The organism is Methylotenera versatilis 7 (assembly GCF_000799165.1).
GTDB lineage: Bacteria > Pseudomonadota > Gammaproteobacteria > Burkholderiales > Methylophilaceae > Methylotenera_A > Methylotenera_A versatilis_A.
Map to the genome: position 1 here is coordinate 346030 of NZ_JUGF01000001.1, position 461373 is coordinate 807402.

Genomic DNA, 461373 nt, shown 5'->3' on the forward strand with positions numbered 1-461373 from the left:
GCTTATTCGTAAATTTCACGAAGCAAAAGTGAATAACCAAGCCACTGTCACAGTATGGGGCACAGGCACACCAAAGCGTGAATTTTTATATAGTGATGACATGGCTGAAGCCTGCATATTCGTTCTTAATTTAGCAGATGGTGTCTTTAAGCCATTGTTAGCGAAAGATAGAAACGATGGACTGCCCCCTTTGTTAAATTTGGGCAGTAACAATGATTTAACTATACAGGAATTAGCCAGTTTAGTTAAAGACGTGGTTGGCTTTGGCGGTGAAATTGTTTTCGATACAACTAAACCAGACGGAACAATGAGAAAACTCATGGACTCTAGTCGATTAAATCAACTGGGATGGCATGCACACACAAACTTTGCCAATGGCCTAAGAAGTGCTTATCAGGATTTCAAAAGCTATTACGAAGATTTTAGTTAAATAATAGTCATGGTTAATAATGGTTATATTGCATTTCCAAATATAAGTTTCATCTCACTTCATGAAAATATTGCAGCTTGATATTACCTTTAAGGTTTAGTGTTTATCTATTTGTTTAGATAAGATTAGTCAATGCATCCTCTTCGTCCTTCTTGGCTACGCTATTTACCCGTGGTACTGCGAAAAAGATTAGGTGATCGACCTAATTTGCAAAAAGCATTTGCTAACACGGGCTGGCTATTTCTTGACCGAATACTGCGTATGGGTGTTGGCTTGTTGGTTGGGGTATGGGTGGCGCGATATCTAGGGCCTGAGCAATTTGGTTTGTTTAACTACGCTGTTGCTTTTGTTGCCATTTTTGGTGCTGTAGCTACTCTTGGGCTCAATGGGATTGTGTTGCGCGACTTGGTTAAAGATCCACAGCATGTTAATACCACGCTTGGCACGACATTTCTGTTGCAACTCATCGGCGGAGTATTGGCTTTTTTTATGGCAGTGATTGCTATTGGATATATTCGTCCCGAAGATGCCATTATTAAATTAATCGTTGCAGTGCTTGGCTTTGGCTTAGTGTTTAAAGCTGCTGAAGTAGTGAAATACTGGTTTGAATCGCAAGTGCAATCCAAATATGTTGTCTGGGTTGAGAATATAGTATTTCTAATTTTTTCTGCTATAAAAATTGCGCTTATACTTAATCAAGCCACGCTTATACATTTTGTATGGATGGCACTTGCAGAAATAGTACTGGTGTCAGTTGCTTTACTCGGCATGTATATGTGGCGTGAAAGTGGTTTGCGTAGGTGGAAAGTAGAAAGGCAACGCGTTAAAACCCTAATTAAGGATAGCTGGCCGCTTCTTATTTCTGCACTAGCCATTATGGCCTACACACGAATTGATCAAATTATGCTTGGGCAAATGTTGGGTAATGAGGCCGTTGGTATTTACTCGGCGGCTGTGCGTATTAGCGAAGTGTGGTATTTCGTCCCTCTGGCAATCATAGCATCAGTCTTTCCATCGATTATTGAGGCAAAGAATACAAGTGAGGCGCTGTATTACCATCGGCTGCAAAAGCTTTTTGATGTCACAGTATGGTTGGGGTTATTAGTAGCCATACCGATGACATTTTTGTCAGATTGGGTCGTTTTACTACTGTTCGGAGAGGCATACCGTCAAGCTGGGCCTGTCCTTGCCATTCTTATTTGGGCGAGTGTTTTTGTTGGGTTAGGTTTTTCAAGTGGCCGATGGTTTGTTAATGAGGGCCATAACTTACTCGCATTAAAACGAAATTTAATGGGACTTACAGTTAATGTGCTTTTGAATATATATTTGATTCCGCTCTATGGACCAAAAGGCGCTGCACTAGCCACTTTGCTCTCTTGCATTATGGTGTCCTATTTGTCAGATTTTTTTTCCCAAAAATCAAGAGTGATTTTTTTACAAAAAACTCGTGCATTGTTTTTTCTAAGTATTATTAAAGCTACAGTAAAGGATGAAAATTGAAGCTGAACATAGGTTGTGGAACTGATTATCGTGAGGGATTTATAAATGTCGATGGCAGTAACTCATTAGCTAGGGTGGATAAAGTCATCGACATAAGCTCTGAAACATTGCTAACTTACTTCAATAAGGGTGAGATTAATTATATTTTGGCAAATGACATAATCGAACATCATTATCATTGGGAAGCCGTGCAAATTATGAGTGATTTTTACGCGCTTCTTGTAGCGGGAGGGCAAGTTGAAATCCGAGTGCCAGATGCCGAATATATTATTAAAAGCTGGCGGTTGAAGCTTGATCAAAAACTCAACTTGCTATTTGGAGGGCAGGATATTTCTCAGGGACACGATGTGGAAATGGATGAATCAAGAAAAAAATTCCCGCAATTTTTCTGCCATAAATATGGATGGACCAGGCAAAGTATGGAAAAAGAGTTGCAAATGATTGGTTTTTCAAAAGTTATCACTAAAAGAGCTGATACCAACTTTATTGCTTACGCAACCAAGTGAGAAGTAGTTATCAACGAGCGGCTAGATTAAATCTTAGGTAGAGCTATCAGTACTTTTGTAAACAAAATACCCAGTGGACAACTTCTAAGCAGCTTTAAAATTATTGCTTATTTTGAAATCTAACAAGATCTAAAGTAACAATCAAAATCAGTGGAGTTTTGAATGACAGAATTTTTAGGCGGTAGTAAGCCAGTTAATGTATGTGCAAAAAACGGTCTATTAAGAGATGTTTTGCAATCAATACGCCAATTGCGAGTAATGAATTTTAATAAAGCCAGCTGGTATTTAAATAATATTTTCGAAAGTAGTTATTTTTTACCAACAGCCTCTATAGCCTCTCTATATGGCGGGGGTAAATGGGCAATTGGTGAGGGTTCTTTGATTGGGGGGCTCTTGATTTGCGAAAGAGAAACCTCTGAAATACATATTGGTAAAAAAACATTCATTTCAGGTGGCAGTCAAATAGTTTCTGCGAACAAAGTTATTATTGGAAGTAATGTATTAATAGCACGAGATGTTGTCATTCAAGATGGCAACTCGCACTCGATAAACTATGAAGATAGGCGAGTTGACGTTGATTTTGCAATCGAAAGGCTTTTTGGAAAACCACGGGGTGATAAAAATTGGGGTGCAATTAAAACAAAGGAAATTGTTATAGATGATGATGTTTGGATTGGCATGAGAAGTATTATTTTAAAAGGGGTTACGATAGGTAAAAGATCAATAGTAGCCGCAGGTAGTGTTGTTACTAAAGATGTACCAGCTGACGTAATTGTGGGTGGCAATCCTGCGGTCATCGTAAAACATTTATAAGTAGATTACTATGAAGACAGCATCAATAATTACAACAGTTCGCCATAACATTGGCGATGACTTTGTCCGAGAGGGCATTCTTTCAGTTTTACGAGATGTTGCACCAATTCAGCAGATTGAACTTATTCACAAACATTCGCCAGTTACTGCTGTTTATGGTCAGGAAAATTTAAGAAATCTACGTATTTCGCGGGTTTCCGATCCGGTTTTTCGCGTCATGCGTTCAAAAAATAGAATTACAGATGCTGATTTATTAATCCAGAGCGGAGCTCCTGTTTATTGGTGCCATCCCAATCTGGCGCACTGTGCTAACAATGAGTGGTTTGATCCCTTGATTAAGAAGCGTTTTTTACCTGATCGACGTGGGCGTAAATTCCTTAACATTGCTGGTGGGAGTTGCCAGACCTATCATTCAAACGGAATTGAAGTAGAAACTTGCCTTAAATGTAAAGCTTATATTGCTGAGTTTTTTGATGCTTGTGATTTGACACTATTGCGTGATGACCTAGCAAAAAAGATGCTGAATATAGCGGGTAGAGATGCAGATGTTTTACCTTGCACGTCTATTTTTGCTCGTGACTACTTAAATATCGCACCGAAGAAAGGTGAGTATATCGTAGTGAATTTTATGGAAAATGGTGGCCATTACACCTTTTCTCAAAATATTGATGCATATAAATGGCGTAAGAATTTCGCCTTAATCGTACAAAAACTTCAGCGTCATGGTCGCGTTATCGCGGCATGCCATACGTCAAGCGAAGAAAAACTGGCTAAAGAGATAGTGCCTGATGTAGAAACCTATATTGTTCCGAATGAGCATGTCGCATTTATGAATTTTTATGCCGCTGCTCGGTTTGCAATAGTGAATCGTGTGCATGCTGGTTTTATGATGGCGTCATTTGGCAAACCAGCTGCCGTAATAGGTAATGATAGCAGAGCTTTGATGATTAAAAATCTTAATCTGTTACCTCATTACGTTGAAGATGTAGACGGTGCGTTGATTGATATTATGATTGATGATTTATTGGCTAGAGAGCATACCTATCGAGATGAAGTAGAAGAGGTACGCAGTAAAGCGAGAAGCGCATATGTTGAAAAAATATCTACAGTAATCTAGTGAGCATGAATAACGCGACGAAAAACTTAATTAAACGTGTTCTGATATTTTTAGATAAAGCTGTAACGTTAACTGTAAAGAATATCGCCCCAAAAACATTGTTGCTTGTGCGACTAGATGCTATTGGTGATTTCATTCTATGGCTTGATACAGCCAAAGAATATCGTCGCCTGTATCCAGACTATAAAATTACTTTAATTGCTAATAATGTGTGGGCTGACTTGGCAGCAGAGCTGCCTTACTGGGATGAAGTTTTACACCTTGATTTACAACTATTTGCACGAAAGCCTCTGTATCGCTGGAAAATACTTCGCAATATTCACAAGTTGGGTTTTGAAGTTGCGATTCAGCCTACATTTTCTCGCTTACTCTTGCGCGGCGACAGTGTTATTCGAGCGACAGGTGCATTGCAGCGTATTGGTTCGGCTGGCGATGTCAGTAATATAACTACCCTTGATAAAGTTATTTCAGATAAATGGTATACCTATTTAGTGCCTGCTCAATCAAAGCCTTTAATGGAGCTCTGTCGCAATGCGGAGTTTGTTCGTAACTTATCCAAGCAGCCCTATAGTGCAAAACTACCAGTGTTACCTAGGTTAACAAAACAGCATGTCAGTTTGGAAGCAACTAATGATTATTTCATCATTTTTCCTGCAGCATCATGGCACGGCAGGCAGTGGCCAATTGAATATTTTTCCTATGTGCTAGATAAAATACATACACTTTATGGCTGGAAACCCGTGTTATGCGGATCTAGTGCTGATTTTAGGTTATGCATGGCAGTAGCTAGTTCCAGTGAGTCAATCTGCCTTAACTTATCGGGAAAAACATCATTGTTAGAGTTTGCAGAGGTCATTCGGGGGGCACGGTTATTAATAGCAAATGAGACTTCTGCGATCCATTTTTCTGCGGCTGTCTCAACGCCTTCAGTATGTATTTTGGGTGGCGGGCATTATGGGCGCTTTATGCCTTATCCTCAAGATTTAGCTGGCATTAAGCCATTATCAGTCAGTTATAATATGCCATGCTTTGGTTGCAATTGGAAATGTAACCAGCCGCATGATTGGTCTGGGCCAGTTCCTTGTATTGGCTCGGTTTCAATTGAAGAAGTGCTGGAAGCAGCACACCTTGCTATTACTCAAGAAGCATCTCCTAATGAATAAGTTGCCAACATTCACTATTATTATTGCTGTTTACAACGCAGATAAGACGTTGCAAAAATGTATAGATAGTGTGGTTTCACAAAACTTCAGCCGAAAACAGCTGATAATTATTGATGGAAATTCAACAGATAATTCAATTGAGATAATAAAGAAAAACAGTCAATCTATTTCTTACTGGATATCAGAACCTGATACTGGCATTTACAATGCCTGGAACAAAGGATTGGTTAAAGCAGAGGGTGAGTGGATTTACTTTCTTGGAGCAGATGATTACTTTATCGATATGAATATATTAGACCATGTTAACCATTATCTAAATGAAATCCCGCAAAAGCATAAAGTTGTCTATGGGCAAGTCAAATATATTTCAACTAGTGGAAATTATTTATATACCCGTGGCGAGCCTTGGGAGGTTGTAGGTAGACGGTACAAACAATTGATGACAATTCCTCATCAAGGTGTATTTCAGCATAAATCATTATTTGTAGAGCATGGTAATTTTGATGAAAGCTTCAAGATTGCTGGGGATTATGAGTTTTTATTGAGAGAGCTGAAAACTAAAGCAGCTTTCTTTATACCATTACCAATTGCATATATGACGCAGGATGGGGTAGGTAGCAAAACATCCAATTCTTTAACTATAATCAATGAGTTGAGAATCGCACAGAAAAAAAATCAGCTAATAATACCTGGACCTTTCTGGTTTTTTGCATTAGTCAGAGTTTATATCAGAACTTTTATTTGGCAGGTATTGGGTGAAGATAAAGCTAGAAAATTACTTGATGTGGGCCGCTTAATAATGAAAAAGCCACGTCATTGGACAAAAAACGTTTAATCAAGGGATCAGTTTTGAAAATAAGTATTGCAGTCCCATCTTTTAATTACCGTGAATATATCGATGAATGTTTAATGAGTATTCAACAGCAGGCATATTCGAATTTTGAAGTTCTTATCGCTGACGGCGGCTCAAAAGATGGTACGTTGGAAATTATTCAGGATTACTGTTTGAAGGATAGTCGTTTCCGCCTTGTTAGCACCGATGACAATGGGCAGGCTGATGCCATTCAAAAAGCATTTGAAGTTGCGACAGGAGATATATTCTGTTTTTTAAATGCTGATGATATGTACTTATGTAATGACGTATTTGTTTCTGTCATTAGAGCCTTTGAAAATCACAAAAAAATAAGTTTGGTCAGTTTTTCTGGATATTATTTGGATGATAAAGGAAGCTGGATTAAGCCAATTAACTATCGCTATCACCCATTAGATGGCTTTCATTTGATGAAATACCGTACAGCTGTTTTACAGCCAGCTACTTTCTGGAAAAAGGAAGTTTACGAATCAATTGATTGGCCTAGGAGTTTTCATTTTGTTTTTGATGTTGTTTTTTTCTACGCTGCATATCAGAAGTTCTCATGGCTAGAGCTAACAAAGCCAGTTGCCGGGTATCGCCTTCATGGAAATAATAAATCGATGACAGTAAGAGCTGGGCGAATCATGGAGTTGGCAATCTTCGAGCAAATTAAATTCGGTCAACATTCGTTTCGAGCTTACTATCTGAAATTAATTGGACATTTAATTAAAGTCTTAGAGAAGGCAGGGTCTGTAGGTACAAAGTTATCTAAAATTATTTATATGATTGTAAATGCACTCGCTTTTATTTCATGCTACCGATTACCAAGTATTTAGTCCTCTATTTTGAAAATTTCCATAATTACTGTCTGTTATAACAGTGCTAAAACCATAGGCGACACAATTACCTCTGTCGCAAGTCAATCATATGCTGATAAAGAGCATATCGTCGTGGACGGAAATTCAAGTGATTCCACAATGGATATTGTCCGTGCAGCGTCAAACATATCTCGCTTTGTTTCTGAGCCTGATAAGAGTGTTTACGATGCGATGAATAAGGGTTTAGTGCTTGCTACAGGGGATGTAGTTGGGTTTCTTAATTCAGATGACTTTTATGTAGACGACACTGTGCTTGCGCAGATTGCTGAAGTATTTTCTGATTCGGAAGTTGATGCTTGTTATGCTGACTTAATATATGTTGATAAGAAGGATACAAATAAAATTGTTCGTTACTGGAAATCTCGTACTTTTGTACCGGGGTTGTTTGAAGATGGTTGGATGCCAGCGCACCCTACATTTTTTGTAAGGCGCGGGGTCTATGAAGAGTTAGGTGGTTTTGATCTTGATTACAAGATTCAGGCGGACTTTGAGTTAACTATGCGGTTCTTGGAAATATACCGAATAAAATCAGTGCATATACCTAAAATTCTTATCAAAATGCGCGTTGGTGGAGTAAGTAATAACTCAATTGTAAACATAATTAAGGGTAATATTGAGGCATACAAAGCTTGTAAGAAAAATCATCTATCCATTTCGCTGCTTTTCAACATCAAGAAGATAGCCTCTAGAATCCCACAGTTTTTTGTAAGGCCTAACTCTTAAGAAACGGGGTATATATGCCATCTATATTTCAACGCTATGATCTAATAGGCTTAATAAAGCTAACAATAAGCTGGATTGTAACGAAAGTACTTTTTCGACCTGCAAGACTTATTAGAGTGCCATATTACATTCGAGGAAAAAATTCAATCTCTTGGGGAAGCGGATTTACGACAGGAGTTGGGGTAAGGTTGGATGCATTTAGTAGCAGCAATTTAAAAACTAAGCTTATAGTGATTGGTGAGCGGGTACAGATTAACGATTATGTTCATATAGGGGCGATTGAAAGCATCCGTATCGGTAATGATGTGTTAATTGCCAGTAAAGTATTCATCAGTGACCATAATCACGGGCGATACAATCAAGCTGACGACATGTCTAGTCCCGACATACCTCCAGCAGCTAGACCATTATTTTCTTCACCTGTAATTATTGAAGATAGAGTATGGATTGGTGAAAATGTCTGCATAATGCCTGGAGTTACAATCGGTACGGGTGCAATCATTGGTGCTGGATCAGTTGTCACGCATAATATACTCGCAGAATGCATCGCGGCAGGTGTTCCTGCGAAAGTTATTAAGCGATACAACAGAGAGTTAAAAGAGTGGCTAAGCGTTTAAAAAACCAATTTCAGTGTAATTGGATAGGTTTTATATCCTAATGTTTAGATTAATATAAAAATAATGATAAAAAATACAATACCAAAAATAACTGTTTTATTAGCAACTTACAACGGCGCTGAATGGCTTTCAGAGCAGCTGGAGAGTATTTTGAACCAGCGTGACGTAGATGTAAAACTGATTGTTTCAGATGATATGTCTACTGATGGCACAATTGAATTGCTGGAAAAGTATGCTAAAAAGGACCATCGAATTTCAATTTTGCCCAGCAAAGGTAAATTTGGATCAGCGGCAAAAAATTTCTACCGATTGATAGTTGATGCCGACATGAGTGATTGTAGTTTTGTCGCATTAGCTGATCAGGATGATATTTGGCTTAAAAATAAGCTTTCATCATTATCTAAAATTGCCAATGACACTGGTTCTGATGGCGTATCTTCTAACGCTGTTGCTTTCTGGAAGGATGGCAGCAGAGCTTTAATTGATAAATCAAAGCCCTTGAGAAAGCTCGATTTCCTTTTTGAATCAGCTGGGCCAGGTAGCACTTATTTAATAACACCAAAGCTGGTGCAAGAGATAAAGGTTATGCTTTCCGACAATTATGCTGATATTAACCAAATTAGCGCCCATGATTGGCTTGTCTACGCAATTTGCCGTGCTACTGGAAAGAAATGGTTTATCTCGTCCGTTCCTACGGTTAAATACAGACAACATGACAATAATGAGCTGGGTGTAAATTTAGGAATCAAGGCAAAGTGCTTTCGGCTTGCGAGATTGCGTAGTGGCTGGTACAGAAGTGAGGTATTCAAAATTTGCAAAATATGCAGACAATTAACAGCCGACATTTATATTCAAAATTCTTGTGATGTCATTATGAATAGCCACGGATTTAATAGGCTAAAAAAACTAAGATTCATCAACCAATATAGAAGAACGATTGAAGATCGAATTGTTCTTGGAGTTGCCATTATTCTTAGTATTTTTTAATGCTGGTTGTAAATAATTATGCTAAATAAGCACTCATTGTGGAGTTTGGCCGGGGGAGCTGTTCCAGCGGTAGCCGCATTAGTAAGCATTCCTTTGATGATTTCGATATTAGGTTTCGATCTTTTTGCAATCGTCTCGTTAATCATATCCATCACCATTTTTTTCTATGTATACGATTTAGGCATGTCTAGGACAATGACATACCTAATATCAAAAACAGAACCTGAGGACAGCACAGGTAATGACGATTTGATAGGGACTGCACTTATAAGCGCATCAATATTGGGGTTAATCGTCACTGTAGTCGTATTTGTATTGGTGCCATACTTTGCAAAATATTGGATGAAGATTAATCACAGCTTGCTCGACGAGGCAATATCCGCATTTCAGGTTTCCGCATTAGGTATCTTGCCAGGTGTTATTGCTAATACGTTCAAGGGGATATTGGAAGGGAAGTCTAAATTCAGAGAAGCCAATATTTGTAAAATGATATCTGGCGCAAGTATATTTATTGCACCGATGATAGTTATCATATTGGAGAGTAAAAGTCTGGTTTATATAAGCTTAGCTATCGTTTTTACACGATACATAGCTTTATTCATATATTACTTATATACGACTCGACTGCCCAGTTTGTTGCGTGTGAGTGTTAGTGCTAATCATTTTAGGTCTATATGGAAATATGGTGTATGGGCTGCTTTATCAGGTTTAATTTCAACCACATTTGTTTACGGCGATCGGTTTATGGTGGCTGGCTACCTTAGTGCAGAAGATTTGTCTGCATATATTGCATCTCAGGATGTTCTTATTCGGTATTTACTTATTCCGTGGTCAATGGCGATAGTTTTGATGCCTATATTTGCTGCAAATAATATGGCCAAAATAAAAATATTAGAGCTGTATCGCACTCAACAAAAGCGTGTGGCTATTATTTCTTTTGGGGTTTTGTTAATAGCAATATTTCTGGTTTTATTCTTAGCCAGCTTTGTTAGTCATTCTGCAGTGCCTGAAAGTATTGTTTATGTGGCACCAATACAGACAGTGGGTATCTTTTTCTGCGCAATGTCACAGCTGCCACTTATTTATCTTTATGGTAAAGGTATGCCTAAGTTAGTTACAAAAATTTATCTGGTAGAACTTTTGATTTACATATTGATTGCACCAGTAATTTTCAGTAATTTTGGCGTTATTGGAGCGTGTTTAGTCTGGTCATGCAGATTAGTCATTGAATATTTATTGTTACGTTATTTTGCTGAAAGACTCATCAGATGAAAGTGTACTTTTCAAAACTCAATAATTTTATTAAAAATAACTATGAGGTAATTGTTTATATTGCGCTGGGAATCATTACATTCTGTTTGTCGATTAATTTTTCCAAAGATTGGATACATTACAACTGGATGTATGAAAATAGAATTTCAAATGTAGCTTGGCATAGTTTTTTGAATACATTCAGTGTATTCAAAGAGCCATTATTTTTCATTTCATCAAAAGCATTTGGGCAACTATTTGGATTTTCAATTTTTGTTTTTTTAGCAACAGTCATTTTATTGACGATTAAGTTATGCTACTTATCAAAAATTATGCAAAGTGCTTTTTTGGGTACTTTCTTTTACGTCTGTTTTTATCTACTGCTTCTTGAAGGAACTGCGATAAGGGTCGGGTTCGCCATTGCATGTATTATTCCAGCGTTATATTTTTTAAAAGAGCATAAATTCTTTTACGCCTTTTTACTGATTCTTATTGCTAGCCAAATACATTTAACCGCATTACTGTTCTTGATTGCGTTTCCTCTGTATTTCTTTAAGCCATTGAATGTAATCGTATATCTTGCTTTTATTTTTTCACCACTGCTGATAGTTTTCGATATTTCAGTTTTGAATATGCTTAAAGAGCTGATTGCTACAATCAATCCTAAATATCTTTATTATTTTAAAGAGGATAGGTTAGTTGTACAGAACTCGACTGGACTTTATCTCTATTTCATTGCGTTTTTTACAGTGCTCCTAGGCGCTGTATTTGTTTACCTAAGAGATTTAGTGATGAACGATAGATTTTTATCTACCATTTTTTCAATAACGCTATGTGGCATTATTCTGATGTGTGTTTTTCATGATTTTGTTGCGGTAGGTGCAAGATTTGGAGAGCTTTTACTAGTTCCAATTGTTATTTTATTGGGGCATTTTTATAAGACATTTGCCTTGAACAAAATGCTTCTACACCAATTTGCTTTAGTATCTATGTCATTAAGTTATTTAGCGGCTAGATTCATCTATCTTTACCCTAAATCTATTGGATTATAGTTTTTCGTTTTTTACGCATAATGCAGGAGCAGTGTTTGTTAAAAGTATTAGTCACAGGTGCAAATGGGTTTGTTGGTCAAGTATTGATAAGTGCGCTTGAAAATCGCAATATTAAGTATAGTGGTGCAGTTCGCTATGCAAATAAAAACTCCAAAAATGGCTTTATTGAAGTGGGTGATATTGACGGTAAAACTGACTGGAGTCGCGCATTAGAAGATGTGGATGTTGTGATTCACCTTGCTGCTAGAGTGCACGTCATGAATGAGCCGTCCGACGATCCATTGGCAGCATTTACCAATGTAAATGTTGATGGTTTACGAAATCTTGCCCTGCAAGCTGCTAAGGCGAATGTTAAGCGCTTTGTTTTTGTGAGTTCAGTAAAAGTGAATGGTGAGTTTACTAATAAGCAGCCATTTACTGAAAATGATGTACCGAATCCTCAAGACCCATACGCGATTTCTAAATGGGAAGCTGAAAAGGCATTGCGAAAAATTGAAAAAGAAACTGGTATGGAAGTGGTGATTTTACGTCCACCTTTAGTTTATGGGGCAGGCGTTAAAGCCAATTTTGCATCATTGCTCAAATTGGTTAATAAAAAATTGCCTTTACCATTGGCAAGTATTAACGCTAAACGTAGCTTAATTTATGTGGATAATTTAGTTGATGCAATTATTGTCTGTGCCTCACATCCCAAAGCAGCTGGGCAGACGTATTTAGTGAGTGATGGTGAAGACGCTTCAATGCCACAGTTAATCAATAAAATTGCAAATGCGTTAAATAAACCAAGTTATCTTTTGCCTTTTCCAGTTTCAATCATGCGGTTATTGGCAAAGCTAACCTGTAAGTCTGCTAGTGTTGATAGATTAACCCAGTCTTTAATGATTGATAGTTCAAAAATTCACCAAGAGCTTGATTGGAGGCCACCTTTTACTATGGAGCAAGGATTAAAAGTGACGGCTGATTGGTATAGAAAATCATTAGAAAATGAACGTGTTTAATATGCAGTATTTGTTCTTGTCATTTTTTATTAGCTTACTCGCAGTTGTATTAATTTTAAAAACACGCATTGCCAATATTGCATTGGATGAACCCAATCAACGTTCATTGCATACTAAGCTAACACCTCGCATTGGCGGACTGGCAATTATTGCGGGAACGGTAGCTTCGTGGGTGGCCATTTCGATTAGTTGGCATTGGGTATTGTTTCCTTTCGGTTTAATGCTGATTTCATTAATCGATGATATTTATCATGTATCCATTAAATGGCGTTTGCTGATACAGCTTCTAGTCAGCGCTATTTTTGTTTTCGTGATGCTGCCGCAGCAAACTTGGTGGTTGATGGTCTTGCTGACACTCCTCATCACATGGATGACTAATTTGTATAACTTTATGGATGGTTCTGATGGTTTGGCTGGAGGAATGGGTTTGTTTGGCTTTGCTAGCTATGCAGTTGCTGCTTTTGTGATGGGCGATGTGCCTTTAGCCATGATGAATGGTGCAATTGCTGCAGCCTGTTTTGCATTTTTGCTTTTTAATTTTCACCCAGCAAAAATATTCATGGGGGATTCAGGTTCAATCCCGCTGGGGTTTCTTTCCGGATCAATCGGGGTATATGGCTATTTTAATGCTTTGTGGCCAGCATGGTTTCCAGTATTAGTATTTTCCCCTTTTATAATTGATGCAACGGTTACTCTAATTAAGCGCCAAATTGCTGGTGCAAAAATTTGGCAGGCGCATCGCAGTCACTACTATCAGCGTTTGGTACAGATGGGCTGGGGACATAGGAAAACTGCAATAGCGGAATATAGTTTAATGCTATGTGTTGCCGCTACAGCCGTTATGTTACTTAAACAGTCCGTGATTTTCACTTTGCAAGCGCTATTTTTTTGGGCTATTGCTTATTTAGTCATCATGCGATGGATCGATAGGCGGTGCTTGCAAGTTCAGAATGCGCCTACAGCTATAAAGTAAATAATTAGGTAAAATGTACTTTTACCAAACTAAAATACGAAAAAATAAAAGCATGGTTAAAAAATTATTTAATTGGCGAATTACGGCAGCATTTATCCACGATTTATTCGCGGCGTGTTTGGCTTGGGTGCTTGCTTATCTGCTTCGGTTTAATTTCCATATTCCGTCTGAATTCATACTGTCACTCACACAAGTCATGCTGTGGGCAGTGCCGCTTCAAGTGGTTTTTTTTATACAGTTTGGACTGTATAAAGGCGTGTGGCGTTTTGCTAGCTTGCCTGATTTACAACGTGTTTTAAAAGCGATTTTGGTTGCTTCGTTATTTGTAGTGACTTTGGTATTTATGTTTAAGCCGAATAATTTTGTGCCAAGGTCTGTGCTGATTCTTAATCCCTTATTATTGATTTTAATGATAGGTGGCAGTCGTTTTGTTTATCGAGCGTGGAAAGATTATGCACTGTATGGCCACACCTACATGCGTGGTGAGCCAGTGTTGCTACTTGGAGCGGGCGAAGCGGCAATTGCTTTAGTAAAGGATTTGGCTAGAAGCACTGAATGGCGTGTTGTTGGATTGCTTGATGATAATCGCACAATGCAAGGTCGCCAGTTGCATGGTGTTAAAGTGTTGGGTGGGCTTAATCGATTAGCGCATTATGCTAGCTCTTTACAAGCAAAACATGCCATTGTTGTCATGCCATCTGCATCGCATCAAGTAAGAAAGCATGCGGTTGAGCTGGCTAATGAAGCGGGTTTGATGGTTCTAACCGTGCCTGCTTTTGATGATTTAATGAGCGGGAAAGTGAATATTTCACAAATTCGTAAAGTTGATGTGGAAGACTTGCTTGGACGCGATGCAGTTAAACTCGACAATACGGGCTTACAGCATTTAATTGAAAATAATACCGTGATGGTGAGCGGTGCGGGCGGATCGATTGGTTCTGAGCTGTGCCGGCAAATTATTAAATACAAGCCAAGTACATTGGTTTGTTTGGATATTTCAGAATATGCATTGTATAAAATTGAGCAGGAATTTAACCGACAAGGATTAGCGATTAATTTGGTCTATATGACAGGCGATGTTAAAAATGCCTATCGTATGACAGAGTTGGTTAGGCAGTATCAGCCTACAGTTGTATTTCATGCGGCAGCATACAAGCATGTGCCGTTAATGGAAAATGGCAATGTTTGGGAGGCACTGGCCAACAATGTCGTTGGAACTTATACATTAGCCAAGGCCTGTATTGATTGTAATGTAGAGAAATTTGTTTTAATTTCAACCGATAAAGCTATTAATCCAACGAATGTGATGGGGGCAAGCAAGCGCTTGGGTGAGATGGTCTGCCAAGGTTTGCAGGAAAGTGAATTGGACAAGACTAAAAGCACGCGATTTGTGATTGTACGTTTTGGCAATGTTCTGGGTAGCAGTGGTAGTGTCATTCCAAAATTCAGAGAACAGATTGCTAAAGGTGGCCCCATTACTATTACGCATCCTGAGATTACACGCTATTTTATGTCTATTCCTGAAGCGGCACAGTTGGTGATGCAAGCAGGTTTAATGGGTAACGGCGGTGAGATTTTTGTATTGGATATGGGCGAACCCGTTAAAATTGCTGCATTAGCCGCTGATATGATTCGACTTTCTGGTTTGCAAGAGGACGATATTAAAATCGAATATGTTGGCTTGCGTCCTGGCGAGAAGCTATATGAAGAGTTGCTAGCTGATGATGAACATACCATTACGACTCCACACGAGAAATTACGCATTGCTCTGGCTAGACCAGTTGATAAAGCTTGGGTAAAGAAACTTCTGAAATGGATAGAGCATTCTCAGGGCATGAATGAAGAGCTGATTAAGAGTGAGTTAAAATTTTGGGCGGAGGAATATAGTCCACAGCTGCAAAGCGTTACACATGCTGAAATAACAACTGAACAAATTACATTGCATTGAGAGATGAGAGATTGAAAATTAATATGAATAAGATTACAAAAGCAGTTTTTCCGGTGGCCGGCTTGGGCACACGTTTTTTACCCGCGACTAAAGCCAGTCCTAAAGAAATGTTGCCAGTTGTTGATAAGCCGCTGATTCAATATGCTGCCGAAGAAGCAATAGCGGCGGGAGCTACGGAACTTATTTTTATTACTGGACGGAATAAACGTTCCATTGAAGATCATTTTGATAATGCCAGTGAGTTGGAAGCATCATTGGCGGCCAGTGGTAAAAAAGCCATGCTAGAGGCGCTTAAGGCGATTTTGCCATCGCATGTTTCTTGTATCTTTATTCGTCAACCTAAGGCACTTGGGCTTGGGCATGCGGTATTGTGTGCCAAGCCAGTCGTCGGCGACAATCCGTTTAGTGTTATTTTGGCGGATGACTTAATCGACGCAGCACCTGGAGCTACCGCTCAAATGGCGGCAGTTTATGCCAGTAAAAAAGCTTCAATATTAGGTGTGGAAGATGTATTGCCATCAGAAACTGCTAGTTACGGCATTGTGGATGCATACAGTGTGGCTGAAAATTTACTGCAATTAAAGAGCATTGTTGAAAAACCAAAGCCGGCAGATGCACCTTCAAATTTGGCAGTGGTCGGACGATACATTTTAACACCTCAAATTTTTGATTGCTTAGAGAAGGTTAAGCCTGGCAAAGGCGGTGAAATCCAGTTGACGGATGGCATTTCAGATCTTATGCAATTGGAACCAATTTATGCTTATCGCTTTGCGGGCAAGCGGTTTGACTGTGGCAGTAAATTGGGTTTTATGAAGGCTAACGTTGAATTGGCACTTAAGCATCCGGAAATTGCAAAAGAATTTGCGCAATACTTAAAATCGATTAAGCAGTAGACCTTGCTTATGACCACGGTCGACCCACGACTCTATATTCAAAAAGCTGAGGTTCTATATAACGAGCAGGTTGTTGATCAGGCGATTTCGACACTGGCTAAGCAGCTTAATATAGATTATGCCGATGAGTCGCCAGTCGTGCTATGTGTAATGGGTGGCGGCGTTTTCTTTACGGGGCAATTGCTGCCGCAGCTACATTTTTCACTGGAGTTCGATTATGTACATGCCACTCGCTATCACGGTACAGAAGGAAGTGCTGTTGAATGGTTAGTGAGGCCTAAGGAAAAGATTAATGGCAGAAAAGTTCTCATATTGGATGATATTTTGGACGCAGGTATTACCTTAAAAACAATCGCTGATGAGTGTAGACTGTTAGGTGCGACAGAAATTAAAGTGGCCGTTTTAGTTGAAAAGAAGCTAGAAGTGCTTAAGCCTATTCATGCTGATTATGTTGGATTAATTGTGCCAAATCGATATGTATTTGGTTGTGGCATGGATGTATATGGATGGTGGCGGAACTTGCCTGCCATTTACGCTTTATAATGGATCGACACTTATTAAAAATTATTAATTATAAAAGATGCCAGTAATTTGGCGTACAGTGTCGAATAGATGACATCACTGATGATGTTTTATCACAAAGTATGAGATTTTTTACCGAGAAAATTTCATAACATACTGATTTAAATAAACAATAAAATGAATATGAAGGTTGGTATTAAAAATGCAACTGCATCCTCATCTAACCGATATGAATCGTGAGAGGCAGGCAGTAATGGACAACAATACGACAAGCCAAAATTGGGAACAGGTTTTTAAAGTGATTCAGAAATCATTTTCTGTTCAAAAGCATGTTGATTTTTTTAATTGGCTACAAGGCAGTGTCAATGAAGTACTTCCGCATGACATCTTAGTAGCAGCTTGGGGCGATTTCGCTACTGGTGATCTTAACTTTGATGTGTCATCCAATATTGATGATATTCGTACACAAAAGCTAATAGACGCGCCTGGCGTATTCGCTTATCTCATGTCAAATTTACATCAACGCTGGTTAGATAATGGCGAAAGATGGTTCCGTATTAATTTCTTTGATGCCGCAGGTATCAATGCGCAATCACCGACACCTTTTACACGTAAATTGGTCGGCATGAACTCACTATTGGTTTATGGTGTGCGTGATACGCGCGGCAAAAATGATTGTATTTATGTGTTTTTTGACGAAGCGCGTGAATTTCAAGTGCAACATTCTGTTTTGGGCCTATTAATGCCACATGTGGATTCTGCATTGCGTCGTGTTGAGTATATGGAAACACCCGTGGCGGAAGAGGAGTTGATTGAAGAGCTGAATCTAGGCGGCTTAAGTGAGCGTGAACATGAGATTTTACATTGGGTGAAAACGGGTAAAACCAATTTTGAGATCGGCATGATTTTAACGATTAGTCCCAACACCGTTAAAAATCACTTGAAACGTATTTTTCAAAAACTAGATGTATCGTGCAGAGCGCAGGCTGTTGCTAAATATACACCGCAAAGATTAACCTAGGTTCTATTCCGTTTTATGGTAATTCGATCTAAATCAAGGTCTGTGCTACAGCGTAGACGTAGCCTCATTAATATATTACAGCCATTGTTGGATGGTGTTGCTATATTAGGGGTAGCTTGGTTTTTTATTCAGACCAATATCGGGTTTCTAACGCAAGATTACGTTATCTTATTGCTGGTTTTGCTTGGCTTAGTATCTGTCATGTACGATCGCTTTGCTATTTACCGCACCAGTTCAAGTTTTGCAGCCAAGCTGTTTAGCCTGTTTAATGCATGGTCAATCAGTTTTTTGGCCTTATTTGTGTTGGGCTTTCTCACCAAACAAAGCCATGCCTATTCACGTGTTTTCATCACAGAATTATTCGTCGTAGGTTTTGTCGTTCAAAGTCTCATTCATTTTGTCGTTAGAACCGTTAATCGTCGTATTAACAAGCATTCACATGTGACGGATAACGTAATTATTGTCGGCCAAGGCCAATTGGCAAATTATTTAGAGCATAAAATCACTTCAAACCCATGGTTGAATGAACGTGTGATTGGTAATGTGTCGATTGAGGAAGAGGTAAAACGTAAGCGTAAAGCCCAGAAGTCTGAATTAAACGATTACCCAACAAGCCGTACAATTCACTTAGGTAAAGTTGCTGAATTGCCTGATTTGATTGATGCGCATGACATTAATACTATTTATATTGTCACGCCTTTGGAATCTTCCCGGGTTCTAGAAGAGCTTTATTTCGTTTTGCTGGATAAGCATGTTTCTATTCATTGGATTCCCGATATTTTTTCACTAAGGCTGATTAACCACAGCGTGAGAGAAATTGCAGGTATTCCTGTATTAACACTTTCTGAAACACCCTTAACAGGTTTAAGTAAACTTGGTAAGGCGATTGAAGATAAAGTGCTTTCGTTTTTAATTTTATTGCTAATCACGCCAGTGTTAATCGCTGTGGCAATTGCGGTTAAATTGGATAGTCCTGGACCTATCTTTTTTAGGCAAAAAAGAACTGGTTGGAACGGTAAGACTTTTAGTATTTGGAAGTTCCGCAGTATGCGAGTGGACCAGCCGACCGGCGATAATCAGCCTCTTAAACAGGCTGAAAAAAATGATCCACGTATTACTAAAGTAGGGGCTTTTATACGCAGGACCAGTTTGGATGAATTACCTCAAGTATTTAATGTGCTAAAAGGCGATATGTCACTGGTTGGACCAAGGCCGCACGCGGTGCAGCATGACGAAGTATACTCTCAACGCATCAGTGATTATTATGCGCGTCACAACATTAAGCCTGGCATTACAGGTCTAGCTCAAGTAAGGGGTTACAGAGGCGAGACAAAAGAGCTGGACCAAATGACCAAACGTATTGAGTCGGATATTGAATATATTAATAATTGGTCAATATGGTTGGATTTATCCATTTTAATGCGCACGGTAAACGCATTCACTGGTAAGGGCGCATATTAATAACTTTTGCCAGACACCCAGTTGGGCTATTGAGTAATTATCTCGAAAATATAAGATTCAGCATTCAATATTATCGGATTTGACTATATTTTTTGTACTAAATGAGACATTTAGCAAAAATATGCTATAAATCACTTTAATTATCTGCTTTTTTGCAGAAAAGGGCGACAAGCCTTTTTCTTTATATTATTGTTTCACATAATATTATCTGTTTTACTGGGAGTAGCACATGAACATCAAGCATTATTTTTCAGTTTTCTTAGCTGGGCTTTTATATACGAATATCGCGTTTAGTGTGGAACTACCGGAGTCCTACACTCTGCGCGAAGGTGATTTATTAGATGTTTCAGTTTGGGGTGAGGAAAGCCTTAAAAAAGAAGTAAGAGTATTGCCGGACGGCAGCATCACATTTCCACTAGCTGGTCGTGTGGATGTTTCCAATATTACGACAACAGAGGCTGAAAAGCGCATTACTGAGAAATTGAAAACTTACTTACCAGATCCACAAGTAACTGTCGTGATATCCAATATCGAAGGTAATCGTGTCTATGTTATAGGCAAGGTGCTTAAACCAGGTGCAATTTTACTGGTTAGTCCATTGACTGTCTTGCAGGCACTTAGTCAAGCAGGTGGGTTAGATAAGTTTGCTGATAGAGATGATTTAAAAGTCTTACGCACTACCAATGGTGTTCAAAATACAATCTCTGTTGATTATGATGAGTTGATTGAAGGAAAGAACTTAGACTCAAATATTCTATTGAAAACAGGCGATACTATTTTAGTTCCTTAATATTAAGCTTAATTAAATTGCTCAAAGTAACTCACTTTAAAGCATTGAATCGTTTCAAGAATATATAAATTGGTAAATTATTTAAATACTAGGGAATTCAATATCAAGCTTTTAGTCATTGGTATAATGTTATTCTCAATGCCTGTAAAAGCGCTGGTGGTGCTTCAGCAGGCTTCTCTGCCTATTGATACTCAATATGATACCAATCCAAGATTGACTGCAAAAAAACAATCTATTTGGCGCTACAGCGTAACACCTACTTATTCTATAGCCGCTGTAGAGGATCAAGATAGATGGTACACGAATGCGAGTTTACGTGTACAACGCACATCCGATAAGAATCTGATTGCTGATCGTGAAGATCCTAATGTGGATATAGGATGGCAGCGAGAGCTTGAGAGAGGAAATTTTTCGTTACTTGCCCATTATGATAAAAGAAGCTCGCTTTTAACAGAGTTTGAACGTACAGGGCTAGTCGATGTTGATGGTAGCGCTATAAATAAGTCGATTTCTGCGAATTGGTCACGGCTGCTCACGGAGAGAATGAACTTATCAGTTTCGACTCAGTACCTTAAAACAACTTACGATGGCTCTGGGTTCTTTGATTCAACGACAAAAAATTTAAGTTCAACGCTTTCGTATGATTGGAGCGAAACCATAAGCCCCTTCGTACAATTCAGTTATACAGATTTTAAACCGGAGGGCGCGGGTGCTCTTAGCAATAAATCCAAAAACCTTTTATTGGGTTCAAAATTTTTGATTAATCCAAATTGGACTTTTTCACCCAGTGCTGGTGTTAATAAGGTATCAACATTTGGTTCAGGTTGGGTTTCAAATAATAATTTAAGCTATATAGGTGAAAAAAGTAATTTTGAGGGATCACTATCCCGATCTGTATCACCTAGTGGCTTGGGAAGCTTCCAAAAAACGGATTCATTGAATTTAAGTTATACCTACGCACTTTCAGATATCAGCAAGTGGGGGGCATCTTACGGTGTTGTTAAAAGCAAGTCGTTACTTGATTTTGAGTCTACCCGTTTTTCAACTTGGTACTCATACGACCTAACAGCGTTATGGCAAATGCGCTTATTGCTTGAAACAAGAAATCAAAAGAATGTTAACTTAGAGGCTGATGGCGAAATTATAGGCCTGACGTTTACTTACAATACACCAGAGTTTTAAGAAATCTAATATTTATGGCGAATGAATACGAATTAACTTTAAGCGACTATCTGTCGATTTTTAAACGAAGATGGCTACAAATGTTAGTGGCTTTCTTGTTGATTTTGTCGGTTGCCGTTGCAACAGCGGTATTTTTACCTCCCACTTATCAATCTACCGGCACGATTTTAATTGAGTCGCAACAAATTCCTGATGATGTGGTTAAAGCGACTGTAACCAGTTATGCCGATGAGCGTATTGAAGTCATCAAGCAAAGAGTGATGACGCGAGACAATCTGTATCGAATTATTCAAAAATATAATCTATACCCTAAAAAAATTGACTCAGCGACCATATCAACGTTGATAGATGATATGCGGAAAAGTATATCGGTTATTTTGTTAAATGCCGATGTCGAGCGCAGTGGTGGAGGTAGGGCAACAATTGCTTTCAAAGTCGGTTTTGAATACGAAAGACCTGAAGTTGCACACAAAGTGGCTAACGAAATAGTGACCCTGTTTTTGGACGAAAATGTAAAGGCTAGAACTGAACGTGCAACTGAAACTACTGAGTTTTTAACGCAAGAAGTAGAAAATTTAAGAAAAGAGTTAGAAGGTGTAGAAAATAAAGTTGCAGCCTTCAAACAAGAACATTCAAACTCTTTACCGGAACATATGGAAATGCATATGTCTTTGTTGCAACGTTCGGAATCAGATATTAAAGAGGTTGACCGTGACTATAAATCCACACAAGAGGAGTTAAGATATTTGGATGTTGAGCTCGCATCTGCTAAAGCCAACGTAAAAACCAATGCTAGCGGTGAAGTGATTGGTACCACCTCTGAATTAGAAAAAGCAAAAGCCGAGCTTGAGCGTTCATTAGGCTTGTATAAAGAAACACACCCGACCGTTCGCGCGTTAAAAAGGAAAATTGAGGCTTTAGAAAATCCCACAGAAACAAAGGTGGATGCAAAACCTGCTAGAGGCGATATTGCGACCGAACTGGTTATAGCAAAAGTGCAGGCGCAAATTGAAGCGGCTAAAGCAAGATTAAACTCGTTAGCACAGCAAAGAAGATCGCTTGAAGCGAGGGTTGATCAACTTCAAAATCAGGTGAGCCAAAGCCCGCAAGTTGAAAGAGGCCTTTTCACTTTGATGCGCGATTATGAGAATGCTAAATCTAAATATGAAGAAGTTAAATCCAAGCAAATTAATGCAAAAATTGCAGAAAATTTAGAGCAAGAAAATAAAGCAGAGCGCTTTTCAATGCTGGAACCGCCATTTTTCCCTGATAAGCCGATGAAGCCGAATAGAAAGAAAATAATCGCTTTAGGGTTGTTCGCGGGTTTAGCGGGTGCATTGGCATTGGCAGCTTTGCTTGAAGCATTGGATAGAAGGGTGCGAGGAGTGGAGTCTTTAACTTCACTTATAAACATGAGACCTTTAGTGATCATCCCTTATATTTCAACAAATGCTGAATTAAAGCGTAGAAAAAACTTTAATAAATATATGTTGATATCGATATTGGCGCTTATAGGCATATCATTATTAGTTATTCATTTTGTTGTTATGCCACTTGACCTGTTAACGGTCAAATTGATGGCTAGATTCGCGTAGAGATTGTTATGGAAAAAATTAAAGATGCTCTTGCAAAAGCAAAAATTGAAAATGTTGGCAACAAAATCAATACTAGGCCTGCGCAGCAAGAAACTGTTACACAGCAAACGGTAAAAGGCTTCCCAAACACCGAAAATGAATTGGGCCAGATTACCTATTTAAATACGCCGATTATCAAGCTGGATAATGCGCATTTAGAAAAAAATAGAATCGTTGCACACACCAAAAGTGATCTGAATAGTTATAGCTTCGACTCTTTAAGAACTCAAATTTTGCAAAAAATGGAAGAGAATAACTGGCGTACAATTGCTGTAGTTTCACCTACGCCTCAATCCGGTAAAACATTGATTTCGATTAATTTGGCCATTAGTATTGCGCATCAGCCACAGAAAACTGCGATTCTGGTAGATCTCGATTTACGTAGGCCGAAGGTAGCGACTTACTTGGGCATTCATACAGAAAAATCCATGAATGACTATTTGCAAGACAAAGCGCCGCTTAAAGATATTATGATTAATCCTGGTATTGATCGCTTGGTTATTGTTCCAACGATGAAACCAGTTTCAAAATCAGCTGAAATATTGTCTTCCAAAAAAATTACTGGCCTGATTACAGAGTTAAGAGCGCGTTACGAATCAAGAATTGTTATTTTTGATTGCCCACCTGTATTGAACTCCGATGATGCGATGGTACTTTTGCCACAGGTAGACTGCATCTTGTTGGTGATTGCCAATGGTATGTCTACGCAATCTGAAATTGAAGAGACATTGCATCATTTGCCAAAAGCTAACCTGCTGGGCGTTGTTTTAAATAAAGCTGAAGTAGAATCAAAAGCTTATTATTATTAACAATAAGCTTTTACAGCTAATTTAATTGATTTCTTCTTATAGTTCCCCTTCGGGTATCCTTGTGTAGGCTACCCCAATACCCAGTATAGACCAATAAATAATCGCCACAGTTGCAATAGAGCTTACAGTGGCGATTGTAACCATCATTGATACAATAATAGCGAGTAGACTTCTCCCTAAAAGATGCTGTTGTTGCCTATAGTCTTTAATACGTTTTAGTTTTTTTCTGACCCCCAGAATGACGGCTAAGAAAACGCCAACAAATAAACTAAGCCCTACTATACCAGTGTCAAGGGCAACGCTTAGGTAGGTATTGACCACATCGACAATGCCTTCTCCTTGTATCATCGCTTGCATTTCCGGTGTTTCCAAATAATTAGATGAGCCAAAAAATAGATTATTTTTAATCACAATCAATGCATTTTCAAAAAGCTGTTCCCTATATTCAATATTGCCTTTCTCTGTTTGCCCAACAAATGGAATTAGCTCCATTACTTTTCCGCCACCTGGCAGCATTGCCAAAATAGGCAAAGAAAAAATACCAACAATGAAAAGAGTGCCTAGTTTTTTAATGGGGCTCGGTCCCAATGCAAGATAAGTAACAAACATAGCCAATGCACCAACCCAAGGACCGCGCGAAAGAGGTACAAACAAGCCTAGGCCTAAGAGAATAGCGCCTATTTTTTTAATGGATTTGTTTTGTATTGTGCTGCTTAAGTATAAATAGAAGCCAATAGCAATCGTCATAAAGTATCCTAATATAATAGGGTGGCCTAAAGAGGCAATAGCACGTAGACCTCCTGAGCGACCTAGGTAGTTTCCGATGGAGTCACCAGTACCTAGAGCCACTCCTAATTGGTTGTACAGTAGCCACTGTTTTCCACTTTCGAATATCGCAATAAATGCAAGTACAACCGCGGAAGTTACAAATGCGTAAAGTACCGTCCTCATATTACTTAAATCTTTAATAGCACGACTTGCCACAAAGTATGGTAAAAATATGTCGGTAAAGCTGTAAAACAACAGTCTGAGTGCGTCTGTGAGAGTGGTGTCTCTTAAGCCTAATCCAAAAATCAATAAAATATAGAGGAGTAAAAATTTATCAGCCCATATTTTGGTAAATTTAAAATTGTTTTTTTGCGAAATCGCTAACGCAGCCGGTAATAAAACTATTAATGTAATAAATCTTGGGTGATTAAGTGCAAACAGATAGTTCACTAAACCAAATCCGGGAACCTGTATCTCCAAAGGTGGAATAACAAATAATAGGATAAAAAACAGAGCCATTTTATTTTGATCCTTAGTCGTGCTAAGGAAAATAAAAATGCCACTTAGAATCAGGTAAATCCAAAAATTATGGGCAACAAACGCTGCAATAACCACAGCAAGCCAAAGGTTTCTCCAGCGGCTAATTTCTGCAGGCATTATTCCCTTGGGTGCTAACTTCTTTGCAATGGCAAATCCTATTAACGCCATTAATATAATAACAATCAGTGCTCTAATATGTTCTTGCATAGGTAAGGTGGGATTGAGTGAAAAGTAGATATAATAAGTGCCTAGAGAATACCATATGTGTATTGTAGATACACCTAGGATGAGCTCAGATTGCTTAAACGTCACTAATTTGTCATTTCTAAAGGATTCGTTATTTCTCAATCGGTAAATCTTAAAAGTCGAATCATTCATGCTGGTGCATGGACATTCGGAGGGCATTTTTTAAGCCAAGGTATACGGTTGGTTAGTAACTTGGTCATGACTCGCCTTTTGGTGCCAGAAATGTTTGGTTTAATGGCGATAGTGAATGTATTGCTGATGGGCTTGGTTTTGCTGACCGATTTAGGTTTGAGACAAAATATCATTCAGAGTAAACGCGCTGATGAAGATATATTTTTAAATACGGTTTGGACTTTTCAAGTACTGAGGGGCTTATTTATATGGGTAATTTCGGTTTTAGTCTCAATTGGTATTTATTTTGCACAGACTTTTCATTTGGTCGCTGCAAGTACAGTTTATGCAGAACCATTGTTGCCGATCATTATTCCTGTTGCCACTCTCGCGGTTGTTATCAGTGCTTTTGAGCCAACATGGACATCACTAGCCAGTAGAAATTTAAATCAAGCCAAGCTGGTTAAAATTGAGCTAATTAGCCAAGTGCTGGGCATACTGCTAATGGTTTTAATTGCTTTTTATAATAAATCTATTTGGGCTTTAGTTGCCGGCGCTTTGACAACTAGCTTGGTACATGCCGTTATCGTTAATTTTCTTGTGGTTGAAAAGCGAAATCATTTTCACATTGATAAAGAAGCGTTAAGTGAAATTTTCCATTTTGGTAAATGGGTGTTTTTGTCGTCTATTGTTGGCTTTTTAATTAACAATGGCGATAGGCTTTTATTAGGTGGTTTAATTTCTACTACCGAATTGGGTGTATTCAGTATTGCTGTGTTTATTGTTGGGGCAATTTCAATGGTTGTATCTAGGTTGCTGAGCAATGTGGCCTACCCAGCATTGAGTGAAACCGCCAGAAACAAACCAGAAGACTTAAATCGTGTTTACTATCGCTTCAGAATTCCTTTTGATGCGGTAGTTTTATTTTTAGCTGGGTTTTTCCTGCTAACTGGTCAAACTATCATCGATTTTTTATACGACTCACGCTATAGCGAAGCAGGCTGGATGTTGAGCCTGTTAGGGTTAAGTTTAGTGTCATTAAGATACAACTTAACAGATCAGTGTTTTTTAGCGTTAGGTAAACCTAAGTTAATGACTTATTTAATTGTAATTAGAACAACTTTCATGTTTGTTCTATTGCCAATCGCCTTTAGATATTATGGTTTGCATGGTGCTGTGTGGGTGATTGTCCTGAGTAATTTCTCCAGCTTTCCTCTGGCTATTTATTATAAAAAAATGCACCACCTTTGGGATGTTAAAAAAGAACTCATTACCTTGCCGATTATTTTTGCAGGACTATTGTGCGGGCTGATTTTTAACAAGCTAGTAAGTCTGCTATTTTGAGATTAAGCATTGCTTAACATAGCAATTGTCTGAATGGGCTATTGTTATTTGGCTTAACCTATTATAAATTTTGGCCTGTATGCTTCAATTGATTTTTCATGCATAAATAGCTTTATTTAAACTCTTAAAATAATTCAATACTAAAAATACGCATACATGAAGATCACATTTTTATCAGTTTCACTCAATATGGGTGGTGGCATAAAAGTTATGGCAATCTACGCCCAATATTTGATTAGCCAAGGTCATGAGGTCAACATCGTATCTACGCCGATACAAAGTAAACCGACATTGATCACTCGCCTTAAAAATCTATTGCGATTCAAATTCTTTTATCCCACCACGCAAAAATCACATTTTGATGGCTTGAATATTCATAACCACATAATTGACGCCTTTAGGCCGATCGTGGATTCTGATGTACCGGACGCTGATATTGTCATTGCTACATGGTGGGAAACAGCAGAATGGCTGGAAAAATTGTCCTTATCTAAAGGAAAGAAAGTATATTTTATTCAAGGGCATGAAATTTTTGATTTCATCCCAAAACAAAGAGCAATCGCAACCTATCAATCTAATGCACATAAAATTGTCGTATCAAAATGGCTTAAAGATATCCTAGAAAGTGAATATCAAAGTAAGTATTTAGAGTTGGTGCCTAATGCAATTGACCACAATGTTTTTTATCCTATCCAGCGTAAAAAAAGTTTAATTCCTACCATAGGTTTTCTTGCCAATAGTGGGCATGTTAAAGGATTGGATGTTGCCTTAAGTGTGGTGAGAGAATTAAAAAAAGACTATCCAGCACTTAAAGTTCTTACTTTTGGGTCGAGTAAATTAAAAAATATACCATTTGACGCATACGATATCGAGTTCCATTTATTACCAACTCAAGACGAAATCAGGGAAATCTACACGCGTTGTGATGTTTGGCTGGCGCCAAGCCGTTCAGAAGGTTTTAATCTAACCGCTATGGAAGCCATGGCATGTGGTACGCCGGTAGTTTCAACCAAAACGGGTTGGCCAGTTGAGGCTGTTGTGCCTTACAAAAACGGCATATTAACTGAAATAGATGATATTAATGCGTTGCTAGCTGGCGTTAAGTGGTTTTTAAGTCAACCCAATACAGCATGGTTAGAGTGTTCAAATCACGCAGTGGCGGCTACAGAAGGCTATTCGTGGGAGAAGTCAGCTGCGCAGTTTGAATCGGCATTATTAAAGCTTTGTAATTCTGATTAATTTATATCTTTGGGAATACCTCCCAATTTTTACTAAATAAGAGAGTGTTAAGGCAGCTATGATAAATAAACTTTTTCATAAAGTTAGAAGGAATTTAGATAAACGTAAATACGAAGTAGATTTTAAGTATTCAAAAAGCAAAAATAAAACTGCTGCGGAAAGAAATATTGTGTTCTGTGTGCCAAGCGTTTCATATCCAGTTGGAGGTATTATTGTTACGCATAATTATTCTGAATATATCGAGCTTAATAAATTGGGCAATTTTAACTCTTCAATATTGCATCCTTATAATCCAGCATTTAACCCCAAAATTTTTAATTCTAAGGTGACCTATAAAAGAAATAACTCATTTGATCCAAAGACTGACTTTGTCGTACTTCCAGAACTTTATGCTGCTAGGCATGCGCCAGTATTGGCAAAGATAGGTGTTCCTTATGCGATTAACGTACTTAATGGTTATTTGATGGACTTTGAAAGAGCTCAATTTAAGAGAAGTTACTCTCAGATAGATTTTGCGTATAAACATGCTTCAATTATTTGTGGCATCTCGGATGACACTATAGAGAATATAAATTTTGTATTTCCAGAGCATGAAAATAAAGTCATTAAATCTACTTACATAATTGATAAGGCGATTTTTAAAAGCTGGGATCAAAAGCCAAACATTATTTCTTATATGCCAAGAAAATTGGCAAAGCATACAGAGCTGATGTTGTTTATGATAAATAAAAAATTACCTAGTGGTTGGATATTAAAACCCATAGACGGTGTAAGTGAGGACGAGGTTTATAAAATATTAACTGACACCAAAATATTTTTATCTTTCAGTGAGCTTGAAGGACTTGCCATGCCCCCAGTGATGGCAGCTTTATCTGGAGCACACGTAATAGGGTATACAGGAGAGGGTAACAAAGAGTATTTTAATTTGTCATGCTTTACTGAAGTTAACTGTGGTGATATTAAGAAAATGATATCTGAAACCATGGAAATAGTTAAATTAATGGATGATAACGTGTACGAGAATGATTTAAATGCGATTAAGATTTTATCTGATAAATTTTCAAAGCATAATCAATTTAATTTTTTAAATGAATTTGTAGAACGAGTGGGCGCAAGTTTTGTTTAGCTTATATTCCATAGTCACTGGATTATATACAAAGGTGGGTTGTGAGTAGCATTCCCTCAAGTGTAGGCGTTGTCATCATCGGTCGTAATGAAGGACCACGTTTGGCGCGTTGTTTAGAGTCACTAGCCGATTTTATGCCACAGGTGGTTTATGTCGATTCTGCTTCAACGGATAACTCCTTAAGCGAAGCGAAAAGCCATGGTGCACATGTCATTTCGCTGGATATGTCGCAAGATTTTACTGCTGCTAGGGCTAGGAACACGGGACTTGACGCAATTGTTTCGCTTTTCCCTGAAATAGAATTTGTGCAATTTGTAGATGGTGATTGCATTGTGAATGATCATTGGGTACAAACAGCGGTTGATTTCTTGCGTGGCAATCCAACTGTTGCGGTAGTTTGTGGTAGAAGGCGAGAGATTTCCCCTCAACTTTCAATTTATAATCGTATGTGTGATCAAGAGTGGAATACACCTGTTGGGCAAGCAAAAGCCTGTGGTGGAGATGCTTTGATGCGTGTTGACGTGATTAAGTTGGTAGGTGGCTATAAAAATGATTTAATTGCTGGCGAAGAACCTGAGTTGTGCATACGAATAAGGCAAGCTGGTTATAGCATATGGCGGCTTGAGGCTGAAATGACTTTGCATGATGCGGCAATTACAAAGTTTAGCCAGTGGTGGAAGCGCACGATGCGTGGCGGATACGCTTATGCCGAAGGTGCATATTTGCATGGTGCTGCACCAGAGTATCACTGGGTTGCCGAATCAAAGCGTGCTTGGATTTGGGGAGGTGTTATACCGATCATAGCGTTGATTCTATTTTTTATAAGCTGGAAATTAAGTTTAATCGTGCTATTAACTTATCCTTTGCAAGTCATTAGATTAACTTTAAAGAATCATCATCGCGGAAATTGGCAAGCAGCCTTTTTTTTAGTTTTAGGTAAGTTTGCAGAGTTGGCAGGGCAATTAAAGTTTTTTAAAAAACAGTATTTCAATGAGAAAATAAATCTAATTGAATATAAGTAAACACATTTCAGATGTCGATCCAGACTGGAGTAGGGAATATAAATCTCTATTTTCATGGAATCCTTCTAGGTCTTTGCTCGCCAGTATTCGTAGCTATCAGAAGTATAAAAACTCACCATTATTTTTTTTCGTTAGGAAATTAGCGGTATTGAGGCACTGCTTTTGGAGCATAGTAACTGGGGCTGACATACCAATTAATAGCAAAATTGGCGGCGGTTTAATGATGCCGCATCCCAATGGTATTGTTATACATCCAAATGCAGTTATAGGACCTAATTGCCTTATTTTCCAGCAGGTTACAATCGGAACGATAGATGGTTCTACTGAGCCAGTTATTGAAGGGCATGTCGATATTGGCGCTGGTGCTAAAATTTTGGGCAGTGTTAGGGTTGGTGCCCATGCAAGAATTGGTGCGAATGCAGTCGTTTTAATTGATGTACCTGCTGGAAGAACTGCTGTCGGTATTCCGGCTAGGATTAAGAGTTGAGTAAAGTAAGATGAAAATCAAGGCATACTATCCAAATTATTTTCTTGACGCAGGTATTGCGGGTGCGGCCTATCATATTCTTAAGGGCATGCAGTCACCAAACAATCAAATCCAACTAATGGGAATTGCATCCATACCAGCCTTTAATGACGATTTTTATAAAAATGCGATTCCCCATTGGGCTAAATCGATTGTTTATAAAGCTTTACCTCCTAAAACTATATTAAATTTGGCTGAAACAATATTTCGCAGGACTTTAAAGCAGGGCGATATTGCATATTTATGGCCTAATATTTCGCTGGATACGTATAGGCGCTTAAAAGATCGAGGCTGTATTATTGTTCATGAATGCGTTAATACACATCAAATGAGTAGCAAGGTGATATTAGATAATGCGTACAAACAGCTTAACCTGCCAATCACGCACGATGTGACGCCTGAAGAAGTAGCGATAGAGTCAGCTAAATTGGAGTTGGTAGACTATGTTTACAGTTGCAGTCCGTTGGTGACGGAATCTATGTTGAATAATGGCATTCCCGAACAGAAAATATTGCAAACTTCTTATGGGTTAAGCGATAAAGCGATTGTGGAGGGAGCATATTCTAAGAAGCAAACTCAGTATAATCAGCCAGTTTTTATTTTTGTCGGCAGTATCAGTGTACGCAAAGGAGTGCATTTATTACTGGATTATTGGGTCAAAGCCAAACTAAATGCTAAGTTGCAATTGGTAGGCACTATTGAACCGGCTATTAAAACATTGGTTGAAAAATACATCGGTCAAGATAATATTGAACACATTCCTTATACCAATGATTTGGCCAGTGTTTATAAAAATGCAGATGTGTTTGTTTTACCTAGTTTAGAAGAAGGTAGCCCACTGGTTACTTATATGGCTTTTGGTGCTGGGTTACCGCTGCTAGTCAGCCCAATGGGCGGTGGCGGTGTCGTGACTAATGGCGTTGAGGGTATAGTTCTTGATCCATACGATGCAGATGCATGGGTTGAGCATTTACAAAGATTAACTGAAGATGTGCAATTGCGTGAGAAATTAGCAGTAAAATCAAAATTAAAAGCCCCTTATTATCTATGGGATGAAGTAGCTAAAAGACGACTTAACCTATTAACAGAAGCAACCAGTTAACCGAGACAGTTAATCAATATGAGAGTGTTAGTATTAGGTGGAAATGGGTTTTTAGGCTCGCATATTGTGGATGAGCTGCTATTACACAACCATGAAGTCAGTATTTTTGATCGTTTCGTGAACAAAGATTACAAGCCAGTCGAGAATGTTCATTATTATTGGGGTGATTTCTCGGACTCCATGCTAATGGCAGAGGCGTTAGAGACTGTTGATTTGGTCATACATTGCATCAGTACAACTGTACCTAGTACTTCGAATCGTAATCCAACTTTAGATATTCAGCAAAATTTAATCACGACAGTGAACTTGCTTGAGTCAATGACCAGTGCTGGAGTAAAAAGATTAATCTATCTGTCTTCCGGCGGGACTGTTTATGGGTCGCCCAAACAACTGCCTGTTAACGAAGAGCATCCTTTAAATCCAATCTGCTCGTATGGTGTAGTTAAAGTGGCTATCGAAAATTATATTGGTATGTTCAAGGCCTTGTATGGATTACAGCCGATTATTTTAAGGCCATCTAATCCTTATGGTGAGCGCCAGGGACATGCTGGTGTGCAGGGTGCATTAAGTACTTTTGTAAATAACACGTTATCCAATAAACCAATCACGATTTGGGGTGATGGTGAGATACGGCGCGGCTATATCTATGTTAAAGATATGGCGGTGTTGTGTAGATTAGCAGCGGATTCCACTGCTGAAGGAATTTATAATGTGTGTAGCGGTACAAGTCACTCCTTAAATGAGTTGTTAGCATTAACACAGTCAATAACAGGCATTAAACCCAATGTCACATATCAGCCTGCTAGAGCATTTGATGTCAAAAATATCGTGTTAGATATCAGCAAAGCAAAGCAAACTTTTAATTGGACTCCAAAATTTACGGTTGAAGAGGGCGTTACTGCATTTTATAAAAGTTTGACTAAAAATTAATTTCAATCATGCGCGTTACTTATATTATTAATCAGTATCCCAAAGTTAGTCATACCTTTATCCGTCGTGAGATTTTAGCGCTAGAGCGTTTAGGCATTGAAGTGCAGCGTATCGCAATGCGCGGTTGGGATGAAAAGCAAATTGATATAGATGACATCAATGAGCAAGTAAAAACCCAATATGTCTTAAAAGATGGCGCTTTTCTACTGCTATTTTCTGCTTTAAAAGTATGGTTAACCAAACCGTTTGCTTTTATCACAGCTTTAAAATTAGCCGTTAAAATGAGTTTTAAAGCAGACAGACCATTGATTTACCATCTGATTTATTTGCTTGAAGCTTGCCAAGCGCTTAGCTGGTCTCAACAATTTAAGTCAACGCATATTCATGCACATTTCGGCACTAATCCCAGCGAAGTTGCTATGTTGATGAGTGTGCTTGGCAATGTGCCTTATAGTTTTACGGTGCATGGGCCAGAAGAGTTTGATAGGCCGCAGTTTCTGAAAGTCTCTGAAAAAATCCATCGATCAAAATTTGTCGTCGCGATTTCGTCTTTCGGTAAAAGCCAGTTACAGCGCTGGGTAGATTTTTCACAGTGGCAAAAAATAAAAATTGTGCATTGCGGTCTGGAATCGAGTTTTTATCAAGTGGATAGCACTGCGTTACCTGTAAAACCAAAACTTGTCTGTGTAGGACGTTTATGTGAGCAAAAAGGACAGCTTTTATTAATAGAAGCTGCCAAGAAATTGGCAGATGCAAATGTAGATTTCGAGTTGGTATTAGCTGGTGATGGTGAAATGCGACAGCAAGTTGAAGTATTAATTTCGCAATATGCCTTGCAAGATCGCGTGACAATTACAGGCTGGATTAGCAGTGAGGCCGTTAGGCAGCATATTTTAAATTCGCAAGTGCTTGTATTGCCTAGTTTCGCTGAGGGTTTGCCAGTAGTTATTATGGAAGCCATGTCACTTAAACGCCCGGTCATTTCGACCTATATTGCTGGCATTCCTGAGCTCATCAAACATGGTGAAAATGGCTGGTTATGCGTTGCGGGCGATGTTGAGGATTTAAGCCAAACGATTCAGCACGCTTTATCGACACCTCTGGAAAAATTGCAGGAAATGGGCTCTGCGGCCTATGCCAGTGTTATCGCCAGACACAATGTCGATGTTGAAGCGGCAAAACTTGCAAGCCATTTTAGACAGTAGTTCAGTATAAAAATGATCATTTTACAATTGATATTGCTGGCGATAATTGCTGTTTTAGCGATACCCGTATTTGTTTTGTTGCTGCAGGTTTTAGCATCGTTATTTTGGCTGAAACGTAGCGATCTAATTGAATCTACAAATGGCAATTATTCAGTTGCCGTTATTATCCCAGCACACAATGAGTCCGTCGGAATTTTGGCTACAATACAGTCTGTGTTGCCGCAATTAAAAAATCAGGATCGTTTGATTGTGGTGGCAGATAACTGTACGGACGATACCGCGAAAGTAGCTGGCGACTTGGGCGCTACAGTTGTTGTGCGTGAAAACAAAACGTTACGCGGCAAAGGTTACGCGCTAGATTCTGGCTTGCAGTCACTTAAAAATAACCCACCACAAGTCGTGATTATTATTGATGCAGATTGTACGATTTCTGAGAGTGGTATCTCTGCATTGTCAGAGGCTTGCATGACCCATCAACGACCCGTACAGGCTCTGGATTTAATGATGTCGCCTGCAAATGCTAGTCTAAAAACCAAGATAGCTGAATTTGCATGGGTGGTTAAAAATCAAGTACGCCCACTTGGGTTTAAATCGTTAGGATTACCGTGCCAGTTAATGGGTACAGGCATGGCGTTTATATGGGATGACATTGCGCATGTGCATCTAGCGAGCGGCCATATCGCAGAAGACATGAAACTAGGTATTGATTTGTGTCGAGCAAAAAAGCCGCCGTTCTTTTTCCCGTATGCGTGTGTCAAAAGCTTTTTTCCTGTAACACAGGAAGCGGCAAGAAATCAGCGCGCACGTTGGGAGCATGGGCATTTAAGTGTGATATTAAGTGATGCGCCAGCTTTGTTTCTTGAGGCGATTAAAACCAGAAATCTGCAGATGTTGGGTATGGCTTTTGATTTAATCGTGCCACCATTGGCAGTGCTTACTTTGATGATTACTTTAATATTTGCGATTAGCATAGGCATCCATCAAATTGCGCCTATCAACACTGTGTTAATAGGCGCCAGCTTACTTCTACTGGCATTAACAAGTGCTATATTTATTTCTTGGACTTTTTTCGGTCGTCGAATTATTAGTTTTAAGCAGCTTTGTTACGCGCCAATCTACGCTTTTATTAAAATACCGTTATATATAAAGTTTTTTATCAATCGCCAAGTTGAATGGGTGCGCGCTAAGCGAGATTAAATTTATTCGCTGGGAATATTAATTGGCATACTAAGTGCTTATTATAATCTTTAGCAAAGTTAAGCATTAACTTAAGGTTCAATCGTTTGGTTATCTCAGTCATATTAATCAGTTACAACACAGCAAATATGAGCGTCGAAGCGCTCAATGCTTTATTTGCATCTCAGGGTGACTTTAAATTAGAAGTCTTTGTGGTGGATAACGCATCTAAAGATGACTCAGTTGCTGTGATTAAAAAAGCGTTTCCGCAGATTACTTTGATAGAAAATAAAGTGAATGTCGGTTTTGGGCGCGCCAATAATCAAGTGTTGGATTTAGCTACGGGTGAGTACATTCTTCTGCTCAATACCGATGCGTTTGTTCAAGCAGACACCTTAGCAAAAACTCTTCGATATATAGAGTCACAGCCCACTTGCGGCGTGTTGGGTGTTCGCTTGATAGGACGCGATGGTGAACAACAACCTTCTTGTCGTTATTTTCCGACGCCCTTTAATTTGTTTGCACATAAATTAGGATTAACTCGTTGGTTTCCAACACTGCAAATGGTAGACGACGCAGATTGGAATCCTGCAATTACCGAAAACTGTGACTGGGTTCCGGGTTGTTATTACTTGGTCCGCAAGCAAGTAATAGAGCAGGTTGGACTTTTTGACCCCAGGTATTTTTTATACAGTGAAGAAGTTGATCATTGTTTTGCGGTTAAGAAGGCTGGTTGGCAAGTGGTATATTTTGCCGATACTTCGGTGGTGCACATTGGTGGAGAAAGTGCCAAGTCTGACGGAAAAGTGACAACAGCTGGAAAGCAGTTAAGCGTGTTACAGGCGGAAAGCGAGTTACTTTATTTTAGAAAAAACCATGGAATATTGAGCTGTATTTTACATTTAGTGTTGGTTTTGTTGGCCGACTCCATCCAGTTTGTTAAAGACTTAGTTAAGTTAAAGTTAAGTAAAAATAGCCGTTTTTTCGCTAATAGTAAACTTACCTTTATCAGCGCATTTAAAACCCGAATGGGTAGTATCCCTGTTAGATAAAGGCGATACAATTCACACATGTTTAATCATATCAAACAAGATTTAAAAAACTATCGTGGCGATTGGGCAGCGCAAGGTTTTTGGGTAATGCTGGTCTATCGTTTTGGACGATGGCGTTACACTATTAACAATGTATTGGTACGTAAACTATATTCATTGATCTACAAATTTTTGTATAAATTAATCCAGATTATCACTGGTATAGAACTGCCTTGCGAGGTGGAAGTTGGTGAAAATTTTCTGATTGATCATTTTGGCGGCATAGTCATTAGCGGCTATGCAAAATTTGGCGATAACTGCAGGATCCGAAATGGCGTGGTAGTCGGACTTAAGAATGTGAATGAGCCATGTGCGCCGCAAATTGGTCACAATGTTGATATTGGTGCTGGAGCTAAATTACTTGGCAACATTAAGATTGGCAACAATGTAAGTATTGGTGCTAATTCAGTTGTATTGATTGATGTGCCGGATGATGCGATAGCAGTAGGTGTGCCTGCGGTTGTTAAAATGAAGAAGCCACATTTATGATGATTCAGTCACTTAAAAAACGTATTCGATTATTTGGAGCGGACATTGATCCGCTTAATATGCAGGAAACCGTCAATCTGGTTCATGCGTGGATTGCACAGCCGCAAAAACAATGCCGTTTTGTTGTTACACCCAATGTCGATCACATCGTCAAATTACAAACAGATAAGGGTTTGCAAAAAGCTTATACAGATGCGGCATTGATTGTGACAGATGGAAAGCCCGTAGTTTGGGCTGCTAGTTTATTGGGTGTAGATTTGCCAGGTACTGTGCCGGGCAGTGATTTGGTACCAGCACTTTTTGAACATGCCCAGAACAATCAGCAACCTTTAACAGTATTTTTGTTGGGTGCGATGCCGGGAGTGGCCGATCGTGCCAAAGATATTATTCATACTACTTGGCCAATGGTAAAAGTGGTCGGCACTTTAAGTCCCGATTTTGGTTTTGAAAAAAAACCAGATATATCAAAAGCCATCTGTGAAACAGTCAATGCCAGTGGAGCAGATTTGTTGGTGCTGGGTTTAGGTGCACCAAAGCAAGAGTTATGGATTACCCAATATGCATCTGAAATTTCTGTCAAAGTTGCCTTGTGTGTAGGCGCTACGATTGATTTCATAGCAGGTGAAAAAGCGCGCGCACCGCTCTGGATGCAGAGAATTGGCTTGGAGTGGTTGCATCGCATGCTTTCAGAACCAAAACGCCTAGCCAAACGATATATTGTGGACGCAATTATTTTTCCTAAATTGATTTTTAATGAATGGCTTTTGCGTCGGCAGTCATCTAAAAGTAATTTGATTGACTAGTGATTACACTATTAAAAAAATCTTAGCTTATGTTTCGATTTTACTTTTTGACTGTTTATTTTCTTTTAAATCCGACCGTAATTTGGGCAGAAGAAGCTCAGTCTCCAATAGCTCATTCAATCACTCCAGAGCAAGTTGCAGTGATTGTTAATTTGCAGGATGCTAATAGCCTTACTGTTGGTGATTATTATATTAATGCGCGAAATATACCCAAGAGCAATCTGATTAAAGTGGATATTAGCCCCGATATTTCAGTAATGACAGAACAGCAGTTTCTTACTTTACGCACTAATATTTTTGCTCAATTAAATGAAAATATTAAAGTGATCGTTTTAGCCTGGACGAAACCATTTGCGGTTAACTGTAATTCAATTACTTCAGCAGTGACATTGGGTTATCAAGCTAAACAGTGCGAAAATGGATGTGGCGTAGGTATCAAAAACCCTTACTTTAATAGCGCCTCGCACAATCCAGAAAAAGATTTCAATATGCGTTTATCAATATTGTTACCAACAGATTCAATTGAAGTCGCAAAAAACATCATCGACAAAGGTGTATTAAGTGGATTTAAATTAAATGAAGCGACAGCTTATTTTTTAAAAACGACATATGATGCCGCCAGTAAATCGCGTGAGCCATTTTTCCCAAAAGATCTGACCAGAATTGAATCAAAGAAGTTGTGGATTCGTACCATTAAGGCAGATGTCCTCAAAGATAAGAAAGATATTATGTTTTATTTTACTGGCACGGCTGAAGTGCCAGATTTAAAAACACTGAATTTTATGCCTGGTGCTATTGCAGATCATTTAACTTCATTTGGCGGTATTTTATCTAGTGAGCGGAGTACGACAAGCTTGAAATGGCTGGATGCTGGTGTTACGGGGACTTATGGCTCAGTTTCGGAGCCCTGTAACTACTGGCAGAAATTCCCTAATCCGTCTGTATTGTTAAATCATTATTTGGCTGGAAATACACTGATTGAAGCATATTGGAAAAGTGTTTACTGGCCGACACAGGGTTTGATTATGGGTGAGCCATTAGCTGCACCATATATGACGCAGTCTTACACTATCAAACCTTAAACTATTAAAAGGAATTGTTTTTTCTTCAGGTTGCAAAGTGCTGGCACTAAGAGTCCTGTTAGCCCAAGTGGGTTGCTGTAGTCCTAAGTGTAAATTTTGCTGATAAACTAATCGCCATTAATGATTAATTGAATCTCATGGATAACAAAAAAACTATGCCAAATTTTTTGTCTTTAACCCAAAACCAGAAATGGTTTTTATTTGCTTTGGTGCTTGCATTTGTCGCTTATTTTGGTGGCTTAAGTGATTTGGTTTCAAGGTGGAATACACAAGAAGAATATGGTCATGGCTACTTTATTCCGCTAATTAGTATTTGGTTTTTGTGGGCCAGAAAAGAAGCGTTACTTGCGAGTATAGGTGAGTCTTCTTGGGTTGGTCCTGTATTGATTGCCATAGGCGCAGTAGGACTGTTACTTGGCGAACTGACAGCCATATTCGTTTTAATCCAATTGAGCTTTTTATTGACCCTTATTGGTTTGGTCTTAGCTTACGGTGGCAAGTCGTTATTAAGAGTTTCATTGTTGCCTATCGCATTTTTAGCATTTGCAATCCCATTGCCTTATTTTCTGGGCGCGCAATTATCCTGGCGTTTACAACTCATTTCATCTGACTTGGGCGTGGCATTTTTACGCATATTGGGTAATTCAGTCTATTTAGAAGGCAATGTAATCGATCTAGGTATATATAAATTACAAGTAGTCGAGGCTTGCAGTGGACTGCGTTATCTATATCCACTATTGAGTATTGGCTTTTTGATGGCTTATATGTACAAAGGCAAACTCTGGCAAAAAATATTTATCTTCTTATCGACCATACCAATCACTGTCATTATGAACAGTCTGCGTATTGCCATGGTTGGTGTGTTGGTGAATCGCTGGGGTAATGATATGGCGGACGGCTTTTTACATTACTTTGAAGGCTGGATTATCTTTATGGTTTGTTTGCTTATATTAATTCTAGAGGTAGTGATTTTAGAAAAAATAGGGCAAAAGCGCCATTTTTGGCAAGCAGTGGATGTGCCCGTTATACAACCGGTGCACCCTGACAAGCCTGAGTCCATTGTTAAAAAACCTTTGTATGTCAGTATCGTACTTATTTTAGTGGCTTTAATTGCCGTTAACTTATTAAGTGACCGTGTGGAAATAAAGCCAGAAAGAAAGCCCTTGGCAACTTTCCCAACAAAAATCGATAATTGGATTGCTAAGGAGTCTAGCTTACCAAAAGATGTGGAAGAGTTTCTGGGTGTAGATGACTACCTGTTGGCAGACTATAAGACTGGCAGAGATTCGGTCAATTTCTATGTGGCCTATTACGCCTCTCAACGTAAAGGAGTGTCGCCTCATTCCCCACAAGTTTGTATGCCGGGTGGTGGGTGGATCATTTCCTCACTGGATCGTATTACGATTGACGTGGCAGGTAAAAAAGATTTTCATGTAAACCGTACAGTGATTAATAAAGATAATCACAGGCAAGTGGTTTATTATTGGTTTGAGCAACGTGGTAGACACATTGCTAACGAGTATTATATGAAGTGGTACTTATTGCTGGATTCTATTCAGAGAAACAGAACGGATGGCGCACTGGTACGGGTGACTGCTTATATCCGACCATCTGAATCAATAGAAGCGGCTGATAAGCGTATCCAAGCGTTTTTAGAAAAAAGCATACCCTTATTGGATACATATGTACCAAAATAATTAGATTACTTGATAATTTATATTAATTAAGAAGACCGAACATGAAAAAACCTATTTCCAATTTACTGATTGCACTTTGTTTAACCGTAATCGTCAGCGGTTGCTCTACTCCCGAAGAAAAGGCGGAGAAGTATTATCAGAAAGGTATGGAGTTACTGGAAACAGATCCTGATAAAGCGAAACTAGAGTTTCAAAATGCGCTGCAATTGAAAAAGAGCATGCCTAAGGCAATGTACGCACTAGGCTTGATTGCAGAGCGTAAAGGTGATTTTAAAGCGACTTATGGTTTAATGAATGAGGTCATTGAAAAAGACCCTAAGCATATTGATGCCTTGGTTAAAACGGGGCAAATATTATTGGCGGCCGGTAAGGTGGATCTTGCGCTTGAAAGAAGTAATAAAGCGTTTGAAGTCGATAAAAACAATGTTGCTGCGCTCAATTTACGTGCTGCCATACAGTTAAAATTGAACGATACAAAAGGCGCGCTTGAGTACGCAAATTTAGCGTTACGCAAAGATCCTGATAATCAGGATGCATATATCTTATTAGCAACTGAGCGATTATCCGCAAAAGATAATATCAAAGCACTTGAGTATCTAGACAAGGCTGTGAGTAAAGATGAGAAAAATCTAGCAGTACAGTTGATTCGAATCAAAGTGCTGGAAGATTTATCCAAGGTTGCAGAAGCAGATCAGTCTTTTCAAAAACTAATTAAATTGTTTCCAGATAAGACAGTAGCAAGAAAAAGCTATGCGCAGTTTCTGCTTAAATATAATCGTCAGCCAGAGGCTGAACAACAACTACGCGCGATTGCAGAAATTTCACCCGACTTACAATCAAAACTAGATATCGTTCGATTTGTTATTGCCGCTAAAGGCAAAGATGCAGGTCGTCTGGAATTAGAAAATTTCGTTAAAAAGGAGCCTGAGAATTATGAGTTAGCTTTTGCTCTGGTTAACTTATACCAAGTGCAAAAAATGCCTCAGCAGGAAGATCAGTTGCTAGATCAAATCAAGCAAAAAGCCGGCAAGACTGCTGATGGATATAAAGCGCAGAGTATGATTGCTTATAAACTGATTCAGGCAGGTAAAAAAGAAGAGGCAAGCAAAATACTAAACGCAATTATTGAGGCTGACAAAAGTAATGGGCAGGCATTAACGTTAAGAGCAGGCTTAGCCTTGGAAGCTAAAAATTATGATGCTGCTATTATTGATTTAAGAACTGTAACACGCGATTCCCCTACAGCATACAATGCGCTTGTCATGCTGGCTTCTGCGCATGAGAACTCCGGTTCGCCAGAACTTGCAGAAGAGCATTACCTTAAAGCGTTTGAAACAAGTAAATTTTCACCGACCTACGGCATTCCATATGCACAGTTTTTAATGCGCCGTAAACAGCCGGAGCGCGCCGAAAAAGTGTTTGAAGACATGTTGGCTGCTCATCCAGACAACGCGGCTGTGATGAGCTCACTTGCGCAGGCTAAAATTGCGCGCGGCGATTATGCTGGCGCGCAAGCACTGGCAGATAAAGCAAAAAATCTGAAAGATAACAAGCTATTGGCCGACCAAATACAAGGTGCTATTTCAACAGGCCAAAATGATTTCGAAAGCGCTTTAAGTGCCTTTAAGCGTGCGCATGAAGCTGCCCCAAATGAAGCGCAACCCATTGTTGCAATTGTTAGAACCTATATGCGCTCCGGTAAAACTAAAGAAGCTCTTGCCTTTATAGATACCGTTTTAAAAGACAACCCTAATAATACTGAAGCGCAATTAATCAAAGGACAGATTCTTCTTGGTTCTGGCAATACACAAGGTGCGCAGCAAGTGTTCTCTAATGTGATACTTACAAACCCAAAAAATCCCGCAGGTTATCAACAGCTTGCACTTGCACAACAGCGGGGAAATCAGCCTGATGAGGCCGAAAAAACGATTCAAAATGGTTTAACCGCGATACCAAAAGACTTTGGTTTAATGCTCACCCAAGCAGGATTATATGAGGCTGCTAATCGTATAGAGGATGCTATAAAAGTATATGAGGATTTGTTGAAAGAGCGTCCGGGTGTTGAAATTGTGAATAACAATTTAGCAAGTCTTTTGTTAGATTATCGTAGTGATCAAGCCAGTTTTACGCGTGCTCATACCTTGGCTAAAGATTTAAAAAATAGTACAACGCCGCAATTTTTAGATACTTTTGGCTGGGCTAGCTATAAAATTGGTGAGTTTAGTGCTGCTGAAAAGGCATTAAAATCAGCAGTTGAAAAATCGCCTGAGATTGCTGTGTTTCAGTATCATTTGGCCAAAATTTATATTGCTAGAAATGATACTGCTTCGGCAAAACAGGCATTACAAAAATCTATTAAATTGGCTGAAAATCAGCAGTTCCCTCAAAAAGATGATGCAATTGCATTACTTAAAACTTTATAGCGGTAGTCTGGACAACAAACATGTATGAAAGCTTTTATGGTTTAAAAGAAAAACCTTTTTCAATTCAACCAGATCCGGAATTTTTATTTTTTAGCCTTCGCCATAGCATGGCATATGCCATGCTGGAGTATGGTGTACAAAATCGCGCCGGATTTTCTGTGATTTGCGGTGAGATAGGATGCGGAAAAACCACATTAGTACGCCATTTACTGAATAATTTAGGCGATGAGTTAACGGTAGGTATTGTTTACAACACGCACGAGCATATTGACGATTTGTTAGGCTGGATAATGCTTTCGTTTAATCAACCGTATGAGGGCAAATCCAATTTAGCCTTGTACGATGCATTTCAGCAGTTTCTAATTAAATGCTATAGCGAAAATAAGCGTGTTGTGCTGATTGTCGATGAAGCGCAGAATCTAAGCCCGGCAGCGCTGGAATCGTTGCGCATGTTATCGAACATTAACGCGGATAAAGATCAGCTCTTACAAATTATATTGGTTGGGCAGCCACAATTAAGAGATTTACTCCGCAGGCCAGATTTACAGCAGTTTTTTCAACGTGTTTCGGTGGACTTTTTTATTCCGCCATTACAGTCTTTTGAAGCGGATAAATACATTCATCACCGCCTGCATGTTGCCGGGCGCGATACGCTTTTGTTTACACCTGCGGCAACGCGTTTAATTGGCGAAGCAGCTAGAGGTATTCCACGTAGTATTAATATCCTTTGTGATACTGCACTTGTGTATGGTTATTCGACCAATGCGGAGAAAATTGATGTCGGGTTAGTGCGTGAAGTGATTAAAGATAGGGCAGAATTTGGTGTCTTAGGTATTTAGTGGTTAAGCTTCTAAGTGTTATTTGTGATTGAAGCTTTATAAAGCAAGGTGAAAGTTTAGGATTGTATGTTTGTAAATTGACCTTGATCTGCATAAGCAAGCAGTTTAAGTAAATCAGCTCCTTTGAGTGATAGCGCGAACCCCAAAACACCACTACCAATCACCACGGTTTCATAGTCTTTTATACTATTATCCACCAGAACTTTAATGTCTTCTGGCAATGCGATTGGTGGGACAGCTCCCACAACATATCCGGTTGCTGCAGGTACTTCATCAAATTCCGCCATGCGACACTTACGTTCATTTAAATGGTTACGCAGCAAGCTCCAGTCAGCACGGCCACCACCTGCAACAGCTAATAAAACAAACTTATCTGAAGCTGTTTTGAACAACACGCTTCTAACCACGGATTGTGGATCTAATCCTTGCTTTAAAAGCAAGTCCTCTAAATTTCTAACAGGTTTTTTATCTTCAGTTAATGGAATTTCTATTGCTTCATAAGCAATGTTTTCATGTTGTAACAGTTTAGTCACAGGGGAGGTAATGTGTTCACTCATAATCAGTTGTTCTCAGCTAAGGTAATAACGATATTATTGACTACGATTGTCTCACAACCATTTAAGGATTACTTACATCTGCGTTAATCAATAAGGTAGCAAATTTACAACTACAAACAAGGGTATGGGAGTATGTTGAAACAAGTGTAGGCAAGCCCTCACCACTTGATATCAAAATTGTTGGCTATTTAATTTTCGAAATTTGTTAGTGCTTAAAATTTTATAACATCAATAATTTGAATATTAAAGGACGTTATATTTCATTTTTATTGAATATTGATTGGGCGGATAATGCGACTGTAATCATATATACAGAGGCAATATGGAAGTTTGGCAGTGTGTAATTTGTACTTTAATTTACGATGAGGCTATAGGCTATCCAAAATTGGGGATCAGTCCTGGCACGCCCTGGCATGAACTTCCTGACTACTGGAAATGTCCTGATTGCGGTGCGAATAAGGCGAATTTTGAATCTATTCCTATTGAGGAATATTTGAATCAAATGTTTATATTAGGTGAGGACTAAAGTGGATTTGAATGGCCAGGCTTCTCTCATGCTTTGAGCTAGCGCTGTGACCAATTAGCTTCCTCGATCGCTACAGTCTTTAAAACGGTTAATACTTCTGTCATTAACGTGCTGAGTTTGTTTCTTGGGTAGACCAAATAGATGGGGTAAGAAAATTCTGGCGCTTGAGGCACCAGTTCAAGAATACCTTCGTTGATATATTGTTGCACTACTCGAGTACGAAAATAGCCGCTACCGCCATTTTCAAGTAGGTAGTGGAGTGCTAGGGGGCCTAAATTCAACGATAGCTGATTGTGAGAATATTCTGCAAGGGCAGTATTGTGTTGCTGGTTAAAGTCGTCACCCCAGTCCACGTAGATGTATGGGCCAGATTTCCTAACCGATCTCACAAGAACTAATTTTTCTTCTAACAATTGTTCAACTTGCATTCCTGGCCAATAATCAGGCTGATGTACCAAGGCTGCATCCATTGCACCAATTTCTAATTTTTGATGGAGTGTTCTCGTTTCACCTACTTCCGCACGTATGGCGAGAGAAGGCAAATGACTGCGAATAGCGCCAAGCCAGTTCAAAAGTAATGGGTTCCATAAACTAATTTCACCTCCAATTGTGATTAGATCAATCGACCCGATTGGCAAAGGTAAGTCTTTACGTGCCATTTCCCATATTTGAACAAGCTGGCTGGCATGAGTGACAAACCTTTTTCCGTTTTCAGTCAGCTTAGCTCCACTTCTGTTGCGTATAAATAATCTGCAGTTTAATAGCTCCTCTAAATGTTGTATGCGAGCGGTTACTGTGGTTTGAGTGATATGTAACCGCTCGGCAGCCTGAATAAAGCTACCTGTTCGAATGATTTCAAGAAAAGTAAGAGCAAGGTTGATGTCCATCGGTATATATCGAAATATTTAATATTAAAAGCCATTATATTTCATTATTATTAATATTAATAACATTTCATAATGCTGGTTTATGAATAAAAGTACAGAAATGATATGACCGTCAGTTTAGCGGTAGATGTATTCAATGATAAAAAGTGGCAAGAGATACAACTCTTGTTGCAAACGTTGGATGCTCGCCAAATGACATGGCTAAGTGGATATTTGGCAGGTCAAAGTAATAAGACTGTTGAAACAGAGCCGCCAATTGTTAATGAGCCTGAAGTGTTGGTGGCTTATGGATCTGAAACCGGAAATTGTGAAAAACTAGCGCGCCAACTGGAGGCACTGGCGCGGGCGGAAAATATAAAAGTCGTCGTTAGAGATCTTGCGTATATATACCCGCGCCAATTAAGCAAACAATCTCATGTGCTATTCATTTGCAGCACGCATGGTGATGGTGACCCGCCAGAATCAATAAAGAATTTCTATGCATCTTTAATGGATGCTAAAGCTGCGAGATTGCCAAATTTACGCTATGCAGTTCTATCATTGGGAGATAGCACCTACGAACATTTTTGTGCAACCGGAAAACAACTGGATGAGCGATTTGCTTCTTTAGGTGGTACGCGTCTTACTTTTAGGCAGGATTGTGATGTTGATTACCATGGTGCTGCAAAGTTGTGGATGGAAGAAGTCTTAAAACTCATCCCGCGTAGTGAATCGGTAGAAAGCACGACTAGGCAACATATCGAGCAATCTGAAAAGATTACAAAAAGTAATCCGTTATTAACAACAGTTCTGAGTAATACCCGATTGAGTAGCATCAGTCGCACTAATCCCGTTCATCATATTGAGCTGTCGATTGATAGCAAAAGAGTTTCATTAGCGCCAGGCGATGCGATTGGTGTTCTGGTACGAAACCCAGATTCTTTGGTAGATGAAGTCTTAGAAGCCGCTAGTATGAAACGCGATGAAGTTGTGACAATCAATCACAGAACAACCCGCTTGGATATGGTGCTTGCGGAAGACTGTGATTTAACCATCCCAAGTAACAAGTTTATTGAGATGTGGAGTCAGGTGGCTTTGAGTGCAGATTTAACTGCAATAGCTAATCTAGAACATAGCGAAAAAAAGAATTTTTTAAAAACGTATCAAGTGCTGGACATCATCAAGAAGTTTCCAGCAAAAGTAGATGCACAACGTTTTGTGGATCATTTACGACCGCTGCAGCCACGTTTATATGATGTTGCTAACAGTATCAATCTTGTCGAAGATGAAGTTCACCTCACGGTCAAAAAATACACTTATGAGTTTCAGGATAGAGTTGAAGAGGGCGTGGCTTCAGCACATTTGGTTGATATTAAAGAGAACGATCAACTAAGGATATATCCATATCGAAACTCTCGTTTTCATTTACCCGAAGCATTAGATGTGCCGTTGATATTAATTGCTGATAGTACAGGAATAGCACCGTATCGATCTTTTATTCAAGAGCTGCAGCTAGGTATAAGAACACATCCATGCTGGTTGATTTTTTCTGAAGAGCAATACGAAGAAGATTTTCTGTATCAAGTAGAGCTACAAAAAGCGATGGAGCTAGGTATTTTGAAGCGTATTGATACCTTTTTTTATCACGAGCAATTAGATAGTTCACTGGGTAAGACGGTAGTTGAACAATTTGACTTACTTATAGACTGGTTAAAGCAAGGAGCACATATTTATCTATGTGGGGACAAGCAGCTTTTGACCGAATGTGAAATTGAAATGACTTCCTGGCTAATGAATAGCGGTAAACATGAAGTGAGTTGGCAGTCTTTGGATAGCAGCCATCGCATACACAGGAATTTGTATTAGTGAGTATAAGAATGGATAAAAACTTAACGCTTGAGAATGAAATTTCACAGGTTGTCGATCAGTTGCCGCCCTATGAGCAGTTCAAATTCAATAGTAACTTTCTTAGAGGCACCATTCTTGATGGGTTGAAACGTGCCGATACCGGAGCTGTTCCGGGGCAAGATCCTCTGCTCATGAAGTTTCATGGCATCTACCAGCAAGATAATCGGGATATTAGATCGAATCGAGCCGAAAGAAAGCTTGAGCCAGCATATCAGTTTATGGTGAGGTTAAGGATTCCTGGCGGATTCTTAACCGCCAAACAGTGGTTAGGACTAGATAAAATATCCAGAAAATTTTCGGAACGAGGCCTGAGGATTACTACTCGCCAGACAATTCAATTTCATGGGATACGTAAAAAAAATCTGCAGCCATTTATGAGGGCAATTCGGGATATTGGGCTTGATACCATTGCTGCGTGCGGTGATGATAGCCGTGGCGTTGTTTGTGGGTCAAATCCGGAGTTATCTCACGTACACCATCAAGTATTTAATCTGGCAAAAGAAACCAGTAAAAGATTGATTCCAAAAACTGGAGCTTACTCTGAAGTTTGGTACGGTGAGAAAAGTATAAGTAATTTGGCTAATTCAAACGAAGATCCTGTTTATACCAAATTATATTTACCGCGAAAATTTAAAGTAGGTTTTGTTATCCCGCCAAGCAATGACATTGATGTTTATGGCCAGGATGTCGGTTTTATTGCGATTGTAAAAAATAAGAAGCTATTAGGTTTTAATTTGTGTGTTGGCGGAGGTATGGGAAAAATCTACAGCAGGTCAGATAGTTATCCGCGATTAGCCGAACAGATTGGTTTTATAAAAGCAGCAGAAGCATCAGCGGTTGCTGAAATCATCATGACGATACAGCGTGATTACGGAAGTAGAGAAGATCGTCATCAGGCCAGATTTAAATACACATTAGACAGGCTAGGTAATAAGTGGTTTTTAGAGATATTAGCGAAACGGAGAGGAAAAGCATTAGAGCCAGCGAAACCATTTGAATTTACCCATAACAGTGATCCAACAGGCTGGCAGCAAGGTGATGATGGGCGATGGCATGGAACATTACAAATTGAAAGTGGCAGAATCGATGGTGCACTTCAAGATAAATTAGCCGGATTTTTCCAACAGTTTGATGGAGATATTAGACTTACTCCGAATCAAAATCTTCAGCTTGTTAATGTGAATGCCTATTCACTCGCTCAGACTAAGTGGCGCCTAGATGATATTGGACTTAGCGAGCATCTGGCACATCAAAGCCAAGCGGCACACACCATGAGTTGCGTGGCACTACCTACATGTGGATTGGCGATGGCTGAGGCCGAGCGCTATCTACCTAACTTTAAAGTATTGTTTGATTCTTTAAAGTCGGCTCATGGACTTTACGATGAGCCAATCACACTTCGTATCACTGGTTGTCCTAATGGCTGTGCAAGACCTTATTTAGCAGAAATAGCACTTACCGGACGTGCCTTAGGGCTTTATAACCTTTATTTAGGTGGCAGTTATATCGGCAACAGGCTGGCAAAACTATATGCCAGCAATGTCAATGAACATCGAATTGTTGAGATATTAAATCGTCTGTTCGGAAAGTACGCTAATGAGCGCAGATTGGATGAAAAATTTGGTGATTTTTTAGTGCGCAATGAATTATTGGACCAGCAAAAACCTTAAGTCCATCAGGAAATTAATTTAACAGGAGTATTTATGTCGCGATATTTTTTTATACAAAGCCAGGATATTTTCACGGAGGTGCGAACTAACGCCCAGTTTAACTTAGCCAAGAGCTTAGCTAAAAAGGGCAATTCCGTATCAATTCTTCTTGTGCAGAACGGAGTGGTTGCGGCTAGAAAAGGTGCGCGTAGCGCGCAAATGGACGCTTTATTAAATGATTCAGTCACTGTGCTGGCTGATAATTTTTCATTGGAACAAAGAGAGATAAATGTCAATAATTTGAAGCCGAATATTAAGGTTTCTACAATTAATGTAGTGATTGATGCCTTGTTAAATGGCGATAAAGTGATTTGGAATTAGGGAATATATATGAGTAACAGAAAAACGATCACCTTTGCATTTATGGATCCGCCTTTTGAAAATGAGCGGACTGTCACATTCTTCCGTTTATTAGATGCTGCTTTAGAGACGGGAGCTAATGTCAAAGTATTTGCTTATGAAGGGGCCGCAGCCTTGTCTTTTGCATTACAGAAAGCGCATGGTAACGCTGTGCATGGCAGAAATGAGACGGATGAAGATCATCCATTGACCAAAAATTGGATAGCAGCTTTACAAACTAAGGCGGCTTCGAAAGATTTGCAGTTTGACTGGGTAAATTGTGGCCTGTGTGTTGATGAACGAGGAGTCAATGAATGTATTAGTGGATGCGGTAGAGGCTCACCGGCAGATCTGCTGCGTTACGCGACAGCATCAGATAACACATTAATTATTGGTACCAGATAATCATGAAAATTTTACAAGTAGTTGAACAGGCTTTTCGAACCATTGTTGAGGAGCAAGACGACACCATTTTGTGGCTTACTCAGTCAATGATCAGTGCTGGCGGAGATTTGGAAGTATTGCTGACTGGAAATTGTGCATATTACGTAATTTTAAAACAACGACAACCAAGCTTGACGCTAGGCAGTTGGAAGCAAACGGAACCCGCAGAACTAAACCGAGATATAACAAATCTTTTAGAGAAAAAGATACCAGTTTATGTTTTACATGAAGAGTTACTTGAACGCGGTCTTTTAGATACCCCAGTACACGAGGATATACAAGTAATTAATCATGACCAGTTGCTGGATATTTATGATCGTGTTGATCAGGTGTGGCAATGGTAGTCGCTTACGAGCTTGAATGAAAATCTTTAAAAATAGCCAGATTCATACAATAGTTTCTGTAAAGTAAACGTTGTAGGTGCTAGAGAGGGCAGCATTATGTTAGGGCGCTAAGAGGTGGCTTGATGTGATATGTGGCACTGATACAAGCACCCACCTACTAGAGGTGGGTGTGAAAAGAAGTTCGCCTTCCTTCAATAACTCTTGATTAGATTTTATGGCGCTTTAATGACGTAAAGTAATTAAAGCTAAAACCGAAAAGTGCGACTATTAACACTAGCATCTGTGCGAACATGGTTTCTGCTGTTGGGTGCATACCTAATAGTGGTATGCGCGGCCAGGTGAAGGGAGTAACGCCAATCCATCCTGCCTCTTGTAGAGCAATGCTCCCTTTGCCTATCAGAATCACAGCCAACACCATCACTAAAACCGATGTAATTGAGAAAAATTTACCAATCGGCATAATTGCGCTGGTACGTAGCATTGCCCAAGCGATGATGACCAATAACAAAATAGCTGTTAGAAATCCAGCTAATAATGCGCCACTATTCCCGTCAGTTGCAAGTGCGGAGTAGAAAAGAACTGTTTCAAAAACTTCGCGATACACTGCAATAAATGACAAAGCGAATAAAGCCCATGCAGTCCGCCGAAACATCGCAGCAGATAACTTTTCGTGAAGGTAAGCTTGCCATCTTCCTGCGCTACTTTTTTGATGCATCCACAACCCAACTGTTAATAAAACGATTGCAGCAAATATAGACCCAGCCCCTTCAGTCACCTCTCTACTTGCGCCACTGATCGTGACCAAATAAGTCGCTATCACCCAAGTTAAAGCACCAGCGAACAATGCACTAACCCATCCGGAATGAACATATCGCAGCACATCAGGACGCTCTGCTTTTTTCAAAAACGCAATGATACCGATAACTATCAGAAGCGCTTCAACACCTTCTCGGAGCAGAATGGTCAGAGCCCCTATAAAGGTTGTCATTGGGTCGACTTCTTTTTTACCCATTTCTTCGTCTACGTCAGCAAAGAGCCTATTCAGATTTTCTGCGGCCGCCTCTGCTTCCGAAACGGTGCCCTTGGCTATAGCAGAACGGTATGCCAACATTGCTCCTTCGACAGCAATCAGTAGCGACTTGTTACGCGCACCAATTGTTGGTTCAAGCGGTTCGAAACCATCTAAATATGCTGATAAACCGAGTTTCATCGCAGCTGCTCGGTCACCAGAATGTAGCGCTGTTAAACTTTCTGAGAGTCGCAATCGTGATAAAGCAACACCAGCGGGTTTGAGCTCTTCTACTACGCCTGGGCTATTGCGAAGATAAGCTGTAATGTCGCGTGCGTTTGTTGACAGCATTTTTTGGGCGAGACTGTCTTGCGTTAATGTGGTAACGGCAGCTAAATCTGGAAAAAGGGTTTTAATATCGGGGGATTCTTTCCACAGCTTTTCACCTTGCGCACGCATTGCATCGTTATATGAGATGCTGCCGATGAAAAAAGCTAATGCCCAGCGGTCATCATCCGTTAGGCTTGCAAAGCTTGGCATTGAGGTGCCCTCAACACCTTGTGATATCACTTGATAAAGCGCCATCAGACTTCTTGATTGCGCTCTTTCTTGATCAGTAAATGCAATCGGTTTAGGATCCAGAGCGGCGGCCAAAGGCCCGTTTCCGTCACCTTTTGACCCATGGCATGAAGCACATTGTGCGTTATATAGCATGCTTCCTTTGGAAAGATTGGGAGCTTTTTTAGGCGCTACAGGTATTGGATAAGCTGCAATGAGTTTTGTATTGGCTAGATGAGCCAGGCGCTTAACATCAGAAGCATCAGTCTTACTTACAACAGCAGAGCGTAAATCAGCTATTGCGGTAGCAATAGCATCTTTCGAAGCATTAGCAGGTAAAGACTGTATCTGTAGTGTCGCATTATTGGTGAAGTCGAGCATTTCTGCATATTCTGCTTCACTTACCACTGTTCCTTTATTAACAGCGCCGCCATAATCCACTGCAACATAATCAATTAACTGCCACAGTTGCTTTGCGCCATTATCTGATGCTGTTGTTTCTGCTAAGGACGTCCCAGGTGACAATATGAAACATGCCAAGATCATCAATATTCTTGTCATGTTGACTTTAAAATCCATAATTTTTCTCAATCATTTAATTTAAACTATTAGTAACGCTAGATTCAAGTGTACACATGAAGGTTCATAATCACCTTCAAACCGAAGTAGTTGTTAAACCAGTACATAAAGATGCTCGTAAAGTATATAGCTACCGATTCCTATCAGTATTACACCACCGAATATTTCCGCACGCTTGCCCACCATAATACCTAGCACTTTACCTAACATAAAGCCGATTGTTACCATTGTAAAAGTCGCTAATCCGATCGCTGCTGCTGTAACAGTGATATTCACATCAATAAAAGCCAAACCCACACCAACAGCCATTGCATCAATACTTGTTGCAAAAGCGGTAATCGCTAAGACGATGAATGTGTGATGATTAGGTTTTTCCTCAACAGATTCAGTGTCTTTTAAGCCTGTATATATCATATGGATACCGAGTATCACCAGTAATGTAAAGGCTATCCAATGATCCCAAGCAGCGATATATTGGGCTGCGCCGCGACCAATTGCCCAACCAATCAATGGTGTGGTTGCCTCAATGACTCCGAAGATAAGCCCTGTGCGAAGTGCTTCTGAAAGTTTAGGGCTTTTTAATGTCGCGCCTTTACCGATAGCAGCAGCAAATGCATCGGTAGACATGGCAAGCGCGAGAAGCGTGGTAGAAATGATATTCATGAATGGTTTTCTAGTCGGGTCAAGAATAGTGAATGTCATCACGCCCGACTTAATATCGCGTTGACATCCATTAGTCTCGCCAACCGAAAACGGCTACCTGTACCACGACGTTAGTCGATTATGTTGACACAGGTACTTCATATAAGAAGTAGGCTACTCCCCAAGGGTTAACGCAATTCTAACTGAAAATAGAAATTTTTAAAATTGAATTTAAAGCTGACCATCCGCTTTGGGTCGCTTAGTTACTTTTATTGAATTGGAGTGGTTAGGTCAAACGCAGGCAGTTATTAGGTACTTTTAATCTTCACTTTTAAAGCTCTCCTTTGAATTATCTAACTTTACGGCATTTACTGATAATGCTAGACTTTGATGATAATGGTTCTCATTATTGATATTTTTTTCATAAAAAGACAAAGATATTATTAAGTAAACTTGCATCAATACCTCAATCATAAAATTGCCGACTGCATATGCGCATACTAGTTGTAGAAGATAATAAAGATATTCTTTCGCTGATAGTTGATTTCCTTACCTCACAACATCATCAAGTGGACTGTGCTCAGGATGGACTAACGGGATTGCATTTAGCCGTAACTCAACAGTTCGACATAATTGTTCTTGATATTATGTTGCCAGGCTTGGACGGATATCAATTTTGTCAAAAATTACGCGAAGATGCAAAAATCGAAACTCCCATCATCATGCTTACTGCAAGAGATGCTTTAGATGATAAATTAAAAGGCCTTAAGCTAGGGGCTGATGATTATTTGCTCAAGCCATTTGAACTTTCAGAATTAGTTGCCCGGATGGAATCTATCGTTAAGAGGTCAAATAGAATTCAAAAGCTCCTGTTAGTTAATGGACTTAAATACAATCTAGATACTATGGAGGTTTTCCGAGATGCTTCACAGCTTAAAATCAATCCAATCGGTATGAAGTTGCTTGCACTTTTAATGCAACGCAGCCCTTACGTTGTTAAACGTGAGTTTTTGGAGAACGCCTTATGGGGTGAAGATGTTCCAGATAGTGATAGCCTTAAAGCACATATTTACCAATTAAGAGCAATTGTAGATAAGCCATTTAGTTATCCATTAATCCACACTGTACATGGTGTTGGATATCGTATTGCGCAGTTAAATGCATAATCACCCTCTGCGAAATAGAATCGTTATCGCATTTGTATTGATGACCTTTGTTGTAAGCAGCGTATTTTCGTTTGCACTAATCAAAGTTTTTCATTACGTCGAAGAACAGATTATCAGTAGGGAGTTACAGGACAAACTTTCCTACTTTTTATATGAGGATAATGGCAATCAAGATACTAAAATGCAAATGCTGGGCGTCAATATTTATTCATCGAACAGTGAAACCTATCCGATTCCTAAAGAATTTTCACATTTAAAATTCGGCTTTACCGAGATAGTTAAAGATAGTCATGCTTTACATGCTTACAGGCGTTTGTTAAGCGGTAATGACTATTTGGTCATACAAGATCAAACTAATTTAGAGGAGAATGAGCGCGCTTTATTTTATGGTGTAAAAGTTGGCTACGTACTCAGTATTATTACGGCAGCTTTAGTTGGCTGGCTACTTGCGAAAAGACTCACGAATCCACTGGTAAGGCTGACCTCGCAAGTAGGGCAGTTCAACCCAGAAAATCCATCACAAGTTTCATTGGCTCATGAATATGGCAATGATGAAATTGGACACCTTGCTCGGGCATTCGACAAAGCTTTTGGTCAGTTGAACATTGCCCTTAAAAGAGAGCGTCTTTTCACAAGTGATGTAAGTCACGAGCTTCGTACTTCACTCATGGTTGTAGGTGCTGCGAGTACGATATTGCTTCAATCTAATAAGGAAAATAATAAAAATTATCACTATATTGAACGCATAAAAAAAGCAAATAATGATATGACCAAGTTGGTACAAACATTTTTGATTCTTGCGCGATCCAACAAAGAAGAGTCCGAAGTCTCTGAAAAAGTCACTTTATTAACCGCTGCTGAAAAACAAATTCAAATATGGCAAGAAGAATTTAAATCAAAAGGCCTTCAACTGATATTAGAAAAAAAAGTACCAACACCACTTTTATTTAATGCCACATTTCTTGATACTGTTATGACAAATCTTTTGCGCAATGCGTTGCATTACACGAATAGTGGAGTCGTCAAAATTATATTAGAGAAAAATCAGTTTAGCATTCAAGATACAGGGACTGGTATTTCTATTCAAGAACAAGCTTTAATATTTGAACCATTCTACAGAGGTGTTAATACAGAAACGGAAGGGTTGGGACTAGGGCTTTCACTAGTACAGCGAATCTGTAATCACCAAGGTTGGACTGTTGATGTTAAGTCTGTTTCACCACAAGGTAGTATTTTTACAGTCGTTTTAAATCCAATTTCACTTTAATTTTACCTTTTCGATACCTTTTTTTTACTTTGGGTATTGCATTATTACATCTGATAATAATTCTCATTTACTAATTATTATCAGACATATATAAAGTCCAATATTCGCCTGAAACTAGAAGCTTTTATTGGATTTAGGTTAATTTATTTAAGGATTTGAAATGGCCAGTGCTGTAAATCTATTTAAAATTAAACCGCTTGCTTTAGCGGTTTCACTCACCCTTAGTTGGGCTGGTGTTGCTACTGCGGAAACAGTAGAAAGTCCAGATACATTGCCTGAAGTTGTGACTAAAGGTAAAGCCACTCCAGTAACTGAAGGCTATAAAACTAACAAAAGCACAACTGCTACACGTACAGACACATTGTTAAAAGATGTGCCGCAATCGATTACGGTCACAACCAAAGAATTGATGCAAGATCAGGCAGTGCAAAATCTGGGTGATGTTGTACGATACACCCCGGGTGTTGGCGCAGCTCAAGGAGAGGGTAACCGTGAAACATTTATTTTTCGTGGCAATAGTACTACTGGCGATTTCTTTGTAGATGGGATGCGTGACGACACTCAGTATTATCGCGATTTATATAATACTGAGCGTGTAGAGATTCTTAAGGGCCCAAATGGCATGATTTTTGGTCGTGGTGGCGCTGGTGGTGTGATTAATCGAGTAAGTAAGGAAGCATCTTGGGATACAGTACGCCAACTTGGTCTGCAATACGGCTCATACGATCAAAAGCGTGTAACCTTAGACGCAGGAACTGCTATCAATGATGTTGCAGCGATTCGTCTTAATGCTATGTATGAAGATGGTAACAGTTATCGCGACGGTGTTAGCCTGGAACGTAAAGGCATCAATCCAACAATCACAATCAAACCTTCTGAAGATACCAAGGTAGTGTTAGGGGCAGAGTATTTTAAAGATGACCGGATTGCAGATCGCGGCGTATCTTCGTTTCAGGGTCGCCCACTCGATACTAAACGTTCACAATTCTTTGGTGACGCGTCTAATAGCCCGACCAATACAGAAGTAAAAGCATTTAATGCATCGATTGAGCATGCATTTAATGACACTATTAGCATTCGAAATAAAACACGCTACGCTGACTACGACAAGTTCTATCAAAACGTATTTCCAGGCGCAGTAAATGCGGTTGGTACAACCGTTTCTATTTCTGCCTACAACAATGCCACTGAAAGAACTAACTTATTCAATCAAACGGATGCCATTTTTAAAGTCGATACAGGCAATATTAAACATGAGCTGTTGGCGGGGATGGAGTTGGGTCGTCAAAAAACGGATAATTTCCGTAACACAGGTTTTGTTGGTGCAACAACCACTACATCTATCAGTGTGCCGTTAAGTAACCCTACAACAAACTTTCCATTTTCATTTAGGCAAAGTGGTACAGATGCAGACAATCATACTGTAACGGATATCACAGCGTTTTATTTGCAAGATCAAATTAAGTTCACGCCACAGTGGGAAGCTGTAATTGGCGCGCGTCACGACCGCTTCGAAACAGATTTTACGAATTATCGACAACCAATCGGTAATGCGAGTCGTAATATTGAAGTGACGGATAATTTATTCTCACCGCGCGCAGGCTTAATCTATAAGCCGATTGAACCTGTATCCGTTTATACAAGTTACAGTGTATCTTATGTTCCGCGTGCCGGTGATCAACTCGCCAGCTTAACCCCTACCAATAAAGCATTCGATCCAGAAAAATTCAAAAATCTGGAACTAGGTGTGAAATGGGATTACAGCCCGGATTTAGCTTTAACGGCTGCTATCTATAAATTAGAGCGTGAGAACCTTGCGATTACTGACCCAAACAATCCAGCAGGTCCGCAAATTTTGACTGATGGTCAAGAGTCTAAAGGATTTGAGTTTGGTGTGAACGGCAAAATAACTTCAAAGTGGAGTGTAGCGGGCGGTTATGCATATCAAGATGCTGAATTTACTAAACGCCAGGGTAATGCTAATCCAGCAAATGTTATTGAAAAAGGTACGAATGTAGCACAAGTGCCTAAACATACTTTCTCATTGTGGAATCGCTATGACTTTAACGAAACTTGGGGGGCTGCAATTGGTGTCATTACACGTTCAGATATGTATGCTGCAACGCCAGTTGTTGGTAGTGCTACTGTAGCAAGCAGTGTAAAACTACCAGGTTACACACGTATTGATGCTGCTGTGTTTGCAAAAATCAATAATAATTTAAGAGCTCAGTTGAATATTGAAAATCTGTTTGATAAAGACTATTACTTATATGCCAATAGTAATAACAACATCACTCCAGGATCTCCAGTTGCCGGTAGACTTTCTTTGATTGCAGACTTTTAAACCAATAGCGACTGCTTATATATTCAAAGTCAATGGTCAAGCCAGCAAAGTAGCAATACTGTAATAGCAAGCCAGGCCACCCATATACCTACAAGCACAAAGTGTTTGTAGGTTTTTTTAGTACTTTATTCCAACTTCATTAATTGGCTAAACCCTATTAATGTAAATCAACTAATCCCAGTAGTTATCTTTGAAATTGAGAAATCAGTTTCTAGCACGGTAGGGCGTACCCGTTTACGGTCCGCCGCATATTGCGATACATCATTCGGCGGACTGCTTTGCGAGTCCACTCTATACGGGAAGCAAAGTTTATAGGCATATTTCTTTGCTATCAATGGACATCGTGTAGATAGGCTAGTTTTCTTTTCTCAGCCTTTTATTTTGAGTCTAAAATAGTAAATGCCGTAACGGCTTTTCCATAGATACGAGGGTAGTTTCAATGTACAATGAATCACCCAAATGGATCACTAGTAAAAAATAGATTTATATTGCGTGTAACCGATTGAACTATATAAATAACTTTATATTTTTGGTGCCCAGAAGAGGACTCGAACCTCCACATCTTTCGATACAGGTATCTGAAACCTGCGCGTCTACCAATTCCGCCATCTGGGCATATTCAACTAATCATGAATAATGCGCCGAATTTTATAGGAAGCAACTAACTTGTCAATTAAAAAAAACGATACTGCCAACAAAAATAAGACCAGCAATCGTGGTAACGACCCATATGCGAGCCGTGAGGCAGCGCAGTATGAAACGCCATTACCAAGCCGCGAATTAATACTGCAAGTATTATCCGACCAAGGCGTGCCACTCAGCAATGAGCAAATTTATATCTTGCTGGATATTGATGATAGCGAGCGTGATAATTTTAATAGGCGCTTGAATGCGATGGAGCGTGAAGGTCAAATTATGCGCAATCGCAAAGGTACGCTGTGCTTAGCTGAAAAAATCCATCTGATTGCGGGTACTGTACTTGGACATCCTGATGGCTTTGGGTTCTTAGTACCAGATGATAAAGCCAAGCATCCGGAGGATCTGTTTTTAGGTCCGCGTGAGATGGCGCAGGTGATGCATGGTGATCGCGCGATGGTGCGCATGGCTGGTTTAGATAGGAAAGGTCGGCCAGAAGGTAAGATTGTTGAAGTGCTGGAGCGTAGTACTAAAACCTTGGTAGGCCGCATCGTACGTGGCACAGGCGTGACGATTGTAGCAGCTGAAGATAAGCGCATTAATCAGGATATCCTGATTCCTTATCATTTAGACATGGGCGCAAAACCTGGTCAGGTGGTGATGGTAGAGTTGACGGAACAGCCAAGTTCACACGCGCATCCGATGGGTAAAGTAGTGCAGATTTTGGGTAACTATGCAGACAGTGGTATGGAAATCGAAATTGCGTTAAGAAAACACAATCTTCCGCATGAGTTTTCTCCGGCCGCACTTAGTCAAGCAGAAGGCATTCCTAAAGTAGTGCAAGCCGCTGATTACAAAGACCGTATTGATTTACGCGAGTTAGCTTTAATCACAATTGATGGCGAAACGGCACGTGATTTTGATGATGCAGTATTTGCTGAGCCATTGAATACCGATAAACCAAACTTAGGTTGGCGTTTAGTCGTCGCAATTGCCGATGTGAGTTTTTACGTTAAGCCTGATGACGCGCTGGACAAAGATGCATTTGAGCGCGGCAATTCGGTGTATTTCCCGCGTCGAGTGATTCCCATGTTGCCGGAAGCACTGTCAAACGGATTATGTTCGCTTAACCCAGACGTTGAGCGATTATGCATGATTTGCGACATGCAGGTTGATGCGAATGGCATCGTACAGAAATATCAGTTTTATCCTTCAGTCATGTGCTCAAAAGCGCGTATGACTTACACAAAAGTCGCAGACATGCTGCAAAACCCAGACGGAGATACGGCTAAAGAATACAGCCATATCATGCCGCACGTGCAGAATCTATATAGCTTATTTAAGTTAATGCTGAATCAACGTGAGAAACGCGGTGCGATTGAGTTTGAATCCACTGAAACCATGATGATTTTTGATGACAATGGAAAAATTGAACGTATTGTGCCTACTGGCCGCAATGATGCGCATAAATTGATTGAAGAATGTATGCTGGCCGCAAATGTATGTGCAGCTGATTTTTTACACAAAAATGAACAGGCTGCACTTTATCGTATTCATGAAGGACCAACGCCAGAAAAATTAGAGGCCTTGCGCATATTTATGGGCGAAGTGGGTTTTGGTGTAGGTGGCGGTGATAAACCGCATGCCAAAGATTATGGCAAGCTGATGAATCAGATTAAAGAGCGACCTGACGCACAATTACTGCAAACGGTATTGTTAAGATCCATGCAGCAAGCGGTTTACAGCCCCGATAATGTCGGTCATTTTGGCCTGGCGTATGAAGCTTATGCGCATTTCACTTCACCAATACGCCGTTATCCTGACTTGCTGATTCATCGTGCGATTAAAGCGGTAGTTAAAGGTGAAAAATACAAAGCGAAAGATTGGAGTCAGCTGGGTATTCACTGCTCAATGACTGAACGCCGCGCAGATGATGCCACGCGCGACGTGACCAACTGGCTAAAATGCTATTACATGCAAGATAAGATCGGTGAGATATACGAAGGCACTGTGGCGGGTGTAACCAGTTTTGGCCTGTTTGTGGCGTTGGACGGTGTATATGTAGAAGGTTTAGTGCATGTGACTGAACTGGGTAATGATTATTTTAATTACGATAAAGCGCGCCATGAAATGCTAGGTGAACGTACGGGTGCACGATACAGGTTGGGTGACAGGTTAACTGTGAAGGTTGCGCGCGTGGATTTAGAAACCACTAAAATTGATTTTACCTTGGTGACAGGTAATGGGAACAGTGGCGCGGGTAAAACCGCTAATCCAATAACAACGGATAACAAAAGTTATCAAAACACAGGTGTTAACAAACCTTTGAGTGTAAAAAAATCTAAAGCGGCAGATGACTTTAAAAGCGATTTTAAACCGATGAGCACGCGCGCACTTGAAAAAGCGAAAAAAGACCGTTCCGGTGCGAAAAAATCAGTTAAAGCACCGGTTAAGTCTGGGTCTAAGTCTGCATCGAAGTCAGCGTCAAAATCAACTTCAAAAACAGTTTCCAAGAATAGAAATACAAAAAATAAAGGTAAAAGATAGTAATGTCAGATTCACGTATTTTATTTGGCTTTCACGCCGTTTTAAGCCGTATGCGCCAGCATGCGACCAGTATCGAAGAGATTTTAATTGATCGCGACCGTATCGATGCGCGCATGAAAGATCTGCTGAAAATGGCAGAAGCGTCCAATGTGCGCACCATGCAGGTTGATCGCAATCGCCTCGATGGCTTGGCTGGTATGAATGGTCGTCACCAAGGAGTGATTGCACGCGTAGTAGATACGCCTATTCCTTACAAGGATATTCACGATATTTTAGAATCAGATTTAACCGAGCCGCCATTTTTCCTGGTGCTGGATGGTGTAGAAGACCCGCACAATTTGGGTGCATGTTTGCGCGTGGCTGACGCAATGGGCGTACACGCCGTTATCGCACCTAAAGACCGTGCCGTTGGTTTAAATGCTACAGTGCGTAAAGTAGCCTGTGGCGCGGCAGAAACAGTGCCTTTTATTGCTGTGACTAATCTTGCACGTACTTTGCGAGAGTTGAAAGATGCTGGGGTGTTTATCGTAGGTACTGCAATGGAGGCACCGAAGGGCATGGACGCACCAAGTAGTTTGCTTGACGTTAAATTAGATGGCCCAATTGCTTTGGTTTTAGGTGCAGAAGGTGATGGTATTCGCCGCTTGACGGCTGAGACTTGTGATGCATTAGTGACTATTCCGATGTTTGGTAGCGTGGAAAGTCTTAATGTCAGTGTGGCAAGTGGAATCTGTTTATATGAGGTGCGGCGTCAACGTAGTCTGAAGTAACGATTCACATGAATACAGCTTAAGCTTAATTGAGTTTAAGCGTATTCAATGTACGTTTGCGCACTGTTTTCAATAAGTCTGCATTTTCAATTAAAGACTCTCCATAACTGGGCACCAGTTGTTTTATCTTTTGTTGCCAGTTGGCCGTTTTTAATTGAGTAGAAAAACAACGCTCAAGTATGTCAATCATAGCTTGCACGCTTATAGAGGCGCCAGGTGATGCGCCTAATAAGGCCGCAAGCGAGCCATCTTGGGTAGCAACAATTTCAGTGCCAAACTCCAATTTACCCATTTTTTCATTACATTTTTTGATAATTTGCACACGTTGACCAGCATTGGCGAGTTGCCAGTCTTCTGATTTTGCTTGGGGCAGAAATTCACGTAAGGCCTGCATGCGTTGTGCGTGCGTTTGAAACACTTCGCCCACCAAGTATTTCGTCAGGTCAATATTGTGTTTGCCTGCACCCAGCATGGCTTTTAGATTATTCGGTTTAACCGATTTAGCTAAATCCAGTACAGAACCTTGTTTGAGGAATTTGGTGGTAAAGCCCGCAAATGGGCCGAATAGTAGTGCTGATTTACCGTTAATCGTGCGTGTATCTAAATGTGGCACAGACATTGGCGGTGCACCTACTGGCGCTTTGCCGTAGACTTTTACTTGGTGCTGCTTAATTACTTCTGGGTTATTACATATCAGCCATTGCCCGCTAACAGGGAATCCGCCATAGCCTGCGCTTTCAGGAATATTTGCTTTTTGTAATAAAGGTAACGCGCCGCCGCCAGCGCCTAAAAATACAAATTTTGCATGAATGGTTTGCGAATGTTTAGACGATTTGTTTTGTATGGCTACATGCCAATTACTATTAATTTTTTTCAGTTTTTTAACGCGACTATTATTCAGAAAATTAAAGTTAGTCGCAGTCTTTAGTTTTGTGACCATATGACGCGTCAGCGCACCAAAATCCACATCAGAACCGTGAGCAACATAAGTTGCAGCTAGTTTCTCATTAGTCTTTCGGTTCGCCATCATCAGTGGCATCCAGGTATTTAATTGGTGTTTATCCTCGCTGTATTGCATGTCAGCAAATAAATGATGCTGACTTAATAAGGTAAAGCGATTTTTTAAAAAATTGACGTTTTCATCACCTGCAACAAAACTCAAATGTGGTGTTTTATTGATGAATTGTGTGGGCGAGGGTAGTGCGTTATTCTCAACTAAGTATGACCAAAACTGTAGCGAAATCTCAAACGCTGCATTGATTTCCAGCGCGCGTTTAATGGCAATGGATCTATCGGCAGCTTGAGGAGTGTAATTCAGCTCGCAATATCCAGCATGGCCCGTTCCGGCGTTATTGAGCGCGCCAGAGCTTTCCAGCGCTACATCGTCAAGCTGCTCTACCATCGTCATACTGAGAGATGGATCAAGTTGTTGCAATAAAGTAGCCAAGGTCGCGCTCATAATGCCGCCACCCACTAGCAAAATATCTGTTTCTACTGACTTCATAAATAACTATTGATAGTTTTAGGCAAAATTACGGTTAGAAATATGGTTAAAACCAGCTATTAACGGCAAAAAAGCCAGAAAAACTGGCTTTTGAATTAAATAGTTTAAACTAATAAGTACGTCTTTTAGGTGGGCTGTAAGCCTGTTTTGATTCAATATGCCTAAATGTAATGCGACCATTATTAATATCGTAAGGTGACAGTTCCAGCACCACTTTATCGCCAGCCAAAATGCGAATATGGTTTTTACGCATTTTACCGCCCGTGTAAGCGATTAGTTTGTGACCATTTTCCAAAGTCACGCGATAACGCGAATCAGGTAGAATTTCATCTACCACGCCGTTCATTTCAATTAATTCTTCTTTAGCCAAATATACGCTCCAATACAATTTGCAATCAACATTTAAGACCCATATGAAGCATTAGATGTACTTGCAAATTTTGGGAATAGTGGTGAAATAACAACAAAACACATGCGCCATCACCACTGTAACGCACGCGCAGTATAGTCTTGCCTGACTAAATTAGCAATAAAAATGGCCAAATAATCAACCAAATAAACTAAATGGCACATTAATATCAGTGTAATGTTTTTATACGTACCGAAAAATAGTTTGAAATAATGCTTGACAGAATCTCAACATGTACGTAAAAAGCACTCTAGGCGTTTGAATTTTTAAATTGTTGAGTTTTCGAAACTAGTAATATTTTAAAAACCCAAACTTTTAGGGTGCCTCCCTTTTTAAAGTATGAAAGTAAGATTATGGCAACAGGTATTGTAAAATGGTTTAATGACTCTAAAGGCTTCGGCTTTATTACTCCAGATGCAGGCGGTGATGATTTATTCGCTCACTTCTCAGCAATCGTAGATAGTGGCTACAAAAGCTTGAAAGAAAATGATCGCGTTAGCTTTGACGTGACTGATGGACCAAAAGGCAAACAAGCCTCAAACATCCAAAAAGCTTAAGTAAACTAGTTTACTTATAGCCTTTAAAAGACCCGTAAGGGTCTTTTTTTATATCGGCAATCATTGCAGCAGCCATTGGGAAATGATTGATAGGTTATTTGATGTAATATTTAAAGATATTTAATCATGCCTGAAAATAAGCTAACGAAGCTTAAGTTTTAAAATGATCAGTTTTAAATGGTTTTTTGTACTTTTTCATTGATTTCCACTTGTTCTAGCGCCAATAGCACCTTCAGGTCTTGCCGTCCTTTTTCCGCTAAACTCACTATCGCGCTCATGTCGTTTCTGATTTTACGAGTGGCTTCAAGTTGTTCTAAGTCATGTTTTTCAAAGTGGTTGATAATTTTTGTTGCAGCACTTGCGGGCTCGCCTATGGCTATTAGCGCCTGTTTGGCGGCGATTAGCGAAGAATAAAAAGTTTCACGTATTGGATCAAATCCTACATCACGCAAATCAAATGCATCGGTTCTACTGCGTGCTCTAATCACCACTGCTACATTGGGCCAACGTTCTTTTACCAATTTTGCAATTTCGAGCGTTGCAATTGGGTCATCAATAGAGACCACAAGTAGTTTTGCGGAGGCTATGCCGGCTTCTTCTAATAAGTCTAATCTGGATGCGTCACCATAATAGCAACGCCAGCCAAACTCGCGCATTAAGTCGATTTGATTGGGATCGTTGTCTATTATCGTTGCGGTAACGCCTTTGGCAAGTAGCACTCGGCCAACGATCTGTCCGAAACGGCCAAACCCTGCAATGATGACGCCATTATTTTCATCAATGCTGTCTTTTGGCCTCTCGCTGCATTGCAAGCTTAGAAAACGGTCGTAAAGCAATAGCAGCAGGGGTGTAAGCAACATAGATACCGCAACGATCGCATTAAGAATGTTGTAGGTTTCTCGCGGGATGGTATTTTGCGTCAGTGCAACACCAAAAATCACAAAGGCAAATTCACCTATTTGAGAAAGTGCGATGGCAAATAATAGCGAATCCTTAAAATTGAGCTTAAATAATCGACCTAGCCCAATCAGAATAGCCATTTTAGTTATTACTATTAATAATGCAAATCCGAAAATAATTAGGGGAGAATTGGCGAGTAATGACATGTCAACGGACATGCCGACAGCAATAAAAAATAGACCGAGCAATAGACCTTTTACGGGCTCAATATCCAATCTTAGTTCATAGCGGTATTCTGAATCTGCTAGCAAAACGCCAGCGAGAAACGTGCCAAGCGCCATTGAAAGTCCAACGGATTGCATGGCAAGCGCAACGCCAATAACGAGTAATAATGAGAATGCGACAAAAATTTCACGAACGCCTGTTTGAGCCACGATGCGCATAATGGGTCTTAATAGCGTTTGGCTAGCAAAAATGATGGCTGCAATCATCGCAATGGCTTTTGCGATTGCCCATATATCGAAATCGGATTGCGCAGCACTCGGCGCAATGAATGCCAGAATCATGAATAATGGAATGACAGATAAATCTTGAAATAGAAGCGTTGCGAATGATGCTTGTCCGCCAGGAGTAGCCAGTTGCTTTTTTTCTGTGAGCGAAGTTAAACCAATGGCGGTTGAGGACATCGCGACACCCATACCAATCACGATCGCAACAGGCCAGCTTAAATTCATCATATGAGTGACAATGGTCACTAACGCCACTGTGCTAACAACTTGCAAGCCACCTAATCCGAATAAAATCTTGCGCAACTCCCATACCTTTTTGGACTCTAATTCTAAACCGATCAGAAATAACATCAGCACCACACCAAACTCAGCAAAGTGAAGCACATGTTCGGGATCAGAGATGAGCTTAAGTGCGTAAGGGCCGATTAATATGCCGGCTAGTAAATATCCTAGAACGGAGCCTAGGCCGAGACGCTTGAATATAGGTACGATTAGAATAGCGGATGAAAGGTATATGACCGCTTGAACCAGAAAATTTGACGAATCCATGTGTGCCTAAAAAGTAATAATGTTTTAATATGAATGAGCGATTATATCGATATAGCCTACGCTATAAATAGTAGCAGCCTGATTGTAAGTGGGTTGAAATAAATGATTTTGAGGGTTAAGTTTTTATTTTCTGTGGTAATAATGAGGTAAATGATGAAAAAAATTAAAAGTATTCACACTCATAATGGTGAGCATTGGGTTGGCGATGGTTTTCCGGTTAAGAATATTTTTTCTTATAGCAATCAGGCGTTAATGCAAGATTTGAGTCCATTTCTATTGCTTGATCATGCTGGCCCGGCAACTTTTACGCCAACAGAAAAAAGGCGCGGTGTGGGACAACATCCGCATCGCGGTTTTGAGACGGTGACCATTGTGTATGAGGGTGAGCTTGAACATCAGGACTCTGCTGGTAATGGCGGCAAAATTGGTGCTGGTGATGTACAGTGGATGACGGCGGCGGCGGGTATCCTGCATGAAGAATATCACTCACAAAGGTTTGCGAAAGAGGGTGGGATTTTGCATATGGCACAACTGTGGGTGAATTTGCCAGCTAAAGATAAATTAGCAGAACCGAGATATCAAACAGTTTTAAATGCATCCATTCCTAGTATTAAGTTAGCCAATGACAGTGGAGCTTTGCGTATCATTGCCGGTGAATATCAGGGTGAAAAAGGACCATCAAAAACCTTTACGCCAATGAATGTGTGGGATATTCAATTAAATGCAGGGAAAACATTAGATTTGGAGCTTCCCGAAGGGCAGACTGCGGCTTTGGTCGTTTTACAAGGGACCGTTAAGATAAATGACACGGATAGTGTCAGCGAAAATAAATTTGTGATTTTTGAGCGTGAGGCTGGCACGATTAAATTGGCGGCAGACGCAGATTCTATTATCTTATTTTTAGGTGGTGCACCATTAAACGAACCTGTAGTGGCCTATGGGCCATTTGTCATGAATACGCAGGGTGAAATAAAACAGGCCGTTAGTGATTATCAGCAAGGTTTATTTGGTTAATATTTTCATGCCGAATTTTAACTTTCGGCTAAAATAGCCATATGTTACGTATTCTTGCGTAATGTTTCTGAAAAGCATTCATGTATGAATATAGTTACTCCATACTATCCGCTATCGTTTTCAAAATGATCATTAACCAATGAGTTTACCTATTATGGGCATAAAAACTGCGCACATGCCTTTTTCACATATTGAGCAACAAGCACAATCTTGGAAAGATAATGTGTTGGGGGCTATCTGTTTTTGCGAGCCTTTATCAGACAATAACATTGCGGAAGTGGCGGAATTCCCAACTATTCAGTTACATGCGCCTATTCTGGATGGCGCTGATTTTTCCAGCGAAATATGGTTAAGTAAGCCAGTTTTGCCGCAGTGTAAATCCTTAAGAAGTGGCTTGCACAGTGCAATTCAATATAGATTTAATGACGAATTGTTGTTTGGCGTCATTTGCGTGCCAGAACTGAATTCTTTGCAAAGTGCCACAGAGTCTGCGTATAACCAGATATTCGCGTTGATGGAGGAACAGGATTATCCATATATTTACCGCTTTTGGAATTACATGGCAGATATTAATGGCGTCGACAATGGCTTAGAGCGTTATCGTCAATTTAATGTGGGGCGCAAAGATGCATTTTCAGCCTGCGATGCTAAAATTGCCAATCAGTTACCAGCCGCTTGTGCTTTAGGTTTGGCTGATGGGCCGCTGACCATTGCTTTTCTGTTGGGACGTCAAAGGCCAGTTGCCATAGAAAACCCACGGCAAATCAATGCTTATGAATACCCGGAGGAGTATGGCCCACGCACACCGAGTTTTTCGCGTGCAACTTTGTTGCATAGTGACCAAGACGCCTTATTATTCATATCAGGTACGGCTAGTATCGTTGGACATGTAACGCAACATCCGCTGGATGTATTAGCTCAAACGAGAGAAACACTTGTGAATCTGGAGGCTGTCATTGCCGAAGCTAATCGCATGATAGGGAAAAGTAAGTTTAATCTGCACGATATTTATTTCAGGGTATATATTCGTCACGTGGCCGATTTATCTTTGGTGCGAGATGAGATGCAACGCTACATTGGGGGCACAATAAGGGCTGTTTTTGTACAGGCAGATATATGTCGCCAGGATTTATTGTTGGAAATTGAAGCAACTGCAGGGCATACGCTGGCACTTTCAAGCACATCATGAACATAAAATCCGTACAAGATACATTGCTGAACATTTATGACTATCTGGTGTTGTATCTTGGTTTGCTTTGGCTAGGCTTTTTAAGTCTGTGCTGGACGCTGGTAGCAACCGTACTGTATCCATTTTTATCGGAGCGCAATGCAATCCATTCAGGCCGCTATGCTATCATGCTTTCATTCCGCGCCTATCTTGCTAGTTTAAGCCTTTCGCAACGCTGTCATTTTGATTTAACCGAGCTGGATGTACTGCAAAATGAATCACCATTGATTATTGCGCCAAATCACCCCAGCTTGCTCGATGCCGTGATGATTATTTCGCGTTTACCTAATGTGGCCTGCGTGATGAAAGCGGAACTGATGAACAATGTTTTTTTGGGGGCAGGAGCACGCTTAGCGCGTTATATTCGCAATGAACCCATACGCCAAATGGTTATACAAGCCAGTGAAGATTTTAACACGGGGAGTCATTTGCTATTGTTTCCAGAGGGTACGCGGACGGTAAGTCAGCCGATTAACGCACTGAAAGGCAGTATTGCGCTCATTGCCATGCAAGCAAAAGTGCCAGTACAAACGGTATTAATTGAAACAAACTCACCATATCTAAGCAAAGGCTGGCCTTTATTTCGCAAGCCCGACATGCCTGTCATTTACAAAATAAGGCTGGGTAAGCGCTTTAATCCGCCAGAAGATACGCATCACTTTATTGCAGAGCTTGAAGCGTATTTTTCGCAGGCATTAAAGTCTTCGACACTATCGACTGGAGTCGCTTCGTCATGATTGCTTCTTCCAGCCATATCGTCCTAATTCCTAGTTACAATCCAGGCGACAAAGTCTATGGAACTGTGCGTTCAGCCCGCCAATATTGGAACCCCGTATGGGTGGTGGTTGATGGTAGCAATGACGGTTCTGAAGTTATCTTGCAGAAAATGGCAGCAGAAGATGCAAGTTTACGTGTAATTTATTTGCCGCAAAATAAAGGCAAAGGCGCGGCCGTATTGCATGGGTTGCATTTAGCCGCTAAGGAAGGTTATACATATGTGCTAACCATGGATTCTGACGGTCAGCATCCGCCAGACTTGATTCCTGCCTTTATGAATGAATCGATCAAACGCCCGGATGCGATGATTTTGGGCAAGCCAATCTTTGATGCTAAAGCGCCTAACATAAGGGTTCAGGGGCGAAAAGTATCTAACTGGTGGGCTAATGTGGTGACTTTATGGGCAGGTATCGATGATTCGCTGTTTGGTTTTCGTGTTTATCCTATCGAGCCATTAATAAAGGTAATGCGTTTTCAGCCTTGGATGCGTCATTTTGATTTTGATCCTGAAGCCGCGATAAGATTAAGTTGGCGCGGTGTGAAAGTGATCAATCTGCCTGCACCTGTGCTTTATTTCAGCACGGATGAAGGCGGTGTTTCACATTTCCGTTATCTACGCGATAACATATTGCTGACATGGATGTACACGCGGCTGTTTATTGGGTTTGTGCTGCGATTGCCGATGTTATTGATGCGACGTTTGCTTGGCTGTTAATAATGCTTAAATCATGCCGCCATTAATCGAGATAATCTGCCCGGTAATATAAGTCGCTTGATCTGAAACAAGAAAACTGACCAAATCAGCCACTTCCGTTGGAGTGCCGGCGCGTTTCATTGGCACAATATTTGCAATCGCTTTGGCATCAAATGCGCTTTCACTCATTGCCGTGTCAATAATTCCCGGCGCTACGGCATTCACAGTAATGCCTCTGCTGGCAATTTCCAGCGATAAGGATTTAGTTGCCGCATTAAGCGCACCTTTAGCAGCCGAGTAATTGGTTTGCCCACGGTTGCCAGTGATTGCTGCTATTGACGATACGTTAACAATGCGTCCCCAGCGACTGCGTATCATCGGCATCATTAACGGTTGCGTGACATTAAAAAAACCATGCACTGATACGTCAATTACCCGATGCCATTGATCTGGACGCATGCCTGGAAACACTGCGTCATCATGGATGCCAGCGTTATTCACCAGAATCTGGATAGGCTCGTTCTCTACTAATGGGGCGAGTTCAGCAGTTACTGCAACGCTGTCAGTCACGTCAAACTGTAAAGCCTCGGCACTGCCACCAGCGACACAGATTTCCGTAGCTAGCTGTTGCGCGCTAGCAATACCTTGGTTTGCGTGGATATAGACATGATAGCCATCGGCTGCAAGACGGCGACTGATGGCAGCGCCTATGCCGCCACTACCACCTGTGACTAGAGCTCTTTTCATATTATTTTCCAGACAAGTTCATCAGTTAATGGTTAGCGTTAATAATCAGTATATCCGCATTTGATACGACTGCGGCACGTCCTTCTATTAACAATTGGTCGTTGGCACTCACCGCAAATTGATAAAGCATATTACTTTCACTCGCCATGATACAAGTAGCTACTATCAATAAATCTGCATGAATGTCATCTAATCGAGTCACAGCCATGCTGACGCCACGCACGCTGACCAGATAGCCTACTTTAGGCCTTGTGCTGTCTTTTGGTGCTAATAAAGCACCATGCACTGCCATTGCTTGAGCTGCATACTCAATGCCACAAGCGACACCTAACTGGCCATGAGCTCGCAAAGGACTATCAAGTGCGCGATGGCTGTTGGCACGACATTCAATTTTCCCTTGATCCCAAGCTAATACACTTTCCAACAAGCACATGCTACCCTGATGCGGGATATGACTTGCAATCCAGGCATGATCCAGTTTTTGACTTAAAGCCTGATCTAACATGGACTAACTTCTATAGCTAAACGCGTATTATCTAGATAATCCAGCACGACGCGGCGATTGTTCTGTTGGGCGATTGCCTGCAATAATGGCAAGCCACGCGCTGCGGGAAACGCTATGCGTAGTGCTTCTAATCCCGTATCGTCAAATTGATCAGCTTCGTCATTCGTGATGCTTACTTTTATCCGTGCGATCGCTTTTGAGTCAGCTTGTGGCGTAAACATCAAGGCGATACCGCAATTATCTGATATCGGACGCTTGCTAAAAATCGGCTCAGGGTAGGGTGTATCACTTGCCATTAAGATACACCGCGTTTTATCAACGACTACTTGTGTCAATGCGTCTAATAATCCAGCGCCAAAACTTGCATCAAATGCACAGAGTACCGATGAGGTTGCCATATTTTTGGTGGCGATACTCCAGTAACCCGCTGCAGCATTATGGACGGAGTTATGAAAGCGCGTGGGCGAGATTTGTCTGTCATCCGATGCCAGCATTTCGCAGATAGAGTGGCAGTTAATACCATCGCCGTTTGAAAACGAAAAAACGCTAGGTAAGTTTTCTTGTTGTAAACCGGCGGCAGCGATAGCTTCTAATGATGTTGCCAAAGTCAGTTTGACGATATCACTGGCACGCCTGCGCTCTGCAGCTGGTAATAGTTCAGGCGCTGGAATGACTGTTTTAGATGGTTGGTACGGTTGTAACCCACACAGGATGGCGCGACTGCTAGGCCAATCAGTGAAACCTGGACCTAATAGGCCGATACCTTCAATATAAGCATTCAGTTCGATTGCCATGAGCCATGCCTTTCATTTTGAGCAAGCCCAAAGATGAGGCTGCAATTAGTGCCGCCAAATCCAAACGAGTTGCTCATGACGCGGTTTAAAGACTGATTACTATTTTTCAGTTGGTAATTCAAATTTAAAAGCGGGTCAATTTCACTGGTATTCAATCCCGCCGGGATAAATCCATGCTGTAAAGCAAGCGCGCAAATCACGGCTTCTACTGCCCCGGCAGCACCCAAAGTATGGCCTGTAGCACCTTTGCTGGAACTGCAAGGCGGCGTGTTTGAACCAAACACCGCGGTGACGGCCTTGGCTTCTGCTGCATCATTACTTGGTGTAGCAGTGCCATGCAGGTTAATGTAATCAATATCGGATGGTGTTAAGCCAGCGCTTTGTAGCGCTTGCTGCATGGCGATGCGTGCACCTAAACCTTCTGGATGAGGGGATGACATGTGATAAGCATCGCTGGATTCACCTATACCCAGTAATAGCACGCCATTTGCAGGTAAGCTTGCAGGAACTTTTTCCAATAAGGCGAAAGCAGCAGCTTCGCCAATTGAAATACCGTCACGTGCTGTGTCATACGGACGGCAAGCTTGTGTAGAGAGCAGATCCAGAGAATTGAAACCGTATAAAGTCGTCAGGCACAGTGTATCGATACCACCAACTACAGCAGCATCAATTAAACCGGTTTCCAGCATGCGGCGTGCCACACTAAATACTTTAGCGCTGGATGAACATGCGGAGGAAACTACAACAGCAGGGCCTGTCAGTTTGAAGTATTGGCGTGTGAAGTCAGCTACCGAGTAAGTGTTTTGCGTTTTACTATAAATAAAATCAGCCGACAGGGCACCAGTTACAGGCTCGCGGTGGCGAAATGCTAATTCTGTTTCAAAAATACCTGAAGTACTGGTGCCGATGAATACGCCGACACGGTCACGACCATATTTTTCCGCTGCCATATTTACCGCATCGTTAAAGCCGTCTTGTTCCAAACCTAGCTTTGCCAATCGGTTATTACGGCAGTTGTAATCGGCCATATCTGCCGGCATTTTCACAGCATCTACACCTGCGACTTCGCCAATAAGTGTGTTTAAGTCTACCGTTTCAAAATCACAGGGTTTTAGTGCCTGTTTCCCTTGGCGTAATGCATCCAGCGTTTGTTGCAAGCCTTGCCCAATGCAACTTGTCGCTGTGAAATGCGATATAAATAAAGGGTTAAATGTAGGTTTCAATGAAAATTCCTAGTCGCTTTATGTCTGGTGATTAATTGATGCATTGTTTTAGGTCACTAATTTTAAATCGTTAATTGAAATTGATAGTTGCTGTGCGTATGGTTTTATTCTCGGTTGGCGTCTTGTAACGTCACAAAGTGCAAATTCTGCTTTTTGGCGGCCTCTAATAGTGTGGGTAACACTGCCAGAATAATCGGTATATTTGTTTTGGATAGTGCCGCATTGCCATCATGTAGCAATAAAATCGCCCCTGGGTGTAATCCCGCCAGCAATTTCTTACTGACTTTTTCTACATTTGTTACCTGGGTATCAAAGCCGCGCACTGACCAACTAACCAATCTTAATCCTAAACGGCTGAGTGCAGGCTGTAAAAAAGGGTTGCGCAAACCTGCCGGTGCACGAAAAAACTGTGGGCGCTTGCCGGTAATGTTAAATAGTGTTTCCTGCGCTGTCTCAATTTCACGGATAAAACCGTTAAGACCCAGCAGTGAGAAATAATGCCGATGCTGCTGACTATGATTTTCTATCAAATGTCCACGTCGCACAATTTCACGACAGAGCTCTGGGTGCTGTAGCGCCTTGTTACCAATGCAGAAAAAGGTAGCGTTGATATGATAATTATCTAATATATCCAACACCTGCGGTGTTACCAGCGGATCAGGCCCATCATCAATAGTTAAGGCGATTTCATGACGATTAACTGCGGCAATCGGTAATTTCGTCCAGTTTGGCCCAAGCCAGTTGCTGCGTGGCCACAAACCCACGGCTGCAATCACCACATGATTCATGATAAAAATCGTTAATATCCATTGCCATAATTCTGGTGTAATGAATAAACTAATTAACAATAGCAAATGTAGAACAATGGATATCTTAATTAGCAATGTAGGTTGCGCTGGATGGGTGAGATAACGCATCAGCTTTTGACTTCGTTCAGATATCCGCTACGTGCAAATATTGCTGAGAATACAAGTGCAAGTATAACGCCGGGCGCAACGGTCATGCCCATCGCTTGCAATACGGGTACGCTGGAAAATGCTAACAAACCAAAACCTAATACTGTCGCAACATTTGCAAACAGTAGCGACGAGTAAGTTCGTGGCGGGATTGCCTGAGTATCTTGATTCTGCGGTGGATTGAAGAATAGGGCGTAATTAGAACCGATAGCTACAATCAGCAATAAACCAATCAAGTGCAATATAATTAATTGCTGTCCAAATAAAGCTAATCCTGCTGTCACGGTCACTACCGCTGCCGCCAGCGGGGCGATAATCGCCATGACGCGTGTAAATGAACGCAGGGTAAATAATAGCAATATAACAATAGCTAACAAACCTGCCAGCGACAACATAATGGCTTCATGCATGTACGACGAATACAAGTGGTTGGACTCAGTTTTCATGTCAATAAATAATGCATTTGAAATTTGGGCTTGAGTTAAAGCTTCACGCACCTGCTCCGCATCAATATCAGCACTTTCTGGCGCTGTCAGCGGCACCAACGCACTCCAGCGTTGCTCTTGCTGTAGCAACATGGCATCCACTGCCATTGCCATCGAAGTGCCGTCTAAATCGCTACGTTGTAATAAAGGTTTATTGCGAGCGGATTCTACATCTTGCAGAAATGGCGTAAGTATTTGTGCGCGTACAGGCAAGTCTTTAATGGCATGCGCTAATGTTGATTTTAATTCAGCAGAGCTAGGCAGGCTGGCTAACCGCGCCTGCTGAGTAGTTTGGCTGGGTAGGTAGTGGCTCGCGCTGTCAAATGCCGAGAGTGCGCCAGTTTCTACCAATGGTTGCAATGCTGTAGATACTTTTTCTGTAGCGACTAATACCGCTTCCTGACTATTACCAGAAACAACCACCATGTAACGTACATCCGGCGCACCCATTCCGGCGCGCAGCCTTGCATCCAGTGCCTGATCAGCTGCCGATACAGGGCTTAAAGCAGTCAGTTCTGTGTTCCATAAATGATCATGATGTTGATAAACAATGACCGTGCATGCAACGATAAGACCAATAGCAGGCCAGCGTAAGCGCGTTGCCAGCTTTGCATAAGCTGATAATGTTAATCCAGCATTGCTTAAGTTCTGGATTTTAAATCCTGCAGGCAACAAATGGGGCAATACATAGCGTGTCATGGCAGCAGCAGCAATCAATCCAGCAGTCGAATACAAACCAAGCTGCGCTAATCCAGGAAAGCCTGATAACAACAGTGCTGCAAAGCCAAAAACTGAGGTCAGAACACCTAGTCTAACGGTTGGCCATACTTGCACTATCCATTTTTGCCGATTTTGTTCATTTTTGCCGTCAGATGCATAATCAGACTGCATGAATAAATAGATGGAATAATCGACCGCCTCGCCGATTAAAGCTGTACCAAAGCCAAGCGTAATGCCATGTACGACACCGAAACCCAAACTGACGGACGCAATGCCAGCCAATATACCAGTGGCTACCGGCAGAAATCCTAACAGCAGGGCGGATAGCGAGCGATAAACTGCCAGTAATAGAATAGCGATAAGCAAGGTACTCACGATAAAGATCAAACGCACTTGGCTTTTAATCGTGTCGCGTGATGTGACCGAAAATACCCCTGGCCCAGTCATTAACAGTTTTGCCTGGGTTGCTTCAGCATATCTTGTGTTAGCTGAAGCCTTAGCAAATGCGCTTTCTATTGTCTGCATAGCCAGCTTTTGTGCATCGGTATCAGAACCCAAAGCGCGGGTCTGTAACAGCAATAAAGCGGTGTTCCCGTCGCGTGACGACCAAGCACCTTCTATGAGTTGCGGGCGGCTGGCTGCATTCATCTGATCCAATAATTGCAGCATTTCGCCCGTAGGGTCGTGCGCTAATAAAGACTTGAAAAGTAAGCCAGCGGGTGAAGCGATTTGATCAATACTGTCGCTTATGGCCATATGCAATCCATCTACACTAAAATGTGCTGGCGTGACGGCGGGACTTAATAAGTAGCGATTGTTGAACAGGTATTGACGGTCGCGCTCGGTATTAATGGGCTCACCGTTATTGACAGTGACAAATGCAGCATTGTTACGTAGATTTTGTGCAACTTCTTTGGACAGTTTTGCGCGGGTGCTTGCATCAGCGCCTTCTATGCCGACTAATATCAGTCTGGACGCTACACCATCTTTGAGTTGGTCCATCAATAGTTGCTGTTCAGCAGTAGGACTGCTGGGCAAGAAAGCGGATAGATCGGCAGTAAAGTGACTGCGGCTTATGATAAGCAAGCTAACAACCAGCATTAACAACCAGATTGCGGTTGCACCATTACACCGTTTTAATGCATGTTTTACTGCGGATAAATTCATCGATTTAGTTTAAAAATAACAAAAGAAAACCCAAGCTAAAGCGCTGGCAATGGGGTGATGGTCATGCGTGAACTGTCGCCATCGGCTTGTAGAATGTCTATGGTTTGCAATGCATTACCAGAACCTGCAATACTTATTTTTGCGACTATTTTTTTCATTTTATCTTCTATCGGCAGCAAAATAAGATTCCAGTTTTGCGCATCGCCTTCTAAGCTTAATTGATAAGTGCGCTCTAATGACTTACGGTCGCCAGCCAAAGTGCCGCGGATGCTATCAATAAAAGCGGCTACTTCAGGATAGTTTTGCAGGGCTAATACACGCTTTTTGCCACGCTGCTCTACGATTAATTTATCTTTATCCAGCAACATATTTTCAGCTTTGGGCTTTAATGTGCGTTTTTCTAAACGATCTGGTGCGCTGTAAAATAATTCACCAGAGGATTCCACAGGTTTTTCAAGTATGGCGATGGATTTTTTCTCAACAAAGCTTGCATGCCCGGAAGGTACGCTGGCCAATGCTTGCATAAGCTGATCGATATCCAAATTACTTTCTGCTCGGCTTATGGATGATGCCAGTAAAATACTTAACACTAAAAATAGGCTAAATATTAGCCGTTGAAAAAAATGACCAGTGATGAATCTTAAGTTGCTCATAGGATATTACTTACTTCCTTCATCTGATTTTTCATGCTGATTTTCATCCAGACTGGCAGGAACCGATTGCCAGTAATCGAAAAAATTAAACCAATTGTAAGGCGCTAACTGCGTGTAATGGTTCAGTAAATCAGCATAACGTTGAATAGCCTGATTCACCACTTGACTGCGTTGACCTGTGGGAATGTTTGAAAAGTCAGCCAATGTTTCAAAATGCACCTGATAACGATTGCCGCCCATATACAGCCCGACCATGAACACCACTGGGCGGCGCAATAGCGCGGCCATTCGAAATGGTCCAGTTGGTAGCGCTGCACTTGCCCCCAGCAAGTTTATTTCGGTCATCGGCTCATCGCCTAGTGTGCGGTCTGACAACATTCCCACCAGCATGCCATCATCCAGTCGCTCCTGCACTTGTAGCATAGAGTCGATGCGACCCAGCGGAATAACGTCCATGGAAGATTCTGGGTTGATTGCGGCGAGCATATCGTTGATTTTTTGTGCATTATCCTGATGCATCACCATTGCAACACGCAAGCCTGGAACCTGCCGCCCAATCGCTCTCATCACCTCGAAACTGCCCAGATGCGCACCCATCAGAAATACGCCTTTGCCTTCATCAATCAGCGGACGGATATTTTCTTTGCCTTGTATGTCGATATCGAATAAATCATAGCTGCGGTTAATTAAATAAATACGGTCGTGAATAGTGGTAGCGAAACAGAAGAAATGCCGATATAAATCTAGCCAGGTAGCAGGTCGCCCCAGTGCGCGGGGTAAGTAACTAAGAGAGGCGCTGCGACTGTCGGGAGAAAACAGCACAAAATAGAGAGCAACCAGATGCAGTACAGAGCGCGCAATTCTGCGACCTAACCGCAGCGATATCCAAGTCATGATACGCAGCATCAGCATATTGCTGCGTTCCTGCCGTTTAAGCCAAATTGCAGATTTTTCTTTAATAGGTACTGCCATATTTAAGTATCTGTAGCTGCTTGTTTAATAACAAGATTACCAATCACAATTTGACGGTTTCCTTCCAGTACTTCAAATTTTAGTGTGCCATTTGCAAGTTGCTCAAGTTCAATAATCACCGCTTCATCAGGCTTTAATGGGCTCAAAAATTTGACAGAACTGATCTGCCAGGACGTTTCCGCCAAGCCAGTATCGGCGACAATTGCATGCATAACTTCATCCAATAGCACTACGCCAGGCACAATGGGAGTGCCTGGGAAATGCCCCACAAAGACTGGGTGACTTGCAGGTATTTTTAATGGGGTTTGTTTTTTCATGCTAATTTTCTAACCATGCGAACAGCTTAAACCCTAATCTACTGAAACGGAGAAAAGGTTTTTCAATGCCTGTCGCGATAATTTACCGGTAGCGTTGCGTGGCAAAGATTCGACAAACAATAAAGGTCTAGGTAAAAAAACCGGATCAATTTTTAAACGCAAGGCTGCCAGCAAAGCAGCAGCAGTTAAGTTTGGTGCGACAACACAAGCGCTTAAGCGGGTGACGTGGTCATGCGAAAGCTCATCTGGCATGAAAAAAGCGCCGTCAATTACGCCATCAATTGCATTCAAATGATGATTAAGGTTAGCCAGCGAGCTGCGTTTACCAGCGATATTAATCAAATCCTGCGTGCGTCCATGCAGTAAGAAATGGCTAATATCAGTGAGTTCTATGATGTCGTTAAGCGGCACTGCGATATCCACGTGCCCGCCACTTGCCCAAACTTGCTCCCCGCTCTGCGTGAGTTGCACCTTTGGTAATAATTGCCATGTCGCTGTATCCGTAGTGTGTCGTGTCGCTATCTGCCCAGTTTCGGTACTGCCATATATTTCAATTAATGGAGTTTTTAAGGTTTTTTCAATTTTATGCGCCAATGTCAGCGATAAAGGCGCGGTTGCTGATAATGTTAATGCCAGTTCTGGCAGTTTGAGATCAGCCTCCAATAACAATCGTAAGTGTAAAGGAGTAGAAGCCAATATGCGCGGGGCGGGTATTGTTTCCAAAGTGCCACTAATGTCTGCCGGGTAAAATGGCTGTGCGCTACTGAAGGCATTGCTACTTTGCAAAGGCAGTAATACTGTAGATTCAAGGCCGTACATATGTTGTGGTGGTATTGTACCGACAATGCAATAATCAGCATTCTTTAATAATCCAAGTCGTTTTGCCTGCGCCTGAACATTGTGCACCAAAGAACCCCAGTTTTTTGCATGCGGGATTGGGGCACCAGTAGAACCAGAGGTAAAAACAATCGCTATTAGCTGCTGAACATCAATTTGCGGTATCGATACTTTTTCAGCACGATACTCAGGCATCGTCGGGTAACTGAGTCGTGGCAAGGCAATATCGCAATTTCCATTGTCATGCAGGCAAAATACATCGGGCGCAAATGTTTGCAGTTGCTGCAACATTTCTGGCGTATGCGTAGGTGGCAACACGCTTACTTTGTTGGAGACAATGGCCGCCGCCAAGCCAACTGTGAAATGGTAGCGATCACGGCATATATTCAATATGTGCTTACCAGCAGGTAGTAAAGCCGCTAGATAATCAACATCTGCCAGAAATTTTGCAACAGAAATGGCCGTGCCTTTGCGCCAAGCGATGGTTTTATATAAAGAATTATGGGTGATTAATGATAGGGTTTGCATGAAAAATAGAGCTTAAACTTAAGGCACATGTGCAGATTTATTTAAATAGGCATGCACTGCATCCAAGACATGACCGCTGGGCAAATCTGTCAGTAAGCGTCGACGTAATAAGAATTCACCTATAAACATCAGCGCGACTAAGGGCAATGTTAGAAAATTGACAAAAAATGACCAGATGACTAATGGCGCTAGAAAAAATAGCAAAGTGGAAGCAAGGATGATCATAGCAAAAAACACCACCCAGGCGACAGTCACTTTACGCGCATAGCTTTCGTGTTCTTGCGGTAGAGGTCCGCCATTGATTATTTCGGCAAAGTGTACACATAAAGGTTTACGGCCTGATAATAAAGTCTGGCCAAAAGTCATTAATAAAGCCAGCATCAATCCAACATCCAGCATCCAGAACACAAGCCCGATATGGTGTTTTACAAAAGACCATAAAAACCAAGAGGCGATACAGAAAATCAATAGAGAACTGATGCTGGCTAGGCACGACTTGGCTTTCCAGGCATAAGTAATCACAAGTAAGAATATCGGTGTTAACGCTAACAGGGCGCCAAGTGCACTGGACTGAATAATGCCAAATTGAATGGTACTGGGGTCTGATGCGTTAACGCGATGTACAAGCAGCGCATAAATTACAATGATTGCGCCGATGCCTAACCCGCGTGCGATTCTGATGACATTAGGCATTTCTCTTATCTAAATTTTAATTTGTTTTATGCGCAGCAACATACTCTGTAAGATTGCGCAACGAGCTGAAAATCTGATGATTGTTTTCGCTGTCCGCTTTCAGTTGCAAGCCATAACGTTTCGAAACAACCAACGCAACTTCCAGAATATCAATAGAATCCAAACCAAGTCCGTCGCCATAAAGTGGCGCTTCCGGGTCAATTTCAGTTGCGGTGGTGTCTAAATTTAATGCCTGCACCATCAATTCAGCGATTTCAAGTTGCAAGCTTGTGTTGTTTTCTATCATGATTGTCTTTTAAAAAGGAACTCAGTTCATTCGAGCTGGGTAATTAACGGATGGCTTAATAGTATAGCGAACACCTAAACAAACCAAGTTTTTTGCATGTTTTGTAAGGGCTTGGTTGTGCAAAAAATAAACAGATAACTACACTAGATTGTTTATTATAGCGATTTGTTCATAAGTGCTGCGATTTTAGTTGGTCGCCATTATCAACTACAATTGAGGCAAGGCCTATGGTATTAATAAAATGCAAAATAAACTAGAAATGCTGCGTATATTCAAAGTGGTCGCAGAGTCATCAAACTTTAAAGAAGCGTCCGTAAGACTGGGAGTATCGCCTCAGTCAGTGACGCGCGCGATTAAAGAGTTAGAAGAGTTGCTAGGTGAGCCATTGTTTTATCGAAGTACGCGCAATACGACTATTACCGAGTTTGGCAAACAGATGGCGCTGAAAAGCGAAGCAGTGATTGACCAAGTCGATACATTATTAAGACCCCACAAAAACACGGATTCACAACAGGCTGAAGGTTTAGTCAGGGTTACGATGTCTAGTATATTAGGCCGACGTTACTTATTGCCGGCATTAACTGATTTTTTGAAGGGTTACCCAGGCATTCAGCTGGATTTAAGATTTTCCGATTTAATTGATAATGTTGTGGCTGATCAAATGGATATTGGTGTACGCGTGGGTTTCTTTAACGATAATAGAAATGTTGCCAGACGCGTGAATGAAGTTAAGTTTCATATCGTTGCAACGCCAGAACTTATTGCACAAACCGGAATGCCACTGACAGTAGATGAGCTCAGTAAAATGCCTTATACCGGATTGGTCGACCACAACACGGGCAGAGTGTGGCCATGGACTTTTGCAAATGCGTCCGATTATTTACTTGCCTCACCTACATTTACTACCGACGATCCGGAAGCTGAACTCGCTGCTGTCTTGGCGGGTATAGGTTATGGGCAGTTAGGTGACTTTATGTGTGAGGAGTATATCCAAAGCGGCAAGTTAGTCGCTGTCCTGCAAGACCAATCACCTAAACCTTGGGGTATTTATATATACCGCCCACAGCGCGGCCCTGTAGCGGAGCGGGTTAGATTGGTTTTCGACTGTTTAGTTAATATATTGAGTGATGCTGCTTATTACAGGAAATAAGTATTTTAAATCACCTAAAAACAGGGCGTACAGTGATATCGCTTAAAGTAAAAATCCGCGCATTACTGTGAGACTTCTGCTAATGAGTATCGTCGTTGCTATTTATTAACATAGATATGTTTTCGAGTTAAAGGTAAGTGTGGTTGACCAATTTCACGTTTGTTAGCCAAGATTTGATATATGCCAATTTCACCGGCTTCAAACTCCAAAGCACATGCGGCCATATATAGTCGCCATACTCTAAAAGTGGATTCAGACACATACTGCAGCGCATCTTCATGATGATTTTCTAACCGAGAAACCCAGTGCCTTAATGTTAAAGCGTAATGCGGGCGCAAAGACTCGACATCTGATATTTCAAACTTTGCCTGCTCCATGGCGCGTTGAATGTTGCTCACGGTATCTAATTGACCATCGGGGAAAATATAGCGATTAATAAACTCTGTAGATAAAGTCTTTTCCCAGCCTTCTACATCATGTGTGATACCGTGATTCAGAAACAGTCCGGAAGGTTTTAACAACCTATGTACGGTTGAAAAATATAAAGGCAAGTTTTTCAAGCCGACGTGTTCAAACATGCCTACGCTGACGATTTTGTCATAGATACTAGCGCCTTTAATATCACGGTAGTCACGTAAACTAACCGTGACCTGATTTTCTAAGCCCGCTTTTTTGATGCGTGTGGTCGCCAGTTCAAATTGTTTCTGACTAAGCGTAATGCCATGCGCCTTAACGCCATAATGTTGAGCAGCATAAATAATTAATGCGCCCCATCCACAACCAATATCAAGCAATAACTCATCGGGCTTTAGTATTAGTTTGCGGCAAATATGTTCTAGCTTGGCCTGTTGAGCTTGCTCTAAAGTGCTGTCATGACTCTCAAAATATGCGCATGAATAAACCATGGCATCGTCCAGCCATAGCGCATAAAAATCATTCGAAACATCATAATGAAACTGCACTGCGTCACGATTTTCTACTTTGGTGTGCACTTTTACTGCATGATCATAGATGAGCGGGTCAGCATCAATATGCGCGGGCAACCTTAAAGCGCTGATTATTGCCGCGAATTTTTCCCATAGAGATAACTTGATAATATGCAGATTATCTTTTAATTGAACGGCAGCGAAGAAATCGCCTTCAATATCAATATCCCCATGAAAATAAGCATCTGCCAGGCGAAGTGGATCCCGGCCAAGCACCATGCTGCGTACAATATTGGGGTTGCGGCATATCAATGTGAATGAAGAGTTGTAATCTTCCGCGGAGGCTTTGCCCAATTTGAGATTAACGCCATTCCATAGCTGCATAGTAAGACTGCCATCAAAATTGCTAAACAAGCGTTTCAATAACTTTACCGCTTCTTCAATTCCTTTGTTCGACAAGCGTGAACCATCTTGAAAAGCGACATCGTCGGTCGCTGTTTGGGCTTTTGAAGCATGCGTTACAGTTTGATTATTTTCAAAATTGCTTACCATTAGGAACTCCTAGTGCTATGCGTAAATGTACATCTCTAGCCAGTAATATCTGCAAAATTACTTTTGCAAATCCATTCAGTGCAGTATTTGATATTCATTAATTGAAATAATAGTATATATGGAGATTTTTAGGAATTTCTGTACGTTTCGACATAAGGGAATTGTATATTTTGCCTATCGGCAAGGAGATTGATGTACCTGCAAAGAGACTGATATAGGATGCTAATGGAATTGCATTGCGCAATTAATCATCCTGAAAGCGGGCAGCATAAAAGTCTGAAAAACTGAATGTTTATGTGATTTATATTGGTAATGGCAATGCAGTTTTATTGATTATCCTGCGTAGTACAAAACTGGATCGCACACCCGTCACGCCCGTGATTCTTGTTATTCGATTAAGTAGCAAGTCCTGATATGCATCCATATCCTTTACTACTACCTTAAGTTGATAGTCAGCATCTTGCCCCGTTATTAATAGACATTCCAATACCTCTGCCATTTGGCTTATGTTTTCTTCGAAGTTTTTAAAGCGTTCAGGCGTGTGTTGATCCATGGAAATATGAATAAGCGCCATCAACGATAAACCTAGTTTTTTTGCATCGATAAATGCATGGTAACCAGTAATTAGTCCTGATTCTTCTAGAATTTTGACTCGGCGGAGGCAGGGCGAAGCAGAAAGCTTGATGCGGTCAGCTAAGTCTTGGTTGCTGATACGACCATCCTCCTGTAACACTTGCAGTATGTGCAAATCATAACGATCTAGTTGCATAGCATTCCTTTAGCTAATTATTTCAATAATGTATTTTATTGTGAAATATTATTGCCATTATATAGATATTATTGCCATATAACGCAAGCACATGCTAACGCAATTAGCTTAAGATTTCACTCCTGGAGTTTATAGAGTTCATCAGGAGTCATTTCAATGTTGCAGCATCCTATTAATAAATACAGGCCATTTCCGCCAGTAAACTTGCCCGATCGTCAGTGGCCCAACCGAACCATTACCCAATCGCCAATCTGGTTAAGTACAGATTTGCGTGATGGTAATCAGTCACTTTTTGAGCCAATGAATGCAGAACGAAAAATGCGCATGTTTCGTATGCTTTGTGATATTGGCTTCAAAGAAATTGAAGTGGCATTCCCTTCAGCCTCAAAGACGGATTTTGGCTTTGTGCGAACGCTTATTGAAGGTAATCATATTCCTGATGATGTCACTATTGAGGTCTTGACTCCAGCACGCGAGCATTTGATTGTTAGTACGATGGAATCTCTCAGAGGTGCGCGCCGTGCGATTGTGCATTTATATAACGCTACCTCAAAGCCTTTCCGTGAAATCGTCTTTGGTATGACTAAGGATGAGGTTGTGAGTATGGTGGTAACTTCCGTGCAATTAATTAAACAATTAGCATCTGAACAACCAGAAACGGAATGGGTGCTTGAATACAGTCCTGAAACATTCACTGCGACTGAACTTGATTTCGCATTAGAGGTTTGTAATGCTGTGACGGAGGTATGGGGTGCGACACCAGAGAACAAAGTAATCATCAATTTACCGACGACTGTTGAGGTGTCTACGCCCAATATTTACGCAGACCAGATTGAATGGATGCATCGCCATCTTGCAAGGCGCGATAGCATTATTTTAAGCCTTCACCCACACAATGATCGAGGCACGGCAGTTGCAGCAGCAGAACTTGCGTTAATGGCGGGCGCTGATCGTGTAGAAGGCTGTCTTTTTGGTAATGGTGAACGAACTGGGAACGTTGATATAGTGACAATGGCTTTGAATATGTATACACAAGGCGTCTCACCTGATCTTGATTTCTCCGACATTAATGCAGTTGCTCGTACCGTTGAAGATTGTAACCAGTTACCGATACATCCACGCCACCCTTATGTGGGTGATTTAGTTTTTACCGCATTTTCCGGGTCACATCAGGATGCGATTAAAAAAGGTTTGGCTGTACAAAAACCAGACGAATTTTGGAATGTGCCTTATCTTCCGATTGATCCGAAAGATGTCGGGCGTAACTACGATTCGGTAATACGCGTAAATAGTCAATCTGGCAAAGGTGGCATCGCATATTTATTGGAAAATGAATACGGTATTGTGATGCCGCGTAGATTACAAGTTGAATTCGCTGGAGTAGTGCAGAAGTATACAGATGGCTATGGAGGGGAAATGGTTGCTGCCGATATCTGGAAACTTTTCTCGGCTACCTATCTTGAAGCCCATGCAACGGTTAAGTATGTTGAACATCATCTTTTTGAAAATGATAATACTCAAGGAATTCGCTTGCATATCGAAATTGATGGTAACCCACATTTCCTCACAGGTGAGGGTAATGGGCCTATCGATGCTGCTGTTAATGCATTTAAAAGTGCAGGACTAAATGTAAATGTTCGCAGTTACGAGCAACGTTCAATGAATCCAAGTATTGACGGAGCTGATGCGAACTCTTGTGCTTATATAGAGGTTTCACCACTAAATCGTGATGGCCTTAAGGATTGTTATGGTGTGGGAATCGATTTTAACATTGTGACAGCCTCGATTAAAGCTTTAGTAAGCGGCATTCATAGAATAGAATCAGTGAATATGGAAAAACAATCTGACGGTTTTTCATATAGGTGATATAGGGCGGATGCCTACTTTAAGGTGGTGAGTTCAACCGCCAAAAGGAGGCATTATTATCCTCATTCATCTATCTGGATTAAATAGAAACTTTCGTTAGGTGTTAAAGCAAGAGCTAGATTTAGGTTTGCAACGGTATAATAAGTACAACATTTTGAATCGAACGATGCCATGGTTGATACATCATCAAAGAAGTTGATCTCGCTCAGCAAATCAGATTCCCAACCAATCCATCTCCAAATATATAAGCGTTTTAAACAGGCTATAGAAAGTCATTTATTAAAAGACGGTGACAGAGTACCTTCCACCAGGACGCTCTCCATTGAGCTGAATGTCGCTAGAGGCACTGTTGAAAACGCATATTCCATGCTGTTGGGAGAAGGGGTGTTTACCTCAAAAGGGCAAGCTGGAACATTCGTATCTACGCCATATGCTTTTGATAAAGAAAGTAAGCGCTCCACTCCCAAAAACTCTAGTCAAGGACTCTCTAGTGTCTCACCAACTCAAGGCCCAGATTTAAATACTTATTCGCACATCTTTTTACCAGGCAGTCCAGCATACGATGCTTTCCCGCGCAAGATCTGGTCTAGGCTGGGTTCAAATAGAATGCGCAGCATGTCTTCAATTGAGATGTCACACAAAGACCCTTTGGGTTATTTGCCATTAAGGCAATCAATCGCGACCTATTTGCGATTATCTAGAGGTGTTGTTTGCGATCCGCGCCAAGTTTTTATGACTACGGGCTATCAGGGCGGATTGGATTTTCTAAGTAAGGTTTTAAGGCTAAGTGGTCAGGAAGTCTGGATGGAGGACCCAGGTTACCTATTCGCTTCAACCTTGCTAGAAGATATCGGAGCAAAAGTAATTAGGGTGGCAGTGGACAATGAAGGCTTAATTGTTTCAGAGGGTATCAAAAAATCGCCCCAAGCAAAGCTTGCGATTGTCACGCCGTCTCATCATAGTCCATTAGGCATGGCCATGTCGTGGTCTAGAAGAACTCAGCTACTGGACTGGGCTGGCAGCAATGATTCTTGGATTATTGAAGATGATTATGACGGTGAGTATCGATACTCTGGGTATCCCTTGCCGTCATTAAAAAGCTTGGATCAGTATGATCGAGTCATTTATGCAGGCACGTTTAGTAAGACCTTATTTCCATCATTAAAATTAGGTTACATCGTTCTACCGCAGAATTTGGTGGATATCTGTACAGAGAAAGCTAATATTTACCAGATAGGTAGCTCGATTACCTCTCAATTAATCGTTAATGATTTTATCGCTGAAGGCCATTTTTCTAAGCATTTGAACAAAATGCGCGCCCTTTATTCACATCGCAGGGAAATAACCAGCCATAGCTTAAGTGAAATATTAGGGCAAGAAATTGCAGTGAACTCACATAAAAATGGAATGCAATTAGTTGTAAAAATTGTTTCGGGTCATTCTGATAATGATGTTACAACCGCGTTCAATAAGCTTGGCTATAACATTCATGCATTATCGAACTGGACCACTGACCCTAATCAGAATGGTTTAATCATTGGTTTTACTAATGTTGCAAACAAAAAAGCCGCTGATGAAGCGGCTAGGAAACTGAAAAGTTGTTTTGCTGAGATTTAAATGCGTGATTTAACTACACGCTCTGAAAGAAATTTAAATCAGTTAGAAATTGCCACAAGTGAGCACAATAATAAAATCCATTTAATTGTTATATTACTTTAGATTCTCTACGTTATACCCTGCAGCACGCCAAGCATCAATTCCACCGGCAAGCGGCCTTACATTATAATAACCTTTTTTCATCAATGCCTTAGCGATCTTTGCTGCTGTTACCTCATTTGGGCAAGAACAGTAGAGTATGACGGCTTCATTATCATTGGTTTTAAACGTTAACTCGTCTAAGGTTTCCATCGTGATGAATTGAGCGCCCGGAATCCAGCCATCCTCAATAAGATGAGGTGCTCTTGTATCTAAAATAATTGGCGTTTCACCTTTAGCTAAAAGTATATTTAACTCATCCACACTAATGCGAGCCATGCGCAGATCTTTCAGAAATCTTTGCCTTTCCCACCATTTTGACGCGATGAAAACAAGCAGGGCTAATAAGACCAGCAGCATTCCCCATTTGCCCATTTCAACTAAAATGCTCATCAACTCATCAATTGCATTGCTGAACAACGAGCCTAACCATAATGCTGAACCAGCCCATAACGCTGCACCGAGTCCATCCATAATCAGGAAAACGATTAGCTTGGTGCCGGTAGAACCAGCCAGGGCGCTAGAGATCGAGGCGAATCCAGGAACAAATTTACATATCAGTAAAGCTGGTGGTCCAAATTTCAAGAACAGTGATTGGGATTGAGCAACGCAGGTGTCGGGAGAAAGTGATATTTTACAAAGCTTGCTCATCACCTTGTTTCCATATTTGCGCCCAGTAAAATACCAAAAGGTATCAGCTATCACGGCAGCTACAACAGCTGTAAGCAATACCACTGGGAAAGAAAACTGCTCAGGGCTAATTAATAAAGCGCCAGCAATTACTAGTGTTGGGTAAGCAGGGATTGGTAACCCCAGTTGCTCTAAAAAAACATTAACAAATACGATAATTAATCCAAACTGCTGGATTAATTCTGTGATGTAGCTCATAGATAACCATTATTCATTTATAAGATTTGAATCATACTCGATATCATGATTAGCTCATCCATTCTTTAGCTATGGACTCAAGTTCACTATATGCCCGCTTGAGCGCTTCTTCACGTGCAGTCTGATCAGAAAATTGAAGTGGCTGTGCGTCTACAAAGTGAGGGTTCTCTACGCCTAAAAAAGCAAAAGGTGAGCGTAGCGCAGGAGTAAGCGCATCCATGCCTGCCCAAGGGCTTAATCCGGGTCTTAAATCTGCGCCTCTAGCCGTGATAAAGATTACTTTTTGGCGAGTAAGATTTCCAGATGTTGTGCCATCAGCAAGGAAATTATAAGTAAGGTTAGTCCGCACTAAGTTATCAATAAATGCTTTAAAACTAGAAGGCATCGAAAAGTTATACATCGGCATAGCAAAAACAAGCATATCTGACATCAATACTCGTGCGCACAAATTATCGGAGTATTCCAGAACCTTTTTCATCTCATCGGTTCTTTCTGATGCCGGCGTATAAGTCGCTTTAGCAAAATCACCACTCACATGCGGCGGCGTATCAATAGACAGGTCAAGATAATCTATTTCCAAATCTGGAATTTGCTTTTTGAGCAAATCAACATAATAAGCGGATAACATTTTCGAGTTTGAAAGCGAGCTTTTAGGGCTAGCGTCTACATGCATTAATCTCATGTTAATCATTCCTTTTAAAACATTTAGCTAAAATATCAAAGAGCATCCTTGATTTATTTTACTGGTAATACTGCATCTACACCCTTATTCTTCAAGAGTAAGACTAAAAATTTAGCAGGATTTGTTTTACTGGCATTTCGTCCAATGGTATGGATGTCGTTAGGACCTTCGTAGAAAGTTTGGCCAGCTTTTAGTGTCACCTCTTTACCCCCTTTTACCCCCATGATTACCGAACCTTCTAACACATATAAGAAACAATGTGCATCATGGCGGTGCGGCACTTCAACTTCACCGGGCTTGTAATTAACTGTAATCATTAAAACTTCTTTACCAGGAATATCTGTTAAGTCTTTGATCATCACTGGTGTCACTTCAGGGCCTTCATGTGGAGCATCGTGTGCATTAACCGCAGTGGTGTAGTTGAGTGAGAATACTGCGATGAATAAAGCTTTTTTAATTCGGCTTAAGTGACTCATGGATATGTTTTCCTTTTTCAAATAATTAACCGTATTTAAGTAGCAAGTTAATTCTTGCCATTATGCAAATACGGTTAAGTTGGGCTGATATGGCCTGAGTTTATTAGGCGAGCGAAACTGATTGTTGAAGCCAATCTGCATAGCGGATCTGACCTATGCGAGGGTTCAACCCGGGAGTAAGTGATGCGTCATCAATCACTAACATGCCAAAATAAGGCGCATTATCATCAGTGATGACTTTACGTTTGTCTGAGTGCGTGTCTAAAACTTTTTGTATCAGTTTGTCCAACCCGATTTTTTCTGGCCCTGCAACTTCAACGATGTCATTTTTAGGGTTTTCAATCGCAATGTCAGCCAGTGCTTTTGAAACATCCGCTGCTGCCACAGGTTGTAAAGTGGCTGAACTCAAACGCACAGTTTCACCATCCGTACTTGCTTGGGCAATGCCCATCATAAACTCGTAAAACTGGGTTGCGCGCAATATCGTATACGGCAGTTTGGATGCCTTAATTAAATTTTCTTGCAGCAATTTTGCCTTAAAATAGCCACCTGCCTGCAAACGTTCTGTGCCAACAACTGATAGCGCGATATAATGTTTAATATTGGCTTTTGTAGCTGCGGCAATAAGATTGTTGGTCGACGACTCAAAGAAACTTAACACGGCAATATCTTCAAATGAGGGTGAATTCATGACGTCAATCACCACATCCGCGCCTATCAGTGCGTTGTCAAGACCTTCCCCTGTGACAGCATTAATACCTTGACTTGGTGAGGCTGAAACGGTTTCATGACCTTGCCCATTAAGAATTTTAATAAGCTTCGATCCAATCAGGCCGCTACCACCAAAAATTACCGTCTTCATCATATGTCTCCTAAGTTGAACTATTAAGTAAGTTGAATCTTCAAACCAATCAATTGACCGGGGTTAGTAAGTTGCTATGCTATTGAAGTGATTGACGAATATGTAGAGCCATATTTCATCCAAATGAATAGTCCATGTTGTCGTCTGGCTACTAAAGCTACATTTTTAATTTAAAATATACCCAATGAAACTCTACGAACAGCTTGCCGATTCTATTGCTCAGTCGATTCAAGAAGGGGTTCTTTGTCGTGGGGATAAACTTCCGTCTGTCAGGCAGGCAAGCGCCAGTAGAAACGTCAGCCCATCAACCGTTTTTCAAGCATATTATCTGCTTGAAGCCAGAGGCTTAATTAGCGCTCGCGAACGATCAGGTTATTTTGTTTCGGGTGGGGCAACTGGCATGCCAACTTCGCCTGAGCCGATTGCTCAGATGAATGAAGAGCTGACGCAGGTAGATGTAAGTGAACTTGTATTTGAGGTGCTTGAGTCGATTAGGGTCAAGAATGTCATTCCACTTGGGTCGGCTTTTCCTAGTCCCTTGTTGTTTCCTTTGAGTAACTTGGCGCGAACAATGGCTTCCAGTGTGCAAATGATGGACCCTTGGAGCAGTGTGGATAATCTAAGTCCAGGCGACGCAAATCTTCGGCGCCAGATTGCATTACGTTACATGATCGACGGATTGCATGTTGCCGCAGACGAAATCATTATTACCAACGGTGCGCTAGAGGCGCTAAATCTTTGCTTGATGGCGGTTGCCCGACCTGGCGACACGATACTGATTGAATCGCCCACTTTTTATGCGGCACTGCAATCCATTGAAAGAGTTGGACTGCGTGCAGTTGAGGTGCCTAGCCATCCTAGAGATGGCATCGATCTAAATGCGATGGAGTTGGCTTTAGAGCGCCATAAACCCAAGGCCTGCTGGCTGATGACAAACTTCCAAAATCCATTAGGCAGTTTGCTTTCAGATGAAAAGAAGAAGGCGTTGGTAGCCTTGTTAACTAAATATCAAGTGCCATTGATAGAAGACGATGTATACGGCGAGCTATATTTCGGAGATAAGCGACCCACACCAGCAAAAGCTTTTGATACCGAAGGTTTGGTCATGCATTGTTCGTCATTCTCAAAATGCCTTGCGCCGGGTTATCGCGTAGGCTGGGTCGCGACTGGTCGCTATTCAAAAGCAATAGAACGTTTAAAATTAACGACGACTTTATCTGCATCGGCGCCTGCACAAGTGGCTTTGGCGCAATACCTGCAAAAAGGTGGTTATGACAAACATCTTCGTAGTTTGCGACATACGCTTTTGGTTAATCAAATTAAATTTACTGAAGCAATTGAGCGTTATTTTCCTGATGGCACCCGATTAACAGTTCCACAGGGAGGCTATTTTTTATGGGTGAAACTGCCTGATGGTGTGAACGCCTTAGAGGTTCAACGTATTGCACTTGCAAATGGAATTAGCATCGCCCCTGGGCCTATTTTTTCTGCCCAGAAAGGATTTACAGACTATGTCAGATTAAATTATGGGCATATCTGGGATGCGCGTATTGAAGCGTCTTTATCTACTCTGGGATCTATAGCCCGTGATTTAACACCATAAAATCAGTTAAAAACAGCGTTCTATTTCTAACTGATATGCTTTTTATTCAAGCATCTGATTCTGTTTTTCTTTCATATTAAGCATTAATCTTCGCCATATTGAAATTTGTTTGGCAATTTTCGAATTGTCAAAAATTAAGGCGACTGAATGTATATCTATGACGAAATCGATCAAAAGTTAGTTGAGCAGCGTGTTGCTCAATTTAAAGGGCAAACACATCGATTTTTGAATGGAAAATTGAGTGAAGATGAGTTTAGAGTTTTAAGGCTTCAAAACGGACTGTACATTCAACGCCACGCGCCAATGCTGCGTGTCGCTATCCCTTACGGAATGCTGGTTTCAAAACAATTGCGCATGCTGGCCTACGTTGCAAGGCGTTGGGACAAAGGGTATGGGCATTTTAGTACTAGACAAAATATCCAGTTCAATTGGCCGCGTTTAGAAGACGTGCCCGAAATCCTGGCAAAGCTAGCCACCGTACAAATGCATGCCATTCAGACTAGTGGCAATTGTATCCGCAATACCACTACAGACCATTTTGCCGGTGTCGCGCCAGATGAGATCATCAATCCATTGGTATGGTGCGAAATTATCAGGCAGTGGTCTATGCTGCATCCAGAATTTGCATTCCTGCCGAGAAAATTCAAAATTGCAGTGAGTGGGGCATTAACTGATCGGGCTGCTGTCGGTGTGCATGATATCGGTTTGCAGGCAATTGAAGAAAAAGGAGTTTTAGGTTTTAGCGTTTGGGTGGGTGGTGGTTTAGGCAGAACGCCTATCGTGGGTAAGCTCATCAAGCCATTCGTTGCATGGCACGATTTATTAACTTATTTACAGGCCACGCTGCGTGTTTACAATCTGCATGGTCGAAGAGATAACAAATATAAAGCACGTATCAAAATACTGGTTAAGGACTTAACCCCGGAGGTTTTTGCAAATCAAGTGGATGAGCAGTGGCAGTTGATTAAAGATGGTCCAGACAAAGTGACTGAAGAGTATGTTGAGTATGTGTCCAATCGGTTCGAGTGGCCAAAATATGACCTGACATTATCCGAAAATGAAAACGATGTCATTGTTAAGAGCACAGAAAATCCTAAATTTGAAAGATGGCTGCGTACCAATGTGCACGGCCACAAAGTTAAGGGGTATGCATCTGTAACGGTCTCGCTGAAAGCGAGCGGCATTCCTCCGGGAGATATCACAGCAGATCAGATGGATGCGTTAGCGGATATGTCCGATAAGTACGGTTTCGGTGAGTTACGTGTGTCTCATGAGCAAAATTTAATATTGGCTGATGCGCGAAGGAACAGTCTTTATTCTTTATGGCTGGAATTGGATATGCTTAATCTGGCGACTCCAAATATTGGCTTGATTACTAATATCATCTCATGCCCTGGCGGTGATTACTGCAGCTTAGCCAATGCTGTATCGATACCTGTCGCTGCCGCTATACAGCAACGATTCGATGATCTTGATTTTGTGTATGAAATCGGTGAGCTTGATCTTAATTTGTCAGGATGTGTTAACGCCTGCGGTCATCATCATGTTGGGCATATTGGCATTCTTGGCGTCGATAAAGCGGGCGAGGAGTGGTATCAAATTACGATTGGCGGCAGACAGAATGGAGCCAGTAGTAGTCAGGGCGCCATTCCAGCTTTGATACGTGGTGGCGGTGCCGCAATTGGGCGTGTCATAGGACCCTCTTTTGCTCGCGAACAAATACCAGATGTCATTTATCGACTTATTCAGACTTATTTAAGGCTGCGTGATAGCGATGCAGAGCGATTCATTGATGTTGTTGAAAGGCTTGGTATAGAACCTTTCAAGCATGATGTTTATTCAGATCCATTATTAGCAAAATCTACAGTAAGTATGGCGGTTTTAGATGCTTAATAATTCTTTAAGGCTTATTAGGAATGGGCGGCTGGAAATCGATGTTTGGCGTCTGTTTGATGCGGATCCAGCCATATTGCCGCCTGATGAAAACTATTGGATGGTTAAGCTGGAAACATGGAAAAATCATCGTGAGCAATTAAGTCTACGAAAATTTCCAGTGGCGATATTAGTACCTTCAGATGCAGATTCCACAGACATTCTTTTTAAATGTGACAGTAGTGCTAACTTAGAAAAAATTGCACTCATTGCGATTGATTTCCCCACTTACACCGATGGGCGGGGTTTCTCACTCGCTCAAATATTGAGAAAACAATATGGATGGAATGGCGAATTAAGAGCCATGGGAGACGTACTTATTGATATAATCCACTATTTGGCAAGATGCGGTTTTGACAGCTTTTTAATTAAAGAGGGTCATGACGCAGAGTTAGCGTTAGAAGCATTCGAAACTTTCACTGTGCATTATCAAAGATCTTATCCTCAGCCAACAAAAGCAACCACTTAACAATTTGAATTTTTTATTTTAGTATTAATCAAGGACTTTTAATCATGAGTGCTAATAATGTCAGTCATCAATTCTATGATGACTATGCTGTCAGAAAATTTACCGTGATGGCGGTGATTTGGGGCGTGGTAGGTATGCTAATGGGGGCGGTTATTGCCTCACAGCTCGCCTTTCCTGAACTGAATCTTGGCATTTCCTGGACTAGTTTCGGGCGTTTACGTCCGGTGCATACCAATTTAGTCATATTTGCTTTTGGTGGCTGTGCTTTATTTGCTACCTCTTTGTATGTCGTACAGCGTACTTGTCAGACAACACTTCAATTTCCACAATTATCGCGTTACATGTTTTGGGGTTATCAAGCGGTTATTGTGGCAGCACTTATCTCTTTGCCTTTGGGATACACCTCTGGTAAAGAGTATGCTGAGTTTGAATGGCCAATTGATCTATTGCTGCTAGTAGTATGGGTCATGTATATATTCGTGTTCTTCGGCACGATTGCTGCCAGAAAAGTGAAGCACATTTATGTTGCTAATTGGTTCTATGGTGCATTTATCGTGGTAGTGGCTATATTGCACGTTGTGAACAGTATGGCAATACCTGCTGATTGGATGAAGTCTTACTCAATCTATGCTGGCGTGCAAGATGCCATGATTCAATGGTGGTACGGCCACAACGTGGTTGGTTTTATTCTGACTGCAGGCTTTTTGGGCATGATGTATTACTTTGTACCTAAACAAGTTGGACGTCCTGTCTATTCATATCGCCTTTCAATCGTACACTTTTGGGGTTTGATCTTTACTTATATGTGGGCGGGCTCACATCATTTGCATTACACAGCGTTACCAGATTGGACACAGTCCGTAGGTATGGTGTTGTCACTGATTTTATTAGCACCAAGCTGGGGCGGCATGATCAACGGCATGATGACGATGTCTGGTGCATGGCACAAATTACGTGACGACCCAATTCTGCGTTTCCTGATTGTATCTTTGTCGTTCTACGGTATGAGTACGTTTGAAGGTCCGATGATGGCGATTAAGACTGTTAACTCTCTTTCACATTACACCGATTGGACTATTGGTCATGTGCATTCTGGCGCTTTGGGCTGGGTAGGGTTCATTGCAATGGGTTCACTCTATTATTTGATTCCACGTTTATATGGTCAAAAACAAATGTACAGCATTAAGGCCATTGAAATCCATTTCTGGTTAGCCACGATAGGTGTCGTGATTTACATCACTGCCATGTGGGTGTCTGGTGTCACGCAAGGTTTAATGTGGCGTGCGATGAATGATGACGGAACATTGGCTTATACCTTTGTTGAGTCGGTTAAAGCTTCACATCCTTATTATGTCATTCGCTTATTTGGCGGCGCACTTTACTTAACCGGCATGGTAATCATGTTATGGAATACATTTAAAACGGTATCTATGGGGCAGGCTACACGTGCTGCGATTCCATCAAAACTTGTACACGCTTGAGAGAACGAAAATGAGTATAGAAAAAGATAAGAAAGAAGAAGGTTTTACGCACGAAACCATTGAAACAAACAGCTTTTTGATGGTGGTGTTGATTCTTTGTGTTGTGTCGTTTGGTGGTTTAGTAGAGATTGTGCCACTGTTTTTTCAAAAATCGACAACACAGCCAATTGCTGGCCTTAAGCCTTATAACCCGCTGCAATTAGCGGGGCGCGATATTTACGTGCGTGAAGGCTGTTATAACTGCCACTCGCAAATGATTCGACCATTCAAGGCAGAAACATTGCGTTATGGTCACTATTCGGTTGCGGGCGAATTTGTTTATGACCATCCATTTCAATGGGGTAGTAAACGTACTGGCCCGGATTTACAACGCGTTGGAAAAAGATACACGGATGAATGGCACCGTATTCATCTCATCAATCCACGTGATTTAGTGCCTGAGTCAGTTATGCCTGCATATCCTTGGTTAGAAGAAAATAAAGTGGATGCTAAGAGTTTGCCCAACCATATGCGAGCATTAAGAGTTGCAGGCGTTCCGTATACAGATGAAGAGATTGCAAACGCGACCAGTGAAGTGGAAGGCAAAACAGAAATGGAAGCGATGATTGCTTATCTACAAATCCTTGGTACAAGTTTGAAATAGCTGGAATAGTTAACTAGGTGAACATGATGAATATTACAGATTTAAGAATAGTGGCAACAGTCGCATGTTTTGTCGCATTCATTGGTATTTGGATATGGGCTTGGTCTAAACGCCATAAGAATAATTTTAATGAAGCGGCGAATTTGCCGTTTGAAGGGGAATAAGAAGTGAGTGATTTTACCAGTAACTTTTGGTCGTACTTTATCTCATTTATTGTGATAGGCGGCATTATTGGCTGCCTGGCTTTATTGCTGATGACCAGCAAGGTTAAGCAAATGAGTGATACGGACAATACAACGGGTCATGTCTATGATGAAGACATCGTTGAGATGAATAACCCATTACCACGTTGGTGGATGTGGTTATTTATTATTACTTGCGTATTTGGTGCAGCCTACTTAATTATTTATCCGGGACTGGGTATTTATAAAGGTACAGCGGGCTGGACAAGTATCAACCAATACGAGCAAGAAGTTGCGGAAACCAAAAAGAAAATTGCCCCAATCTACGCAAAATTTGCTGCCATGAAACCAGAAGATGTTGCTCAAGATAGTAAGGCAATGGCCATTGGTGAACGCTTATTTATGAATAACTGTTCTCAGTGTCATGGTTCAGATGCGCGCGGTAGTAGAGGTTTCCCTAACTTGACTGATAACGATTGGCTTTATGGCGGTAGCCCTGAAAAAATCAAAGAAACGATTACTTTGGGTCGACACGGAATGATGCCACCTATGGCTGCTGCATTAGGTAGTGCGGAAGATGTTAAGAACGTGGCCAATTACGTGCTTAGTCTGTCGGGCAGTATGTATCACTCTGGTAGGGCAGGTTTAGGGCAGCAGAAGTTTGCTATTTGTGCAGCCTGTCATGGTGCGGATGGTAAAGGTAATCAAGCGATTGGTGCGCCTAACCTGACGGACAATGTTTGGTTGCATGGTGCCGGTGAAGCAGCGATTATCAAGCGCATCAATGAAGGCAAAGATAACCAGATGCCAGCGCAGGGTGAACGACTGACTGAGGAACAAATACATGTCTTAACCGCTTATATTTGGAGATTCTCTAATTTGCCTGACAGCCAAAAACCAGATAATCAAGCGAATACTAAATAACCACTTAATTGCATGCATAAACAGCGAGTAATAAATTGACAGTTAGCCAGCAAAAATCTAAAAAAGTGATTCCTATCATCAGCGACCCAAATCAAGAAAAATTTGTGTCGTTGTATGAGGCGCAAAAGAAAGTCTATCCGCGCAGTATTAGCGGATACTTTCACCAGTGGCGCTGGATTACGATTTGGATCACTCAAATTGTTTTTTATGGCATGCCTTGGCTTGAATGGGGCAACAGACAGGCATTGTTATTGGATATCAGCACGCACCGTTTTTATATTTTCGGATTAGTGCTGTATCCGCAAGATCTGGTGTTTCTAGTCGTATTATTAGTCATTGCTGCATTGGCTCTCTTCCTGTTCACCGCAGTGGCGGGCAGGCTTTGGTGTGGTTTTTCGTGCCCGCAATCTGTGTATACAGAGATATTTTTATGGATAGAACGCAAGATTGAAGGCGATAGAGCGGCGCGCATCAAGCTAGACAGCAAGGCGCTTAGCTTTGAAAAAATCTATAAAAAATGGCTAAAACATGCCGCTTGGATTACTTTTTCCATGTGGACTGGTTTTACTTTTTTAGGGTATTTCACACCAATTAGAGAAATATCTGACAGCATTCTTCACTTTCATCTGAGTCCTTGGGAAACGTTTTGGATCTGCTTTTATGGTTTCGCCACTTATGGCAATGCAGGTTTTCTACGCGAGCAAGTGTGTAAATATATGTGTCCATACGCGCGTTTTCAGAGCGCAATGTTCGATAAAGACACTTTGATTGTTACTTACGATGAAGAGCGCGGCGAACCTCGTAGTGGGCGTTCTCGCAAGGTTGACGCGAAAGAAGCTGGTTTGGGCGATTGCATCGATTGCAGCCTTTGTGTGCAGGTGTGCCCGGTCGGCATTGATATCCGTGATGGTTTGCAATATGAATGTATTAGTTGCGGATTATGCGTAGATGCTTGCGATAGTATTATGGATAAGATGAATTATCCGCGTGGATTGGTTCGCTTTTCTACACAAAATGGTGTCAGTCATCATTGGTCAAAACACGAGATTATTCAAAAAATCCTGCGACCTCGTGTATTGATTTACACTGGTTTGCTGGTGTTGCTCTGTGTCGGCTTTGCGGTGTCATTGGGTATGCGTACGCCATTTAAGGTCGATGTCATTCGTGATCGGGGCGTGTTATCGCGCTTGGTAGAAGGTGGTAATGTTGAAAATGTATATCGTCTACAGATTACCAATGCCACAGAAGCCACGCAAACTTATCACATCTCAGCCACAGGTTTGGATGGACTGACTATTGCATCGCAAAATGAATTCACGGTTAATGCCGCAGACTCGCGTATGGTGGCGATTGGCTTACAGATTCCAGATGGCAGCATAAAAAGTGGCTCACATCCCATTAATTTTGAGATTAAAGCACTCGGGTTAAATGAAGCTATAACGGAAAAATCCATTTTTTATATGTCACGATAGGAGTACATATTAATGTCAGATAAGAATGTTAGTAAACCAGATAATGTCGATCTAGAAAATCGGCAATGGTGGCATTATGGTCACGCATGGCTTGTTTTTGGTGGCCCTGCCGCAGTTGTTATTGCTTGCATCATTACCGTTTATATTGCTGTTAAAGCGCAAGACCCCGTGATAGATGAGGATTATTATCGTCATGGGCTCGAGATTAACAAGACACTTGAGCATGCTAAAACATTAGAAGAGCGTAACTCATTAGAACCAGCCCTTCGTGCACGAAACCATGCAGCAACCGGCGTTAATCAGCAAGAATAATGCAAACAACTCTCATCTTTAGTGCATTATTGATGGGATTAGCTGGTGGCCCGCATTGTGTGGCCATGTGTGGCGCAGCGTGTGCATCACTTACTCAATCACAACCCAAAAAGCCGTTCGCCATCCAGTTTTACCATTTAGGGCGTTTATGTGGCTATGCTTTACTTGGTGCTATTGTTACATTTGGCATTACAAGCATCGCATGGCTGGCTGACTATACTGCAGCATTGCACCCAATATGGACGTTCTTTCATGTGCTGGTGTTTTTCTGGGGATTCTTGCTGGTCATTTATGCGCGACAACCTGTTTGGGTCGACAGGACTGGCCGAAAAATCTGGTCGCAGGTAAAAAGTGTAAGTCATGCAAAAGGCGGCCATTTTTATATTGGCATGCTATGGGCATTAATGCCATGCGGGTTGCTTTATTCCGCACTCATTATCGCCTCTTTTAATGGCAATCCATTAGGTGGCGCACTTACGATGGCAGCATTTGCGGTGGGCTCAAGTGTATCGCTGTTTTTTGCGCCATGGTTGTGGTTAAAACTCAAAACCAACTTAGTTGAACCTTATGGAATGCGATTGGCCGGACTAATGTTGAGCATTGCAAGTGGATGGGCCATTTGGATGCAGTTGGCACATGATACAAAAGTTTGGTGCATGTGATTTTTAATTGGGTTAAATCAATGGAAAATTGTTTTTTTTGAGATGATTGCGGGAATCTGATTTGTCAGCTAATACTTTCATCGCTGAAAAGCCGGTAATAAACCCTGCTTGGGTTATCTTGGATACTGAAGATCAATGGTTGGCTTTCAGCCAGCCATATGGTCAAGATTTATCGCAGCCGCTTGTTGAATCCAGCTTACTGTTAGATGGTTTGCGTTGTGCTGCCTGCTCAGGGATTATAGAGCATGGCCTGCAAGCCTTACCTGGTATTGTTAATGTGCGCGTTAGTATGTCAAAAAGACGTGCTGTAGTTGTGTGGTCTCCAACTCAAACGCGCCCGTCCAGTATACTTGCCGCAATCAAGCACTTAGGTTATGACGCAAATCCGGCATCGCATAATGAAAGCCAATTGAATATCACAACAAAAAGCCGAGCGGCTTTCTGGCGTTGGATGGTTGCTGGCTTTTGCATGATGCAAGTCATGATGTACGCCACGCCCAGTTATTTCACGAAACCTGGTGATATGACTGGCGATATTATTCATTTGCTAAACTGGGCATCATGGTTGTTAAGTATTCCTGTCTTACTGTTTTCAAGCAGCACTTTTTTTAGCAATGCACTTAGAGATTTAAAATTAAGACAGATCAGCATGGATTTACCAGTTGCACTGGGTATTGTCATTACTTTTGTTGTCAGCTCAGCTGCCACATTCGACCCTAGTGGCTGGTGGGGACATACCGTATATTTTGATTCGCTGACTATGTTTGTGTTCTTTTTACTCTCAGCCCGTTTGGTGGAAGTGAAACTGCATAGTAAAACACTGGGTGCTCTTGAGTCATTGGTTAGCCGTATTCCCGAAAATATTGAGCGGCTTAATTTAGATGGATCATATACGCGAGTGTTAAACAGTCAACTGAAAGTGGGTGACACTGTTCGCGTGAGTATGGGAGAGGCCTTTCCTGCAGACGGTAAAATTGTTCTTACCAACCTCAGCAACAATAGCACCAGTGTAGATGAGTCATTATTAACAGGTGAATCCACTCCAATTCTTAAAAATCTGCATGATAGAGTGATTGCCGGTAGTTATAACCTTGGCCAAGTAGTGCATATCCAACTGGAAGCAATTGGTGAGTCAACAAAATATAGCCAAATCGTTAGCCTTATTAATCAAGCGGCTATTGAAAAGCCAAGGTTATCGCAGCTCGCTGACCGCATAGCTAAACCTTTTCTTTTGTTTGTGATAATCAGTGCGGCACTGGCAGCAGCGATGTTATGGAATGTTGATCATGGTCGTGCGTTAATGACAGCTGCTGCGATATTGATTGTGACTTGTCCCTGCGCACTTTCTTTGGCAACGCCTGCTGCGATGTTAGCCAGCGCCAGTGCTTTCGTTAAACGCGGGATATTAATTAAGCGATTACAAGCGATTGAAAGCATTGCAGATATTGATACGATTATTTTTGATAAAACTGGTACATTGACGGATGATCATATTGAAATCAACTCAATCAGTCATAGAGAAGATTTATCTGAAATGATTGTGCTGACAATCGCTGGCGCAATCGCTGAAAACTCAATGCACCCCATCTCGCGCGCATTATTTAACGCAAGTCGTGCCCAAGTTAATCAGGATAATATAACGGTTGAATTGACTGACATTCAGGAGCAGGTTGGGGCAGGCGTAAGTGCCAGCTTAGTTGATAGCGTCTACTCAGAACATGTGCATGGTCAAATAAAGCTTGGGTCTGCAAAATACTGTGAAATTAAAGTAGCGGATACGTCCACACAACAGGTTTATTTGGCGGATGAAAATGGTTGGCTAGCAACTTTTAACCTGCAAGAAAAAATTAAATCTAATGTCGCAGAAACCATTCAGAGACTGAAAGAAATGCGTTTAGACATCGAGCTTCTGTCAGGGGACCAATCTCACTCAGTCACCAAGATGGCAAAAGCAATTGGTATTGCTCAATTCCAATCAGCTTGTAGTCCGTTAGATAAATTAAAGCGATTGCACGAGCTCAAACAACAAGGAAAAAAAGTGTTAATGGTGGGTGATGGCTTAAATGATGGCCCTATATTGGCTAGCGCGCTTGTATCAATTGCAATGGGTAAAGGTGTACCATTAACGCTTGCGCATGCAGACTATATTTTGCTCAATGGGGATATCAGTCAAATTCCAGAGCTAATTCAACATGCACAAAAAACCATGAGCATCATCAAGCAAAATATTGCCTGGGCAATTGTTTATAACTTAGTTTCTATTCCGCTTGCCTTTATTGGTGTCTTGTCAGCCTGGCTGGCGGGGTTAGGGATGGCATTGAGCTCAATAATCGTTGTAGCAAATGCCTTACGCTTAACAAACTTTTCTACGCGGCCTGAGTCACAGGTAATTGAATCAACGATAATCAGGCAGTTTGCTGCCAACCCTGTACAGGCTAAATAATGGATATTTTATTTGTGTTAATCCCACTTTCGGTCATTATGGCCATCATTGTCCTTGCCGGGCTTTGGTGGGCAGTTTACCGTGGGCAGTTTGAAGATATAGAAGATGAAGGACGAAGAATTTTTGAGAAAGATGAGTGATTCAATCACTATCCCGTGCTTAGACTCCCAGTCCAAAAGCTATAAAACTCGCGTGAGACTATTGAAATAAATTCTTTTAAATCTTGACTGATAAATAGACTTTGAATTTTATCAACTGCTTTACGGTAAGCTTGTTTGCCGTTCTTGTCCTCCCTTAGCACCTTAATAAGCATCAAGACAAATTTCTGCCTGGTATTGATATGTTCGCTTAGCATATCTGTTTGTCTTAAAGACTCTACATATAAATGTAATGGCTGGCTCTCAATGTCAGAAAAAAACTCTGATTCAATCGTGTTCCATAGCTCTAACGATGTTGCGTTGATTACATCATTTTCTAGCTGATTTGGTTTTAAGGCCGCCTGATGATTCGCGCCAAAAGCTAATCTACACTCACTTATCCAAAAAGGATAAAAATCTCTTGCAAGTTTTATGCAAAAAGTCTGTTCCTCAGTGTCAGCATGCAAGAGCATCGTTTCCACAGCTCGACGATATGATGCACCGTCAGCATGAACGCCATAAAGATAATCGGCGAGTACAATCAAAAAATACTTGCTTTCCCAAATAGTGTCTCTGTTAGCGCCTTTCTCACTTAAGGCGGCGACGTAGTGTTCAATAGCGTTCATCTCAATCAGATTAAGGTTTAACTCGCTGTTCACCATTTTTGTTAATTGAGTGAGCTCTTGATTGTCAGATAATCCAGCTTTAGTCAAAATGTTGCTTGCATAATGTGGATTCGTGAGAACCCTCTCTAACTTAACTAACCCGATATGCTTTTTGGCTTTTGACGCAAATTTTGACAATAACATCAATTTTTCATTACTAAGATTCACCAGTTGATTCCTTAAATTAAACTTTAGATTTTTAGATATTTTGTTTAAATGAAAGCGACTTAAACACACTATCAAAAAAGCTATAATCCAAGATGAAAGCTTAAGGTTAAAGCTTACTAAAATCTAGTGAAACTGCTTTATTAATGACTAAGTTAACATTGATTTACAACGGGTTGCCGGTATTTTTTAACAAAACCATAGTTTCAAAAAGAAACAGGATTAAATTGCTGAAGACTTGCTATACCGGTGCGTAATATGGCGCAATGATTAAAAAAAACCTGCCCCCTAAAGGGCAGGCTGATATTGTTTAATTAAAAGCTTTTAGAAACCGAGATCACATAACGTGAATCTACAATTTGGTGGTTATTAGAGAATCCATAAAAATCATGATGGCCTTTTTTAATATTAGTATCATGGTAGCGTAAGTCAACATTGTAGCCAAACATCTTACGGCTAACACCTACGTTCCAATGCCACCAATCAAGCTCTTCCTTACCATTCGCATTTGCATCCAGATTAGGACCACTGTTATGGAAGAATTGATAGCCAACGCCTCCTGATACTACAAACTTATGTGGCAATGCATAACTAGGATGGATTGCTATGTTGTGCGATTGAAGCCCCTTAACGCCAAACCAATCTGTGATGGTTGGAGAATATTCAAGTTTAAGATTTAGCTGACCAATTTGTTTATCTATGTAGTTGAACATCTCTAAATAATTAGAATCACTGTCGCCTGGATATACATACTGGAAAAACATACCATTGTAGTTAAATCCTGTGCCCGCAATATCTTTAGCACTGTATCCAATATATGGGCCCCAAATAGCATTTATCTTTGGATTGTTACCTTCAGAGTCGCCTCCTGGAAAGAGATTGTTTGCACCATAGTAGCCTAAATACAGGCCGCTTGGATGAGACCAGGTAATTGCTGCTTTTAATGATGGGATTTTTCCGTCATTGGTTTCTGATTCACCACGAAAAACATAGTCTGAAGCAAATTCTACCCAAGTGGTAAATTTACCGCCAAACAGTGTTTCACTATCCAGAAAATCATCAAATGCAGTAGACTCTTTTGCTGCTTTGGCAGGGCCTGTTTCAGCGGGACCTGTTTCGATGGACAATGCTTCCTCTTTAGATTTATCTGCTCCTGCAGCGAGTACATTTACAGATAAGGCCATACCTACCGTGAGTAACCCAGCGGTTTTAAATAAACGTGCGTACATTTCATTCTCCTAATTCTAATTTAGCCTTACGGCTGATTTGTTTTTATTGAGCACAGGGCAGCAAGTTATGCCTTTAGTGGGTAACTATGCGGTTGGCTAAGTCCAGTTTCAGCTGGGGGTGCGGTTTCTTCTTTCGGTCTATCTGCGCCTGCAGCTAAAGCATTTGCAGACAAAATCATACTCACCGCGAGCAAACTCGCAGATTTAAATAAACGTGTGTACACTTCTTTCTCCTAGTTTTAATTGAAGCCTTACAGCCCATTCGTTTTATTGATGTACAGGGCGGCAAGTTGTGCCTGCTGCAGGGACCATGCGATTAGCTAAGTCCAGTTTGGGTGGGTTAACATAAGTAACGACTGGTTCTACAGCTGGGTAGGTAATCGGCACCTGACTTGGCACATTTTGCGCTTCAGTATTTTTAACACCACGTTTCGTGTTGTATGGGTCGTCAAATACACCATATTCACCAGGCTGCATTTTGTAAGTAACCGTTTGTTTCGCTATTCCCGCATTAGCCATGTATTTGTTGGCATTGTTCCAATCTCTGCCATCAAGATTGCTGTAAAACTTAATGTCTACTAATACTGCATCGCAAAGTGGAGTAACTTCTTCATATTGTGTAGGCCAGCCTGAACCGCCTGTGGTGTTAGGGTAACGACCCCAATCACCGCCTTTGAAAGGGCAGGCACCACCACCATTAAATGCTGCACGGTTAGGATGATGTACGCCATAGATTGGTAATCCCACAGTTTTGCCAATTTCACCATTTTCGAGATGAAATCTTGGTTGAGCAGTAACGGTAGTTTTTAACTTCAATCCTGCATTTTTTATACTGTCGTAATAAGGGCCGTCAGGTCTTACATATCTTAGGTCGTTATTATCTTTATTGTCATAAACCGCTGTAACAAAAAGGTAAGGCTTATTAAAGAAAGGGCGCTCTACTAAGTAATACTCAACATTTGTTTTATTGGCATCAATGGCTTCCCATTTCACATGCAGATTATCTTTCCCTTTTTGACCAACATTCACCCAAGAGCGAGCATCTGATAATTGATTGAGTCTAAGAACTTGGGTGTAATTTTCTTTTACATCCAAACCAGCTCGCTTACCTAGAGGACCAACTTTATTTGCACCGGGTTGACTAAAAGCAAAGTTCATTGCCTGTTTGGCATATGGGTAATCGTTTTCAGACATGGTGCAATAAAAGTTAGGCAGTTCTATAGGCTCATGTTTTGCATATTTACCTTTGTATTTGGGGTGGCTAATTGGCAAATCGACAAAGTTTAACTGACCATCTTTTGTGATTTTTTCATCCGGGAATTTATAGCCCGCCCAACTTTCTTCAGGTAAATAAGAACTGTAGTCACTTTCTATTGTTGCTAAATTTTCTTTAGTTGCTAAATCTGCAGTTGCAGGTAAGCCGCTTGCACCTTTTTTCAGGTATTCACGCACTGTGCCGTTTTCCTGCACACGCCAAAGGCCATGCTTACCTTCGCCAATCATGGTTAATACTTGCTCAGCCACGTTAACAAAACGGTAAGTATAATTAGTACTCATATACCCGGTATAGAAGGGCAGGTGCGGAATCTGTGAGTGCGTTCTATTAGGTCGACCTGTGCCCACTAGAGCCTTCTGGCCGTCGTTTTCTTTAATATTCTGGTCACTGGTGTAAAAGAAAGGATCTCCCTGTGTTAGATCCGTAAGATTAATACTCTCTTCTGCCTGCGCCACTAATGCCGCAACACATAAAGAAGCCAACAGTGACAATTTGTAAGTCGGCATTTTTTTCATGATCGTTTTCCTTCTAAGCTTTTGCTGGTTCAATAGGTTTTAATAATTAATCGGTTAAATGTGAATTAAGCGCCATCTATTTCACGTTGACCACAAATAAAACCTAAACCTGAGCTTTCTGATTTAAAGTTGATGGTTGAGCCTTTAGGGAAGAAAAACACATCGCCTGGTAACGCTTTCACTGCTGTAGTACCATCATTAATAGTCATTTCACCTTTGATAATGATTTTAGCTTCATCGTAACCATATGTATAAGTTAATGATTTACCTTTATCCATTCTGAACAAACCACAGGCGATAGGTGCTTTAGGGTCGCTGGATGCAACAATGTCTTCCAAGAAAGCATTAGTTCCTTCTACATTCATGGATTTAATTTTCATGCGTGAAGCATTTTTAAAGTACTCCATTTTTTTACTACCAGCAGGTACCTCTACACCATGCGCCATTAATCCTGCGGCATATGAAACAGCAACTGCAACAACGACGCCGCCTAATAAATATGACTTTTTCATTTTCATCCCCACAATTAAAAATTGATAATTTAATTAAGAACGTTTGTTCTTTCATTAGAGACATCATATTTGTTAATGGAATGTAATTTCTTGACAAGAAACCCCTATAAAACCTATAAAAAGTAATTTTGTTGTAATTAAAGTGTAAACGTAATGTAAATTTCATGAATTATATGGATTGACAAATAATCAAGAATTAAGAGTAATATATAAAAAAGAAATTACTACGATGACAACTGGGTATGTATGAACTTACTGAGGTTAACTAATTGAATTTATTCAATTATAAAGATGAGCCGCCTTCAAAGCGTGTTTTAAAACAGCATTTTATTGATGCTAACAGAGAGGTGTTTCCACAAGATACGCTTAACTGTGTTGCTCATCTGATATTAACAGTTGAAGACCCAGATGAGATGATGACAATTGCCTTAGAGTTTATTGTGAAAAAACTTGAGGCATGTCGCGCAGATATTGGCTTTGCTAGACCACAAGATCATATCTATAAGCCTGCTTCGATTTATTATAGCCTGAGTTCAGACCCTCCGAATTGCACAGGTACCGTATTTTCTAATCAAGATAAAGTATTTCAGAAAACTTGGCATCAGCGCTTGCCAGTGGCGTGTGATAACGTGCAATCAAATCCGTTACTCTATGATTCAAGAAAAAAATTTGAATCCATACAAAGTAAGTCAATTTTGTTTCAGCGACTCGTTTGGGATAAAACCCCCGTGGGCATGACATGTATAGATTTTACGCATGAACACCATGTTTGGACGCCAACCGAAATTGATTTCGTCGCAGTGTTCAGTGAGGTGTTTTTGGGGCCATTGCTTGGTATTAGCCATTATTGGCACGATCCTGAAAAGTATCGACTCATCAAAAAACCCACACAGTCTGAATTGATGGCCATTAAACTTGCGGCAAAAGGTTTTAGCTATAAGCAAATTGCTGAAGAGCTAGGGAAGTCAATTCGTACCATAGAAAATCAACTTAGAAATGCCAGAGATACACTTAATGCATCAAATCAGGCAGAACTGATTACCAAGTGCGAAATATGGCTTTAATAAAATCAATGGCTATGACTTAATTTAAACGAAAAGGCCTACATTTCTGTAGGCCTTTTCGAATTTGGCTGCTCAAATTGAGTGAAAGCCAGAAACATCCGGATTAGCAATTGAGTGAACTTAAGTTTTTATTCGATTAAATCTTATCTAAGATACACATACTCAATGTAGTTTGGCTTTAAAATTAATGACATATAGCCAGACAATGCGCCAAATATTCAAAGGATCAACATGTTGAAAAGTTTTTGGAAAAAAACTTCATCTCCCCCTCATTTAATTGCTTTACGTATTTTCATCGTCTATATCTTAATTGGCGTTATATGGATATTTTTCAGCGATCGTATCCTTCAGACGCTGGTCACTACGCAAGAACAGTATACTCATTACAGTATTTATAAAGGCTGGGCATATATTATGCTTACCGCACTTCTGCTTTATTTCTTAGTACGTAAAACCATACAGGAATATCTTGAAATAGAAAGCTCTTTAAATGTAAGCGAGGATCGTTGGAAATTCGCGCTAGAAGGCGCTGGAGATGGCGTTTGGGATTGGAATGTGGTCACGGACCAAGTATTTCGCTCGGCACGATGGAAGGAAATCTACGGATATATCAATAATGAACTGGAAGAAACTGCTACGGCAGGGCGCAGGCTTGTGCATCCAGATGATTTGTCTCATATGCTGGAAGACACGCAAGCTTATTTACAAGGGAGGAGAAATATCTATACGTCTGAATTTCGACTTCTTTGCAAAGATGGCACTTGGAAATGGACACTAAGTCGCGGTATGGTTATCAGCCGCGACGATGATGGTAAACCTTTGCGTATGATTGGTACACATACTGACATCAGTGAGAGGAAAAATGCTGAGGCTCAAGTGTTTCGCTTGGCACACTACGATCAAATCACTCATCTGGCTAATCGAAATTTATTTCTAGACCGTTTTCAACAAGAGATTAAAAAGAGTCAGCGCAACAACCAATCTATCACTTTAATGTACTTGGATTTGGACAACTTCAAGGAAATCAACGATACACTCGGGCATGATATGGGAGATTTGTTGCTGAAAGAAACCGCGGATCGCCTAGTGACTTGTGTGAGAGCTGATGATACTGTCGCACGCATGGGTGGCGATGAATTCACCATCATATTGAGTAGTCTCAATAATCAAATGAGTACTGAGCCTATTGCACAAAATATTTTAGATAAGTTTGCTGAGCCTTTTAATTTGGAAGGTGAGGTTGTGTATATCACCACCAGCATAGGCATCAGTGTTTATCCGGTTGATGGCACAGAGGTGGATGTATTGCTTAAAAATGCAGATCAGGCGATGTATGCGGCTAAAGAGCAGGGCAGAAACCGCTATCACTATTTCACTGCATTCATGCAAGAAGCTGCGTTAACTCGCATGCATCTAAGCAACGATTTGCGCGGCGCATTGGCAGCAAATCAATTTCGATTGTATTACCAGCCTATTGTAGAACTCGCATCCGGCAATATTCATAAAGCGGAAGCCCTAATTCGCTGGCAACATCCACAACGCGGTTTGGTTAACCCGGATGAGTTTATCCCTATTGCCGAACACACCGGCATGATTATTGGAATTGGTGACTGGGTATTTGCCGAAGCGGTAGATCAGGTCGTTAAATGGCGTGCCCATCAGCCCGATTTTCAAATCAGCATCAATCGCTCTCCAGTGCAGTTTAGGGCTAACCTCAAATATCACCTGAATTGGATCAACCATCTACAGTCACTAGGACTATCCGGAAACAGCATTTGTATCGAAATTACTGAAGGTCTATTGCTGGATGCCCGTGATGGGGTAATAAGTCAGCTGGATAGTTATAGCAAAGCCGGTATTCAAGTAGCAATTGATGATTTTGGTACTGGCTATTCATCGCTGGCATACTTAAGGAAATTCAATATTGATTATGTGAAAATTGACAGGTCATTCACGTCTAATATCTATCCGGATTCTAGCGATTTAGTGTTATGCGAGGCCATTATCGCCATGGCGCATAAGTTAGGCAAAAAAGTAGTTGCAGAAGGTATTGAAACTCAAGGGCAACTAGATTTGCTGATGGCGGCAGGTTGTGATTTTGGGCAAGGCTATTTATTTTCCAAGCCAATTCCTGCTAACGATTTTGAAAGCCTTTTATGGAAAAGAACTAAAGTCAAAAGTTTGACCGGACAATAAAACTTGCTAGTGCTAATTCTCCCGTATATCGACAAGAATGCATGGTTTCTTTATTCAAATGAATCCGATGGCGTTGAAAAGTTACAAATTGATGACTTAATACATAGGACGCACTGTCAATGAGTGCGCCCTATGCCGGTTGCAGCGCTTAGTATGAAAATAGAGTAAATGCCAACGTTTATTATTAAATCAAATTGACTTTATGGCTTTTTGAGAATGCTAAAACCATACTTTTGGAAAACTTCCAAAGCTGCATTAGATTGAATATAAGCAAAATAATCATTATTCACATTTTTTGCATTCGCCACAAATGCCATTGGATAAACAATAGGCTTATGGCTCTCTTCTGGAAAGGTTGTAATAATTTCTACTTTATTCGAAACTTTAGCATCGGTCTCATAGACAATTCCCGCGCCGCACTCACCGCGTTCAACAAATGCCAGTGCTCCTCTTACATCTTGTGCACCGACGATTCTGGTTTTAATCCCATCCCACCAATTTAAATAAGTAAGTGATTCCTTAGCGTAGATACCTGCAGGCACGGATTCAATGTCACCGGTACATAATCTACCGTCAAAAGCTTTTGAGAAATCGAATGACTTCTCAAGCTTCACGTTAAAACCACGGCCTTTTGGGGCGATAAGCACTAACTTGTTGCCTAAGAACTCTTTACGCGATGCTACGTTAATCAGTTTTTTATCCTGCAAATAATTCATCCATTTAGTATCCGCTGAGATAAAAATATCCGCAGGTGCACCATTTTCAATTTGTTTTGCGAGGGTTGAAGAGGCGGCGAAAGAGTGGGTGATTTTAGTCGCCTTTTCTTTTTCGTACTGCACACTTATGTCAGTCATGGCGTTGGTTAAGCTAGCAGCAGCAAATACGGTAACTTTGTCATCAGCATTCGCAACGATACCTAAAATTGCAAGCAGTAAGGCAATTGCCCATGTAGCAATATTTTTCATCATGTTTTTTTCCTTAATTGTTAGGTAGTAGCGATTAGAAGTCGTATTGGGCTCTTAGCACAATCGCTTTTTCAGTGTCGTCAAGTTTGCCATTAATTCGAATGTCATCTTCAAATTCCGTTTGAATATAGTTAAGCACTAAACGTGAATTTGGATTCATTATCCATTTGGCACCAGCTGTCCAAGAACTTGCTTCACTGCTGAATGCGGTAGTTGCTGTTGCTGCTGGTAATAATGATTTGAAATCTGATGCATCAAACTTACTGTAACGTAAGCCCAATTCGAAAGCGCCCCAGCCGTCTTTGGTATCGAAATTATTTTTTGGCTTTAATCTACCAAATACACCACTTTTGTAGGTATCTGCATATGATTCACCTGTGACTAGCCAATTCAAATCGGCGTACCATACCTTGATGTCATTATCAAAGGCAATTCCAGCAGCAGTTGGACCGCGTTTACCTTCAAAATTCGCATTGATATATTCCGCCTGTACTTTTACAGGACCATAAGCCAATGCAGTTTCCAGACCCAAACGATCTCGATCGGAGGTGAGTGCTGAGCTAATGTTTGCAACATTAAAAAATTGTACTCCACTGCCTTCTGTACTTTGCGCAATACTATTACCTGCTGAAGTAGAAAAACCGATACTTCCTGTACTTGCTGATGCGCCAACATGCAACACTAAGTCTTTATTTTCAGTAAAGCTGGCAAAGTTAGCGTTAATTCTACCGCCGATATCTTTGCTATCTCTTACATCATCGACGTTTTGTGCCGTGCCATTCACTATATAAGCATTGTAATTCAGCCATGGTAACGGATCGCCAAATACCATGACGCCTCGGTCATAGGTTGAGGTAAATATAGAACCGTTATTGGTTGCTAAAGAGAGTTCAGTAAAGTCAGTAAAATTGGTACTTTGTGGGCGTTCTAAGCCGAAAAATGGTTTGAACTGACCGACACGAATCTTTGCAGCTGGCCAGCGATTAAAATCCAGATAGCCATATGTTAAAGCTGTCGTGCCTTTTGCGCCCGTATTATCGTTTGCATATTCGCCTTCAACCCGCACTGCAAAATCCTTTAAGAAGGAAAAAGTACCGCCGAATCTTGCGCGACGAATACTGAATGTGTCATTCTTCCACTCATCTGGCTGATAGGTTCTATAGTCAGTCTGGATACGACCGTTCAACTGCAATTTCCAGTTACCTGTGCCATCTTCAAATACCAGGCCATCTTTAAAGGCGCCATAAATAGGCGAACCTTTACTGCTCCCTTTTTCTTCTGATCTAGTTATTTTTGATTGGCTGACTTGGTTTTCAATTCCTACCAATTCTTTGGTTAATAATTCGACTTGCTTGTCTTGTTCGGCACGTTGTTGTTGCATCGTTTGCAGCGCTTTTTCTAATTGCTGGATACGTGCTTCAAGGTCTGAGTTTTCTGCGCTTGCACTTAGTGGCATTGAAACTGTAATTATTGAAGATAGCAGTACTCGTTTTGAAAGAGGGAAGTGCATAATGTCTCCTGGTTTTTATATTGGCAAAGTGCGAATGGGGGCAAATACCTTCTTTGGTAAAGCTTCATTTCTGCGTTAAATACCATCTTTGGTGTTATATCGTTATATTATCAGAAATATAGCGATGTTAACATTTGTGTAACAATTGCTAGAATGCGAGGATTGGCTTGAGTCTTTTAGCTTAGCGCCTATCAGCGCGCTAAAAGGTCTAAAAAGTCATGCATTTCGGAAAATACATACTGCTCAGATTTAGCTTGGATAGAGAGGTACTCTTTCAAAACATGGTGCCCGAAGGATGTGAGCGTTGCGCCGCCTCCGTGCGATCCGCCTATGACGGTAGTCACTAGCGGTTCTTTAAAGCTCGCATTCATGACCATGACCAAATCCCAAGCCCGTTTATAGGACATGTTCATACTCTTGGCTGCACCTGATATTGAACCGTGACCACTGATCGCTTGAAGCAACTGTGCTTTTCCCGGGCCAAAGGCAATGCCGTTACCATGTTGAATTTGAATTTTAATTTTGACCGGATACATGGATTAAGTTAACTCTATTTTTTCTTATTAATGTAAAAATAATATGGAATCATATTCAAGTAAGTCTATGTATCTAAATTACTAATCATAATACGTTGAGACAAAAATAGGGGAGTAAAGAGTAAATAGTGGTAAAAACTGGTGAACTACATAAAAAACGGGTTTCAGATATGTTCTGAAACCCGCTTAGAATTTGGCTCCTCGACCTGAGATCGAACCAGAAATCCACGGATTGTTTGAGTTCGATTGGCTAATACTCTCAATTCAATTGTTTTATTCAGATATGAGAAACTCGTTATCGTCTGTTCTTATGTAAAAACTTCCTTGAGGGTCTATTTTAAGCGCTCTAATCCTATACCCAGTTAATACGGGCTCGGCATAAACAAAACTCGCTCCTTCTTTCTTAGCCCGATACAGGGTTTTAGAGGCCATACCGGCAAAAAAATAATTATTATCCCAATAGTCGTTTTTTCCAGTGCTGGCATATTTAGCAATGGGACCGATTCCTATGGATGGTAGAAATGTCATGACAGGCTTTTCATAACCCTCATGGCTGTTAAATTTATTGCCATAATAATTGCCCATTCCATCTCTTTCATAAATGGTTCCATAACTCACAATGGGCCACCCATAATTCTTATTTCGCTTGATCAGATTGATCTCATCTCCGCCTCTAGGGCCGTGCTCAGTTAACCAAAGCTCATTCGACTCTCGATCATACATAAGTCCTCCTGATGGTGATCTAAGACCTGACGCAAAGACTTCAGCATTGAGTCGTTTTAAATCTATACGAATGACTTTGCCGATAGACGTAGTGTTGTCTTGTACGCGCTCCGGCTTTGAAAAATCCCCTATACTTAAATATAGCGTGTAGTCATTTTCCCCAATAGCTAACTTCCCACCCACTTGATGACCTAATATGGGCTCTTTGATAGCGGGTCGGCTTAAATATATTTCTCTTTTGAAGATAAGTTCGTAACCCTCTTTATCTAGTTCAAATTCAGATACAGCTAACCTGACGCCATTAAATTGATCGTCCCAAACGGTATAGGCGACAAAAAGTGAATGATTGATCAGTAACGAATCCTTAACCCCAGATAAGTCTTTACAATACACCACGTTCTTGGCATCACTTTCTTCAGTAGAATTCTCACTGCCAGGGATAAACTTGGACAATTTCTTGCCGGTTTTCGTTAACACCATTTCGCTATCCAATTTCGCAAAATGGATATCTCCGCATTTACTTATAAAAAGATATTGTGCTGTATCAAGCTTCTCAAAAGGCCCCATTGGGTAACCATCTTCAAATGGCAAAGCAAATACTTTGAGGTTTGAAGTGCCGAACACTGACTGAATTCGAACAGGCTCTTTTTCGACTTGGGGAGCATCAGTTATTAATAACGTAGGCACGTTTTGATTCATATCATTACTGGTTGTGCCGGAAGGGTTAGATTGCTCAGATGTTGCGATAGAGCTTTGAAAAGTGAGAAGAAATACCACTACAAACAGAACAGTTTTCTGCATTCATACCTCAGATGTTTTTTTAATTTAGATTAGAATACTTTGAATATTGATTATTAATAATCGTTATACAGTTGGGCATCGCCGCACTAAAACTACATTTATTAAGAAATGCGTTGCAGTCTTTGATTAAGTCTTCATTAAAGTAATTAGATTTACAACTTAAATGTTAACAAAAAAAGCCACCTAATGGTGGCTCACAATTCATTATCGATTTTTAGTCGATATATGTTCGCTATCAATAAGAGCTTTATTTCTTCAAGTAATTTTTGCAGAGCGGAATAAGAATTGCAGAGCGAAAAAAACCGCCAACATCTCTGTCAGAGGCTTAATATTTGGCTCCTCAACCTGGGCTCGAACCAGGGACACACGGATTAACAGTAGGACGCAACTCCCAATTATGTATCTGAAAGCCTAAGATTTCTAATAAATTTCCTGTATGTCATTAAACTCGTAGGTGCTGGCGTTCTCTTCTGGTGTGCAGTAGTCTAAGATTATCTCGCGGGACGAACCACATGAGTGAGCCTTTACGTTGACAGAAAGAGCAATTGCAAGACATCGCGCCAGTCAGTGTTCCTTCTACTTCAAACTTGATTTGCCAGAAAATACTCTATCAAGTGTACAAAAAGTTTATCTAAGCTTTTTATGTTTGTACATTAAGCTGTCTGCATCGGCAACCATATTGTTGATTGACTCATGTTTTTGATTGTCGTACTCTACAGAACCAATACTAAACTCAATGTCATATCCTCTGTTTGATTTTCTGTTGTAATCTAAAACATTTTGTTGCAAACGTTCCAAGCTTTTTTTGCATTCTTCTGCCGAACATTTCGTTTGTAGTACGGCAAACTCATCACCACCAATACGGCCAATTACATCGAAATCTCGAAATGTTTCTCTTAATAGGTGACTAAACTCACGAAGCGCATGATCACCCTCGGCATGACCATATTTATCATTGATAGATTTAAATTTATCAAGATCAATAAACATTAAAGATGCTGAGAATCCCATTCTGTTACACAGTGATAGTGCGCGCTTCGAGAGTGATTCAAACCCGCGCTTATTAGAAATCATTGTTAATTCGTCTATTGTAGCCAATTGAATTGCGACGACTTCCTGTTCTACCATACGAGCTAGATCGCGTAGCAGCTCTGCATCCTCATCACTAAAGTCTCTCGGTGATTGATCAATTAAGCAAATCGTTCCTAATTTACTTCCGTTTGGGGCACTAATCGGACATCCCGCATAAAAACGAATGTTAGGAGAGCCTGTAACAAGTGGATTACCAACAAACCTTGGATCAAGTACTGTGTCTAATACAATAAATACCTCATCACCTAAAATTGCATGTCCACAGAAAGAAATGTCCCTAGAAGTTTCTTTGACATCCAAACCAAGTGACGATAAAAACCACTGGCGATCTGTATCTATCAAAGAGATAAGCGCTACAGGCACTCTAAACATTCTTTTAGCTAGTCGTGTTATTCGGTCAAAGCGTTCTTGCGGCGAAGAGTCAAGGATACCCAGTGACACTAATGTATCAATTCGAATTTTTTCATTAGGGGGAGTGGCCGGTTGTTGCATCTTTTTCCTGATACTTATGTTTAATACTTTATATACGAAACACAATTGGGAAATTAGTTGCAAATATCTAAAGCTGGTTTACGAGAAATTATATTCGAGGACAATCGCGAATGATAGATGAGTGAACTGTGAAATATTAAAAATAATGCATCTCTCTAACTATTTCTTGAACGTGACACTCCGCAGAGAACTCTAAAAAACAAAATTAATAAATGAGTTACTGCTAGTTATTAATGAACCGAAATCGATTGTGCTTAAAAAATCTTCTTTAATTAATAAATAAAAAATATAAGGTGCTTTTAGAAACGCCGACCACGCATTTCCCAAATATTGGTCGCATCTCTTAAAATTTCTCCTGTTTCTTTATCCCGCGCTTTTATTCGTTCTATTTGTGTTCTGATAGGAGGAAGCGTAAGTTTTGCTGGAATTGGCAACATAGCATTGGCCAAATAAAATATGGCAAGAAATAATAACGCCAACGCCGCTGATCCTTTCCATGCCCAGTAAATAAGAATGCCCCATTTGATAATGGTCAACGGTAGCGCGATGACAAAATAGCTTGGCGTCATCAACGCACCGGTTAAGACTGGCAAATCACCAGATCTACTAATTTGGAGGATGGTTCTTTGTACGAGACTAAAGTACAAATGAATAATGGCCAATATAAGGAAGCCACAAAAACAAACAACGTTAATCATATTAATATCACTTTTTTTGTAATGATTATAACTTTCATGATTAGAGTTACATATTGCTAAATGCACAACTTATTTTAAAGCCGAGCAAATGCAACAATTATTAAGCAGTTCGGCCCATAACGGACATTCAACGTTTAAGTTGAATTACGCATTAAAGTACGTCACAGATGAGCTATTATTAGGGTTGATTTATACCACCTTATATCAAGGACTGCATCTTAATTGCTTATCAATTGATGTCAGTTTTCCACTGGATAGGCTTGCTTGATATGTCCTATGTAAGTTTTGAGTAATACCTAACCATGACTCAAGTTTTGGATTTATTCCAATATTATGTTAGCTAACTAACAAAGTCATGAAGTAAATAGTGCAATACTCAATCCATAAATTCACCCTTTAATGGAGGTTAATTGTGGCACTATCCAATGAAACATACTCAGAAGAATTAGTTCTTGGCGAACCTTCAGCCGAAAATTATTATAAGAGCCCGTTAAATGCTAGTGCCGTTTCTTGGGGTGCGATATTGGCAGGAGCCACAGCAGCTGCCGCATTATCGTTAATCCTCTTACTCTTGGGCGCGGGTTTGGGTCTGTCATCTGTTTCACCCTGGGCGCAAAAAGGTGTTAGTGCGGGTGCATTTGGAATCTCTACCATTGTTTGGCTGACGGTTACTCAAATTCTTGCAGCTGGTATGGGTGGTTATCTAGCGGGAAGGCTAAGAGCAAAATGGGCTGGCGCGCATGCGGATGAAGTCTATTTCCGCGATACAGCACATGGTTTTCTATCTTGGGCTGTTGCATCACTTGCTACTGCCGCCTTACTTACATCTGCAATCGGAACCATTGTTAGTGGCGGTACACAGGCCGCAGCCAGTTTGGCTGGCGGAGCAGTAGCTGCCACTGTGACAGGTGTTGCTTCGGGTGAATCTGGCAATTCTGATCATGGAATACAGTCAGGCACTGAGGGGCTAGGATATTTTGTTGACGCTCTGTTTCGACCAAATATGCATATGCCCATTGAGTCATCTACAGAAGATAGTGCCACAACTGGCACGCCTCAAAAAACAACCCTAGTATCAGAAGTGACACGAATCTTTGTTCATTCAATGGATGCAAAAACATTGCCAGCAGCAGATATGTCTTATATCGGCCAACTAATTTTAAAGAATACCGGTTTGACTCAGCAAGAGGCTGAAAAACGCGTCGATGATATTTATAACAACTTACAGAAACAGAAAGCGGATGCTGAAGTAGCCGCGAAAGAGGCAGCCGAAAAAGCACGTAAAGCGACTATCTACGCAACATTGTGGTTGTTTGTTTCACTGCTGATGGGAGCGTTTTCAGCAAGCCTTGCGGCTACCTGGGGTGGTCGAGAGCGTGATGTTTAATCGTATTTAACTAATCCCTTCTATTCATTCTGGAGACTATTATGCGTTCATTATTATTATTTTTTCTTGGTGTGCCTATTCCACTCATTATCTTAATCGCTCTATTCGTTCATTAAATGGAGTATTCCTAAAAGGAAAGTGTGCGATGAAAACTGAACAAGGTAAGACTGGGAAATTTATTGCTCCAATCAAATCTCAGGAAGCTATCAAACTACTCATTGCTGATCATAGACTTGTTAGCAAGCTGTTTGATGAATATGAAAAAGCATCCACAAAGGCCATGAGGAAGAAATTAGTGGCTCAAATCTGTATGGAGTTGAGTATTCATGCGCAAGTAGAAGAGGAGATTTTTTATCCTGCGGTTAAAAAGGCATTAAAAGATCACGAGCTTGTTCCTGAAGCGACAGTAGAGCATGCGAGCTTGAAAACGCTTATTGCACAAATTGAAGGCAAAGAGCCGGATGGAGAAATGTACGACGCCAAAGTAAAGGTGCTTTGTGAATATGTGAAGCATCATGTGAAAGAAGAGCAAAACGAGATGTTTCCGAAAGCGAAGGCGACAAATCTGGATATGGTGGAATTGGGCGAAAAAATCACGGCTCGTAAGCAAGAGTTGATTGCTGAGAAAGCTTAATACCAACTGTTTACTTTTTAAAATGTAAGTTTCATTTTTAGGGTGATTCTATGAGCAACGAAAAGTCAGTAAGCAATAAAGACAAAGCATCTTCCAGCAATACTCATTTAGGAAATGGTGGAGAGGTTCATCAGCTCGCTAGTGGCGATCATTCCTTATTGACGACTAATCAAGGAGTAGGGATTTCTGATAATCAAAATTCGCTTAAAGCCAATCCTCGCGGCCCAACGTTATTAGAAGATTTCATCTTACGAGAAAAAATCACACACTTTGATCATGAACGTATCCCTGAGCGTATCGTTCATGCGCGCGGAACTGGTGTTCATGGATACTTTGAGTTAACAACCTCGTTACAAAAATACACAACCGCAAAAATACTGACGGAAGTTGGTACAAAGACGCCACTTTTTACACGCATCTCAACTGTTGCTGGCGGCTCTGGCTCTGTTGATACGCCACGTGACGTACGCGGTTTTGCTATTAAATTTTTTACGCAAGAGGGTAATTGGGATTTAGTGGGTAACAATATTCCAGTTTTCTTTATTCAGGATGCAATCAAATTTCCTGATTTAGTGCACGCTGTAAAAATGGAGCCAGATCGTGGTTTTCCACAATCTGCTACTGCGCATGATACTTTTTGGGACTTTATCTCGCTCACGCCCGAATCCATGCATATGGTGATGTGGATCATGTCCGACCGCACAATTCCACGTTCATTACGCATGATTGAAGGCTTTGGTGTACATAGCTTCCGCTTGATTAATGAAAGTGGCGACTCTACTTTTGTAAAATTCCACTGGCGCCCAAAACTAGGCCTTCAATCTACGATATGGGATGAAGCGGTTAAAATAGCTGGTGCTGACCCAGATTTCTTGCGGCGTGAAATGTTTGAAGCGATTGAAGCGGGTGATTTTCCAGAATGGGAATTTGCCGTGCAACTTTTCACCCAAGAAGAAGCGGATAAATTCCCATTTGATCATCTAGATGCTACTAAACTAATTCCAGAAGAGCTTGTTCCGCTGAAAGTGATTGGCCGTATGGTACTTGATCGCTGGCCAAATAATTTCTTCGCAGAAACAGAACAAGTCGCATTTTGCCCATCACATGTTGTACCAGGCATTGATTTCAGCAACGACCCGCTTTTACAAGGTCGCTTATTCTCTTATTTAGATACTCAGCTATCCCGTTTGGGTTCAGCTAATTTCCACCAGATACCAATTAATGCGCCAAAATGTCCTTTTGCCAACCATCAACGTGATGGCCATATGCAGATGGACCAGCCAACTGGCAGAGTTGCTTACGAACCTAACTCCTTATCTACAGACTCTCCACGTGAGTCACCAAAAGGCTTTCATAGCGCGGTTGTTAACGAGTCTGGAGATAAAGGCAGAGTCAGGGCAGAAAGCTTCGCAGATCATTACTCTCAAGCACGACAGTTTTTTATTAGCCAGACAAGCTATGAGCAGGCGCACATTGCGTCCGCATTAGTGTTTGAGCTATCTAAAGTGGAACATTTACACATTAGAGTGGCAATGGTTGCGCATTTACTGCATATATCAGAAGACCTAGCGAATAGAGTAGCTAAAGGATTGGGATTGGATAAGATGCCAAACGCACCAAAAGCTGCTGCAAAAGTACAAGAAATGCCAGCATCACCAGCATTGCAAACTATCGGAAAAATGAAAAACACCTTGCAAGGACGTTTAATCGGCATTCTTGTTGCAGATGGCTCAGATGCAACTGTGATTAATAGTATCAAAAAGGCTGTAATCAAGGCTGGTGCAAGTGTCAAAGTGGTTGGGCCAAAAATTGGCGGTGCAAAATTAAGTGATGGCTCTATTCACGCAGTTGATGGACAGCTTGCTGGAACACCTTCAGTAATATTTGATGCTGTAGCAATCATTCTCTCCAATGAAGGTGCAAAAACACTCTCTACGGAATCTGCTGTAATCGATTTTATCCGCGATGCATTTGGTCATTTAAAAGCTATTGCTGTAGATAATGGAGGCGAAGTCTTAGTTAATAAAGCAAACATTACTGCCGATAAAGGTGTGATAAATGCTTCAGATATAGAGGCTTTTATTTCCGCAGCAAAAACGCGCCAATTTGATAGAGAGAAATCAGTTCGAACATTAGCTTGATATTTAGATGCTCATTAAATATTAGCTTTAGATAAGTGAGATGCAACTGCCCAAGTTCTTTGATTAATTGGGTTTTAAGTAGTATTGCATTAACTTTCAGAGCGTAATCAACCCCCTACATAAGAGTAATCATATTTCCTATAAATATTCTTAATTCAATAAATTATGGTTATGACTTTAGGAGAATGAATAATGGATAAACAGGGCACTCAAAAGAAAACAATTCCTGCTCAACATCAAACACATAATCCTGGGTTAGAGAGCAAGATGACGCCAGAACCTGAGTACATTAAAAAAGACTATCGTCCCAGTGGTAAATTGAAGAACAAAGTAGCCATCATCACTGGCGGTGATAGTGGAATTGGCAGAGCAATCGCAATAGCCTATGCTGTAGAAGGTGCCAATGTTGTTATTCAATATTTAAATGAACATATTGATGCCAAAAAAACTAAAAAATTAGTAGAGGATGCTGGTAGAGAATGCTTGTTAATCTCTGGCGATTTACGCGAAGAAAAATTCTGCAAATCAATTATCACCAAAACAATCGGGTATTTTGGCAAGCTTGATGTTGTCGTCAATAATGCAGCCGAACAGTTTCCGCAGGACGATTTTTTAGAGATTAAAACCGATGAATTAATCGATACTTTCCGCGTCAATATATTCCCACTATTTCACATTATTAAAGCGGCCATACCCCATTTAAAAAAAGGCAGCAGCATTATTAACACAGCCTCAGTTACAGCATATCGAGGCAGTGATCATTTAATTGATTACTCTGCTACTAAAGGTGCAATCGTTACACTCACTCGGTCGCTTTCTAAACAGCTTATAAAGAAAGGTATCTACGTGAATGCGGTGGCTCCGGGGCCTATTTGGACACCTCTGATCGCTTCAACATTTTCGGCTAAAGAAGTTAAAAAATTTGGGACAAATACGCCTATGGGAAGAGCAGGCCAACCAAGTGAAGTTTCGCCTTGCTATGTTTTTCTTGCCTCAAATGACTCTTCATATATGAGTGGTCAAGTCCTTCACCCAAATGGAGGTGAAATTATTAACACCTAAAATATTAAAAATGGAGGCGATAAATGCTTAATAAGAGGATAAGGAGCCAGAAAAGATTGTAAAAATGGCTCTTAAATTGGTTTTAAGTAAGGATTTATTAAGCGCTAGTCAGTTTATGACTGAATCTGGAGTATCAAACAAAATAATTGCATTTCAAAGATAGATATCTTGAACGTCATCCATACCTTACATATTTTCCAGAACAATCCCTACATTTATTATGTCGAGAAACTTTCATAGTTATGTCTAAATATAACAAAGGAGAAAGTAATGTTCTTTCTAGGATGGCAAGGTATTTATACTTTTATCGCACTATGTATTTTTGTTGGTTTAATTATTTTTTACTTTGCGAAAAAAATAAATTTAGAATCAAGTTCAAGCATTTAGGACGATGACTCTCTAATCTTATTCTAAGCAAATATAGCTCTTTAGATTGTTTCTAAATATCATTAAACTTTTAAGATGGCTTAGTTAGCTTATAACAATGTTATGCGGTTTCTTCCTATAGAAACTTCATAGACTTCAATAATCCATCAGGCTTTGCATGGCATTCGACAATGGGAGTGTTATGATCAGTCAGCGTAACTAAAAGAATGTTAGCTTCGCATTCTTCCTTGGTCTTGAAGCTAACAGCACTTTTAGCAATAACAATATTTCCGCAAATTTTGGTTAACTGCCAGTGCCACTCTGGAACTGATGGTTGCTCGGGATTTGGTTCGTTGTACATTTCAAATAGCATAAAATTTACTCCTAGAATAAAGATAAAGTAAGCTAATTAGTACTTTGCAGGATCGTAAACTTTAATAATTTGAAGTGTTTTTAAGGCTCTGGAAACCTTAAAATTCAAAATCTTGCAGCAATTCACTGTATACCTTTAAATACTAATGTAAAAAACATATATTCATATGAGCTACAAACGTTAACCCAACATTCAGCAACTTAGATGCGAGTAAGAAAACGGCAGCATAGATGTAGAGGCTGCCGTAGTGTCGTGTATTGAGGTCAAATCTAGGGATTTATCAAACTCGACAGTTGCACTTTATACTTTTGTTTGAGTTTGGTTTGTAAGTATTTGTCTGATTAAATTGTAGGATTATTCAGCAAAATAAATTTTTCTATACCTCTGCTTAACATAGATGGTTTGATTAGGTGGTTTTGCGTCAGTTGGCCACAACCCCCATAACGGTCATTCAAAAAACTCAACTTCGTAGAATCAACCTTATGTCTAAGTAAATGGTCCGTTGGAGGAATGCTGGCTTTTAATTTGCATTAGTGGATAGAGCTGTTGTCAGTATATACTGGTCTGTATATATTTGGCTTAAACATATATCCTATTCCTTAAGCAACACTCTTGAGAGTCATCATGAAATATCTAACAATATTCTTATCTGTAACGTTCAGTATCATTTTTCCTGTCCTAAACTATGCGAACGCAGCCGCGTCTTCTAAAGTCATGGTCTTAGACTTTCAACTAAACGATTTAACAGATCTTCCGAATGCACCACAGGAATTAGAGCGCATCAGTTATCTAACAAAGACTTATAAAGAAGTTTTAGAGAAGAAAGGTGTAAATATTGTACCTGTGGCCGACAAGTTGAAAGCCGATATCCAAAATCAATCACCCACCTATTTATTTGACCAAATCGAATATGTTGCGGAAGTGGCTACAGAAAGTGGAGCCGATTACGCGCTAATAAACGTAGCGCTGAAACCTACATACTTATTTGTCTACCCAAGAATTTTGCTTGTCGATGCTAAGCTGAAAAAAGTAGTACTGGCCAAAGCTTTTCAATTGGAGAGTTCATGGACAGACCAAAACACGACTGCAAATACTGCAAAGAAAATGGCAGAAGCCGTTGCAGCTGCAATTAAGAGCTTCGACGAGAAAAAATGAATGCTTTAAGGTAATAAATCTTCATTTATATAGCGTATTTAAATTTAACAACCATCAGATTTTATTGGTACTACGAGGTAGCTTTGGGCCGGAAGAAGGCTTAGATTAGCGTTGGCGGTGAACGTAAGAAACGCTACTATTATTAACTTTGCATGGCTCATGTAGATAGTTAGATATCATCCAAAAGTGGATATTTGCTTACCTAGAATCAATTTAAAAACCTAAAATAAGCCCCTAAATTTAGGGGCTTATTTCATTCAGTTGCAGGTTTTTTGTTTAATTACCAAAGATAGCTTAATTGCGCGTCCACTCTGCGAGATGTTCCGTAGTAGCAATAGAAGTCGCATGCGCTTGACGGCTAAGCATGAAGTACTAAAATGCATCACCATCACGCGGTTCATAGGCATCGCGTAATTTTGCGTTAATGGCATCTAGGTCGTCATCAAATGACTGATCCCGTGCGGTAGTATCTGTATTATATTTTGTGACAGGCTTAGACGCAGATGGAGTGGGGTCTATAGCCGGGGAATTTGTTAACCACTTTTCAAAGGGTGCTACATCGATGCCTTGCGGTATATACCAGTGTTTTGATTCGGCGTTCCAACGTGCACCCAATGATTTAGCTTGGTCTTTCTCGTTGAATGGTACTTTTAGACTAATGTTAGATGTGGCATTCATTTTTATGAGCTATTTCCTAAAACAAAAAAAGCCCCACATTTCTGCAGGGCTTCTTTATTTATTTGGCTCCTCGACCTGGGCTCGAACCAGGGACACACGGATTAACAGTAGGACACTACTCCAAATTATGTATCTGAAAGCCTAAGATTTCTAATAAATTTCCTGAATGCCATTATCTCACAAATCTCTTTTTGAACCTATGTAGAACCTTGAAGCTTTAATTTTCTTGTATAAGTCTCTAAAAAACAAAACGAATCAACGAGTTATCACTGCCAATCAGTGAACCTAAACCGATTGTGATTAAAAAATTCTTTCTAATGTGTATTTCTGTGACTAAAAAACACGAATAATTTTTCTAAGAAGTTACAACCTGAAATATTAATTTTTTTAATGACTTAATACGGCCCAAAGCTGACCTTCATAATAACCTATGAAGATTTACAAAACCAATGAATCCCATACCAATAAAAAATATAGCGAATTGTGAATTTTCAAGTACTAGAGATTTATCATTCATCCTCTTCCCAAGCAAATTCTTTTTAGATTTTCGCAAAGTAAATTGAAAGCTTTTTTAATGGCATAACTAGACGACCGGTCTAATTAATGCAATAATGCACTTATGGGTAATGAACTTCCAATCATAAAGTCTGGCGATACGCGTCAGCAAATCCTCGATACAGCCAAGGGCATCATCCTCGGCAAGGGCTTTGCTGCGGTCGGCCTCAACGAGATACTTTCCACCGCAGGTGTGGCCAAGGGCTCGTTTTATCACTATTTCAAATCTAAAGAGCAGTTTGGCAACGCCTTGCTCAAAGATTACTTTGACGACTACCTGCAGATGTTAGAGCACATGCTTAAAGATGACGGCAGCACTAATTCCAGCCGCCTGCTGGGATTTTTCCAGTTCTGGCTGGATACGCAGTCTAGTGATGCCACAACGGATAAATGTCTGGTCGTTAAATTGAGCGCGGAAGTGACGGATCTTTCCGAATCCATGCGACTCACACTGAAAAATGGCACCGACAGGGTAATAGCCTGCCTCACTCATTGCGTGCAAGAAGGTATACGCACAGATGAATTCCCCGCCAACCTCGATGCAAAAACTGTCACGGCAGAGATCTACTATATGTGGATAGGCGCAACGCTTTTGACCAAGGTAGGCCGCACGCGTGCAGCCTTGGAATGCGCCATGAATGCCACGAAAGCGAGATTGGGGCTTAATTGAGTACGATCTTTTTTATTTGGCCGAACACTAGCCGACTGGTCTAATAACTGTAATTTTTAAGGAGTTTTGATGCTGAATTTTGATTTTTACAACCCGACGCGCATCGCTTTCGGCAAGGGCAAGGTCGCCGAAATCGACAAGCTGGTGCCTGCTGAGTCTCGCGTATTGATTGTTTACGGCGGCAGTAGCGCCAAGAAGAATGGCACGCTGGATGAAGTCAAAGCTGCGCTGGGCGGGCGTTATGTCGAGGAATTCAGCGGCATCGAGCCAAACCCTACCTATGAGACCCTAATGAAAGCCGTCGCCCAAATCAAGGTAAATAGGCTGGACTATCTGCTGGCAGTCGGCGGCGGCTCGGTGATTGATGGCACCAAGTTTGTCGCGGCGGCGGTGTATGCCGAGGGTGACCCGTGGGAGATTTTGCTCCAGCGCGGTGCCAATGTGAAACAGGCCATGCCTTATGGCACTGTGCTGACCTTGCCTGCGACAGGCTCGGAGATGAACGACGGCTCGGTGATTTCACGCACCGAAACCGCATCTGGCTTGCACGACAAGCTCTATTTCTCCAGTGAGCATGTGTTTCCACAGTTCTCCGTGCTAGACCCGAGCAAGAGCTACACCCTGCCGCCGCGCCAGTTGGCTAACGGCGTGGTGGATGCCTACACCCACATCATGGAGCAATACCTGACCTACCCGGTGGAAGCGCGGGTGCAGGATCGCTTTGCCGAAGGCTTGCTACAGACCCTTATCGAGGTTGGTCCCAAGGTGCTGGCCAATCCGCAGGATTACGACACTCAGGCCAACTTCATGTGGGTCGCCACCCTGGCCTTGAATGGCTTGATCGGCTCCGGTGTGCCCAGCGATTGGGCGACGCACATGATAGGCCACGAGATCACCGCGCTGCATGGATTGGATCACGCACAGACTCTCGCTATTATCCTGCCGACCATGTTGAGCGTGCGTCGCGAATCCAAGCGCGCCAAGCTGCTGCAATATGCCGAGCGCGTCTGGCATATCAGTGAAGGGTCAGAGGATGCTCGCATCGAAGCGGCCATCCAGAATACCCGCGCTTTTTTCGAGAGTCTCAGCGTGCCTACGCGCTTATCCGCCTACAACATCAGCGCGGATGCCATTCCTGCCCTGCTGGCACAGCTTGAAAGTCATGGCATGGTCAAACTCGGTGAGCATGAGGATGTGACGCTGGATAAGAGCAGGGAAGTGCTGGAAGCCAGTATTTAAATTTTTAATAGGGTGGATAAAGCGCGATATCGCGAATTCACCACCTTTGTACTTATTTTTTATTAGGAGCAATCATGAGCAAAAAGTTAGCACTGTATGTACGTCTGCACGCCAAGATAGGCAAGGAAGCAGCACTGGAAGCATTTCTGAAATCCGCACTACCGCTGGTGGAAAATGAGCCAGAAACCGCTACCTGGTACGCACTCAAATTCGGCCCAGCCACCTTTGGTATCTTTGACACTTTTATGGATGAACATGGTCGACAAGCTCATTTGACCGGTAAAATCGCTGAAGCACTGATGGCGAATGCCACAGACTTGCTGGCTGAGATGCCGGTGATCGAAACCGTTGATTTACTGGCAGTCAAAGGCCAGGCTTAAATCAGTTTTTGGCAAGGTATATAGCTCCTTCCCTAGTTATATCGAGCCTATACTGGCGCATCGCTTTCTTCCCCCTTTGTGGGTGTGCCAGTTTTTTTCTTATAGAGCATAATGTATACCCCTAATCCAAATCAATCGCCGACAACCAACCGCGGCTGGCAACGTGTATTCCAACAAGGCAAACTCACGCTGGGCATCATGTTCCCAATCGAGGCCTTCGAGCGTGATCAGCCGAACATGCACAACCAGGTAGCGCTGGCACAGTTGGCCGAAAAAGCCGGTTTTTCCAGCCTAGGCTTTCGCGATGTGCCCCTGCGCGACCCGAATTTTGGCGATGTCGGTCAGGTATTCGACCCTTGGGTTTATCTCGGTTATATGGCCGCGCAGACCACAGAAGTCGCACTATTGACGGCATCCATCATTCTGCCATTGCGCCACCCGATACATATCGCCAAAGCCGCCGCCAGCATAGACCAGTTGTCCAATGGCCGCTTGCTGCTTGGCATAGCTACAGGCGATAGGATGGTGGAGTTCCCAGCCTTTAATGTGGATTTTGAGTCGCGAGGGGCGATGTTTCGCGAAGAGGTCGATTTGCTTAAGATATATTGGTCAGAGTTTTACCCGCAAATAAGTAGCAGCTTTGGCCATCTGCAACATGCCGATGTCATTCCCAAGCCGGTAGCTTCGCATGTGCCCTTGTTAGTTACCGGACATAGTCAGCAGGATCTGGGCTGGATCGCGCGCAATGCCGACGGCTGGATGAGCTACCCGCGTAGCATAGAAGCGCAGGCGCAGGTGGTGCAGCGCTGGCGTGATTCCGTTGAAGCAGAACTACCAGGACAATACAAACCATTTACACAGTCTTATTTTATTGATCTTGCCGACAGCCCGAATGAAGCAGCAACGCCTATTCATCTGGGTCACCGACTCGGCAGGAATGCCTTGCTGATGCATCTGCGTGCTAGCAAACGCATTGGTGTAGATCACTTGATATTCAATTTGAAATATGGAAAACGTGCAGCTGACGAAGTGCTGCAGGAACTGGCAGAGTTCGTGCTGCCAGAATTTATGTGACACATAAGCGCAGGCGAGGATGCCTGCGCCACTAAAACAGGAGACACCATGAAAGCCGTTGCATTAACCAGATATTTACCTATCAGCGATCCTGAATCACTGATGGACGTCGAATTGCACAAACCCGTGGCAACCGGTCGCGATCTTCTGGTGATGATCCACGCCATTGCAGTCAACCCTGTCGATACTAAGGTACGTAAGCCTAAAGACAAGCTGGAAATAACACCCAAAATTCTAGGTTGGGATGCCGCTGGTGAAGTCGTCGAAGCCGGGCCAGATTGCACGCTGTTCAAGACTGGCGACAAAGTGTTTTATGCGGGTGACATCACGCGCTCGGGCTGCAATGCCGAGTACCAGCTCATAGATGAGCGCATAGTCGGGCACATGCCGCAGAGCTTGAGTTTTGAGCAGGCGGCAGCTTTGCCGCTGACCGCAGTGACAGCTTGGGAATCACTGTTCGACCGCCTGGGCATTGCGCTTGATATAGCGCAGAACCGCAATAAAAACCTGCTTATCATAGGCGGTGCGGGCGGCGTGGGTTCGATTGCCATCCAACTCGCTAACAAACTGGCGGGATTGACCGTGGTAGCCACGGCATCGCGGCCTGAGACCGTACGCTGGGTGCAGGAATTGGGCGCACAGTATGTCATCAATCATAAGCATGACCTAGTGACGCAAATGCGCGAAATCGGCATTCCCCAACCAGATTATATTTTTTGCTGCAACGATACCGATGGCTATTTTTCTGTCATGGCCGAGCTCATCAAGCCGCAAGGCAAGATTTGCTCGATTGTCGAAACCGCACAGCCGGTGGACCTAAATCTGCTCAAGAATAAGAGCGCGACCTTCGCATGGGAGCTGATGTTTACACGTTCCATGTTTCAGACCGCCGACATGACAGAACAGCACCTTATCCTCGACCGCATTGCCAATCTGGTGGATGAGGGTGTGCTGAAAACCACGCTCAATGAAACCCTATCACCCATCAATGCTACCAATCTGCGTAAGGCGCACGCTCAGCTCGAAGCAGGTGGCACCATAGGCAAGATCGTGTTGAGCGTCTGGGCTTGATTTTCATACTATTTTTTTCATTATCAGGAGATAGAAATGTCACGTGTCGTCAGATTCCACCAAACCGGTGGGCCAGAAGTATTACAGATAGCAGATGAACAAGTCGCCTCACCAGGCAAGGGTGAGGTGCAGATCAAGGTGCATGCCATCGGACTCAATCGTGCCGAAGTCATGTTTCGCAATGGTCAGTATCTGGAAACACCGCAACTGCCAGCGAGGCTCGGCTATGAGGCGGCAGGCTTAATCAATGCGGTGGGCGAGGATGTGACTGATTTCAAGATAGGTGATGCGGTCAGCACGGTTCCGGCGTTTTCGCAGAATCAGTATGGCGTGTATGGTGAGTTGGCGAATGTGCCCGCATTTGCCGTGGTCAAGCATCCACCATCACTTTCTTGGCCGGAAGCTTCCGCCATCTGGATGCAATATATGACTGCCTACGGCGCATTGGTGGAGTTTGCCGATACCAAAGTCGGTGAGTTTGTGCTGATTCCGGCGGCATCCAGTAGCGTGGGTGTGGCAGCTATCGAGATTGCCAATCTGCTGGGTGCCATTCCTGTTGCTTTGACGCGCACCAGCAGCAAGCGCGAGGCTTTGCTCAAGGCCGGTGCCAAGCATGTGATTGCGACGGAAGAACAAGACCTGGTGACCGAAGTGAACCGCATTACCAATAATAAAGGTGCACGCGTGGTGTTCGATCCGGTTGGCGGGCCGACCATCAGCAAACTGGCAGAAGCGACAGCCCAAAGCGGCATTATTTTCCAGTATGGCGCGCTAAGTACAGAGCCGACGCCATTGCCGCTGTTCCCCGTGCTCGCCAAGCAATTAACCATACGCGGGTATACCCTATTTGAAATCAGCACTCATCCTGAACGCATGGCACGCGCCAAAGCCTTCATTGTGCAAGGGTTGACTGAAGGCAAGCTGAAACCGCTGGTGGCCAAAACCTTTCCGCTAGCGCAGATTGTCGAAGCACACCGCTATATGGAATCCAACCAGCAGATCGGCAAAATTGTGGTGACAGTTTAGCGCTATTAGCAACTGCATAGGCGCTTTGCAGTCGGTTGGGCAGTCACGTTTGAGTGCCGAAATGAAGCCTCCACGATGAAAGTATACAAACATAGAATCTGGGGGCGTTAATGGTGGATTTTGTTTAGCAAGCTCACCCTAACCCTTTAGCGGGACGCCTGACGGTGCTCATGCATTCAACTGTTGAAGGTCAGTTAAGGGACGATTAGAGTCGGTTATTCTAACAGCTCATATAATTCTAAAGAGAAAGTCAGCTTAATCCTGTCTACTTTTCAGTTTAAGGATATTAGGAGTATTTGAACTGCTATTTTAACTTTATTCCGGGATTGGGTTTTATGAAGGTCGAAAATGGATTCCGCGATGACTTTCTGACTGTATCAGCAATCTTAATTCTACTTTTTATTTATGAGCATATATGACCCATAGTTGAACTTCATATATATATATTCAAAACAACACTTAACATTTATACATTTAAATGTGACAATGTATGCAACTTAAATTAAAGAGGCATATATGAACGTATCGTCATTATTCGAAAAAGTCCAATTAGGCGACTTGTTTTTACCCAATCGGATTGTATTACCGCCATTAACTCGCTGCCGTAGCACTCAGCCAGGAAATGTACCAAATGAATTAATGGCAAGTTACTATAAACAACGCTCTACTGCAGGTTTCATGGTTACAGAAGGTACACAGATTGAGGCGCGTGGTCAAGGTTACGCTTGGACACCAGGCATACATTCTGAGGAGCAAATAGAAGGTTGGAAGAAAGTAACGAACGCTGTACACGAAAGTGGTGGAGTTATTTTTTGCCAACTTTGGCATGTTGGCCGAGTATCACATTGCAAGTTACAACCAAACGGAGATGCACCAGTTGCACCTTCAGCCATTCAGGCGAAGTCTGTAAAGGTGTTCATTGAGACAGGTCTAGGTGAGGGTTCTTTGGTTGAACCAAGCATGCCTCGTGAACTGACAACAGAAGAAGTTAAAGAATTAGTTAACTTATATCGTCAAGCTGCTAAAAACGCAAAGTTGGCTGGATTTGATGGCGTTGAACTTCACTCAGCTAACGGTTATCTGCTAAATCAATTCATATCTGAGCATACGAATCACAGAACTGATGAATATGGTGGCTCGCTACCCAATAGACTACGCTTTTTAAAAGAGGTAACTGAAGCTGTAATCGAAGTGTTTGGGCGCAATCGAGTAGGTGTACGATTCGCTCCACTGTTTGCTACCACTACAGAAGACCGAGTTTACCTTGGCCTAGTAGAAAGCAATCCTCATGAAACCTACATTTGTGCTGCTAAAATGTTGAATGACCTTGGGATCGCTTATTTATCAATCGCAGAGGCGGATTGGGACAACAGCCCAGACTTGCCTGAAACATTTAGAAGTGAATTACGTAAAACATTTGAGCGTGCGATAATCTATGCGGGTCGTTATAGCGTACAAAAGGCACTAACAGTAAATTCAAAAGGCTACGGTGATTTATATGCATTTGGTAGAGCATTCATCGCAAACCCAGACTTACCGTATCGAATTCAAAAAGGATTATCGTTGAATCAGGTCCAAAATGATACCCTTTACGGTGGTGGCGAAGCAGGGTACATTGATTATCCATTCAGCACACAATTATCAACTTAAATAGTGGGCTTTCCCACTGGCAATAAGGTGAGAGTAAGATGGATTTAAATGAAGCATTAAAAATGCTAGCTAACCCGACAAGACGTGCAATATTGGCTTGGTTAGCTAATCCTAATGAGGCGTTTAAGGACTACACACAACTTTACCCATACGAGATGTATGGGGTGTGTGCAAGCTTGATTCAGGACAAGGTTGGGCTATCGCAACCTGCCACATCATTATGTTTGAAAGCGTTGCAAGATGCGAACTTGGTCGAATCAACTAAGGTTGGTAAATGGACATACTACAAACGTAACTCGACGGTGGTAGAGCAAGTTTTAGCTACCTTACGTGAAGTATTAAGTGAATAGTGAGGTTGTTATGTCTAGCGGAACTCTAATCAATCAAATAGACCAGATTAGCTCAAATTTGAATGACTGCTATGGGCCGGTTACCGTCATTCAAAAATTATGTCTAATTTACAGCCACATAATGACGCGTCCGGATTTTGGTGATAGGCAAAAATGTCAAGACGACAAGATCGTTGCGCAGGCGCTCAAGAAATGGGCAGGTTGGGTAGCTCTCACCCTAAAACCCCGCCCAAAACTCACGTTACGATCTTGAGTTGCCCATTGCGGCATTAATCATTACAGAGGCGCTGTTCGCTGCAGCTTGCAAGGTAGCACTAGATAAGTGACTGTAGCGTTCGGTAACTTTGCTAGTTGAGTGTCCCAGTATCTGCTGAACCTCGTACAAAGTTCTGCCACTGTTCACCAAGAAACTAGCATAAGCATGCCGACAGTCGTGGATTCGCAAATGTGGTAAGCCTGCTTGAATGCGTATTTTCCCCCAAGCTTTATGAATGTTTGTATACGGATTGCCCGTAACGCGATTCACAAACAAATACTCAAACTCATCTTCAGTGTCCAACTGTTTAATAATATCAAGTGCACTATCATTTAAAGGTACAGAACGTATCTTTTTAGACTTAGAATTTAAAGCAGGAATTTTCCAAGTACGGGTTTCTCGGTTAATTTGATCCCACTTGGCAGACAATGCTTCGTTCAAGCGAGCTCCAGTACTTAGTAAGAACATAACTATCAAGCAAACTGGCCGATTTACACCCGTTTGAAGTACATTCATCAATGCTGCTAATTCAGTGGCATCTAAGTAGTTTTCAACCTTGTTGTCTAAATTAAAAAGCTTAACCCCTGATGCTGGATTTTCTTTAATCATTTGCCAATCAATCGCAAGGTTATAAGCATGCCTCACGTACTTCACCATATGGTCACATGTGGCCCCTGCGAGTCCAGACTCACGCAACTCATTATGAAGACCAATAATCATGGTCTTCGTGATTTGATTGAGTCTAAGATGTCCCATGCGTGATTCTAACCGGCTAGTATAAATCTGGTGATCGGAGCTAGCAGACCTTTTATGTACAGCGGCGTAAGGCTTGTAATGATCTTCGTAAAATGCAGCCAAGGTTGGCACTGCCTTTTGTACACGCTTCTCATTGCTAGGGTCAGCGCCATTCGCAATCTCAAGTTTTAGCATCTTCGCTTTCTTACGAGCTTCTATAAGCGTTAGCTCATTGGTGCGACCAAGCTTAATATAGCTAGTCTTACCAGCACTATTTTTATATCGAACAAAAAATGTTGATATTGTTGATAAAGAAGAAATGATTATTATCAATCCAGGCATAATTTTGTCGCAGTATTCGATACGCTTTTTGTCCCCAGGACACTGCATGGTGTTGTTAATGAAATCTTGTGTTAGTTTTAATACTGGCATAAATTAATCTCCGTTATTCAAGTGGTTATATGTAATCGTAAATGGTTAATATAGATGCGGCCTGTAATAGCGCCGAGTATGCTATGAATGCAATGCGGCCATCCGGACTAAAGTGCCCATTTTTACTGGGTTAGTAATGGTTGGTTTAAAACAGCGCCATTTGGCTCTTATATCTTTTTCACCTTTATATTTGTAGCCATGACTGCTCCAATCATCAGCTAAGGCGAATCCAGCCTCGTCGCCTTCAGTTTCATAGTAAATAACCATTAACACACGAATCCAATCGTGGTAACCCACGTCAGGATCTATATGCTCTAGTAAGGCCGTGATTTTGGTTAAAGTTGAATAAATGTCTTTTTTAATGCGCATTTTTGTATCTCCAAGATAATAGTTAAAAGTAGAAGTGTTGAGATTTGAGTTGGTGTGAAATGGCGGTAAAGGAGGTTAAAGCAAGGGGACACGCACGCTTTTAAAAACCTTCTTTACCGGCTTCAACGTCTAATTTAGGCTCCATTGAATCTAGCAAAGTCGAAATTAAATTTTTGTGACCATCCAAGCGACGCGACCATCAGCGGTTGATTTTTTAAAGATAAAATCACCAACAATACGATTGGCGTTTTTCTTAAGAATCCAGCCAAATTTTGATGGATTAATATTTCCACGCTCTTCAACGGGAAACTCGCAAATGGCATCACGTAATGAGTCTTCACCAATTAAGTCATAGGTGTCACGAATCACTTTGCGTACAGTTGTCGGTGTAGAACCATACCGCTTATGCCAAGCCGTCATTAATACCAAAAGCGCGTCAGCGTCAGGATCGTTTTTTACTTGGTCAAGTAATGATGTAGCCGGATCAGCTTGACCTAACCAAATAAGCGTATGACGGCAATAGTCGGCCCACGCACCACCATAAGTAGCAATGTTCTCAACAGCAGCGCGCGGCGAACCTGCTGCCTTCCATGCAAGAATAATCGTAAGTACAGCAGCTACGTAACGTCCACGATCTCTGCGGACAGTTTCAACAGGTAAACCTTTATAGGATTTTGTTGCAGGCGTAGCGCAACGGTGATCAATACTAATCGTGATTACTCGACGCAATAAATCACGTACTGGACCAACATTATTACCAGAAGATAAGAACAAAGTACGCGTGCTGACAGTAGCAGTCTTGCTAACACCTAAAATGCGATCTGTAATAGATTCGGCTGTCAAAGCACGATTAATGATGCCATGTGGAATCCAATCGGTTGCCATATCGTCAAACTCAATCACAGCTGGCGCTGGTAATAGCAGAGCTAAAATAGATTTAGTGGCTTCCTCACCGGTAGTTGGATAGCTGACTTTCTGAGTCAAGCCAGGTTTAGCAAATGCACTAATCAGCTCGTTTTGGTAGGTTTTACCACTACCAATCGTGGATGCTTTAGTGTGGAACGCAGGCGCATAAGCGTAAGATGTTCTAGTGACGGCAGTAAAGATGGCTGAGAGTGCTGCTGACTTATCAGATGGGGTAGCGTAACTAAATTCAGTCAGCAAATCATTTAAAAGCGCTAACGCGATATGCGCAGCATCAATAGTAGGCGTAGTCGTTACAAATTTACGCGCATCAAACACGCCAAATCGCTTAGAAACTTTATCGTAACCAGCTTGGGTAACTAATATGCCATCAGACTCACGGAAGTAGGGTTGACGTGCAACGCCCAACAAATGCGGTAAATGCGCGTATGTTTGGCTATCGCTCAGAATACCAATATGCCGAGCTGGTGGGTCACATGCTACAAAACCACCAGCACGAGCGCTAAATTTCTCCCAAGCAGCACATATCGACAACTCTTTAGTCAGCGCAGGCACATTAATCGGCACAATCGATGGATCACCGGTTTCAGGGTTAGTAGAAATAGTGACGATTAAACCGCCAGCCTGATAATGGCGTCCGCCTTTCGCTAATTCTCTTTCTGCTGTATTAACAACATGGTGTAACTCACCTTCAACAATGCGAATAACTGGTTTATGCTTGGCTTCACCTTTTGTAATACCAAGAAAATCAAAAAACTGCTTGGTTTTATAAACTTCACCATGAGAATGCTGGCATCTAAAACCGCCATTTAAATAGGTTTCATTTGGTTCGAAGAATGCAGTGCCACTGTCTAAAGCGTCTGTATGCTCGTTAAGCCATGGACAAGTGACATCATGCTTCCCTGAGCCTAGTGGTGTTTTGTACAAACCACGCGCCTTTAGTGCTTTAATGACTGGATTTTCAGACGATTTTGGCGTGAATACTTCATCTGCATCTTCATGATCGTAGTCGCGTGATTTAGCATTTGTTGCTAAGGAGGATTGGGATGTATCCGCAGGCAATAGTTCTAATTGCAAACCTGCAATGATCTCTTGCGGTGTATAAACTCGCTCTGGTGCCCACTTAACGAGACGGCTTTGAAACGGCTCACCAGATGCGTTAACATGCTTGGCTTTACCATTGATGCCTACGGGCAGTCTTGCCCAGCGACCTTGCGCGCCTGTTGCTCCTGCATCACATAGCCCCGCAATAATAACTGCATCTAGCAATTGATTCGCTTTGACGCCATTTATAATGGGTTCAGCGAGAATAATGCCACCTTGATAGTTACCTGGGCTTGTTTCAAGTAGGTAAGACAAGTCGAAGTCATTCAATCTAGCAAATGAGACTTTTGTGCCTATGTCATCAAGCATTAACAAGTGATAAGCGGCGAAGTTGTCTTTACGTGCATGAAGAAAACCATCGTCACCTAGGTTGAAGCTTGAGCAATTAAGGTAGTTGTTGTGAGTAGCGGGTATATTTTCTACCACTTTATCCGCACGCTTAGCGACCCAACCGCCTTGTGTCGGATCGCCAGGTTTAGAGCAAACAGCAGAATGGGCACCTATCGGCAACTGATGAAATAGGGCAGAAACAAACTCTGCATTTGTTACTTGTAATGTTACAAATGGTGGCGGTAAAACCGGTGAAGGTGGTGTTGGTGTAACTGTGACAGGTAGCGAATGTATTTGTGAAAAACCGCCTTTACCGGTTTCACCACCTTTTTCTGGGCTAGCTATGGACATTTTTTGTGTTTCAGACAAATGTTCGTCTATAAGCGCGTTTTGAAATGGTGAGTTCAAAAGTGGTGAAGCCGGTAAAGGTGGTGAAATCTGAGCGATAGTCTGCTCACCTTGCATGCTAACGTTGGGTTTGATGGCTATGGCTAAATTATCACGCAAAACTGTAGGCGCGATAATTCTGTTTGATATAGCGGCTGATGCTGGCAGCGCTACTGTTTGACTTTGTGTTGTCATTTACTGTTCTTCTTATATTTCCCTGGGAGAGGGTTGGGTTTACTAGCAATAGATCGGATGTTTAGACATCATATTTTCCAAGCAGAACCCAAACTTGCTTCTCGCATAGAGTGGTTAATAACTTGAGAAAACATGACGGGAAGATTTGGTGTCATGCGCATAAACGACCAGTCTCTGATAAGTTGCCATCAGCAATACTTCGTTTCATGCCTCACTTTAATAAGGGCTGCAATACAGCCCGTTTATTACAATTAATGTTTGATTTGAAAATCCTCCAGCACTGGAAATGAATATCCATTCTCAATAATAATCAACATACATGCGGGTGCTACACTTTGCTCATACTCATCAAGTTTTGACCAAAAGTCACTACCTAATAGCTCTTGAATTGGCCACACATAGCCATACTCAAAAATTGAATCTGATAGATGTTCAAACATGCGAGACACTAGTGATTTAGGCACTAACATATCGTCAATAATAAAATAACCATAGGTATCCCCTTGTCGATAATCGTCGATATGGGTACTTAGAAAGCGGGGGTCCATGTCTGCTGATTTATAAATTTTTGATTTCAATTGCATTACAAATTTCCTTCTTAATCCACCAATATTATTTTTTAAGCTTAACCAGGTGGTTGAAGTTAAACTTTTCGTCGAAAATCACTTAAAAACTAAGTGAGTAAATGAGCCTATTTTTTTATCTAGTAGACTCATTTACAAATTACTACTTAAATAAATAATTAGATATAGTCAGGAAAATGCTATTTTCATAAGAGATCTTATTAAACAACCGGGTTTGTTTAACATATTGTTTTAATATATTAAAATATGAAAAACATATACATATAAAATAAATATGAAATGCCAAATAGGACTGTTGTATGCATGCAACAAATTTTAAAAAAAGATTAAAATTCCATTAAACCAATAACAATTTAACTTGAAAAAAGTGCAGTCATTTGTGACCAGGAAACTAAATAAAGAGCAGGAAGCAAAAGTTTTTAAACTTGTTACTACCTATTGGCCCCATTACCTAGGATTAAGACAACCTTACAATATTGAGGGGTTATTTTTTTGGTCACGAGATCTTTTAAAGCAACTAATTAAGAAGCAATGTGAGATTGAAATCGCTGATCGTGTAGTGGTGAATTATTTAACCCGCTGGGGGATAAAGCCATTAAATAGAGCTAAGACTAAATTAGAACAATGTGATTCTGACATTCAATGTTGGTGGAAAACTCATGGAGAAGAAGTGCTTGCAAGAAGCAAAAGTGAAAATGCAAAAATTTTTTGGATGGGTGAAATAGGTTTAATTGGCTTGGAAAAGGTTGAAAGTAGCAGAAACAAAAGATTAACCAATGTTCCTGTAATTGAAAATCAGGGACGTATGCATTGGCTAACCTTTCAAGGAGAGTTCAATGATGAAAAACAAGTGATGTTTCTTAATTCATTAAAGCGCCAGAGTAGAACCAAAATATTTTTAATTCGTAAAACGTCAACGCACTTCAATAAATGGTTGGTAAAACACTGGTTAAAAGATAACAAAGATTACATGGAAATTTTCCCTCCTCCGGATGTGGATATTAAAAAATAAAGAAAACTAACCAGCATCCGGCTCCAATCGAGTGAACTACTTTTTAATCACCCCCTTGGGTTTATGATATTGAATATTACCTACTGAATCAGTTTGGTAAATCTTGCCGTCTTTGATTTGATATTGCTGTTTGTGGTACTGTTTATTACCGACAGTATCAGTCTCTATGATCCGTCCATCTTCCTGAATTATTGCTGATGGCTTGTGATATTGCGTGTTTCCAGTCGAATCTTGTTGATAAATCCTGGCCTCGTCAGCAGATACATTCAACACAAGTAACAACAAGCCACTGGCAGCTAAAGTCCTATGTAAATATTTACTGTGCATGATTATCCTTTCTCATTAATCGATAGCGCCAAGAATCTTTGAGGCCTCTGAATGTTGCAGCATATATTCACGTAACCAGTGATAATGATTAGCGCATATTTCAGCAAACGTTTGGTTACTGTTAAACGACAAATGACTATAAGCATACAGGCAAGCTGTAATACCTAATGCATCTGCTGATAGCGTACCTTCATAGCCATTTTCACAACTGATTTGATACGATTGATTCGATACAGGAGCCATGTAAAAGCCACCGTTACTTAACGAATAAAACTCCCAATAAGCCCCATTGTAATCATTTGCGATATTACCAGCGATTGAATAAACAGCAGGCTCGATATTGAGCGGGAAACGAATGCCAAATAAATCAGCGGTATGTTGAATGCGTTGTTTGTCAGCGACTTGCTGACGAGTAATGATTGACTGTGTCATGAATAACTCCTAAAGTTTATGTGTAATTGTTGCCCCCCTCCACTTGCAATAGGCGTGCAAAATCCTCCGCATGGTGCCGGATCATTTTTTTAGACTATTGAGTTTATGTAGTGGGTGGAGGTGGGTGAATCAGGAAAAAAAGTTGTCTGAGCGTTGCACTCAGGTAATGCTAGTTGAATTTGTAGCTTCTATATGATCAGTGACTTTTCCTTTTTCCCAAAGGTGCTTGGGTACGTAGTAAACAGGACCACCAGCATTGTTCCAACACAGCAGAAAGATGACCCATTGCCGATCGCCGGAGGCTTCATCCAGATAGTTGCAAGCATCCCACGACATAGCGATATCAGTGACATTAGGCCAATTTCCATCATGCGCCTTGGCCCACTCAAAGTCGCAGCCAAGGATTTGCAAGAGGTCATCTTCCATTTCACAAACATAGCCGTAACCGCCTAGATAATCAGCATAATCTTGAGTGGCTTCGGGTTGCTGCATGAGCCAATCAATATCTGCCTGGGTAATTTCTAATGGGTTGCTGATTGATGAGTGTGGGTTTTGGCAAAGACCTAACAGGACAGCAGCCTGATCCTGCAATAACCTGAAACTTATCTTATGCTGTTTGTAATGCAGACAGGCTTCATTGAAGTGATGAATCTTGATCATGTATGTCTCCTGTTCGATGTGTGATTAATGCGTATTGTTGATTGATGGCATCGGCTAACGCTTCCTCGGGCAAATCCCAAGCTAGTACAGTTTCAATTGCTTCCAGGTAAAGTTGGCGGTACATAATGTTTTGTTCCTTTAAGGTTGTGACGATTGATAAGATAAATAACGATTGCTGCAAGTGAAATAACGGTGAGAGGAAAAGCTAAAAAGAGAAAGATGAATAAAAACATGCCAAACTTTCGGGTGGACTCGAATAGCAGGCACACAAAAGTAATCACGGTTAAGGTGATGAATTCCATGGAAAAACTCCGGATAAGATTGTAAAAAGTGAGGAGAAGTGGGGTGGTTCTATATAAGCTCGGTATAACTAATTTTGTTTAATTAGTCTTTTTGAGATTAAGGACTGGCTTAGTGTTATGGCTAGATATTTTTGGAGGACAACGGACTACAACTACCTGAGTGTGAGATTTAAGGCTTAATTGGCTGAGCTGGGCTTGTCTATAATTTCAAAGTAAGCTGCTTTTGGTGGGGAGGGTTTTTTGGTCTTGAACGGTTGTGCAGGCTTAATTACTGTTACTTTTTTCTTTAAAGCAAAAGAAGTTTTATAGTCACCTTGAATTTCTACAACCTTCAAATTAATGTCTGTAGCCATCAATACGTTCATTTCAGATATAAATGCAGAATTGTCTAGAATTTCATAACCACGTACTTTGCCTTCTAGATTCCGCACAAGCCCTTCATTCTTGAGTGCCGCCATCAAAAAAGCTGGTGTATTGGTTGATTTACCTTGTAGCAGCTCTATCAGAGGATATGAAGTGAGTGGAATTGCAGCTTGATTCATCGCTGTTTGAATTGCATTTAAAGATAGCCATTCAGGACTGAATAAGCCGCCACCCGTATTTTCAACAACACGGAGATAAATCTTGTTATCAGCAGTGCAGCCAATGTGATAGGTGAGGGTGGCCCTAGCAGAGCTGGTAAGGCAGGATGCGATTTTAATAACCCGCATTGGTAAAGCTTTGGTAGGTATTGTTTTTGTCATGATGTAGCTCCTTAGAAGTTGATGATAGAAATGGTCCTTCATATAAGATGGTTAAAAAGTCGCTGCGTATAAAACAAGAAAAGAAAAAAGTTTTAAATTCGAAGCGATACTTTTGGCCGGGTGACTGCATGAGTTAAAGGTGGTGAAAGCGGCATTCGGATCTCCGCTCCATGCAGCGTAAGGGTAGGGACAAAAACAAAGGTGGTGGAGTTGTGGGCTGACAAAGGCGGTGTTATGAATGCTGGTAATTGGCCGCAAAATGATATGTAGCATGGGTTTTCCGGCTTTACCACCTTCACCGCTTTTGTTCACTAGCAGTTTCTTGCGAAGACGCCATTGATTACTATTTATACTGTTTTGAGAAAAGCCTTTCAAATCGGCTAGTTAGTTGCGCTATTCACCCTAACTCACAGAGTTATCCACAAAATTTGTGGAGAGAGCTTAATATGGGCTGTTTGATAGTTTTGAATTGATTGGCAGCCCTAACTTGGCCCGAATGACTCATAAGAGGGGATGTTGCTACAGTTTGATTGAGTTTAAAACGGTGGTTACCATCAAATTAAAATCCACCAAGCCTGAGTCAATTACGCACATTAATCGTCTCATTCGGCCTTTTCCGCCAAGGCACAGAGTAGTAATAACTCTGTGATTTCCTATACCGTAGAAAGTGAATCTAGTGGCAGCATAAGTTTGCCGGAATAGTCTCCTAGGTTTGATAATGATCCCTCTGGTTTTAGGGCACGTAAGCAGCTTTCAAATGTTTGCTGTGTATTTATTGAATTATCAGTGTATCGAAATAAAACAACTAAGTTTTTGATCAGGTGCAACCAGTATGAATAACTTAATGGTTTGTGGTGATAAATAAATCAGAGTGAGTTCTTAATGGCTAACTCTTACTGGAGCTCATTAACTAAAAACTTTTTAAGTTTTCATGAAATATAAACATTGAAATGTTCAATATTAATTTAATTCAAATCCACCGTTTGCAGATAATCTGGCACCATTGTTTTCCAGTGCAGTTTTTCCTCAATATGTAGGCGCATAGCATCAGAAGCAGTTGGTTCGCCGTGTGTAATAAAGGTGGTTTTAGGTGGGCTTTCAAAGCCATCTAACCAATCCAGTATCTCAGCATAATCTGCGTGAGCAGACAGGTTAGGCAAATACTTAACATCAGCGTGTACTGGGACATATTGGCCGTGAATTTTGATACTTTCAGCACCGTCAAGCATAGCCGCGCCACGGGTACCTGCGGCTTGGAAGCCCACGAACAGAATAGTATTTTTGGGGTTTGGTGCGAACGCTTTTAAATGATGCACAACCCGACCGCCTGTGGCCATGCCGCTTGCCGATAGGATGATCATTGGCCCGTTGGTTTCATTTAATCGTTTGGACTCTTCAATACCATTCACCATAATTGCAGTATGACATAGCGCATGACTTTCTTCAGGCGTTAGGCGGTGCTCGCCGCGGTAGTGGTTGAATATTGCGGTAGCGTCTACTGCCATTGGGCTATTAAGGTAAACGGGGGTGTTGTTTTCAATCGCTCCAGATGCTTTAAGTAGATGGATGTAATAGAGTAGCTCTTGCGCACGACCTACTGCGAATACAGGAATGACCACAACACCTTTGCGGTTGACAGTTTGATTGATAATCTCGGCTAGCCTAATTTTCGGGTCGGTTTTGTCGTGTAAGCGATTGCCGTAGGTAGATTCCAGCACCAGATAATCAGCTTGTTTGATGCGCACCGGTGCTTTCATCAAAATATCATGAGGTCGACCAATGTCACCCGAGAATAGTATGGAGGTTTTACTATTTTGAATGTGTACAAACGCAGAGCCGAGGATATGCCCACTGGGTGAAAGTCTTGTAGTAATGCCATCACCTAAGTCAATATCCTGTTCATACCCAACTGCAGTAAGCAGTGTGATTGCTTTTTGAGCATCTTCTTGAGTGTAGAGCGGCAAGGCTGGGAGGTGTTTAGAAAAACCGCGCTTATTGGCGTATTTTGCTTCCTCTTCTTGTAAATACGCAGAGTCTAATAACAACACCTCACATAAATCACGGGTTGCTTCAGTGCAATAAACTTTGCCAGAGAAGCCATTTTTAACAAAAAGTGGCAGGTAACCCGAGTGGTCAATATGTGCATGGGTGAGTATTACCGTATGGATATCTTTTGGGTTAATAGGTAATGTATCCCAGTTTCTAAGTCGTAATTGTTTAAGACCTTGAAATAGCCCGCAATCAATTAGTATGCGTTTTTCGTCGCCAGATTTTGTTTCAATATTGAGTAAATATTTAGAGCCTGTAACAGTGCCTGTTGCGCCCAGAAAGGTTAATTTCATTTTATTTCTCCTTTGCTAGATTCCTTATTTAAGGCAAGCCGAAATTCCTCAAGCTTGGCCTCGTAGTTGTCAGCCGCGCCAAAATCTAAAAAATGCGCATAGCGTACATGAGTGCCTAGAATCTTTCTAGCATGTTTAATTGGGCAAAAGTACTGTTCAGTGCGCGCCACAATTTCGCTGATATAAGCAATCATACCAGCGCCATAAGCGCAGTAAGAACAATGAAATTTCTCAATAAAATTAAGGTATTGCAGTTTGTGACGATCAAAAATAATATAATCAGCACGGCGTACTTTTTTAATACCGTAAATCGGAAAACAAGATAGCTGGTAAAAAGTAATGAATAAATCGGTCAGCAGCAATGGAATAATCATCGAGTAAATAATCGGTCCAGTAATCAGGTTTTGCGGCCTATTTGTGACCAGCCAGCGGAAGAAGTTTTTTTTAAGTTTAAGGTGAGTTTGTTTGATTGATTGTTCAAACTCGACTCGTTTGCCTTTAATTTGAAAAAATACACTCGACTGCTGTTCGCTAAGTGCAGTACGTAGCTCATCTTCTAGTGCTGTTATCTGCGTTAGCAGTTGTTGAATGCGCATATCCATTTTGGTCTCCAGTATTCTTGTTAGGCATATAGAAACATGCACATATGTCACTCATGACAATAAACTTAGTTTATCAGTCAGAAACCGGCATACAAGTACGTGCTTGCACGCATTATATTATCGGACAAATTTCACTATATTAGTGTAGATAAAGCTAGGTAAAAGCTGTCTTTTGCGAGTAGTTAGCTTTGCCTGGCAAGTTGTTAAACCATGTGTTGGGTATTTTTCAGTAAATTTGTGCACCTTAAATAAGGAAATTTCTATGACAAATATAAGCAAGAATCAAATTGATGAGTTAAAACAAAGAATGGAGTTAGAGCTTTTCCAATTAGTTAATGAAATGCGAGATGAAATGGATCCTGAATCGAAATTGAGTTATGTTGATGTTGGGGGAGATGGTAACTCGGGTGATGAAGCGATTGCTAACACTATTGTGGATACTAATAATGCAGTGATTGGGTTGCATTTACAGAAAGCAATAGATTTAAATGCAGCGTTAGACCGCATCCAGTCAAATGTTTATGGCGTATGTATAGATTGCGGCGATGATATTATCTTTGAGCGTGTAACTGCCTATCCAACGGCAAAACGCTGTTTTAAATGTCAGCATATGCGAGAAATGAAGATGGTGAAGTAACCTAATTCTAATTTATAGCGGTTTTAGCTAATTTGGTTTTGTAGACTCATTTTCATGAGTCACAATTTATTAGTTAAGCTAGTAAATTCTTTTGTTGGAAAAAGTAATAAATCATCTTAACTATGATTAACTACTGAAAGGCGGCGTAAGTCTTTGGTTGTTATTGCTTGAATGACTTCGAAAACTTCCGAACCTTCGTCGACAATATTGAGTTTAGCTTCTTTGATCAAATGATTTGTTAGAGAAGTATAAATCTGCTGCTAGGCGAGCAATTTCCGCTTCCTCATCTGCCGCAATTATTAATATGGGTTTGGAATAGTCGGCATTTATTGTCACAAAATTAGCATTATTTGCTTTGTCGTTTAGCGAAAAACCAAGAAAGTCAAGGCGCTCGCAAACAAGTGATCGCACACGTGCAGAGCGTTCACCGATGCCACCAGTAAAGATTAAAGCGTCAATGCCGCCAGCTTTGGCGGCATAACTTCCAATGGCGGCACGTATTTGGTGTGCAAAGTATTCCACAGCAAACTTGGCATTTTCACTATCGCTTTTTTCCAACACAGACATTTCGCCACTTTCGTCATCTGAAAGTGCTAATAAGCCAGAATTTTTATAAATCAAGTTACTTAATTGAACATCATCATAACGTTTGGCAAGTTCTAACATCACTCCAGGGTCAATGTCTCCACAACGTGTTCCCATTGCAATACCACCAGCAGTGCTGTAACCCATACTGGTGTCTACAGAGCGTAAGTTTTCTAGCAAGCACAGACTTGCGCCACTACCAAGATGCGCCACAACAATCCGACCTTTTGCCGCTGCGCCAAGAATTTTGGGTAATTCCTGTGCGACATGTGCGTAATTAATGCCGTGATAGCCGTAGCGACGTAGTTTGAGGGCTTGAGGAATTGCCAGGCGGTATGCAATCTCTGGTAAGGTATAGTGAAAGGCTGTATCAAAACAAGCGATCTGCGGGCAATTAAATTGTTTGGCGCACAAATCTACACCTAGCAAGTTATCAGGCATGTGCAGTGGTGCAAGATAAGTGATGCTTTGCAATCGCGACCGCTCATTGGCATCAATCAAACGTGCTGCATCTGGTAATTCCCCGCCATGAACGAAACGATGAGCAATTAACGTCGGTTGCTTATTCTCTAAATCGGCAAGTAATGCAATAAACGCTTTGGCATGGCTGTGAATATAATCGGCACTGCTGTAGGTGTAGCGAAAGTTTTCTCGCTCACCGTTAGTATTAAAAAGACTCGCCTTGAGACTAGAAGATCCGCTGTTAATCGCTAATATGCTCATCAGGCCATACCCAATCATCTTCTTCCGGTAAATCTACACCATATTCGTAAGCATACTGGCAGCATTCCATTTGCCTGTTACGTAACTTTTCTTGCACATGCGCACCAATAGTTTGCAGGCTCGGTATGCGATAAATAGCATCAATGGCCAAACTAAAGCGGTCAATTCCATTTTGAATGGCCAGTTCTAGCGGCGTGTTGATACTGCCTTTTTCTTTATACCCACGCACATGCAAATTATTGTGATTAGTACGTCGATAGGTTAGGCGGTGAATCAAGTATGGATAGCCGTGAAAGTTAAAAATAATGGGTTTGTCCGTTGTAAATAAGCTATCAAAATCGCGGTCAGAAAGTCCATGCGGATGCTCGCTTTGGGGTGCAAGTTTATATAAATCCACTACATTGACGAAACGTATTCTAAGCTGTGGAAAGTGCTTGCGAAGCAATACTATGGCGGCGAGGGCCTCTTTGGTAGGAATGTCACCAGCGCTTGCCATGACTAAGTCTGGCTCTTGCTCTGCGTCGTTACTTGCCCATTGCCAAATACCAATGCCTTTGGCGCAATGCTGAATTGCAGCATCCATGCTTAGATACTGTAAGTGTTTCTGCTTATCACAAACGATGACATTAATATAATCGGTGCTATTTAAGCAATGATTAGCTACAGTCAGCAGGCAATTGACATCGGGAGGCAAGTAGATGCGGGTTACTTCTGGGCTTTTGTTCACCACAATGTCGAGGAAGCCAGGATCTTGGTGGGTAAATCCATTGTGATCTTGTCGCCAAACAGTAGAGGTAATCAGTAAGTTAAGCGACGAGACTGGTGCACGCCAAGGCACTGCTTTGGACATCGCAAGCCATTTAGCATGTTGGTTGAACATAGAATCAATTACATGCACAAATGACTCATAAGTCGAGAAAAATCCATGGCGACCAGTGAGTAGGTAGCCTTCTAACCATCCTTCAACCGTATGTTCAGAAAGCATCTCCATCACGCGACCATCAGGCGATAGTTCACCACCATCCGCATCTTCTGGCAAATAATCTGCCATCCAAGTTTTTTTGCTTGCTTCGTAGATATTGTCGAGTTTGTTTGAGCTGTTTTCATCAGGCCCAAATACGCGAAAATTGTGCATATTACGCTGCATGATGTCGCGCAGAAACATACCCAGTGGCCGTGTGTTTTCAGCCAATAGTTTGCCTGGCGACTCTAAAGCAATCGCGTAATCGTTAAAATCTGGCATACGCAGGGCTTTGCGCAATAGGCCTCCGTTGGCGTGCGGGTTAGCGCTCATACGGCGATTACCTTTTGGAGCAAGTGCTTTTAAATTGAGATGTAGCCGTCCCTGGCTATCAAATAATTCATCTGGATTATAACTACGTAACCAGTTTTCTAGTTGTTTTAAATGTGCAGGATTTTCTTTAACCTTAGCCAGCGGCACCTGATGAGCGCGCCAGAATCCTTCCACTTTGTGGCCGTCTACTTCTTTAGGGCCTGTCCAGCCCTTAGGCGAGCGTAGCACAATCATTGGCCAGCGTGGACGAGTGGCTTTGCCACTGGTGCGTGCTGTTTTTTGTATATGATGAATATCATTTACGCATTGTTCCAGCGTGGTTGCCATGGCATTGTGCATCGTTAATGGGTCGCTACCTTCAACAAAGTAGGGGGTCCAACCATAGCCAATAAAAAGGTTTTCGAGTTCCTCATGTGAAATGCGAGACAGAATAGACGGGTTGTTGATTTTGTAGCCATTGAGATGCAAGATGGGCAACACCGCCCCGTCACAAATCGGGTTTAGAAATTTGTTGGAATGCCAAGAAGTTGCCAGAGGTCCAGTTTCAGCTTCGCCATCGCCTACCATCACTGTGACTAATAAATCTGGGTTGTCATAAGCTGCACCGAAAGCATGCGAAATGCTATAGCCCAACTCGCCACCTTCGTGTATCGAGCCTGGCATTTCAGGGGTACAGTGGCTTCCAATGCCACCAGGGAAAGAAAACTCTTTAAAAAACTGACGCAATCCTTCTTCATCTTCACCCTTGTTTGGGTACACTTCACTATAAGTGCCTTCCAAATAAATGGGGGCGAGTACGCCAGGTGCGCCGTGGCCAGGACCTGCAAGAAAAATGGCATTGAGGTCATACTTGTTAATCAGCCGATTCATATGAATATAGGCAAAACTTAAGCCTGGGCTTGAGCCCCAATGTCCTAATAGCCGTTGTTTGATATGTTCAGATTTGAGTGGATGCTTCAGTAAGGGGTTGTCGCGCAAATAAATCATGCTGGCCGCTAAATAATTGCAAGCACGCCAATAGGCATCGATAGACTCCAGTTCTTCATCCGAAAGTTTTGGTATTGCAAATGGAGCGCTCATCTATATTTTGTGCCTTTTATGTGTTTGCTTATTATCTTCGGGCTTACTTCTGACTAGCAAGACAGGCACAGCGCTTGTTCGTACTATGGTTTCAGCGTCACTACCCATCACTAAGCGCTCAATGCCTCGCAAGCCATGCGTGCCCATTACGATCAAATCCGCATGGCATTTATTAATGTGATTTAGAATCGATTTATATATTTGGCCATTATTCGAAACAACCAATTCTGATTCGGCTGAAATTCCAGCTAGTTTGGCGGCTTCTGTTGCTTGTAATAGAATTTTTTTGCCATTTTCAAGCAACATATCAGTAATATCGATATAGTTTATATCCCCAGTTGTATCCATTATCGGAATGAAATTATCTACAACATGCACAAAATATAATTTGGCTTTTTGATCTTTTGCGAGCTCAATTGCATGAGTCATGCCGCAATCTGAGGTCGGACTTCCATCTACAGGGCAAATAATTTGTTTGTACATATAAACCCCTTTTCAAATTTTAAAAATCGATATCAATATAAAACATGGTCTTTTTTAACTTCTATGTGTTTCAATATTTGCTAAAATTACGGGTTTTTTACGCAATTTTGCTGTGATTTCATCATCTGGATAACCAACTATAATTGGCGCAACTACGGAAAATTTTTCTGGAATATTCAGCCTAGCTTTTGCTTCTGGCATGTTTAAAAAAGGTAAAGCGCTGCCAATTACACATGTACCTAAACCCATGCCACAGGCTGCTAACATGAGATTTTCAGAAGCTAGCCAGCAATCTGCGGCATAAAATGGCGCAGCAGTTTCGCCACAAATCAGGATAAGAGTTTTTGCGTTATAAAAAATATTAAAATCTGATTGAGTGAAAATATCGAACGAATGATTTGTATGCTCTAACGCCAGCTTTTGCGTTTCTGCGACAAACAATGGCTTTGCCTGGTTAGATAAGCTTTGTAATAACTGCGTATCCTGAATGATGACAAACGCCCAAGGCTCTTGATGTATTGCAGTAGGCGCCCGCACGGCTGCATCCAACAGAGTGCTAATCATAGACCTATCAACCTTGCGCGATTTATAGCGACGAACTGAGCGTCTCGCAAGTATCGTTTCAAAAATGGTCATTTCATCATTAGGTAGGAGCATAATCTATTGAGTTCACTTCATATTCAGCAAAACTGAAAGAACACAGTAGCAAAAATTTCCCAGCTCGGTAATCCGCGCTAACACGTATATAAAGCAAGGTAGAAGGCGGTGCTAATTCGCCTTACAGCCCTTAACTGACTTTGAGAGCCTAAATAATGTAGATTATTGGGGGCGTGACTTCTAAGTTGTTTTCTCAACTATAAAACTTTAAAGAGGGTAGCCAAAAAAATCTAGATTTTTTACTGCAGATACTCGGATTAGAGAGTGATGTATTAGGGCATTTACGCCTAGTTTAAGTCACAATAAATTAAGCTCATTCTCCTTCGTGAACGATACGTGCAAGATCGAGTAAATTGATGGCACCAGTTTTCTGCATAATTTTAGACTTATGAATTTCTACTGTGCGATGACTAATGCCTAATTGACGTGCAATGTGCTTGTTGGGATGACCTTGCACAGCCAGAAGCATCACATCGCGTTCCCGATCTGTCAGGTTGGCAAGGAGTAACAGAGCATCTTGATGAGTAGCTTTTTCTGCTAGCAATCTTTCTGACGTATGGATAGCCGCTTTAATTGAATTAACAAGCTTTTCGCGAATTACGGGTTTGGTGAGGAAGTCTACTGCACCTGCTTTCATTGCTTGAACACTCAGGGGAATATCGCCATGCCCAGTCAGAAAAATAACCGGCAGGAGAATGTTACGTTCTAATAGTACTTGATGTAGTTCTATACCATCCATGCCCGACATGCGTATATCGACAATTGCACAACCAAGTGTTTCTAGCTGGTACGAGTTAAGAAAAGTTTCTGCACTATCGTAAGCGCACACGATAATATTTTCCTGTTTAATCATTAGCGTTAAAGCATCTCTTACAGCTGCGTCGTCATCGACTATAAAAACAGTGGGTTTAAGCATGATTTGGGATAAAGGGTAAAGTAAAATGAAACGTTGCACCATCGCTAGCGTTTTGCTCCAACCAAAGTTGTCCACCATTGGCTTTTATTAGCGCGCGACTGATGAGCAGTCCCATTCCAATACCTTTAGATTTTGTGGTAAAGAAGGGCTCAAATATTCGTTCAGCTAGTTCTTGGCTTATTCCATGCCCCCGATCTTCTACCGATACGTGGGCCATATTTTTATCTGTATATATTTTAACGCTAACAGCAATCGCAGAATCAGCTTGGCCCTTTTCATTGGTTGCTTCTATAGCATTCCTTAACAAATTGACTAATACTTTTTGTATTTGAATTTTGTTGCCTAATACTAGCGGTATATTTCGATCTAATTGCAGTATAGGTTGTAATCCAATTAGCCCATCACCTTTTGTTGTATTCAATGCATCTAGCACGGTTTCATTCAAATCAAACCGTTCGGTAATCAACTCACCTACTTGTAGAAAAGCAATTAGCTCATGCAAACTAGTCCCTGCGCGTTGCGCTTGAGAAACACAGCCTTCTAAGGCACGTATTAGTATTTCTGGGTGATTGTTTACATGGCTTAGTTCATGTAAGGCCACCTCGCTATACGCAGAAATAGCAGCTAGTGGTTGGTTAAGTTCATGCGCAATAGCTGAAGCAGTGTGTGAGGCAATTTGTTGTTTATAAAAACTTTCTGTCTCTATCCGTTGTTCCTGCAAGATTTTTTCTGTTAACTTCTGTTTAGTAATATCTCTTGCTACACCTACAAATCTGACTGCTTTTCCGTCTTTAAAGTGCATTTCACCTACCGAAGATACCCAACGCTCAACCCCATCATGAGGGTTTTTGATGCGGTATTCAGCATAGTATTTTCCATCACCAGCGGGGTCGAAACAACGATTAAATTCAACTGCACTTGCTACCCGATCTTCAGGATTAATCACACCTATGAACTCATCGTAATTAATCGTTTCACCAGGCTTTTTCCCCCATAGCTCTAGTATTCTTTCATCATAATGAAGTGCTAAGTTTTGCGGGTCTACATCAAAAACACCTAAATTTGCAGCTTGCTTAGCTAACTCCAGCCTTTCATTACTTACTCGCAAGGCTTGCTCTGTCTCGCGCCGTTTATCTGCGGCATAAAAAGTAATCAAAATATAAGTCTGATCTTGGATTTTGATTGGGCTGAGGCCTATATCTACAGCCAGTTCTTTGCCACTACTACTTAGTGCAAAAAGATCTCGGCCATCACCCATTGAACGTTTCTCAGGATTTTGAAAAAAACCATTACGATATTGGTGGTGATGCCCACGAAATCTTTCTGGTATGAGTGCTTCAACCGTTAAGCCACAGATTGTTGCCTCGCTATATTCCAGCAGTTGTAACGCCGCAAAATTGGCCTCAACTATATGTCCTGAACTATCGACTAAAAGCATGGCATCTGCCGCAATATCAAACAGTTTTTGGAAGCTTAAGTTATGAAGTAAGTTGGCCACAGTGCCTTTATGAACTGATTAGATTCGTTAGTTTTTGGACTATTAAAAAATTGCCACATTTATTACATACTTATGCCCTTATAAGGGCTTCCCCTTACGTGTTTGCACGAATATATTGTTTTTAATCAATCCTATAAATTATCTATATCAAGAGTGCCTTAACAATCAACTCGCTGTTGCAATGCAAATTAGGTTATTACGAGCAAATTTTTAATGTGAATTGGAGGTAACTATGCAAGATATTAACGCCTTTCAGGAAGAAAATCATATACCTGTCATTGGAAAAGTGTCTAATTCAAAAAGTAAATGTAATCATAAAGTTACCGACGTAGCTTTGTGCGCTTACTACAAAGCAGAGGCGCGTGGCTATGAGCCTGGTCATGAAATTCAGGACTGGCTTGATGCTGAAGCTGAAATAGCAGCTGAAACTAATAAGGGTAAAAGTAAATGATTGCGCAAATTGTGAACAACCAGGCTGAATGAGCAGAAGTTAAGCATAAAAGTTATAAATCAGACCCAGCTCTTCGTTTTCCCGTTCAATAGCGTTATCAGGAGATGTAGATATCTCTAACTGCAGTGGAAAATTTAAAGCATGGATATTAGAAATTACATTACTAAAAATTGAGCCATCGAAGCGTCGCAATATAGCCGTTAAGTAAAGTTGTGTAGTTGTATTTGTCTGAATTCAGAAAGGATTAACATGATAGTTACAGATTTATTGATAGTGGTGCTAGCAAGTGTGGTGTTATCAACAAGCGCGTTAGCAGAAGAGCCAATGCTCTTGCCTAAAGTTGAAGTTTTAGGCAATGTGACTTATGTAACTGGCGGAATTGGTGAGGATGAGACCGCTGCAATGAGAGAGGTTGCAAAAAGCTATCAACTAAAAATTGTATTTGTGCAAAAACTTAAGGAACAAGAACAGTTTATCTCTGACGTTAAGGTGAAAATTCAAGATGCGCAAAACAACTCAGTACTTGATATTACTACGGAAGGCCCTTTTTTATTGGCTAATTTGCCGAACGGTAAATATGTAATTACGGCTGAATTTAACGATCTTATTAAGCGACAACAAGTGAGTGTTAACGCAAAGAAACATCAGAAAGTGGTTTTTTGGTGGCCTTTTGTAGAACAACCAGAAATTGAATATGAATCAGAATAATTTAGTGCTTACTAAGAGGTTTGCTTAATAACTGATCTTTATATTTCCCAGATAGATTAGTCCTCACAATAATTTAGGACTTATTTATCTTTATTAAGAGAGCGTTATTTAAACAGTTAGCAGGCATTTCGACGTTTGATATGCACACATATTTTGGATAGGAGATTAATAATGCGTTACAAAAGCATCATGGTGCATTTACATATGCGACACTCAAATACCGCTGTTCTTAAGGCTGCAAGAAATATTGCAGAGCGCTTTAATGCGGGAGTGATCGGTATTATGGTGGGTCAACAAACACAGATGATTTATGGCAGAGGTTATGCGGCGCTTGATTTTTTTGATTGTGAAGACAAGTATATCCAAAAAAAATTAAGCGAAACAGAAGCATTGTTCCGTAATGAATTTGAAGGTTTTTCTGGAGCGATTGAATGGCGTTCTACCGTTACTAGAGAGCTAATGACTGATTATATTGCAGCAGAGGCGCGTAGCGCAGATATTATTATTACTGGCATCTCACCTACTGATTTCTATGAAGGACCTGCAGGTGTGACAGCAGGTGAAATCGTGTTGAAGTCAGGTCGACCTGTATTAGCTATTCCAATAGCAACAGAAAATCTTTCATTGGATAACATATTAGTTGGTTGGAAAGATACGCGTGAAGCAAGGCGTGCAATTCTCGATGCTTTGCCGTTATTACAGATTGCTAAGCAGGTGACCCTTGTAGAAATAGTGCCAGAGGCAGAAATAGAAGCGGCGAATAACCGACTTTATGATTTGACGTGTTGGCTTAAGCGTCACGACATTGCCGCAGAATGCCTAACATATGCGTCTAAAGATGATGACGCGTCACAGTTTGCAGATATTGTGAGGGAACAACAAGCAAATTTAGTTGTAATTGGTGCTTACGGACACAGCCGATTGCACGAATGGGTGCTGGGAGGCGTTACAAATGAATTATTGCAGCAGACAGAAGTTTGTTGTCTGCTATCTCACTAAATTGTGTTTTTGCAAGATTCAGATATCCCGAGTCATAATTTTCAAGTATTGGTGAGAATATTTTTAGATGAAATATTTAAGTTTTAAACGGGCATAATTTTTATAGCTAGTTTGTCTTTTAATTCTATTGTTATAGCTGGAGAAATTATAAGTCAATTTTTTTAAATACGAAAAAAGCTATTCATTCAAAGTATCAGCACTCACTTAAACTTGGTGATACTTTGGATCTCAATGAGTCAGCCTAGGGCATACGTTAATTCACAGCTTTTTGAGGTGATATTGACGATAATGTTTTGTTACTTATGATGAATTATAAAGAGCCCACTACTTCTCAGCCTCTCACCAACTCTGATGCCGCACTTGATTTAGCATCGGTCCATTCATATGGCTTATCTTCATTAGCCGCTGCAAATCGACTTAAAGTAGATGGATATAACGAACTTCCATCACATAGCCGACGTGGGTTTTTACGCATCCTGTTTGAAATTATTCGACAACCCATGTTTGCATTGTTAATTGGTGGCGGGTTTGTTTATTTGTTGCTAGGGGATCGTGTAGAGGCTTTATTTCTATTGGCATGCGCTTGTCTATCTGTTGCTATAACAATCGTGCAAGAGTCTCGTAGCGAAAAGGTTTTAGAAGCTTTACGTAGTTTAGCCAGCCCAAGAGCCGTTGTTATTCGTGATGGCAACAGAATAACTATTGCTGGTCGCGAAGTGGTTATGAAGGATTTGTTGCTGATTAATGAGGGTGATCGAGTAGCTGCTGATGCTACTTTACTCTCGGCACATGATTTATTGCTTGACGAATCATTACTGACTGGCGAATCGGTAGCGGTACGTAAATTGACGAAACAAACCTTAACTGATCAATCAATTAATAATAGATTAACAATAATGCCTGGCGGTGAAGACTCACCTTATATTTTTGCGGGTTCTTTGGTTGTGCGCGGCACAGGGCTTGCACTAGTACACGCTACGGGCGTTCGTAGCGAAATGGGCAAAATAGGACATGCCCTGAATACCATCAACAGCCAGCAGCCACATCTACAAAAGCAATTGCATGGACTGGTACGTAACTTTACTATTATTGGAGCTATAGCTGGCTTGGCGGCTACTCTGTTGTACGGGATTTTGCGTAACTCTTGGCTTGAGGCGCTATTGAGTGGAATTGCACTTAGCATGTCTTTACTGCCTGAAGAATTTCCGCTAGTTATGGCGGTTTTCATGGCAATGGGCGCATGGCGCATATCTAAAGTTCGGGTACTGACCAGACGCGCATCAGCCATAGAGTCTCTAGGGGCTACAACCGTATTGTGTACTGACAAAACTGGCACTTTAACTGAAAACAAAATGTCTTTAGTCGCCATTCAAGCTGAGAATGAAACTTGGGTAGAAGCCGACAACACTACGGCAACAACTGACATTCAAATGGTATTAAAAGCAGCTTTGTTAGCTTGTCCACAACAGCCAACTGATCCAATGGATATTGCTATCCACAAACTGGCAGAAACAAAAACTGACAGCAGTGATGCCAATTTTAACAACAACACACTAGTTCGTGCTTATGGACTTAGGCCAGATTGTTTTGCTGTGGCTAATATATTGACTGCTAACAATGGAGGCAGTACGGCTTATGCGAAAGGTGCGCTTGAAACGATTGCAACGCTATGCCAGTTAACAGAAAGTCAATTATCAACGATTCAAAAACAAGCTGAAAAACTCGCTTTAAATGGTATTAGGGTGTTAGGTGTAGCGCAAGCAAAAATAAATACCGCACAATTAAAAGCACTGCCAGAAACTTTAAATGGTTATAAATTTGAATATGTGGGCTTAATTGGCTTTGCCGACCCATTGCGTGCAAACGTGCCTGCTGCGGTTGCAGAATGTCGTGCAGCAGGTATTCGAGTAATCATGATAACTGGAGATTATCCAACCACAGCCTTAGCGATTGGGCAACAAGCAGGGCTCGACTTTGCCCAAGTATTAACAGGCGACACTATTGAAAAAATGACGGATGCACAATTGATAGCTGCCTTAAAGGTCACTTCAATATTTGCGCGTATTCGACCTAATCAAAAATTACGCATTGTGCAATTATTAAAGAGCGATGGCGAAATTGTGGCGATGACAGGCGATGGCGTTAATGATGCGCCTGCTATTAAGGCGGCGGATATTGGCATTGCAATGGGTGGGCGCGGTACCGATGTTGCACGTGAGGCTTCGAGTATTGTATTGCTGGATGACGATTTTGGCTCTATCGTTAAAACGATTAGGTTAGGTCGGCGCATTTACGACAACCTGCGTAAAGCCATCGAATATATTATTGCAGTTCATATTCCCATTGCTGGCTTAGCCATTTTACCACTGCTGTTTGGCCTGCCTCTGATACTCACACCTATTCACATCGCATTTTTAGAAATGATTATTGATCCAGCCTGCTCAGTGGTATTTGAAGCTGAGACTGAAGAGAATAATGTTATGCAGCGACCACCACGAGATCCCAAAAGCCCATTGGTTTTACGTAAGCGCGTGTTGTGGGCAATCATCCAAGGCTTAATAGTTTTTGGCGTCTTGGCTATCATTTTAGGCGTTACTATTTATATAAAGTTAAATGAGGTGGATAGCCGCACACTCATGTTCACATCCCTTGTTATGATGAATATGGGATTGATTTTATTGAATCGTTCATTCAGTGCCTCACTGTTGACGGTAATTTTAAAACCCAGTCGTTCACTTTGGATTTTACTATTCAGTGTCAGCGCACTATTAACCATAGTGGTTATTTGGCAGCCTGCACGATTATTATTTCATTTTGGACAGTTTCATTGGTATTTATTGGCTATTTCAATTGTAGCAAGCTTGTCGACTTTGCTTATTTTAGAAGCGATAAAATCGCAATGGTTTCAGATTAATATTACTTACAGACGCGATTGAATATGAAAAAAGCCTAGTATTCACACTTGGCAAGATTAATAACACACTTCAGTGGCAAGCCAATAACATTTACTTTTACCGTAGCGGTTATTGTTATCTAGATAATTACAGGCCCACTATTTGAATTCAGCGATACATGGCAGTTAGTAATTAATACTGGAACAACCATCGTTACATTCTTAATGGTTTTTTTAATTCAGAATACGCAAAATCGGGATACTGAGGCTATTCAAGAAAAGCTAGATGAACTTATCAGGGCCACGCAAGGCGCGCACAATGCGCTACTAGACTTGGAGGAGATAGAAGGAGTTAGATGCTTTTCGAGTGAAATATCAATTATTGGCTAAATCCGCACGAGAAGAAATTTTACGTGGCTTTAAGGATACGAACATTCCTGAAGCATAATTTATATTTCCATATTTTCAGTGACTGCTTTGGACCTTGAATTCAACCGGTCAATGCAAGAGATTGGGCAAATCTTTCTGCCGGTGTTTGGTAGTTTAGTGTTTTTTTGGACGCTCATTTACTACTCTCCAGTTCAGTTTCGACATTATTGAATGTCTACTGAATTCTGGGAAGTCCACTGGTTACTTGCTGATAAAGATGCAGTAAATAGTTTTCTTTCTAGGCCTGCTCATATTTATAGTGGTGCGATCACTGTTGGTCGCCCAGATAATGAAAAAAATCCTAAATCAAGAATGATGGGTACTTTAAAGCTGCAAGAGGTTGCAAGTATGATGACAAGGTGCATGCGATTGGCATCATCAAGCAAGAGTGTTTGAATCTTAAAAAACTTAGGCGCTCAAACTCATTTGATAGATTTGAAAGGAAATTACTTAATTAGAAAAGTAATAATCCCATAAACTGGCACAAAATATGAGCTACAGTTAGAGAACTTGACCTTGGTAGAGCAATTACACACTACGTTATCAGCTGATTTGATTTGTGCTTATGAATCTGCAAATTATCACGTCAGATCAGAAAAGCCTTTTATTATGGAAGTAAACAAAAGAAGTGATCGATTGAGTGATTTGTTTTGGACCTATAGAGTATCTTGCGCTGCTTTTATTACGGCCTACAATCCCTTAAGTAAGCCTCTCCCATACGAAGAAAACCAGTTAAGAAACAAAAACCTCAAATCTGATGTAGAAAGTATGGGTTTGATTTTAATCAGTGGTTACGGGCAAGATTCATTAGGAGAATGGGACAGAGAAGATAGTTTTTTAATTTTCGGTCTAAACTTGCCTGATGCCAAAATATTGGGACTTAAATACGAGCAAAATGCTATTCCAAATTTAATTTTACTAAATTAAATCTAAATATTTGAAGCAACAAAAAAGCCCCACATTTCTGCAGGGCTTCTTTATTATATTTGGCTCCTCGACCTGGGCTCGAACCAGGGACACACGGATTAACAGTCCGTTGCTCTACCGACTGAGCTATCGAGGAATCGGTTACACTTGTGAAGGCGTGATAATACTGGCTAAGAGCCTTTTGGTCAATCGTTACAACCAATAATTTATGGGTTAATTGTGAAAAATTCTAAAAAAATAGTTTTTGCGGTGATGTTTGTCATTATTGCGCTAATTATCCTGCCTTTTTCATTGCCGACGCAGACATATATACGCAAAGCGGAAAGTATTGCCAGCGAAAAATTAGGCGTGCCTGTGACAATCGCAAATGGGCATTTACGTTTTTTACCTAGTCCGCGATTAGTGGCTAGCGGCATTGTGGTTGGTGAGAGTCAAGAAGTGGTAGTTGAGAAGTTGGTTATTGTGCCAACTTTGAGTTCGCTTTTTTCTGCAACTAAGCAGATTAATTTAAAAGTAATTAAGCCTGCAATTAAAAAATCTGCTTTATCGATTGTTTCTGCCTTAACGGCAAATAAGTCTGAAAAAGCGGAAGTAGTAGCAATTAATGTGAGTCGTATCGATATTCAAGAAATGCAATTTATTTGGCCTGATATCAAGATGCCGATTTTGAATGCTGAAATTGCATTAACCAAATTGAATCAGTTAGATTCTGCGCATATAGAAAGTGTGGATGGCAAACTTAAGGTAGATGTGGCGCCCAATGGGGGTGAGCATTTAATTACAGTCAATGCAGATAAATGGACTTTGCCAATTGGTTTGCCGCTATTAATTGATAAAGCAAAGCTTGAAATGCATCTTAAAGGCAATCAATTAACCATTCCTAAAATTGATGCAGCGCTTTATGGCGGTAAATTGGCCGGAAATGCGGTGTTAACTTGGCAAGAGGGCAAGGGTGCAAGCAATTGGAAAACGAAAGGGTATTTAAAAATTGATGGTTTATCAGTAAAAGAACCTACCAGAATGATAAGCCGAGCGGTTTATTTGAGTGGTCATTTATTTGCAGATGGAAATTTTTCTGCCTCAGCCAAAGAAGTGGGCCAGTTGGCAGATCGCTTACAAGCCAATTTTAAATTTAAAATCAATAATGGGATTCTGCATGGGTTAGATTTGGTAAAAGTGGCGAGTTTGTTGATTAAGCAAAGCCAAAATGGCGGTGACACGCAATTTTCTGCATTTTCTGGTTTGTTAAATATATCTGGCAAACAATATCATTTGCGTGATTTAAATATTAGTTCCGGTTTATTAACGGCGACAGGGCAAGTTAAAATTAAACCGAATAAGGCGTTAGATGGCACTGGTTCAGTAGCAATCAAAAATAGTGTTAGTTTGGTCGCCATTCCATTAGACGTTTCTGGCACGGTCAGTAAGCCTGTAGTCTTGCCATCTAAAGCTGCATTGGCTGGCGCTGTGGCTGGTACGGCTATTTTAGGGCCAGGCGCAGGTACAAGTGTAGGCATTAAAGCGGCTGAGGCTTTAGATTCATTTAAGAACTTATTTGGGCGCGATAAATAAAATCGTTTATGCCAAAATTAAGTTTCTATAAAGTTAATAGGTGTATTTGGTTAAACCATAGAAAGTAGGCTGAAATGTTTGATATAGCAGTGCCTTGGTGGGAGTTGGTGGTCAGAGGTTTGGTGGTGTATGTATTTTTAATTGCATTGTTGCGTTTAACTGGCAAGCGGCAGATTGGCCAACTTTCACCGTTTGATTTAGTGCTATTACTTATTTTATCCAACGCTGTGCAAAACTCGATGAATGCGGGTGACAACTCGCTGGTTGGCGGCTTGATATCCGCCACTACATTGGTTGCGGTCAATTATTTGGTCGGTTTAATTGCCTTCAAAAGTAAAAAACTGGAAGCTGTTATTGAGGGCAGGCCGCAAGTTATCATTCATCAAGGTAAGCTGTTTGAGGATGTGATGAATGAGGCAAAATTAACGCGGCAGGAGCTGGACTCTACTTTGCGCCAATCTGGTTATTTTGAGATCAAAGATATTAAGTTGGCAATACTAGAAAATAACGGCAGTGTGACTGTGCAGGGTTATGACAAGAAATAACAGTTAATAAAAAAGGCCTTTAAAAAGGCCTTTTTTATTAATGGGAATTTTAAAGTAAATTGTTTTTAACTTAATGCTTTTTCAATTCGGTCTAACGCGTTACGCAAGTTATCCATGCTAGTTGCAAACGAAATGCGGAAATAGCCTTCTGCACCAAATGCAGAACCGGGCACAACGGCTACATCAAATTTTTCCAACAAGTATTCTGCAAAAGCCATATCGGTCGCCGCATTAATTTTACCTGCTTTATGTAAGCTGGCAATTGCTGACCGTGCATCAGGGAATGCATAAAAAGCGCCGCCTGCCATCAAGCAGCTTAAGCCTGGCATTGCGTTAAAACGGTCTACCACGTATTTATGACGTTCTTTAAATGCAGTTACCATCGGTTTAATGCAATCTTGAGAGCCGCTTAATGCTGCCTCTGCCGCATATTGCGAGATAGAAGTTGCATTGCTGGTTGATTGCGATTGTAAAATTTCCATCGCTTTAATGATATAAGCTGGGCCAGCCGCGTAACCGATACGCCAGCCTGTCATAGAGTAAGCTTTAGAAACACCGTTAAGCACGATGCAGCGGTCTTTTAACGCTGGTGTAGCATTTAATATATTGTAGAATTTATCGCCAGTTAAGTTCACATGTTCGTACATATCATCTGTGGCAACCAATACATGCGGATGTTTTAATAACACCTCGCCTAACGCTTTTAATTCATCCAGACTATAAACCGCACCCGTTGGGTTGGATGGTGAATTGAACATCACCAGTTTGGTTTTGGGTGTAATCGCTGCTTCTAATTGCGCAGGCAGTAATTTAAAGCCTTGCTCAATGCCGCATTCAATAATCACCGGCACGGCTTCAGCCACTAAAGCGATATCCGCATAGCTCACCCAATATGGCGCAGGTACGATGACTTCGTCGCCTTTGTTCAGCACTGCTAGGCATAAGTTGAAAATCGTTTGCTTGCCGCCAACACCGACAATCACTTCATTTACAGCATAATCAAAGCCATTTTCAGTTTTAAATTTATTGACAATGGCTTTTTTAAGCGCTGGAATTCCGCTCACTGGCGTGTATTTGGTATAGCCCGCATTAATCGCGGCAATTGCGGCGTCTTTAATATGCTGTGGCGTATCAAAATCTGGTTCGCCAGCCGCTAGACCAATAATTGGGCGACCTTCAGATTTATATTTAGCAGCTTTAGCAGTAATAGCAAGGGTAGGGGATTCTTTAATGCTTTGAACGCGGTTTGATAAAACCTGTGCAGACGAGTGGGCCAAAATACGCTTTCCTTAAAACGGATTAACTTAGATCGATTGAATAGCCGCTATTTTACGCATAAAAATAGGATTAAGGAATCACCGTATATAAGCCGAGTTTAAATATAAAGACCGCATACTGTGGTCTTTAATATAGGATTGCTAGAATTGTCGAGTAAATGAAATTGCTGCGTTAGTTGCTTGTGCAAATTAACGTCTACTCGTTAACATTCTTTATCACAACCCATCATCTCAGAGTATTCAGCGCCTATATCTTTGTCTATATCGTTCAAGGTGACTTGAATACGATGCATTGTATTTGTATCCCCTTGGTTTTTGGCGATAGCACCTAAGCGCACTAAGGCATCAAAGTGACCTTTATCAAGATTAACGGCTTGTTGATATGCTTGTTGCGCTAAATCTAGTTTTGCTAAGTTTTCATTTGCTAAGCCCAATGCATACCAGGCTTCAGAATTTTTTGGCTCAGCTTGCGTCCATTTTGCAGAAATGTTCGCTAATTTCGGCCAATCTTGGCGCGATTCTGGCACGGCAGCTTGCAGGTAGAAAGGTTTTTTATCTTCGTCATCTTCCCACAATGCTTTTCCAATCACGGGAAATATGGTTGTTTCAGGTTCTTTTTCTAGTTTTTCTAACCATTCAATTGGCAGCGCATAGTGAATGCTGCCGCCGGAACCCGCAGTTTTAAAAGTATTAATACCAACCAAATGGCCTTGCATATCAAATAATCCGCTGCCGCTAGCGCCCATCGTGAATTTTGCTGTGCTGCGAATAATTTTGCCATTATCCGAATCAAAAAGTGCTTTGACATTGCCGCTAGAAGTAAGCGGGGTGGGCACGCCATTAGAGTGCCCAATCGCAGCTACTTGTTGGCCGCGTTTCAAATCAGTGCTTTTGCCAATAACGACTGCTTTAAACGGCATTGAAAATGCAGAAACCAAACATAAGTCGTGCCAAGCATCCACTTTAACGCTGGTAATTGGGTAAGTATCTTCGCCACGGGATATCCAAGGCTGTTTAGTAGCACGCAACACATGACAATTGGTTAATACTTTATTCTCGCCAACCACCACGCCAGAGCCGTATGCTAAGCCGCCAGTCGCGTTGTAGCCACGTACCATCACTACACTCCATAAAGCATCCATCATTTTGGCCGTTTCAAAGGCAAAAGCAGATGGCGTTGCAACAAGCATTGCTGTTATTAACACTAAAAAACGCATGAAAATCTCCGAGGCTAGGATTTATATGAACTGTTAAATCACTGAAAATTTATTCTGAACTACTGATACTGATAGTAAAGACGGATTTATTTTGAAATAAGTTCGCCACATAAATAGACTTGCAAAAAATGCCAGTAAAGTGTGAGTCACAATTAGCTTTTAATCGGAACATATTAGCTTGTAATCAAAAAAAGCGCATTTAGATGCAAAACTGCTAGAATTAAGGTCAAATTTTACACATAAGCTTAGGTATAAACGCGTGTTCGTTACATTTCCCAATAGCAAATATCAATTACATCAACCTTTTCCACCTGCGGGCGATCAGCCTCAAGCGATAGACAAGCTTACGCAAGGTATTCAAGACGGCCTAAAGTTTCAAACGCTGCTTGGTGTAACTGGTTCTGGTAAAACTTATACCATGGCCAATGTGATTGCGCGGCTTGGTCGCCCAGCGATTGTGATGGCGCCAAATAAAACGTTGGCAGCGCAGTTATATAGTGAGTTTCGCGAGTTTTTTCCGAATAATTCCGTAGAATATTTTGTCAGTTATTACGATTATTATCAGCCGGAAGCTTATGTGCCTTCGCGCGATTTGTTTATCGAAAAAGATTCCAGTATTAATGAGCATATTGAGCAGATGCGACTTTCTGCCACCAAAGCTTTATTAGAGCGCGAAGACAGCATCATTGTTGCCACCGTTTCGGCTATATACGGTATTGGCGACCCGACTGATTATCATGGGATGGTTTTGCACCTTAAGCAAGGCGAAAAACTGAGTCAGAGAGATGCGATAGCCCGTTTGATTGGCATGCAATATGATCGTAACGACTTTGATTTTAGCCGTGGCTGTTTCAGGGTGCGTGGCGATGTGATTGATATATTCCCGGCAGAAAACAACGAAACTGCCGTGCGCGTGAGTTTATTTGATGACGAAATTGAAACGATTACTTTATTTGATCCTTTGACAGGACAAATTTTCAATAAAATTCAACGCTTTACCATTTACCCCTCAAGTCATTACGTCACGCCGCGCGAAACTACCGTCAGAGCGATGGAGAAAATAAAAAAAGAGCTGGTTGACCGCGTGGCTTTTTATATTAAAGAAGGCAAGTTGGTCGAAGCGCAACGTATTGAGCAGCGCACACGGTTTGACTTGGAAATGCTCAACGAAATTGGTTTTTGTAAAGGCATTGAAAACTACTCGCGTCATTTATCTGGGCGTAATCCGGGCGATCCGCCGCCAACATTGATTGATTACCTGCCAGACGATGCACTAATGATTATCGATGAAAGCCACGTCACCGTGCCGCAAGTCGGTGGTATGTTTTTGGGTGATAGGTCGCGTAAAACCAATTTGGTGGATTATGGATTCAGGTTGCCATCGGCTTTGGATAATCGGCCACTTAAGTTTGAAGAGTTTGAGCGCATTATGCGCCAGTGTGTGTTTATTTCAGCCACGCCTTCAGAGTACGAAAAGAATCATCAACAGCAAGTGGTGGAAATGATTGCACGCCCAACTGGCTTGGTCGATCCGCCAATTGTGGTTAAACCAGCCGACACGCAAGTGGATGATTTGTTAGGGGAAATTAAGTTGCGTGTCGCGGTAGGCGAGCGCGTGCTGGCAACGACATTAACCAAACGTATGGCAGAGGATTTAACCGATTATTTAAATGAGCATGGCGTAAAAGTGCGCTATTTGCACAGTGATATTGATACGGTTGAACGCGTGGAAATCATCCGTGATTTGCGTTTGGGCGAATTTGATGTGCTGGTCGGCATTAACTTGCTACGCGAAGGTTTGGATATTCCAGAAGTTTCGCTAGTTGCAGTATTAGATGCCGATAAAGAAGGCTTTTTACGTTCCGAGCGCAGCTTGATTCAAACATCTGGCCGTGCGGCGCGTAATTTGAACGGTAAAGTGATTTTTTATGCCAATAAAATCACCCGCAGTATGAAGGCGGCGATGGATGAAACCGAAAGGCGAAGAAAAGTACAGTTGGCTTTTAATGAAGCGAACGGCATCGTACCAAAAGGTATCAGCAAAAGTATTAAAGATATGATTGATGGCGTTTACAGTAAAGATGAGGCGCAACGCGAACGCAAAGCTGCGCAGGACCAAGCCAATTATGAGTCATTAAGCGAAAAACAATTGGCTAAAGAAATGAAGCGCTTGGAAAAAGCGATGCACGATGCAGCCAAAAATCTGGAGTTTGAGAAAGCGGCTGATTTTAGAGATCAGCTTAAAAAACTAAGAGTGAAAGTATTTGGTGCGGAAATGCCGGATATAATTTAACAATATAAATCAATCTATTAAAATAATAATTTAAAGTAAATTATCAATGTTAGTTTCTGATTTTTCGCCACTTGTCGGTAGTTGCGCAGCCATATTAACCACGGCTGCATTTGTGCCGCAAGCGATTCAGTCATACAAAACGCGTGATTTATCGGGCATTTCATTGCCGATGTACACTATTTTTACGTTGGGTGTGGCGATGTGGCTGATTTACGGTTTGCTGCAACATGATTGGCCGCTTATTCTGGCCAATGCTATTACGCTCTGTTTGTCGTCCATGATTTTGGTATTAAAGGCCAAGCAGACAATAAAAGATAAAGCCTAGATTAAAGACTGAAAATTCACTAGATAGTCTTTGAATGTTTTCGAAGCTCCTGTATTTAGCCAAATTATTGCAATTAGTTTAGATATATCTAGATTTATCTGGTTAATTTGATCAATCGGATTGATTCACAAAGCTTTATTGACTATAATCGCGTACTTTTCAACCCTTGCCACACCGACAGCATATCGGGTGGCTGCAAACCACAAGGAGATTTCATGCGACATTATGAAGTAGTTTTTATCGTCCATCCGGACCAAAGCGAGCAAGTGCCAGCGATGATTGAGCGTTATCGTACGCTAATCACCAGCAACGGCGGTGCGATTCACCGTTTAGAAGACTGGGGTCGTCGTCAATTGGCTTACCCAATCCAAAAAATCCATAAAGCACATTACGTTTTAATGAACATTGAATGTAACTTAACTGTATTGGAAGAGTTAGAGCATGGCTTTAAATTCAACGATGCAGTATTGCGTCATTTAACAATGAGCACTAAAACAGCGGTAACAGCACCTAGCCCAATGATGAAAGAAGAGAAATCTAAATCAGTATTGGTTAAAGATGCAGCGCCAGCAGCAACTGAGGTTGCAGCAGCTTAAGTTTGAACACGCTGGTGATTAGCGGTGTAGTGCTTGCAACCGAGCCAATACGCTACACACCAGCAGGGCTGCCGTTGTTAAGTTTTGTATTGCAGCATGCTTCAGAACAGATTGAAGCAGGGTTAAAGAGAAAAGTGGAATGTGAAGTGAATGCGGTTGCCATTGGCGACATTGCAAAACAGCCTATTCAGCAAGGCTCTTTAATTAAGGTCAAAGGTTTTTTGGCCAAGCGCAGTGCAAAAAGTAATCAATTAGTGCTTCATGTTGAGCAATTACAAATTAATCAATTAGAGACTGTTAATCAGTCTGTATAAAGAATTTTAGGAGTTAGATCATGGCAAGAGAAATGTATAAACGCCGCCGTTACTGCCGTTTCAGTGCAGAGGGCATCAAAGAAGTTGATTACAAAGATGTTGATTTGTTAAAAGACTTTGTTTCAGAAAATGCAAAAATTATCCCAGCTCGTATGACGGGTACAAAAGCAAAATACCAACGTCAATTGACCAGTGCTGTTAAACGCGCACGTTTCTTGGCTTTAATGCCGTACACAGACAAGCATCCTGGTTAATTAGGAGTTTAGGAGAATATTATGCAAATTATTTTATTAGAAAAAGTAGCAAACCTAGGCGTGTTGGGTGATATCGTTAAAGTTAAAGATGGTTTTGGCCGTAACTTTTTGATTCCACAAGGCAAAGCAAAACGTGCAACAGAAGCCAACAAAGCTGAGTTTGCTGCTCGCCGTGCTGAACTTGAAAAACATCAAGCCGACATCCTGACTTTAGCAACTGCTCGCGGTCAAAAATTAACCGGTTATGTGTTAACAGTTGCACAAAAAGCGGGTGTTGATGGCCGCTTATTCGGTTCTGTAACTAACGGTGACGTGGCTGAAGGTCTTGTAGCTGCCGGTTTTGAAGTGGTTAAATCAGAAGTGAGTATGCCTACTGGCCCATTGAAAAATATTGGTGATCATCCAGTTACTGTAGCATTACATCATGACGTAGTGGTTGATATTACTGTTACTGTTGTTGGTGAAGTAGCTTAAGTTTTAAATATTTAATTTTTGAGCACTTAGTTTCTGAGTGCTTAGATTTAAGTAAAAAAGGCGACCTTGGTCGTCTTTTTTATTGCTTCGTTTTCATCAGCAATTTTTCATGAGCAATGGTTTTTATTCGGTATAATTTGCCTATGGCCGATGAACAACTAGACTCACTCAAACTCCCTCCACATTCTATCGAAGCAGAGCAATCTGTCATCGGCGGTTTACTGCTTGAAAATGAAGCATTAGACAAAATCGCAGACATTCTAAATGCAGAAGATTTTTATCAGTTTGATCATAAAACTATTTTTCAGCATATCTCCAAGTTAATCGAACGTAATCGCCCGGCAGATATTGTCACCGTAGCTGAATCGCTCGAAAGTACAGCTGAGTTATCTACTATTGGCGGTATCGCCTATCTGGCATCGTTAGCACAGAACACACCGACAGCGGCTAATATTCGCCGTTATGCAGAGATTGTGCGCGAACGCGCGATTATGCGTAAATTGGTGACTGTAGGTAGCGGCATCGCTGAAAGTGCCTACAGCCCGAATGGACGTGATGCACAGCAGTTACTGGATGAAGCCGAGGCAAAGATTTTCCAGATTGCAGAAGGCGGTCAACGCAGCAGTCAGGGCTTTCAGGATATTAAAGAGTTGTTACCGCAGGTAGCAGAACGCATCGATATGCTGTTTTCACGCGATAACCAGAGTGACGTTACCGGTATCCCGACGGGATTTTCGGATCTGGATTCCATGACATCGGGCTTACAGGGTGGTGATCTGATTATTGTGGCCGGCCGACCATCCATGGGTAAGACTGCATTTTCATTGAATATTGCCGAAAATGTCGCCTTGGATACTGGCTTGCCGGTTGCGGTATTCTCAATGGAAATGGCTTCAACGCAACTAGCTATGCGTATGATCGGCTCTGTAGGACGATTGGACCAGCATCGTATGCGTACAGGTCGCTTAGAAGATGAGGATTGGGAAAAGTTAACCACCGCATTGGGCAAGTTGAACGAAGCGCCGATCTTTATTGACGAAGGCGCCGGCTTAAGCAGCTTTGATGTGCGCGCAAGGGCACGTAGGCTACATCGTCAATGTGGCAAGTTGGGTTTAATCGTTATCGATTACTTACAGTTGATGTCTGCCCCTGCAGGCAAACAAGGCGAAAATCGTGCCACGGAGATTTCTGAAATCTCACGCTCACTCAAAGCACTGGCAAAAGAGCTGGATTGCCCTGTAGTTGCGCTCTCTCAATTGAATCGTAGTTTAGAGCAACGCCCAGATAAGCGCCCTGTGATGTCAGATTTACGTGAATCTGGTGCGATTGAGCAGGATGCGGACCTGATTTTGTTTATCTACCGCGATGAGGTGTATAACCCGGACAGTGAAGACAAAGGCACCGCTGAGATTATTGTTGGCAAGCAACGTAATGGCCCGATTGGCCGTGTGCGTTTGACTTTTATCGGCCAAAACACACGTTTTGAAAACTTCGCCAATGCTGGCTATATGCCAGATGAGTATTAATGTATTCGCATGGCTAAAGCAAAAACTGTTTACACCTGCACTGAATGCGGTGCTTCCGAATCGAAATGGCAGGGCCAATGTCCAAGCTGTATGGCTTGGAATACGCTGGTTGAATCCGTCGCGGAAACCAGTACATCCAACAATCGCTACGCCAATAAGTTTGAAGGTTTAGCGCAAAGCAGCACATTGCAAAAGCTAAGCAGTATTCAAGCTGCCGATATTGAAAGAACGCCGACTGGTATCAGCGAATTTGACCGTGTGCTTGGTGGTGGTTTGGTTGAAGGTGGTGTGGTACTAATCGGCGGCGACCCAGGAATCGGCAAATCGACTTTATTACTGCAGGTGTTATGTCACTTGGGCAAATCTGCGCAAGCGATTTATGTCAGCGGTGAGGAATCGCCACAACAAATCGCCATGCGTGCTAAACGCCTGGGTTTGGATGCCAGCCAAGTGGAATTGCTGGCAGAAATCAATCTTGAGAAGATCTTGGCTACGTTGCAAACGCACAAGCCGAATATCGCAGTCATCGACTCCATTCAAACCGTGTATTCAGAAGCTCTGCAGTCGGCACCAGGTTCGGTAGCGCAAGTGCGTGAATGTTCTGCACAATTAACGCGCTTGGCCAAACAATTAGGTATCACGGTGATTTTAGTTGGGCATGTCACTAAAGAGGGCTCACTTGCTGGTCCGCGCGTGCTAGAGCATATTGTAGATACAGTCTTGTATTTTGAAGGTGACCAGAACTCATCATTTCGCTTGATTCGTGCGTTCAAAAATCGTTTTGGTGCAGTCAATGAGCTTGGCGTATTTGCCATGACGGAACATGGCTTGCGTGAAGTATCCAATCCGTCGGCTTTGTTTTTATCGCATCATGAAGAGCAGGTTGCTGGCAGTTGCATTACTGTCACTATGGAAGGCACTCGACCGCTTTTAATTGAAATTCAAGCCTTGGTGGATGAAAGTCATGCGCCTAGTCCAAAGCGATTGGCAACAGGACTTGAGCAGAACCGTTTGGCCATGTTACTCGCGGTATTAAATCGCCACGCGGGCATTCCGTGTTTTGATCAAGATGTGTTTATTAATGCTGTCGGCGGCGTGAAAATTGCAGAGCCTGCTGTGGATTTAGCGGTATTACTATCTATAGTTTCTTCCTTAAAAAACAAACCATTAGATAATAAACTTATTGTATTTGGTGAGGTTGGTTTGGCTGGTGAGGTGCGTCCTGTGCAAGGTGGGCAAGTACGCTTAAAAGAAGCCGCGAAATTAGGTTTTACCAAAGCGATTGTGCCCAAAGCAAATGCACCGAAAGCTAAGATTACGGGATTGGAAGTGATTGCGGTGGAACGCTTGGAGCAGGCATTGAATCAGTTGCGCAACAGCTGATCTAACCAGTTTTTAGTGGCAGTTTTTTCAGTCTTATTTTAGCCTATTTCAAAATCAGGTTTGCACAAGCCAAGCCACTTCTCACAGCACCTTCAATCGTCGCAGGATAGTCTGCATAAGTGTAGTCGCCTGCTAAAAATAAATTAGGGTAGGGCGTGACATTGGCTGGTCTTGGCAAATTCACTTCACAGGAAAAAGTAGCGCACTTTTCGGCAATCACTTTGTGCCAAAGTGGTTTAGGTAAATGCGGAAAAGCATGATGCAGTTCCTGCGCCACTTTGAGTGCCAGCATATCTTGTGTCAGTTTCTGGTGCTTGCCTTTTGCGCTAATCACCACCGCCATAAGGCCCTGTTGACCACATAATTGACCGCGATCAAATACCCATTGACTGGTTAAATCGACTAAACCTAGCATAGGCTGTGGCAGTGTTATATGGCTTGGGTATTGCAGGTAAACGGTATATATCGGCTGATAATCGTAGGCTTCGGTTTGCAAAGTGACGAAATCTAGCTTGGGTAAATCGGCAGTTAAGTCTTTTAATTTTCTAGCTGCAGTTGCAATAACTACGTGGCTAAATGTATATTTTTCCGAGCGAGTGGCTACTTCAAAGCCGTTTTCAATCGGTTGAATGCTGTGTACCCGTTTATTGCTTAATACAGTCGATTGATGTGTTTGCAGGTAACGCAAAATCGGCGTTGATATGATTTGTGATAAATCCAACTTAGGTATTAAAAAGTCGCTATCAGTTTTACCGCCATTAAAAGCATCGCGCAGCACGTTTAAAAATACTTTACTGCTAGCCAATTCAATTGGTGTATTTAAAGCAGCCAAACACAGCGGCTCCCACAGAAATTTAATCGCTTGATTCGATTGTTTATTTTTAAGCAGGAAGTTTTTTAATGGCTCGTCTGCCGTTAAGCGATAACTGATTTTTTTAAGCTTAAACATCAGCGTAACTGTAGCAAAGCGCTCACTTAAACTAAGGCCTTGGCAGCATAGAAAACCGAATAACTGGTTCAAAGGGTGCGGCAGATAATTCGGATTGGCTAGCTTTAACACCTTATTATTGCGTGGCGAAATCATATTAAGCGCCAAAGGTAGGCGTAAGAAAGCTTGTTTTTCTTGTACGCCCACTTTTTCTAGCAGTTTGAGTGTTTCATGATATGCACCCAATAAAATATGCTGCCCATTATCAACCTGAAAAGTTTGGCTATTGAATTCAATGCCCACACTACGCGCGCGTCCGCCAAAATGTGGCCCAGCCTCAAATAAAGTGGTCTGAATGCCTTGCTCGGCAAGGGCAGTGGCGGTGGAAAGGCCTGCCAGACCACCACCAATAATCGCAACGTGTGCTTTGTTTTTATTAATCATTTTGGCTACACTTTATCCTACTCTAGACTTTTCGCAACCAGACAGAAAATACCAGCCAAAGTTTGCGCAAACCACCGAGCGAAATGCGTGAATTTAATACTTTTTGCGCACCATCCAGTTTGATTTCGCGCAACAAGGTGCGATAGATTGCGGCCATCATCAAGCCTGGGCGTTGTTGTTTTACATCTTCATTGGGCAACTCAAGCAAAGCTTTATCGTAAAAGCTTTCTGCACGTTCTATTTGAAGTTCCATCAGTTTTTTGACGGCTTCTGATTCACGGCTCTGTAAAATATCTTCTTCACTCACGCCGGCTTTCGTTAACTCATCCAGCGGTAAATAAATTCGGCCACGGCGTGCGTCTTCACCTACGTCTCGAATAATATTGGTCAGCTGAAATGCCATGCCCAAATCTTGTGCGTATTTCAGCGTGTCGCGGTTATTAAACCCAAAAATCTGCGCAGAGAGCAGCCCAACCAAGCTGGCAACGCGGTAACAATATAACTGCAATTGTTCAAAATCTTCATAGCGGTTAAATTTTAAATCCATTTCCATGCCATCAATTATTTCTAAAAAATACTCTTGGGCAAGGTTGAACTCAGTAACAAATGGCTGCAGCGCCTTTGTAACAGGGTGCTGCGGCGTATTGGCATACAAATTGGCAACTTCACTTTTCCACCAATTTAACTTGGTCTGAGCCACATTAAAATCCGTACATTCGTCGACAACATCGTCCACTTCGCGACAGAATGCGTACAAAGCAGTCATTGCTTGGCGTTTGTTCTTAGGTAGAAAAATAAAACTAAGGGTAAAGCTAGAGCCGCTTTGAGCAGCCTTCTGGTGGCAGTATTGCTGTGGTGTCATTGTTATTAGATTTTAGGTAATTGGATTTGAGTTTGAATGAGATGTTAAGTTAGCGTTAAGGTAATAATGATTTAAGTAAAATCAGTGGCCAATCCCAAGCTTTTAATTGCGGTCTATGCTTGAATACATCGCCGCGTACATTTCTTAATTTATACAGAATGCGATCGCCGCCGCCAATGATCATGCGCATCTCCAAGCCGATACGGCCAGGCAGAATGCGCTCTAATGGTTTGCCTTCATTCAACATGGTTTGTGCGCGTTCGATATTGAAGAGCATGAATTTTTCCCAGTTTTTATTCACATACTGACTGGCAATCTGCGCCTCGGTTATTCCATATTCGCGCATTTCATCTTGGCATAAATAAATACGGCTGCGGTGAAAATCATTTTCAAAATCAATCGCAACGTCCTGATAAAAGTTAATCAGTTGCAACGCAGTACAAACCTGATTTGAGTAGATCAGATTCTCAGGCGTCGCTTTGCCGAAAAGGTGTAAAAGCAAGGTGCCAATTGGATTGGCTGAGCGACGACAGTAATCTAATAGCTCGAAAAAATTGGCATATCGTGTTTTAGTGACATCTTGACTAAACGCGTCTAGCAAATCGTAAAAAGGTGTTAGCGGCAGATTGTACTCACGTACCATATTGCCAAACTCGGTAAAAAAGGGGGATTTTGTTTTGCTATTATTTTTAATTAAATCCAGCTGATCTTTAAAGCCTTGTAAATTAGCCAGCCGGGTAGCGGGTTTATGATGGCCTTCATCGGCAAAATCATCAGCTTGGCGCGCAAAAGTATAAATAAGCGCAATAGGGTTACGTAGATGCTTTGGTAGAAAATGTGAGGCAACGGGGAAGTTTTCATAATGGCTTTGCGAAAGTGCCAAACTATCCGCAAGGCTATTATTCATGCCATCTAAAACCTGAGAGTTTGCAAGCTTGTAATCTACAAAAATTTTAGTATTTGCAATCTCTACATCCTTAATTTTAGTGTCTGCACTCATATTCAAAGTATGCCATAAAACCGCTAAATCCTACAGCGTGAGCGGCGACCATGCGCTACAATAATCAAAAATAATTTAATCATTTACTTGGTCATTAATTAGTTAGGTTTATATGTTAGGAATCATCGGCGGAACAGGTTTAACGCAGCTGGATAATTTAAAAATTACGAGGCGGCAAATTGCACGAACACCTTATGGAGAGGCGTCGCAACCGCTTATTTTTGGTGAAATGGCAGGTAGTGAAGTGGTTTTTTTGGCGCGTCATGGCGGAGGGCATACCATTCCGCCACATGCGGTTAATTATCGGGCCAATATTTGGGCATTGCATTCAGTTGGTGTCACCAACTTATTGGCGATTGCAACAGTAGGTGGAATTAGCCATGATTTGAATGCCGGCGACATTGTGTTGCCGCATCAGATTTTAGATTACACACATGGTCGTAAAAATACCTACCACGATGGCATTGAATTGCCGGTTAAACACATCGATTTTACTGAACCTTACTCTGCCAATTTGCGTCAAATTTGTTTGAAAGCCGCAGATCGGATTCAACAACAGCTAATCGATGGCGGTGTGTATGCCTGTGTGCAAGGACCAAGATTGGAAACTGCCGCAGAAATCAATCGCTTAGAACGCGATGGCGCAACCTTGGTCGGTATGACTGGTATGCCAGAAGCTGCGTTGGCACGTGAGTTGAGCATGGAGTATTCAGCGCTATGCCCAATTGCTAATCAGGCCGCTGGGCGCGGAGAGAGTGCTCATGGCATTCAATATGAGGATGTGATGGCTGGATTAGAGTTAACCATGCAAAAAGTACGCATGTTAATTGAGGAAGTTGCACGCGCTCATCAGGCACAGGTAGCATCAATCACAATATAATTAAGTGATGATTTAAGGCGAATTAAGATGGCAATACAAACAGTTTTAAAAATGGGTGATCCAGTACTGCTGCAGAAAGCAGCGCCTGTAACGGCATTTAACACTCCGGAATTACTCAGTCTTATTCAGGACTTGGAAGATACGATGGCGCATATGGATGGTGCTGGTATTGCTGCACCGCAAATCGGTGTCAGCCTGCAAGTAGTGATCTTTGGTGTAGGTTCAAATCCACGCTATCCGGATGCAGAGCAAGTGCCTTATACCGTGCTGATCAACCCCACATTAACAGCAGTGCAAGATGACATGGAAGACGGTTGGGAAGGTTGTTTGTCCGTTCCCGGCATGCGTGGAATCGTGCCGCGCTATACACGCTTGCATTACACAGGGTTTGATCAGTTTGGTAAACCGATCGATCGGTTGGTCAGCGGCTTTCATGCCAGGGTCGTGCAGCACGAATGTGATCACCTAAATGGCATTTTGTACCCCATGCGCATCAAAAATTTAAAAGATTTTGGCTTTACTGACGTACTTTTTCCAAATCAGGATATTCAAGACGATTAATTGTTTGCTATAATGCGGACTTTCGCGAATAACACATTACTCGAAAATAAGATTGGAAGAGTGGCAGAGCGGTTTAATGCTACAGTCTTGAAAACTGTCGTGGGTGCGAGCCCACCGTGAGTTCGAATCTCACCTCTTCCGCCAAACAACATTAAAAACCCGTTAAGTCAGTGATTTAGCGGGTTTTTTGTTTTTTAAAGCGGGATGTTTCGCATCTACGGAAGAGGTGAGATTCGAACTCACGGTGGGCTCACCTCGTGTATGCTATTGCGCACCGTGCTGATAGTTTGCGCTTTATATATCTAGTGTGTACGTTAGCAGGGCGTACCCGTTTACGGTACGCCGTATATTGCGTATATCATTCGGCGGACTGCTTTGCGAGCTCACCCTACACGGGCTGACAAGGTGGCGATAGAAAATCAGATGCATTTAAATAAAACAAGGAAATGAATCAAGTCTGATCCTATTGATTTGCTAGAAAACCTATATGTTAAAGGCCATAAAAATACTATTAATTAGTGCCACCATCGTAGTAGTTTCCAGTTGGGGTGTTATTGCGCTTTATTATGGTGACTCCCATACATCTAAGATACAAAACGTATTGGCAATCGGGTTTGGCTTGAGTGGAATATTGACTATCGCGACACTAGGCATGCCACGCTTGCACTGGCGTATGTTAGTGTTTTTTAGCATTTTGTTTGCCGGTATTGTTTTATGGTGGCTGCAAATTCAACCTGCAAATGATCGCCAGTGGCAGCAGGATGTTGAGAGACTGGCCTATGCGACTATCGAAGGTGATTTGGTGACAGTGCGTAATGTCCGTAACTTTGATTATAAAAGTGAATTTAACTATCTGCCTGCGTATTACACGAAGACTTATGACCTGAGTAAGCTTGAGGGTGTGGACCTTTTTTCTACCTATTGGATGGGGCCAGCTATAGCCCATACGATGCTAAGTTTTAATTTCGGTGAAGGCGGCCACCTTGCCATTTCAATTGAAGCGCGCAAAGAGAAGGGGGAAAGTTATTCGTCTACCAAAGGTTTTTTTCGACAGTATGAATTAATCTACATTGTCGCTGATGAGCGTGATCTTGTTCGCTTGCGTACTAATTATCGTAAAAATCCAATAGAAGATGTTTATCTTTACCGCATTAATTGGTCGAAGGAAGATGTGAAGCAAGTTTTCTTGCAATACATTCATGAAATGAATAGGTTGAATGAAAAACCGGCTTTTTATAATACCTTGCTGGAGAATTGTACGACTATGATATGGATGCATACTTTAGCTAATCAGGATCACCTTAAATTTTCATGGAAAATTCTAGCAAGCGGTTATTTTCCTGAGTATCTTTATGAGAGTGGCCGACTAGATCAACATTTGCCTTTTGAACAACTTCAACAGCGCGCGCGCATTAACATCTTGGCTAACGAAGCGGATCAAGCATCTGATTTTTCGCAGCAGATCCGGAAGACAAGCCTTAGTGTGAAATGATTACCTGTTCTTCATTTTTATATCAGATGTTGAATGCAGATAAAAGTCTTTGTATATTTATATGTCTAATGATTTTGCAGCTTATGTACGCTAACGCACTGAAGCAAAACAAATAATTTGTTAAATTCAGTTCAGTTTACAACCATTACATTGGGGTAGATTATGAATCGATTAATAGTAACTTCTGCGGTAACTGCGCTGTTAAGTCTTACTTTATTGAACCTAAGCTCATGTAATAAACCAGCGCCAGCCAATTTACCAGATGAGCCTACTGTGCCCATGCCAAAATCTTCAGGTGGAACAGGCGCTACAGGACGTTCTGGTGATGAAGGTATTCAACTTCAACCTAAAGAAACCGGTGATCAAGATATACAGAGTGATCCTGGTAAACCTGAAGGTGACGGTAGCATTGTTATCCCGCCGCCAATTGTTGATATGCCACCTGAAGTTGTACCAGATAAGCGTGTGCTAGATACACATTAAGTTAACCGTATAGCATTATTTGAGTGAGTGTCTTTGGTAGCCACTTGCCTTAATCATGGCGATCTGTAGCCTTCGGCGCGTTATGCGGTAATGTATTCAACTGGTTAAGTTGATTGCGCGCTTCATGCGTAACTTCTGATGCGGTTAAACCGACAGGACCAATGCCGCTCGCAACAAGCGTATCTGCCGCTGCACCGTGTACGTAAACACCTAATTTTGCGGCATCTAGCATATTTAAACCTTGAGCAACCAAGCTGCCAATAATGCCACTGAGCACATCGCCTGTACCGCCACTTGCTAAACCTGGGTTGCCAGTCGTATTAATAAACCAGTTGCCGTCTGCGTCCGCACAAATACTCCCTGCACCTTTTAATACGCATACTGCTTTAAATTGGTAAGCTAAATTTTTAGCACTTTGTATACGATTGCTTTGAATATCTTGCGCTGTCGTTTTGAGCAATCTAGCTGCTTCAGCGGGGTGAGGTGTGATAACCGTTTGTGTTTGTCGTTGCTGCAATATCGCCACTAAATGTGGGTTTTCGCTTAGTAAATTAAGTGCATCCGCATCCATTAGTAAAGGTATATGTTGCGTCATACAAAATTCTAATAGCGCTATTGCTGCTTTCGATTGGCCTAAACCAGGGCCGATAACCAGACAACTCAATTGCCTCAAATTGGGGAGTGTCGCCGCTGAATGCAGCATAATTTCCGGGTGGCATACATCCACACTAGGCGCATCAGTCCCTAAAAATGCGGCATATACGCGCCCTGCGCCGCAAAGCAAAGCGGCTCGTGATGCTAATAAAACCGCACCTACCATGCCCGTATCGCCACCTACAATCACCACGCTGCCAAAAGTGCCTTTGTGTGCGTCCATACTGCGCAACGGTAACGTTGATAAAAACATGCTGCGGGTTAATGCATATTTTTCTGTTATATCTGGCTCTGAATTGAAGGTGGAAATAATGAATCCTTTTTTATTCACAAATGGGTTTAATTAAGCGCTTTGTGTGACATACTAAATTTTTGGTATGAGTTCGATCAAAAATATTTGATAAAATTATTCTATCCCAATACCAGAAACTTTAAACATGTGTTGGCGCACTAATGGGTTAAATCAACGAAATTGTGCTTGTATCATATGTTTTTTCAACGAGCGCAATTAGTCCATTTTACTTGGTTGTTGGGTGTCGTGTAGGCAATAGGGTGTATCAATAAAGTCGTTTATCCGTTAAAATTATGCACTTTCGTATTGCTTATCTTGCTTCAATATTTCATCTGTCGCCGAATATTTCGAGCGACTGGTTTAAGCAGAATTTGTTTTTAATAACCCATTTCTATTATTTATTCACAATTTATTTTAAGGATTAAACATGAGCCAAATCATTATTGACCACAACCCATCAGAAGAGAAATTGAAAGAACTAGGCGTAGCTAGCTGGTCTATCTGGGAGAAAGAAGTTTCTAAATTCCCATTAGATTTCGGTATGACAGAAAGTGCTTATCTGCTAGAAGGCGAAATCCATGTAACACCACAAGGCGGCGAAAAAGTGGTAATTAAAGCAGGTGATTTTGTTGTTTTCCCAAAAGGCATGAAATCACAATGGGAAGTTGTTAAACAATTGAAAAAACATTACAAACATTCATAATTTAAATGAATTTTGTGATCTAACTACTTGATTTTAAGTTTGTTAGGTTAAATTAAAAGCCGATATCTAATTAAAAAAGAGCTCGGCTTTTTTGTTTTTTGAGTGCATTCTTTCAATATTCAGCACTTATCATCAATGTGATTTGTTTTAAGCTATAACTTGCTTAAGTTTTGTGTGAGCTGCTCAATTTGAATCGGATTCAGCGGTTGGTTGTGTTTGGCGGAAATCAAAAAGCTATCTTCTGCACGGTTTCCCAAAGTATTAATTTTTGCGTTATGCAAATCGACCGCTTGCTGCAAAAATATATTGGCTATTTTTGCCAATAAACCAGGCCTGTCACCAGCAACAATTTCCAAAGTATGGTTAATGCCTTGCGTTTCAGCTGTTAATTTAATCTGTGGTTGAATCGACATGTATTTTACTTGACGGCTTATTCGGCCTTGTAGTGGCGATTCCAATGGACCAGAGCTACTGATTTTTATTGTGAGTTGAGTTTCTATAAATTTTAATAATCCACTATAACTAACCGACTTATATGATTGATCTAAAATAATAAAGTTATTTAGCGCATAGCCATGATTGGTTGTATAAATCTTGGCTTGCACGATGTTATAAGCCATGCGATCAAAAAAGTTACAGATGCGCGCAAATAAGTCATCTTGATTGCGTGTGTAGATCATCACCTGTATTCCGTCGCCATTTGGGCCTAAACGGGCGCGAACAATGGGCTTTTCGGCAAATACGTGCGGTGTTAACAATCGACTTTGCCAAGCAATTTCATCGGATTCAAAACGCACAAAATAATCTACGCCTGTGTTTTCCCACAATTTCAGATAAGACTCTGGTTTAAGTCCATATTGCGTCAGCTTTTCTGCTGCTTCTTGCTGGCGCGATTCAACTATTTTTTGTTTGCTGAAATCGACGTTTTTTAATACGCTGCGAGTGGCATAAAACAAGCTCTCTAATAATCTGGCTTTCCAAGCATTCCATACCACTGGGCTGGTGCCGCGAATATCTGCGACTGTTAACAAATATAAGGCAATCAAGCGTTTTTCTGTCTTCACTAGATTTGCAAACTGTTGAATCACTTCAGGGTCGGATAGGTCCGATTTTTGTGCTGTGCTGGACATTTTAAGGTGCGCGTCAACCAGCCAGGCAACCAGGTCAACTTCCTCTTTTGCTAAGCCATGTAACTTACAAAAACGTCTGGCATCGATTGTGCCTAAACTGGAATGATCGCCATTACGACCTTTTGCGATGTCATGAAATAGTGCTGCAAGATAGAGTAGATAAGGTTTTTCGAAATTTGAGAACAACTCGCTACATAGCGGGAACTCATGCTTGAGATCATGTTTTGCATAGCGCCGCAAATTGGCTAATACATTTAGAATGTGCTCATCCACGGTGTATACATGGAACAAATCATGCTGCATTTGACCAACAATTTTGCCGAAGGCGGGAATGTATTGACCTAGAATGCCATAGCGATTCATGCGCCGTAAGCTATGATTAACGCCATCTGCCTGCGATAAAATAGCTAAAAATGTGTTTTTATTTTCTTTAGATTGGCGAAAGTCGTGGTTGACTATTTTTTTAACCCGCTGCAATTCGCGAATTAAATTCGCGCTCATGCCGGTGAGTTGCGGGTGCTTCTGTAAGAGTAAAAAGCCCTCTAGAATGGCGTTTGGCTGCTGTTGCAACACATTTGCGGTTTTAATTTCCAGCAAATCATCGTGTGCTTCAAACCGTGCATTAATCGGCATGATCTTAGGTTTGGTCTGATTTAAGCTTAATCGAAACGTTTTAAGCAGTATCTCATTGATTAAGTTGATGAATTTTGCACTGGTGTAATAGCTTTGCATCAACTGTTCGCTAGCACGTTTGCGTAGTGTATTCACATAGCCCAAATCGCTCGCCAACGTATTTTGAAAATCAAACAATAATCTATCTTCACGTCGTTTGGCTAGGTAGTGCAAGCGAATGCGCAGGTTTTGTAAATTGCGTTCATGGCGCTTAATTTGGCGCACTTCTGGCATGGAAATGATATTGTTTCTGGCTAAGCTAGCCCAGTTTTTACCGAGATTCTGGCTTTGTGCCAGCCATAAAATCATATGCAAATCGCGCAAGCCACCAGGGCTTTCTTTGATATTAGGTTCCAGGTTGTAAGTGGTATCGTTGAATTTGGCATGACGATTATCTTGCTCTTTAAACTTTGCCGCAAAATAACTTGCTGGATGCATGGTGTTATCAAGAGCTTTCAAAAATACTTGATAATCCCTTTTTTTACCACACAGTAAGCGCGCTTCAGATAGGTTAGTTTGCACCGTCACATCATTTGCCGCTTCATCTACACATTCTTGCAATGTGCGCACGCTGTGACCTACATTTAAACCGATATCCCATAATAAGCCAATTAATGATTCAACTTCTTGGCTAAGTGCTTGCGGGGCGGCATCAGGCAATAAGATCAGCAAATCAATGTCGGAATATGGAAATAGTAGTTGGCGGCCGTAACCGCCAACCGCAATTAAACAGGTATCAGCATTAATATTGGTTTCGAGCCATATTTTTTTTAACAGCTGATCGATTAACAACGATTGTTGTTTTAGTAGTAATGCGGTATTTTTATGCTGATAAAATGCAGTTTCCAATGCATTTTGCTGCACTTTTAAAGCATCGCGCCATGTTTGAATGGTTTTTTTTGATTGATTTTTTTGAGGCGCCATTAGCTATTAAGCAAAAACAGGTGTAGCAGGTGTGCCAGCTGACAATGTCAACACTTCAAAACCCGTTTCAGTTACCAGTACGGTATGTTCCCACTGCGCCGACAAACTGCGGTCTTTAGTCACAATTGTCCAGCCGTCCGGCATTTGTTTAATATCGCGCTTGCCTGCATTAATCATGGGTTCTATGGTGAAAATCATGCCGGCTCGCAATTTTAAACCGGCGCCTGGTTTGCCGTAATGCAAAATTTGGGGGTCCTCATGAAATTTTTTGCCAATGCCGTGACCACAAAACTCACGTACTACGCTAAAGCCATTTTTTTCTGCAAAGCTTTGAATGGCATATCCAATATCGCCCAAAGTCGCATCCGGTTTTACCTTATTAATACCCAGCCACATGGCTTGATAAGTCAGATCAGATAAACGCTTGGCTTGAATGGAGACTTCGCCAACATGAAACATGCGCGAAGTGTCGCCGTGGTAACCATCTTTAATCACGGTGATGTCGATATTCACGGTGTCGCCATTTTTAAGCACTTTTTCGCCTGGCACGCCATGACAAATCACATGATTCACCGATGTGCAAATCGATTTGGGGTAGGGCGTATGACCATCTGGCGCATAATTAAGCGGTGCAGGGATGGCCTGTTGCACATTCACAATGTAATCATGGCAAAGCTGATCCAGCTTTTCAGTCGTTACGCCATGCACTACAAAAGGCGTGATGTAATCCAGCACTTCAGATGCTAATTTACCTGCGATGCGCATTTTTGCGATATCGTCAGTATTATTAATGGTAATTGGCATAATATTCAAAAGCAGTAGTAAATTAATTGCCCATTTTATCATAGCGGAGATGGTATGGATGCTATGGCGTAGCCTTGATAACTAAATTAAGATTTACGCTGTTTTTGTCGAAATTACCAAGTGTTCATGCACTAAAACTTGTCGGGAAGCCGATAAGCCCTTACAAACACTGAATTGCGATTGAATTCAAATCAATTTTTAGCTATAATGCACGCCACTTGATTAGCGATCTGGCTAACTCAAGTTAATTTAAATCAATGCATCGTCCCGTACAGGGTGTTTGAACAAGGTTCAAATATTGTGGATGAATGTAATGTTAACCCTTTACATGGAGTAATAAAATGTCAGTTACTATGCGTCAAATGCTTGAGGCCGGTGTTCACTTTGGCCACCAAACCCGTTATTGGAACCCGAAAATGGCAGAGTACATTTTTGGTGACCGCAACAAAATTCATATTGTTAACCTTGAAAAAACATTGCCGCTATTTGAAGAGGCGATGAAATACACACGTACATTGGCGGCGAATAAAGGTCGTATCTTGTTTGTTGGTACAAAACGTCAAGCACGCGATATTGTTAAAGAAGAAGCAGCCCGCGCTGGTTGTGCTTATGTAAATCACCGTTGGTTAGGCGGCATGCTGACTAACTTTAAAACAGTTAAACAATCAATCAAACGTCTACACGACTTTGAAGCGATGTTGTTAGATGGCAGCTTAGATAAATTCGGCAAAAAAGAAGCGTTAGGTTACAAACGCGAAATTGAAAAATTACAACGCTCAATCGGTGGCATTAAAGATATGGGTGGCTTGCCAGATGCGATTTTCATCATCGACGTTGGTCATGAAAGCGGTGCAATTACTGAAGCGGCTAAATTAGGCATCCCGGTAATTGGTGTTGTAGATACAAATAACTCACCAGATGGCGTAGCTTATGTGATTCCTGGTAATGATGACTCTAGCCGTGCAATCCGTTTGTATGCTCGTGGTATGGCAGATGCGGTTTTAGAAGGCCGTGAAAATGCGATTACTGAAATTGTAAAATCTGCACAGGAAGAAACAGCAGAAGTTGCTACTGCGGAATAATGCATTGAAATAAAAAGGGGCGAATAGCCCCTTTTTCTATTTATAAAATATCAAAATACTTAATTAAAAATATTACGTTTAGGAGCTAAAAATGGCTGAAATTACCGCAAGCATGGTAAAAGAATTACGTGAGCGCACAGATGCGCCAATGATGGACTGTAAAAAAGCACTAACTGAAGCTGAAGGCGATATGACACGTGCAGAAGAAATCTTGCGCGTACGTTTTGGTAACAAAGCTAGCAAAGCTGCTGGTCGCGTTGCTGCTGAAGGTACGGTGGGCGTTGCGATTTCTGCTGATGGTAAATCTGGCGCAATGGTTGAAGTTAACTCTGAAACTGACTTCTGTGCAAAAAATGAAGATTTTTTGAGCTTCGTAGGCGAGTTGGCGACGATTGTATCTAATAGCAATGCAACTGACATTGATGCGGTTAGTGTACTTGCAATGCGCGGCGCAACAGTTGAAGAAACGCGTGCGCAATTGGTTGGTAAAATTGGCGAAAACATTACGCCACGTCGTTTTGTGCGCCCAACGGTTCAAGGTAAATTAGCTAGCTATATTCATGGCAGCAAAATTGGCGTGTTGGTGGATGTGGTTGGTGGTGATGACGAGTTAGCAAAAGACATCGCGATGCATATCGCTGCAGCTAAACCAAAATCATTAGATGCCTCTGGCATTGATGCCAGCTTGATTGAAGCTGAGCGTCGCGTCGCCATTGAAAAGGCTAAGGAAGCTGGTAAGCCTGAAGCAATGTTGGAAAAAATCGCTGATGGTACTGTGCAAAAATTCTTGAAAGAAGTAACTTTGTTAAATCAGGTTTTTGTTAAAGATGACAAGTTAACGATTGAACAACTATTAAAATCAAAAAATGCATCAGTAGCATCATTTACGATGTTTACCGTTGGTGAAGGCATTGAAAAAGTAGTGGTTGATTATGCTGCAGAAGTTGCCGCAGCCGCTAAAGTTTAAAATAGTTTAAAGAAAAAAGTGGGCTTGGCTTGTCGCCGAGCTCACTTTTTTTTCGCCAATTTTTCGGTGATATCGCCTTAAGTTGGCCTTAAGCGGCGCGAGTCTGCATAAAACTATGTTAAAGCTTATAAAAACTAAAGCAAAAATATCTGAAAGCTTAGTAAAATCATAGGGTTTGTGATTAAATAATCGAAATATTAAAACAGGGTAAACCATGGCAAAACCAGCCTACAAACGCATACTACTTAAACTTTCTGGCGAGGCATTGATGGGCGATGATGCTTATGGTATTAACCGCGCTACTATTGATGATATCGTTGCTCAAATCAAAGAAATTGTCGATTTGGGCGTCGAGGTGGGCGTGGTCATTGGCGGCGGCAATATTTTTCGTGGTGTAGCGCCTGCTGCGGCAGGCATGGATAGAGCGACTGCGGATTATATGGGTATGCTGGCGACTGTGATGAACGCATTAGCCTTGCAAGATGCCATGAAACACATTGGGATAAAAGCACGTGTGCAAAGTGCGCTGAATATTGAACAAGTAGCCGAGCCTTATATTCGTGGTAAAGCAATCCGTTATTTGGAAGAAGGTCGTGTGGTAATTTTCGGCGCAGGAACCGGCAATCCGTTTTTTACGACAGATACCGCAGCTGCTTTGCGTGGCATGGAAATTAATGCTGAAATTGTATTAAAAGCCACTAAAGTCGATGGTATCTATACAGATGACCCGAAAAAGAATCCAAACGCGACACGTTATGAAACAGTGACTTTTGATGAAGCAATCATAAAAGATTTAAAAGTAATGGATGCTACAGCATTAACCTTATGTCGCGATCAAAAGTTACCGATTTCTGTATTCAGTATTTTTAAGCCGGGTGCGTTAATGCGTGTGGTGCTGGGTGAAAATGAAGGTACACGAGTGATTGTCGCTTAGAATACTGTTTTAAGCTCAATAATGTAATTGAATAAAAAGTAAGTTGGAGAGGTATATGTTGGAAGAGATTAAAAAAATAGCTGATGTAAAAATGCAGAAGTCATTGGAGTCCTTAAAAAATGACTTGGCTAAAATACGTACAGGTCGTGCGCATACCGGCTTGTTGGATCATGTGATGGTGGAATATTACGGCTCAATGGTGGCTGTTAACCAAGTCGCAAACGTGAATTTGGGTGATGCGCGTACGATTAACGTGCAGCCATATGAAAAAAACATGATTGGTAAAGTAGAAAAAGCCATCCGTGACTGTGACTTAGGGTTGAATCCTGCCACGAATGGTGATTTGATTCGCGTGCCGATGCCAATGTTGACAGAAGAGCGTCGTCGCGACTTAACCAAAGTTGTGCGTACAGAAGGTGAAGGCGCGAAAGTAGCGATTCGTAATGTGCGTCGCGATGCCAATGATGCGTTGAAAAAACTATTAAAAGATAAAGAAATCAGTGAAGATGACGAGCGCCGTGCACAAGATGAAGTGCAAAAAATGACGGATAAAGCCGTGATTGAGGTTGATAAGTTGCTGCAAGTTAAAGAAGCTGATTTGATGGCCGTTTAATTTTTAGGCTCATTTTAAGGGTTAATCATTGAAGTTTTTTTCTAGTTCTACGCAAACGATTCCTGATTCAGGTGAAATCCCCAATCATATTGCTGTGATTATGGATGGCAATGGGCGTTGGGCGCGCAAACGTTTTTTGCCGCGTATTGCGGGGCATAAACGTGGTGTGGAAACGGTGCGCGAGGTTGTTAAACAATGCGCACTAATGAATGTTAAGTTTTTAACCCTGTTTGCATTCAGCAGTGAAAATTGGCGCAGACCAGATGATGAGGTTTCATTTTTAATGGGCCTGTTTATGGATGCGCTAAAACGCGAGGTCGTTAAGCTGCACGATAACAATATTCGTTTGATTTTGATTGGTGACCGCAGTCGTTTTAATGCGGAGTTAATTGCACAAATGGAAGCTTCTGAACAATTAACGGCCAATAATACGGGCTTAACCTTAACGATTGCGGCCAATTACGGCGGGCGCTGGGATATTTTGCAGGCGACCAATCGCATGACGAATGCGTTGCCACAAAAAGCAGGCCAGTATACAGAAGAGGATATATCGCCTTATCTATCCATGCATTACGCGACTGAGCCAGATTTATTTATTCGCACAGGCGGCGAAAAACGTGTGAGTAATTTTCTGTTATGGCAGCTGGCTTATACAGAGTTTTACTTTACTGATACGCTATGGCCAGATTTTGATGCGAAAGCGTTTAATGACGCCATACAATCGTATCGACAACGAGAGCGCCGTTTTGGTCGCACCAGTGAGCAACTCACTGTAGTCAATTAGTTTAAATTATGCTCAAAACCCGTATTATTACCGCCTGCCTATTAGTGGCTGTTTTTATCCCTGCACTTTTTATGCTGAGTAATACGCTGTGGGCTTACTGTATGCTGGCCATTTCTTTGCTGGCATTGCATGAGTGGGGCAGTATGATTAAGCTTACTGCGTTACAAAACAGCCTGTATTTGCTTATAGCGGGCTTTGCTGGGCTGGTCATCGTATCGCTAATAACGCAATATGGTTTTCATCTGTTCTTCTTAAAATCACTCATCGTGTTTTTTATAGCTGCGCTATTTTGGCTATTTGTGGTGCCATTTTGGTTCAAGACTAAATGCTTAATCAATAGTAAGTTTGTCATGGCGATGTTGGGTTTATTATTAATTACATCACTTTGGCTGGCTTTGATTTGTGCAAAAGGCGCAGACCCCTGGCTGTTATTGGTGTTGTTGGCGACGATTTGGATTGCAGATACCGCTGCTTATTTTGCAGGTAAAAACTTTGGTAAACATAAGTTAGCACCGACCATTAGCCCGGGTAAAACTTGGGAAGGTGTAGCAGGCGCATTGATTGCTGTCTCTTTGTTTGGTGCGGTTTTATACTTCGGTTTTGGTTTTAAACAATTGGCTGTTTTTCCTGCGTTATGGATTACTACCATATTAGGCGTTGCTGGCGATTTGTTTGAATCCATGATAAAACGTCAAGCTATGTTGAAAGATAGCGGCAGTTTATTGCCGGGGCATGGTGGAATTCTGGATCGCATTGACGGCATTATTCCCAGCTTGCCTATCGCAATATTAATGATTTATTTATACCATTATTTTAATTTGGCTGCCTAAATTGCAAAATCAAACCATTAAAAACGCAGCTATGCAAAATGTGACTGTATTAGGCAGTACCGGCACGATTGGTTTGCAAACGCTGGATGTAATCGCGCAACATGCGGATCAATATCAGGTTTATGCCTTGGCCGCCAATTCAAATGTTGAAGTCATGCTGAAGCAATGCGTGCAATTTCAACCCAAAATCGCTGTGTTATTGAATGAAAAATCCGCATTGGATTTACGTTCAAAACTGCAAGCCATTAACAGCAAAACCGAAGTGATTTCTGGCATGGCAGGTTTAGAACAAATTGCCAGTGATGATGCAGTGGATATTGTGATGGCAGCGATTGTTGGTGCAGCTGGTTTAAAACCAGCAATGGCTGCAGCACATGCAGGCAAGCGCATCTTATTGGCTAATAAAGAAACCTTAGTAATGGCGGGCAGCTTGTTTATGCAAGCGGTTAAAGCTGGCGGAGCAACTTTATTGCCCATTGATAGTGAGCATAACGCCATATTTCAAGTGATGCCACCACAGCAGCTGGCTCATCTTAGCGACGGCGGTGTACGTAAAATCATCTTAACTGCATCTGGCGGGCCATTTAGACAATATTCATCAGTACAATTGGCAGCAGTTACACCTGCACAGGCACTTAAACATCCTAATTGGGTGATGGGGACAAAAATCACGATTGACTCTGCAACCCTGATGAATAAAGGCTTAGAAGTGATTGAGGCGCATTGGTTATTTAATGCTGCGCTCGAACAAATAGATGTCGTTGTACACCCGCAAAGTGTTATTCATTCGATGGTGGAATATATTGATGGCAGTGTATTGGCGCAATTGGGTAATCCTGACATGCGCACACCGATTGCCTATGCCTTGGGCTATCCGAATCGTATTGCGTCTGGGGTCGCTTCACTTAATCTGTTGGAAATTGCAAAATTAGAATTTGAAGCACCAGATACCAAGCGCTTCCCGTGTTTGCAATTGGCTTACGATGCTTTGAAATTAGGTGGCACTGCGCCAGCCATATTGAATGCCGTTAACGAAGTAGCGGTAGCCGCATTTTTAAACAATGATATCCACTTCCTAAATATTCCTGCATTGATTGAAAGCGCGCTTGCTTCGATTCAGGCGGAACCAGTTTCGTCCTTAACCCAATTGATTGATATTGATAATGAAGCAAGGGATTTTGCACAAAGCGCCATTTCAAAAAGTAGCTTTGCAAAAAATATGCATAAACAGGCATTAAGCGCATGATGACATTAATCGCATTCATCGTGACTATTGGACTATTGGTCACGATTCACGAGTATGGCCATTTTCAGGTGGCACGCTGGTGCAATGTAAAAGTACTGCGTTTTTCTGTGGGTTTTGGCAAACCATTGTGGAAAAAAACTTTTGGCAAAGATAAAACCGAATTCGTGTTAGCCGCAATACCGTTGGGTGGCTTTGTCAAAATGCTAGATGAAAGAGAGTTGAAAGCTGAACGCGAGCAAAACTTAGATGTAACGCCAGCCAGCTATTCAGAAGCCGAGTTGCAGCGTGCATTTAATCGCCAGAATGTCTGGAAGCGCATTGCAATTGTATCGGCAGGCCCGATTGCCAATCTGTTGCTGGCTATCTTTTTATATTGGCTTTTGTTTATGCAAGGTGTGACAGGCATGCGCCCGATTGTCGGAGATGTTGTCAAAAATAGTTTAGCCGCTTCTGCCAGCTTGAAAAAAGGGGAAGTGATCCAGTCAATAGCAGGCAGCCCTGTTAAAACATGGACAGATGCGCGCTGGATATTACTGGAGCAATCGTTAGAAAATAAAAATGTGACAATAGAGGCGTTAAGTACTGACAACGTATTGCATGTACATACGCTTAGTTTTAGTGGGGTTAATAGCGACCCTGAAGTCGATATTCTAGAAAAAGTTGGCTTGGGTATGTTTAAGCCCAATATCCCAGCGGTAATTGGTGAAATATTACCGAATAGTGCGGCTGAAAAAGCTAACTTCAGATCCGACGACAAAATTTTAAGTATTAATGACGTCGATATGCGTGACTGGGAAAGTGTGGTAGCCAAGGTTAAAGCTAGCCCTAATAAAGTCTTGCAAATAAAAATTGAGCGAGCACAAGAACTGCGTACTATTGCAGTTGTCCCAGAACGGGTGACGGAAAACAACCAGTCTTTTGGTCGATTGGGCGCCAGTGTTAAGTTAGATCAAAAAACGTTAGACGAATTTTTAATTGAATTACAGTACTCTCCGTTACAAAGCTTACAAAAAGCTATTTTAAAAACATGGGATACTGCAATATTCAGTTTGAAAATGTTAGGCAGAATGATTACAGGGCAGATTTCTATCAAAGGCATTAGCGGACCGGTCACCATTGCAACATTTGCGGGCGAGAGTGCAAGTTTAGGACTGAATACCTTTCTTAGTTTTCTTGCATTGGTTAGTATTAGTATCGGCGTGCTTAACCTTTTGCCAATACCTGTGTTAGATGGCGGCCATTTGATGTATTATATCGCTGAAATATTAAAGGGTTCACCAGTGTCAGATCAAACAATGCTGGTTGGGCAAAAAATAGGGTTTGTGTTACTAGGCTTGCTTATGACTATTGCCATTTTTAATGACTTTAGTCGACTATTCACTACATTTTAATTCGGGTTAATCATTTGTTTAAAATCCGCCATATCCCCGCTATCGTTTTCACACTTTTCAGCCAGCATGTTTTGGCGCTTGAACCTTTTGTCGTAAAGGATATTCGTGTAGAAGGTTTGCAACGTACTGAAGCAGGCACTATCTTTAATTACCTGCCTGTGCAAGTGGGGGATGTGATGAGTGATGAAAAGGCCACACAGGCAATCAAATCACTCTACAACACAGGTTTTTTTAAAGATGTGCGCATTGAAGCAGAAGGTGAAGTTCTGGTTGTTACCGTGCAAGAGCGTTCTGCTATTGCTAAAATTGAATTTACAGGTAACAAGTCATTTCCATCTGACAAGATGACTGAAGGGCTTAAGCAAATCGGTATATCGGAAGGTCTGATTTTTGATAAGTCGCAACTGGACCGTGCCGAGCAAGAAATTAAACGTCAATATTTATCACAAGGTAAATATAGCGCAACGGTTAAAGCAGTTGTCAGCCCGCTCGAGCGTAATCGCGTAGCTGTTAAATTTGAAATCGAAGAAGGCGTTGTTGCGAAAATTCGCGATATTAATATCGTTGGCAACAATGTTTTCACCACGGAAGATTTGCGCGCCGAATTTCTGCTGACAACGCCGAATTGGATGAGTTGGTGGAATAAAGACGATCAGTATTCTAAACAAAAGTTGACAGCTGATTTAGAGACCTTGAAGTCGTTTTACATGAATCAAGGTTATTTAGAGTTCTCAATTGATTCTACTCAAGTGTCGATTTCACCTGATAAACAGGATATTTACATTACGGTTAACATCACTGAAGGTGAAAAATATACGATTAGTGATGTGAAGCTGGCAGGTGAGTTACAAGTGCCTGAAACAGACCTTAAGCCGCTGATTAAAATAGCAAAAGATGATACGTTTAATCGCCAGTTAATTACTGAATCCAGTAAGGCTATCAGTGATCGATTAAGCAATGAAGGTTATGCGTTTTCAAACGTGAATGCAATTCCTGAGATTAACAAAGAAAATCATACTGCTGCATTTACCTTTTTTGTTGATCCTGGCAAACGCGTTTATGTGCGCCGTATTAATTTAACTGGCAATACGCGTACACGCGACTCTGTATTGCGTCGCGAAATGCGTCAACTGGAATCAGCCTGGTATGCAGGCGATAAGATTGATCGTTCTAAAGTGCGTTTAGAGCGTTTACAGTACTTTGAGAGTGTTGATATTGAAACGCCTGCAGTCCCGGGCACTTCAGACCAAGTAGACCTTAATCTTAATGTTACCGAAAGATCGACGGGCAGCGTGCAATTTGGTGCGGGCTTGTCCAGTAGTGAGGGTGTTGTTTTAGGTGTTACTGTCAACCAGCAAAACTTCCTGGGTACTGGCAACCGAGTTTCTGCACAAGTCAATACGGGTAAAGTGAATACAACCTACTCACTCTCTTACACCGACCCTTACTTTACGCCAGATGGCGTGAGTCGTGGTTTTGATGTGTACAGACGCGATGTTAATACACGTTCTTTGGATATTGGTACTTATAATAGCTCCTCATATGGTGCGGGCGTGCGATTTGGTTTGCCGCTAAGTGAAAAAGATTTCCTTAGTGCAGGCCTCACTGCTGACATTACCAAGATTGAATTGTCAGATAATAGCCCTAAGCAATATCTGGATTTTTGCGGCAATACCAGCGGTTGTAATAGTAACTCCTTGCAGTTGGCATTAGGCTGGACGCATGACTCGCGCGATAACACCTTGTTCCCCAATAGAGGCGTTTTGCAAAGACTGACTGCGGAAACGACAGTGCCAGGCCTGGATTTGCAGTATTACAAATTGGAATATAAACATGCTTGGTACAAAGATGTATTTAAAGATGTAACGGTTATGTTGAATGGCGAATTAGGTTATGCCGATAGTTATGGTGGTAAGGCTTATCCGTTCTTTAAAAACTTCTATGTTGGTGGTGTGAACTCAGTGCGTGGTTTTGACAATGGTGCAATTGGTCCGCGCGATTACGATCCAACTACCGGCCAGGATTTTGCGGTGGGTGGTACACGCCGAATAGTGGGTAATGCGGAAGTATTTATTCCTGTACCATTACTTAAAAATTCATCCCAATTCCGCTTAAGTGCTTTTGTTGATACAGGTAGTGTTTACGCTAAAGGTGACCCATTGAGTTTGGGTGAGTTAAGGTACTCAACAGGTGTAGGTATCAGTTGGTTCTCACCATTCGGCCCGCTAAAATTGGTACTTGCAAAACCGCTTAATGCTAAAGATGGTGATCAAACTCAAACACTGCAGTTCCAACTTGGTCAGCAGTTTTAATAGTAGAATAGGCTCATGAGCAATTGCGCTCATGATGTAAGGAGATTGGAATTGAATCAAACGTTGAAAACTTTACTAACGGCTAGTTTCTTTACTTTAATGGCCAGCGTTGGTACAAACTCGATGGCGGCAGAGCTTAAAATCGGCTATGTTCAAGTAGATAAAATCTTGCAGGAAGCGCCACAGACTGCTGAAAGCGGCAAAAAATTAGAACGTGAGTTTAGTCCTCGCTCACAAGAGCTTGAGCGCACCCAAAAGCAAATCCGTGATATTGAAACCACTTTAGATAAAGAAAGCGTAACGCTTTCTGAGTCCGATCGCCGCAATAAAGAGCGCGATGTTTCAAATCTTAAAATTGAATTCCAGCGCAAGCAACGCGAATTACGTGAAGACATTAATTTACGTAAAAATGAAGAGCTTTCGGTTTTGCAGGACCGCATCAATAAGGCAGTGCAAACGGTTTCTGAAACCGATGGTTATGATTTAGTCGTTTATGGTGGCGTGGCTTATGCCAGTAAAAAAATTGATATTACTGATAAAGTATTAAAGCTTTTGGGTAAGAAATAGATTAGAAACCAAGCGCGTAAACTGCATCGTTGATTGCTTATGCGCTTAGTTTTTTGTAAACACTTCTTATGAGCACCAATTTAACGCTACAACAAATCGTCTATCAATTGGGCGGACTAGTTTCAGGTGACCCTAACATCGTAATTGCTCGCGTCGGATCTTTAGCTTTTGCACAAGCTGGAGCGATTAGTTTTTTCAATGAAACTAAGTATGCAACTCAATTAAATAATACGGCTGCAAGTGCCGTTATTATTAAGCCAGAGCATGCTGATCTGACTGAATTGCCTAAAATCATCACTGATAACCCTTACGCCTATTTTGCCAAATTATCCCAGCTATTAAACCCTGACAACGTTGCAATTACAGGTGTGCATGCCACTGCTGTAATAGATGAGTCGATTAAATTACCAGAAGACTGCAGCATAGGCGCAAATGTTGTTTTACAGGCGAATGTCAATATTGGGAGTCACGTGACGATTGGCGCAGGTTGTGTTGTTGAACGCAATGCAACCATTAGTGACAACACTATATTGGAAGCAAATGTCACCATTAAACATGGTTCGTACATAGGCAAAAACTGCCATTTATTTTCTGGCTGTATCATCGGCAATGATGGTTTTGGCTATGCCGAAGAAACTGGTCCGGATAAAAATAAATACTGGGTAAAAATCCCACAGATAGGTTGCGTGGTAATTCACGATCATGTCGATATCGGCGCTAATACAACGATTGATCGCGGTGCAATTGACGATACCATCATAGAAGAGGGTGTTAAGCTCGATAACTTAATTCAAATCGCCCATAACTGCCGCATTGGAGCGCATACGGTCGTTGCTGGCTGTGTCGGTATTGCAGGCAGTGCTGTGATTGGCAAGCACTGCAGGATTGGCGGTGCGGCCATGATATTAGGTCATTTGACCATTACTGATGGCGTTACCATTTCACCTGGTAGCATGATTATGCGCTCAATTCATAAAGCTGGAACCTATACTGCATTAATGCCGTTTCAAGAGCATGATGTTTGGCTTAAAACAGCAGCGAATATTCGCCATTTAAGTCAATTAACGGATAAAATAAAGACCTTAGAAGAAGCGATTGAAAAATTAACTTCTCAAAGTCAAAAATAGAGAACGATATGGCAGATAACGCAACAAATAATAACGCTACAAATAGTATGGATATTCATGAGATTCTCGATCACTTACCGCATCGTTATCCTTTTGTATTAATTGATCGCGTACTTTCAATGGAAGTAGGAAAAGAAATTACTGCATTGAAAAATGTGACTGTGAATGAGCCATTTTTTCCAGGACATTTTCCTTATCATCCTGTAATGCCCGGTGTATTGATTGTCGAAGCGATGGCACAAGCTGCGGCAGTCCTTTCTTTTAAGACAATGGGTACCAAGCCTACTGATGATTCAGTCTATTATTTCGCCGGTATTGATAGCGCGCGCTTTAAAAAACCCGTTTCACCAGGTGATCAAATTATTTTGAACGTCAAGATTGATCGTATTTTAAAAGGTATTTGGAAGTACACTGGTATTGCTACCGTAGATGGCACAGTTGTGGCGGAAGCAAATATGATGTGCATTTTGAAAGCAATAGAAAAGTAATATAATTCAATCAATTAACTTGTTAAGTTAAAGTAAATAATTAAATAGCTAGAATTTAATCAATGTCCGCCAAAATACATCCAACCGCTATTATTGATCCAAAAGCTGAACTTGATTCCAGCGTAACAGTTGGTGCTTATTCTACAATTGGTGCGCATGTAAAAGTAGGAGCCGATACCCGTATTGCGAGCCATGTCGTACTAAAAGGCCCAACGACTATCGGTAAGAATAATCAGATTTTTCAATTTTCATCTTTAGGCGAAGAGCCGCAAGATAAGAAATATCGCGATGAGCCGACTACCTTGGAAATAGGTGATAACAATACCATTCGCGAGTTTTGTACGTTTAATCGCGGTACGATTCAAGATAAAGGTGTGACTAAAATCGGCAACGATAACTGGATTATGGCTTATGTGCATATCGCTCATGATTGTACAATCGGTAATAACACCATCATGGCCAACAACAGCTCGCTGGCTGGCCATGTGGATATTCACGATTATGCCATTTTAGGCGGTTTTACCTTGATTCATCAGTTTTGTAAGGTTGGTGCGCATGTGATTACGGCCGTTGGGTCTGTGGTATTTAAAGATATTCCACCTTACGTTACTGCTGCGGGCTACGATGCCAAACCGCATGGTATTAATGCTGAAGGTTTAAAACGTCGCGGATATAGTCCTGAAAGCATCACGCAAATAAAACGTGCTTATAAAGCTTTATATCGCAACAGTTTAACGCTTGAAGAAGCTAAATTAGAGTTGGCCAATATGCAAAAAGATTGTCCGGAAATTGCAATGCTGACCGATTTTCTGCAAATCTCAACCCGCGGCATCGTCCGTTAATCCGCCAAAATGTCAAAAATTGCAATCGTGGCAGGTGAAGCCTCAGGGGATTTATTGGGTAGCCACTTAATCCGTGCTTTAAAAGCAAAACGCCCTGATTTAACATTTATCGGTATTGCAGGGCCAAAAATGATAAGTGAGGGCACTCGCTCATTATTCTCACTAGAGAAGTTATCTGTACGCGGTTATGTAGAAGTACTTATGCATCTTAGAGGCCTACTTAAACTACGTAAAAACTTATTAGCACAATTGTTAGCTGAAAAACCTGCTGTTTTTATTGGTATTGATGCGCCAGATTTTAACTTTTGGTTAGAACGAAAATTCAAAAAGAAGGGCATTCCAGCCATTCATTACGTTGGCCCATCCATATGGGCATGGCGGGGCGGGCGGATGAGTAAAATCAAGCGCGCTGTATCGCATGTATTGGCTTTATTTCCATTTGAGCCCGCTTTATATGAAGCCGCTAATGTGCCTGTTACTTATGTGGGGCATCCGCTTGCAGATGAGTTACCACTGGAACCTGATCAACATGCAGCACGTGAAGTGCTCAAAATTAAGCATGATAAATTAGTGGTCGCCATGCTGCCAGGCAGCCGTCAAAGTGAAGTGAAACAGCATGCGGCATTGTTCGTCAAAACTGCACGTTTGCTGACGCAAAAACATGCTCATGCACAGCTTTCAGGAATACAGTTTTTAGTTCCATTGATTACGCGTGAAACACGCAATATTTTTGAAGATGCCATCCATCAAACCTATATTGAATATCCTGATATGGATATAGATTTGCAATTGTTATTCGGCCATGCGCACGATGCGATGGAAGCGGCGGATGTTGTGATTGTGGCCTCAGGCACGGCTACGCTGGAAGCTGCTTTGTTGAAACGTCCCATGGTGATTACTTATCGCATGCCGACATTAAGCTGGTGGATGCTTAAGCGGATGCGCTATCAACCTTATGTTGGGTTACCCAACATATTAGCCGGTAGGTTTTTAGTACCAGAGCTGTTGCAAGATGATGCGACACCTCAAAAGCTAGCGGATGCAGCACATCGCTTATTAGGTGATTCAACCTATGTTGCTGAAATCAAACAAGAGTTCACTAAAATTCATTTAAGCTTAAAACAGAATACTGCAGAAAAAGCAGCTAACGTTATTTTAAGTTACTTGTAATTTTCATCTATCTAAAATAATTGGCAGAAAATAATCTTATTTGCGGTGTTGATGAAGCAGGGCGCGGGCCGCTTGCTGGCGGCGTGTATGCGGCAGCGGTTATTTTGGATATTAATCAACCCATTATTGGTTTAGCCGACTCTAAGAAACTATCCGAAAAAAGACGTGACTTTTTAAGCGCTGAAATTAAAGCTAAAGCGCTCGCTTGGGCAATTGCCAGTTGTACTGCGCAAGAAATTGATGAGATCAATATTTTGCAAGCAAGTCTGTTAGCGATGAAGCGTGCAATAGAAGCCATGCAAGTGCAATTTAACATTATGCCAAACTTGGTGCAGGTGGATGGCAATAAATGCCCAAAGATTGACTTGCCCTGTGAGGCGATTGTTCAAGGTGATAGTAAAGTACAGGCGATTTCGGCGGCATCTATATTAGCCAAAGTCGCACGCGATGCAGAATGTTATGCGCTAGATGCAGTTTATCCGCAATATGATTTTGCTAAACACAAAGGCTATCCTACTGCCTTGCATTTACAAATGTTAACTCAATATGGCGTAACGCCAATTCATCGTAAAAGCTACGCCCCAGTAAGACGTCTATTAAGCCAGCAATAAAAATACGGTAGGCCGCTTGTGCAAATCGGGTAATGGCGATTGCTTCCAGCTTGCAATCGTTTTTGTTGCAATCATTTCAGTACTTAGACTGATATTGCAGGCAATACACAATTTTGTATTGGGATGGCACGTACTTAAAATAGCTTCCAGCATATGCTGATTGCGGTAAGGCGTTTCAATAAAAATTTGCGTTTCTTTGTGGGTTAAGGAGCGCTTTTCAATTTCTTTTAGCCTTAAGTTGCGCGCTTGTTTATCTACTGGCAAATAACCTAAAAATGCAAATTGCTGGCCATTTAAGCCCGAAGCCATCAGGCTTAGTAAAATAGAACTTGGCCCAACAAATGGGATGACTTTGATATTTTTTTGATGTGCAAGTGCTACCAATTTCGCGCCAGGGTCTGCAATGCCAGGGCAGCCCGCATCACTCATTAAACCGACGTCTTGGCCTGCTAGCAAAGGTTTTAGCAATACCGAAACGTCTTTATCGTCGGTATGCTCATTAAGCAAATGAAGCACTAATTCACGCACAGGTTTCAGTGTTTTAATCGTGCTTAAAAAGTGACGTGCAGACTTTTCACTTTCTACAATAAATACATCGAGTTTTTGCACGATAGAAACCACATCAGGCGGCAAAACGCTGGTGATGTTGTCATCACCAAGCGTGACAGGAACGAGGTAGAGTGTGCCGAATTTAGACAAAAGAGAAATTGACCATATAAATGTAGATATTTAACCTATAGAAACTATTAATACTTCACTTGTACTCTGTAGGTGAGGGTGGTTTTTCCTTCTGCAGGTATTTCAATTTTCCATACAGCTAGATGGCTATTGGCTTTGATGTGAGGATGGCTTTCACTCAATATTTTCCAATCACCGCTAATCGGTTCTTGCACAGTTACCGTAATCTTCTCTTTTTTGGCATTTTTAAGGGTTAACTCAAATGCACTTTCGTATAGTTGATTGGTTTTTGAAGGTTTAGGCAACACCTTAAAATCCGTTTGTTTTTTGTCTGCGGTTACATCAAATGCCTCACCTAATTTTAAACGCACGGTTTCATTTTTAGGTGTGTGGTCGATATTATCTTCACCGACAAATTGTGCATTGCCTTTGCTGTCTTTTTTGTACACTCGCAATATGCCTTTAGGCAATGGCATGCCCAGTTTGCTGGTTTCTTTGTTTTCAAACTCAATGAAAACACCAACTTTCATTTTGCTGCCAATTTCACCGTATTGGCCTTGATAGTAATAATCTGCGCCAGTTAACAGTAGTTCTTTTTTTACCAGCACATTACTGGCTGATAGCAAGGCAACTTGTTTAGTTTGGTTATCGCTGATAGTTGTTGGACGATCCAGTGTATATAAATGATATTCCAGCAAAGACTCCTCTGCCATTGGCGCAGCGGCTTCTGCCATCATCATATCGTTTTTGCGCATTTGCATGCCTAAAGCGCGTGGCGATTGCTGCACGCGGTTGACGTCACCCGCGACTAATTGCAACTTGGCGTTTTTATATGTGGTTCCGCTGGTATTGGTTAATGTTACCCAGCCGGATAAATCCAATTGATTTTCTTTGTCATTCAGCTCGGCTACATAATCTGCTTTCCAGGCCAATCCGCCCGTTAAGTAACTTAATTCAACAGTTTGATCATTGGCACCCTTATTATTGAACTGCGTCACCAGCGTTGGCCTGTCGCGCAAATTGGCGGGCACATCGTCGTAAACGATACGATTGGTTGAAACGCCTGTTTCGATGCGATTGCCGACCTTAAGTACCACGCCATGATTGGCTGATAATACAGTGGCTTGTTCGACCGTTTCTGCGCCTGTTGTTGGATGTATTTTTACCAAACCAACGGTTTTTCCTATATATTTTTCGAGTAATTTTTCTGGTGTCAGCAAATCAAAATCAAAATTTTGTTCTAATAGAGCTAAGCTATCAGGGGCGTTAATGCTGCGTAATAACGCAGTTTCAGGGCTGATTCTTGCGCTGACATCTCTTAGTGCCAGCACATTTAAACCAGATTTTAATTTAACTTTACGCGTATCTTTAACGAGTGCCAGATCACCATTGTAAATAGTGACTGCTACACTTTGTTGATCATTCAGTGTGCTTTGTGTCTCATCTGAAATACTGGCTACATTATTATCCAAGGCAAATGCTCCCATTGACAAAATACTGGTGATTGCTAAAACAACTGAACGGCGCTTAAACATATGGAGTCTCCTAAACGATGATGGATAGCTGATTATGGGTAATGAACGCATCTACTTTAGATGACGCTGACACCTTCATTATTCAGCATGGTAATCAGCTTAATTAAAGGCAAGCCAATCAACGCGTTGGGGTCATCGCCCAGCATGCGTTCAATTAACGCAACGCCTAAACCTTCAGATTTAGCGCTGCCCGCACAATGATATGGCTGTTCTTTAGCTAAGTAGTTTTCAATTTGTGCATCCGTTAACTGTCTAAAACGCACCAAATACGGTACGACTTCAGCTTGCATATTGCCAGTTGCGGCATTAAATAAGCAAAGTGCACTATGAAAAGTTACTTCACGGCCGCGCATCATCTTTAATTGTTTTGTGGCATTGCTGTGGTTGAGAGGTTTGCCCAATTGCTCACCATCCAAAGTCGCCACCTGGTCGCAACCAATGATTAAAGCATGCGGGTATTCACTGCCGATTTTTCTTGCTTTATCTTGCGCTAATCTTAAAGCGGTTTCGTGCGGCTTTTCATTTTCCAAGATGGTTTCATCTACATTAGGCGAAATGCAACTAAAAGGCACTTGCAGCTTTTGTAGCAGTTCGCGCCTGTAAATAGAAGAAGAAGCTAGAATAAGTATTTGTTTCATTATGTTTTATTAAAAATAAAAGCCGATAGCTTTGACTCACTATCGGCTTTAAAATCATCCTTTATCAATATTATTCAGGTTGAATCTCAAGTAGAGATTCATCCGGTGTAACCGTATCACCTTTGGTAACATGTACCGCTACCACGGTGCCCGTTTTAGAGGCTTGAATTTCATTTTCCATTTTCATGGCTTCAATCACTAAAACACCATCACCCGCTTTTACTTTATCGCCAACCGCTACTTTTACCGCAACAATAGTCCCTGGCATGGCGGTTGTAACGCAACCCGCATGATGTGGGCGAGGGCGGCCATTCGCGGTTTTTGAGCCGGCTTTCTTTTTGTCTACACTTTTAGCACCATTGCTGGTTGCGCCGTTGCTGGAAACCTCAATTTCACTCAAGGTTTCAACAACCACTTCTTCCGCAATACCATCGACTGATACGTAGAATGGGCGTAAATCTTCACCTTCATGGCCGCTGCCAGTCAGTTTGATATGGAAAGTTTCGCCATGCAGCGTCACATTAAACTCATTGGGGGCGTAGCGTGCAGCGCTGGTATTAGCCGGCTCTTTGGTTAATAGTGCTTCAGGTTTCAGGCTGCCGGCATTACGTTCCTGCAGAAAAGTTTTGCCGATATCTGGGAACATCGCGTAGGTTAAAACATCTTCTTCACTTTTTGCGATGCGATCAGCTTCTGCCTGTAATTTAACCATCTCAGGCTCTAACAAATCAGCAGGGCGACAGGTAATGACTTTCGCATCGCCAACTGCTTGTTGTTTCACTGCTTCATTCACTGGCGCTGGAGATTGACCATATTGACCGAGTAAATAATTCTTCACCTCATTAGTGACAGACTTATAGCGTGAGCCAGTCATCACGTTTAATACAGCTTGCGTACCCACAATTTGTGAGGTTGGCGTAACCAATGGCGGATAACCCAAGTCTTCACGCACGCGCGGAATTTCAGCCAATACTTCATCAATACGATCTAGCGCACCTTGTTCTTTAAGCTGGTTTGATAGATTAGAAATCATGCCGCCTGGCACTTGATTCACTAAAACACGTGTATCAACACCAGTAAAATCACTCTCAAATTGCCAGTATTTTTTACGCGTTTCACGGAAATAAGCAGTGATTTCTTGTAATTTAGCTAAGTCTAAACCAGTGTCATATTCAGTGCCTGCTAACGCAGCAACCATACTTTCCGTGGTGGGGTGGCTTGCACCTTCTGAAAAAGATGAGTTGCAAGTGTCAATAATGTCAGCACCACTTTCAATGCCTTTGAGCAACACCATGCTAGCCAAGCCAGAAGTGGCATGACTATGCACATGAATAGGTAAACTGACTGCAGCTTTAAGCGCCTTTACTAAATCTGCAGCAACTTGTGGTGTTAATAAACCTGCCATATCTTTAATGCCAATGCTGTCTGAACCCATACTTTCCAGCTCTTTTGCCATTGCAACGAAATAAGCAATATCGTGCACTGGGCTGGTGGTATAAGAAAGTGTACCGATGGCATGTTTTTTAACTTTTTTCACCGCGTTAATGGCTTCGCGCAAATTACGCGTGTCATTCATCGCATCAAAAATACGGAATACATCCACGCCGTTATCCGCAGATTTTTGAACAAAAGCATGCACAACGTCATCAGAATAATGACGATAGCCAAGTAAATTTTGGCCACGCAATAGCATGTTAATTTGACTGTTTGGCAATGCTTTACGCAGTTTCGTTAAGCGTTCCCATGGATCTTCTTTTAAATAGCGTACACAGGCATCAAACGTTGCGCCGCCCCAAGCTTCCAGCGACCAAAAGCCAATCGCATCTAATTGGCTACAAATTGGCAGCATATCTTCAGTACGCAATCGTGTGGCAATCATGGATTGATGGCCATCACGTAGAACGAGTTCGGTAAGTTGTATTTTGCTCATAATCAATCGTCTTCTATTAAATACTTTTTTTAAATGCCTTCGTGTGCCGCAATCGCTGCGGAAATTGCTGCTGCAATCAGTTCTGGAGGTAACTCGGTCGCGTAATTAGTCAGCTCAGGATGGGTTTCTACAAAACTGGTATTGAATTGTGCATTCTTAAAATCAGGATGTTTCATGATTTCTTGATAATAGGGAATCGTTGTTTTAACGCCATAAACCTCCATATCACTTAGCGCACGGCGACCGCGCTCAATCACACCTTCCCAATCCAAGGCCCAAACCGTTAATTTTGCACACATGGAGTCGTAGTAAGGCGGGATCACATAACCTGTATATATAGCGGCATCCATACGCACACCTGGTCCGCCAGGTGAGTAATAGCGCGTTATTTTACCGAAACTCGGTAAGAAATCGTTTTTAGGATCTTCGGCATTAATCCGATATTCCATCGCAAAACCGCGGAAGCTGATTTCGGATTGTTTATATTGCAAGGGCAAACCATAAGCGATACGAATTTGTGCTTGCACAATATCCACACCAGTAATGGTTTCGGTCACGGTATGCTCAACCTGCAAGCGGGTATTCATTTCCATAAAGTAAAAATGATTATTAGAGTCCAGTAAGAATTCCACTGTACCTGCATTTTCGTAACCTACTGCTTTAGCTGCTTTTACCGCTAATCCGCCAATGTAATCACGTTGCGCTTGACTTAACTGGGGTGAGGGCGCGATTTCAATAAGCTTTTGATTGCGACGTTGAATTGAACAGTCACGCTCAAATAAATGAATCACGTTACCTTTGCTATCGGCTAAAACTTGCACTTCAATATGGCGCGGTGCGACAACACATTTTTCTAAGAATACTTCTGGCTTGCCAAATGCTTTGCTGGCTTCACTAATTACACGGTCATAGTTGCTCAGTAATTCTTTTTCAGAGTCGCAGCGCCTGATCCCGCGTCCGCCACCACCATTGGTGGCCTTTAACATCACAGGGTAGCCAATTTTATTGGCTAGCTTGACTGCTTCTTCTAGATTTTCAAGATTGCCGTCGCTACCTGGTGTGCAAGGTATGCCAGCCTTCGTCATTGCGTTACGCGCTTGAATTTTGTCGCCCATTTGACGGATAACTGTAGCACTTGGCCCGATAAACTTAATGCCGCGACGCGCACAAATTTCCGCTAACTCCGGATTTTCCGACAAAAAACCATAGCCAGGATGCAAGGCGTCACAGCCTGCAGCTACTGCTACGTTAACAATATTATGTGCGTTTAAATAGCCGGCAACTGGGTCGGTGCCAATGTTGTAGGCCTCATCGGCTTTTTTAACATGCAAGGCATGACGATCAGCCTCGGCATAAATAGCGACAGATTTAATGCCCATTTCGGAGCAAGCGCGTACAATACGCACTGCAATTTCCCCCCGATTAGCAACAAGAATTTTTTTGAACACTTGAACCCTTAAAGATATGCAACAAACTCGGCGATTGTAACACGCGGGTGCTGTCTGCAAAATAAGCACGAGGCCTAAAAATGGCTGGATTGATGAAAAAATGAATAAATTAACACCCACAATGAAACCATTATTGATAAATAATCTTGAATTTTCTGTATCTGAACAAGTCGTTTCAGGAGATGTGGAATTGACGGCGCTACAAAGGCTGAAGGAGCTTTTAGTGTTGCAGGTTGAGCACCAACAACCTGTTAATATCCAATATACATTGGCTGGTTCGGCAAAAAAATATAGTCTGCCAAGTTTGCATTTAACGATAGATGCAAACTTGCCCGCGGTTTGTCAGCGTTGCTTGAATGAAATGAATGTGCAATTAAAGCTAAGTTTTGATTATTTGATCAGCGGGGCCGAGCCAGTTGGATTTGATGAAAATGACGATTTGGATTGGTTGGAGGCCTCGCGTGAGATGGATGTGTGGGGAGTTGTAGAGGATGAGTTGTTAATCGCTTTCCCCATTGCACCTGTACATTCTTCAGAGCATCAGCAAGAGTGCATACAACATATTAAGCAAAGCGGGGAGAAGCCGAATCCTTTTGCGGTACTTAAAGATTTTGCTAAAAAATCGAGCTAAATATAACGAATCACCGTCTGGTGTTTATGAGTGTTGTGTGTTTTTGTTTACACGGAGATATAAATTAAATTATAATGCTGGATTAGCTATTTAACACATTTGCTTAAAGCATTTACTGGAGTTTTATCATGGCAGTTCAACAAAACAAAAAGTCACCTTCTAAACGTGGCATGCATCGTTCACATGACTTTTTAGTTAATCCACCATTGGCGGTTGAGCCAACAACAGGTGAAACACATTTACGTCATCACATTAGCCCAACCGGTTACTATCGTGGCCGTAAAGTGTTATCAACAAAGGGCGAATAAGTCCTTTCTCTGGTTTTGTTGATTAAACCCTAGTAGTTAAATTATAGTGATTAATCAAATAGCTGGAACAAATGCGCCGTACTATAAACAGTGCGGCGTTTGCACATTTAGCATTTGTGCGCATGTTTCGTTTCATCCTCTAAATTACTGTTTGTCGGCTTAAATCGTTGGCAAACATATCATCTTAACTTCTAATACTTTAATGGATATTACAATTGCGATAGATGCGATGGGTGGCGATCATGGCCCTCACGTAACCGTTCCTGCTGCCTTAAAGGCGCTTAAGGAAGATGATCAGCTCAATATTGTGTTGGTTGGCTTGGAAGATGTTATTCAAGCTGAATTAAAAGCACATAAATCCAGCACCAGTCCCCGTTTGCGCATACATCCGACAACGGAAGTTGTGTTGATGGATGAGTCGCCACAAAGCGCACTGAAGAATAAAAAAGATTCTTCCATGCGCGTAGCGATTAATCTCGTTAAAAGTGGTGAGGCGAATGCCTGTGTAAGCGCTGGCAATACTGGCGCACTAATGGCGACTGCGCGTTTTGTATTGAAGACTTTGCCTGGTATTGATAGACCGGCGATTGCATCGTCATTACCTTCCGAAAAAGGTAAGACCTACATGCTGGATCTGGGTGCGAATGCCGATTGCACACCGGAGCATTTGTTACAGTTTGCGGTGATGGGCGCCATGTTGGTTAGCTGTGTGGAGCATAAATCCAATCCAACCGTTGGTTTGCTGAATATTGGCTCCGAAGATATTAAAGGTAATGAGGTCGTTAAGCAGACGGCTGAGCTATTGCGCGCTAGCCACCTTAACTTTTACGGCAATATTGAAGGTGACGATATCTTTAAAGGCACAACTGATTTGGTTGTGTGCGATGGTTTTGTGGGTAATGTCTCACTTAAAACCACAGAAGGTTTAGCGCACATGATGGGCAAGTTTTTAACGATGGAATTTAAAAAAAACTGGCTTACCAAATTAATGGCACTTGGGGCAATGCCAGTTTTAAACGCCTTCAAAAAGCGCCTGGATCCACGTCGTTACAATGGCGCCAGTTTCTTGGGCTTGCGCGGCATTGTGGTAAAAAGCCATGGCGGTGCCGATGAGTTGGCATTTTATTATGCCTTGCAGGTAGCGATTGAAGAGGCTCGCAGCAATGTTTTGCGACGCATTACAGAGCAATTAGAAATTGAACACATACAGCCACAAAATAGCGCATTAAGTGCAAATAATTTGGCAGATTAAGGTATTAACTCATGACCAAATTAAGTCCAATTCATGCAAAAATAACGGGAACCGGCAGTTATTTGCCGCAAAAAATCTTAAGCAATGCTGATTTAGAAAAAATGGTAGATACCACCGATGAGTGGATTTTTACCCGTACTGGCATTCGCGAAAGACACATTGCTGCGGAAAATGAATCTACCAGTGATTTGGCATTTATTGCTGCGCAAAATGCAATTGCAAGTGCGGGTATTCAGGCAAGTGACATTGATTTAATTATTATTGCAACCACCACCCCAGATAAGATATTTCCAAGCGTTGCGACGATGGTGCAAAGCAAATTAGGCATTTCTGGCTGCCCAGCGTTTGATATTCAAGCGGTATGTAGCGGGTTTGTATATACGTTGGCAACGGCTGATAACTTTATTAAAGCGGGCAGTGCAAAATGTGCGCTAGTTATTGGCGCAGAAACGTTTTCACGTATTACCGATTACTCTGACAGAGGTAATTGCATTTTATGGGGGGATGGTGCAGGTGCCGTCATATTGCAAGCCTCATCCGAGATGGGTATTATTTCTACGCATTTACATGCTGATGGTAGCTATGAAAAAATGCTGCACGTGCCACGCAATGAGAACGGGCCTGACACGGTATTAATGGAAGGCAATGCGGTATTTAAGATGGCCGTGAATACGCTGGACCAAATTGTAGATGAGACATTATCTGCAAACGGCATGCAAAAAAGCGACATCGACTGGCTTGTGCCGCATCAAGCCAATATTCGGATTTTGCAAGCGACTGCAAGAAAACTGGATATGAGTATGGATAAAGTGGTTGTAACGGTCGATAAGCATGGCAATACCTCTGCAGCATCCATTCCCCTAGCGCTAGACGTTGCTGTGCGCGATGGACGTATTAAGCGCGGAGATGTTATCTTGATGGAAGCTTTTGGTGGCGGTTTTACTTGGGGTTCGGCACTTATAAAATATTAAGCCGGTAAAATATTGAGCTTAAACGAGGGTTAAGTATTTAATTTAACCGAAAATAAAGAATTAAAATATGAATCAATTTGCATTTCTCTTTCCTGGCCAAGGTTCGCAATCCGTTGGCATGATGAGCGGGTTTGGCGACAGCCCTTTTATTAAACAAACATTTACAGAAGCTTCTGATATCTTAGGTGTTGATTTCTGGGCAATGGTAACAGAGCCAAATGAGCTGTTAAATCTGACGCAACATACACAGCCTTTGATGCTAACCGCAGGCATTGCTACCTGGCGAGCATATATTCAAGCAGGCGGTTCACTGCCCAGTATTCTGGCAGGTCACAGCCTTGGTGAATATGCGGCTTTAGTTGCCGCAGGCTCAATTAGTTTTGTAGATGCTTTACCTTTAGTAAAATATCGTGCAGAAGTGATGCAGGGTGCAGTACCTGAAGGTGTGGGTGCGATGGCGGCTATACTTGGTTTGGATGATGAAATTGTACGTGCCGTTTGTGTTGAAGCCGCTCAAAATGAGGCTGAAATTGAAGTATGTGAAGCGGTTAACTTTAACTCACCGGGGCAAGTGGTGATTGCCGGCAATAAAGCTGCAGTAGAGCGCGGTATGGAAATTGCCAAAGCAAAAGGTGCGAAACGCGCGCTAGCGCTACCTGTCAGTGTGCCATCGCACTGTGCTTTAATGAAACCGGCGGCAGAAAAACTTGCTGTATATTTAGCTGACGTAGTTGTACAAGTACCACAAATACCTGTTGTACATAATGCCGATGTCGCCAGTTATGTGGCTGCGGATGAAATCAAGCAAGCGTTAGTGCGCCAGCTATACAGCCCTGTGCGTTGGGTAGAAAGTGTACAAGCGATTTCTGCTAAAGGTATTAGTAATAGCGCGGAATGTGGCCCAGGAAAAGTATTGACAGGCCTGACCAAGCGAATTGTGGCAGAGCTTCCATGTGTTGCGTTTATTTCAAATGAAGCGATTTCTGAATTTATTGTTAACAATAATTAATTATTTAAAATCAGTTAATTAGAGGATTTATTTAATGTCAAACATTCAAATATTAAGTGACCAGGTCGCATTGGTCACTGGGGCAAGTCGCGGTATCGGTGCTGCTATTGCAGCAGAACTTGGTCAACAAGGTGCCACCGTGATTGGTACCGCGACCAGCATTAGTGGCGCAGAAAGTATCAATGCCAGTTTTAAACAAGCAGGCATCAAAGGTGTTGGTATGGCCTTGGATGTAAATGATGCAGCGCAGGTAGAATCTGTTTTAAAAGAGATTGCGGCACAATTTGGCGATATTTCAATATTAGTGAACAACGCCGGTATTACGCGCGATACTTTATTAATGCGTATGGGCGATGATGATTGGGATGCGGTGATTTCGACCAATTTAAAATCCATTTTCCGTATGAGCCAAGCGGTTTTACGCCCAATGATGAAAGCGCGCACCGGCCGGATTATTAGCATTTCAAGCGTAGTGGGCCACATGGGCAACGCGGGGCAAACCAATTATGCTGCGGCCAAAGCGGGCATGAGCGGTTTTACCAAGTCCTTAGCTGCTGAAGTTGGCAGTCGCAACATTACCGTTAATTGTGTAGCGCCTGGTTTTATTGAAACCGACATGACCGCTGAACTGCCAGAAGCCATTAAAACCAAAATGCTAGAGCGAGTGCCGTTGGCACGTTTGGGTAATGTAAAAGAGATTGCAGCAACAGTGGCATTTTTAGCTTCACCAAATGCAGCCTATATTACCGGTGAGACTATTCATGTAAATGGCGGCATGTACATGGCTTAAGCTTGGCTTGAGTCGCTTTATAATCAATTTTGTTACAGTAACCAGCGTTAATGTTGAAAAGCTTTTTTGTTTTATTCTAGAGTTTTGTTAGAATACGCACTTAGCCCAACTATACTGATGTAGGTTGCTAATTTTTAATCAAAGGGGTATTTAGATGTCTGACATCGAACAACGTGTAAGAAAAATCGTTTGCGAACAATTAGGTGCAAATGAAGCTGATGTAAAAAATGCATCATCATTTGTGGATGATTTAGGTGCTGATTCATTGGATACAGTGGAATTGGTAATGGCACTTGAAGAAGAGTTTGATTGTGAAATTCCAGATGATCAAGCGGAAAAAATCACAACAGTGCAACAAGCGATTGACTACGTCAACGCAAACCTCAAATAAATTCAATATACCCTACATTTTCAGCCCTTAATTTGAGGGCTGATTCTTTGTTGAGCAAATATTAAAAGTCATGCAAGTAAGCATGACTTTTAGCCATAAAATTTAAGCTTGGAATTTAATCTATGAGCCAAAAACGTCGTATTGTTATTACTGGTTTGGGCGTTGTTTCGCCCGTTGGTATAGGCACATCAACCGCTTGGGAAAACCTAGTTAAAGGCCAGTCCGGCATTACACGCATTACTAAGTTTGACCCTTCCGCTTTTTCTTCGCAAATTGCAGGTGAAGTTAAAAACTTTAATGTAGAAGACTATTTGTCTGCAAAAGAAGCCCGTCGTATGGATACTTTTATTCAATATGGCTTGGTTGCAGGCATTGAAGCATTTAAAGATTCAGGCATTGAAGTCACAGAACAAAATGCAGAACGTATCGGCGTATCGATTGGCTCAGGTATTGGTGGTTTGGGGCTTATTGAGTCCACCAACGATAACTATGATGAAGGCGGACCACGCAAGATTTCACCATTTTTCATTCCCGGCACTATTATCAATATGATTTCGGGCAATTTAAGCATTATGTTTGGCCTAAAAGGCCCGAATGTGGCAATTGTGACCGCTTGTACTACAGGTACTCATTCGATTGGTGATGCTGCACGTATGATTGAATATGGCGATGCCGATGTGATGGTAGCAGGTGGAGCTGAAGCGGCGATTACAGAATTAAGCGTAGGTGGCTTTGCATCTGCGCGTGCATTGTCTAATCGCAATGACGATCCTGCAACGGCAAGTCGTCCGTGGGATAAAGACCGTGACGGTTTTGTGATAGGCGAGGGTGCAGGCGTGCTGGTGTTAGAAGAGTATGAGCATGCCAAAGCACGCGGTGCGCGTATTTACGCTGAGCTATCAGGTTACGGCATGAGTGCCGATGCTTATCATATGACTGCGCCAAACATGGATGGTCCGCGCCGCAGTATGGTGAACGCACTGAAAAATGCGGGCATCAACCCAGACCAAGTGCAGTTTATGAACGCACATGGCACCTCCACACCATTGGGCGATGCCAACGAAACTAACGCGATTAAAGCGACGTTCGGTGATCATGCATATAAATTGGTCGTGAATTCAACTAAATCGATGACAGGCCACTTATTAGGTGGCGCAGGTGGTTTGGAATCAGTATTTACCGTGTTATCAATTTACAATCAAATCTCGCCACCTACTATTAATATTTTTAACCAAGACCCAGATTGTGACTTGGATTATTGCGCCAACACTGCGCGTGATATGAAAATAAACTACGCACTTAAAAATAACTTCGGTTTTGGCGGGACCAACGGAAGTTTGGTTTTCAAGAAAATCTAAAGTGGCAGCTTTGTATTTAAAAAGATATAAATATTAAAAATACAAGCTTTTTAAATAAGCGTTTATTGTCTAAAAGCCTGCAAATTAAACCCTTGCAGGCTTTTTAATTGCCGCAAGCTATGGTTTAATTGCGCATCATGATACGCGCACAGTCCTTTATCATTAACGGTAGTTTTGATCACACAATCTCTCCGCTTGATCGCGGTTTTGCCTATGGCGATGGTGTGTTTCGCACTATGATTGTACGTAGCGGCTTACCTGAATGTTGGCCGCAGCACTACCAAAAGCTGGTCGCTGATTGTGCGGCGATTAAAATCGTTTGCCCCAGTGCTGAGTTGTTAATCAGTGATTTACAGCAACTATTTTCAGAGAAAGAAGTTGCTGAACATTCAGTCAGTGTCGTCAAAATCATTATCACCAGAGGCGAGGGCGAGCGTGGCTATGCGCCGCCAGCGATTACCAACCCACTGCGCGTGCTGATTAAAACGGACATGCCGGCTTATCCGAGTCGTTATTTTAGCGAAGGTGTTCATTTGTATGTTTGCAATACGGTGCTAGCTGCGCAGCCTTTACTGGCTGGAGTTAAGCATTTGAACCGCTTGGAAAATGTGCTGGCGCGTCTGGAGTGGACGGATCCAAATATTGTAGATGGCATCATGTTGGATAGTGCTCAACATGTGATTGAATGTACATCTGCGAATATCTTTATCTGCAATGGTAATACATTGGTTACGCCAAACTTGAATCAATGCGGTGTTGCCGGCATTACAAGGCAGCGCATCATTGATTTGGCTCATTTAATTGGCTTAACGGTAAAAGTTGAATCATTTAATTTAGATCGATTATTTGCAGCGGATGCAGTGATCATCACCAATAGTTTATACGGCGCTTTTCAGGTTAAAGGCATCCAGCAGAAAACTTGGGTGCAGACTTCATTAGCTGCCGATATGAGAGAAATACTAAAAGTATGATGCGTATTTTAAAGTTAAGCATAATGTTAAGTTTGATTGCCAGTATCTTACTGACTGTTTGGATGGTTAAATACGCCAAAACATCGCTCAAGCTTACGCCGCAGGCACAGGAAATTACAATCAAGCCTAAAAGCGGTCTAAAAAGTATCGCCAACCAGTTGGTTGAACAAAAGGTTTTGCGTAGCGCGTGGCCATTTATTGTGCTGGGGAAAGTGTTAAGAAAAGAGCCTTATTTGCAGGCCGGTGATTACACATTGAACAAAAACATCACACCATATCAACTATTGTTATCGCTGAATCATGGCAAGACAACGCAAGGTAGTATTACTTTTATCGAAGGTAAAACCTTTAAGGAAATGCGTGCAAAACTGGTACAGAATGATGCGATTAAAAACACCATCCAAAACTTGTCTGATGCGCAAGTGATGGCGATTGTAGGCAAAGGTGAGCGCCATGCAGAAGGGCTGTTTTTCCCTGATACTTTTTACTTTGATAGAGGCACGCCGGATACAGTGATATTGAAGCGCGCTTATGACGGCATGCAAACCAAGTTAAGCAAAGCCTGGAATAACAAGGCACCCAATCTACCTTATGAAAATAGCTATGATGCACTTATCATGGCGTCAATTATAGAAAAGGAAACAGGAAAAGCTTCTGAGCGCACAACAATTGCCGGTGTTTTCGTGAATCGTTTACGCATCGGTATGCGCTTGCAAACCGATCCTACGGTTATCTACGGCATGGGCGACCAATATGATGGCAATATTCGACGCAAAGACTTACTGAAAGATACGCCGCATAACACTTATACACGAAAAGGCTTGCCGCCCACACCAATTGCGATGCCAGGATTAGCTTCTATTGAGGCGGCATTACATCCTGAAAAAACAAAAGCGCTGTACTTTGTCGGCAAAGGTGATGGTAGCCACGTGTTTTCGAGTTCGCTGGCAGAGCATAATCGTGCTGTTTATCAGTATCAAATTAAAGCAAATAAACAATAGATGGAAATGAGTTAACTGTTGAAAAAAGGTAAATTTATTACATTGGAAGGCATGGATGGCGCGGGTAAAAGCACGCATATTCCTACTATCGTTGCACTACTTCAGGCACGCGGTTTAGAAACTGTTTCAACCAGAGAGCCTGGTGGAACGGCGCTTGGCGAGCAATTGCGTACTTTATTGTTGCATGAGCCTATGCACGCAGAAACTGAAACATTACTCATGTTTGCAGCAAGACGCGAACATATTGCCAATGTGATTGAACCTGCTTTAGCACGTGGTGCTTACGTGTTGTCAGATCGCTTCACCGATGCTACCTACGCTTATCAATGCGGTGCAAAAGGGGTGGCGCCTGACAAAATTAAACAGTTGGAAATTTGGGTGCAGGGAGATTTACGCCCGGACGCGACTTTATTATTTGATGTGCCTGTTGAGATTAGCCTTAAAAGACTCGCAAATGCACGCGAGCCTGATAAATTTGAGCGCGAAGATGCACAATTTTTTGAGAAATTACGCCAAGCTTACTTACAAAGAGCGGCAGAAAATCCTGAGCGCTTTCATATTATCAATGCAAATCAGTCGCTTGAAAATGTTAAAAAATTAGTTGAGAATATTATCTCAACTCTATGATTATTAATGATTATGTATAGCTGGCAATCACAACAATGGCAACACATTATGCAGCAGCGCAAAAATCTGCCGCATGCACTATTATTACGCGGTGGGGCTGGAGCCGGTAAACAGGATTTTGCGATTGAATTGTCGCGTAGTCTTTTGTGTCGGGCGCCAGTATATACTCATGCCTGTGGTGTTTGTGCAAGCTGCGGTTGGTTTAAAGAGATGCACCACCCAGATTTTCGCTTGATTAGCCCAGAAGATGCGGATACAAATGAGGATGCTCCAAAGAAAAAAACCACAAAAAAGAGTCAGATTTCAGTTGCGCAGATTCGTCAACTCATTGATTACTTAAGCTTATCTTCACATCAGGTTAACCATCATCGCGTAATACTAATCTCGCCCGCAGAAACCTTAAATGTAGCTTCTGCCAATGCATTGCTGAAAATGTTAGAAGAGCCACCGGCTAATACCTTATTTTTATTGGTGAGTAATCAGCCGCAACGATTACTGGCAACGATTACGAGTCGTTGCCAGGCAATCGATATGCCGTTACCAAGTAAAGCTGAAGCTTTAAATTGGCTTAATGCGCAGGGCGTTAACAATGCTGAAGCTTTACTGGACTACGCTGGTGGTGCTCCATTGGCAGCGTTGCAGGCTTCGGAAGATGGTGATGCAATAGTCGCTTTAATCAATCAACTAAGCTTGGGTGCACAATTGCAGCCTTTTACCTGCGCATCTGCATTTCTAGCGCTTGGAATGGAGCGTGCAATTGATACTTTGCAGAAATGGATTTTTGATTTGATGTCATATAAATTAACTCAAAAATCCAGATACCATGCACAGCACATTAAGGCTTTGCAAGCCCTGTGCAAAAGCGTAAACTTGAAAGCGTTAATCAGTTTTCAGCAAAAATTATATGATGCTAAAAAAATGGCTAACCACCCTTTAAGCAATGAAATGCAATTAGAAAATATACTTTTGCACTACACTAGAATCTTTAACTAAAACCTTTATTGATATTAAAACTAGTGTTAAAAACAGGCTAATCACTTTAAATCATATGACTACGCAAGACACCCCCACGCAAGCCGATGTAAATCCAATCACCGACCAATCCGTTAATAAGCCAGGCGTATTGTCATTGGCAATTAAAGAAAAATCGGCGCTGTATGCTGCTTATATGCCTTATATAAAAGGTGGTGGCTTATTTATTCCCACCAATAAAAATTTTAAAATTGGCGAAGAAGTGTTCATGTTGTTAAGTTTGGTCGATGATCCCGTCAAATTAAAAGTGGTTGGCAAGGTCGTTTGGACAACGCCGACCAGTTCAGCAAATCGCCCGCAAGGCATTGGTGTGCAGTTTAGCGATAAAGATGGTGGCTCGGAAGTTAGGAATAAAATTGAAGCCATATTGGGCGGCAGTTTAAAATCCAACCGTGCTACACATACCATGTAATTTGGCAATGTAAGTTTCGCAACACTTTGGCTTTATACCACCCATTTAGTAGGTTACTTTTATGTTAGTCGATTCGCATTGCCATCTGAACTTCCCTGAGTTGGTCGAAAATATTGATACGATTAGACAGTCAATGACCGAAGCGCAGGTTGGGCATGCGTTATGCGTTTCTGTCACCCTGGATAAATTCCCTCAAGTATTAAGTCTGGCAACACAGTTTGATAACTTTTACGCCTCTGTTGGCGTACACCCAGACTATGAGGATATTCAAGAACCTACCGTAGAAGAGTTAGTTAACCTCGCTAAACATCCCAAAATTATCGCAATAGGTGAAACGGGGTTGGATTATTTTAGATTAACTGGCGATTTAGAGTGGCAACGTGATCGCTTTCGCACCCATATTAAAGCGGCTATTTTAGCCAATAAACCCTTAATTATTCATACCAGAAGTGCGGCTGAAGATACTTTACGCATTATGCAGGAAGAGGGCGCAAGCCGAGTTGGTGGCGTGATGCATTGCTTTACGGAGAACTTAGAGGTGGCGTTGGCGGCGATTGAAATGGGATTTTATATTTCATTTTCAGGAATTGTGACTTTTAAAAACGCCACACAAATAAAAGCTGTTGCGCAAGCCGTCCCGCTAAATCGCATATTGGTAGAAACAGATTCACCTTATTTGGCACCGATTCCTTTTCGTGGGAAAACGAATCAACCCGCTTATGTGAAATATGTTGCGCAAGAAATCGCCAATTTGCGTGGCATTAGTTTGGATACTGTGATGAGTGCGACAACAGAAAACTTCTTTACCTTATTTAAACAAGCAAAGCAGTTTAATTAAACATGCAGATTACTTTATTAGGCGTAGGATCTAGCGCCGGAACCCCTGTGGTTGGCTGCAACTGTGCTACTTGTCAGTCCAGCAACTCTCGAAATAAGCGCTCACGCTGCTCCAGTTTAATTACGCTACCAACAGGCGAGAATATTTTAATTGATACAGGACCTGATTTACGCAATCAGGCCTTGCGTGAAAATATTAAGCGTGTAGACGCCGTTTTATACACGCACACGCATGCAGATCATTTGCATGGCATTGACGATTTGCGCGCCTTTTGTCAGATTCAACGCAGTCAAATACCGCTATTCGCCAATCAGGATGCGGTGACGCATATCCAAAATAAATTTGGCTATACATTGCGTGAGCCATGTGATTTTTGGGATTTGCCCGTATTACGCGCAGAAGTGATTCACCAGCCTTTTCAATTGTTCAATATACCCATCACCCCCATACCTGTGATGCATGGAAAAATTCATATTTTTGGATATAGAATAGGCAATCTTGCCTATTTAACCGATGTCTCAGAGATTCCAGAGTCTTCTTTTGATTTGCTGCAGGGTTTAGATATTTTATTGCTGGATTGTCTGCGCGAAACATCGCATCCCACACACATCAATATGGAACAAAGTTTAAGTTACATCAGTCGTATAAAAGCCAAACAAAGCTATATGATTCATATGACGCATGATTTAGAATACGAAACCTTATCAGCCAAATTACCAGCGCATGTATTTGCAGGCTACGATGGTTTAAAATTAACATTTAGTTAATGTGCGTCAACAATTGCCTATGTTGTGGCGTTAATCACATGCGGCTTACAACTATAAATAGAAAATAAAATTTAGAATCAAGGGATTAAAGAATGATACAAAATAAATTCAAATCAGCCATCGTATTAATCGCAGGCATATTAACGATTGGCCTTGCAGGTGTGATTCATGCGGCTGGTAAAACATATACAGAAGATGAGTTTTTAAATAACTTTAGCGGTAAATCAAAAAAAGTCATTGTCGATAAATTGGGGGCGCCAGCCAAAAAAGAGCTTTCAGTTAAGCCAACCAATGCCAGTACAATCATCGGTAGAAATGTAGATGGTGAAAAAGGTCAGAAACCCGTTAAAGTGGAAATGTGGTACTACCACAATATCGTTACTTACGACAAAAAACGCACCTACAAAGAAACTGAAATTACTTTTGTAAATGATCGCGCCATGAATATTGCATTCTTCAATAATCGGTAATTTACCTGTTTAACTGAATAAAAAAAGCTGCAGATATTGCAGCTTTTTTGCATTGTATTTCTAGCTGACGTTTTTAAGTTTCCTAATCTTCAGAACTCTTCGTTGCCTTAAGATTAAATGCGTGTACATTCAAGCTCATAGACTTTAATAGACTGGTTAAAAGCGCAACTTCATCTTCGCTAAAGTTGGTGGTGGCAATACTTTCGTACTCTTCCAGCACATTAAAAAAACTCTGCTCAATACCTCTGGCTTTTTGCGTTAAAAATATTCTATTGCAGCGAGAATCTCGTTCATCGGCTTGCTTTTTCACATAACCTATCAGCTCCAGTTTTTTTAATGCTTTGGCTGTTGTGCCTTTATCAAAGCTAAGAATCTTAGTCAGCTCTTCTTGCGTAAGCCCATCTTGTGAAAATAATTGCGCCATAAAAATCACTTGGCCATGATGAATGCCAAGCGCCTCTAAATTGCGTTCCATATACATGCTGTTATAGCGATACAGCAATGAAATGTCGCGCCCTAAATGTTTATAAATGTCTGACATAATTTTCACTTAATAATTACCTTTACATTACAGGATTAATTGCGTAAACCTGTAATGTAAAGGCATGTAAATATAGTTGCAATTGCAACTATATTTACATATGGTTATGAAATATTCAACATTTAAATAAATTGTTATGCACTGGAATAGTATGAAAAATTTACTCCTACTCACTCTTATGATTGTGGTTTCGGCTTGTTCCAGCAAGGCACCACCAGCTAAACCTGCCGAAATTGAAGTAGGGTATGTCACTTTAACGGAAAAACCAGTTCCATCGACAGTGAGATTAAGCGGCCGTGTTACTTCTACGATTACCTCTGAAATACGCCCGCAAGTAACAGGTATATTATCTAAACGATTGTTTGTCGAAGGGTCACACGTAAAAGCTGGGGATGTTTTATACCAAATTGAACCCGCCATTTATCAAGCAGCGCTTGATCAGGCAAATGCTACCTTGCTAAATGCTGAAGCGGCTGTTTCTGCCGCAAAGCTTAAATCAGAAAGATACAATGAGCTACTTGAGATACAAGGTATTTCAAAGCAGGATGCTGACGATGCGAAAGTAAGCTACCAACAAGCTTTGGCTACAGTGGCTCAGAATAAAGCAGTTGTATCCAGCGCCAAAATCAATCTTGGCTTTACTGAAATCAGAGCGCCTATTAGTGGCATTATTGGTAAGTCATCCGTCACGCCAGGCGCATTGCTGACAGCGAATCAGACAGATGCATTAGCGGTCATTCGTGTTCTGGATCCGGTATTTGTGGATTTGATTCAGTCAAGTGATGAGCTTTTTCAGCTAAAAAAAGCATTGTCGACCAATGGAGTGGCCGCAGGAAGTAAATCTGTGAATCTTATTCTGCCCGATGGAAGTACGTACGACAAACCTGGCGTACTTAAATTTGCAGAAGTCTCTGTTGATGAATCAACCAATATGGTCACTTTAAGAGCCGAATTTCCTAATGCTGCAAAAGTGCTATTACCAGGCATGTTCGTACGTGCTGAAATAGACCAGCTAATCAACAAAAATACCGTGCTAGCGCCCCAGCAAGGCGTGACTAGAAATCCAAATGGAGAGGCTACTGCACTGGTTTTAACTGCTGAAAATAAAGTAGAGCAGCGATTAATTAAAGCCGAAAAGATATTAAGAAATCAATGGATTGTCAGTAGCGGCTTAAGTGCTGGCGATAGAATCATTGTTGAAGGTTTAAACAAAATTAAAGTAGGGGACAAGGTAAAACCAATAGAAATAGTTTCATCAAATGCCGCACAAGAGTCTTCAGGAGAAATAAATCCAACTTCGCCATCTGAAGCAACATCTAAAAAGGCAAACTAATCATGCTGGCTCATTTCTTTGTAAATCGTCCTATTTTTGCATGGGTAATCGCCATCGTCATTATGTTGTCAGGTGTGATGTCTATTACTGTATTACCAGTTTCTCAATACCCGGACGTTGCACCGCCAACGGTACGAATTAACGCTACTTACACTGGCGCATCTGCTGAAACGGTAGAAAACAGCGTAACCCAGATTATTGAGCAACAGTTAACAGGTATTGACGGACTTTTATACTTTTCATCTTCAAGTAGTTCTGCCGGAAGTGCTTCAATCACGGTCACTTTTGCTCAAGGGACTAATCCTGACACAGCTCAAATGCAAGTGCAGAATAAAGTGCAACAAGCGCTTACGCGGCTACCCGCAACCGTGCAGGCGCAGGGCATTACGGTCGTTAAATCGCAAACGGACTTTTTATTAATTGCCGCCATTTATGATGAGTCGGATAAAGCTAGCGCAACCGATATAGCCGACTACCTTGTAAGCAATATGCAAGATCCTATCGCCCGCGTTGCCGGGGTTGGGGGTGTTCAAGTGTTTGGCTCTCGCTATGCGATGCGAATCTGGCTTGATCCCGAAAAGCTTAATTCTTATCAATTAATGCCTTCCGATATTCAGTCGGCAATTGAGGCGCAAAATAATCAAGTATCAGCCGGCAAAATTGGAGGAATGCCTTCAACTGCGGAACAGCAATTAAATGCAACTGTAACTTCCCAATCTAAACTTCAAACTGTTCAACAATTTCGTGATGTGATTGTTAAATTCAACTCGAATGGTGCGGCAGTTAGATTAGGCGATGTTGCCAGAGTGGAATTGGGAAGTGAATCTTATGACAACGTAACGCGCATGAATGGTCACCCTGCATCAGGTCTTGCTGTGCAGTTGGCGCCAGGCGCCAATGCGATGTCTACGTCTGCAGGCGTAAAGTCAGTGATCGATGACTTGAAACGTGGAATGCCAGATGGCTACAACATTGCCTATCCAAAAGACAGCACTGCGTTCGTTAAAATATCCATTATTGAAGTTGTCAAAACATTAATCGAAGCGATTGTGTTAGTCGTTATCGTCATGTTTATATTTTTGCAAAGCTGGCGAGCGACTTTGATTCCAGCAATTGCGGTTCCTGTTGTTCTGTTAGGTACATTCACTGTTTTATCTATCATCGGATATTCAATTAATACCCTAACGCTATTTGGAATGGTTTTATCCATTGGCTTATTGGTTGATGACGCGATTGTCGTGGTAGAAAACGTTGAGCGACTGATGCATGAAAAAGGTTTGTCGCCAAAAGAAGCGACCATTGAATCCATGCGAGAAATTACAGGTGCATTAATTGGCATAGCAACCGTTTTATCTGTTGTATTCCTGCCGATGGCATTTTTCTCTGGCTCAACAGGGGTTATTTATAGGCAGTTTTCAATCACCATCGTAGTGTCAATGGTCTTGTCTGTGATTGTTGCGCTTACGCTGACTCCGGCACTTTGCGCTACATTTCTAAAAAAACCAGATGTTTCTAAATCAAGCAAAGGGTTTGGAAGATGGTTCAATGCTAAATTTGATCAGTTAACATCTGGCTACCAGTCAAAAGTCGCGACCATATTGAAACAGCCTATTCGCTGGATGCTAGGATATGCAGTCATAGTAGGTATTTTAGGACTTTTACTTGTGAACCTGCCTTCCAGTTTCTTGCCAGCGGAAGATCAAGGAGAGGCTATGGTGCAATACACGCTTCCTGTGGGCGCATCAGTTTCTCGCACAATGGCGGTTGCAAAAGAAGTTGAAGAGTATTTCCTCAATGATGAAAAGGATAACGTAAAAGGTATTTTCACCGTTTCTGGGTTTAACTTTAGCGGCAGTGGTCAAAATGCAGGTATGGCTTTCGTTGCCTTTAAGGATTGGGATGAAAGAAAAGGTACCGAAAACAATGCCGAAGGTATTATCGGCAGAGCGAATCAAGCGCTGACAAAGGTTAGAGATGCGCAGGTGTTTATGCTTAACCCACCACCTGTAAGAGGGCTGGGACAGTCCAGCGGATTCGAGTTGCAGCTTCAAGCAAAAGCCGACATGTCCAGGTCAGAGTTAAAATCCATGCGTGATGAGCTTATTTCTAAGGCTTCTAACAATGCGCTAATAACAAGCGTCCGATCTGGTGCTTTAGAAGATACGCCCCAGTTGCGTGTTGATGTGGATCAAAACAAAGCATTTTCACTGGGTTTATCGATGACTGACATTAACAATACACTCAGCGCCGCCTGGGCAGGTATTTATGTTAATGATTTTATTGATCGTTCACGCGTGAAAAAGGTTTATATACAAGCGGATGCGCCATTCCGTTCTAAGCCAGAAGATATTAACCAATGGTTTGTACGTGGCACAGATGGCGCAATGACACCGTTTTCTGCATTTGCTAACACAAACTGGAGTTTTGGCCCGGAAATCTTGAGTCGCTACAATGGGCTTGCATCCTATCAACTTCAAGGGTCTCCAGCCACTGGGATTAGCTCTGGAAGTGCCATGGATGAAATGGAACAATTAGTGAAGGCATTACCACAAAGCACAAATTTTGCATGGAGTGGCCTTTCTTATCAGGAGAGGCTGGCTTCTGGTCAGACATTGCAGCTGTATTCAATATCTATTCTGGTTATTTTCTTATGTTTAGCGGCTTTGTACGAAAGCTGGACTGTTCCATTCGCAGTCATCATGATTATTCCACTAGGTATTTTTGGGGCAATTTTAGCCGCCACCCTGCGCGGGCTGGAGAACGACGTTTATTTTCAAGTGGCATTGGTGACCACTATGGGATTATCGGCAAAAAATGCAATTTTAATTGTGGAGTTTGCAGAAACAGCTTACTTAAAAGGCAGCAGCTTGTTTGAGGCTGCGGTTGAAGCGGCTAAATTGCGTTTAAGACCCATTTTAATGACTTCATTGGCGTTTATTGCTGGTGTTTTACCATTAGCCGTTTCTACAGGTGCTGGGGCTAAAAGTCGTGTGTCAATTGGCACCGGGATCATTGGCGGCACATTGGCGGCAACTATACTGGCAGTAATCTTCGTACCATTATTTTTTGTGCTGGTAGGCAAGTTATTCAGGTTCAAACATGCAACACCAGAGCAATCCTTAAATTCTGGAGCGCAAGATGTATAAATACTCAATCATGCTGTTAGGCGCAATATATTTGGCTGGATGCGCATCTTTAGCACCAACTTACAGCCAACCTAAAGCGCCACTACCATCCGCGTGGCCAGAAGGCGATAGCTATAAGAGCCAAAATACAGGTGTTCTTGCTACGGATACTTCTTGGGAGAAATTCATTCTTAACAATAAGATGCGCCAGGTAGTTGAGATTGGGCTAAGTAACAATCGTGATATCAAAATTACACTTGCTAATATTGAGGCGGCAAGGGCGCAATATCGCGTTCAAGATGCGGCCATGCTCCCGACAATTAATGCAGACGTGACAGGCACCAGAGGTCGTAGTGCCGTGACTTCATCTAATGGTGAAATGTCTACATCAAAGGTTGAAAGCTATTCCGCCAGTGTTGGTATGACAGCATATGAAATTGACTTTTTTGGGAAAATTCGCAGTCTTTCAAATGCTGCTCTTGAAAGCTATCTAGCGACAGAAGAGGCACATCGTACGGCCAAAATCAGCTTAATTTCTGAACTTTTAGGTGCTTATCAAACAATGGCTGCTGACAGCAGTCAGCTAGCACTATCCAGAAAAACAATGAGTTCGGCTGAAAGTTCGATGACCGTGATACAAAAGCGCTTGGATATCGGTGTTGCAACAAGGCTAGAGCTAAGGCAAGCCGAAACGGCGTACCAAACTGCACGAGCCGACGTAGCAAATTTGATTACTTTAGTTGCGCAAGATCGTAACGCATTAGAGTTGCTGGCTGGCACATCTATTTCAGATGACCTATTACCTGCCGAATTACCAACAAACGAAGTATGGTTTGCGAATATTTCTCCAAGTTTAGATTCCAGCATCCTACTTCAGCGCCCTGATGTCTTGGTGGCAGAGCATCAGTTAAAATCGGCTAATACAAACATTGGTGCTGCCAGAGCGGCATTTTTTCCTTCTGTAAAACTGACTGCCAGCACTGGACTAGCCAGCGCAGAATTAGCAAAATTATTCACAGGGGCTGGCGTTTGGTCTTTAATACCTTCGGTAACTTTACCGATTTTTGATAATGGAACTAATAAAGCTAATTTGGATTATGCCAATGCACAGCAAAAACTTTATTTGGCAACCTATGAATTAACGCTACAAACAGCCTTCAAAGAAGTAGCGGATGTGTTAGCCCGGAATGGAACCATTAAAGAACAGCTGGATGCACAGCAGCATTTAGTAGAGGCGGCTACAGATAGCTATATGATTGCCAATGAGCGTTACAAAAAGGGGGTTTCAACTTATTTAGAGGCGCTTGATGCGCAGCGCGTACTATATGCTTCTGAAAAAACATTGATTACTGTAAAGTTACTTGAATACGAAAATCATCGGGCTTTATATAAAGTATTGGGTGGCGGAGCTTAAGCTTCTTTTAATGCGCTAGTACGCTTGCATTACTAAACACGCCGCCGCGCCGTAATGACGTTTGGCACCTGCTGAATCAGTGTCAGCAGGCGGTTGAGTTGCTCCGGGTTTGAAATTTCGATCGAAAACTGCATAAATGCCAGATTGTTCCTGCTCATGGTATTGGCTTTGATGGCGTTGACCTTTTCCCGAACGAATAGGTCGCTAATGTCGCGTAACAGGCCTTGGCGGTCATGGGCTTCCACTTCAATATCGATGTCCGCACTGGCATTCTCGTTACCCCACTGAGCACTGAGTAGTCGGTTGTGTCGTTCTTCTGGCAATCGTGTAATGAAGGTACAGGCTTTGCGATGAATGGTCACGCCATGATCGCGTGTGAGGTAGCCAACAATTACGTCCGCAGGCATTGGTTTGCAGCATTTGGCAATACTAGTCTGTAGGTTGCCGATGCCTTCGATGACAATCCCTGACTTAGATTGTGCAGTCGTGATGCGCTTCGGGACGAGTGGGCGAGTGGTTTCTGGTTTGGGCGCTGTTTGCTCTTGAATAACGAGAGCAATCTGATGCTCACTGATATCCCCGCGTCCAATGGCAGCCAAAAAATCTTCAAGTTTCTGGAATTGCAGTTTCTGTGCAATTTTTTCCTGATTAACGGCACCAGCGCCTGCTCGATGTAACTCACGATCCAGCTTCGCTCGACCTTGTGCAACATTTTCCTCGAAATTTTGATATTTAAACCAGTGCCTAACTTTAGCGCGTGCGCTTGAACTTTGCAGGAAGCCAAGCCCTGCACTTAGCCAGTCACGGCTGGGTGAGCCAAGCTTTGAAGTCAGGATTTCCACTCTCTGACCGTTTTGCAGCTTGGTATTGAGCGGCACGATGCTTCCATTTACCTTGGCGCCGCGTGTACGATGACCTAAATCGGTATGCAGGGCGTAAGCAAAATCAATCGGGGTTGCGCCCTTGGGCAGGTCAATCACTTTACCCTGGGGAGTCAGCACGTAGACCTTGTCCTGGAAAAGTTCGCTCTTAAATTGTTCCAACAGATCGCCGTTGACGGCAACTTCATCCTTCCATGCCAATATCTGGCGCAGCCATGCGACTTGCTCGTCGAATTTGGCATCGGATTTCCCGCCTTCCTTGTAGCGCCAGTGTGCAGCAACCCCCAATTCAGAGTGTTGGTGCATTTCAAAAGTACGTATCTGAACTTCCAGCGCCAAGTCGCGAGGGCCACTGACAGCGGTATGCAATGAACGATAGTTATTACTCTTGGCACGCGCAATGTAGTCGTCAAATTCGCCGGGGATAGGCTGCCATAAGTTGTGAATCAGGCCGAGTGCTGCGTAGCAGTCCTTGATGTCATCGACCAAAATCCGTACTGCACGTACATCATAGAGCTTGCTGAAATCCAACTGCTTGCTTTTCATCTTCTTGATGATGCTGTAGATATGTTTGGGCCGTCCGCTCACTTCCCCCTTAATGCCAGCTTCGCTCAATTCATGTTTTAACTGTGCCACGACGTCAATAATGTATTGCTCTCGGTCAACGCGGCGTTCATCCAGCATTTTTGCAACATCTTTGTAGAGTTTAGGCTCTAGGTAACGCAGTGAAAGGTCTTCCAGCTCCCACTTGATCTGCCACACACCAAGACGGTTAGCCAATGGTGCGAAAATTCCCTGGCTTTCCTGTGCAATTTGCTTTTGCTGGGCTGGGCTAGCACCCGACAAGCTGCGCAAGGTTTGTGTACGCTCAGCCAGCTTAATCAGCACTACACGGATATCTTGCACCATAGCCAGCAACATTTTGCGCAGGCTTTCTATCTGCTGCGACTGGTCGCTGTTTTTTCGATCCGATCCGTGGCTACCTTCAAACTCACTAAATGCCTGAATTTGCTCCATGCGTAAAATACCTTCGACCAAACCAGCAATATTGGCGCTAAAACGTGCTTCCAATATTTCCTGCCAATCGTCCAGATAACCTGGCACTGCATGCAATATGGTGGCAGCAATCGCCTCTACATCCATGTTCATATCGATGAGAATAGTCGCGACCCCCAGCGCATGTTGCAACAGTGGTGCGCCGGTCAGCTCGGTATGACCAGAGTAGAGTGGGGCAGCCAATTCACAGGCATGGCGAATCAACTCGATTTCGGTAGGTGAAAAACGCTTCGCCAAAGTCTCAATCCATGAGGAGACATCACTCTCATTCGAGGCGAGCAAATCAGAAGTTGGGTTATAAACAGAGATCATGAAATATTATCGCATCAAAGCACTAGTTTTTTGTGTTGGGTAGATTTCGATACATGTATTTTCCATTGGAATGCGTAGCTTTCTGCACCTCCTAGCGGATTTGTAAATGGTAACTTGAAAAGAATAGTAGTGATGAAGCGTACTTAATATTTGTGTTAGATGTGTATAAGCCTGCTATTGAAGTAGATAGGTGGCAAGAAATGTGGAGTAAAATAAATGCCTGATGCAACTGTGTGCATGACAGGTATATTAATAATTTTTATCATTAATATTTATAAGAAATAAGAAGGTAGACAATGCAAATTGCTGATATTGGCCCACTTCCATTAACACTTATTGCGTCACTAGTGATTGCAGTCATTCTGTTGGCAATACGCGTGTTCATCATGCAGCGTGTGCAGCAGAAACGGCAGCGCGAGAATAGGCAGGAGACAGAGCGACTTAAATCCCTTGTGGCCGCATATCGCTCGCTTGCCGGTTCATTTACACCAGCAAGGCAAGATCATACTCCCCAGTTAGAGGAAACACTTGCAGATATCATATTATTTGGCTCTATTACTCAAGTTGAGCTATCGGTTGCTTGTGCAAACGGCTTAAAGAATGATGAATATGTAGATTTTCAACCACTAATTAAATCGCTACGCTCAGACCTGCGTACCCAGCTGGGTTTAGAGCAAATTCCAAGCACCCTCGCAATGCCAGCATCAGGCCCAGCAAGACTGTCCCGCTCAATGCGTGGTGAGGATGAAGGAGGTGGCCGTGGAGATGGAGGTGCTAAAGGTGGTGGATCTGGTGGCGGCGGCGGTGGCGCGGCAGCAGGAGCGGGCGGTTTAGGCGCTGGACTAATTGTAGCTGAAGCTAGCACCTCTAAAGATTAGAAATGAAATTATGCGTATGTAATAGCGTTTTTATTACTGGTTTAGTGAATGGAATAATTGGTTTAGAAAATACTAACCTGTTGGTAAGTTAATGTGTATTTAAAAGTTTTTTATAATTTTTAGAGGTTAGGGCGTTAACAAGCATTATTTTAATGCGGTTGATGCTAGGTTAGGGTATTAACATACCTTTTTTATCAAGCCGCTAAAAGCTGTTTTTCGGGTGAGGTTAATTGATATACAGATTAATGAAAATAAATTATGTAAATTTCCCATTAGCTCCTCGTGTTTTTGATATTCCGATATTGAAATCTATAATTGAAATTTCATAGCTCTGAAAAAGCACGTCCTTATCTAAATAACAAGGAGTCATGGTTTCATTTTTAAGTAAATCTAATTTATAAGATGTAACTCCCTTATTTGCCTCGTTATCACAGGTTCTAACTAGGCGATTTAAGATATTCCCACCTCTATCCTTAGCAAAAATTAAACTAAATCCTTCTGGAAGATAGTCATTTTTATATATTTTACTTTCACGTAGTGAAATGCTCCTATGTGACTCTGTGTCTGAATCTGTTACAAAGCCGATTTTGGAGTTTGTATTAGAGCTTTCGGTTTTTGAAATATGCTTGGCCATCATTAAAATAGCTAACATTTCTGGCCTTTCTTCATAGGGAATATTATTAAATACTAATAAATACCCATGATTCTCAGGCTTTTGGTATTGAAAGCCACCTTCAACTTTCACTAATTTCAAACGAATTAAGAATGAGACTGAAAGTCTTTTTCCGTTTATTAGCTCTATAGGGCTATTAGTGTCAATAACAAAAAACGAATCAAACCTAGACAACTCAACTAATCCATCAAAAGACTGACCCTCGTTCTCAGATTCCATCACTAAGTAAGCTTTTTCTTTATTTCCCCCTTTGTATGAAATTACTTTTTTGCTTCTTAATGGCTCAGCCTTTAAACCCTTAGAATCTATAAGTTGTAAATAGCCATTGTCATCCCAGTACCCCGTATATCCAGAATGGCCTTGTGGAAGGTGATATGTAATTTGGGTAGTCCTATGTTTTAAAATGGTTTTTTTCAAAATATTCCCCTTTAATTAAGCTCTTAGTTGCGTTTACGTTAATTTCAACAATTGTATTGTTGACTTAAACTAAACTTAATATCACTAAAAATTTAGCATGGGGCAATCAAATGCAAACGTCATTTGTATTATGCTGGGTTAGAGTGTTGACGTAAAATGTTGTAATCTCATGAAATATATTTCATAAAACTTGAGTTGATAATAATGAATAAAAATGTTTGGATTTTTGGGGTATTGATTCCTTTTTTTGTTGGTATTACTACAAATTATTTTAATAACTATTTTAATAATGAACCAAAAGCGCTTAAGTTGCAGGTAACTTCTACAGTCTCACTACAGCCTGAATTGGCAGAGCCGATAAATGAACTTAAGGTGTTATTTGATGGGGAAGAATTAAAACAACCATATGTCTCCACATTGGAACTTGAAAATGAAGGCTCTAAAGATATATTAGTTTCGGACTTCGAGTCGCCTATTGAAATACTTGTTTTCGATCCGGTTAAAATGCTTAAAACTAAAATAGTTAGCACTACACCCAAAGATATAAGAAGTGAAATATTTATTGAAAATAATCGTTTAAAAGTTAAGCCACAACTATTGAATTCCTTAGATAAACTAACTTTTTCGCTAGTTACATCAGGTGGAAAACCGGAGTTCAGCCCTTATGCAAGAATTGCGGGTATCAAAAGTATAAATTTTAAACAAAATGTTAAAGAGAAGGATGAAATTAATATTCCAACAGGAATAATATTCTTTATTATCAGCATCTTGTCTTTATATGTTTGCCTATACTTCGTGGATAAATTTTCTACTAAAAGAAAAGTAGAAATTGATTGGAAGATGTCATCATTAATAATCCCAGTGATGCTTTTAACTGGTGCAGTCACAAATGTAATTTTCTTAAAATATATAGGTATAGAAACATCAACCTCTAATGTATTTATTTCTGCTGTAATAACGACCATCTTAATATCAATAGTTTTATTAATTCAATTTAAAATCCCAAAATCTAAAGTGGCTGTTGTAGCGGCTAAGCCTATCTTTGACAATGATGATTAGTATTTTTTAATGAAATCTCATTAGTAAATGCAAAAAACTAAGTATTAGAGGGGTTTTAATATTTCTCTGAGGTAGGGTATTGCCGATCTTATTTTATCAAGCCGCTAAAAGCTCTTTTTTGCGCATCCGCAATTCCACCTCATCAAGAGCAACAATAACTTCACCAAACAGTTCTAAACTCAGCATACAGAACCTTTTCAGGAAGTATGCCCCCAATTTTGACAATTATTTAACTTCGTATAATGTATATTATGTTAAATTATAAGACGGTAGATCTACAGGATCTGTGAAGATGGTTTACTCTTACGACCTATTTGGCCAGATCGCTATTTCTTTAGATGATATAGAGCTTTACTTAAACAGCTTGCCAAACTTTACAAACTCAACAAGCAGGTTAAGACGGCAAAATTATGCTGATTGCACTAATAAGGAATTGCGTAATTTACAAACGCCGTTTGCGCACAGCTAGAAATGCACGCTATCAAGCAAAAGTTAAACTTAAAGTCGTTAAGGCTAAAAAGCTTGAACAGAGAAAAACTCGTGAAACTTTGGCAATTGAAGTTAAAAAACAGCTTATTCGGGCTTGATTAAAAAGACGTAGCAATACCCTAACCCCAACCACATAAAACAATGCGTTATTTTTAACGTTTTTTAGATACGTTTAGGCGTTGTGATTCTGATTTATAAAACAGCTGGCGCTTTTACAGGCTAATTACCGATAGGCTGACCTACATTCTCAGGTCAGCTCATTCAGTGACAGGTACAGCGGCATTACTTTTTGCGTCTTTTATATCTAGTGTCAATTTAATATTAATGATTTTTCCATCCGCTTTGATTTTAACGGGAGTATCTACATGCACTCTGTCTGTTGTAATACCAGCGTCCATCAAGGCTCTTTGTATTGCTTCACCACGCGATTTGGCTAGCGCTTGCAAATCAGGTTCTGTAATTTCTATACTTGTTGTGAGTTTTTCTAATGCTTCCTCGTAATGACCTTCTTTGGGTTTTTCTAATTTGGAGGCCAATTTTTTCAGGAGGCTCTTTTTCGTGAGCGTATCGTACAAGGCATCTATTGCTTTTTGTGTTTTTTGATTGCTTAAATCAATCGGCCCTGGCTGCTGGCCATCGGTAAGTTTGATGCCCATCTCTAGTGCAACTTTACTACGAAGCGTCATTTCTTGCAGTGCGCGTGAATCTAAAGCAACGTCATAGCTTGGGATAATGCCAAGTGCTAGCCCTGAGCGTTTACTCAATACTTGTGTAATGGTTTTTAATTTCTCCTGCTCTGGTGGCGCAACTACTGAGCTACCAGCTTCAAATGATATGGATTCTAGTTTTTCCGAATCTGCACCAAACAAATTACCTAATGCACGGAATGGCGAAGTGACAATTTTAGTTAGCACATTTTTAATCGCTTTCCAGACAATACTGCCGTAGCTAAATTTAGGGTCATCCAAGCTACCTGAAATCGGCAGATCTAAATCAATGATTCCGTCACTGTCTTCCAAAATAGCGATGGCGAAATCCAGCGGTAGATCGGCCGCATCCGCGCTATCTACTTTTTCACCCAACTTTAGTTTATTGATGATAAATTTGTTTTCACCCGCCAATTGGCGTTGCTTGATTTTGTATTCCAAATCAACAGAAAGCCTACCGGAATCAATACGCCTGCCTGCAAATTTACCTGAATAAGGCGTGAGTCGATTCATTTCAAGGTTTTTAAAGCTTAACTTTAAGTCAGTAAAGTTAGTCGCGTTGAATGGCTGCAGTGAGCCACGGATACGTGCAGATCCATAGTCATCCACTTTACCATCAAGCTCCACTTGAGCAACAGATGTGGCATTGGTTGATACTCCATTAATCACACCGGTAAGCGAGTTAATATGTGTGCCAAACTGTGGTGTGAGTGAAAGATCAGCAAAATCCAGCTCGGCATTATCGATGCGTACCGTTTCAATGCTGACTGGAAATGCTTCTGTAGAGGCAGTGTTACTGGCTTCTGGCACGGGAAGCGCTTCAGGTATTTTGCCTGTGGCGGTTTGCGGCGTAGACGCACCAAATGTCAATGTAGGTTTAGCAATATCTGTACTTGTTGCAACTACTGGCTGCTTAGATGAGGTGTTTTTTACCGGCACAGTAGTTGGGGTTGAGGATGACTGATTGCGTAAAATACGCGTTATATTCATGCTTCTGTCTTCATGAATAATAAACTTACCAACCGGGTTTACAAGCTGCAGCTGCGCCATATGAACACGATCAGGCGCCAAGGAAACTTCTAAGCTGTCGCTACTGACGCGCTCCCAGCCCAAAAATGGTGCGCCACTCCCCTCTTCAACCAGTGAAAGTTTGTTCACACTAAATCCGCCCTTAAAAGCTACCGCCAAACGCTTACCTTCTTTTACTAACAATTTACCTGAGACGCCAGTGGCACCACCGTTAAGCTTAAGAAAGGCAAACTGGCTGACATATGGCCCAAAGGGTTTTAGCGCCAACTGTGACAGCTTAACGTTCAAATCAGCTTTTAGAGGTGAAGGCGTGAGATTACCCTGTGCTGTAAATTGACCGCCTTGTTTGACCTGAAACGCCGCTTTAACTGGTACGGGATGCGATAAATTTAACGAGGTATCAAGTATCTCAAGCGCAACTTTTTCAATATCCAAGATTACCGGTGTATTAAGACTGCGATCTTCCACATGCAAGTCGGCGTTATCTAAAGCCAGTTTTTTGAGTGATAAAGCCCAGTCAGGTTTTTTACCTTCATGGTTTGATTCTGCATTGGCTTTACTAGCCGCGCTCGGCACAGTTTTCAATATTGATTGCCAGTTAATCGGCTTATCTGCTTCTTTGATAATCTGCGTTTTAAGCCCCGATAATATAATGGATTGCACGCCCACTTTCTGACTTGCTAAGCTTATTTCACCTTCGTTAAGGTTAAGCTGCTCCAGCGTAGCAACTGGCGTTTTATATAAAGTCGACTTTACTGTTACCCCAGCAATATTGCTTTGCAGTTTGCTAATTTCTATGCTGCCTTGTGGCATCGTAACCGCGAATCCAAGATTAAGACCTGCCACATCAACCTTGAGCGGGTGCACAAACCCCTGATCTTCGTAAGCTAAGTCAGTCAGCTTCAAATTCAAATCTTGAAAGTTAAGCTGTGGCTTATTTTGTATAGAAAAATCTAATTGCGGCAACGTAACTGCAGCCTGTTTCAATGACAAATTCCCAGCCGGCATGACCTTTCCAGCTAAGTTATCAAGTGTTATCGCAATGTTATTAAGTGATACTTTGGGTTGGTCTTTGGGGAGTGAGAAATCGTAAGAAAAACTTGCCTGAATATCGCCACCTGCAGGTTTAAAGGGCAAATTAACATCCTCTACAATTTGCATCAGCTTAGCGAGTTGAACATGATCAAATGCTATATGCCCTTTTGATGCGATAGGATTTACACCTAAATCCCCTTTCCATTTAAGGGCTCCGCCCTGTTCAGATAGTTTTGCCGCGACAAAATAGTCCCCACGGTCTTTAGGCAAAGTGGAAAAGTTATCTAATTGAAAGGTTAATGGCGTTAGGTTCGCTTTGAATGGCGTAGGACGGTTTGCATCCTCATATTGAACATGGCCCTGCTTAACTGAAAAAAAGCCTATGGCTACACGGGGGATTGTATTGCTTGGTGGCGTTTTGTCTTCATTAAGTTTTGCTATAAGGTCGGCCCAATTGAGCTTGCCTTTAGTGGATATTGCAATGTTTGCCCGTGGTGCCGTAATGCTGATTTCTTTGAATTTCCAAGCCCAATCAAATAATCCGTTTACCTCAAAATCCACTACCAGCCTATCAAAACCGACAAGCGGCGCACCGCTTTTTTCTGTTAAATTAAAGTTCTCAATAGTGGTTTTTAAACGAAAAGGATCAAATGTCACTTTGCCCACGTTGGCATGACTTGCTAGTTTATTTTCCGCCAGCCAAGGCACAATGCGCTGAGCAAGAGGATTTATAGCGAGGTAACTAAATAAAAGATAGGAAATACACAGCCCGGCAATTATTTTAATCGGTAGATTTAATTTATTTTTTATATTATTCAGCATGGAATAAGCTTAGCAAAATTATGCAAATAGGTGTTGTTATGATGATTATCTTTGCTGTAAAAAAGCCGCTTATTCAGCGGCTTTTTAAAAAAACATCCAATAATCTAATAAATGATTAATCTTTCAAAGTTGCCATATCGATCACAAAGCGATATTTCACATCGCCTTTAATCATACGCTCATAAGCTTCATTCACATCCTGAATTGCGATCACTTCTATATCAGAAGTAATATTGTGTTTGGCGCAAAAATCCAGCATTTCTTGCGTTTCCTTAATGCCGCCAATCAAGGAGCCTGCGATTTGTCTACGCTTGAAGATTAAGCTACCAATATTGGGTGAAGGATGAGCATGTTCCGGCACGCCATTCAAGCACATCGTGCCATCACGTTTTAATAGTTCGGTAAATACATCAAGGTTATGTGCTGCGGCAACCGTATTAAGAATAAAATCAAAACTTTTGAGATGCGCTTTCATTTCATCCGGATTTTTGGAGATGACAACCTCATCCGCACCAAGCCGTTTAGCGTCTGCAACTTTATTGCTTGAAGTGGTAAACAGCACGACATGTGCGCCCATGGCATGAGCAAGTTTCACCGCCATATGGCCAAGACCGCCTAGCCCGACAACCCCAACTTTGCTGCCTGGCCCGACTTTCCAGTGTTTTAATGGTGAGTACGTTGTGATACCTGCGCACAGCAAAGGTGCTACTGCAGCTAAATCTAATTTCTCAGAAATGTGTAATACAAAATGTTCATCAACGACTATCTGGTTAGAGTATCCGCCATAAGTCATCTTGCCAGTATGTTTATCAGGACTATTGTAAGTAAAAACCTCTTGGTCGCAATACTGCTCTAGTCCATCCTTACAGTCTTCGCATACACCACATGAGTCGACCAAACACCCTACCCCAGCTAAATCCCCTACTTTAAACGCCTTAACATCGGCACCTACACTCGTTACGCGCCCTACAATTTCATGCCCAGGTATAACCGGGTAAACAGAGTTTTGCCATTCATTGCGTGCTGTGTGTAGATCTGAATGGCAAACGCCGCAAAATAAAATCTCAATTTGTATATCTTTAGCGCCAACCTCGCGACGTTCAAACTGAAATGGGGCCAACTTCTCTTTGGCTGAAACTGCTGCATAACTAATTGCTTTCGTCATTTATTTCTCCTGATAATTACTCGAACCTAAACAAATTGATTGGTGAGGCTTAGTCGCCTTAATCTGACATTGAATATAGTAGAGTTATCTTATACTCAATGTCCATTTCGAGTATTAAGCTTTATGGAATTCAGTATTCCAAAATTGAGCTGTAGGCTACCAAAGCTTGCGTAATAAGTTTTTTACAGCAGAAATAAAGCGCCATCTGTGATTACTCGGATTCAAACTTTTCCGCAGCATTGAAAGTTTGGCGTATATCTAAACTGCGTACATACATGGATTTTTTGCCTGTGCGCAGTTTAGACATTCCTTAATTTGAGCCCCTATTTAGAGCGCCTTTAGACTCAAAAGATTTGAGGATGATATTGGGTAAAAAAGTAAGCAATACCAATATTAACGCACACACTATATACATCCAACGTACTGAATAGGCAGTTACAAAACTTGCAGCTGGTTTTTGTTTTTGAACAAAGTCATAAAACTCCGGCGTGTCTTGCCCCTTGATATATTTTGCTTTTATATCGCCTGCAAGAGATTTGAGATAATCATCCTCAAGCTGAGATAAAAATTGGTCATACTCTGCACTGGCGATTGGTGGGTCAGGCTCATCCTGACTAGCATCCGAATATGTCACGCCGACCGCACCCGAGTTGTTATTATCATTCATTGGCCAATACCCTACCCGTTTATTCGCCGAATTGAAGCGTGGCACAGGCACTTTTGTCGTTCCACCAACGCCCACAAAAACAAAGTTTTTCCCAATCTGTACGCCACTTAAGTCCTGTTTTATCGTGACATTTACTCTGGGCGCTTCATCACCATCGGTAAAAAACAGCATCTGCGCAGGAACATTCAATGAATCAAATACATTCTCCGCTGCCTTTACACCAAAACTCAGGCGACTATTACCTTTCCAGGCCATGCGCCACTCCAGGTGTGAAATGGTGTCGGTAATCACATCATAATTCGCGCACACTTCTAAAGGCGTAATCAGCAAGGCGACGTTATCGGAAGCAAAAATACCCACACTGATATAAGTACCGCATGAAGAAGTCTCTACGATTTTTTTCATCAAATGTCGCGTGTAAGCCAATCTACTAGCTGCTTGGTTGTTCAGTTTCTCATCTTCGGCATTCATACTTTGTGACACATCTGCCACCAATAAGTAATTATGTACCTTTTGTTTTAACTGAATCTCTGGCTTGACTAGCGCCAATGTGAGCAAGGTAATTACGCCAATATACAACGCAGTTTCATAGTTATTCTTAATGAATTCAATGGTTTTTTTCATGGCAAACCAATCGGCAAGTTACTCAACTCCATTGTTGACTGATCTTTAGGAGCAGCTTTCATATTGTTAAACATAACAGAATTCAGCAAACTTAAATTGAATTTTGCAGGCAAGGATTGTGGGGATAATCTTAACGATTGTTCATAGGCGATTTTGGCTTGCGAGTAAGCATATCGTGCTTCATCTTGCAGTGTGCCATCATCGTTAATCCTGCGAATCAAGCCAAAAATAAACAAATTATTGCCGATGTTATATTGAATCTTTGCCTGTTCCGTTAGGCTTGGTGACGTATCCAATAGCTGGCCGTAAGTCTGCACAGCATGTTTGTAATCTCCCTTTTTACCTTGGCTATAGGCCGCCGCAAACTTTTGCAAATAAGGATAAGAGGCATCCGTAATCTGCTGATCTGATTGAATCGCGCGATTCACTTTGACGATCTTGTTGTATTGGTAAGCCTCATAGAGGCCACCAACCAAACCTATTACCAGCAACAATCCAAAAACGATATTGCTTTTATGAATAGTTTTTACCATGAATACACCTTTAAATTTTTGAAAATCAATATAAAAACACCGAGTATGAGCGAGAAAATAATCAGGTCACGTGAGTAGTCATGTCCCGGAATATTCACGGAATATTGAATGATATTTTTCTCTTTTGAATCGATGTATTGCAATGCAGACTGCAAGGTGGCTGGGTTATCTGCTTCAAAAGCTTTGTATTTTATTTTGATGGATTTGAAAAATTTATCTAAAGCAATGGCATCAGGAACGCTATCGTCTGGATAAGTTTGTTTAGTAAAAATACTAATATCATCAGGCTCACGCAGCACAATCCAGTAGAAGTTTAATTTTTTACCGCTTAACTCTTCAGTGATTGTTCGCTTAACGCGCGGACTCAGCTTACCTGCACCATCGGATAGCAAAATAATGGCACGTGAGCCAGAGCTTTGAATATCATCAAAAAGTGTGACGGCTTGTGTTACACCCGCCCCAATATTGGTTTGATTAATCGCTGGTCCAGTTGCTGCATTGATGGCAGAGTGAATCGCATCGATATTGGTGGTGATTTTCATACCATATAAAGATGAATTGGTGAAACCAACCACCCCCATCATGTCATCAGGACGCGAATCGATAAACCGGGTAATCAGTCGTCTGGCAGCGGCAGATTTAATCTCTGCAGCACGGCCACTATTTGATTGGCCGGCAAACGGATGGTCCATACTCACGCTGCGGTCAATCACAAAAACCGTTTGCGCGCCTTTGCCGACTTTCAGTACTTTTGTGCTTGCCCCCTGTGGCGATGCCAAAGCCAGAATCAGGCTAAGTATGGTAACGGCAATCATAGTTTTCAAAACGTAATTGGCGATATCTGAAAGCCTGTCTACTGGAATGATTGGCAGCCATGAATATATCTGTCCTTGATGGCTTTTGAACCAGAACGGAATCAATGTAAGCGGCAGTAAAAGCAACACCCATGGATGCAAAAGCGTCATTTGACACCTCTTTCACAGTTTCTGAGTGTCTTGCTTAAGTTGATTAATTCATTAATCAGCTGCTCGCTGTTTTCAGCGTGGTCAGAAAACAATGCTGCATTTGAACGCTCAAAGAAACGAAGAATCTCTGCTTTCTGTGAAGTATAAGCCGGGTTAGCCGATACAAAATCGTTCACATCACTCGCAAATAGATTGGCACCATGAATTTTATTAAAGGCCTGATGCATATAAAGCAAAGCTTTTTGCTCATTAGCCTTATTTTTATTCAGTTTCTTGATTTTTCGATGTGCCTGAGCGAAAGCGCCGTTCATAAATGGCAGCCATTGTTTATCTGCGTTGATGTAAATAAGCCCAATCAAGCCAGTAACAAACATGGCAATCAACACGATTAGCCTGGTTTTATGCGGATTTAAATCGATTAATGTCGGCTTGTGTTGCGGTTGAACACTATCTTTTGCAGACTTGAGGCCAGTTGGCACCAGTGATGCCTGCCAGAAACGCCATGCGGGAATATTGATAGAAACCGGAGTTGATGTGTTAGCTTTTCCACCAGTCACTTCAATGTGTTCTGCAGGCAACTGCATCACACTTGGTTTGGCTGAATAACCGAATACTTGATAACTTAACTTGATTTTATAAGTGGTTTTTTCGTCATTGGTTTTACTGTCTATCTTGATATCATTCAGCTCAACCCCATTTTGATTGGTGCCTTTTACTGGAAATGCGTTTTTGCTGATTTGATAGGGTTTTAATACCTCTATTTCAATTTCCCTGCTGAGCAAATCCCCTATTTGGACACCAACACTTTTCGATGGATTAATGATGTTAACAATGCTGGCCTCAGACTCTTGTGCTGCCAAGCATGGATTCATCAAAGCAAAAGTCCCGAACGCAGCAGTCAAAAACAGCATTTTTTTAATTATATTTTTCATAGGCTCATATATTCTTCAAAATAATGTGATACGGCATCTGCATCGAATCGGTCACTGACATAAAGCGCCTGCGTATCAAACCTAGCAAACAAAGCCTCCAATGTCTGCTTGCGCTCAACAAACGCCTGCTCAAACTGCACACGTACCGCTTCCCTAAAGAAGATGCTGCGGCTTAAGCCGGTTTCCGGATCAATCATGTTGCCGAAACCAAACTTGGGCAGCTTTTTATATTCGTGTTCATCCCATAAGACTATCGGCACAATCTGATGCGCTGACATAGCATTAAAGGCCTGTTCGATCAGATGTATCGGCATATGGAAATCCGATATCCAGAACACCAGGCCTTTGTGCTGGCTCAGGTACTGCGGCACTTCCAGGATGCCTTCAGCACTGATGCGTAACTTTTGGTAGTTGGTGAGTTGCTCGATCAGCTCAAAGGATTGGTGGACGTGATGACTTAACGGCAAGGTGAGTTCTTCTATCACTTGTTCGTTATAGGCAATAAAGCTGAATAGATCACTCATCTCAAAGGCGGAGTAGGCAATGGAGGCTGCGATTTCTTTGGCAATATCCAGTTTTCTGGTTCTGCCCTTGAACTGCATGGAACTGGAACAATCGCATACGGCAAAAATCGGTGTGGTGTTGTCTTGGTTGAACAGCTTTACCTGTATTTGTTCATATGGGTCGCGCAAGGTCTGGCGCAAATCGATGCGCCGCACATCCGGATGGTCTACCAGCGACAGGTTGCCTCTGTACTCAAACCCCAGGCCGCGTTGCGATCCGCGGTGGTCGCCGGAATGCACGCTGCTGGACTTCCAGGGGATCTGGTAGGTAAATGGTTTTGCGTAGGCCGGAATCATGCGGCTTTAGCGAGTGCTGGCACTGCAACAGTATTCAGGATTTGTGTCGTGAACTCACGTGCCAGTTGTGTTCTGCGGTTTTCATACATGGCGTTAAATACCAGGCGATGTGCGATCAGCTCATGGAACACGGCGTGAATGTCTTCTGGGTACAGACTATCGCGGTTTTGCAGCCATGCATTGACGCGGGCCGCTTTCAGCAGCATGCCCATGCCTCTTGGGCTGGCACCGGTGTGAATCAGTCTGTTCACATCGACGCTGTCCATTTTGATGCCATATTTTTCTGGGGATTGAGTGGATTCCCATAAGTCCAGTGCGTAGTCTTCCATGGTGCTGCTGGCTTTGATATGGCTTTGCAGAATGTCAGAGAAGTTATTCAGTTGATCAAACTGCAAGACATTGGATTCCACTTGTTTGGTCAGGTTTTCTGCATGCTGGAACTTGAGGTTGAACATGAGGGATTTTCTGAGTTCGCGATCGGCTGGGATATCAATGGGGATTTCCATCATAAAGCGGTCACGTGCAGCAGAAGGGATTTCAAAAGTTTCGTTTTTTTCGACCTGGTTACGGTCGGCAAATACCACCATGTGCGGTAAACGATACTCCCTTTTAAAGGCGCTGATATGGCGTTCTGCCATGACACGGAGCATCAAGGCATGCACTTGTGGTCTGGCACGGTTGATTTCATTAAAGAAGAAAACGGATAGATTCTCACCGGCGCGTAGTAGCGGGCCTTCGTCGATCTTGGGGCGGCCGTCTTCACCTAAGTAGGTGTGATAGATCAGGTCGTTCGGCATCAGGTCTACCGTGCCTTCGATACGTTCGTAAGCACCACCGATACAGCGGGCGATGGATTGCAGCAAGGTGGTCTTGCCAACCCCGACGCCACCTTCCAGCAATACGTGGCCACGCGCAAAGATGGCAGTGTTCATGAGGCGAATGGCTTTGTCCTGGCCGACGATGACTTTCTTGACTTCACTCTCTAACTTCAACGCGTGACTGCGCCAGTCTGTGAGTTGAACATCGGTAGTTACAATATTCATAGATTTCCTATTTAAAAAAATATAAAGTACAAGGTCAGCTTAAAGTTGCATCTAACCAACTTTTGCGATAGTATTCAGACAGGTCTGTTCACTTATTTACAGTCTACTGCAAGAGTTCTGGAAATTGCAAGTAGTTTTACAAGTAAATTTTTAGAGGTAATTTACATTGAACCAAGCGCATCATTTTCAACATGACAGCATTAAGCACACGTTAGTTAATCAGCTAAGTTCTTTAAGATTTTTGCAGGCTATCAACGTCTTTAAAAAACGCTCTAACGCTGCTCTAATGGGGCTTTCCAATCAGTTGAGCCAGTGGAACGCGGATAGAGTTTCCGTCAAAAACATGCATGGGCAATCGCAGAATTTGTCTATCGAAGATGTGAGTTCGCTAAAAGAAATTATTCATTCCGCTATAAATAAGGCCACTGTAAAGTGTCCCGAAGTATTTTTAGACCAGATGCTTTTTTTAGCCGTTGGCGCCATACAAGTGCAATCTCAAACTGGTTCTGACAGAGCGTGGAAATTGGTGAATCATTCCATAGAAAGCCATTTGCACGCTCAAAAAGAGGGTCGAATGATGTTGGCAGGCATTGTCACTACGGCATTTGCTGTGTGTTTAAGTGTGATGACAATGACCAATCATCAAGTGAAAATGAATAATTTTGCACAGCCTATTAGTCACCAACTGCAACCCTCGCCTGTTGAGTTAACAACAGGTGTTGCAGACCCTGTGACCATTAGCACCTTGCAGCTTGCGTATCACAAAATGAAAAACGGCACTTGCCAATTACCTCAGGCAGCGATGTTGCAGCCCGAACAACGGCAGGCATTTTTGCTGTTTGTTAATAAAGGTGTCATTGAAGTGCAGCATGTGGAAAATTTAAGGCTGGCTTTAGGTTATGTCAATTGTTTATATCCGCAAGAATTGATGCATCCGCCAGGATTAATGCATGCTACAACTCGTTTGTAAGTGTAAAAGTTAGAACCAATTTGCCTAGAATAGGTTTTATAAGGAAATAAAATGAATATGAATGAAAAAATACTCGCAACAGCAACCAGTCTCTTTGAGTCTAGGGGCATTCAAGCCTCTGGAGTCGATACAATCATTGCAGAGGCAGGCATAGCCAAAGCCACACTTTACAAGCACTTTCCCAGTAAAAATCTACTGATTACCGCTTACTTAAGAGATAAATCGGATAAGTTTTATGAGTGGTTGAACTCAAGACTGGTATCAAAAAAAGCCAACTCGATTGATATACTGATTTCACTATGTGAACTCGTTGAGTTATGGATTGTGACGCCTGAGTTTCATGGATTGCCATTCCATATCGCCTCAGTAGAATTCCCTGACCCAGAGCACCCGATTAATCAATACTCCGCTGTATTAGCGGTTGAATTACAAGGCTATTTAACAAAGATTGCGGAAACTGCTGGTGCGAAAGACTCTGAAGCACTTAGTCAGCAACTCACTATTCTTTTTGAAGGCGCTGCACTCTTGGAAAGATTAAGCCCAGGCTCAGGTGCCGCTGAACGCGCAAAAAATGCAGCTATCACTTTAATAAAAGCATCAATATAGATATGAGCGGAGATGCTTTATTCACCGCACCTTTCCAGGAAAAACCTTAAATGGCTTTATTGATGCTTACTTTAGAGCTTAATGAAGATTTGCTATTAAGGTGTTTGTTGCCTGAATATTTGTAATACAGCCTAATACTTAACAATATGACTAATACAGCCGCGTAGTAAAACGGCTCGGTAACATCTTTTTTAACCAGCCACCAGAAATGCAAGATAGCCAAAATAGCGATTAAATAGACCACCTGATGCAGTTTTTTCCAGTTCTTTTTCAGGCGTTTAATCATGAAATTATTCGAGGTAATGGCTAGCGGAATGGTCAGCATAAAGGCCGTAAAGCCGACAATCACATAAGGATGCTTAATAATGTCCTTCACAATGTCCGACCATAGGAACGAATAATCCAGCCACACATAAGTCGTTATATGCAGACAAGCATAAAAGAACATCCACAAACCAAGCGTGCGCCGAAGTTGTATTTGCCATACCTGCCCTGTCAACAAACGAATTGGTGTCATGCTAAGTGTGATTAACAGGAAAGCCAGCGCCCAAGTACCTGTGGAACGCTCAATAAATTCTACCGGGTTTGCGCTTAAATCATCATGGACACCTAGCCAAATGAGTCGTGCTAACGGCAATAGTGCGCACACCCATATCGCCATTTTTACAAAAATAATATGCTTATTTTTCATTGGGTTAATTTAAATACATCTTAAACAACATTAATATTTAAAAGTTTTTATTTAAATCTAAACCTGCGTACATTTGTCCTACTTGTTCGCTGTAACCATTGAACATCTTGGTTTTGATACGGTCAGCAAATAAGCCGCGGCCAATAGGTTTTTCAGAAGATTGTGACCAGCGCGGATGATCAACATTAGGATTCACATTTGCGTAAAAGCCATATTCATTTGGCCCAGCTTTTACCCAGGTAGTTAATGGCATTTTCTCTACGAATCTAATCTTTACAATGGCTTTTGCGCCTTTAAAACCATATTTCCAAGGCGTTACTAAGCGCACTGGCGCGCCATTTTGATTAGGTAAATACTCACCATACAAACCTACGGCTAATAAAGTGAGTGGATTGATGGCTTCATCCATACGCAAACCTTCTGTGTACGGCCAATCCAATATCGGTGAGCGTACACCGGGCATTGTCAAAGAATCGTTGGCGGATATGAATTCAATATATTTAGCGTTGCCAGTGGGATCAGCCCATTTCACCAGGCTGGCTAATGGCAAGCCAACCCATGGAATTACCATTGACCAGCCCTCAACACAACGCATGCGGTAAATACGCTCTTCTAAAGGGGCTAATTTAAGCAGGTCTTCTATGCTGATACTTTTGGCTTTTTTAACATGCCCTTCTATGCTAATCGTCCACGGACGCGGTTTAAATAGCACCGCCTCAATCGCAGGATCGCTTTTTCCTGTACCAAATTCATAGTAATTATTGTAAGTGGTGATGTCTTTATACGGCGTGAGCTGTTCACCGGCGCCATAAGCAGTTTTACTATAACCGTTTATTTTTTGCCCGGTGCCTGCTTTAAAAGCAACTTTTTCTGCTGCTAACGTCTTACCCGATAACAGCAAGGCAGAACCTGCCGCCAAAGCGAAACCAGCTGCTTTTAAAAAGCTGCGTCTATGTTCAAACACCTCGCGGGGTGTAATTTCAGATGGCTGAATATTGCTGGGATTGCGTTTAGATTGATTCAGAATAATCATGAAATATCGCCTTAAGTTAACTGGTTTGATAAAACGCTGTCGAATTAATACCGATTAGTCGTGATTACTTGAAATTCCTTACACTTTATTACTGGTTTGAATGCATTAACTTGCTACTTATTTTTGAGTATTTACTTTATTAAGTGAATCATCAATTTCAGCAATTAAATCATTGTCACCGATACTTTTAGCTATCCTTTCAGACTCGGCTAGTAAGCTTTTGGCCGCCGCCGCATCACCCATCGCTATTTTAGTTTGTGCCAAACCCATATTGGCTTTGGCTTCGTAATAAGCGCCGCCATTATCTTTAGCAAACTGTATCAACTTCAAATAAGCCCTCTCGGCATTTTGATACTCTTTGGCCGCCGTATAAATGCGCCCCATTTCCATGCTCGCGTTAGCATTCTGGTCTAAGGTGCCCGACCTTTTTTGCAGTAAAGTAGCTTTAACTTGATGCTCAATCGCCAAATCATGCAGACCTAATGTGCTATAGGTATTGGCTAACCTTTCGTAACTATCTGCGCGCTCACCATCATTCATGGCTATTTTTTCACCCTCTTTATAGCTTGTTAATGCAGCATTAAGATCACCACTTAACGCTTGAGTTTCGCCGATTAAATTGTAATTAATATGCGAAAACTTCTGATTTTTTTCTTGCAAACAGAGCGCTAAACTTTTGTTATAGCTAGACATTGCTGCATCGTATTGCTTGTTTTGTTTATGTAAATTACCGATTAGCAAATGCGAAATAATTTGCTCAAACGGCTCTTTTGATTGTTTGGCACCCAATTCCAATGCGCTTAACGCTTCCTGATAATTGCCTTGCGCGCCTAACGCCCGGCCTTTGCACAACAAGCCTTCTCGACTGTTCGCATCTGACTTCAATATATCAGTTGAAATACTGATCGCTTTACTGATGTCTCCTTGATTTAATGCCTGTGCACAATTGGCATTCTTCTCAGAAAGCTCGGCTGCGTTTAAATTTAATGTAATTAAAAACAATAGGATAGGTAATTTTTTAAATGTAATTTCTAGATTCATATTTGCTTTTTCAAAATAAGGTTTTTTGAATATCCATTGAATCTGACGTATCTTCAATGGCATTAGTTGCTTGCTCTACTGTATTTAAATCACGGTTATCCGATAATAATTGCAAAAGTCCTGCTTCATCAATAACCGCTACATTCAAGCTTAAGGCTTTTTCTAACTTACTACCCGCCTCTGCACCTGCAACGACGTAATGTGTTTTCTTAGAAACGCTGCCAGTCACTTTTCCACCAGCTGCCTCTATCAAGGCTTGTGCCGCATCGCGCGATAGGTTCGGCAATGTGCCGGTTAATACGAATGTTTTATCCAATAATGCGCCTGTGGCTTTTTGTTTGCCGGCATTTTCCGGCCAATTTACGCCCAGCGCACGCATAGAATCAATTACTTCGCGATTATGCGGTTCAGACAGAAATTGCAATACAGAATCAGCCACAATCGGCCCAACATCATTCACTTGCAACAATGCTTCAGTGTCTGCATTCAATAGAGCTTGCAGATTGCCGAAATGCAGGCTCAAATCTTTCGCCGTCGCTTCGCCCACATTGCGAATACCCAGACCATAAATAAAGCGTGCCAGCGTGGTTTTTTTACTTGTTTCCAGCGCATTAATCACGTTTTGTGCAGACTTTTCTGCCATGCGCTCTAAGCTGGCTAATGTCGATATGTCTAGCTTGTAAATGTCATCCAGCGATCTAACCAAATTAGCTTCGACCAATTGGTCAGCCAGCTTTTCACCCATGCCCTCAATATCCATGGCGCGGCGTGAGGCGAAATGTGTGATCGCTTGTTTGCGCTGTGCAGGACAGATTAAACCGCCTGTACAGCGTGCGACGGCTTCATCTAAAGGTCTTTCAATATGTGAGCCGCATTCCGGGCAACTGTTTGGCATAACAAATAACTGCGTATTTAACGGACGTTTATCCAAAAGTACAGAAACCACTTCTGGTATCACATCTCCTGCTCGCCTGACGATGACGGTGTCACCGATACGAATATCTTTGCGGCGCAGCTCATCCTCATTATGCAAAGTTGCATTGGTGACCGTCACACCACCGACAAATACCGCTTTCAGCCTTGCTACTGGCGTGATTGCGCCTGTACGACCAACTTGCACGGTAATATCTTCTACCAAGGTTCGCGCTTCTTCAGCAGGATATTTATGTGCAATTGCCCAGCGTGGTGCACGTGAAACAAACCCCAGTTCATTTTGCTGATTGAACTGATTGACTTTATACACAACGCCGTCAATATCAAATGGTAAGCCAGAACGCTTTTGTCCAATATCGGCGTAATAATCCTGCAAACCAGCAGCACCTAACTTAACCGCACGCAATTCACTGACAGGAAAACGCAAACCCGTTAAATAACCCATCGCTTCTGCGTGAGATTTCAGTGTCGGCGTGCCAGTTGCCTCGCCTAAACCATAAGCGAAAAAATGCAGCGGGCGTGTTGCTGTAATTTGCGGATCAAGCTGGCGCAAACTGCCTGCAGCGGCATTGCGTGGGTTAGCGAATAGTTTTGCACCTATTTTTTCTTGCGCAAGATTCAAGCGCTCAAAATCACGTTTTAGCATAATCACTTCACCGCGTACTTCTAATAACTCTGGTGGGTTTGGTGTGGCTAATTTGGTGGGAATCGCGCGGATAGTGCGTAAATTATGCGTCACATTTTCACCCGTGTAACCATCACCACGCGTTGCGCCTTGTGTTAATACGCCATTTTCATAGGTAAGCGTGATGGCTAAACCATCAAACTTAGGTTCAACCGCATATTCAATCTGTTCAACACCCAAACTTTCGCGGATGCGCTTATCAAAAGCCCAAAGCTCATCAGTGCCGAATGCATTATTGAGAGACAACATGGCTTGACGATGTGTGACGCTGCCGAGATTGCTTACTGCACTACCGCCTACTCTTTGCGTAGGAGAGTCTGCAGTAATTAACTGGGGGAATTGTTTTTCTAAATCAACCAGCTGACGGTATAAGCCATCATATTCGCTGTCTGTGACGGTTGGCGCATCCAACACATAATATTGGTAATCGTGCTGCGCGATTATTGCAGCAAGCTCGGCTACTTGCTGACGGGCGGTTTCCAAAGTAACCATGGGCAAAAACTAATTGAAAAGGCGCATGCTTGCTGGGCTTCCTGGCATGACACCACGCGCTACCATCGTTGCATGAATGACTTTAAGCTGCTGCCGGATTTTTTCTATCTGCAAATCACCCAATGGCTTTTGATTATCATCAACCAAGCTTGCATTCAAACTGCTGCTGAGCTTTTGTGCAACTAAAATCATTTGATTAAACGCTTGTTCACAATTCGGTACTTTGGGAATTTCTAATTGGAAAGTAATGGCTTTTAGCACGCTATTGCGTAAACTTTCCGCCGTAAATGCTTGATTGTTAGCCTCTATCGCAGTAAATAACGGTGATTTATGGGTAGTATCCTGATAATAAAACTTACCATCATCGCCTAGTGTCATGCCATTCGCTTCAGCTAAACCTCTAAATTTGGTGCCGTGAATCGGTGCCTCAGCTTGTGCGATATGGATGTTAATCAACTGATCCACTTCAATGCAGAACTGATCAATTTCAATCGCACGCTGCACCACATCACCACTGCCCTGCCATTCAACATGCGCATTTAATTCCAAGCCCATATTCTCAACGGCAAACTGGAATTTATTCAGCACATTTTTTGCAGCAGGACCGCCTCTGTCCGCAAGCTGTAAGCTACAAGTCGCCTGTTTAAATGTTAAGGCGCTAACGTCAACCTGTAATGCATCGTTCGTCTCTACCAAATGCCATTTATCATCGTCATCAAGTCCATATATCAGAATAGGCAAACCAATGTCATCAATACTTGCAGCCATATCGTATAGGGATTGGTAGCTGATATTTTTATTTGCATACAAAATTGCAGTTAAATCAATTTGTGGATGTATGCCATTAGGTAGTTGCGCTGGTGTGTAATCAATTTCACCTGATTTGTCTTCATCAGGCTTTTCAATTACAGACTCTATGCTGGTTACTTGATTTGCAGGAGCAAAATTTAAAGGGTGTTCGTTATCAGTATGAGCCGCTAGTTCATTTCTGGCCGTTTCGTTCAATGCTGTTTCTAGCGTAGCTTCATTCAATACAGGGTCTTTTAAAGGCGCTTCTTTTAAAACGGTATCTTCTAACACCATGTTTTTAAATACAACCTCTTCAGAGCGCGCTGGTAAGTCGGCAGACTCTTCAAATACAGGATGTTTGATTTTATGTGAAACCTCAGCCAGCTCCTTTTCTACAAAAGCATCAGTGTCGATATAAAAATCTTCGGCCAGCACGTCTTTTTGCGGCACTATAAATTCGTTTGAGACTTGTTTATGCAATTTTCTTTCTTGCAGCCAATTGTATACAACAACGCACGCAATGATAAACACACCCAAAATGATTAATATAATTTGTAAATCTGACATATTTTTAAAGCTTACTATTTTAAAAGTTAAGGTTTTTTCGGGTTAAGTTTTAATTAAAACTCTGCATCCAGATAGATTTGAGCAAGTAACCATTGTCTGTGGAAATCAGCAATAATTCAAGCAAACATCGCGGCATTCAGTGAATGAACGGATGTTTTCTGTACATTTATTACTTATTTACGTATTAACTCTGAAAACTCAGTGCCGCCTCGATATCCACATCTACAATGCGCGAAACGCCTGATTCCTGCATGGTAACACCAATGAGTTGCTGCGCCATTTCCATGGTTACTTTGTTATGGCTGACAAACAAAAACTGTGTTCTTTCACTCATTTTTTTGACCATGTGGCAGAATCGCTCGGTATTGCTATCATCCAGCGGTGCGTCCACTTCATCCATCAAACAAAATGGCGCGGGATTTAATCTGAACAATGCGAATACCAAAGCCAGCGCAGTTAACGCTTTTTCACCACCGGATAACAGCTGAATAGTCGTATTCTTTTTGCCTGGCGGTTGCGCAAATACTTGCATACCTGTATCTAAAATCTCGTCGCCCAGCAACTCCAGCCGGGCTTGGCCGCCCCCAAATAAAGTGGCAAATAATTCGCCAAAGTTTTGATTAACGGTATTAAATGTATGCATCAGTTTCTCGCGAGTTTCCTTATCAATTTTGCGAATAGCATCTTCTAAGGTTTCAGTCGCCTGCTGCAAATCTTGCATCTGGCTATCCAGGTAAGTCTTACGCTCAGTTTCGGTCGCCAATTCTTGAATAGCGGCTAAATTAACAGCACCTAAAGCTGCAATCTCTTGCTGGATTTGATTGGATTTACGCACTAAATCGCTTGTTTTAGCATTTTCTGCCAGATTAACTGACAATTCCTGCTCATTCTGCCCACTTTCCATCAAACCTGCCTGGCACTGCTCAAAGCCTAAACGCGCCTGCTGTTCATTTAAGCGGCTTTGTTCTAAAGCATCGCGCAATGGATGTAGTTGCTGTTCGTTTTGCATGCGCGTACGTTCAAAATTCTGCAGCGCTTGCTCTTGTTCCACCAAATGATTACGCGCGACCGCCAAAACTGCTTCAGACAACTGCTTGCGATTAACAGCCTCAACAAGATTCGCTTTTAACGTTGCCATTGGTGTTAATTCCAACACTTGCTCCGCTTCACTTTTACGCAATTCAAAAGCGATTTTTTCTTCACTATTAACATTAATTTTATTATTTATCTCAATGATTTTATTGTTAATTAATTTTAAATTAAAACCAATTTCCTGATGCTTTTTTTCGGCTGACTGTATAGAGTCGCGCGTTGAAAAATAAGACTGATCAGCCTGCTTTTTTGCCGCATCATCATTGTTTTTCACCAACTCAAGTACATGAATATTTTTTGTTAAGGCCTGCAGCCCTTTTTGCTTAAGCGTTTTAGCACTCATTAGCTCTGCCAATTTGGCTTTTGCATTGGCAATATCTGCCTGAATATTTTTTTCCCGCTCAAGCGCGGTTTGACGCACTTGTTGCAGTTTAGATAACTCAAGCTGTAATTGATGCTGTGTTTGCGTGGCAGAACGTAGCTGAGCGCTTTCTTGCTGTTGTTGCTGGCGTGCCTGCAATAAGTTATTTTCTGCATTCTTTAAGGATACATTTAACACCTGCAAGTCCGCTTGCAGGCTGGGTAATTTACTTTGCAACTGCTCTAGCTGCGCTTGTCGCTCTAAAACGCCGCTTAATTGCGTATTTTCTCCATGAAACACTACGCCGTGACTACTAAACACGTCGCCTTGCTGATTAACCAATGTTTCACCAGCTTTTAATGCTGAAATAGCTTTATTTTTGATGCCGCTATTTTGTTCATCAATTGTAGCCAGCAAGTATGTTCCTGCCAGCCAATCCTCTAAAATGGGCCGCAGATCTTCGTCACACGCTTTAATCGTACTCATTAACGGTATTAGATGCGCGTGTTGCCTTGCTGTTGACGGCTCAACTGTAGTCGCATTAGCTGCCTTATAGCCCATCGCTAAAAAACCAGGCGGTCTGTCATTAATCGCATTTTTATCCGCAATCAATGCATTTAATTTTGCACCTAATACCGCTTCTAAAGCCACGTTCCAAGCATCATCCACTTTAACCTTTTGCCATAGCCGCGCATTGTTTTTTAAACCATGTCCTTGCAACCAGCCATCCAGCTTGCCCGCTGCATTTAACGATTGCTGCATTTTTTGCAATGTCTGCAACTCAGCTTCTGCCTGATTACTGGCACGTTGTGCTTGAGTTTGCTGATCCCGCAACTGATTGATTGTGGTTTGCAATGCTGATTCATCAGCTACAATTTTTTGTACTTTCTGTTCAATATCATGCACATTCTTTTGTGCCTGCTGTAAAGCTAGCTCACTGTTCTTTAGTTGCGTTTCATCGGGTATTATTAAGCGTGAAAAATCAGCTTCAAAGCGTTGAATACGTTGCATATTTTCAGCAACACTTTGCTCTAAATAGTGAATGCTGCTACTTTCAATTTGAATTTTTTGTTTGGCATCCAGTAAAGCTTGCTGACTTTTTTGCGTGGCTGCATTGGCCGCTTTAAGCGTTGCCTGCTTTTCCGGTAAACTCAGTTTTAATGCATCCAGTGACTGTTGTGATTGCTGCTCAAGCGCTGCGGCCGCTATTAACTCATTATTGAACTGCACTAAACTTTCTTGCAAAGCGCTACTGGCAATTGCGTTGCGTTCCAGCGATTGCGCCAGTTGTTGCAGCTGTTGCGTCATACGCTCACGCGCCTCTGTGTTTTGCCTGACCTGATTTTCGAGGTTGGAAACCTCGGCATTGGCTTCATAATACGCGGCTTGTGCAGTATTAATGCCTTCAGAAGCCGCATAATGCGCTTGTCGGCTTGCTTCTAAATCTGCTTCGCTTTTTCGCAAATCGGCCATTTGCGCTTCCAGTTGATTCACCAGCTTTTCGACTTGTCGCTTGGTTTTCTCCCACTCCGCACTGGCATCGCGTTTCTTTAACAACCACAACTGACCATCCGCCAGTTTATAAGCGGTTTGCAGTGCATGATATTGTTGCGTAACAACCGCTTGCGATTCTAGTTTAATAATTTGCTTTTGCAGTTCGCGGCAAATATCTTCTACTCTGGTCAGATTTTCACGCGTATCACGCAAGCGCAATTCCGTTTCGCGGCGACGCTCTTTATATTTACTGATACCAGCGGCTTCTTCTAAAAATACCCGCAACTCTTCAGGCTTAGCCTCTACAATGCGTGAAATCGTGTTTTGACCAATGATTGCATACGCCCGCCCGCCAAGCCCTGTACCTAAAAACAAATCAGCCACATCGCGCCTGCGCACAGCAGTGTTGTTAATGTAATAAGTCGAGCCTTTTTCTCGCTCAATTATGCGCTTGACGCTAATTTCTGCGTATTGGCTCCATTCACCACTTGCACCACCTAGGCTATTATCAAAAATCAGCTCTACACTGGCGCGTGATATGGGTTTTCGATTAGATGAACCATTGAAAATCACTGCATCCATCGCATCTGCACGCATTTCTTTGGCAGAGGATTCGCCCAGCACCCAGCGCACCGATTCCATGACGTTAGATTTGCCGCAACCATTCGGCCCAACAACACCCACGCGCTGACCGTGCAGATGAATGGTGGTTGGGTCTACAAAAGACTTAAAGCCGGCAAGTTTTAAATGAGTTAAACGCAAAAGTGAGTATGGTAGTCTAGATTAAATAGTTTGGTTTTATTAGGGTATTAACTTGTTTATACGTGTTTTACTTTATATGTTTAACTATATGTATGTTTTTTAGGAAGCCTTTTATAATAGCGTTATTATTTGATAGGAATGCCATTATGTCTAGCACTGCGTTGCACGAAAACGTCACCATATTGGGCGATTTAAGCGCTCTACCCTCTAAAACACTCGAAACATTTCCCAACCCTAACCCCAATCGTGATTTTCATATTCATATGGAAATCCCCGAGTTTACTTGCCTTTGCCCAAAAACAGGTCAGCCGGATTTTGCAGTTATTGATTTGGATTACATTCCAGATCAACTTTGTGTTGAGTTAAAAAGCTTAAAACTTTATATCGTTTCATTTCGCAACGAAGGCTGTTTTCATGAAGCCGTGACCAATCGCATCTTAGATGACTTAGTGGCAGCCACGCAGCCAAAATTCATGCGAGTCACCGCCAAATTTTATGTGCGTGGTGGCATATTTACTAACGTAGTTGCAGAACATCGCAAAACTGATTGGCAACCTTTAGCTAAAGTTGACTTATTGCAATTCGAATCACAAAGCAATACACGCGGTTAATTACACTTTAGGACAAAAATGCGTTGACAATTAACCTGCCCATCTTTAATATGGCGCCTTCGTTGAGTTGCAGCTTAAATCAAAGTCAACTCAACTGCTGTAGTAAGTGGATTTTTGGGGGTATAGCTCAGCTGGGAGAGCGCTTGCATGGCATGCAAGAGGTCAGCGGTTCGATCCCGCTTATCTCCACCAAATGCTTGATTAAATGTAGTTAAAAAGATAAATATCATTTAAGAAATTTGTCGTTTTGTAGTAAACTACCGTTGCAGTAAAAAGCAGTAAATTCTTAGGTCCCCATCGTCTAGAGGCCTAGGACACCTCCCTTTCACGGAGGCGACCGGGGTTCGAATCCCCGTGGGGACGCCAGCTTTATTGTTGGCATATAATAAGTGTTTAATCTAATACTTATTTCACGTTAGCAAATCACCTTTGCCACCTCTTTAATTTCTAAGCGTTAATCAACCAAAGCTTCAAAGATACAAATACTTTCTGCTACATTGAAACTCACTTTCAAATGAGCATTTTTAGCCAGCATTTTAATCATTAAAATCAGCTCATTATGATTGCTAGCACCATGCGAAAAACTATCGCAATACGAAGAATAAAATCCGTGTTTTTTAACCTCACTGACTATATGTGAGATATCTACATGCGCTGTTTGCTTGGGCATTTTAGTCATATACGATACCCATCATCTACTGTTGACTGGCGATTCAACATAAGCAAAATACCACTCACCGTAATATTTCTTATTTTCAAAATGTTGATAAGCCGGCCTAAATCCTTTAGTTTTATAAGGTGCATCCGCCGATAAGCTATAAACACCCATGATTCCCCCACTCGGCGCTTCTAAAATCCCCCAGCCCTCTCGTTGCGTGATTGGGTCTAGATAAATTTTACGCAAATACCGTTTAGGCACTGGGAAGCGGTTGTCTTTCAGCAACGCTTCCAAATTAGGTGGGTACTCTTTTACTACACCGGGTGTTTGATTGTAATAATTACCTATGCCCTTTCTAATCACCTCACCTACTTTTAGTAACTCTTGCTCCCTTTCCCGTTTTCTGGCGTCACTCCATTTCGTGCTGGCTTGCGTTAATGCAAAGCCAGCAATCACAATCAACACCAGCAAGCCAAGCAATATGAATCCGGCTTGTTTTGACGTATTTTTACCAGTCGGCATATTGGCTCCCATCGGATGCAACTTCTGTCGCACCGCTATAGACATCATAAAGCGCGCCTTTTGCTTCCACATCAGTCGGCGGCACGAGTATCCAAGTAGCCGTACTTTCAGTGATAGGATCTTCAGGAATAGTACGAAGATATTTAAACTGTACTAATTCCTCCAGTGATTCCGGATATACATTTTTGTCACTATAAAATTTATCAATCGCATCGCGCATAATGATTAGATCGTGTTTCAGTGTTGTTTCTTTAGATTGGCTAATGACATCAAAATATCTAGGCGCGACAAGACTTAGTAGCGTGGCAATAATGGCCAGAACGACCAATATCTCGATTAGGGTAAAGCCTTTTTTAAAGGCATCATTTTTTAACGTACTTTTTTTCATTACCATTCGCTATACGGCTGTTGATTAATGCCAACTTCATTAGAGAGTGAATGTACGTCATACACATCCTCCCCCGCTTCTGGCGTTTCAAAGGAACTCCGATAACTGCGCTGCGCCCATGTTTCTGCTGCCGATAATTCAGCATCTGTTGCAAACGGATCTCGCGGAATACTACGCATAAAGTAAATCTTACGTTTTTTCGGATCCTGCATATTTTCAACACCGATGACTAATAGCTGTAATGATTCGGGATAACCTGAATCATCAGCGGACTTTTTGATTAAGCCATCATCTGATGCCTGCTTGTACGCATCAATTGCATCCCGTATTTGCCACAATGATTTTTTAAGCTCCTGCTCTTTGTTACGTTTAGCGGTTAGTTGCATCAGTGGTGCTGCGGCAGAGATCAACATGGCTAACAAAACCAATGAAACCAGCAATTCGATTAATGTAAATCCAGCATGTTTTTTGGCTTGCATGCGCACTTAAGGATTCTCTCTTAATTTGTTGGAGTCTTCAGATTCAACACTAGGTTGCATTATCTGATCGGCAAAACCTTGGTCCATTTGACTACGTTCATTTTGTATACTTTGTGGCGTTTTTACTGGCGCTTCAACTGGCCGGCTATTTACTGGTGCAATAGCTTCAGCTTGTCTGCCGCCGCGACCACTTACGGCGTGATTGATGCCTGATGGGAATATGGTGTAAACAGCATTTGCAGGCGCAATATTATGCAAAATGCGTGGGGTAATGAGTAAGACTATTTCGTTCTTGCGCTTATCGTTATTTTTATCCGTAAACAGCCTGCCGATAAATGGCAATTTAGATAAACCAGGCACTTTATTGGAAATATTCTGACTGTCGTCCCTGAACAAGCCTGCCAGTATCTGGGTTTCGCCATTTTTCAATTGCAGTGTTGTATTAGCGTTGCGGCTACCGATGGTGTAAGCCAATACGCCGGAATCTGTTCTTACCTGATCGGTTACATTACTGACTTCCAAACCGACCTTAATACTGACTTGATCCTGTAATAAAATCGTTGGCTCAACATCAAGCTTGATACCGACATCGATATAACTCACTGTCTGCGAAACGAAGCCTGTTGCGTTGGCTACGCTGGTTAGAACCGGTATTTTATCTCCAACATGAATCTTGGCTTTTATGCGATTTTTTACACGAATCTGTGGATTAGCCAGCAGGTTGGTATCGGTATCCTGTTGTAATAAATTCAATACCAACGCGGGATCGCTAATGGTAAATACACCAAGACCAGAGTTAAAGTTTTTCAGCTGTGCGATTGTTAATCTGCCAGGAGTTGGCGTTGTCACACCATTCGCAGTTGAGTTACCTTGTACACCGAGGCTGATTTGCGATGGATAACGTACACCGATATTTTCTAGACTTTTCCGATTTACCTCCATCACTTCAACTTCAAGCATGACTTCAGGTTCAATCATATCTTGTGAGGCAATCAATTTCTCAGCAATCTGAATCGCTTCTGCAGTGTCTCGCATCACCAATGTATTCAATTTTTCGTCGATATAAATATCTTTGGACTTAACAACAGTTTTAATCATATTCATGGCGCGCTTGGCATCCATGCTATTCAAATAAAAACTGCGTACGAATAGCTCTTGATACTCCTGGCTACGGCTCACTGGGTAGATAAGCAAAGTATTGTCGTTTAATATTTTCTTGCTTAATTGATTCGTGGTTAAGATGACTTGAATAGCATCTTCAATTGAAATATTACGCACAAAAATACTGGTTCTTTGGTCTTCACGTAGCTCTTGGTCATACGAAAAATTGATATTGGCCGCCCTGCCAATAAATTCGAATACTGACTTAATCGGCACATTCTTGAACTCAAGTGTGATTGGTTTTTTGAAAGCAGATTTAATTTGTGGCACTGCATTTATTTTGGCGATGCGTCTATTTTCTATCTTCTCGAACAATGCTCTGGCAGATTCTTGATTAGCGTTTTCTGCCAAGATTCCCCTCAACAAATTTTGGGCCGTATCATCGTCATTCTGATCAAAAGCAGTTTGCGCGTTCGTCAGCATCATGGCATGGTTCTGTGCAAGGTTGAGTTTAAGCAGCCCATCCTCTGCGCGCCGATTATCAGGGCTTAAACCTAGCACTTTCCTGTAATTCAATTCGGCTTCGGCAAATAAGCCTTGCTGTAATTGGGCATCCGCTTGCTTGAGTAAAGCTGCCATTTGCAGATCCTGTTGTATCTTTAACGTGCTGCGATACTGAGGATTATCTGGATACATTTCAGTCAATTGCTTTAGCTTACTGATACCAGCTTCAGACTCTCCGCTACTAATTAACTGTCTGGCGGACTCATAGGCTGCGCTCCCCTGAATGAAGCTTTCCTGTTGATTATTCAATGTCGTACAACTCGACATCAACATCGCAGAGAGCAAAAATGAAGCTTGATTCCTAGCCACTGTTTTGAAATTTTGAAATAAATATAAACTCAACTTAATGCTCCAATTTGCAACTGCATATCAATTTTTAACGGTAAATATCTGATTGTCATCATGGGCGGGACAATAGATTTCACTTGCCAAACCTCTTCTAGAATGTCGCCCGTCACAACAGAGTAATTTTTCTGTGCATCCATTAAAAACACGATTATCTTTCCGTCATCTACCAATTTCCCCGCAAAGATAAAAGGGTTGGCTGGCGGCACTTCTATTGGTGCGTCTACATTTTGCTGTTGCAATTCGGCATCAGAAATATATGCGGTAAAAATATTTTTTGGCTCATCAGTCAATTGGGCCCTGAGTAATTGCGATGAGATTTGTTTCTCTTGTTGAGGCCTTTTACTGATTTCAGCTCTATTCATATGTTTAGATTCAGCACGTGCCAGCACAACCACGTCATCAGTCTGATTAGCATCGTCATCTTGCTGTGCAACATTAAAACTAGCTGCCAGCGTTAATAGCAACAGTATCCAAAGCATGTTTTTCTTTATCATTTGCATTGAATTAACGCTCACTTTTACGAACGTACAAGTTGAACTGGATATGGGCATCAATTAAATCGCTGCCAATATCCTCTCGCTTTAATTTAATATCCGTCAGCGCCACAGTTGGCAATGCATTCAGCACACTATTAAGAAACTGACGAATTTGGATATAACTGCCTTGCGTTGGAAATTTAATTTGATATTTAATCAACGAGGTCGAATATGACTGTGCAACATAATCAACCTTATCCGTAGCCAGGCCAACTTCAGTTGCAGCATGCAATATCTGCGTTATTCTTTTGTTTGCATCACCTTGTAACGGCGTTACAGCATTCAACTTAGCAATCACATCAAATTGGTTATCTGGTTTAGCATCAGCTTGTCCCGCAGCAGTCTTGGCTTGTAATTCAGCGAGTCTAGTAACGAGCCCATCCATTTTTTTAGCATTGGGAAACGCAATGAATAACAGCAATAAAATGCTAATTGCAATGAAGCTTAAGCCCATTGCGCCCTGCCAGCCCAATTGCCGCAATTTATAATGCAGTTTTGAATATTTACCAAAAATCGGTTTTACCATCGCGCTTCCACCACAAAATGTACTGCAGGCTGCCCATTAATATCAGCGCTTTGCTGGGTAACCAACGTCACACTTGTCAGCATTTTTTGTTGTGATAAGTCGTCGACGTAGCGCATCATACTGTCAACATCCATCGCTACTGCATTCATGCGTAAAGCTTGTTTTTTAGTATTTGGTTCCACTGACATCAGCTTTACATCTGCCCTATCTGTCGCCTCTAATGTCTTGAATATGGGTGCCCAAGGCATCACGATTTCTGATATCGCCGCATTCACGGCAACAGCTTCATCACGTGCTTGTATATATTCTTTGCTGTTCACTTTAAGTAATGGGCGTTGATTTTTTGAGTGCATCAACTGCTCAATATCCGCTTCTAAACGCTGTGTTTTACTGGATATCTGCTGAAAATAAAAAATAGATCCCGCTAACATCAATGCACCCGTAATCAACAGGAACATTGCTGATGAAGTGTGTGTTTTTGCAGTTAAAGCATGATTTAATTGAATGGTTCTCATCTTTAAACTCGCGCTTCCAGCCATTTATTGACACTTTTCTCCGACGAGTTCGCTGCACTCTCAAAACCATTTGATTGAATGTTAATGGTTGGAAAATTCGCAATCTTAGGAATAGGACTAACACCTGCTTCTGCCTGATATATAACGACTGGCAGTGCAGAACTGACACTGAAATTTACAATTTCTCGCTGTATTAAGGTATTAATTTGTCCGCTTAAATCCATTTCTACAGCGACATTTTTCACAAAGCGCCAACCGCCATTTTCGATTAATGCGAAACATAGGCGCTCGGACTCAACCACCACAAACCAGAAATCAGGATGGACTTTCTGCTGCTTGATTTGCTGTATGCTTTGATTGATAGCCACCATCAAATAAGGTGAAATACTGTTCACTTTTATATTGGCCGCTGCCAGAACTTCGTGCAGCGCAATTAATAATACGGAGTCTATACCGCTGGCAATGGCTGGCTGACCAAAATCAGGCTCGCTCATCTGCAAATTCCAAGTCTTAACCATATCGCCAAATAGGGCATTAAACCGATAGCGCATGAAAGCCTGACGTTCACTTTCCACCGCCAATTCAACACTCCACGGAATAATGGCGTATCGTGCAAAATGACTGGATATAATTACGTTAGCGCTAATGCCTTGCTTAACAGTGTCTTGCCATTGATTGCTGTCAAAAGCATTCGCCAGATGGCTTTTTAATGCATCCCATTGATTGGATTTTTCAGATAAATCTACGCTTAACACTTGTTGCCGAATAATATGCTGCTTGAACTTAACACTGAATTTGCGTTTTAAGTGCGTCAATAAAATGTAGTCTGGATGAACAAAAATACGCAGCTCATCACTCACCAAAGACCTAAGCCAACGAAGTAACACGGTTGATCTCCTGTAATGTGGTTTCACCACGTTTTACTAATTCCAGCGCTGCCTCACGCATGCTGCGCGTACCATTTTTATGTGCTGCTTCCTTCACTTTACGTATCGGTTCGCGTGTGACGATTAGCTCTCGGATCTCATCGTTAAAACACAGCAATTCTGCAATCGCTTTACGACCCTTGTAACCTGTACCGTGGCATTGACCACAACCTTGGCCTTTTCTGAAACTAAAGCTGGATGCTTGCTGAGCAGTTAATCCGGATTTAGTTATAAGTTCAACAGGCGGTATATCTGGCACTGCGCAATGTGTGCAATTGATACGGACCAACCGCTGTGCAAGAATGCCGTTGATGGCAGAAACAAAACTGTAGGGATCGACGCTCATATTGGTAAAACGGCCAATCACATCAAATACATTATTGGCATGCACCGTTGTGAGTACTAAGTGCCCTGTCAGCGCTGATTGCACGGCGATTTGTGCGGTTTCTGCATCACGTATCTCACCAACCATGATTTTGTCTGGATCGTGGCGCAGAATGGAACGCAGGCCACGGGCAAAAGTCAGGCCTTTTTTTTCGTTAACCGGAATCTGTAATACGCCAGGCAGTTGATATTCGACAGGATCTTCAATGGTAATGATCTTGTCTTGCCCATGATTTATCTCTGAAATAATGCCGTATAACGTAGTTGTTTTTCCGCTACCAGTGGGGCCTGTCACCAGCAACATGCCATACGGTTCTTCTGCTAACAATCTAAAACGCGCCTTAATGGATTCTTCAAAGCCTAATGTTTCCAGACTCAAGCCTTTGGCTTCATCACTTAAAGCTTTGCGGTCTAGAATACGCAAGACGGCATCTTCCCCAAACACGCTTGGCATGATAGAGACCCGCATATCCACTTCACGACCTAAAGCCAACACTTTAAAGCGTCCATCCTGCGGCACGCGTCTTTCTGCGATATCCAATTCAGACATGACTTTGATGCGCGAAATAGCCTGTTCCGCTTGTGCTAAACCCTGTATTCCGCCCTCCTGGCTTAATACACCGTCAATACGGTATTTTATTTTTAAACCGTGTGGATCAGTTTCCATATGAATATCACTGGCGCCTGCTTTAAGAGCATCGTATAAAGTGGAACGCACAAACTTGACCACTGGACTGGTATCTTCACTAATCGATCTTAATGAAATGTCTTCCAAGCCATTGAGTTCTGTCTGAGATTCTGACTGTTCTGAAATCAGTCCGTCACGAGCACGCATAGACTCTTCGTGGTGTGCCAGAAATGCAGTTAAATCTTTATGATGCGTTAGCGCCCAAGTGACGTTGTGGATGCTGGCAGAATGAGAAAAAAGTAAATCAACCTTGCCTTGTAAATTCACATCAAACGGATTCGCACAAACCAGATATAAACCACCGATATGATTGCGCAAGGCGACACAGCCATATTTGCCCGCATTTGCAAAAGACAGCAAGCTAAAATCGGGCTGCATCTCATAGAGCTGCAAGATGGATAGCGCTGGGTAATGCATCAGTTGACCAAGCGCAATAACAAACTCATCTGCACTCAAACCGGATTGCTCTTCAAGCACATCCAGCAACGCCTGTTTGGTTTGACTAGCGATTTTTTTAGCTTGATTTACTTGCTCAACAGTTAGACTGGTGTTGGAAGAAAATACACCCTCAAACCCACCATCATCTGCAATATTAAGTGGCATATTCATTGAATATTCCCCGCTAATTCGAAAATAGGCATGTACATCAACACCACGACCAACCCCACCACCAGCCCAATTACCATCATCAAGATAGGCTCAAGCAACTTGGTAAACCATTCCACCGTACGGGCTATTTCATCATCATAAAACGCACCGATACGTTCCATCATTTCACCCATCTGACCAGTGCGCTCACCAACACGCAGCATGCGAATCGAGATTGCAGTTGTCATCCCGTGCTGTTCCATCGCGGCTGAAATCGGCTTACCTTCGCGCACATCAAAAGTCACTTTATCCAGACTGCTTTTTAACGAAGTTTGCAATAAGGATGAAACCATACCCATCGCCGTTATTAAAGGGATTCCACCGCACAGTAACATACCCAGTGTTCTGTAAAATCTGGCTAACTGGTAAATCCGCATCGTTTCGCCAACAGTTGGAATCAACCATAGTTTTTTTACTATGGCAGCACGTACTGCTTGTCGGCTTAAGGTGTAAAGCAATACGGTCAAACTGAGAATGAATATGAAAAATACCTCTTTACCATGTTCCTGCAGCAGTCGCCCCCAACTCAAGAGTAATTGCGACATCCACGGCAGATCGTTACCAGCACTTTCATAAATCGTACTGAATTTTGGTACGACATAACCCAGTAAAAACAGCACAACTAAGCCACCCACGATAATTAAAAGCACAGGATAAATAGATGCTGTAATGATTTTTTTACGTACAGCATCAATCTGCAATTGGTAAGCAACATGTCTAGCAAGCGCCTGAACCATATCTCCCGTGCGCTCACTTGAGCGAATCAGTGCAACATAAAGCGGCGTAAAAACCTGTGGTACGCTTTCTAAAGCACTGGATAATGGCAAACCTTCATATAGTGCCGCCATCACTTGACTGAGGATGGCTTTAGATTCAGCTTGCTGCTCTTTTTCTGCCAGTGCCTCAATCGACTCAACCAAGCTCAAACCGGATTCCAGCAAGGCCAGTAATTCTTGACTGAAAAGCATTAAGTTAAATTTAGATTTTGAAAAGCTGGGTTTAAATTGAAAGCCACTCGCATTTTTTACATTGAGCACACTGAATCCTTGAGATTCGGCTTGTTTCAGCGCATTTGCAGCATCGCTAGCTTCTATATCCAGCAAGCTGATGGTTTCGCCGTACGCTACTTTTAATTCAAATTTCATATTAAAAATTAACTATTCCCAGTTCACCACATCAGCCGCTTCATCGCTGCCACCCGCAGTACCATCATTGCCAAACGACCACAAATCATATTCACCATGCTCACCTGGGAATTTATATTGATAAGGCTTACCCCAAGGGTCATTCGGGGCTTTTTTCTGTAGATAAGGGCCACGCCATTTCTCTTCATCTGCGGGTGCTGTGTTGAGTGCCTCTAAGCCATTTTCTGTGCTTGGGTAATGTCCATTATCCAAACGATACTGATCAAGCGCTTTGGACAAAGAATCCAACTGCGCCTTTGCCGTTTTTACTTCCGACTTACCGATTTGAGCAAAGTATTTCGGCCCAACATAACCTGCCAGCAAACCGATAATGACCATCACCACTAATAATTCCAACAAGGTAAATCCTTGCTGACGTACTTGCTTTTTAAATGATTTACGATTGATTTCTGCTGTTAATTTCATATTTTCACCATCCACTTTACTTTGTTCAAACAATGCTTAATTCGTTAAGAAAAACTGGTTAATATTCTGCAATTGCGCCTCATTTAAAACGCCAGCGATGTGCTTGATATTCACGATATCGTTCACCAGCACATAGTAGGATTTACTCAGTTTCAATTTATTTTCGTATAGCCTTTGCTGGGCATTCAGCACGTCAATATTGGTTCTGAAGCCGCTATTAAAACTTTTAGATGTGCCATCCAGTGCAATTTCGCTGGATTTAACGGCTTGCGTATAGGCTTGCATAGAAAGCAATTCACTTTGCAGATGCTGATAATATTTTTGAATATTAGTGTTGGCGTCTCTTGTTTTCTGATTGAGTTCCTCCCTGGCCGCTGCCACTCTGCTCACAGATTGCCGTACGCTGGCATTCACAAATCCACCTGCAAAAATCGGCACATTAAACTGCAAGGCCACCGTCGTCGTATCAAACTGTGAACCCAAAGTATTGTTGCTGTCGTTTTCGCTATATGAGCGCACACCAACCAAATCAAGCGTTGGCAGATGCCCTGCCTGCTTCTTTTCAACCTCTTGCTGCGCCACCTCCAGTGCATATTTGGCGGATAATATTTCAGGGCTATTTTCAATGGCCGTCTTCAGCCAGTCATCCAGTTGTCCAAAATTCTCTTTAATCGTGGCCATTTTTTCTGTATTCAGTTTTGCTAACACTTCCACTTGCAGTCCGGTCATATTGCTTAAGGCCAACTTATAAGCTTCTGCACTGTTTTTTGCTTCTAATAACTCAGCATGAGCAACATCCAGACTCGCTTGCGCTTCGCTGATTTCAGTTAAAGTGCCCTCTCCGTGTTCAAAGCGCTTACTTGCCTGACCTAACTGCTGACCAAGTGCCGAAACTTTATTTTGCAGAACAGTGGTTTTTTCTTCTGCATATAACAACTCAAAATACGCGCTGGCAATTCTGGTAATTAAGGTGGAAGTTTCGTTCTGCAATATGGCTTCTTTGCCTTTTACATAAGCTTTGGCACTTCTATAAGTGGCTAAGGTTTCTTTATTAAATAGCGGCTGCCTGACAGTAAGTGCCAGATTTTTGGTGTCGTATTTGAGGGTATCTTCTCTTGGCCCAAATAAAGTCTGCGAGACACGATCAGTATCGCCACGGCCATAGCTGCCACCTAGTTGCGCTTTCGGGAAAAACAATGCGCGGGCTTTATTGATCTCCTCCCTGTCCGCTTGCGTATCCGCAACCGTGCCTTTGTACTGCGCATCGTAATTCAATGCAGCTTGATACAAACTAAGCAAGCTATCTGCTGCATGCGGCTGTGTTGACGCCAACAGTAGCGATAGCAATATGCTGAATATTTTTATTTTTTTATGAATCATTTTTTGCTATTCCTCTTTCATCGAGGCTGCAATGCGTTTTGTTAACGGGTGCAACAGATAAGTTAACAAAGTACGCTCACCCGTTTTAATCACAACCTGCACAGGCATGCCAGGCTGTAGTTTTCTATCGCCAAGCACGCGCATGCCGTCTGGCGTAATAGAGACTTTAGCCAAATAGTAGCTCTGAGTAACGCGGTCAGAATTGGGCGCTGATTCTGTTAACAAATCTTTTGAAATGGTTTTCACTTTGCCTTCAATCAGCAATTGCGGCGTATTGGCAAAAGTAGAAAAACGTACATCCGCATCTTGTCCTGCATGCACTTTATCGATTAAATTTGGCGGAATTTTGGCATCTAAAATAAGTGGTTCACCCATTGGCACGATGTCCATTATTTTCTGTCCTGGCTGAATGACGGCGCCTAAAGTATGTACTTGCAACCCGATAACTTGGCCTGAAGCAGGCGCAATCATTGAGATGCGGCCAAGCTCTTCAGTCAATGCTTTGAATTTTTCAGCATCAGATTGCACAGCAAGATTCACTTGTGCCATTTCGGTATCGATTTCTTTTTTTTCAGTCTGCTGTCTAACCATCATGCGCTGATTCAGCTCTAATATCGTCTTTCTGCTACGTATGATATTGGCTTGTGTATTGGCAATTTGCCCAATGGTTTGCGCAACTTTCTGCTCCAATTCATTCAACTGGTTTCTGGGTGCATAGCCTTCTTGCACCAAAGGTTTGATGCCGTTTAATTGCTCATTTAACAGTGACAATTGCGAGCGATAGCTAGTTAAAACACCTTCATCTCCCGCAATGATGGCGTTCTGCCCCTGTATAGACTCCTGAATCGCCATGATTTCTGCGCTTAATACATTTTGTCTGGCTTGCAGTAATTGCGACTGATTCAGCATGTGTTTTTGCACATAAAAATCATCTTGGTTTTTAATTAAATCTTCATGAAATTGAATCGTTTTAGCACCGGTTTTTTCTGCGATTAAGCGGCTTTCCTGTGCTCTCAATCCCATATAATGTTGTTTGATTTCCTGATGTCTGGCTTTAATAACCGCATCATCCAAAGTAAGTAGCACATCGCCAGCCTTGACTTCCTGGCCTTCTTTTACGGCGAGTGCCTTAACTATTCCACCACTTAAGTGCTGTACTACTTTATGGCTACCCTCAACATTCACGACGCCTTCAGTTGGAACGCCTTCATCCAGTGGCGCAAAGCCAGCCCACAACAAAAAACCAAGCAATCCAAATAACAGTAAAAACAGCCCCAAACGATTAGACGTTTTATTATTAGCGTAATGGTCCAGATTGCTTGCGGCATCTCGGCTATGCGCATTGGTATGGCTTGAATTAGCCGGGTTTAAATCAGAAAGTTCTAACGCATTGTTTTGAGAAATAAGTTTCATATTTTTATTAAGCCGCCTGTTGTGTTGATTTCTCGTTGTTTAATTGCTTAATCACAATATCCGTTGGGCCGTGATGCAATACTTCGCCGTTTTTCATCACCAGCAACTGATCCGTTACTTTTAGAATGTTGGTGCGATGCGATATCACCACGACGGTTTTTCCCTGATTTTTGAATGCCTGCAAGGCGTTAAGCAGATGTGATTCGCCATATTCATCCAAATGCGCATTGGGTTCATCCAACACCAGAATAGACGGCGACTTATATACGGCTCGCGCCAAGCCAATTAATTGACGTTGCCCGCCAGACAGCGATACACCAGACTCGTCCACTCTGGTGTCATAGCCCAGCGGTAAGCGCAGAATCGCTTCATGCAAACCGACCACTTTTGCAGCCGCAATAATTTCTGCCGAATCCAAAGCCTCAAAACGTGCAATATTTTCGGCAATCGTTCCTTCTAAAAGGCTGACATCCTGCGGTAAATAACCCAATGTGGCCGATAGCCGCTGTGAATTAACCTGCTCAATTGAAACGTCATCAATCAAAAGTGTGCCGTGTGGCACAGGCATCACGCCAACCAAACAGCGTGCAAGGCTTGTTTTACCTGATCCAGAAGGCCCCATGACGGTTAGCACTTGTCCAGACTGAATGCTCGCATTGACATGGTTCAATACTTTTTTATGCGTGTTATGCAAAGTGACTGTTAAATTTTTCAGCGTAATTTCACCTTTAATTTCAGGCAGAATCGCAGCAGGATTTTCTTGCTTAGGCGTTAATTTAATCACCTCCGCAAGAGGATGCGTTAATACCGCATTTAAGCGGCGCATGGAATCTTTGGCTTGGATATATTGCTTCCAGGTGTTCACAATAATATCGAATGGCTGCAAGGCTCTTGCAATCAGAACATTTGAGGCAATCATTGAGCCAATGGATATTTCACCTCTCACAGCTAATAGTGCAGCAGCGGCCAGCATTAAAGATTGCATGGTGTAGCGCGTTAATTTGTTGATATGCTGATTTCTACTTTGCACACGAGCAGCGTTGCGGTTTAAGCCACTCGCCACTTCTTGCAGACTTTGCCAGCGTTTATAGAGTTGCGGCAAAATACCCATCACATGCAAAGTTTCTAAATTGCGTACCTTGCTGGATAAAAACTGCTGATTCTCTAAATTGACATTCATCGTCGCTTTTAATGGCGCATCCGTGCTGATCTGATTCCACACACCAAGACCGAACTGAATCAAGCAAAATGCAATTGCCAGCCAACCCAACGATGGACTTAATATAAATAGCACCGCCACATAAATTAGCGTCCAAGGCATGTCAAAAAAAGCAAACAAACCATTGCTAGTCATAAATTGGCGAATATTCGTTAAGTCCTGCATAGCTTCATGCGTGTTTTTTTGATTCGCAGTAAAAATGCGCTCAAACGCCTGATTAAACAATTTGCTATTCAGCGATTGATCGAATTTAACCCCTGCTTTTATGGTGATGATTGAACGCAGCCATTCTGCAAACGCCATTGCCAGAATAAAAAAACTGATTAACAAAGTCACCGTTATCAAGGTAAGCGTGTTTTGGCTCAGCATCACGCGGTCATAAAGTTGCAGCATGTAAATTGTTGGTGCTAGCATCAGTAAATTGGCAATACAACTAAGCAAAGCGATGCTAATTACATCAGTTTTTAATGGTGCTAAATACTGCAATAATGGCTGTTGTTTTAAATTGATCATGCCGGTTGCACCTCTTCCTGAAGCGCCGCTGTTTGTGGCAGCTCTGTCTGACTTGCCTGTGTCGAGGTCGCTTGTGTTGAGGTTGGCTGTACTGAAGTTGATTGCGACTGTGCAGCTTGAAGCGATGCCATTACTTCGGCAGGTTTGCCGTAACGGATCATTTGCCCGTTCATCATAATCATCAGGTAATCGGCCAGATGCAGAATTTGTTGCAGATGACTGATAATAATAAATGTAGTGCCTTGCGCTTTCAGGCTTGCAATCATGGCATGCAGGGCTTTATCGCCCATTTCATCCAAGTTGGCATTGGGTTCATCCAAAATGACAATTTTTGGATTGCCATAGATTGCACGCGCCAACCCAATTAACTGCCTGCGCCCACCGGATAAAAATGCACCATCTTGTCCAATTTGCGTATTCACGCCTTCAGGTAAATCGGCAATCAAATCATTCAGATTCAACAAATCAATCACATGGTTTAGCTTTTCGTCATCAATCTCGTTAAATCGGGCAATATTCTCTGCTAATGTGCCATTAATCAATTCAATCGATTGCGGTAAATATCCGATATGCTGGCCAAGCTCAGCCTTATTCCACTTAAAAGCATCTACGCCATTAAAGCGGACCTTGCCGCCAGTTGGCTGGTGCAATCCCACCAACAACTTGCTCAGCGTCGTTTTGCCAGATGCAGATGGCCCGGCAATCACCAGCACATTGCCTGCATTCAGCTTAAACTGTATGTTTTTTAAAAATAACTCGGGGTTCTGCCTACCTTCTAACGGTACGGCATAATTCAAAGCTTCCACACTTACCTCACCAGTAGGCGGTGGTAAAGGCATGCCTGTTTTGTTATCTGAATATTGTGCTAATAAGTTTTCTAATCTTCCATAGGCTTCTTGCGCATCGGCAAGCACCCGCCATTGAGAAACCAATTGCACAAAAGGTGAAAACACTCTGGCGGCTAAAATAGAGGCAATAATCATCATTGCGCCGCCGTATGGCAATGCATTATGAATCACCAAATAACAGCCTAAACCCAGCACTAAAGATGTTTGTATGGTTTGCAAAAATTTAGATGTAGTTGCACTTTTGCTGGCAATCTCAGATGCCTGTGATTGGTGAAATAAAAACGCTTGTTGTTTAGTCTGCCAGCGCTGTCCTATCGCTTGCAGCATGCCCATAGATTTAACAACCTCAGCTTTATTGGTGACAGTTGTAAAGTAATTCTGTGCCTCAAAAGCAAACTGGTTGGCCAGCTGCATTTGCTTGTAGATACGGGTTTGATTCATCAAGATAATCACCACCTGAATAGCCAAAGCAGCTAAGGTAAAAAAACCTAACATGGGGTGAATGAAAAATAAGGCGACGATAAATATCAAACAGAATGGCACATCCATCAAACCAATTAAGGCAGGCGAATACAGGCTTTCTTTCAACGTTTTAAAATCGGTAAAGACTTGCTGAATAGGAAAATTAAATGCTTTGAGTTTGGCTAAAAATGCAGCATCAAATATCGTTTGGCTTAGCTGGTTTTCGAATTTCAATGAAGCTTCGGCGATTAACTTTTTACGTGCCCATTCAAGACACTCCATCACGATATAAATAAACACAACCAGTAGCGTTAACATGGCTAGTGTTGTCGTATTTCTGCTGTTAATCACGCGGTCATATACTTCTAGCATGTACCACGAAGGCGCTAGTAGCATTAAATTGGTAAAAAAACCCAACAACATGGCGCTACGATAGTAAGGCGCAATCGACAATAATGATTTTTTTAAAGCGGAATGTGGCATTTTATTCAAGTGTTAACCAGTGCTTGGGCTTAGCGTTGCATTAAGTCAGGGTTTAATCGGCGTCTATTTAAACAAACCTGCCTAGGCAAAATGTTTAAATAAAAGCAATTTAAATAAAAAGCGAGTGGATTAAACCCCACTCGCTTTTTATTGCATTAAACCACTACGATATCGCTTGCTGTAAAGGTGGTCACACCCAACAACTGCGCAATATTCACAGCCGCACCTGCGCCATTACCATCCGCATCATAACTAAGCATTTTTGTTGTGGTGTTAAACAAAATATAGTCATTTGCATCTAGCGCCGTTGCACCAGCACCTACCACTAAGTTTGCACCTGAGAAACCAGCCAATAGTGCCGCAAACTGATCAGTATGCAACTCAATTTTGTCGGTACCATGTAAGAAGTCAGTAATGGTATCAACGCCAGTTAAATTAAACGCTGTATCAGTATAAGTTTGCACAGTGGTAGATGAACCAGTGATGATTTGCTCATGCACTTTACCAAATACAAACTTATCAGCACCGCCGCCGCCAGTTAACGTATCATTACCACCATTGCCAACAAAAACATCAGCTTTAGTCGTACCAATAAATGTCTGGTTATCTGCATTACCTTCAAAACGTAGGCCATTTTTTGTCACGCCAGAAGCATCAATCACCACATTATTGATTGTTCCGCCGTTGTTACCCAATGTATTTGAAAGGTTTGAAACAGAACTATTTGCCCGATGGTAGTAATGATCATTCAACATTTGCAGCGCAGTGTCTTCAACATTCAAGCGACCTACTGTACCGCCAACCTGCACCACTTCCATTGACTTAAAGTTAGCATCGTTAAGCACAACTGTACCGTTAGTTTGGTTGTTAGCACCAATGCCCGTAGTAACACGCAATGTATCGATACCCGCACCACCAACGATTAAGTCATGGTTAGCGCCAGTTGCAATCCACTCTTTGTTACCATCATCCGCTTTAGATGTTGTGCCTTGCACACCACTACCAAAGCCGCCGATGATGAAAATATCATTACCATCTTCACCATACAACTTATCGGCACCACCGTGACCAATCAACACATCGTTACCGCCACCGCCGTAATAAGTGTCATCACCTAAACGCATCGTTGCATAGTCCACACCATCGCTGCCATACACCGTTTCACTGGCACCTGCAGATTCATTGGCACCATCAATACGTGTATAGCTACCAGCCTCACCTTCACTTGCATCGTAAATCATGTCTACATTGTGGAAAAGATTGGCGACTGAGTAGTCGTCAAACTGTAAGGATGCCGCTTCATACTCCACTTCAGTAGCACCAACGATGCTAGCATCTGGTTCAAACTCTACCTCTTCAAACTCCAACTCAATCGTAACAGTTTCTTTGGGGCCGCCGGCAACACCATAAATGTGTGTACCAGGGTTCAAGAAGCCAAGACTTAATGATTCACCATTAGCCTCAAGCTGTTCCGCAGACAGCGTGATATTGACACCACTGGCAAGCTCAATACGCTCAATACCCCTAAAAACAAGCGATTCTCCGAATTCGCCACTTTCTGTAAATTGAAGAGTATCTACCGCATTGTATCCAGCAATCGTAGTGGCAAAAGTGCTGATAGCACTAGAGCCGGGGCGAGTAACAATATTCAGGCGAACATCCGTTTCAATTTCCTGAGATTGTTCAACATCTTCGATTTCAACTGTTTCATTAGTAACGGTGTCAAATACAACTAGCTCTTCTTCCTCTTCACCGCCCTCCTCTTCTTCTTCACCTTCAAGCTCTGAAACATTGATATATCTAGCAATCTCACCTGTATTATCTAAGCCTGAGACACCGCCTGAAATAAAAGTTATGCCTTCAAACTCATCACCAATTATAAAGCTATCATTACCGCTTCCACCGAGTAATACATCATTAGAAGTCACTAAAAATAGGTTGCCATTAACAGATTCATCTCCAGCTGTACTGCCACCGCCATCAATAAAATCTGCACCATCACCACCATACAATATATCGTCCCCATCACCAGCGTAGATACTATCGTCCCCAGCATCACCGCTGATGATGTCGTTACCACTACCAGCGTAAATGGTATCAACGCCATTACCACCTGATACAATGTTGTTGCCATCACCTGCAAAGATAAAATCATCTCCATCACCACCCGAGATTAAATCATTGCCAGAACCAGCTGAGATAGAGTCGTTACCGGCACCACCATCGATAATGTTATTACCAATATCCGTTACACCATCACCAGTTGAAATAAAATCATCGCCATCACCACCTGATAGATAGTCATTACCCAGTCCGCCGACAAGATAATCATTGCCGCCTTTACCAAAAATAATATCGTTACCCGCACCGCCGTCAATTATGTTATCTAGCGTATTACCCTCGACATAATCATCACTTGATGTACCTGTATAGTCAGTTTCTGTAGCATTAAATATTTTTATAGCCATTTTATTACTCCTGATAGATTAAATTATCTAATTGCACCAATTTATTAACATTTATAAAATAAGCCCAAGTAAGAAATTTGCTTACTTAGGCATTTAAATTACAAATTAAAATGGCACTACCGGCGTTGGTAAAACCGCAGCCCCTGTATTAGCCGGGGTATATCCAGTTAGACCAAACTCTCTGAAACCATTAACTCCACCACCAGAAGCCGGTTCTTGATAAGATTGGCGTACACGTACTGCATTTGCGCTAGAGACCAAAGTTCCAGTTGCAGCACAAGTGCTATGTACATATAACCAAGGTGAACTAGCAGTGCTCGTTCCGTCATCGTCTAATGCATTAACATCTAGTGTGAAATTCACCCAGTTATCATCTAAAGAAGCTGATTGCTCACCAGCTGTTGGAGTACCACCAGGTGCAGCATTAAGACCGTTAATAGATAACGTAAATGCAGGGGTAGTCAATGGTAATGCTACATATCCAGTGTTGGGACCAGCTGACCATAATGGAGTCGCTCTATGTTGCACTGCAGTAAAAGTTAGTCCTGCACGATAAACCTTGCTAGCTGAGGCTATATGCCTCCAATACCCAGCATCTACTGCGCGACCAGTAAATCCACCAAGGGCAATATCGTTAAATTCCATAGTTTGAGTACCTGCTACTCCAGCCAAATAATCATTTAATGTATTAACAATTTGGAAACCATATACACACTCCCCCAAAGAAGCATTACGCCAGACACGACTAGTATAGTTAGCTACAGTTACGCCATTTTCAGTAATGCTGCCAGTAGTAGAGGCTGTTTGACCAGCACCACCCCAGCCTGCTGCATTGTAGGGAGATGGTGGTAATGACGCGTTGCCACCAGTTGGTCCCGCAGTATCACCAAGATTTGCATCTGTGTTGTTTTGTACAAAAGGCTGAAAGGCGCCTGAACCAAAGTTTTCATAAGGCCAAAAGATTTTATAGGCGGTAGTGCCCAGAGGCTGCGCAACAGCTGGATTGGTAGGAGCGGTGGCCGTAGTAGCCGTGCCGGCAGCAGGTAAATCAACAAATGGTGCAACAGCTAAAGCATGCACAGACGCAAAACCTAATGTACTCAATACTGCAAGTTTAATTAATGAATTTTTCATCTTCTTCTCCATAAGAGTTAAAATATGCAGGCATTTGTGGCTGCCTGCGTCACCAATTCTCCTCAATCTTTGATTAGCGCCTTGTAAGTACTAAATAGATTTAGGTTGAATTCTTTTATTGGGCAGTTGCAAATGCCATTGTTTAATAAGGATTAACTGGTGCAGGCAACACAGCAGCACCATTGTTGGCTGGCGTATATCCTGTTACACCAAACTCCCTGAAGCCATCCACTGCACCACCTTGATAAGACTGACGCACACGTACAGCGTTTGGGCTAGAAACTAACGCACCGGTAGGCGCACAAGAGCTATGTACATACAACCAAGGTGAGCTTGATCTATGGAAGCCTTCATCGTGATATGCAAAAATATCCAGTGTGAAATTTACCCAGTTATCATTTAAAGATGCTGATTGCTGAGCTACTGTGGGGGATCCACCAGAAGTTGTATTAATGCCATTTATCGATAATGAAAATGCAGGTGTAGTCAATGGCAAAGCTACATATCCATTATTCGGCCCTGCTGACCATAGTGGAGTGGCTCTATGTTGCACTGCAGTATAAGTTAGCCCAGCACGATATACTGGACTGACTCCTGCGATCGCATGTCTCCAATATGCAGCATCTACTGTACGACCTGAAAATCCTCCAAGAGCAATATCGTTAAATTTAATGAATTGATTACCGGGCACTCCAGGCAAATAATCATTTAACACATTAACGATTTGGAAACCATATACGCACTGACCTAAAGAAGCATTACGCCAGACACGGCTAGTGTAGTTAGCGACAATTACGCCATTTTCAGTAATACTGCCAGCGGTAGAGGCAGTATTACTTGCACCACCCCAGCCTGCAGTGTTATAGGGCGATGGTGATAAGGTTGCATTACCACCCGTTGGGCCAGCAGTATCACCAAGACTTGCATCTGTATTATTTTGAACAAAAGGCTGATAGATGCCAGATCCAAAGTTTTCATAGCGCCAAAATATTTTATAAGCAGTAGTCCCTAAAGGTTGTGCTACAGCTGGGAACGTAGGTGCTGTAGACGATGTTGCAGTTCCAGAAGCGGGCAAATCAACGAAAGGCGCGAGTGCATATGTGTGCATCGACATTAAAGCCAGCGCACCAATTACCGCAGCTTTTATTAATGAACTTCTCATTTTTATTCTCCACTAAACTTAAATAAGCAGGTAATTTTTGGCTGCCTGCGTCGCCAATTTACCTCAGTCTTTATTAGTACTTGCAAGTGCTAAACTAGATTTCGGTTAATTTTTTACTGCACTTATAAATACCGCAATATTTTCTGATGCTTTATTAATTAATGGCCATGCTGTCTTCTCTTACAATAAGCCAGCGGCCATTTCTATTTTCTAAATCCACAATCTTTCTTACCGCGTCCTGTTTGGTATCAACCGTTATAGTTTGTGTAAACATTGCTAATGCGCGGTTGCCATCTGGCTTGATACTTAAGTAAGAAATATTGATAGCAGAACTGGTATCTTTGCTAATTTCGGCCTTGCGTTTACCCTCCCATTGCTGACGGCTGCTGCCGTCTGGTGCAGTAAAATCTGCAGCGTAGCTATTAAAGTAAATATCAAGATTTTTATTCGTTAAGGCAGTTGCCCAGGTTTTAATTGTGCTATCAATGGCCTGTTGATTAGCATCTAGCGTATTGCTTTCCTGATTAAACTCGGCTTCGGCTTGCATGGCTTGATTGATTGCTACGATATCTTTTTCTGATGCGCCCACTTTTTGCTCTGGTGCTTTTTTGGCCGCATTTTTAGCCAGTTTAGCTTTCGCATCTTTAATGTATCTCGGTGCCTGGTCAAAGTCGTAACGAACATTTAAAGTCATGGTTTGACCTAGATATTTGTCGCGTAGCTCTGCATCATAGCTGGTGAGCAAGGTGAGTTGGTCATTTTCATCATCGCCAGTCAAGCGCACGCTTCCACCTAAAAGCAAGCTATTACGATCAGGGTTTAAGCCAGGACTGATAAAGCGCGTGCCACCAAATACAAATCGTGCACTGCTGTCTTGTGCAACATCACCAAACTCATGACGGTATAATCCGTGTAGTTCTAACTCAGCAGCCCAATCTTTTTCTTGCAGGCTATAGATAACCTTGCCACCTAAACCACCACGGATAGAATCGAAACTGCGACTATTTATCTGCAAATTAATCGGCGAATCTGCCTGTGTAAATACAGGCAGACCATTTTGAATCAGTTGTACAGGTGGGGAAGAGCCTGGTACTGTAGCAATTCTAGAGTCCCTACCTTTTTCGGTATACCCGCTCTCTTTTAAACGCATGTAATCTAACGATACAACAGGCACAAAGCTTAGATTATCGTCCAGCAATATCGGCATACCTGCATCTACCCTACCGGATAACTGCCAACTATCATGCTGACCAATTGCGGTGTATTGCAATAAATTACGGCTGGTTTCATAGGTATTGCGGCCTATACCCAACATACCGTTAACATACCAGTCATCCATGGCCCAGCTGCCATAGGTGGCAACTAAATAACTGTTGATATCGTTACGGTTGTTAGCGGTATAACCTGTGTTGGATACATTGCCACGTGTAAACGCTGCTGCAAAACCCAGTCTCTGGTTGCCGGCATCATCCATGGATTTATCTGCGCCAAAGGCAAAACCAGCAGCAGAGCTGGTGTAGCCATCCACACCTTTTAAACGCTCTTGCAGGCCACGGTCACCAAAACCCTGCATCCAAACAGCTTTGCCTTGAATGGCATTGTTTCCAATCCCATTCACATCACCATTGGCAGCTACATTTGCTGGCTCAGGTCTTGTGGGCAAATAATTGCTTAGCATGCGCGTTTCTAAAATATTGAATACTTTATCCGTATTGCCTTGCACCATACGGAAAGCGCCATCGTTGATTTCAGGGCGCAGACGTTCTGCGGTACCAATTAAATTATTGCCTTTTACTCGTAACAACTCAGTTTGCAACTCAACAGGCAATACTGCATTACCTGTGTAATTAAAGACAGCATCCAGCGCATTACTGGCCGCTTGTGTCACCTGCCCTTTTAAAAAGCTGGGGATACCAATTGTGGCGGTCAGCAATAAATTATCTCCCACCAGACTAGGCAGGAATTGTAAAAAGCCTGGTGATTGCACGATAGGAATTCCAGAAACATTGGTGGCAGCGACAAAACTGAAACCTTTATCAATTTTTTCATCAAAAAATGCAGAAGGTATCAAAATGGAAGCCGGGTCAAAGGTGGTGACACCAGTAGCATTTAATTGGCCTTGTTGAAGATTACTCACAGTCATAAATAAAGCGGAACCCGCTTCCATATTGGCATTACCATCAACATTCAAGGTTGCGCGGCCTAAATTAAGTTTGCCTTGATTGATTAAGTTTCCAGTAATTGAGCCAATACTATCTGTACTCGCTGGAGATATTGTGCCTGTCCAATTAGCTCCAGAACCAATGATGACGCGACTTGCAGTCAGCACTCCATTTAGTTGAGAATTTCTTGTTCCTAAGCTTCCATCTGTATTGATGAAAGTCCCTTCTTGACCACTTAATAAGTTTATATCTCCAGTCACACTAAAGTTACCGTTTAATTGCGTGGGTGTACCCGTTACGTTCATTGTAGTAAATCCACTCACACTGCCAAAGCTCGGGCAAGGGGTCATAGTAGAGCATGCAGAGTCCACATTTAAATTAAGTACATTATTGCCAAGACCGTTGGCTGTAATACTGCCATTTATAGCTTTACTCACATTTACCGTGTTTACAGCACCTGCAACATCGTTAATCGTGACAGGGTTAAATATAGAATCTGTATTGAGTGTAAATGTGCGATCACCATGCACAAGATATAGTGTGGTGGAAATACCTCCGCTGACATTGGTCACCGCACTATCGGTTTGGTCAACGTTAATAGCACCTAATATAAGACCATTAGCAGTTACAGGATGATTAATGACATGATTACCAGAGCCTAAATAAGCGTTAGTAAATGTGCCATTGATAATACTGTTTCTAGGCCCTACATCGTCTTGCGTGAAAGCAACTGCTAAGCCAGATAAAGCTTGTGCTTCTGTTAATAATATGTTGCGATCTACCACATATAAATCACCGGCATTAGCATTAAATACCGTAGTGCCTGCCGTCACATTGGTGGCATATTGCGTACCATCTTGCACAAGCGGAGCTGTAAAACCGCCTCCACCAAAGCTAACTACTTTACTAATATATGATGGCACTACGCCAACACCATTTCTAACAGTCTCAAATTCTCCATTCACGGTTAGTAAGGCAGCATTTGTATAAATCCCTGCAGTTAAATCTCCAAAGCCTGTGATTTGTCCAGAAGTAGGCTGAAAGAAATTAGGCTCAAGGAATGGATTTAGCCCAACAAAATTATTAATTGTGAGGGATGATGTGTTAGCGCCAGCAGTAATGGCAGCGGCATAGCCCACCTCTATCCCATTATTAAATAATTTTCGCGTGGCTTCATCGTAGGTCCAACCTGCTGGGTCGAATACGCGAGTAAAATTGAAGTTAGAATCAAATGTTGATAAATCGATAATCCCTCTGTTATTGATAACAGCCGCTTGATTGCCAGTTATGTTAACCGCACTGGTCGCACCTACTGTAGTAGCCGTGTTACGGATCACCGCACCAAAATCTGGAGGGTTTAAATTTGGGTCAACCGTAGTATTATTTAATGTGGCTGTGCCAGCACTTGTATCTAAAATCACTTCACCAATAATGGTGGTATCAATATTATCTGACACGCCAGAACAAGTGTAAGTACCATTACCATTATCTACGCAAGCAGCATAAATTGAGTGACTATTTGTCATGCTGGCCAAAGCCAACAGCACATTCACAAATAAAGTATTTCTGTTAAATTTGTTTGGAGTATTCATTATTTCACCTCCTGATTGCTGGCAGTGTTGAGTCTGCTTGCTTTTGGTTTGGTTTGACTTAGAGACGAGGCATCAGGTAACTTAGCTTTTGCACTAGAGTTGGCTTCAATTTGTTTCGTCGCCAGCGCATGTTCCTGTGTAATTTTCCATTGCCCACCTTTTAATTCAAAGGTAAGGACTTTACGCACGCTTTCTATTTGCTCACCTCGGCTCAATGTTTGGTTAAACACTGCAACCATTCGCTTGCCTTCAGGCATTACCACTACATCATTTAATTGAGTATTTGTTGTAGCTTCTGTGAGGAATGCTAATTTTGTGGTTTCCACCCAATCTGCCCGATTAACGCCAACAGGCGTAAAGTCTGAGGTATATGATGCTATATAAGAGTCTGCCTTATTATTCACTTGCGCTTTGCGCCAAGCTTCTACGCTATTAGTAACTTCTTGCTCTGCAACTTGCGTCGATATTTGGGTGCGATTAATTACAGGTAGTGCCTTAATTTTATCCAGTTGTTGTGCTAGAGCCACCTCTTCTGCATTCGGTATATTAGTTGGCGTTTCTAAATCAGATAAATTAGGTTCAGTTACTAGTGCACTGTTTGGCAACGCTTTTTTAGAAGCATCAAAATCATAAGCTACTGATAGCCAAATGCCGCGTGGTGCACCGGCCGAAATAAATTGCGATGGGATCCATTCACTAGAGTTGTAATTAAAGCCACCAGGGCCAATTGCGCCGAATGTAGATGGTGCAATTGGATTAATGCCTAAGCGCCCTGCGGTGTAGTATTGCTTATCAAGCAAATTATTAATACGTGCATTGAGCGCCCAGCCTTTACCCATATTGTAACGACTGCTTAAATTGACTACGGCATACCCTGGTGCAGTACCATCGTATTGATTATCTGGTAATTTAACTTGAGCACCACCCGCACCACTTACAGTAACAACTCTGCCTTGACTTGGTGTGTGTGCATTGTTTTCGTTGCCGCGTAAAAATGAGCCGCTATGCGCCACCACGCCTAGATTCACTTTAAAATCTCGCGTTACTTTATAGCCCCAATTAAAGTTAAGGTTATTAAACGGTATGCCAGGCAATACATTGCCAGGTTTTACTTCAATCATATTGTAATTGGGTGAGCCAGGATCAAGCGTACGTGAACTATTGTTGGGGCTTATGGTTTGAAACTTTGATTGAAAAGTAGCATCTGTCAGCGAATAGTTGATGCGGAAATCTGATTTACCGTATTCGCCAGCGATACCAAACTCTAAACCTTGGCGCCGCGTATCGCCAATGCTTTGAAAAAAGTTAAGCTCGGGTGTAAGCGATGTCATATAAATGTCATCACGTAAATCGGTACGATACGCGCTAATATTCCATTCCATAAAGTCACCAAATTTGCCACGCGCACCGATTTCCATTGTTTGCGCTTTAACCTGTGGCAAATAGGGATCGCCAGATAGAGCACTGGGGAGGGAGCAACCTCTGTTTTCTAAAATACTGCGTGGTTTAAAAGGAGGCTGTGGAGTACCATCAGGGGCGATAACGGAAGGCACCAGAGTGCCATCATAAGCACAACCCAGCTCAATTACAGATGGAACACGAGTGCCTTGATTCCAATTAGCATATAAATTTAAATTAGGTTTGGCTTGCCAAGTGGCACCAAAAGCAGGGTTAAGTGAGTGATACGAAAACTTTTCGATCGCCGGCACGTCTAGTAGCCCAGCTACCCTTGCTTTCTCGATATCTGTCAGATTTAAGTTTGCGACAGTTTCCTGTCTATAAGCTAATGCATCTATTGGCTTGGTACTGTCGTATGTACAACCAGCAGTGGTACAGGTTTGATAAAATAGCACTTTGTTTAATAATTTATTTAGACCACTTTCTGAGATTTTAGGGGCAAGTTTATTCTTAATATCGGTGTAGTTATAACGAGCAGATGCAGATAAATTCAGCGTCTGGGTTGGGCTCCAGGTTTCACTGGCATAAATACTTTTGGTCATTGATGTGCCTTTAAATTTATTGATTGGCACATCATGATTTCTCGCATAAAACTCTTCGCCTATCTGATCAGGCGCGCTATATACGTTACGATTATTATCCAATAAACCATAGCTCTGCGAACCATCATAGCTAGCCTTCGCTTGGTCTATTGCAGCACCCACCATCGCTTTATGCTGGTCTAAATTAAAGTTGAGCTGAACCGTAGCGCCTTTGGTGGTTTGCTGAATATCAGATTCAGTGATCACCGCAGTGGGTGTGCCTTCGATTACACCCGTTCCTCCATCAAAAAAACCATTACGACTTTTGCCAGTACTGGGTAGACCAAAATCATTAGCTACCAGTTGACCCGTCACTTGGCTTATTCCGCCTGTAGTAGGACATCTTGTTGCATTAGTAGCTGGTGCAGCAAAAATATAGAAGCGATTACCTCCGTCAACATAGCTTGCAGGTTGTCCATTACCCGGTGAAACTCCTTTTACAAAATCCAAAGTTGTGGCAGAAAAGGATAGGCTTGGTACATCAATGGAATTGGAAAACGACCCTGCACCTGGGGATGAGAATTTACGTTGTAACTCTTGCTGCAATTCGATTGGGATTGGTGCGTTTTTTATGAATCCCAAAGGCGGGGTATAAGTGTTATTGTTAAGCCCATCAAACACTGTAGAAGAAAAGTCATTATAAGTGGCTTCATCTGCCACGTAATAATCTGGGAAACCTTTAGCGTTACTATCCAGCAGATTGCAGGTGAAATCTTCCCCAGGCAATGCCTTACGGGTCTGTTCAGCTCTATAAGGCCCATCAAAGTTGGAATTTTCAAACTCTTCTCGCGGAATGATGTCTCCTGTACTTGACCGACGATTACTTTGGCGGTGATAGACCATCCCGGTGACGTTAACGGTATCATTGACATCAAACGCACCTGCAATCTGAAATTGTATTAACTTATTTTTAGTGACGTCTGGCGATGTGAATACCGCGCTCGGGTCTTCACGGTAAAGCTCTTGCGGCACGGTACCGTTACCAGTTAGTTTGTTTACAACACCCAAGGTGGAGAATGCCAGCGATGCACGCTCGCCCTGCCACTCTAATTTACCAAAGGCTTGATTCACTTTACTGGGTGAATTGTCACGCCAGCCATCCTCCATAAATACATTAATCGCACCAAATGCTGCGTAATCACCTGCTGTATCCCAACTACCTTCTTCTTTAATGGCGTTATTCCAGCCACCTGAAGCTTGTAACTGTTTACGGCCAAATGAACCTGTTAGCACTTCAGCAGAAACACCCGCATCAGTAAAGCCGCTTTTGGTTTTCATGGTGAGTGCGCCACCCAGAGTGTTTAATCCGTATAAGGGGTTTGAACCAGGAATTAAATCAAAACCGCCTAGCGCGTTCATTGGAATCATGTCCCAATTCACCACATCACCAAATGGTTCATTGACACGGATACCGTCAAAGAAAACTGACAATCCTTGTGGTGAACCTATCTGTGGGCTGGCGGTAAAGCCGCGATAGGTGACATCCATTTGAAATGGATTACCTTGATAGTCGTTTACATTGACCGATTGCAATTTGGAGTTTAATAAATCAGCCAAACTAAGCGAATGCGCTTCTTTGATTTCTTTGGCAGTAATGGATTGAATATTGCCGGCAATTTGCTCTTTAGTGAGATCAAGCCCAGGCATTGGCCCGACTTGTTTAAAACGTTTAGCCCGCACCTTTACTTCTTTCAACTCTACATTTGTAGAAGTGCTATCGCTGACTTTAACTGCAGGTGCTTTTCTGAGTTCTAGTTCGCCTTTTTTATTGTTAATGATTTCAAGCCCAGAATCTTTAAGTAGTGTAGTAAAACCATCTTTAACCGTATATTGGCCCTTTAAGCCTTGTGTCGTTTTGTTGTGAGTTAATTCGGAATCGAATGAAAGCAGTACACCAGCGGTAGCTGAATATTCAGACAGTGCTTTTGTTAAATCACCCGCTGGGATATTAAATGATTGTGGCGGGATGGTTTTGACAAGCTCAGCCGCATAGCTATGGGATGCCTGTGCCATCATAAGCATGATGGATAAACTTATAATGTTTTGTGATTTTTTTGCAAAATCACGTGTACCAAATCTAAATGTTTGGTTTACCAATCTAGCCACACACTTCTCCCATTAAACAAACTTTAAGTAATTAGGTTTTATGCTAGATACGCCAAACGAGAATTGAAAAGGTATAAAGATTTTTATAATTATTTTGAATATTTTGATAAAAATGAGTAATTAAAGGAAAGCTCCTCCTAAAAACGGCTATGTGATTCACATTGCATATATCAACCAAAAACATCACGCTTGGGGTTTTACTTGCACATCGATGATGGTCGTGTTGATTTGGAGTTACTCGTGTGTGGTAATGCACGTCACCGCGCGATTGCACCGCAATAATTTAAAAATGCACGGACGGTTTATGAAGATGCCATGATTGCCGCCACTGCGCTAAAGCATAAGCTCACAGTGGTAACAAAAAATGTGAAAGATTTTGAGCGTTTCAACGTCGCCATTTTTAATCCACTCAATGATTGACGCTTTTATTTAAAATTAATCGCCCAAATTACATTCTTAAAAACCTTAAACAGGCTTGAAAGTAATCCAGTATTTGCTCACAGCGTGAATACGCAGTGGGTGGGTATGTTGAAGGCTTGAGAATATCGCATTCATATCATTAAGAGGAAACGAGCCAGATATCAGGATATTGCTGATAACGGGATCGCAACGCAGGTAGCCAGTGTAATAGCGATCTAATTCAATTAAAAATTCATTTAGCGGCATATCAACAACGCTTAAGATGCCTTTAATCCATAAATCCGTACCGAATTTCAGTGGCTTGATTTCAGGTGAAATTTGGTCGTTAAAAATAGTGGTATGGTTTTCATATAGCTTTTGTTTAAAGCCACTATTCGCAAAAGTTTTGATGGAAACAGCATCTTTATAAACATTAACTGAAACGTAATCATTGTGCTGTCTTACACTGAATCTTGTACCAAGTGCCGTGATGATTCCGTATTTGGTATACACTCTAAAAGGAATTGAAGCGCCCTTTCCATGCCCGGTTTCAATTAAAACCTCGCCTTTAATCAACTTAATCGTTCGGTTTTTATCATCATATTGTTGATCAATTGCCGTATCGCTATTTAATACCAGCATCGTATCGTCTGATAAGCGTAGCGTTTTGGTCTCGCCTTGGTGCGTGGTGTAATCTGCCAGCATGGTTTGCCAGGGCTTTTCATGATAAGCAATCAAGCCTGTGCCAGTTGCCACTGCAACAATGCCGAGATTTTTTAATAGCTGCCTTTTTGATAAAGAAAATGTCTCGCGCTTAAGCAAAACCTCTTTGCTGATCACAGGCTCTAAACCTTCAAATGGTTTATTCACCTGTAGAATACGGTTCCAGGCACTCAGGTTACGGCTTGAGGCATTTTTCCAACGATCAAAAGCAATACGATCATCTTCGCTGCAATCTGCTTCGTTTATTCTTATATACCATTCAGAGGCAATTGTGATTGGGTCGGACATAGTCATCTATTACAAATAAAATATTTAAAAAATAATCGCATTCATCGCTCGGTTGCGCAATGCACCAAAGCTTTTGCAATATATTTCTTAATGGATATAACACTCATTCCCATTTCTTCGGCTATCTCAGGGTATGTAAGTCCATCCAGCTTATGCATTAAAAATGCCTTACGAACCTTACTTGGCAATCCATCCAGCATTTGATCAATCGTGACCAACTTTTCTAAATTGATTAGATACGATTCCGTGCATGGAAATAGTTTTTCTTGCGATTCACCAAAATTGATCATGGCTGCGATATAGGCGGCCTCCATATCGCGGCGGCGCAAAAAGTTAACCATCAGTCCATGTGCTATTTTTGTTAAGTAAGCACGCGGTTCAACAATCTGTTCCGTTTCGACCTTAGATAGCAACCGCATGAACGTATCTTGCGTTAAATCAGCCGCATCAAAAGTAGAGCCTACTTTTTTTGACAACCATTTATGGAGCCAAAAATTATGCTCGACATAAAACTCTCCGACCAAAGCACTTTGCATCATCATATTTTTATCCTTAAACACCGCCAGATGGTTAGCAATATTTAAGAGCGAAATACGTGCCTAAAAACGCAAAATACTTAAGCCATTGTTTTACTTGGTTAAATCAACATAACTTATTTTTAACGGATTATAAATTGGCTGAAAACAACCAATTTTAAACATTTTTGGCTGTATAAAACCACCAACTATTAAAAGAAAAGGCCACTTGCAAACAAGTGGCCTTTTCTTTTAATGCGCCGATGAACTTAAAGACGCAACTCTGAATATTTCAGATAGATTTCAGTATTTCAAATGTAGTTTTTTTACAATTTGACGAATTTCATTTGCGCGGTTTAATGGTACTGAAACAATCATTAATACCGCGCCTTCATCAATACGTTTTTTAAACTGATTTAAATCCGTATTGAATAAGTTAACGCCTAACAAAGCAGCACCAAAAGCGGCGGCAGCGGCGCCCATTAAACTGGTGCTGATCAAAATAGTTAACGGGCTCGCGTTGGTGAACCAAGCCGGTGATTCGGTGACCCATAGCGGAAAATACAATACATATAAACCGCCTAATAAGCCGATACCTGCGCCCATCAAAATGCCTCTAAATCCTTCATGCACGGCATTGGTTGCTTCTATAATACTTGCATGATGCAGCTTGCCTAAATCGACACCTGGCTTAGCTAAGAAACATACGTTTTTGTCTTCAATTCGCGCCAGAAGCATCGCATCGCCCGCTTCATGAGCGGCTTTAACGTTTGGCAGCAAAAATTTTAATTTAAGGTTCATTTTATTTTTACCTCCTTAAAATAGAAACAAGTAATAAGTATGCTCTTTTTTAAAGTAAATTTCCCAACATTGATTTAGGTGTTAATTTAGGTGTTATGTGAATATACGCTTTGTCGATTTTATGTTTTTGGGGCTGGCAAAAATCTGATGATCGATGATATGACTATTTTTTGGGTCAGGCCTATTCTTAAGCACATTGTTATGCCTGAAATTCTTGTCACCAACGACGAATTTAGACGAAACTATTAGAGGTTCTCTAATTGGGTAATTGATAGATTTACAGGTTAATGCTTTGTTTTTATGTAAGAATTTATGCTGTTCCTGCGATATATTTTCTGCTGATAAACTACAACAAACAATCATTCCCGCTAGAAACAATGTTGATTGATTACAGTATTTTTTGAATTTTTTAGTCATGGCATTTTGTTAATCAGATCGCTTAGTGTCATTTACCTATCGCTGCCTTATATGTTTACAAATGTTATCTGATAGAAAATGGTTTTGATTCATAAAAATGCCCATCTATATTAATCTGAACACTTTGCCAAGCGGAAAGCTGGCTCCCAGCTTCCTCTTTACTCATACCATAGACTGTTTGTATTGTTCTAACCAAGTAATCTCGCCTACCCGCTACCAAATCCAATTGGCTATCGCTGATTTTGCTCCAATGTTGTTTGATATTTCCTTTGAATTCAGCCCAATTGCTTTCAATTACATCCCAATCCATTAATAATTCCTTTATTTAGTTCTGTTACTTTAGTGCGTTTCCACAATACTTAATCTGTTATACGGGTAGTTATTTGGTTTAGATTTAATCGGCATCAATCTATTTCGCTCACTTTTGACGATTGCGTAACACTCACAACAACGCTGCTCTAACAACTGGCGATTAAGCACAGTAATATGTCCTCTGGAATAACTAATCACACCAGCTTCTTGCAACTTGAGCGCGGCGGCAGTCACGCTTTCGCGGCGCACGCCAAGTAAGCTAGCCAATAATTCCTGCGTCATCATTAAGTCGTTATGTTGCAATAAATCCATACCAATTAATAAGCGTCTACACAATTGCTGATCAATAGAATGGTGCCGATTGCACACAGCGGTTTGCGCAATCTGCGTAATCATCATCTGGGTGTAATTCAGCAACATATGCAATAAAGGTCCATTTTTATTGGCTATATTTTTAGCCATCTTTGTACTTAATCGATATGCCTGTCCTGCACTTTGCACCATGGCTTGGTTAGGTGTTTCATTGCCGCCCATAAATACGGATATGCCGACTACGCCATCTTTACCGACGACAGAAACTTCTGACGAAGTGCCCTCTTGCGTGGTGTACAGCAAAGATACGATGGCAGTGGTGGGAAAAATAACATGCGTATGCTTAATGCCAGGTTCACACAATATTTGACCAAGCTTTAAGTCAACAAGCTCCAATTCATGCTCCCAAAGGCTAAGCTCAGAATACGGTAGAGAAGCGAGTAATAAATTTTGTTTAGGTCCATTAGATTCAGAAATGATTGACTCGGAAGCCAAGTTAGCCGAGTCCTTAGCTAAAGTCCGCTTGAGTGACTGATTAGATATTGTGTTCAATACTGTATTCATTCTGCTCTTCCCGTTCTTATTAATCGCTATTTTTGAGCCTCTATCATGAACAAATACAGATAACTAAAACATAGGACACGGCTGTATTTTTTGTCAGTGTTTTCCTACTTTAGATTCGTGTTTGTTATGGTATCTTAAACATCAAACATTAATATTTAGAGACAATATGCAGAAAGATTTCCGCATCGCTACATTTAATATCCATAAAGGCTCAACACATTTTGACGCCAGTTTTGCATTGCATCATCAAAAGGCTTTGTTGCAACAAATGCATGTAGATGTCGTTTTTTTGCAAGAAGTACAAGACGTAAATTCGCTTAAAAGTAAGCGCTTTTCGACATGGCCTATCGCGGGGCAGGCAGAGTTTTTAGCAGATTCGGTATGGTCAGATCACGCTTATGGAAAAAATTCCGTTTATCCGGCCGGTCATCATGGCAATGCACTGCTTTCAAAATTCCCTATCATTCACACGCATAATCAGGATATTTCGGCACATACTTCTGAGCAGCGCGGCATGTTACATTGTGAAATCAATGTACCGGATTGGAATACACCCTTGCATGCTGTTTGCCTGCATTTGGGCTTGTTCGCACATTGGCGGCAGCAGCAATTATTAGCAGTAGCGAATTATATTGAAACGCATATTCCAGCAGATGCGGCATTGATTATCGCGGGTGATTTTAATGATTGGAGCACGATCGGAGGCAAAAAATTTGCTAAACGTTTGCATTTGCATGAAGTGTTTGAACACCACACCGGTCAGCATGCACGCAGCTTTCCATCATGGTTGCCTATGCTAAGGCTGGATCGTATTTACGTGCGTGGATTTCGTATTAAACAGGTGGAAGTGCATTCTGGTCCGAGATTTATCAAACTATCGGATCATGCGATTTTATCGGCGACTAAGATATAACTGACTAAGATATAACTGACTAAGATATAACTGACTAAGATATAACTGACTAAGATATAACTGACTAAGATATAACTGACTAAAAATAACCGTCATAAAAATATAACAAATTAAGACTGGCAAAATCATGACTCCATTTATTAGCGGCAATCAAATACAGCTACTGCGCAATGGCATTGAATATTTCCCTGCGTTGGAAGCAGCGATTGAGCATGCCTCACATGAAATCTACCTGCAAACGTATATTTACGAACCCGACAACATTGGCTTACGTATAGGCGAGGCATTGAAACGCGCAGCGCAGCGTGGCGTAACCGTGAACGTATTATTGGACGGTTTTGGCTGTAAAAACTTACCGTCTGGTTTTGTGAATGATCTAGAAAAAGCCGGCGTAAAAATAATGTTTTATCGGCCGAAAATATCACCCTGGACGTTGAAGAAAAGCCGCTTACGCCGCATGCATCGTAAAGTAGCGATCATTGACGGGAAAGTTGGCTTTGTTGGCGGCATCAATATTATTGATGACTACAATGTGCCAGACAATACCCCACCGCGAATCGATTATGCGGTGCGTGTAGAAGGGAAATTGTTACCTGCAATATTAATCAGCGCGCATAAACTCTGGCGCCGCATCTCTTTTACACATTTACAAGCTAACAATCTACTACAGTCTTACCATTTAAAAACTGCTCAATCCGAACCATTAACACCAGTAAATTTGCAAGAAAAAGCAGTGCCACCGCATAAAAAACATAACGTCAATGCGGCATTTGTATTGCGCGATAATGTATTAAACAGACGCAGTATCGAAAACGCTTATTTAACAGCAATTGCCCAAGCACAAACGGAAATCATTATCGCCAATGCCTATTTTGTGCCCGGCAGGCGCTTTCGCAAGGCTTTGCTGGCCGCTGCTAAACGCGGTGTTAATGTCAAATTATTATTACAAGGGCGCCTGGAGTATTTTTTAATGCTTGCTACCCATGCTTTTTATGCAGATTTTTTGAAACACAGTATCGAAATCTACGAATACCGCAAAGGTTATATGCACAGCAAAGTCGCCGTGATTGATAGCCAATGGGCAACAGTAGGTTCTTCCAATATCGATCCGTTTAGCTTATTACTAGCGCGAGAGGCTAATGTTATCGTCAAAGACAAACACTTTGCGACAGAGTTGCGCACGGATATTATGCATTCTATTGAAGAAAGTGCTTACCACGTGCTGCCAGAAGAATGGTCTAGCCGCCATCTCTTCAAGCGTTTTCTGTCTTGGCTTGCTTATGGATTAGTCAGAGTATTTGTCGGGTTAATTGGTTATTCCAAAGAACAATAATATAAGCACAGTAATATTCAGCACAACAACCAATTAACCGATTTAAAAACGATAATACTTTTTTAGTTAGCAGCAGTTACACGCCAAACCTTATTACCCACATCATCTGCCACCAATAACGCGCCCTGCTTATCAATCGCAACGCCAACTGGCCGACCATAAGCATCACCATCTTGGCTTAAAAAACCAGTCAGCACATCAACGGGCATTCCTGCTGGCTTGCCGTTGGCAAATGGTACATAAATCACTTTATAACCACTGCGCGGTTTGCGATTCCAAGAGCCATGCTGACCGATAAACATACCATTCGCATAAGTTGCCGGTAACAATTTAGCATTGACGGATGACACTAAACCTAAAGATGCAGTATGCGCACCCAATGCGTAGTCTGGCACAATTGCTTTTGCCACCAACTCTGGCCTAGCTGGTTTTATGCGCTCATCTACATTTTGGCCATAATAACTATACGGCCAGCCATAAAAAGCACCCTTTTGTACCGATGTTAGATAATCCGGTACCAGATCATCGCCAATTTCATCACGCTCGTTCACTACTGTCCAAAGCGCGCCAGTTTCAGGCTCCCAAGCTAAACCATTCGGGTTGCGTAAACCTTCTGCAAACAGGCGCTGTTCAGCCGTTTTAATATCGATTTCCCAAATTGCCGCACGGCCAACTTCAATATCCATGCCGCCTTCACCTACATTGCTATTTGAACCCACCGTTACATATAACTTAGTACCTTCTTTGTTTGCGATGATATTTTTTGTCCAATGATGATTAAGCGGCCCGCCAGGCAAATCCACCACCTTGGTGCCGGGTGCTGATATTTTCAAATCGCCTGTCGTGTAAGGAAATTTAACCACCGCATCTGCATTGGCTACATACAATTCATCACCAACCAGCGCCATACCAAAAGGCGACATTAAGCCATCTAGCAATACCGTATTGATATCGGCGACGCCATCATGATCAGAATCGCGTAACAACATAATGCGATTAGCACTTGGTACGCCCGCGCCCGCTTTTGTCATCACCTTGCCCATCACCCAACCTCTTATGCTCTGCATGATGGTTTGATCGATTTTACCTTTGGGTGGCGCATTGGTTTCTGCCGCCAGCACATCACCGTTAGGCAGCACATATAACCAGCGCGGGTGATCCAAACCCTGTGCAAATGCCGCCACCGAAACGCCTGCCGCTGCAACGGGTTTTGCTTTATCTGACCAGCCAATTGCTGGCGCAATGTTCACGGTGGGCAGTAATTTTTTTTGTGGCGCATCTAATGCTGGATTTGGCCCGAATCCCACTGTATTGTCCGCTTTAATATCACTCACACTTGAACTACAAGCTGACAAGCTTATAAAAGCACTGGCAACCAGCACAACTAACAATTTTGGTTGAGCCAATTGCTGGGCGAGTTGCTTTAGAAAACGGTTATTTTGCATGATTGTTATTGATTACTTTCTCTGACAATTAATCTGTTTTTTTAATGGATGATGACGCTCAAGGTTTTAACTTAACCAATTATTTTGCTTAATTTATCCATGATTAATTTGCATGTTAATCCAACTTATTAAAGCTCATCTGTGTGATAACTAACATAAGTTAATGAATAAAATAAACGCATTAAAAACTGCTCAATTTTATTATCCAAAATTTCACCGGCAAATTTATTTGAGGTTCTGTGTTGGCTATCGCACATAGCAATTAAAACAACAAGATTAAACTAATAAATCAACAATGATAAAAGGTGTTACTTTAAATACTTAATAAATAAATTAACTACGGATTACCTTTTAATCCCAAAATATTTTTTATATATTGCCAATCAGTCTATTCATTCCAATCACTATCATTCATTAAGTTAACTATGAATCCAACACCAACAAATGAAAATGAAATCAAGCCGTCAGTAGAGAGTATCTTGCCGACAACTTCAGACAAAGTGCAAGTGACCAACGTTGCGCTCGTGGTCATTATGACCTTGGCTGTTATTTTTACACTGGATTGGGCGCAAGGATTCATCATCACCATGCTGCTCGGCATTTTGCTGTCATACACGCTCAATCCCTTAGTCATATGGCTGGAACAAATTAAGATTCCACGCGCAGTTGGATCAACGTTGGTTATTTTAGCGTTTATCGGCGCGGTTATTGGCTCTGGATATGGTCTGCGCGGCCAAGTACAGTCAATTATTACCCAATTGCCAGAAGCCGCTACAAAACTTACCTCTCATTTCGCCAGCAAGCGCGGCGCGCCACTTTCCAATATTCAGAAGGTACAAATTGCGGCTAATCAAGTTGAAAAAGCCGCCAGTTCTGTGGATAACATTTCCGAACAAAATAAAAAACAAATCATGCATGTTGTGATTGATGAACGAAAATTTAAAATCGGTGATTATCTGTGGCGAGGCTCACTAGGCTTTGCAGGGTTCCTTGGCGAAGCCACCATGATGATTTTTCTGGCTTATTTTCTATTGCTGTCTGGCGATGCATTTAAACGAAAACTGGTCAGGCTTGCCGGGCCTTCACTTTCACGCAAAAAAATTACCGTTAATATGCTTGATCAAATTAACTATTCCATTCAACGCTATATGTTTATGCTGGTGGTGACTAACGTCATGGTCGGCCTGATGATGTGGATTGCGTTACGCTTATTTGGCTTGGAAAATGCAGGCGCTTGGTCAGTTGCAGCAGGTTTTTTGCATATTATCCCCTACTTTGGTCCGGTGGCTATCGCCACGGCCACGGGAATGGCAGCCTATATGCAGTTTGATTCATTCATCATAGCGCTATTCATTTCAGGCACTTCACTATTAATCGCCACTTTTGTCGGTGTTTTTGTCACTACCTGGATGACAGGCCGTATCGCAAAAATGAACGCGGCCGCAGTATTTGTTTCATTATTGTTTTTTGCATGGTTATGGGGTATCTGGGGAATGTTGCTCGGCATTCCTATTATCGTCATCCTGAAAGTGATCTGCGAGCATGTTGAACATTTACGGCCGATTGCAGAAATTCTAGGCGATTAATCTTTTTAACATCAGCAATGTTGTTTGTAAATATGGCTGAAATCAACCGCCACATGGCTGTTTACAGCCAACCCATTTATTGAAGAAATATTTTCTTAATATAATCAATGTATTAATTAGTTTAATAGCTGGCATAAGTTTTGCCTATATAAACTCATCGCATGTTAAGCCATAAGCCACCTAATGATTAAAAACGGCTTGTCACTGGCACATTCGTATCGAGGATAAATCTAATGATGTCAGCCGCTTTACAGCAGGATTTAACACCGCCACACCCGCTTACCTGGCATGGTATTGATTTACGCTGGGCTTACGCAAACCTGCTACCGTCTATCAGCCAGCAAACACGTTGCCTGTATCGCGCGCAGGATGTGTTGCACGATGCACTCATTCGCTTTGCATTATCTAAAAATCCGCAAGTACATCAGCCGCATGCTTATTTAAGGTTAGTGGTTAAATCTGTTTTAGTGGACAGCTTTCGCGATACCTGTAAATTCGTGCCTTTGTTTAACGATACTTCAGAATTGGTTTCCAGCAATGCACAACAAGGCCATGTACTAGAGCAGACTTTAGTGCCCTCTGCCCAAGATATTGTGGAACTGAATCAACGCTTGAAAGCTTTGCAAATCATCGTTGATTCCCTACCTAAAAAGTGCCGCGTGGTTTTTTGGATGCACTGCGTAGAAGGTTATACGCACCCAGAAATTGCGCAAAAATTGGGTGTCAGTTTAAATATGGTAGAACGTCACATGATGCGCGCGTTGATCAGCTTGCGTGCAGAATGCGACGGAATGTTACGATAATATTTAATTAAATTAACCAGTTAAAATAAAAACTTAAACTATATTATTAATATTAAATGAATGTCTAAATAAGCATGACTACGAATCATGACCAGCACAAACAATAAAATCCGCAAAGAAGCCGCCATGTGGTTTACCCGCATGCAATCGGCGGATGCTGATCATGTGGATCGCAGCAAATTTGAGCAATGGCTGCTTTCTAGCGACGTGCACGCGCAGGAATATCAGGCTTTTGCAAATATGATGGATAGCTTTGCAGATAACGACAAACTGCAATCGCTGGCCGATACCATTCAGGCAAACAAACAGCAACGTGCCAGCCAAACCAAAGCACAACGCAGCAATATTATGCGCGGCGTGTTGAGTATTTTTGCAATTGCCATTACCGCGCTTATGGTCACGCAAGGGTGGTCGCAATGGCAGAAACAACCGGTTATGCAAATGGCTAGCACAACCTCAATTGGGCAAACAAAAGTGCAAAAGCTAGAGGATGGCAGCCAACTGACATTAAATGCAAATACCAATGTCAATATCACCTTCTATCGCAATAAACGCTCAGTCACCTTAATTAAAGGTGAAGTGGTTTTTGATGTAGCCAAAGATGCCAGCCGTCCTTTTGTGATTGATAGCGGCAATACACGCGTGACTGTTCTAGGTACGCGATTCGCCATTAACCGCCTGCAAAATCTAATGCGCATCAGTGTTGATCACGGCACCGTGAAAGTAGATAGCATTGATGTAAACGGACAAGTAATTGCGCCATCTACGCTTTTAAACAAAGGTGAAGTGGCAGAAACTTATACCGACAATGCCGCAAATCAACCGGCCAAAAAAGTGAACCGTAACGCAGAAGGCGCTTTTAGCTTTATTAATGGCTATGTATCGTTTGAACAAGCTGACTTGCCCGAAATAGCCGAAACCTTATCCAGATACAGTAAGCACCCGATTACCGTGCCTGACAGCGCATTTGAACAAGTAGATACACACAAAACTACCGTGCTTAACGCGCCAGAACTACAAACGGATGTACCGCAAACTCCAGCTTCCAAAATCACGGCGCCAAAAATCACAGCAATAGTCCAAATGAATAATATTGATGGCTTTTTAAATTTACTGCCAAGAATCGCATCGGTAGAAGTAAAAAATGCCGATAACAAAACCTTGTTAATCGTGAATAAAAATCATCAATAAAGCAGCATATAAAAACCGAATTTAAATTTAATTAAAAATATTTCATTAAAAACATCAGGTGTTTTGCATCCCCATACGTCAGTGCATTAACAACAGCACTTATGCGTAAAAAGGATTACTGATGTCAAAAGTATTAAAAATTAAATCCCATTCTAATCGCCCGCCCGCCAAGGCACATTCACAACGCTTGCTTTACCTTGGCATTATTGCCGCCCTAGCCTCGCCAAACCTTGTATTAGCCGCGCCGTTAGATGTGGATTTACCAGCACAATCGCTGGCTTTATCATTACAACAACTCGGAAAAGCCGCAGGTTTAACCATTGTGGTAGATAGCAAACTGGTTGAAGGCAAATCCTCGCCATCGGTTAAAGGAAAACTGGAATCCAGCGAAATTTTGCGCAGACTGCTGCTTAATAGCGAGTTGGGCCAAACAATTGAAGGCTCAAATGTCATTATTCAGCGCAAAACTGCCCTACCATCTGCTGAAAATCTGAAAAATAACCCTAACGATTTACCCTTAAATACAGAGTTAAAAACCGTAGAAGTACGTGCCAAACGTTTCTACGAGATAGGCCCTCTACCTGGGTTGGGGTTAACTAAAGAACAAATTCCTGGCAATGTGCAAAGTATCTCAGCAAAAGAGATTAAAGACTCTCACGCACTCAGCCTGACTGATTTAATGAACCGAAAACTACAATCAGTTAACGTGAATGATTATCAAGGCAATCCTTTTCAAATGGACGTCACCTACCGCGGTTTTACTGCAGGCCCACAAATTGGTACGCCACAAGGGTTAAGTGTGTTTCTTGATGGTATTCGTGTGAATGAACCGTTCGGTGACGTGGTGAACTGGGACATGATTCCAATGAATGCATTGGCGGGTGTGGATGTATTCCCAGGCTCCAACCCTATCTTTGGACTGAACACCCTGGGTGGTGCATTTTCCATGAAAACCAAAGATGGATTTAGTAATGAAGGAGTAGATGCCGATATTTTAACGGGCTCTTTTGGTCGCAAACAACTGCAGGCAGAAGCTGGCTGGAATAACGGCACAGTCGCTTTATTTGGTGCTGGCAACTTCTTTTTAGAGGATGGATGGCGGGAGAATTCACCCAGCAAAGTAAATCAGTTCTTTGGTAAGGCAAGTTACAGAGGAGATAAGCTGGACTTGAATCTGAGTACACTTATCGTCGGCACAGATCTTGTCGGCAATGGATTGTTACCCAGTGAAATGTATAAACAGAATAGAAATGGGTCTTTTACCGCCGAGGACACGACTAAAAACAGGTTACAACAATTTCAGCTATCAGGTGCTTTTCAAGCCACAGATACGTTTAGTATCACAGGACAAGTGTACCGTAGAAACAGCGACCGTAAACAGAGAGGTGCAGATGTTTACACTGAGTTCGGCGACAAAGCTAGAAACAGAAATTTAAGAGCTGGCGAAGAGTACACCTGTGTGTATAACAGTACGGGAAGAGCTGCAGAGTATGGTTTGCCCGATTATTATGTGCTAGATATACCCGATAATTTTGATACATTTGGATTTTCCAACGAATTTTTGTTTGATTATTTTATTCAAGACTACAACACAGCTACGCCTAATTATTCACTCTCAAACGGTGCGGCTGGGGCGCCGCCCGTCAGCGAATCATTTAACCGCGAGTTGCCGCGTGAGTTCGTCAGAATTGCTAACTTCAATTTCAATTTCCATAAAAATTTTCAGCAAACTAATTATGGAACAGGAACAACAGATTTAAGTGACGAATATGGAACAAGCCCTCTCGGAAATGGTGAGAATTTTTATAACTTCAATGGAGCAATATTTAACAACATATTTGCACAAGGTTCGGATGCTGCACAAGGTTTGCCACTCAATACTAATTCGAATATCAACCCATTTGGCAGTTTTGATTTTTACTATTACAGCGTAGATGACGATGGAAATGTAATGAAGCACATTGTGGCTTTTTTAAAACCAGACAATATGCAAAATTGTAATGACACACAAAACACGCACAGAGGCGGTATTCGAGAGTTTTTAACAGAGTTAGACCCCATCACAAATAATCATATACGTGTAGATGGCTTGTATCAGGATAATGGCACAGGTAAAGGTGTTGTAGAAGGAACGCCCACCGCTATTTTCAACAATGGTTTTATTAATCAAGTAACGGACGGGGCATCTATTCAGTTCAACTGGAATTTTCCCAAACATAAATTCATGGTGGGCGCGTCGATTGACAGTAATGAGGCGGAGTATGCCAATGAACAAATGTTGGGCTTGCTTGACCCTAGTAGAAAAGCCTATTTAGCACCCGATCAAATACGTTCTGAGTATGCAGCCGCCAGAATTGGTGTGAGTAATAACGATTTCGGTGGAAACTCCATCACCAAAAGTATCTATGCCAGTGAAACCTGGAGCCCCATCGAAACATTGCATATCTCAGGCGCTGTGCGTTATAACATGACCAAAACCAATATCGAGCTGGCGACTAGGAGGCTGCTGGATCAGTTTGACGATATTTCCAATTTTTACTCAACGCCCGATTATTATAATATTGCCGTCAATGGCGTTCGCCCGACTACTGGCTATAAGATCCCAGACCTGAGTATGGTGTTGGAAGCGCCACAGAAAGAGAAGCATAGTTACTATTCACTTAACCCATCTTTGGGTGCAAGCTGGCAGGCGCAAGAGAACCTAAACATATTTGGTAATGTCAGCCAAGGAACCCGTACGCCCAGTGTGATCGAGTTAGGTTGTGCATTTGACCATACGCTTGTGCCCGGTCCGAGAGGGCCGTTAGAAAAAAGTATTGCGGAAAATCGCTCATGTCATTTACCCAATACATTAGCTGGTGACCCACATCTACCACAAATTAAAGCGACCACTTTTGACCTTGGCGTACGCGGCGCGTATGCAAATTTATGGGGGTTTGATAATGTTGAATGGAATCTGGGGGTTTATCGCACCAATCTGAAAGATGATATTTACCTCATTACTTTTCCAGGCAATAAGAATTTTTTTGACACGATTGGTAAAACACGCAGACAAGGTTTAGAAGCGGGCATCAGCGCAGCTTTTGGCAAAGCGTCGTTTCGTTTGAACTATGCACTGACAGATGCGACTTTTCAAAGTAAATTTGAAATGGCGGCAGACGACAACAGCAGTGCAATACGCGCCGTGGATGGGGAATATTGCAATTACTTAGGCGTGTGTACTTATTCTGACCCTGAAGATGATGTTGGCCGTATTCGCGTAAAGCCGGGCAATCGCATGCCCGGTGTGCCGTTGCATAATCTGAATGCCAGCTTTAACTACGCACTGACATCAAATTGGCAGGTGGGTATTTCAGCCGTAGCGCATTCAAGCGCATTTTTGCGTGGCAATGAGAATAACGCGCACGAGCAAGGTAAAGGAATCACTGTCAGTCTTCCTACTTATGATGAGTTCGGTGCTCCCGATGGCGGTTTCCGACAAGTACAGCGCCGTCCTGCAAACAACCCGGGGAAAGTTGACGGTTATGCCACATTCAATTTCCAGACCAGCTATAAGTTCAATCAGGAATGGACAGGCACGATGATCATCAATAACTTGTTCGATAAAGAATATTTTAGTGCGGGTCGTTTAGGTCGCAATCCATTCTCCCCGTCAATCAATGGTGCAATTGGGCCTGATGGTTACAACCATAATTCGGGAGATTGGCTGAGTACCAATTTCTTGGCACCAGGAGCACCTAGAGGTGTTTGGTTTAGCTTAAATTGGCAGTTCGACCCCAATAAAAAATAACGATTAAAACTTGAGCAAAAAAGTGGTTAAGTACGGCCACTAAATAAGAAACTTAACCCTTAAAACAACAACAAAATGTTAATTAAACATGTAAAAACATCGAAAGACTTAAGTGATGCAACTTTTGTTGACATTCCCACTATCTTGCGTGAAGTAAAAGAGCATGGATTTTATTCAGCTTATTGCGTTAATTTAGTGCCGGATATTGTTGATCATCTTGCTTTGATCAGTGAAATCAACCATATGGCTAGACGTGCTAATTTGCGTGTAACTTTTAACTCGGAAGAAAGTATCTGTGTTTTTGAGAATAAAGATTAAGCTACATAAGAGTAAAGTTTTAAAATAGTAAAAAACAATACGGCGCTTTATAAAGCGCTGTATTGTTTTAATGTTAGATTGTTAACAAAAGATAAAAGCTACTCTTTATCATCCGGCAACGGTTTCGCACCACTCTCTTTGGTAACTCTGGCATCTGGCTTGGCAAGATTGATCAGCATCGTTTCCCAATCAGATATTTGGCTGTGAGCATCATTTTCCGTGAGTCCGTATGTCGCTTGAATTTTACCGGATAATGCTTCACGTTGACCATTGATCACATCCAGATCGTCATCGGTTAATTTTCCCCACTGCTCTTTCACATTGCCTTTCAGCTGCTTCCAGTTACCTTCAATTTGATCCCAAATCATATAGCCTCCTTTTTTACTCGTTAAAGCATTTAGCCTAATACTTAGAGCATCAAATTTAAACAAAATTGCAATTAAATGATATTAATTTAATTGCAGTTATTACTTTGCTTTAAGGTGGGTATCATTTTTAACGGATGTAACGCCTTTAACACCACGCGCCACTTCTGCTGCTTTTTCTATGTCAGCCTGCGAATTTACGAAACCACTTAATTGCACCACGCCTTTAAATGTTTCTACGTTGATTTCTGCGGATTTTAAACTTGGCTCATTTAAAACAGCGGTTTTCACTTTTGCGGTAATTAAGCTGTCGTCAATATATTCTCCTGTGCTTTCTTTTTTTGCTGTGCCTGCACAAGCCACTAATGTTGCCAAAGCAGCTATCGTTAAAATACTAGAAATCTTTTTAAGGCTTTTCATACGATTTACTCCATTTATTTGAATGAATATTGGTAGAGTCATTTTGGGCTGCATATAAAAAATGTTCTGTGCGATAACGCACTTAAATAAATGTTTGTTTCTGCTAAATTCCTGTTAACTTGCCAATATCAGGGCGAATTATCTCTAATTGACACAAGAAATATGACTGAACAGACCATTAAAATGAACTCGGGATTTACTAGAGCATATGCAAAAAATCAATCTAATTAATCTAACAATCGCCTTGTATACAACGTTAATTGTAGGCTGTTCATCTATCCCTTTAATGACACCAGACATGGCGTTACAATCGCCACACAAGGTGCAACTGGAAGGCGCAAATGGCAGTTTAAGCAATGCACAAAGCAAGCTCATACTGACCAAGCTTAAAAAAGACGGCGAAGATACCAGCATATTTGACAGGCATTTAGCGTTGGAATCGGAGATTGTCGGCAGCCCATTGATTATTGGCAACAAAGTCGATTTGCTGATTGATGGCCCTTCTACTTACCAAGCCATGATGTTGGCGATTGAAAACGCCAAAGACCATATCAATATGGAAACTTACATCATTGAAGACGATGAAATTGGTCAAAAATTTTCCGAAGCGTTTATCAAAAAACAACAAAGCGGCGTGCAAGTGAATTTGATTTATGACAGCGTTGGCAGTAGCAGTGCACCGAAAGAGTTTTTTAAAAAACTATCCGACGCTGGCGTTAACGTTCTGGAGTACAACCCGATTAACCCTTTAAATACACGAAAAGGTTGGGATGTGAATCAGCGCGACCATCGAAAGTTATTAATTGTAGATGGCGAAATTGCGTTTGTAGGCGGCATCAATATTAGCAGCGTCTATTCCAGCGGCTCTTTTGGCGGCTCTTCCAGCAAACCAAACAGAAAGTCTAAAAAACACCAAGAACAAAAACAGCCGGAAAACTCCATCCATTCAAATGTCGGCAATCCAAGTCTTGGTCCGGTATTAGTCAATAATCCACCACACCCCCCTGCAGCTTCAGAGATTGAAGGCACCCCTTGGCGCGATACACATATGCAAATGACAGGCCCAGTGGTGGCAGAGTTTCAAAAGCTATTTTTTGAGACTTGGGCAGCACAAAAAGGTCATGAGCTTGCACGAAGGAATTATTACCCTGCGTTAACGAACCAGGGCAACGAAATCGTACGTGCCATTGGCAGCACCCCTGATGAGCCTTATAGCCAAATTTACTCTACATTGATTTCTGCAATTAATAGCGCAGAAACGCAGATTTTCTTAACAAATGCTTATTTTGTGCCAGATGCGCAATTGTTGGCCGCGTTAAAAGAAGCTGTTGCACGCGGCGTGGATGTACGCTTATTACTGCCAGAAAAAACCGACTCAAATATGGTGTTTCATGCTTCACGCTCGTTTTACGATGAGTTGCTGAATGCAGGCGTAAAAATATACGAAAGACAAGGCGCGTTACTGCATGCCAAAACTGCGCTAATTGACGGTGTTTGGTCAACTATTGGTTCTACCAATTTGGATTGGCGCAGTTTTGTGCATAATCAAGAAATTAATGCTGTGATGCTGGGGCAAGATTTTGGCGGAAAAATGCAGCAAGTGTTTGAAAAAGATTTAGCCGAATCTAAACAAATCACATTAAAAGACTGGCGCTCCCGCTCTGTTACTACGCGGTTAAAAGAACAAGCCGCTCGTTTGTGGGCAAGGTTTTTATAGTCTGATCCTCTAGCTTAATATCAATCTTAAGGAAACTTAACCCAAAACAATGTTATTAAAAACACGTATATTTAGAGTAATTTTATGCATTTCTAGTGTTTTATTCAGTTGTACTCAAGCATTTTCCGCAGAATCTACAACCCTTAAATACAACGCTGAGACTTTAAGTGAAAAGCACACAGAATTAACTAAGCAATTGAATAGTAACCAATTTAATCGCCCGCTTTATCTTAACTCTGAGGAGTCATCCGATAATTTAAAAGGCGAGATTTACGCTGTTGTTAACCACCCTTTTGCAAAAGTGAATACTGCGCTCAATAACCCTGCGCATTGGTGCGATGTATTGATATTGCATATTAATATTAAATACTGCCAAGCAAGCAGCAATAAAAATGGTGCAGTGTTGAATGTTAACCTTGGTAAAAAGTACGATCAGTCGCTAGAAGACACTTCTCGCGTGGAGTTTAATTATCGCGAAATAGTCAGTTCTGCCGATTACTTTGCTATTCAACTGAATGCAGAAAAAGGGCCGTTAGGCACATCTAATTACCGCATTTGGATTGAATCGATTCCGCTTAAAAATGGACAAACCTTTTTGCATTTTACTTACACATATTCATTTGGTTTAACGGGCCGAGTTGCCATGAAAACCTATTTAGCGACCATCGGCAGGGATAAAGTTGGATTCACGCGCACCAACAAACAAGTAGATAGCAATCCGCCTGATTATATCCAAGGCGTACGGGGCGTGGTTGAGCGCAATACGATGCGCTATTATCTGGCAATTGATGCTTACCTTGCGACGCTAAATATAGCATCCGACAGCATGCCAGAAAAGCGCTTTCAGCTTTGGTATACCAGTAATGAAAATTATCCGCGCCAATTGCATGAGGTGGAACAAGCAGAATATATGGCAATGAAACGTAAGGAGTATAAACGCCAGCAAACAGCGCTTTAGTTTCTTAAATGTAGATTTAGAAGAAAAAGCGCAAGCCAGCATACGGCTTGCACTTCTTATAACGTTATTAATGTCTTATCTTAACTGTTTATACACTAATGAATCACCACGCCCCACGGAAATTGACCCACTGGGATTTCACTTAATACAGCATTCTTTTCCGTATCAATGACAGTTACGCTATTGCTGCGACCGTTCGCAACATAGAGCTTTTTGCCATCAGGCGTTAGCGCCATATTCCAAGGACGTTGACCAACAGGAATCGTCGTAATCACTTTATTATTAGCAGCGTCAATCACGCTAATATTGTGGTCACCGCCATTGCTCACATAAACACGGCTGCCGTCATGCGAGACTTTCACACCATTTGAACGCAATCCCACATTGATGCGATGCAGCACTTTCCAATCACCTACCGATACCACCTCAACCAGATTAGCCGCCTCATTGGCAATATATACCAGCTTGCCATCTGGTGAAAAGCCAATGCCACGCGGATGCTTAGTGGCTTTAATCAAATGCACCGATGTATGTGTCGTCACATCAATCACATCTACATCGCCACTTTCTTCGTTACTTGCCAACAGCCATTTTCCTTCTGGTGAATATACGCAATGCTCAGGATTGCGACCTTGTGTTTTTGCGGTGTGTATCAGCTTTTCCGTCGCTAAATCTACAAATGAAACCGCATTTTCTTCTTCTAAACAAGCTGCGAGTGTTTTGCCATCTGGTGCAATATCAATGCCTTCTGGCTCGTCCCCTACTTTCACCAAACCGATTTGCTTGCCTTCTTTTACATCCACAATGGCCACTGCATTTTTATCACGCACCACCACATACAGTTTTGTGCCTTCAGGGTTTAATGCCACCGCTTGTATTTGCTTGCCAAACTTACCTTTTTTAGGCAGCGTATCCACCACTTTATCTGTAGCCGTATCAATCACCGATACTTTGCCATCTTTTTCATTGGGCACATAGGCGAAAGGTTCTGCGAGTGCATAACCACTTAAAGACAGGGTAGTAAGTAAAGCTGAAAGTAAAACTGTGCGAGACACTTGCATGATGATAAAACTCCTAATAATACAATCGAGAAAACAATGTACACAGTAGCTTTGTTGCTAAGGATTGGGTACGCAATTAATCATGAATACAAACGGGATTTTTTCCTGCATCTATCGGGAATATATGAATCAAATGAATAGATTAAAGCAGTTAAGAAAACGCCGCCTACTGAATAGACGGTGATGCGATAAACTGTCCAAATGCACGGCTTTGCGCGCCAGTGGCAATACTCTGTATCACTTGATTGGTTTCGGCATCAATCACCGTCAGCGTATCGTCCATCCAACTAGCCACGTAAATACGGTTATGTTGCGAATCATAACTGATACCTTCCGGCGTACCCCCCACTTTAATAGTGGCAATCACTTTTTGCGTTTCGGTGTCGATAACCGATACGGTATCTGCTTGCGTATTGGTGACATAAATACGGCTGCCATCCGTGTTACTAGTCGCGCAGTAAGGGTGATTACCAACTGGAATGGTGGCAATCACCGCATCGCGATGCACATCGATTACCGACACCGTATTACTTTCAACATTCACCACATAAAGCAGCTTGCCATCGCCTGATAGCGCCATGCCAAACGGATGTTTACCAACCGCAATTTTATGAGTGATTTGCATGGTTTTGGTATCAATCACGCCCACATCATTACTATCGCGATTAGCCACATATAAACTAGTGCCTTCGCGGTTTAACACCATGCCAGCTGGCAATTTACCCATTGCGATTGCATGGGTCTGTAAATAGTTTTTAGCATCAATCACCAACACTTGGTCATTAAACCAATCGGCAACAAACAGTTGATCGCCACTTTTACTAACTGTCACACCAACAGGCGCAATGGTCAGCTTAATCTCATGTATGACTTGGTTGGTTAACATATCCAACACAGAAACCGAACGGCTTTCCACGTTGGTGATATACACGCGATTCTGCTTTGTATCTACCGCCACACCAACAGGTGCAATACCAACTTTAACGTTGCTTATCACTGTATTACTGGCCAGATTCACAACCGAAACAGTATTGTTACCCTGATTCGTCACATAAGCGAAAGGCGCGGCATTTGCCAGAAAACTCCAGCAAAGACATATGCCCACCAACACCACTGGTTTTATATTGAGCATACTAAATTTGTGCGAATGACGGCGATTGTGTTGCATCTATAGTTTTTCATCTTTTTAGAGCTTTTCTGCGGCAAAGGTCGATGCAGAGTTGAGTGTTAAGAATACTGCATGGATTATAGTAGCGAGATACCGATACAAATCGCACACAAACTATCATAGGATTTTTTCCCATAGTATATTGGGAATTTTACGATTGTTTGTAGCGACCTTATCAAGCATGTTGTACGTTTGCTTATTAAGCCAAATATTCAATGATAAATACGCTGTGAAAGTTACTCCGCATTTTGTCGATCACAAACGACATCGACAACTGATCTTGATTGAATTAATCAGCGTCCTACTCACCTTTGTAGTAGCCTACGCCCTATCAAGTATATTCAACGTATCTGACCGTTTTTACGAATGGGCGCAGCAGTATGAAAAAACCAGCGATATTGATGAACTCATATTCGCATTGCTCGCTTTTTTACTGGCTCTGATATGGTTCGCTAAACGGCGCATCAACGAATCTCGTCAATTGATTTTGCACAACCACACCTTGCTGCAACGATTACTGCAAGTGCAAGAGGAAGAGCGCAAAGCCATTGCGCAGCATTTGCATGATGATTTGGGGCAGCATTTAAACGCGATTAAAGCGCATGCCAACATACTGATAAATGATGTTAGCAACGACGCGGCGCTTTTCGCGGCAAAACGTATCAGCGATAGCGCAGATCATGCCTATGATATGACCAGACGCATGATGCACAGCCTGCGACCCGTGGCTTTAGATAAGTTGGGATTATCAGCAGCCATTGAGCACATGATAGACACTTGGAAAATAAGCGAAAGAAAGCCAAAAGCGATAGAGTATCAGCTGGAAATAGTTGGCGATATTGACTGTTTACCAGAGTGCACCAGCATTGCCATTTTTAGAATTGTGCAAGAAGCGCTCACCAATATTGCAAAACACGCCCAAGCTAGCCTGGTGCATGTTGTGATCAATAAGTCTGATACTTATTTGAATATCACGGTACAGGATAACGGCATTGGGTTTGATATTCATCAAAAAATCGCTGATAAACAATTACAAACATGCTACGGCTTATTGGGGATAGCTGAACGTGTTGAATCATTGACTGGGACGATGAACATACTCAGCATCCCGTCACAAGGCACAGCAATTACAGTGGAAATTAATATAAATAAGTCAATTAAATCATGTGATTAATAAAAATACTTAACCAAAAATATTAGATAATAAAACATCAAATTTTGATATTTAGTATACCGCTTAACATTGTGGCGTCCCCACGGGGATTCGAACCCCAGTCTAATATCTTTGCATTAAAAAATGACTGAGGCCTAAATTTCTTAGGCAGCAAGTGCCTCAAAAACACATAGCTTACGTGCCTCATTAAAACTCACCTGTAACCGAGCGTTGTTTGCCAGCACTTTAATCATCACTGCCTGTGCCGCGAAATCAAGCTCATCACCGACTATATCATGACAATATGCTGAGCAAAATCCATTGCGTTCCACCTCTTGCACGATATTGGCAAGTGGTAAGGATTGTGGAAAAGCATCATTTTTCTGTGTCATTTCAGGCATTAAGTTTTCACTACTTTAGTCTGACAAAACAATACTGTCTTCACGCACAATTAACCAACGGCCATTTCTGTTTTCTAAATCCACCACTTTTTGTAGTGATTCCTGCTCTTCTCCAGCGGCCAGTGTTTGTGTAAAAACAGCGACAGCATGATCACCACTGGGCTTAATAGTCAGGTAAGAAATCTTGATAGCAGAATGATCATCTTTGCTGATTTCAGTTTTACGTTTGCGTTCCCACTGCTGTCTAGTACTGCCATCCGGCGTAACAAAATTAGCGGCGTAGCTATTAAAGTAAACATCCAAGCTTTTATTGCTCAGTGCCGTTGCCCAGGTTTTAATCGTTTTATCAATCGCGACCTGTTTCTCAGCATCTACAATACTTACTCCATCATCGGCAGGATCAGCCTGAATAGCCGCCTGTATTTCCGCAATATCTTTTTCACTTGCTCCAACCAATTGCGTAGGAACTTGTTTCGCTTTTGCTGCCGCTAGTCTTGCATTTGCGCTTTTTATATATCGCGGTGCCTGATCAAAATCATAGCGCAGATTTAAAGACACGATTTGCCCAAAATATTTCTCACGGAAATTAGCGTCATAGCTTGTAAGCAATGTAATTTGATCATTCTCATCATCACTGGTTAAACGTATGCTACCGCCCACGATTAGATCATCTCTAATCGGCTTGATACCTGGGCTGCTAAAGCTACTCCCACCGAATACAAAACGCGCTGTACTATCTTGTGCTATATCGCCAAATTCATGGCGATACATACCGTGCAATTCCAATTCTGCACCCCAAGTGTCTTCTTGCAGGCTGTAAATAACCTTTCCGCCCAAGCCTGCGCGTATAGAATCAAAACTACGGCTTTGTACAGCCAAGTTGATAGGCGAGCTTTCCAGAGAAAATTGTGGTAAACCATTTACCAATACGGGTTGCGGTGGAATATCTGTTCTGCTGTAATCCAGAACGATTTTTGAAACCTTACCATTCTCGCGATAGCTGCTTTCTTTAAGATGGGTATAATCTAAAGATGCCATTGGTACGAACGTTAAGTTATCGTCTACCAGAATTGGCCATCCGGCATCCAGACGGCTAGATAGTTGCCAGCTATCATGTTGTCCTGTCGCCGTGTTTTGCACTAATTGGCGACGTGAGTCATAAGTATTGCGCCCAATACCCAGAGCTGCATTTAAATACCAGTTGTCGTAATTCTTGGTTCCATAAGCCGCAGCAAAAAAACTATTGGTATCTAAACGGTTATTTACCGTGCTGCCGGCATTGGTAAGATTGCCACGCGCATAACCAGCGGCAAAGCCCAAGCGCAAGTCCTCATAGTCATCTAACTCACGGTCCGCCCCCATCACTACACCAGCCGATGATAAGCTATACCCATCGGCTCCCTGTAAAGTCTCCTGAGTGCCACGATCACCAAACCCCTGTACCCATATCGCTTTAGAACTGGGGTTTGATGTAGTATTTGAAGCATCTGACAATGTGCCGCTTTCAGTTGCAGCTGTCATCACTGGCTCAGCAAACGAAGCATAATTGCTGGCTGGTAAATAACTACTCACCAAGCGACTGTTGATGATATTAAATATCTTATCGGTATTGCCCAGCACCATGCGGATAGCGCCATCATTGACTTCCGGGCGCAACCTTTCAGAAGCACGAATCACATCTACGCCTTTAAACTGCTGTAATTCTGCTTGTAACTCAAGTGCTAATCGATCATTACCCTTATATGAGAAAAATGCATCGACTGCGTTTACTGCTGCGGGCGTTACCCGAGATAGCAACACATCAGGCACAGTAAGATCAGCTGTAAGAAACAAATCTCCAGAAACATCGTTTGCGATCCATTGCACAAAACCATCCCCGTTTTGTACTGTAGGTATACCTATTGCGTTAGTGGCTACCAAATGACTATCGCCATCTTTTGCGAATGCATTTGGATTAATGGTTGGCGTTAAAATACTGCCACTTGAAAAAGTAGTATTACCAAGTGCATTAATCTGACCGACTTGAGTACGGCCAATGTCAACGATGTATTTGGAACCAGCATTCATCATCACATCGCCACTTACATTCAACGTAGCATCGCCAACATTGATGGTGCCATTATTAATGAGGTTACCTGTAATGCTACCCATGGTTTTATTAAATGCTGTGACACCGCCCGGTGCATTAAGGCTAGAATTAGCGCCAATAATCACATTATTCGCTGTCATGCTGGATCTGGAATCAAAGTCAAAATTCTTGGCAGTTAAATTAATATCACCCGTGACGTTGTAATTGCCATATAAAACAAAACCCACTCCGCTTAAATTAAAATCCGTAAAACCAGTCACATTGCTTAACTGCCAATTACAAGGGCTTTGGGCACTGAACGCATTTTGGTATTGATCAAAACAATTAATATTAAGCGTGTTATGGCCTAGACCTTGTGCGGTAAAGGTATTATAAATATAGGTGTTCACAGCCATCGTTAAATTGATGGTATTCACAGAACCCGCAACATCGTTAATCGTAATATCACCAATATTGGGCTGGCTACTATTAAGGGAACTTGAATTCAGTGTAAACGTGCGGTCACCATGCACTTTGTATAATGGGTTAGCAACACCACCTACTACGCTTACCACTTCCGAGTCACTTTGATCTACAAAAATATTGCCGATTCTGCCTTCTGCATTATTCACAACGTGCGCGCCTGAACCCAAGTAAAGATTACCGATCGTGCTTTGATCCAGATTGATAATGCTATTTCTAGGGCCAACATCTTCGGGGCCATATGCCAGAACCAATGACGGATTAGCTGCTTGTGCACTGGTTAATAGCGGATTTTTATCCACGACGTAAACGTTACCCATATAGCTAAGTGGACTACCATTAATCACCGTGTTTCCTGCAGTGACATTCGTTGCATACTGCGATCCATCTAATAATACTGGCGCGGTATAATTTGCGCCAGCGAAACTGACGACACTATCCATTACAGCATTATTGTTAACAGTTAAAGAAGCAGCGTTGGTAAATATCGCTGCTGAATTTTGCCCGCTGGCTCCGATAGAAGCAGGAAAACCAACAGACTGAAGATCCGGATAAAAAACTCCATCATCAATACTGGTGTTATTGACGGTTAATGAAGTGGTAGAAGCATCAGCGTGAATAGCAGAAGCATAACCCGCCAATATGCCATTGTTGTACAGCAAGCCATTTACATCATTTGTCCAAGCACTAGGATCAAATGCCCTAGCTGACCCATCCATCATAATCTTACCGCCTAGATTATTAATGACGATGGCTGAACCACCATTTGAAGCTAAAGTACTGACTTGCTCTACCGTTGAGCCTGTATTTCTTAATATTGCACCAATATCAGGAAAGAATGTTCCATAAATGTCGGTGAACCCTGGTCCTGTCAATGTATTGCCATCTGTAGTACGGTTTGTGAGCGTTACAGGGCCGCTGGCATTATCCAAGGTGATTGCTCCTTCTAACAACGCATTATTGTTTTCAGAGTCTCCGCTACAGGTAAATGTGCCATCGCCATTATCGATACAGGCGGCTTGTGCAAAATTAGGCGTTAACATTGCGGCCAATGCTAACAATACATTTGTTACCAGTAAGCTTTTTTTATAAGTGTGATATTGATTCATTATTTAACCTCCGCATAGCTTGCGCTGCTTACTTTTAATGGCTTACTTAATTTGCTATTTTTTTGCTTAATTGAATTAATCTGCGAAACATTCGATACAGAGTTTTTAACGGGAACAATCGGATTAGCCACTTTGTTGCCAACTGGCAAACTATGCTCGCGAATGATTTTCCAATTACCTTCCTGCTGCTCAAATGTCAGCACTTTGCGAACAAGCTCTTGCTGTTGACCGCGTACTAACGCCTGGTTAAATACAGCCACCATTTTTTTGCCTTGTGACGCAACAACGATATCGTTAACGGCGACAGATGAAACTGCATTGCTGACAAATTGCATTTTTTGTTGCTCTATCCAAATTTCGCGCCCATTTTCACCGTTAACTTTTACTGTTGAAGTACTGGTCGGCGTAAAACTAGAGGCATAATTTTTAACATAGGCTTCTGCATCGTTTTTAGCTAATGATTGACGCCAAACCTCAACAGCAACAGCAACTTCTTGTTCTGCGACCTGCGTAGCCGCATTAGCATTACCGCGTTTTAGTATTGGCAATGCTTTTACGTTATTAAGCGCTTTGTTTAAAGCAATCTCTTCACTCGTTAATGCAGGCGAACTGGGCAATTCAGAACGATCAGGCTCTGTCATTGTTATGCCAGTTGAAGGAATCTCAGATTTTCTGGATCTGTCAAAATCATAGCTTAGCGCCACCCAAACACCTCTTGGGGCACCGGCTGAAATGAACTGAGATGGTATCCATTCAGATGAGTTGTAATTAAATCCCCCTGCGCCGATTGCACCATACCTAGATGGCGCAAATGGGTTAGTGCCTAATCGTCCAGCGGTATAATATTTTTTATCCAAAACGTTATTAACCAACACTGTCGTCGCCCAGCCTCTTCCTAAATCATAGCGGGCATTCATATTCAGCACGGCGTAACCAGGTGCAGTACCTGAGTAATTATTATCAGGTGTTTTAAATTGATACCCTTGCTGGAAAGTAACCACTCTTCCTGGGCTAGGCGTATGTGCATTATTTTCATTGCCGCGTAAGAACGAGCCACTGTGCGCAACAACATTCAGATTAGCTTTGAATTTAGGGGTAAATTTATAACCCCAGTTAAAGTTGATATTATTGAAAGGCACGCCAGGCATTACGTTGCCAGGCTTAACCTGAATCATATTGTAATCAGGACCCAACACTAGACCACGCGAGCTATTATTAGGGCTGACCGTTTTGAAATAAGATTGATAAGTCGCTTCGGTCAGCGAATAGTTGATTCTGAAATCCGATTTTCCATACTCCCCCGCCAAACCAAACTCTATACCTTGGCGACGTGTGTTACCTACATCCTGGAAAAAGCTCAATTCACTGGTAACAGAGACCAAGTTAATGTCATCTTTTACTTCTGTGCGATAAGCACTGACATTCCACTCCAGGAAATCCCCAAATTTTCCGCGTGCGCCAGCCTCCACTGTTTGTGCTTGTACTTGCGGTAAATAAGGGTCGCCAGATAATGAGCTTGGGAGCTTACAGCCACGCCCTTCTACCAGGCTGCGAGGTGCCAAACCGCCATAATAAGGGCTTTGTATCAAGGTGTCGTCATACGCACAACCCAGCTCAATCACGGATGGTGCACGCGTGCCCTGATTCCAGTTCGCATAGAGATTTAAATTAGGCTTAGCTTGCCAAGTAGCGCCAACAGATGGGTTAAGTGAGTAATAGGAAAATTTTTCTCTGGCTGGCTTATCTAAGATGCTGGCACCAAATCTAGGATCATTTCTGATGCTTTCCTGAACCAATTGATCCCAGTAAATATCGGCTGGAATTGGGCTATCAATACTATAAGGGCAGTTAGATAAATCGTTACCGGAACATATCACAGCAAAGGGATAGCGATTCTGATAGAACAGATCTGCCAGTCGGCGCTCTGCTTTTGTAGGCGCCAGCAAATTATTAATTTTGGTCGTATTGTAACGTGCAGAAGCAGACAGATTAAGCGTTTGTATCGGTGACCAGGTTTCGCTGAAATAAACACTTTTAGTAGTGGATGTGCCCTCGAAATCATTAATCGTTAAATCATGGTCTGCAGCGTAAAACTCTTCACCTAACTGGCTTGGATCACTAAATACATTGCGTTTATTATCCATCAAGGCTAAGCGTGATTTACCTACATAACTGGCGTCCGCTTTATCGATGGATGTCCCCAGCATTAATTTATGCTGGTCAAAGTTAAAGTTAAACTGTACCGCCGCACCTTTGCCTGATTGCTGAATATTAGAGTTGGTAATAACAGCGGTTGGCGTACCTTCTATTACTCCGGTTCCTGTGCCCATGCCATTATCGGTATAGCCATTGGCACCATCTCTATCCGTATATGGCTGGCTTGGAATCGATCCTTGATTCCATTCCCGTTCCGTTCTGCAAGTGTCGGCATTTAACGCGGGTGCAGCAAATGCATATTTTGTTACACCATCCTGCTCAAACTGAAAGCCCCAGCCAAAAGCATTTGCACCTATAAACTGATCGGCCGTTATAAAGAACGGATTGGTTGATGGGCCTTCGGCTATATCATTGACAAAAACATCCCACACACCGGATTTAAAAACCGTCTTCAAACCATCTGAAACTTCAGTAGGTAATTCGGCGTTATAACTGACCAAGTTGTAATCAGGGTTGCCCATGAATACACCGGTAAGAAAATCCCATCTCACATCATCGTTCAGAACATAGTAATTAGGAATACCGTCGTTATCTGCATCAGCATACGCACAGACAATCCCTGGCTCACTATTAGGCAACCTTGTTCCATACATGTGATAGCTACGGTCACTATTATTGAACGTTTCCTGGTCAATAATATCGCCAGTGGTGGAGTTACGTTTGCTGTTGCGGTTATAAACCTGACCAGTAATATTAAACGTGTCGTTTACATCGAATGCCGCAGATATTTGAAATTGCAATAGCTTGTTTTTGGTTTCATCGGGAGACGTAAATACCGAACTGGCATCCTGTCGATATAACTCTTGCGGCACTGTACCATTACCTTTTAATTTATTGAGAACAGCTAAAGTAGAAAGACCTAAAGATAAGCGTTCACCCTGCCACTCCAGCTTACCAAATGCCTGATTAACCTCACTGGGTGAATTGTCGCGCCAGCCATCTTCCAGAAAAATATTAGCAGCAGCAAATGCTGCAATGCTGCCGTTGTTCCAACCACCAGATGCCTGTAACTGCTTACGCCCATAAGAACCTTTTAAAATCTCTGCAGAAATGCCTTCATCAGTAAAACCACTTTTGGTTTTCATCGACAATGCGCCACCTAAAGTATTGAGACCAAATAAAGGATTTGAACCAGGAAATATATCAAAGCCGCCTAACGCATTCATGGGAATCATGTCCCAATTCACTACATCGCCAAATGGCTCGTTAACGCGGATACCATCAAAGAAAACACTTAATCCTTGTGGCGTACCTAATTGCGGAGAAGCGGTAAAACCACGATAAGTCACATCCATTTGAAATGGGTTGCCTTGATAATCATTGACGTTAACGGACTGCAATTTAGAGTTAAGTAAATCTGCCAGACTTAACGAATGTGCTTCTTTAATTTCCTTGGCTGAGATGCTTTGAATATTGCCGGGAATCTGCTCTTTGGTTAAATTAAGTCCTGGTAACGGCCCAACATCTTTAAAGCGTCTGGCTTTTACCACGGTTTCTTTTAGCTCTAGGTCAACATCTTTGCTATTTCTAACGGCTGGTGGCAATTTGTCTAAAAAATAACCGCCACGCTGATCGCTTACTGCTTGCAAACCACTGCCAGATAATAATATGGCAAAGCCTTCATTGACGTTATATTCACCCTTTAAGCCTCTTGTTTCCTTGCCTTGCGCAATCGCTGGTGCAAATGATAAATAGACGCCAGATTGTCTTGCAAATCGGTTTAAAGCATCATCTAATGGCCCGGCAGGAATATCATAGGTTTTACGGGTATTGGCACTAAAGGCTGTTTCTGCGCTGGAGTACGGCGCATAAAACAGACCTGATACAAAACTTAAACTCATCGCCAAAATCAATGTCGGCAATCGTTTTCTGCGGAAATTTGGTAATGCAGAAAATTGCGGTAAACCCGTATTTAAAAGCAGGTGCTGATGAGAAGTAGTTGGTTTGGCCTTAATGCCGAATTTTTTATACTTTGCCATGTTCTTACCTTTGCAATTCGATAGATTATTTAGCTTCTAATTGCTATACCGAACGAGATGCAAAAAACTGTAAAAACAGTTACAAAAATATTTATTTTTAGGAAATTAATACGAAATATACTTAATAATTAGCTAAAGTAAGCTATGTGTTTATTAATTATTTACTTTAATAAATATATTTAAGTTATTAATTTTTAATAACTTAAATGATTAATAAAAATTTTCAAGCAAGAATATTCAAAAAAATTAATTAATTTAAAAAAACTAGCTACGCTTAACTAATACTGTCCAATAACGCATGCGCGTTACCGCATCAATCGGCAATGTTTGCTGTAACGTCTCAATCACTTTATCAGTATCTTTTAATGGGAATACGCCAGATATCGTGATATTTTTTGCAGATTCGTCACAAGTAATTTTCCCTTGCCAGTAACGATCAAGCTCCTCTACAAAATCCGCCAAACGCATATTATTGGCAATCAGCACACCATCTGACCAAGCATTTAAATTCGGGTCAGCTGGTGTCACTTTTCCTGTTTGATTCGCACTAAAAATCAGCTGTTGGCCTGCATTAAGGTGAATAGCAAGTGCGGCGTTTTTTGGTCGAACTTCTAAAGCACCTTCGTATACTGCAGCCAAAGTTGTATTTTCTTGCTGGCGCACTAAAAAGTGCGTGCCCATTGCGCGCACGTTACCTTGTGCAGTTTGCACGCTCAATGGTCGATAAAGCGCAGCAGATTCATGCGCCGTCGTAATCAGTACTTCACCTTTTACTAACTCTATTAACCGCTGATTTCTATCGTAATAGATATTTACCGCACTATTGGTGTTAAGCATCATGCGTGAGCCATCTGCCAGCATCACCGTGCGTTGCTCGCCAACTCCGGTTGCATGGTCTGCCAACATTTGCTGCCAAGGCGCAAAGCGGTAACCACTAAATGCAAACGTACCAACACCAGCCAATACTGCAATCGATTTCAGTGCGCTTCGTCTATCTTGTAATTTTTTATCTACATTTACGCGCAATTTAACCAAACCATCCTGCTCTAAAGTTGCATGCGCGAGGTTGGATGGCACGGCCTTAAGATTGTAAGTCAGACTTTGTAATTGCTGCCACGCAGCTTCATGTTGTGGGTTTTCTCCACGCCAATCGTTACACCCTTCTAAATCCTGGCTACTCGCAATACCTGATTGCAATTTCACCATCCAATTAATTGCCTCCTGAACAATTTTTGGATGGATGGCCGCAGAGTGTGTAAATGGATTTTGCATGATGAATATGTAGATTATTTAATCAATACTGAAGGAAATAACTCGCTTAAAACTTTAAGTTTGATAACGCACCGCATAACAAGCAGCATAAGTTTGTGTCATGTGTTTTTGCACACAGCTGAGCGAAATATTGAGCTGTTTAGCGATCTCTGGATAAGTCATCCCATCTAATTGGGAGAGCAAGAATATGCGACGCGATTTCACAGACAAACCTTCTAGCATTTGATTAATCTGCTGCAAGGTTTCTAGAATTAGCGCATTTTCTTCAGGTGATGGCACTTGCGACTCTGTCATTTGCGCCAGTGCATTTAAATAAGCACTCTCAATCGCCTGATGCCTGTAATGGTCAATCAACAAACCTTTTGCAATAGTGGTCAGCAACGATCTGGCTTCATCCATCACTAAGGTATTGATCGCTATCGTATTTTGCTTGGCAATGACCCGTACAAAGGTATCTTGCGCAAGATCAGCCGCCCTGTGCGAACAGCTTAGTTTTCTGTTTAGAAAATTAACCAGCCAGCGATAATGGTGCATGTAAACATCAGCAACTGTTAAGCAACTAAGCTCTACATTGGTATGCACAGCCTGCCCAACCACCTGCAGACTAGCACCTGTCACCTCTAAATTTGTGTTATTTACATTGTATGTATTTAAATCGTACATAAGTTGTGCCAAATTAAATGGTTCTAAATTTAATTACAGCGCATTCAACTGACGCTAAATTAAATAAAGAATAAATAGAAATATTTGCCATGTTTTTAAATAGCAAATTTCATTCCATTAACAATAAATAATTTAACTTATTGATTTTAATAAATAAATTTATTAATCAAGCGGGAAAGGTATCAACTGGCTGGATTGATTTGGCTGATAGCATCAATTTTTTGGTTCCATGTGGTTGTTTACAACCATATGAGTGATAAGCCAACCAAACCTTTATTTTGAGCATTACGCTTTAAAGACACACAAGCCATTAAACTCCAAAGGTGACTTGCGAATTGGCATCTGTGGTCAAATAACCACTTAATATTGAATATTGATTGGCCGACAATTGTGTCGGGATAAAATCCCGATATCTTCAAGCCTACTTTCCTGTGATTAAAGCCATCAAATAACGTACATTAATACTTAGTTATCTCCAAAGTTAACTAGTAGCCGTCAAAAAGTTACACCCCTTTAAAAGCCACGCAACTTAATATTGCGTGGCTTTTTTTTAACTTAACTTTCTAGCTAGCCTATAGGACTTAACTTCAGCTTTAATCAGCACTAGCCATCTATTAAACCGTGTCTGATCGCTAGTCGCACCATTTCTATCGGGCTGGAAACACCTAACTTTTGCTTAATCATGGTGTAATAATTCGCAACAGTTTTTTGGCTAATTTTGAGCATTTCTGCAACTTCTTCCACCTTTCGACCTTCGGCTAGCAATCTGAATATTTCAAACTCGCGTGATGAAAGCTGATGCAAGGGATCATCATTACCCATCAATGTTTGCAGCGCTACTTTTTGTGCAATCTCTGCACTTAAAAACGTTTTTCCACGTGCCACTTCTGTGATTGCCGTTAACAGGTCATCAGCAACACCTGTTTTAGTCACATAGCCACGAACGCCTGCCTTAAGCGCTTGCGAGGCAAATGAGACGGCTTCATGCATCGAAAATATGATGATTTTGGCCTGTGTGTAACGTTGCAAGATACGCTTGGCCGCTTCTAGCCCGCCCATGCCCGGCATGGAAAGATCCATCACCACAATATCGGGCAGGAACTCGCCATATAATTGATAGGCCTGCTCGCCAGATTCCGCTTCGGCAATCACTTCCAGACCTTTATTTAGCTCTAATAATCGACGCAAACCAGACCGTACTACTTCGTGGTCATCTGCCAAAATAATCTTAGTCGTGTTCATGTGTGATCGCTTCACTGAATTGGTTATTCTGTTTGGGCAACAACACGGTTATTTGTGTGCCGCCACCGATGGATGTATTAATTGTCATACTGCCAAACAGGCCTTGTACACGTTCTTTCATGCCGGCCAGGCCGTAGCCATTGCTGTTTTTAGTTGCATCAAAACCTAGTCCATCGTCTTCAATTTCCAGGCGAACATATCTGTCATCTTGAGACACATTAATGGTTAACTGCTGCGCTTTAGCATGCTTGCTTACATTGGTTAAACACTCTTGCATGACTCGATAAGCCGTGATGGCAACGGATTCATCCACCTGCCCTAAATCGCTATTAATATTGTGAATCAGCGCAATATTTCGATTACGTTGCCGCCAGCTATGAATCAGTTCAGCCAATGCCAAGCCAAGTCCCAACTCATCCAATACGCGCGGGCGCAAGCGCTGTAAAAGCTCATGGATCGTTGTCATCATTTGACGCGTAATGTTGCTAATTGCACCGGCACTTTCCTTTGCTGTCGCCATTTTTTTTGCGCCTAAAATCGCACTGGCATCTACGTGGATGGCGGTTAAATATTGACCAATCTCATCATGAATATCTTGCGCCAGGTTTTTACGTTCATCTTCTTGCAAACGGATAATTTGTTGAGTTAGCCGATGATTATTTTGCGTACTCAATTGCAAGGTATCTGCCATCGCGTTGAATTTCTGCCCAATGCCTTGCAATTCAATCTGTTTAAAATTGGGCAAGCGGCTATTAAACTGACCCTGTTCAACTTGAGTTAACGCTTCTAAAATCTGCTTAACGGGTTTAAAAGTGTAACGCACCGCAATATAAGCCAGCACATTCATCAACACAAAAAACACGCCCACCAACCCCAGCAGGCCAACCGTGTCTTCCCACACCTCGATAATTTCATAGCTGGGGTCTGGCGTAACAACCAAATCGCCTAAAAAACGACCATTCAGTACAATACTTTTACGCCGCTCTTCCGTGCCAATACTGGATAGATCCATTGACTTAATAAACCAGGCCGGCGGTAATTTTTTAAGATGTGTTCCACGGGCATCAACGTTAGTTTCGCGCAATCGACCATTCGCATCATAAAAATCGATTCTTAAATGCCGGATATCACCTAATTTCCCCAATCTAAATATCGACGTTTCACCACTAGAGTAACGGTTCAGCCAGCCATAATCCGAGGTGTAATGCACAATTTCAGCATCCAGCAAGTGCAGGACTAAATTGGCAGTTGAGTTGACTTCTGCACGCACATCTTCCCTAGCGTTCTCTATGACAAAATAGGCGCTCACACCGAGTAGGAATATGAGCAGACTAGTAATAATGAGATTTAGTTTTAACTGAAGACTCATAAACCCTGGAGCTTGTTTGAAGTTATTTATTTGCATTGAATAATATAGACTCTTACACATTTAACATTAGGAAAAACTCCCGATGCCTTGCCTATTGTAGGGTTGAAACTACAGATGGTTGATTGTTTTTTTTATATGCCCGCCTAAAAATACTAGCTACAGACAATAAAACCACCTTTCAGTGGTTTTATTACTTTAAAGAACCCTAATCTCTGTCGGTATTTAAATAGTCACATCATCATTAGCGTAAACCATACCGCCAAGATAGTTGAAACACCCATTAAACCCGACAGAATCAAACGTGATTGACGCATTTTAGTCCACAATAAAACGCCAGTTATCGAAAGCACCAACATCGCACCTGCAATTGAATCTACCAATAAAATCCAACCCGTATTCGCTCCTACTCCTTTGTGCATGCGGGTTAAAAAACCCCATAAATTAGCATCTTGGCGTTTTACGGTTGCAAATTGGTTGCCGACAATATATTCCGCTTCAATACGCGCTTGCGGCAATTGAAAATCAATATTAAATGCCTGTGGCTGTTTAATATCTTTATCCATAAATTTCGCATCGCGCTCAGGTTTTCCACCTTTGCCGGGCTTTGGCTTAACTGGCTCTGCACCAATATTTAAGCTTGTTTGAATAAACCTTGTAAACGCTTTAACGTCTGTTGGATACGGTGTAGATACCGCTAACTGAATCTCGGTTTCCTCCATTTGCACAGCAGGAATCTTCATCACAGCGCGATGGTTCAATAAAAATCCACTGACACCAAAAAGTAGCCCAAGAATGGCGCCCCACAAACCTAACCAGCCATGTATCTTTCTAAGCAATCTGATTGTATTGCCGCGTTGCGCGTTCTTTTGTGCCTTCGTTTTGGTCATGCTGAATAAATTTCTTAAAGTATTTAAGTTGTTAAGGTTTTTTAGATTCAAAGAATTAAGTTGTGGGTACTAATTTAAAGTATCTCTGTAGCAGAATCTGTACGTAAAACACTCTGATTAATATCATCCAGCGTTTTGCATCCAGTCAAAGCCATGGCGATTTCTAACTCTTCGCGTAACAAACGAATCAGATGTGCAACACCCAACGCACCAGCGGTTGCCAGTGCATGAATGTAAGGACGGCCAATCATGACCGCAGTTGCGCCCAACGCACGCGCTTTAATGATATCCGTACCGCGCCGAATGCCGCCATCCACTAGCACCGGCACTGCACCATTTACTGCTGCAACAACGCCAGAAAGTGCTGAAAGTGTTGCTGGCACGCTATCTAATACCCGTCCGCCATGATTAGAAACAACAATACCTGCCGCACCGGCTGTCACTGCTCGACTTGCGTCATCAGCATGCATAATGCCTTTAAATAAAATGGGCAGACTGATATGGTTAACCAGCCAATTGATATCATCCCAAACTGGCGCTATCGCCATAAAGCCATCAAATACAGCGCTTTTTCCTTCCTGCAATATTGGCAATGTAATTGGTGGAACATTTACTTGAGTTACTTGCCCGGGCACAGAAAAACCAGCGCGCTGTTCGCGATTACGTACGCCAGATATCGGCGCATCGACAGTAAAAACCAAGGCGCGATACCCTGCTGCTTCCGCACGTTTTATTAAGGTTAGTGTTGCTGCACGGCTACCCTGCCAATAAAGCTGAAACCATAATGGGCCCTGCGCATTTTCGGCAACATTTTCCAGTGAGATTGACGCCTGTGTCGAAACCACTGCTGCACTGCCCATCACACCTGCCGCCAGCACACTGGCCAATTCACCTTCTGCATGAAAAACGCGCTGGGTTGCAACTGGTGCCAGAATAATCGGATGCGCCAGCGTGTCACCAAAAAGCGTACAGCGTGTGTGTCCGTTGCGCACATCAGCAAGTGCTCGCGGCCATAACTCCAATTTACGCCAAGCGTCACAATTTGCAGCAAAGGTTAATTCATCTGCCGCGCCACCTTGTAAATATGCCCAAGCTGCATCGTTAATATGATTGCGTGCATACCGCTCATAATCTGCCGCGCAGACGATATCTGTTGGAATCGCAGTCAAAGGTGTCGCTGGCATTAATTGCACCATTGCTTAACCCCATTGCCTTAAGAGATTATGATAATGGCCAGTTAACGCCACAATTTCTTCTGTATTGCCAATTTGGCCTCTTAGTTTCAACAAAGTCATATCCAGATTAAACAGCATATTGCGATGCCAGGCATCGCGCACCAAACTTTGTACCCATAGAAATGAGGCCACGCGTTCGCCCGATATCACCGGCTCAACTCGATGCAAACTGGTTGATGGATAAACAATCGCATCGCCTGCTGGCAATTTCACTTCATGGCTACCATAGGTATCCTCAACGATCAGCTCGCCACCTTCATAATCCTCTGGTTCTGATAGGAATACCGTCACAGACACATCAGTCAATATCCGTTCGCCATTACGTCTATCGGTTTGAACCGCATTATCAATATGATTGCCATAAGTATGTCCGCCAGCATAACGATTAAACATAGGCGGCAAAATACGTTTTGGCAATGCCGCAGAAACAAATAAGGGATGTCGTTCTAACGCAGTAATAATGGATTGAGAAAGTGCGGAATAATCCGAGGATTCGGTTGAAAATTGCAGATTATGTTTGGCCTCTGCCGCTAACGGCCCTGCGGTTGCTGCGCCATCCACCCACGAACCAGTGTCAAGTGTGCGACGAAGTGTTGCAACTTGCGCCTTAGTTAACACCTCGGGAACATGTAAAAGCATAAAATATCCTGCAGTTAATTAATTTGGAAACACTTAGTAATTTGAAAACACATAGTAAGTTTGGAAAACTGAAACTCACATATAATAAAAAAGCCCGCCAGCATCTGCGGACGGGCTTTAAGCTTACCTTACTTTATTTAAAACATAAACTCTGCTGTCATCATTGCAGAACGTGGCAAACCTAAACGCACACGTGAACCACCATTGTTCAATGTTTCAACATATTCTTTATCGAACAAGTTATATACATTGAGACGCAAGTTTAAGTTCTTGTTCACTGCATAAGCCACCATCGCATCAGCTACAACATAAGAATCGATAACTGGGGTGTTATTGGTTGCAGAATCAGTAATTGTAACCAACTTTTTCTGTTCGCCCATATAACGCGCACCGCCACCAATCGTAAATCCATTGAACTGATATTGTGTCCAAAGTGTCGCGCTGTAATCAGGCGTCCAACGCACACCATTCGTTACAGAAACAACGCCGGCATTATTTTGACTTTGCTGATCTATCGCCTTGGCATTCAATTTAGTCACGCCTGCTGATAACTGCCAGTGTTCTGTTAATTGTCCAACAGCAAGCAATTCAATACCGGTTACACGAGTTTTGCCAATTTGCTCAGGTTGCAACAAGTCATTCAATGAAGTTTGCTTGTCATTTTCTGTGCGGAAAACAGCGGCTGAAATATTTAACTGGTTATTTAACAAATCCCATTTAGTACCAACTTCAACGTTGTCGGTTTTTTGTGGGTCAAGCGCACCGTTGTTCTGATTATTGGCAGTAGAAACTAAAGCAAAATTTGCGCTGCCTGGTGGCGTATACGATGTTGCATAAGACGCGTAAATACTACCATTTGTTGCAGGCTTAAATAGTAAACCTGTTTTCCAACTTAATAAATTATCAGAAGCACTACCGCCTGAAGGCGCTATTGAACCAACTGCGTATCCTGGAAATGAGGCCTGGTTACCATTAGCACCACCAGTAACAATCGTACCCGCTGTAGTTCTGGTATTGTAATGCTCATAACGCAAACCAGCATTCACTTGCCATTGATCAGTTAGATCAACTGTATCAAACGCATAAATTGCCGCTGTTGTCGTTTTTCCATCAGTAGTAGTGCCAGGAATAGCATAAGGTATACCCAATAAATCATTTTCATTTGGATTGTAGAGGTTTGCATTCGGGTTGCTGATTGCGGTATAAGCTACACCGTTAACTGTTTGCGTGCTAGTACCAAAACCTTTGCTTTTTTGGCTTTCATGCATAAACTCAAGGCCACCAACAAATGAGTTTTTAAATCCACCGATATCAAAGATACTATTGAGACTAGTTTGGTTAACTAGGATTTCGTCATCACGGTCAATACGTTGACGTGAACGACTTAAAGTCCAAGTATCTGGGTCTGCGCCTGTAGCAGCTGGGGCAGATATTGCATTTACACCTGTTACAACACGGTCAACATTCGTTTTACCATAGCGTGAAATATTACGAATTGTCATATTTGGCGTTAAATCGTGCTCAAATTTAGCGGTAATCATATCCGCATCGACTTTTTCATAATCATTATCGCTACCGTAGAAATTCTCACGGTCAACTTTTCTACCAGCATTAATACGCTGCGCTTCTAAAATTTGCGCGGCTGTTGGTCCAGGCGCACCAGTAGACACGGTAGGCGCTCTGTAAAAGCCTTTCATACCAATCGTTGGAATACCGCCATCAGGTGTATTGTCTTGACGAACATGTTGTGAATATAGGTAGAAACGCGTATCCGTACCGATACCAAAACCGATAGAAGGCGCGAGTGAGAAGTTTTGGTTATCGACTTCATCGCGTTTTTCCACATTACCATCAGAAATCAACGCATTTAAACGTACGGCAGTTGTATCGCCAACCGCTTGGTTTACATCAAGCGTTGCACGTTTTTTATCCGCTGTACCATAGCCCACGGTTGCATAGTTTTTGCCATCTAAGCTTGGTAGTTTACTGATTAAGTTAATGTAACCACCTGCTGCACCACGGCCAATATCTGCGCCAGCTGGGCCTTTTATTACTTCTACTTGCTCTAAGTTAAACACATCACGTGAAACCGCACCAAGATCACGAATACCATCGACAAACAATTGGTTTGAAGCATTGAAGCCACGCATTGAGAAAGTATCACCTGCTGAAGTATTGCCGTTTTCGCCCAACTGGATAGTAATACCAGGAGTGTTGCGTAGCGCGTCAGTCAAAGAATAAACGCCTTGTTCGCGCAACAACTCTTTCTTAATCACTTGCACAGTTTGCGTAGTATCAAGCAAAGGCTTAGTGAACTTTTGGCTGGCAGATTCATCCGCTTTAAAAGGCACTTCTTTTTGAGATTTAACACTAACTTCTGGCAACTCTGCCGCTTCATCTGCTGCATTTGCATATTGTGCGCCGGCAGCGATTGAAAAAGTGGCAGCAACCATCGCAGCGATGCGAGTGGGGTTGTGTTTGCGACTACGGATATGACTCATGGTTCTTCCCTCTATTTAAAGTTGTATCTGGCTGGCTAGAGGATGATCCGTTGGCTGGCTTGACATGGTTTGTTAATAATTCTAATTGATTACTTTTTATTGAATACTTTATATAGCCATCTTAAATGACCTATTTTTTATACTAGCTTTTTTGATGCCCTGTTTTTCAATACATAGGCCATTTTTTTGCTATTTTTTAGCGCCTGACATGTCTTTTCTGCAGGCACTTGTAAATCGGTGTAAAGTTTTCAAAATTTATGTAAATTAAGCAGCGAATGATAACTGTTCTCATTTATAATTGCAAGCCTTATGTATGATTCGCCTTGTGTTTCAGTACAATCTTTCACTGAGTCATATTTTATAGGTCCATATTTGGAAAATAGCTTTCTTTTAACTGTATTCGTACACTAATTAAAAAAGATTAATGAATAGATTGAATGGTTTAAAAAATAGAATGAACAAACATTTACTAATAATTGCATTGGCAAGTCTTAGCATTCCGGCCTTTGCACAAGACTCTATTTGGTACAAAGATGACGATCCGCTTAAAACACAGATTTACACCCTACCCAAAATTCCAGATGGCTACAGAGAACCGAATGCGCCTTGCGGCAATGTGGATTTAAGCAAACCGATTACTTTGGCAGAAGTGGCCGATACTAGTCTTTGTAACAACCCGCAAACCAGCGAGGTTTGGGCAAGCGCGCGCGTACAGGCAGCGCAGTTAGGTATTGCAAAATCGGCTTATCTGCCATCGTTAAACGATAACATTTCGACCAGTTTGGGTATATCAAATCCGGAATCCAGCTCGCGCAGCAATCCCACGATGAATTTAAGCAACAGCTTGGTTGCCAGTTATCTCCTATATGATTTTGGCAATCGAAATGCCAACCTGGAAAATGCGCGCCAACTATTGCTCTCGGCCAGCGCCAGCCAAAGCAGCACGGTACAAAGTGTATTGTTGACCGCAACTGTGGCTTATTATCAGGTACAAGCCAACATTGCGGCACTGGATGCAGCACGTGAAGCAGAACGTGCCAGCGAGGAAAGTTTTAAGGCGGCCGATGCGCGATATAAAGCAGGCGTTTCAACGCCTGCAGATAAGCTGCAAGCGCAAACCGCTTTTGCGCAATTAACACTCACGCGAATTACCAGCGAAGGTAATCTGCAAATCGCATACGGAAATCTGGTCAATGTGATGGGTTTGCCTGCGAATCAAAAAGTGGTATTGATTGCAAATACGAGCAATCCGCCAGCAAACATTTTGGAAGATGTGAATACATTGATTGAACAGGCTAGTACACGCCGCCCGGATTTAGTCGCCAGCGAAGCGCAAGTAAAAGCGGCCCAGGCAAATATTGATGCCAGCAAAGCGGCATCTAAACCAACGATTTCTGTTTCCATGTCGAATAACCTGCAAGACGGCTCTCAATTAAGCTCAAGCAACAATTCAACTTTAGGTTTAACCGTATCGATTCCATTATTTGCTGGTTACGCCCCAACCTATCGAATTCGCGCGGCAGAAGCAACAGCTGATTTACGCGCTGCACAACGCGATCGCTTACGCCTGCAAATTTCATTAGATGTGTGGTCGGCTTATCAAAGTTTGCGCACCGCACTTGAGTCGGTGACTGCGACAGAAATATTAGTGACCAGTGCAGAACAATCTTACCGCGTGGCTTTAGGGCGCTATAAAGCAGGCGTTGGCAACATTATCGATACGCTAAACGCACAAAGTGCGCTGGCCTCTGCGAATCAACAGAAAATTCAGGCAGCACTCAATTCAAACATCGCACGCGCCACTTTAGCGCAAGCCATGGGCGCACTGGATAATGCCATGATTCAATCTTTACCTAATTCCACACTATCTACCAATTAATCGTTACAAATAACCGATATGAAATTACTTAAAAAAATCCTAGTTATCATTATATTAGCGGCAATTGCTGCTGGTGCTTATTACTATTATGAAAAGACACACCAACCTAAACCGGAAGATCTATACCGATTAGATGAAGTCACACGAGGCGATATTGAGCAGACGGTTTCTGCCAACGGCACCTTGAATCCTGTCAGTTTAATCAGCGTGGGTACGCAAATTTCGGGGATTGTCAGAAAGCTGTATGTGGATTTTAACGATACCGTTAAAAAAGATCAGGTGTTGCTTGAATTAGATAGTGCGCTATCTTCAGCGGCAATCACGCAATCGCAAAGTAGCGTGCGCAATTACCAGGCATCTGTCGATTTAGCCGTTGCCAATGAAAAACGTATTCGTGAACTCTATGCGCAAGAATTCGTTTCAAAACAAGAGCTAGACACCGCAGTACAAGTGCTTAAATCTGCCAGAGCGCAGCTGGATAGCGCACGCGGATTGTTAACACGCGATCAAACTAATTTAAACTTCACCATTATTCGCTCACCGGTTTCCGGCATTGTCGTGAATCGCGTGGTGGATGTTGGTCAAACGGTTGCGGCAAGTTTTCAAACCCCTACTCTGATTCAGATTGCCCAAGACTTGTCGAAAATGCAGATTGATACCAGTTTTGCCGAAGCGGATATTGGCAAAATTAAAGATGGTCAGAAAGTTAAGTTTAATGTCGATGCATTCCCTAATCGCAATTTTGAGGGTGTCGTTAAACAAGTACGCTTAAACTCAACCAATACATCTAATGTGGTTACTTACAACGTGGTTGTGTCTGTTGATAATAGCGATTTAACTTTGTTACCAGGTATGACCGCTTATGTGAACATTGCTGTAGCAAATGCACAGCAATCACTATTAGTGCCGAATGCCGCACTACGTTACAAACCAAAAGTGGATGAAGAAGCTAGTGCTACAGCTAATACAAGTGGTGACAAAAAACCAGAAGCTGGCAAAAATGGTGAGAGAAAAAGAGGTGCTGGCGGTAGAAATGGTGGCGGTAAAAATGGCAACAAAGCGGAAGATTTAACTGCTGGCAAAATCTACATATTAAAAGACGGTAAACCAACAGAGGTAAGAATACATGTTGGTATTACAGATGGCCGATTTACCGCCATTACTGCACGCGATTTAAATGCAGGTGACAAAGTAATTGTGGGCGATATGCTGGCAAATGATCAGCCTAAAGCTGGCGGCAGCGCTCAACGTGCGCCAAGAATGTTCTAGTTGGACTTAGCCATGCAAAACCAACAGAACATACAGAATAATAAAGCCACAAAAAAAAATGTTATCGATGTAAGCGGGTTATTTAAAGAATATCAAACAGCGGCTGGGCCCTTCCCTGTGCTGAAAGATGTGAATCTGCGCATTGATAATGGCGATTATGTGGCCATTATGGGTCCCTCTGGTTCAGGTAAATCCACCTTTATGAATATTCTAGGCTGCTTAGATAAACCAACTAAAGGGAAATATATATTGGATGGTCATGCAGTCGCCACCATGGAAGAAAATGATGTTGCTGGCGTACGCAACAAAACCATCGGCTTTGTATTTCAAGGTTTCAACCTGTTATCGCGTTCCAGTTTGTTAGATAACGTTGCGCTGCCTTTAGTGTATTCGCACATCGATAAGGCGGAGCGTCATGCACGCGCCAAAGTGCTGTTAGAGAAAGTTGGCTTAGGTAACCACATTAACTCACGCCCCAATCAAATTTCTGGCGGTCAACAGCAACGCGTAGCCATTGCACGTGCATTGATTAACAATCCACGCCTGATTCTTGCGGATGAGCCAACAGGTAACTTGGATAGCGTGACCAGTGAAGAGATTATGGCGCTATTTAGCCAGTTAAATAAAGAAGGTATTACGATTGTGTTAGTCACGCATGAAACAGATATTGCCGAACATGCCAAACGCCAAGTGCGATTTCTGGATGGGAAAATCGTGCAAGATACATTGACAAACGGCCATGTATCAACCAATAACGAATCAAGCGAGGTAATCTGATGTTTAGTGCAATGTTGGGAGAGGCCTGGCACGCCATGGGGGCAAACCGATTACGTACCTTTTTAACCATGCTGGGTATGGTCATTGGCGTGAGCGCGGTGGTATTAATGATGGCGATTGGGCAAGGCGCAGAAGCTTCGGTAAAACGCTCTATCAGTGCCATGGGTAGTAATTTATTTGTAGTGTTGTCTGGTCCGCCTAGAGTAGCAGGCGCCAGATCCGCCACGGGAAATGCGCCATCACTCAATGTAAAAGATGCCAATGCCATTGGTGAACTGGATGATGTAGCGGGCGTTGCGCCTGTCACGATGGGAAAATCGCAAATTGTGTACGGCAGCAATAACTGGAACACCGATATTATTGGCACCACACCCAGTTACTTAGATATCCGCTCTTGGGGGTTATCCGCTGGTTATGCATTTTCAGACTCCGATATTCGCTCTGCCACCCGCGTTGCCTTAATTGGCAAAACAGTCGCACAAAATATCTTTGGCGAAGATATTGATCCAGTGGGCAAAACCATTCGTATCAACCAAAGTCCTTTCGTGATTCTGGGCATGCTGGACAGTAAAGGTCAGACATTAGATGGTCGCGACCAGGACGATACGATTATTGTGCCGCTGACGACCGCGCAACGTAAGCTATTTGGCAATCAGCTACCAGGAAGCGTACGGCAGATTCTGGTACAAGCTGAGTCTGATAATGTGATGTCGATACTTGAAGAGTCTATGAATGGCTTGCTGAATCAACGCCACAATATACGCGAAGGCGCCGACAGTGACTTTTCTGTGCGCAACCTGACAGCGATTGCTAACTCAGCCGCAGAAACCGCCCGCACCATGTCATTGTTACTAGGTGCAATTGCTTCTGTATCTTTGTTGGTGGGTGGTATTGGCATCATGAACATCATGCTGGTATCAGTCACAGAACGCACACGTGAAATTGGTATTCGTATGGCAATTGGCGCACGTCAACGCGATATTCTGCTGCAGTTTCTATTAGAAGCCATCATGATCTCAATCGTCGGCTGCCTGATTGGTATTGGCATTGGTGTGGGTGGCGCGGTGCTAGTTGGTATATTCACACAAGCTGAAATCATTATCTCTAGCGAGTCTGTGTTGATTGCTTTTAGTGTCGCAGCCAGCATCGGTGTGTTCTTCGGCTTCTATCCTGCGCGCATGGCCGCCATGCTTAATCCGATTGAAGCACTGCGCTATCAGTAAATATATGCCTTAGAGAATATGTGCTGAATATACGTACTTAAAACATGCACATAAAAAAACGCCTGCAAACTTTAAATTTGCAGGCGTTTTTTTATTGTGTGTAGCTTTTAAAAACTTATACCAACTTAACAACGCCCTTCATCATAAAAGCGTGGCCAGGGAAAGAACAGTAAAAATCGAAAGTATCTTTAGCATTCAATTTGCTCACAGCAAATTTAGTGCTGGCTGTTTCACCACCACCAATGATTTTAGTAGATGCAATCACACGTGCATCACCAGCTTTTACATAATCGCTAGGCAAGCCAGCTTTGCTGCCATCTTCTAACACAGCGGCTTTGTCGCTGTCTTTACTAATCACCAAATTATGACCCATTACAGTTTTAGGTAATTTACCCACATGTTTAAGGTTAATAGTGAACTCTTTACAAGTTTTACTCACATCGATACTTTTGGTGCTAAATGTCATTGAATCGGTTGATTCAATAGTGATTTCACAAGCAGCCGCCGCTTGCGCCTTGGGTGTTGCAAGCAAAACGCCCGCAGAAACAGCAAATAAAACAACTGAAGTCGTAAATAGTTTTTGTGTGGTCATTCTTATTTCCTTTAGTTAAAAAATTTGGCTAGCCAGATACAACTGAAAACAATGGCTAGCTAGGTTAAAAACAGTTACTAAAAAATATTTGATTAAAAGTTATAGGTTGCTGTTGCTGTAGCTACTCTCTTAGGCCCAAGCCAGCAGTCGCCGCGCGAAAGACAAGTCGCAACATATTCTTTATCAGTCAGATTGCTGGCATTTAAAGCGTAACGCCACGCGCCGCGATCAAACCCTAGCATCGCATCGAAGAGTGTGACATCTGGCGTTTTAAAAGTTGCAGTGGAATCGTAAGATTCACCAATGTAACGCACACCTAAACCAGCGCGAAAACCGTCTATGTCACCGATTGCAAAATGTTTAATCGCCCAAACGGTCGCCAAATGCTTAGGCACAGCTTCGATTTGATTTCCTTTTTCCGTAAGCACATTACTTTTATTGTATTTGGCGTTGGTATAGCTATAACTGGCAATCAGATCTAACCTATTATCAAAGCTGGTAGCCGCTTCCAACTCTAAGCCACGTGAGCGTACTTCAGCTTTTTGTATAGAATCGAATGGTCCACCTGAAGGATCTGGCGTTAAACGATTTTTATCTGTTAAATCAAAAATAGCGGCAGTAAATTTGGTTTTACTACCTTCTGGCATATATTTAACACCCAACTCGTATTGCTCGCCCTCTTGCGGTTTAAAAACCTTGCCACTTCTATCGGTACCAGCCACTGGTTGGAATGATTCAGCATAACTCACATAAGGCGCCCAGCCGTTATCGAATAAATACGTGAGGCCATAACGACCAGTCGTTTTTTTATCCACTATTGCAGGCGATCCGTCACTTTTACTGCTTGCTCTATCGTGGCGCAAACCCAATGTGGCGACCCAATGTTGATCAAACTTAATTTGATCCTGTAAATAAACGCCTGTTTGAAATTGATAAGCTGTAGGGTTTTGATAGCTCGCCACACCCGAGTAATCAACTGGTGTATAAACAGGGTTAAATACATCAATTGGGTTACCTAAGCCTGCATCACCAAAGCCTTTCCTGTCTTGTTTAAATCGTGAGTAATCCACACCAAACAACGCTGTATGCGTGGTACGGTCGGTAGAAAATTTAGCTTGTAAATTATTATCAATATTGAATTTTTTTGTATCAATTTTAGAAAAATCAACATAGCGATTAATCACGCGCTGATTAGTGCCTGGAACAAAAGGGTCCGCCGCGAACACATTACCGTATAAAACATTGTAGGTATTTTTGCTGCTGTTATAGCGTGCATTTTGATGTACGCTAAAAGTGTCATTAAATTGATGGTCTATTAACCAACTAAATGATGTGGAATCCGTATTATATTTGTCTGTATCAGGGTCGCCAATAAACGTGTCATGTTTAATTTTGCCATTGGGATTAGGCGTTAAAATGCCTGAAATTGGTAAAAACTGATTAGTAGAATTAACTTCATTGCGTTGAATCTGCGCAAGCAAGGTAACAGTAGTCTTATCGTTTTTCCAAGTCAGCGACGGCGCAACGATGACTCGTTTATCTTCAGTATGGTCAACCTGCGTACCGTTATCACGACCAACAAACACTAGACGATAAAATAAATTATCCGTATCTGCCACAGGGCCAGTAAAGTCTGCCTGAATTCGCTTGCTATCATAATTGCCAATAGACACGCCAATTTCATTCTGGGCAGCTTCTTGTGGGCGTTTAGTCCCCAAATTTACCACACCACCGACGCCACCTGAACCAAACAGCATAGATGAAGGGCCGCGCAATATCTCAATACGCTCCAGAGTGAAAGGGTCTGGCCGTGCAATATCTTGGTAATACGTATTTATTTGACGTAAGCCGTCTAAATATTGCGTTCCATCCATGCCACGTATAGAAATATTATCTGAGCGTGAATCAAGGCCATATTGATCCGCAACCACACCTGCACTGTAACGCAGCGCATCTTGTATAGACTGCACATTTTGATCGCGCATTTGATCAGAAGTAATCACTGAAATGGACTGGGGCGTTTCAATAATCGGCGTATCGGTTTTAGTCGCAGTTTTAGCACGTTTAGCCACATAACCATTCACTACACCATTAGTTTTTTCTTGGTCAGCACTCACCTTAACTTCTGGTAGCTGCTCAACTCCTGTTTCCTTAGCAGAGGTCTCTTTTACTGAGGTTTCTGGCAATAACTCTTCGGCCATTGAAAGCTGTGGCATAACAGCAATAATGGCAGCAACAATTATTTTGCGACCCGTGATTTTATAAAGTGCGACTTTATCGCATGAGTAAGCTTGCATTTAATTATCCCTGTAATCGAAAGTTTATATAATTGTTGGCTGGCTAAATAAAAGCTGAAGTATGTAACTTAATATTTCCAAGTTAGCGTAGCTAAGCCGCTAAACGGCGGTGCATAAAAGGCCTGTCCAGCATACGCATACTGCATGGTAGATAGATATTTTTCATCGGTCACGTTATACAAGTTAACCGCTGCACTCCAATGCTCGTCAATCTTGTAATTAGCCATTAAGTTAAGTGTTGCATAGCTGCCTTGTTTATATCGTACTGGGTCAGCCAATGTTTCAAGCTGAATGTCTACGTGCGTATCACTCTGCCAATTTAAGCTCGCACCTACTTTCAGGTTTTCAATGGACGGCACAGTGTAAACCGTCGTCAAATGTACCAGGTGCCTTGGGACAAATGGATTTACATTTTGGTCGTGATCGCCTTTTACGCTCATTAAACGCGTATAACCCGCATTGATATTTAAGTGATCCGTTACTTCACCAGACACATCAAACTCATAACCTTTGGTAGTGGCCTGAATGCCTTCATAGGTTGTGATGGTGCCATTTTCGCCGACAGCCTGAGCTTGATTCTCTTGCTCGGTTCTAAACAGCGCAAATGAGCTATTTAATTTTTTATTGAACCACTCACTCTTAATACCCGCTTCATAGTTTTTTCCTTTTAATGGGGCTAATGGTTTAAGGTTAACGCCTTTTTCCACTTGCGGCTTGTAAATACCTGCGTAGCTCGCATACAAGGAAATTGTGTCATTCAAATCTAAAACAGTGCCGACGTATGGCGTGAACTTATTGTTTTCCTTCGCAGCTTGGTCTGCGCCATAAGCAACGCCTTCTAATTTGTAACTAAGCAAACTACCACCCACAGTCACTTTTAAAGCATCTGTTGGGTTAAGCTTAGCCGCTGTGTAAATATTGGTAGTGGTACTCTGGTAATCGGAATCTTTACTCTTAGGCCCAAAATTTGGCATCGGAAAATTGCCTAAGTCATCAAAGCTCACCACAGAGATATTACCTAGTGTGTCGCCTATGCGGGAAAACTCCTTCATATACGACTTACTCCAGGTAGCGCCAACGACTAGCTCGTGCTTACGCCCCCCCAGCTCAAAAGGTCCATTGGCATAAATATCCGCAACATGGTCTTTGGTCGCAAAGCTATAAATGTAAGGGTAGCTCGTATAGCTACCCAAGCCAGTAGCACGGTCTTCGAAACCGTCGATATAGTTATAGCGGCCTTCAGACCCTGTGTCTTTGTACGTTAACTGCCCTTTCACTTTCCAGTCATTATTAAAATAATGGGTCAGCTCGGCAAAACTCACATTGGTGTCCACTTTCATGTAAGCCCAGTCCGTCGCTACGGAGTCAGACACTTTGTAATGACGCTTGGTACCATCGGTATACAGCAATGGCAAACTACCAAAGTTGTTACCGCTCGAATCATTTTTCTGATAGGTATGACCAATCGCCACACTGGTGCTATCGCTTAAATCTGCTTCAATAACACCATACACCACGTTTCTTTCTGTGCTGTAGCGGTCAAGGTAAGAGTTCCTATCTTGGTACGCACCGACTAAGCGTCCACGCACGCTACCATCCGCATTCAGTGCCGATGAAACATCTGCATCTAAGCGCCGGTTATCCCACGAACCTGCAGATACATCCACTTTTGCTTGAAAGTCTTTTGTTGCGCGTTTACGTACAAAGTTAATGGTGGCAGAAGGATTACCCGTGCCCGCGACCAAGCCATTGGCACCGCGCAACACTTCAATGCGGTCAAACACGGCTACATCCAAATCGCCATAGTTCGTACCACTAAAGCTAATGGGAGAGTTGAGCCCGTCTATTTGGAAACTGGTAATGTTAAGGCCACGCGCCGTGTATTCGGTACGGTCAGTCTCAAATTGCTCAACTTTAATCCCCGTTGCGTAAGACAAGGCATCATTCACGGATAGGATGCGGAAGTCATCTAGTTCCTGGCGTGTAATGACTGAGATAGATTGCGGAGTTTCACGCAAAGTGGTGTTAAGTCTAGTGGCTGTAGCTGTAGATTTAACGGTATAAGAATTTGTTTTTTCTGATGGCTGTTCAGATTCGACGTTATTAGCCTTTACTGTCACTTCAGGCAATGTATCTTCCGCCATAGCGAAATATGGTGCTGCTGCGATAATGGCCGCAACAATGATTTTATATCGAGCGACCTTGTGGCATTGAAAGTCCTGCATTTAACTACCCCTGTAACCCTAGTTTTTAAAATTATTGGCTGGCTACTGGATAACAAATCGTTGGCTGGCTACATTCCTCAATAAACCTTTTTTATATCTAAACAATCACTGGTATTTTTTAATATAGTAAAAATATGCAATCACGATAATCGGAACAGCTAAACCAATCAGTGAAATATCCTCTAGTAAGCCGTCTTCTAATAGAGCGACAACCAAGCCAATGATAGAGAGTAGACCCAATACGATGGGCCATAAAAAAATTTGCTTTAAGTTTTTAGTTTGCATAAATAAATGTGTAACCATAGATTAAAACCTCGGCTTTAATAAGCCTCATTCAGTCTAATTTTGGTCTCAATATCCGGAACATGCTGTTTACGTTTTTTCCACCACAGCATTAGGCCAGTCCATAGCACCACGATAGTAATCACATCTAAAATCAGCCAGATAATTTTTAGCGTCATCCCGCCGTAATCACCAAAATGTAAAGGCTGGGATATAAGTAATGTAGCCAAATACCACGGCAAGTCGCGACTATCTGTCAGTTTGGCTGTTTCTGCATCGATTAGCACCGGCTTAAACAAACGCGAAGTGATTGGACTATCGCCGCGCATAAACATGCCATAGTGATGCGGGCTAGAAAATGTAGTGCCCGGGAAAGCAATAAAACCTAAACGTTTATCAGGCTCACGCGCTTGTGCTGCGTCCACCGATGCTTGTAATGAAGCGTAATGTGTTGGTGGTGGCAGGCCTTTGTACGGTGCAATCATGCTGGACATTTGATCGAACTGCCAATACTTAACCACTAAGTCAGACCACGCATTAATCACACCAGTTAGCCCAACAATCAATGCCCAAACCAATGTCACTACGCCTAAAAAATTGTGCGTGTCCAAGCGCTTTAATTTTGGCGCACGATCTTTGCGAATCTCACCAAATGCTAGCCGACGCATAAATGGTGCATATAACACCACACCAGAAATAATGGCGACAATGAGTAATACGCCCATGAACCCCAAGAACAGCATCCCTGGAAAACCGGCAAACAGATCAACATGCAATTTAAACATGACATACATAAAGCCTTCGTTAAACTTAGGCTCATCGAGCACGTTTGCCGTGCGCGCATCCAGCATCACAAATTTGGTATCGTCTTCAGAAGTCGCTGTTTTACCTAAACTGACCGTCCAGGTTTTATCTTCATCAATATCTCGGAATACAAACTGCACCACTCGGTCCGGATACAGTGCTTTGGCATTGTTTAGAATCGAATCCATGCTGGCTAGCTTGGTAGTCGCCGGCAAATCAGGCGCCTCAACTTCATTGCCAAGCAAATGGCTGATCTCGTGACTAAAAATTAATGGCAAGCCCGTTAAGCACAGCAATAGCATAAACAGTGTGCAAACAAGGCTAGACCATTTGTGCACCCAAGCCCAAGTTTTAATGGATTTAATGTACATTGAAATTATTCAGGCTAAATGATGATTTTTACTACTTTGGCTCACTGACAAATCCTAGCTTTGTAATACCGGCATTTTGAGCATCCGCCATCACTTCTGCTAATACTTGATATTTAGTTTCCTTATCCGCGCGAATTTGCAATTCGGGCTGCGGCTTAACATCAGCCGCTTGCAGTAACTTTTGTTTTAACTCACCCTGTACTAGCGGCGCGTCATTCCAGTAAGTTTTGCCTAAGCCATCAATCGCCAGGGTAATCACTTCCGGTTCTTCCGGCAGCGTTTGGCTGGTTGCTTGTGGCAAGTCAATTTTCACTGCATGCGTCAATAAAGGCGCGGTAATAATAAAGATCACCAGTAAAACCAACATCACATCCACCAAAGGCGTGGTGTTGATTTCGCTCATCGGCTGGGTATGCGTTTCACCGTTAGATGCATTGCCGCCAATCATGCTGGCACTCCTACCGGCTTAGCATTTTGAGTATGAATTGACTGAACATTATGCTGATTTTTTGCATTTTGCTGCTTAATAACCAAAGGTGCACCTGTGGTTAACAGTACATGTAAGTCCTGTGCAAAACCGTCCAAAGTAGCAGTAATGATGCGGTTTTGCTTAACAAACGCGTTATAGGCCAATACCGCAGGAATCGCCACTGCCAGACCAATTGCAGTCATAATCAATGCCTCACCTACCGGCCCAGCCACTTTATCCAAGGTTGCTTGGCCGCTGGCGCTGATACTTGCCAGCGCATGATAAATACCCCACACCGTACCGAACAATCCCACAAACGGCGAAACACTACCCACAGACGCTAATACAGACAAACCCGACTCAAGCTGAGTGGTGGTTTGTGCCACACTGCGACGCATACTGCGCGCAATAAACTCATCGTAACTACAAGATTCTTCGGTGTTTTTCGCCACATGGGTTTGGTGGTGATGCGCAGCATCTACCGCATTTGTCGCCAATTGATGTGCAGGCGAATCAATCTTAATCATGGTTATCGCCGCTTGCAGGTTAGGCGCCTCCCAAAACTCTGCAATATAACGCTTCATGGCGTTTTTTAACTGCGCACCCTGAACCGTTTTTACAATCATAAAATACCAGCTTGCCACTGACATAATGAGTAAAATGACCGCCACTGAAATAGAGACAAAACCACCTTGCAGAATAAAGGCTAGGCTATCAAATTCTGTTGCATGTTGCATGTTGCTTCCTTTTATTTAACATATTTTTATCGTTAATTATATGAATCGGCTAACCATCAAAGATGCATGACCAACTGTTAACTGGACGCTAATAATCAACTATTACCTAATTACTACTCAAACTTACCGACTTCAATCAACTCACTTTACTCAGCGGACCTCTCAACTATCTAGCGAGAACTTCACTGGCACAATGACATAAGCACTTAATGCTTGGTTATTTTTCTTCGCCGGGATAAATCTCCAGCGCTTAACTGCGTTAACTGCAGCATTATCTAAACGTTCAGAACCGCTGCTTTTCTCAATTTGTACATTTTCAGCTGAGCCATCCGCAGATACCAATACTTTCATTAATACGCGTCCTTCTTCACCCAATCGGCGCGAAGTTGGCGGGTAATCTGGCGCGGGATTGTTTAAATAAGACACACCAAAACGTGGCGGCTCAATTTTTTCTTCCACGACCTTTTCTACTACTGGCGGCGCCTTAGGCGCTTCTGCGACTTTCACAGGCTCTACAGGTGTGGCTGGCGCTTCTTCAACTACAGGCTGCTCTGTCGCCGCTTCAATCAAGCGCTCGGTGGGCGTTTCAATGGGCTTGATTTTTTCAACCACTTTTTTAGGTTTAACAACAGGCTTAACTTCAGGTTTTGGCGGCTCGATCACCGGCACTAATTCCGGCTCTGGTGCAGGAGGCGCAATCAAGCTCACCATCATGGGTTTTGCTGGCGGCGTTTGCACTTTCTCAGGCAGCGACTGTGTAATCAATAAATAAATAACACTCGCATGCGCTAGTACAACAAATATTGTAGCCGCCCATGAATGTGGCTTTTGCGGAGATGCTGAATCACTCAATTGCGATGCCTGAATAGGCAATGCATATAATCTATTGAGCTTTGAATGCTCGTCAGCAATATCTGATTCATATTGTTGACGCAACTTTGCATGCCGTGCGGCAAGTAAGTTAACAACTGTGGATGTTTGGCTGCTCATGAAATATCAACTCAATAGTTTTGTTATAGCTTGATCTAGTGAAAACTTAAATCAGCCGCTTGATTTTGTTCAAAATTGGCTTTTTCTAAGCGGTAATAGCTTAAACGAATATCCGCATCTTTAAACAAACCACTTAATGCCTCTAAAGACTGTGCATCGACGCGCATACTAATCGCACCCACTTCCAACTCAACCACATCACAACCTTCACAGAAGGCAATTGAGCCGCTTTCATTTTTTGCAAGTAAAATACGGGAATGCTGACTTTTAGGTGACATGGCTTTTTTCCTATTTCAATATTCTGAGCAACCGTGTTTATTCGCTTAGGCTCTATTTCGTTAAAATCAATTTATTTTGTTTGGTAATGCGCAAAATATAGGTTTCGTTCAAATGCTCAATCATCACTTCTTTAACATTAGTGAACAACTGCTCTGTTGTAAGCCGCTTGATGCGCGTCATTTTGACATCTTTGTCAGAAATGTGATCCGCAACAATCGCCACATCAAAACTCATGTGTTCTTTAGCTGTTAAGTTAGTAATAACCTTCATCAATTTAGCTCAAAAAAGTGACCGACTGATATGCATAAATTTGATATAATCAAGTCGTATGCAATGCGGCCATAAAATCAAGGAGATGCATTTGCATGCATTTGCAACATTTAAGACGTTGTTAGGGACGTCTTAAATTCTGTTGCTAATCGCTATAACTATAAAAAAGTTACACGCGGTTAGCGTAATACTCAACCACTTGCTGTACATCTACAGGAAATGGCACATCTTCAATCGCTGGCAGGTGAGCCACTTTAACTACAGTGGTCGCCTCATTCCAGCTTAGCCACTCTGGACGCGCTAAAGAAGGCTGTTTAATCGTTTCCACCACCATCGGAATATTTTTACTTTTGCTACGAATCGTCACTTCATCACCCACTTTTAAGCGGATTGAAGGAATATTCACGTTTTTACCATTTAACATTAGATGACCATGTGACACCAATTGGCGCGCTGCAATCACTGTTGGGGCAAAACCCGCACGGAAAACCACGTTATCCATACGACGCTCTAATAACTGCAACAAGCGCTCACCGGTAGGCTCCTTACCTTTACGCGCATCCAAAATAAGTTTGCGCATCTGTGTTTCAGTCAAGCCGTAGTTAAAACGAATTTTTTGTTTTTCTTGTAGTTTCACACCAAAATCTGAACGACGTTTGCGTGAAGCTTTGTTACCGTGCTGGCCTGGTGGCGTTGGACGCGCTTCGATTGTTTTACGTGAAAGCCCTGGTAAATCCACGCCTAATGCACGCATTATTTTTAATCTTGGGCCTGTTAATCTTGACATGTTGTTTCCTTGAAATTTAAATTATTAAGTTTTAAGTTATTAAAGTTTTATTACTGCAGCGTTGAGTGTGCCGGTAAAAATTCTGCTTCTGAATTTCTATGCTCTTCCACAATTTTGTCCCATTGATTCAACAATCGCTTAGAGATATCTTTAATCAGTATTGACTCTGCATATTCTGGCGCAGTGAATTTTAACGCAAGATCCGCTACAAGCATTGCCAAGTCCAATGATGGCTTCATTGCGTAGTGTGTTGCCACACAGCAAATAGCTGCCATCATATCGTTTGCCGTCGGCAATTCCGGGTCATATAGCACGCTAGCTTTGTGAGCATTTACCATTTGAAGTTGCATTCAATTCACCATTTGTATCGTTAATGCAAATGATAATGGTTCTTATTTGAGAAGTAAAGCATTTTCTACATTCAATCTATCTGAAACGCTGTTACAGTCGGCTTTGCAAGATTTATGCTGTAAAATTTACTGATAGTAGTCGCCTGAATTATAGAGAGCCATCTGATGAAATCCATTATTTCTTATGCCGTTATTTCCTTTGTAAGACGCTACCCTTTTGCCATGTTGTTGGCAGTTCAACTGATCAGCGTTTTAATTTATGGGTTCTTGAGCAATTCAGAAGCAAGCCACATTGTATTTAGCAGTATCGGTTTGATTGTGCCGATTCTGGCAGTTTGGGTTGTGCATCGCAGCCCGGCGGCAAGCTGGCTTGGCCTGGTTTTAGTCGTATTGGCAATTGGGCTATCGTTAACAGCAACATTCACGCAACAAAATTCACTGCTTATTTGGGCGCACACATTTGAAAGCTTGCTCTACTTTTATGCCGCCACAGGCTTAACCATGTATATGTTTGCAGATGATGTGGTGACCAGAGATGAACTATATGCAGCGGGAGCAACATTTACACTGCTCGTTTGGGGATTTGCGTTTGCCTATTCAGTATGTCAGCAAATTGTACCCGGCAGCATCACCGCTGCAATGAATCCAGATATGGCTCGCACTTGGGTAGAGCTTTTGTTTATGAGTTTTTCAATTCAGTCCGGAACAGGTATTGGCGACATTGTTCCAGTTTCTAATGCGGCGCGCGCCATCAGTTCAATACAAATGTTTACAGGATTAATGTATATCGCGGTGGTGATATCGCATCTGGTCGGACTGGCCGCAAGCACAAAAGCCAACAACAATAGTGATTAATGTGCTCGTCTATAAAACAACCTATAAAGCTAATTTATAAACCAGCACAGCATCACCTTGTTTATAGCCAAAGATTGAGTTGCCGCCGCTGGCGACTGCAATATATTGTATGCCATCTATCATATAGGTAACGGGTGGCGCATTCACGCCAAAATCCGATTGCGCTTGCCATAGCAATTCACCTGTCTGACTGTTATAAGCATTAAAGTGCCCATCACCTTCACCAGTAAACATTACGCCACCCGCAGTCGCCAGTACACCGCCGACCAATGGTTGGGCTGTTTTATTTTGCCAGATAACTTTACCGCTTTTTAAATCAATTGCTGACAATAATCCCCAACGCGCGTCTTTTGTCGGCTCACTGGCCGCATAGCGAATCGCTGGTTTGCCATCTTTAGCAGGTGTTTCGTGCAAAGTATATTTAATCGGCGCATGAATACCTGCCACAAATACACGTTGATTCATTTCATCCACACTGACTGGCGACCAGTTTGAGCCGCCCAAGATGCCAGGATAGACAACAATGCCTTCAGCAGTGGCTTTCTTAAATAAGTTATGTTGCGGAACGAATGCCTCGGATTTTTTTAGCAACTTTCCAGTTGCTCTGTCATGCACGTAGAACCAACCCGTTTTACTGGCCTGCCCTACTGCAGCAACTGTTTTTCCATTGAATTGATAGTTAAATAATACAGGCGGACTGGCCAGATCATAACCCCATAAATCATGCGGCACTTGTTGATAATGCCATTTCAGTTTACCTGTATTCGCATCTAAAGCCACTAATGAAACAGTGTAAAGATTATCGCCAGGCCGCGAAATATCGTTCATCTGCGGGCTAGGGTTACCCGTACCAAAATACAACGTATCAGATGCAATATCGATTGCTGGCGTACTCCAAGCCGAACCGCCGCCGAACCGCGCTGAATCGGGATATTTGACTAAATCTGCTTTTTCTTGCGCAATATCACGATTAAACGTCACGCCATCATCTGTGGTTTGGGCAAAGCTACCTTCCCAGCCTGTATCTGGAATGGTATCGAATTGCCACACACGCTTACCATTATTCACATCATAAGCCGCTAAAAAACCAGGTCGTCCATAACGACCAGTCACACCAATCACTGCACCCAATGGCGCATCTGCAGTCGGGTTATCAATATGTAATCCATAACCAACACCTGTTATACCCACAATTACCTTGCCTTTATACACCACTGGTGCCATGGCAATTCCAATTCCCGTACCGCCCGTTACTTTGCGTCCGCTGTTTGGATCATCTTTATTCAGCGCCTCCTGCCCCTCTCTGGCGATAGCAACTTCAACCACATCAATATCCCACTCTTTTGCACCTGTCTGCGCATTCAAGGCGATTAAACGCGCATCTACAGTACCAATAAACACTTTTCCATCGGCAACTGCCACACCTCTATTCGCCGGGCCGCAGCACATTTGCCAATCTTTGCGTCTATCGTGCTTATAACGCCATAATTCCTTGCCAGTTTTAGCATCAAGTGCCGCAACATGATTGTATGGAAGTGACAGATACATGATGCCGTTCTGCACAATGGGTGTGGTTTGAAAGCTGCCGACCACTCCGCTTTTGTATTGCCAGGCCTGTACCAGGTTTTGGACATTCTGCTGATTGATCTGTGTATTTGGTGAAAAGCGCTGACTGGTAAAATCACGCCCAAAACTCGGCCAATCCTGATTATTGGCCTGCTGCGCAGTTTTATTTTGATTGGCAGCACAAGCTTGCAGCAAGCAGAGAAGCAATATGCAAATCGCTCTTGGACAAAGTATGTTCATGATTCAATACATTCCACATAAAGTATACCGAATAGTATACATCAAGAAAATTCATCCGCAACAATCGATATATTCAATTTAAGGTAGTATCAAGCCTTTGAAATAAATAAAAACCCAAATATGTTCAATTGGTCTATTTATGTTTATAGCTTAGTTGCCATTGGCCTGTTTGCTCTGCTGGGCTGGATAATCAGCTTAATACGTGACAACGTCACTCATATTAATAGTATGTGGAGTTTATTTTTCGTATTGACCAGCTTTACCAGTGCACTATTTGTATATGAAGGAAGCGTACGCGTTTATCTGGTGTTAACACTAGTTACGCTTTGGGCGGTGCGTTTATGTGCATATCTCTCTTGGCGCAATTGGGGGCCACATGAAGATCGTCGTTATGCAGCAATCCGCCATAACAATGAACCACACTTTTGGTTAAAAAGCGCTTACATGGTATTTGGTATGCAAGCACTTTTAGCTTGGATTATTTCCATTTCACTTTATGGTGCAATCGATTCAAATGCACCGGTTAACGTACTAGACTACCTGGGATTGCTGTTATTTTTATTTGGATTTTTTTGGGAATCTGTTGCCGATTGGCAGTTAACTCAGTTTAAAGACAATCCTAAAAACACAGACAAGGTACTCAACACAGGATTATGGCGTTACAGTCGTCACCCGAACTATTTCGGTGAGTGCTGTATTTGGTGGGGATTTTATCTCATCTCCTTGGCCGGTGGCGCTTGGTGGGCTATCGTTTCCCCGACTTTAATGACATTGCTTTTACTGAAAATCAGCGGCGTTCGCTTGCTTGAGAAAGATATATCAGAGCGTCGCCCAGCCTATGCAGAGTACATTAAATCGACCAATAGCTTTATCCCCGGTTTACCTAAAGCTTAAGATTCGTTTTGAGTTTGTATCAACAGCTTTCATCACTTTGCATTAAAATAAGCCGCTACCAATTAACTATCTCAACGCATGCAAAACGCCACCAATAGCCTGATTGAAGCAAGCCCTATCGAATGGCGCCTTAATCAGGACGGCTTGGCCCAGCCCTACTCCACTATCTTTCAAGATGTCTATTATTCTAGCGATAATGGCTTGCTTGAAACCGACTATGTCTTTTTGCAAGGCAACAAACTAAGCTCACGCTGGCAGCAACTAGAAACCCAAGTATTCACCATCATTGAAACAGGTTTTGGCACAGGCTTAAATTTTTTATGTGCCGCACAATTGTGGCTGAATCATGCGCCTAAAAATGCCACTTTGCATTTCATCAGCACAGAAAAATATCCGCTCAGCTTGCAGGAAATCACCAGCGCTTTACAGCTTTGGCCTGCATTAAATAACTTTTCTGCACAGTTTTTAGCTCAATATTCAACATTAATAAATAGCGATAAAAGCATCCGGTTATTTGATAATCGCGTGCAATTAACTTTGATAATTGGTGATGCGACTGACAGCCTAACAAAGACAACAACTCCCGCCGATGCTTGGTTTTTAGATGGATTTTCACCCGCAAAAAATCCTGATATGTGGCAACCAGCTTTGTTTGCACAAATGGCAAGACTATCGAAACCTAACACAACGTTTGCCACCTTCACCAGTGCTGGCGTGGTTAAACGCGGTTTGCAAGCAGCTGGATTTCATGTCGGCAAACAAGCTGGTTTTGGCAAGAAACGGGAAATGTTGGCGGGTGATTTTATTGGCGGGTCATTTAATGAAGATTCAGTGAATGGCAAACAATCAACAGAAAAACCAAATGCCGACTAAAACTGCGATTGTGATTGGTGGTGGCATTGCGGGTTGCAGCACAGCTTACGCACTGGCCAAACGCGGCATAGCTGTCATCTTATTGGAGCAGCATAGTGAACTTGCGCAAGAAGCCTCTGGCAACCCAATTGCGACTTTATATCCAAAATTGAGTATCAAGCCAACTGCGCAAAGCGCGCTGGCATTACAAGGTTTTGCGTTTACCTTAAACTTGCTCAAACAATTACCCAATCACGCAGCATTTTTTGATGCCTGTGGACAGATTCAATTGGCATATAACGCGCGTGAACAATTAAGACAAGACGCATTGCTGGCGCAACAGGAGTATGCGTTTTTGCAAGCCTTGGATGCAAAATCTGCTAGCGAAATAACAGGCATTCCATTGGCAATCGGCGGTTTATTTCTGCCGCAAGCAGGCTGGGTGAAACCAAAAAATTTATGCCAAGCGTTAGTTAACCTGCCCAACATCACCAAAATCAGCCATACGCAGGTATTGGGTTTTGAAAAAAACGATGTATATTTTCGAATAAATTACATTAATAAAAAATTACAAGCATATAATTTAAAATCAGATATATTAATATTATGCAATGCTAATGCCGTACAGAAATTCAGCTTATGTACCAGCGTTGCAAGTACACCTGTACGTGGGCAAGTGAATTTTTTTGCACCGACACCTGCTAGCCAGCCGATTAAAACCATTATTTGCAGCACACACTATTTAAGCCCGGCAGTTGATGGATTGCACTCAATCGGTGCGACTTACGCGCCAGATAATCTTAACCCGCAATTAAGTGAAGCTGATACGTTGGAAAACATACAGGCTTTAAAACAAATCTCACCTGCCGTTTTTAACAGTATTCAGCCTTACCAAGAACAAGGTCGCGTTGCCTGGCGTAGCCATACACAAGATTACATGCCACTTGCAGGCCAACTGATCGACGATAAAGCATTACGCGCCAACCCACCTCGCTACAACGCTAACCCTGTCGATTTACCATGGTTAAGCGGCCTGTACATTAACGCCGGACATGGTTCTAAAGGTATGATTACCGCGCCGATCTGTGGTGAACTGATCGCCAATCTGGTTGCAAATGAATCGTTAATTCTTGACGCAAACCTGGCAAGTAAATTGAATCCCAGTCGCTTTTTACTAAAAGCATTAGGCTTAAAACAATTAGCCAATTCTCTGTATTAACTCAAGCAGTCATACAAACACTGCAATTTAATTAAATTAGATTAAAATTGCGTTATGCAAGCCACCCAACCAACCCAATCCGCTGAAAATACGCTTAAACACTACCAGCAAGTGTTATTGCACAATCCCAAAGATGTAGACGTACAAATTCATTGTGCAAACTTGTGTATAGAACTGAAGCGATTTGAAGAAGCGGCAGGTTACTTTCGCCGCATTATGCGCATACTCAAAAACAATGCGTATGTGCGCGATGCGCTGTGTTACTCCTTGCAGGAACTAGGCAATGAATCACATGCCAGCGGTCGATTTCTACAGGCAGAAGCCTGCTTTAAAGAGGCACTCGAACACCAGCCACTTAACGCCGCGTATTGGTTTAATTTAGGCAATGCACAACGCGAGTTAAACAAACCCAGCGCAGCGCTTAGCAGCTTTAAACAATCTATTCAACTAAACCCGAATGACGCAGACGCGCATAACAATCTGGGCAATATTCAACGTGAATTAGGTCAATTGGACCATGCCGTTGCCAGCTACGAAAACGCATTGCAACTACAACCTGATTTGCACCACGCACTGGCACATTTGGTGCACCAGAAACAGCATGTTTGCGCTTGGGATAATATTGATCGACAAATCAAGCAGTTGCGCGATTGGGTAATGACCATACCCAATGCACAAATATCGCCTTTTGCTTTTTTAAGCATGCACGGCACCACTGCGAATGAGCAGAAACAGTGTGCCAGCAATTGGGCTACTAGTTTTTACGCCAAGCGGATTCAGCAACATACGGGCTTTGACTTTAATCAATTAAAAGCAACGCAAAACATATTTCAAACCAAGCTAAAAATCGGCTATTTATCGGCTGATTTCAGACTACATCCATTGGCGTTTTTAATCACCGAATTGATTGAAAATAGCGATAAAAGTCGCTTTGAGACTATCGCTTACTCTTATGGTATAGATGACAAGACACCTGAACGCAAGCGCCTGGAAAATGCATTTGACACTTTTAACGATATTCGGCAATTAACCGATATTGAAGCCGCCCAAAAAATCCATCAGGATGGTGTTGCGATTTTAGTGGATCTCACTGGTTTTACGCAAAACAGTCGCACTGGCATAGTGGCTTTAAAACCTGCCCTCCTCAGCATTAATTGGCTGGGATTCCCTGGAACTATGGGTGCAATGGTTGTTGAAAAAGCGGAAACCAGCTATGCAAAACCACTATTTGATTACCTGCTGGCAGATAAAGTAATTGCGCCAAATGCAAACGACTTTAGTGAAAAACTGCTCTATCTACCCTGTTATCAACCCAATAATAGCCAACGCCCCGTTGGTAAGGCAACGCAAAAGACTGAACACAATTTACCAAAAAACAGTTTTGTATTTTGCTGCTTTAATCAGTGCTTTAAAATCACACCAGAAGTATTCGCGGTCTGGATGCGCATTTTGCGACAAACACCTGATAGCGTGCTGTGGCTATTGGATTGCAACACTTGGGCATCTGCTAATTTGCGGCAAGCAGCGGCAAAAGCAGGCGTTAATGAAACTAGATTGATATTTGCGCCACGCGTGACGATTTCAGAACATTTGGCACGCCACATGCATGCGGATTTATTTTTAGATACTGCGCCATATAATGCACACACTACCGCTAGCGATGCGCTATTAATGGGGTTACCACTATTAACTTGTACCGGTGAAACCTTTGCTGCGCGCGTGGCTACAAGCCTGTTACAGCACATTAATCTGCCAGAGTTAATCACCCAAAACTGGCAAGAATATGAACAAAAAGCGATTACTTTGGCGAAAAATCCAGCCAAACTCAGCCAATTAAAGCAGCAATTGGCTACACAAACTAAAGACGCCCCACTTTCTGATTCAAGTGCGTTTAATCCAGCCCAGTTTTCACGCAATTTAGAGCAGCAATATCAGCAAATCTGGCAGGCTTATCAGAAGTCAACAAATAACTAATCGGCACATCGCCCACTGTAATAAAAACACGGCTTGTGCTAAAGTTCAGCACAATTAACCAAATAAGATCGTCATCAATATGGCCGCCATTGACATTACCCCCGTACTCAAATTCATGACAGATAAGGGCGGCTCTGACCTCTTTTTCAGCACTAACACTTCGATTCACATGGATATTGAAGGCACAACGGTTGCCATCAATAATCAGGTGATGGCGCCTGGCATGATTAAAGAAATCGCTTACGGCTTGATGAGTCCCGAGCAAATTAAAGAGTTTGAGTCCACACTGGAGTGTAATTTCGCCATTGGCCGCAAAGATATTGGACGTTTCCGCGTGAATGTATTTCGTCAACGCGGCGAAGTGGGCATGGTAATTCGGCATATTAAAACTGATATTCCGACACTGGAAAAATTGGGCTTGCCAAGCGTTTTAAAAGACCTAATCATGCGTAAACGTGGATTGATATTGATGGTTGGCGCGACAGGTTCCGGCAAATCCACATCACTTGCATCCATGATCGATCACCGAAATGCAAATGAAACCGGTCACATCATCACCATTGAAGACCCGATTGAGTTTGTGTATGCGCACAAAAAATCGATCGTCGACCAGCGTGAAGTAGGCATTGATACTTTAAGTTTTGATAACGCCTTGAAAAATGCTATGCGCCAGGCGCCAGATGTGATTTTAATCGGCGAAGTGCGCGATATGGAAAGCATGAAACATGCGCTGGCTTATGCAGAAACTGGACATTTGTGCTTAGCCACTTTGCATGCCAATAATGCGAACCAAGCCTTAGAGCGCGTAATTTCATTTTTCCCGACCGATGCTAAGCATGGCTTGTTATTGGGTTTATCGCTTAATCTGGTGGGTATTATTTCGCAGCGCCTGGTGCCTGGCATCACGCAAAAACGCGCTGCAGCGGTCGAGGTGATGATTAACACACCCTACATGTCAGAACTCATCCAAAAACAAAAATTGGGCGAAATGAAAGACATCATGGCCGATAATAACGATATTGGCATGAATACATTTGACCAAGCTTTATTCAAACTCTTCAGCGAAGGGAAAATCAGTGAAGACCACGCGCTGGCAAATGCCGATTCACGCAATGATTTGTCCTTAAAAATACGTTTTGCCGCAGAAGGCACACGCGGCGGATTTGGTGGTTAACACAAGATTAACAATAGGTTTTCTTTTTAAATTAATTGCCTGCTAAATCAATCATCTACATAATTAAATGCCGCCAATAAGCCTGCGGCAATAATAAAAGCGCCGCCTATCCATTCGTTTAACAGCATCGCCTCATTTGCCAGATAATAGGCGGCGATTGCTGCCACAACCAGTTCAAACAAAAACAATACCGATGCACGCAATGCGGTCATTTTAGTCACGCCATATTGTACAAATAGTGTGGCAGCCATAATCAATATTGCGATAAGCCCCATAATTAACCAATTATTTAGCGTAAAAAACTGCGGGCTTGGAAAAGTGTCCGTCAGAAAAGGGATGAATAAAAGTGACACGCCAGCCACACCGAGCCATATCAACATGGATTTTGCTGCTAAGCTTAAATGCGCAGATTTACGCGCAATCACATTGGTGAATGAAAAACCAATGCCAGCAGATAGCGCTAGCCATTCAGCGTTATTTTGCGGCATGGGAATGTGATTGGTCGTACTATCAAATGGATTGGCCAGCATAATATAAGCACCAAGCATGGCGATGAAAATAGAAGCCAGCCCCGCTTTAGTGATCGTTTCTTTTAACCAGAAACGCGCTAAAACCAGCGTCCAAAGTGGCGCCAGATAAAACAGCAACATCACGCGCATGACTTCGCCATCAATCACCGCCAGCACATAACTTAAGTTAGTCCAACCCGCAACGATGCTCAACCAGATGGCGCTTTTGGGCAATTTAAATACACCGCGCCAATGTCTGGCAAACAAAGGAATTCCCAAGATAATCGCAATGCAGTAGGTATAAAAGCTTGCCGTCACACCAGAAACACCAGCGTCACTCATGATGCGATACGGATACCAGATAATGCCCCAACACATGGCGCCAAATAACAGGCCGAATATAGCCCAATAATTTTGTTTGCTGCTGTTGCCCATGTATTTCCTAATTAATGGCTGACTAAATTATAATAATGCTTTACGAATTAAACTCTGATGGATCCAATCGCTTTGAACCACAACTCATTAAATCCTAATTTGAATCTGTTACAACCCTACCCGTTTCAGCGCCTGCGCGATTTATTTGCTGGCACCACGCCCAACGCAGCATTTAAACCGATTAACTTATCGATTGGCGAACCGAAACACGCGACACCGACGCTGATTACCGATGCTTTGGTGAACAATCTGGCTGGCTTGGCTAATTATCCCACGACTCTCGGTAGCTTGGCGCTACGCACGGCAATCTCACAATGGATTGCGCGCCGTTACAATCTGCCAGCACTGAATCCAGAAACCAGCATTTTGCCTGTGAATGGCAGTCGAGAGGCTTTATTTGCCTTTGCACAAGTGGTGATTGACCGTACAAAATCCAACCCGATTGTGATTTCGCCCAATCCTTTTTATCAGATTTACGAAGGTGCCTCTTTTTTAGCTGGTGCTACACCTTACTTTTTGAATACCACGCCAGAAAATGGCCACGCAATGGATTTCGAACAGGTGCCAGCTGAAATACTCAATCGCACGCAATTGGTTTATGTTTGCAGCCCGGGCAACCCTTCTGGCAAGGTAATGAACCTAGCGCAATGGAAAACCTTATTTGCACTATCTGACCAGTACGGCTTTGTCATTGCCGCAGACGAGTGTTATGCGGAAATTTATTTCGATGAAACAAACCCGCCATTAGGCGCATTGCAGGCAGCACACCAACTGGGCAGAGACTACAAAAACCTGGTTGTATTCAGTTCACTTTCCAAACGTTCCAATGTGCCAGGTATGCGCTCTGGTTTTGTGACGGGTGATGCAAAAATCATCGAAGCGTTTACGCTATACCGTACCTATCACGGCTGCGCGATGAATCCAGCTGTACAAGCCGCGTCGCTTACTGCTTGGAATGATGGTGCGCATGTGATTGAAAATCGCCGTCTTTATGCTGAAAAATTTAAAACGGTTACGCCTTTATTAAACGGCGCTTTAGAAGTCGAAATGCCTGATGCCGCGTTTTATTTGTGGGCAAAAATTAAAAATCCTGCCATGACTGACACAGATTTTGCATTAAAGCTCTATCGAGATTTAAACATCACCGTGTTGCCAGGTAGTTATTTGGCAAGAGAAGTTAACGACATTAATCCAGGCAAAAATTTTATTCGCTTGGCATTAGTGGCTAGCTTAGAAGAATGTGTAGAAGCGGCTAATCGCATTCAAAGCATGAGTTAATAAACTTGGTTTAATCATGTTTCTTTATGCGAGACGATTCAAAATCACTTACAAATATTTCGCATAAAACACATTAACTTAAACAGATAATTAACTGTTTTAAAATAATTATTTTTTAATGTATTGATTATTTAATTTTACCGCAAACGCACTCATACCAATTAATGCAATGCCAATAATCACCAATGCGATTGGCCAGCCCAATGTATTGGCAAAATGCTTGGCGGTGAAATAGCCGATATAAGCCAGCATTGAAAGTGTTCCCACCGCAAGTAACGCCCTGCTTCGTACAGTCGTACTTAAAAATATTAACAGCGCGGCAAGGCCTAAATAAATAATCTCCAGCGGTGTTTTTTCTACCGCCTCAAATACTGACCACATTAAAATAGCCGAACCGACAAAATACCAAAATGGGGCAATGGATAAGTGACGCGATTGATTGAGCGCATAAGCAACGCAGATTAAAGAAAAGCCTATGACTATGCCAATTAGCTCTTCATTCATATCCCAGATATCAAATATATTGGCAAAGAAAATACAGCCAAACAAAATCGCGCTAAAAGCCAATACGGTTCTTTGTTTGGCCCAAAACGTCGCCGCCTGTTGAATCAGCATATAAGTAGCCATAAACAGCAAGCCGTGACGCGCATCACCGCCTGATGAATACTCGTTTAGCATGACTAAAATACCAGTTGGCTGTAGCAATGCCGCGATTAAAAACAGCGGTGTGGCAGCGCGTTCGTAACGTTTATCTGTCAGGCAGACCAGCGCCATGATAAATGCGGCAAAGCCTGTACCCAACGTGACTAGCACGCGTGCAGCAGAACCAAAATCATCCCAATACATGGAAATGAACACACCAATACCCGCAAACACAAAAATACCGCCAATGTAGCCAAATAATTGCGACAGCACACTGGGAGATGGTTTACTTGTCTGTGCGCTTGCATTAGCGAATGCGCGAGAAATCTCATCCAGCGTGATGTGGTGATGTTTGGCCAAATGCACAATATCCTTTAGCGCTGATTCTTTTTCTGGCGTAATGGGTTCTATTTTTTGCGACATGGCAGCTCCCTTGACTGATTCACTTATTAATTAACTACCCAGCCGACAAGTTTAAAATCGTTGTAGTAATAGTTGGGTTGTGTCGTTTCCACTTTGTAAGCAACGGCACCTTTTTTAATACGGTAACCGCTATTGCGATTGCCGCCGCCAAATAATCCGCCCACCAAACCACTGTTGCCGTAATTAGAACCTTCCAATTGATAACCGTCCGGCGATACAACAGATGCATCAATTTTTAAGTCTTTCGTTTCATCTAAAATCACATCGTTATCATCACCGGCTTCAGCAGCTTTGGCCAAATCGATGGTTATTTCGCGCACGGTTTCCGTTTTAGCGTTATATGCCATTAATTTTTTTGAATTGTAATTTCTGTTTTTATCGTCGTTTTTCCTTACCTTGGCCACTAACTGATGATTAACCACTTTAAAATCCACAAGGTACACGGGTGAGTTTTCATACTCATATTTTAAGCTGGTAAATAACAACTCATATTGCGGCGGAGTTCCAAATGATTTTGGTACGACCGTTGCCAGAAAAAACAGTACAATCAATAAAATCGGCAGACTAAGCCCAATCACCAAAACCAGGTTCTCTTTAATAAATTTTTTCATGAAATTTAGCCTTTAAATGGAGTTAACTTGTTACACGTACTTATTGATTAATAAATTGCTCAACTTGTTGCAATATCACGGCATTCAAATCAGGGTTCAAACAGTCAAGTTCTGTGATGCCATCCATGCCGCGAAGCCATGTGAGCTGTCGCTTGGCCAATTGTCGCGTGGCAAAAATACCCCTGTCGCGTAATTCACTGGCGTCGTACTCACCGTTTAAATGTTCTAAAGCCTGACGATAACCCACGCAGCGCATAGCGGTTGATTCAGCTGTTAAGTCAGGATATTTAGTTAATAATGCTTTCACTTCATCTAAAAACCCAGCTGCCAGCATTTGCTCAAATCGCAATGCAATTCGCTCATGCAACACTTTACGGTCACCTGGCACCAACGCGATTTTAAGGATGTTGTAAGGCAAAGCCTCACTTTTTTGCTTTAAAAACAAGCTGGACATACTTTCACCCGTTAACTCAAACACCTCTAACGCACGCTGAATACGCTGCGCATCATTCGGTTGCAAACGCGCGGCGGTTTCTGGGTCAACCAAGGCCAGCTTTTCATGCATGGCAGGCCAACCAATCAATGCCGCGCGTGCATCCAACCTTGCACGTACGGCTTGATTGGCTTCAGGCAACCCGCTTAAACCGCCTTCCAGCGCTTTAAAATACAACATCGTGCCACCCACCAATAAAGGAATTTTGCCACGCGCGGTAATATCCGCCATCAAACGTAATGCGTCACTTCTGAAATTCGCCGCAGAATACGCACTTGTTGGGTCAATAATATTAATCAAGTGGTGTGGAGCGATGGCCAAGGTTTCTGCATCTGACTTAGCCGTACCAATATTCATATCTTTAAAAACCAAGGCAGAATCGACACTGATGATTTCAACTGGCAGCTTTGAATAGAGATGAACCGCTGCGCCAGTTTTGCCGCTGGCGGTTGGGCCCATCAGAAAAATCGCATTATTCATTTATAGTTATTCTTTGCGGTTTATGCACAATAGAAACCAGCACATAACTGACAATCATTAATAAAAACCATGCGGTTAATTTTGCAGAGGAAACAACATGCCATTCTTTTAATTGATTTGGATAAATCCAAATTCGACAATAAGTCGCAACATTTTCAGCAAGCCAAATAAATAATGAGACTAAAAAGAAGCCTAATATCATTGGCATTTTTCTGGTTTTTTTATTCACAATAAAATAAAAATTAGTCCGCATAAAAATGATGCAGGTAAAAATAATCAGTACCCAACGCATATCGAAAAAATAATGATGCGTAAAGAAATTGATGTAAATTAAGACAGCGAGTAAATATGTCCAGCGAATATCTGGATAATAATCAAAACGAATATTAAAAATCCGCCAGATTCTTGCTATATAACTACCGACTGCGCTATACATAAATCCTGCAAACAATGGGTAGTTGCCAAAGCCAATATTGAAATTCTCAGGATATTGCCATGAGCCAATTGCATCTGATGTTTTGAATATCTCCATTGCAGTTGCAACCAAGTGAAATAATAAAATAACACCCGCCTCTTTCAAGGTTTCAAGCTTAAAAAGCAATAATACGATTTGAAAAGTAACTGCGGCAATAAATAAAAAGTCATAGCGTGGCATATCAAATGGATACCAGTACTTGGTAACCAATATCAGCAAAAGCAAAAAACCACCAAAAATGCTTGCGTATGCCTGCTTCAGTCCAAATTGCAAAAACTCATTAAATGAATATTTAAAGATGCTCAAGCTTACTTACCACGCATAAACATCTTATCTAAATCAGACATTGATACTTGGAACCAAGTCGGGCGACCGTGATTGCACATACCGCTACGCTCTGTTGCTTCCATATCCCTTAATAAGCCATTCATTTCCGGGATAGTCAAAATACGATTTGCGCGTACGGCGGCGTGGCAGGCCATGGTGCCTAACAGTTCATTCCTGCGCTCGGTTAATGCTCTGGTTGCACCAAATTCGCGTAGATCCTTTAGCACATCGCGCGCTAAAGTGATTGCATCTGCGTCTTGCAGCATGGTTGGCACAGCGCGCACGGCTAAAGTATTGGGTGACAAAATAGCAAATTCAAAACCAAGTTGCTGTAAGTTACCCAGTCCTGAACTCAACTCCTCTTGCACCGTTGCCACTTCTAATCTATCCGCATTAAAACTGACTGGAATCAGCAAAGGCTGCATCGGCACGGCGGCTTTATCATCCAGCGCATTCTTAAGTCGCTCATACATAATGCGTTCATGCGCGGCATGCATATCGACCACCACTAAGCCGAGTTTATTCTGCGCCAATATATACACGCCATGTATCTGTGCAACAGCAAAACCTAGCGGAAAATCTTCTGCTGGTTTAGCTTGCGACTTATCATCAAATTCGCCTGCATAACAGACAGGGCTTGCAAATTCACGCTCTGGTGGCTGATTTTTTGAACCAAACAGGGTTTCATAAAATGCGGATGGTTGATTGGCATTTAAATTGATTTGCGTTTGGTATTGGGGGTAACTGGGCGAGTTGGTATATTGCGAAGCAAAGGGATTATGTTGAGCTTGGCTGGCAGTAGCCGCATTCGACATACCTGTTGGCGTTGCCAGATTTTTATTCAAGCTGTGATAAATAAAGCGATGAATCGCCTGCCCATCCCTAAAACGCACTTCGGTTTTACTTGGGTGTACGTTCACATCTACCAAGCTTGGATCAAGTTCTAGAAATAACACAAACGCAGGGTGTCTGTCGTGATGCAGCACATCTTGATAAGCCTGACGAATGGCATGCGCAATCAGTTTGTCGCGCACAAAACGGCCGTTGACATAGACATATTGCGTATCGCGGCTATTGCGATTAAAGGTAGGTTTTGCCGCCACTCCCCATAGTCGCAAGCCTGCTGCCTCTTCATCAACCGCAATGCTTTCTGCGGCAAATTCTGCGCCTAATACTTCATTGAATCTTTTAGCTGAAGTGCCGGCAGCAAAACGACTGAGCACCCTGCCATTATGCTGCAAAGTAAAACTGACATCCGGGCGCGATAGTGCCACGCGCGTAAATGCAGCTTCACAATGGCCGAATTCGGTCGCGTCAGTTTTTAAAAACTTGCGTCTTGCTGGCGTATTAAAGTACAAATCATTGACTTCAATCACTGTGCCAACTTCCAATGCTGCTGGTTCGATTGTGCTGATTTCACTGCCATCGCTGCTGATGCGCCATGCATGTTTGGTTTCCAATGCCCGACTGATAATCAATGTGCGCGAAACTGACGCGATACTGGCCAATGCCTCGCCACGAAAGCCCAAGCTGGCGACTGCTTCCAGATCTTCCAAGCTAAAAATCTTACTGGTGGCATGACGAGTTAACGCCAATTTCAAATCATCTTGCACAATACCGCTGCCATTATCTGCTACGCGTAATTGCTTGATACCGCCCTGTATCAGCGAAACCTGAATATCGGTGCTGCCCGCATCCAAACTATTCTCTAGCAATTCTTTAAGCGCAGAAGCTGGTCGCTCTACCACCTCACCCGCGGCGATTTGGCTGATAAGCTGGTCTGGCAGTAATTTGATTGAGTTCAATGGTGTGCGTGACATAATTGGCTACCGTTTATTTCGTGATATTTTACCTGTTTTAACGCACAATCTCGCACCAAGAGACGTTCAGAATGAAATTAGCCAACCTAAATTTAGATGATTACGCATTCAGCTTTGCAAAAGCGCGTGCAATGAAGCGTCATCATCACTTTTATGTGGGGCCGACCAATTCAGGTAAAACCTATCACGCACTTAACACTTTAATTGCGGCAAAATCTGGCGTTTATTTAGCGCCACTACGTCTGTTGGCAATGGAAGTACGCGACAAATTAATGGAATCTGGCGTGCCATGCAATCTGATTACCGGTGAAGAACGTGTGATGATTGCAGGCGCACAACATACCGCGTCTACCATCGAAATGATGAATCCCACCAAGTTGGTGGATGTCGCGATTATTGATGAGATTCAGATGCTGCAGGATCCCGATCGCGGCAGCGCATGGACTGCTGCTTTGGTCGGCGTGCCAGCCAGGCAAGTGTTTATATGCGGCTCGAATGCTGTCACGGCGCTATGTTTGCGCGCAATTGAGCATTTAAATGAAACGGCTGAAATCACCGAGCTGCAGCGCATGACGCCATTGATATTGGAAGATGACAGCTTATGCGGCGCACGATATAGCAAGCCAAAGTTAAAAACCAAGCTAAGAAAAGGCGATGCGATTATTGCCTTTTCGCGCAAAGATGTACTTACTTTTTCAGCCCGATTTCGCCAATGGGGATTTACAGTTGCCAGCATTTACGGCGCTTTATCCCCTGAAGTACGCAGACATGAATCCGCACGTTTTTGCAATAATGAGGCGGATATCCTAGTCGCAACGGATGCCATTGGTATGGGCTTGAACTTACCGATTCGGCGCGTGATTTTTGCCAATATCTTTAAATTTGATGGCGTTGCATCGCGCTTGTTGAATGCCACCGAAGTGCGCCAGATTGCAGGTCGTGCGGGTCGCTTCGGTATTTACGATAATGGTTATGTGAATATCATGGAAGACGATGAGCGCTTTCATATCGCACATATGCTGGCAACTGACGATACATCTGATTTGCAAAAGCTGCCGATTGCCGCCAATATTGGTCAGATAGAAGCCATTTCAAACCAATTGCATACTGCTAAAATTGCAGAGTGTTTGGAGTATTTTGCCGACCGCCTGCAATTTAATCATGCTTTATTTGCGTTAAGTAAAATCGCCGCGCAGCTAAATCAGGCCTTGTTGGTGGATACGTTTGCGCCAAATCTATCGTTAAAAGATAAATTTATTTTCACCTGCGCGCCCATTGCTATTAACGTGAATATTGAAAAAGATTACTTTCTGCTGTGCTTAAAAAGCGTGGTTGAGCATACAATCCGCACATTGCCACCCGCACCTATTTGGCTGGATTCAAGCAACGCAAAACATTTGGAAACTGCGGAAATATTAAGTCAAAATATCAGCTTATACGCTTGGTTAAGCTATAAATTTCCGCAGATTTTTGTAGATGCTGAGCAGATTCCATATTTAAGGCAATCGGTCAGCCGTTATATTGAACGCGCGCTGCTTACGCAAACAGGTTATGGCGATACACAGCGCGAGAACGACTTGTTGAAACATATCAGCCGCTAACTCTGTACGATTACCAGCCTGATAAAACTAATTTGCCGATTGTTGTGCCAGATTCAAGCTGCGCATGCGCTTTGCGCAAATTTTCGGCATTTATTGGCCTTAATACTTGGTTAAGTGTGGTCGTCAAAGTACCCGCATCTATCAATTGCGCGACGTGTTGCAAAATCTGATGCTGCGCAATCATGTCATCGGTTTTGAACATTGATCGCGTGAACATAAATTCCCACACAAACGTTGCACTTTTGCTTTTTAGTAAATCCAGATTCACGGGTTTTGCAGTTTCTACAATCGAACAGATTTTACCCTGCGGCTTGATAATCGCTGCCATAACTTCAAAATAGCCATCGGTATCGTTATTACACAAAATGTAGTCTGGTTGAATATTTAACTGACTTATTTCCTGTAATAGTTGATGGTGATTGAGCACGATATCTGCGCCTAAATCACGCACCCAGGCAGTGGTTTCCGGGCGTGAAGCCGTTGCGATGACGTTTAGCCCTGCCACTTTTTTAGCTAATTGAATCGCAATAGAACCAACTCCACCCGCAGCACCGATGATTAAAATACTTTTATCTTTGTTTTTATTCGCGTCTTGCGCGATACCTAAGCGGTCAAACAACGCTTCCCAAGCAGTCACTGCAGTAAGCGGCAATGCGGCGGCGGCTTCAAAATTCAAACTTTGCGGTTTGTGCCCCACAATGCGCTCATCCATCAACTGATATTCCGCGTTGCAACCGCTGCGGGTGACATCACCCGCGTAATACACTAGATCGCCCACTTTAAACAAAGTGACCGCGTCGCCCACGGCAATCACCTCACCTGCGGCATCCCAGCCTAACACTTTAGGTGTGGTTTCCACTTTATCTTTTGGCTTACGCACTTTAGTATCCACCGGATTTACTGCAATCGCACAGATTTTCACCAGCAAATCATGACTTAATGGCTCAGGTATTGCGAGTTCAATATCCACCAGAGAATCTGGATTTTCTATCGGCAAATATCGGGTAAGTGCGATGGCCTTCATTTTTTTCTCCTGCTATTTAAGTATAGTTAAACTCCAATTCATTGCTTAGGATTGAAATAAAACATTCGTCATGTGTCAATGATTAGACTAGTCGACTAATCATCTGCCAAATAAAAAAGCGCACTTAATCTGGTTAAGCAAGGTGATATCTAAACTAATGAATCCAATTTGTTTTTGAGTGAATGCATTGCAGATTCGAGTGCATCACGCGAGCGATTCACTTTAGTTAATAGTGTGGCGCCAATCCACATATAATAGATTTCATTTGTGACAAATCTTGCGTCCAAATGTTCAGGCAACTCACCGTTATCAATGCCCTCTTGCACGCATTCCGCAATACGGCTGATGATACGATCGGTGCCATGTTTTAGGGTAATCCGCATGGTTTCGGATAAATCGGTGACTTCTGCACTTAACTTAACCACCAAACATTTATCGTGCGTTGTATCCGCCGTTTGCGTGTCTAACCAATTTTGAAAATATGCCAGCAGGCGCGATTTGACTGAGCCGTTTTCCGGGCTGAGTTTTGCGTCAAGCTGTGTTAAATAACCATCCAGATAGTCTTCCAGCAACGCATCACCAAATTGCTCTTTGGATTTGAAATAGTGATAAAACGAACCTTTAGGCACATTGGCTTGCGTTAATATCTCGTTCAAACCAACCGCCGCAAAACCTTTCCCCAGCATAATATTTTTAGCAGTATCAATAATCTGCTGCCGCGTATCGGTAAATTTATGCATTGTCTGTGCTTGAGCCATCAGGCATTATGACATCGACTAGACCAATCGTCTAGTCAGTTATTTGCAGGCGATTAAAACACCCCCTACCGGTTAATAGCTTCACCACGTGACCCATAAAGTTCGGCCTGTGGAAGGCATGTCAGTTTATTTAGTCATCTGTTAACCCGAATATTTGGTGATAGATAGCTGCACTGATATGTATTGCCAGCAAAGGATAAATCATGATCGAAATAAAGAAATGAGTATTCAGCGCAAAATTATTCAGCAATGTGTGTTTTTCAATAAATGGTATTAGCTCAAATAAATTAAATAGTTGAATAGGTTTTCCTGCCGTGACTAACATCACAATGCCAGCGACACATTGTGCGATTAAGACGATATAAATACATCTGTGCAGGGAAATGGCTGCCAGTTTTTGCCAACTTTTAATACTGTACGATTTAATGGGGTTGTGATTAACGTTACGCCAAGTTAAGCGCGCCAATATAACTAAAAAGAAAACCAGCCCAATCGACGAATGCGAAGCAGTCAGCTTTAATTTTTCCGGGCTTGCTAACATCCCTTCAAATTGGCTTGCTATAACAATGAGCGTAAGCAGCAACAAGACACTCGTCCAATGTAATATTCTTGCAATTAAGCCGTACTGCGTTTTCGTGTTTTTAATATTCATATTATCTATATAGTCACGCAATAATCCACATGTTTGGCGCTTATTGGATTAACGTTTTATTTAAGCGAATATCTAAACACTTTGATTGCTGCCAGGCCAAAGCCAATGGTTGTCAGCGTGATAGTGGTATAAATAAAAACACCTATTAGTGGTGAAGTTGAATCAGGAAATACTGAATTCAGTATGAATGCCGTAGGGTTACCAATTGATCCAATTGCCATAGGCCAAATAACATATTTCGGCAAGGTGATTTTAGAAGCATAAAAACCCAGCAATAGCATTGTCATCATCAAAAAATCTAAATGAGCTGATAACAGTTTGTCCGTATTTTGGAAGATATTCAGGAAGAAAGAAAGTTTCATTCCTTTTGTGAAAACCAGGCACCACGCTAGTACCAATGCTATTAATAGGCTAATACATGCAACTCTAAGTAAGATTACATTACCAGCATGTTTGTCTCCAACCATTTTTACTCCCTAAAAATTTTACTTATTTCCCTGAATATTTTTTACTGTAGTTTTTGCAACTAATCAGTCATCACGTAGGTTAATGGAGAGTTTCATTAAATTCTTGCTTATGGCGGCACAGATATTTGACTGAAACGGAAGTTTGCCAAATTGAGCCATATATAGATATACAGGAATTGGGATAGAATATTTGTTATAACGTAAAGGCGTAGAGGTAAATTTCAATGGAATCCAAGCCGGATAAACTACCAAGAATGATTTTATCTACAGCTAGCGTAGATAAAATTAACAGGCGAGAATGGTTGCAAGACATTATTAGTCGTGAATATACAAAAGTGGAAGTTATCCCGCATGCGAATATTAATGTGTTTAATGAAATGTCTCTCTATACACTGGATAAGCTGCGTTTATCGGTGGTACGGTCAAATGCGCTCACGATTAAGCGCAAAAAGCACGAGCCCTATCATGCCAGTCAAGATAATTACCTTGGTGTAATTCTTCTTTCTGGGAGCTATCATTTAGAACAGGGTGGGCGTGAAGTTTATCTCAACCCTGGCGATATATCGATTTATGATGCCACTCTCCCTCACCAAATCAGCTGCTCTCGAAGTTTCTCAAAAATCCTCATTACCATTCCAAGAGCAATGATGCGTGCAAGACTCTCAGGGGTCGAGCACTGCACGGCTCTACGTATTCCTGGCAATCTAGGCATAGGCACAATTACAACCAATTTTATTCGTAATGTTGTACAGGAAGCAGAAAATATGAGTGATTGGGGTATCTCTGCATTAGCTGAACAATCCCTTGATTTATTTACCCTGTCACTTGCATCTTTAAACTCTCAAAGCTACTACTTGTCACGCAGTCGTTCAACTGCTCTCCAGAGTGTAAAAAGCTTCGTTGAAAGCCACTTAGCAGACCCGATGCTTGACACTGCAATGGTTGTAACAGGCACCGGGTTTTCTGCCCGGTATATAAACGATCTTTTAAATGATAACGACACATCCCTGATGCGTTATATATTGCAGCGTCGTCTAGAAAGGTGTAGTAAAGACTTGTTAAGCTTGCTACATACAAATCACAATATTTCGGAGATTGCCCTGAACTGGGGCTTCAATGATCTCTCACATTTCAGCCGTACATTTAAGAAAAAATACGGCTGTAGCCCAAATCAGTATAGGCATGATTACTCCGTTACACTTTAAAAGTGTAACTATTATTTTTTTAAGGTGACAGCAATAACACCTTCGATTGCCTGGAGTTTTTCAATCGCACTATTTAACACTTCTTTCTTAACGCTTCGTAAAAATGAATAAGTGATAAAAGTTTCAGTTGCATTACTTTTATTTAGTGTGATTTCGTTGATTAATAATCCCTTAGTCTCCATGGTCGATTGCAGATCCAATAATGATATCTTCTTCAAGTCGACATGAATCAATAACTGTCTATTCAAATGCCGGTTAAATATTCGACGTTCTATAGGCTTGATCAAGCCAAGAATCACAACAACTAGTACTGTTGTAAATATTGCGGCTATGTATAATCCACCACCGACAGCAAGGCCAATTCCTGCAACTGTCCATAAACTGGCGGCTGTGGTAAGTCCACGAATAACTTGCTGCCTGAAGAATAAAATCGTTCCTGCACCTAGAAACCCGATTCCACTGACGACTTGTGCGGCGACGCGAGATGGATCTAGAGCGATTGCCTGTGAGCCTTCTTTTAAAACATCTGCAAATCCAAAAGCCGACACAATCATAATAAGGCTCGACCCCAAGCATACCAACATGTGTGTGCGCAATCCTGCAGCCCATTCCAGGCGCTCACGTTCTAAACCAACAAGCCCTCCCAGAAAGGCAGCAATTGCAAGCCTTAAAATAGTGTCTTCAGGCGACAGCATATAATCTCCGATAGTTGATTAGATTGGCTACGGCAGAAAAGCCAAGTTTAGTTTAAATCGTCCTAGTTGTTTTTAATAAGAATATTTGGTTATATATATAAAACCAAATAATTGTAGTCAGAAAACGCTTAACTTAAAACTCAGTTTTGAATTAGCTTCAATATTAAAATCAATGTCTGCTACGGGTCGTTACCTGTCATTATCACGACATTATGCTTAGATTTAATCTCTAAATATTAGTAACTACGATTTAATTTCTGGCAAATGCAGGCTGGGTGGAAAAATACTTTTTAATACCCGTCAAAATAGAGTTAACCAGTTTATCTTGGTACGCGTCGTCGTTCAGTTTTCGCTCTTCTTCTGGATTACTGATGAATGCCGTTTCAACCAAAATAGACGGTATATCAGGCGATTTTAGTACCGCAAAACCTGCTTGCTCTACATGGTTTTTATGCAATTTATTAATATCGCCAATTTGGCTTAACACGTGTTTGCCTAGTTTCAAGCTATCATTAATCATCGCCGTTTGCGATAAATCTAATAAGGTTCTGGCTAATACTGGATCTCTTCCACCCAAACTCACACCGCCGATTAAATCAGATTCATTTTCTTTTTTAGCTAAATAGCGCGCACCGGCACTGGTAGCACCTTTTTCGGATAGCGCAAACACTGACGAACCACGTGCTGCAGGGTTAGTAAACGCATCGGCATGAATCGACACGAATAGATCGGCTTTTAATTTACGCGCTTTAACCACACGCATACCCAGCGGCACAAAATAATCGCCATCACGTGTTAACACCCCGCGCATATTGGGTTCAGCATCAATCTTTGCTTTGAGTTTTTTGGCAATCGACAATGTAATCACTTTTTCATGACTGCCATTTGCACCACGTGCGCCCGGATCCTCTCCGCCATGACCTGCATCGATTGCAATGGTAATAAGTCGCGCACCTTCTTTATTCTTAATGCTGGTTTCAGCCGTTATAGCAGGTTCGGTATTTTCTGTTGGGCTGCCTATTGTCGGGGCGTTAGGCAGCTCAACTGTCTCAGGCTCACTGCCAGCATTAGGCGGCAATGGTTCGACCACTGGCTTGACTTGCTCAGTATTACCGCTGTCAGTCGCGTTAGCAGCCGTATTTTCTGCAGCTTGTTTGCTCAACATTGCCATCAACTCATCTTGCAATGGATAAATATCCAACACCAATCGGTATTTATACTCACCCGCTGGCGTCAAAGCAAAAATGCTCGGCTTCACTTCACCTTTTAGATCCACCACAACGCGCACGACATTAGCTTTAAAATTGGCAACACGCACCTGTTGAATATAGGGGTCGCTGGATAAAATTTTGTCCGATAACGTTTTAAGCACATTGTTTAAATCGATATTTTCAATATCCAGCACCAATCGGTCAGGATTTTTTAGAATCAATAATTGATGCTTGATTGGTGCTTCAGATTCCAATGTAATGCGCGTGTAATCTTGCGCAGGCCACACACGCGCAGCAGTGATTGAGTTAGCAGAATAGGTGTTGAAACTGACTAATAATAAGGCGATAACAACTAAAAACTGACTGATTATTTTATTTGGAATATTGATTAAGTTGCTATTGATCATTTAAAGCCTAAACTCAATTTAAGTGATTTAACATGTTTTCCTGATTTTAGTGACCGCTTATTCAAGTTTAAACTCGATTAAGTTAAAACGTTGCGCCTGACTAGAATGAACAGAGTGATTATTTGACTTCGGATTAACCAGAAACTGGATTTTTCTCTGTAGTTCATCGTGTATTAAATACACATGAATATCTGGTTCTGGCAGCAAATCGCCTGCTTTTTCTGGCCATTCGATCAAACAAATGCTTTGCGGATTGAAATATTCTCTAAAGCCACTTGCTTCCCATTCATCTTCATCGGCAAATCGATATAAATCAAAATGATAGATATTATATCTAGAAAACACATAAGGTTCTACCAAGGTATAAGTTGGGCTTTTTACTTTGCCAGAAAAACCTAAACCTTGTATAAATCCGCGTGTAAACGTGGTTTTTCCTGCACCTAAATCTCCATGCAGATAAACAACTAAACCAGTTTTTAATTGGTGTGAAACCACATATTTTGCAAACTGTGCGCCTGCGGACAAGGTGGCCGACTCATCTGTTAATGTCGCCTGCTTTGAAAAAGCATCGTTCAATAAAACACTAATAGGTGTAGAAGTAATGTTGCCTGAAGTTAAATCGTCAGAAAAAAGTGTAATATCATTCGCCATATGCAATCAAATCAACCCATCATTGAGTCTAACGACTGGAGCAAGCTTGCCGCCGACATCAAGCGCTGGGGGCAGGAACTGGGGTTTGCCGAAATTGGAATTACCGACACTGATCTGACAAATGCGGAAACAAAACACCAAGCATGGATTAAAAAAGGCTTTCATGGTGACATGGATTATATGGCAAAACACGGCACGAAGCGAAGCCGGCCTGCCGAATTAGTCCCAAATACCGTGCGCGTTATCTCAGCACGACTAGATTATCTGCCGCCAAAAGCTAAAAACAGCTGGCAAGTAATAAATGATGGTGAGCAAGCATTTATATCGCGCTATGCTTTGGGGCGTGATTATCATAAGGTGATGCGGCAGAAATTACAGAAGCTGTGTGACAGAATACAGACTGAATTGCCGATTGAACTAAAGGATTTTGAAAACCAAGATTTTGAATACCGCGCATTTACGGATAGCGCACCGGTATTAGAAGTGGCACTGGCCGAAAAAGCTGGTTTAGGTTGGCGCGGCAAACATACTTTATTGCTGAATAAGAATCATGGATCCTGGTTTTTTTTGGGCGAGATATACACCAACCTGCCTTTACCAATTGATGCGCAAGCAACAAATCACTGTGGCACCTGTTCCGCCTGTATCGATATCTGCCCCACTCGCGCCATTACCGCACCCTATGAAGTGGATGCGAGGCGCTGCATCTCCTATTTAACCATCGAGCTTAAAACAGCCATACCAGTTGAATTCAGGCCATTAATCGGCAACCGCGTGTATGGTTGTGATGATTGCCAGTTGGCTTGCCCGTGGAATAAGTTTGCAGAAATCACGCAAGAGCCTGATTTTAATATCCGCAACGGCTTAGACAGTGTGAGCTTAATCGAATGCTTTGGCTGGAGCGAAACTGATTTTCAACAAAAAATGGCGGGCAGCGCGATTTATCGCATCGGTTTTACACAATGGTTGCGCAATATTGCGGTGGGTTTGGGTAATGCGCCGACCTCACCTGAAATCGTGAAAGCTTTAGAGTCACGTAAAAATGATGAAGACGATTTAGTGCGGGAACATGTTTCTTGGGCTTTACAGCAGCATGCTAAAACTTAATGCTTTTTTTAACTCAAAACTTAAGCATTAACAGATAACATCGCAGCACCCAGCATGCCTGCTATATCGTCTGCTCCTGATACATTTACGTTAATTTTTCCACGCAACACCGCGATTAAATCCATATCTAATTGCGCATTAAAACTATCCTGCATCAAATCCCAAGATGCGCTCAAACCGCCGCCAATGATCACATTGGGTACATCAATGATTTTTTGTATATGCGCCATCACTTGCCCGAGTGCGCGACCTGCCTCATTAAATGCAGCTTGTGCTTGCACATCGTTTTCAATCGCCAATTTGGCAAGTTCAAATGCGTTAAGTCTATTTTGTGTGGCTAAAAAATAACTATTTCCCACACCTGTTGCTGAGGCGTATTGCTCCAAGCAGCCACGATTGCCACAACCACACAATCGGCCATTTGGCTCGACGGTGATATGCCCTACTTCCATCGCAACGCCATGTGCACCAGAAAACGGCTTACCATCAATAATTAATCCGCCGCCTACCCCGGTGCCAAGTCCAATATAAATCAAGCCTGCGCTCGGTTTGCCATTCAAACAATATTCACCGTAAGCGGCTGCCAATGCATCATTTTCTACGACAACTTTTTTAGCAATTATCCGACTTAGATCACAACTTAAATTCACATCCTTTAAGCCAGGTAAATTAGGCGCTTGTGCAATGCACTGCGTTTGCGGGTGAATAAACCCAGGAAAACCAATGCCAATTGTTTGAATATCAGGATATCGAATAAATTCAGATTGAATGGCACTTGTAAGAACTCTAAGAATTTGCTGCCAAGCGACATCAGGTAGATTATTTTTACAGGTTTGCATAAAATCTGCCTGAAAGCGCGTTTCATTAACAAGCTGCAGGCCATCAAATACGCCCAATCGACAATTGGTACCACCGATATCAATGCCAATAGACTTACTCATTTAGTGAATACCGTTTGCTCTACCGAATTTTGAAATAGAATCAGCAAATGCCTGCTTAAGTCGCGGCGTTAATTGCTGCCAATCGAATTTCCAAACCCAGTTCCCCCCCAAAGTGCCAGGCGTGTTCATGCGACTTGTGCTATCCAGCGCTAAAATATCCTGCATAGGAATAATGACCAAATCAGCGTTTGTCGCCAAAGCCATATCAATTAAAGCAGCTGGCATGGCTGGCTCATGATTATTCAGTACAGCATGCAGATGATGCTTAGCATGTTCTTCTAAACTTAGGTACCAGCCCAAGCTAGTGTCATTATCATGCGTGCCTGTGTAAACCACACTATTTGGCTCTATATTATTTGGTAAGTACAAATTATCATCGCCGCCGCCAAAAGCAAACTGCAATATCTTCATGCCGGGCAGGTTGTAATGATGCCTTAAAGCGTTTACTTCATCCGTGATAACGCCTAAATCTTCTGCCACAAGACACATTTTTTTAAAGTGTTTTTTAATCGCCCACAAAAGTGCGTATCCAGGCGCCAAACGCCACACACCATTCATTGCCGTTGCTTCACTGGCGGGTATTTCCCATGCGGCTTGTAATCCTCTAAAATGATCGATACGCACCATATCGAACATTCTATTTTGCGTCGCCATGCGCTGAATCCACCATTTGAAGCCATGATTCTTCATCGCGCTCCAGTTGTAATGTGGATTACCCCAACGCTGGCCAGTGGCAGAAAAATAGTCGGGCGGCACACCTGCAACAACAGTCATGTTGTAACGTTTATTCAATTTAAATAAGTTAGGATTAGCCCACACATCCGCACTATCAAACGCCACAAAAATCGGAATATCGCCAAACATGGCAATATTTTTATTGTTCGCGTATTGCTTTAATGCACTCCACTGCTCAAAAAAAACAAATTGAGTAAACTGAATCAGGCCGATTTCCGCCGTATGTTGCTTTCTAAGCAAGTTAAGCGTTTTTGCGTCGCGTTTTTTATATGCTTCCGGCCAATTATTCCAACTGGCTTGATCAAAACGTTTGCGCAACACCAAAAACAAAGAAAAATCTTTTAGCCAGCTACTGTGTTTTCTACAAAATTTTCGGTATGCAATATATTCGCTAGAATCCACATTCTCCGACAAAGCCGTAAAAGCTTTTTCAAGTAGTTGTTGGCGATACTCTGCATTTGAATCAGTGTCATGCAGTTTTGTATCGTACAACTGAGCATCAGCGGTTGATATCAGGCCGTTTTTTTCCAGGTTTTCACCCAGCTTTTGCATGTTAATAAAAGCAGGATTGCCCGCATGTGCACTTAAACACTGATACGGAGAGCCATCGCCATGCGGCATATTCAAAGGTAACGTTTGCCAAACACTGGCTCCAATTTCACTTAAAAAATCCACAAATCGCAATGCGTGCTCACCAAGCGTGCCATCTGGCAAGGAGCTAATATGCAATAAAACACCTACTTTGCGTTGTTGTGACTTTTTCATCTTCTTTTCTTTACTTGCTGTGTTTTTTTAATATTCCAACGCTTAATTTTCTATATTTACATATCCCAACTCATAAACAGCTAATCGTACTGACCAAATATGAAGCGAATATTAACGGTTACTGCTCTTGTCCTCTACGCATTGTTCCACTGTTTGCATCACTTTCCGTTTGGCTGTCACCCGTACTGATAGAAACGTTCAGATGCTCAGGAATCGGTAGCTTTAATAAGCGATATAAATTCATTAAGTTGCGACGATAAAGCTGGTCAAAACTACTGACACTCTGTGCCGCGTTGTAGTCGCCCAACCACCAGAACCAATCAGAGCCTTCGCAAACAGACAACTGCTCCTCAGCACGTTTTTTTTCTTCCGCACTTAATTTGCTCGATCGAAATACCTTGTCATAGGCTTTTTTAGCCTCACACAATAAATCCCAGCCATAATTCTTATCAGTACTGCCAATCCACGTACTAAAACTGCCATATACCCAGCTACCAGCTGAAATCTCAGACAAAGAGCCACATTGAACTTTATAGGCATTTTCACTTGGTGTTTTAATGATTTGTAACACTTCAGACTGCGTCACCATCTCTATATTAGGATGATTGACCAGCGCCTCATAAAGTTCGGTTAAAAAGTAATGCCCGTTATAAGGATAATATTCCCAAGCGTTCTCACCATCTAAAATAACGCTCACCACAGGATTTTCCTCGCGCTGGTAAGTGTTATAAATATGCTCTAAAGTTTGAACAAAGTCGCTTACCGCCTCGCTACTATGCAATTTAGAATACTCAAAGCCGATTTTGTCAGACAGCCTGTCATCTCTAAAAAAACAGATGATTTCATCGCTGCCTTTACTGACTTTATAAGGCCTGTACAAATAATCATGACGTGACAATAAAGCTTTTTTAGGGTTAGATTTACGTAAGCTATTGGCTAAAACACCCTCTCCGGAAGCCGCCCATTGCACACCCTGGTTGGCCATCAACAGCAAACTTTCTTTTGAAACTGCGCCTTCTGATGGCCACATGCCCTTAGGTGCTATGCCGAAACGACGCTTGTGTGAAGCGGTAGCACCTTCCAGATGATTGATTGCACGCGCAACGCCACCTGGGTAATTTGCCGCTTTAGGCAAAGGTGCATCTGCCATGGCATCGTGCGTGGTTTTAAAATCAATCAGCAATGGCAGAATTGGGTGGTAATGTGGCGTACTGGATATTTCAATTTGGCCTGACTCTGCCAACTTTTTATAGCGTGGAATCAAATTACTAATCAACTCGCCCACTAAAGTATATAAAGCCAAACGCTCTTCATTAGTGAATTTTTTGCCTTTGCTCATCAAATTTTGCACAAAGACACTATTTTGGCGCACGCTTTCGCCCATCCAGGCCAAGTGGTACCACACCAGTAAATCCGATAAATACTGACCGGACAAATAGGTTAAGTCATCGCGACCATCTTCCGTTAAAAACTGAAACATCTTATAAAGCCGCTCGTAATCAGGAAACGGCTTCAGCATCTTTTCATGATAACTTTTGAAACAGCTATCTTTAATCAGTTGACACTCTTCGGGTGAAATTACCCGTAAATCGCTGGTGCCAAGTAATTTTAAAATAGGATCTTTAATGCAATCGGTTTTAAATTGCTGTGCATAGTCTTCCAACTGATCCAGCAGAATAGGCACAAAGTTAAAACTCACCTTGGCTTTCGGATTCATTTCTAAATGGTAAACCATATCCGAGTAGTCTTTAATGGCATGCAAATAGGTCCATGGCAAAACATACTCGCCTGAAATTGAATCGCGATAATCTGGCTGATGCATATGCCAGTAGAGTGAAATTAATAATTTGGGTTGATTCATCACTTTAAAGCTTCACTTTTGTGTTATTTATCTTAAGTATTGTTTATCTTAAGTATTGTTTATCTTAGGTGTTATCTATCTTGGGTGTTGTTTCAATTTAACACTTTCGCTTTGGATATTTTTAATAGCTGCAATATAAAACCTGCCAGTAAAAACCAGGCGTAGTTTTATGCGCACATTAATTAATACTTACAACTTAAGCAGCATTGGTGCCGTGACTAATACAGTTCCTTTTTCAGACACATAGAAACGTTTTTTGTCAGCAGCCAAATCAAAACCAATTTCAATGCCTTCTGGAATTTGTACGCCTTTATCCACCACCACATTTTTAAGTTTAGCGTGTCGATGTATCACGACATTTGGCAATAAGACTGCGCCTTCGATATCGCAATAACTATGTACCCGCACATTAGAAAACAGCACTGAACTGGTTACACAAGAACCGCTAATTAAACAACCGCCCGATACGATTGAATCAGTTGCCTTGCCCGTTCTGCCCGCATCATTGAATACAAATTTAGCTGGTGGCACTTGCTCTTGATACGTCCAAATTGGCCATGCGTTATCGTACATATTGAGTTCCGGCGTGACGCGGGTAAGCTCCATATTGGCCTCCCAATAAGCATCTACCGTCCCAACATCGCGCCAATAATAGAAACCATTTTTTGCGCCAACACAACTCTCAGCGAAACGATGCGCATATACACGCGCACGTGAAATCAAATAAGGAATAATATCGCCGCCAAAGTCTTTGGCCGAATTTGGATCTGCTGCGTCGCGCGCCAACTCTTCATATAAAAACTGCGCATTAAACACATAAATGCCCATGCTGGCTAAAGCTTGCGTAGTATCGCCTGGCATATGTTTTGGCCGATCAGGTTTTTCAGCAAACTCAATAATACGATCTTCATTATCGACGGCCATTACACCAAAACTTTTGGCTTCTTCTAATGGCACATTCAAGCAAGCGATAGTCATATCGGCATTATTTTTAACATGCGTCGCCAGCATTTGGCCATAATCCATCTTGTAAATATGGTCACCCGCCAAAATAACCACATACTGCGCATTACTCGATTGCAAAATATCTATGTTTTGATACACCGCATCAGCTGTGCCTTTATACCAATCTTCATTATCGTTACGCTGAGATGCAGGCAATAATTCGATATATTCATTGAATTCGCCGTTTAAAAAACTCCAACCGCGTTGAATATGTCGAATTAAGCTATGGGATTTGTATTGCGTGATGATTCCAACACGTCGAATACCTGAATTAATACAATTAGATAGCGGAAAATCGATAATGCGGAACTTACCGCCGAAAGGTACTGCAGGTTTCGCGCGACGATTGGTTAAATCTTTTAGTCGACTGCCACGCCCACCAGCTAGAATCAGCGCAACAGTGTTCTTAGTCATTGTACTGATGAATCGTGCATTATTCACATCTTGTGTCATGTTTGCCCTCTCAATCTGATCAATAAAGAATAAACATTATTGTCTTACAGGCTAAACAGCCTTATTGGGCAATAAAAATTAATACGAACAAAACATTTGTTGTTATTAATTACAACTTAATTATAGGCCTAGATACGAGTTATAATCTAGTCTAATTAACCTGAATTTACTATTGTGACTAGCTCATCTGAACATAAACTTCATCTGATACTTGATGCAAAACATCATGACGCTTTTTCTTACTTAGGACTGCATAAAGAAGGTACTCAGTTTGTCTTCCGTACTTTCTTACCTTACGCAAGAAAAGTCAGCTTAAAGGTCAATACAAAATGGGTCGAATGTACGCGCACTCATGATTCAGGCATGTATGAGTGGCGTGGTAAAACTGCGCCAGCTTCACCTTGTATGCTCAAAATTGAAGCGGACAATCAAATACAAGAAGTGATTGATACCTACAGCTTCAGCCCAATACTTACTGAAGATGAATTACATCTATTCGGCGAAGGCCGTTTAAACCAAGCTTACAACACATTTGGCGCACATATTGTTGAGCATCAAGGCGTGCAAGGTGTGCAGTTTGCGGTTTGGGCACCCAATGCAGAGCGTGTTAGCGTAATTGGTAATTTCAACCAATGGGATGGTCGCGTTAATCCGATGCGCGTGCGTGGCCAGACTGGTGTTTGGGAGCTGTTTATTCCACACTTAACAGCAGATGCACTATATAAATTTGAAATCCGCAATCGCCACTCGCAAGCAATATTAGTTAAAACCGACCCTTTTGCACGTGAGTTTGAATTACGCCCCGGTACAGCGGCAAAAATATCCTCTAATATCGCTTTTAAATGGCAAGATAAAGCCTGGTTAAGCAAACGCGCCAGTGATGATTGGTTACACACACCATTTAACTGTTATGAAGTACATGTCGGCTCATGGCGCCGTAAAGATGGCAACGTATTGCTTTCGTATCGCGACTTAGCAGCAGAACTTGTGCCTTACGTGGTTGAGATGGGTTACACACATATTGAGCTACTGCCGATTACCGAGCACCCACTGAATGAGTCTTGGGGCTATCAGACCACAGGCTATTTTGGCGTCACCAATCGGTTTGGCTCTCCCGATGATTTGAAATTTCTGATTAATGCCTGCCATGCAGCCAATATTGGTGTGATTCTGGATTGGGTGCCAGGTCACTTCCCTAAAGATGAGTGGGCTTTGGCGCGTTTTGACGGCACCGCACTATATGAACATGAAGATCCGCGCATTGGCGAGCACCAAGATTGGGGCACACTGATTTTCAATTACGGCCGCAATGAAGTACGTAACTTTTTGATTGCCAGTGCTTATTTCTGGCTAAAAGAATTTCATATTGACGGACTCCGCGTAGATGCCGTTGCTTCCATGCTTTACTTGGATTATTCGCGCAAAGCTGGTGAATGGTTACCGAATAAATTTGGTGGCCGTGAGAATCTAGAAGCAATTGATTTCCTCAAACAACTCAATATGATTGTGCATCAAGACTTTCCTGGCGCATTAACCATTGCAGAAGAATCCACTGCCTGGCCAGCTGTATCTCGCCCTGTTTACCTCGGCGGACTAGGTTTCAGCATGAAGTGGAACATGGGCTGGATGAATGACACGCTGAGCTACATTGAAAATGATCCCGTACATCGCAAATACAATCACAGCCTGCTGACTTTTGGGCAACTGTATGCCTATTCTGAAAACTTTGTTTTACCGTTTTCACACGACGAAGTCGTGCATGGCAAAGGCTCGCTCATCGGAAAAATGCCAGGCGACTCCTGGCAAAAGTTCGCCAATTTGCGTTTATTAATGACACTGCAAATGACTACCCCGGGTAAAAAACTCAACTTCATGGGGAATGAAATTGCCCAAGGTCTAGAATGGAACGTTAATCGTAGCTTGGATTGGCATTTACTTGAACATGAATCGCACATTGGCATACAACGTGCCGCCCGCGATTTGAACATGCATTACCTTAAATTGAACTGCTTACACACGCTGGATTTTGACGTGCATGGTTTTGAATGGATTGACTGCCATGACTCTGATCAATCAATTATTAGCTTCATTAGGCGCGGCCTAGATAATTCTTTTGCTATAATAGTGTTAAATTTTACGCCTGTGTTACGTGAGAATTATCGAATTGGCGTGCCGCAGGCAGGCCAGTATGCAGAGATTTTCAATAGTGATGCTGCGTATTATGGCGGTAGTAATCAAGGTAATGGTGCGGGCTTACAAAGCGAAAATATTGCTTGGATGAACAAAGCGCAGTCACTCTTGATTACGCTACCGCCATTAGCAGGCTTAATCATTATGCACAAAAACTAATTAGTATGGATTTAACATTCATCAATAAACTGTCATTAATTAGGTATAAAAACACCACCCTATTAATTACAAATCACATTAAATATATATAATAACCAATTGTTTTAAAATAATAAATGACGACTCTTACTCAATTCCCCGCTTGGCAAAAACTGTGTGCTCACCAAAAAGATGTGTTGCCTTTACATATGCGCGATCTATTCGCTGCAGACGCAAAACGCTTTGAAAAGTACAGCTTAAAATTTGCCGATATCTTATTTGATTACTCCAAACATCGCATCACGGATGAAACATTGCCTTTGCTGTTGCAAATGGCACGTGAGGCCAAAATTGAACAATGGCGCGATAAAATGTTTGCTGGTGAAAAGATCAATATCACCGAAAATCGCGCGGTATTACATACGGCGCTGCGCAACCGCAGCAATAACCCTGTTTATGTAGACGGCAAAGATGTCATGCCAGACGTCAACGCAGTACTGAAACAAATGCGCAATTTTTCAGAAAAAGTACGCGATGGCAGTTGGAAAGGCTATACAGGCAAACGCATCACCGATATTGTGAATATCGGTATTGGCGGCTCTGATTTAGGCCCAGTGATGGTATGCGATGCGCTAAAACCATACGCTAGCCCCGACCTTAACATTCATTTTGTCTCCAATATTGATGGCGCGCATCTCATGCGCGCGCTTGAAAAATGCAATCCAGAAACGACTCTATTTATTGTCGCGTCTAAAACATTTACCACACAAGAAACCATGACCAATGCCACAACGGCAAGAACCTGGTTTTTAGATTCTGCCAAAGACAATAGCCATGTGGCTAAACACTTTGTGGCTTTATCAACCAACGCAAAAGCAGTGGCCGATTTTGGTATTGATACTGCCAATATGTTCGCGTTTTGGGATTGGGTCGGCGGTCGCTACTCATTATGGTCTGCCATCGGCCTAAGCATCGCCTTATACGTTGGCATGGACAACTTTGAAGCTTTATTGGATGGCGCGCATGAAATGGATCACCACTTCAAAACTGCACCACTAGAGCAGAACATGCCGGTGATTTTGGCATTAATCGGCATTTGGTATAACAACTTCTTTCATGTGGATACACATGCTATCCTGCCTTACGACCAAGGCATGGCACGCTTCCCCGCATATATGCAACAAGCCGATATGGAAAGTAACGGCAAATTTATCTGCCGTGATGGTAGCCGAGTAAAGTATAAAACCGGCCCGGTAATTTGGGGTGAAGCTGGCACAAACGGCCAGCATGCGTTCTACCAATTAATTCATCAAGGTACACAAATCGTTCCTGCTGACTTCTTAATGCCTGTACACAGCCACTATGCAATCGGCAAGCACGGCTATGCTCATCACAAAATTCTGCTGGCTAACTTTTTTGCACAAACGCAATCGTTAATGTTGGGTAAAACCAAAGAAGAAGCACGTGCCGAACTTGAAGAGCAAGGTTTAAGCGGTGAGGAATTGGAAAAATTATTACCGCACAAAGTGTTCGAAGGCAATCGCCCTACTACTTCTATTTTGTTCGATAAATTGACCCCAAATACATTAGGCAAGTTAATTGCGCTATACGAACACAAAATATTTGTGCAAGGCATTTTGTGGGATATCAATAGCTACGACCAATGGGGCGTGGAATACGGCAAACAAATTGCAAAACAAATCTTGCCACAATTAACCAGCGATGAAAAAGTGAGCAATTATGATAGCTCAACCAATGGATTGATTAACCACACCAAAGCAATAAAGTAGTTTTTTGCAGGGCAGGAAAACATAAACCTCCTGTCCTTAATAAGCGCTTAGCGTTTAGGTTGTTCATAAATTTCAATTGAATTTCTTATAAGATTTGAAATATTCTTTGGACTATTTCTTACTATTTTGGTGTCAATTTTCAGAAGCAGTATAGAAGTATGAGCTATGTATGCAGCTTTGAGCCAATCAGCGCCTCCTCGGCAAGAGTGCTCATTCTAGGATCCATTCCGGGAGACGCATCGCTTAAGGCACAGCAATACTACGCAAATCGCCAAAATTCATTTTGGAAAATCATGGCTGAAATCACGGGCGTTTCTCACACAGCGACATATGAGCAGAGGGTAGCCTCTCTCCTTGCATCCAAAATCGCATTGTGGGACGTGCTGGAATCATGCACTCGTCCGGGAAGCATGGATGCATCGATTGTGCGGAGCAGCGTGAAAGTAAACGATTTTGCTCGCTTTTTCTACGAGCATAGTAGCATTGTGGTAATCTGCTTCAACGGTGCCATGGCTGAGGCTGAGTATATTAAGCATGTGCAACCGCTCAACCTTCATGCCAATGCTCGACTTGTTCGCCTGCCCTCTACAAGTCCCGCCTATGCCGCCATGCCCTTCAAGGATAAGCTAGCAGTATGGCGCACTGCGGTTTGTGACAATGGTGCGGAGTGAACTGGTCTTTGGTTACCCAATCCACTCATCAAGCGGAACGCTTAGCACCTATTAATAGGCACTAAGAACTATCTTAACTGCATTCCTTTAACCATTGCATCCAAGCCAACCGATTTCGCCATACTCGCGCCTAAGCGTTTTGCAAAACGGTCAGTAATGCTGTCTTGATAAGTAAAGTCAACGATTTCTTCTTGTTTAATCACTTCGCGCGCGACGTAGTCTGCACTACCTAATGCGTCGGCCAAGCCGATTTTAATACTTTGTTCGCCGCTCCAGAATAAACCGCTGAACGTTTCATTATCTTCTACCAAGCGATTGCCGCGGCCTTCACGCACGATGGTTTTAAACTGCTCGTGTATTTGATTCAGCATGGCTTGCGCTAACTGCTGGTGTTTCGGATTAACCGGTGAGAATGGATCCAGCATAGCTTTGTTTTCGCCAGCGGTTAATAGTCGGCGCTCTACACCCACTTTACCCATCAATCCGGTAAAGCCATAACCATCCATTAGCACGCCGATTGAACCGACAATACTGGCTTTATCCACGTAGATCTTGTCAGTCGCCGCTGCAATGTAATAACCGCCAGAAGCGCAAATATCTTCCACTACCGCATACACAGGAATAGTCGGATGCAGTTTCTTCTGGCGCCTGATTTCATCGTAAATAATGCCCGCTTGCACTGGACTGCCGCCTGGGCTGTTGATGCGCAAAATAATACCTTTGGTGCCTTTATTTTCGTAGGCATCGTTTAAGCTGCCCATGACAGAATCGGCATTCACCTCACCACCGGCCTCAATCACGCCAGAAACTTCGATCAATGCCGTATGTGCGCCGGTTGCCGTTTTAGCATTGCTTATCCAACCTAAGGCATAAAACAGCACAATAAATAAATAGACAAACATTAATACTTTAAAAAATATACTCCAGCGCCTTGCTGTTTTTTGCTCTTTCAAGCCAGACAAAGCCAGTTTTTCGATGGTTTGTTGTTGCCAGTTACTATCTTGTTGATTTGGGTCAGACATTCAATTTTCCTATTAGCGGGTTTTATGTAGTTGGTCTAAATGTATTGTAATTTGTTGATTTTGTTCAGTAACCATTAATGCTTGCAGATTTTTGCCTTTGCATGGCCCCATCATACAATGTCCTGTATCCGGTGCATAATGCGCACCATGGGTTGCGCAAATTAAATAATCCTTGTTTACAGTAAAAAATTCTCCCTGATTCCAATCCAACTCAATCGGCACATGCGCGCAGCGATTCACATAAGCATACGCTTTTCCATGAAAACGGATGACAAAACCAGTCACCATTTCACCCAACTGCGGTAAATCGAACCTTAAGCCAATCGATTTTTCGACCAAATCATGGCTATTTAAAGTGATGGTGTGTTTTTGCATTTGGTTTGCTTGAATAGTTTTATCTATCACTCGGTTGGTTTTAGCGTCTAACCAGTCAAATCTCTCTTAATAGCCAAGTACTTAACTCATCAAAACGATGAAATAATTGTAATGGATTATAACTCAATAACTTTTCGCCCGCTTGTGCTCCAAACGTCACTCCAACCGCGTTTACGCCGGCATTTTGCGCCATTTGCAAATCATAATTGGTATCGCCAATCATCAAGGTGCGTTCTGGTGTAATCACCAGCTTATCCATTATCTCATCCAGCATTTGTGGATGCGGCTTGGAAAAACATTCATCCACCGTGCGTGTAGCATGAAAATAATTGCTTAAACCGCAATGTTGTAGCGCAAGATTTAAACCTCGCCGACCTTTGCCAGTGGCCACGGCTAATTTAAAACCGCGGCGATTCAACTCAATAACAGTTTCTTTTGCGCCCTCAAATAGTGGAATTTCACTTTCGCCAGCATAATAATTTGTCGTATATTGAGTCGCTAAAGCCTGGGCTTGCGCGGCAGGAATATCACCATACAAGGCATAAATTGATTCTTTTAGGCCCAAGCCAATAATATTACTAGCGGCTTGTGGGTCTAATGTTGGCAATCCAACCTGCTCTGCTGCCTTAACAATCGCATTCACAATCATGCCAGTAGAATTGGCAATGGTGCCATCCCAATCCCAAACGATTAAATCAAACTGCCTGTTTTTATGCGTATTTATTTCTAACATATTGATATTGTTAACCTTCTAACTTTTTCAGATTATTCATAAACCTTTGTAAGTCTTGCGGCAATGGTGCAATTAACTTCAGCTTTTCAGCGGATACAGGATGCCGCAGATTTGTTTCAACTGAATGTAAAAACATGCGCTTCAAGCCTTTTTTCTGTAAAGCCTTATTGTTTGCAAAATCGCCATATTTATCATCACCCAAAATCGGAAAACCCAAATGCGCTAACTGCACGCGTAGCTGATGTGTGCGCCCAGTAACGAGCTGCGCTTCTAGCAGGCTAAATCCATCAAAAGCCTGTTTTAAATAGAAAATAGTTTCTGAATGTTGTGCCTGATCGTATTTATCTTTACTTTTATCCATCACAACATTTACACGGCGTTCACCATTGGGCAATACATATTTTTGCAAATCCAAAGTTACGCGTTTTTTCTTTTCACTCCACTCACCAGCTACCAGCATCAAATAACGTTTATCAGTCTGGTTATTTCGAATCATTTCATGCAACGCCACCAATGCAGCACGCTTCTTTGCCAACATTAATACACCAGAAGTTTCACGATCCAGCCGATGTACCAACTCCAAAAACTTGGCTTTCGGCCGTTCCATACGCAATTGCTCAATCACGCCACGACTGACTCCGCTACCGCCATGCACAGCAAAACCTGCTGGTTTATCAATCACTAATAGCGCATCGTCTTCGAAAATAATAGTACTTTCTAATACTGACTTAGCAGGCTGTTCAGACCTCTGATTCTCTAATAACTCTTTATCATTGGAAGCAATACGAATCGGCGGCACGCGCACGATATCGCCAATTACCAACTTGTACGAAGCATCAGTACGACCTTTATTCACGCGCACTTCACCACTACGCAAAATGCGATAAATATGACTTTTTGGTACACCTTTAAGTACCTTGGCCAGAAAATTATCAATGCGCTGACCTTCACTGGCTTCATCAACGGTCACATTGGCTGCAGCGTGGGCACCTATCGGTTTTTCTGGCTGGATATTTTGTTCTATTTGCATGTTTAATTTTTTGCGTAAACGGCTGATTACGCCTATACTGTTGATGTTGTTGAATTTAAATTGCTTAAAAGCATGTCGACAAACACTTAATTATTAACTTACTCGCAAAACGAATAAGTTGATGACAAAAATATCTGGCTAATACCGCTCGCCATATTTAAGTAGCGATAAAACAATTGCGCTCTAGCCGCCGCAGACAAATAAACATAAACGCGACTGAAGTTACTGAAGACCGAATTTTAACGAATTTATGCCAAACTATATATAGAATTCAAAACTATATATAAATTTAACGGGCATAAATTTTAATATCATCAATTTTAAGATGACGAGACATTTTTCAATCAATTAAAAAAAACGTAACCAAGCTATTTCTATCATTAGAAATGGTTACAATTAACTAAAACGCTACAAGCGTCCGATTGATTTTAAGCAGCCAAGACGCTGCGCCGATGCTCATGCATGCTTAAATTTAGCGCGATTTTATATCATGCGCCTTGAAGATACCCTTCAGCCACTTTCAATCAAAGTAAATTATTCACAGTTATAACTGTCTGCATTGCTCGAGCGCGGGAGCAATCAATGAAACGCATGTTATTTAATGCAACGCAATCAGAAGAATTACGCGTTGCAATCGTAGATGGGCAAAAACTCGTCGATTTAGATATTGAACACGCAGGTAAAGAACAACGTAAAAGTAATATTTACAAAGGCGTTATTACCCGTGTAGAACCATCCCTTGAAGCCGCTTTTGTCGATTATGGCAATGAGCGTCATGGCTTTTTACCCTTTAAAGAAATCTCACGCAGCTACTATTCTGAAAAAGTAGAAGGTGGTAAAGCGCGCATCCAGGACGTCATCAAAGAAGGTCAGGAATTAATCGTTCAAGTGGATAAAGATGAACGTGGAAACAAAGGCGCTGCCTTGACCACCTACATCTCACTAGCTGGCCGCTATTTAGTGTTAATGCCAAACAATCCACGTGGCGGCGGTGTTTCTCGCCGTATCGAGGGCGAAGATCGCAACGAATTGCGTGATGTGATGGCTCAATTAGAAGTACCAAATGGTATGAGCATTATTGCGCGTACTGCGGGTATCGGCAGAAATGCAGAAGAATTGCAGTGGGATTTAAACTACTTAACCCAGTTATGGACTGCGGTTGAAGAAGCCTCACACATTCAACCTGGTGCATTTTTAATTTACCAGGAAGGCAGCTTAGTGATTCGCGCGATTCGCGATTACTTTAGCGCCGATATCGGTGAGATTTTAATCGATACGCCAGACGTACATGAACAAGCTGTACAGTTTATGAACCACGTGATGCCAGGCAATGTAGCGCGTGTGAAATTGTACCAAGACGAAATTCCGCTATTCTCACGTTTCCAAATTGAACATCAAATTGAATCGGCCTTTTCACGTGAAGTGCGCTTGCCTTCTGGCGGCGCGATTGTCATTGACCATACCGAAGCTTTGGTTTCAGTAGACGTTAACTCTGGCCGCAGCATTAAAGGTGCAGATATTGAGCAAACTGCGTTTAACACCAACTTGGAAGCCGCTGAAGAAGTTGCGCGCCAATTGCGCTTGCGTGACCTTGGCGGCTTAGTGGTGATCGACTTTATTGATATGGAAAGCCAACGCAATCAACGCGAAGTAGAAAATACGCTACGCGATGCTTTACATGCAGATCGTGCACGTGTACAAACTGGAAAAATCTCACGCTTTGGTTTGCTAGAGCTTTCGCGTCAGCGTTTACGTCCAAGTTTAGGTGAAACCAATCACGCAGCCTGCCCACGTTGTAGCGGTACAGGCCATATTCGCGGTATCGAATCAACCGCCCTGCACATCTTGCGTATTACGCAAGAAGAAGCAATGAAAGACAATAGCGCGATTATTCAAGTGCAACTGCCTGTCGAAGCAGCTACTTTCTTGTTGAATGAAAAGCGTGCGGATATTCATAAAATCGAGCAGCGCATGGGTGTTGAAGTCATTTTGATTCCAAATATCCATATGGAAACGCCGAATTATAGCATCACGCGCATCAAGCAAGATGACGTGACAGAAGAAACATCCCAAGTCAGCTACAAAATGGTTGAATTGCCAGCTGAAACTGCTTATGAACGCGGCTTAAATGAAGAAGCCAAGCCAAAAGCACCGGAAGCACTGGTTAAAGGCATTAAAACAGCAACCTCTGCACCGCTTGTAGAACAGAAAGCGACTGAAATCACTGCACCTGCAAAAGTTTCACTATTCGGCCGCATTAAACAATGGTTCGGTGCTAAACCTGAACCGAAAGCTGAAGAAACGACAGCGGATAAAGCAACGCGCGAAACACGTGAAAATGCTCGCAATAACGATCGTAATCGCAATAGTAATCGCAACCGCAATCGTAATAATGATCGCAATGCCAACAATCGTGATCGCAACAATTCAGCGAGTACTGAGCGCAGTGATAAGCCGCAGCAACAGGCAAAACCACAACAGCCGCGCCAAGAACGTCCTGTACGTCAAGACAAGCCACATGAGTCTAAAAATGCATTAAATAACGAAGCACGTGCTGATGTTGCTGAAAAAATAGAAGCGGCTACAACAAATCTGCCGACACAAGGTAATCCAGTTACCGATGCAAATCAAGCGCCTCGCCAAGAGCGCAGCGGTCGCCGTAGTCGTGGTGGTCGTAATCGTAAAAACCGTGACGGCAACCGCGATGAGAATCGTGAGCCACGTGACCCAAATGCAGCAACCCCTGCTTTTGTACCGAATGATGTGGTTGTAGACAATACGCCAATTATTGTGCAAGTTGCAGCACCTGAACCTATTGTTCAAATTGAAACAGTGCAAGAGAAAACTGTTCAAGAAAAAGAGACCCAAGCGCAAAAACCAGCGTCATCAAAAGCGCCGGCAGCAAAAACAGCGTCCAATAAAGCTGAGCCAAAAACGAAAGCGAAACCCGAATTAAAATCGGAAGCCGTCACCGAGGCGAATGCTGAAATAGCGACAAAAGTTGACGCGGCGAATACAACAGCTGTGCCAGAAAAACCTGTGAAAGCTAAAGCAGAGAAAAAGCCTGCCACACGTAAACCCGCCAAAACTGCTAAAGCGACAGACTCTAAACCGCTTGATTTAAGCGCCAGTGGCTTGCAATTAGTAGAAACAAAAGGCGATGTGAAAATAACACCGCCAGTGGCTGAAGAACCTAAACCACGCGCTGCTCGCAAAGCACCTAACTGGAAAAAAGATGCAGAATCAAAAAATGATGATGCACCTTTAGTGATGGTAGAAACACAAAAATAGTATTAAAAAGTCGTTAATGCAAATAAAAAGCCTGACTTGTTCAGGCTTTTTATTTATCGGTAGTTAATTGCGCCAATATTGCATCAATGCAAAACCAATAGCTGTCATTACTAAGCTACCTAAAACATGGCTGGCAATATGCCCTGCCGCCCATGCGTACTCTTGCTTGTGTAAATAGTGAAAAGCTTCTGCAGAAAATGCAGAGAAAGTTGTTAAGCCGCCTAAAAAACCGGTTGTTATAAATAAACGCAATTCGTTTTGGTGTGGCGTAGCGACAAAATAAGCTATCGCCATGCCCATTAAAAAACCGCCAGCCAAATTGGCAATTAACGTGCCGAGTGGAAATAAGCTGGCGTTAAACGCGAGACCTAAGCCCCATCGTGCCCAAGCCCCTACCGCTGCCCCGCCTCCCACTGCAAGCCATTGTCCTGCTGCCATATCAAACTTTCTCATTCAAAATATTGATAAAATCTTTGTGTTTATAAAAATTTAGCTTAACCACTATAATATTAAATATACCATCTAATTCATGAAAGCACATTTTGCGCGTTTTATTTGCCACCTCAGAAGCTTATCCACTCATCAAAACCGGCGGCCTTGCGGATGTTAGTGGGGCTCTGCCAAAGGCGATTCAGCAATTACCAACGTTTGATGGCGAAATAAAGCTATTAATACCTGGTTATAGCGCTGTTTTGGCTAAGCTAAAAAATATCAAAGTAATTACCGACATTCAGGTTTTAAACCAAGCTTGCTCAATCATCACCGGCAAGATGCCTGACAGCGATTTAGATGTGATTGTGATTAAAAATGCGTATCTATATGAACGCGTAGACGGCCCCTATAGCGACGAAAATGGTAAGGACTGGCCCGATAATCCACTAAGGTTTGGCGTGCTCTCGCGTGTTGCCAGTCTTTTATGCAGTGCAAAAAGCCCAATGCCGGATTGGATTCCAGACCTGATTCAATGTAATGACTGGCAAACTGGTTTAACACCTGCTTACATGAAGTTAATAGACAATAGCCAGACAAAATCCATTTTAAGCATTCACAATCTGGCTTTTCAAGGTAACTTTGATGCGAGCTGGATAAGCCTGTTGGAACTGCCCATTGAGCATTTCAAGATGGATGGTTATGAGTATTTTAACCAAGTGTCATTTTTAAAAGCCGGGCTTTTTTATGCCGACCAGTTAAGTACGGTAAGCCCGACCTACGCAAAAGAAATTCAAACGGAAACATTTGGCTTTGGCCTGCAAGGCCTATTGGCAACACGTAGCAATGCATTAACCGGTATTTTAAACGGCATTGATACGCAAGAATGGAATCCTGCAACGGATGCGCATTTATCCAAAAATTTTAGCAATAAACGCATTACTGGCAAACAAACGGTAAAACAAGCTTTACAGCAACAACTTGGGCTTCAAAATGATGCAAATGCTCCATTATTGGGCATCGTCAGTCGATTAACTCATCAAAAAGGGTTAGATTTATTGCCGTCCATCATGCCGCAACTGATTCAGCAAGGTTGTCAATTTGCTATTTTAGGTAGCGGCGATAAAATGCTGGAAGCCAGTTTTAACGATTTAGCTGAGCAATTTCCCAATCAGGTCAGCATGAATACTGGCTACCATGAACACCTTTCGCATAACATTATGGCGGGAGCTGATTTGTTTATCATGCCCTCTCGTTTTGAGCCTTGCGGCTTAAATCAACTATACGGCTTATCTTACGGAACACCGCCAATTGTAACGGCTACAGGCGGTTTAGCTGATTCTGTTACCGATACTACCGATGCAACAATTAAAGACCATACTGCGACTGGATTTATCATCCAGTCGACCACTTCTACGTCACTTCTGCTCACGATTCAACGCGCGGTGGAAATATGGAAAAACAAGAAAACGCGGCGAGAAATTCAAAAAAACGGCATGAATCGCGAAGTAAGCTGGGCATTCAGTGCGCAGTTATATTTAGATTTGTATGAGAAAACGCTATTAACTAATTAGGATGAAAAATTGGCACGGCTAATGCTTATATAAAATTAAGCTTCTCCAAAGCCAAATTCTCCTCCCTAGGGGTATAACTTTAATCAGTTATGCCCCCTTTTTTTTACCCTGCAATATTTTGCTTAAAACCAAGCTGGTTTGAGCCAACAATTTTTACTTAACAATAAAATGCTCGCGATAATATTTAAGCTCATCAATCGACTCATAAATATCCGCTAACGCTTCATGTTTGCTGGCCTTTTTAAAACCAGAATAAATAGTCGGTTTCCAGCGGCGCGCCAGCTCTTTAAATACGCTTACATCTAAATTGCGATAATGAAAATAGGTTTCTAAATCAGGCATATAACGTGCCATAAAGCGCCTATCCTGGCAGATAGAATTGCCACACATGGGCGACTTTCCAGCAGGAACATGTTGCTTTAAGAACACAATCATTTGCTCAGTGGCGGCCTGCTCATCCAACGTACTCGCTTTCACTTTTTCGATTAATCCACTACGTCCGTGTGTCCCTTTATTCCAAGCGTCCATGCCATCTAACACACTATCAGCCTGATGAATAACCAATACCGGAGATTCGGCCAATACGTTTAAATCTGCATCTGTCACCACAGCCGCAAGTTCTAAAATACGATCGCTGTCTGGCAGCAAACCACTCATTTCCATATCTAGCCAGATTAAATTGTCATTATTTTGGTTATTGCTGGGAGCGCTCATCATGATTTCCATTAAATACAGTTAAAAAATTTAAATTATTGTGCGCAAAATTGAACGTACTGCGCATTAATGCTTCACAATAACATTATATTTAATATTTAAGCTTTTAACCGTATGGCATCCACGCTCACATTTGTTTTTATTTTCTTATTAATCGCAACGACAGCTACGCGCATTTGGCTTGGCTCGCGACACATCAAATATGTACAGGCGCATCGCGTTGCGGTGCCCACAGCCTTTTCAGGCAATATCAGTTTAGAATCCCATCAAAAAGCGGCTGACTACACCAGCGCAAAAAGCAAATTAGCTTTAATCGAAGTGGCAGTACAAGCGATATTATTAGCGATATTGACCGTAGGCGGCGGCTTGCAGTGGATAGATGATGCTTGGTTTAACATATTATCTGGTCACGAAATCATTCGCGGTGCTTTGGTCATTTGTACAGCTCTATTAGTCAGCAGCTTAATTGACATTCCATTCGATTACTACAAAACATTCACCATCGATGAACAATTTGGCTTTAATAAAATGACGCCTGCAATGTTTTTTAGCGACATGTTAAAACACAGCTTGGTTGGCTTGGTACTTGGCGCCCCGATTCTATTTGCCGCCTTATGGTTAATGCAAGGTGCCGGTGAATACTGGTGGTTTTATTTGTGGGTGGTTTGGAGTGTATTTAATATTGTTATGTTGGCGGTTTACCCAACCTTTATTGCTCCATTATTTAATAAATTTACACCACTGACGGATGAGAATCTGAAAGCGCGTATTGAAGCGCTTTTAATAAAATGCGGCTTTAAATCGCAAGGCTTGTTTGTGATGGATGGCTCTGCGCGCAGCAGCCACGGCAATGCCTATTTCACAGGTTTTGGCAGCAGCAAACGTGTCGTGTTTTTTGATACATTATTAAGCCGATTAAATGAGCAGGAAATTGAAGCTGTGCTAGCACATGAACTTGGGCATTTTAAGCATCACCATGTGATTAAACGCATCGCCATGCTATTTTTTATGAGCTTTGTGGGTTTAGCATTATTAGGCTGGTTAATGAACCAAGCTTGGTTCTACAATGGTTTGGGCGTTACTGAGATGAGCAATCACATGGCGTTGCTATTGTTTTTACTGGTGTCGCCAGTATTCTTGTTTATATTGCGCCCTTTCATGGCAAGCTACTCACGCAAAAATGAGTTCGAAGCTGATGACTACGCGGCTAAACACGCCGATGCCAATCATTTGGTTGATGCATTGGTTAAGTTATATCGTGATAACGCATCAACGCTTACACCGGACCCATTGCATTCAGCGTTTTATGACTCTCATCCGCCTGCGAGTATCCGTATCTCAAAATTAACGGCATATACACATTAACAGGTATTCATATAGGCCAACGAAATGCTAAAAACTTTATTGATATTAATGATTTCAACGGTTTTTAGCTTAACTCTTCAGGCTGATGAGTTATTTCCAAAGGCAGATATTAATGCAGGCAAAGCGCTTGTCGAGACACATTGCATCAGTTGCCATGCCAGTAGCTTCGGCGGCGATGGCTCCGGCATTTACACACGTGAATACAGAAAAGTGCAGACTACCAAAGGTTTAATCGCGCAGGTACGTAACTGTAATACTATGCTAGGTTTGAAATGGTTTGAAGATGAAGAACTTAATGTGGCTGCTTATTTAAATCAAACTTACTATAAACTTGAGCGTTAATACAGAATAACTACTTTTCAAATTAAGCACTTTCAAAACATCTACCCTCAAAACACTCACTTTCAAATATTAGGCTCAATCATTGAAGAATAATCAGTTATGCCACAAGGTTTAGTCGTCGCATCGTACGGCAAACGCTATGATGTAGAACTCGCAGACAAAACACGCATCAAGTGTGTCACACGTGGCAAAAAAACCGATTTGGCCTGCGGTGATAATGTGAATATCAAACTCACAGACAAAGCTGAAGGCGTTGTGGAATCGAGCCTGCCGCGCACTTCTCTGCTATATCGCAGCAATGAATATAAAAGTAAAATTCTCGCGGCCAATGTCACGCAAATCGTTATCGTATTAGCGACTCAGCCGAGTTTTTATGAGGCATTATTAAATCGTTGCCTGATCGCTGCTGAAGCCGCCAATATCAAACCGCTTATCGTACTGAACAAATGCGATTTAAATGATGATGACAATGCAAAAACCCGGCTGCAACTATATAGCGACTTAGGCTACGAAGTCGTTCATTTGTCGGCCAAGCAAGATATTCAGGTATTACATCAATATTTAGCTAATCATCGCAGTGTTTTAGTCGGCCAATCAGGCATGGGGAAATCCACAATCATTAATGCTTTATTGCCAAATATGCATGTACGCACCCAAGAAATCAGTACCGTATTGGATAGCGGAAAACATACAACGACCGCAACGCATTTGTATCATTTAGACAGCAATAGCAGCTTGATCGACTCACCTGGCTTGCAAGAGTTTGGCCTTAATCATCTTTCAAATGAACAGCTGGAGTTAGCATTTAAAGAATTTAGACCTTATTTAGGCAAGTGCCGATTTAATAACTGTAAGCATTCGCACGAACCGGATTGCGCAGTGATTAATGCGGTTAATGACGGTAAAATTTCAAGCATAAGGCTCAATCTCTACAAAAACTTATCCGGCGAATTGTCTTAATTAATTGCTGGAAGCTACTTACCGCGAGTTTGCTTGCGCAGTTTCACTTATGCTAGGTTTCACTTGTGCTAGGCTTCACTTAGCAACCATTATGATTTAACATCACCAATTGAATCTATAAGTTATATAGTCAATATCCAAATTTACTTTATTTTCATACCTAAAATTAAAAATGATTGACTTAAAAAGAGAGCGGGTAGAAATAACAAGATTGGCGCTGGGTATGTATATTGCGGAGCTGGACAGGCCGTGGATAGGTACGCCTTTTATGTTACAAGGTTTTTTGCTGGATAATCAATCCGATCTAGACACCTTGGTATCTATTTGCCAGTTTGTGTATGTTGACCGCACAAAATCAGTTGGCGATCAATTTATTTCGCCCGCCAAACAAAACACAGCCATCAAGCATGAAGGCTCTGTCATTAAGTTAAAAAATCCGAACAGCATGCTTTCTGACAAGCAAATATATGGCAATAGCACAACACAACACAGCACTAAAATCTCATTTTTAGATGTTTTAAAAGAAGTAAAAAATTATCAACACAAGCAAAATGCATCGCCCAATAGCAGTAGTGATAGCACAGTATATAACATGCGTCATGGTGCAAATACTGCCACACAAGAAGCTCTGCCCTATCCTCACTCGCCAGAATCCAATCAGAAATCTGTAACCCAACAATTAGTAGAAGACCTCAGTGGATTTGTTGCTGGCTTATTTAATAAACGGAATAAAATTAAAAATTCTATTAACCACTCTGCAGAGGCTCAATCTAAACAAGCTGTGGATGATGACGGTTATAGGATCACGATTTTTGAGGAAGAGCCGCCCGTTGAAAACGAAATTTTAGCGATAGCACCTGTTTATGAGCAATCTCAAATTGCAACACGTGATATTTTTGAGTCAGTCGCCAATGAGCAGAATCTCGACTTAACCGCTGTCAGTGAGATTTTAGACAGCATGGTAGAAAGCATTGGCCGCACACCGGATGCTTTACTGTGGCTGGCAAAATTAAAAAAGACCGACGATTATGCCTATAACCATGCTCTGAATGTTTCAATAACTTTGATGGCTTTTGGTAATTTTCTAGCACTATCAAAAAAACAAATTAAAGAACTCGGCTTAGCTGGTTTATTACAAGATGTCGGTAAAGTTAAAATCTCTGCGGATATTTTATTGAAAGAAGGCAAACTGACGCGTGAAGAATATGAACATGCCAAAAAGCACGTTGATGAAAGCCTGAAAATCTTAGATACCACACCGGACATACCGGATACAACCATATTTCTGGTCGCCCAACATCATGAGCGCATTGATGGCAGTGGCTACCCATTTCAGTTGAAAGGCAATCAAATCAGCCTTGTATCGCAAATTTCCGGATTAATTGATACTTACTGTGCGTTAACTAGCCATAAAAGCTATGCCAGAGGTGTGGTTCATCAACAGGCTTTAGATGAAATACATCAATTAAGTGGCAAGCAATTTAGCGCAGAGCTGATTGATCAGTTAGTGCAGTTTATGGGTATGTATCCAGTCAGTTCACTGGTAGAACTCAACACTGGCGAAGTTGCCGTCGTGATTCAGCAAAACCAAGTAAGACGATTACTGCCGCGCCTGATGTTACTGCTGGATCCAGACAAAGTGCGTTACGATGCGCCTGTGATATTGAATCTGCTCAACAGCCCCAGCACCCCTTCCGGCGAAGCGTATAAAATTGTCAACAGCCTCGCGCCCGATAGCTATGGCTTAAATCCCAATGATTTTTATCTTTAATTGATTATTTCTCAGCAAGCCATCGCATTCAGTTAATCTTATGTTAATCAATAATAAAATGGCAGATAAAACTCGCTCTGAAGAACCATCAGAACCCGAGCAGCCATTAGAAATTGAAATTGTCTACACCGAGCAAGAAATTGCACATAAACTCAGCCATTATGGGCTTAATCAGAAATCACTACTTGCTAATCTCGAAGTCAACGTTGATGCATTGCAAAAATACACTCTTTTAGAAAAAGAGGCCAATAATCTCTTTTTGATTGACCTGAAAAACGCACTGCACAATTGGCCAAAAAGTTTAGACTTAAGCCAGTTTACGCAACAAATTAATCAACTAATATTTTTATGGCTAAATGCCATTCAAAATGGATTAAGCATACAAAATATACTTAACTGCCTGAGCGGCCTGGAATCCAACTCGCTGTTTAGTAAAGAAAATACTAAAAAACTGCATTTACTTTTGTTTGATATGGTTGCCGAAACGACGCAACAATACCAGCAGCATCAGCTTGATTATTCACTCAATTTTGATCAGTACACGCAACTACCGAATGCGAACCTAATATTAAGCGCATTAGAAAAAACGATTAAAGAAGCCAGTCCTAATCAATTCATCGCTTTATTTTCAATTCAATTTCAAATTGCCAGAAACCGCCCTGTTTTTTCGCACATCCTTACAATTAACTTAAGTCAAAAGATCGCGTCAATTCTCAAACAAAATATAGCAACGGACATTATTTTGTTTCATAGCGGAAATTTACAGTTTGATTTATTGATACCCGATTTAAACAATACCAGCCACCTTGACTTGCTTGCCGCAAAAATAAACCGTGCCTTTGAAGAAATTCTGCTGTTAAAGCATGATTCTGTTCTTGTAACGCCATTCGCTGGCGCTGCAGTGATACAGCAATCGGCAAAAGATAGCCTTGATTTATATGAAAATGCCAAATCAGCGCTAGAAAATGCCATTACAAAACACCAGCAATTTGTCAAATACTCAGAATCGATCGAAGAAGAATTACAGCTACACAACGATTTAGAAAGTAAAGTATTAGAGGCTTTTTCCACCGATAGTCTAACGTTGTTTTTTCAACCAATTATTGACCTTAATCAATCGACCTGCGCTGGCGCCGAACTGTTATTGCGTTGGTGTGACGATACAGGAGATAACGTTTATCCGAGCGTGACAATCGAGATTTTAAATAAAGTGGGCAAAGGAAAATTATTCACGCGCTGGTTAATCAATTCAGCCTGCCGATACGCGAGCGAATTGATACATGAACATCATTTGCCCATTTATTTAACCATCAACCTGCGTGCAGAAGATTTATACGACATTGAATTACAGCATTTATTGCTGCAGACATTGGCTTTATGGAAAATTTCACCGCAGGATATTGTGCTTGAAATCACTGAAAATGGTTTTTTAGAATACAACGAAACCTCACTATCGGTCATCCAATCACTGTCTGATAATGGCTTCAGGCTGGCATTGGACGATTTTGGTATCGGATTTTCCTCTCTTTCACGATTGCGTACCATGCCGATTGATTTAATTAAAATCGATCAATCTTTCGTGCGTGATATTAAACATTCAGCCGATGATTTCGAAATCGTCAAATCAATCGCCATGCTTGCCAATAGTTTAGGTAAGGAAGTGTTAGCCGAAGGTATTGAAGATAAAGATTGCCTAGACTTGATTAAGCAAATGAAAATTCATAAATGTCAGGGGTATTACTTTGCAAAACCCATGCCATTTGAACAGTTTGTGACGTGGGCAAAACAGCACCAACCCACCTAAATGCTATAATAGCCTCATGCAAATTACCACTCGTTTAGAATTTGATGCAGGTCATCGCATTCCTTCTCACAAAAGCCAATGCCGCAACCTGCATGGGCATCGTTATACTTTAGAAATCACCTTATCTGGCGACATTATTACGCAAGACAACGTATCCGAAAGTGGTATGGTGATGGATTTTTCTGATGTGAAACGCATTGCGCGTGAAAGCGTAGTCGATGTTTGGGATCATGCCTTTTTAGTATTTAAAGATGATCTGGAGGTGCTGAATTTTTTGAACTCACTGCCCAATCATAAGACGGTGGTCTTTCCTACCGTGCCAACAGCAGAAAATATGGCTGCTGAAGCATTCAAAATCCTAAAAAGCCAGTACAAAGATATCTATGGGAATCACTTACAATTAGAGCGTGTGCGACTATATGAAACGCCGAATAGCTGGGCTGATGCGCTGAGTTAATTTACTCAATCAATTTAAAGCTCGCTGGCTTAAAGCTTAACTAGCTGCATAACCTGTTGTAAACCCGCTTGCCAATCCGGCAACATCACCTTAAATACCTGATTCAATTTACTATTACTCAAACTTGAATTGACAGGGCGCGCCGCTGGTGTTGGATATTCTACCGTCGGAATCCCCGCAATATTTTCTACATTGGCTTTAAGTGGCGGCCAATTTTTGCTTACAGCCAATTGGTTATATTCATCTACAATCGCACAGCTAAAACCATGCCAAGTAGTTTTACCTTGATTGGTTAAATGATAAATACCTGTTTGGCTGGCGTTTTGCGGTTGCCATGGTGTCAATAGCGAAACGACTGCGTCTGCAATACTTTCGCTACTGGTCGGTGCGCCAAACTGGTCAGCCACAATGCGTAAGCTATCGCGCTCGCTTGCCAAACGAATAATCGTCTTTAAAAAATTTTTACCGTAAGCGCCGTAAACCCAGCTAGTACGCAAAATCAAATGCGGCAAATTCACTGCACGAATCGCATCTTCTCCGGCAAGTTTACTTTTGCCATATACACTTAATGGATTAACTAAGTCGTTTTCTACATAAGCACCAGGTTTTGAGCCATCGTACACATAGTCCGTTGAGAAATGAATCAGCGCTGCATTCAATTTGGCGGCCTCTTCAGCCAAAATCTGTGGTGCAATCGCATTGATTGCATAGGCTAAATCGGGTTCTGTTTCTGCTTTATCAACTGCAGTATATGCGGCTGGGTTAATGATTAAATCTGGCTGAATCATTTGCACAATACGACGAATCGCAGCGCCATCGCTTAAATCCAGTTGTTCACGGTTTAACGCTACCACGTCATATTGCATTAATCTGTTTTGCAACGCATGGCCAACCTGCCCGTTCACGCCCGTTAGTAGAATTTTTTTCATTTTTATTGTGCGTGCTAAATGAATTTTTTAGCGTCTTGCAAACTTAAACCGACACTATCTTTAGCTGACAATATTGGCGTATCTTGCAAAGGCCAGTCTATTTCCACACTTGGATCATCCCATTTAAGACAACATTCATGCTGTGGCGCATAAAAATCGGTTGTTTTATACAAAAATTCAGCGGTTTCCGACAACACTAAAAAACCGTGTGCAAAACCTGGTGGAATCCACATCTGGCGTTTACTCTCACCAGATAAGCGTGTGCCTTCCCATTGTCCAAAAGTAGCTGACGATTCGCGCAAATCTACCGCCACATCGAAAACTTCTCCTTGCGTCACGCGTACCAACTTACCTTGTGCCTGCTCAATCTGATAATGCAAACCACGCAATACGTTTTTAGCCGATTTTGAATGGTTATCCTGCACAAAACTTACATTTAAACCTGTCGCTTGCTTAAATACTTTTGCATTAAAACTTTCGAAGAAGAAACCTCTTTCATCGCCGAATACTTTAGGCTCAAAAATAATCACCTCTGGAATGCTGGTTCTAATAATCTGCATTAAAACACCTGTTCCGTCAGTAGTAATTTAAGGTATTGCCCATAGCCATTTTTGGCATATTTATTCGCCAAAATTTCCAATTGTGTCGCATCGATAAACCCCATGCGGTAAGCAATCTCTTCCGGACAAGCGATTTTTAATCCCTGGCGCTTTTCAATCGTCTGGATAAACGTACTGGCTTCTAATAATGATTCATGCGTACCTGTGTCTAGCCAAGCCATACCGCGACCCATTACTTCTACTTGCAAATCACCCCATTCCAAATACTGACGATTCACATCGGTAATTTCCAGCTCACCACGTGCAGACGGTTTCATATTCTTGGCAATTTCTACCACGCGGTTATCGTAAAAATACAAACCCGTGACCGCATAGCGTGATTTAGGTTGTTTAGGCTTTTCCTCCAAACTAACCGCTTTACCTGCCGCGTCAAACTCCACTACACCATAACGTTCAGGATCATGTACTGGGTAAGCAAAAACAGTAGCGCCTTGCGTACGTTTTGCTGCATTTTGTGCCATTAAGGCTAATTCGTGACCATAAAAAATATTATCACCAAGTACTAACGCGCAAGGATCGTCGCCAATAAATTGCTCACCTATGATAAAAGCTTGTGCCAAACCGTCCGGTGAAGGCTGGACTGCATATTGAATATCCATTCCCCACTGCGCACCATCGCCTAACAGCTCTTTAAAACGCGGTGTATCTTGCGGTGTGGAAATGATTAATACCTCACGTATGCCGGCTAACATCAACGCAGATAAAGGATAATAAATCATCGGCTTATCATAAACAGGCAGCAACTGTTTAGAAACCACTTGTGTCACTGGATATAAGCGCGTACCTGAGCCGCCCGCTAAAACAATGCCCTTCATGGACTTATTTTTCGCTGTCATTATGCTAACTCCTCACCGCGTTCATTGTAATTTTTATTCACCCAGTTTTTATATTCACCACTGGTCACATTATCCACCCAATTTTGGTGGGTTAAATACCACTTCACCGTTTTGTGAATACCTGTCTCAAATGTTTCGGCTGGTTTCCAGCCTAGTTCACGCTCAATTTTAGAGGCATCGATCGCATAGCGCTGGTCATGCCCAGGCCTATCTGTCACATAGGTGATTTGATCGCGATAGCTACCGGATTGTTTTGGTTTTTCTTTATCTAAAATATCGCACAAGGTATGTACTACTTCGAGATTGGTTTTTTCATTCCAGCCACCAATATTGTAGGTTTCACCTACTTTGCCAGCCTCTAACACGCGACGAATCGCGCTACAGTGATCTGCTACATACAACCAATCGCGCACATTGCTGCCATTGCCATAAATCGGTAGCGGTTTGCCATTTAATGCATGGTGAATCACCAATGGAATGAGTTTTTCTGGAAAATGATACGGTCCATAATTATTAGAACAATTCGTCGTCAACGTCGGCATGCCGTAGGTATGGTGATAGGCGCGCACCAAATGATCCGAAGCAGCTTTAGATGCAGAATACGGGCTGTTAGGTTCGTATGGATTAGTTTCTTTAAACGCTGGATCTGTCGCACTTAGTGAGCCATAAACTTCATCGGTAGAAACATGCAAAAATCTGAAGTTACTTTTGTCAGCATCATTTAAATCATTCCAGTAAGCACGCGCCGCTTCCAGTAGATTGAATGTGCCCACAATATTGGTTTGAATAAACTCGCCTGGTGCATGAATTGAGCGATCCACATGGCTTTCGGCTGCAAAATTCACGATTGCATAGGGATGATATTTTTTTAAAAGTGCATCAACAACTGCCCTATCTCCAATATCGCCTTGTATAAATACATATTCTGAGTTTTTCTCTATAGCAGCTAAATTAGCCAAATTACCTGCATAGGTAAGTTTGTCTAAATTGACACATTGCCCATGTTGCCCTTTTACCCAACTCAAAACAAAATTACTGCCAATAAAACCTGCGCCGCCTGTAACGATGATGCAATTTTTCATGTGATAAAAACCTAACTTAAATGACTGCTTAATTGTTATAAAAATCTATTACTAATCTATTCATTACCATAGTTTGGCGCCGGATTTTACAAGGCCATTTATATACTCTTCATGTGCTGCCAATTCAGATGTATCAGCCTTCATTACCTTTAATACTCGCGGGCCTGTATTTCCTGCCGCCGCTTGCATAGTCGGCTGAGGCGGCACTAAATCCATCATCAAGCTATCCTGCCCTCGCGTCATCGCCATGTACACTTCGGCCAGCAACTCCGCATCCAGCAAAGCACCGTGCAAAGTACGCTTTGCATTATCAATGCCAAAATGCCGACATAAGGCATCTAAGTTATTTCGCTGACCCGGACGTGAGTCTTTGGCCATTCTCAACGTATCGGTGATTTTATCGCAAAACGTTTCAATCGGCTGTAGCCCGATTTGGCCAAGCTCGCTATTTAAAAAACCCACATCAAACGGCGCATTATGAATGATTAATTCCGAGCCATTAATAAAGTTGAGGAACTCTTCTGCAACTGCGGAGAACAGTGGCTTATCCTGTAAGAACTCAAGCGTGATTCCGTGCACCTCTTGCGCTGCAGGGTCTATTTCACGCTGAGGATTTAAATACATATGAAAATGCTGATTGGTCGGCCGGCGATTAATCATCTCAACCGCAGCGATTTCAATAATACGATGGCCTTGGGCTGGATATAAACCCGTGGTTTCAGTATCTAGGAATATTTGGCGCATGATTTCAATTACTCAGTTTTTTGTTGAATTTTGGATAGTCTTTTACGGGTTGGTTAACATCATTATTGTTACAGAAAAGCTGCAACACCTTCATTGGCAAGCGCGTCAGCTCGTTCATTTCCTGCATTGCCAGCATGGCCTTTTACCCAGATCCATTCTATTCTGTGCTGGTTGGCAAGCACGTCCAGCACTTTCCATAAGTCGTCATTTTTCACTGGCTTTTTGTCTGCAGTGCGCCAATTACGCGCTTTCCAGCCAACAATCCATTCGCTGATGCCTTTTTGCACATAAGATGAATCGGTATACACTTTTACCGCACATGGTTTTTTCAGCGCTTCCAAAGCGCGAATCACCGCCGTCAACTCCATACGATTATTGGTTGTCAGCTTCTCGCCACCGCTTAATGTTTTTTCTTTACCATCGTACATTAACCATGCGCCCCAGCCACCCGGACCTGGATTTCCTTTACATGCGCCGTCTGCGTAAATCTCTACTATATTATTCATAATTATTCGTATTCAATGCCTATTCTTTTTGATGCTTATTGTTATTTAGATGGTGTTGCTGGTGCGGTTTAGTTCTTTGCGAGTGATTAACTGCTAACCGAGATTTTAACGAACTTTTCTTCCAATTCGGTTTTAAAAGCGTCATATTAACAACACGTTTTTTAGCCACGATAAAGTAAACACCGCCCATCATTGGCCACCATCGGTCACCCAGCTTATCCATGAACGCAAAACGACTCAACCACTTTTGATTACTCACTGGCGGTTCATAACAATGCATTTCTCCACTGACAAATTCCAAACCCAGTAGTGCCAGCCAATCTTTAATGCGCGATAAAGTAAAGAACTGCCCATTCCACGGATAATTATCTTCCTGATTTAATGCATATTTAAAACCCCAAGCACTGATTGGATTAAAACCCGTTAAGATCAAATGTCCTTCCGGCACCAGTACGCGCTCTGCTTCACGTAATGTTTGATGCGGGTTTTCACTAAACTCCAACACATGTGGCAGACAAATTAAATCAATACAGCTCTCTGCAAATGGCAAATAGTCACTTTCGCAAAATACCACTCCCGTACTATTTCCCACATGCAGCAGATGCGGGATACGCGAATTTTTAAGCGTGTCCATTTGCGGCAATCCCAGTTGTACCGCATTAAAACCGAATATATCACCAACTTTTTTGTCATACATCGCCTGCTCATGACTTAAGAGATATTGGCCTAATGTGGTCGATAACCAGTTATTTTGCTGTTCTAAACGCATGCCTTATCGTATATTTAATGATTGACAAATAATCGCATCAAGCTAAACATGCATCTTATCCTTATCTAACGCGCTTTCGCGGACTAAAATTCGCATACCTCAAGATGCTGCATATCATTCCAATTCCTGCTTTTGACGACAATTATATATGGCTTTTGCATCACAAAAACCATGCAGTCGTAATTGATCCTGGCGATGCGCAACCTGTGATTGAAGCATTAGAAAAAAATAATCTCAAACTCAGCGCAATTTTAATTACTCACCATCATCACGACCATATTGGCGGCGTAGCCAAATTAATCGAACATACAAGTGCGCGCGTCTATGCGCCCACATATGAAAATTTTGATTTTAAACATAGTGTACTGGCTGAAAACGATATTATTCACTTGCCTGAAATAAATGAAAGCTTCCGCGTCATGTGGTTGCCAGGTCATACATTAGGGCATATCGCTTACTATAATAAACAATCTTTATTCTGTGGGGATACGTTATTTAGCGCGGGTTGCGGGCGATTATTTGAAGGTACGCCGGAACAAATGCTGCAATCGCTGAATCGCTTAAAACAATTAGATCCAGCAACAAAAGTCTATTGCACACATGAATACACCGCCACCAATATTGCTTTTGCCTTAACACTGGAACCAGATAACGAAACACTCATTGCCAGACAAGCGATTGTGCAGCAGCTACGCAGCCAACAACTACCCAGCATCCCCAGCACGATAGCATTAGAATTAAAAATCAACCCTTTTTTACGCTGCAATCAAGCCACAATCTGGCAGAACTCACAAGCAAAAAGCAGAGACGAATTAGCGGTTTTTACTGCGATCAGAGCATTAAGAAATCATTATTAATCATCAACATAACAAATAATAATCAGGTAGAACTTTTACTTGACTAATGCGCAGCCCGTCGCTACCATGCAAGACGGTTTTGCAAAAAAATGGTTTAAAGTAAATGTTAGGAATACATATCAACACGATTCAATTAGTCACACACGCAAAGTTAAAACAGCAACAATTAATGGTCAGCCTGTTCGGCCTGTTTTTACTAACCTGCAGTGCGGCTTACTCAAACCTTGCAATTGCTGATACCAATGTTGCTGGCGTAGAAATTGAAATCATCACGGAATCCGTAGATAGCGATTTAACTGGCGACCCTGTTCGAAATTTTTTAAATGGTGTTGAATCCAATGAATCAAGCCAACTCAGCAGCTATCAAGACAATGCAAGCAATAGCGATGATTTATGGTCACGCATTAAAGAAGGCTATGCGATTCCAAATTTGGAATCGCAATACACAACGAACCATGAAACTTGGTACGCTACACGCCCTGATTATATAAAACGTATGTTAGATCGCAGCCAACGCTACTTGTATCACATTGTGGAGGAAGTAGAAAAACGTGGCATGCCAACTGAAATAGCGCTATTACCCATGATTGAAAGCGCGTTTAATCCGCAGGCGTACTCCCGTAGCGCAGCATCAGGCATTTGGCAGTTTGTTCCGGCGACTGGTAAAAGCTTTGGCTTGCAGCAGAATTGGTGGGTCGATAATCGGCGTGACGTCACGGCTGCTACAAGTGCAGCACTTACTTATCTACAAAAATTACACGGCATGTTTGGCACTTGGGATTTAGCCCTTGCTGCATACAACGCTGGCGAAGGTACTGTGCAGCGCGCAATTGATAAAAATCGCCGCCAGGGTTTGCCCACGGATTACCAAAGCTTAAGCTTGCCAGCAGAAACAAAAAACTATGTGCCTAAATTACAGGCCATGAAAAACATCATCACTCACCCTGAGCAGTTTGGCTTAAAAATCGGCTCAATTCCTAATCGCCCTTATTTTGCACGTGTCACAACGCCCAAACAAATTGACGCTAAATTAGCCGCGGAATTAGCTGAAATTTCATTGGAAGAGTTTAGCTCACTTAATCCGAGTTACAACCGCCCGGTCATTACATCAACTGGCGAAAAACACCAGCTACTGCTGCCTGTCTGGGCTGCTGAGCGTTTTGCCACTAACCTTGCTAACTATGACAAACCGCTGACCAATTGGCAAACTTACAACGCCAAACGCGGCGAACGTATGGATAATATTGCACAAAAATTTGGCATGAATGTCAGCCAATTACGCGATGTAAACGGCTTATCATCATCACAAAAAGTGCGTATATCGCAACCTATTTTGGTCCCTGCCATTTACAACAGCAAAGCTGATGCGGCCAATGAAGACAATATGATTGATGTGGCCGAGCTAGCGCAAAACAGCATTGATGCGAATGAGAGTGCAAGCAACAGCACACTTAAACGCCCTGTTGTACACAAAGTAAGAAAAGGTGAAACTTTACAAGCTTTGGCGAATAAATATGACATCAGTAGCCAAGCATTAATGAAAATTAACCAGCTAAAAAATAGCAAGCTTAAGATTGGGCAAACCCTTCACTTAACCAATACCAAACAAAGTGTAAGTGCTGGAAAAAAAATAATCGTTAAACACAGTGTTAACTCTAAAAACAAATCATCTCGACATGTAAAAGCACATTCTAATATTCGAATAAGATAAGTACATACTTCATCAGTAGCAATTTTTTGCTTTTTTAAACGGTTTAATCATGACAAGCGCTTTTTATGGTCCAAAACATTAGATTAAATCGACTCCTGCCCCTGTTACCTATCTACGTGGTGTGTATATCTGCATTGCTTTCGTGTGGCAAATCAGTTGAAGATACCACCGATTATAATAAGCAATATCCAACTGAAGCGGGCGGCACATTGATTGATGCTTCCACTGCCGAACCTTCAGGTTTAATTTCCATGGTTGCTGGCGAATCAGCTTCCAGTGCTATTTCCAGTCATATCTTCAATAGCTTACTCAAATACGATAAAAATCTGGATTTAGAAGGTGAGCTAGTAGAAAACTGGCAAATATCAAGCGACCATAAAACCATCACTTTTAAGCTAAAACCCAATCTAAAATGGGCGGATGGCAAACCTTTAACAAGTGCAGATGTGTTATTTACATGGAAACTAGTAACAGATGAAAAAACCCGCAGTCCATACGCATCAGACTATCAACTCGTTAAAAAAGCGACTACGCCTGATGCGCTGACTTTTAGTGTGACTTATGACCAAGCTTATGCGCCAGCGCTGGATAGCTGGGCAGGTCTACAAATATTACCTAAACACTTACTTGAGAACCAAGACATTCACACCACTGCTTTTGCACGCAATCCTGTCGGCAGTCACTATTACAAGTTAGATAGCTGGACGCATGGCGAAAACTTAAAACTGTCACGTAATCCGACTTCAGTATTAGGTGCCGCCAAAATTGATAAGCTCGTCACACGCATTATTCCTGACAACTCTGCGCAATTTTTAGAGTTGATGGCGGACAATATCGATCTCATGGCCTTGGACCCAATTAAATACTCGCGCATTATTCCGGCGCGACCAGAACTGCAAAAAAAATTAGCGCTGTATAAAGAGCTGGGTAACAGTTACACCTATCTAGGTTTCAATCTGAAACATAAACCTTTTGATGATATCCGTGTACGCAAAGCGATTAATTACGCGATTGATAAGCAAGAGATTATTGACGGTGTTTATTTAGGCTTGGGGATTAACATTGCCTCCCCCTACAAACCTGGCACACGCTGGAGCAACCCTGATTTACAACCCTACTCTTACGATCCTAATAAGGCGAAAACTTTATTGAAAGAAGCTGGCTTTATCGATTCTGATGGTGATGGTATTTTAGATCGCGATGGCAAGCCATTTTCTTTTGAAATTATCACCAACCAAAATAAAGAACGCGAAAAATCAGCGGTATTAATCCAACGCAGACTCAAAGATATTGGTATCGACGTACAAATTCGCGCGATTGAATGGGCGAGTTTTATCAGCCGTTTTATTAAAACAGGCGATTTCGATGCAGTGGTTCTTGGTTGGAGTTTAGGCTTAGATCCAGATCAATTCAGTATTTGGCATTCCAGTCAAAACCAACCGGGGCAATTCAATTTTATTGGCTACAATAATCCGCAAATCGATCAGTTATTAGAGCAAGGTCGCCTAGAAATGGATATTGATAAGCGCACGAAAATTTATCATGAATTTGCAAAAGTATTACTAGAAGACAGCCCGATTATTTATCTATCCGCAGGCTACGGCCTCAGCGCCATTCATAAACGTGTCAAAGGTATCGATTCACCTGCGCCACCGGCTGGCATAGGCTACAATTCACATGAGTGGTATATTCCTAGCCCGCTTAGACGCATAGAAACCGGACGCAATGAAATCTCTGCAAATTAATGGTTAATCATGCTTAAATACTTAATTAAACGCGTACTGTGGATGATTCCCCTGCTGATTGGAATCAGTTTAATTTCCTTTTTTATCATGCACTTGGCGCCAGGTGACATTACCAATAACGAAGCGTCATTTAACCCAAAATCCTCGGAAGAATCGCGCCAAAAACTGCGTGAGCTATACAATTTAGACAAACCTGTCATCGTGCAATATGGTTTGTGGCTAAAACGCATGGGCACGCTCGATTTCGGCAACTCATTTGCATCGCATCAAAAGCCTGTATTCTGGCAGACCACCGATAAAGATGGCAATGTGACGAAAGGCATGATTCAAGAGGCCTTACCAATCACGTTATTCATCAATATTTTAGGCTTAATTATCACGTTAACCTTAGCGATTCCATTAGGCATTATTGCCGCGCGTAAATACACGCTTTGGCAGGACAAATCCATTACGCTGTTTAATTTTATCGGCTTTTCAATCCCCGGTTTTTGGCTGTCCTTATTGCTGATGTACTGGTTAGGCGTGATGAATAATTGGCTACCCATTTCTGGCCTACACAGCATTAATTATGAGTCGCTAGATACTTGGGCGAAAATAAAAGATAGCATCAGCCATCTTATTTTGCCTGTCATTATCCCTTCAGTAACTGGTTTGGCGGGTATCACCCTATTTGTAAAAAACGGTATGCTGGATGTGTTTCATCAAGATTACATTACAACCGCGCGCGCTAAAGGCTTGAATGAACATCAAGTTGTTTACACACACGCACTGCGCAATGCGCTGTTACCGTTAATTACGATTATTGGCTTATCGATTCCAGGCCTAATTGGCGGCTCTGTCATTGCAGAAACGATTTTCGCTATTCCAGGCATGGGGAAACTATTTTTTGATAGTGTGATGATGCGCGACTTTCCTGTGATTATGGGCATTTTAACGATTGGCTCAGCACTTACCTTACTTGGTAATCTATTGGCAGATATTGCGTATGCATGGGCAGACCCTCGCGTACGTCGCGGTGTCGTTAGAGAATAGTCATGAATAAAAGCATCTTCAGAAAAGCACTCTCAAACCCGCTTGCCTTAATCGGTTTCATCATTATTGTCAGCGTATTTATACTCGCCATGTTAGCGCCCGTTATTTCACCATTTGACCCAAATAATATTGACGTTAAAGCCATTCTATTAGCGCCATCCTGGCAACACTGGATGGGCACAGATGGTCTTGGGCGTGACGTACTAAGCCGTATGCTGCATGGCGGGCGTATCTCGTTATTAGTTGGCTTAGTCGCTGTTGGTATTGCAACAGCAATTGGTATCGTTCTAGGCGCTATTGCAGGCTATTACCGCGGCTGGATTGATACACTTATCATGCGCTTGGTCGATGTCATGTTATCCATCCCCAGCTTCTTTTTAATACTGGCTGTTATCGCCTTCTTAACCCCTTCAATCTGGAACATCATGGTTGTGATTGGCTTAACCTCTTGGATGAGCGTCACGCGATTAGTGCGCGCTGAATTTCTAAGCCTGAGTGGCCGTGAGTTTGTGCTGGCATCACGCACTCTGGGTGCAAAAGATGCACGCCTTATTTTCACACATTTATTGCCGAACAGTCTTACGCCGATTATTGTCAGCGCCGTATTAGGCGTTGCGGGTGCGGTATTAATGGAATCAGGACTCAGTTTTTTAGGACTTGGTGTACAAGCTCCGCAAGCGTCTTGGGGTAACATCTTAACCGATGGCAAAGAGTATATTCAATTTGCCTGGTGGTTATCCCTGTTTCCTGGACTTGCCATTTTGATTACTGTGTTGGGGTATAATTTGCTTGGTGAAGGCTTGCGCGACGCGCTAGACCCAAGATCTAATAACAAATAGACTAATTTAACATTAGTGCTAATAATAACGACACAGGCAATAAGCCATTTAGATAATACAATTCGTTCAAATCATTATTTGACCAATATCAACAATTAACAGGATTCGTTATGGGATTTTTAGCAGGAAAAAAAATATTAATCGCAGGTTTATTAAGTAATCGCTCTATTGCTTACGGCATCGCAGCCGCGATGAAACGCGAAGGTGCGGAGTTGGCTTTTACTTATCAATTGGAAAAACATGCAGATCGTGTAGCGGGTCTAGCTGCAGATTTTGACTCTAAAATTATACTGCCATGTGATGTAGCCGAAGATGCACAAATCGACGCCCTCTTCCCTGCACTCAACAAACACTGGGATGGCTTAGACAGTCTTGTGCATTCACTGGCTTTCGTGCCCAAAGTGGCATTAGATGGCGATTATTTAGATGCGGTAAATCGTGAGTACTTTCGTATCGCACACGACATCAGCTCTTATAGCTTCTCCGCACTCGCCAAAGCTGCTTATCCAATGATGCAAGGCCGTAACGGCAGCCTATTAACATTAAGCTACTTAGGCGCAGAGCGCACCATGCCAAATTACAATGTAATGGGCGTTGCAAAAGCCAGTTTAGAAGCGAATGTACGTTATTTGGCGCAAAGTCTAGGCCCACGTGGCATCCGCGTCAACGCGGTATCTGCAGGCCCGATTAAAACACTTGCCGCTTCTGGCATTGCTGACTTTGATAAAATGATCGGCTTTAATGAACGTCACGCGGCTTTGCGCCGAAATGTAACAATTGAAGAGGTTGGTAACACCGCTGCATTTCTATGTAGCGATTTAGCCTCTGGCATTACCGGTGAAATTACGTATGTAGATGGCGGTATGAATATCACTGCAGCAGGCCAAATTGATTAATAAAATCAATTAATACAAGTACCGACAACAACAAAAAAGCCGATGTTTCAACATCGGCTTTTTTGTTTAATCGGCAACTAATACTATTGCTGAGAGTTACTTTCTAATAGCTTGCGATTCACCACAACTTTACTTTTCGCTTTTAGCGATTTGCCGTAAGCACTTATATATTCAGCAGCGACAGCTGCCTTGTACTCATCCACCGCGCCTTGTTTTGCATCGTCACTCAACGCGTTATCTACGCGGCTTACCTGAACGATTGTATAAGACTTGTTACCGTCCACATATCCCGCATAAGCTGGTAATTTGCTAGCATCAATTTTAAATGCTTGATTCATCACAGGCTCTGTCAACCCTTGTGCATCCTTACGATCAATCGTTACCGTTGGAATCCACTCCAAGTCATCGACTTGGCCGCCCGATTTTAATTTAGCCAAATCTGCCAAACCTTTTTCAGCCGCTAATTTTGTCGCTTGTTCCAGTTTAAGTAAGCCCTCAATACCACCTTTAACTTCATCAAAACTACGTGGTGCAGCAGGTTTGTATTCCAGCACGCGCACAGAAACCAAATTGTTCGGAGATACTTCTACAGCTTCCGAGTTACGTTTTTCTTTTAATACTTCATCAGAAAAAACAGAGTTCATCAACCTCTCGCTCTTAAAGAATTTTGCTCCTTCTTCACGACTCATCCATGCAGTTGGCTGAACTTGCAAACCAAATTTCTCAGCCACAGGTTTCAAACTACCTGATTGCTCATAGACAGTATTACTAAAATCATCCGCAAGTTCAGAAAATTTAGCTTGAGCCTTTTGAAACAACAGCTCGCCTTTAATTTGCGGTTTCATGGCCTCAAAAGAAGAGGAGTGACCTGTCACACCATTCAATTTGATAATATGATAGCCAAACTCAGATTCAACTAAATCACTAATTTGATCCACTTTCATACTAAAAACTGCATCCTCAAATGGCTTAACCATCGCACCACGTCCAAAACTGCCTAAATCACCACCTTTACTGGCCGAACCAGGATCTTGAGAGTTCTTCATCGCCAACTCTTCAAAACGTTTAGGATCTTTTTTAAGCTGCATCAAAATATCAGCAGCCTTGTCCTTAGCAGCGGCTTTCTCTGTTGCTGTTGCCGTTACGCCAAAGCCAATCAAAATATGACTCGCCTGACGTTGCTCATCTCCTTGGAACTTAGATACATTTTCATCATAGAACTGTTTCACTTCTTCATCGCTCACTTGCATTTGCGCTACCAAACCAGCCGCAGAAAGCAAAGCGAATTCCAACTTAACTTGCTCTGGCACTTTAAACTTGTCTTTATGTTGTTCGTAATAAGCTTTTACTTGTTCTGGCGTTACCTTTGTTTGCGCTACAAATTGTGCTGTTTTAATTTCAGCCACACTCACATCACGTTTTTGATGTGCAAATTTCAATGCTTGATCCGTCACACCTTCTGGCACGGAAACTAACAAACCCAAACCTTCACGCGCTTGCTGGTTTAACAACTCATTACGTCTGTCACTCTCAAACTTGCTCACCGATAATTTGTTCTGTGCGAGTGTTTTTTGGTAAATATCTTCAGAAAACTTACCATCTTGCTGAAATTCCGGCATACCCAAAATATAGGTACTTAATTGTTCATCGCTAATCTTGAAGTTGGCATGCTGAATTTCAGCATTGACTAAACGTCGCGTAATCAAACCATCCAGCACCGATTGCTTTAACTCAGCACTTTCCAACATGGCAGGATCAACTTTTTGACCTTGTGATTGCAAGCGGCTACGGACATTATCAATAGCATTTCCATACTCCTGAATGGTGATTTTATCCCCATTTACTTTAGCAATAGCAACATTACTACCCGCATCATTAAAATACGAATCAATACCAAATAATGCAAATGGAATAGTAATTAAAGCCAAAATTACCTTAGCCAACCAACCTTGCGTGTGATTACGAATTGCATCTAACATATCTTAACTTTCTAAATTTTTAGTACTTTAAAATGGTAAATTAGTAACTAGGATAAACCTTGAGATTATATAACAGTTGTGACTTGACGCGGCACTTTGAGCACATTGAACAATATCATTGATGACTAAATATCCAATTAGTTTCTTAGATACTTTATCCATATTTAATTACTCACATTCAAATAGTGGCTTTAATGCAGAGCGCATGGAATTTGGAGAGTGAATTAATTTAGAAAATAAAAAAGCGAGCTAGAAGCTCGCTTTTTTATATGTTGGCGGAGTGGACGGGACTCGAACCCGCGACCCCCGGCGTGACAGGCCGGTATTCTAACCAACTGAACTACCACTCCAGTTTTCTTGCTACTTATATTAGTATTATTTAAATAATACAAAAAACTTAAATTCCTCAAAATTAAAGAGCGCTAAAAATCTAGCACTCTTAAGTAATCATGAGGCGATATATGTTAGTGATTGGTGGGTGCTAACGGGGTCGAACCGCTGACATTCGCCTTGTAAGGGCGACGCTCTACCAACTGAGCTAAGCACCCTGTGCCACTTTACAACTTAAGGCCTTATTTAATTTAATGCGTCATCACTTTAAATTAACCAAAGCCTTAAAGCTAACTCGCTTTTAGTGGTTAATTACTCAATCACTAAAAGAACGCTAGTTTACAGCATCTTTAAGTGCTTTACCAGCCCTAAACTTAGGAGAATTTGCAGCACTGATTTTGATTGTCGCGCCAGTACGAGGATTACGGCCGTTACGCGCTTCACGTTTACCAACATAAAATGAACCAAAGCCAATTAATGTTACTAAATCACCTTTTTTTAGTGCTGTAGTAATAGCAGCGGTAGTTGCATCCAAAGCACGTCCTGCGGCAGCTTTTGAAATGCCAGCTGATTTTGCAATATCGTCAATCAATTCTGATTTGTTCACGAGTAATCCCCTCAAATGTTAATAACTTAAATAACAGGCCTATCCTGTTATGACTTTATATCAAGCTACAAAAGCCTGTGTCAAGGCTTTGCGGGCTATTTTGCTATATAAACACTAAATTAATGCAAATAAGCCGCAATAAGCCTCAAAACTAATGCGTCACTGGCAGATTCACGTCTGTGGCGGGCTCGCCCACAACAGCTGGAATTTCAGCTGCTTTTTCGGTTAACGGCTGCGGCAAGCTTTCCAGAGCAAACTCCAATACTTGATCAATCCACTTTACTGGATGAATGACCAATTGATTCTTAATGTTTTCAGGAATTTCAACCAAGTCTTTCACATTGGATTCGGGGATTAAAACAGTTTTAATACCACCACGATGCGCTGCCAGCAACTTTTCTTTTAAGCCGCCAATCGCAAGCACTTCCCCACGCAAGGTGATTTCGCCAGTCATTGCAACGTCAGCACGCGCCGGGATGCCTGTCAAAACAGAAACTAAGGCAGTCGCAAGGCCAATACCTGCACTTGGGCCATCTTTAGGTGTAGCGCCTTCTGGCAAGTGAATATGAATATCTTTTTTCTCATAAAAATCTTCACTGATGCCTAATCCTGAGGCACGGCTACGCACAACACTCATCGCAGCCTGAACAGACTCTTGCATCACATCGCCCAATTTACCCGTCGTGATAGTTTTGCCCTTACCTGGCAGCAAAACAGCCTCTATCGTTAGCAACTCACCGCCAACCGAGGTCCACGCCAAACCAGTCACCTGCCCTACTTGGTTGTCTTTAGCAGCCACGCCATAATCATAACGATACACACCCAGATATTTTTCTAAATTTTTAGAAGTAATATTTACTTTTTTAGCTGCCGTAACTGCACTCTCTTTAGTTGCGACATCAGTAGCTCGACGTGCTTTGCTCACACGCGTTTGATTTAAGAGCAACTCCTTCACTACCTTACGGCAAATTTTAGCAATTTCCTGCTCTAATCGACGCACACCTGCTTCGCGAGTGTAATAACGCACAACGTCACGGATGACTGATTCTGAAATATTAATCTCGGTTGCTTTAAGACCATGTGTTTTAAGCTCTTTAGGCAACAAATATTTCATCGCAATATTAATTTTTTCATCTTCCGTATAGCCTGCAAGACGGATAATTTCCATACGATCCAACAAAGGCGCAGGAATATTCATCGTATTCGCCGTTGCCACAAACATCACGTCAGATAAATCGTATTCAACTTCGATGTAATGGTCTGCAAAGGTATGGTTTTGTTCCGGATCAAGCACTTCTAACAAAGCAGAGGATGGATCGCCACGCATGTCCTGTCCCATTTTATCTACTTCATCCAGCAAGAAGAGTGGGTTTTTAACCGCAACTTTACTCATGCTTTGCAATACTTTTCCTGGCATCGAGCCAATATAAGTGCGGCGATGACCACGAATCTCTGCTTCATCTCGCACGCCACCGAGGGCCATGCGCACAAATTTACGGTTCACTGCCTTAGCAATGCTTTGCCCAAGAGAAGTTTTACCGACGCCAGGCGGCCCTACCAAGCACAGTATAGGTGCTTTTAACTTGCCCACGCGCTGCTGCACTGCCAAATACTCAACAATGCGTTCCTTCACTTTTTCAAGTCCATAATGGTCTGCGTCTAAAATCGCTTCTGCAGCCGCCAAATCTTTACTGATTTTGGTTTTTTTCTTCCAAGGTAAATTCACCAGAGTATCAATATAGTTGCGCACAACCGAAGCTTCCGCAGACATCGGAGACATCAATTTTAATTTTTTAAGCTCTGCATTTACTTTCGCATGCGCTTCCTTAGTCATGCCGGAATCTTTAATGCGCTTTTCAAGCTCTTCTAACTCTGCATTTTCGTCCTGCTCACCCAACTCTTTTTGAATCGCTTTTACTTGCTCATTCAAATAATATTCGCGCTGGCTTTTTTCCATTTGGCGTTTTACGCGACCGCGGATGCGCTTTTCAACCTGTAGAATATCAATTTCAGATTCCATCAAATGCAGCAAGTGTTCAAGCCTTTCCATCACACTTAACATTTCAAGGATTTTTTGTTTTTCCTCTAATTTAAGCGTTAAGTGCGCAGAAATAGTATCAGCTAAGCGCCCTGCTTCGTTAATGGTCGCGAGAGAAGTTAAAATCTCAGGTGGGATTTTTTTGTTTAATTTGACGTATTGATCGAACTGCGTAAAAACAGTGCGCATTAACGCTTCCGTTTCGCTATCGTTTTCAACGGGATCGGCGATTTTTTCAGCTTTAGCTAAAAAACATTCTTCGGTTTCTACAAATTCTGAAACGCGTACGCGATGCAAACCTTCGACCAGCACTTTTACAGTGCCATCAGGCAGTTTTAGCATTTGCAATACCGTGGCTAATGTGCCAATTTCATATAAATCTTCTGCATCTGGCTCATCTTTATTGGCAGACTTTTGCGCCACCAACAATATTTGTTTATTGCCATCCGATGCCAATTCCAAGGCTTTGACGGACTTTGCACGTCCTACAAAAAGTGGAATCACCAAGTGAGGGTAGACGACAACATCGCGCAAAGGCAACAATGGCATCATTTCATGCATGGTTTCAGTGGTAGGTAAATTTTCTGGCAAAGTTTGTTCTGTCATAAAATACTTTCAAGGTAAATAGGCGCTATGTCAAATAAACTAGCTATCCTATGCTATTAAGTTGGGAACATACTTTGATAGTTCAAGTGCTCATATCAAATAATATCGTTAATTTCAAAACTAAAATAACGATATTATTGAATAATGACTATAAACGACTGGATTTTAATTGCAATCAGATTTTGATTTGAAACCCCGTGTTTAAACAGATTAAACACGGTAATTGATAGATTGATTAACTTGCCGATTCAGCTTTTTTAGGCGAATCTTGATTTAGCTTATCCTGAAAAATCATTAAAGGTTGTGACTCGCCTTTGATCGTACCTTCATCAATGACAACTTTACTTAAGTTCTCAATAGATGGTAAATCATACATCACCTCAAGTAATGAATGCTCTAAAATGGAACGCAACCCACGCGCGCCCGTTTTACGCTCTAATGCCTTTTTAGCAATTAGAAGTAAGGCTGACTCTCTAAACTCGAGATCAACACCCTCCATTTTAAACAGCTTGATATATTGTTTGGTCAGGGCATTTTTTGGCTCAACCAAAATGGTCATTAAAGCTGCTTCATCTAAAGATTCTAGTGTTGCAACAACTGGCAAACGACCAATAAACTCTGGAATTAAACCGAATTTAATTAAATCTGCAGGTTCAACATCACGCAATACTGCGCCAACTTCACGCAAATCATCTTTGCTTTTAACTTCGGCACCAAATCCAATGCCGCCTTTTTCAGAGCGGTTGCGAATTACTTTATCTAAACCATCAAATGCACCACCGCAAATAAATAAGATGTTAGTCGTATCTAATTGCACAAACTCCTGGTTAGGATGTTTACGACCACCCTGTGGTGGAACAGAAGCAATCGTACCTTCGATTAACTTCAACAAGGCTTGCTGCACGCCCTCACCTGAAACGTCACGCGTAATAGATGGATTGTCTGATTTACGCGAAATCTTATCAACTTCATCAATGTAAACGATACCGCGTTGAGCCTTTTCAATGTCGTAATCACATTTTTGCAACAGTTTTTGCATGATGTTTTCAACATCTTCACCCACATAACCCGCTTCAGTTAATGTAGTAGCATCAGCCATCACAAAAGGTACGTCTAACATGCGCGCCAATGTTTGCGCGAGCAACGTCTTGCCTGAACCCGTTGGGCCGATCAGCAGAATATTGCTTTTTTGAATCTCGACATCATCCTTAACGGTATTTTGTGAAATATGATTATGTCCAAGGCGTTTGTAATGGTTATAAACCGCTACAGATAGATTCTTTTTCGCTTGCGTTTGACCAATTACGTACTGATCTAAAATCGCACAAATTTCTTGCGGTGTGGGTAACGACTTATCGGTCGACTTAATATCGCTTAAACTCTGCACTTCTTCTTTGATGATGTCATTACATAAATCCACGCACTCATCACAGATAAACACAGACGGCCCAGCGATGAGCTTTTTAACCTCATGCTGACTTTTGCCACAAAACGAGCAATAGAGTAACTTTTCACTTTCGGCTTTATTCGCCATGCAACATCCTTAAACCAACAAACTTAAACTGAACTAGAACCAAACAGACCGTCGTTACTATTTTAAAGCAGTCGCAGTACGGGTTTCAATCACCTTGTCAATCATGCCATACTCAACCGATTGCTCTGCACTCATAAAGTTATCACGCTCAGTATCACGGTCAATTTCTTTAGCCGTTTTACCTGTGTGATGGGCTAATATGGTATTCAATTTACCACGTAAATATAGAATTTCTTTAGCGTGTATCTCGATATCTGTTGACTGACCCTGGAAGCCACCTGATGGCTGATGAATCATCACACGCGAATTAGGCAAGCTAAAACGTTTGCCTTTTGCACCAGATGCCAACAGGAATGCGCCCATGCTTGCGGCTTGCCCAATGCAAAGCGTGCTCACATCCGGTTTAATAAATTGCATCGTATCGTAAATAGACATACCCGCAGTTACTGAGCCACCTGGTGAGTTAATATAAAGTGAAATATCCTTGTCTGGATTTTCGGCCTCTAAAAATAACAATTGCGCGACAATTAGATTAGCAGATGTATCATTTACTGGGCCGACCAAAAAAATAATACGCTCTTTTAGCAAACGCGAATAAATATCGTAGGAACGTTCCCCACGACCACTTTGCTCGACCACCATCGGAATCAAACCCAAACCTTGCGGTTCCATGCTATTACTAATATTCACTTTAGAATCACCATATTATATGTAAGTTGCTTTTACTGCCTTCAATCTTTGACTCGTTATACGAGTTTAAATTTACTGCCCAGCCATCAATTCATCAAATTTAATTTTCTTGGTGGTTACTTTCGCTTTGTCCAATACCCAATTCACGATATTTTCTTCCGTAGCTAAAGCCGCTGGTTCATCTAAGCGTTTAACATCCGCATAATACCAACTAACCAATTCGCTTGGCTTCTCAAAGCTTTGTGCAAAAGTATCCACCATTGCACGGACTTGATCTGCGCTAGCTTGTAAGTTATTGGCATTTACCAACTCACTCAAAATCAAGCGTAAAACTGTGCTACGTTTAGCCTGCTCTTCAAACATTGCAGGTTCTAATTGAATCGCTTTAGGATCCATGCCGCGCTGTTGTAAATTTTGCGCAGTTTGCTGCATCATACGATTGATTTCAACATTAACAAGCGCTTTTGGCGTTTCAATATTTGAATCTGCCACTAATGCTTGAAATACTTGTTCTTTAGTGCGCGCTTTAATGCGTTTTTCAACTTCTTGTTCTAAACTGGCTTTGATTTCAGACTGCATTTTTTCCACATTGCCATCATCAATGCCCAAGCTTTTAGCAAAATCAGCATCAATTTTTGGCAAAACTGGTTGTGCAACACTGTTATAAATGACTGTGTAACTTACTGTTTTACCGGCCAATTGTGCAGGATTATGGTCAGCTGGGTATGTAATTTCGAATGTCTTATTGCCACCCGCTTTACCGCCTGCCAAATGCTCATCGAACTCAGCAATTCGGCCAACTTCACCCAACACCAAATCAATGCCTTTTTCACCGGTACTTTCCACCTGTTCGCCATCAATACTGGCCGCTAAAACCACATTGATTTGGTCGCCTTTTTTAGCCGCACGCTTAACAACTTCATAGCTAACACGTTGCTTAACCAACACATCCAATGTTTTTTCAACGTCGGCTTCTGTCACTTCCAGAGTAGGTTTCTCGATTTTTAATTTGCTTAAATCGTTTAACTTAACTTCAGGAAACACTTCAAAAGTTGCTGTATATTCGAAATCCGTCGCTGCCTCTGCAAATGGCTTATGTTCAATATTCGGAAAACCTGCAACGCGTAATTTATTTTCTTCAACTGCGTTACCAAAGCTGGTTTCCACTGCTTTTGAATATACTTCATCGCGCACTTGATCACCATAATGCTGGTTCACCAAACCGATTGGCGCTTTACCAGGCCTAAAGCCTGAAAACTTGGCTGTGCGCGAAATTTGAGTAAGTCTTTGTTTAATTTGACCCTCAAGCGGTGCCAATGGCACTTTAATCGTGATACGGCGTTCTAAATTACTGATTGTTTCAAGCGATGCTGCCATGTTGCAATTCCTGTATAAGTGTTACCTAAGTTGATAGGCGACGATTAGTTGTTAACAGTTTGAAAGGTTGTGACTTGCACAACCTTGATTTAGTTTTTAATACGAGCCAAGCTTTAATTTAAATAAGTTTTAAATAAAAACTTTCAGCTTGGCAATTCAAACCTGACTAGTTCAAAACAGTTTTGGAATATATCACATACTAGGTTTGAAATAAATGATGAAATAGCGACAAATAACAATAAAGCCAGCTTGAACCTTACTGTTATTAATTCAAGATATACTGGCTAATCATTCACTTAAAAATGTAAATCTGCTTGCAAATCTTCCGTATGTTCCAACCCCACTGCAATTCGTATTAAGTTATCCTGAATACCTGATTGTGCTCTTGCCTCTGGTGAAATACGGCTGTGCGTGGTACTCGCTGGGTGCGTGATGGTGCTTTTAGCATCGCCCAAATTCGCTGTAATCGAAATGAGTTCTGTCGAATCAATAAGTGCCCATGCCGCTTCTGTTAAGGTTTGTCCAGTTTTAGGCTTAACTTCGAAACTGACTATACCACCACCACTTAACTGCTGCTTCATGGCTAAAGCATGCTGTGGATGCGATGTCAGTCCTGGATAGTAAACACGCGCAACCTGCGGCTGTGCTTCCAGCCATGTTGCCAATTGCAACGCTTTACGCGCATGCGCTTCCATACGGATATGCAAAGTTTCCATTCCTTTTAAAAACACCCATGCATTAAAAGCACTCATGGTGACGCCCGCCGTACGTAAAAATGCATACACAGGCTCCATTAAAATTTTACTGCCTAACACGGCGCCACCTAAACATCTACCCTGCCCATCTATATATTTAGTAGCTGAGTGAATAACAATATCAGCGCCCAAATCTAATGGTTTTTGAATAGCGGGGGTGCAAAAACAATTATCAACCACCAGATGCACATTGGCACGATGCGCAATATCAGCTAACAGTTTAATATCACACACTTCTGTTAATGGGTTTGATGGTGTTTCGACAAAAAATAGTTTCGTTTTAGACGTAATCGTAGCTTGCCATTCAGACGGGTCAGTCAGTGATACAAAAGTAACATTCAAGCCCCAGCGTTTGAGGATATTGCCGAATAACTGAACACTAGTACCAAAAACACTGCGCGATGCCACGACATGGTCGCCAGCACTGCACAAACCCATTACACAAGCTAAAATCGCTGACATGCCACTGGAGGTTGCTACGCACTGCTCTGCGCCTTCAAGTGCTGCCAATTTATTTTGAAACATGGTGACAGTTGGGTTAGTGAAGCGTGAATAAATATTGCCGGGTTCTGTGCCACCAAAACGTGCTGCCGCTTGTGCCGCACTTTTAAACTTAAAGCTTGAATTTAAGAACAAAGCCTCTGAATTTTCACCAAACTCACTCGTTTCTGTGCCAGCACGTAAACTTACAGTCTCAGGATGATAGTTTTTTATTGTCGTCATAATGTCAAATCACTTAAATGTATGGGCGTAAAAAAACCCGTGTTAGCTAAAGAATAAGCTAAAACGGGTTTTGGCTCTCGCTTTAGCAGTATTTATTATGCGCCCGCAAGCTGAGTAAGGCTTTGTTTAAAGTTGGCCACTCAAATCAGCGCAACTCCATTTAACGCCCTTAACATGTTGATGTCAAGCGTATTACTTAACAAAAAAAAACTGGTCGCTACTTTAGCGCCTATCACTTTCAACACTTCATTTTGCTGCTGACCTAGCCCCACCCATAAAGGTAAACGCAACAAACGCTCGGACAAACTATCCGTATGTTTTAATTCGCCATGCGTGCGTGCGAATTGTTTTCCAGCTGGCGCACTATGTAAAGGAATATAATGAAACACGGGATGAATATCTTGTTTTTTAAAGCGTTTTATTAATTCAGTTCGTTGATCAAGTGAATTCAACAAAACATAATACATATGTGCATTGTGCTGGCACTCTGCCGGAATAATTGGCCGTCTTAAATCACCTTTTTGCTCTAACTCTTCCAATTCCTCATGGTAGATATTCCATATATCCAGGCGTTTTTGAGTGATTTCCTTGGCTTTTTCCAGTTGCGCGTATAAAAAGGCTGCGACGTCTTCACCCGGCAAATACGACGATCCAACATCCTGCCATGTATATTTATCAACTTGCCCGCGATAAAACTGGCTACGATTCGTACCCTTTTCGCGAATGATTTCTGCACGCTCAGCAAATCGCTCATCATTAATCAGTATGGCTCCGCCTTCGCCTGAGATGATATTTTTAGTTTCGTGAAAAGAATAAGCACCAATGTGCCCAATTGAGCCTAATGCGCGGTCTTTATAAGTTGCCATAATGCCTTGTGCAGCATCTTCAATCACTAACAAATCGTATTTTTTTGCGATTTGCATAATGGTATCCATCTCACAGCCTACACCGGCATAATGAACGGGGACAATCGCTTTTGTACGTGGCGTAATTGCCGCCTCTATCAACGTTTCGTCAATATTTAATGTATCTGGACGGATATCCACGAACACTGGCACACCGCCACGCAAAACAAAGGCATTTGCAGTCGAAACGAAAGTGTAAGACGGCATAATCACTTCATCACCAGCCTGGATTTCAGCCAACAATGCGGCCATTTCGAGTGCAGCCGTGCATGAATGAGTAATAAGCGCTTTATGTGTTTTGGTTTGATTTTCTAACCATTCACTTGCTTTATGCGTAAAGACTCCATCACCAGAAAGATTACCTGTTTCATGCGATTGCCGAATATATTCCAGTTCTTTGCCAGTGAGATATATTTTATTGAAAGGAATCATTACTCAACCTCTTATTATTTGCAAATATCGTTCAGTCTAGGTTAGTTCCGTTAAAAATACGATGACCCAAATGGGTGCACATCCAGTTAACTGATTATGAAACCTGCTCTACCGCCTCATCTTCTTCCGCATCAATTAAATTCAAATCTAGCTGCGTACTTGAATTGCTCGGCTTTTGTTTTTTATTAAAATCTCCACGCGCCGATTCAATTCGATTTAGATAGGCACTATCCACATCACCTGTCACATACTTTCCATCAAAACAGCTACAGTCAAACACCTTCATCTTCGGATTTAATTTAGAAATACCTTCAACCAAAGCATCTAAATCTTGATAAATCAGCGCATCCGCACCTATTTCCTGACAAATTTGTTCGTCTGTACGGCCTGTCGCCAACAACTCATCGCGGCTTGGCATATCAATACCATACACATTTGGGAAGCGTACTGGCGGCGCAGCCGAAGCAAAGTAAACTTTATTGGCGCCCGCGTCGCGTGCCATTTGCACAATTTGCCGTGAAGTCGTGCCACGCACGATGGAGTCATCGACCAGCAATACATTTTTACCTTTAAACTCAATACCAATAGGATTTAGTTTCTGACGTACTGATTTTTTACGTAAAGCCTGACCAGGCATGATAAAGGTGCGGCCAATATAGCGGTTTTTAATAAAACCTTCACGGCAATTTAAACCCAGCGAGATACCGACTTGCAATGCACTTGGTCGGCTGGTGTCAGGAATCGGAATGACCACATCAATTTTTAAATGACTCCATTCACGCTTAATTTTTTCAGCCAGACTGGTACCCATATCCAAACGTGTTTGATATACCGAAACGCCATCAATGACAGAATCTGGACGCGCTAAGTAAACATACTCAAAAACGCAAGGCGTTAATGTTGGCGCTTCAGCACATTGACGACTAAACAAATTGCCGTCCATATCAATGAAAACCGCTTCGCCTGGATCGATATCACGCATCAATTCAAAACCGAGCACATCCAGCGCAACGCTTTCGGATGCAACGATATATTCAGTACCTTTATCGGTATCTAACCTACCTATCACTAATGGGCGAATGCCATTCGGATCGCGAAATGCTAGCAACCCAAAATTGGCAATCATCGCAACTACTGCATAAGCACCTTTACAACGCTTATGTACGCCTGCAACCGCATCAAAGGCCATATCCGTATTTAACACCGCATTACGCGAAGTTTTTTCAATCTCATGCGCCAATACATTTAACAACACTTCAGAATCTGAATTGGTATTGATATGGCGTAAATCCTGACGGAACATTTCCGATTTCAACTGCTCAGAGTTAGTTAAATTACCGTTATGACCCAGCACGATACCAAATGGCGAGTTGACATAAAAAGGCTGTGCTTCTGCTGCGCTGGATGAGCCAGCAGTTGGGTAGCGCACATGCGCGATACCAACGTTACCGACTAAACTACGCATATGGCGCGTTTGAAATACATCTTTTACCAAGCCATTATTCTTATGCATAAAAAACGTATTTCCATCACAAGTAACAATACCGGCAGCATCTTGCCCGCGATGTTGTAACACCAGCAAACCATCATATAAAAGCTGGTTAACAGGGTTTTTGCCAACAATGCCTAAAATTCCGCACATAAATGAGTGTCCTTAATCAAACGGTTTTGGTACTGGTAAATGAATATGGTTAATCGTATTTAATATATTTGGCCACGGCTTCTGGCATCCACGGCAGCGCTGCCTTAACAAGTGCTTCAAGTGGTGAACTAAACATTGCATTTGTCCACCGACTATCTTTGGGAATATTCGTTAACCCTGCTAAAAACACTAGAACACAGACAATGAACAATCCTTTTACGAATCCAAATAATGCGCCAAAAAACCGATTTAGCCAACTTAAACCAATTTTTCTAATAATGCTTGAAAGCGCGATAGACAACAAAGCAACCACCAGCAATACAGCCAAAAAGAGAATTAAAAAAGCCGCTAATAGGCGTAGCGAATCACTTGGAATATCTTGCGGTAACAAAGGTATTAACTGGGTAGCGTATGTTTTAGCAATATAAAAGGCGGCAAGCCATCCTAATATCGATAACGCCTCACGTACAGCGCCGCGCATCATGCTAACGATGATGGAAATACCTATAATGGTTAATACGGCGTAATCAAAACTCGTCATGTTTTTACAAACGCCCTATTAGCAACACCATTATTGGCTGACAACCATGCCTGTAAGGCCTGCATCTTTGATATTTTGTAACGCAATAGCTGCGTCGTTGCGCTCACCTAACAGCTGAGTACGTAAGCGAATCTTTTTACCTTTTGCGGTATCAATTTTCTCGGTTTGCGATTTGTAGCCCAACTCCGTTAATTTGGCTTGTAACTTTTTCACATTGGCCTCATCTGAAAACACACCAATCTGCACATAAAATTTTGCGCTCACTGTGCTTTTTTTGTTATCTGCTTTTGGCGCTTCAACTTGCTTAACCGGTGTTTTTTTACTGTCTGCACTTAAGCCTTCTGCTTTTAATTTTGGCGCCGCTTCAGGATCAACATCAGCGTCAGCCTCTGGAGTTTCGGATTGGCTAGCAACATCATTGGATTTGAGCTCATCCTGTTGTGCGTCGACTTCATTAGATGGCACTACATTAGAATCAAAATCAGACACTTCAGGCAAAATTTCTGGCTTGCGCTGACTGTCTAGCGTAATCGTTACTTCATCAGCAGGCTGTTTAATGGAACGATCTTTTAATATCATCGGCAACACAATCACCATTAACAATACAAGCGCAATTGCGCCCACTAAACGCCGCCGTGCACGTTTTTTCAGGGTCAGCTCTTGATCATTGACGTCTTTTTGCATGTTTAACTTTCAGCCATATGCTAGCTATAAACTTTTTATGGGGTTGATGTTGTATTTTGCAATACAGTACTCATCGCATCTGCAACGGTATAAAAGGAACCAAACACAATTATTCTATCATTTTTAGTCGCTGTTTTACAGGCGGCATTGAGCGCAGAGGTGACATCTGCAAATAATTCAGTCACGGATTTCGGGTCGTTTTTAATCAGCCTTTGATTCAAATCAAACGCTTTTGCACCTCGCGGACTATGGTTATCGGCAACAAACCATTGGTTAATATTAGGCGCTACGGCATGAATAACACCATCAATATCCTTGTCCGCCAGCATCGCAAACACCGCGAAAGTCTTTCCAGCACAAGGCATCGCCTTTAAATTATGTGCAAGTGAAACAGCTGCATGTGGATTATGTGCAACATCCACAACAATAATCGGCTGTGTGTGAATTTGATAAAAACGTCCAATTAAGGTAACCGTCTGAAAAGCCTCATGAATGTTGGCTAGCGATACAGGCAGAATGGTATTTAAATATTGCGTGGCACAAACGACACACGCTGCATTACTTAGCTGAAAATCGCCCTGCATACCAAGATTGGGCAGCAATAACTCATGACCTTCTGCTGAATATTGCCAAGCCTGAGTTGTTTTCGTCACAGTAAAATCACGATTAATCAACTTCAGAGGTGTGCCAATTTTTGCAGCATGATCAATTAAGCTTTGCGGCGGATTTTCATCTCCACAAATGGCCAGTGCATTTTCACGAAAAATACCAGCTTTCTCAAAACCAATTTTTTCACGCGTATCGCCTAAATAATCCATGTGATCCAAATCAATCGTGGTCACGATGCTGCAAGTGGGTGAGAAAATATTAACCGCATCCAGCCTGCCGCCCAAGCCTACTTCTAAAATAACAATATCTAGGCTGTTCTGGCAAAAATGCCACATCGCCGCTAATGTTCCAATTTCAAAATAAGTTAAAGCAATATCGCCGCGCGCCTGTTCAATGGCATCGAAAGCAACACACAAATCATCATCAGAAATGTCAATATCGTTAACGCGTACGCGCTCGTTATAACGCATTAAATGCGGCGATGTGTAACAACCAACCCGATAACCGGCTTGAAGATAAACCTGACTTAACAGCGCACAAGTAGAGCCTTTACCATTAGTGCCCGCCACCGTGATAATTGGAAACGCGGGTTCCAATTGTAACTTTTGCGCAACAGCATTAACTCTATCCAAGCCCATTGCGATTGCTTTTGGATGTTGCGCTTCGATATAAGCCAACCACTGTTGTGCGGTGGTTGGCTTAGGTTTGATATTGGTCACGTTAGGCCGTATTTTAGAAATTCAAAAACTGAGGTATTAAAACAGAGACGATTTAAAGCTTAAGCGACTTTAGGCAGTTTCATTAAGCCAGATAAAATATTAGCCAATCTTTGGCGCATTTCACGGCGGTCAATAATCAAGTCAACAGCGCCGTGTTCCACCAAAAACTCTGCTCGCTGAAAACCTGCTGGCAACGTCTCACGTACGGTTTGCTCAATCACTCTAGGACCGGCAAACCCAATTAACGCGTTCGGTTCAGCAATAATAACATCGCCCAACATCGCAAAACTGGCCGAAACACCGCCCATGGTTGGGTCAGTTAATACGGAAATATAAGGCAAACCTGCTTGAGAAAGCTTGGTCAACGCAGCACTGGTTTTAGCCATTTGCATTAACGATAACAAACCCTCTTGCATACGTGCGCCGCCACTGGCCGAAATGCAGATAAAAGCAGATTGACTTTTAATTGCCGCATCGACGCCGCGCGCAAATCGCTCACCAACAACAGAGCCCATTGAGCCGCCCATAAATTTGAACTCAAACGCAGCAGCGACTACAGGAACCGCATGAATTTTGCCTTGTATCACGATTAAAGCGTCTTTTTCACCCACTTCTTTTTGGGCTAACTTCATGCGATCCGCATAGCTTTTACTATCTTTAAATTTCAATGGATCAATCGGTTCTACATTCGCACCAATCTCAATCCGTTTTTCTGTTTTGGTATCAGGGTCTAACAATTGGTTTAATCTGGCCCGTGCACCAATGCGATTATGGTGCGCACATTTTGGACATACCTCGGCATTCTGTTCCAAATCTGTTTTATACAGCACGGATTGACATGAGTCGCATTTGCTCCACAACCCTTCTGGCACATTCTTTTTATTAACAGCGCCTACAACTCGTTGAATTTTTTGCGGAATTTTTTCTAACCAGCTCATATTTACTCCTTAAGCATCAATTGCGATACGCAATTCAGCGATTAAATCGCTTACGTTTGTTAATAAATTAGCATCAGTCGAGTTCTCTATCGCTTGTACCATGCGGCTACCCACCACCACAGCATCAGCAAATGATGCTACGTTTTTCGCAGTGACAGAATCCTTTACGCCGAAACCTACGCCTACTGGCAAATTAGTTACTTTTTTAATTTCTGCAACACGCGCTTTTACTTCTTCAATATCTAAATTGGCAGAGCCAGTCACACCTTTAAGTGACACGTAATATAGAAAACCGCTGGCTTGACTGACAATTAAACTAACACGCGCAGCATCAGTGGTAGGCGATAATAAAAAGATGCTATCCATATCGTTTGCTTGCAGCTGACTAATGAATTCTTTGCATTCTTCGGGCGGATAATCGACTGTGATAACGCCATCCACACCAGCCGCTTTAGCGGATTTGGTAAACTTCTCTGCACCCATTGCTTCTATTGGATTGGCATAACCCATTAATATAATAGGCGTTTTGTCGTCAGTCTGGCGAAACTCGGCAACAAAACCCAACACCTTACTTAAACCAATTTTATGCACCAATGCACGCTCACTTGCACGTTGAATAACTGGGCCATCAGCCATTGGGTCAGAAAACGGTACACCTAGTTCAATCATATCCGCGCCACTTGCTACCATGGCATGCATTAAATTAACAGTATGTTTGGGGTGTGGATCCCCCGCTGTAATGTAAGGAATTAACGCCTTTTTGTTAATGGTTTTTAGATGGGAAAATACGGTTCGAATGCGCGACATATAATTAAACTGGCAAAAAATTTGAAGAAAGCTGGAAATTGAAAAGCACAAAACAAGGCAAGGTGCGAGCTAAAAATAAAAACGAAGCATATGGTTTATATGTGAGTTTTTGATTTTTAGTGAAGTAACGCCGCATTGTGAAGTGGTTTTCGATTTACAAAGTGATGTTGGCTAGCTTGGCAACAGTATTAATATCTTTGTCACCTCGACCTGATAGATTAACCAGGATAATTTCATCTTTACGCATGGTTTTAGCCATTTTCTCCGCATGCGCCAAGGCATGACTTGACTCTAATGCAGGAATAATACCTTCTGTGCGGCATAAGCTATGAAAAGCAGCCATCGCCTCATCATCGGTAATCGCCACATACTCAGCACGTTTAATATCTTTTAACCAAGCGTGTTCCGGACCAACTCCTGGATAATCCAAACCAGCTGAAATTGAGTGTGTTTCCACAATATTGCCATTAGCATCTTGCATTAAATAGGTGCGATTACCATGCAAAACACCAGCAGGACTATTCGCCGTCAGCGGTGCCGCATGCATGCCAGTTTCTAACCCGTGCCCTGCTGCTTCCACGCCGATTAAACGCACATTTGGCACATCAATATAGGGGTAAAATATACCCATTGCGTTAGACCCACCACCGACACAAGCAACGACGGCATCGGGCTGACGACCAATCATTTCCTGCATTTGCTGTTTAGCCTCTACGCCAATTACGGCCTGAAAATCACGCACCATCATCGGATAAGGATGTGGGCCTGCGACTGTACCAATAATATAAAATGTATTTTCGATATTAGTGACCCAATCCCGCATCGCCTCATTCAGCGCATCTTTAAGCGTTTTTGAACCACTTTCTACTGGCACCACGGTTGCGCCTAATAGTTTCATTCTAAATACGTTTGGCGCCTGACGTTTGACGTCCTCAGAGCCCATGTATACCACACACTCCAAGCCCATTCTAGCGGCAATCGTTGCAGTTGCCACGCCATGCTGCCCTGCACCGGTTTCAGCAATCACGCGTGGCTTGCCCATACGTTTCGCTAACAAAGCCTGACCTACTGTGTTATTGACTTTGTGTGCGCCAGTATGGTTTAAATCTTCGCGTTTTAGATAGATTTGCGCGCCACCTACTTTGTCAGACCATCTTTTAGCATGGTAGATTGGACTTGGTCGACCAACAAAATGTTTTAAATCGTGTGCATATTCAGCCAGAAAAGCCTCATCAAAACGATACTTTTCATACATAACACGCAACTCTTCAAGCGCTTCAATTAATGTTTCCGCTACAAAAGTGCCACCAAACCGACCAAAATGACCGCGCGCATCAGGCATGTCATATACTTGCATGTCATTTACTCCCACTTAAATTCCTTATTTATTTACTGCCTGCATAAAAGCTGCAATTTTTGCTGCATCCTTTATAGCCTTGCTTGCTTCCACACCGCCACTTACATCCACTGCGTAAGGCTGCACCTGCTTAATCGCATCCGCCACATTTTCAGGGTTTAAACCACCTGCCAATATAATGGGTTTAGTCATGCCTTTTGGAATCAACTCCCAATTAAATACATGCCCTGTTCCACCAAACGCGGTTTCTGAATAGGTGTCCAGCAGCAAGGCTTTTGCACTGCCAAACTCAACTTCGCATTGTAACAAATTAGTATCACTCTTAACGCGAATCGCCTTCAAATAAGGCAACTTTATTCTTTCACATTCTGCTGCAGTTTCATCACCATGAAACTGCAAAACATCAATGCGCACTTGAGATATCACTGCTTCAATTTCCGTTGTCGGTGCATTCACAAACAAACCCACCACACTGACAAATGGCGGAATAGCAGCAACAATTTGCTGTGCCTGACTAATGGTGACAAAACGCGGGCTAGAGGCGTAAAACACCAAGCCAATTGCATCTGCGCCATATTTAATCGCGTTCAGTGCATCCACTGCATTTGTAATGCCACAAATTTTGACTCTTGTTCTCAACTTTTATACTTTCTCTTTACATTAAGGTAATGTGATTGCCTATCAATACAGCAGAACCCAATTAACGTATAAAGTTTAATTGACGTTGCGTATTGGGCAAATTATATTTGGCATGATAAACCACACCCGTTAAATATAATCCATTCGGTGAAAATGTTGGCGGCGACAAAGTCCGATTCTTTTCCGCCAACAGGCTTTTAATCCATTCTGGTGAATATTTTCCATTACCGACATAAATAAGCGCACCAACCATATTCCTCACTTGATGCTGCAAAAAAGCGTTGGCTGAGAAATTAAAAACAATCGATTCCCCATGTGTTGCCACTGTAGCCGTTGTTAAATTTCTAATAGGCGTTTTAGCCTGACATTCACTGGCGCGAAAAGCGCTAAAATCATGCTCGCCTTGCAAATAAACAATCGCGGCCTGCATTGCCGAAATATCCAGCGGCAAATGATACCAACCCGCTTTTTCTGCATAAATAGCAGATGCAGTGGGTTGATTCACCAGTAAATATTGATAATGTCGTTGCGTGGCAGAAAATCGTGCGTGAAAATCATCATCGACAACATGCGCCCAAATAACACGCACACTTGGTGGTAAAAAAGCATTAACACCGCGAACCCAAGCACTCAATGGTCGAATTACTTCGGATTCAAAATGTACAACCTGCATAAGCGCATGTACACCAGTATCCGTCCGCCCAGCAGCGTGTACCCGGACAGGTTGATTGGCAATATTCATAATTGCTTCTTCAATGCTATCTTGCACACCACACTTCTCAGGCTGACTCTGCCAGCCGCAAAAATGTGCGCCATCATACTCAACACCCAAAGCAATGCGCATTTAATCCAGCACTTTCCAGACAATATCGACTATTACACTCGATAGTCGTGTCATGACGTTCATTTTCGGGATAAATTCAAAGTGGGTATAAGCAAATTCAGACATGTAAGCGCATTTTAATCCCAACAAAAAAGCCGAGCAACAAACCCGGCTTTTTATTGGTTTAAATTAATGATTAAGATTTGGCAAGCTTTGCTAAAAGCGCTTCAGCACGTTTACGCTGATTAACGCCACCTTCTTTAATTACTTCGTCTAACAACTCTTTAGCGCCTTCTTGATCATCCATCTCGAGATAAGCGGCAACCAAATCCAGTTTAGTCTCAATCTCAATCGGCTCATCAGCAGATAAAGCGATTGACTCATCACCCGTTCCAGAATCCTCCATCTCCAAACTGATTGCAGATAAATCAAAAGTGTTAGCAGTTGATTCATCCTCTTCAACATAACTAGCGGCTTCGGGGGACAAGGTACTTAAATCGAAATTAAAACCTGTTTCAGTTGATGCGTTTTCATCTGCAACTTTAGGCTCACTTAAATCAAACTCACCTAAAGCAGGTTCATCTATTTGAGGAAATTCAATTGTTTCAGAAGTCTCATCCGCACTAATAAATTCGATTTCACTGACATTTTCAGCTGCTTCTGGCTCAGATTCTGGCGCATTAAAGCCAGACATATCCAAACCTGGCATGGTATGTCCAAAATTAGTTTCTGTATCTGCAAACTCTGATTTAGCAGGCGCTTCAGAGGTAGTTGCTAATTGCCCGAAATCAAAGTCCAAACCCTCATCTATTTTCTGTGAGACTTCAGGTAAGGCTGATGATTCCTGTTCAGGCTCTGTTACGTCTGCAAATGTATTAAAGGCTAAGCCATCTGAATCAACTGCCTCCAAATTATTCGCAATCGTGCTATCTAGGTTTTCGGTTGGCAGTGCTGCCTGCTCAGATGCACTGTCTTGATCCAAGTTTAAACTATCCAAATCTAAATCAAATGCATCTTTTGAGTTTGCCGGCGAGTCTTGCTCTAAAGACTCATTATCAAATGAAAAATCCAAATCTGTTTCGCTGGCGATCGGCGCATCAGAAAAATCACTGGCATCTAATTTTTCACTTAAACCTGAATGCACAGTGCTCACTTGATATAACGGATTGCTCGGCTCTAATTTTTGACCAATTTCAGCCACTTTAGCCCAGGTTGGATCTGCTGATCCTAACGAGGTATAAAGTTCACCAGCTATGGTTTCAAATGCAGAAACATTTTTACTTGCAGCATACATTTCTAACAATTTAAGATGTAACTCGTAACGTTTAGGCTCTTTTGAAATTGCATCTTTTAAAATTTCTTCTGCTTGAGCATCGCGACCATAAGCCATATACACTTCAGCTTCAGCGATCGGATCAACATCATTTGTGTCAATCATGCCGCCATTCGCGCTTTGAGAAAAGTCAGTTAAGAATGAAGTATCACCCGTATCCACACTTGAGCCCGATGTGTTGCCAAAAACGGTGTTCGCTTTTAGACCGCCAGAGGTCATAATACCCTGCTCAAAATCAGCTAGATTGCGCTTGCGTTTATTACGCAAATACAACCAGCCACCGCCCAACAAGGCTAGCAATCCAAGGCCTCCACCTACTAAAGGCAAGTCCAATTCATCTAATATGCTTGACTCTGCAACAGGCTCAGGTGTCACGACAGGTTTTGGGATTGCTTTTTCTTCTGGTTTTTTGACAGTCGCTACAGGCGCTGGTGGTTCAACTGCAACGGCTTCAGTTGGTGCAACTTCAATAGATGCCGCATTTTCGGATCCAGCCGGATTAGCTTGCTCGGCGCTATTCTGTTCTTGCGTAGCTTGTTGCTCTGCTTGTTTTTGTATCTCAGACATTGCGCCATTTTTTAAGGCAAGCAATTTCTGCATGTCTTCAATTTGCTTTTCTAAGGCCGCCGTTTTATCTTGTGCTTCTTTTACACTTTTTTCACGTGCTGTAGACTCTTCTTGCAAAGCCGCAATTTTGGCCTGCAAAGACCTTGTATCTTCCGCCTCTTTTTTTGTTAAAGCCATCTCACCTGCTGAAAGCTTTACAACATCCTTAGGCCCTGCTTGAACTGGTAGCGACTGATCTTCAGCCGCACTTTTAATTTTCCCATCTGCTGATTGTGCACTGGATTCAGAATCACTAGGCGCTGTCTCGGCAACAATACCAGCCAATTTGTTGCGATAAGCGTTCCAATTGGCCGCTTGCACTTTAACTTCTTTTGATGCCTGCTGGCGAGATATCGCAGCTAAATCCTGCTCAGTAGGCTGGCGAATGATTTTGCCGACTTTTAAGCGATTTATATTTTTTCCATCAAAGGCATTAGGGTTGGCTTGATATAGACCGATCAACATCTGATCAAGGCTAATACCTTCCGGCTTCATATCTCGCGCAATCTTAGCCAATGAATCACCGCGCTGTGTCACATATTCCGATCCTGAAGATTCACCTATCGCTTCAGGTTCAACATTAGCCGATGACTTTGCTTGGTTGTTACTACTTGATTTTCTACTTTGGGTCGCCGTACCAGTAGCAGTTGCGCTATTACTTGGATTTGTTGACTTAACCACCGGCGCCTGTGTCGCTTGACTTGGCATGGCTGAACTTTGTGAATCAGCTGTTTCACCCGTATAACCAGGCGGATCCAGCAGCACAGTGTATTCACGCAAAAGCCTTCCGGAAGCCCAATCTACTTGAATGAGCATATCTAAAAATGGCTCACTAATGGGCTGGGTAGATTTTAATCTTAAGCTAGAAGTGCCCGTTGAGTTTTTGATAACTTCGATTTTAATACTGTTGTGAGAAGCTGGGCGCTCAATGCCTTGACTTGCATAAGCCTCTTCAGAAGCAATGGCAGCAACAATACTATTTAACTCTTCTGGAGTAACCGATAATAATTCAATGTCGGCTTTTAATGGTTCGCCCAACCCAGAGCTCACATTTAATTTGCCTAATCCTGCAGCAAATACTGATATCGGTATTAATGCCATGCATAAAGCAGCTGTCATTTTCTTTAGTTTTGAGCTGTGCACTATTTCACCCTTAAATATTCACTTAAATATTGCAATAACGAAAATAACATCAATTAGTTAGAGTTGCAAGCTCATCATACACATTATGTGTGCATGCTATGTGGTTGTTCGCGCTTATTGTTGGTTTTTATCAACGTTAATTTTCATTACAAGCACTTAGCGCTCGATTAATATGCGCAGCATGCGGCGTAATGGCTCCGCAGCGCCCCATAGCAACTGGTCACCCACAGTAAATGCGGACAAATAATCATTGCCCATATTTAATTTGCGTAAACGCCCAACAGGTGTAAGTAATTTACCTGTCACTGCCGCAGGGGTTAGATCGCGCATACTCGCTTCGCGCTCATTGGGAATGACCTTTGCCCATTCATTCGCCTCAGCTAACATTTGGCTAATTTCATCTAAAGGTACATCTTTTTTAAGCTTAATTGTCAATGCTTGGCTATGGCAACGCATGGCGCCGATACGCACACAAAGGCCATCAATATGAATTGGATTAGCTTCGTGACCTAAAATTTTATTAGTCTCAACACCACCTTTCCATTCTTCCTTACTTTGACCATTACCTAAATCTTTATCAATCCATGGAATCAGGCTACCAGCTAGCGGCACACCAAAATGCGCTTTAGGGAATTTTTCATCGCGCAAAGTACCGGCAACTTCACGATCAATATCTAAAATCGCCGACGCTGGGTCTTTTAGCAAATCACTGGCAGCAAGATGTGCCTCACCCATTTGTTTGAGTAACTCGCGCATATTCTGTGCACCTGCGCCAGAAGCAGCCTGATATGTCATGGATGTTGCCCATTCAACCAAATCGGCTTTGAACAAGCCATTCAATGCCATCAACATTAATGAAACAGTACAGTTGCCGCCCACCCAATTATTACCACCCTTGTGCAATGCATCTTGAATAACGTGCATATTCACTGGGTCTAAGATAATGACTGCATCTTTTTCCATGCGTAAAGTTGAAGCCGCATCAATCCAATGACCATTCCAACCGGCTGAACGTAATTGTGGGAAAATTTCGCTGGTGTAGTCGCCACCTTGACAAGAAATAATGACATCCATTACTTTCAAGTCAGCAATGTTTTTCGCGTCTTTTAATGGCGCAGAGTCTTTACCAATACCAGGTGCTTTACCGCCAACTTGGGACGTAGTAAAGAATTGCGGCTCAATTAGCGCAAAATCATTCTCTTCTATCATGCGCTGCAATAGGACTGAACCTACCATGCCACGCCAACCTACAAATCCAACTTTTAACATTTTTTATCCCAGATTAATCTAGTAACTACTTGGCTTTAATTTTTTTAACTACTTTTATCTAATTAAGTGCTGCAACAACCGCATCACCCATTGCATTACAGCCCACTTTTTTACAGCCATCGGTCACAATGTCGGCCGTTCTGTAACCTTGCGCCAATGCTTTTTTAACCGCATTTTCAATCTTGAGCGCATTTGCTTCATCGTTAAATGTATAACGCAACATCATGGCAGCAGACAGAATCGTTGCCAGTGGGTTAGCAATATCTTTACCTGCAATATCCGGTGCTGAGCCATGGCTAGGCTCATACATACCTTTATTATTCGCATCCAGCGAAGCTGAAGGCAACATACCGATTGAGCCAGTTAGCATGGATGCTTCATCCGACAAAATATCACCAAAAATATTACCCGTCACCATCACATCAAACTGTTTTGGGGCACGAATCAATTGCATTGCCGCGTTATCCACATACATATGACTTAACTCCACTTCAGGATATTCTGCTGACAATTCAATCATCACCTGGCGCCATAACTCTGTTGTTTCTAGCACGTTGGCCTTATCCACACTGCACACTTTTTTATTACGTTTCATGGCAATATCAAACGCCACACGGCCAATGCGACGAATCTCGGATTCGTTATAACGCATGGTATTAATACCTTCGCGCTCGCCATTTTCCAGAGTTGAAATACCACGTGGCTGACCAAAATAAATATCACCAGTAAGTTCGCGAATAATCATTAAGTCTAAACCAGAAACTACTTCCGGCTTTAATGTCGAAGCATCTGCCAATTCAGGATAAAGCAATGCTGGACGTAAGTTGGCGAACAGATTCAACTCTTTACGAATGCGCAATAAACCACGCTCTGGTCGTAAATGACGTTCTAACTTATCGTATTTCCAATCCCCAACCGCACCCAATAAAACGGCATCAGACTCTTTTGCCAATTTTAGCGTTGCTTCAGGTAATGGGTCACCTGCGGCTTCGTAACCTGCACCACCAATTGGCGCCTCTGTCATGTCCAAATCCAGATCTAATGCTTTAAGTACTTTAACAGCTTGTGCAACAATTTCCGGCCCGATACCATCACCAGGCAATACTGCGATTTTCATGAAGAACTTTCTAACTTTTAAAATTTAATTAAACAACTTTTAGTTAAATAACCAAGGTTGTGCTTGCTTATGCTGAATTTCGAATGCTTTGATTTTATCCTGCTGTTGCATGGTTAAACCAATATCATCCAAGCCGTTAAGCAAGTTATGCTTCCGTACTTCGTCAACGTCGAATCTATAGGATTTTCCACCTGGTGTGGTCACGGTTTGCGTAGCCAAATCAATGTTCAATTGATAACCTTCAGCCGCCGCTACTTCGTTAAATAAATCCTCTACGATTTCAGCAGACAACACGATTGGCAACATGCCATTTTTAAAGCAGTTATTAAAGAAAATATCGGCAAAGCTAGATGCAATCACCACTTTAAAACCATAATCTTCCAACGCCCACGGCGCATGCTCGCGACTTGATCCACAGCCAAAATTCTCACGCGTCAGCAACACACTCGCACCTTGATAGCGCGCTTGGTTCAGCACAAAATCTGGATTGAGTGGGCGTTTGGAATTATCCATTCCAGGTTCACCGTGATCGAGATAACGCCATTCATCAAACGCATTAGGTCCGAAACCTGAACGCTTGATTGACTTCAAAAACTGCTTAGGAATAATCGCATCCGTGTCTACGTTCGCGCGATCTAGCGGTGCTACCAAGCCATTTAATTGGGTAAAAGCGTCCATTTAATTATTAGGTGACTTCTGAATTTTGTCACCTACCTTTTCCAAATCCTTACCAAAACCATGCCATGTATTACAACCAGCTAACACGATTGCAAAAGTTAATGCCATTAACACCATTAATTTATTCATTTAGTTTCCTACCTGTCACTTAACTTAAAAATCAAACAAACTGTCTCACATCAACAAAATGTCCTGCAACCGCGGCGGCGGCGGCCATTTCCGGACTGACTAAATGTGTACGCCCGCCTTGCCCTTGGCGACCTTCAAAATTACGGTTAGATGTTGATGCGCAACGCTCACCTGGCTCCAAGCGATCCGCGTTCATTGCTAAACACATTGAGCAGCCTGGCTCACGCCATTCAAACCCAGCATCTGTAAAAATCTTGTCCAACCCCTCAAGCTCGGCCTGTGCTTTTACCAAACCGGAACCTGGCACAACCAAAGCCAATTTGACATTGGGTGCAATATGCTTGCCTTTTGCAACTGCCGCTGCGGCACGCAAATCTTCGATGCGCGAATTGGTACAAGAACCGATAAATACTTTATCAATATTGATTTCATCAATCGGCGTATCGGGCGTTAGACCCATGTAAGTGTAAGCGCGCTCCCAGTCGCTACGCTGCACTTCATTTTTAGCCATATCCAAACGGGGCACTTTGCCATCCACACCAACCACCATTTCTGGCGATGTTCCCCAAGTCACTTGTGGCTGAATGTCTTCTGCTTTTAATGTGACAACCGTATCAAATTTTGCACCTTCATCGCTATGCAAGGTTTTCCAATATGCGACGGCTGCATCCCACTGCTCTGCCTTGGGCGAAAATGGACGGCCTTTAACATAATTAATGGTCGTATCATCCACCGCCACCATGCCAGCGCGTGCGCCTGCCTCAATCGCCATATTGCATAAAGTCATGCGGCCTTCCATGCTCAAACCACGAATTGCCGAACCTGCAAATTCAATGGCATAGCCATTGCCGCCAGCAGTACCGATTTTGCCGATAATGGCCAAAGCAACATCTTTTGCTGTTACGCCATGACCCAACTGACCTTCTACTAATACCTGTAAGGTTTTTGATTTTTTTTGAACCAGGCATTGAGTTGCCATCACGTGCTCAACTTCAGAGGTACCAATTCCGTGTGCCAACGCACCAAAAGCACCATGTGTACTGGTGTGCGAGTCCCCGCAAACCACGGTCATACCTGGTAACGTCGCGCCTTGTTCAGGGCCAATCACATGCACGATACCTTGACGCATATCGTTCATCTTGAATTCAGTCACACCATGCTCGGCACAGTTCTCATCCAAAGTTTGTACTTGCAAGCGTGAAATGGGATCGACGATTCCTGCAACACCTGTGCTTCTTTCAGTTGTCGGCACATTATGGTCAGGCACGGCCAAGATAGAGTTAACGCGCCATACTTTGCGATTCGCTAATTTCAGGCCTTCAAACGCTTGTGGACTGGTCACTTCATGCACCAAATGACGGTCAATATAAATCAGCGCGGTGCCATTTTCTTCATGCACAACGTGAGAGTCAAACAATTTATCGTAAAGCGTTTTTGCAGCCATTATTTAAACCTAACCTTAACTACTATTCTCTAAAATTACCAAACTGTAACGGGAAATCCGTCACATTTTTTTTACAAAGTGCGATCGCATCTTGCAGTAAGTCACGTTTTGCACCATTTACACGTACTTCGTCGCCCTGAATACTGGCTTGTACTTTTAAGCCCGAATCTTTAATCAATTTAACGATGCGTTTGGCTAAATCAGTGTCAATACCTGCGCGAATTTTCAGCTCTTGCTTCACTTTATTGCCGCCGACTTTTTGCACATCATTGTGTTCTAAGCGTTTAGTAGAATCCGCTTCTTTTTTCTCCATGCCCGGCAATAAAATATCTTTAATCTGATCCAGCTGAAAATCATTATCACCATACAAAGTAATAATGCTGTCTTTTTCGTTCAATTCAACCTTGGCAGAGGTGCCTTTAAAATCGTAGCGATTGGTAATTTGTTTACCAGCGGCATCAATGGCATTTTTTAAGGCAACCATATCGACTTCGGAACTAATATCAAAACTAGGCATATAAATCCTTATAACTCTTTAAGCGCAGGCTATGCAAGGCATAAGTGCGAAGACAGTACAGTACGGCAAACACCAAATAACGCCGCAGAGCCAAGCATTACTATTCAAAGTGGCAGACGTAGTCTAAGGTTTCTGTCACTTCAATATCAAAACTGGAATTACCAGGCACCGTAAATTTTTCGCCCGCGCCGTATGTTTTCCATGACTCTTCGCCTTGCAAACGTACTTTACAAACTCCCAAATTAATTTCCATCAACTCTGGTGCAGCAGTATTAAATGTAAGCGAACTTGGGAAAATAATACCAAGCGTACTACGTGTTCCGTTCGGAAACAGCACGGTATGGCTGACACATTTTCCATCGAAATATACATTCGCTTTTTTCTTTACACTGACATTGTCAAATTGCGCCATTCTTAACTCCTCAATCTTTATATTTTAATTAACTGTATTGAATAAATAATATTTTAAGCGTTTATCGAATGAACAATTAGCGTTGTTTATTTTTCAAGTTAGCCGCTATACGCATTCTTAACGCATTTAACTTAATAAACCCGCCTGCATCTTTTTGATCATATGCGCCTTTGTCATCTTCAAAAGTGGCAATCGTTGAATCAAACAATGAATTCGTTTTACTATCGCGCCCTGCCACAATCACATTACCTTTATAAAGCTTTACGCGCACCCAGCCATTAACTGAAGTTTGCGTATGATCAATCAACGTTTGCAAGGCAATCCGCTCAGGACTCCACCAATAGCCGTTGTAAATCATGCTGGCGTAACGCGGCATTAAATCATCTTTCAAATGCGCTACTTCACGGTCTAATGTGATTGACTCAATCGCACGGTGCGCTTTGAGCATAATCGTGCCACCAGGCGTTTCATAGCAACCGCGCGACTTCATCCCTACATAACGATTTTCAACTAAATCTAAACGACCGATACCATGCTTACCGCCAATTTTATTCAATTGTGCCAATAACTCATGCGGCTTCATCGCTTCACCATTTAATGAAACCGGGTCACCGTTCACATATTCAATATCTAAGTACTCAGCAGCATCCGGCGCTTTTTCTGAGCTGACACTCCAGCGCCACATTGACTCTTCGGCTTCTGCGGCTGGATTCTCTAAATGGCGGCCTTCGTAAGATATATGCAGCAAATTAGCGTCCATGCTGTACGGGCTGCCGCCTTGCTTGTGCTTCATCTCTACTGGAATACCATTTTTTTCGGCATATGCCATCAATTTTTCACGACTTAACAAATCCCACTCACGCCATGGCGCGATGATCTGTATATTTGGATTCAAGGCATAAGCACCTAGTTCAAAACGTACTTGGTCGTTGCCTTTGCCAGTTGCGCCGTGCGAAATCGCATCGGCATTGGTTTCAGCCGCTATTTCAATTAAACGTTTAGCGATTAACGGACGCGCAATTGATGTCCCTAATAAGTACTCGCCTTCATAAACTGTATTGGCGCGGAACATTGGGAACACAAAATCGCGCACAAACTCTTCACGTACATCGTCAATATAAATCTCTTTAACACCAGCCGCTTTGGCCTTTGCGCGCGCGGGTTCCAGCTCTTCACCTTGCCCTAAATCGGCAGTGAAAGTGACCACTTCACATTTATATTCGTCCTGCAACCATTTCAAGATAACCGATGTATCCAAGCCACCAGAATAGGCAAGCACCACTTTATTTACTTTACTCATTACTTAACTTACCCTTCAATTCACAAGCAGTTCAAAAGCCACTAAAAAACTAACTATTACCATCAAAATCATACCTAACAAAAATAATCTATCCGCAAAAGCCTCTGTTTTAGCCGTGTTATTGTCGGAACGCAAGGACCAGTAAGAAAATATGGTACTTGCCAAAAAAAACAATCCATCGATCGCAATTAGGTCATCCGCCCAGCTAGCAACCTTACCTTTAGGTACAAGTTGCATCACGGTAATAACAGTCATACAAACGCCAACCATCGTAGAAGACACTGGCAATATATGGCGCGAGATGTCTGTTACTTTATTGACCATTAACTGTCTATTTTCCCTAACAATAGATACTCCATTAAGGCTTTCTGTACGTGCAAACGATTCTCCGCCTCTTCCCACACAATCGATTGTGCACCGTCAATGACTTCGGCCGCAACTTCCTCGCCCCTATGTGCAGGTAAACAATGCATAAAAAGTGCGTCTTTAGCAGCAATTTTCATCATGTCTGCATCAACCTGCCAATCAGCAAAATCTCGCATACGCTCTTCGTTCTCGGCCTCGAAACCCATGCTAGTCCACACATCAGTAGTGACCAAGTCCGCACCACGCGCCGCTTCCATTGGGTCAGCAAACGTTTCAAAATGATCGTTGCCATACAAATTGGCACGCTCCGGTTCAACTTCATAGCCTGGTGGAGTAGAAACATGCACATTAAAATCCAACAATTCCGCTGCTTGCAACCAAGTATTACAGACATTATTGCTATCGCCGATCCATGCAACCGTTTTGCCTTTTATCGAGCCTTTTTGTTCAATAAAAGTAAAAATATCCGCCAAAATCTGGCAAGGATGATATTCATTTGTCAGTCCATTAATGACTGGCACGCGAGAATTGGCAGCAAAACGCTCAATAATATCTTGCTCGAAAGTGCGTATCATCACAATGTCTGACATGCGTGAGATCACCTGTGCTGCATCTTCTACCGGTTCACCACGACCCAATTGTGAATCACGCGTATTCAAATAGATAGCCGAACCACCCAGTTGATGCATGCCAGCTTCAAACGACAACCGTGTACGTGTACTGGCTTTTTCAAAAATCATCACCAAGGTGCGATCTTGCAGCGGCCAATATTGCTGGTACGTTTTAAATTGTTGCTTAATCCATTTGGTGCGCGTAAAAATATGATTCAACTCATCCGTCGTTAAATCATTGAATTGCAGAAAATGTTTAATTGCAGCCATATTCAATACTCGAATTTCTTTTTTTTGGTTTATACCTAATTTATTACAGCTAGTTTATTGAGCCAGAAACTGTTTAATCAACTTAACCAAACGCTCGACCAATTCAAGTGATTCTGCTTCGTTAATCATCAACGGTGGCAACAAGCGTATCACTTTATCAGCAGTCACATTAATTAATAGCTGCGTTTCCAATGCCATTTTCACAATATCAGCACATGGCCTATCCAACTCAATTCCAACCATTAAACCGGCATGGCGGATTACCACAACACCTTGCGTACCAGCCAATTCAGCTTTTAATTTTTCGGAAATCAAATCACCCATTCTCAATGCATTTTCACGCAGGCTCTCATCCTGAATTGCATTTAAAGTGGCTAATCCAGCAGCCGTGGCAAGTGGGTTTCCGCCAAAAGTAGAGCCATGTTTACCATAAGTGAATATATCCGCTGCCGCACCTTTTGCTACGCAGGCACCAATCGGCACGCCAGAGCCCAAGCCTTTAGCCAGGCTCATTACGTCAGGTGTCACGCCTGTATGCTGGAATGCGAACCAAGTACCTGTACGGCCAATGCCGCTTTGCACTTCATCTAACATCAGCAACCAGCCATTTTCATCACAGACGCTACGCAAACCCTCAAAGTAAGCTTGCAAGTCAGTCGGAATCTGAACGCCGCCCTCACCCTGTACAGGCTCAACTAAAATAGCCACCACGTTGTTTTTGCGCGACGCTATTTGCTTAATGGCTTCTAAATCATCGTATGGCACGCGGATAAAGCCAGACACCAGCGGCTCAAAACCGGCTTGCGCTTTGCGATTACCCGTAGCAGAAAGTGTCGCCATAGTACGGCCATGAAAAGAACGCTCCATCACAATAATTTCAGGGTTTTCTATGCCTTTATTATGTGCATAAAGACGCGCCAATTTAATACTGGCCTCATTCGCTTCACAACCCGAGTTACAGAAAAACACTTTATCCATGCCAGATATTTCAGCCAATTTATCAGCCAAAGCCTCTTGCTCGGCAATGTGATAAATATTAGACACATGAATCAGCTTAGCGGCTTGATCGGATATGGCTTTCACCAGCTTTGGGTGCGCATGCCCAAGCCCGTTTACTGCCACGCCCGCAAGCGCATCCAGATATTTATTACCTTGTTCGTCCCACAACCATACGCCCTCACCTTTAACAAAGGTGACTGGCTGCCGATTGTAAGTATTCATTAAATGACTGTTGGTCAAATTCGACATGATTTTATTTCTATTCTAAATTTAAAAATTCAATAAGTTATCTACAAGGCATTTACATGTAAACAAATCTAAAACCGAAAAAGAAAACGGCGGCTAAGGCCGCCGTTATTGCCTTATCATTGCTACAATCCCAATGCTGCGCGATGCGTTAGTCCATTCGCCATAAAAAACAACATAGGGATAGACAGCATCATATTCGTACGTGATGCCAACATCGCAACACGGCGAGCTTTGGCTTTGGCGCCATCATCGGCTGGCACCAATCCCAAGATTTTCTGCTGATTTGGCCAAATTAGCACCCACACATTAAACAGCATAATCGTACCTAACCAAGCACCAATTCCAATGCCCTCATAACCATTACGCAATAAAAACGCATCCGTGAAACCAGCACCTAACAGACCAGCACCCGCAACCCACGTCACAACCGCAGACCAGCGAAACCAGAATAATGCGCGCGGCGCAACATGCTTTGTAATACCAGTAGCCGTGCCATCTGCGGCAGCATCTTTTAGCGCCGCCATTTGCACTAAATTAAAATAATATAACAAACCAATCCATGTAATACCGGACAACAAATGGATCCAACGCACGATTCCTGGCATGAGTTCCATTATTAACCCCCTGTAACTAAAAAGTTTTTGAGGAAAAGCACTAAGACAAAAGTGAGTATTAGCCCCGAAATAATGGTGCCTGCAACTGATTCAAGTGGGTTTTTCATTGCAATTGCTCCTTGGTAACTTTGTCGCCGCTGGCTTATTTTAATTTTTTTATTTTTATGAGTATTGAGATTAGCCTAAAAGGCGCTTTTTAGCAAGATTTTGACATGAATTGACGGATGCTTAAGTACAATTTCGCTTTGTATTCAAATCTATATGTAAAAAAGGTTGAATCCGCAACTGCGTATCGGGATGCGAAGATAGCAACTCGCTAATTGAATGTGTTTTCTGCTTTGGATCGGAGCCAGGCTTAGGTTTAGCATTTTTGTCATTCGTCGCTACAAGTGCCTGCGCTTCTAAGCGCTGCAGAATATCGGCAAACGCACGCGTGGGTAAACAAGCTTTTTGTAACGCGCTTAACGCAAAACGATCCGCTTCCAACTCATGTTCGCGCGAATAGCGCATCTGCATCAATACTGCTGGCAAACCAGATGCCACCGAACTGACATCGCCTGTAACTGCTGCAATAATCAAGCCCGCCAACACGCCTTGCAAGCTTTGCCTGAACGCGTGGCGTTGCTGAACATGACCCAATTCATGCGTTAAAACAGCCACAATTTCGGTATCGTTTTTAGCTAGCCTCACCAAGTCATCTGTCACCACCATAATGCCGCCGGGCAACGCAAAAGCATTGGCACCGATTACACCGCCATTTCTAAACTCCAGCCGATAAACTGGGCAGTTTTTTACTTTGCTGCAGAGATTACTTAATGCTGCGGTAATCGCAGCTTTATGAGTGACGTCTGTTTCACTGAGAGAAAAATATCCCAGCTTGTGATCCAAGCCCTTCAGCACTTGTTCGCCCAATTGCGCTTCCATGCTAGGCGGCGTAGCCTTTGCGACCGCCTCCGCCAATTTTGGCACGCCAAATTGCAAAAAAAGCCAACCGGCAAATACCGTTAATAGCAATGATGCAAAAACCAAGGCCAGATGGTTTTCTAAATAGTGTAACCCACGCCAAAATAAATTGGTTTTTAACGGCATTAACGCTTCTAAAACATCAATATTTTCAGCTTCTAAACGACCACCATTGGGCAAATCGATTAATCGCTTTGCTTTACCCAGTTTCGCTTGCACATCACAATCAGCCAAAGCAAAAGCTAGCGACTCATTTGCGATTTCAAATGCAATATGTAGATGAGGTGATGTCTTCACGCGCACCGTCACAGGCTTGGCACGCGCCCTTAATCCATCAAAATAATCCGCCTGAAAAGACACGACTTAAGTCTTAACCAAAAGATAAATCGACATCAAACATCTCAGCCATTTCTTCGCCAGTGGCCTTCACTTCGGCTTTTTTATCACCTACAAATTGGTCAAAATCGACATCGCCTACGATTTGTAATTTTGACGCACGATATCTCGCCATGCGAATTTGCGCCCACGGCGTTGCCAACCCCAATGTCAGCATAATAATTACAATATTGCTGAAATACAGCCAGATAAAATCACGCGCACGATAGTGGCAATCAAATGAAAGCTTATCCAGTGTGGTGTTATTCCAAACCAATTGCCCGATGCGTGCTTGCAGATAGCCCGCAAAGCCAAAAATAAATAGCACATATATGCCGAAACCAATAGCCATACCCAGCCATACAGCAGGGTTAAGCATCATTTCACGCATTTTTTCTTCTGACTTCTGCTGCTGATTCCGCATCATTTCTTCAAGCATTTCCTCTTGCTCTGCTTCCGTCAATTCAATCTGTGGCTGAGTTTCGTCTATTACCTCAGCGTCTGACACTTGCTCAGCATTTTCAGCCGCAATTTGCGAATCAGATTCTGGTGCAGGACCGTTATCAGAATATACACGCTCCACTGTTGGCATGACTTCTGTAGATTCCGATGCAGGATATTCAGCCACCTCTGTCGTTTCATTAGCAGCTAAAACAATATTAGCTTGGTTATGAATGGCAACAAAAGGCTGTACGTTTGGCATATTAACCACGTTTTGACTGTGCGCTCTTTTTACATACTGCTGATAAGCAGGAATGGCAATCGCGGCCAAAATACCGATGAGCAAAGGCACAATCAATACGACTAAATACACTTTATAAAACTGCTTAACGACGCTGCTCATTTCAAACTGACTTAACCCGAATTGATGCCCGTTCATCAAAAAGCGATTTTTCTGATGAGAGATATAGGGAATAATTAGGCCTAAAGTAAAAATAATAAGTATTGGCAGGACAATAAATACTTTAACTGCTTCTCCCGTCGTGCCGATGAAATCGAAACGCAAGCCGCGATGACTACTGTTTCGGGCATTAAAAATAGAACCACGCACAACCAGCCAAGGTATAAAAGCGAACAAAATCAGCATAAACACAATCGGCAAGATTGGATTGATGTTGGCGCTGAAGCTGTAGCCAAAAAAGAAGATAAATGCAATAATGCGGCCTTTTAAAATAGAGACTGGCTTGGCGTGATAATCAAAGCCGACATCCTCTATTAAAGTATTGTTATAAAAGTATTTTTTACGGCGAACTTTAGCCCATGCGGAGTAAATACCCAGTGTTAAAATCGTGAGTAATAAGTTAACAATCCAGATACCGAAATACTCTGCTGTATTGCCTTTAAAGATAATCGGAGTGGTTTTTTGACTAGCTGAATCCATATTTTATCCTTGTTATTATTGATAGATATTGCACCTTCAAAGCGTACAAGAAAATGCAGCAGAAAGTGTACTAGATTTATTTAACCGAGCCTATGTATGCACACTAAAATATTGAACCAATTTTGCTGTTTTGTTACTCACTCAATGCCGCTTATCATTTGATTAAGAAACGGCATTATTTTTAATGCTCTTTTGACAGTTAAGTTTTGCCATTGAATTAATTTATAGATAATTTAATTTCAATAGCAAAATCCACTTTTACAGGAAGCTGGTTTTTCAAGTAACTGGTTTCGAAAATTAGTTTTAAATATCCAATAGTCTAATTTTTCAAGCAATTATATTTTTATGGCATCAGTCGCAACATTAACTCAACAATCCAAAGCACCGCCACAGCTACCAGTTAGCTGGTATGCAGATCCAGAGATTTACACATTAGAACAGCAGCATTTGTTTGCCCATGCACCTAAGTATGTCGGGCATGCGCTGATGGTACCTAATGCTGGCGATTATTACACGCTGGATTGGATGCATAATGCGAAAGCGCTCACCAATCAGGCAGATGAAATTGCATTATTAAGCAATATCTGCCGCCATCGTCAGGCAGTGATACTGACTGGTCGCGGTAATACCAATCATATTGTCTGTCCATTGCATCGCTGGACATATGATTTAAATGGTCAATTACTAGGCGCACCACATTTTGCGCAAAACCCTTGTTTGCATTTGCATAAAACACCGTTACAAAACTGGCAAGGCATGCTGTTTGAAGACTCAAAGACATCCAACTCATCGCGTAATCTTATTAAAGAGTTGAATCAACTGGGCTGTAAGCAAGATTTCGATTTCACCAATTATCATTTGGATAACGTGAATATTGCACATTACAACTTCAACTGGAAAACATTTATTGAAGTGTATTTAGAGGACTATCACGTTGGGCCTTTTCATCCAGGATTGAATGCGTTTGTGGATTGCACTGACTTAAGCTGGAGTTTTGGTGAGAATTACAGCGTGCAAACGGTTGGCTATAAGTCAGAAGCCGAACAACATCAATCGCCGACCTATCAAGCATGGCAAACCGCAGTCACTAATCTACACGGCGAAACGCCACCTAAATACGGCGCCATCTGGTTTGTGTACTATCCATTTTTGATGATTGAGTGGTATCCGAATGTGCTGGTGGTTTCGCATTTAATCCCAACTGGCGTAGACACTTGCAGCAACGTAGTTGAGTTTTATTACCCGGAAGATATTGCCTTGTTTGAGCGTGAGTATGTTAAAGCACAGCAAGCCGCTTATAACGAAACAGCGGTTGAAGATGAAGAGATTTGCCAGCGCATGCATGATGGGCGCAAAGGTTTATTTGCGCTGGGCTTAAATGAATCAGGCCCCTATCAGCATCCTTTAGAAAGCGGTTTAGAGCATTTTCATCTGTGGTATCGCAGACAAATGAAACAGCATTTGGCTCCGCATGAATAAATGGCTAAATTGATGAAACTGCGGTTTTTGTGAAGCTACCTAATCTAGGTAGTTTATGGATGTTGGTTGCTGCATTGGGCTTTGCGATTATGGGCGCATTGGTCAAAGTGGGTGCAACCAAATTCAGTAGTGCGGAACTGGTTTTTTATCGCTCTGCATTTGGCTTAATCGCTATTTACGCCTTTATTTTTGCAAGAAAACTATCGCTTAGAACACCTGTAATGGCCAAGCAGATGTCGCGCTCTTTAGTCGGTTTTGCAGCATTGGTTTTATTCTTTTATGCCATCGCGCACCTACCACTAGCAACAGCTATCACGCTTAACTACACCTCTCCGCTGTTTTTGGCTTTATTTATGCCGTTTATGCTGCAGATGGAACATAAACAAAATGCAACCCATAAAAGCTTTGCCAAAAAAAGTTTATATGGGGCCGTGGTTTTGGGATTTATCGGCATTGTCATTTTGCTTAAACCCACTTTCAATAATAGTGATGTGCTGGCAGGCGCGCTGGGCTTACTTTCTGGCATAGGCGCGGCAGTTGCCTATATTCACGTCAAACAACTAGGCAATGTATTCGAACCGGATTGGCGCACGGTATTTTATTTCACCTTGGTATCGACAATCGGCAGCGGTTTATGGATGCTTTTGCAGCATTTTACCGCTGTTGACTGGAGCGATTTACCTATATTAATCGGGCTGGGCTTATCGGCCACTATCGCACAGCTTGCGCTGACCAGAGCGTATCGCACTGGCAGCACACTAACGGTCGCCAGCTTGGCTTATGTCACGGTAGTTTTAGCCAGCTTATTTGGTATGCTTTTTTGGGATGAACAGCTCACATGGTCAGAATGGTTTGCCATCGGCTTGATTATTTTAAGTGGCATTATTAGCGTCAACACCACAAATAACTCAACAAAAACAACACAATAATGCGTACTAACACGCTTTAAAACACCAATCTAATTTAACTCTTTCACTGCACTAACAAGCTACGCCAACAAGTGACTAGACTTTTGTTTTAGTTAGCAGTAACCTCAACTTTCCGCGTTATAAACCTTTTATTTGGCATTTGATAATTCAATTGTAATTTGATGATTAAATTTTTTATAACCTTCAAAAGCATTGTTCTGCTAATAAGCATCAGCGTTTTGCTAACTGGCTGTTTAGGTGGCACTATCGCGCAGCAAATTGCGCGCTCTATTGCGACGAGTGTCGCAGATAATGCCGTTGCAAATGCCATGGGTGTACAAGAGTTGGACGAGCAGGACAGATTTGCGCAAAACAAGAAAACCGATCTCACAAATAATTCCGCAACACAACAAGCTACTGCACTACAAAGTTTGTCCCAACAAAATCTAGCACTACAAAACTCAGCATTACAAAATCTGGCAGCACCCCATGCTACTCAGCAAAATGCCATGTTACAAAAAAACACGCCGATAAATGAAATACAAATTGATCCTTATAAACTGGCTTTTGCGAATGCAAGATTCGAAGAGTTGAAACCTATTGCAGAGCCCTTGCCCGAACAGTTAACCGAGACTGAAACGCCAATTGCAGTGGTGCAAAGCAATCCATTAGTACCAGTTGAATTGTTTAATTTATTGATTGGTGAAGAAAAAGCCGCTGTCTTCACAAAAGCACAATTATTGGGCTCGACTTCATTACCCAAACAACGAGAATGGAAACTGTGGCGTGTGGCGACTGGTGTGATAAAAACCAGCGCAATAAAATCGGAAAATACAAATAGAGTTACGCCGAACAATCAAACAGATTCGGCACAGACTGCGCAAGTCATTACATTTTTAATTCCACCTGAATTTGGCAAACTACCCAGCGGTAGCATCGCCCTAGTTGAAATAGCCAGTCCTGGCGAGTTAAATATTGCGCGTTATAAAATCAATTAGTAAAAAAATTAACCACTTTTTAGTGCTAAGTTTTATACTTAATTAATAGAGTTTTCTACAGTATTAATCAAGGGTCAATTAAGCCGCTCCGCATCGCTATCAGTGCAATTTCTGCCGAATTATTGGCATTTAATTTTTGCTTGATATTGTATAAATGCGTGCCGACTGTACGTGGGCTCAAAAACAAAGTTTCCGCGATTTCATTGGTGGTTTTGCCTTTTGCCAACGACATAAACACCTCAAATTCACGTTCGCTTAATACATCTACTGGATTTTGCTCGCCCGACAATTGCTGTATTGCCATTTGCTGCGCAATGCTGGCTTCGATATATTTTTTGCCACTTGCCACGGTACGAATCGCTTTTATCAACTCTTCGGCTGCACTGCGCTTGGTTAAATAACCCATTGCGCCAGCATTGAGCACACGTTTAGGATGTACCGAATCTTCATGCGCGGATAATACCAAAATCTTTGCATTACTATCCTTGGACAGAATGCGATCAATCGCCTCCATGCCACCAATGCCTGGCATGGTGATATCCATCACCACCACATCCGGCTTAAATTCTACATAACTTTTAATCGCATTTTCGCCATTCTCAGCTTCTACGATGACTTTAATTTCACTGGCCGATTCAAGTAACATTTTAAAACCCATGCGCACTACCGCGTGGTCGTCGACTAGCATCACATTGATTTGACTCATTTTTTGTCCTAGTTAATTACTTTTTACTGGTTACTTTTATACGTTAATTTACATTTGCAATTTGCAGCTTTTAAACCTCTACAGCTTGCGGGATATAAATGTGAATCGTTGTTCCTGTCTTTACATCGTCCGCTTTTTTAACGCCTGAAGCTTTACGACCAACTTTAGCTATTGATTGGTTACTAAGCTCAGAGTTTACTGTAAAACTACCTTTAAATCCCTGCACACGTTCACGCATGCCCAATAATCCGAAATGATTACTCTGATCAACTGAGTCAACATTCATACCGATTCCATCATCTTTAATCGTCAGTTCCAGCGCGCCTTTTTCGTCCACCACCAATTTCACATCAATATGCTTGGCTTCGGAATGCTTGATGGCATTATTAATCGATTCTTGCACAATGCGATAAATATTAATGTTTAAACTTTCACCCAAACCTTCTAAATTACCCGATAAATCTAAGCTAATTTTTAAGTTAGGGTATTGTTTCTGCAAATTATTAATCGTATCTTTTAAGGTCTCACTTAAGCCTAAATTATCCAGTGAACCTGGCCGTAATTGCCGAATAATATTATGCATGCCATCATAAATATGATTGGCGGCGGCCACAATGGTTTGTGCGCTGGCTTCTACTTCTGGCGCTTTTTCTTTGGTTTTATTGGCAATGGCAACCGCAAACGTTTTAATCGCAGTGACATATTGCCCAAGTTCATCATGCAATTCACGCGCCAAACTACGGCGTTCATCTTCAATATGTTTTTGAATCAAATGCGTAATCTGGCGATTTTCTTCTAACTTACTTTCCGCTGTCGCTGCTTTTCGTTCTGCGATTTCCACTTGCTTACGTTCGGTAATATCACGCATGCTGGAAATATCACCGATGACCTGATTGCTCACCGGATCAATCAAAGGCGCTGCAGAAATCGATACGTCAATGATTCTGCCATCCCGCGCCTGACGCTGCGTATCGTGATTTTCTACATTACGCCTATCGTTAATGGCGCGCCTGTTTTCAATCAAATCACGCTCCTGCCCTTTTGGTATTAATGTGCTGGCAGATTTACCAATGATATCTTGTGGCGCGTAGCCAAATATCTTTTGTGCAGCCATATTCCAAAACGAAATGTTGCCATTCAAGTCGTGAATCATCATCGCATCTGCCGTTTGCTGCGCAATCAGTGCCAGGCGTTGATTTTCAGAAGTGCTTTTTTGCAGCGATTCGCCCATCAAGTTAAAGTTTTTGGCAATCGAATCAAATTCTGGCAAATTAAAACGCGGTAAACGTGCCGACAAATCGCCCTGCTCCATTTGATTAATGGCTTTTAACATAGGCTGTAAGGGCTGCAGCCAGCGCCCTAACATCCAATACACAATTCCATTTAACAAAATAAAAAACCCAAGACCCACCCAAAACAGAATACGCATTTTGCTCCAAGCCTCGCGTATCGCGCCTGCCGGGTTAGGGTTTACGATTAACTTGCCGAAACGAATCAAACGCGAAACAGATGGTTCATGTGGATTCAACATGTGTTCAAACCATTCTGGAGGCGTTATATCTGCACGATATTTGGAAGGAGGCGATTGAAAAAGCAATGCGCCATTTAAGCTATACAGGTAAATCTCATTGCTACGCACATGGCCCAAATGTTCTAAAAAACGCCGCATCACATCATGCGTGTAACCCCATTCCGGGTTTTGAATCGAGCTTACAACAACCGTATCCAGCAGTTGTACAGTGACCCTGGTTGCCGCTTCCACGCCTTCTTGAATCGATGATTTAGTGCCTTTTAAAATGACATAACCTACCCCCAGCATAAACAACAATAGCAAGGCAGTGATCAACAAATTTAATCGGAGACGTAAACTCATAATAGTTAATTAATCATCTATGGTGATCGTTTTAAATTCAGCAGGAACAGGCGGATAGTCTAATTGCAGTTTTTTTAACGCGCTTAATAATAAGCGTGAAATCAACAGGTTGCGATTTTTTTTAGAATCTGCTGGCACTACATACCAAGGAGCGTAACTGGTGCTGGTTGCTGTCATCGCATTTTCATAAGCCTGCATGTATTGCGGCCAAAGTGCGCGTTCCTTTAAATCATTTGGGTTAAATTTCCAGGTTTTGGTCGGGTCATTCAATCTATCTTGCATGCGCAATTTTTGCTCTGCTTTTGAAATATGCAAATAGCACTTGATAATTACCGTTCCTGTTCCAGTTAACTGTTTTTCAAACGCGTTAATCTGCGCATAACGGCGCTTACACTCCGCATCATCAATCCAATTGTGCACTTTTACAATCAACACGTCTTCATAATGGCTGCGATTAAAAATCACAATCTCACCTTTTTGCGGCACTTGTTTATGCACGCGCCACAAATAGTCATAAGCCAATTCTTCTTCCGTCGGGCCTTTAAAACTGGCTAGGCGAATACCCAGCGGATCGCACTCACTAAAGACATGCCGCACCGTACCATCTTTGCCGCTGGCATCCATGCCCTGCAAAATCAGCAGAACCTTATGCTTGCCCTGCGCGTATAAAATATCCTGCAATGCGTTAATCTTACTGGCGAGCTTTGCAAGCTCCAGCGCATCTACTTCTTTCGTCGCGCCGCGTTCCGATTTATCGTTTGGCTTAATACTCTTTAATGAGAATTTTTTACCATTAACGCGATATTGCTGAAAATTTGCCATGCTTTAAATATCCTTATACCAATCTTAAGTTTAAAGTTATAACCGTTACAATACCGCAACATATGATTGTATCAAGTGAATATTTTCAAACTCGCTTCAAATTACACAAAAGAAATAACGCACTTTTAGCCTGATTTTGTGTATTAGAAAAACCTAATCCTCCATCGTCAAATGCGTTAAAAATACCTAAAAGTCGCACTCTCAATTCTTTTGGGTGCGCCTTGTAAAAATGCGAAATGTGGCGTTTAATCCACTCAACACAAGCCTGTTTCGTGGGAATGCTGTATGCCCTAGACGAATTTTATCGCGCGGACATCCAGCAACTTTGACGTTGCTGCTAAAGGCTCAATATTCGTCAGATTTGTTTTTAAATTTAAGCAGTACTGAAATTAATTTGCATCATGATTTTTATTAAATTTCAATAGTGCCCCTGATTCACGTTAAGTGGAAAGACCTGTTTTTTAACAAAGGGAGGATTCAAAATGATGCTCGACTGGAGCGATTACCACAAACAACTACTTGCCACCATCGGCGATATAGCAAAGATCAGTCCGGACACAGTTCGAGGCTACGGGACTCTCAGTAATGCAGGCGCAAAGACTACACAACTGAGTGATAAGACACGTGAATTGATTGCGCTTGCGGTAGCAGTCACCCGCCAATGCGATGGCTGCATCGCTGTGCATACGGATGCTGCGGTGAAACATGGAGCAACCCGAGAGGAAATTATGGAAACCCTTAGTGTTACCATCAGCGTCAATGCTGGTGCCGCGCTGGTTTATTCGGCACGAGTTATGGATGCTTACGCCGCAAAAACAACATAGAAAAGCCAGCCCCTTATGCCAAGCACTAACCCGCACAACATGCATATCCACAACTTCATACCTGACGATGCCGATGTACTCAGTTTGGCCGCAGAGCAGTTTTTTTCCAAAAATAGCTTTTCCGTTATCGAGCGACAGATAGTAACCATCAGTAGTATACAAATGCCAAACACATGCATGGTAAGAGTGCTGGCTAACCATTCATCCAATCCGCTTCAAGGGTCGCCTTAACGCAGGCGTTTGCCGCCAGAACCGTCAAATGACCTCACTTGTACAACTCCTCACCGAAGTCCGCGCTTGTACGCTTTGTGCAGAGCACTTACCACTTGGCCCTCGCCCTGTTGTTCAGGCGGACTCTTTGGCTCGTATCCTTATCGCTGGTCAAGCTCCCGGCAGAAAAGTTCACGAAACGGGTATACCATTCAACGATGCCAGCGGTGACAGGCTTCGCTCTTGGTTGGGAGTCTCGCGTGAAGTATTCTACAATGCCAAACAAATAGCCCTTCTACCCATGGGATTCTGTTATCCCGGAACAGGCAAGTCTGGTGATTTGCCGCCACGCCCAGAATGCGCTCCGGCTTGGAGAGAAGAATTACTCTCTCACTTGAATAATGTGCAACTTACCCTGGTCATCGGGCAGTACGCGCTGGCATATCACCTACCGGGCAATGGCAACTCACTCACAGAGGCGGTTCAAGCTTGGCGAAATCACTGGCCGCACATTGTGCCGTTGCCACACCCCAGCCCACGCAACAATTTATGGCTCAAGCGAAACCCTTGGTTTGAAGAAGAACTCATTCCCGTCCTTAGAGCCCGCGTATCTGAGTTAATCACATCTGACAGCTAAAGTTTTATCGAGAGCATCTCAAAAAGGTTTAAAAACTAAAGCTTTAGTTTTACACTACCCACATGAAAACTGCTTTTATATTATCTGCCAGCTTGGCAATACACGCCGCAATTGTCGCCAACGAATCTGAAATAGAATCATTAGACCGCGCAATTGGTGATGGCGACCATTACATCAACATGAAGCGTGGCACCGAAACCGTTGCAGGCATGTACAACGAATTATTGCCTTTGCCAGCCGATGAAGCCTTAAACAAAATCGGCATAAAGCTACTCAGCACAATTGGCGGCGCTTCCGGGCCATTGTTTGCCAGTTTTTTTATGGGTATGGCAAAAGTGATTAAACAAAATGATGGCAACAATCCACTTGAAATAGCCGCCGCATTTGCCGCTGGCGTGCAAAACATTATGCAGCGCGGCAAAGCAGATTTAGGCGAAAAAACCATGCTGGATGTGCTGATTCCGGTTTCCACCACCTTCACTTTAAGTGCGGCAGAAAGTAAAAATATGGCTGAAATTTGCAGTGCAATCAAGCTGGCTGCCGATTCCGGTTTAGAATCCACCCGCAACTTAATCGCCACCAAAGGTCGCGCGGCCGGTTTGGGCGAACGTGCAATCGGGCATTTGGACGCAGGCGCAAAAAGCTGCCAAGTGATGGTGTATGCGGTGTGCGATTTATTGATTAAAGGCAAAAATTAAATGAAAAAATTTATTAACAATGTCGATAACCTTTTAGTTGAAAGCTTATCTGGTTTTGCCAGCGCACATAGCGATTTAGTCACACTACATTTAGAACCGACTTACTTAACACGTAAAAACGCATCAAAAAGCACTCCAAAAAACAAAGTCGCCATTATTTCTGGCGGCGGCTCTGGGCATGAGCCGCTACATGCAGGTTATATTGGCTTCGGCATGCTAGATGCAGCGTGTCCAGGTCATGTGTTTACATCGCCTACGCCAGATCAAATGCTTACAGCAGCGGAAGCTGTGCATGCAGATATGGGCGTTTTATTTATCGTTAAAAACTACGCGGGCGATGTGATGAATTTTGAAATGGCGGCTGAAATGTTGCCTTTCGAAAACGCGACGGTATTAACAAGCGATGATTGCGCAGTAATCAATAGTACTTACACCACAGGTCGGCGCGGTGTGGCTGGCACCATGATTATCGAAAAATGTGTGGGCAGTTTGGCAGAAACTGGGGCGAATCTAGCAGCCTGTAAGGCCTTAGGTGACAAAGTGAACCAACGCACTGCCAGCATTGGCGTGGCATTGACCAGTTGCACCGTACCAGCTGCTGGCCGCCCTACTTTTGATATTGCAGACACTGAAATTGAAATGGGTGTGGGCATTCATGGCGAACCCGGGCGCAGACGTGAAACCATGCGCGAAGCCGACGCGATTGTGAATGATTGTGTTGATGCGATATTGGCAGATTTTAAAGCCAGAAATATCCACCTAAACAGCGAAGCTTTGCTGTTAATTAACGGATTTGGCGCAACGCCTTTAATGGAACTTTACTTAATTTACAACACAGCCGCAAAGCTGTTTCACAATCATGGCGTTAAAATCAGCCGCTCATTAGTTGGTAACTATGTCACTGCGTTAGATATGGCAGGCACTTCTATTACATTATGCTTGCTGGATGATGAAATAAAACAACATTGGGATAGTCCGGTACATACCGCAGCCTTGCGCTGGGGTATGTAAACTAAACCGTCCAGCGAAAAACTAGCCAAGCAATCAGGATTCCCAGCCGGCATTATTATCAACCCATTTTAAGCCGACCCAATACCAAATCGTCATGGGAATCATCATGGCAACCCAACTCCAATCGTGAATCAAAAACAGTTTGGATACAACGGCACTGTTTGAAAACTGCACCCAAGGCACACAGTACAGTGCAAATATCGCACAGGAAATGACGATGATTAATGCCACTTTTCGTGTGTGTACATTGGCGTAAATCAGCGTTACCCAGATTGGTGTTTTGTCGAGTTCTTTCATGGACATATGCTCGTCTATTATTGATTATAGTCGAATATTAACTCAAAATATTATTTAGGTGGCTCTTTGTACAAATCCATCTTGCCTGTAATAAAACTGTCGCTCTATATAACTAAACTTGTTGCTTTCATTAAAAACAGGTTATTTATATGGATACAGTCTATGTAAAATCAGATCGGGCAGTTAAAGAATTTGAGCAAGGCAACCGCACGCTTAGTTTAAAACACAGACAACTGTTAATTATGGTGAATGGCAGGCGCACCAGCAGTCAAATTGCACAAGCAATTAACTCTGAGCAGGCAATACAAATGCTGGCAGATTTAGAGAAACTCGGTTATCTCATTAACGCCAATTTAGCCAGGCAAGCAATCAAACATAAAGAAACACAAACAACGCAACTGAAAAGCGTAGAGCTATCACATGACCATCTAGTGTTCATTAAAACTTTTTTGGCAGAAGAAGCGCAACTGCAATTAGGCATCATGAGCCGCGATATTGAGCAAAGAGTAGCTTCGGTACAAAATGCGGATGAATTGAAATCATGCGTTTCGCGCTGGCACATGGCAATCAGAGAGTCTCGTAACGGCCGCACGGTTGCAGATAAACTAATGGAACGCTTGGCACATTTAATGGCCAACCCTCCTCAGGAAAATCCGCTTAGAGCGCAATAATGACTGAATTAGACTTAATTAAAAACCTGTTTCCATAAAGCGATTACTGCAACGCTATAATCTTTAATTAAAGCTGTTTCCACCCTACTATGCGTCACGCCCTGTAACTTAAGCGCATGTTGCATTTTTCGGTATTCTCTATAAGCAATCGCGACCTTTTCTGCGGCTTCAGTTTCGATAATACTCAGTTCAGCCAGCAGTTTTAATAAAGCAATATTGCCGATATTTCCAGTTAATTGCGGGTGTTTTTTTGCATGACTTAACACCAAAAACTGCACTAAGAACTCCACATCGATAATGCCGCCCGCATCATGTTTAATATCAAAAAAATCCATTTGCGGCTTATGGCTGGCGCGCATTTTTTCGCGCATTTCTATCACAGATTTTTTAAGCGCATCCACATCGCGCTGTTGGCTTAACACTTCAACACGCACTTGCTCAAACTCTTTGCAAATATTGGCATCACCTGCAATAAATCGCGCACGGGTCAAAGCCTGATGTTCCCATACCCAGGCCTTGGTGAGCTGGTATTCTTTAAATGCGGCAATACTGCTCACCAGCAGGCCGCTATTACCATCCGGGCGCAATTGCAAATCAGTTTCGTACAATAAACCGGCATTGGTTAAGCTGTTAAACCAGTTATTAATGCGTTGTGCAAAGCGCGCATAGATTTCAGAACTGTTTTCACTAGTTTGTAACGTACGGTCACTAGCGCTTTCAACAGTGTTGTCATAGATAAAAATAATATCCAGATCAGACATATAGCCTAATTCTTTGCTACCCAGCTTGCCATAGCCAATCACGGCAAATTTGGGCGAATCGATATGCTTGAATTTCAAGCCATCCCAAATGGTTTGCAGGCTCACTTGCACAATCACATCGGCTAAATTGCTTAAGTAATCGGACAAAATTTCCAGTGGCAATGCACCGGCCACGTCTTGCGCGGCAAATCTTAAAATGGTGGCATGCTTAAAGTGGCGCATCGCATCCATTTGCGCTTCGGTATCACCTTGCAAATACTGCATTTTTTCGATTAACTCAGCCGTTAATGAGGCAAAATCAGGCTCTGTATATAAAGTGCGCGAATCTAATAACTCGTCCAGCAGAACGGGATGCGTAGATAAATATTGCGCCAACCAGGGGCTGGCGGCGCACAATTTAATCACCAGATTCAATGCCTGGGGATATTCGGCCAGCAAGGCCAAATAGCTAGCGCGACGGCAGATATTTTCCAGCAAACTAATGGTGCGCAACAGCGCAATATCACTGTTTTCCTCTTGCGCGGCAATTGCAATTACCAACGGCATTAAACGATCAAAGCGCTGGCGGCTACTGTCTGGCAATTGTTGATAACGACTGCTGGCGCGTAGCATTTTTAAACGCTGTAAAGCCTCATTAGCATCGCCATAACCAGCATCCAATAAAGTTTGCAGCGCAACATTGCTATCAAGTGTTTGTTGCCAAACCGCGATTTCCGTTTCATATTGCTGACCAGATTGGCCACTTTGGGTACTGCCAGATGATGCTTCATTATTAAAAGTCGCATCAAAATGTTGCTGAACGTTTTGTCTATACACATTCAGTTGTGCTAAAAAACTGTCCCAACTGGCAAACTGCATGGCGTTGGCAATACGCGCACGCGCCGCATCGCTTTTAGGTAAATCTTGCGTTTGCTGATCATCTACATACATGAGCCTGTGTTCTAAATTCCTTAAAAACACATAAGCTGCCGTTAATTCGTTGACCGTTTTTTCTGGCAATAAGCCTTTGTTTTGCAATAGTTTTAATACTGGTAAAGTGGGTTTTATTTGCAAGCTGGCATCTGTTCCACCACGGATTAACTGAAAAACCTGAGCAATAAATTCAATCTCGCGTATGCCGCCACGGCCTAATTTAATATTGTCTTGCAGACCTTTTTGCAACACATCACGCTGGATTTGCATTTTTAAATCGCGCAAACTGGTTAATGCGTTGTAATCCAGATATCTTCTGAATACAAACGGCTTTAATAGCTTGGTAATCAACGCTTTGGGGCCATCCACTACGCGACCTTTTATCCAAGCGTAACGCTCCCATTCGCGACCATTGTTTTGATAATACTCTTCCAGCGCATCGCAATTGGGCACCAACACGCCTTCAGAGCCAAAAGGCCGCAAGCGCATATCCATTCTGAACACAAAGCCGTCTTCAGTTACATCGTCCAACGCCGATATTACTTTTTTGCCCAGCTTGTTAAAAAAGTCCTGATTGCTAATCACATTACTAGGATTGGTATCATTTTGTGTTTCGCCAACGGCCTCATAGCTAAAAATCAAATCCACATCCGAAGACACATTCAGCTCGCAACCGCCCAGCTTACCCATTCCCACCACAATCAGCTCCTGCGGCTGGCCTTCGCTATTACAGGGCTTGCCGTAGCTAGCTGCCAGCAATGTGTAATGAAAATTAACCGCTGTTTGAATGGTGATTTCCGCCAAGTCAGAAGTGGTTTGCATGACCTCATTTAAATCGCCTAATTGATTCAAATCGCGATAAATTATTCTCAGCATCACACGTTGACGCAATTGCCTTAATGCTTTTTTTAATGCAACTTCATCTGTGATTTTTGCATCGTCTAAAAATGCCTGCATGATGTCACGCGTATAGAGTTTCGTATGATTTTCTAGCAAATCTTCCAGTAATAAGGCATCTTTTGCCAACAGCCTTGCTGCATACAAACTACAATTGACTAAGTGCTGTAATCCAGCTTCAAAAGGCGTTGGCGCTTGGGTTGGCGATAAATATTTATCCAGTGATAGCATGTAATTTTTAAGGTAATATAGTGTTTGACAATTGTGTTACATCTTACCTTAAACATTATTATAAAAAAGTGAATGTCATTGATTAATGACAAATTTGGGAGTTGAGTTGCATGGCTATTGAATCTGTTTTAACCGAAAACCGCGTATTCCATCCAAGTGAGGAATTTAAAGCACAAGCAAATGTTTCTGGCTTAGATGCCTACAACGCACTTTGTGCTGAAGCCGAAGCCGATTACGAAGGATTTTGGGCAAAATTAGCACGCGAATTATTGGTTTGGCATCAACCATTTACTAAAACACTTAATGAAGAAAATGCGCCGTTTTATAAGTGGTTTGAAGATGGCGAGTTGAATGTTTCAGTTAACTGTCTGGATAAACATCTAGCGACAATTCCCAATAAAACCGCGATTATTTTTGAAGCAGATAACGGCGATACAAAAACGGTCACTTACAAAGAGTTGTACCTCCAAGTTTGCCAGTTCGCCAACGGCTTGAAAACATTAAACTTACCCATTGGCGCACGCGTCATTATCTATTTGCCGATGGGTATAGAAGCGGTTGTGGCAATGCAGGCCTGCGCACGTTTGGGGTTAACACATTCCGTCGTATTTGGCGGCTTTTCAGCCAAAAGCTTGAATGAACGCATGATTGATGCAGGCGCTATTGCAGTCATTACATCGGATGGTCAATTCCGTGGCGGAAAAACACTGCCATTAAAACAAGCCGTGGATGAAGGCATTGCAATGGGTGGATGTGATGCGATTCAAAAAATCGTTGTATTAAAAAAAACAGGACAAGAAATCACCTGGAATGCAAAAGATGTATGGTGGAGCGACTTAATAGCGGGTCAAGCGCAAGAATGTGAACCGGTAATGCTTAACGCGGAACATCCGCTATTTTTGCTATATACCAGCGGCTCAACCGGCAAACCAAAGGGCGTGCAGCACAGCTCTGCTGGTTATTTGCTACATGCGATGAACTCCATGCGCTGGACATTTGATTTAAAGCCGAATGACGTTTACTGGTGTACGGCCGATGTGGGCTGGATTACAGGCCACAGCTACGTCACTTACGGTCCATTGGCGATGGGCGCCACGCAAGTGGTTTTTGAAGGCATTCCAACCTATCCTGATGCTGGCCGTTTCTGGCAGATGATAGAAAAACACAAAGTATCAGTTTTTTACACAGCACCTACTGCAATTCGCTCATTGATTAAATCAAGCGAAACTGACCCTAAAACGCATCCTAAAAATTATGACTTAAGCAGCTTACGATTATTAGGCACGGTTGGCGAACCCATTAATCCGGAAGCATGGATGTGGTATTTTGAGCAAGTCGGTGGCAGTCGCTGCCCGGTTGCCGATACTTTCTGGCAAACAGAGACAGGCGGCCATGTGATTACACCTTTACCAGGTGCACATGCATTAACGCCAGGCTCCTGTACTATGCCATTTCCAGGCATTGCGATTGATGTCGTAGATGAAACCGGCAAAGATTTACCTTGGGGAACAGGTGGCTTATTAGTGATTAAAAAACCTTGGCCATCGATGATACGTAATATTTATAACGACCCGGAACGCTTTAAGACCAGCTACTATCCAGTGGATTTAGGCGGCAAAATCTACCTTGCGGGCGATGGCGCGATACGCGATGCCATCACAGGAAACTTTACCATCATGGGGCGCATTGACGATGTGTTAAACGTATCAGGGCATCGCCTGGGAACAATGGAAATCGAATCTGCACTTGTATCAAACTCTTTAGTGGCAGAAGCGGCGGTAGTTGGCAAACCGCATGATATCAAAGGCGAATCTGTCGTTGCTTATGTTGTGCTAAAAGGCACAAGACCAACTGGTGATGAGGCGAAAAAAATCGTTGCCAGTTTGCGTGATTGGGTAGGCAAAGAAATCGGCCCGATCGCTAAACCAGACGAAATCCGCTTTGGAGATAATCTGCCAAAAACGCGTTCAGGCAAAATCATGCGCAGACTTTTACGCTCATTAGCAAAAGGCGAGGAAATCACTTCTGACATCTCGACACTGGATAATCCGGCGATTTTAGAGCAATTAAAAGAAGTGGTTAAATAAATGGAAGGCTTGCTGGTATTCGGTGCACTTATATTGACAGCCTACTTTTTGATGCGCTAAATACCAAAAAGTAAGCACCAAAGCGTAAGTATCAAACTATTAGAAATATCTACATTTAAAAAGACACTATATGATGAACTGGAAAGATGTACTTAACTTTGCGGATAATGGCACTCCATTACCAGACAAAACTGTTGTGAAATCTGAGGCTGAATGGCAAGCGCTTTTAAGCCCGGAAGTTTTTCATATTACGCGATTAAAAGGCACAGAAAGACCGCATAGCTCTGAATTATGTAATCTATTCAGTTCCGGCATTTACAGCTGTGCGTGCTGCCAAACTGAGCTGTTTGATTCTTCAGGAAAATTCGAAAGCGGTACGGGCTGGCCCTCATTTACCGAGCCTATTAAATCGAATGCTGTCGCCTATTCTGCCGACAATAGTCATGGAATGCGCCGAGTCGAAGCGCTATGCAACACCTGTGGCGCACATTTAGGCCATGTGTTTCCTGACGGCCCTGCACCTAGTGGCTTACGTTTCTGTATTAATGCATTGGCGTTAAGAAAAACGAGTTAAGTCAAAGCGCTGAGTATCAATTCACATTATCCATACTCAGCTTCGTATGACGGGGTTATCTGCTTTTAAGGTAAAATGGCGTTTTACTTACACTCTAACTTTACATGTCTTTGCCTGCTAGCCAATTAAAAACCGAAATCACTCGCCGTCGTACGTTTGCCATCATCTCCCACCCCGATGCAGGTAAAACCACTCTCACTGAAAAATTATTATGGTTTGGAGGCGCAATCCAAGTAGCGGGTGAAGTTCGTGGTCGCAAAGCTGCACGTCATGCGACTTCTGACTGGATGGAGCTAGAGAAACAGCGCGGCATTTCGGTTACCTCATCAGTGATGCAGTTTCCATATCGCGACCATATGATTAACCTGCTGGATACACCTGGCCATGATGACTTTTCGGAAGATACTTATCGCACATTGACCGCGGTGGATTCTGCTGTGATGGTGATTGACTCTGTGAATGGTGTTGAAGCGCAGACGATTAAATTGCTGAATGTGTGTCGCATGCGGGATACACCGATTATTACGTTTATTAATAAATTAGACCGTGAAAGCCGCGCGCCGATTGAGTTACTGGACGAGATTGAAACAACGCTAGGCATGGAATGTGCACCGATGACTTGGCCAATCGGCATGGGTAAATCCTTTCGCGGTGTTTATAACTTAGTTACTGACAGTATTTTATTTTTTGATCCGCGCGCCGACAAAGGCACTTCGGAAACGATTCAAGGATTGGATAATCCGCGCTTAGATGAGTTAATTGGTCGGCAAGCTGAAGAGTTAAGGGTTGATATTGAGTTAGTGCGTGGCGCATCCAACGTATTTAATGCTGAACGCTATTTAAGCGGTAAGCAAACGCCTGTATTTTTCGGTTCGGCTGTGAATAACTTTGGTGTGCAATCATTGTTGGATGCAGTCGTAGACTTATCCCCTGCTCCGCTTACTCGCCAAACATCCAGCCGTGAAATCCCACCTGACGAACCCAAATTTTCAGGCTTTGTCTTCAAAATTCAAGCGAATATGGATCCAAAACATCGCGATCGTATCGCCTTTTTACGCGTATGTTCCGGGCGTTTTGAGCGTGGAATGAAAATCAAGCAAGTTTCTACCGGAAAATTGATGGCGGTAAATAATGCGATTACCTTTATGGCACGCGACCGCACTACCATGGATGAAGCGTATTCTGGCGATATTATCGGCATCCCCAATCACGGCACAATTAAAGTCGGCGATACATTTAGTGAAGGTGAAGAACTTAAATTTACCGGCATTCCTTCATTTGCACCTGAATTTTTCCGCCGTGCGCGCCTTAAAAACCCACTCAAAATGAAGCAACTGCAAAAAGGCTTGCAACAATTAGCAGAAGAAGGTGCTTCACAATTATTCCGCCCCTTATTATCAAATGACCTGATTTTAGGCGCGGTAGGTTTATTGCAGTTTGATGTAGTCGCACATCGTCTAGAGCATGAGTATGGTGTGGATGTGGTATTTGAAAGCTATGATTGTTACACCGCGCGCTGGTTACGCGGCAGCGATACTGACTTACGTACGATTGCAGATAAATATGGCTTTAATGTAGGCTTGGATGGCAATGAAGAGTATGTGTACTTAGCGCCGAATCGTGTTAACTTACAGATGGCACAAGAGCGTTATCCAGAAATTGAGTTCCTAGCAACCAGAGAAATTAGCTAATGTAAATAATTAACTGAGTGGGCTAACTATATGAATGTCATTAACTTAAGTGACCTTTCTACTGACTGGAACTGGTTACGCGATGAGTTTAAACAGACCAACGACGAATGGCATCATTACTCCAGCTTGGCAGTTAGCCTGCCATCATTTTTGCCTAAGAAAGATTCAGTTTCCCGTGTTATTGCTGCAAGTCAGGCTGTTAAATTAGCCAGAAAGAAAGCTGCCGTTCTGGTTTCTCATGGTCCAAGACCTACTTTCTATGCGGGTGGTCTGGCAAAAATCATATGCCAAGATACACCGCACTTAGCTTACTCATTTAATTTCACTGATTTACCAACAGGCATGCAACATAGTCTGATGATTAAGGCTTTTCGACAACCCACTAGATTTGTGACTTATTCAAACGTAGAGCGCAAGCTTTACGCAGACTATTTTGATATTCCAATTGAAAAAATAGATATGTTGCATTGGGCAGTACATACGCCAAAAGTAGATTTAACGGAACAGCCAATTGAAACTGGTCGTTACATTTGCGCATTAGGCAGCCAAGGCAGAGATTACGCGACGCTTATAGCTGCCATGAAAAAACTGCCGAATATTAAACTGGTCATTGTTACAAACCCAGATTCATTACAGGGCTTAACCATTCCAGGCAATGTAAAAATCCATACTGACATCCCGCTAGCACGTGCACATAATATTCTGGCACATAGTGCATTTATGGTATTACCGCTTAGAGACAGCCAAGTACCATGCGGCCATGTGACGATTGTTTCGGGCATGTTTTTTAATAAAGCAATGATCGTCACAAACTCACTGGGTGTGCAAGACTACATTGAGGATGATAAAACGGGGGTGTTTTTTGAGTCTAAAAATGTGGATGATTTATCGAAAAAAATTGAAGCTTTGTGGGATGACCAATCTAAAGTTAACCAACTCGGTCAGGCAGGTTTTACATTTGCCAATCAATACTGTACCGAAAAAACTGCCGTTAATTATTTTGCCGACTTTTTGAAACAGCACGCACAGACTTAAAATTACGGTCAATATTACACTTGTTAAGACTTCTACAAATTAGCTAGCCGTAAAGAATATAACGACTTTCTTCCTACAGTCACTGTGTAATGTGCATAAAGTATAACACCCTATTATTTATTCAATCATAGGCAATATAATTGTCACCTGCAAACCAGAATTAGGCACGTTTACCGCCCTCACTACGCCAGCATGCGACTCTATAATTTGTTTTGCTATCGCCAATCCTAAACCATAACCGTGCGCGGCCTCATTCGTGCTTGCACGATAAAATGGTTTAAATATAGACTCCAGCTCATTTTCTGTAACACCAGATCCAGAATCCTTAACAGTTAAAACCACGCTTTTACTGATTTGATTAACGATTGTAGTCAGCATGACTGTTGTATTGGCGGATGTGTATTTGACGGCATTGCGGATAATATTATCAATCGCACGTTGTAGTAAATCTGCCTGAGCTTCCACAAAAACATTAGCGATTGGCGCGTATTCAACTTTGACATTATTGGTCATGCCTTCAAAGTTGGCATCTTCCACCAACTCCTGCAGCAATTCATTTAAATCGACACGCTCTTTTTGTAGCGCTGTAACGCCTGATTCCAAACGTGACAGTGTCAGCAACTCGCCCACCAGATGATCCATTCTGACCGATTCCGTTTCAATACGATTCAATGATGTGCTGATTTTTTCATTCACTTGGTGCGCTGCATCCGCCTGTGTTGATTGCTGCTTGATCAAGCCAATCGCAATTTGCAAGCGCGCTAATGGTGAGCGCAATTCATGCGAAACCTGGTGCATTAAATGTGTTTGGCTTTGAATCAATTGGCTGACGCGACTGACCATCACATCAAACGCACTACCTAAATCGGCCAATTCATCGCGCCTACCCTGCATCACAGTACCCACGCGCGCATCCAGGTTGCCGCTGGCGGCACTCTCGAAAGCCAGCCTTAACTGTTTAATCGGCTTGGAAAAATACCAGGCGAGCATAGCGGCAAATATTAGGCTGACAAAAATGCCCACAATAAGCGGCATTGCAGGAAATAGGTATTTAAAATTCTGTTGTATTCTTACACCATTAAAATAAGTTGGTGCCGGGCGTTTATTGCGTGGCTCTACAAATAACCAATAATCATGACCATCATCTGCATGGATTTGTTGAATGGCACGATTATCGGTATCAATAGTTAGCGCGGCCAACGACTCTTTATTAATTCCTTTTGGCAGGTCGCGATTTAATAAATCAACGCCCTCTTCATTCACCGCATATAGCTGCGGCAGCGGCTCAGTCAACCAAATATCCAGCAAAGATTTGAGTGAGGTGATCCCGCTTATTTGAAGTGTACCAGCCGCTGCCAATACCATGGTTTTGGCACCAGGTGCGCTATCAATTAAACGCCTTTCTCTTTCACGCTTATCGTTTACCACGCCAATAGCCAAACTCACTACCAGCACGGCGGTTAGCTGCGCAAAAAAGAAAAACAGAAAAAATTTCCAGTAAAGTCTACCCATGTCGTTTATCTATTATTTATTTTAATATTGATATGTCTATTTTAAGTACTGATAACCTAGGCGATACACGGTTTGGATCAACTGTTTTCCACCAGCTGCGGCTGTTAATTTTTGACGTACGCTGCTCATGTGTACATCAATATTACGATCAAATTTCGCCATTGGTCTACCCAGCGCCAATTCCGATAGCATCTGTTTGCTAACTACATTTCCTGCTCGCTCTACTAATACCTCCAGTAGATTAAATTCGGTACTGGTCAATACTAAAGGCTCACCAGCCCATTCCACACGCCGCTGTTCAGGCATTAATGTCAGCTCATTTAGCGTAATGGTTTTTGCATGACTGGCTTGCGGTTTTGCTCTACGCAAAATCGCCCGGATACGGGCAACCAGTTCTCGCGGCGTACAGGGTTTTGGTACATAGTCATCCGCACCCATTTCCAAGCCAACAATACGGTCGGCATCGTCCCCTTTTGCCGTGAGCATAATCACGGGCATATTGCTGTTCTGCCTGATACGGCGCAAGGTATCGATACCATTTAATTTCGGCATCATCACATCCAACACCACCAAGTCATAAGTATCGGCTTGCAGAACTTGCAATCCTGCCTCGCCATCGTGTGCGGTACTGGCAGAAAAGCCTTCAAGGTCGATATACTCTTTGAGCATCTCAACCAGTTCAACGTCGTCATCTATCAGTAAAATTTTATCCATGATATGTATTTAGATTATGTGTTTACTCAAAATCTTGTACTTTAAAGTGTTAACGCATCATACCAGTCACAAAACCATCAACAAGCTTAATCACCAACCTTTACGCAGATTTACACACTCTTAACAGCGTTTTACAACTAGCAATTGCACAATGGCAACATCCTAAAGCGCAACAGAAATAGGATTTTTGCAACAGACATTTTTTAATGTTAACTAAAAGGAATAAGCAAATGAAACATCTATCGATTAAACAATTATTGGCGATTTCAACTTTGGCGATTACTTTGCCATTTTCTGCTTTAAGTCATGCAGAACAAGGTAAAGATTGCGGAAGGCATGATGGTAAACGTGGTCACGGTTTCGATCAATCTTTCAAACGTGGCGGAAATTTTGGCGAGCCTGGCGTGCCACGCCACTTAAAAGCGCTTAATTTAACGCAAGATCAACAAGACAAAATCTTTGCGATTGTGCATGAGCAAGCACCAGCAAAATATACACAACATAAACAACAGCGTGAAACATTAGAAGCGTTGCGTACACTTGCTCAAGCCGATAAATTTGATGAAGCAAAAGCGCAGCAATTAGCGGACCAATTAGGTAAATTAGAGAAAGAAAAGGTATTAAATCGCCTAAAAACAGAAGCTAAAATCAATGCAATTTTAACGCCGGAGCAACGTGCAAAAGCACGTGAATTTAAAGCGCCAGAAAATCGTGGATATGGTAAAAATCAGCCAACACGCTTTAAACAAAAATCTGAAGCAGCGGCAAAACCAATAAATAGTTAACTATTTAGCTACTGTTTAAACAAAAAAACCTGCATTTAATTTTGCAGGTTTTTTTGCGTATTTTAAAGTGTTAATCACGCTCAAACGCTTCACATAACTGGCTTAATAATTGACCAAAAAGTGGCAACACTTCCTCTTTGCTGTGTGGGCTGTCATCATCGGTACCGGCAACCACAAAACTCACCGTTAATTTATCCAGATTCTCCCTGAACTCGGCCCAATGCTCCGCTTCCGCATCGCCAATGAGTTTAAATTTATGAAAACCAGATTCAATGATTTCCATCAATTCTGCATCACTAATGCCGGCAAACAAAGTTTTAGCAATCACTACTTGTGCAGTCGTTAAATCAGGCGCGGCTTCACCTTCTGCCGCCAATTCATGCGACAGTGGCAACGTTAAGAACGCGAAAATCAACATGGCATAAGCTTGATACACGCTGAGCATATCAAAATTATTATGGCGCTCATCCACAGGCTGGCGCATGGCGGCTTGAATCGCTCTAAATGTAACGAAACTGGTTAAGTAATGT

General features: G+C 42.0%; 415 protein-coding genes, 7 tRNA genes, 1 pseudogene and 1 riboswitch (2 of these 424 cut by a window edge). Of the genes and pseudogenes, 208 read left to right on the top strand and 215 right to left on the bottom strand.

The window, feature by feature from the left end; genetic code table 11:
* The 24 genes from K370_RS01455 to K370_RS01570 all read left to right on the top strand — a co-directional run.
* A protein-coding gene (locus K370_RS01455) for a GDP-L-fucose synthase family protein (RefSeq protein ID WP_047537355.1) crosses the window boundary here: on the top strand, positions 1-430 show its 3' end. The gene continues 551 nt to the left of window position 1, outside the view; only the last 430 of its 981 coding nucleotides appear in the window; its start codon lies beyond the left edge, outside the window; it ends in the stop codon at positions 428-430.
* A 132-nt stretch (positions 431-562) separates the two neighbouring features.
* Positions 563-1930, top strand: a complete 1368-nt coding sequence (locus K370_RS01460; protein WP_047537358.1) for a flippase — start codon at positions 563-565, stop codon at positions 1928-1930.
* Positions 1927-2436: a class I SAM-dependent methyltransferase gene (locus K370_RS01465; protein ID WP_047537361.1), complete on the top strand. Its 510-nt coding sequence runs from the start codon at positions 1927-1929 to the stop codon at positions 2434-2436. Before K370_RS01460 ends, K370_RS01465 begins: the two co-directional genes overlap by 4 nt.
* 162 nt (positions 2437-2598) lie before the next feature.
* Entirely contained in the window at positions 2599-3249 is a 651-nt protein-coding gene (locus tag K370_RS01470; protein ID WP_052185124.1) for an acyltransferase, read from the top strand.
* A 10-nt stretch (positions 3250-3259) separates the two neighbouring features.
* Entirely contained in the window at positions 3260-4366 is a 1107-nt protein-coding gene (locus K370_RS01475; RefSeq protein ID WP_047537364.1) for a polysaccharide pyruvyl transferase family protein, read from the top strand.
* A 5-nt stretch (positions 4367-4371) separates the two neighbouring features.
* The gene (locus K370_RS01480; RefSeq protein WP_052185125.1) at positions 4372-5529 is read left to right on the top strand and encodes a glycosyltransferase family 9 protein; all 1158 of its coding nucleotides are present in this window, start codon (positions 4372-4374) and stop codon (positions 5527-5529) included.
* On the top strand, positions 5522-6364 hold the full coding sequence (locus K370_RS01485; protein ID WP_052185126.1) for a glycosyltransferase family 2 protein: 843 nt from the start codon (positions 5522-5524) through the stop codon (positions 6362-6364). Before K370_RS01480 ends, K370_RS01485 begins: the two co-directional genes overlap by 8 nt.
* Positions 6346-7218: a glycosyltransferase gene (locus K370_RS01490; protein WP_200883412.1), complete on the top strand. Its 873-nt coding sequence runs from the start codon at positions 6346-6348 to the stop codon at positions 7216-7218. Before K370_RS01485 ends, K370_RS01490 begins: the two co-directional genes overlap by 19 nt.
* Before the next feature lie 9 nt (positions 7219-7227).
* Positions 7228-7983 (top strand): glycosyltransferase family 2 protein, encoded by a 756-nt coding sequence (locus tag K370_RS01495; RefSeq protein ID WP_047537367.1) that lies wholly within the window; start codon positions 7228-7230, stop codon positions 7981-7983.
* A gap of 14 nt (positions 7984-7997) precedes the next feature.
* On the top strand, positions 7998-8600 hold the full coding sequence (locus K370_RS01500; RefSeq protein ID WP_088177642.1) for a DapH/DapD/GlmU-related protein: 603 nt from the start codon (positions 7998-8000) through the stop codon (positions 8598-8600).
* A 63-nt stretch (positions 8601-8663) separates the two neighbouring features.
* Positions 8664-9587 carry a glycosyltransferase gene (locus tag K370_RS01505; protein ID WP_047537370.1) on the top strand — a complete coding sequence of 308 codons (924 nt, stop codon included), beginning with the start codon at positions 8664-8666 and terminating at the stop codon, positions 9585-9587.
* An 18-nt stretch (positions 9588-9605) separates the two neighbouring features.
* Positions 9606-10859, top strand: a complete 1254-nt coding sequence (locus K370_RS01510) for an oligosaccharide flippase family protein (RefSeq protein WP_047537373.1) — start codon at positions 9606-9608, stop codon at positions 10857-10859.
* Positions 10856-11890, top strand: coding sequence for an EpsG family protein (locus K370_RS01515; protein ID WP_047537376.1), 1035 nt, complete (start codon positions 10856-10858; stop codon positions 11888-11890). The genes K370_RS01510 and K370_RS01515 overlap by 4 nt, the downstream gene beginning before the upstream one ends.
* A gap of 35 nt (positions 11891-11925) precedes the next feature.
* On the top strand, positions 11926-12888 hold the full coding sequence (locus tag K370_RS01520; protein ID WP_235272649.1) for a UDP-glucose 4-epimerase family protein: 963 nt from the start codon (positions 11926-11928) through the stop codon (positions 12886-12888).
* Positions 12875-13861: an MraY family glycosyltransferase gene (locus tag K370_RS01525; RefSeq protein WP_235272650.1), complete on the top strand. Its 987-nt coding sequence runs from the start codon at positions 12875-12877 to the stop codon at positions 13859-13861. Before K370_RS01520 ends, K370_RS01525 begins: the two co-directional genes overlap by 14 nt.
* A 52-nt stretch (positions 13862-13913) precedes the next feature.
* A complete protein-coding gene (locus tag K370_RS01530) occupies positions 13914-15809 on the top strand; it encodes a polysaccharide biosynthesis protein (RefSeq protein ID WP_047538760.1) in 1896 nt (631 codons plus the stop codon).
* A 23-nt stretch (positions 15810-15832) separates the two neighbouring features.
* The gene (gene galU / locus K370_RS01535; protein WP_047537385.1) at positions 15833-16702 is read left to right on the top strand and encodes a UTP--glucose-1-phosphate uridylyltransferase GalU; all 870 of its coding nucleotides are present in this window, start codon (positions 15833-15835) and stop codon (positions 16700-16702) included.
* Between the two features lie 9 nt (positions 16703-16711).
* Complete coding sequence (locus K370_RS01540) at positions 16712-17245, top strand: hypoxanthine-guanine phosphoribosyltransferase (RefSeq protein WP_047537386.1); 534 nt, start codon at positions 16712-16714, stop codon at positions 17243-17245.
* A 181-nt stretch (positions 17246-17426) separates the two neighbouring features.
* Positions 17427-18245 (top strand): XrtB/PEP-CTERM-associated transcriptional regulator EpsA, encoded by an 819-nt coding sequence (gene epsA, locus K370_RS01545; protein ID WP_235272651.1) that lies wholly within the window; start codon positions 17427-17429, stop codon positions 18243-18245.
* Between the two features lie 15 nt (positions 18246-18260).
* Entirely contained in the window at positions 18261-19706 is a 1446-nt protein-coding gene (locus K370_RS01550) for an undecaprenyl-phosphate glucose phosphotransferase (protein WP_047537389.1), read from the top strand.
* A 229-nt stretch (positions 19707-19935) separates the two neighbouring features.
* Positions 19936-20496 (top strand): polysaccharide biosynthesis/export family protein, encoded by a 561-nt coding sequence (locus tag K370_RS01555; RefSeq protein ID WP_047537392.1) that lies wholly within the window; start codon positions 19936-19938, stop codon positions 20494-20496.
* 69 nt (positions 20497-20565) lie between these two features.
* A complete protein-coding gene (locus K370_RS01560) occupies positions 20566-21678 on the top strand; it encodes a hypothetical protein (protein ID WP_235272652.1) in 1113 nt (370 codons plus the stop codon).
* 14 nt (positions 21679-21692) lie between these two features.
* Positions 21693-23273, top strand: coding sequence for a GumC family protein (locus K370_RS01565; protein WP_047537395.1), 1581 nt, complete (start codon positions 21693-21695; stop codon positions 23271-23273).
* A gap of 8 nt (positions 23274-23281) precedes the next feature.
* Positions 23282-24121 carry a CpsD/CapB family tyrosine-protein kinase gene (locus tag K370_RS01570; RefSeq protein WP_047537398.1) on the top strand — a complete coding sequence of 280 codons (840 nt, stop codon included), beginning with the start codon at positions 23282-23284 and terminating at the stop codon, positions 24119-24121.
* 36 nt (positions 24122-24157) lie between these two features.
* On the opposite strand, the gene K370_RS01575 is transcribed toward K370_RS01570, so the two are convergent.
* The gene (locus K370_RS01575; protein WP_160255832.1) at positions 24158-25636 is read right to left on the bottom strand and encodes an O-antigen ligase family protein; all 1479 of its coding nucleotides are present in this window, start codon (positions 25634-25636) and stop codon (positions 24158-24160) included.
* Between the two features lie 165 nt (positions 25637-25801).
* On the opposite strand from K370_RS01575, the gene K370_RS01580 reads away from it, so the two are divergent.
* The 16 genes from K370_RS01580 to K370_RS01655 all read left to right on the top strand — a co-directional run bounded on the left by K370_RS01580 (position 25802) and on the right by K370_RS01655 (position 43880).
* Entirely contained in the window at positions 25802-27130 is a 1329-nt protein-coding gene (locus K370_RS01580) for an oligosaccharide flippase family protein (RefSeq protein ID WP_268747048.1), read from the top strand.
* 156 nt (positions 27131-27286) lie between these two features.
* Complete coding sequence (locus K370_RS01585) at positions 27287-28369, top strand: glycosyltransferase family 4 protein (protein ID WP_047537405.1); 1083 nt, start codon at positions 27287-27289, stop codon at positions 28367-28369.
* A gap of 58 nt (positions 28370-28427) precedes the next feature.
* Positions 28428-29495 carry a glycosyltransferase gene (locus K370_RS01590; RefSeq protein WP_047537408.1) on the top strand — a complete coding sequence of 356 codons (1068 nt, stop codon included), beginning with the start codon at positions 28428-28430 and terminating at the stop codon, positions 29493-29495.
* A 41-nt stretch (positions 29496-29536) separates the two neighbouring features.
* Positions 29537-30517: a glycosyltransferase gene (locus K370_RS01595; RefSeq protein ID WP_047537412.1), complete on the top strand. Its 981-nt coding sequence runs from the start codon at positions 29537-29539 to the stop codon at positions 30515-30517.
* Positions 30504-31004, top strand: a complete 501-nt coding sequence (locus tag K370_RS01600; protein WP_047537415.1) for a serine O-acetyltransferase — start codon at positions 30504-30506, stop codon at positions 31002-31004. Before K370_RS01595 ends, K370_RS01600 begins: the two co-directional genes overlap by 14 nt.
* Positions 31005-31014: 10 nt before the next feature.
* Positions 31015-32145, top strand: a complete 1131-nt coding sequence (locus K370_RS01605) for a glycosyltransferase family 4 protein (RefSeq protein WP_052185130.1) — start codon at positions 31015-31017, stop codon at positions 32143-32145.
* 18 nt (positions 32146-32163) lie between these two features.
* Positions 32164-33075, top strand: coding sequence for an NAD-dependent epimerase/dehydratase family protein (locus tag K370_RS01610; RefSeq protein ID WP_047537418.1), 912 nt, complete (start codon positions 32164-32166; stop codon positions 33073-33075).
* Between the two features lie 8 nt (positions 33076-33083).
* Positions 33084-34280, top strand: a complete 1197-nt coding sequence (locus tag K370_RS01615; RefSeq protein WP_047537422.1) for a glycosyltransferase family 4 protein — start codon at positions 33084-33086, stop codon at positions 34278-34280.
* 12 nt (positions 34281-34292) lie between these two features.
* A complete protein-coding gene (locus tag K370_RS01620) occupies positions 34293-35477 on the top strand; it encodes a glycosyltransferase family 2 protein (RefSeq protein WP_047537425.1) in 1185 nt (394 codons plus the stop codon).
* Between the two features lie 86 nt (positions 35478-35563).
* On the top strand, positions 35564-36508 hold the full coding sequence (locus K370_RS01625; protein WP_047537428.1) for a glycosyltransferase family 2 protein: 945 nt from the start codon (positions 35564-35566) through the stop codon (positions 36506-36508).
* 18 nt (positions 36509-36526) lie between these two features.
* A complete protein-coding gene (locus K370_RS01630; protein ID WP_047537431.1) occupies positions 36527-37036 on the top strand; it encodes a serine O-acetyltransferase in 510 nt (169 codons plus the stop codon).
* Entirely contained in the window at positions 37033-37839 is an 807-nt protein-coding gene (locus K370_RS01635) for a WecB/TagA/CpsF family glycosyltransferase (protein WP_235272654.1), read from the top strand. Before K370_RS01630 ends, K370_RS01635 begins: the two co-directional genes overlap by 4 nt.
* A gap of 140 nt (positions 37840-37979) precedes the next feature.
* Complete coding sequence (locus K370_RS01640; RefSeq protein WP_235272655.1) at positions 37980-38921, top strand: TIGR03790 family protein; 942 nt, start codon at positions 37980-37982, stop codon at positions 38919-38921.
* A gap of 167 nt (positions 38922-39088) precedes the next feature.
* Positions 39089-40618, top strand: a complete 1530-nt coding sequence (gene xrtD / locus K370_RS01645) for a VPLPA-CTERM-specific exosortase XrtD (protein WP_160255833.1) — start codon at positions 39089-39091, stop codon at positions 40616-40618.
* Between the two features lie 41 nt (positions 40619-40659).
* Entirely contained in the window at positions 40660-43041 is a 2382-nt protein-coding gene (locus tag K370_RS01650) for a tetratricopeptide repeat protein (protein ID WP_047537437.1), read from the top strand.
* 20 nt (positions 43042-43061) lie between these two features.
* Positions 43062-43880, top strand: coding sequence for an ExeA family protein (locus K370_RS01655; RefSeq protein ID WP_047537440.1), 819 nt, complete (start codon positions 43062-43064; stop codon positions 43878-43880).
* Between the two features lie 56 nt (positions 43881-43936).
* Here the strand turns inward: K370_RS01655 and K370_RS01660 are convergent, their stop codons facing one another.
* Positions 43937-44437: an aminoacyl-tRNA deacylase gene (locus tag K370_RS01660; RefSeq protein ID WP_047537443.1), complete on the bottom strand. Its 501-nt coding sequence runs from the start codon at positions 44435-44437 to the stop codon at positions 43937-43939.
* A 322-nt stretch (positions 44438-44759) separates the two neighbouring features.
* Here K370_RS01660 and K370_RS01665 point away from each other — a divergent pair, with 322 nt between their 5' ends.
* Complete coding sequence (locus K370_RS01665; RefSeq protein WP_052185131.1) at positions 44760-44963, top strand: rubredoxin; 204 nt, start codon at positions 44760-44762, stop codon at positions 44961-44963.
* Positions 44964-45001: 38 nt separating this feature from the next.
* Here K370_RS01665 and K370_RS01670 read toward each other — a convergent pair whose 3' ends face one another.
* Positions 45002-45850, bottom strand: coding sequence for a LysR family transcriptional regulator (locus K370_RS01670; RefSeq protein WP_047537445.1), 849 nt, complete (start codon positions 45848-45850; stop codon positions 45002-45004).
* 105 nt (positions 45851-45955) lie between these two features.
* Between K370_RS01670 and K370_RS01675 the strand changes: the two genes are divergently transcribed.
* Genes K370_RS01675 through K370_RS01695 form a run of 5 tightly spaced genes read left to right on the top strand, consistent with a single transcriptional unit; the run spans position 45956 to position 50573 of the window.
* Positions 45956-47695: a diflavin oxidoreductase gene (locus K370_RS01675; protein ID WP_047537447.1), complete on the top strand. Its 1740-nt coding sequence runs from the start codon at positions 45956-45958 to the stop codon at positions 47693-47695.
* A gap of 11 nt (positions 47696-47706) precedes the next feature.
* Positions 47707-49407, top strand: coding sequence for an NADPH-dependent assimilatory sulfite reductase hemoprotein subunit (locus K370_RS01680; protein WP_047537449.1), 1701 nt, complete (start codon positions 47707-47709; stop codon positions 49405-49407).
* Between the two features lie 33 nt (positions 49408-49440).
* A complete protein-coding gene (locus K370_RS01685; RefSeq protein ID WP_047537452.1) occupies positions 49441-49767 on the top strand; it encodes a DsrE family protein in 327 nt (108 codons plus the stop codon).
* A gap of 9 nt (positions 49768-49776) precedes the next feature.
* Positions 49777-50190 (top strand): DsrE family protein, encoded by a 414-nt coding sequence (locus tag K370_RS01690; protein ID WP_047537455.1) that lies wholly within the window; start codon positions 49777-49779, stop codon positions 50188-50190.
* 2 nt (positions 50191-50192) lie between these two features.
* On the top strand, positions 50193-50573 hold the full coding sequence (locus K370_RS01695; protein WP_047537458.1) for a hypothetical protein: 381 nt from the start codon (positions 50193-50195) through the stop codon (positions 50571-50573).
* A gap of 205 nt (positions 50574-50778) precedes the next feature.
* Here the strand turns inward: K370_RS01695 and K370_RS01700 are convergent, their stop codons facing one another.
* Positions 50779-52686: a cytochrome c/FTR1 family iron permease gene (locus K370_RS01700; RefSeq protein WP_235272680.1), complete on the bottom strand. Its 1908-nt coding sequence runs from the start codon at positions 52684-52686 to the stop codon at positions 50779-50781.
* Between the two features lie 126 nt (positions 52687-52812).
* Entirely contained in the window at positions 52813-53382 is a 570-nt protein-coding gene (mntP, locus tag K370_RS01705; protein ID WP_047537461.1) for a manganese efflux pump MntP, read from the bottom strand.
* A 9-nt stretch (positions 53383-53391) separates the two neighbouring features.
* Positions 53392-53549, bottom strand: a riboswitch (yybP-ykoY riboswitch).
* Positions 53550-53852: 303 nt separating this feature from the next.
* On the opposite strand from mntP, the gene K370_RS01710 reads away from it, so the two are divergent.
* The 3 genes from K370_RS01710 to K370_RS01720 all read left to right on the top strand — a co-directional run bounded on the left by K370_RS01710 (position 53853) and on the right by K370_RS01720 (position 58138).
* Positions 53853-54527, top strand: a complete 675-nt coding sequence (locus K370_RS01710; protein WP_047537464.1) for a response regulator transcription factor — start codon at positions 53853-53855, stop codon at positions 54525-54527.
* Positions 54520-55794, top strand: a complete 1275-nt coding sequence (locus tag K370_RS01715) for a sensor histidine kinase (protein ID WP_047537467.1) — start codon at positions 54520-54522, stop codon at positions 55792-55794. Before K370_RS01710 ends, K370_RS01715 begins: the two co-directional genes overlap by 8 nt.
* A 160-nt stretch (positions 55795-55954) precedes the next feature.
* The gene (locus K370_RS01720; RefSeq protein WP_047537470.1) at positions 55955-58138 is read left to right on the top strand and encodes a TonB-dependent receptor; all 2184 of its coding nucleotides are present in this window, start codon (positions 55955-55957) and stop codon (positions 58136-58138) included.
* Between the two features lie 530 nt (positions 58139-58668).
* Here the strand turns inward: K370_RS01720 and K370_RS01725 are convergent.
* A tRNA-Leu gene (locus tag K370_RS01725) sits at positions 58669-58753 on the bottom strand.
* A gap of 51 nt (positions 58754-58804) precedes the next feature.
* Between K370_RS01725 and rnr the strand changes: the two genes are divergently transcribed.
* A complete protein-coding gene (gene rnr, locus K370_RS01730; protein ID WP_081977136.1) occupies positions 58805-61321 on the top strand; it encodes a ribonuclease R in 2517 nt (838 codons plus the stop codon).
* 2 nt (positions 61322-61323) lie between these two features.
* On the top strand, positions 61324-62091 hold the full coding sequence (rlmB, locus tag K370_RS01735) for a 23S rRNA (guanosine(2251)-2'-O)-methyltransferase RlmB (protein ID WP_047537473.1): 768 nt from the start codon (positions 61324-61326) through the stop codon (positions 62089-62091).
* A gap of 25 nt (positions 62092-62116) precedes the next feature.
* Here rlmB and mqo read toward each other — a convergent pair whose 3' ends face one another.
* Together mqo and infA are read right to left on the bottom strand one after the other, a co-directional pair.
* Entirely contained in the window at positions 62117-63595 is a 1479-nt protein-coding gene (mqo, locus tag K370_RS01740; RefSeq protein ID WP_047537476.1) for a malate dehydrogenase (quinone), read from the bottom strand.
* A gap of 109 nt (positions 63596-63704) precedes the next feature.
* Positions 63705-63965: a translation initiation factor IF-1 gene (gene infA, locus K370_RS01745; RefSeq protein WP_020168482.1), complete on the bottom strand. Its 261-nt coding sequence runs from the start codon at positions 63963-63965 to the stop codon at positions 63705-63707.
* A 392-nt stretch (positions 63966-64357) separates the two neighbouring features.
* Between infA and K370_RS01750 the strand changes: the two genes are divergently transcribed.
* On the top strand, positions 64358-64561 hold the full coding sequence (locus K370_RS01750; RefSeq protein WP_020168481.1) for a cold-shock protein: 204 nt from the start codon (positions 64358-64360) through the stop codon (positions 64559-64561).
* Positions 64562-64734: 173 nt separating this feature from the next.
* On the opposite strand, the gene K370_RS01755 is transcribed toward K370_RS01750, so the two are convergent.
* Entirely contained in the window at positions 64735-66519 is a 1785-nt protein-coding gene (locus K370_RS01755) for a monovalent cation:proton antiporter-2 (CPA2) family protein (RefSeq protein WP_047537479.1), read from the bottom strand.
* 153 nt (positions 66520-66672) lie between these two features.
* Between K370_RS01755 and K370_RS01760 the strand changes: the two genes are divergently transcribed.
* The 4 genes from K370_RS01760 (at position 66673) to K370_RS01775 (ending at position 70253) form a co-directional block, all read left to right on the top strand.
* Positions 66673-67533 carry a pirin family protein gene (locus tag K370_RS01760; protein ID WP_047537482.1) on the top strand — a complete coding sequence of 287 codons (861 nt, stop codon included), beginning with the start codon at positions 66673-66675 and terminating at the stop codon, positions 67531-67533.
* A 139-nt stretch (positions 67534-67672) separates the two neighbouring features.
* Positions 67673-68722 carry a hypothetical protein gene (locus tag K370_RS01765; protein ID WP_235272656.1) on the top strand — a complete coding sequence of 350 codons (1050 nt, stop codon included), beginning with the start codon at positions 67673-67675 and terminating at the stop codon, positions 68720-68722.
* On the top strand, positions 68719-69498 hold the full coding sequence (locus K370_RS01770; RefSeq protein WP_052185132.1) for a lysophospholipid acyltransferase family protein: 780 nt from the start codon (positions 68719-68721) through the stop codon (positions 69496-69498). The genes K370_RS01765 and K370_RS01770 overlap by 4 nt, the downstream gene beginning before the upstream one ends.
* Positions 69495-70253, top strand: coding sequence for a glycosyltransferase family 2 protein (locus K370_RS01775; RefSeq protein ID WP_047537485.1), 759 nt, complete (start codon positions 69495-69497; stop codon positions 70251-70253). The genes K370_RS01770 and K370_RS01775 overlap by 4 nt, the downstream gene beginning before the upstream one ends.
* Before the next feature lie 6 nt (positions 70254-70259).
* On the opposite strand, the gene fabG (K370_RS01780) is transcribed toward K370_RS01775, so the two are convergent.
* From fabG (K370_RS01780) to K370_RS01835, 12 genes are all read right to left on the bottom strand, one after another.
* The gene (gene fabG, locus K370_RS01780) at positions 70260-70979 is read right to left on the bottom strand and encodes a 3-oxoacyl-ACP reductase FabG (protein ID WP_047537488.1); all 720 of its coding nucleotides are present in this window, start codon (positions 70977-70979) and stop codon (positions 70260-70262) included.
* Positions 70980-71004: 25 nt separating this feature from the next.
* Complete coding sequence (locus K370_RS01785; protein ID WP_047537491.1) at positions 71005-71484, bottom strand: 3-hydroxylacyl-ACP dehydratase; 480 nt, start codon at positions 71482-71484, stop codon at positions 71005-71007.
* Positions 71478-72278, bottom strand: coding sequence for a beta-ketoacyl synthase chain length factor (locus K370_RS01790; RefSeq protein ID WP_047537494.1), 801 nt, complete (start codon positions 72276-72278; stop codon positions 71478-71480). The genes K370_RS01785 and K370_RS01790 overlap by 7 nt, the downstream gene beginning before the upstream one ends.
* A complete protein-coding gene (locus K370_RS01795) occupies positions 72263-73501 on the bottom strand; it encodes a beta-ketoacyl-[acyl-carrier-protein] synthase family protein (protein ID WP_047537496.1) in 1239 nt (412 codons plus the stop codon). Before K370_RS01795 ends, K370_RS01790 begins: the two co-directional genes overlap by 16 nt.
* Positions 73502-73605: 104 nt before the next feature.
* Complete coding sequence (locus K370_RS01800; RefSeq protein WP_047537499.1) at positions 73606-74418, bottom strand: polysaccharide deacetylase family protein; 813 nt, start codon at positions 74416-74418, stop codon at positions 73606-73608.
* Positions 74418-76829, bottom strand: a complete 2412-nt coding sequence (locus K370_RS01805) for an MMPL family transporter (protein ID WP_047537501.1) — start codon at positions 76827-76829, stop codon at positions 74418-74420. The genes K370_RS01800 and K370_RS01805 overlap by 1 nt, the downstream gene beginning before the upstream one ends.
* Before the next feature lie 35 nt (positions 76830-76864).
* Positions 76865-77482, bottom strand: coding sequence for a LolA-related protein (locus tag K370_RS01810; RefSeq protein WP_052185133.1), 618 nt, complete (start codon positions 77480-77482; stop codon positions 76865-76867).
* A gap of 6 nt (positions 77483-77488) precedes the next feature.
* Positions 77489-78454, bottom strand: a complete 966-nt coding sequence (locus K370_RS01815) for an acyl-CoA synthetase (RefSeq protein WP_047537504.1) — start codon at positions 78452-78454, stop codon at positions 77489-77491.
* A gap of 2 nt (positions 78455-78456) precedes the next feature.
* Positions 78457-78771 carry a hypothetical protein gene (locus K370_RS01820; RefSeq protein ID WP_047537507.1) on the bottom strand — a complete coding sequence of 105 codons (315 nt, stop codon included), beginning with the start codon at positions 78769-78771 and terminating at the stop codon, positions 78457-78459.
* Positions 78772-78804: 33 nt separating this feature from the next.
* Entirely contained in the window at positions 78805-80136 is a 1332-nt protein-coding gene (locus tag K370_RS01825; RefSeq protein ID WP_047537510.1) for an AMP-binding protein, read from the bottom strand.
* 18 nt (positions 80137-80154) lie between these two features.
* Positions 80155-80829 carry a hypothetical protein gene (locus K370_RS01830; protein WP_047537513.1) on the bottom strand — a complete coding sequence of 225 codons (675 nt, stop codon included), beginning with the start codon at positions 80827-80829 and terminating at the stop codon, positions 80155-80157.
* Positions 80830-80845: 16 nt separating this feature from the next.
* Positions 80846-81115: a phosphopantetheine-binding protein gene (locus K370_RS01835; protein ID WP_200883416.1), complete on the bottom strand. Its 270-nt coding sequence runs from the start codon at positions 81113-81115 to the stop codon at positions 80846-80848.
* Positions 81116-81356: 241 nt separating this feature from the next.
* Between K370_RS01835 and K370_RS01840 the strand changes: the two genes are divergently transcribed.
* Positions 81357-82265 (top strand): LysR family transcriptional regulator, encoded by a 909-nt coding sequence (locus K370_RS01840; RefSeq protein ID WP_047537516.1) that lies wholly within the window; start codon positions 81357-81359, stop codon positions 82263-82265.
* A 98-nt stretch (positions 82266-82363) separates the two neighbouring features.
* Here K370_RS01840 and K370_RS01845 read toward each other — a convergent pair whose 3' ends face one another.
* Together K370_RS01845 and K370_RS01850 are read right to left on the bottom strand one after the other, a co-directional pair.
* On the bottom strand, positions 82364-83743 hold the full coding sequence (locus K370_RS01845; protein ID WP_047537519.1) for an SAM-dependent methyltransferase: 1380 nt from the start codon (positions 83741-83743) through the stop codon (positions 82364-82366).
* A gap of 301 nt (positions 83744-84044) precedes the next feature.
* The gene (locus tag K370_RS01850; RefSeq protein ID WP_047537522.1) at positions 84045-84512 is read right to left on the bottom strand and encodes an Lrp/AsnC family transcriptional regulator; all 468 of its coding nucleotides are present in this window, start codon (positions 84510-84512) and stop codon (positions 84045-84047) included.
* 156 nt (positions 84513-84668) lie between these two features.
* On the opposite strand from K370_RS01850, the gene leuA reads away from it, so the two are divergent.
* Together leuA and K370_RS01860 are read left to right on the top strand one after the other, a co-directional pair.
* Entirely contained in the window at positions 84669-86378 is a 1710-nt protein-coding gene (leuA, locus tag K370_RS01855; protein ID WP_047537526.1) for a 2-isopropylmalate synthase, read from the top strand.
* A 171-nt stretch (positions 86379-86549) separates the two neighbouring features.
* Positions 86550-87995, top strand: a complete 1446-nt coding sequence (locus tag K370_RS01860; protein WP_047537529.1) for a PLP-dependent aminotransferase family protein — start codon at positions 86550-86552, stop codon at positions 87993-87995.
* Positions 87996-88088: 93 nt separating this feature from the next.
* Here the strand turns inward: K370_RS01860 and K370_RS01865 are convergent, their stop codons facing one another.
* The 4 genes from K370_RS01865 to K370_RS01880 all read right to left on the bottom strand — a co-directional run bounded on the left by K370_RS01865 (position 88089) and on the right by K370_RS01880 (position 91044).
* The gene (locus K370_RS01865; protein ID WP_047537534.1) at positions 88089-89021 is read right to left on the bottom strand and encodes a DedA family protein/thiosulfate sulfurtransferase GlpE; all 933 of its coding nucleotides are present in this window, start codon (positions 89019-89021) and stop codon (positions 88089-88091) included.
* A gap of 49 nt (positions 89022-89070) precedes the next feature.
* Positions 89071-89703 (bottom strand): FMN-dependent NADH-azoreductase, encoded by a 633-nt coding sequence (locus K370_RS01870; RefSeq protein WP_047537537.1) that lies wholly within the window; start codon positions 89701-89703, stop codon positions 89071-89073.
* Positions 89704-89756: 53 nt separating this feature from the next.
* Positions 89757-90179 (bottom strand): cupin domain-containing protein, encoded by a 423-nt coding sequence (locus K370_RS01875; RefSeq protein ID WP_047537540.1) that lies wholly within the window; start codon positions 90177-90179, stop codon positions 89757-89759.
* Between the two features lie 103 nt (positions 90180-90282).
* Complete coding sequence (locus tag K370_RS01880) at positions 90283-91044, bottom strand: SDR family oxidoreductase (RefSeq protein WP_200883418.1); 762 nt, start codon at positions 91042-91044, stop codon at positions 90283-90285.
* A gap of 181 nt (positions 91045-91225) precedes the next feature.
* On the opposite strand from K370_RS01880, the gene K370_RS01885 reads away from it, so the two are divergent.
* The 12 genes from K370_RS01885 to ccoS all read left to right on the top strand — a co-directional run bounded on the left by K370_RS01885 (position 91226) and on the right by ccoS (position 103304).
* Positions 91226-92644, top strand: a complete 1419-nt coding sequence (locus K370_RS01885) for a PLP-dependent aminotransferase family protein (RefSeq protein WP_047537545.1) — start codon at positions 91226-91228, stop codon at positions 92642-92644.
* 147 nt (positions 92645-92791) lie between these two features.
* Positions 92792-94537, top strand: coding sequence for a nitrite/sulfite reductase (locus tag K370_RS01890; RefSeq protein WP_047537551.1), 1746 nt, complete (start codon positions 92792-92794; stop codon positions 94535-94537).
* The gene (locus K370_RS01895; protein WP_047537554.1) at positions 94530-95045 is read left to right on the top strand and encodes a DUF934 domain-containing protein; all 516 of its coding nucleotides are present in this window, start codon (positions 94530-94532) and stop codon (positions 95043-95045) included. The genes K370_RS01890 and K370_RS01895 overlap by 8 nt, the downstream gene beginning before the upstream one ends.
* A gap of 44 nt (positions 95046-95089) precedes the next feature.
* Entirely contained in the window at positions 95090-96526 is a 1437-nt protein-coding gene (gene ccoN / locus K370_RS01900; protein ID WP_047537559.1) for a cytochrome-c oxidase, cbb3-type subunit I, read from the top strand.
* A 10-nt stretch (positions 96527-96536) separates the two neighbouring features.
* Positions 96537-97169 carry a cytochrome-c oxidase, cbb3-type subunit II gene (gene ccoO / locus K370_RS01905; RefSeq protein ID WP_047537564.1) on the top strand — a complete coding sequence of 211 codons (633 nt, stop codon included), beginning with the start codon at positions 96537-96539 and terminating at the stop codon, positions 97167-97169.
* Between the two features lie 23 nt (positions 97170-97192).
* Positions 97193-97333, top strand: a complete 141-nt coding sequence (locus K370_RS01910) for a cbb3-type cytochrome oxidase subunit 3 (RefSeq protein ID WP_235272657.1) — start codon at positions 97193-97195, stop codon at positions 97331-97333.
* A gap of 3 nt (positions 97334-97336) precedes the next feature.
* Positions 97337-98275: a cytochrome-c oxidase, cbb3-type subunit III gene (ccoP, locus tag K370_RS01915; protein ID WP_047537567.1), complete on the top strand. Its 939-nt coding sequence runs from the start codon at positions 97337-97339 to the stop codon at positions 98273-98275.
* 35 nt (positions 98276-98310) lie between these two features.
* A complete protein-coding gene (gene ccoG, locus K370_RS01920; protein WP_047537572.1) occupies positions 98311-99747 on the top strand; it encodes a cytochrome c oxidase accessory protein CcoG in 1437 nt (478 codons plus the stop codon).
* A gap of 12 nt (positions 99748-99759) precedes the next feature.
* On the top strand, positions 99760-100059 hold the full coding sequence (locus K370_RS01925) for a FixH family protein (RefSeq protein ID WP_047537575.1): 300 nt from the start codon (positions 99760-99762) through the stop codon (positions 100057-100059).
* Complete coding sequence (locus K370_RS01930) at positions 100059-100721, top strand: sulfite exporter TauE/SafE family protein (RefSeq protein ID WP_047537578.1); 663 nt, start codon at positions 100059-100061, stop codon at positions 100719-100721. The genes K370_RS01925 and K370_RS01930 overlap by 1 nt, the downstream gene beginning before the upstream one ends.
* A gap of 61 nt (positions 100722-100782) precedes the next feature.
* Positions 100783-103164, top strand: a complete 2382-nt coding sequence (locus K370_RS01935; RefSeq protein ID WP_052185134.1) for a heavy metal translocating P-type ATPase — start codon at positions 100783-100785, stop codon at positions 103162-103164.
* Positions 103164-103304 (top strand): cbb3-type cytochrome oxidase assembly protein CcoS, encoded by a 141-nt coding sequence (gene ccoS / locus K370_RS01940; protein WP_047537581.1) that lies wholly within the window; start codon positions 103164-103166, stop codon positions 103302-103304. The genes K370_RS01935 and ccoS overlap by 1 nt, the downstream gene beginning before the upstream one ends.
* Before the next feature lie 8 nt (positions 103305-103312).
* Here ccoS and K370_RS01945 read toward each other — a convergent pair whose 3' ends face one another.
* The 5 genes from K370_RS01945 to K370_RS01960 all read right to left on the bottom strand — a co-directional run bounded on the left by K370_RS01945 (position 103313) and on the right by K370_RS01960 (position 107663).
* A complete protein-coding gene (locus K370_RS01945) occupies positions 103313-104134 on the bottom strand; it encodes a hypothetical protein (protein WP_047537584.1) in 822 nt (273 codons plus the stop codon).
* A gap of 311 nt (positions 104135-104445) precedes the next feature.
* On the bottom strand, positions 104446-105360 hold the full coding sequence (locus K370_RS01950) for a TorF family putative porin (RefSeq protein ID WP_200883420.1): 915 nt from the start codon (positions 105358-105360) through the stop codon (positions 104446-104448).
* Positions 105361-105425: 65 nt separating this feature from the next.
* Positions 105426-105584: a hypothetical protein gene (locus K370_RS12215; RefSeq protein ID WP_160255834.1), complete on the bottom strand. Its 159-nt coding sequence runs from the start codon at positions 105582-105584 to the stop codon at positions 105426-105428.
* A gap of 43 nt (positions 105585-105627) precedes the next feature.
* Positions 105628-107151, bottom strand: a complete 1524-nt coding sequence (locus K370_RS01955; protein WP_200883422.1) for a hypothetical protein — start codon at positions 107149-107151, stop codon at positions 105628-105630.
* Between the two features lie 65 nt (positions 107152-107216).
* Positions 107217-107663, bottom strand: coding sequence for a cupin domain-containing protein (locus K370_RS01960; RefSeq protein WP_047538820.1), 447 nt, complete (start codon positions 107661-107663; stop codon positions 107217-107219).
* 269 nt (positions 107664-107932) lie between these two features.
* On the opposite strand from K370_RS01960, the gene K370_RS01965 reads away from it, so the two are divergent.
* Entirely contained in the window at positions 107933-108727 is a 795-nt protein-coding gene (locus tag K370_RS01965) for a sigma factor-like helix-turn-helix DNA-binding protein (protein ID WP_047537587.1), read from the top strand.
* Positions 108728-109141: 414 nt separating this feature from the next.
* Entirely contained in the window at positions 109142-110923 is a 1782-nt protein-coding gene (locus K370_RS01970) for a putative bifunctional diguanylate cyclase/phosphodiesterase (RefSeq protein WP_235272658.1), read from the top strand.
* Positions 110924-111123: 200 nt separating this feature from the next.
* Here the strand turns inward: K370_RS01970 and modA are convergent, their stop codons facing one another.
* The 6 genes from modA to K370_RS02000 form a co-directional block, all read right to left on the bottom strand.
* Positions 111124-111891: a molybdate ABC transporter substrate-binding protein gene (gene modA, locus K370_RS01975; protein ID WP_047537590.1), complete on the bottom strand. Its 768-nt coding sequence runs from the start codon at positions 111889-111891 to the stop codon at positions 111124-111126.
* Between the two features lie 31 nt (positions 111892-111922).
* Positions 111923-113344, bottom strand: a complete 1422-nt coding sequence (locus K370_RS01980; RefSeq protein ID WP_052185135.1) for a porin — start codon at positions 113342-113344, stop codon at positions 111923-111925.
* A gap of 245 nt (positions 113345-113589) precedes the next feature.
* Positions 113590-113805: a winged helix-turn-helix domain-containing protein gene (locus K370_RS12365; RefSeq protein WP_235272659.1), complete on the bottom strand. Its 216-nt coding sequence runs from the start codon at positions 113803-113805 to the stop codon at positions 113590-113592.
* Positions 113806-114207: 402 nt separating this feature from the next.
* Entirely contained in the window at positions 114208-115458 is a 1251-nt protein-coding gene (locus K370_RS01990; RefSeq protein ID WP_047537598.1) for a PQQ-dependent sugar dehydrogenase, read from the bottom strand.
* A 627-nt stretch (positions 115459-116085) separates the two neighbouring features.
* A complete protein-coding gene (locus K370_RS01995; protein WP_047537601.1) occupies positions 116086-117042 on the bottom strand; it encodes a sensor domain-containing diguanylate cyclase in 957 nt (318 codons plus the stop codon).
* Between the two features lie 299 nt (positions 117043-117341).
* On the bottom strand, positions 117342-117740 hold the full coding sequence (locus K370_RS02000) for a hypothetical protein (protein WP_152603131.1): 399 nt from the start codon (positions 117738-117740) through the stop codon (positions 117342-117344).
* A 412-nt stretch (positions 117741-118152) separates the two neighbouring features.
* On the opposite strand from K370_RS02000, the gene K370_RS02010 reads away from it, so the two are divergent.
* From K370_RS02010 to K370_RS02025, 4 genes are all read left to right on the top strand, one after another.
* Positions 118153-119127 (top strand): hypothetical protein, encoded by a 975-nt coding sequence (locus tag K370_RS02010; protein ID WP_047537609.1) that lies wholly within the window; start codon positions 118153-118155, stop codon positions 119125-119127.
* Positions 119128-119272: 145 nt separating this feature from the next.
* Complete coding sequence (locus K370_RS02015; RefSeq protein ID WP_047537612.1) at positions 119273-119761, top strand: hemerythrin domain-containing protein; 489 nt, start codon at positions 119273-119275, stop codon at positions 119759-119761.
* Between the two features lie 50 nt (positions 119762-119811).
* Positions 119812-121902: a catalase gene (locus K370_RS02020; RefSeq protein WP_047537616.1), complete on the top strand. Its 2091-nt coding sequence runs from the start codon at positions 119812-119814 to the stop codon at positions 121900-121902.
* Between the two features lie 192 nt (positions 121903-122094).
* Positions 122095-122964 carry an SDR family oxidoreductase gene (locus K370_RS02025; protein ID WP_047537617.1) on the top strand — a complete coding sequence of 290 codons (870 nt, stop codon included), beginning with the start codon at positions 122095-122097 and terminating at the stop codon, positions 122962-122964.
* Between the two features lie 502 nt (positions 122965-123466).
* Here the strand turns inward: K370_RS02025 and K370_RS02030 are convergent.
* Complete coding sequence (locus K370_RS02030; protein ID WP_047537619.1) at positions 123467-123703, bottom strand: hypothetical protein; 237 nt, start codon at positions 123701-123703, stop codon at positions 123467-123469.
* 624 nt (positions 123704-124327) lie between these two features.
* Between K370_RS02030 and K370_RS02035 the strand changes: the two genes are divergently transcribed.
* On the top strand, positions 124328-124858 hold the full coding sequence (locus K370_RS02035; RefSeq protein WP_052185136.1) for a DUF2380 domain-containing protein: 531 nt from the start codon (positions 124328-124330) through the stop codon (positions 124856-124858).
* Positions 124859-125230: 372 nt separating this feature from the next.
* On the opposite strand, the gene K370_RS02040 is transcribed toward K370_RS02035, so the two are convergent.
* Entirely contained in the window at positions 125231-125536 is a 306-nt protein-coding gene (locus K370_RS02040; protein ID WP_047537620.1) for a DUF5710 domain-containing protein, read from the bottom strand.
* A gap of 619 nt (positions 125537-126155) precedes the next feature.
* Here K370_RS02040 and K370_RS02045 point away from each other — a divergent pair.
* The 8 genes from K370_RS02045 to K370_RS02080 all read left to right on the top strand — a co-directional run bounded on the left by K370_RS02045 (position 126156) and on the right by K370_RS02080 (position 133551).
* Positions 126156-126761 carry a TetR/AcrR family transcriptional regulator gene (locus K370_RS02045; protein ID WP_047537622.1) on the top strand — a complete coding sequence of 202 codons (606 nt, stop codon included), beginning with the start codon at positions 126156-126158 and terminating at the stop codon, positions 126759-126761.
* Positions 126762-126830: 69 nt separating this feature from the next.
* Positions 126831-128000 (top strand): iron-containing alcohol dehydrogenase, encoded by a 1170-nt coding sequence (locus K370_RS02050; protein WP_047537625.1) that lies wholly within the window; start codon positions 126831-126833, stop codon positions 127998-128000.
* A 74-nt stretch (positions 128001-128074) separates the two neighbouring features.
* Complete coding sequence (locus K370_RS02055) at positions 128075-128380, top strand: putative quinol monooxygenase (RefSeq protein WP_047537628.1); 306 nt, start codon at positions 128075-128077, stop codon at positions 128378-128380.
* 111 nt (positions 128381-128491) lie between these two features.
* Complete coding sequence (locus K370_RS02060; protein ID WP_047537631.1) at positions 128492-129454, top strand: LLM class oxidoreductase; 963 nt, start codon at positions 128492-128494, stop codon at positions 129452-129454.
* 48 nt (positions 129455-129502) lie between these two features.
* A complete protein-coding gene (locus tag K370_RS02065; protein WP_047537633.1) occupies positions 129503-130525 on the top strand; it encodes a zinc-binding alcohol dehydrogenase family protein in 1023 nt (340 codons plus the stop codon).
* A gap of 36 nt (positions 130526-130561) precedes the next feature.
* Entirely contained in the window at positions 130562-131551 is a 990-nt protein-coding gene (locus K370_RS02070; RefSeq protein WP_047537637.1) for a zinc-dependent alcohol dehydrogenase family protein, read from the top strand.
* 516 nt (positions 131552-132067) lie between these two features.
* Positions 132068-133201, top strand: coding sequence for an alkene reductase (locus tag K370_RS02075; RefSeq protein ID WP_047537640.1), 1134 nt, complete (start codon positions 132068-132070; stop codon positions 133199-133201).
* Positions 133202-133239: 38 nt separating this feature from the next.
* Positions 133240-133551 carry an ArsR/SmtB family transcription factor gene (locus K370_RS02080; protein ID WP_019896709.1) on the top strand — a complete coding sequence of 104 codons (312 nt, stop codon included), beginning with the start codon at positions 133240-133242 and terminating at the stop codon, positions 133549-133551.
* A gap of 241 nt (positions 133552-133792) precedes the next feature.
* On the opposite strand, the gene K370_RS02090 is transcribed toward K370_RS02080, so the two are convergent.
* The 4 genes from K370_RS02090 to K370_RS02105 all read right to left on the bottom strand — a co-directional run bounded on the left by K370_RS02090 (position 133793) and on the right by K370_RS02105 (position 138867).
* Complete coding sequence (locus tag K370_RS02090; protein WP_047537647.1) at positions 133793-134974, bottom strand: site-specific integrase; 1182 nt, start codon at positions 134972-134974, stop codon at positions 133793-133795.
* 81 nt (positions 134975-135055) lie between these two features.
* Positions 135056-135343 carry a PriCT-2 domain-containing protein gene (locus tag K370_RS02095; protein WP_047537649.1) on the bottom strand — a complete coding sequence of 96 codons (288 nt, stop codon included), beginning with the start codon at positions 135341-135343 and terminating at the stop codon, positions 135056-135058.
* Positions 135344-135508: 165 nt separating this feature from the next.
* A complete protein-coding gene (locus tag K370_RS11840) occupies positions 135509-138283 on the bottom strand; it encodes a DNA-primase RepB domain-containing protein (RefSeq protein ID WP_052185137.1) in 2775 nt (924 codons plus the stop codon).
* Positions 138284-138534: 251 nt separating this feature from the next.
* Positions 138535-138867 carry a hypothetical protein gene (locus tag K370_RS02105; RefSeq protein ID WP_047537652.1) on the bottom strand — a complete coding sequence of 111 codons (333 nt, stop codon included), beginning with the start codon at positions 138865-138867 and terminating at the stop codon, positions 138535-138537.
* 358 nt (positions 138868-139225) lie between these two features.
* Between K370_RS02105 and K370_RS02110 the strand changes: the two genes are divergently transcribed.
* Positions 139226-139879, top strand: coding sequence for a hypothetical protein (locus K370_RS02110; protein ID WP_047537655.1), 654 nt, complete (start codon positions 139226-139228; stop codon positions 139877-139879).
* Positions 139880-139915: 36 nt separating this feature from the next.
* On the opposite strand, the gene K370_RS02115 is transcribed toward K370_RS02110, so the two are convergent.
* The 7 genes from K370_RS02115 to K370_RS02145 all read right to left on the bottom strand — a co-directional run bounded on the left by K370_RS02115 (position 139916) and on the right by K370_RS02145 (position 145287).
* On the bottom strand, positions 139916-140206 hold the full coding sequence (locus K370_RS02115; protein ID WP_047537659.1) for a hypothetical protein: 291 nt from the start codon (positions 140204-140206) through the stop codon (positions 139916-139918).
* A 15-nt stretch (positions 140207-140221) separates the two neighbouring features.
* Entirely contained in the window at positions 140222-140638 is a 417-nt protein-coding gene (locus K370_RS02120; RefSeq protein ID WP_047537662.1) for an antirestriction protein, read from the bottom strand.
* Between the two features lie 159 nt (positions 140639-140797).
* Positions 140798-141298, bottom strand: coding sequence for a hypothetical protein (locus tag K370_RS02125; protein ID WP_047537664.1), 501 nt, complete (start codon positions 141296-141298; stop codon positions 140798-140800).
* A gap of 478 nt (positions 141299-141776) precedes the next feature.
* Complete coding sequence (locus tag K370_RS02135; protein ID WP_052185138.1) at positions 141777-142343, bottom strand: hypothetical protein; 567 nt, start codon at positions 142341-142343, stop codon at positions 141777-141779.
* Between the two features lie 51 nt (positions 142344-142394).
* On the bottom strand, positions 142395-142655 hold the full coding sequence (locus tag K370_RS12180) for a hypothetical protein (RefSeq protein WP_152603132.1): 261 nt from the start codon (positions 142653-142655) through the stop codon (positions 142395-142397).
* A 653-nt stretch (positions 142656-143308) separates the two neighbouring features.
* Entirely contained in the window at positions 143309-144685 is a 1377-nt protein-coding gene (locus K370_RS02140; RefSeq protein ID WP_047537668.1) for an MBL fold metallo-hydrolase RNA specificity domain-containing protein, read from the bottom strand.
* A complete protein-coding gene (locus K370_RS02145; RefSeq protein ID WP_047537670.1) occupies positions 144682-145287 on the bottom strand; it encodes a hypothetical protein in 606 nt (201 codons plus the stop codon). The genes K370_RS02140 and K370_RS02145 overlap by 4 nt, the downstream gene beginning before the upstream one ends.
* Before the next feature lie 262 nt (positions 145288-145549).
* Here K370_RS02145 and K370_RS02150 point away from each other — a divergent pair, with 262 nt between their 5' ends.
* A complete protein-coding gene (locus tag K370_RS02150) occupies positions 145550-145924 on the top strand; it encodes a TraR/DksA family transcriptional regulator (RefSeq protein ID WP_047537672.1) in 375 nt (124 codons plus the stop codon).
* Positions 145925-146137: 213 nt separating this feature from the next.
* On the opposite strand, the gene K370_RS02155 is transcribed toward K370_RS02150, so the two are convergent.
* The 6 genes from K370_RS02155 to K370_RS02180 form a co-directional block, all read right to left on the bottom strand.
* On the bottom strand, positions 146138-147232 hold the full coding sequence (locus K370_RS02155; protein WP_047537674.1) for an acetate/propionate family kinase: 1095 nt from the start codon (positions 147230-147232) through the stop codon (positions 146138-146140).
* Positions 147213-149606, bottom strand: a complete 2394-nt coding sequence (locus K370_RS02160) for a phosphoketolase (protein ID WP_047537677.1) — start codon at positions 149604-149606, stop codon at positions 147213-147215. Before K370_RS02160 ends, K370_RS02155 begins: the two co-directional genes overlap by 20 nt.
* On the bottom strand, positions 149607-150089 hold the full coding sequence (locus tag K370_RS02165) for a universal stress protein (protein ID WP_052185139.1): 483 nt from the start codon (positions 150087-150089) through the stop codon (positions 149607-149609).
* Between the two features lie 54 nt (positions 150090-150143).
* Positions 150144-150746 (bottom strand): nitroreductase family protein, encoded by a 603-nt coding sequence (locus K370_RS02170; protein WP_047537680.1) that lies wholly within the window; start codon positions 150744-150746, stop codon positions 150144-150146.
* A 313-nt stretch (positions 150747-151059) separates the two neighbouring features.
* Positions 151060-151704, bottom strand: a complete 645-nt coding sequence (locus K370_RS02175; protein WP_235272661.1) for a response regulator transcription factor — start codon at positions 151702-151704, stop codon at positions 151060-151062.
* A complete protein-coding gene (locus K370_RS02180) occupies positions 151655-153160 on the bottom strand; it encodes a PAS domain-containing sensor histidine kinase (protein ID WP_047537688.1) in 1506 nt (501 codons plus the stop codon). The genes K370_RS02175 and K370_RS02180 overlap by 50 nt, the downstream gene beginning before the upstream one ends.
* Positions 153161-153392: 232 nt before the next feature.
* Here K370_RS02180 and K370_RS02185 point away from each other — a divergent pair, with 232 nt between their 5' ends.
* The 7 genes and pseudogenes from K370_RS02185 (at position 153393) to K370_RS02215 (ending at position 159567) form a co-directional block, all read left to right on the top strand.
* Entirely contained in the window at positions 153393-153611 is a 219-nt protein-coding gene (locus K370_RS02185) for a DUF2934 domain-containing protein (protein ID WP_047537690.1), read from the top strand.
* A 249-nt stretch (positions 153612-153860) separates the two neighbouring features.
* Positions 153861-154319 carry a carboxypeptidase-like regulatory domain-containing protein gene (locus tag K370_RS02190; protein WP_052185140.1) on the top strand — a complete coding sequence of 153 codons (459 nt, stop codon included), beginning with the start codon at positions 153861-153863 and terminating at the stop codon, positions 154317-154319.
* Positions 154320-154490: 171 nt separating this feature from the next.
* Positions 154491-155318, top strand: coding sequence for a universal stress protein (locus K370_RS02195; RefSeq protein WP_047537693.1), 828 nt, complete (start codon positions 154491-154493; stop codon positions 155316-155318).
* 302 nt (positions 155319-155620) lie between these two features.
* Complete coding sequence (locus K370_RS02200; RefSeq protein WP_200883424.1) at positions 155621-158254, top strand: cation-translocating P-type ATPase; 2634 nt, start codon at positions 155621-155623, stop codon at positions 158252-158254.
* A 101-nt stretch (positions 158255-158355) separates the two neighbouring features.
* Positions 158356-158659 (top strand): annotated as a pseudogene (locus tag K370_RS12330) (low affinity iron permease family protein).
* Between the two features lie 152 nt (positions 158660-158811).
* Positions 158812-159036, top strand: coding sequence for a hypothetical protein (locus tag K370_RS02210; protein WP_047537696.1), 225 nt, complete (start codon positions 158812-158814; stop codon positions 159034-159036).
* 120 nt (positions 159037-159156) lie between these two features.
* Entirely contained in the window at positions 159157-159567 is a 411-nt protein-coding gene (locus tag K370_RS02215) for a DUF3293 domain-containing protein (protein ID WP_152603133.1), read from the top strand.
* Between the two features lie 60 nt (positions 159568-159627).
* Here K370_RS02215 and K370_RS02220 read toward each other — a convergent pair.
* Positions 159628-159703: transfer RNA gene (locus K370_RS02220), tRNA-Asn, on the bottom strand.
* 83 nt (positions 159704-159786) lie between these two features.
* On the opposite strand from K370_RS02220, the gene K370_RS02225 reads away from it, so the two are divergent.
* Entirely contained in the window at positions 159787-161139 is a 1353-nt protein-coding gene (locus K370_RS02225; RefSeq protein WP_047537702.1) for an AsmA family protein, read from the top strand.
* Between the two features lie 74 nt (positions 161140-161213).
* A complete protein-coding gene (locus K370_RS02230; protein ID WP_047537706.1) occupies positions 161214-161684 on the top strand; it encodes a DUF421 domain-containing protein in 471 nt (156 codons plus the stop codon).
* Positions 161685-161749: 65 nt separating this feature from the next.
* On the opposite strand, the gene K370_RS02235 is transcribed toward K370_RS02230, so the two are convergent.
* Together K370_RS02235 and K370_RS02240 are read right to left on the bottom strand one after the other, a co-directional pair.
* Entirely contained in the window at positions 161750-162961 is a 1212-nt protein-coding gene (locus K370_RS02235; protein WP_047537711.1) for a pyridoxal phosphate-dependent aminotransferase, read from the bottom strand.
* A gap of 203 nt (positions 162962-163164) precedes the next feature.
* Positions 163165-164178: a trypsin-like peptidase domain-containing protein gene (locus tag K370_RS02240; protein ID WP_047537714.1), complete on the bottom strand. Its 1014-nt coding sequence runs from the start codon at positions 164176-164178 to the stop codon at positions 163165-163167.
* Between the two features lie 259 nt (positions 164179-164437).
* Here K370_RS02240 and uvrB point away from each other — a divergent pair, with 259 nt between their 5' ends.
* The 8 genes from uvrB to radA all read left to right on the top strand — a co-directional run bounded on the left by uvrB (position 164438) and on the right by radA (position 171343).
* Positions 164438-166471, top strand: coding sequence for an excinuclease ABC subunit UvrB (uvrB, locus tag K370_RS02245; protein ID WP_047537717.1), 2034 nt, complete (start codon positions 164438-164440; stop codon positions 166469-166471).
* A gap of 46 nt (positions 166472-166517) precedes the next feature.
* Entirely contained in the window at positions 166518-166796 is a 279-nt protein-coding gene (locus tag K370_RS02250) for a SemiSWEET transporter (protein ID WP_047537720.1), read from the top strand.
* Between the two features lie 215 nt (positions 166797-167011).
* Positions 167012-167392, top strand: a complete 381-nt coding sequence (rpsF, locus tag K370_RS02255; protein ID WP_047538855.1) for a 30S ribosomal protein S6 — start codon at positions 167012-167014, stop codon at positions 167390-167392.
* Positions 167393-167394: 2 nt separating this feature from the next.
* Complete coding sequence (gene priB, locus K370_RS02260) at positions 167395-167706, top strand: primosomal replication protein N (protein WP_047537725.1); 312 nt, start codon at positions 167395-167397, stop codon at positions 167704-167706.
* A gap of 20 nt (positions 167707-167726) precedes the next feature.
* Positions 167727-167960: a 30S ribosomal protein S18 gene (gene rpsR, locus K370_RS02265; protein WP_020168461.1), complete on the top strand. Its 234-nt coding sequence runs from the start codon at positions 167727-167729 to the stop codon at positions 167958-167960.
* Positions 167961-167981: 21 nt separating this feature from the next.
* Positions 167982-168434: a 50S ribosomal protein L9 gene (gene rplI / locus K370_RS02270; RefSeq protein ID WP_047537728.1), complete on the top strand. Its 453-nt coding sequence runs from the start codon at positions 167982-167984 to the stop codon at positions 168432-168434.
* Between the two features lie 143 nt (positions 168435-168577).
* Entirely contained in the window at positions 168578-169960 is a 1383-nt protein-coding gene (gene dnaB, locus K370_RS02275) for a replicative DNA helicase (RefSeq protein WP_047537732.1), read from the top strand.
* 9 nt (positions 169961-169969) lie between these two features.
* Entirely contained in the window at positions 169970-171343 is a 1374-nt protein-coding gene (gene radA / locus K370_RS02280) for a DNA repair protein RadA (RefSeq protein ID WP_047537735.1), read from the top strand.
* Positions 171344-171386: 43 nt separating this feature from the next.
* On the opposite strand, the gene hpnE is transcribed toward radA, so the two are convergent.
* The 3 genes from hpnE to hpnC are packed head-to-tail and all read right to left on the bottom strand — an operon-like array spanning position 171387 to position 174577.
* A complete protein-coding gene (gene hpnE, locus K370_RS02285) occupies positions 171387-172715 on the bottom strand; it encodes a hydroxysqualene dehydroxylase HpnE (protein ID WP_047537738.1) in 1329 nt (442 codons plus the stop codon).
* 22 nt (positions 172716-172737) lie between these two features.
* The gene (gene hpnD / locus K370_RS02290; RefSeq protein WP_047537741.1) at positions 172738-173577 is read right to left on the bottom strand and encodes a presqualene diphosphate synthase HpnD; all 840 of its coding nucleotides are present in this window, start codon (positions 173575-173577) and stop codon (positions 172738-172740) included.
* Positions 173578-173632: 55 nt separating this feature from the next.
* A complete protein-coding gene (gene hpnC, locus K370_RS02295) occupies positions 173633-174577 on the bottom strand; it encodes a squalene synthase HpnC (RefSeq protein WP_047537748.1) in 945 nt (314 codons plus the stop codon).
* 112 nt (positions 174578-174689) lie between these two features.
* Here hpnC and K370_RS02300 point away from each other — a divergent pair, with 112 nt between their 5' ends.
* The 5 genes from K370_RS02300 to K370_RS02320 all read left to right on the top strand — a co-directional run bounded on the left by K370_RS02300 (position 174690) and on the right by K370_RS02320 (position 177993).
* On the top strand, positions 174690-175457 hold the full coding sequence (locus K370_RS02300; protein ID WP_047537751.1) for an S-methyl-5'-thioinosine phosphorylase: 768 nt from the start codon (positions 174690-174692) through the stop codon (positions 175455-175457).
* A 27-nt stretch (positions 175458-175484) separates the two neighbouring features.
* Complete coding sequence (gene def / locus K370_RS02305; protein ID WP_047537754.1) at positions 175485-176018, top strand: peptide deformylase; 534 nt, start codon at positions 175485-175487, stop codon at positions 176016-176018.
* 54 nt (positions 176019-176072) lie between these two features.
* Positions 176073-176162, top strand: a tRNA-Ser gene (locus K370_RS02310).
* A gap of 343 nt (positions 176163-176505) precedes the next feature.
* Complete coding sequence (locus tag K370_RS02315) at positions 176506-177510, top strand: DUF4105 domain-containing protein (protein WP_047537756.1); 1005 nt, start codon at positions 176506-176508, stop codon at positions 177508-177510.
* Positions 177511-177672: 162 nt separating this feature from the next.
* Positions 177673-177993: a hypothetical protein gene (locus K370_RS02320; protein ID WP_047537759.1), complete on the top strand. Its 321-nt coding sequence runs from the start codon at positions 177673-177675 to the stop codon at positions 177991-177993.
* Between the two features lie 49 nt (positions 177994-178042).
* On the opposite strand, the gene K370_RS02325 is transcribed toward K370_RS02320, so the two are convergent.
* Complete coding sequence (locus K370_RS02325) at positions 178043-178978, bottom strand: NAD(P)H-hydrate dehydratase (RefSeq protein ID WP_235272662.1); 936 nt, start codon at positions 178976-178978, stop codon at positions 178043-178045.
* Between the two features lie 388 nt (positions 178979-179366).
* Between K370_RS02325 and K370_RS02330 the strand changes: the two genes are divergently transcribed.
* Positions 179367-179642 carry a cupin domain-containing protein gene (locus K370_RS02330; RefSeq protein WP_047537761.1) on the top strand — a complete coding sequence of 92 codons (276 nt, stop codon included), beginning with the start codon at positions 179367-179369 and terminating at the stop codon, positions 179640-179642.
* Between the two features lie 152 nt (positions 179643-179794).
* Here K370_RS02330 and K370_RS02335 read toward each other — a convergent pair whose 3' ends face one another.
* Both K370_RS02335 and map read right to left on the bottom strand, forming a co-directional pair.
* A complete protein-coding gene (locus K370_RS02335; RefSeq protein ID WP_047537764.1) occupies positions 179795-182368 on the bottom strand; it encodes a [protein-PII] uridylyltransferase in 2574 nt (857 codons plus the stop codon).
* Between the two features lie 6 nt (positions 182369-182374).
* Positions 182375-183172: a type I methionyl aminopeptidase gene (map, locus tag K370_RS02340; protein ID WP_047538860.1), complete on the bottom strand. Its 798-nt coding sequence runs from the start codon at positions 183170-183172 to the stop codon at positions 182375-182377.
* A 341-nt stretch (positions 183173-183513) separates the two neighbouring features.
* On the opposite strand from map, the gene rpsB reads away from it, so the two are divergent.
* The 15 genes from rpsB (at position 183514) to rnhB (ending at position 198136) form a co-directional block, all read left to right on the top strand.
* The gene (gene rpsB / locus K370_RS02345) at positions 183514-184254 is read left to right on the top strand and encodes a 30S ribosomal protein S2 (RefSeq protein ID WP_047537766.1); all 741 of its coding nucleotides are present in this window, start codon (positions 183514-183516) and stop codon (positions 184252-184254) included.
* 91 nt (positions 184255-184345) lie between these two features.
* Positions 184346-185221: a translation elongation factor Ts gene (gene tsf / locus K370_RS02350; protein WP_047537768.1), complete on the top strand. Its 876-nt coding sequence runs from the start codon at positions 184346-184348 to the stop codon at positions 185219-185221.
* Positions 185222-185435: 214 nt separating this feature from the next.
* Entirely contained in the window at positions 185436-186155 is a 720-nt protein-coding gene (gene pyrH / locus K370_RS02360) for a UMP kinase (RefSeq protein ID WP_047537772.1), read from the top strand.
* Between the two features lie 55 nt (positions 186156-186210).
* Positions 186211-186768, top strand: a complete 558-nt coding sequence (gene frr / locus K370_RS02365; protein WP_047537775.1) for a ribosome recycling factor — start codon at positions 186211-186213, stop codon at positions 186766-186768.
* A 28-nt stretch (positions 186769-186796) separates the two neighbouring features.
* Positions 186797-187552: an isoprenyl transferase gene (locus K370_RS02370; protein ID WP_047537778.1), complete on the top strand. Its 756-nt coding sequence runs from the start codon at positions 186797-186799 to the stop codon at positions 187550-187552.
* A gap of 8 nt (positions 187553-187560) precedes the next feature.
* On the top strand, positions 187561-188382 hold the full coding sequence (locus tag K370_RS02375) for a phosphatidate cytidylyltransferase (protein WP_047537781.1): 822 nt from the start codon (positions 187561-187563) through the stop codon (positions 188380-188382).
* 31 nt (positions 188383-188413) lie between these two features.
* The gene (gene ispC, locus K370_RS02380; RefSeq protein WP_047538862.1) at positions 188414-189628 is read left to right on the top strand and encodes a 1-deoxy-D-xylulose-5-phosphate reductoisomerase; all 1215 of its coding nucleotides are present in this window, start codon (positions 188414-188416) and stop codon (positions 189626-189628) included.
* Positions 189625-191019, top strand: a complete 1395-nt coding sequence (gene rseP, locus K370_RS02385) for an RIP metalloprotease RseP (protein WP_047537784.1) — start codon at positions 189625-189627, stop codon at positions 191017-191019. The genes ispC and rseP overlap by 4 nt, the downstream gene beginning before the upstream one ends.
* 14 nt (positions 191020-191033) lie before the next feature.
* Complete coding sequence (gene bamA / locus K370_RS02390) at positions 191034-193331, top strand: outer membrane protein assembly factor BamA (RefSeq protein WP_047537787.1); 2298 nt, start codon at positions 191034-191036, stop codon at positions 193329-193331.
* 15 nt (positions 193332-193346) lie between these two features.
* Positions 193347-193898 (top strand): OmpH family outer membrane protein, encoded by a 552-nt coding sequence (locus tag K370_RS02395; protein WP_047537788.1) that lies wholly within the window; start codon positions 193347-193349, stop codon positions 193896-193898.
* Positions 193899-193966: 68 nt separating this feature from the next.
* Positions 193967-195025 carry a UDP-3-O-(3-hydroxymyristoyl)glucosamine N-acyltransferase gene (lpxD, locus tag K370_RS02400; RefSeq protein ID WP_047537789.1) on the top strand — a complete coding sequence of 353 codons (1059 nt, stop codon included), beginning with the start codon at positions 193967-193969 and terminating at the stop codon, positions 195023-195025.
* A gap of 8 nt (positions 195026-195033) precedes the next feature.
* Complete coding sequence (fabZ, locus tag K370_RS02405; protein WP_047537790.1) at positions 195034-195513, top strand: 3-hydroxyacyl-ACP dehydratase FabZ; 480 nt, start codon at positions 195034-195036, stop codon at positions 195511-195513.
* A gap of 62 nt (positions 195514-195575) precedes the next feature.
* Positions 195576-196355, top strand: a complete 780-nt coding sequence (lpxA, locus tag K370_RS02410; RefSeq protein ID WP_047537793.1) for an acyl-ACP--UDP-N-acetylglucosamine O-acyltransferase — start codon at positions 195576-195578, stop codon at positions 196353-196355.
* 9 nt (positions 196356-196364) lie between these two features.
* Positions 196365-197525 carry a lipid-A-disaccharide synthase gene (gene lpxB / locus K370_RS02415; protein WP_047537796.1) on the top strand — a complete coding sequence of 387 codons (1161 nt, stop codon included), beginning with the start codon at positions 196365-196367 and terminating at the stop codon, positions 197523-197525.
* 20 nt (positions 197526-197545) lie between these two features.
* Positions 197546-198136, top strand: a complete 591-nt coding sequence (gene rnhB / locus K370_RS02420; protein WP_047537798.1) for a ribonuclease HII — start codon at positions 197546-197548, stop codon at positions 198134-198136.
* On the opposite strand, the gene K370_RS02425 is transcribed toward rnhB, so the two are convergent.
* From K370_RS02425 to K370_RS02445, 5 genes are all read right to left on the bottom strand, one after another.
* The gene (locus K370_RS02425) at positions 198122-198835 is read right to left on the bottom strand and encodes an SAM-dependent methyltransferase (protein ID WP_047537801.1); all 714 of its coding nucleotides are present in this window, start codon (positions 198833-198835) and stop codon (positions 198122-198124) included. The two genes, rnhB and K370_RS02425, sit on opposite strands and share 15 nt — an antisense overlap.
* Positions 198836-198882: 47 nt before the next feature.
* Entirely contained in the window at positions 198883-200349 is a 1467-nt protein-coding gene (locus tag K370_RS02430; RefSeq protein WP_047537804.1) for a DUF4139 domain-containing protein, read from the bottom strand.
* A gap of 56 nt (positions 200350-200405) precedes the next feature.
* Positions 200406-200987 carry a Maf family nucleotide pyrophosphatase gene (locus tag K370_RS02435; RefSeq protein WP_047537807.1) on the bottom strand — a complete coding sequence of 194 codons (582 nt, stop codon included), beginning with the start codon at positions 200985-200987 and terminating at the stop codon, positions 200406-200408.
* 70 nt (positions 200988-201057) lie between these two features.
* Positions 201058-202917 carry a sodium-extruding oxaloacetate decarboxylase subunit alpha gene (gene oadA / locus K370_RS02440; RefSeq protein ID WP_047537810.1) on the bottom strand — a complete coding sequence of 620 codons (1860 nt, stop codon included), beginning with the start codon at positions 202915-202917 and terminating at the stop codon, positions 201058-201060.
* A 29-nt stretch (positions 202918-202946) separates the two neighbouring features.
* Positions 202947-204365, bottom strand: a complete 1419-nt coding sequence (locus tag K370_RS02445; protein WP_047537812.1) for an acetyl-CoA carboxylase biotin carboxylase subunit — start codon at positions 204363-204365, stop codon at positions 202947-202949.
* A 100-nt stretch (positions 204366-204465) separates the two neighbouring features.
* On the opposite strand from K370_RS02445, the gene K370_RS02450 reads away from it, so the two are divergent.
* From K370_RS02450 to K370_RS02525, 16 genes are all read left to right on the top strand, one after another.
* Complete coding sequence (locus K370_RS02450) at positions 204466-204996, top strand: YceD family protein (protein ID WP_235272663.1); 531 nt, start codon at positions 204466-204468, stop codon at positions 204994-204996.
* Between the two features lie 128 nt (positions 204997-205124).
* Positions 205125-205304 (top strand): 50S ribosomal protein L32, encoded by a 180-nt coding sequence (rpmF, locus tag K370_RS02455; protein ID WP_047537819.1) that lies wholly within the window; start codon positions 205125-205127, stop codon positions 205302-205304.
* 202 nt (positions 205305-205506) lie between these two features.
* Entirely contained in the window at positions 205507-206556 is a 1050-nt protein-coding gene (gene plsX, locus K370_RS02460) for a phosphate acyltransferase PlsX (protein ID WP_047537822.1), read from the top strand.
* Between the two features lie 11 nt (positions 206557-206567).
* A complete protein-coding gene (locus K370_RS02465) occupies positions 206568-207527 on the top strand; it encodes a beta-ketoacyl-ACP synthase III (protein ID WP_047537825.1) in 960 nt (319 codons plus the stop codon).
* Positions 207528-207594: 67 nt separating this feature from the next.
* Complete coding sequence (gene fabD / locus K370_RS02470) at positions 207595-208536, top strand: ACP S-malonyltransferase (protein ID WP_047537828.1); 942 nt, start codon at positions 207595-207597, stop codon at positions 208534-208536.
* A gap of 49 nt (positions 208537-208585) precedes the next feature.
* Positions 208586-209326 (top strand): 3-oxoacyl-ACP reductase FabG, encoded by a 741-nt coding sequence (gene fabG, locus K370_RS02475; protein ID WP_047538864.1) that lies wholly within the window; start codon positions 208586-208588, stop codon positions 209324-209326.
* Between the two features lie 154 nt (positions 209327-209480).
* Complete coding sequence (acpP, locus tag K370_RS02480) at positions 209481-209717, top strand: acyl carrier protein (protein ID WP_047537832.1); 237 nt, start codon at positions 209481-209483, stop codon at positions 209715-209717.
* Between the two features lie 122 nt (positions 209718-209839).
* Positions 209840-211075 carry a beta-ketoacyl-ACP synthase II gene (gene fabF / locus K370_RS02485; protein ID WP_047537835.1) on the top strand — a complete coding sequence of 412 codons (1236 nt, stop codon included), beginning with the start codon at positions 209840-209842 and terminating at the stop codon, positions 211073-211075.
* 137 nt (positions 211076-211212) lie between these two features.
* Positions 211213-212046 (top strand): aminodeoxychorismate lyase, encoded by an 834-nt coding sequence (gene pabC, locus K370_RS02490; RefSeq protein ID WP_047537838.1) that lies wholly within the window; start codon positions 211213-211215, stop codon positions 212044-212046.
* Positions 212043-213047, top strand: a complete 1005-nt coding sequence (gene mltG / locus K370_RS02495) for an endolytic transglycosylase MltG (protein WP_047537841.1) — start codon at positions 212043-212045, stop codon at positions 213045-213047. Before pabC ends, mltG begins: the two co-directional genes overlap by 4 nt.
* Before the next feature lie 18 nt (positions 213048-213065).
* On the top strand, positions 213066-213674 hold the full coding sequence (gene tmk / locus K370_RS02500; protein WP_047537844.1) for a dTMP kinase: 609 nt from the start codon (positions 213066-213068) through the stop codon (positions 213672-213674).
* Positions 213675-213680: 6 nt separating this feature from the next.
* Positions 213681-214667, top strand: coding sequence for a DNA polymerase III subunit delta' (gene holB / locus K370_RS02505; protein WP_047537847.1), 987 nt, complete (start codon positions 213681-213683; stop codon positions 214665-214667).
* A 55-nt stretch (positions 214668-214722) separates the two neighbouring features.
* Positions 214723-215118, top strand: a complete 396-nt coding sequence (locus K370_RS02510; protein ID WP_052185143.1) for a PilZ domain-containing protein — start codon at positions 214723-214725, stop codon at positions 215116-215118.
* 61 nt (positions 215119-215179) lie between these two features.
* Entirely contained in the window at positions 215180-215956 is a 777-nt protein-coding gene (locus tag K370_RS02515; protein WP_047537850.1) for a TatD family hydrolase, read from the top strand.
* 2 nt (positions 215957-215958) lie between these two features.
* Positions 215959-216723, top strand: coding sequence for an MBL fold metallo-hydrolase (locus tag K370_RS02520; protein WP_047537853.1), 765 nt, complete (start codon positions 215959-215961; stop codon positions 216721-216723).
* Between the two features lie 92 nt (positions 216724-216815).
* Positions 216816-217193 carry a hypothetical protein gene (locus K370_RS02525; RefSeq protein ID WP_047537856.1) on the top strand — a complete coding sequence of 126 codons (378 nt, stop codon included), beginning with the start codon at positions 216816-216818 and terminating at the stop codon, positions 217191-217193.
* A gap of 82 nt (positions 217194-217275) precedes the next feature.
* Here K370_RS02525 and K370_RS02530 read toward each other — a convergent pair whose 3' ends face one another.
* Complete coding sequence (locus K370_RS02530) at positions 217276-217734, bottom strand: MarR family winged helix-turn-helix transcriptional regulator (RefSeq protein ID WP_047537859.1); 459 nt, start codon at positions 217732-217734, stop codon at positions 217276-217278.
* 151 nt (positions 217735-217885) lie between these two features.
* On the opposite strand from K370_RS02530, the gene K370_RS02535 reads away from it, so the two are divergent.
* Genes K370_RS02535 through K370_RS02545 form a run of 3 tightly spaced genes read left to right on the top strand, consistent with a single transcriptional unit; the run spans position 217886 to position 223606 of the window.
* Positions 217886-219067, top strand: coding sequence for an efflux RND transporter periplasmic adaptor subunit (locus K370_RS02535; protein ID WP_152603134.1), 1182 nt, complete (start codon positions 217886-217888; stop codon positions 219065-219067).
* A gap of 5 nt (positions 219068-219072) precedes the next feature.
* A complete protein-coding gene (locus K370_RS02540) occupies positions 219073-222213 on the top strand; it encodes an efflux RND transporter permease subunit (RefSeq protein WP_419177392.1) in 3141 nt (1046 codons plus the stop codon).
* A complete protein-coding gene (locus K370_RS02545) occupies positions 222206-223606 on the top strand; it encodes an efflux transporter outer membrane subunit (protein WP_047537865.1) in 1401 nt (466 codons plus the stop codon). The genes K370_RS02540 and K370_RS02545 overlap by 8 nt, the downstream gene beginning before the upstream one ends.
* Before the next feature lie 32 nt (positions 223607-223638).
* Here the strand turns inward: K370_RS02545 and K370_RS02550 are convergent, their stop codons facing one another.
* Complete coding sequence (locus K370_RS02550; protein WP_047537868.1) at positions 223639-225855, bottom strand: RelA/SpoT family protein; 2217 nt, start codon at positions 225853-225855, stop codon at positions 223639-223641.
* A 296-nt stretch (positions 225856-226151) separates the two neighbouring features.
* Here K370_RS02550 and K370_RS02555 point away from each other — a divergent pair, with 296 nt between their 5' ends.
* A complete protein-coding gene (locus K370_RS02555) occupies positions 226152-226733 on the top strand; it encodes a hypothetical protein (protein ID WP_047537871.1) in 582 nt (193 codons plus the stop codon).
* 256 nt (positions 226734-226989) lie between these two features.
* Here the strand turns inward: K370_RS02555 and K370_RS02560 are convergent, their stop codons facing one another.
* Positions 226990-227823 carry a hypothetical protein gene (locus K370_RS02560; RefSeq protein ID WP_047537874.1) on the bottom strand — a complete coding sequence of 278 codons (834 nt, stop codon included), beginning with the start codon at positions 227821-227823 and terminating at the stop codon, positions 226990-226992.
* Positions 227824-228027: 204 nt separating this feature from the next.
* Here K370_RS02560 and K370_RS02565 point away from each other — a divergent pair, with 204 nt between their 5' ends.
* Positions 228028-228882 (top strand): hypothetical protein, encoded by an 855-nt coding sequence (locus K370_RS02565; protein ID WP_047537877.1) that lies wholly within the window; start codon positions 228028-228030, stop codon positions 228880-228882.
* Positions 228883-229292: 410 nt separating this feature from the next.
* Positions 229293-229469: a hypothetical protein gene (locus K370_RS12220; protein ID WP_160255835.1), complete on the top strand. Its 177-nt coding sequence runs from the start codon at positions 229293-229295 to the stop codon at positions 229467-229469.
* A gap of 159 nt (positions 229470-229628) precedes the next feature.
* On the opposite strand, the gene K370_RS02570 is transcribed toward K370_RS12220, so the two are convergent.
* The 8 genes from K370_RS02570 to K370_RS02605 form a co-directional block, all read right to left on the bottom strand.
* Positions 229629-232964 carry a DUF748 domain-containing protein gene (locus K370_RS02570; protein ID WP_047537879.1) on the bottom strand — a complete coding sequence of 1112 codons (3336 nt, stop codon included), beginning with the start codon at positions 232962-232964 and terminating at the stop codon, positions 229629-229631.
* 115 nt (positions 232965-233079) lie between these two features.
* A complete protein-coding gene (locus tag K370_RS02575; protein WP_047537883.1) occupies positions 233080-234129 on the bottom strand; it encodes an NAD(P)-dependent alcohol dehydrogenase in 1050 nt (349 codons plus the stop codon).
* A gap of 310 nt (positions 234130-234439) precedes the next feature.
* A complete protein-coding gene (locus K370_RS02580; RefSeq protein ID WP_047537886.1) occupies positions 234440-235420 on the bottom strand; it encodes a vWA domain-containing protein in 981 nt (326 codons plus the stop codon).
* On the bottom strand, positions 235417-235953 hold the full coding sequence (locus tag K370_RS02585; RefSeq protein ID WP_047537889.1) for a hypothetical protein: 537 nt from the start codon (positions 235951-235953) through the stop codon (positions 235417-235419). Before K370_RS02585 ends, K370_RS02580 begins: the two co-directional genes overlap by 4 nt.
* Positions 235947-236918, bottom strand: coding sequence for a vWA domain-containing protein (locus tag K370_RS02590; RefSeq protein WP_047537892.1), 972 nt, complete (start codon positions 236916-236918; stop codon positions 235947-235949). The genes K370_RS02585 and K370_RS02590 overlap by 7 nt, the downstream gene beginning before the upstream one ends.
* Positions 236915-237850: a hypothetical protein gene (locus tag K370_RS02595; RefSeq protein WP_047537895.1), complete on the bottom strand. Its 936-nt coding sequence runs from the start codon at positions 237848-237850 to the stop codon at positions 236915-236917. The genes K370_RS02590 and K370_RS02595 overlap by 4 nt, the downstream gene beginning before the upstream one ends.
* The gene (locus K370_RS02600) at positions 237847-238710 is read right to left on the bottom strand and encodes a DUF58 domain-containing protein (RefSeq protein ID WP_047537898.1); all 864 of its coding nucleotides are present in this window, start codon (positions 238708-238710) and stop codon (positions 237847-237849) included. The genes K370_RS02595 and K370_RS02600 overlap by 4 nt, the downstream gene beginning before the upstream one ends.
* Positions 238707-239753 carry an AAA family ATPase gene (locus K370_RS02605; protein WP_047537901.1) on the bottom strand — a complete coding sequence of 349 codons (1047 nt, stop codon included), beginning with the start codon at positions 239751-239753 and terminating at the stop codon, positions 238707-238709. The genes K370_RS02600 and K370_RS02605 overlap by 4 nt, the downstream gene beginning before the upstream one ends.
* Positions 239754-240039: 286 nt before the next feature.
* On the opposite strand from K370_RS02605, the gene K370_RS02610 reads away from it, so the two are divergent.
* Entirely contained in the window at positions 240040-240723 is a 684-nt protein-coding gene (locus K370_RS02610; RefSeq protein WP_235272664.1) for a hypothetical protein, read from the top strand.
* A gap of 51 nt (positions 240724-240774) precedes the next feature.
* Positions 240775-241329 (top strand): TetR/AcrR family transcriptional regulator, encoded by a 555-nt coding sequence (locus K370_RS02615; protein ID WP_047537905.1) that lies wholly within the window; start codon positions 240775-240777, stop codon positions 241327-241329.
* Between the two features lie 46 nt (positions 241330-241375).
* Here K370_RS02615 and K370_RS02620 read toward each other — a convergent pair whose 3' ends face one another.
* The 6 genes from K370_RS02620 to smc all read right to left on the bottom strand — a co-directional run bounded on the left by K370_RS02620 (position 241376) and on the right by smc (position 251269).
* Complete coding sequence (locus K370_RS02620) at positions 241376-242020, bottom strand: sulfite oxidase heme-binding subunit YedZ (protein ID WP_047537908.1); 645 nt, start codon at positions 242018-242020, stop codon at positions 241376-241378.
* A gap of 37 nt (positions 242021-242057) precedes the next feature.
* The gene (gene msrP / locus K370_RS02625) at positions 242058-243053 is read right to left on the bottom strand and encodes a protein-methionine-sulfoxide reductase catalytic subunit MsrP (protein WP_047537911.1); all 996 of its coding nucleotides are present in this window, start codon (positions 243051-243053) and stop codon (positions 242058-242060) included.
* Positions 243054-243170: 117 nt separating this feature from the next.
* A complete protein-coding gene (locus K370_RS02630; protein WP_047538872.1) occupies positions 243171-244094 on the bottom strand; it encodes a tetratricopeptide repeat protein in 924 nt (307 codons plus the stop codon).
* A 10-nt stretch (positions 244095-244104) separates the two neighbouring features.
* Positions 244105-246204, bottom strand: coding sequence for an NAD-dependent DNA ligase LigA (ligA, locus tag K370_RS02635; protein WP_047537914.1), 2100 nt, complete (start codon positions 246202-246204; stop codon positions 244105-244107).
* A 9-nt stretch (positions 246205-246213) separates the two neighbouring features.
* Positions 246214-247560, bottom strand: coding sequence for a cell division protein ZipA C-terminal FtsZ-binding domain-containing protein (locus K370_RS02640; RefSeq protein ID WP_047537917.1), 1347 nt, complete (start codon positions 247558-247560; stop codon positions 246214-246216).
* A gap of 184 nt (positions 247561-247744) precedes the next feature.
* Entirely contained in the window at positions 247745-251269 is a 3525-nt protein-coding gene (gene smc / locus K370_RS02645; RefSeq protein WP_047537920.1) for a chromosome segregation protein SMC, read from the bottom strand.
* A gap of 146 nt (positions 251270-251415) precedes the next feature.
* Between smc and queF the strand changes: the two genes are divergently transcribed.
* The 3 genes from queF (at position 251416) to K370_RS02660 (ending at position 252246) form a co-directional block, all read left to right on the top strand.
* Positions 251416-251880 (top strand): preQ(1) synthase, encoded by a 465-nt coding sequence (gene queF / locus K370_RS02650; protein WP_052185145.1) that lies wholly within the window; start codon positions 251416-251418, stop codon positions 251878-251880.
* A 116-nt stretch (positions 251881-251996) separates the two neighbouring features.
* A tRNA-Ala gene (locus K370_RS02655) sits at positions 251997-252072 on the top strand.
* 98 nt (positions 252073-252170) lie between these two features.
* Positions 252171-252246: transfer RNA gene (locus tag K370_RS02660), tRNA-Glu, on the top strand.
* A gap of 88 nt (positions 252247-252334) precedes the next feature.
* On the opposite strand, the gene K370_RS02665 is transcribed toward K370_RS02660, so the two are convergent.
* The 26 genes from K370_RS02665 to K370_RS02800 form a co-directional block, all read right to left on the bottom strand.
* Complete coding sequence (locus K370_RS02665) at positions 252335-252559, bottom strand: hypothetical protein (protein WP_047537923.1); 225 nt, start codon at positions 252557-252559, stop codon at positions 252335-252337.
* A gap of 12 nt (positions 252560-252571) precedes the next feature.
* Positions 252572-253060, bottom strand: coding sequence for a hypothetical protein (locus K370_RS02670; RefSeq protein WP_047538880.1), 489 nt, complete (start codon positions 253058-253060; stop codon positions 252572-252574).
* A complete protein-coding gene (locus tag K370_RS02675) occupies positions 253047-253454 on the bottom strand; it encodes a type II secretion system protein (protein WP_052185146.1) in 408 nt (135 codons plus the stop codon). The genes K370_RS02670 and K370_RS02675 overlap by 14 nt, the downstream gene beginning before the upstream one ends.
* The gene (locus K370_RS02680) at positions 253448-253927 is read right to left on the bottom strand and encodes a type II secretion system protein (protein WP_047538883.1); all 480 of its coding nucleotides are present in this window, start codon (positions 253925-253927) and stop codon (positions 253448-253450) included. Before K370_RS02680 ends, K370_RS02675 begins: the two co-directional genes overlap by 7 nt.
* Positions 253928-253933: 6 nt before the next feature.
* Entirely contained in the window at positions 253934-255934 is a 2001-nt protein-coding gene (locus tag K370_RS02685) for a secretin and TonB N-terminal domain-containing protein (protein WP_047537930.1), read from the bottom strand.
* Complete coding sequence (locus tag K370_RS02690; RefSeq protein WP_235272665.1) at positions 255931-256419, bottom strand: hypothetical protein; 489 nt, start codon at positions 256417-256419, stop codon at positions 255931-255933. The genes K370_RS02685 and K370_RS02690 overlap by 4 nt, the downstream gene beginning before the upstream one ends.
* 25 nt (positions 256420-256444) lie before the next feature.
* Entirely contained in the window at positions 256445-257002 is a 558-nt protein-coding gene (gene pilO / locus K370_RS02695; RefSeq protein ID WP_052185147.1) for a type 4a pilus biogenesis protein PilO, read from the bottom strand.
* Positions 256996-257541, bottom strand: a complete 546-nt coding sequence (locus K370_RS02700; RefSeq protein WP_235272666.1) for a PilN domain-containing protein — start codon at positions 257539-257541, stop codon at positions 256996-256998. Before K370_RS02700 ends, pilO begins: the two co-directional genes overlap by 7 nt.
* Positions 257520-258404: a hypothetical protein gene (locus K370_RS02705; protein ID WP_235272667.1), complete on the bottom strand. Its 885-nt coding sequence runs from the start codon at positions 258402-258404 to the stop codon at positions 257520-257522. Before K370_RS02705 ends, K370_RS02700 begins: the two co-directional genes overlap by 22 nt.
* Complete coding sequence (locus K370_RS02710) at positions 258385-260124, bottom strand: GspE/PulE family protein (protein ID WP_047537938.1); 1740 nt, start codon at positions 260122-260124, stop codon at positions 258385-258387. The genes K370_RS02705 and K370_RS02710 overlap by 20 nt, the downstream gene beginning before the upstream one ends.
* Positions 260121-261308, bottom strand: a complete 1188-nt coding sequence (locus K370_RS02715) for a type II secretion system F family protein (RefSeq protein WP_047537941.1) — start codon at positions 261306-261308, stop codon at positions 260121-260123. The genes K370_RS02710 and K370_RS02715 overlap by 4 nt, the downstream gene beginning before the upstream one ends.
* 12 nt (positions 261309-261320) lie before the next feature.
* Entirely contained in the window at positions 261321-261773 is a 453-nt protein-coding gene (gspG, locus tag K370_RS02720; protein ID WP_200883444.1) for a type II secretion system major pseudopilin GspG, read from the bottom strand.
* 36 nt (positions 261774-261809) lie between these two features.
* Positions 261810-263153, bottom strand: a complete 1344-nt coding sequence (locus K370_RS02725; protein ID WP_052185148.1) for a TolC family outer membrane protein — start codon at positions 263151-263153, stop codon at positions 261810-261812.
* A gap of 6 nt (positions 263154-263159) precedes the next feature.
* Positions 263160-264566 carry an HlyD family type I secretion periplasmic adaptor subunit gene (locus tag K370_RS02730; RefSeq protein ID WP_047537944.1) on the bottom strand — a complete coding sequence of 469 codons (1407 nt, stop codon included), beginning with the start codon at positions 264564-264566 and terminating at the stop codon, positions 263160-263162.
* Positions 264567-264573: 7 nt separating this feature from the next.
* A complete protein-coding gene (locus tag K370_RS02735; protein WP_047537947.1) occupies positions 264574-266298 on the bottom strand; it encodes a type I secretion system permease/ATPase in 1725 nt (574 codons plus the stop codon).
* Positions 266295-268091: a type I secretion system permease/ATPase gene (locus tag K370_RS02740; RefSeq protein WP_235272684.1), complete on the bottom strand. Its 1797-nt coding sequence runs from the start codon at positions 268089-268091 to the stop codon at positions 266295-266297. The genes K370_RS02735 and K370_RS02740 overlap by 4 nt, the downstream gene beginning before the upstream one ends.
* A 155-nt stretch (positions 268092-268246) precedes the next feature.
* The gene (locus K370_RS02745; RefSeq protein ID WP_047537953.1) at positions 268247-270559 is read right to left on the bottom strand and encodes a calcium-binding protein; all 2313 of its coding nucleotides are present in this window, start codon (positions 270557-270559) and stop codon (positions 268247-268249) included.
* A 105-nt stretch (positions 270560-270664) separates the two neighbouring features.
* Positions 270665-271693, bottom strand: coding sequence for a hypothetical protein (locus K370_RS02750; RefSeq protein ID WP_047537956.1), 1029 nt, complete (start codon positions 271691-271693; stop codon positions 270665-270667).
* 142 nt (positions 271694-271835) lie between these two features.
* Entirely contained in the window at positions 271836-272855 is a 1020-nt protein-coding gene (locus tag K370_RS02755) for a hypothetical protein (RefSeq protein ID WP_047537958.1), read from the bottom strand.
* 154 nt (positions 272856-273009) lie between these two features.
* A complete protein-coding gene (locus K370_RS02760) occupies positions 273010-276609 on the bottom strand; it encodes an autotransporter outer membrane beta-barrel domain-containing protein (protein WP_047537961.1) in 3600 nt (1199 codons plus the stop codon).
* Complete coding sequence (locus tag K370_RS02765; protein ID WP_047537964.1) at positions 276609-280754, bottom strand: TonB-dependent receptor domain-containing protein; 4146 nt, start codon at positions 280752-280754, stop codon at positions 276609-276611. Before K370_RS02765 ends, K370_RS02760 begins: the two co-directional genes overlap by 1 nt.
* Before the next feature lie 465 nt (positions 280755-281219).
* Complete coding sequence (locus tag K370_RS02775; RefSeq protein ID WP_047537972.1) at positions 281220-282164, bottom strand: FecR domain-containing protein; 945 nt, start codon at positions 282162-282164, stop codon at positions 281220-281222.
* 41 nt (positions 282165-282205) lie between these two features.
* Positions 282206-282706 (bottom strand): sigma-70 family RNA polymerase sigma factor, encoded by a 501-nt coding sequence (locus K370_RS02780; RefSeq protein WP_052185149.1) that lies wholly within the window; start codon positions 282704-282706, stop codon positions 282206-282208.
* A gap of 276 nt (positions 282707-282982) precedes the next feature.
* On the bottom strand, positions 282983-283480 hold the full coding sequence (locus tag K370_RS02785) for a hypothetical protein (protein WP_047537979.1): 498 nt from the start codon (positions 283478-283480) through the stop codon (positions 282983-282985).
* 481 nt (positions 283481-283961) lie between these two features.
* The gene (locus tag K370_RS02795) at positions 283962-284207 is read right to left on the bottom strand and encodes a CsbD family protein (protein WP_047537985.1); all 246 of its coding nucleotides are present in this window, start codon (positions 284205-284207) and stop codon (positions 283962-283964) included.
* A 29-nt stretch (positions 284208-284236) separates the two neighbouring features.
* Positions 284237-285085 carry a Crp/Fnr family transcriptional regulator gene (locus K370_RS02800; RefSeq protein WP_047537988.1) on the bottom strand — a complete coding sequence of 283 codons (849 nt, stop codon included), beginning with the start codon at positions 285083-285085 and terminating at the stop codon, positions 284237-284239.
* 166 nt (positions 285086-285251) lie between these two features.
* On the opposite strand from K370_RS02800, the gene K370_RS02805 reads away from it, so the two are divergent.
* The gene (locus K370_RS02805; RefSeq protein ID WP_047537991.1) at positions 285252-285998 is read left to right on the top strand and encodes an endonuclease/exonuclease/phosphatase family protein; all 747 of its coding nucleotides are present in this window, start codon (positions 285252-285254) and stop codon (positions 285996-285998) included.
* Between the two features lie 127 nt (positions 285999-286125).
* Entirely contained in the window at positions 286126-287331 is a 1206-nt protein-coding gene (gene clsB / locus K370_RS02810; protein ID WP_047537994.1) for a cardiolipin synthase ClsB, read from the top strand.
* Positions 287332-287393: 62 nt separating this feature from the next.
* Here the strand turns inward: clsB and K370_RS02815 are convergent, their stop codons facing one another.
* Positions 287394-288776 (bottom strand): PQQ-dependent sugar dehydrogenase, encoded by a 1383-nt coding sequence (locus tag K370_RS02815; protein WP_047537996.1) that lies wholly within the window; start codon positions 288774-288776, stop codon positions 287394-287396.
* A 425-nt stretch (positions 288777-289201) separates the two neighbouring features.
* Here K370_RS02815 and K370_RS02820 point away from each other — a divergent pair, with 425 nt between their 5' ends.
* The 5 genes from K370_RS02820 to K370_RS02840 all read left to right on the top strand — a co-directional run bounded on the left by K370_RS02820 (position 289202) and on the right by K370_RS02840 (position 296464).
* Positions 289202-290362 carry an AI-2E family transporter gene (locus K370_RS02820; protein WP_047537998.1) on the top strand — a complete coding sequence of 387 codons (1161 nt, stop codon included), beginning with the start codon at positions 289202-289204 and terminating at the stop codon, positions 290360-290362.
* A gap of 233 nt (positions 290363-290595) precedes the next feature.
* A complete protein-coding gene (locus K370_RS02825) occupies positions 290596-291165 on the top strand; it encodes an RNA polymerase sigma factor (RefSeq protein WP_235272668.1) in 570 nt (189 codons plus the stop codon).
* Between the two features lie 87 nt (positions 291166-291252).
* Positions 291253-292356: a FecR family protein gene (locus K370_RS02830; protein WP_047538003.1), complete on the top strand. Its 1104-nt coding sequence runs from the start codon at positions 291253-291255 to the stop codon at positions 292354-292356.
* A gap of 121 nt (positions 292357-292477) precedes the next feature.
* A complete protein-coding gene (locus K370_RS02835; RefSeq protein WP_052185150.1) occupies positions 292478-296146 on the top strand; it encodes a TonB-dependent receptor domain-containing protein in 3669 nt (1222 codons plus the stop codon).
* A gap of 75 nt (positions 296147-296221) precedes the next feature.
* Positions 296222-296464 (top strand): hypothetical protein, encoded by a 243-nt coding sequence (locus tag K370_RS02840; protein ID WP_047538006.1) that lies wholly within the window; start codon positions 296222-296224, stop codon positions 296462-296464.
* Between the two features lie 98 nt (positions 296465-296562).
* On the opposite strand, the gene K370_RS02845 is transcribed toward K370_RS02840, so the two are convergent.
* On the bottom strand, positions 296563-296832 hold the full coding sequence (locus K370_RS02845; RefSeq protein ID WP_047538899.1) for a CsbD family protein: 270 nt from the start codon (positions 296830-296832) through the stop codon (positions 296563-296565).
* Positions 296833-296931: 99 nt separating this feature from the next.
* Entirely contained in the window at positions 296932-297249 is a 318-nt protein-coding gene (locus K370_RS02850) for a BON domain-containing protein (RefSeq protein WP_047538009.1), read from the bottom strand.
* Between the two features lie 208 nt (positions 297250-297457).
* On the opposite strand from K370_RS02850, the gene K370_RS02855 reads away from it, so the two are divergent.
* Together K370_RS02855 and K370_RS02860 are read left to right on the top strand one after the other, a co-directional pair.
* The gene (locus K370_RS02855) at positions 297458-298966 is read left to right on the top strand and encodes a phospholipase D-like domain-containing protein (protein WP_047538012.1); all 1509 of its coding nucleotides are present in this window, start codon (positions 297458-297460) and stop codon (positions 298964-298966) included.
* Positions 298967-299162: 196 nt separating this feature from the next.
* Complete coding sequence (locus tag K370_RS02860; RefSeq protein WP_235272669.1) at positions 299163-299924, top strand: hypothetical protein; 762 nt, start codon at positions 299163-299165, stop codon at positions 299922-299924.
* A gap of 95 nt (positions 299925-300019) precedes the next feature.
* On the opposite strand, the gene K370_RS02865 is transcribed toward K370_RS02860, so the two are convergent.
* Positions 300020-300985 (bottom strand): beta-propeller fold lactonase family protein, encoded by a 966-nt coding sequence (locus K370_RS02865; RefSeq protein ID WP_047538017.1) that lies wholly within the window; start codon positions 300983-300985, stop codon positions 300020-300022.
* A 166-nt stretch (positions 300986-301151) separates the two neighbouring features.
* Entirely contained in the window at positions 301152-302117 is a 966-nt protein-coding gene (locus tag K370_RS02870; protein WP_047538019.1) for a YncE family protein, read from the bottom strand.
* A 265-nt stretch (positions 302118-302382) separates the two neighbouring features.
* Here K370_RS02870 and K370_RS02875 point away from each other — a divergent pair, with 265 nt between their 5' ends.
* Entirely contained in the window at positions 302383-303327 is a 945-nt protein-coding gene (locus K370_RS02875; protein ID WP_047538902.1) for an ATP-binding protein, read from the top strand.
* 143 nt (positions 303328-303470) lie between these two features.
* Here K370_RS02875 and K370_RS02880 read toward each other — a convergent pair whose 3' ends face one another.
* The 11 genes from K370_RS02880 to K370_RS02930 all read right to left on the bottom strand — a co-directional run bounded on the left by K370_RS02880 (position 303471) and on the right by K370_RS02930 (position 321371).
* A complete protein-coding gene (locus tag K370_RS02880; protein WP_047538022.1) occupies positions 303471-303707 on the bottom strand; it encodes a hypothetical protein in 237 nt (78 codons plus the stop codon).
* Positions 303708-303722: 15 nt separating this feature from the next.
* Complete coding sequence (locus tag K370_RS02885; protein WP_047538025.1) at positions 303723-307367, bottom strand: autotransporter domain-containing protein; 3645 nt, start codon at positions 307365-307367, stop codon at positions 303723-303725.
* Positions 307367-311563: a TonB-dependent receptor domain-containing protein gene (locus K370_RS02890; protein WP_235272670.1), complete on the bottom strand. Its 4197-nt coding sequence runs from the start codon at positions 311561-311563 to the stop codon at positions 307367-307369. Before K370_RS02890 ends, K370_RS02885 begins: the two co-directional genes overlap by 1 nt.
* Positions 311564-311827: 264 nt before the next feature.
* Complete coding sequence (locus K370_RS02895) at positions 311828-312835, bottom strand: FecR domain-containing protein (protein WP_052185151.1); 1008 nt, start codon at positions 312833-312835, stop codon at positions 311828-311830.
* A 54-nt stretch (positions 312836-312889) separates the two neighbouring features.
* Complete coding sequence (locus tag K370_RS02900; RefSeq protein WP_081977138.1) at positions 312890-313498, bottom strand: sigma-70 family RNA polymerase sigma factor; 609 nt, start codon at positions 313496-313498, stop codon at positions 312890-312892.
* A 603-nt stretch (positions 313499-314101) separates the two neighbouring features.
* Positions 314102-314740 carry a response regulator transcription factor gene (locus K370_RS02905; protein ID WP_047538028.1) on the bottom strand — a complete coding sequence of 213 codons (639 nt, stop codon included), beginning with the start codon at positions 314738-314740 and terminating at the stop codon, positions 314102-314104.
* Positions 314727-316109 (bottom strand): histidine kinase, encoded by a 1383-nt coding sequence (locus K370_RS02910; RefSeq protein WP_047538031.1) that lies wholly within the window; start codon positions 316107-316109, stop codon positions 314727-314729. The genes K370_RS02905 and K370_RS02910 overlap by 14 nt, the downstream gene beginning before the upstream one ends.
* A gap of 230 nt (positions 316110-316339) precedes the next feature.
* Positions 316340-316996 carry a PepSY-associated TM helix domain-containing protein gene (locus K370_RS02915; protein ID WP_047538034.1) on the bottom strand — a complete coding sequence of 219 codons (657 nt, stop codon included), beginning with the start codon at positions 316994-316996 and terminating at the stop codon, positions 316340-316342.
* A gap of 74 nt (positions 316997-317070) precedes the next feature.
* Positions 317071-318180, bottom strand: a complete 1110-nt coding sequence (locus K370_RS02920) for an alpha-hydroxy acid oxidase (RefSeq protein ID WP_052185169.1) — start codon at positions 318178-318180, stop codon at positions 317071-317073.
* A gap of 15 nt (positions 318181-318195) precedes the next feature.
* Positions 318196-318870 carry a Fe2+-dependent dioxygenase gene (locus tag K370_RS02925; RefSeq protein ID WP_047538038.1) on the bottom strand — a complete coding sequence of 225 codons (675 nt, stop codon included), beginning with the start codon at positions 318868-318870 and terminating at the stop codon, positions 318196-318198.
* Positions 318871-319007: 137 nt separating this feature from the next.
* Positions 319008-321371, bottom strand: a complete 2364-nt coding sequence (locus tag K370_RS02930) for a catecholate siderophore receptor Fiu (RefSeq protein ID WP_047538041.1) — start codon at positions 321369-321371, stop codon at positions 319008-319010.
* Positions 321372-321825: 454 nt separating this feature from the next.
* Here K370_RS02930 and K370_RS02935 point away from each other — a divergent pair, with 454 nt between their 5' ends.
* Genes K370_RS02935 through K370_RS02950 form a run of 4 tightly spaced genes read left to right on the top strand, consistent with a single transcriptional unit; the run spans position 321826 to position 326519 of the window.
* Positions 321826-323250, top strand: a complete 1425-nt coding sequence (locus K370_RS02935; RefSeq protein WP_047538914.1) for a TolC family protein — start codon at positions 321826-321828, stop codon at positions 323248-323250.
* Positions 323251-323268: 18 nt separating this feature from the next.
* Positions 323269-324519, top strand: a complete 1251-nt coding sequence (locus K370_RS02940) for an efflux RND transporter periplasmic adaptor subunit (RefSeq protein WP_047538044.1) — start codon at positions 323269-323271, stop codon at positions 324517-324519.
* A gap of 12 nt (positions 324520-324531) precedes the next feature.
* Entirely contained in the window at positions 324532-325296 is a 765-nt protein-coding gene (locus K370_RS02945) for an ABC transporter ATP-binding protein (RefSeq protein ID WP_047538917.1), read from the top strand.
* Positions 325296-326519 carry an ABC transporter permease gene (locus K370_RS02950; RefSeq protein WP_047538045.1) on the top strand — a complete coding sequence of 408 codons (1224 nt, stop codon included), beginning with the start codon at positions 325296-325298 and terminating at the stop codon, positions 326517-326519. The genes K370_RS02945 and K370_RS02950 overlap by 1 nt, the downstream gene beginning before the upstream one ends.
* A 115-nt stretch (positions 326520-326634) precedes the next feature.
* Here K370_RS02950 and azu read toward each other — a convergent pair whose 3' ends face one another.
* From azu to K370_RS03010, 12 genes are all read right to left on the bottom strand, one after another.
* Positions 326635-327111, bottom strand: a complete 477-nt coding sequence (azu, locus tag K370_RS02955; RefSeq protein WP_047538047.1) for an azurin — start codon at positions 327109-327111, stop codon at positions 326635-326637.
* A gap of 92 nt (positions 327112-327203) precedes the next feature.
* Positions 327204-329408: a TonB-dependent siderophore receptor gene (locus K370_RS02960; RefSeq protein ID WP_052185152.1), complete on the bottom strand. Its 2205-nt coding sequence runs from the start codon at positions 329406-329408 to the stop codon at positions 327204-327206.
* A 68-nt stretch (positions 329409-329476) separates the two neighbouring features.
* Positions 329477-331633: a TonB-dependent siderophore receptor gene (locus K370_RS02965; RefSeq protein WP_047538050.1), complete on the bottom strand. Its 2157-nt coding sequence runs from the start codon at positions 331631-331633 to the stop codon at positions 329477-329479.
* A 105-nt stretch (positions 331634-331738) separates the two neighbouring features.
* Positions 331739-331936 (bottom strand): hypothetical protein, encoded by a 198-nt coding sequence (locus K370_RS02970; RefSeq protein WP_047538053.1) that lies wholly within the window; start codon positions 331934-331936, stop codon positions 331739-331741.
* Positions 331937-331953: 17 nt separating this feature from the next.
* Entirely contained in the window at positions 331954-333090 is a 1137-nt protein-coding gene (locus K370_RS02975) for a PepSY-associated TM helix domain-containing protein (RefSeq protein ID WP_047538055.1), read from the bottom strand.
* A gap of 31 nt (positions 333091-333121) precedes the next feature.
* Positions 333122-333538: an ExbD/TolR family protein gene (locus tag K370_RS02980; protein ID WP_047538059.1), complete on the bottom strand. Its 417-nt coding sequence runs from the start codon at positions 333536-333538 to the stop codon at positions 333122-333124.
* Positions 333535-334296, bottom strand: coding sequence for a MotA/TolQ/ExbB proton channel family protein (locus K370_RS02985; protein ID WP_047538062.1), 762 nt, complete (start codon positions 334294-334296; stop codon positions 333535-333537). Before K370_RS02985 ends, K370_RS02980 begins: the two co-directional genes overlap by 4 nt.
* Positions 334297-334458: 162 nt before the next feature.
* Entirely contained in the window at positions 334459-335286 is an 828-nt protein-coding gene (locus K370_RS02990; protein WP_047538064.1) for an energy transducer TonB, read from the bottom strand.
* Between the two features lie 35 nt (positions 335287-335321).
* Positions 335322-335564: a hypothetical protein gene (locus K370_RS02995; protein ID WP_047538067.1), complete on the bottom strand. Its 243-nt coding sequence runs from the start codon at positions 335562-335564 to the stop codon at positions 335322-335324.
* Positions 335565-335616: 52 nt separating this feature from the next.
* The gene (gene hemP, locus K370_RS03000; protein WP_047538069.1) at positions 335617-335835 is read right to left on the bottom strand and encodes a hemin uptake protein HemP; all 219 of its coding nucleotides are present in this window, start codon (positions 335833-335835) and stop codon (positions 335617-335619) included.
* A gap of 169 nt (positions 335836-336004) precedes the next feature.
* Complete coding sequence (rpsD, locus tag K370_RS03005) at positions 336005-336622, bottom strand: 30S ribosomal protein S4 (RefSeq protein ID WP_047538071.1); 618 nt, start codon at positions 336620-336622, stop codon at positions 336005-336007.
* A gap of 50 nt (positions 336623-336672) precedes the next feature.
* Entirely contained in the window at positions 336673-336972 is a 300-nt protein-coding gene (locus K370_RS03010) for a hypothetical protein (protein ID WP_047538073.1), read from the bottom strand.
* Positions 336973-337137: 165 nt separating this feature from the next.
* Between K370_RS03010 and K370_RS03015 the strand changes: the two genes are divergently transcribed.
* Complete coding sequence (locus tag K370_RS03015; RefSeq protein ID WP_047538075.1) at positions 337138-337827, top strand: ion channel; 690 nt, start codon at positions 337138-337140, stop codon at positions 337825-337827.
* Between the two features lie 21 nt (positions 337828-337848).
* On the opposite strand, the gene K370_RS03020 is transcribed toward K370_RS03015, so the two are convergent.
* Positions 337849-339633 (bottom strand): pyrroloquinoline quinone-dependent dehydrogenase, encoded by a 1785-nt coding sequence (locus K370_RS03020; protein ID WP_235272671.1) that lies wholly within the window; start codon positions 339631-339633, stop codon positions 337849-337851.
* A 120-nt stretch (positions 339634-339753) separates the two neighbouring features.
* Between K370_RS03020 and K370_RS03025 the strand changes: the two genes are divergently transcribed.
* The 5 genes from K370_RS03025 (at position 339754) to K370_RS03045 (ending at position 345746) form a co-directional block, all read left to right on the top strand.
* Complete coding sequence (locus tag K370_RS03025) at positions 339754-340527, top strand: DUF1295 domain-containing protein (protein ID WP_047538081.1); 774 nt, start codon at positions 339754-339756, stop codon at positions 340525-340527.
* A 78-nt stretch (positions 340528-340605) separates the two neighbouring features.
* Positions 340606-341400, top strand: a complete 795-nt coding sequence (gene mnmD / locus K370_RS03030; RefSeq protein ID WP_047538084.1) for a tRNA (5-methylaminomethyl-2-thiouridine)(34)-methyltransferase MnmD — start codon at positions 340606-340608, stop codon at positions 341398-341400.
* The gene (gene mnmC / locus K370_RS03035) at positions 341363-342598 is read left to right on the top strand and encodes an FAD-dependent 5-carboxymethylaminomethyl-2-thiouridine(34) oxidoreductase MnmC (protein WP_235272672.1); all 1236 of its coding nucleotides are present in this window, start codon (positions 341363-341365) and stop codon (positions 342596-342598) included. Before mnmD ends, mnmC begins: the two co-directional genes overlap by 38 nt.
* Positions 342599-342652: 54 nt before the next feature.
* Positions 342653-344572, top strand: coding sequence for a tetratricopeptide repeat protein (locus K370_RS03040; protein WP_047538085.1), 1920 nt, complete (start codon positions 342653-342655; stop codon positions 344570-344572).
* A gap of 79 nt (positions 344573-344651) precedes the next feature.
* Positions 344652-345746 (top strand): PilT/PilU family type 4a pilus ATPase, encoded by a 1095-nt coding sequence (locus K370_RS03045; protein ID WP_047538088.1) that lies wholly within the window; start codon positions 344652-344654, stop codon positions 345744-345746.
* Between the two features lie 47 nt (positions 345747-345793).
* On the opposite strand, the gene K370_RS03050 is transcribed toward K370_RS03045, so the two are convergent.
* Complete coding sequence (locus K370_RS03050; protein WP_047538091.1) at positions 345794-346690, bottom strand: DMT family transporter; 897 nt, start codon at positions 346688-346690, stop codon at positions 345794-345796.
* A 57-nt stretch (positions 346691-346747) separates the two neighbouring features.
* Between K370_RS03050 and dapC the strand changes: the two genes are divergently transcribed.
* Positions 346748-347968, top strand: a complete 1221-nt coding sequence (gene dapC, locus K370_RS03055) for a succinyldiaminopimelate transaminase (RefSeq protein WP_047538094.1) — start codon at positions 346748-346750, stop codon at positions 347966-347968.
* 108 nt (positions 347969-348076) lie between these two features.
* On the opposite strand, the gene K370_RS03060 is transcribed toward dapC, so the two are convergent.
* Genes K370_RS03060 through mutL form a run of 5 tightly spaced genes read right to left on the bottom strand, consistent with a single transcriptional unit; the run spans position 348077 to position 353239 of the window.
* Positions 348077-349033 carry a DUF2157 domain-containing protein gene (locus tag K370_RS03060; RefSeq protein WP_047538098.1) on the bottom strand — a complete coding sequence of 319 codons (957 nt, stop codon included), beginning with the start codon at positions 349031-349033 and terminating at the stop codon, positions 348077-348079.
* A 26-nt stretch (positions 349034-349059) separates the two neighbouring features.
* Positions 349060-349644, bottom strand: coding sequence for a hypothetical protein (locus K370_RS03065; RefSeq protein WP_047538099.1), 585 nt, complete (start codon positions 349642-349644; stop codon positions 349060-349062).
* A 40-nt stretch (positions 349645-349684) separates the two neighbouring features.
* Positions 349685-350617 carry a tRNA (adenosine(37)-N6)-dimethylallyltransferase MiaA gene (gene miaA / locus K370_RS03070; RefSeq protein WP_047538103.1) on the bottom strand — a complete coding sequence of 311 codons (933 nt, stop codon included), beginning with the start codon at positions 350615-350617 and terminating at the stop codon, positions 349685-349687.
* Positions 350610-351398, bottom strand: a complete 789-nt coding sequence (locus K370_RS03075) for a DUF817 domain-containing protein (protein ID WP_081977139.1) — start codon at positions 351396-351398, stop codon at positions 350610-350612. Before K370_RS03075 ends, miaA begins: the two co-directional genes overlap by 8 nt.
* Before the next feature lie 2 nt (positions 351399-351400).
* Positions 351401-353239, bottom strand: a complete 1839-nt coding sequence (gene mutL / locus K370_RS03080; protein ID WP_047538106.1) for a DNA mismatch repair endonuclease MutL — start codon at positions 353237-353239, stop codon at positions 351401-351403.
* A 71-nt stretch (positions 353240-353310) separates the two neighbouring features.
* Between mutL and K370_RS03085 the strand changes: the two genes are divergently transcribed.
* Positions 353311-354840: a helicase-related protein gene (locus K370_RS03085; RefSeq protein ID WP_047538109.1), complete on the top strand. Its 1530-nt coding sequence runs from the start codon at positions 353311-353313 to the stop codon at positions 354838-354840.
* A 10-nt stretch (positions 354841-354850) separates the two neighbouring features.
* Here K370_RS03085 and K370_RS03090 read toward each other — a convergent pair whose 3' ends face one another.
* The 4 genes from K370_RS03090 to K370_RS12240 form a co-directional block, all read right to left on the bottom strand.
* Positions 354851-355864, bottom strand: coding sequence for a zinc-binding alcohol dehydrogenase family protein (locus tag K370_RS03090; RefSeq protein ID WP_047538112.1), 1014 nt, complete (start codon positions 355862-355864; stop codon positions 354851-354853).
* A gap of 149 nt (positions 355865-356013) precedes the next feature.
* Positions 356014-356604, bottom strand: coding sequence for a TetR/AcrR family transcriptional regulator (locus tag K370_RS03095; RefSeq protein WP_235272673.1), 591 nt, complete (start codon positions 356602-356604; stop codon positions 356014-356016).
* Between the two features lie 148 nt (positions 356605-356752).
* Positions 356753-357274 carry a cytochrome b gene (locus tag K370_RS03100; RefSeq protein WP_047538119.1) on the bottom strand — a complete coding sequence of 174 codons (522 nt, stop codon included), beginning with the start codon at positions 357272-357274 and terminating at the stop codon, positions 356753-356755.
* Between the two features lie 56 nt (positions 357275-357330).
* Positions 357331-357741, bottom strand: a complete 411-nt coding sequence (locus tag K370_RS12240; protein ID WP_047538126.1) for a hypothetical protein — start codon at positions 357739-357741, stop codon at positions 357331-357333.
* Between the two features lie 224 nt (positions 357742-357965).
* Between K370_RS12240 and K370_RS03110 the strand changes: the two genes are divergently transcribed.
* Entirely contained in the window at positions 357966-358946 is a 981-nt protein-coding gene (locus K370_RS03110) for a helix-turn-helix domain-containing protein (RefSeq protein WP_047538128.1), read from the top strand.
* 11 nt (positions 358947-358957) lie between these two features.
* Here the strand turns inward: K370_RS03110 and K370_RS03115 are convergent, their stop codons facing one another.
* The 3 genes from K370_RS03115 to tsaE form a co-directional block, all read right to left on the bottom strand.
* Entirely contained in the window at positions 358958-359641 is a 684-nt protein-coding gene (locus tag K370_RS03115; protein WP_047538130.1) for an MgtC/SapB family protein, read from the bottom strand.
* Positions 359642-359891: 250 nt separating this feature from the next.
* Positions 359892-361259, bottom strand: a complete 1368-nt coding sequence (locus K370_RS03120) for an N-acetylmuramoyl-L-alanine amidase (RefSeq protein WP_047538139.1) — start codon at positions 361257-361259, stop codon at positions 359892-359894.
* Positions 361260-361316: 57 nt separating this feature from the next.
* Positions 361317-361910, bottom strand: a complete 594-nt coding sequence (gene tsaE, locus K370_RS03125) for a tRNA (adenosine(37)-N6)-threonylcarbamoyltransferase complex ATPase subunit type 1 TsaE (protein WP_081977140.1) — start codon at positions 361908-361910, stop codon at positions 361317-361319.
* Here tsaE and queG point away from each other — a divergent pair, their 5' ends adjacent.
* Positions 361911-363017: a tRNA epoxyqueuosine(34) reductase QueG gene (queG, locus tag K370_RS03130; protein ID WP_047538143.1), complete on the top strand. Its 1107-nt coding sequence runs from the start codon at positions 361911-361913 to the stop codon at positions 363015-363017.
* Positions 363018-363037: 20 nt separating this feature from the next.
* On the opposite strand, the gene K370_RS03135 is transcribed toward queG, so the two are convergent.
* The 4 genes from K370_RS03135 to glgC form a co-directional block, all read right to left on the bottom strand.
* The gene (locus K370_RS03135; RefSeq protein ID WP_047538146.1) at positions 363038-363958 is read right to left on the bottom strand and encodes an ROK family protein; all 921 of its coding nucleotides are present in this window, start codon (positions 363956-363958) and stop codon (positions 363038-363040) included.
* The gene (gene malQ / locus K370_RS03140) at positions 363959-365458 is read right to left on the bottom strand and encodes a 4-alpha-glucanotransferase (protein ID WP_047538149.1); all 1500 of its coding nucleotides are present in this window, start codon (positions 365456-365458) and stop codon (positions 363959-363961) included.
* Between the two features lie 118 nt (positions 365459-365576).
* Positions 365577-367319 (bottom strand): glycoside hydrolase family 57 protein, encoded by a 1743-nt coding sequence (locus K370_RS03145; protein WP_047538152.1) that lies wholly within the window; start codon positions 367317-367319, stop codon positions 365577-365579.
* A 189-nt stretch (positions 367320-367508) separates the two neighbouring features.
* Positions 367509-368777, bottom strand: a complete 1269-nt coding sequence (gene glgC, locus K370_RS03150) for a glucose-1-phosphate adenylyltransferase (RefSeq protein ID WP_047538155.1) — start codon at positions 368775-368777, stop codon at positions 367509-367511.
* 174 nt (positions 368778-368951) lie between these two features.
* On the opposite strand from glgC, the gene glgB reads away from it, so the two are divergent.
* The 3 genes from glgB to K370_RS03165 all read left to right on the top strand — a co-directional run bounded on the left by glgB (position 368952) and on the right by K370_RS03165 (position 373566).
* Positions 368952-371126 (top strand): 1,4-alpha-glucan branching protein GlgB, encoded by a 2175-nt coding sequence (gene glgB, locus K370_RS03155; protein ID WP_047538157.1) that lies wholly within the window; start codon positions 368952-368954, stop codon positions 371124-371126.
* 116 nt (positions 371127-371242) lie between these two features.
* Positions 371243-372895: a glucose-6-phosphate isomerase gene (gene pgi, locus K370_RS03160; protein ID WP_047538159.1), complete on the top strand. Its 1653-nt coding sequence runs from the start codon at positions 371243-371245 to the stop codon at positions 372893-372895.
* 158 nt (positions 372896-373053) lie between these two features.
* On the top strand, positions 373054-373566 hold the full coding sequence (locus K370_RS03165; protein ID WP_047538162.1) for a DNA-deoxyinosine glycosylase: 513 nt from the start codon (positions 373054-373056) through the stop codon (positions 373564-373566).
* A gap of 68 nt (positions 373567-373634) precedes the next feature.
* Here the strand turns inward: K370_RS03165 and K370_RS03170 are convergent, their stop codons facing one another.
* Genes K370_RS03170 through K370_RS03185 form a run of 4 tightly spaced genes read right to left on the bottom strand, consistent with a single transcriptional unit; the run spans position 373635 to position 376726 of the window.
* Entirely contained in the window at positions 373635-374588 is a 954-nt protein-coding gene (locus K370_RS03170; protein ID WP_047538164.1) for a S49 family peptidase, read from the bottom strand.
* 12 nt (positions 374589-374600) lie between these two features.
* Positions 374601-374963 (bottom strand): Rieske (2Fe-2S) protein, encoded by a 363-nt coding sequence (locus K370_RS03175; protein ID WP_047538166.1) that lies wholly within the window; start codon positions 374961-374963, stop codon positions 374601-374603.
* 55 nt (positions 374964-375018) lie between these two features.
* Positions 375019-375696 carry an HAD-IA family hydrolase gene (locus K370_RS03180; RefSeq protein ID WP_047538168.1) on the bottom strand — a complete coding sequence of 226 codons (678 nt, stop codon included), beginning with the start codon at positions 375694-375696 and terminating at the stop codon, positions 375019-375021.
* Positions 375697-375706: 10 nt separating this feature from the next.
* Positions 375707-376726 carry an RluA family pseudouridine synthase gene (locus K370_RS03185; protein ID WP_047538169.1) on the bottom strand — a complete coding sequence of 340 codons (1020 nt, stop codon included), beginning with the start codon at positions 376724-376726 and terminating at the stop codon, positions 375707-375709.
* A 582-nt stretch (positions 376727-377308) separates the two neighbouring features.
* Between K370_RS03185 and K370_RS03190 the strand changes: the two genes are divergently transcribed.
* Entirely contained in the window at positions 377309-380017 is a 2709-nt protein-coding gene (locus K370_RS03190; RefSeq protein WP_047538173.1) for an Rne/Rng family ribonuclease, read from the top strand.
* A 63-nt stretch (positions 380018-380080) separates the two neighbouring features.
* Here K370_RS03190 and crcB read toward each other — a convergent pair whose 3' ends face one another.
* On the bottom strand, positions 380081-380455 hold the full coding sequence (crcB, locus tag K370_RS03195; RefSeq protein WP_047538174.1) for a fluoride efflux transporter CrcB: 375 nt from the start codon (positions 380453-380455) through the stop codon (positions 380081-380083).
* 104 nt (positions 380456-380559) lie between these two features.
* Between crcB and glgA the strand changes: the two genes are divergently transcribed.
* Entirely contained in the window at positions 380560-382020 is a 1461-nt protein-coding gene (glgA, locus tag K370_RS03200) for a glycogen synthase GlgA (protein WP_047538175.1), read from the top strand.
* A gap of 153 nt (positions 382021-382173) precedes the next feature.
* Here the strand turns inward: glgA and orn are convergent, their stop codons facing one another.
* Complete coding sequence (gene orn, locus K370_RS03205; RefSeq protein WP_047538181.1) at positions 382174-382746, bottom strand: oligoribonuclease; 573 nt, start codon at positions 382744-382746, stop codon at positions 382174-382176.
* A 102-nt stretch (positions 382747-382848) separates the two neighbouring features.
* Between orn and K370_RS03210 the strand changes: the two genes are divergently transcribed.
* The 6 genes from K370_RS03210 to queD all read left to right on the top strand — a co-directional run bounded on the left by K370_RS03210 (position 382849) and on the right by queD (position 389433).
* Positions 382849-384099, top strand: a complete 1251-nt coding sequence (locus K370_RS03210; RefSeq protein ID WP_047538184.1) for a M48 family metallopeptidase — start codon at positions 382849-382851, stop codon at positions 384097-384099.
* Positions 384100-384123: 24 nt separating this feature from the next.
* Positions 384124-384441, top strand: a complete 318-nt coding sequence (locus K370_RS03215; RefSeq protein WP_047538186.1) for a hypothetical protein — start codon at positions 384124-384126, stop codon at positions 384439-384441.
* 99 nt (positions 384442-384540) lie between these two features.
* The gene (gene rsgA, locus K370_RS03220; protein ID WP_047538189.1) at positions 384541-385401 is read left to right on the top strand and encodes a ribosome small subunit-dependent GTPase A; all 861 of its coding nucleotides are present in this window, start codon (positions 384541-384543) and stop codon (positions 385399-385401) included.
* A 172-nt stretch (positions 385402-385573) separates the two neighbouring features.
* Positions 385574-387172, top strand: coding sequence for an HD-GYP domain-containing protein (locus tag K370_RS03225; protein ID WP_047538191.1), 1599 nt, complete (start codon positions 385574-385576; stop codon positions 387170-387172).
* A 58-nt stretch (positions 387173-387230) separates the two neighbouring features.
* Entirely contained in the window at positions 387231-388976 is a 1746-nt protein-coding gene (locus tag K370_RS03230) for an EAL domain-containing protein (RefSeq protein WP_235272674.1), read from the top strand.
* A 16-nt stretch (positions 388977-388992) separates the two neighbouring features.
* The gene (gene queD / locus K370_RS03235) at positions 388993-389433 is read left to right on the top strand and encodes a 6-carboxytetrahydropterin synthase QueD (protein ID WP_047538195.1); all 441 of its coding nucleotides are present in this window, start codon (positions 388993-388995) and stop codon (positions 389431-389433) included.
* Positions 389434-389462: 29 nt separating this feature from the next.
* On the opposite strand, the gene rfbD is transcribed toward queD, so the two are convergent.
* The 7 genes from rfbD to K370_RS03270 form a co-directional block, all read right to left on the bottom strand.
* A complete protein-coding gene (gene rfbD / locus K370_RS03240) occupies positions 389463-390362 on the bottom strand; it encodes a dTDP-4-dehydrorhamnose reductase (protein WP_047538197.1) in 900 nt (299 codons plus the stop codon).
* A gap of 14 nt (positions 390363-390376) precedes the next feature.
* Positions 390377-390922: a dTDP-4-dehydrorhamnose 3,5-epimerase gene (gene rfbC, locus K370_RS03245; protein ID WP_047538200.1), complete on the bottom strand. Its 546-nt coding sequence runs from the start codon at positions 390920-390922 to the stop codon at positions 390377-390379.
* Positions 390922-391797 carry a glucose-1-phosphate thymidylyltransferase RfbA gene (gene rfbA, locus K370_RS03250; protein WP_047538928.1) on the bottom strand — a complete coding sequence of 292 codons (876 nt, stop codon included), beginning with the start codon at positions 391795-391797 and terminating at the stop codon, positions 390922-390924. Before rfbA ends, rfbC begins: the two co-directional genes overlap by 1 nt.
* Before the next feature lie 20 nt (positions 391798-391817).
* On the bottom strand, positions 391818-392900 hold the full coding sequence (gene rfbB, locus K370_RS03255; RefSeq protein ID WP_047538203.1) for a dTDP-glucose 4,6-dehydratase: 1083 nt from the start codon (positions 392898-392900) through the stop codon (positions 391818-391820).
* 63 nt (positions 392901-392963) lie between these two features.
* Positions 392964-393644 carry a DNA polymerase III subunit epsilon gene (dnaQ, locus tag K370_RS03260; protein WP_047538206.1) on the bottom strand — a complete coding sequence of 227 codons (681 nt, stop codon included), beginning with the start codon at positions 393642-393644 and terminating at the stop codon, positions 392964-392966.
* Positions 393645-393712: 68 nt separating this feature from the next.
* Positions 393713-394150, bottom strand: coding sequence for a ribonuclease HI (gene rnhA / locus K370_RS03265; protein WP_047538209.1), 438 nt, complete (start codon positions 394148-394150; stop codon positions 393713-393715).
* A gap of 19 nt (positions 394151-394169) precedes the next feature.
* On the bottom strand, positions 394170-394919 hold the full coding sequence (locus K370_RS03270; protein WP_047538212.1) for a class I SAM-dependent methyltransferase: 750 nt from the start codon (positions 394917-394919) through the stop codon (positions 394170-394172).
* 104 nt (positions 394920-395023) lie between these two features.
* Between K370_RS03270 and gloB the strand changes: the two genes are divergently transcribed.
* The 6 genes from gloB (at position 395024) to K370_RS03300 (ending at position 401999) form a co-directional block, all read left to right on the top strand.
* Entirely contained in the window at positions 395024-395776 is a 753-nt protein-coding gene (gloB, locus tag K370_RS03275; protein WP_047538214.1) for a hydroxyacylglutathione hydrolase, read from the top strand.
* Between the two features lie 103 nt (positions 395777-395879).
* Positions 395880-397487, top strand: a complete 1608-nt coding sequence (locus tag K370_RS03280; RefSeq protein WP_047538218.1) for a transglycosylase SLT domain-containing protein — start codon at positions 395880-395882, stop codon at positions 397485-397487.
* A gap of 65 nt (positions 397488-397552) precedes the next feature.
* Positions 397553-399232, top strand: coding sequence for a peptide-binding protein (locus K370_RS03285; RefSeq protein WP_235272675.1), 1680 nt, complete (start codon positions 397553-397555; stop codon positions 399230-399232).
* A 9-nt stretch (positions 399233-399241) separates the two neighbouring features.
* Complete coding sequence (locus K370_RS03290; RefSeq protein ID WP_047538221.1) at positions 399242-400264, top strand: ABC transporter permease; 1023 nt, start codon at positions 399242-399244, stop codon at positions 400262-400264.
* A 2-nt stretch (positions 400265-400266) separates the two neighbouring features.
* Positions 400267-401103, top strand: a complete 837-nt coding sequence (locus K370_RS03295; RefSeq protein WP_047538224.1) for an ABC transporter permease — start codon at positions 400267-400269, stop codon at positions 401101-401103.
* A 110-nt stretch (positions 401104-401213) separates the two neighbouring features.
* Complete coding sequence (locus K370_RS03300) at positions 401214-401999, top strand: enoyl-ACP reductase FabI (RefSeq protein ID WP_047538227.1); 786 nt, start codon at positions 401214-401216, stop codon at positions 401997-401999.
* An 83-nt stretch (positions 402000-402082) separates the two neighbouring features.
* Here the strand turns inward: K370_RS03300 and K370_RS03305 are convergent, their stop codons facing one another.
* The 34 genes from K370_RS03305 to K370_RS11845 all read right to left on the bottom strand — a co-directional run bounded on the left by K370_RS03305 (position 402083) and on the right by K370_RS11845 (position 438510).
* Entirely contained in the window at positions 402083-403978 is a 1896-nt protein-coding gene (locus K370_RS03305; protein ID WP_047538230.1) for a SurA N-terminal domain-containing protein, read from the bottom strand.
* Positions 403979-404251: 273 nt separating this feature from the next.
* Positions 404252-404328 (bottom strand) — tRNA-Asp (locus K370_RS03310).
* 122 nt (positions 404329-404450) lie between these two features.
* Positions 404451-404526, bottom strand: a tRNA-Val gene (locus K370_RS03315).
* 116 nt (positions 404527-404642) lie between these two features.
* Positions 404643-404915, bottom strand: coding sequence for an HU family DNA-binding protein (locus K370_RS03320; RefSeq protein ID WP_020168242.1), 273 nt, complete (start codon positions 404913-404915; stop codon positions 404643-404645).
* Between the two features lie 151 nt (positions 404916-405066).
* Positions 405067-407559 carry an endopeptidase La gene (gene lon, locus K370_RS03325; RefSeq protein WP_047538233.1) on the bottom strand — a complete coding sequence of 831 codons (2493 nt, stop codon included), beginning with the start codon at positions 407557-407559 and terminating at the stop codon, positions 405067-405069.
* Between the two features lie 235 nt (positions 407560-407794).
* Entirely contained in the window at positions 407795-409093 is a 1299-nt protein-coding gene (gene clpX, locus K370_RS03330) for an ATP-dependent Clp protease ATP-binding subunit ClpX (protein WP_047538235.1), read from the bottom strand.
* 57 nt (positions 409094-409150) lie between these two features.
* Complete coding sequence (gene clpP / locus K370_RS03335; RefSeq protein WP_052185153.1) at positions 409151-409765, bottom strand: ATP-dependent Clp endopeptidase proteolytic subunit ClpP; 615 nt, start codon at positions 409763-409765, stop codon at positions 409151-409153.
* Between the two features lie 90 nt (positions 409766-409855).
* The gene (gene tig, locus K370_RS03340; RefSeq protein ID WP_047538242.1) at positions 409856-411160 is read right to left on the bottom strand and encodes a trigger factor; all 1305 of its coding nucleotides are present in this window, start codon (positions 411158-411160) and stop codon (positions 409856-409858) included.
* 296 nt (positions 411161-411456) lie between these two features.
* Positions 411457-412638: an O-succinylhomoserine sulfhydrylase gene (locus K370_RS03345; RefSeq protein ID WP_047538245.1), complete on the bottom strand. Its 1182-nt coding sequence runs from the start codon at positions 412636-412638 to the stop codon at positions 411457-411459.
* Between the two features lie 140 nt (positions 412639-412778).
* The gene (gene rffA, locus K370_RS03350) at positions 412779-413975 is read right to left on the bottom strand and encodes a dTDP-4-amino-4,6-dideoxygalactose transaminase (RefSeq protein ID WP_081977142.1); all 1197 of its coding nucleotides are present in this window, start codon (positions 413973-413975) and stop codon (positions 412779-412781) included.
* A 94-nt stretch (positions 413976-414069) separates the two neighbouring features.
* Entirely contained in the window at positions 414070-415617 is a 1548-nt protein-coding gene (gene purF / locus K370_RS03355; protein ID WP_047538248.1) for an amidophosphoribosyltransferase, read from the bottom strand.
* Positions 415618-415666: 49 nt separating this feature from the next.
* On the bottom strand, positions 415667-416158 hold the full coding sequence (locus K370_RS03360; RefSeq protein WP_047538250.1) for a CvpA family protein: 492 nt from the start codon (positions 416156-416158) through the stop codon (positions 415667-415669).
* Positions 416159-416188: 30 nt separating this feature from the next.
* Complete coding sequence (locus tag K370_RS03365; protein ID WP_047538252.1) at positions 416189-416842, bottom strand: SPOR domain-containing protein; 654 nt, start codon at positions 416840-416842, stop codon at positions 416189-416191.
* A gap of 35 nt (positions 416843-416877) precedes the next feature.
* The gene (gene folC, locus K370_RS03370; RefSeq protein ID WP_047538254.1) at positions 416878-418170 is read right to left on the bottom strand and encodes a bifunctional tetrahydrofolate synthase/dihydrofolate synthase; all 1293 of its coding nucleotides are present in this window, start codon (positions 418168-418170) and stop codon (positions 416878-416880) included.
* 59 nt (positions 418171-418229) lie between these two features.
* Positions 418230-419108, bottom strand: a complete 879-nt coding sequence (gene accD, locus K370_RS03375; protein ID WP_047538257.1) for an acetyl-CoA carboxylase, carboxyltransferase subunit beta — start codon at positions 419106-419108, stop codon at positions 418230-418232.
* A 9-nt stretch (positions 419109-419117) separates the two neighbouring features.
* Positions 419118-419915, bottom strand: coding sequence for a tryptophan synthase subunit alpha (gene trpA, locus K370_RS03380; RefSeq protein ID WP_047538259.1), 798 nt, complete (start codon positions 419913-419915; stop codon positions 419118-419120).
* Between the two features lie 154 nt (positions 419916-420069).
* A complete protein-coding gene (trpB, locus tag K370_RS03385) occupies positions 420070-421272 on the bottom strand; it encodes a tryptophan synthase subunit beta (protein ID WP_047538261.1) in 1203 nt (400 codons plus the stop codon).
* A gap of 24 nt (positions 421273-421296) precedes the next feature.
* Entirely contained in the window at positions 421297-421911 is a 615-nt protein-coding gene (locus K370_RS03390; protein WP_047538264.1) for a phosphoribosylanthranilate isomerase, read from the bottom strand.
* Between the two features lie 61 nt (positions 421912-421972).
* Entirely contained in the window at positions 421973-422755 is a 783-nt protein-coding gene (gene truA / locus K370_RS03395) for a tRNA pseudouridine(38-40) synthase TruA (RefSeq protein WP_047538265.1), read from the bottom strand.
* A gap of 175 nt (positions 422756-422930) precedes the next feature.
* The gene (locus tag K370_RS03400; RefSeq protein WP_047538268.1) at positions 422931-425792 is read right to left on the bottom strand and encodes a FimV/HubP family polar landmark protein; all 2862 of its coding nucleotides are present in this window, start codon (positions 425790-425792) and stop codon (positions 422931-422933) included.
* A 180-nt stretch (positions 425793-425972) separates the two neighbouring features.
* Positions 425973-427085, bottom strand: coding sequence for an aspartate-semialdehyde dehydrogenase (gene asd / locus K370_RS03405; RefSeq protein ID WP_047538271.1), 1113 nt, complete (start codon positions 427083-427085; stop codon positions 425973-425975).
* Positions 427086-427143: 58 nt separating this feature from the next.
* Positions 427144-428202: a 3-isopropylmalate dehydrogenase gene (gene leuB, locus K370_RS03410; protein ID WP_047538274.1), complete on the bottom strand. Its 1059-nt coding sequence runs from the start codon at positions 428200-428202 to the stop codon at positions 427144-427146.
* A 39-nt stretch (positions 428203-428241) separates the two neighbouring features.
* Positions 428242-428880 carry a 3-isopropylmalate dehydratase small subunit gene (gene leuD, locus K370_RS03415; protein ID WP_047538277.1) on the bottom strand — a complete coding sequence of 213 codons (639 nt, stop codon included), beginning with the start codon at positions 428878-428880 and terminating at the stop codon, positions 428242-428244.
* A complete protein-coding gene (locus K370_RS03420; RefSeq protein ID WP_047538280.1) occupies positions 428881-429009 on the bottom strand; it encodes an entericidin A/B family lipoprotein in 129 nt (42 codons plus the stop codon).
* A 31-nt stretch (positions 429010-429040) separates the two neighbouring features.
* The gene (gene leuC, locus K370_RS03425; protein ID WP_047538283.1) at positions 429041-430453 is read right to left on the bottom strand and encodes a 3-isopropylmalate dehydratase large subunit; all 1413 of its coding nucleotides are present in this window, start codon (positions 430451-430453) and stop codon (positions 429041-429043) included.
* Between the two features lie 22 nt (positions 430454-430475).
* A complete protein-coding gene (locus K370_RS03430; RefSeq protein ID WP_047538286.1) occupies positions 430476-430970 on the bottom strand; it encodes a YajQ family cyclic di-GMP-binding protein in 495 nt (164 codons plus the stop codon).
* Positions 430971-431070: 100 nt separating this feature from the next.
* Entirely contained in the window at positions 431071-431382 is a 312-nt protein-coding gene (locus K370_RS03435) for a pyrimidine/purine nucleoside phosphorylase (RefSeq protein WP_047538289.1), read from the bottom strand.
* 76 nt (positions 431383-431458) lie between these two features.
* The gene (locus tag K370_RS03440; RefSeq protein WP_047538291.1) at positions 431459-432682 is read right to left on the bottom strand and encodes an argininosuccinate synthase; all 1224 of its coding nucleotides are present in this window, start codon (positions 432680-432682) and stop codon (positions 431459-431461) included.
* 15 nt (positions 432683-432697) lie between these two features.
* On the bottom strand, positions 432698-433006 hold the full coding sequence (locus tag K370_RS03445) for a hypothetical protein (protein ID WP_047538295.1): 309 nt from the start codon (positions 433004-433006) through the stop codon (positions 432698-432700).
* A complete protein-coding gene (argF, locus tag K370_RS03450; protein WP_047538298.1) occupies positions 433006-433929 on the bottom strand; it encodes an ornithine carbamoyltransferase in 924 nt (307 codons plus the stop codon). The genes K370_RS03445 and argF overlap by 1 nt, the downstream gene beginning before the upstream one ends.
* 54 nt (positions 433930-433983) lie before the next feature.
* Positions 433984-435177: an aspartate aminotransferase family protein gene (locus K370_RS03455; RefSeq protein ID WP_047538301.1), complete on the bottom strand. Its 1194-nt coding sequence runs from the start codon at positions 435175-435177 to the stop codon at positions 433984-433986.
* 122 nt (positions 435178-435299) lie between these two features.
* Positions 435300-435791: a urate hydroxylase PuuD gene (locus tag K370_RS03460; protein ID WP_047538306.1), complete on the bottom strand. Its 492-nt coding sequence runs from the start codon at positions 435789-435791 to the stop codon at positions 435300-435302.
* A 228-nt stretch (positions 435792-436019) separates the two neighbouring features.
* Entirely contained in the window at positions 436020-437114 is a 1095-nt protein-coding gene (locus K370_RS03465; protein WP_052185154.1) for a M48 family metallopeptidase, read from the bottom strand.
* A gap of 10 nt (positions 437115-437124) precedes the next feature.
* On the bottom strand, positions 437125-438510 hold the full coding sequence (locus K370_RS11845) for a YjgN family protein (protein ID WP_052185155.1): 1386 nt from the start codon (positions 438508-438510) through the stop codon (positions 437125-437127).
* 345 nt (positions 438511-438855) lie between these two features.
* Here K370_RS11845 and K370_RS03475 point away from each other — a divergent pair, with 345 nt between their 5' ends.
* The 3 genes from K370_RS03475 to K370_RS03485 all read left to right on the top strand — a co-directional run bounded on the left by K370_RS03475 (position 438856) and on the right by K370_RS03485 (position 441895).
* Entirely contained in the window at positions 438856-439989 is a 1134-nt protein-coding gene (locus K370_RS03475) for an aromatic ring-hydroxylating oxygenase subunit alpha (protein ID WP_047538309.1), read from the top strand.
* 29 nt (positions 439990-440018) lie between these two features.
* Positions 440019-440918 carry a DMT family transporter gene (locus K370_RS03480; RefSeq protein ID WP_268747045.1) on the top strand — a complete coding sequence of 300 codons (900 nt, stop codon included), beginning with the start codon at positions 440019-440021 and terminating at the stop codon, positions 440916-440918.
* A 218-nt stretch (positions 440919-441136) separates the two neighbouring features.
* Positions 441137-441895 carry a hypothetical protein gene (locus K370_RS03485; RefSeq protein WP_235272676.1) on the top strand — a complete coding sequence of 253 codons (759 nt, stop codon included), beginning with the start codon at positions 441137-441139 and terminating at the stop codon, positions 441893-441895.
* A 67-nt stretch (positions 441896-441962) separates the two neighbouring features.
* Here K370_RS03485 and K370_RS03490 read toward each other — a convergent pair whose 3' ends face one another.
* The 3 genes from K370_RS03490 to K370_RS03500 all read right to left on the bottom strand — a co-directional run bounded on the left by K370_RS03490 (position 441963) and on the right by K370_RS03500 (position 445296).
* The gene (locus K370_RS03490) at positions 441963-442601 is read right to left on the bottom strand and encodes a response regulator transcription factor (protein WP_047538318.1); all 639 of its coding nucleotides are present in this window, start codon (positions 442599-442601) and stop codon (positions 441963-441965) included.
* A 70-nt stretch (positions 442602-442671) separates the two neighbouring features.
* Positions 442672-444474 (bottom strand): PAS domain S-box protein, encoded by a 1803-nt coding sequence (locus K370_RS03495; RefSeq protein ID WP_047538321.1) that lies wholly within the window; start codon positions 444472-444474, stop codon positions 442672-442674.
* Between the two features lie 9 nt (positions 444475-444483).
* Positions 444484-445296: a polyphosphate kinase 2 family protein gene (locus K370_RS03500; RefSeq protein ID WP_047538324.1), complete on the bottom strand. Its 813-nt coding sequence runs from the start codon at positions 445294-445296 to the stop codon at positions 444484-444486.
* A 485-nt stretch (positions 445297-445781) separates the two neighbouring features.
* Here K370_RS03500 and K370_RS03505 point away from each other — a divergent pair, with 485 nt between their 5' ends.
* From K370_RS03505 to dhaK, 5 genes are all read left to right on the top strand, one after another.
* A complete protein-coding gene (locus tag K370_RS03505) occupies positions 445782-446120 on the top strand; it encodes a carboxymuconolactone decarboxylase family protein (protein ID WP_047538941.1) in 339 nt (112 codons plus the stop codon).
* A gap of 15 nt (positions 446121-446135) precedes the next feature.
* Complete coding sequence (locus tag K370_RS12185; protein ID WP_152603135.1) at positions 446136-446351, top strand: hypothetical protein; 216 nt, start codon at positions 446136-446138, stop codon at positions 446349-446351.
* 28 nt (positions 446352-446379) lie between these two features.
* On the top strand, positions 446380-446967 hold the full coding sequence (locus K370_RS03510; protein WP_047538326.1) for a uracil-DNA glycosylase family protein: 588 nt from the start codon (positions 446380-446382) through the stop codon (positions 446965-446967).
* 62 nt (positions 446968-447029) lie between these two features.
* Entirely contained in the window at positions 447030-447665 is a 636-nt protein-coding gene (gene dhaL / locus K370_RS03515) for a dihydroxyacetone kinase subunit DhaL (RefSeq protein WP_047538329.1), read from the top strand.
* Positions 447666-448676, top strand: coding sequence for a dihydroxyacetone kinase subunit DhaK (gene dhaK / locus K370_RS03520; protein ID WP_047538332.1), 1011 nt, complete (start codon positions 447666-447668; stop codon positions 448674-448676).
* A 33-nt stretch (positions 448677-448709) separates the two neighbouring features.
* On the opposite strand, the gene K370_RS03525 is transcribed toward dhaK, so the two are convergent.
* The gene (locus tag K370_RS03525; RefSeq protein ID WP_047538335.1) at positions 448710-448973 is read right to left on the bottom strand and encodes a hypothetical protein; all 264 of its coding nucleotides are present in this window, start codon (positions 448971-448973) and stop codon (positions 448710-448712) included.
* Positions 448974-449122: 149 nt separating this feature from the next.
* On the opposite strand from K370_RS03525, the gene K370_RS03530 reads away from it, so the two are divergent.
* Positions 449123-449644 (top strand): hypothetical protein, encoded by a 522-nt coding sequence (locus K370_RS03530; protein ID WP_047538337.1) that lies wholly within the window; start codon positions 449123-449125, stop codon positions 449642-449644.
* Positions 449645-449658: 14 nt separating this feature from the next.
* Here the strand turns inward: K370_RS03530 and glnE are convergent, their stop codons facing one another.
* Entirely contained in the window at positions 449659-452445 is a 2787-nt protein-coding gene (gene glnE, locus K370_RS03535; protein ID WP_047538340.1) for a bifunctional [glutamate--ammonia ligase]-adenylyl-L-tyrosine phosphorylase/[glutamate--ammonia-ligase] adenylyltransferase, read from the bottom strand.
* Between the two features lie 110 nt (positions 452446-452555).
* Here glnE and acs point away from each other — a divergent pair, with 110 nt between their 5' ends.
* The 4 genes from acs (at position 452556) to K370_RS03555 (ending at position 457832) form a co-directional block, all read left to right on the top strand.
* Positions 452556-454532 carry an acetate--CoA ligase gene (gene acs, locus K370_RS03540; protein WP_047538344.1) on the top strand — a complete coding sequence of 659 codons (1977 nt, stop codon included), beginning with the start codon at positions 452556-452558 and terminating at the stop codon, positions 454530-454532.
* Positions 454533-454662: 130 nt separating this feature from the next.
* Positions 454663-455106 carry a peptide-methionine (R)-S-oxide reductase MsrB gene (gene msrB / locus K370_RS03545; protein WP_047538347.1) on the top strand — a complete coding sequence of 148 codons (444 nt, stop codon included), beginning with the start codon at positions 454663-454665 and terminating at the stop codon, positions 455104-455106.
* 104 nt (positions 455107-455210) lie between these two features.
* Positions 455211-456797: a peptide chain release factor 3 gene (locus K370_RS03550; protein WP_047538351.1), complete on the top strand. Its 1587-nt coding sequence runs from the start codon at positions 455211-455213 to the stop codon at positions 456795-456797.
* Positions 456798-456827: 30 nt separating this feature from the next.
* Positions 456828-457832: a glycosyltransferase family 4 protein gene (locus K370_RS03555; RefSeq protein WP_052185156.1), complete on the top strand. Its 1005-nt coding sequence runs from the start codon at positions 456828-456830 to the stop codon at positions 457830-457832.
* 117 nt (positions 457833-457949) lie between these two features.
* Here K370_RS03555 and K370_RS03560 read toward each other — a convergent pair whose 3' ends face one another.
* Positions 457950-459344 (bottom strand): ATP-binding protein, encoded by a 1395-nt coding sequence (locus tag K370_RS03560; RefSeq protein WP_047538354.1) that lies wholly within the window; start codon positions 459342-459344, stop codon positions 457950-457952.
* A 36-nt stretch (positions 459345-459380) separates the two neighbouring features.
* Entirely contained in the window at positions 459381-460058 is a 678-nt protein-coding gene (locus K370_RS03565; RefSeq protein ID WP_047538359.1) for a response regulator transcription factor, read from the bottom strand.
* 230 nt (positions 460059-460288) lie between these two features.
* Between K370_RS03565 and K370_RS03570 the strand changes: the two genes are divergently transcribed.
* Positions 460289-460843 (top strand): Spy/CpxP family protein refolding chaperone, encoded by a 555-nt coding sequence (locus K370_RS03570; RefSeq protein WP_047538361.1) that lies wholly within the window; start codon positions 460289-460291, stop codon positions 460841-460843.
* 70 nt (positions 460844-460913) lie between these two features.
* Here K370_RS03570 and K370_RS03575 read toward each other — a convergent pair whose 3' ends face one another.
* Positions 460914-461373 carry the 3' portion of a hypothetical protein gene (locus K370_RS03575; protein ID WP_047538364.1) on the bottom strand. It continues 113 nt past the right edge of the window, so 460 of the gene's 573 nt are visible here — the last part of the coding sequence; its start codon lies off the right edge, out of view; it ends in the stop codon at positions 460914-460916.

Excerpts from the sequence above, each read along its gene's own strand:
- K370_RS01460 (WP_047537358.1), top strand. The coding sequence starts at position 563 with ATGCATCCTCTTCGTCCTTCTTGGCTACGCTATTTACCCGTGGTACTG.
- K370_RS01470 (WP_052185124.1), top strand. The coding sequence starts at position 2,599 with ATGACAGAATTTTTAGGCGGTAGTAAGCCAGTTAATGTATGTGCAAAA.
- K370_RS01475 (WP_047537364.1), top strand. The coding sequence starts at position 3,260 with ATGAAGACAGCATCAATAATTACAACAGTTCGCCATAACATTGGCGAT.
- K370_RS01480 (WP_052185125.1), top strand. The coding sequence starts at position 4,372 with ATGAATAACGCGACGAAAAACTTAATTAAACGTGTTCTGATATTTTTA.
- K370_RS01485 (WP_052185126.1), top strand. The coding sequence starts at position 5,522 with ATGAATAAGTTGCCAACATTCACTATTATTATTGCTGTTTACAACGCA.
- K370_RS01500 (WP_088177642.1), top strand. The coding sequence starts at position 7,998 with ATGCCATCTATATTTCAACGCTATGATCTAATAGGCTTAATAAAGCTA.
- K370_RS01505 (WP_047537370.1), top strand. The coding sequence starts at position 8,664 with ATGATAAAAAATACAATACCAAAAATAACTGTTTTATTAGCAACTTAC.
- K370_RS01510 (WP_047537373.1), top strand. The coding sequence starts at position 9,606 with ATGCTAAATAAGCACTCATTGTGGAGTTTGGCCGGGGGAGCTGTTCCA.
- K370_RS01515 (WP_047537376.1), top strand. The coding sequence starts at position 10,856 with ATGAAAGTGTACTTTTCAAAACTCAATAATTTTATTAAAAATAACTAT.
- K370_RS01525 (WP_235272650.1), top strand. The coding sequence starts at position 12,875 with ATGAACGTGTTTAATATGCAGTATTTGTTCTTGTCATTTTTTATTAGC.
- K370_RS01530 (WP_047538760.1), top strand. The coding sequence starts at position 13,914 with ATGGTTAAAAAATTATTTAATTGGCGAATTACGGCAGCATTTATCCAC.
- galU (WP_047537385.1), top strand. The coding sequence starts at position 15,833 with ATGAATAAGATTACAAAAGCAGTTTTTCCGGTGGCCGGCTTGGGCACA.
- K370_RS01540 (WP_047537386.1), top strand. The coding sequence starts at position 16,712 with ATGACCACGGTCGACCCACGACTCTATATTCAAAAAGCTGAGGTTCTA.
- epsA (WP_235272651.1), top strand. The coding sequence starts at position 17,427 with ATGCAACTGCATCCTCATCTAACCGATATGAATCGTGAGAGGCAGGCA.
- K370_RS01550 (WP_047537389.1), top strand. The coding sequence starts at position 18,261 with ATGGTAATTCGATCTAAATCAAGGTCTGTGCTACAGCGTAGACGTAGC.
- K370_RS01555 (WP_047537392.1), top strand. The coding sequence starts at position 19,936 with ATGAACATCAAGCATTATTTTTCAGTTTTCTTAGCTGGGCTTTTATAT.
- K370_RS01565 (WP_047537395.1), top strand. The coding sequence starts at position 21,693 with ATGGCGAATGAATACGAATTAACTTTAAGCGACTATCTGTCGATTTTT.
- K370_RS01570 (WP_047537398.1), top strand. The coding sequence starts at position 23,282 with ATGGAAAAAATTAAAGATGCTCTTGCAAAAGCAAAAATTGAAAATGTT.
- K370_RS01575 (WP_160255832.1), bottom strand. The coding sequence starts at position 25,636 with ATGCAAGAACATATTAGAGCACTGATTGTTATTATATTAATGGCGTTA.
- K370_RS01585 (WP_047537405.1), top strand. The coding sequence starts at position 27,287 with ATGAAGATCACATTTTTATCAGTTTCACTCAATATGGGTGGTGGCATA.
- K370_RS01590 (WP_047537408.1), top strand. The coding sequence starts at position 28,428 with ATGATAAATAAACTTTTTCATAAAGTTAGAAGGAATTTAGATAAACGT.
- K370_RS01605 (WP_052185130.1), top strand. The coding sequence starts at position 31,015 with ATGAAAATCAAGGCATACTATCCAAATTATTTTCTTGACGCAGGTATT.
- K370_RS01610 (WP_047537418.1), top strand. The coding sequence starts at position 32,164 with ATGAGAGTGTTAGTATTAGGTGGAAATGGGTTTTTAGGCTCGCATATT.
- K370_RS01615 (WP_047537422.1), top strand. The coding sequence starts at position 33,084 with ATGCGCGTTACTTATATTATTAATCAGTATCCCAAAGTTAGTCATACC.
- K370_RS01620 (WP_047537425.1), top strand. The coding sequence starts at position 34,293 with ATGATCATTTTACAATTGATATTGCTGGCGATAATTGCTGTTTTAGCG.
- K370_RS01630 (WP_047537431.1), top strand. The coding sequence starts at position 36,527 with ATGTTTAATCATATCAAACAAGATTTAAAAAACTATCGTGGCGATTGG.
- K370_RS01635 (WP_235272654.1), top strand. The coding sequence starts at position 37,033 with ATGATGATTCAGTCACTTAAAAAACGTATTCGATTATTTGGAGCGGAC.
- K370_RS01650 (WP_047537437.1), top strand. The coding sequence starts at position 40,660 with ATGAAAAAACCTATTTCCAATTTACTGATTGCACTTTGTTTAACCGTA.
- K370_RS01655 (WP_047537440.1), top strand. The coding sequence starts at position 43,062 with ATGTATGAAAGCTTTTATGGTTTAAAAGAAAAACCTTTTTCAATTCAA.
- K370_RS01660 (WP_047537443.1), bottom strand. The coding sequence starts at position 44,437 with ATGAGTGAACACATTACCTCCCCTGTGACTAAACTGTTACAACATGAA.
- K370_RS01665 (WP_052185131.1), top strand. The coding sequence starts at position 44,760 with ATGGAAGTTTGGCAGTGTGTAATTTGTACTTTAATTTACGATGAGGCT.
- K370_RS01670 (WP_047537445.1), bottom strand. The coding sequence starts at position 45,850 with ATGGACATCAACCTTGCTCTTACTTTTCTTGAAATCATTCGAACAGGT.
- K370_RS01675 (WP_047537447.1), top strand. The coding sequence starts at position 45,956 with ATGACCGTCAGTTTAGCGGTAGATGTATTCAATGATAAAAAGTGGCAA.
- K370_RS01680 (WP_047537449.1), top strand. The coding sequence starts at position 47,707 with ATGGATAAAAACTTAACGCTTGAGAATGAAATTTCACAGGTTGTCGAT.
- K370_RS01685 (WP_047537452.1), top strand. The coding sequence starts at position 49,441 with ATGTCGCGATATTTTTTTATACAAAGCCAGGATATTTTCACGGAGGTG.
- K370_RS01690 (WP_047537455.1), top strand. The coding sequence starts at position 49,777 with ATGAGTAACAGAAAAACGATCACCTTTGCATTTATGGATCCGCCTTTT.
- K370_RS01695 (WP_047537458.1), top strand. The coding sequence starts at position 50,193 with ATGAAAATTTTACAAGTAGTTGAACAGGCTTTTCGAACCATTGTTGAG.
- K370_RS01700 (WP_235272680.1), bottom strand. The coding sequence starts at position 52,686 with ATGATCTTGGCATGTTTCATATTGTCACCTGGGACGTCCTTAGCAGAA.
- mntP (WP_047537461.1), bottom strand. The coding sequence starts at position 53,382 with ATGAATATCATTTCTACCACGCTTCTCGCGCTTGCCATGTCTACCGAT.
- K370_RS01710 (WP_047537464.1), top strand. The coding sequence starts at position 53,853 with ATGCGCATACTAGTTGTAGAAGATAATAAAGATATTCTTTCGCTGATA.
- K370_RS01715 (WP_047537467.1), top strand. The coding sequence starts at position 54,520 with ATGCATAATCACCCTCTGCGAAATAGAATCGTTATCGCATTTGTATTG.
- K370_RS01720 (WP_047537470.1), top strand. The coding sequence starts at position 55,955 with ATGGCCAGTGCTGTAAATCTATTTAAAATTAAACCGCTTGCTTTAGCG.
- rlmB (WP_047537473.1), top strand. The coding sequence starts at position 61,324 with ATGTCAGATTCACGTATTTTATTTGGCTTTCACGCCGTTTTAAGCCGT.
- mqo (WP_047537476.1), bottom strand. The coding sequence starts at position 63,595 with ATGAAGTCAGTAGAAACAGATATTTTGCTAGTGGGTGGCGGCATTATG.
- K370_RS01750 (WP_020168481.1), top strand. The coding sequence starts at position 64,358 with ATGGCAACAGGTATTGTAAAATGGTTTAATGACTCTAAAGGCTTCGGC.
- K370_RS01755 (WP_047537479.1), bottom strand. The coding sequence starts at position 66,519 with ATGGATTCGTCAAATTTTCTGGTTCAAGCGGTCATATACCTTTCATCC.
- K370_RS01760 (WP_047537482.1), top strand. The coding sequence starts at position 66,673 with ATGAAAAAAATTAAAAGTATTCACACTCATAATGGTGAGCATTGGGTT.
- K370_RS01765 (WP_235272656.1), top strand. The coding sequence starts at position 67,673 with ATGAGTTTACCTATTATGGGCATAAAAACTGCGCACATGCCTTTTTCA.
- K370_RS01770 (WP_052185132.1), top strand. The coding sequence starts at position 68,719 with ATGAACATAAAATCCGTACAAGATACATTGCTGAACATTTATGACTAT.
- K370_RS01775 (WP_047537485.1), top strand. The coding sequence starts at position 69,495 with ATGATTGCTTCTTCCAGCCATATCGTCCTAATTCCTAGTTACAATCCA.
- fabG (WP_047537488.1), bottom strand. The coding sequence starts at position 70,979 with ATGAAAAGAGCTCTAGTCACAGGTGGTAGTGGCGGCATAGGCGCTGCC.
- K370_RS01785 (WP_047537491.1), bottom strand. The coding sequence starts at position 71,484 with ATGTTAGATCAGGCTTTAAGTCAAAAACTGGATCATGCCTGGATTGCA.
- K370_RS01790 (WP_047537494.1), bottom strand. The coding sequence starts at position 72,278 with ATGGCAATCGAACTGAATGCTTATATTGAAGGTATCGGCCTATTAGGT.
- K370_RS01800 (WP_047537499.1), bottom strand. The coding sequence starts at position 74,418 with ATGCGTTATCTCACCCATCCAGCGCAACCTACATTGCTAATTAAGATA.
- K370_RS01805 (WP_047537501.1), bottom strand. The coding sequence starts at position 76,829 with ATGAATTTATCCGCAGTAAAACATGCATTAAAACGGTGTAATGGTGCA.
- K370_RS01810 (WP_052185133.1), bottom strand. The coding sequence starts at position 77,482 with ATGAGCAACTTAAGATTCATCACTGGTCATTTTTTTCAACGGCTAATA.
- K370_RS01815 (WP_047537504.1), bottom strand. The coding sequence starts at position 78,454 with ATGGCAGTACCTATTAAAGAAAAATCTGCAATTTGGCTTAAACGGCAG.
- K370_RS01820 (WP_047537507.1), bottom strand. The coding sequence starts at position 78,771 with ATGAAAAAACAAACCCCATTAAAAATACCTGCAAGTCACCCAGTCTTT.
- K370_RS01825 (WP_047537510.1), bottom strand. The coding sequence starts at position 80,136 with ATGCAAACCCTATCATTAATCACCCATAATTCTTTATATAAAACCATC.
- K370_RS01830 (WP_047537513.1), bottom strand. The coding sequence starts at position 80,829 with ATGCCTAATGTCATCAGAATCGCACGCGGGTTAGGCATCGGCGCAATC.
- K370_RS01835 (WP_200883416.1), bottom strand. The coding sequence starts at position 81,115 with ATGATAGAAAACAACACAAGCTTGCAACTTGAAATCGCTGAATTGATG.
- K370_RS01840 (WP_047537516.1), top strand. The coding sequence starts at position 81,357 with ATGCAAAATAAACTAGAAATGCTGCGTATATTCAAAGTGGTCGCAGAG.
- K370_RS01845 (WP_047537519.1), bottom strand. The coding sequence starts at position 83,743 with ATGGTAAGCAATTTTGAAAATAATCAAACTGTAACGCATGCTTCAAAA.
- K370_RS01850 (WP_047537522.1), bottom strand. The coding sequence starts at position 84,512 with ATGCAACTAGATCGTTATGATTTGCACATACTGCAAGTGTTACAGGAG.
- leuA (WP_047537526.1), top strand. The coding sequence starts at position 84,669 with ATGTTGCAGCATCCTATTAATAAATACAGGCCATTTCCGCCAGTAAAC.
- K370_RS01860 (WP_047537529.1), top strand. The coding sequence starts at position 86,550 with ATGGTTGATACATCATCAAAGAAGTTGATCTCGCTCAGCAAATCAGAT.
- K370_RS01865 (WP_047537534.1), bottom strand. The coding sequence starts at position 89,021 with ATGAGCTACATCACAGAATTAATCCAGCAGTTTGGATTAATTATCGTA.
- K370_RS01870 (WP_047537537.1), bottom strand. The coding sequence starts at position 89,703 with ATGAGATTAATGCATGTAGACGCTAGCCCTAAAAGCTCGCTTTCAAAC.
- K370_RS01875 (WP_047537540.1), bottom strand. The coding sequence starts at position 90,179 with ATGAGTCACTTAAGCCGAATTAAAAAAGCTTTATTCATCGCAGTATTC.
- K370_RS01880 (WP_200883418.1), bottom strand. The coding sequence starts at position 91,044 with ATGATGAAGACGGTAATTTTTGGTGGTAGCGGCCTGATTGGATCGAAG.
- K370_RS01885 (WP_047537545.1), top strand. The coding sequence starts at position 91,226 with ATGAAACTCTACGAACAGCTTGCCGATTCTATTGCTCAGTCGATTCAA.
- K370_RS01890 (WP_047537551.1), top strand. The coding sequence starts at position 92,792 with ATGTATATCTATGACGAAATCGATCAAAAGTTAGTTGAGCAGCGTGTT.
- K370_RS01895 (WP_047537554.1), top strand. The coding sequence starts at position 94,530 with ATGCTTAATAATTCTTTAAGGCTTATTAGGAATGGGCGGCTGGAAATC.
- ccoN (WP_047537559.1), top strand. The coding sequence starts at position 95,090 with ATGAGTGCTAATAATGTCAGTCATCAATTCTATGATGACTATGCTGTC.
- ccoO (WP_047537564.1), top strand. The coding sequence starts at position 96,537 with ATGAGTATAGAAAAAGATAAGAAAGAAGAAGGTTTTACGCACGAAACC.
- K370_RS01910 (WP_235272657.1), top strand. The coding sequence starts at position 97,193 with ATGATGAATATTACAGATTTAAGAATAGTGGCAACAGTCGCATGTTTT.
- K370_RS01925 (WP_047537575.1), top strand. The coding sequence starts at position 99,760 with ATGTCAGATAAGAATGTTAGTAAACCAGATAATGTCGATCTAGAAAAT.
- K370_RS01930 (WP_047537578.1), top strand. The coding sequence starts at position 100,059 with ATGCAAACAACTCTCATCTTTAGTGCATTATTGATGGGATTAGCTGGT.
- ccoS (WP_047537581.1), top strand. The coding sequence starts at position 103,164 with ATGGATATTTTATTTGTGTTAATCCCACTTTCGGTCATTATGGCCATC.
- K370_RS01950 (WP_200883420.1), bottom strand. The coding sequence starts at position 105,360 with ATGTACGCACGTTTATTTAAAACCGCTGGGTTACTCACGGTAGGTATG.
- K370_RS01955 (WP_200883422.1), bottom strand. The coding sequence starts at position 107,151 with ATGAAAAAAATGCCGACTTACAAATTGTCACTGTTGGCTTCTTTATGT.
- K370_RS01960 (WP_047538820.1), bottom strand. The coding sequence starts at position 107,663 with ATGAAAAAGTCATATTTATTAGGCGGCGTCGTTGTTGCAGTTGCTGTT.
- K370_RS01970 (WP_235272658.1), top strand. The coding sequence starts at position 109,142 with ATGCTTACCGCACTTCTGCTTTATTTCTTAGTACGTAAAACCATACAG.
- modA (WP_047537590.1), bottom strand. The coding sequence starts at position 111,891 with ATGATGAAAAATATTGCTACATGGGCAATTGCCTTACTGCTTGCAATT.
- K370_RS01980 (WP_052185135.1), bottom strand. The coding sequence starts at position 113,344 with ATGCCACTAAGTGCAAGCGCAGAAAACTCAGACCTTGAAGCACGTATC.
- K370_RS12365 (WP_235272659.1), bottom strand. The coding sequence starts at position 113,805 with ATGTCCTATAAACGGGCTTGGGATTTGGTCATGGTCATGAATGCGAGC.
- K370_RS01990 (WP_047537598.1), bottom strand. The coding sequence starts at position 115,458 with ATGCAGAAAACTGTTCTGTTTGTAGTGGTATTTCTTCTCACTTTTCAA.
- K370_RS01995 (WP_047537601.1), bottom strand. The coding sequence starts at position 117,042 with ATGCAACAACCGGCCACTCCCCCTAATGAAAAAATTCGAATTGATACA.
- K370_RS02000 (WP_152603131.1), bottom strand. The coding sequence starts at position 117,740 with ATGATTAACGTTGTTTGTTTTTGTGGCTTCCTTATATTGGCCATTATT.
- K370_RS02015 (WP_047537612.1), top strand. The coding sequence starts at position 119,273 with ATGAAAACTGAACAAGGTAAGACTGGGAAATTTATTGCTCCAATCAAA.
- K370_RS02020 (WP_047537616.1), top strand. The coding sequence starts at position 119,812 with ATGAGCAACGAAAAGTCAGTAAGCAATAAAGACAAAGCATCTTCCAGC.
- K370_RS02025 (WP_047537617.1), top strand. The coding sequence starts at position 122,095 with ATGGATAAACAGGGCACTCAAAAGAAAACAATTCCTGCTCAACATCAA.
- K370_RS02030 (WP_047537619.1), bottom strand. The coding sequence starts at position 123,703 with ATGCTATTTGAAATGTACAACGAACCAAATCCCGAGCAACCATCAGTT.
- K370_RS02035 (WP_052185136.1), top strand. The coding sequence starts at position 124,328 with ATGAAATATCTAACAATATTCTTATCTGTAACGTTCAGTATCATTTTT.
- K370_RS02040 (WP_047537620.1), bottom strand. The coding sequence starts at position 125,536 with ATGAATGCCACATCTAACATTAGTCTAAAAGTACCATTCAACGAGAAA.
- K370_RS02045 (WP_047537622.1), top strand. The coding sequence starts at position 126,156 with ATGGGTAATGAACTTCCAATCATAAAGTCTGGCGATACGCGTCAGCAA.
- K370_RS02050 (WP_047537625.1), top strand. The coding sequence starts at position 126,831 with ATGCTGAATTTTGATTTTTACAACCCGACGCGCATCGCTTTCGGCAAG.
- K370_RS02055 (WP_047537628.1), top strand. The coding sequence starts at position 128,075 with ATGAGCAAAAAGTTAGCACTGTATGTACGTCTGCACGCCAAGATAGGC.
- K370_RS02060 (WP_047537631.1), top strand. The coding sequence starts at position 128,492 with ATGTATACCCCTAATCCAAATCAATCGCCGACAACCAACCGCGGCTGG.
- K370_RS02065 (WP_047537633.1), top strand. The coding sequence starts at position 129,503 with ATGAAAGCCGTTGCATTAACCAGATATTTACCTATCAGCGATCCTGAA.
- K370_RS02070 (WP_047537637.1), top strand. The coding sequence starts at position 130,562 with ATGTCACGTGTCGTCAGATTCCACCAAACCGGTGGGCCAGAAGTATTA.
- K370_RS02075 (WP_047537640.1), top strand. The coding sequence starts at position 132,068 with ATGAACGTATCGTCATTATTCGAAAAAGTCCAATTAGGCGACTTGTTT.
- K370_RS02080 (WP_019896709.1), top strand. The coding sequence starts at position 133,240 with ATGGATTTAAATGAAGCATTAAAAATGCTAGCTAACCCGACAAGACGT.
- K370_RS02090 (WP_047537647.1), bottom strand. The coding sequence starts at position 134,974 with ATGCCAGTATTAAAACTAACACAAGATTTCATTAACAACACCATGCAG.
- K370_RS02095 (WP_047537649.1), bottom strand. The coding sequence starts at position 135,343 with ATGCGCATTAAAAAAGACATTTATTCAACTTTAACCAAAATCACGGCC.
- K370_RS11840 (WP_052185137.1), bottom strand. The coding sequence starts at position 138,283 with ATGACAACACAAAGTCAAACAGTAGCGCTGCCAGCATCAGCCGCTATA.
- K370_RS02105 (WP_047537652.1), bottom strand. The coding sequence starts at position 138,867 with ATGCAATTGAAATCAAAAATTTATAAATCAGCAGACATGGACCCCCGC.
- K370_RS02115 (WP_047537659.1), bottom strand. The coding sequence starts at position 140,206 with ATGCACAGTAAATATTTACATAGGACTTTAGCTGCCAGTGGCTTGTTG.
- K370_RS02120 (WP_047537662.1), bottom strand. The coding sequence starts at position 140,638 with ATGACACAGTCAATCATTACTCGTCAGCAAGTCGCTGACAAACAACGC.
- K370_RS02125 (WP_047537664.1), bottom strand. The coding sequence starts at position 141,298 with ATGATCAAGATTCATCACTTCAATGAAGCCTGTCTGCATTACAAACAG.
- K370_RS02135 (WP_052185138.1), bottom strand. The coding sequence starts at position 142,343 with ATGACAAAAACAATACCTACCAAAGCTTTACCAATGCGGGTTATTAAA.
- K370_RS02140 (WP_047537668.1), bottom strand. The coding sequence starts at position 144,685 with ATGAAATTAACCTTTCTGGGCGCAACAGGCACTGTTACAGGCTCTAAA.
- K370_RS02145 (WP_047537670.1), bottom strand. The coding sequence starts at position 145,287 with ATGGATATGCGCATTCAACAACTGCTAACGCAGATAACAGCACTAGAA.
- K370_RS02150 (WP_047537672.1), top strand. The coding sequence starts at position 145,550 with ATGACAAATATAAGCAAGAATCAAATTGATGAGTTAAAACAAAGAATG.
- K370_RS02155 (WP_047537674.1), bottom strand. The coding sequence starts at position 147,232 with ATGAGCATATTAGCGATTAACAGCGGATCTTCTAGTCTCAAGGCGAGT.
- K370_RS02160 (WP_047537677.1), bottom strand. The coding sequence starts at position 149,606 with ATGAGCGCTCCATTTGCAATACCAAAACTTTCGGATGAAGAACTGGAG.
- K370_RS02165 (WP_052185139.1), bottom strand. The coding sequence starts at position 150,089 with ATGTACAAACAAATTATTTGCCCTGTAGATGGAAGTCCGACCTCAGAT.
- K370_RS02170 (WP_047537680.1), bottom strand. The coding sequence starts at position 150,746 with ATGCTCCTACCTAATGATGAAATGACCATTTTTGAAACGATACTTGCG.
- K370_RS02175 (WP_235272661.1), bottom strand. The coding sequence starts at position 151,704 with ATGGTGCAACGTTTCATTTTACTTTACCCTTTATCCCAAATCATGCTT.
- K370_RS02185 (WP_047537690.1), top strand. The coding sequence starts at position 153,393 with ATGCAAGATATTAACGCCTTTCAGGAAGAAAATCATATACCTGTCATT.
- K370_RS02190 (WP_052185140.1), top strand. The coding sequence starts at position 153,861 with ATGATAGTTACAGATTTATTGATAGTGGTGCTAGCAAGTGTGGTGTTA.
- K370_RS02195 (WP_047537693.1), top strand. The coding sequence starts at position 154,491 with ATGCGTTACAAAAGCATCATGGTGCATTTACATATGCGACACTCAAAT.
- K370_RS02200 (WP_200883424.1), top strand. The coding sequence starts at position 155,621 with ATGATGAATTATAAAGAGCCCACTACTTCTCAGCCTCTCACCAACTCT.
- K370_RS02210 (WP_047537696.1), top strand. The coding sequence starts at position 158,812 with ATGTCTACTGAATTCTGGGAAGTCCACTGGTTACTTGCTGATAAAGAT.
- K370_RS02230 (WP_047537706.1), top strand. The coding sequence starts at position 161,214 with ATGTTTGATATAGCAGTGCCTTGGTGGGAGTTGGTGGTCAGAGGTTTG.
- K370_RS02240 (WP_047537714.1), bottom strand. The coding sequence starts at position 164,178 with ATGCGTTTTTTAGTGTTAATAACAGCAATGCTTGTTGCAACGCCATCT.
- K370_RS02250 (WP_047537720.1), top strand. The coding sequence starts at position 166,518 with ATGTTAGTTTCTGATTTTTCGCCACTTGTCGGTAGTTGCGCAGCCATA.
- rpsF (WP_047538855.1), top strand. The coding sequence starts at position 167,012 with ATGCGACATTATGAAGTAGTTTTTATCGTCCATCCGGACCAAAGCGAG.
- rpsR (WP_020168461.1), top strand. The coding sequence starts at position 167,727 with ATGGCAAGAGAAATGTATAAACGCCGCCGTTACTGCCGTTTCAGTGCA.
- rplI (WP_047537728.1), top strand. The coding sequence starts at position 167,982 with ATGCAAATTATTTTATTAGAAAAAGTAGCAAACCTAGGCGTGTTGGGT.
- dnaB (WP_047537732.1), top strand. The coding sequence starts at position 168,578 with ATGGCCGATGAACAACTAGACTCACTCAAACTCCCTCCACATTCTATC.
- radA (WP_047537735.1), top strand. The coding sequence starts at position 169,970 with ATGGCTAAAGCAAAAACTGTTTACACCTGCACTGAATGCGGTGCTTCC.
- hpnE (WP_047537738.1), bottom strand. The coding sequence starts at position 172,715 with ATGATTAATAAAAACAAAGCACACGTTGCGATTATTGGTGGTGGTCTG.
- hpnD (WP_047537741.1), bottom strand. The coding sequence starts at position 173,577 with ATGACACCACAGCAATACTGCCACCAGAAGGCTGCTCAAAGCGGCTCT.
- hpnC (WP_047537748.1), bottom strand. The coding sequence starts at position 174,577 with ATGAGTGCAGACACTAAAATTAAGGATGTAGAGATTGCAAATACTAAA.
- K370_RS02300 (WP_047537751.1), top strand. The coding sequence starts at position 174,690 with ATGTTAGGAATCATCGGCGGAACAGGTTTAACGCAGCTGGATAATTTA.
- def (WP_047537754.1), top strand. The coding sequence starts at position 175,485 with ATGGCAATACAAACAGTTTTAAAAATGGGTGATCCAGTACTGCTGCAG.
- K370_RS02315 (WP_047537756.1), top strand. The coding sequence starts at position 176,506 with ATGTTAAAGGCCATAAAAATACTATTAATTAGTGCCACCATCGTAGTA.
- K370_RS02320 (WP_047537759.1), top strand. The coding sequence starts at position 177,673 with ATGAATCGATTAATAGTAACTTCTGCGGTAACTGCGCTGTTAAGTCTT.
- K370_RS02330 (WP_047537761.1), top strand. The coding sequence starts at position 179,367 with ATGAGCCAAATCATTATTGACCACAACCCATCAGAAGAGAAATTGAAA.
- K370_RS02335 (WP_047537764.1), bottom strand. The coding sequence starts at position 182,368 with ATGGCGCCTCAAAAAAATCAATCAAAAAAAACCATTCAAACATGGCGC.
- map (WP_047538860.1), bottom strand. The coding sequence starts at position 183,172 with ATGCCAATTACCATTAATAATACTGACGATATCGCAAAAATGCGCATC.
- rpsB (WP_047537766.1), top strand. The coding sequence starts at position 183,514 with ATGTCAGTTACTATGCGTCAAATGCTTGAGGCCGGTGTTCACTTTGGC.
- tsf (WP_047537768.1), top strand. The coding sequence starts at position 184,346 with ATGGCTGAAATTACCGCAAGCATGGTAAAAGAATTACGTGAGCGCACA.
- pyrH (WP_047537772.1), top strand. The coding sequence starts at position 185,436 with ATGGCAAAACCAGCCTACAAACGCATACTACTTAAACTTTCTGGCGAG.
- frr (WP_047537775.1), top strand. The coding sequence starts at position 186,211 with ATGTTGGAAGAGATTAAAAAAATAGCTGATGTAAAAATGCAGAAGTCA.
- K370_RS02375 (WP_047537781.1), top strand. The coding sequence starts at position 187,561 with ATGCTCAAAACCCGTATTATTACCGCCTGCCTATTAGTGGCTGTTTTT.
- ispC (WP_047538862.1), top strand. The coding sequence starts at position 188,414 with ATGCAAAATGTGACTGTATTAGGCAGTACCGGCACGATTGGTTTGCAA.
- rseP (WP_047537784.1), top strand. The coding sequence starts at position 189,625 with ATGATGACATTAATCGCATTCATCGTGACTATTGGACTATTGGTCACG.
- K370_RS02395 (WP_047537788.1), top strand. The coding sequence starts at position 193,347 with ATGAGCAATTGCGCTCATGATGTAAGGAGATTGGAATTGAATCAAACG.
- lpxD (WP_047537789.1), top strand. The coding sequence starts at position 193,967 with ATGAGCACCAATTTAACGCTACAACAAATCGTCTATCAATTGGGCGGA.
- fabZ (WP_047537790.1), top strand. The coding sequence starts at position 195,034 with ATGGCAGATAACGCAACAAATAATAACGCTACAAATAGTATGGATATT.
- lpxA (WP_047537793.1), top strand. The coding sequence starts at position 195,576 with ATGTCCGCCAAAATACATCCAACCGCTATTATTGATCCAAAAGCTGAA.
- lpxB (WP_047537796.1), top strand. The coding sequence starts at position 196,365 with ATGTCAAAAATTGCAATCGTGGCAGGTGAAGCCTCAGGGGATTTATTG.
- K370_RS02430 (WP_047537804.1), bottom strand. The coding sequence starts at position 200,349 with ATGTTTAAGCGCCGTTCAGTTGTTTTAGCAATCACCAGTATTTTGTCA.
- K370_RS02435 (WP_047537807.1), bottom strand. The coding sequence starts at position 200,987 with ATGAAACAAATACTTATTCTAGCTTCTTCTTCTATTTACAGGCGCGAA.
- oadA (WP_047537810.1), bottom strand. The coding sequence starts at position 202,917 with ATGAGCAAAATACAACTTACCGAACTCGTTCTACGTGATGGCCATCAA.
- K370_RS02450 (WP_235272663.1), top strand. The coding sequence starts at position 204,466 with ATGAATAAATTAACACCCACAATGAAACCATTATTGATAAATAATCTT.
- rpmF (WP_047537819.1), top strand. The coding sequence starts at position 205,125 with ATGGCAGTTCAACAAAACAAAAAGTCACCTTCTAAACGTGGCATGCAT.
- plsX (WP_047537822.1), top strand. The coding sequence starts at position 205,507 with ATGGATATTACAATTGCGATAGATGCGATGGGTGGCGATCATGGCCCT.
- K370_RS02465 (WP_047537825.1), top strand. The coding sequence starts at position 206,568 with ATGACCAAATTAAGTCCAATTCATGCAAAAATAACGGGAACCGGCAGT.
- fabD (WP_047537828.1), top strand. The coding sequence starts at position 207,595 with ATGAATCAATTTGCATTTCTCTTTCCTGGCCAAGGTTCGCAATCCGTT.
- acpP (WP_047537832.1), top strand. The coding sequence starts at position 209,481 with ATGTCTGACATCGAACAACGTGTAAGAAAAATCGTTTGCGAACAATTA.
- fabF (WP_047537835.1), top strand. The coding sequence starts at position 209,840 with ATGAGCCAAAAACGTCGTATTGTTATTACTGGTTTGGGCGTTGTTTCG.
- pabC (WP_047537838.1), top strand. The coding sequence starts at position 211,213 with ATGATACGCGCACAGTCCTTTATCATTAACGGTAGTTTTGATCACACA.
- mltG (WP_047537841.1), top strand. The coding sequence starts at position 212,043 with ATGATGCGTATTTTAAAGTTAAGCATAATGTTAAGTTTGATTGCCAGT.
- holB (WP_047537847.1), top strand. The coding sequence starts at position 213,681 with ATGATTATGTATAGCTGGCAATCACAACAATGGCAACACATTATGCAG.
- K370_RS02510 (WP_052185143.1), top strand. The coding sequence starts at position 214,723 with ATGACTACGCAAGACACCCCCACGCAAGCCGATGTAAATCCAATCACC.
- K370_RS02515 (WP_047537850.1), top strand. The coding sequence starts at position 215,180 with ATGTTAGTCGATTCGCATTGCCATCTGAACTTCCCTGAGTTGGTCGAA.
- K370_RS02520 (WP_047537853.1), top strand. The coding sequence starts at position 215,959 with ATGCAGATTACTTTATTAGGCGTAGGATCTAGCGCCGGAACCCCTGTG.
- K370_RS02525 (WP_047537856.1), top strand. The coding sequence starts at position 216,816 with ATGATACAAAATAAATTCAAATCAGCCATCGTATTAATCGCAGGCATA.
- K370_RS02530 (WP_047537859.1), bottom strand. The coding sequence starts at position 217,734 with ATGTCAGACATTTATAAACATTTAGGGCGCGACATTTCATTGCTGTAT.
- K370_RS02535 (WP_152603134.1), top strand. The coding sequence starts at position 217,886 with ATGAAAAATTTACTCCTACTCACTCTTATGATTGTGGTTTCGGCTTGT.
- K370_RS02545 (WP_047537865.1), top strand. The coding sequence starts at position 222,206 with ATGTATAAATACTCAATCATGCTGTTAGGCGCAATATATTTGGCTGGA.
- K370_RS02550 (WP_047537868.1), bottom strand. The coding sequence starts at position 225,855 with ATGATCTCTGTTTATAACCCAACTTCTGATTTGCTCGCCTCGAATGAG.
- K370_RS02555 (WP_047537871.1), top strand. The coding sequence starts at position 226,152 with ATGCAAATTGCTGATATTGGCCCACTTCCATTAACACTTATTGCGTCA.
- K370_RS02565 (WP_047537877.1), top strand. The coding sequence starts at position 228,028 with ATGAATAAAAATGTTTGGATTTTTGGGGTATTGATTCCTTTTTTTGTT.
- K370_RS12220 (WP_160255835.1), top strand. The coding sequence starts at position 229,293 with ATGCTGATTGCACTAATAAGGAATTGCGTAATTTACAAACGCCGTTTG.
- K370_RS02570 (WP_047537879.1), bottom strand. The coding sequence starts at position 232,964 with ATGCTGAATAATATAAAAAATAAATTAAATCTACCGATTAAAATAATT.
- K370_RS02575 (WP_047537883.1), bottom strand. The coding sequence starts at position 234,129 with ATGACGAAAGCAATTAGTTATGCAGCAGTTTCAGCCAAAGAGAAGTTG.
- K370_RS02580 (WP_047537886.1), bottom strand. The coding sequence starts at position 235,420 with ATGAAAAAAACCATTGAATTCATTAAGAATAACTATGAAACTGCGTTG.
- K370_RS02585 (WP_047537889.1), bottom strand. The coding sequence starts at position 235,953 with ATGGTAAAAACTATTCATAAAAGCAATATCGTTTTTGGATTGTTGCTG.
- K370_RS02590 (WP_047537892.1), bottom strand. The coding sequence starts at position 236,918 with ATGACGCTTTTGCATCCATGGGTGTTGCTTTTACTGCCGCTTACATTG.
- K370_RS02595 (WP_047537895.1), bottom strand. The coding sequence starts at position 237,850 with ATGAAAAATATAATTAAAAAAATGCTGTTTTTGACTGCTGCGTTCGGG.
- K370_RS02600 (WP_047537898.1), bottom strand. The coding sequence starts at position 238,710 with ATGATTCCGGCCTACGCAAAACCATTTACCTACCAGATCCCCTGGAAG.
- K370_RS02605 (WP_047537901.1), bottom strand. The coding sequence starts at position 239,753 with ATGAATATTGTAACTACCGATGTTCAACTCACAGACTGGCGCAGTCAC.
- K370_RS02610 (WP_235272664.1), top strand. The coding sequence starts at position 240,040 with ATGGGGCTTTCCAATCAGTTGAGCCAGTGGAACGCGGATAGAGTTTCC.
- K370_RS02615 (WP_047537905.1), top strand. The coding sequence starts at position 240,775 with ATGAATATGAATGAAAAAATACTCGCAACAGCAACCAGTCTCTTTGAG.
- K370_RS02620 (WP_047537908.1), bottom strand. The coding sequence starts at position 242,020 with ATGAAAAATAAGCATATTATTTTTGTAAAAATGGCGATATGGGTGTGC.
- msrP (WP_047537911.1), bottom strand. The coding sequence starts at position 243,053 with ATGATTATTCTGAATCAATCTAAACGCAATCCCAGCAATATTCAGCCA.
- K370_RS02630 (WP_047538872.1), bottom strand. The coding sequence starts at position 244,094 with ATGAATCTAGAAATTACATTTAAAAAATTACCTATCCTATTGTTTTTA.
- ligA (WP_047537914.1), bottom strand. The coding sequence starts at position 246,204 with ATGGTTACTTTGGAAACCGCCCGTCAGCAAGTAGCCGAGCTTGCTGCA.
- K370_RS02640 (WP_047537917.1), bottom strand. The coding sequence starts at position 247,560 with ATGTCAGATTTACAAATTATATTAATCATTTTGGGTGTGTTTATCATT.
- queF (WP_052185145.1), top strand. The coding sequence starts at position 251,416 with ATGTCTAGCACTGCGTTGCACGAAAACGTCACCATATTGGGCGATTTA.
- K370_RS02665 (WP_047537923.1), bottom strand. The coding sequence starts at position 252,559 with ATGACTAAAATGCCCAAGCAAACAGCGCATGTAGATATCTCACATATA.
- K370_RS02670 (WP_047538880.1), bottom strand. The coding sequence starts at position 253,060 with ATGCCGACTGGTAAAAATACGTCAAAACAAGCCGGATTCATATTGCTT.
- K370_RS02675 (WP_052185146.1), bottom strand. The coding sequence starts at position 253,454 with ATGGTAATGAAAAAAAGTACGTTAAAAAATGATGCCTTTAAAAAAGGC.
- K370_RS02680 (WP_047538883.1), bottom strand. The coding sequence starts at position 253,927 with ATGCAAGCCAAAAAACATGCTGGATTTACATTAATCGAATTGCTGGTT.
- K370_RS02690 (WP_235272665.1), bottom strand. The coding sequence starts at position 256,419 with ATGCTTTGGATACTGTTGCTATTAACGCTGGCAGCTAGTTTTAATGTT.
- pilO (WP_052185147.1), bottom strand. The coding sequence starts at position 257,002 with ATGGTAAAACCGATTTTTGGTAAATATTCAAAACTGCATTATAAATTG.
- K370_RS02700 (WP_235272666.1), bottom strand. The coding sequence starts at position 257,541 with ATGGCTGGAAGCGCGAGTTTAAAGATGAGAACCATTCAATTAAATCAT.
- K370_RS02710 (WP_047537938.1), bottom strand. The coding sequence starts at position 260,124 with ATGAATATGCCACTTAATATTGCAGATGATGGTGGGTTTGAGGGTGTA.
- K370_RS02715 (WP_047537941.1), bottom strand. The coding sequence starts at position 261,308 with ATGAAATTTGAATTAAAAGTAGCGTACGGCGAAACCATCAGCTTGCTG.
- gspG (WP_200883444.1), bottom strand. The coding sequence starts at position 261,773 with ATGAAATTAACAGCAGAAATCAATCGTAAATCATTTAAAAAGCAAGTA.
- K370_RS02725 (WP_052185148.1), bottom strand. The coding sequence starts at position 263,153 with ATGATTCATAAAAAAATAAAAATATTCAGCATATTGCTATCGCTACTG.
- K370_RS02730 (WP_047537944.1), bottom strand. The coding sequence starts at position 264,566 with ATGAAACTTATTTCTCAAAACAATGCGTTAGAACTTTCTGATTTAAAC.
- K370_RS02735 (WP_047537947.1), bottom strand. The coding sequence starts at position 266,298 with ATGATCAATTTAAAACAACAGCCATTATTGCAGTATTTAGCACCATTA.
- K370_RS02740 (WP_235272684.1), bottom strand. The coding sequence starts at position 268,091 with ATGCCACATTCCGCTTTAAAAAAATCATTATTGTCGATTGCGCCTTAC.
- K370_RS02745 (WP_047537953.1), bottom strand. The coding sequence starts at position 270,559 with ATGGCTATAAAAATATTTAATGCTACAGAAACTGACTATACAGGTACA.
- K370_RS02750 (WP_047537956.1), bottom strand. The coding sequence starts at position 271,693 with ATGAAAAATTCATTAATTAAACTTGCAGTATTGAGTACATTAGGTTTT.
- K370_RS02755 (WP_047537958.1), bottom strand. The coding sequence starts at position 272,855 with ATGAGAAGTTCATTAATAAAAGCTGCGGTAATTGGTGCGCTGGCTTTA.
- K370_RS02760 (WP_047537961.1), bottom strand. The coding sequence starts at position 276,609 with ATGAATACTCCAAACAAATTTAACAGAAATACTTTATTTGTGAATGTG.
- K370_RS02775 (WP_047537972.1), bottom strand. The coding sequence starts at position 282,164 with ATGTCCGACCCAATCACAATTGCCTCTGAATGGTATATAAGAATAAAC.
- K370_RS02780 (WP_052185149.1), bottom strand. The coding sequence starts at position 282,706 with ATGATGATGCAAAGTGCTTTGGTCGGAGAGTTTTATGTCGAGCATAAT.
- K370_RS02785 (WP_047537979.1), bottom strand. The coding sequence starts at position 283,480 with ATGAACCTTAAATTAAAATTTTTGCTGCCAAACGTTAAAGCCGCTCAT.
- K370_RS02795 (WP_047537985.1), bottom strand. The coding sequence starts at position 284,207 with ATGGATTGGGATGTAATTGAAAGCAATTGGGCTGAATTCAAAGGAAAT.
- K370_RS02800 (WP_047537988.1), bottom strand. The coding sequence starts at position 285,085 with ATGAATACAGTATTGAACACAATATCTAATCAGTCACTCAAGCGGACT.
- K370_RS02805 (WP_047537991.1), top strand. The coding sequence starts at position 285,252 with ATGCAGAAAGATTTCCGCATCGCTACATTTAATATCCATAAAGGCTCA.
- clsB (WP_047537994.1), top strand. The coding sequence starts at position 286,126 with ATGACTCCATTTATTAGCGGCAATCAAATACAGCTACTGCGCAATGGC.
- K370_RS02815 (WP_047537996.1), bottom strand. The coding sequence starts at position 288,776 with ATGCAAAATAACCGTTTTCTAAAGCAACTCGCCCAGCAATTGGCTCAA.
- K370_RS02820 (WP_047537998.1), top strand. The coding sequence starts at position 289,202 with ATGAATCCAACACCAACAAATGAAAATGAAATCAAGCCGTCAGTAGAG.
- K370_RS02825 (WP_235272668.1), top strand. The coding sequence starts at position 290,596 with ATGATGTCAGCCGCTTTACAGCAGGATTTAACACCGCCACACCCGCTT.
- K370_RS02830 (WP_047538003.1), top strand. The coding sequence starts at position 291,253 with ATGACCAGCACAAACAATAAAATCCGCAAAGAAGCCGCCATGTGGTTT.
- K370_RS02835 (WP_052185150.1), top strand. The coding sequence starts at position 292,478 with ATGTCAAAAGTATTAAAAATTAAATCCCATTCTAATCGCCCGCCCGCC.
- K370_RS02840 (WP_047538006.1), top strand. The coding sequence starts at position 296,222 with ATGTTAATTAAACATGTAAAAACATCGAAAGACTTAAGTGATGCAACT.
- K370_RS02845 (WP_047538899.1), bottom strand. The coding sequence starts at position 296,832 with ATGATTTGGGATCAAATTGAAGGTAACTGGAAGCAGCTGAAAGGCAAT.
- K370_RS02850 (WP_047538009.1), bottom strand. The coding sequence starts at position 297,249 with ATGAAAAGCCTTAAAAAGATTTCTAGTATTTTAACGATAGCTGCTTTG.
- K370_RS02855 (WP_047538012.1), top strand. The coding sequence starts at position 297,458 with ATGCAAAAAATCAATCTAATTAATCTAACAATCGCCTTGTATACAACG.
- K370_RS02865 (WP_047538017.1), bottom strand. The coding sequence starts at position 300,985 with ATGCAAGTGTCTCGCACAGTTTTACTTTCAGCTTTACTTACTACCCTG.
- K370_RS02870 (WP_047538019.1), bottom strand. The coding sequence starts at position 302,117 with ATGCTCAATATAAAACCAGTGGTGTTGGTGGGCATATGTCTTTGCTGG.
- K370_RS02880 (WP_047538022.1), bottom strand. The coding sequence starts at position 303,707 with ATGCCTGAAATGACACAGAAAAATGATGCTTTTCCACAATCCTTACCA.
- K370_RS02885 (WP_047538025.1), bottom strand. The coding sequence starts at position 307,367 with ATGAATCAATATCACACTTATAAAAAAAGCTTACTGGTAACAAATGTA.
- K370_RS02890 (WP_235272670.1), bottom strand. The coding sequence starts at position 311,563 with ATGGCAAAGTATAAAAAATTCGGCATTAAGGCCAAACCAACTACTTCT.
- K370_RS02895 (WP_052185151.1), bottom strand. The coding sequence starts at position 312,835 with ATGCAAAATCCATTTACACACTCTGCGGCCATCCATCCAAAAATTGTT.
- K370_RS02900 (WP_081977138.1), bottom strand. The coding sequence starts at position 313,498 with ATGTACGATTTAAATACATACAATGTAAATAACACAAATTTAGAGGTG.
- K370_RS02905 (WP_047538028.1), bottom strand. The coding sequence starts at position 314,740 with ATGAACACGACTAAGATTATTTTGGCAGATGACCACGAAGTAGTACGG.
- K370_RS02910 (WP_047538031.1), bottom strand. The coding sequence starts at position 316,109 with ATGAGTCTTCAGTTAAAACTAAATCTCATTATTACTAGTCTGCTCATA.
- K370_RS02915 (WP_047538034.1), bottom strand. The coding sequence starts at position 316,996 with ATGACCAAAACGAAGGCACAAAAGAACGCGCAACGCGGCAATACAATC.
- K370_RS02920 (WP_052185169.1), bottom strand. The coding sequence starts at position 318,180 with ATGCCAGCGACACCTTTGACTGCGATTCCAACAGATATCGTCTGCGCG.
- K370_RS02925 (WP_047538038.1), bottom strand. The coding sequence starts at position 318,870 with ATGCTTTTACATGTTCCCGAGGTGTTAACTAAGGCGCAAGTTGCAACA.
- K370_RS02930 (WP_047538041.1), bottom strand. The coding sequence starts at position 321,371 with ATGAGTCATATCCGTAGTCGCAAACACAACCCCACTCGCATCGCTGCG.
- K370_RS02935 (WP_047538914.1), top strand. The coding sequence starts at position 321,826 with ATGAACAAACATTTACTAATAATTGCATTGGCAAGTCTTAGCATTCCG.
- K370_RS02940 (WP_047538044.1), top strand. The coding sequence starts at position 323,269 with ATGAAATTACTTAAAAAAATCCTAGTTATCATTATATTAGCGGCAATT.
- K370_RS02945 (WP_047538917.1), top strand. The coding sequence starts at position 324,532 with ATGCAAAACCAACAGAACATACAGAATAATAAAGCCACAAAAAAAAAT.
- K370_RS02950 (WP_047538045.1), top strand. The coding sequence starts at position 325,296 with ATGTTTAGTGCAATGTTGGGAGAGGCCTGGCACGCCATGGGGGCAAAC.
- azu (WP_047538047.1), bottom strand. The coding sequence starts at position 327,111 with ATGACCACACAAAAACTATTTACGACTTCAGTTGTTTTATTTGCTGTT.
- K370_RS02960 (WP_052185152.1), bottom strand. The coding sequence starts at position 329,408 with ATGCAAGCTTACTCATGCGATAAAGTCGCACTTTATAAAATCACGGGT.
- K370_RS02965 (WP_047538050.1), bottom strand. The coding sequence starts at position 331,633 with ATGCAGGACTTTCAATGCCACAAGGTCGCTCGATATAAAATCATTGTT.
- K370_RS02970 (WP_047538053.1), bottom strand. The coding sequence starts at position 331,936 with ATGGTTACACATTTATTTATGCAAACTAAAAACTTAAAGCAAATTTTT.
- K370_RS02975 (WP_047538055.1), bottom strand. The coding sequence starts at position 333,090 with ATGTACATTAAATCCATTAAAACTTGGGCTTGGGTGCACAAATGGTCT.
- K370_RS02980 (WP_047538059.1), bottom strand. The coding sequence starts at position 333,538 with ATGATTGGCGGCAATGCATCTAACGGTGAAACGCATACCCAGCCGATG.
- K370_RS02985 (WP_047538062.1), bottom strand. The coding sequence starts at position 334,296 with ATGCAACATGCAACAGAATTTGATAGCCTAGCCTTTATTCTGCAAGGT.
- K370_RS02990 (WP_047538064.1), bottom strand. The coding sequence starts at position 335,286 with ATGAGCAGCCAAACATCCACAGTTGTTAACTTACTTGCCGCACGGCAT.
- K370_RS02995 (WP_047538067.1), bottom strand. The coding sequence starts at position 335,564 with ATGTCACCTAAAAGTCAGCATTCCCGTATTTTACTTGCAAAAAATGAA.
- hemP (WP_047538069.1), bottom strand. The coding sequence starts at position 335,835 with ATGAAGGTTATTACTAACTTAACAGCTAAAGAACACATGAGTTTTGAT.
- rpsD (WP_047538071.1), bottom strand. The coding sequence starts at position 336,622 with ATGTCAAGATTAACAGGCCCAAGATTAAAAATAATGCGTGCATTAGGC.
- K370_RS03010 (WP_047538073.1), bottom strand. The coding sequence starts at position 336,972 with ATGCAACTTCAAATGGTAAATGCTCACAAAGCTAGCGTGCTATATGAC.
- K370_RS03015 (WP_047538075.1), top strand. The coding sequence starts at position 337,138 with ATGAAATCCATTATTTCTTATGCCGTTATTTCCTTTGTAAGACGCTAC.
- K370_RS03020 (WP_235272671.1), bottom strand. The coding sequence starts at position 339,633 with ATGAACATACTTTGTCCAAGAGCGATTTGCATATTGCTTCTCTGCTTG.
- K370_RS03025 (WP_047538081.1), top strand. The coding sequence starts at position 339,754 with ATGTTCAATTGGTCTATTTATGTTTATAGCTTAGTTGCCATTGGCCTG.
- mnmD (WP_047538084.1), top strand. The coding sequence starts at position 340,606 with ATGCAAAACGCCACCAATAGCCTGATTGAAGCAAGCCCTATCGAATGG.
- mnmC (WP_235272672.1), top strand. The coding sequence starts at position 341,363 with ATGGCAAACAATCAACAGAAAAACCAAATGCCGACTAAAACTGCGATT.
- K370_RS03040 (WP_047538085.1), top strand. The coding sequence starts at position 342,653 with ATGCAAGCCACCCAACCAACCCAATCCGCTGAAAATACGCTTAAACAC.
- K370_RS03045 (WP_047538088.1), top strand. The coding sequence starts at position 344,652 with ATGGCCGCCATTGACATTACCCCCGTACTCAAATTCATGACAGATAAG.
- K370_RS03050 (WP_047538091.1), bottom strand. The coding sequence starts at position 346,690 with ATGGGCAACAGCAGCAAACAAAATTATTGGGCTATATTCGGCCTGTTA.
- dapC (WP_047538094.1), top strand. The coding sequence starts at position 346,748 with ATGGATCCAATCGCTTTGAACCACAACTCATTAAATCCTAATTTGAAT.
- K370_RS03060 (WP_047538098.1), bottom strand. The coding sequence starts at position 349,033 with ATGTCGCAAAAAATAGAACCCATTACGCCAGAAAAAGAATCAGCGCTA.
- K370_RS03065 (WP_047538099.1), bottom strand. The coding sequence starts at position 349,644 with ATGAAAAAATTTATTAAAGAGAACCTGGTTTTGGTGATTGGGCTTAGT.
- miaA (WP_047538103.1), bottom strand. The coding sequence starts at position 350,617 with ATGAATAATGCGATTTTTCTGATGGGCCCAACCGCCAGCGGCAAAACT.
- mutL (WP_047538106.1), bottom strand. The coding sequence starts at position 353,239 with ATGTCACGCACACCATTGAACTCAATCAAATTACTGCCAGACCAGCTT.
- K370_RS03085 (WP_047538109.1), top strand. The coding sequence starts at position 353,311 with ATGAAATTAGCCAACCTAAATTTAGATGATTACGCATTCAGCTTTGCA.
- K370_RS03090 (WP_047538112.1), bottom strand. The coding sequence starts at position 355,864 with ATGAAGGCCATCGCACTTACCCGATATTTGCCGATAGAAAATCCAGAT.
- K370_RS03095 (WP_235272673.1), bottom strand. The coding sequence starts at position 356,604 with ATGCATAAATTTACCGATACGCGGCAGCAGATTATTGATACTGCTAAA.
- K370_RS03100 (WP_047538119.1), bottom strand. The coding sequence starts at position 357,274 with ATGAATATTAAAAACACGAAAACGCAGTACGGCTTAATTGCAAGAATA.
- K370_RS12240 (WP_047538126.1), bottom strand. The coding sequence starts at position 357,741 with ATGGTTGGAGACAAACATGCTGGTAATGTAATCTTACTTAGAGTTGCA.
- K370_RS03110 (WP_047538128.1), top strand. The coding sequence starts at position 357,966 with ATGGAATCCAAGCCGGATAAACTACCAAGAATGATTTTATCTACAGCT.
- K370_RS03115 (WP_047538130.1), bottom strand. The coding sequence starts at position 359,641 with ATGCTGTCGCCTGAAGACACTATTTTAAGGCTTGCAATTGCTGCCTTT.
- K370_RS03120 (WP_047538139.1), bottom strand. The coding sequence starts at position 361,259 with ATGATCAATAGCAACTTAATCAATATTCCAAATAAAATAATCAGTCAG.
- tsaE (WP_081977140.1), bottom strand. The coding sequence starts at position 361,910 with ATGGCGAATGATATTACACTTTTTTCTGACGATTTAACTTCAGGCAAC.
- queG (WP_047538143.1), top strand. The coding sequence starts at position 361,911 with ATGCAATCAAATCAACCCATCATTGAGTCTAACGACTGGAGCAAGCTT.
- K370_RS03135 (WP_047538146.1), bottom strand. The coding sequence starts at position 363,958 with ATGAGTAAGTCTATTGGCATTGATATCGGTGGTACCAATTGTCGATTG.
- malQ (WP_047538149.1), bottom strand. The coding sequence starts at position 365,458 with ATGAAAAAGTCACAACAACGCAAAGTAGGTGTTTTATTGCATATTAGC.
- K370_RS03145 (WP_047538152.1), bottom strand. The coding sequence starts at position 367,319 with ATGAATCAACCCAAATTATTAATTTCACTCTACTGGCATATGCATCAG.
- glgC (WP_047538155.1), bottom strand. The coding sequence starts at position 368,777 with ATGACACAAGATGTGAATAATGCACGATTCATCAGTACAATGACTAAG.
- pgi (WP_047538159.1), top strand. The coding sequence starts at position 371,243 with ATGACGACTCTTACTCAATTCCCCGCTTGGCAAAAACTGTGTGCTCAC.
- K370_RS03165 (WP_047538162.1), top strand. The coding sequence starts at position 373,054 with ATGAGCTATGTATGCAGCTTTGAGCCAATCAGCGCCTCCTCGGCAAGA.
- K370_RS03170 (WP_047538164.1), bottom strand. The coding sequence starts at position 374,588 with ATGTCTGACCCAAATCAACAAGATAGTAACTGGCAACAACAAACCATC.
- K370_RS03175 (WP_047538166.1), bottom strand. The coding sequence starts at position 374,963 with ATGCAAAAACACACCATCACTTTAAATAGCCATGATTTGGTCGAAAAA.
- K370_RS03180 (WP_047538168.1), bottom strand. The coding sequence starts at position 375,696 with ATGTTAGAAATAAATACGCATAAAAACAGGCAGTTTGATTTAATCGTT.
- K370_RS03185 (WP_047538169.1), bottom strand. The coding sequence starts at position 376,726 with ATGCAAATAGAACAAAATATCCAGCCAGAAAAACCGATAGGTGCCCAC.
- K370_RS03190 (WP_047538173.1), top strand. The coding sequence starts at position 377,309 with ATGAAACGCATGTTATTTAATGCAACGCAATCAGAAGAATTACGCGTT.
- crcB (WP_047538174.1), bottom strand. The coding sequence starts at position 380,455 with ATGGCAGCAGGACAATGGCTTGCAGTGGGAGGCGGGGCAGCGGTAGGG.
- orn (WP_047538181.1), bottom strand. The coding sequence starts at position 382,746 with ATGGAAATCATGATGAGCGCTCCCAGCAATAACCAAAATAATGACAAT.
- K370_RS03210 (WP_047538184.1), top strand. The coding sequence starts at position 382,849 with ATGGCATCCACGCTCACATTTGTTTTTATTTTCTTATTAATCGCAACG.
- K370_RS03215 (WP_047538186.1), top strand. The coding sequence starts at position 384,124 with ATGCTAAAAACTTTATTGATATTAATGATTTCAACGGTTTTTAGCTTA.
- rsgA (WP_047538189.1), top strand. The coding sequence starts at position 384,541 with ATGCCACAAGGTTTAGTCGTCGCATCGTACGGCAAACGCTATGATGTA.
- K370_RS03225 (WP_047538191.1), top strand. The coding sequence starts at position 385,574 with ATGATTGACTTAAAAAGAGAGCGGGTAGAAATAACAAGATTGGCGCTG.
- K370_RS03230 (WP_235272674.1), top strand. The coding sequence starts at position 387,231 with ATGGCAGATAAAACTCGCTCTGAAGAACCATCAGAACCCGAGCAGCCA.
- queD (WP_047538195.1), top strand. The coding sequence starts at position 388,993 with ATGCAAATTACCACTCGTTTAGAATTTGATGCAGGTCATCGCATTCCT.
- rfbD (WP_047538197.1), bottom strand. The coding sequence starts at position 390,362 with ATGAAAAAAATTCTACTAACGGGCGTGAACGGGCAGGTTGGCCATGCG.
- rfbC (WP_047538200.1), bottom strand. The coding sequence starts at position 390,922 with ATGCAGATTATTAGAACCAGCATTCCAGAGGTGATTATTTTTGAGCCT.
- rfbA (WP_047538928.1), bottom strand. The coding sequence starts at position 391,797 with ATGAAGGGCATTGTTTTAGCGGGCGGCTCAGGTACGCGCTTATATCCA.
- rfbB (WP_047538203.1), bottom strand. The coding sequence starts at position 392,900 with ATGAAAAATTGCATCATCGTTACAGGCGGCGCAGGTTTTATTGGCAGT.
- dnaQ (WP_047538206.1), bottom strand. The coding sequence starts at position 393,644 with ATGCGCCAAATATTCCTAGATACTGAAACCACGGGTTTATATCCAGCC.
- rnhA (WP_047538209.1), bottom strand. The coding sequence starts at position 394,150 with ATGAATAATATAGTAGAGATTTACGCAGACGGCGCATGTAAAGGAAAT.
- K370_RS03270 (WP_047538212.1), bottom strand. The coding sequence starts at position 394,919 with ATGCGTTTAGAACAGCAAAATAACTGGTTATCGACCACATTAGGCCAA.
- gloB (WP_047538214.1), top strand. The coding sequence starts at position 395,024 with ATGCTGCATATCATTCCAATTCCTGCTTTTGACGACAATTATATATGG.
- K370_RS03280 (WP_047538218.1), top strand. The coding sequence starts at position 395,880 with ATGTTAGGAATACATATCAACACGATTCAATTAGTCACACACGCAAAG.
- K370_RS03285 (WP_235272675.1), top strand. The coding sequence starts at position 397,553 with ATGGTCCAAAACATTAGATTAAATCGACTCCTGCCCCTGTTACCTATC.
- K370_RS03290 (WP_047538221.1), top strand. The coding sequence starts at position 399,242 with ATGCTTAAATACTTAATTAAACGCGTACTGTGGATGATTCCCCTGCTG.
- K370_RS03295 (WP_047538224.1), top strand. The coding sequence starts at position 400,267 with ATGAATAAAAGCATCTTCAGAAAAGCACTCTCAAACCCGCTTGCCTTA.
- K370_RS03300 (WP_047538227.1), top strand. The coding sequence starts at position 401,214 with ATGGGATTTTTAGCAGGAAAAAAAATATTAATCGCAGGTTTATTAAGT.
- K370_RS03305 (WP_047538230.1), bottom strand. The coding sequence starts at position 403,978 with ATGTTAGATGCAATTCGTAATCACACGCAAGGTTGGTTGGCTAAGGTA.
- lon (WP_047538233.1), bottom strand. The coding sequence starts at position 407,559 with ATGACAGAACAAACTTTGCCAGAAAATTTACCTACCACTGAAACCATG.
- clpX (WP_047538235.1), bottom strand. The coding sequence starts at position 409,093 with ATGGCGAATAAAGCCGAAAGTGAAAAGTTACTCTATTGCTCGTTTTGT.
- clpP (WP_052185153.1), bottom strand. The coding sequence starts at position 409,765 with ATGGAACCGCAAGGTTTGGGTTTGATTCCGATGGTGGTCGAGCAAAGT.
- tig (WP_047538242.1), bottom strand. The coding sequence starts at position 411,160 with ATGGCAGCATCGCTTGAAACAATCAGTAATTTAGAACGCCGTATCACG.
- K370_RS03345 (WP_047538245.1), bottom strand. The coding sequence starts at position 412,638 with ATGACGACAATAAAAAACTATCATCCTGAGACTGTAAGTTTACGTGCT.
- rffA (WP_081977142.1), bottom strand. The coding sequence starts at position 413,975 with ATGATTCCTTTCAATAAAATATATCTCACTGGCAAAGAACTGGAATAT.
- purF (WP_047538248.1), bottom strand. The coding sequence starts at position 415,617 with ATGTGCGGAATTTTAGGCATTGTTGGCAAAAACCCTGTTAACCAGCTT.
- K370_RS03360 (WP_047538250.1), bottom strand. The coding sequence starts at position 416,158 with ATGACGAGTTTTGATTACGCCGTATTAACCATTATAGGTATTTCCATC.
- K370_RS03365 (WP_047538252.1), bottom strand. The coding sequence starts at position 416,842 with ATGCAAAAAGACGTCAATGATCAAGAGCTGACCCTGAAAAAACGTGCA.
- accD (WP_047538257.1), bottom strand. The coding sequence starts at position 419,108 with ATGAGCTGGTTAGAAAAAATTCCGCAAAAAATTCAACGAGTTGTAGGC.
- trpA (WP_047538259.1), bottom strand. The coding sequence starts at position 419,915 with ATGTCGCGCATTCGAACCGTATTTTCCCATCTAAAAACCATTAACAAA.
- trpB (WP_047538261.1), bottom strand. The coding sequence starts at position 421,272 with ATGCAAGTATATGACATGCCTGATGCGCGCGGTCATTTTGGTCGGTTT.
- truA (WP_047538265.1), bottom strand. The coding sequence starts at position 422,755 with ATGCGCATTGCTTTGGGTGTTGAGTATGATGGCGCACATTTTTGCGGC.
- K370_RS03400 (WP_047538268.1), bottom strand. The coding sequence starts at position 425,792 with ATGACAGCTGCTTTATGCATGGCATTAATACCGATATCAGTATTTGCT.
- asd (WP_047538271.1), bottom strand. The coding sequence starts at position 427,085 with ATGTTAAAAGTTGGATTTGTAGGTTGGCGTGGCATGGTAGGTTCAGTC.
- leuB (WP_047538274.1), bottom strand. The coding sequence starts at position 428,202 with ATGAAAATCGCAGTATTGCCTGGTGATGGTATCGGGCCGGAAATTGTT.
- leuD (WP_047538277.1), bottom strand. The coding sequence starts at position 428,880 with ATGGACGCTTTTACCCAATTAAATGGCTTGGTAGCACCGCTAGATCGC.
- K370_RS03420 (WP_047538280.1), bottom strand. The coding sequence starts at position 429,009 with ATGAATAAATTAATGGTGTTAATGGCATTAACTTTTGCAATCGTGTTA.
- leuC (WP_047538283.1), bottom strand. The coding sequence starts at position 430,453 with ATGGCTGCAAAAACGCTTTACGATAAATTGTTTGACTCTCACGTTGTG.
- K370_RS03430 (WP_047538286.1), bottom strand. The coding sequence starts at position 430,970 with ATGCCTAGTTTTGATATTAGTTCCGAAGTCGATATGGTTGCCTTAAAA.
- K370_RS03435 (WP_047538289.1), bottom strand. The coding sequence starts at position 431,382 with ATGGCGCAATTTGACAATGTCAGTGTAAAGAAAAAAGCGAATGTATAT.
- K370_RS03440 (WP_047538291.1), bottom strand. The coding sequence starts at position 432,682 with ATGAGTAAAGTAAATAAAGTGGTGCTTGCCTATTCTGGTGGCTTGGAT.
- K370_RS03445 (WP_047538295.1), bottom strand. The coding sequence starts at position 433,006 with ATGGTCAATAAAGTAACAGACATCTCGCGCCATATATTGCCAGTGTCT.
- argF (WP_047538298.1), bottom strand. The coding sequence starts at position 433,929 with ATGGCTGCAATTAAACATTTTCTGCAATTCAATGATTTAACGACGGAT.
- K370_RS03455 (WP_047538301.1), bottom strand. The coding sequence starts at position 435,177 with ATGTCGAATTTGACCAACAGTCATTTAATGAATACTTACAATCGGCAG.
- K370_RS03460 (WP_047538306.1), bottom strand. The coding sequence starts at position 435,791 with ATGGAACTCATGCCAGGAATCGTGCGTTGGATCCATTTGTTGTCCGGT.
- K370_RS11845 (WP_052185155.1), bottom strand. The coding sequence starts at position 438,510 with ATGGATTCAGCTAGTCAAAAAACCACTCCGATTATCTTTAAAGGCAAT.
- K370_RS03475 (WP_047538309.1), top strand. The coding sequence starts at position 438,856 with ATGGCATCAGTCGCAACATTAACTCAACAATCCAAAGCACCGCCACAG.
- K370_RS03490 (WP_047538318.1), bottom strand. The coding sequence starts at position 442,601 with ATGAGTCAAATCAATGTGATGCTAGTCGACGACCACGCGGTAGTGCGC.
- K370_RS03495 (WP_047538321.1), bottom strand. The coding sequence starts at position 444,474 with ATGAGTTTACGTCTCCGATTAAATTTGTTGATCACTGCCTTGCTATTG.
- K370_RS03500 (WP_047538324.1), bottom strand. The coding sequence starts at position 445,296 with ATGGCAAATTTTCAGCAATATCGCGTTAATGGTAAAAAATTCTCATTA.
- K370_RS03505 (WP_047538941.1), top strand. The coding sequence starts at position 445,782 with ATGCTCGACTGGAGCGATTACCACAAACAACTACTTGCCACCATCGGC.
- K370_RS12185 (WP_152603135.1), top strand. The coding sequence starts at position 446,136 with ATGCCAAGCACTAACCCGCACAACATGCATATCCACAACTTCATACCT.
- K370_RS03510 (WP_047538326.1), top strand. The coding sequence starts at position 446,380 with ATGACCTCACTTGTACAACTCCTCACCGAAGTCCGCGCTTGTACGCTT.
- dhaL (WP_047538329.1), top strand. The coding sequence starts at position 447,030 with ATGAAAACTGCTTTTATATTATCTGCCAGCTTGGCAATACACGCCGCA.
- dhaK (WP_047538332.1), top strand. The coding sequence starts at position 447,666 with ATGAAAAAATTTATTAACAATGTCGATAACCTTTTAGTTGAAAGCTTA.
- K370_RS03525 (WP_047538335.1), bottom strand. The coding sequence starts at position 448,973 with ATGAAAGAACTCGACAAAACACCAATCTGGGTAACGCTGATTTACGCC.
- K370_RS03530 (WP_047538337.1), top strand. The coding sequence starts at position 449,123 with ATGGATACAGTCTATGTAAAATCAGATCGGGCAGTTAAAGAATTTGAG.
- glnE (WP_047538340.1), bottom strand. The coding sequence starts at position 452,445 with ATGCTATCACTGGATAAATATTTATCGCCAACCCAAGCGCCAACGCCT.
- acs (WP_047538344.1), top strand. The coding sequence starts at position 452,556 with ATGGCTATTGAATCTGTTTTAACCGAAAACCGCGTATTCCATCCAAGT.
- msrB (WP_047538347.1), top strand. The coding sequence starts at position 454,663 with ATGATGAACTGGAAAGATGTACTTAACTTTGCGGATAATGGCACTCCA.
- K370_RS03550 (WP_047538351.1), top strand. The coding sequence starts at position 455,211 with ATGTCTTTGCCTGCTAGCCAATTAAAAACCGAAATCACTCGCCGTCGT.
- K370_RS03555 (WP_052185156.1), top strand. The coding sequence starts at position 456,828 with ATGAATGTCATTAACTTAAGTGACCTTTCTACTGACTGGAACTGGTTA.
- K370_RS03560 (WP_047538354.1), bottom strand. The coding sequence starts at position 459,344 with ATGGGTAGACTTTACTGGAAATTTTTTCTGTTTTTCTTTTTTGCGCAG.
- K370_RS03565 (WP_047538359.1), bottom strand. The coding sequence starts at position 460,058 with ATGGATAAAATTTTACTGATAGATGACGACGTTGAACTGGTTGAGATG.
- K370_RS03570 (WP_047538361.1), top strand. The coding sequence starts at position 460,289 with ATGAAACATCTATCGATTAAACAATTATTGGCGATTTCAACTTTGGCG.